The sequence below is a fragment of the Brevibacterium ihuae genome (assembly GCF_900184225.1).
In the GTDB taxonomy this organism is placed as follows: Bacteria; Actinomycetota; Actinomycetes; order Actinomycetales; family Brevibacteriaceae; genus Brevibacterium; species Brevibacterium ihuae.
In genome coordinates, this window is record NZ_FXWZ01000002.1 from 458,068 (window position 1) to 914,480 (window position 456,413).

Annotated in this window: 402 protein-coding genes, 11 tRNA genes, 1 other RNA gene, 10 pseudogenes and 1 other annotated feature (2 of these 425 only partly in view); of the genes and pseudogenes, 185 read left to right on the forward strand and 239 right to left on the reverse strand. The window is 70.5% G+C overall.

The features are described 5' to 3' along the window. A protein-coding gene (locus C1A17_RS02080; protein WP_101650263.1) for a DEAD/DEAH box helicase crosses the window boundary here: on the forward strand, positions 1 to 2,343 show its 3' portion. It extends 345 nt beyond the left edge of the window; only the last 2,343 of its 2,688 coding nucleotides appear in the window; its start codon lies beyond the left edge, outside the window; its stop codon occupies positions 2,341 to 2,343. A gap of 42 nt (positions 2,344 to 2,385) precedes the next feature. Here the strand turns inward: C1A17_RS02080 and secA2 are convergent, their stop codons facing one another. Both secA2 and C1A17_RS02090 read right to left on the reverse strand, forming a co-directional pair. After that, a complete protein-coding gene (secA2, locus tag C1A17_RS02085; protein WP_101650265.1) occupies positions 2,386 to 4,647 on the reverse strand; it encodes an accessory Sec system translocase SecA2 in 2,262 nt (753 codons plus the stop codon). A gap of 62 nt (positions 4,648 to 4,709) precedes the next feature. Further along, the gene (locus C1A17_RS02090; protein ID WP_101650267.1) at positions 4,710 to 6,359 is read right to left on the reverse strand and encodes a 5'-3' exonuclease H3TH domain-containing protein; all 1,650 of its coding nucleotides are present in this window, start codon (positions 6,357 to 6,359) and stop codon (positions 4,710 to 4,712) included. Positions 6,360 to 6,435: 76 nt separating this feature from the next. Here C1A17_RS02090 and C1A17_RS02095 point away from each other — a divergent pair, with 76 nt between their 5' ends. Then, positions 6,436 to 7,395, forward strand: a complete 960-nt coding sequence (locus C1A17_RS02095) for an amidohydrolase family protein (RefSeq protein WP_101650269.1) — start codon at positions 6,436 to 6,438, stop codon at positions 7,393 to 7,395. Between the two features lie 331 nt (positions 7,396 to 7,726). Further along, complete coding sequence (locus tag C1A17_RS02100) at positions 7,727 to 8,461, forward strand: polyprenol monophosphomannose synthase (protein WP_101650271.1); 735 nt, start codon at positions 7,727 to 7,729, stop codon at positions 8,459 to 8,461. A gap of 102 nt (positions 8,462 to 8,563) precedes the next feature. Here C1A17_RS02100 and C1A17_RS02105 read toward each other — a convergent pair whose 3' ends face one another. Together C1A17_RS02105 and C1A17_RS02110 are read right to left on the reverse strand one after the other, a co-directional pair. Then, the gene (locus C1A17_RS02105) at positions 8,564 to 8,905 is read right to left on the reverse strand and encodes an RNA polymerase-binding protein RbpA (protein WP_101650272.1); all 342 of its coding nucleotides are present in this window, start codon (positions 8,903 to 8,905) and stop codon (positions 8,564 to 8,566) included. Between the two features lie 63 nt (positions 8,906 to 8,968). Then, positions 8,969 to 9,742: a glycerophosphodiester phosphodiesterase family protein gene (locus C1A17_RS02110; protein ID WP_101650274.1), complete on the reverse strand. Its 774-nt coding sequence runs from the start codon at positions 9,740 to 9,742 to the stop codon at positions 8,969 to 8,971. 135 nt (positions 9,743 to 9,877) lie between these two features. On the opposite strand from C1A17_RS02110, the gene C1A17_RS02115 reads away from it, so the two are divergent. Further along, positions 9,878 to 10,324, forward strand: coding sequence for a hypothetical protein (locus tag C1A17_RS02115; RefSeq protein ID WP_101650276.1), 447 nt, complete (start codon positions 9,878 to 9,880; stop codon positions 10,322 to 10,324). 93 nt (positions 10,325 to 10,417) lie between these two features. Here the strand turns inward: C1A17_RS02115 and C1A17_RS02120 are convergent, their stop codons facing one another. From C1A17_RS02120 to C1A17_RS02130, 3 genes are all read right to left on the reverse strand, one after another. Beyond that, complete coding sequence (locus C1A17_RS02120; RefSeq protein WP_101650278.1) at positions 10,418 to 10,930, reverse strand: ferritin; 513 nt, start codon at positions 10,928 to 10,930, stop codon at positions 10,418 to 10,420. 89 nt (positions 10,931 to 11,019) lie between these two features. Beyond that, positions 11,020 to 12,360 carry an MFS transporter gene (locus C1A17_RS02125; protein WP_101650280.1) on the reverse strand — a complete coding sequence of 447 codons (1,341 nt, stop codon included), beginning with the start codon at positions 12,358 to 12,360 and terminating at the stop codon, positions 11,020 to 11,022. Positions 12,361 to 12,454: 94 nt separating this feature from the next. Continuing rightward, positions 12,455 to 13,246, reverse strand: a complete 792-nt coding sequence (locus C1A17_RS02130) for a hypothetical protein (protein ID WP_146000567.1) — start codon at positions 13,244 to 13,246, stop codon at positions 12,455 to 12,457. Between the two features lie 173 nt (positions 13,247 to 13,419). Between C1A17_RS02130 and C1A17_RS02135 the strand changes: the two genes are divergently transcribed. The 3 genes from C1A17_RS02135 (at position 13,420) to C1A17_RS02150 (ending at position 16,232) form a co-directional block, all read left to right on the forward strand. Then, on the forward strand, positions 13,420 to 13,986 hold the full coding sequence (locus C1A17_RS02135; protein ID WP_180953188.1) for a CGNR zinc finger domain-containing protein: 567 nt from the start codon (positions 13,420 to 13,422) through the stop codon (positions 13,984 to 13,986). Continuing rightward, positions 13,986 to 14,882 carry an arginase family protein gene (locus C1A17_RS02140; protein ID WP_101650287.1) on the forward strand — a complete coding sequence of 299 codons (897 nt, stop codon included), beginning with the start codon at positions 13,986 to 13,988 and terminating at the stop codon, positions 14,880 to 14,882. The genes C1A17_RS02135 and C1A17_RS02140 overlap by 1 nt, the downstream gene beginning before the upstream one ends. Before the next feature lie 579 nt (positions 14,883 to 15,461). After that, positions 15,462 to 16,232, forward strand: a complete 771-nt coding sequence (locus C1A17_RS02150) for a formylglycine-generating enzyme family protein (RefSeq protein ID WP_245873375.1) — start codon at positions 15,462 to 15,464, stop codon at positions 16,230 to 16,232. A gap of 229 nt (positions 16,233 to 16,461) precedes the next feature. On the opposite strand, the gene C1A17_RS02155 is transcribed toward C1A17_RS02150, so the two are convergent. The 3 genes from C1A17_RS02155 to C1A17_RS02165 form a co-directional block, all read right to left on the reverse strand. Next, positions 16,462 to 17,211: a DsbA family oxidoreductase gene (locus C1A17_RS02155; RefSeq protein WP_245873376.1), complete on the reverse strand. Its 750-nt coding sequence runs from the start codon at positions 17,209 to 17,211 to the stop codon at positions 16,462 to 16,464. Continuing rightward, complete coding sequence (locus C1A17_RS02160; protein WP_245873377.1) at positions 17,208 to 18,542, reverse strand: DUF418 domain-containing protein; 1,335 nt, start codon at positions 18,540 to 18,542, stop codon at positions 17,208 to 17,210. Before C1A17_RS02160 ends, C1A17_RS02155 begins: the two co-directional genes overlap by 4 nt. A gap of 93 nt (positions 18,543 to 18,635) precedes the next feature. After that, positions 18,636 to 19,568 carry an AEC family transporter gene (locus C1A17_RS02165; RefSeq protein WP_101650291.1) on the reverse strand — a complete coding sequence of 311 codons (933 nt, stop codon included), beginning with the start codon at positions 19,566 to 19,568 and terminating at the stop codon, positions 18,636 to 18,638. 100 nt (positions 19,569 to 19,668) lie between these two features. On the opposite strand from C1A17_RS02165, the gene C1A17_RS02170 reads away from it, so the two are divergent. Further along, complete coding sequence (locus C1A17_RS02170) at positions 19,669 to 20,151, forward strand: Hsp20/alpha crystallin family protein (RefSeq protein ID WP_101650293.1); 483 nt, start codon at positions 19,669 to 19,671, stop codon at positions 20,149 to 20,151. A gap of 110 nt (positions 20,152 to 20,261) precedes the next feature. Here C1A17_RS02170 and C1A17_RS02175 read toward each other — a convergent pair whose 3' ends face one another. The 4 genes from C1A17_RS02175 to C1A17_RS02190 are packed head-to-tail and all read right to left on the reverse strand — an operon-like array spanning position 20,262 to position 24,219. After that, the gene (locus tag C1A17_RS02175; protein WP_101650295.1) at positions 20,262 to 21,251 is read right to left on the reverse strand and encodes a quinone oxidoreductase family protein; all 990 of its coding nucleotides are present in this window, start codon (positions 21,249 to 21,251) and stop codon (positions 20,262 to 20,264) included. Positions 21,252 to 21,307: 56 nt separating this feature from the next. Then, entirely contained in the window at positions 21,308 to 22,045 is a 738-nt protein-coding gene (locus C1A17_RS02180) for a class I SAM-dependent methyltransferase (protein ID WP_101651493.1), read from the reverse strand. 15 nt (positions 22,046 to 22,060) lie between these two features. Then, positions 22,061 to 23,140, reverse strand: coding sequence for an Ldh family oxidoreductase (locus C1A17_RS02185; RefSeq protein WP_101650298.1), 1,080 nt, complete (start codon positions 23,138 to 23,140; stop codon positions 22,061 to 22,063). Continuing rightward, positions 23,137 to 24,219 (reverse strand): endonuclease/exonuclease/phosphatase family protein, encoded by a 1,083-nt coding sequence (locus C1A17_RS02190; protein ID WP_101650300.1) that lies wholly within the window; start codon positions 24,217 to 24,219, stop codon positions 23,137 to 23,139. The genes C1A17_RS02185 and C1A17_RS02190 overlap by 4 nt, the downstream gene beginning before the upstream one ends. A 50-nt stretch (positions 24,220 to 24,269) precedes the next feature. Between C1A17_RS02190 and C1A17_RS02195 the strand changes: the two genes are divergently transcribed. Next, positions 24,270 to 25,544, forward strand: a complete 1,275-nt coding sequence (locus C1A17_RS02195; protein ID WP_101650302.1) for an aspartate aminotransferase type Ic — start codon at positions 24,270 to 24,272, stop codon at positions 25,542 to 25,544. Positions 25,545 to 25,633: 89 nt separating this feature from the next. On the opposite strand, the gene C1A17_RS02200 is transcribed toward C1A17_RS02195, so the two are convergent. The 3 genes from C1A17_RS02200 to C1A17_RS02210 form a co-directional block, all read right to left on the reverse strand. Then, positions 25,634 to 26,494: a 3-hydroxybutyryl-CoA dehydrogenase gene (locus C1A17_RS02200; protein ID WP_101650304.1), complete on the reverse strand. Its 861-nt coding sequence runs from the start codon at positions 26,492 to 26,494 to the stop codon at positions 25,634 to 25,636. Positions 26,495 to 26,576: 82 nt separating this feature from the next. Then, positions 26,577 to 27,068 (reverse strand): peptide deformylase, encoded by a 492-nt coding sequence (gene def / locus C1A17_RS02205; protein ID WP_101650305.1) that lies wholly within the window; start codon positions 27,066 to 27,068, stop codon positions 26,577 to 26,579. Further along, positions 27,061 to 30,462, reverse strand: coding sequence for a pyruvate carboxylase (locus C1A17_RS02210; protein WP_101650307.1), 3,402 nt, complete (start codon positions 30,460 to 30,462; stop codon positions 27,061 to 27,063). Before C1A17_RS02210 ends, def begins: the two co-directional genes overlap by 8 nt. A gap of 150 nt (positions 30,463 to 30,612) precedes the next feature. Here C1A17_RS02210 and C1A17_RS02215 point away from each other — a divergent pair, with 150 nt between their 5' ends. The 3 genes from C1A17_RS02215 to C1A17_RS02225 all read left to right on the forward strand — a co-directional run bounded on the left by C1A17_RS02215 (position 30,613) and on the right by C1A17_RS02225 (position 35,995). Further along, positions 30,613 to 31,761 (forward strand): exonuclease SbcCD subunit D, encoded by a 1,149-nt coding sequence (locus C1A17_RS02215; RefSeq protein WP_101650309.1) that lies wholly within the window; start codon positions 30,613 to 30,615, stop codon positions 31,759 to 31,761. After that, complete coding sequence (locus C1A17_RS02220) at positions 31,758 to 34,793, forward strand: AAA family ATPase (RefSeq protein WP_101650312.1); 3,036 nt, start codon at positions 31,758 to 31,760, stop codon at positions 34,791 to 34,793. Before C1A17_RS02215 ends, C1A17_RS02220 begins: the two co-directional genes overlap by 4 nt. A 68-nt stretch (positions 34,794 to 34,861) precedes the next feature. After that, positions 34,862 to 35,995: an AAA family ATPase gene (locus C1A17_RS02225; RefSeq protein WP_101650314.1), complete on the forward strand. Its 1,134-nt coding sequence runs from the start codon at positions 34,862 to 34,864 to the stop codon at positions 35,993 to 35,995. 95 nt (positions 35,996 to 36,090) lie between these two features. Here C1A17_RS02225 and C1A17_RS02230 read toward each other — a convergent pair whose 3' ends face one another. Beyond that, a complete protein-coding gene (locus C1A17_RS02230; RefSeq protein ID WP_101650316.1) occupies positions 36,091 to 36,627 on the reverse strand; it encodes a MerR family transcriptional regulator in 537 nt (178 codons plus the stop codon). A gap of 283 nt (positions 36,628 to 36,910) precedes the next feature. Beyond that, positions 36,911 to 37,690: a lysophospholipid acyltransferase family protein gene (locus tag C1A17_RS02235; RefSeq protein ID WP_101650318.1), complete on the reverse strand. Its 780-nt coding sequence runs from the start codon at positions 37,688 to 37,690 to the stop codon at positions 36,911 to 36,913. Between the two features lie 119 nt (positions 37,691 to 37,809). On the opposite strand from C1A17_RS02235, the gene C1A17_RS02240 reads away from it, so the two are divergent. Beyond that, positions 37,810 to 38,622 carry an alpha/beta hydrolase gene (locus tag C1A17_RS02240; protein ID WP_101650319.1) on the forward strand — a complete coding sequence of 271 codons (813 nt, stop codon included), beginning with the start codon at positions 37,810 to 37,812 and terminating at the stop codon, positions 38,620 to 38,622. Beyond that, complete coding sequence (locus C1A17_RS02245) at positions 38,619 to 39,041, forward strand: hypothetical protein (protein ID WP_101650321.1); 423 nt, start codon at positions 38,619 to 38,621, stop codon at positions 39,039 to 39,041. Before C1A17_RS02240 ends, C1A17_RS02245 begins: the two co-directional genes overlap by 4 nt. Before the next feature lies 1 nt (position 39,042). Here C1A17_RS02245 and C1A17_RS02250 read toward each other — a convergent pair whose 3' ends face one another. Beyond that, positions 39,043 to 39,339, reverse strand: a complete 297-nt coding sequence (locus tag C1A17_RS02250) for a hypothetical protein (RefSeq protein ID WP_101650323.1) — start codon at positions 39,337 to 39,339, stop codon at positions 39,043 to 39,045. A 152-nt stretch (positions 39,340 to 39,491) separates the two neighbouring features. On the opposite strand from C1A17_RS02250, the gene C1A17_RS02255 reads away from it, so the two are divergent. After that, the gene (locus tag C1A17_RS02255; protein ID WP_101650325.1) at positions 39,492 to 41,228 is read left to right on the forward strand and encodes a DEDD exonuclease domain-containing protein; all 1,737 of its coding nucleotides are present in this window, start codon (positions 39,492 to 39,494) and stop codon (positions 41,226 to 41,228) included. Here the strand turns inward: C1A17_RS02255 and trpD are convergent. After that, positions 41,184 to 42,290: an anthranilate phosphoribosyltransferase gene (gene trpD / locus C1A17_RS02260; protein WP_101650327.1), complete on the reverse strand. Its 1,107-nt coding sequence runs from the start codon at positions 42,288 to 42,290 to the stop codon at positions 41,184 to 41,186. The genes C1A17_RS02255 and trpD overlap by 45 nt on opposite strands. Positions 42,291 to 42,552: 262 nt before the next feature. Here trpD and ctaE point away from each other — a divergent pair, with 262 nt between their 5' ends. From ctaE to qcrB, 4 genes are read left to right on the forward strand one after another with little or no spacing between them, the layout of a single operon-like run. Continuing rightward, on the forward strand, positions 42,553 to 43,191 hold the full coding sequence (gene ctaE, locus C1A17_RS02265) for an aa3-type cytochrome oxidase subunit III (RefSeq protein WP_101650329.1): 639 nt from the start codon (positions 42,553 to 42,555) through the stop codon (positions 43,189 to 43,191). 51 nt (positions 43,192 to 43,242) lie between these two features. Further along, the gene (gene qcrC / locus C1A17_RS02270; protein ID WP_101650331.1) at positions 43,243 to 44,028 is read left to right on the forward strand and encodes a cytochrome bc1 complex diheme cytochrome c subunit; all 786 of its coding nucleotides are present in this window, start codon (positions 43,243 to 43,245) and stop codon (positions 44,026 to 44,028) included. Positions 44,029 to 44,071: 43 nt separating this feature from the next. Next, positions 44,072 to 45,121: a cytochrome bc1 complex Rieske iron-sulfur subunit gene (qcrA, locus tag C1A17_RS02275; protein WP_101650333.1), complete on the forward strand. Its 1,050-nt coding sequence runs from the start codon at positions 44,072 to 44,074 to the stop codon at positions 45,119 to 45,121. After that, positions 45,118 to 46,761 carry a cytochrome bc1 complex cytochrome b subunit gene (gene qcrB / locus C1A17_RS02280; RefSeq protein WP_101650335.1) on the forward strand — a complete coding sequence of 548 codons (1,644 nt, stop codon included), beginning with the start codon at positions 45,118 to 45,120 and terminating at the stop codon, positions 46,759 to 46,761. Before qcrA ends, qcrB begins: the two co-directional genes overlap by 4 nt. A gap of 2,236 nt (positions 46,762 to 48,997) precedes the next feature. Here the strand turns inward: qcrB and C1A17_RS02285 are convergent. The 6 genes from C1A17_RS02285 to C1A17_RS02310 all read right to left on the reverse strand — a co-directional run bounded on the left by C1A17_RS02285 (position 48,998) and on the right by C1A17_RS02310 (position 54,687). Beyond that, the gene (locus C1A17_RS02285) at positions 48,998 to 49,399 is read right to left on the reverse strand and encodes a cytochrome c oxidase subunit 4 (protein ID WP_101650337.1); all 402 of its coding nucleotides are present in this window, start codon (positions 49,397 to 49,399) and stop codon (positions 48,998 to 49,000) included. After that, a complete protein-coding gene (ctaD, locus tag C1A17_RS02290) occupies positions 49,396 to 51,102 on the reverse strand; it encodes an aa3-type cytochrome oxidase subunit I (protein WP_101650339.1) in 1,707 nt (568 codons plus the stop codon). Before ctaD ends, C1A17_RS02285 begins: the two co-directional genes overlap by 4 nt. Further along, positions 51,099 to 51,965: an aa3-type cytochrome oxidase subunit II gene (ctaC, locus tag C1A17_RS02295; protein WP_101650341.1), complete on the reverse strand. Its 867-nt coding sequence runs from the start codon at positions 51,963 to 51,965 to the stop codon at positions 51,099 to 51,101. The genes ctaD and ctaC overlap by 4 nt, the downstream gene beginning before the upstream one ends. Before the next feature lie 191 nt (positions 51,966 to 52,156). Then, a complete protein-coding gene (aat, locus tag C1A17_RS02300; protein ID WP_101650343.1) occupies positions 52,157 to 52,789 on the reverse strand; it encodes a leucyl/phenylalanyl-tRNA--protein transferase in 633 nt (210 codons plus the stop codon). A 61-nt stretch (positions 52,790 to 52,850) separates the two neighbouring features. Continuing rightward, positions 52,851 to 53,204 carry a HesB/IscA family protein gene (locus C1A17_RS02305; RefSeq protein ID WP_101650345.1) on the reverse strand — a complete coding sequence of 118 codons (354 nt, stop codon included), beginning with the start codon at positions 53,202 to 53,204 and terminating at the stop codon, positions 52,851 to 52,853. Positions 53,205 to 53,274: 70 nt separating this feature from the next. Continuing rightward, on the reverse strand, positions 53,275 to 54,687 hold the full coding sequence (locus C1A17_RS02310; RefSeq protein ID WP_101650347.1) for a dipeptidase: 1,413 nt from the start codon (positions 54,685 to 54,687) through the stop codon (positions 53,275 to 53,277). A gap of 21 nt (positions 54,688 to 54,708) precedes the next feature. Here C1A17_RS02310 and C1A17_RS02315 point away from each other — a divergent pair, with 21 nt between their 5' ends. Further along, entirely contained in the window at positions 54,709 to 55,356 is a 648-nt protein-coding gene (locus C1A17_RS02315; protein ID WP_101650349.1) for a DUF3043 domain-containing protein, read from the forward strand. Here the strand turns inward: C1A17_RS02315 and C1A17_RS02320 are convergent. Then, entirely contained in the window at positions 55,331 to 56,419 is a 1,089-nt protein-coding gene (locus C1A17_RS02320) for a quinone-dependent dihydroorotate dehydrogenase (RefSeq protein ID WP_101650351.1), read from the reverse strand. The two genes, C1A17_RS02315 and C1A17_RS02320, sit on opposite strands and share 26 nt — an antisense overlap. A 113-nt stretch (positions 56,420 to 56,532) precedes the next feature. Between C1A17_RS02320 and C1A17_RS02325 the strand changes: the two genes are divergently transcribed. From C1A17_RS02325 to sucB, 3 genes are all read left to right on the forward strand, one after another. Then, positions 56,533 to 58,044 carry a leucyl aminopeptidase gene (locus tag C1A17_RS02325; RefSeq protein ID WP_101650354.1) on the forward strand — a complete coding sequence of 504 codons (1,512 nt, stop codon included), beginning with the start codon at positions 56,533 to 56,535 and terminating at the stop codon, positions 58,042 to 58,044. Between the two features lie 178 nt (positions 58,045 to 58,222). Further along, positions 58,223 to 59,614 (forward strand): dihydrolipoyl dehydrogenase, encoded by a 1,392-nt coding sequence (lpdA, locus tag C1A17_RS02330; RefSeq protein WP_101650356.1) that lies wholly within the window; start codon positions 58,223 to 58,225, stop codon positions 59,612 to 59,614. Between the two features lie 21 nt (positions 59,615 to 59,635). Then, on the forward strand, positions 59,636 to 61,645 hold the full coding sequence (gene sucB, locus C1A17_RS02335) for a 2-oxoglutarate dehydrogenase, E2 component, dihydrolipoamide succinyltransferase (protein WP_101650358.1): 2,010 nt from the start codon (positions 59,636 to 59,638) through the stop codon (positions 61,643 to 61,645). Positions 61,646 to 61,767: 122 nt separating this feature from the next. Here the strand turns inward: sucB and C1A17_RS02340 are convergent, their stop codons facing one another. After that, positions 61,768 to 63,315, reverse strand: coding sequence for a hypothetical protein (locus C1A17_RS02340; RefSeq protein WP_101650360.1), 1,548 nt, complete (start codon positions 63,313 to 63,315; stop codon positions 61,768 to 61,770). Between the two features lie 203 nt (positions 63,316 to 63,518). Here C1A17_RS02340 and C1A17_RS02345 point away from each other — a divergent pair, with 203 nt between their 5' ends. Continuing rightward, positions 63,519 to 64,253, forward strand: a complete 735-nt coding sequence (locus C1A17_RS02345; RefSeq protein WP_101650362.1) for a DUF4191 domain-containing protein — start codon at positions 63,519 to 63,521, stop codon at positions 64,251 to 64,253. A 96-nt stretch (positions 64,254 to 64,349) separates the two neighbouring features. Here the strand turns inward: C1A17_RS02345 and C1A17_RS02350 are convergent, their stop codons facing one another. After that, entirely contained in the window at positions 64,350 to 64,790 is a 441-nt protein-coding gene (locus C1A17_RS02350) for an RDD family protein (protein WP_101650365.1), read from the reverse strand. A gap of 144 nt (positions 64,791 to 64,934) precedes the next feature. Between C1A17_RS02350 and glnA (C1A17_RS02355) the strand changes: the two genes are divergently transcribed. Beyond that, positions 64,935 to 66,359 carry a type I glutamate--ammonia ligase gene (gene glnA, locus C1A17_RS02355; protein WP_101650367.1) on the forward strand — a complete coding sequence of 475 codons (1,425 nt, stop codon included), beginning with the start codon at positions 64,935 to 64,937 and terminating at the stop codon, positions 66,357 to 66,359. A gap of 156 nt (positions 66,360 to 66,515) precedes the next feature. Beyond that, positions 66,516 to 67,976, forward strand: coding sequence for a mycothione reductase (locus C1A17_RS02360; RefSeq protein ID WP_101650369.1), 1,461 nt, complete (start codon positions 66,516 to 66,518; stop codon positions 67,974 to 67,976). Positions 67,977 to 68,008: 32 nt separating this feature from the next. Here the strand turns inward: C1A17_RS02360 and C1A17_RS02365 are convergent, their stop codons facing one another. The 4 genes from C1A17_RS02365 to glgA all read right to left on the reverse strand — a co-directional run bounded on the left by C1A17_RS02365 (position 68,009) and on the right by glgA (position 71,919). After that, complete coding sequence (locus tag C1A17_RS02365; RefSeq protein ID WP_101650371.1) at positions 68,009 to 68,467, reverse strand: hypothetical protein; 459 nt, start codon at positions 68,465 to 68,467, stop codon at positions 68,009 to 68,011. 106 nt (positions 68,468 to 68,573) lie between these two features. Then, complete coding sequence (locus tag C1A17_RS02370; RefSeq protein ID WP_101650373.1) at positions 68,574 to 69,272, reverse strand: response regulator transcription factor; 699 nt, start codon at positions 69,270 to 69,272, stop codon at positions 68,574 to 68,576. After that, positions 69,257 to 70,708 (reverse strand): sensor histidine kinase, encoded by a 1,452-nt coding sequence (locus C1A17_RS02375; RefSeq protein WP_180953189.1) that lies wholly within the window; start codon positions 70,706 to 70,708, stop codon positions 69,257 to 69,259. The genes C1A17_RS02370 and C1A17_RS02375 overlap by 16 nt, the downstream gene beginning before the upstream one ends. 26 nt (positions 70,709 to 70,734) lie before the next feature. Continuing rightward, positions 70,735 to 71,919 (reverse strand): glycogen synthase, encoded by a 1,185-nt coding sequence (glgA, locus tag C1A17_RS02380; RefSeq protein ID WP_101650377.1) that lies wholly within the window; start codon positions 71,917 to 71,919, stop codon positions 70,735 to 70,737. Between the two features lie 116 nt (positions 71,920 to 72,035). Here glgA and glgC point away from each other — a divergent pair, with 116 nt between their 5' ends. Continuing rightward, entirely contained in the window at positions 72,036 to 73,313 is a 1,278-nt protein-coding gene (glgC, locus tag C1A17_RS02385; protein ID WP_101651495.1) for a glucose-1-phosphate adenylyltransferase, read from the forward strand. 74 nt (positions 73,314 to 73,387) lie between these two features. Here glgC and C1A17_RS02390 read toward each other — a convergent pair whose 3' ends face one another. Genes C1A17_RS02390 through C1A17_RS02400 form a run of 3 tightly spaced genes read right to left on the reverse strand, consistent with a single transcriptional unit; the run spans position 73,388 to position 77,963 of the window. Continuing rightward, a complete protein-coding gene (locus C1A17_RS02390; protein ID WP_101650380.1) occupies positions 73,388 to 76,417 on the reverse strand; it encodes a bifunctional [glutamine synthetase] adenylyltransferase/[glutamine synthetase]-adenylyl-L-tyrosine phosphorylase in 3,030 nt (1,009 codons plus the stop codon). Then, positions 76,417 to 77,754: a type I glutamate--ammonia ligase gene (gene glnA / locus C1A17_RS02395; RefSeq protein WP_101650382.1), complete on the reverse strand. Its 1,338-nt coding sequence runs from the start codon at positions 77,752 to 77,754 to the stop codon at positions 76,417 to 76,419. Before glnA (C1A17_RS02395) ends, C1A17_RS02390 begins: the two co-directional genes overlap by 1 nt. A gap of 5 nt (positions 77,755 to 77,759) precedes the next feature. Next, the gene (locus tag C1A17_RS02400; RefSeq protein ID WP_101650384.1) at positions 77,760 to 77,963 is read right to left on the reverse strand and encodes a hypothetical protein; all 204 of its coding nucleotides are present in this window, start codon (positions 77,961 to 77,963) and stop codon (positions 77,760 to 77,762) included. A 222-nt stretch (positions 77,964 to 78,185) separates the two neighbouring features. On the opposite strand from C1A17_RS02400, the gene ald reads away from it, so the two are divergent. Continuing rightward, entirely contained in the window at positions 78,186 to 79,304 is a 1,119-nt protein-coding gene (gene ald, locus C1A17_RS02405) for an alanine dehydrogenase (protein ID WP_101650386.1), read from the forward strand. Positions 79,305 to 79,319: 15 nt separating this feature from the next. Here ald and C1A17_RS02410 read toward each other — a convergent pair whose 3' ends face one another. Then, positions 79,320 to 80,021 (reverse strand): FadR/GntR family transcriptional regulator, encoded by a 702-nt coding sequence (locus C1A17_RS02410; protein ID WP_101650388.1) that lies wholly within the window; start codon positions 80,019 to 80,021, stop codon positions 79,320 to 79,322. A 102-nt stretch (positions 80,022 to 80,123) separates the two neighbouring features. Here C1A17_RS02410 and map point away from each other — a divergent pair, with 102 nt between their 5' ends. Beyond that, positions 80,124 to 81,032, forward strand: a complete 909-nt coding sequence (map, locus tag C1A17_RS02415; protein WP_101650390.1) for a type I methionyl aminopeptidase — start codon at positions 80,124 to 80,126, stop codon at positions 81,030 to 81,032. 10 nt (positions 81,033 to 81,042) lie between these two features. Beyond that, the gene (gene ppgK / locus C1A17_RS02420; protein WP_101650392.1) at positions 81,043 to 81,888 is read left to right on the forward strand and encodes a polyphosphate--glucose phosphotransferase; all 846 of its coding nucleotides are present in this window, start codon (positions 81,043 to 81,045) and stop codon (positions 81,886 to 81,888) included. A 6-nt stretch (positions 81,889 to 81,894) separates the two neighbouring features. Here ppgK and rnpB read toward each other — a convergent pair. Further along, an RNA gene (gene rnpB, locus C1A17_RS02425) (RNase P RNA component class A) lies at positions 81,895 to 82,272 on the reverse strand. A 37-nt stretch (positions 82,273 to 82,309) separates the two neighbouring features. On the opposite strand from rnpB, the gene C1A17_RS02430 reads away from it, so the two are divergent. Beyond that, entirely contained in the window at positions 82,310 to 83,065 is a 756-nt protein-coding gene (locus C1A17_RS02430) for a YaaA family protein (protein WP_101650394.1), read from the forward strand. Positions 83,066 to 83,111: 46 nt separating this feature from the next. Here the strand turns inward: C1A17_RS02430 and C1A17_RS02435 are convergent, their stop codons facing one another. Together C1A17_RS02435 and C1A17_RS02440 are read right to left on the reverse strand one after the other, a co-directional pair. Next, positions 83,112 to 83,843 carry a CT398-like coiled coil hairpin domain-containing protein gene (locus tag C1A17_RS02435; RefSeq protein WP_101650396.1) on the reverse strand — a complete coding sequence of 244 codons (732 nt, stop codon included), beginning with the start codon at positions 83,841 to 83,843 and terminating at the stop codon, positions 83,112 to 83,114. Between the two features lie 2 nt (positions 83,844 to 83,845). Beyond that, entirely contained in the window at positions 83,846 to 84,760 is a 915-nt protein-coding gene (locus C1A17_RS02440) for a Nif3-like dinuclear metal center hexameric protein (RefSeq protein ID WP_101651498.1), read from the reverse strand. Positions 84,761 to 84,869: 109 nt separating this feature from the next. Between C1A17_RS02440 and C1A17_RS02445 the strand changes: the two genes are divergently transcribed. Next, positions 84,870 to 86,384 (forward strand): fatty acyl-CoA synthetase, encoded by a 1,515-nt coding sequence (locus C1A17_RS02445; RefSeq protein WP_101650398.1) that lies wholly within the window; start codon positions 84,870 to 84,872, stop codon positions 86,382 to 86,384. Positions 86,385 to 86,411: 27 nt separating this feature from the next. Here C1A17_RS02445 and C1A17_RS02450 read toward each other — a convergent pair whose 3' ends face one another. Then, the gene (locus tag C1A17_RS02450; RefSeq protein ID WP_101650400.1) at positions 86,412 to 87,437 is read right to left on the reverse strand and encodes an SDR family oxidoreductase; all 1,026 of its coding nucleotides are present in this window, start codon (positions 87,435 to 87,437) and stop codon (positions 86,412 to 86,414) included. Between the two features lie 59 nt (positions 87,438 to 87,496). On the opposite strand from C1A17_RS02450, the gene C1A17_RS02455 reads away from it, so the two are divergent. The 3 genes from C1A17_RS02455 (at position 87,497) to C1A17_RS02465 (ending at position 90,061) form a co-directional block, all read left to right on the forward strand. Beyond that, positions 87,497 to 88,498 (forward strand): helix-turn-helix transcriptional regulator, encoded by a 1,002-nt coding sequence (locus tag C1A17_RS02455; protein ID WP_101650402.1) that lies wholly within the window; start codon positions 87,497 to 87,499, stop codon positions 88,496 to 88,498. A 42-nt stretch (positions 88,499 to 88,540) separates the two neighbouring features. Continuing rightward, complete coding sequence (locus C1A17_RS02460) at positions 88,541 to 89,923, forward strand: uracil-xanthine permease family protein (protein WP_101650404.1); 1,383 nt, start codon at positions 88,541 to 88,543, stop codon at positions 89,921 to 89,923. 61 nt (positions 89,924 to 89,984) lie between these two features. Beyond that, positions 89,985 to 90,061: transfer RNA gene (locus C1A17_RS02465), tRNA-Val, on the forward strand. 558 nt (positions 90,062 to 90,619) lie between these two features. On the opposite strand, the pseudogene C1A17_RS02475 reads toward C1A17_RS02465, so the two are convergent. From C1A17_RS02475 to C1A17_RS02490, 4 genes and pseudogenes are all read right to left on the reverse strand, one after another. Continuing rightward, positions 90,620 to 90,853: pseudogene (locus C1A17_RS02475) on the reverse strand (integrase core domain-containing protein); the annotation flags it as partial. A 16-nt stretch (positions 90,854 to 90,869) separates the two neighbouring features. Continuing rightward, the gene (locus C1A17_RS02480) at positions 90,870 to 91,940 is read right to left on the reverse strand and encodes an IS110 family RNA-guided transposase (RefSeq protein WP_101650405.1); all 1,071 of its coding nucleotides are present in this window, start codon (positions 91,938 to 91,940) and stop codon (positions 90,870 to 90,872) included. Positions 91,941 to 92,200: 260 nt separating this feature from the next. Further along, a pseudogene (locus C1A17_RS02485) lies at positions 92,201 to 93,231 on the reverse strand (IS3 family transposase); the annotation flags it as partial. Beyond that, positions 92,798 to 92,932 (reverse strand) — a sequence feature (AL1L pseudoknot). (Overlaps the previous pseudogene by 135 nt.) Before the next feature lie 41 nt (positions 93,232 to 93,272). Beyond that, a complete protein-coding gene (locus C1A17_RS02490) occupies positions 93,273 to 93,470 on the reverse strand; it encodes a recombinase zinc ribbon domain-containing protein (protein ID WP_342750297.1) in 198 nt (65 codons plus the stop codon). A gap of 226 nt (positions 93,471 to 93,696) precedes the next feature. Between C1A17_RS02490 and C1A17_RS02495 the strand changes: the two genes are divergently transcribed. Next, complete coding sequence (locus C1A17_RS02495) at positions 93,697 to 95,040, forward strand: IS256 family transposase (protein WP_245873475.1); 1,344 nt, start codon at positions 93,697 to 93,699, stop codon at positions 95,038 to 95,040. Between the two features lie 44 nt (positions 95,041 to 95,084). On the opposite strand, the gene C1A17_RS02500 is transcribed toward C1A17_RS02495, so the two are convergent. Beyond that, complete coding sequence (locus C1A17_RS02500) at positions 95,085 to 95,351, reverse strand: TDT family transporter (RefSeq protein WP_101650409.1); 267 nt, start codon at positions 95,349 to 95,351, stop codon at positions 95,085 to 95,087. Between the two features lie 453 nt (positions 95,352 to 95,804). On the opposite strand from C1A17_RS02500, the gene C1A17_RS02505 reads away from it, so the two are divergent. Beyond that, a complete protein-coding gene (locus C1A17_RS02505; RefSeq protein WP_245873379.1) occupies positions 95,805 to 96,650 on the forward strand; it encodes an ATP-binding cassette domain-containing protein in 846 nt (281 codons plus the stop codon). Positions 96,651 to 96,689: 39 nt separating this feature from the next. Continuing rightward, the gene (locus C1A17_RS02510) at positions 96,690 to 98,867 is read left to right on the forward strand and encodes a YhgE/Pip domain-containing protein (RefSeq protein WP_101650411.1); all 2,178 of its coding nucleotides are present in this window, start codon (positions 96,690 to 96,692) and stop codon (positions 98,865 to 98,867) included. Positions 98,868 to 98,946: 79 nt separating this feature from the next. Here C1A17_RS02510 and C1A17_RS02515 read toward each other — a convergent pair. From C1A17_RS02515 to istA, 4 genes and pseudogenes are all read right to left on the reverse strand, one after another. Beyond that, positions 98,947 to 99,171, reverse strand: a pseudogene (locus C1A17_RS02515) (integrase core domain-containing protein); the annotation flags it as partial. A gap of 16 nt (positions 99,172 to 99,187) precedes the next feature. Next, a complete protein-coding gene (locus tag C1A17_RS02520; RefSeq protein WP_101650415.1) occupies positions 99,188 to 100,258 on the reverse strand; it encodes an IS110 family RNA-guided transposase in 1,071 nt (356 codons plus the stop codon). 499 nt (positions 100,259 to 100,757) lie between these two features. Next, positions 100,758 to 101,504: an ATP-binding protein gene (locus C1A17_RS02525; protein ID WP_101650417.1), complete on the reverse strand. Its 747-nt coding sequence runs from the start codon at positions 101,502 to 101,504 to the stop codon at positions 100,758 to 100,760. After that, a complete protein-coding gene (gene istA, locus C1A17_RS02530; protein WP_101650419.1) occupies positions 101,501 to 103,063 on the reverse strand; it encodes an IS21 family transposase in 1,563 nt (520 codons plus the stop codon). Before istA ends, C1A17_RS02525 begins: the two co-directional genes overlap by 4 nt. Before the next feature lie 192 nt (positions 103,064 to 103,255). Here istA and C1A17_RS02540 point away from each other — a divergent pair, with 192 nt between their 5' ends. Both C1A17_RS02540 and C1A17_RS02545 read left to right on the forward strand, forming a co-directional pair. Continuing rightward, positions 103,256 to 103,558, forward strand: coding sequence for a transposase (locus tag C1A17_RS02540; protein WP_219618233.1), 303 nt, complete (start codon positions 103,256 to 103,258; stop codon positions 103,556 to 103,558). Positions 103,559 to 103,560: 2 nt separating this feature from the next. After that, entirely contained in the window at positions 103,561 to 104,493 is a 933-nt protein-coding gene (locus C1A17_RS02545; RefSeq protein WP_219618234.1) for an IS3 family transposase, read from the forward strand. 9 nt (positions 104,494 to 104,502) lie between these two features. On the opposite strand, the pseudogene C1A17_RS14410 reads toward C1A17_RS02545, so the two are convergent. Beyond that, positions 104,503 to 105,416 (reverse strand): annotated as a pseudogene (locus tag C1A17_RS14410) (IS3 family transposase); the annotation flags it as partial. A 48-nt stretch (positions 105,417 to 105,464) separates the two neighbouring features. Next, positions 105,465 to 106,265 carry an AAA family ATPase gene (locus C1A17_RS02560; protein WP_180953191.1) on the reverse strand — a complete coding sequence of 267 codons (801 nt, stop codon included), beginning with the start codon at positions 106,263 to 106,265 and terminating at the stop codon, positions 105,465 to 105,467. A gap of 865 nt (positions 106,266 to 107,130) precedes the next feature. Between C1A17_RS02560 and C1A17_RS02570 the strand changes: the two genes are divergently transcribed. The 5 genes from C1A17_RS02570 to C1A17_RS02590 all read left to right on the forward strand — a co-directional run bounded on the left by C1A17_RS02570 (position 107,131) and on the right by C1A17_RS02590 (position 110,374). Beyond that, positions 107,131 to 107,808 (forward strand): YoaK family protein, encoded by a 678-nt coding sequence (locus tag C1A17_RS02570; protein ID WP_101650430.1) that lies wholly within the window; start codon positions 107,131 to 107,133, stop codon positions 107,806 to 107,808. Positions 107,809 to 107,912: 104 nt separating this feature from the next. Next, the gene (locus C1A17_RS02575; RefSeq protein WP_101650432.1) at positions 107,913 to 109,028 is read left to right on the forward strand and encodes an alcohol dehydrogenase catalytic domain-containing protein; all 1,116 of its coding nucleotides are present in this window, start codon (positions 107,913 to 107,915) and stop codon (positions 109,026 to 109,028) included. Positions 109,029 to 109,039: 11 nt separating this feature from the next. Then, a complete protein-coding gene (locus C1A17_RS02580; protein WP_101650434.1) occupies positions 109,040 to 109,480 on the forward strand; it encodes a pyrimidine dimer DNA glycosylase/endonuclease V in 441 nt (146 codons plus the stop codon). 88 nt (positions 109,481 to 109,568) lie between these two features. Continuing rightward, the gene (locus C1A17_RS02585; protein ID WP_101650436.1) at positions 109,569 to 110,009 is read left to right on the forward strand and encodes a hypothetical protein; all 441 of its coding nucleotides are present in this window, start codon (positions 109,569 to 109,571) and stop codon (positions 110,007 to 110,009) included. Positions 110,010 to 110,023: 14 nt separating this feature from the next. Continuing rightward, on the forward strand, positions 110,024 to 110,374 hold the full coding sequence (locus C1A17_RS02590; protein ID WP_101651502.1) for a winged helix-turn-helix domain-containing protein: 351 nt from the start codon (positions 110,024 to 110,026) through the stop codon (positions 110,372 to 110,374). Between the two features lie 85 nt (positions 110,375 to 110,459). On the opposite strand, the gene C1A17_RS02595 is transcribed toward C1A17_RS02590, so the two are convergent. After that, the gene (locus C1A17_RS02595) at positions 110,460 to 110,945 is read right to left on the reverse strand and encodes a TetR family transcriptional regulator (RefSeq protein ID WP_101650439.1); all 486 of its coding nucleotides are present in this window, start codon (positions 110,943 to 110,945) and stop codon (positions 110,460 to 110,462) included. 89 nt (positions 110,946 to 111,034) lie between these two features. On the opposite strand from C1A17_RS02595, the gene C1A17_RS02600 reads away from it, so the two are divergent. Beyond that, positions 111,035 to 111,111: transfer RNA gene (locus C1A17_RS02600), tRNA-Pro, on the forward strand. Positions 111,112 to 111,310: 199 nt separating this feature from the next. On the opposite strand, the gene C1A17_RS02605 is transcribed toward C1A17_RS02600, so the two are convergent. Genes C1A17_RS02605 through C1A17_RS02615 form a run of 3 tightly spaced genes read right to left on the reverse strand, consistent with a single transcriptional unit; the run spans position 111,311 to position 112,679 of the window. Further along, positions 111,311 to 111,703, reverse strand: a complete 393-nt coding sequence (locus C1A17_RS02605) for an HIT family protein (RefSeq protein WP_101650441.1) — start codon at positions 111,701 to 111,703, stop codon at positions 111,311 to 111,313. Between the two features lie 39 nt (positions 111,704 to 111,742). Continuing rightward, entirely contained in the window at positions 111,743 to 112,225 is a 483-nt protein-coding gene (locus C1A17_RS02610; protein ID WP_245873381.1) for a redoxin domain-containing protein, read from the reverse strand. A gap of 10 nt (positions 112,226 to 112,235) precedes the next feature. Beyond that, positions 112,236 to 112,679, reverse strand: coding sequence for a DUF3052 domain-containing protein (locus tag C1A17_RS02615; protein ID WP_101650443.1), 444 nt, complete (start codon positions 112,677 to 112,679; stop codon positions 112,236 to 112,238). A 255-nt stretch (positions 112,680 to 112,934) separates the two neighbouring features. Between C1A17_RS02615 and aceE the strand changes: the two genes are divergently transcribed. The 6 genes from aceE (at position 112,935) to C1A17_RS02645 (ending at position 120,779) form a co-directional block, all read left to right on the forward strand. Continuing rightward, the gene (gene aceE / locus C1A17_RS02620) at positions 112,935 to 115,694 is read left to right on the forward strand and encodes a pyruvate dehydrogenase (acetyl-transferring), homodimeric type (protein WP_101650445.1); all 2,760 of its coding nucleotides are present in this window, start codon (positions 112,935 to 112,937) and stop codon (positions 115,692 to 115,694) included. Positions 115,695 to 115,834: 140 nt separating this feature from the next. Continuing rightward, positions 115,835 to 117,052 (forward strand): PucR family transcriptional regulator, encoded by a 1,218-nt coding sequence (locus tag C1A17_RS02625; protein WP_101650447.1) that lies wholly within the window; start codon positions 115,835 to 115,837, stop codon positions 117,050 to 117,052. A gap of 52 nt (positions 117,053 to 117,104) precedes the next feature. Further along, positions 117,105 to 118,025, forward strand: coding sequence for an ACP S-malonyltransferase (locus tag C1A17_RS02630; protein WP_101650449.1), 921 nt, complete (start codon positions 117,105 to 117,107; stop codon positions 118,023 to 118,025). Positions 118,026 to 118,042: 17 nt separating this feature from the next. Continuing rightward, the gene (locus C1A17_RS02635) at positions 118,043 to 119,044 is read left to right on the forward strand and encodes a beta-ketoacyl-ACP synthase III (protein ID WP_101650451.1); all 1,002 of its coding nucleotides are present in this window, start codon (positions 118,043 to 118,045) and stop codon (positions 119,042 to 119,044) included. Between the two features lie 161 nt (positions 119,045 to 119,205). Then, positions 119,206 to 119,457 carry an acyl carrier protein gene (locus C1A17_RS02640; RefSeq protein ID WP_101650453.1) on the forward strand — a complete coding sequence of 84 codons (252 nt, stop codon included), beginning with the start codon at positions 119,206 to 119,208 and terminating at the stop codon, positions 119,455 to 119,457. 80 nt (positions 119,458 to 119,537) lie between these two features. Further along, the gene (locus C1A17_RS02645; protein WP_101650455.1) at positions 119,538 to 120,779 is read left to right on the forward strand and encodes a beta-ketoacyl-[acyl-carrier-protein] synthase family protein; all 1,242 of its coding nucleotides are present in this window, start codon (positions 119,538 to 119,540) and stop codon (positions 120,777 to 120,779) included. Between the two features lie 148 nt (positions 120,780 to 120,927). On the opposite strand, the gene C1A17_RS02650 is transcribed toward C1A17_RS02645, so the two are convergent. From C1A17_RS02650 to C1A17_RS02685, 10 genes and pseudogenes are all read right to left on the reverse strand, one after another. Continuing rightward, on the reverse strand, positions 120,928 to 121,419 hold the full coding sequence (locus C1A17_RS02650) for a DUF3145 domain-containing protein (RefSeq protein ID WP_101650457.1): 492 nt from the start codon (positions 121,417 to 121,419) through the stop codon (positions 120,928 to 120,930). A gap of 120 nt (positions 121,420 to 121,539) precedes the next feature. Beyond that, the gene (locus tag C1A17_RS02655) at positions 121,540 to 122,187 is read right to left on the reverse strand and encodes a hypothetical protein (protein WP_101650459.1); all 648 of its coding nucleotides are present in this window, start codon (positions 122,185 to 122,187) and stop codon (positions 121,540 to 121,542) included. A gap of 60 nt (positions 122,188 to 122,247) precedes the next feature. Continuing rightward, positions 122,248 to 122,565 carry an AMP-binding enzyme gene (locus C1A17_RS14415; protein WP_245873477.1) on the reverse strand — a complete coding sequence of 106 codons (318 nt, stop codon included), beginning with the start codon at positions 122,563 to 122,565 and terminating at the stop codon, positions 122,248 to 122,250. A 171-nt stretch (positions 122,566 to 122,736) separates the two neighbouring features. Next, positions 122,737 to 123,126 (reverse strand): annotated as a pseudogene (locus C1A17_RS14675) (AMP-binding protein); the annotation flags it as partial. Beyond that, on the reverse strand, positions 123,042 to 123,812 hold the full coding sequence (locus C1A17_RS14680; RefSeq protein WP_281258679.1) for an AMP-binding protein: 771 nt from the start codon (positions 123,810 to 123,812) through the stop codon (positions 123,042 to 123,044). The gene C1A17_RS14680 and the pseudogene C1A17_RS14675, both read right to left, overlap by 85 nt. Before the next feature lie 185 nt (positions 123,813 to 123,997). Then, positions 123,998 to 124,071: transfer RNA gene (locus C1A17_RS02665), tRNA-Ile, on the reverse strand. 75 nt (positions 124,072 to 124,146) lie between these two features. Beyond that, positions 124,147 to 124,611, reverse strand: coding sequence for a ribonuclease E activity regulator RraA (gene rraA, locus C1A17_RS02670; protein ID WP_101650461.1), 465 nt, complete (start codon positions 124,609 to 124,611; stop codon positions 124,147 to 124,149). Between the two features lie 9 nt (positions 124,612 to 124,620). Next, positions 124,621 to 125,874: an EAL domain-containing protein gene (locus C1A17_RS02675; RefSeq protein WP_101650463.1), complete on the reverse strand. Its 1,254-nt coding sequence runs from the start codon at positions 125,872 to 125,874 to the stop codon at positions 124,621 to 124,623. Positions 125,875 to 126,069: 195 nt separating this feature from the next. Then, positions 126,070 to 129,282 (reverse strand): beta-phosphoglucomutase family hydrolase, encoded by a 3,213-nt coding sequence (locus tag C1A17_RS02680; protein ID WP_101650465.1) that lies wholly within the window; start codon positions 129,280 to 129,282, stop codon positions 126,070 to 126,072. 100 nt (positions 129,283 to 129,382) lie between these two features. Next, positions 129,383 to 130,885: an MFS transporter gene (locus C1A17_RS02685; protein WP_101650467.1), complete on the reverse strand. Its 1,503-nt coding sequence runs from the start codon at positions 130,883 to 130,885 to the stop codon at positions 129,383 to 129,385. A gap of 76 nt (positions 130,886 to 130,961) precedes the next feature. Here C1A17_RS02685 and gluQRS point away from each other — a divergent pair, with 76 nt between their 5' ends. Next, the gene (gene gluQRS, locus C1A17_RS02690; RefSeq protein WP_101650469.1) at positions 130,962 to 131,894 is read left to right on the forward strand and encodes a tRNA glutamyl-Q(34) synthetase GluQRS; all 933 of its coding nucleotides are present in this window, start codon (positions 130,962 to 130,964) and stop codon (positions 131,892 to 131,894) included. A 297-nt stretch (positions 131,895 to 132,191) separates the two neighbouring features. On the opposite strand, the gene C1A17_RS02695 is transcribed toward gluQRS, so the two are convergent. The 3 genes from C1A17_RS02695 to C1A17_RS02705 are packed head-to-tail and all read right to left on the reverse strand — an operon-like array spanning position 132,192 to position 134,996. Next, positions 132,192 to 132,887, reverse strand: coding sequence for a flavin reductase family protein (locus tag C1A17_RS02695; RefSeq protein WP_101650471.1), 696 nt, complete (start codon positions 132,885 to 132,887; stop codon positions 132,192 to 132,194). Next, the gene (locus C1A17_RS02700; RefSeq protein WP_101650473.1) at positions 132,868 to 134,058 is read right to left on the reverse strand and encodes a glycosyltransferase; all 1,191 of its coding nucleotides are present in this window, start codon (positions 134,056 to 134,058) and stop codon (positions 132,868 to 132,870) included. Before C1A17_RS02700 ends, C1A17_RS02695 begins: the two co-directional genes overlap by 20 nt. Next, complete coding sequence (locus C1A17_RS02705; RefSeq protein WP_180953192.1) at positions 134,037 to 134,996, reverse strand: DMT family transporter; 960 nt, start codon at positions 134,994 to 134,996, stop codon at positions 134,037 to 134,039. The genes C1A17_RS02700 and C1A17_RS02705 overlap by 22 nt, the downstream gene beginning before the upstream one ends. A 207-nt stretch (positions 134,997 to 135,203) precedes the next feature. On the opposite strand from C1A17_RS02705, the gene C1A17_RS02710 reads away from it, so the two are divergent. Further along, positions 135,204 to 135,276: transfer RNA gene (locus C1A17_RS02710), tRNA-Asn, on the forward strand. A 197-nt stretch (positions 135,277 to 135,473) separates the two neighbouring features. Beyond that, positions 135,474 to 136,817 (forward strand): transglycosylase family protein, encoded by a 1,344-nt coding sequence (locus C1A17_RS02715; protein WP_101650478.1) that lies wholly within the window; start codon positions 135,474 to 135,476, stop codon positions 136,815 to 136,817. Between the two features lie 84 nt (positions 136,818 to 136,901). Here the strand turns inward: C1A17_RS02715 and C1A17_RS02720 are convergent, their stop codons facing one another. Continuing rightward, positions 136,902 to 137,219, reverse strand: coding sequence for a GNAT family N-acetyltransferase (locus C1A17_RS02720; RefSeq protein WP_245873383.1), 318 nt, complete (start codon positions 137,217 to 137,219; stop codon positions 136,902 to 136,904). A gap of 168 nt (positions 137,220 to 137,387) precedes the next feature. On the opposite strand from C1A17_RS02720, the gene C1A17_RS02725 reads away from it, so the two are divergent. Next, on the forward strand, positions 137,388 to 137,894 hold the full coding sequence (locus C1A17_RS02725) for an acyl-CoA thioesterase (protein ID WP_101650479.1): 507 nt from the start codon (positions 137,388 to 137,390) through the stop codon (positions 137,892 to 137,894). A 36-nt stretch (positions 137,895 to 137,930) separates the two neighbouring features. On the opposite strand, the gene C1A17_RS02730 is transcribed toward C1A17_RS02725, so the two are convergent. From C1A17_RS02730 to C1A17_RS02745, 4 genes are all read right to left on the reverse strand, one after another. Further along, positions 137,931 to 138,761: an amino acid ABC transporter permease gene (locus C1A17_RS02730; protein WP_101650482.1), complete on the reverse strand. Its 831-nt coding sequence runs from the start codon at positions 138,759 to 138,761 to the stop codon at positions 137,931 to 137,933. Continuing rightward, the gene (locus C1A17_RS02735) at positions 138,758 to 139,420 is read right to left on the reverse strand and encodes an amino acid ABC transporter permease (protein WP_101650484.1); all 663 of its coding nucleotides are present in this window, start codon (positions 139,418 to 139,420) and stop codon (positions 138,758 to 138,760) included. Before C1A17_RS02735 ends, C1A17_RS02730 begins: the two co-directional genes overlap by 4 nt. 104 nt (positions 139,421 to 139,524) lie before the next feature. Next, positions 139,525 to 140,436, reverse strand: a complete 912-nt coding sequence (locus C1A17_RS02740; RefSeq protein ID WP_101650486.1) for a glutamate ABC transporter substrate-binding protein — start codon at positions 140,434 to 140,436, stop codon at positions 139,525 to 139,527. Positions 140,437 to 140,503: 67 nt separating this feature from the next. After that, positions 140,504 to 141,289 carry an amino acid ABC transporter ATP-binding protein gene (locus tag C1A17_RS02745; protein ID WP_101650488.1) on the reverse strand — a complete coding sequence of 262 codons (786 nt, stop codon included), beginning with the start codon at positions 141,287 to 141,289 and terminating at the stop codon, positions 140,504 to 140,506. A 413-nt stretch (positions 141,290 to 141,702) separates the two neighbouring features. Here C1A17_RS02745 and C1A17_RS02750 point away from each other — a divergent pair, with 413 nt between their 5' ends. The 5 genes from C1A17_RS02750 (at position 141,703) to panC (ending at position 147,311) form a co-directional block, all read left to right on the forward strand. Next, on the forward strand, positions 141,703 to 143,364 hold the full coding sequence (locus tag C1A17_RS02750) for a thiamine pyrophosphate-dependent enzyme (RefSeq protein WP_101650490.1): 1,662 nt from the start codon (positions 141,703 to 141,705) through the stop codon (positions 143,362 to 143,364). 80 nt (positions 143,365 to 143,444) lie between these two features. Further along, on the forward strand, positions 143,445 to 145,061 hold the full coding sequence (locus tag C1A17_RS02755) for a CYTH and CHAD domain-containing protein (protein ID WP_101650492.1): 1,617 nt from the start codon (positions 143,445 to 143,447) through the stop codon (positions 145,059 to 145,061). A 9-nt stretch (positions 145,062 to 145,070) separates the two neighbouring features. Then, positions 145,071 to 145,874, forward strand: a complete 804-nt coding sequence (locus tag C1A17_RS02760; RefSeq protein ID WP_101650495.1) for a 2-keto-4-pentenoate hydratase — start codon at positions 145,071 to 145,073, stop codon at positions 145,872 to 145,874. Between the two features lie 90 nt (positions 145,875 to 145,964). Further along, entirely contained in the window at positions 145,965 to 146,384 is a 420-nt protein-coding gene (locus tag C1A17_RS02765; RefSeq protein WP_101650497.1) for an acyl-CoA thioesterase, read from the forward strand. 54 nt (positions 146,385 to 146,438) lie between these two features. Beyond that, positions 146,439 to 147,311: a pantoate--beta-alanine ligase gene (gene panC, locus C1A17_RS02770; RefSeq protein ID WP_101650499.1), complete on the forward strand. Its 873-nt coding sequence runs from the start codon at positions 146,439 to 146,441 to the stop codon at positions 147,309 to 147,311. Positions 147,312 to 147,458: 147 nt separating this feature from the next. On the opposite strand, the gene C1A17_RS02775 is transcribed toward panC, so the two are convergent. Together C1A17_RS02775 and C1A17_RS02780 are read right to left on the reverse strand one after the other, a co-directional pair. Next, positions 147,459 to 148,007, reverse strand: a complete 549-nt coding sequence (locus C1A17_RS02775) for an NAD(P)H-dependent oxidoreductase (protein ID WP_101650501.1) — start codon at positions 148,005 to 148,007, stop codon at positions 147,459 to 147,461. Positions 148,008 to 148,245: 238 nt separating this feature from the next. Continuing rightward, positions 148,246 to 148,794 carry a DUF2306 domain-containing protein gene (locus C1A17_RS02780; protein WP_101650503.1) on the reverse strand — a complete coding sequence of 183 codons (549 nt, stop codon included), beginning with the start codon at positions 148,792 to 148,794 and terminating at the stop codon, positions 148,246 to 148,248. A 133-nt stretch (positions 148,795 to 148,927) separates the two neighbouring features. Between C1A17_RS02780 and C1A17_RS02785 the strand changes: the two genes are divergently transcribed. Together C1A17_RS02785 and C1A17_RS02790 are read left to right on the forward strand one after the other, a co-directional pair. Next, positions 148,928 to 149,752, forward strand: a complete 825-nt coding sequence (locus tag C1A17_RS02785) for a MerR family transcriptional regulator (protein ID WP_101650506.1) — start codon at positions 148,928 to 148,930, stop codon at positions 149,750 to 149,752. A gap of 221 nt (positions 149,753 to 149,973) precedes the next feature. Next, the gene (locus tag C1A17_RS02790) at positions 149,974 to 151,314 is read left to right on the forward strand and encodes an amidohydrolase family protein (protein ID WP_101650508.1); all 1,341 of its coding nucleotides are present in this window, start codon (positions 149,974 to 149,976) and stop codon (positions 151,312 to 151,314) included. Positions 151,315 to 151,437: 123 nt separating this feature from the next. Here C1A17_RS02790 and C1A17_RS02795 read toward each other — a convergent pair whose 3' ends face one another. Both C1A17_RS02795 and C1A17_RS02800 read right to left on the reverse strand, forming a co-directional pair. Continuing rightward, positions 151,438 to 153,810: an ATP-binding cassette domain-containing protein gene (locus tag C1A17_RS02795; protein WP_101650510.1), complete on the reverse strand. Its 2,373-nt coding sequence runs from the start codon at positions 153,808 to 153,810 to the stop codon at positions 151,438 to 151,440. Positions 153,811 to 153,860: 50 nt separating this feature from the next. After that, the gene (locus C1A17_RS02800; RefSeq protein ID WP_101651508.1) at positions 153,861 to 154,475 is read right to left on the reverse strand and encodes a YitT family protein; all 615 of its coding nucleotides are present in this window, start codon (positions 154,473 to 154,475) and stop codon (positions 153,861 to 153,863) included. Positions 154,476 to 154,680: 205 nt separating this feature from the next. Here C1A17_RS02800 and C1A17_RS02805 point away from each other — a divergent pair, with 205 nt between their 5' ends. From C1A17_RS02805 to yidD, 8 genes are all read left to right on the forward strand, one after another. Continuing rightward, positions 154,681 to 156,012 carry a sensor histidine kinase gene (locus C1A17_RS02805; protein ID WP_101650512.1) on the forward strand — a complete coding sequence of 444 codons (1,332 nt, stop codon included), beginning with the start codon at positions 154,681 to 154,683 and terminating at the stop codon, positions 156,010 to 156,012. Further along, positions 156,009 to 156,701 carry a response regulator gene (locus C1A17_RS02810; protein ID WP_101650514.1) on the forward strand — a complete coding sequence of 231 codons (693 nt, stop codon included), beginning with the start codon at positions 156,009 to 156,011 and terminating at the stop codon, positions 156,699 to 156,701. Before C1A17_RS02805 ends, C1A17_RS02810 begins: the two co-directional genes overlap by 4 nt. Before the next feature lie 110 nt (positions 156,702 to 156,811). Then, positions 156,812 to 157,717 (forward strand): ABC transporter ATP-binding protein, encoded by a 906-nt coding sequence (locus tag C1A17_RS02815; protein ID WP_101650516.1) that lies wholly within the window; start codon positions 156,812 to 156,814, stop codon positions 157,715 to 157,717. Then, positions 157,717 to 158,463 carry an ABC transporter permease gene (locus C1A17_RS02820; RefSeq protein ID WP_101650518.1) on the forward strand — a complete coding sequence of 249 codons (747 nt, stop codon included), beginning with the start codon at positions 157,717 to 157,719 and terminating at the stop codon, positions 158,461 to 158,463. Before C1A17_RS02815 ends, C1A17_RS02820 begins: the two co-directional genes overlap by 1 nt. A gap of 1 nt (position 158,464) precedes the next feature. Then, a complete protein-coding gene (locus C1A17_RS02825) occupies positions 158,465 to 159,217 on the forward strand; it encodes an ABC transporter permease (protein WP_101650519.1) in 753 nt (250 codons plus the stop codon). A gap of 208 nt (positions 159,218 to 159,425) precedes the next feature. Beyond that, complete coding sequence (locus tag C1A17_RS02830; RefSeq protein ID WP_101650521.1) at positions 159,426 to 159,776, forward strand: DUF2200 domain-containing protein; 351 nt, start codon at positions 159,426 to 159,428, stop codon at positions 159,774 to 159,776. Between the two features lie 58 nt (positions 159,777 to 159,834). Further along, positions 159,835 to 160,254, forward strand: coding sequence for a phage holin family protein (locus C1A17_RS02835; RefSeq protein ID WP_101650523.1), 420 nt, complete (start codon positions 159,835 to 159,837; stop codon positions 160,252 to 160,254). A gap of 99 nt (positions 160,255 to 160,353) precedes the next feature. Next, complete coding sequence (gene yidD, locus C1A17_RS02840; protein ID WP_101650525.1) at positions 160,354 to 160,659, forward strand: membrane protein insertion efficiency factor YidD; 306 nt, start codon at positions 160,354 to 160,356, stop codon at positions 160,657 to 160,659. Between the two features lie 34 nt (positions 160,660 to 160,693). On the opposite strand, the gene C1A17_RS02845 is transcribed toward yidD, so the two are convergent. Then, on the reverse strand, positions 160,694 to 161,461 hold the full coding sequence (locus tag C1A17_RS02845; protein WP_245873386.1) for a hypothetical protein: 768 nt from the start codon (positions 161,459 to 161,461) through the stop codon (positions 160,694 to 160,696). A gap of 49 nt (positions 161,462 to 161,510) precedes the next feature. Beyond that, positions 161,511 to 162,704: an MFS transporter gene (locus C1A17_RS02850; RefSeq protein WP_101650529.1), complete on the reverse strand. Its 1,194-nt coding sequence runs from the start codon at positions 162,702 to 162,704 to the stop codon at positions 161,511 to 161,513. A gap of 167 nt (positions 162,705 to 162,871) precedes the next feature. On the opposite strand from C1A17_RS02850, the gene C1A17_RS02855 reads away from it, so the two are divergent. From C1A17_RS02855 to C1A17_RS02865, 3 genes are all read left to right on the forward strand, one after another. Further along, positions 162,872 to 164,347 (forward strand): FAD-dependent oxidoreductase, encoded by a 1,476-nt coding sequence (locus tag C1A17_RS02855; RefSeq protein WP_101650531.1) that lies wholly within the window; start codon positions 162,872 to 162,874, stop codon positions 164,345 to 164,347. A gap of 42 nt (positions 164,348 to 164,389) precedes the next feature. Further along, positions 164,390 to 164,887 carry a GNAT family N-acetyltransferase gene (locus C1A17_RS02860; protein WP_101650533.1) on the forward strand — a complete coding sequence of 166 codons (498 nt, stop codon included), beginning with the start codon at positions 164,390 to 164,392 and terminating at the stop codon, positions 164,885 to 164,887. Positions 164,888 to 164,983: 96 nt separating this feature from the next. Beyond that, the gene (locus C1A17_RS02865) at positions 164,984 to 165,730 is read left to right on the forward strand and encodes a nitroreductase (RefSeq protein WP_219618236.1); all 747 of its coding nucleotides are present in this window, start codon (positions 164,984 to 164,986) and stop codon (positions 165,728 to 165,730) included. 3 nt (positions 165,731 to 165,733) lie between these two features. On the opposite strand, the gene C1A17_RS02870 is transcribed toward C1A17_RS02865, so the two are convergent. Next, complete coding sequence (locus C1A17_RS02870; RefSeq protein WP_101650535.1) at positions 165,734 to 166,939, reverse strand: MFS transporter; 1,206 nt, start codon at positions 166,937 to 166,939, stop codon at positions 165,734 to 165,736. Between the two features lie 204 nt (positions 166,940 to 167,143). Continuing rightward, the gene (locus C1A17_RS02875) at positions 167,144 to 168,022 is read right to left on the reverse strand and encodes a LysR substrate-binding domain-containing protein (RefSeq protein ID WP_101650536.1); all 879 of its coding nucleotides are present in this window, start codon (positions 168,020 to 168,022) and stop codon (positions 167,144 to 167,146) included. Between the two features lie 78 nt (positions 168,023 to 168,100). On the opposite strand from C1A17_RS02875, the gene C1A17_RS02880 reads away from it, so the two are divergent. Together C1A17_RS02880 and C1A17_RS02885 are read left to right on the forward strand one after the other, a co-directional pair. Continuing rightward, positions 168,101 to 169,057, forward strand: coding sequence for an EamA family transporter (locus tag C1A17_RS02880; RefSeq protein ID WP_101650537.1), 957 nt, complete (start codon positions 168,101 to 168,103; stop codon positions 169,055 to 169,057). Further along, positions 169,054 to 169,695 carry an NAD(P)-dependent oxidoreductase gene (locus C1A17_RS02885; RefSeq protein WP_101650539.1) on the forward strand — a complete coding sequence of 214 codons (642 nt, stop codon included), beginning with the start codon at positions 169,054 to 169,056 and terminating at the stop codon, positions 169,693 to 169,695. The genes C1A17_RS02880 and C1A17_RS02885 overlap by 4 nt, the downstream gene beginning before the upstream one ends. Here the strand turns inward: C1A17_RS02885 and C1A17_RS02890 are convergent. After that, positions 169,673 to 170,527 (reverse strand): helix-turn-helix transcriptional regulator, encoded by an 855-nt coding sequence (locus tag C1A17_RS02890; RefSeq protein ID WP_101650541.1) that lies wholly within the window; start codon positions 170,525 to 170,527, stop codon positions 169,673 to 169,675. The genes C1A17_RS02885 and C1A17_RS02890 overlap by 23 nt on opposite strands. A gap of 71 nt (positions 170,528 to 170,598) precedes the next feature. On the opposite strand from C1A17_RS02890, the gene C1A17_RS02895 reads away from it, so the two are divergent. The 3 genes from C1A17_RS02895 (at position 170,599) to C1A17_RS14025 (ending at position 175,244) form a co-directional block, all read left to right on the forward strand. Further along, a complete protein-coding gene (locus C1A17_RS02895) occupies positions 170,599 to 171,114 on the forward strand; it encodes a VOC family protein (RefSeq protein ID WP_101650543.1) in 516 nt (171 codons plus the stop codon). A gap of 249 nt (positions 171,115 to 171,363) precedes the next feature. Beyond that, positions 171,364 to 173,127, forward strand: a complete 1,764-nt coding sequence (locus C1A17_RS02900) for an ABC transporter ATP-binding protein (RefSeq protein ID WP_101650545.1) — start codon at positions 171,364 to 171,366, stop codon at positions 173,125 to 173,127. A gap of 809 nt (positions 173,128 to 173,936) precedes the next feature. Next, positions 173,937 to 175,244, forward strand: coding sequence for an MBL fold metallo-hydrolase (locus C1A17_RS14025; RefSeq protein ID WP_146000568.1), 1,308 nt, complete (start codon positions 173,937 to 173,939; stop codon positions 175,242 to 175,244). Between the two features lie 103 nt (positions 175,245 to 175,347). On the opposite strand, the gene C1A17_RS02905 is transcribed toward C1A17_RS14025, so the two are convergent. The 3 genes from C1A17_RS02905 to C1A17_RS02915 all read right to left on the reverse strand — a co-directional run bounded on the left by C1A17_RS02905 (position 175,348) and on the right by C1A17_RS02915 (position 177,891). Next, positions 175,348 to 176,636 (reverse strand): IS3 family transposase gene (locus C1A17_RS02905; protein ID WP_101650547.1). Its coding sequence is split into 2 segments (ribosomal slippage): positions 175,348 to 176,363 and positions 176,363 to 176,636, totalling 1,290 coding nucleotides; the frame shifts between segments, so codons are not numbered across the junction. A 76-nt stretch (positions 176,637 to 176,712) separates the two neighbouring features. Continuing rightward, positions 176,713 to 176,785, reverse strand: a tRNA-Ala gene (locus C1A17_RS02910). Positions 176,786 to 176,913: 128 nt separating this feature from the next. Beyond that, positions 176,914 to 177,891: a GTP pyrophosphokinase gene (locus C1A17_RS02915; RefSeq protein ID WP_101650549.1), complete on the reverse strand. Its 978-nt coding sequence runs from the start codon at positions 177,889 to 177,891 to the stop codon at positions 176,914 to 176,916. Positions 177,892 to 178,031: 140 nt separating this feature from the next. Here C1A17_RS02915 and C1A17_RS02920 point away from each other — a divergent pair, with 140 nt between their 5' ends. The 12 genes from C1A17_RS02920 (at position 178,032) to C1A17_RS02980 (ending at position 192,347) form a co-directional block, all read left to right on the forward strand. Beyond that, a complete protein-coding gene (locus tag C1A17_RS02920; RefSeq protein WP_180953193.1) occupies positions 178,032 to 179,501 on the forward strand; it encodes a GntP family permease in 1,470 nt (489 codons plus the stop codon). Positions 179,502 to 179,505: 4 nt separating this feature from the next. Beyond that, positions 179,506 to 180,876: a four-carbon acid sugar kinase family protein gene (locus C1A17_RS02925; protein ID WP_101650551.1), complete on the forward strand. Its 1,371-nt coding sequence runs from the start codon at positions 179,506 to 179,508 to the stop codon at positions 180,874 to 180,876. Then, complete coding sequence (gene pdxA / locus C1A17_RS02930) at positions 180,873 to 181,919, forward strand: 4-hydroxythreonine-4-phosphate dehydrogenase PdxA (RefSeq protein WP_101650553.1); 1,047 nt, start codon at positions 180,873 to 180,875, stop codon at positions 181,917 to 181,919. The genes C1A17_RS02925 and pdxA overlap by 4 nt, the downstream gene beginning before the upstream one ends. Before the next feature lie 16 nt (positions 181,920 to 181,935). Then, entirely contained in the window at positions 181,936 to 182,712 is a 777-nt protein-coding gene (locus C1A17_RS02935; protein ID WP_180953194.1) for a DeoR/GlpR family DNA-binding transcription regulator, read from the forward strand. Positions 182,713 to 182,872: 160 nt separating this feature from the next. Continuing rightward, a complete protein-coding gene (locus tag C1A17_RS02940) occupies positions 182,873 to 183,544 on the forward strand; it encodes a hypothetical protein (RefSeq protein WP_101650557.1) in 672 nt (223 codons plus the stop codon). A 418-nt stretch (positions 183,545 to 183,962) separates the two neighbouring features. Next, positions 183,963 to 184,889 (forward strand): DUF817 domain-containing protein, encoded by a 927-nt coding sequence (locus tag C1A17_RS02945; RefSeq protein ID WP_101650558.1) that lies wholly within the window; start codon positions 183,963 to 183,965, stop codon positions 184,887 to 184,889. A gap of 635 nt (positions 184,890 to 185,524) precedes the next feature. Then, a complete protein-coding gene (locus C1A17_RS02955; RefSeq protein WP_101650563.1) occupies positions 185,525 to 186,361 on the forward strand; it encodes an ABC transporter ATP-binding protein in 837 nt (278 codons plus the stop codon). Between the two features lie 148 nt (positions 186,362 to 186,509). Continuing rightward, positions 186,510 to 187,568: an aliphatic sulfonate ABC transporter substrate-binding protein gene (locus C1A17_RS02960; protein WP_101650565.1), complete on the forward strand. Its 1,059-nt coding sequence runs from the start codon at positions 186,510 to 186,512 to the stop codon at positions 187,566 to 187,568. After that, positions 187,568 to 188,416 carry an ABC transporter permease gene (locus tag C1A17_RS02965; protein ID WP_101650567.1) on the forward strand — a complete coding sequence of 283 codons (849 nt, stop codon included), beginning with the start codon at positions 187,568 to 187,570 and terminating at the stop codon, positions 188,414 to 188,416. The genes C1A17_RS02960 and C1A17_RS02965 overlap by 1 nt, the downstream gene beginning before the upstream one ends. Continuing rightward, positions 188,413 to 190,488 (forward strand): acetate--CoA ligase, encoded by a 2,076-nt coding sequence (gene acs, locus C1A17_RS02970; protein WP_425427264.1) that lies wholly within the window; start codon positions 188,413 to 188,415, stop codon positions 190,486 to 190,488. The genes C1A17_RS02965 and acs overlap by 4 nt, the downstream gene beginning before the upstream one ends. Positions 190,489 to 190,533: 45 nt before the next feature. Continuing rightward, entirely contained in the window at positions 190,534 to 191,856 is a 1,323-nt protein-coding gene (locus tag C1A17_RS02975) for an O-acetylhomoserine aminocarboxypropyltransferase/cysteine synthase family protein (RefSeq protein ID WP_101650570.1), read from the forward strand. Further along, positions 191,853 to 192,347, forward strand: a complete 495-nt coding sequence (locus C1A17_RS02980) for a CoA-binding protein (RefSeq protein ID WP_101650572.1) — start codon at positions 191,853 to 191,855, stop codon at positions 192,345 to 192,347. Before C1A17_RS02975 ends, C1A17_RS02980 begins: the two co-directional genes overlap by 4 nt. Positions 192,348 to 192,405: 58 nt before the next feature. On the opposite strand, the gene C1A17_RS02985 is transcribed toward C1A17_RS02980, so the two are convergent. Beyond that, complete coding sequence (locus tag C1A17_RS02985) at positions 192,406 to 193,581, reverse strand: oxygenase MpaB family protein (protein WP_101650574.1); 1,176 nt, start codon at positions 193,579 to 193,581, stop codon at positions 192,406 to 192,408. 146 nt (positions 193,582 to 193,727) lie between these two features. Between C1A17_RS02985 and C1A17_RS02990 the strand changes: the two genes are divergently transcribed. The 6 genes from C1A17_RS02990 (at position 193,728) to C1A17_RS03020 (ending at position 200,596) form a co-directional block, all read left to right on the forward strand. Next, a complete protein-coding gene (locus C1A17_RS02990) occupies positions 193,728 to 194,090 on the forward strand; it encodes a hypothetical protein (RefSeq protein WP_101650576.1) in 363 nt (120 codons plus the stop codon). Between the two features lie 92 nt (positions 194,091 to 194,182). Further along, positions 194,183 to 194,758: a TetR/AcrR family transcriptional regulator gene (locus tag C1A17_RS02995; protein WP_101650578.1), complete on the forward strand. Its 576-nt coding sequence runs from the start codon at positions 194,183 to 194,185 to the stop codon at positions 194,756 to 194,758. A 1,019-nt stretch (positions 194,759 to 195,777) separates the two neighbouring features. Then, a complete protein-coding gene (locus C1A17_RS03005; RefSeq protein ID WP_245873389.1) occupies positions 195,778 to 196,266 on the forward strand; it encodes an ABC transporter ATP-binding protein in 489 nt (162 codons plus the stop codon). Between the two features lie 65 nt (positions 196,267 to 196,331). Beyond that, a complete protein-coding gene (locus tag C1A17_RS03010) occupies positions 196,332 to 197,855 on the forward strand; it encodes a protein adenylyltransferase SelO (RefSeq protein WP_101650580.1) in 1,524 nt (507 codons plus the stop codon). Between the two features lie 64 nt (positions 197,856 to 197,919). Next, positions 197,920 to 198,873 (forward strand): alpha/beta hydrolase, encoded by a 954-nt coding sequence (locus C1A17_RS03015; RefSeq protein ID WP_101650582.1) that lies wholly within the window; start codon positions 197,920 to 197,922, stop codon positions 198,871 to 198,873. 43 nt (positions 198,874 to 198,916) lie between these two features. Continuing rightward, positions 198,917 to 200,596 carry a flavin-containing monooxygenase gene (locus C1A17_RS03020; RefSeq protein ID WP_101650583.1) on the forward strand — a complete coding sequence of 560 codons (1,680 nt, stop codon included), beginning with the start codon at positions 198,917 to 198,919 and terminating at the stop codon, positions 200,594 to 200,596. A gap of 51 nt (positions 200,597 to 200,647) precedes the next feature. Here C1A17_RS03020 and C1A17_RS03025 read toward each other — a convergent pair whose 3' ends face one another. After that, entirely contained in the window at positions 200,648 to 200,989 is a 342-nt protein-coding gene (locus tag C1A17_RS03025; RefSeq protein WP_219618237.1) for a winged helix-turn-helix transcriptional regulator, read from the reverse strand. A gap of 64 nt (positions 200,990 to 201,053) precedes the next feature. Here C1A17_RS03025 and C1A17_RS03030 point away from each other — a divergent pair, with 64 nt between their 5' ends. Next, positions 201,054 to 201,941, forward strand: coding sequence for an NmrA family NAD(P)-binding protein (locus C1A17_RS03030; protein ID WP_101650585.1), 888 nt, complete (start codon positions 201,054 to 201,056; stop codon positions 201,939 to 201,941). 51 nt (positions 201,942 to 201,992) lie between these two features. After that, a complete protein-coding gene (locus tag C1A17_RS03035; protein ID WP_101650588.1) occupies positions 201,993 to 202,379 on the forward strand; it encodes a cupin domain-containing protein in 387 nt (128 codons plus the stop codon). A 3-nt stretch (positions 202,380 to 202,382) separates the two neighbouring features. On the opposite strand, the gene C1A17_RS03040 is transcribed toward C1A17_RS03035, so the two are convergent. Together C1A17_RS03040 and C1A17_RS03045 are read right to left on the reverse strand one after the other, a co-directional pair. After that, positions 202,383 to 203,279, reverse strand: coding sequence for a mechanosensitive ion channel family protein (locus tag C1A17_RS03040; protein WP_101651520.1), 897 nt, complete (start codon positions 203,277 to 203,279; stop codon positions 202,383 to 202,385). Continuing rightward, positions 203,276 to 204,571: a DUF2254 domain-containing protein gene (locus C1A17_RS03045; protein ID WP_101650589.1), complete on the reverse strand. Its 1,296-nt coding sequence runs from the start codon at positions 204,569 to 204,571 to the stop codon at positions 203,276 to 203,278. The genes C1A17_RS03040 and C1A17_RS03045 overlap by 4 nt, the downstream gene beginning before the upstream one ends. A 167-nt stretch (positions 204,572 to 204,738) precedes the next feature. Here C1A17_RS03045 and C1A17_RS03050 point away from each other — a divergent pair, with 167 nt between their 5' ends. The 4 genes from C1A17_RS03050 (at position 204,739) to C1A17_RS03065 (ending at position 208,466) form a co-directional block, all read left to right on the forward strand. Then, entirely contained in the window at positions 204,739 to 205,530 is a 792-nt protein-coding gene (locus tag C1A17_RS03050; RefSeq protein WP_101650597.1) for an ATP-grasp domain-containing protein, read from the forward strand. A 237-nt stretch (positions 205,531 to 205,767) separates the two neighbouring features. Beyond that, complete coding sequence (locus C1A17_RS03055; protein ID WP_101650598.1) at positions 205,768 to 207,546, forward strand: L,D-transpeptidase family protein; 1,779 nt, start codon at positions 205,768 to 205,770, stop codon at positions 207,544 to 207,546. Between the two features lie 5 nt (positions 207,547 to 207,551). Continuing rightward, the gene (locus C1A17_RS03060) at positions 207,552 to 208,133 is read left to right on the forward strand and encodes a hypothetical protein (RefSeq protein ID WP_101650599.1); all 582 of its coding nucleotides are present in this window, start codon (positions 207,552 to 207,554) and stop codon (positions 208,131 to 208,133) included. Positions 208,134 to 208,187: 54 nt separating this feature from the next. Beyond that, positions 208,188 to 208,466 carry a hypothetical protein gene (locus C1A17_RS03065; protein ID WP_101650600.1) on the forward strand — a complete coding sequence of 93 codons (279 nt, stop codon included), beginning with the start codon at positions 208,188 to 208,190 and terminating at the stop codon, positions 208,464 to 208,466. A 233-nt stretch (positions 208,467 to 208,699) separates the two neighbouring features. On the opposite strand, the gene C1A17_RS14740 is transcribed toward C1A17_RS03065, so the two are convergent. Next, on the reverse strand, positions 208,700 to 209,053 hold the full coding sequence (locus C1A17_RS14740) for a VOC family protein (protein WP_101650601.1): 354 nt from the start codon (positions 209,051 to 209,053) through the stop codon (positions 208,700 to 208,702). On the opposite strand from C1A17_RS14740, the gene C1A17_RS03075 reads away from it, so the two are divergent. From C1A17_RS03075 to C1A17_RS14685, 3 genes are all read left to right on the forward strand, one after another. Then, positions 208,988 to 209,368, forward strand: coding sequence for a RidA family protein (locus C1A17_RS03075; RefSeq protein WP_101650602.1), 381 nt, complete (start codon positions 208,988 to 208,990; stop codon positions 209,366 to 209,368). The two genes, C1A17_RS14740 and C1A17_RS03075, sit on opposite strands and share 66 nt — an antisense overlap. Positions 209,369 to 209,894: 526 nt before the next feature. Next, the gene (locus tag C1A17_RS03085; protein WP_101651522.1) at positions 209,895 to 211,145 is read left to right on the forward strand and encodes an IS256 family transposase; all 1,251 of its coding nucleotides are present in this window, start codon (positions 209,895 to 209,897) and stop codon (positions 211,143 to 211,145) included. 183 nt (positions 211,146 to 211,328) lie between these two features. Continuing rightward, positions 211,329 to 211,463, forward strand: a complete 135-nt coding sequence (locus C1A17_RS14685) for a hypothetical protein (protein WP_281258662.1) — start codon at positions 211,329 to 211,331, stop codon at positions 211,461 to 211,463. Positions 211,464 to 211,522: 59 nt separating this feature from the next. Here C1A17_RS14685 and C1A17_RS03090 read toward each other — a convergent pair whose 3' ends face one another. The 3 genes and pseudogenes from C1A17_RS03090 to C1A17_RS03100 form a co-directional block, all read right to left on the reverse strand. After that, positions 211,523 to 211,729, reverse strand: coding sequence for a hypothetical protein (locus tag C1A17_RS03090; RefSeq protein ID WP_081976568.1), 207 nt, complete (start codon positions 211,727 to 211,729; stop codon positions 211,523 to 211,525). A 101-nt stretch (positions 211,730 to 211,830) separates the two neighbouring features. Next, positions 211,831 to 211,947 (reverse strand): annotated as a pseudogene (locus C1A17_RS14860) (hypothetical protein); the annotation flags it as partial. An 84-nt stretch (positions 211,948 to 212,031) separates the two neighbouring features. Beyond that, the gene (locus C1A17_RS03100) at positions 212,032 to 212,631 is read right to left on the reverse strand and encodes a TetR family transcriptional regulator (protein ID WP_219618238.1); all 600 of its coding nucleotides are present in this window, start codon (positions 212,629 to 212,631) and stop codon (positions 212,032 to 212,034) included. Positions 212,632 to 212,690: 59 nt separating this feature from the next. On the opposite strand from C1A17_RS03100, the gene C1A17_RS03105 reads away from it, so the two are divergent. Continuing rightward, positions 212,691 to 213,185 (forward strand): DUF3995 domain-containing protein, encoded by a 495-nt coding sequence (locus C1A17_RS03105; RefSeq protein WP_101650608.1) that lies wholly within the window; start codon positions 212,691 to 212,693, stop codon positions 213,183 to 213,185. A 272-nt stretch (positions 213,186 to 213,457) separates the two neighbouring features. Here the strand turns inward: C1A17_RS03105 and C1A17_RS03110 are convergent. Then, positions 213,458 to 213,817 (reverse strand): annotated as a pseudogene (locus C1A17_RS03110) (transposase); the annotation flags it as partial. A 3-nt stretch (positions 213,818 to 213,820) separates the two neighbouring features. On the opposite strand from C1A17_RS03110, the gene C1A17_RS03115 reads away from it, so the two are divergent. After that, positions 213,821 to 215,218 (forward strand): IS30 family transposase, encoded by a 1,398-nt coding sequence (locus tag C1A17_RS03115; RefSeq protein ID WP_396121506.1) that lies wholly within the window; start codon positions 213,821 to 213,823, stop codon positions 215,216 to 215,218. Between the two features lies 1 nt (position 215,219). Here the strand turns inward: C1A17_RS03115 and C1A17_RS14435 are convergent. Both C1A17_RS14435 and C1A17_RS03135 read right to left on the reverse strand, forming a co-directional pair. After that, positions 215,220 to 216,202 (reverse strand): annotated as a pseudogene (locus C1A17_RS14435) (IS3 family transposase); the annotation flags it as partial. A 987-nt stretch (positions 216,203 to 217,189) separates the two neighbouring features. Then, a tRNA-Ala gene (locus C1A17_RS03135) sits at positions 217,190 to 217,262 on the reverse strand. 138 nt (positions 217,263 to 217,400) lie between these two features. Here C1A17_RS03135 and C1A17_RS03140 point away from each other — a divergent pair. Continuing rightward, positions 217,401 to 218,348, forward strand: a complete 948-nt coding sequence (locus C1A17_RS03140) for an alpha/beta fold hydrolase (RefSeq protein WP_101650621.1) — start codon at positions 217,401 to 217,403, stop codon at positions 218,346 to 218,348. Continuing rightward, positions 218,345 to 218,980 carry a pyridoxal 5'-phosphate synthase gene (locus C1A17_RS03145; RefSeq protein ID WP_101650622.1) on the forward strand — a complete coding sequence of 212 codons (636 nt, stop codon included), beginning with the start codon at positions 218,345 to 218,347 and terminating at the stop codon, positions 218,978 to 218,980. The genes C1A17_RS03140 and C1A17_RS03145 overlap by 4 nt, the downstream gene beginning before the upstream one ends. Positions 218,981 to 219,022: 42 nt before the next feature. On the opposite strand, the gene C1A17_RS03150 is transcribed toward C1A17_RS03145, so the two are convergent. Genes C1A17_RS03150 through C1A17_RS03175 form a run of 6 tightly spaced genes read right to left on the reverse strand, consistent with a single transcriptional unit; the run spans position 219,023 to position 224,987 of the window. Next, positions 219,023 to 219,448 carry a cation:proton antiporter gene (locus C1A17_RS03150; RefSeq protein ID WP_101650627.1) on the reverse strand — a complete coding sequence of 142 codons (426 nt, stop codon included), beginning with the start codon at positions 219,446 to 219,448 and terminating at the stop codon, positions 219,023 to 219,025. Next, the gene (locus tag C1A17_RS03155; protein WP_101650635.1) at positions 219,448 to 219,708 is read right to left on the reverse strand and encodes a transporter; all 261 of its coding nucleotides are present in this window, start codon (positions 219,706 to 219,708) and stop codon (positions 219,448 to 219,450) included. The genes C1A17_RS03150 and C1A17_RS03155 overlap by 1 nt, the downstream gene beginning before the upstream one ends. After that, positions 219,705 to 220,091 (reverse strand): Na+/H+ antiporter subunit E, encoded by a 387-nt coding sequence (locus C1A17_RS03160; RefSeq protein ID WP_245873392.1) that lies wholly within the window; start codon positions 220,089 to 220,091, stop codon positions 219,705 to 219,707. The genes C1A17_RS03155 and C1A17_RS03160 overlap by 4 nt, the downstream gene beginning before the upstream one ends. Beyond that, a complete protein-coding gene (locus C1A17_RS03165) occupies positions 220,088 to 221,605 on the reverse strand; it encodes a monovalent cation/H+ antiporter subunit D family protein (protein ID WP_101650636.1) in 1,518 nt (505 codons plus the stop codon). The genes C1A17_RS03160 and C1A17_RS03165 overlap by 4 nt, the downstream gene beginning before the upstream one ends. Then, the gene (locus C1A17_RS03170; RefSeq protein WP_101650638.1) at positions 221,602 to 221,934 is read right to left on the reverse strand and encodes a sodium:proton antiporter; all 333 of its coding nucleotides are present in this window, start codon (positions 221,932 to 221,934) and stop codon (positions 221,602 to 221,604) included. Before C1A17_RS03170 ends, C1A17_RS03165 begins: the two co-directional genes overlap by 4 nt. Then, the gene (locus C1A17_RS03175; RefSeq protein ID WP_101650640.1) at positions 221,931 to 224,987 is read right to left on the reverse strand and encodes a DUF4040 family protein; all 3,057 of its coding nucleotides are present in this window, start codon (positions 224,985 to 224,987) and stop codon (positions 221,931 to 221,933) included. Before C1A17_RS03175 ends, C1A17_RS03170 begins: the two co-directional genes overlap by 4 nt. 202 nt (positions 224,988 to 225,189) lie before the next feature. On the opposite strand from C1A17_RS03175, the gene C1A17_RS03180 reads away from it, so the two are divergent. Continuing rightward, positions 225,190 to 226,287 (forward strand): glycosyltransferase family 4 protein, encoded by a 1,098-nt coding sequence (locus tag C1A17_RS03180; RefSeq protein ID WP_101650642.1) that lies wholly within the window; start codon positions 225,190 to 225,192, stop codon positions 226,285 to 226,287. 147 nt (positions 226,288 to 226,434) lie between these two features. Here the strand turns inward: C1A17_RS03180 and C1A17_RS03185 are convergent, their stop codons facing one another. The 14 genes from C1A17_RS03185 to C1A17_RS03250 form a co-directional block, all read right to left on the reverse strand. Continuing rightward, a complete protein-coding gene (locus tag C1A17_RS03185; protein WP_101650644.1) occupies positions 226,435 to 227,055 on the reverse strand; it encodes a histidine phosphatase family protein in 621 nt (206 codons plus the stop codon). 3 nt (positions 227,056 to 227,058) lie between these two features. Next, the gene (rsfS, locus tag C1A17_RS03190) at positions 227,059 to 227,463 is read right to left on the reverse strand and encodes a ribosome silencing factor (protein ID WP_101650645.1); all 405 of its coding nucleotides are present in this window, start codon (positions 227,461 to 227,463) and stop codon (positions 227,059 to 227,061) included. Positions 227,464 to 227,488: 25 nt separating this feature from the next. Beyond that, entirely contained in the window at positions 227,489 to 228,835 is a 1,347-nt protein-coding gene (locus tag C1A17_RS03195) for a hypothetical protein (RefSeq protein ID WP_101650647.1), read from the reverse strand. Further along, positions 228,828 to 229,433 carry a nicotinate-nucleotide adenylyltransferase gene (gene nadD, locus C1A17_RS03200; RefSeq protein WP_101650649.1) on the reverse strand — a complete coding sequence of 202 codons (606 nt, stop codon included), beginning with the start codon at positions 229,431 to 229,433 and terminating at the stop codon, positions 228,828 to 228,830. The genes C1A17_RS03195 and nadD overlap by 8 nt, the downstream gene beginning before the upstream one ends. 1 nt (position 229,434) lies before the next feature. Beyond that, positions 229,435 to 229,593 carry a hypothetical protein gene (locus C1A17_RS03205; protein ID WP_245873395.1) on the reverse strand — a complete coding sequence of 53 codons (159 nt, stop codon included), beginning with the start codon at positions 229,591 to 229,593 and terminating at the stop codon, positions 229,435 to 229,437. Positions 229,594 to 229,710: 117 nt separating this feature from the next. After that, a complete protein-coding gene (locus tag C1A17_RS03210; RefSeq protein ID WP_101650652.1) occupies positions 229,711 to 231,009 on the reverse strand; it encodes a glutamate-5-semialdehyde dehydrogenase in 1,299 nt (432 codons plus the stop codon). Positions 231,010 to 231,021: 12 nt separating this feature from the next. After that, positions 231,022 to 232,191, reverse strand: a complete 1,170-nt coding sequence (gene proB, locus C1A17_RS03215; protein ID WP_101650654.1) for a glutamate 5-kinase — start codon at positions 232,189 to 232,191, stop codon at positions 231,022 to 231,024. Beyond that, on the reverse strand, positions 232,188 to 233,714 hold the full coding sequence (obgE, locus tag C1A17_RS03220; RefSeq protein WP_101650656.1) for a GTPase ObgE: 1,527 nt from the start codon (positions 233,712 to 233,714) through the stop codon (positions 232,188 to 232,190). Before obgE ends, proB begins: the two co-directional genes overlap by 4 nt. Positions 233,715 to 233,849: 135 nt before the next feature. After that, positions 233,850 to 234,101, reverse strand: coding sequence for a 50S ribosomal protein L27 (gene rpmA / locus C1A17_RS03225; RefSeq protein WP_101650658.1), 252 nt, complete (start codon positions 234,099 to 234,101; stop codon positions 233,850 to 233,852). Positions 234,102 to 234,135: 34 nt separating this feature from the next. Next, positions 234,136 to 234,444, reverse strand: a complete 309-nt coding sequence (gene rplU / locus C1A17_RS03230) for a 50S ribosomal protein L21 (protein ID WP_101650660.1) — start codon at positions 234,442 to 234,444, stop codon at positions 234,136 to 234,138. 223 nt (positions 234,445 to 234,667) lie between these two features. Continuing rightward, on the reverse strand, positions 234,668 to 234,973 hold the full coding sequence (locus C1A17_RS03235; RefSeq protein WP_101650662.1) for a chorismate mutase: 306 nt from the start codon (positions 234,971 to 234,973) through the stop codon (positions 234,668 to 234,670). Continuing rightward, a complete protein-coding gene (gene malQ, locus C1A17_RS03240) occupies positions 234,963 to 237,383 on the reverse strand; it encodes a 4-alpha-glucanotransferase (protein WP_101650664.1) in 2,421 nt (806 codons plus the stop codon). The genes C1A17_RS03235 and malQ overlap by 11 nt, the downstream gene beginning before the upstream one ends. A gap of 202 nt (positions 237,384 to 237,585) precedes the next feature. After that, positions 237,586 to 239,142, reverse strand: a complete 1,557-nt coding sequence (locus tag C1A17_RS03245; protein ID WP_245873397.1) for an alanine/glycine:cation symporter family protein — start codon at positions 239,140 to 239,142, stop codon at positions 237,586 to 237,588. A 231-nt stretch (positions 239,143 to 239,373) separates the two neighbouring features. Further along, complete coding sequence (locus C1A17_RS03250; RefSeq protein WP_101650670.1) at positions 239,374 to 242,556, reverse strand: Rne/Rng family ribonuclease; 3,183 nt, start codon at positions 242,554 to 242,556, stop codon at positions 239,374 to 239,376. A gap of 360 nt (positions 242,557 to 242,916) precedes the next feature. Here C1A17_RS03250 and C1A17_RS03255 point away from each other — a divergent pair, with 360 nt between their 5' ends. Beyond that, a complete protein-coding gene (locus C1A17_RS03255) occupies positions 242,917 to 243,603 on the forward strand; it encodes a vitamin K epoxide reductase family protein (RefSeq protein WP_245873398.1) in 687 nt (228 codons plus the stop codon). Positions 243,604 to 243,797: 194 nt separating this feature from the next. Here C1A17_RS03255 and ndk read toward each other — a convergent pair whose 3' ends face one another. The 6 genes from ndk to C1A17_RS03285 form a co-directional block, all read right to left on the reverse strand. Then, complete coding sequence (gene ndk / locus C1A17_RS03260; protein ID WP_101650671.1) at positions 243,798 to 244,217, reverse strand: nucleoside-diphosphate kinase; 420 nt, start codon at positions 244,215 to 244,217, stop codon at positions 243,798 to 243,800. 162 nt (positions 244,218 to 244,379) lie between these two features. Beyond that, positions 244,380 to 244,814, reverse strand: coding sequence for a DUF4233 domain-containing protein (locus C1A17_RS03265; protein ID WP_101650672.1), 435 nt, complete (start codon positions 244,812 to 244,814; stop codon positions 244,380 to 244,382). Next, positions 244,814 to 246,310, reverse strand: coding sequence for a bifunctional folylpolyglutamate synthase/dihydrofolate synthase (locus tag C1A17_RS03270; RefSeq protein WP_101650674.1), 1,497 nt, complete (start codon positions 246,308 to 246,310; stop codon positions 244,814 to 244,816). The genes C1A17_RS03265 and C1A17_RS03270 overlap by 1 nt, the downstream gene beginning before the upstream one ends. Then, positions 246,307 to 249,627: an isoleucine--tRNA ligase gene (ileS, locus tag C1A17_RS03275; RefSeq protein WP_101650677.1), complete on the reverse strand. Its 3,321-nt coding sequence runs from the start codon at positions 249,625 to 249,627 to the stop codon at positions 246,307 to 246,309. The genes C1A17_RS03270 and ileS overlap by 4 nt, the downstream gene beginning before the upstream one ends. Before the next feature lie 308 nt (positions 249,628 to 249,935). Then, positions 249,936 to 250,688 carry an SDR family oxidoreductase gene (locus C1A17_RS03280; protein ID WP_101650678.1) on the reverse strand — a complete coding sequence of 251 codons (753 nt, stop codon included), beginning with the start codon at positions 250,686 to 250,688 and terminating at the stop codon, positions 249,936 to 249,938. Between the two features lie 148 nt (positions 250,689 to 250,836). Further along, on the reverse strand, positions 250,837 to 252,102 hold the full coding sequence (locus C1A17_RS03285) for an acyltransferase (protein WP_180953196.1): 1,266 nt from the start codon (positions 252,100 to 252,102) through the stop codon (positions 250,837 to 250,839). A gap of 68 nt (positions 252,103 to 252,170) precedes the next feature. Between C1A17_RS03285 and valS the strand changes: the two genes are divergently transcribed. Beyond that, positions 252,171 to 254,831 carry a valine--tRNA ligase gene (gene valS, locus C1A17_RS03290; RefSeq protein WP_101650679.1) on the forward strand — a complete coding sequence of 887 codons (2,661 nt, stop codon included), beginning with the start codon at positions 252,171 to 252,173 and terminating at the stop codon, positions 254,829 to 254,831. Between the two features lie 105 nt (positions 254,832 to 254,936). Then, positions 254,937 to 255,626, forward strand: coding sequence for an AIM24 family protein (locus C1A17_RS03295; protein ID WP_101650680.1), 690 nt, complete (start codon positions 254,937 to 254,939; stop codon positions 255,624 to 255,626). A gap of 100 nt (positions 255,627 to 255,726) precedes the next feature. Here the strand turns inward: C1A17_RS03295 and clpX are convergent, their stop codons facing one another. The 4 genes from clpX to tig form a co-directional block, all read right to left on the reverse strand. Then, the gene (clpX, locus tag C1A17_RS03300) at positions 255,727 to 256,998 is read right to left on the reverse strand and encodes an ATP-dependent Clp protease ATP-binding subunit ClpX (protein WP_101650681.1); all 1,272 of its coding nucleotides are present in this window, start codon (positions 256,996 to 256,998) and stop codon (positions 255,727 to 255,729) included. A gap of 213 nt (positions 256,999 to 257,211) precedes the next feature. Continuing rightward, positions 257,212 to 257,859: an ATP-dependent Clp protease proteolytic subunit gene (locus C1A17_RS03305; protein WP_101650682.1), complete on the reverse strand. Its 648-nt coding sequence runs from the start codon at positions 257,857 to 257,859 to the stop codon at positions 257,212 to 257,214. Between the two features lie 20 nt (positions 257,860 to 257,879). Beyond that, positions 257,880 to 258,503 carry an ATP-dependent Clp protease proteolytic subunit gene (locus tag C1A17_RS03310; protein ID WP_101650683.1) on the reverse strand — a complete coding sequence of 208 codons (624 nt, stop codon included), beginning with the start codon at positions 258,501 to 258,503 and terminating at the stop codon, positions 257,880 to 257,882. 203 nt (positions 258,504 to 258,706) lie between these two features. Next, positions 258,707 to 260,176, reverse strand: coding sequence for a trigger factor (gene tig / locus C1A17_RS03315; protein WP_101650684.1), 1,470 nt, complete (start codon positions 260,174 to 260,176; stop codon positions 258,707 to 258,709). Between the two features lie 282 nt (positions 260,177 to 260,458). On the opposite strand from tig, the gene C1A17_RS03320 reads away from it, so the two are divergent. Further along, positions 260,459 to 261,505, forward strand: coding sequence for an NAD(P)-dependent alcohol dehydrogenase (locus C1A17_RS03320; RefSeq protein ID WP_101650685.1), 1,047 nt, complete (start codon positions 260,459 to 260,461; stop codon positions 261,503 to 261,505). Between the two features lie 66 nt (positions 261,506 to 261,571). On the opposite strand, the gene C1A17_RS03325 is transcribed toward C1A17_RS03320, so the two are convergent. Continuing rightward, positions 261,572 to 261,645 (reverse strand) — tRNA-Pro (locus C1A17_RS03325). Between the two features lie 319 nt (positions 261,646 to 261,964). On the opposite strand from C1A17_RS03325, the gene C1A17_RS03330 reads away from it, so the two are divergent. After that, a tRNA-Gly gene (locus C1A17_RS03330) sits at positions 261,965 to 262,035 on the forward strand. Positions 262,036 to 262,182: 147 nt separating this feature from the next. Here the strand turns inward: C1A17_RS03330 and C1A17_RS03335 are convergent. Beyond that, complete coding sequence (locus C1A17_RS03335; RefSeq protein WP_101650686.1) at positions 262,183 to 263,754, reverse strand: sodium:solute symporter family protein; 1,572 nt, start codon at positions 263,752 to 263,754, stop codon at positions 262,183 to 262,185. Positions 263,755 to 263,786: 32 nt separating this feature from the next. Further along, positions 263,787 to 265,385, reverse strand: a complete 1,599-nt coding sequence (locus C1A17_RS03340; RefSeq protein WP_180953197.1) for an amidohydrolase — start codon at positions 265,383 to 265,385, stop codon at positions 263,787 to 263,789. A gap of 104 nt (positions 265,386 to 265,489) precedes the next feature. On the opposite strand from C1A17_RS03340, the gene C1A17_RS03345 reads away from it, so the two are divergent. Further along, on the forward strand, positions 265,490 to 266,335 hold the full coding sequence (locus tag C1A17_RS03345) for a CPBP family glutamic-type intramembrane protease (protein WP_219618239.1): 846 nt from the start codon (positions 265,490 to 265,492) through the stop codon (positions 266,333 to 266,335). 173 nt (positions 266,336 to 266,508) lie between these two features. Here C1A17_RS03345 and C1A17_RS03350 read toward each other — a convergent pair whose 3' ends face one another. Both C1A17_RS03350 and C1A17_RS03355 read right to left on the reverse strand, forming a co-directional pair. Further along, positions 266,509 to 266,976 (reverse strand): ribose-5-phosphate isomerase, encoded by a 468-nt coding sequence (locus C1A17_RS03350; protein ID WP_101650690.1) that lies wholly within the window; start codon positions 266,974 to 266,976, stop codon positions 266,509 to 266,511. A gap of 55 nt (positions 266,977 to 267,031) precedes the next feature. After that, positions 267,032 to 267,637, reverse strand: coding sequence for a mycothiol-dependent nitroreductase Rv2466c family protein (locus C1A17_RS03355; protein ID WP_101650693.1), 606 nt, complete (start codon positions 267,635 to 267,637; stop codon positions 267,032 to 267,034). 149 nt (positions 267,638 to 267,786) lie between these two features. On the opposite strand from C1A17_RS03355, the gene pepN reads away from it, so the two are divergent. From pepN to C1A17_RS03370, 3 genes are all read left to right on the forward strand, one after another. After that, positions 267,787 to 270,447 (forward strand): aminopeptidase N, encoded by a 2,661-nt coding sequence (pepN, locus tag C1A17_RS03360; protein ID WP_101650695.1) that lies wholly within the window; start codon positions 267,787 to 267,789, stop codon positions 270,445 to 270,447. A 165-nt stretch (positions 270,448 to 270,612) separates the two neighbouring features. Then, on the forward strand, positions 270,613 to 271,659 hold the full coding sequence (locus C1A17_RS03365) for a mechanosensitive ion channel family protein (protein WP_101650701.1): 1,047 nt from the start codon (positions 270,613 to 270,615) through the stop codon (positions 271,657 to 271,659). 28 nt (positions 271,660 to 271,687) lie between these two features. Continuing rightward, positions 271,688 to 272,131 carry a globin gene (locus C1A17_RS03370; protein WP_101650702.1) on the forward strand — a complete coding sequence of 148 codons (444 nt, stop codon included), beginning with the start codon at positions 271,688 to 271,690 and terminating at the stop codon, positions 272,129 to 272,131. A gap of 8 nt (positions 272,132 to 272,139) precedes the next feature. Here C1A17_RS03370 and C1A17_RS14030 read toward each other — a convergent pair whose 3' ends face one another. Both C1A17_RS14030 and C1A17_RS03380 read right to left on the reverse strand, forming a co-directional pair. After that, entirely contained in the window at positions 272,140 to 272,793 is a 654-nt protein-coding gene (locus C1A17_RS14030; protein WP_146000569.1) for a DUF8185 domain-containing protein, read from the reverse strand. Continuing rightward, the gene (locus C1A17_RS03380) at positions 272,790 to 273,332 is read right to left on the reverse strand and encodes an acyl-CoA thioesterase (protein ID WP_101650705.1); all 543 of its coding nucleotides are present in this window, start codon (positions 273,330 to 273,332) and stop codon (positions 272,790 to 272,792) included. Before C1A17_RS03380 ends, C1A17_RS14030 begins: the two co-directional genes overlap by 4 nt. 146 nt (positions 273,333 to 273,478) lie before the next feature. Between C1A17_RS03380 and C1A17_RS03385 the strand changes: the two genes are divergently transcribed. Next, positions 273,479 to 274,360, forward strand: coding sequence for an acyl-CoA thioesterase (locus C1A17_RS03385; RefSeq protein ID WP_101650706.1), 882 nt, complete (start codon positions 273,479 to 273,481; stop codon positions 274,358 to 274,360). A gap of 69 nt (positions 274,361 to 274,429) precedes the next feature. Here the strand turns inward: C1A17_RS03385 and ettA are convergent, their stop codons facing one another. The 5 genes from ettA to C1A17_RS03410 all read right to left on the reverse strand — a co-directional run bounded on the left by ettA (position 274,430) and on the right by C1A17_RS03410 (position 281,070). Beyond that, positions 274,430 to 276,112, reverse strand: a complete 1,683-nt coding sequence (gene ettA, locus C1A17_RS03390) for an energy-dependent translational throttle protein EttA (protein WP_101650707.1) — start codon at positions 276,110 to 276,112, stop codon at positions 274,430 to 274,432. A 122-nt stretch (positions 276,113 to 276,234) separates the two neighbouring features. Then, positions 276,235 to 276,897, reverse strand: coding sequence for a DUF6993 domain-containing protein (locus C1A17_RS03395; RefSeq protein WP_101650709.1), 663 nt, complete (start codon positions 276,895 to 276,897; stop codon positions 276,235 to 276,237). Positions 276,898 to 277,094: 197 nt separating this feature from the next. Next, on the reverse strand, positions 277,095 to 277,640 hold the full coding sequence (locus tag C1A17_RS03400) for a single-stranded DNA-binding protein (RefSeq protein WP_180953198.1): 546 nt from the start codon (positions 277,638 to 277,640) through the stop codon (positions 277,095 to 277,097). A 134-nt stretch (positions 277,641 to 277,774) separates the two neighbouring features. After that, positions 277,775 to 279,361: a GTPase gene (locus C1A17_RS03405; RefSeq protein ID WP_101650716.1), complete on the reverse strand. Its 1,587-nt coding sequence runs from the start codon at positions 279,359 to 279,361 to the stop codon at positions 277,775 to 277,777. Beyond that, positions 279,358 to 281,070 carry a dynamin family protein gene (locus C1A17_RS03410; RefSeq protein ID WP_245873400.1) on the reverse strand — a complete coding sequence of 571 codons (1,713 nt, stop codon included), beginning with the start codon at positions 281,068 to 281,070 and terminating at the stop codon, positions 279,358 to 279,360. Before C1A17_RS03410 ends, C1A17_RS03405 begins: the two co-directional genes overlap by 4 nt. 192 nt (positions 281,071 to 281,262) lie before the next feature. Between C1A17_RS03410 and C1A17_RS03415 the strand changes: the two genes are divergently transcribed. Further along, on the forward strand, positions 281,263 to 281,472 hold the full coding sequence (locus tag C1A17_RS03415; protein ID WP_101650720.1) for a hypothetical protein: 210 nt from the start codon (positions 281,263 to 281,265) through the stop codon (positions 281,470 to 281,472). Between the two features lie 224 nt (positions 281,473 to 281,696). Here C1A17_RS03415 and C1A17_RS03420 read toward each other — a convergent pair. The 3 genes from C1A17_RS03420 to C1A17_RS03430 all read right to left on the reverse strand — a co-directional run bounded on the left by C1A17_RS03420 (position 281,697) and on the right by C1A17_RS03430 (position 284,086). After that, positions 281,697 to 281,769: transfer RNA gene (locus C1A17_RS03420), tRNA-Arg, on the reverse strand. A 70-nt stretch (positions 281,770 to 281,839) separates the two neighbouring features. Further along, the gene (locus C1A17_RS03425) at positions 281,840 to 283,669 is read right to left on the reverse strand and encodes a pyruvate kinase (RefSeq protein WP_101650722.1); all 1,830 of its coding nucleotides are present in this window, start codon (positions 283,667 to 283,669) and stop codon (positions 281,840 to 281,842) included. 171 nt (positions 283,670 to 283,840) lie between these two features. Continuing rightward, complete coding sequence (locus C1A17_RS03430) at positions 283,841 to 284,086, reverse strand: thiamine-binding protein (RefSeq protein WP_245873479.1); 246 nt, start codon at positions 284,084 to 284,086, stop codon at positions 283,841 to 283,843. Positions 284,087 to 284,119: 33 nt separating this feature from the next. On the opposite strand from C1A17_RS03430, the gene C1A17_RS03435 reads away from it, so the two are divergent. Further along, positions 284,120 to 284,296: a hypothetical protein gene (locus tag C1A17_RS03435; protein WP_425427265.1), complete on the forward strand. Its 177-nt coding sequence runs from the start codon at positions 284,120 to 284,122 to the stop codon at positions 284,294 to 284,296. A 99-nt stretch (positions 284,297 to 284,395) separates the two neighbouring features. On the opposite strand, the gene C1A17_RS03440 is transcribed toward C1A17_RS03435, so the two are convergent. The 7 genes and pseudogenes from C1A17_RS03440 to C1A17_RS03475 all read right to left on the reverse strand — a co-directional run bounded on the left by C1A17_RS03440 (position 284,396) and on the right by C1A17_RS03475 (position 289,097). Next, complete coding sequence (locus C1A17_RS03440; protein ID WP_101650725.1) at positions 284,396 to 285,526, reverse strand: NAD(P)/FAD-dependent oxidoreductase; 1,131 nt, start codon at positions 285,524 to 285,526, stop codon at positions 284,396 to 284,398. 141 nt (positions 285,527 to 285,667) lie between these two features. Beyond that, complete coding sequence (locus C1A17_RS03445) at positions 285,668 to 285,970, reverse strand: putative quinol monooxygenase (RefSeq protein WP_101650726.1); 303 nt, start codon at positions 285,968 to 285,970, stop codon at positions 285,668 to 285,670. Next, a pseudogene (locus tag C1A17_RS03450) lies at positions 285,967 to 286,200 on the reverse strand (DJ-1/PfpI family protein); the annotation flags it as partial. The gene C1A17_RS03445 and the pseudogene C1A17_RS03450, both read right to left, overlap by 4 nt. Positions 286,201 to 286,588: 388 nt before the next feature. Continuing rightward, positions 286,589 to 286,900: a thiamine-binding protein gene (locus C1A17_RS03460; protein ID WP_101650730.1), complete on the reverse strand. Its 312-nt coding sequence runs from the start codon at positions 286,898 to 286,900 to the stop codon at positions 286,589 to 286,591. Between the two features lie 13 nt (positions 286,901 to 286,913). Beyond that, positions 286,914 to 287,096 (reverse strand): thiamine-binding protein, encoded by a 183-nt coding sequence (locus C1A17_RS03465; RefSeq protein WP_101650736.1) that lies wholly within the window; start codon positions 287,094 to 287,096, stop codon positions 286,914 to 286,916. A 65-nt stretch (positions 287,097 to 287,161) separates the two neighbouring features. Next, positions 287,162 to 288,349: an acetyl-CoA C-acetyltransferase gene (locus C1A17_RS03470; protein WP_101650738.1), complete on the reverse strand. Its 1,188-nt coding sequence runs from the start codon at positions 288,347 to 288,349 to the stop codon at positions 287,162 to 287,164. A gap of 253 nt (positions 288,350 to 288,602) precedes the next feature. After that, the gene (locus C1A17_RS03475) at positions 288,603 to 289,097 is read right to left on the reverse strand and encodes a Dps family protein (RefSeq protein WP_101650740.1); all 495 of its coding nucleotides are present in this window, start codon (positions 289,095 to 289,097) and stop codon (positions 288,603 to 288,605) included. Between the two features lie 282 nt (positions 289,098 to 289,379). Here C1A17_RS03475 and C1A17_RS03480 point away from each other — a divergent pair, with 282 nt between their 5' ends. After that, positions 289,380 to 290,978, forward strand: a complete 1,599-nt coding sequence (locus C1A17_RS03480; protein WP_245873402.1) for a coiled-coil domain-containing protein — start codon at positions 289,380 to 289,382, stop codon at positions 290,976 to 290,978. Positions 290,979 to 291,137: 159 nt separating this feature from the next. Here C1A17_RS03480 and C1A17_RS03485 read toward each other — a convergent pair whose 3' ends face one another. Next, the gene (locus C1A17_RS03485; RefSeq protein ID WP_245873404.1) at positions 291,138 to 291,443 is read right to left on the reverse strand and encodes a hypothetical protein; all 306 of its coding nucleotides are present in this window, start codon (positions 291,441 to 291,443) and stop codon (positions 291,138 to 291,140) included. A 29-nt stretch (positions 291,444 to 291,472) separates the two neighbouring features. Between C1A17_RS03485 and nucS the strand changes: the two genes are divergently transcribed. From nucS to C1A17_RS03500, 3 genes are all read left to right on the forward strand, one after another. Next, positions 291,473 to 292,168 carry an endonuclease NucS gene (nucS, locus tag C1A17_RS03490; RefSeq protein WP_101650744.1) on the forward strand — a complete coding sequence of 232 codons (696 nt, stop codon included), beginning with the start codon at positions 291,473 to 291,475 and terminating at the stop codon, positions 292,166 to 292,168. Between the two features lie 75 nt (positions 292,169 to 292,243). Next, positions 292,244 to 293,287, forward strand: a complete 1,044-nt coding sequence (locus tag C1A17_RS03495; RefSeq protein WP_101650746.1) for a pirin family protein — start codon at positions 292,244 to 292,246, stop codon at positions 293,285 to 293,287. Beyond that, on the forward strand, positions 293,284 to 293,622 hold the full coding sequence (locus C1A17_RS03500; RefSeq protein ID WP_101650751.1) for a GNAT family N-acetyltransferase: 339 nt from the start codon (positions 293,284 to 293,286) through the stop codon (positions 293,620 to 293,622). The genes C1A17_RS03495 and C1A17_RS03500 overlap by 4 nt, the downstream gene beginning before the upstream one ends. Before the next feature lie 53 nt (positions 293,623 to 293,675). On the opposite strand, the gene C1A17_RS03505 is transcribed toward C1A17_RS03500, so the two are convergent. The 23 genes from C1A17_RS03505 to C1A17_RS03615 all read right to left on the reverse strand — a co-directional run bounded on the left by C1A17_RS03505 (position 293,676) and on the right by C1A17_RS03615 (position 317,922). Next, positions 293,676 to 294,629: a hypothetical protein gene (locus tag C1A17_RS03505; RefSeq protein WP_101650754.1), complete on the reverse strand. Its 954-nt coding sequence runs from the start codon at positions 294,627 to 294,629 to the stop codon at positions 293,676 to 293,678. Between the two features lie 294 nt (positions 294,630 to 294,923). Next, the gene (murA, locus tag C1A17_RS03510) at positions 294,924 to 296,228 is read right to left on the reverse strand and encodes a UDP-N-acetylglucosamine 1-carboxyvinyltransferase (RefSeq protein ID WP_101650756.1); all 1,305 of its coding nucleotides are present in this window, start codon (positions 296,226 to 296,228) and stop codon (positions 294,924 to 294,926) included. Next, positions 296,228 to 296,692: a DUF2550 domain-containing protein gene (locus C1A17_RS03515; RefSeq protein WP_101650758.1), complete on the reverse strand. Its 465-nt coding sequence runs from the start codon at positions 296,690 to 296,692 to the stop codon at positions 296,228 to 296,230. Before C1A17_RS03515 ends, murA begins: the two co-directional genes overlap by 1 nt. A gap of 21 nt (positions 296,693 to 296,713) precedes the next feature. Next, entirely contained in the window at positions 296,714 to 296,971 is a 258-nt protein-coding gene (locus tag C1A17_RS03520) for a F0F1 ATP synthase subunit epsilon (RefSeq protein ID WP_101650760.1), read from the reverse strand. A gap of 6 nt (positions 296,972 to 296,977) precedes the next feature. Continuing rightward, positions 296,978 to 298,432 carry a F0F1 ATP synthase subunit beta gene (gene atpD, locus C1A17_RS03525; RefSeq protein ID WP_101650762.1) on the reverse strand — a complete coding sequence of 485 codons (1,455 nt, stop codon included), beginning with the start codon at positions 298,430 to 298,432 and terminating at the stop codon, positions 296,978 to 296,980. 35 nt (positions 298,433 to 298,467) lie between these two features. Then, entirely contained in the window at positions 298,468 to 299,415 is a 948-nt protein-coding gene (locus tag C1A17_RS03530; RefSeq protein ID WP_101650763.1) for a F0F1 ATP synthase subunit gamma, read from the reverse strand. Between the two features lie 38 nt (positions 299,416 to 299,453). Continuing rightward, on the reverse strand, positions 299,454 to 301,112 hold the full coding sequence (gene atpA, locus C1A17_RS03535; protein ID WP_101650765.1) for a F0F1 ATP synthase subunit alpha: 1,659 nt from the start codon (positions 301,110 to 301,112) through the stop codon (positions 299,454 to 299,456). 101 nt (positions 301,113 to 301,213) lie between these two features. Next, positions 301,214 to 302,020, reverse strand: coding sequence for a F0F1 ATP synthase subunit delta (locus C1A17_RS03540; RefSeq protein WP_101650767.1), 807 nt, complete (start codon positions 302,018 to 302,020; stop codon positions 301,214 to 301,216). Beyond that, positions 302,020 to 302,580: a F0F1 ATP synthase subunit B gene (locus C1A17_RS03545; RefSeq protein WP_101650768.1), complete on the reverse strand. Its 561-nt coding sequence runs from the start codon at positions 302,578 to 302,580 to the stop codon at positions 302,020 to 302,022. Before C1A17_RS03545 ends, C1A17_RS03540 begins: the two co-directional genes overlap by 1 nt. A 21-nt stretch (positions 302,581 to 302,601) precedes the next feature. After that, positions 302,602 to 302,835, reverse strand: a complete 234-nt coding sequence (gene atpE / locus C1A17_RS03550) for an ATP synthase F0 subunit C (protein WP_101650769.1) — start codon at positions 302,833 to 302,835, stop codon at positions 302,602 to 302,604. Between the two features lie 84 nt (positions 302,836 to 302,919). After that, complete coding sequence (gene atpB, locus C1A17_RS03555; protein WP_101650771.1) at positions 302,920 to 303,711, reverse strand: F0F1 ATP synthase subunit A; 792 nt, start codon at positions 303,709 to 303,711, stop codon at positions 302,920 to 302,922. Between the two features lie 257 nt (positions 303,712 to 303,968). Beyond that, positions 303,969 to 304,400: a Cg1360 family ATP-synthase-associated protein gene (locus tag C1A17_RS03560; protein ID WP_245873406.1), complete on the reverse strand. Its 432-nt coding sequence runs from the start codon at positions 304,398 to 304,400 to the stop codon at positions 303,969 to 303,971. Continuing rightward, entirely contained in the window at positions 304,397 to 305,503 is a 1,107-nt protein-coding gene (locus C1A17_RS03565; protein WP_101650774.1) for an MraY family glycosyltransferase, read from the reverse strand. Before C1A17_RS03565 ends, C1A17_RS03560 begins: the two co-directional genes overlap by 4 nt. Next, positions 305,504 to 306,154 (reverse strand): L-threonylcarbamoyladenylate synthase, encoded by a 651-nt coding sequence (locus C1A17_RS03570; RefSeq protein WP_101650776.1) that lies wholly within the window; start codon positions 306,152 to 306,154, stop codon positions 305,504 to 305,506. Further along, complete coding sequence (gene prmC, locus C1A17_RS03575) at positions 306,154 to 307,038, reverse strand: peptide chain release factor N(5)-glutamine methyltransferase (RefSeq protein WP_101650779.1); 885 nt, start codon at positions 307,036 to 307,038, stop codon at positions 306,154 to 306,156. Before prmC ends, C1A17_RS03570 begins: the two co-directional genes overlap by 1 nt. A 4-nt stretch (positions 307,039 to 307,042) precedes the next feature. Then, the gene (gene prfA / locus C1A17_RS03580) at positions 307,043 to 308,137 is read right to left on the reverse strand and encodes a peptide chain release factor 1 (RefSeq protein WP_101650781.1); all 1,095 of its coding nucleotides are present in this window, start codon (positions 308,135 to 308,137) and stop codon (positions 307,043 to 307,045) included. A 3-nt stretch (positions 308,138 to 308,140) separates the two neighbouring features. Next, positions 308,141 to 310,135: a transcription termination factor Rho gene (rho, locus tag C1A17_RS03585; protein WP_245873407.1), complete on the reverse strand. Its 1,995-nt coding sequence runs from the start codon at positions 310,133 to 310,135 to the stop codon at positions 308,141 to 308,143. A gap of 265 nt (positions 310,136 to 310,400) precedes the next feature. Then, a complete protein-coding gene (gene thrB / locus C1A17_RS03590; protein ID WP_101650786.1) occupies positions 310,401 to 311,381 on the reverse strand; it encodes a homoserine kinase in 981 nt (326 codons plus the stop codon). Beyond that, positions 311,381 to 312,469: a threonine synthase gene (thrC, locus tag C1A17_RS03595; protein WP_101650788.1), complete on the reverse strand. Its 1,089-nt coding sequence runs from the start codon at positions 312,467 to 312,469 to the stop codon at positions 311,381 to 311,383. The genes thrB and thrC overlap by 1 nt, the downstream gene beginning before the upstream one ends. Positions 312,470 to 312,513: 44 nt before the next feature. Then, complete coding sequence (locus C1A17_RS03600; protein WP_101650789.1) at positions 312,514 to 313,824, reverse strand: homoserine dehydrogenase; 1,311 nt, start codon at positions 313,822 to 313,824, stop codon at positions 312,514 to 312,516. Positions 313,825 to 313,831: 7 nt separating this feature from the next. Further along, a complete protein-coding gene (lysA, locus tag C1A17_RS03605) occupies positions 313,832 to 315,268 on the reverse strand; it encodes a diaminopimelate decarboxylase (RefSeq protein WP_101650791.1) in 1,437 nt (478 codons plus the stop codon). A gap of 2 nt (positions 315,269 to 315,270) precedes the next feature. Continuing rightward, on the reverse strand, positions 315,271 to 316,908 hold the full coding sequence (gene argS / locus C1A17_RS03610) for an arginine--tRNA ligase (RefSeq protein WP_101650793.1): 1,638 nt from the start codon (positions 316,906 to 316,908) through the stop codon (positions 315,271 to 315,273). Between the two features lie 147 nt (positions 316,909 to 317,055). Next, positions 317,056 to 317,922 (reverse strand): DUF4352 domain-containing protein, encoded by an 867-nt coding sequence (locus C1A17_RS03615; protein ID WP_245873408.1) that lies wholly within the window; start codon positions 317,920 to 317,922, stop codon positions 317,056 to 317,058. A gap of 172 nt (positions 317,923 to 318,094) precedes the next feature. On the opposite strand from C1A17_RS03615, the gene C1A17_RS03620 reads away from it, so the two are divergent. Both C1A17_RS03620 and C1A17_RS03625 read left to right on the forward strand, forming a co-directional pair. Next, positions 318,095 to 319,357, forward strand: a complete 1,263-nt coding sequence (locus tag C1A17_RS03620; protein ID WP_180953199.1) for a sensor histidine kinase — start codon at positions 318,095 to 318,097, stop codon at positions 319,355 to 319,357. 14 nt (positions 319,358 to 319,371) lie between these two features. Next, positions 319,372 to 320,046: a response regulator gene (locus tag C1A17_RS03625; RefSeq protein ID WP_245873409.1), complete on the forward strand. Its 675-nt coding sequence runs from the start codon at positions 319,372 to 319,374 to the stop codon at positions 320,044 to 320,046. An 89-nt stretch (positions 320,047 to 320,135) separates the two neighbouring features. On the opposite strand, the gene C1A17_RS03630 is transcribed toward C1A17_RS03625, so the two are convergent. The 5 genes from C1A17_RS03630 to guaB1 all read right to left on the reverse strand — a co-directional run bounded on the left by C1A17_RS03630 (position 320,136) and on the right by guaB1 (position 325,562). Beyond that, positions 320,136 to 320,211: transfer RNA gene (locus C1A17_RS03630), tRNA-Arg, on the reverse strand. Between the two features lie 94 nt (positions 320,212 to 320,305). Then, positions 320,306 to 321,256 (reverse strand): M15 family metallopeptidase, encoded by a 951-nt coding sequence (locus tag C1A17_RS03635; RefSeq protein WP_245873410.1) that lies wholly within the window; start codon positions 321,254 to 321,256, stop codon positions 320,306 to 320,308. A gap of 327 nt (positions 321,257 to 321,583) precedes the next feature. Next, positions 321,584 to 322,639, reverse strand: coding sequence for a hemolysin family protein (locus C1A17_RS03640; RefSeq protein WP_101650804.1), 1,056 nt, complete (start codon positions 322,637 to 322,639; stop codon positions 321,584 to 321,586). Continuing rightward, the gene (locus tag C1A17_RS03645; protein WP_101651537.1) at positions 322,636 to 323,955 is read right to left on the reverse strand and encodes a hemolysin family protein; all 1,320 of its coding nucleotides are present in this window, start codon (positions 323,953 to 323,955) and stop codon (positions 322,636 to 322,638) included. The genes C1A17_RS03640 and C1A17_RS03645 overlap by 4 nt, the downstream gene beginning before the upstream one ends. A gap of 152 nt (positions 323,956 to 324,107) precedes the next feature. Next, positions 324,108 to 325,562, reverse strand: coding sequence for a GMP reductase (gene guaB1 / locus C1A17_RS03650; RefSeq protein WP_101650806.1), 1,455 nt, complete (start codon positions 325,560 to 325,562; stop codon positions 324,108 to 324,110). A 97-nt stretch (positions 325,563 to 325,659) separates the two neighbouring features. On the opposite strand from guaB1, the gene C1A17_RS03655 reads away from it, so the two are divergent. The 3 genes from C1A17_RS03655 (at position 325,660) to C1A17_RS14780 (ending at position 330,239) form a co-directional block, all read left to right on the forward strand. Beyond that, positions 325,660 to 329,472 carry a multifunctional oxoglutarate decarboxylase/oxoglutarate dehydrogenase thiamine pyrophosphate-binding subunit/dihydrolipoyllysine-residue succinyltransferase subunit gene (locus tag C1A17_RS03655; RefSeq protein ID WP_245873411.1) on the forward strand — a complete coding sequence of 1,271 codons (3,813 nt, stop codon included), beginning with the start codon at positions 325,660 to 325,662 and terminating at the stop codon, positions 329,470 to 329,472. A gap of 11 nt (positions 329,473 to 329,483) precedes the next feature. Beyond that, positions 329,484 to 330,077 carry a GDSL-type esterase/lipase family protein gene (locus C1A17_RS03660; RefSeq protein WP_101650810.1) on the forward strand — a complete coding sequence of 198 codons (594 nt, stop codon included), beginning with the start codon at positions 329,484 to 329,486 and terminating at the stop codon, positions 330,075 to 330,077. Between the two features lie 87 nt (positions 330,078 to 330,164). Beyond that, complete coding sequence (locus tag C1A17_RS14780) at positions 330,165 to 330,239, forward strand: 50S ribosomal protein bL37 (RefSeq protein ID WP_101651539.1); 75 nt, start codon at positions 330,165 to 330,167, stop codon at positions 330,237 to 330,239. Between the two features lie 131 nt (positions 330,240 to 330,370). On the opposite strand, the gene rsrA is transcribed toward C1A17_RS14780, so the two are convergent. Together rsrA and C1A17_RS03675 are read right to left on the reverse strand one after the other, a co-directional pair. Further along, positions 330,371 to 330,706 carry a mycothiol system anti-sigma-R factor gene (gene rsrA, locus C1A17_RS03670; RefSeq protein ID WP_245873412.1) on the reverse strand — a complete coding sequence of 112 codons (336 nt, stop codon included), beginning with the start codon at positions 330,704 to 330,706 and terminating at the stop codon, positions 330,371 to 330,373. After that, positions 330,699 to 331,325 (reverse strand): sigma-70 family RNA polymerase sigma factor, encoded by a 627-nt coding sequence (locus tag C1A17_RS03675; protein ID WP_101651543.1) that lies wholly within the window; start codon positions 331,323 to 331,325, stop codon positions 330,699 to 330,701. Before C1A17_RS03675 ends, rsrA begins: the two co-directional genes overlap by 8 nt. Before the next feature lie 269 nt (positions 331,326 to 331,594). On the opposite strand from C1A17_RS03675, the gene C1A17_RS03680 reads away from it, so the two are divergent. From C1A17_RS03680 to C1A17_RS03700, 5 genes are all read left to right on the forward strand, one after another. Then, positions 331,595 to 332,080, forward strand: a complete 486-nt coding sequence (locus C1A17_RS03680; protein ID WP_180953200.1) for a DoxX family protein — start codon at positions 331,595 to 331,597, stop codon at positions 332,078 to 332,080. Then, positions 332,077 to 333,375, forward strand: coding sequence for a 3-phosphoshikimate 1-carboxyvinyltransferase (gene aroA / locus C1A17_RS03685; RefSeq protein WP_101650815.1), 1,299 nt, complete (start codon positions 332,077 to 332,079; stop codon positions 333,373 to 333,375). The genes C1A17_RS03680 and aroA overlap by 4 nt, the downstream gene beginning before the upstream one ends. 3 nt (positions 333,376 to 333,378) lie before the next feature. Next, positions 333,379 to 334,410, forward strand: coding sequence for a ribosome small subunit-dependent GTPase A (gene rsgA / locus C1A17_RS03690; RefSeq protein ID WP_101650817.1), 1,032 nt, complete (start codon positions 333,379 to 333,381; stop codon positions 334,408 to 334,410). A 61-nt stretch (positions 334,411 to 334,471) separates the two neighbouring features. Then, on the forward strand, positions 334,472 to 335,236 hold the full coding sequence (gene hisN / locus C1A17_RS03695; protein WP_101650820.1) for a histidinol-phosphatase: 765 nt from the start codon (positions 334,472 to 334,474) through the stop codon (positions 335,234 to 335,236). Further along, the gene (locus C1A17_RS03700) at positions 335,236 to 336,492 is read left to right on the forward strand and encodes an aminotransferase class I/II-fold pyridoxal phosphate-dependent enzyme (protein ID WP_101651545.1); all 1,257 of its coding nucleotides are present in this window, start codon (positions 335,236 to 335,238) and stop codon (positions 336,490 to 336,492) included. The genes hisN and C1A17_RS03700 overlap by 1 nt, the downstream gene beginning before the upstream one ends. 130 nt (positions 336,493 to 336,622) lie before the next feature. On the opposite strand, the gene C1A17_RS03705 is transcribed toward C1A17_RS03700, so the two are convergent. After that, entirely contained in the window at positions 336,623 to 337,171 is a 549-nt protein-coding gene (locus tag C1A17_RS03705; RefSeq protein WP_101650822.1) for a YceI family protein, read from the reverse strand. 234 nt (positions 337,172 to 337,405) lie between these two features. Between C1A17_RS03705 and C1A17_RS03710 the strand changes: the two genes are divergently transcribed. Together C1A17_RS03710 and C1A17_RS03715 are read left to right on the forward strand one after the other, a co-directional pair. Next, a complete protein-coding gene (locus tag C1A17_RS03710; protein WP_101650823.1) occupies positions 337,406 to 342,247 on the forward strand; it encodes an Lhr family helicase in 4,842 nt (1,613 codons plus the stop codon). After that, positions 342,240 to 343,142, forward strand: a complete 903-nt coding sequence (locus C1A17_RS03715; RefSeq protein WP_101650824.1) for a DNA-formamidopyrimidine glycosylase family protein — start codon at positions 342,240 to 342,242, stop codon at positions 343,140 to 343,142. The genes C1A17_RS03710 and C1A17_RS03715 overlap by 8 nt, the downstream gene beginning before the upstream one ends. A gap of 77 nt (positions 343,143 to 343,219) precedes the next feature. On the opposite strand, the gene C1A17_RS03720 is transcribed toward C1A17_RS03715, so the two are convergent. The 3 genes from C1A17_RS03720 to C1A17_RS03730 form a co-directional block, all read right to left on the reverse strand. After that, positions 343,220 to 343,293 (reverse strand) — tRNA-Met (locus C1A17_RS03720). Positions 343,294 to 343,407: 114 nt separating this feature from the next. Further along, entirely contained in the window at positions 343,408 to 346,398 is a 2,991-nt protein-coding gene (locus tag C1A17_RS03725) for a UPF0182 family membrane protein (protein WP_101650827.1), read from the reverse strand. 28 nt (positions 346,399 to 346,426) lie between these two features. Continuing rightward, on the reverse strand, positions 346,427 to 347,533 hold the full coding sequence (locus C1A17_RS03730; RefSeq protein ID WP_245873413.1) for a YlbL family protein: 1,107 nt from the start codon (positions 347,531 to 347,533) through the stop codon (positions 346,427 to 346,429). 241 nt (positions 347,534 to 347,774) lie between these two features. On the opposite strand from C1A17_RS03730, the gene C1A17_RS03735 reads away from it, so the two are divergent. Together C1A17_RS03735 and C1A17_RS03740 are read left to right on the forward strand one after the other, a co-directional pair. Beyond that, a complete protein-coding gene (locus C1A17_RS03735; RefSeq protein ID WP_101650829.1) occupies positions 347,775 to 349,304 on the forward strand; it encodes a zinc-dependent metalloprotease in 1,530 nt (509 codons plus the stop codon). Next, the gene (locus C1A17_RS03740) at positions 349,304 to 349,879 is read left to right on the forward strand and encodes an NUDIX hydrolase (protein WP_101650831.1); all 576 of its coding nucleotides are present in this window, start codon (positions 349,304 to 349,306) and stop codon (positions 349,877 to 349,879) included. The genes C1A17_RS03735 and C1A17_RS03740 overlap by 1 nt, the downstream gene beginning before the upstream one ends. Positions 349,880 to 349,973: 94 nt before the next feature. Here C1A17_RS03740 and C1A17_RS03745 read toward each other — a convergent pair whose 3' ends face one another. Then, entirely contained in the window at positions 349,974 to 350,528 is a 555-nt protein-coding gene (locus tag C1A17_RS03745; RefSeq protein ID WP_101650833.1) for a M48 family metallopeptidase, read from the reverse strand. Between the two features lie 545 nt (positions 350,529 to 351,073). Here C1A17_RS03745 and C1A17_RS03750 point away from each other — a divergent pair. Beyond that, positions 351,074 to 351,967 carry a hypothetical protein gene (locus tag C1A17_RS03750; RefSeq protein ID WP_101650835.1) on the forward strand — a complete coding sequence of 298 codons (894 nt, stop codon included), beginning with the start codon at positions 351,074 to 351,076 and terminating at the stop codon, positions 351,965 to 351,967. A gap of 18 nt (positions 351,968 to 351,985) precedes the next feature. Here the strand turns inward: C1A17_RS03750 and C1A17_RS03755 are convergent, their stop codons facing one another. Further along, positions 351,986 to 354,115, reverse strand: a complete 2,130-nt coding sequence (locus C1A17_RS03755; RefSeq protein WP_101650837.1) for an ATP-dependent DNA helicase UvrD2 — start codon at positions 354,113 to 354,115, stop codon at positions 351,986 to 351,988. Beyond that, positions 354,112 to 355,095 carry an NAD(+) diphosphatase gene (gene nudC, locus C1A17_RS03760; RefSeq protein ID WP_101650839.1) on the reverse strand — a complete coding sequence of 328 codons (984 nt, stop codon included), beginning with the start codon at positions 355,093 to 355,095 and terminating at the stop codon, positions 354,112 to 354,114. Before nudC ends, C1A17_RS03755 begins: the two co-directional genes overlap by 4 nt. 108 nt (positions 355,096 to 355,203) lie before the next feature. Between nudC and C1A17_RS03765 the strand changes: the two genes are divergently transcribed. Beyond that, a complete protein-coding gene (locus C1A17_RS03765; protein ID WP_101650841.1) occupies positions 355,204 to 356,472 on the forward strand; it encodes a phosphotransferase in 1,269 nt (422 codons plus the stop codon). Here the strand turns inward: C1A17_RS03765 and C1A17_RS03770 are convergent. Continuing rightward, complete coding sequence (locus tag C1A17_RS03770) at positions 356,450 to 359,935, reverse strand: ATP-dependent helicase (protein ID WP_101650848.1); 3,486 nt, start codon at positions 359,933 to 359,935, stop codon at positions 356,450 to 356,452. The two genes, C1A17_RS03765 and C1A17_RS03770, sit on opposite strands and share 23 nt — an antisense overlap. After that, entirely contained in the window at positions 359,932 to 363,189 is a 3,258-nt protein-coding gene (locus C1A17_RS03775; RefSeq protein WP_180953201.1) for a UrvD/REP family ATP-dependent DNA helicase, read from the reverse strand. The genes C1A17_RS03770 and C1A17_RS03775 overlap by 4 nt, the downstream gene beginning before the upstream one ends. A 111-nt stretch (positions 363,190 to 363,300) precedes the next feature. On the opposite strand from C1A17_RS03775, the gene C1A17_RS03780 reads away from it, so the two are divergent. Together C1A17_RS03780 and C1A17_RS03785 are read left to right on the forward strand one after the other, a co-directional pair. Then, positions 363,301 to 363,918, forward strand: coding sequence for a TetR/AcrR family transcriptional regulator (locus C1A17_RS03780; protein WP_101650851.1), 618 nt, complete (start codon positions 363,301 to 363,303; stop codon positions 363,916 to 363,918). Between the two features lie 79 nt (positions 363,919 to 363,997). Then, complete coding sequence (locus C1A17_RS03785) at positions 363,998 to 364,222, forward strand: DUF3107 domain-containing protein (RefSeq protein ID WP_101650852.1); 225 nt, start codon at positions 363,998 to 364,000, stop codon at positions 364,220 to 364,222. 14 nt (positions 364,223 to 364,236) lie between these two features. Here the strand turns inward: C1A17_RS03785 and C1A17_RS03790 are convergent, their stop codons facing one another. Next, positions 364,237 to 364,869: a ferritin-like fold-containing protein gene (locus C1A17_RS03790; RefSeq protein ID WP_101650854.1), complete on the reverse strand. Its 633-nt coding sequence runs from the start codon at positions 364,867 to 364,869 to the stop codon at positions 364,237 to 364,239. Positions 364,870 to 364,937: 68 nt separating this feature from the next. On the opposite strand from C1A17_RS03790, the gene C1A17_RS03795 reads away from it, so the two are divergent. After that, the gene (locus C1A17_RS03795) at positions 364,938 to 366,443 is read left to right on the forward strand and encodes a DEAD/DEAH box helicase (protein ID WP_101650856.1); all 1,506 of its coding nucleotides are present in this window, start codon (positions 364,938 to 364,940) and stop codon (positions 366,441 to 366,443) included. Positions 366,444 to 366,528: 85 nt separating this feature from the next. Here the strand turns inward: C1A17_RS03795 and C1A17_RS03800 are convergent, their stop codons facing one another. Continuing rightward, the gene (locus C1A17_RS03800) at positions 366,529 to 367,374 is read right to left on the reverse strand and encodes a PHP domain-containing protein (RefSeq protein ID WP_101650860.1); all 846 of its coding nucleotides are present in this window, start codon (positions 367,372 to 367,374) and stop codon (positions 366,529 to 366,531) included. Between the two features lie 70 nt (positions 367,375 to 367,444). Here C1A17_RS03800 and C1A17_RS03805 point away from each other — a divergent pair, with 70 nt between their 5' ends. Both C1A17_RS03805 and C1A17_RS03810 read left to right on the forward strand, forming a co-directional pair. After that, a complete protein-coding gene (locus C1A17_RS03805) occupies positions 367,445 to 368,971 on the forward strand; it encodes an aminopeptidase P family protein (RefSeq protein WP_101651547.1) in 1,527 nt (508 codons plus the stop codon). After that, on the forward strand, positions 368,968 to 370,071 hold the full coding sequence (locus C1A17_RS03810; protein ID WP_101650861.1) for a P1 family peptidase: 1,104 nt from the start codon (positions 368,968 to 368,970) through the stop codon (positions 370,069 to 370,071). The genes C1A17_RS03805 and C1A17_RS03810 overlap by 4 nt, the downstream gene beginning before the upstream one ends. A gap of 42 nt (positions 370,072 to 370,113) precedes the next feature. On the opposite strand, the gene C1A17_RS03815 is transcribed toward C1A17_RS03810, so the two are convergent. Further along, positions 370,114 to 370,575, reverse strand: a complete 462-nt coding sequence (locus C1A17_RS03815; protein ID WP_101650863.1) for a YflT domain-containing protein — start codon at positions 370,573 to 370,575, stop codon at positions 370,114 to 370,116. 41 nt (positions 370,576 to 370,616) lie between these two features. On the opposite strand from C1A17_RS03815, the gene C1A17_RS03820 reads away from it, so the two are divergent. The 3 genes from C1A17_RS03820 to C1A17_RS03830 are packed head-to-tail and all read left to right on the forward strand — an operon-like array spanning position 370,617 to position 373,700. After that, positions 370,617 to 371,924: a magnesium transporter MgtE N-terminal domain-containing protein gene (locus tag C1A17_RS03820; protein WP_101650865.1), complete on the forward strand. Its 1,308-nt coding sequence runs from the start codon at positions 370,617 to 370,619 to the stop codon at positions 371,922 to 371,924. Next, a complete protein-coding gene (locus C1A17_RS03825) occupies positions 371,921 to 372,565 on the forward strand; it encodes a DUF1003 domain-containing protein (RefSeq protein ID WP_101650867.1) in 645 nt (214 codons plus the stop codon). The genes C1A17_RS03820 and C1A17_RS03825 overlap by 4 nt, the downstream gene beginning before the upstream one ends. Positions 372,566 to 372,572: 7 nt before the next feature. Then, a complete protein-coding gene (locus C1A17_RS03830) occupies positions 372,573 to 373,700 on the forward strand; it encodes an Mrp/NBP35 family ATP-binding protein (protein ID WP_101650869.1) in 1,128 nt (375 codons plus the stop codon). Between the two features lie 88 nt (positions 373,701 to 373,788). On the opposite strand, the gene C1A17_RS03835 is transcribed toward C1A17_RS03830, so the two are convergent. After that, positions 373,789 to 374,220: a twin-arginine translocase TatA/TatE family subunit gene (locus tag C1A17_RS03835; protein ID WP_101650871.1), complete on the reverse strand. Its 432-nt coding sequence runs from the start codon at positions 374,218 to 374,220 to the stop codon at positions 373,789 to 373,791. 40 nt (positions 374,221 to 374,260) lie between these two features. Here C1A17_RS03835 and C1A17_RS03840 point away from each other — a divergent pair, with 40 nt between their 5' ends. After that, positions 374,261 to 374,608, forward strand: coding sequence for an MGMT family protein (locus C1A17_RS03840; RefSeq protein ID WP_101650873.1), 348 nt, complete (start codon positions 374,261 to 374,263; stop codon positions 374,606 to 374,608). Positions 374,609 to 374,682: 74 nt separating this feature from the next. Next, on the forward strand, positions 374,683 to 375,315 hold the full coding sequence (locus tag C1A17_RS03845; protein ID WP_101650875.1) for an O-methyltransferase: 633 nt from the start codon (positions 374,683 to 374,685) through the stop codon (positions 375,313 to 375,315). A 64-nt stretch (positions 375,316 to 375,379) separates the two neighbouring features. Here C1A17_RS03845 and C1A17_RS03850 read toward each other — a convergent pair whose 3' ends face one another. The 5 genes from C1A17_RS03850 to dapE all read right to left on the reverse strand — a co-directional run bounded on the left by C1A17_RS03850 (position 375,380) and on the right by dapE (position 379,304). Further along, positions 375,380 to 375,550, reverse strand: coding sequence for a DUF3117 domain-containing protein (locus C1A17_RS03850; RefSeq protein WP_101650879.1), 171 nt, complete (start codon positions 375,548 to 375,550; stop codon positions 375,380 to 375,382). Positions 375,551 to 375,644: 94 nt separating this feature from the next. Beyond that, on the reverse strand, positions 375,645 to 376,778 hold the full coding sequence (locus tag C1A17_RS03855; protein WP_180953202.1) for a hypothetical protein: 1,134 nt from the start codon (positions 376,776 to 376,778) through the stop codon (positions 375,645 to 375,647). A 102-nt stretch (positions 376,779 to 376,880) separates the two neighbouring features. Continuing rightward, positions 376,881 to 377,180: a DivIVA domain-containing protein gene (locus tag C1A17_RS03860; RefSeq protein WP_101650881.1), complete on the reverse strand. Its 300-nt coding sequence runs from the start codon at positions 377,178 to 377,180 to the stop codon at positions 376,881 to 376,883. Between the two features lie 88 nt (positions 377,181 to 377,268). Beyond that, on the reverse strand, positions 377,269 to 378,141 hold the full coding sequence (locus C1A17_RS03865) for an LOG family protein (RefSeq protein ID WP_101650886.1): 873 nt from the start codon (positions 378,139 to 378,141) through the stop codon (positions 377,269 to 377,271). After that, complete coding sequence (dapE, locus tag C1A17_RS03870) at positions 378,138 to 379,304, reverse strand: succinyl-diaminopimelate desuccinylase (RefSeq protein ID WP_101650888.1); 1,167 nt, start codon at positions 379,302 to 379,304, stop codon at positions 378,138 to 378,140. The genes C1A17_RS03865 and dapE overlap by 4 nt, the downstream gene beginning before the upstream one ends. Positions 379,305 to 379,355: 51 nt before the next feature. Here dapE and dapD point away from each other — a divergent pair, with 51 nt between their 5' ends. Next, positions 379,356 to 380,300, forward strand: coding sequence for a 2,3,4,5-tetrahydropyridine-2,6-dicarboxylate N-succinyltransferase (gene dapD, locus C1A17_RS03875; protein ID WP_101650890.1), 945 nt, complete (start codon positions 379,356 to 379,358; stop codon positions 380,298 to 380,300). A gap of 267 nt (positions 380,301 to 380,567) precedes the next feature. Here the strand turns inward: dapD and C1A17_RS03880 are convergent, their stop codons facing one another. The 3 genes from C1A17_RS03880 to fdxA all read right to left on the reverse strand — a co-directional run bounded on the left by C1A17_RS03880 (position 380,568) and on the right by fdxA (position 383,474). After that, positions 380,568 to 381,851: a citrate synthase gene (locus C1A17_RS03880; RefSeq protein ID WP_101650892.1), complete on the reverse strand. Its 1,284-nt coding sequence runs from the start codon at positions 381,849 to 381,851 to the stop codon at positions 380,568 to 380,570. Positions 381,852 to 382,015: 164 nt separating this feature from the next. Next, positions 382,016 to 383,134, reverse strand: coding sequence for a succinyldiaminopimelate transaminase (dapC, locus tag C1A17_RS03885; protein ID WP_219618241.1), 1,119 nt, complete (start codon positions 383,132 to 383,134; stop codon positions 382,016 to 382,018). A gap of 22 nt (positions 383,135 to 383,156) precedes the next feature. Beyond that, positions 383,157 to 383,474, reverse strand: coding sequence for a ferredoxin (fdxA, locus tag C1A17_RS03890; protein WP_101650896.1), 318 nt, complete (start codon positions 383,472 to 383,474; stop codon positions 383,157 to 383,159). Positions 383,475 to 383,595: 121 nt separating this feature from the next. Here fdxA and C1A17_RS03895 point away from each other — a divergent pair, with 121 nt between their 5' ends. Further along, the gene (locus C1A17_RS03895) at positions 383,596 to 384,657 is read left to right on the forward strand and encodes a GNAT family N-acetyltransferase (protein WP_101650899.1); all 1,062 of its coding nucleotides are present in this window, start codon (positions 383,596 to 383,598) and stop codon (positions 384,655 to 384,657) included. Between the two features lie 50 nt (positions 384,658 to 384,707). On the opposite strand, the gene C1A17_RS03900 is transcribed toward C1A17_RS03895, so the two are convergent. The 7 genes from C1A17_RS03900 to C1A17_RS03930 form a co-directional block, all read right to left on the reverse strand. After that, on the reverse strand, positions 384,708 to 386,426 hold the full coding sequence (locus C1A17_RS03900) for a VanW family protein (RefSeq protein ID WP_101650903.1): 1,719 nt from the start codon (positions 386,424 to 386,426) through the stop codon (positions 384,708 to 384,710). Between the two features lie 71 nt (positions 386,427 to 386,497). Continuing rightward, complete coding sequence (locus tag C1A17_RS03905) at positions 386,498 to 388,048, reverse strand: PIG-L family deacetylase (protein ID WP_101650905.1); 1,551 nt, start codon at positions 388,046 to 388,048, stop codon at positions 386,498 to 386,500. Continuing rightward, positions 388,045 to 389,958, reverse strand: a complete 1,914-nt coding sequence (gene typA, locus C1A17_RS03910; RefSeq protein ID WP_101650907.1) for a translational GTPase TypA — start codon at positions 389,956 to 389,958, stop codon at positions 388,045 to 388,047. The genes C1A17_RS03905 and typA overlap by 4 nt, the downstream gene beginning before the upstream one ends. 123 nt (positions 389,959 to 390,081) lie before the next feature. Further along, positions 390,082 to 391,920 (reverse strand): ABC transporter ATP-binding protein, encoded by a 1,839-nt coding sequence (locus C1A17_RS03915; RefSeq protein WP_101650909.1) that lies wholly within the window; start codon positions 391,918 to 391,920, stop codon positions 390,082 to 390,084. A gap of 1 nt (position 391,921) precedes the next feature. Beyond that, positions 391,922 to 393,028, reverse strand: coding sequence for an ABC transporter permease (locus C1A17_RS03920; protein WP_101650911.1), 1,107 nt, complete (start codon positions 393,026 to 393,028; stop codon positions 391,922 to 391,924). Beyond that, positions 393,025 to 394,566, reverse strand: a complete 1,542-nt coding sequence (locus C1A17_RS03925) for an ABC transporter permease (protein ID WP_101650913.1) — start codon at positions 394,564 to 394,566, stop codon at positions 393,025 to 393,027. Before C1A17_RS03925 ends, C1A17_RS03920 begins: the two co-directional genes overlap by 4 nt. A gap of 136 nt (positions 394,567 to 394,702) precedes the next feature. Further along, positions 394,703 to 396,538, reverse strand: a complete 1,836-nt coding sequence (locus tag C1A17_RS03930; RefSeq protein WP_101650915.1) for an ABC transporter family substrate-binding protein — start codon at positions 396,536 to 396,538, stop codon at positions 394,703 to 394,705. A gap of 201 nt (positions 396,539 to 396,739) precedes the next feature. Here C1A17_RS03930 and C1A17_RS03935 point away from each other — a divergent pair, with 201 nt between their 5' ends. The 7 genes from C1A17_RS03935 (at position 396,740) to C1A17_RS03965 (ending at position 403,908) form a co-directional block, all read left to right on the forward strand. Beyond that, positions 396,740 to 397,312, forward strand: a complete 573-nt coding sequence (locus C1A17_RS03935) for a PH domain-containing protein (protein WP_101650917.1) — start codon at positions 396,740 to 396,742, stop codon at positions 397,310 to 397,312. 183 nt (positions 397,313 to 397,495) lie between these two features. Continuing rightward, a complete protein-coding gene (locus tag C1A17_RS03940; protein ID WP_101650919.1) occupies positions 397,496 to 399,148 on the forward strand; it encodes an NAD-dependent epimerase/dehydratase family protein in 1,653 nt (550 codons plus the stop codon). Next, positions 399,145 to 399,657, forward strand: coding sequence for a CinA family protein (locus C1A17_RS03945; protein ID WP_101650921.1), 513 nt, complete (start codon positions 399,145 to 399,147; stop codon positions 399,655 to 399,657). The genes C1A17_RS03940 and C1A17_RS03945 overlap by 4 nt, the downstream gene beginning before the upstream one ends. Then, on the forward strand, positions 399,654 to 400,844 hold the full coding sequence (locus C1A17_RS03950; protein WP_101650923.1) for an alcohol dehydrogenase catalytic domain-containing protein: 1,191 nt from the start codon (positions 399,654 to 399,656) through the stop codon (positions 400,842 to 400,844). Before C1A17_RS03945 ends, C1A17_RS03950 begins: the two co-directional genes overlap by 4 nt. A gap of 36 nt (positions 400,845 to 400,880) precedes the next feature. Then, positions 400,881 to 402,680, forward strand: a complete 1,800-nt coding sequence (locus C1A17_RS03955; protein ID WP_101650924.1) for a thiamine pyrophosphate-requiring protein — start codon at positions 400,881 to 400,883, stop codon at positions 402,678 to 402,680. An 86-nt stretch (positions 402,681 to 402,766) separates the two neighbouring features. Next, the gene (locus C1A17_RS14330; protein ID WP_245873481.1) at positions 402,767 to 402,973 is read left to right on the forward strand and encodes a DUF6480 family protein; all 207 of its coding nucleotides are present in this window, start codon (positions 402,767 to 402,769) and stop codon (positions 402,971 to 402,973) included. Between the two features lie 26 nt (positions 402,974 to 402,999). Then, a complete protein-coding gene (locus C1A17_RS03965; RefSeq protein WP_101650926.1) occupies positions 403,000 to 403,908 on the forward strand; it encodes an SDR family oxidoreductase in 909 nt (302 codons plus the stop codon). Positions 403,909 to 403,980: 72 nt separating this feature from the next. Here C1A17_RS03965 and C1A17_RS03970 read toward each other — a convergent pair whose 3' ends face one another. Continuing rightward, positions 403,981 to 406,170: a catalase gene (locus C1A17_RS03970; protein WP_245873414.1), complete on the reverse strand. Its 2,190-nt coding sequence runs from the start codon at positions 406,168 to 406,170 to the stop codon at positions 403,981 to 403,983. Positions 406,171 to 406,335: 165 nt separating this feature from the next. Between C1A17_RS03970 and C1A17_RS03975 the strand changes: the two genes are divergently transcribed. Both C1A17_RS03975 and C1A17_RS14135 read left to right on the forward strand, forming a co-directional pair. Next, the gene (locus C1A17_RS03975; protein ID WP_146000571.1) at positions 406,336 to 406,944 is read left to right on the forward strand and encodes a hypothetical protein; all 609 of its coding nucleotides are present in this window, start codon (positions 406,336 to 406,338) and stop codon (positions 406,942 to 406,944) included. 9 nt (positions 406,945 to 406,953) lie between these two features. Beyond that, the gene (locus C1A17_RS14135; protein WP_180953203.1) at positions 406,954 to 407,097 is read left to right on the forward strand and encodes a hypothetical protein; all 144 of its coding nucleotides are present in this window, start codon (positions 406,954 to 406,956) and stop codon (positions 407,095 to 407,097) included. 9 nt (positions 407,098 to 407,106) lie between these two features. Here the strand turns inward: C1A17_RS14135 and C1A17_RS03980 are convergent, their stop codons facing one another. From C1A17_RS03980 to C1A17_RS04000, 5 genes are all read right to left on the reverse strand, one after another. Then, complete coding sequence (locus tag C1A17_RS03980; RefSeq protein WP_101650933.1) at positions 407,107 to 407,760, reverse strand: MBL fold metallo-hydrolase; 654 nt, start codon at positions 407,758 to 407,760, stop codon at positions 407,107 to 407,109. A gap of 63 nt (positions 407,761 to 407,823) precedes the next feature. After that, positions 407,824 to 408,900, reverse strand: coding sequence for an NADH:flavin oxidoreductase/NADH oxidase (locus C1A17_RS03985; RefSeq protein ID WP_101650934.1), 1,077 nt, complete (start codon positions 408,898 to 408,900; stop codon positions 407,824 to 407,826). An 85-nt stretch (positions 408,901 to 408,985) separates the two neighbouring features. Then, positions 408,986 to 410,650 carry an SLC13 family permease gene (locus tag C1A17_RS03990; protein WP_101650935.1) on the reverse strand — a complete coding sequence of 555 codons (1,665 nt, stop codon included), beginning with the start codon at positions 410,648 to 410,650 and terminating at the stop codon, positions 408,986 to 408,988. A gap of 105 nt (positions 410,651 to 410,755) precedes the next feature. Further along, positions 410,756 to 411,529 carry an alpha/beta fold hydrolase gene (locus C1A17_RS03995; protein WP_101650937.1) on the reverse strand — a complete coding sequence of 258 codons (774 nt, stop codon included), beginning with the start codon at positions 411,527 to 411,529 and terminating at the stop codon, positions 410,756 to 410,758. Between the two features lie 92 nt (positions 411,530 to 411,621). Further along, positions 411,622 to 412,260, reverse strand: a complete 639-nt coding sequence (locus C1A17_RS04000) for a thymidine kinase (RefSeq protein WP_101650940.1) — start codon at positions 412,258 to 412,260, stop codon at positions 411,622 to 411,624. A gap of 128 nt (positions 412,261 to 412,388) precedes the next feature. On the opposite strand from C1A17_RS04000, the gene C1A17_RS04005 reads away from it, so the two are divergent. The 4 genes from C1A17_RS04005 to C1A17_RS04020 all read left to right on the forward strand — a co-directional run bounded on the left by C1A17_RS04005 (position 412,389) and on the right by C1A17_RS04020 (position 416,507). Further along, a complete protein-coding gene (locus tag C1A17_RS04005; RefSeq protein ID WP_101650942.1) occupies positions 412,389 to 414,614 on the forward strand; it encodes an NADP-dependent isocitrate dehydrogenase in 2,226 nt (741 codons plus the stop codon). A gap of 172 nt (positions 414,615 to 414,786) precedes the next feature. Next, positions 414,787 to 415,221, forward strand: coding sequence for a LapA family protein (locus C1A17_RS04010; protein ID WP_245873416.1), 435 nt, complete (start codon positions 414,787 to 414,789; stop codon positions 415,219 to 415,221). Positions 415,222 to 415,235: 14 nt separating this feature from the next. Beyond that, the gene (locus C1A17_RS04015; RefSeq protein ID WP_219618243.1) at positions 415,236 to 416,150 is read left to right on the forward strand and encodes a sulfurtransferase; all 915 of its coding nucleotides are present in this window, start codon (positions 415,236 to 415,238) and stop codon (positions 416,148 to 416,150) included. A gap of 33 nt (positions 416,151 to 416,183) precedes the next feature. Further along, positions 416,184 to 416,507: a putative quinol monooxygenase gene (locus C1A17_RS04020; protein ID WP_101650948.1), complete on the forward strand. Its 324-nt coding sequence runs from the start codon at positions 416,184 to 416,186 to the stop codon at positions 416,505 to 416,507. Here the strand turns inward: C1A17_RS04020 and C1A17_RS04025 are convergent, their stop codons facing one another. Continuing rightward, a complete protein-coding gene (locus tag C1A17_RS04025) occupies positions 416,508 to 416,987 on the reverse strand; it encodes an OsmC family protein (RefSeq protein ID WP_101650950.1) in 480 nt (159 codons plus the stop codon). It lies immediately after the preceding gene. Between the two features lie 4 nt (positions 416,988 to 416,991). After that, positions 416,992 to 418,446: a MocR-like pyridoxine biosynthesis transcription factor PdxR gene (gene pdxR / locus C1A17_RS04030; RefSeq protein WP_180953204.1), complete on the reverse strand. Its 1,455-nt coding sequence runs from the start codon at positions 418,444 to 418,446 to the stop codon at positions 416,992 to 416,994. 126 nt (positions 418,447 to 418,572) lie between these two features. On the opposite strand from pdxR, the gene pdxS reads away from it, so the two are divergent. Together pdxS and pdxT are read left to right on the forward strand one after the other, a co-directional pair. Next, on the forward strand, positions 418,573 to 419,454 hold the full coding sequence (gene pdxS / locus C1A17_RS04035) for a pyridoxal 5'-phosphate synthase lyase subunit PdxS (RefSeq protein WP_101650954.1): 882 nt from the start codon (positions 418,573 to 418,575) through the stop codon (positions 419,452 to 419,454). Beyond that, a complete protein-coding gene (pdxT, locus tag C1A17_RS04040; RefSeq protein ID WP_101650956.1) occupies positions 419,451 to 420,110 on the forward strand; it encodes a pyridoxal 5'-phosphate synthase glutaminase subunit PdxT in 660 nt (219 codons plus the stop codon). Before pdxS ends, pdxT begins: the two co-directional genes overlap by 4 nt. Here the strand turns inward: pdxT and C1A17_RS04045 are convergent. Next, positions 420,091 to 421,281, reverse strand: a complete 1,191-nt coding sequence (locus C1A17_RS04045; protein ID WP_101650958.1) for a YeiH family protein — start codon at positions 421,279 to 421,281, stop codon at positions 420,091 to 420,093. The two genes, pdxT and C1A17_RS04045, sit on opposite strands and share 20 nt — an antisense overlap. Then, positions 421,278 to 421,412, reverse strand: a complete 135-nt coding sequence (locus C1A17_RS14690; protein ID WP_281258665.1) for a hypothetical protein — start codon at positions 421,410 to 421,412, stop codon at positions 421,278 to 421,280. The genes C1A17_RS04045 and C1A17_RS14690 overlap by 4 nt, the downstream gene beginning before the upstream one ends. Positions 421,413 to 421,666: 254 nt before the next feature. On the opposite strand from C1A17_RS14690, the gene zupT reads away from it, so the two are divergent. Together zupT and C1A17_RS04055 are read left to right on the forward strand one after the other, a co-directional pair. Next, complete coding sequence (zupT, locus tag C1A17_RS04050) at positions 421,667 to 422,461, forward strand: zinc transporter ZupT (protein ID WP_101650960.1); 795 nt, start codon at positions 421,667 to 421,669, stop codon at positions 422,459 to 422,461. Positions 422,462 to 422,520: 59 nt separating this feature from the next. After that, positions 422,521 to 424,179 (forward strand): FAD-binding dehydrogenase, encoded by a 1,659-nt coding sequence (locus C1A17_RS04055; RefSeq protein ID WP_101650962.1) that lies wholly within the window; start codon positions 422,521 to 422,523, stop codon positions 424,177 to 424,179. Between the two features lie 58 nt (positions 424,180 to 424,237). Here the strand turns inward: C1A17_RS04055 and C1A17_RS04060 are convergent, their stop codons facing one another. Further along, on the reverse strand, positions 424,238 to 425,170 hold the full coding sequence (locus tag C1A17_RS04060) for a diacylglycerol/lipid kinase family protein (RefSeq protein ID WP_101650964.1): 933 nt from the start codon (positions 425,168 to 425,170) through the stop codon (positions 424,238 to 424,240). Positions 425,171 to 425,182: 12 nt separating this feature from the next. Next, positions 425,183 to 426,280: a C40 family peptidase gene (locus tag C1A17_RS04065; RefSeq protein ID WP_101650966.1), complete on the reverse strand. Its 1,098-nt coding sequence runs from the start codon at positions 426,278 to 426,280 to the stop codon at positions 425,183 to 425,185. A 245-nt stretch (positions 426,281 to 426,525) separates the two neighbouring features. On the opposite strand from C1A17_RS04065, the gene C1A17_RS04070 reads away from it, so the two are divergent. The 6 genes from C1A17_RS04070 to C1A17_RS04095 all read left to right on the forward strand — a co-directional run bounded on the left by C1A17_RS04070 (position 426,526) and on the right by C1A17_RS04095 (position 431,579). Continuing rightward, positions 426,526 to 427,008 (forward strand): DUF2243 domain-containing protein, encoded by a 483-nt coding sequence (locus tag C1A17_RS04070; RefSeq protein ID WP_101650968.1) that lies wholly within the window; start codon positions 426,526 to 426,528, stop codon positions 427,006 to 427,008. Beyond that, complete coding sequence (locus C1A17_RS04075) at positions 427,005 to 427,829, forward strand: cytochrome c oxidase assembly protein (protein WP_101651548.1); 825 nt, start codon at positions 427,005 to 427,007, stop codon at positions 427,827 to 427,829. The genes C1A17_RS04070 and C1A17_RS04075 overlap by 4 nt, the downstream gene beginning before the upstream one ends. Before the next feature lie 12 nt (positions 427,830 to 427,841). Beyond that, entirely contained in the window at positions 427,842 to 428,345 is a 504-nt protein-coding gene (locus tag C1A17_RS04080) for a hypothetical protein (protein WP_101650970.1), read from the forward strand. 57 nt (positions 428,346 to 428,402) lie between these two features. Then, positions 428,403 to 428,921 carry an O-acetyl-ADP-ribose deacetylase gene (locus C1A17_RS04085; RefSeq protein WP_101650973.1) on the forward strand — a complete coding sequence of 173 codons (519 nt, stop codon included), beginning with the start codon at positions 428,403 to 428,405 and terminating at the stop codon, positions 428,919 to 428,921. Positions 428,922 to 428,973: 52 nt separating this feature from the next. Further along, on the forward strand, positions 428,974 to 430,629 hold the full coding sequence (locus tag C1A17_RS04090; RefSeq protein WP_101650975.1) for a helicase HerA-like domain-containing protein: 1,656 nt from the start codon (positions 428,974 to 428,976) through the stop codon (positions 430,627 to 430,629). 116 nt (positions 430,630 to 430,745) lie between these two features. Continuing rightward, entirely contained in the window at positions 430,746 to 431,579 is an 834-nt protein-coding gene (locus C1A17_RS04095; protein ID WP_101651550.1) for a patatin-like phospholipase family protein, read from the forward strand. A gap of 37 nt (positions 431,580 to 431,616) precedes the next feature. Here C1A17_RS04095 and C1A17_RS04100 read toward each other — a convergent pair whose 3' ends face one another. After that, the gene (locus C1A17_RS04100) at positions 431,617 to 432,009 is read right to left on the reverse strand and encodes a YchJ family protein (RefSeq protein ID WP_101650976.1); all 393 of its coding nucleotides are present in this window, start codon (positions 432,007 to 432,009) and stop codon (positions 431,617 to 431,619) included. Positions 432,010 to 432,105: 96 nt separating this feature from the next. Between C1A17_RS04100 and C1A17_RS04105 the strand changes: the two genes are divergently transcribed. Continuing rightward, on the forward strand, positions 432,106 to 433,158 hold the full coding sequence (locus C1A17_RS04105) for a DUF808 domain-containing protein (RefSeq protein ID WP_101650978.1): 1,053 nt from the start codon (positions 432,106 to 432,108) through the stop codon (positions 433,156 to 433,158). Positions 433,159 to 433,239: 81 nt separating this feature from the next. On the opposite strand, the gene C1A17_RS04110 is transcribed toward C1A17_RS04105, so the two are convergent. Beyond that, positions 433,240 to 433,812, reverse strand: a complete 573-nt coding sequence (locus tag C1A17_RS04110; RefSeq protein ID WP_101650979.1) for a hypothetical protein — start codon at positions 433,810 to 433,812, stop codon at positions 433,240 to 433,242. 338 nt (positions 433,813 to 434,150) lie between these two features. Here C1A17_RS04110 and erm point away from each other — a divergent pair, with 338 nt between their 5' ends. Next, the gene (gene erm / locus C1A17_RS04115) at positions 434,151 to 434,945 is read left to right on the forward strand and encodes a 23S ribosomal RNA methyltransferase Erm (protein WP_101650981.1); all 795 of its coding nucleotides are present in this window, start codon (positions 434,151 to 434,153) and stop codon (positions 434,943 to 434,945) included. Between the two features lie 9 nt (positions 434,946 to 434,954). Next, positions 434,955 to 436,610: a nuclease-related domain-containing DEAD/DEAH box helicase gene (locus C1A17_RS04120; RefSeq protein WP_245873418.1), complete on the forward strand. Its 1,656-nt coding sequence runs from the start codon at positions 434,955 to 434,957 to the stop codon at positions 436,608 to 436,610. A gap of 7 nt (positions 436,611 to 436,617) precedes the next feature. Here the strand turns inward: C1A17_RS04120 and C1A17_RS04125 are convergent, their stop codons facing one another. From C1A17_RS04125 to eat, 6 genes are read right to left on the reverse strand one after another with little or no spacing between them, the layout of a single operon-like run. Then, on the reverse strand, positions 436,618 to 437,367 hold the full coding sequence (locus C1A17_RS04125) for a type 1 glutamine amidotransferase (protein ID WP_101650983.1): 750 nt from the start codon (positions 437,365 to 437,367) through the stop codon (positions 436,618 to 436,620). A 9-nt stretch (positions 437,368 to 437,376) separates the two neighbouring features. After that, positions 437,377 to 438,159, reverse strand: a complete 783-nt coding sequence (locus C1A17_RS04130) for a 3-oxoacyl-ACP reductase (RefSeq protein ID WP_101650985.1) — start codon at positions 438,157 to 438,159, stop codon at positions 437,377 to 437,379. A 16-nt stretch (positions 438,160 to 438,175) separates the two neighbouring features. Then, complete coding sequence (locus tag C1A17_RS04135) at positions 438,176 to 439,540, reverse strand: aldehyde dehydrogenase family protein (protein ID WP_101650987.1); 1,365 nt, start codon at positions 439,538 to 439,540, stop codon at positions 438,176 to 438,178. Next, positions 439,537 to 440,349 carry a gamma-glutamyl-gamma-aminobutyrate hydrolase family protein gene (locus C1A17_RS04140; RefSeq protein ID WP_101650989.1) on the reverse strand — a complete coding sequence of 271 codons (813 nt, stop codon included), beginning with the start codon at positions 440,347 to 440,349 and terminating at the stop codon, positions 439,537 to 439,539. Before C1A17_RS04140 ends, C1A17_RS04135 begins: the two co-directional genes overlap by 4 nt. After that, entirely contained in the window at positions 440,330 to 441,739 is a 1,410-nt protein-coding gene (locus C1A17_RS04145) for a glutamine synthetase family protein (RefSeq protein ID WP_101650991.1), read from the reverse strand. Before C1A17_RS04145 ends, C1A17_RS04140 begins: the two co-directional genes overlap by 20 nt. 17 nt (positions 441,740 to 441,756) lie before the next feature. After that, complete coding sequence (gene eat, locus C1A17_RS04150) at positions 441,757 to 443,193, reverse strand: ethanolamine permease (protein WP_101650993.1); 1,437 nt, start codon at positions 443,191 to 443,193, stop codon at positions 441,757 to 441,759. Positions 443,194 to 443,372: 179 nt separating this feature from the next. On the opposite strand from eat, the gene C1A17_RS04155 reads away from it, so the two are divergent. Continuing rightward, complete coding sequence (locus C1A17_RS04155) at positions 443,373 to 444,062, forward strand: FadR/GntR family transcriptional regulator (protein WP_101650995.1); 690 nt, start codon at positions 443,373 to 443,375, stop codon at positions 444,060 to 444,062. A gap of 16 nt (positions 444,063 to 444,078) precedes the next feature. Here the strand turns inward: C1A17_RS04155 and ppk2 are convergent, their stop codons facing one another. The 6 genes and pseudogenes from ppk2 to C1A17_RS04185 form a co-directional block, all read right to left on the reverse strand. Then, positions 444,079 to 445,026 carry a polyphosphate kinase 2 gene (gene ppk2 / locus C1A17_RS04160; RefSeq protein WP_101650998.1) on the reverse strand — a complete coding sequence of 316 codons (948 nt, stop codon included), beginning with the start codon at positions 445,024 to 445,026 and terminating at the stop codon, positions 444,079 to 444,081. Positions 445,027 to 445,123: 97 nt separating this feature from the next. Continuing rightward, positions 445,124 to 445,621 (reverse strand): thiol peroxidase, encoded by a 498-nt coding sequence (gene tpx, locus C1A17_RS04165; protein ID WP_101651000.1) that lies wholly within the window; start codon positions 445,619 to 445,621, stop codon positions 445,124 to 445,126. Positions 445,622 to 445,652: 31 nt separating this feature from the next. Further along, positions 445,653 to 446,669: a DUF368 domain-containing protein gene (locus C1A17_RS04170; RefSeq protein WP_101651002.1), complete on the reverse strand. Its 1,017-nt coding sequence runs from the start codon at positions 446,667 to 446,669 to the stop codon at positions 445,653 to 445,655. Then, positions 446,666 to 447,115 (reverse strand): SufE family protein, encoded by a 450-nt coding sequence (locus tag C1A17_RS04175; RefSeq protein WP_101651004.1) that lies wholly within the window; start codon positions 447,113 to 447,115, stop codon positions 446,666 to 446,668. The genes C1A17_RS04170 and C1A17_RS04175 overlap by 4 nt, the downstream gene beginning before the upstream one ends. Continuing rightward, complete coding sequence (locus tag C1A17_RS04180; RefSeq protein ID WP_101651006.1) at positions 447,112 to 448,017, reverse strand: sulfurtransferase; 906 nt, start codon at positions 448,015 to 448,017, stop codon at positions 447,112 to 447,114. Before C1A17_RS04180 ends, C1A17_RS04175 begins: the two co-directional genes overlap by 4 nt. A gap of 61 nt (positions 448,018 to 448,078) precedes the next feature. Continuing rightward, positions 448,079 to 450,573, reverse strand: a pseudogene (locus C1A17_RS04185) (excinuclease ABC subunit UvrA). A gap of 30 nt (positions 450,574 to 450,603) precedes the next feature. Here C1A17_RS04185 and C1A17_RS04190 point away from each other — a divergent pair. Beyond that, on the forward strand, positions 450,604 to 451,182 hold the full coding sequence (locus C1A17_RS04190) for an HhH-GPD-type base excision DNA repair protein (protein ID WP_101651008.1): 579 nt from the start codon (positions 450,604 to 450,606) through the stop codon (positions 451,180 to 451,182). A gap of 34 nt (positions 451,183 to 451,216) precedes the next feature. On the opposite strand, the gene C1A17_RS04195 is transcribed toward C1A17_RS04190, so the two are convergent. From C1A17_RS04195 to C1A17_RS04205, 3 genes are all read right to left on the reverse strand, one after another. Further along, complete coding sequence (locus C1A17_RS04195; RefSeq protein ID WP_101651010.1) at positions 451,217 to 451,714, reverse strand: pyridoxamine 5'-phosphate oxidase family protein; 498 nt, start codon at positions 451,712 to 451,714, stop codon at positions 451,217 to 451,219. Positions 451,715 to 451,803: 89 nt separating this feature from the next. Beyond that, positions 451,804 to 452,337, reverse strand: coding sequence for an SRPBCC family protein (locus C1A17_RS04200; RefSeq protein ID WP_101651552.1), 534 nt, complete (start codon positions 452,335 to 452,337; stop codon positions 451,804 to 451,806). Continuing rightward, complete coding sequence (locus C1A17_RS04205) at positions 452,322 to 453,092, reverse strand: SDR family NAD(P)-dependent oxidoreductase (RefSeq protein ID WP_101651012.1); 771 nt, start codon at positions 453,090 to 453,092, stop codon at positions 452,322 to 452,324. The genes C1A17_RS04200 and C1A17_RS04205 overlap by 16 nt, the downstream gene beginning before the upstream one ends. A gap of 125 nt (positions 453,093 to 453,217) precedes the next feature. On the opposite strand from C1A17_RS04205, the gene C1A17_RS04210 reads away from it, so the two are divergent. After that, a complete protein-coding gene (locus C1A17_RS04210; protein WP_101651014.1) occupies positions 453,218 to 455,002 on the forward strand; it encodes a bifunctional 3'-5' exonuclease/DNA polymerase in 1,785 nt (594 codons plus the stop codon). Here C1A17_RS04210 and C1A17_RS04215 read toward each other — a convergent pair. Further along, positions 454,984 to 455,769, reverse strand: coding sequence for a DUF429 domain-containing protein (locus C1A17_RS04215; protein WP_101651015.1), 786 nt, complete (start codon positions 455,767 to 455,769; stop codon positions 454,984 to 454,986). The two genes, C1A17_RS04210 and C1A17_RS04215, sit on opposite strands and share 19 nt — an antisense overlap. Before the next feature lie 81 nt (positions 455,770 to 455,850). Between C1A17_RS04215 and C1A17_RS04220 the strand changes: the two genes are divergently transcribed. Next, positions 455,851 to 456,413 carry the 5' portion of an MgtC/SapB family protein gene (locus C1A17_RS04220; RefSeq protein ID WP_101651017.1) on the forward strand. It continues 145 nt past the right edge of the window, so 563 of the gene's 708 nt are visible here — the first part of the coding sequence; the start codon lies at positions 455,851 to 455,853; its stop codon lies beyond the right edge, outside the window.

Below are 456,413 nucleotides of genomic sequence, written 5' to 3' on the forward strand. Positions count from 1 at the left end.
ATCAATCGCGATGCCCCGATCGTCGTCATGACGACCGAGGTGCTGCGGAACATGATCTACTCCGGCACCGATCTCACGAGCCTCGGCTACGTCGTGCTCGACGAGGTCCACTACCTCGGCGACCGCTTCCGCGGCCCGGTGTGGGAGGAGGTCATCATCCACCTGCCGGCCCACGTCGCGCTCGTCAGCCTGTCGGCCACGGTGTCGAACGCCGAGGAGTTCGGCGCCTGGCTCCGCGAGGTCCGCGGACACACCGAGGTCATCGTCAGCGAGCACCGGCCGGTTCCGCTCCACCACCACGTCGCGGTCGGCACCGACCTCCACCCGCTGTTCCGCGCGGGGGGATCCCGCGAGGTCAACCGCGACCTCGAGCACGCCGTGCGCCCGTTCCTCGGCCGCGGCTCCCGGCGCGATCGCAGGCGGCCGCACCACGTCCGCTTCCAGCGCCCCTCGCGCACCGCGCTCATCCGGGAGCTCGCCGACGACGGCCTGCTGCCGGCGATCTTCTTCATCTTCTCCCGCAACGGGAGCGACGACGCGGTCGAGCAGTGCCTCGCCGCCGGCCTCGACCTCACCGATCGGGTCGAGAAGCGGCACATCATGGGACGTCTCGAGGAGCTCCACGACGAGCTCGGCTCGGAGGACCTCTCGGTGCTCGGGTACCACTCCTTCTCCGCCGGACTCGTCCACGGCTTCGGCGCCCACCACGCCGGTCTCATCCCGCAGTTCAAGGAGCTCGTCGAGGAGCTCTTCGTCGAGGGCTATCTGCGCGCGGTCTTCGCCACCGAGACGCTCGCGCTCGGGGTCAACATGCCCGCGCGTACCGTGGTCCTCGAGAAGCTCACGAAGTTCAACGGCGAATCCCACGTGCCGGTCACCCCGGGCGAATTCACCCAGCTCACCGGGCGTGCCGGCCGACGCGGCATCGACATCGAGGGCCACGCCGTCGTCGTGTGGCATCCGAGCCTCGACCTCGCCGACATCGGTGCCCTCGCCTCGAAGCGCACCTATGCGCTGCAGAGCCGATTCACCCCGACGTACAACATGACGGCGAACCTCCTCGCCCGGATGAGCAAATCCGACGCGGAGAAGGTCCTCGAGACGTCCTTCGCCCAGTTCCAGGCGGACAAGGGCGTGGTCGGGCTCGCCCGCCGGGCACGGCGCACCGAGGAGGCCCTCGAGGGCTACCTCGCCTCGATGCAGTGCGAGCGCGGGGACTTCGAGGAATACGCGCAGCTCCGCCGCACCCTCTCGGAGATGGAGAAGCGCGCCGGCCGCACCCGCTCGAAGCTCAAGCAGCGCGAGACGATCGAATCGCTCGGCCGGCTGCGGCACGGCGACGTCATCCTCCTGCCGTCGAAGCGGATCGACGGACCGGCGGTCGTCATCACCCCGATGACGAACCGCGACGGCGACATGCGGCTGCCGACCGTCCTCACCGAGCAGGGCAAGGTATGGCATCTGCGGATGCACGAGATCACCGAACCCGCCGTCGCGCTCGGACGGATCCGGATGCCGAAGAAGTTCAACCACCGGCAGGCGGGGGAGCGCCGCGCGCTCCGCGACACCCTGCTCGCGGCGCTCGAGGACGGCCGCGTCCGACGGCCCACCGAGGCGGCGCCGCCGACCAAGGGGCCGCGCGTGCAGACCGAGGAGATCGCGCTCGTCCGCGAGCAGCTCCGTGCGCACCCGTGCCACGGCTGCCCGGACCGCGAGCACCATGCCCGCTGGGCCGAGCGGGCGGAGAAGCTCCGCAAGGAGACCGCCGGACTGGCACGGCAGATCGAGGGGAGGACCTCGTCGATCGCCCATGTGTTCGACCGGGTGTGCCGGGTGCTCACGACCATGCGCTTCCTGCCCGACGACAGCCGCATCCTGCGGCGGATCTACGGCGAGCGTGACCTCCTCACCGCGCTGAGCGTGCGCGCCGGCCTGTGGGACCCGCTGTCGGAGCCCGAGGCCGCGGCGTTCGCCTCGGCGCTCGTCTACCAGGCCCGCCGCGAAGGGTTCCGCGAGCCGCGGGTGCCTACCGCGAGCCTCGAGGCGGCGCTCGTCGAGCTGCGGTCGACGTGGCAGAACCTGTTCCGCATCGAGACCGACGCCCGGCTCCCGGTCACCCCGGAACCGGAGTTCGGCCTCGTGCAGCCGATCTTCCGCTGGACGGAGGGGAAGTCGCTGTCGAACGCCCTCTCCGGTTCGGAGATCGCGGCCGGGGACTTCGTCCGGTGGGCCAAGCAGACGCTCGACCTGCTCGGGCAGGTCGCCGAGGTGTGCGAGCCCGCCACCGCGGTGACGGTGCGGCGGACCGCCGAGGCGATCCGCCGCGGGGTCGTCGCCGACTGAGCACGGCGCGGACCGGGCCCGGCCGGTGCCGGCGATCCGGACTCAGCGGCCGATCCGCCGCACCACCGATTCGATGTCCGAGCCGAAGGTCGAGTCCGTCGACAGGTACGTCCACGTCGACGAAGGACGCTTGAGCCCGTAGGCGGGCAGGTCGATGCCGTCCGCAGTGATCTCGGCGTCCTCGACGACCTCGGCGGTGCTGTCGAGCACATCGTCCCAGAACGTCGAGAACGCTCGGATCGACTCGGTGTTGAACGCCTCGTGCGGCTTCTCGCGGGCGAGCGTGCGCAGGTGGATGCCCTCGCGGAGGTCGTTGAGGAACGCGAGGTGCTCGACCCAGCGGTTGTCGAGGGTGAAGAGGAGGACGTCGCGGATCGCGGCGTCGACGGTGTCCGCGCCGTGCTCCTCGTCGAGCTCCGCGACGCGGTCGGTGAGCCGTTCGCGGATCGCGTCGATCCCGGACTCGCCTGCGCGGATCGCCCGCCGGCGCTCGAGGACGAGCTCCCGCTGCTGGGCCATGAGCTCGTTGAAGCGCCAGGTGTCGCGGTGGATCGCGGTGTTCTCGCCCTCCGCCATGCGCTGGGCGTGCTCGACGAGCTGGGCCGCGCGCTTCGAGGTGATGTGGCCGTGCTCGTCGCCCTCCTCGATGAAGCGCTGGGCCTCCGGCACGCGGCTCATGAGCTCGTCCTCGAGGCTCGTGAAGAACACCGAGGTTCCGGGGTCGCCCTGGCGACCGGCGCGGCCGCGGAGCTGATCGTCGAGCCGGGAGGACTGGTAGCGGCCGGCGCCGATGACGAGCAGCCCGCCGGATTCGGCGACGGCGTCGTCGGCGAGCCGGATGTCGGTGCCGCGACCGGCCATCTGGGTGGACACGGTGACCGCCCCGGGACGCCCGGCGGCGGCGATGATCTCTGCTTCGGCGGAGTCGTCCTTCGCGTTGAGGACCCGGGCGTCGATCCCGCGGGTGCGGAGGCGCTCGGCAAGGCTCTCCGACTCCGCGACCGAACGGGTGCCGATGAGGACGGGGCGGTCGAGCGCATGCTGCTCGACGACCTCGTCGACGATCGCCCGCTCCTTCGACTCCTGGAAGGTGTAGAGGCGGTCGGGCTCGTCCTCGCGGATGACGTCGAGGTGCGGCTCGACGGGGACGATCTCGAGGTCGTAGAACTCGCGGAGATCGTCCCCGACCGCCACCGCGGTGCCGGTCATCCCGCACACTGTGGTGTAGCCGTGGATGAGCTCCTCGACGGTCATCTGGTCGAGGATCTCACCGCTGTCGGTGGTGGTGAGGTGCTCCTTGACCTCGACCGCGGCCTGGAGCCCGTCGGGCCACCGCTGGAGCTCCGCGACGCGGCCCCGGGCGTCCGAGACGAGCTTGATCGCGCCGTCGACGACGAGGTAGTCGACATCGCGGGTGACGAGCGTCGCGGCGTAGAGCGCGAGATTGACCGCGGCGAGGGTGGCGGAGTCGTCGCCGAACAGGTCGACATCGAGCTCGTCCTCGACCCGGTCGATGCCGGCGTCGGTGAGCGACACCGCCTTGCGGTCCGGGCTGATCTCGTAGTGCTCGCCGGGGGTGAGGCGCGCGACGAGCGCGGCGATCTCCGCGTCCCCGGCCTCGTTCGTCGTCGAGCCCGCGAGGACGAGCGGGACCCGGGCCTCGTCGATGAGCACCGAGTCGGCCTCGTCGACGATGACGACGTCGCGGGCCGGGATGCGGATCTCCGCGTCGTCGAGCACGAAGCGGTCGCGGAGCACGTCGAACCCGACCTCGGTGACGGAGGCGTAGACGATCTCCGCCGCATAGGCGGTGCGGCGCTCGTCCCCGGTGTCCGTGCCGGAGATCGCCGCGGACTCGACGCCGAGCAGATCGAACAGCGGCTTCATCCACGCGGCGTCGCGGACGGCGAGGTAGTCGTTGACGCTGACGACGTGCACCCGGCGGCCCTGGAGGGCGTAGCCGGCCGCGGCCATCGCCCCGACGAGGGTCTTGCCCTCGCCGGTGAGCATCTGGACGACCGCGCCGTCGAGGAGTCCGATGAGCCCGGTGATCTGCGTGTCGTAGGGGCGCTCGCCGAGCGTGCGCTCGGCGGCCTCGCGGGCGAGCGCGGCGAACTCGGTGAGCTGCGAGCGCCGGTCGCCGCTCTCGAAGATCTCCCCGGCCCGCGCGGTGATCTCGTCGTCGCTGAGCTCGGCGAGGTCCTCACCGAGCCGCTCGATCTCCGATCGGCTCTTGGCCAACCAGCCGATGCGCCGGTCGGCCTGGGCGCCGGGGCGGTTGAGCAGGCGGGAGAAGAATCCCATGTCGCTGGTCCTCCAGGGGGTCGGGGTGTGGGTTCAGTGTATGCAGTCGCGGCGCCGGGATCTCACCCGCGCACCGTCGCCTCGAACGGCCAGTCGCGACCGACGACGGCGTCGGGCTTGCCGGAGCGCCGCAGATAGTCCTGGAGGCCTGCCGCCTGCGCGGCCTTCCACCCGATCTGGGCGGTGTGGAGGTCGGCGGGGGAGAGAGCGGCGACCTCGGGGTGCGCGGCGGCGATCGCGAGCGCGATCCGCACCGCGGCCTCGGCGTCGGCGAGGGCGTCGTGGGCGTTCTCGAGCGCGACGCCCCAGACGGCGGCGACCGCCGACAGGGTCCGTTTGCCCCTGCGGCGCTGCTGCACGTGCTTGTCGAGGACGAAGGTGTCGATGACGGGCGGGCACGCGCCGCGGGCGTCCGGGTCGGTTCTCGCACGCACCGCCTCCGCCTGGAGGATCGTGAGGTCGTAGACGACGTTGTGGCCGACGAGCATTCCGCCCGAGGCCCGCACGGCGTCGATCGCGGCGATGATCTCCGGGAGGGCGACGGCGATCGGCACGCCGTGCTCGCGGGCGTGCGCAGTGCTGATGCCGTGGATGCGCACCGAGGCCTCGGGGATCGCCACCCCGGCGTCGACGAGCCAGGTGCGGCGCTCGACCGGGGCGCCGTCGCCGAACCGGACGAGCGCTGCGCTCACCACCCGCGCGGTATGGGGGTCGGTGCCCGTGGTCTCGAGATCGAAGCCCCAGAGCGGCGCTCCGGTCCACGAGTGCGCCGGTGCGGCCGGCGCACCCCCGGCATCCGATCCCGGTTCCAGGATCCGGAGGAGGCGGGAGACGCCCTGCTCGAGGCCGTGCCGCGTCGCGAGAGCGCGGAGGGCGCCCGGGTCCGGCGCACCGCCCGCGGCTCCCACGGCGTCGTCGATCTGCAGATCCTCGCGACAGGTCATCACCGTGTGGTTCGCGAGCACCGCCTCCCGGTGCTCACGGATCGCAGCGGCGCGACGCTCGGAGAGGCCGTGGTCGCTGTGCCCGGCGGCCGCGGCGTCCAGGACCCCCGCGAGATCGGTGTAGCCGGCCAGCAGCCGGGCCGCGGTCTTCTCGCCGATGCCGGGCACCCCGCGGAGCCCGTCGGAGGGGTCGCCGCGCAGCGCGGCGAGCGCGCGGTAGCGCTCTCCGTCGGGCACGCCGTAGGCACCCTGCAGGTCGTCGACGCGGATCGCGTCCCATTCCCCGCCCTTCTTCGGCCGCATGACGGTGAGATCGCGATCGGGGGAGAGGAGTGAGAGGAGGTCCCGGTCGGAGGACACGATGACGACCGGTTCGGCGGCGGTCGCAGCGATCGAGGCGATGACGTCGTCGGCCTCGGTGCCGGGGACCTCGGCGAGGGGGATGCCGGCGGCCTCGAGCAGCGCGCGGATGAGCGGGAGCTGGACGGCGAGGTCGGCCGGCGTCTCCGACCCGGTCTCCGGATCGGTGACGCGCTGCGCCTTGTACTCCGGCACCACCGCCGTGCGGAACTCCGGTCGCCAGTCCGCGTCGAGGGCCGCGACGAGACGGTGTGAGCCGGTGCGCTCGACGAGCGACGTCAGCGCCTGCACGAGTCCCCGGGCCGCGTTGATCGGCATGCCCGCGGGATCGCGGAGCGAATCCGGCAGGGCATGGAACGCGCGGTAGTACAGGGTCGGCGTGTCGAGGACGACGAGCGGTTGAGTCACGGTGTCACCCTACAACGGGGCGGGGACACCGCCGAGGGTCGCCGATGGGCCGGCGCCGGCGTGGCACAATGACCGGGTGACTTCCAGGACAGTTCTCCACCACGGCGACGTCTACAGCTCAGCAGACCCCTTCGCCACCGCCATCGCCTTCGAGGACGGGACGGTGACGTGGGTCGGCTCCGACGAGGCCGCCGCGGAGCTCGGCGGCACGCAGATCGACCTCGGGGACGACTTCGTCACCCCGGGGTTCGTCAGCGCCGCGGTGGACCTCCGCACCGCCGAGGTGTCTCCCGCCGGGCTCCTCGCCTCGGGCATCACTGCCGCGCATGTCGTGGGCCCCTCTGCCACGCTCGAGAACTTCGCCGCAGCCGCGCCCGCAGCGCTCGACATCGTCGCCTATCCGCTCGGGCGCACGGACGCGCGCGGTGCCGTCCGGTCCGGAGACCTCGACGCCGCCGCGCTGCCCGAGCACCCGCAGCTCGTCCTCGTCGACACGACCGCGGAGCTCGACGGCGTCCTCGAGCTCTTCGCCGACCCGGTCGCGCGCACCCATGCGCAGCGCGCCGGGTACCGGATGCTCATCGGCTGCCCGGTCCCCGCCGCGGCGGTCGAGCGCCTCGCGGCCCACGGCATTCCCGTCACCGTCGATCCCCTCGCCCACGAGCACCCGCTCGCCGCGATGCTCGCCGCGGGCGTCCAGCTCACCTTCGTCCTCGATCCCGCAGAGCCCTGGCGCTCGCTCAGCGCCGCGGTGTTCGGGGTCGAGGACGGGATCTCCGCCCGTGCCGCGTTCAACTGCGCCACCCGCTTCGCCTTCCGGGCGATCGGCCGCTTCGAGGGCGGGGTGCTCGCCCCGGGTGCCGAGGCCACCGCGGTGCGATGGGAGATCGACGGCCTCGCCGTCCAGGTCGCCGACGCCCGCGTGGCGGCCTGGAGCACCGATCCGCGGTCCGGCACCCCCGGGCTGCCGGATCTCTCCGACCCCGGATCCCTCCCTCGTCTGCGCACGGTCTGGGTTCGCGGTTCCGACGTCTGAGACCCCTTAGTCCATGAGCGCCGCGCGGTGCGGACGACACGCCGAGCGCGCAGGAATCTTTCACCGGATCCGTGATGCGCGATCCCGCGCGTCACCTGGGCAGATGGACATCGTCCCAGGTCAGAGCGATTTTGCAGATGACGGACCGGACGGTAGATTCGATCTCGACGTCCCCGCAGAGGGGCGCGACCCGGTTCCCGCCGGCATTAGAAAACGTGGGCCTGCGCGGTCCTCGGTCCGAAGTCGGCGGGGCCGGGTCCATCGTTCTCCGGACCCCAGCGCGCCGCACCGCAGCGGTCCCCGCGGCGTCCCGTAGGGTGGGGGAGTGCCTATGAGAACTCTCGTCGTCATCCCCACGTACAACGAGCGCGAATCCCTGCCGCTCACCATCGCCGCGATCCACACCTGGGTCGAGCACGCGCACACCCTCGTCGTCGACGATGCGTCGCCGGACGGCACGGGGGAGTGGGCGGATGCGGCCGCCGAGGCCGACGATCGGATCTCCGTGCTCCACCGCACGGCGAAGAACGGACTCGGCGCGGCCTATGTCGCCGGGTTCGGCTGGGCGCTCGAGCGCGACTACGACATCGTGTGCGAGATGGACGCCGACGGCTCGCACCGCGGGCGCGATCTCCCGCAGCTCCTCGCCGCAGTCGAATCCGGCGCCGACCTCGCGATCGGCTCGCGCTGGATCCCGGGCGGCTCCGTGATCAACTGGCCGCGCAACCGCCACGTGCTGTCCCGCGGCGCGAACGTCTACGTCAACGCGGCGATGGGCCTCGGCGTCAGTGATGCGACCGCGGGCTTCCGCGCGTACCGCCGGGAGGCGCTCGCGGCGATCGAGCTCGCCGACATCGAGTCGCAGGGCTACTGCTTCCAGATCGACATGACCAAGCGCGTCGCGGAGGCGGGATTCCGCATCGTCGAGGTCCCCATCACCTTCGTCGAGCGCGAGCTCGGGGAGTCGAAGATGCACGGCGGGATCATCGGCGAGGCGATGACGCGGGTGGCGCGCTGGGGCCTCGAGAGGCGCGGACGCCAGCTCCGGCGCCTCGTGCGCCGCTGAGGAGCGGCACCACCGGACACCGGGTGCGCAGACGACGATCCCGCCGAACGGATTCGGCGGGATCGTCGTCGTTCCGGGGTGCCCATGGGCCCGCGGTCGGTGTCAGCTCTGCGGCGGCGCCTCGCCGCGGCGGACTGCCAGCCGCTCGTCGAGGAGCACCTGGAGCTCTTCGAAGGACCGCCGCTCGAGCAGCATGTCCCAGTGCGTCCGCACGTGCTTCTCCGGCTCCGCCTCGGGCTCCTCGCCGCCCACGCGCATCCCGATGCCGTGCGTGCCCGAGTCCCAGGTCGCCGGGACCTCGGCCTCGACGGAGAAGGGCACCGTGAAGGTGTGCCCGTCCTCGCAGGCGTACTCGACGACCTGGCGCGGTGCCGGCTCGACGCCGACGTCCGATTCGAGGCTCCGCGAGCCCAGCTGGGTCCCGCGCAGGCTGCGTTCACTCATTCCTGGTCCACCTTCCGGTCGTGCACATTCGATCAGTCCAGTCCAACAGTCTACCGGGCGCTTTCATTCCCCCGGGGGAATGGATTCCCCGGAGGGCACTGACTTGCCCGGGGACCGATGATCGGCGAGCACCGCGAGAGCGCGGGCCGGTCGGTCGGTGACGATGCCGTCGACGCCGAGGTCTGCGAGCGCGCGCATCCGGGCGGCGTCGTTGACCGTCCACACGTGGACGAGGAGTCCGGCCCGGTGGGCCTCGCGGACGAAGCGGCGGGTGACGACGCGGAGCGGACCGCGGCGGTACGGCACCTGGAGCGCGTCGAGCCCGGGGTCGAATGCGCGGGCCGCTCGGGCGCCGAGTGCGAGGAAGCGGGCGGTCTCCGCGGTGCCCGCCGAGGTCCGGACGCCGGGCAGCGCTGTCCGCAGCCGAGTGAGGCGGGCCGCCGAGAAGGATGCGAGGCGGATCCGCGGACCGAGGTCCATGCGGCGGACGAGGCGGACTGTCGCGGCGACGGAGCGATCGGCCTTGACGTCGATGTTGAAGGACACCGCGGGGAGCTCCTCGACGACGGCGGACAGGCGGGGGAGCCGCCCCCCGCCGCGCAGCTCGATGCGATCGAGTTCGGCGGCGGTGAGGTCGCTCAGGCGCTCGGGGCGGTCGGCGAGGCGACCGAGGTCGGGGTCATGGACGGCGAAGAGCACGCCGTCGGAAGAGGCGTGGACGTCGGTCTCGATCCAGTCGAGACCGAGCTCCGCGCAGCGCCGGAAACCCTCGATCGTGTTCTCCGCGGCGTCGTCCCACAGGCCCCCGCGGTGGGCGATCGTCTCCGGTCCCATCATTCCCCCAAGGGTAGTCGAGGGGGCCGTGGGGGCAGGCGGGTCGAGTGCTCCCGTAGACTGGGGATCGGCTGAGTCAGTGGCCGAACAGCATCGCGGTCGTTGACCACGACCCCCAGCGAACAGGAGAATCGAGCCATGACCGATCATCGCGAACCCGTCGAACCGACCGAAGTCTACGACTCCACCCGCCGCACCCCCACCGAGCGCCTGCGCGCCGCTGCCGATCAGGTGATCGCCGGCGGCATGCGCGCCAAGGATTCCGCACGGACCCGCGCGGAATCGACCCGGGCCGGTGTCCGGGGATTCACCCAGCAGCCGGTGGGCAAGGTCCGCGAGTACTCCGAGCGCGCGCGGACCGAGAGCGCGCGGATCGGTGACCGCGCGAAGTCCCAGGCCTATCGCGCCGCGGCCCCCGGGGGACCGGTCGACTGGACCGAGACGAAGATCAACGGCCTCATCGCCGGAGTGAGCACCCGGATCACCGATGCGGTGCGCACCGGCAAGGTCGACCGCGTGTTCCAGTTCGCCCAGGAGGGCGTGACGAAGGGCGCGAGCCAGGCCCGCCGTCTGCTCCGCCGCTGAGATCCGCAGTCCCCGGTCGCCCACCGCGACCGGGCGGACGCGCACCGACGACGAGGGCGCCGATCGATTCGATCGGCGCCCTCGTCGCGTGGATCACTCCCCGGAGTCGATGTCCGGGGTGCGGCTCCCGAGCTGGCTGTCCATGCGGAGCAGTCCGGAGCCGTCGTCGCCGACGAGGGTGAGGCGGCCGACGATCTCGCCCACCGTCGCCTCCTCCTCGAGCTGCTCGTCGACGAACCAGTTGAGCAGCGGGACGATGTCGAGATCGCCCTCGGACTGGGCCGTCCGGTAGAGCTCACGGATCGCCTCGGACACCTTCTCCTCATGGGCGAGGGCGGCCTCGAACAGCTCGACGGGCGACTTGCCCGCGAAGATCGGGGTCTCGATGGTGCCGATCTGCGGGGCGGCGCCGCGGTCGAGCGCGTGCGAGATGAACTTCGCGGCGTGGACCTGCTCCTCCTCGGCCTGGGCACGCATCCACGAGCTCATGCCGGTGAGATCCTGGTTCTCGAGCTCGATCGCGAGCTGGAGGTAGACCATCGAAGCGGTGAGCTCGAGGGTGACCTGATCGCTGATGGCGGTGGACATCGTGTCGGACAGTCGCATGGGATTTCCTCTCGGACGGTTTCGCGGGTACGGGTGCGTTCGTGCTCTTCTGCCATGCTAGGCCGCTCGGGGGAGCGGGGCATCTGTGGTCAGGCTTGCCTCACCTCGACCGGCTCGCGCCGTCCGGTGCTGCGGACGATGAGGACGGAGAACACGGCGGCGAGGAAGCACAGGCCGCCGGCGACGATCCACGCGAGATCGTAGGCGCCGAAGGTGTCGCGGATCCACCCCGCGCCGAAGGCCGCAGTCGCCGCGCCGACCTGGTGGGAGGCGAACATCCAGCCGAAGACCACCGCGCCGGCCGGGCCGAAGCGCTCGACGCACAGGGCGACGGTCGGCGGCACGGTGGCGACCCAGTCGAGACCGTAGAAGATGATGAATGCCCAGAGCGGCGGGTGGACCCCGGGACCGAGGAGCATCGGGAGGAGCAGGAGCGAGCCGCCGCGCAGCGTGTAGTAGAGGAAGAGGAGCATGCGCGGGTCGACCTTGTCGGTGAGCCAGCCGGAGAGCACGGTGCCGGCGATGTCGAAGATCCCGACGAGGGCGAGCAGCCCCGCGGCGGTGGTCGCGGGCATGCCGTGGTCGTGCGCCGCGGGGACGAAATGCGTGCCGATGAGGCCGTTCGTGCTCGCTCCGCAGACGGCGAATCCGAGGGCGAGCATCCAGAAGGTGCGGGTGCGCGCGGCGTCGCGGAGGACGGCGAGCGCCCGCCCGGCGGCCGACCCGGTGCGATCGGGCAGCGGGGCGCCGGGATTCTCCGGCGTCGCCCCGAGGGGATCGAGCCCGACCACGGCGGGATGGTCGCGGAGCAGAGTGAGAGCGATGGGGAGCGCGACGAGCGCCGCCGCCATGACGACGAGGGACGGCACACGCCAGCCGTACAGCCCGACGAGGTGCGCGACGGCGGGAAGGAAGATCAGCTGGCCGGTCGCTGAGGCGGCCGTGAGGATGCCGGAGACGAGACCGCGGCGGGCGACGAACCACCGGTTGGTGATCGTCGCGACGAAGGCCATCGACATCGCACCGGTGCCGGAGCCGATGACGACGCCCCAGAGGAGCCACAGGTGCCACACCTCGGTCATGAAGACCGACAGGCCCGAGCCGGCGGCGACCGACAGCAGCGCGACCCCGACGACGCGCCGGATCCCGAACCGGTCCATGAGAGCGGCCGCGAAGGGCGAGAGCAGCCCGAACAGGAGGAGGTTGATCGACATCGCGAAGCCGATCTGCCCGTGGGACCAGCCGAACTCGGAAGACAGCGGCTCCATGTAGACGCCCGGGACGGCCCGGAAGCCCGCGGCGCCGATGAGCGTGAGGAATGCGGCGACGACCACAGCGAGGTACCACCAGCGGCGACCGGTCACCCGAGCGGGAGCTAGGGGGAGCGGCGGCTGCGTCGGGGTGCGGCCGCCGGGGGAACGATGCGACATGGTCATCATTCTCCGACATCGGAGACGTCGTGTCCGTATGGTGGATAGCCGGCGGTGTGACGCACCGGTGGGGGAGTGGAGCACGCGGGAGCACTCATGCCCTGCGGAGGACCCCCGGCGCAGGGTCGCGCAGGGTGCGTCGAGTGCCGTGGAGGTCCGGGCGGCCGAAGTCCGCGAACGCCACCGTCACCCGGCGCGGGCCGGCCTCGGCGATGTCGACCCGGATCCATGTGGATCCGTGGAGCAGCTCCCACGGTTCGGCCAGGGAGCTCAGCCCGTGCGTCCGGAGATGCTCCTCGGCTTCGTCCGCCGACATGGGCCCAGCCAGGGGGAGTCCGAACACCGTGCGCGGTTCCCACCCGTCGCCGCAGGGTGCGAGATGGCCGAGGAGCTCGCCGTCACCCCGGTGGACCGGGATCGGGGCCGACGTCATCGTCGCCGCGATGGACCGGAGAACCTCGAGCAGGGGGAGCAGCGGGTCGAGAGCGAAGTCCACAGGATCGTCGATCCCAGTGATGACCTCACCGTGGGTCCAGGTGCGTCCACCGAGGACCGCCATCGGGGTCGCGGACCAGAGACGACTCTCGACGACATGCCGGTCCGGGCTCGGCCCGCGTACCGGCGCGGTCGGAGCAACGGGAGCGTCACCGACCACGAGGCCGATCCGAACGGCGCCGAGCATCTCGATGACGTCAGCGCTCGTCTCCGGAGGGGCGAACTCGACACGGTCGCCGGGACGGCGGCCATCGTGGAGCCAGCGCTCGGCGGACTTGATCGTCCGGTGGTTGAGCTCGGAGACCGGCAGCGTCTGCTCGTTGACGGCTGCCTGGGCATCGGGCGCGTCGGCGGCTGCGGCATCGAGGACATGGGGGAGTGCGAGGCTCATGACGAAGTCACCTTCTTCCGTGCGGCGGTCGGTCGCGCCGGGACGACGGCACCGCAGCGGCTCGGTGCGCAGTGCTGCATCCACCCTCGCGGCCGACGCGCCGTCAGGGTCAAGACCATCCGTCGGTGTAATGGTATTTGCACATCTATCCGTTAATGAGCTTCGATGGTCCCATGAAGAGCACATGGACATGGCTCGGTGATCATCTGGCCCTCGACTTCGTGAACACGGTCGTGTGCCCGGACGGGACGACGCGGCAGGAGCTGTGGGACGGACCCGAAGCGATGGAGGAGTGGCTGGAGGCGGAGCCGGAATCGCTCCCGGCACCCGCTGCGGTGAGCGCCGACGATGTCGGCGGCCTCAGACGGCTCCGCGATCACGCGCTCGAGCTCCTCGACGCGGCGGTCCGCGAGCAGGAGCTTCCGGGGGACTCCGTCGAGGCGATCAACGCGGCGGTGGTCGCGGCCGGGACCGCTCGCGTGCTGACGCACCGGACGCGATCGTCGACGGTGGTGACCACGAGCACCGATCCGCTGCGCGAGCTGCGCGGACATCTCGCGGCGGCGGTGGTCGATCTCCTCGGGAGAGAGGATCTCGCGAACCTCGCACGGTGCGGAGCGCCGGGGTGCGGTCAGTACTATCACCGTTCCCGCCCCAATCAGCGCTGGTGCAGTCCGGGCTGCGGCAACCGCGCGCGCGTCGATCGCCACCGACACCGACGACTGAACGGAGAGCAATGATGAGCACGATCAACGTCCTCGGAGTTCCCAGCAGCGCGGGCAGCTATGCGCCCGGTCAGGAGCTGGCGCCGGCGGCGCTGCGCGAAGCGGGCCTGCTTCGGGCGCTCGCCGACGCGGGGCACGACGTCCGCGACCATGGAGACCTCACCCATCAGACATGGAAGCCCGACCGCAGCCGTCGGCGCGCCCAGAACCTGGGCGAGGTCGTCCTGTCCGTCGACGAGCTCGCCCAGGCGTGCGCCGCACATCTCGGCGGAGACGAGCGGCTCCTCGTCCTTGGCGGCAACTGCACGATCGCTCTCGGGACCTGTGCCGGACTCCGACACGCCGGAGCGGAACCCGGCCTCGTCTACGTCGACCGGCATTTCGACCTGAGCACCCCGGACAGCACCGCTGAGGGTGCGCTCGACTGGATGGGGATGGCTCACGCCCTCGATGTCGAGGGTGCCGTCCCAGAGCTGCTGAACGTGCTGGGCGCCCGTCCGCTCCTGCACCCATCGCGTCTGTCCTATCTCGGGGTCGACGTCGACGGGGCAGCCGAATGGGAGCAGCGCTGCGCCTCTCGGCTCGACCTGCCCGTCGTCCCGCTCGATGCACTGGCGCAGAATCCGGCCCGGGCGGCGTCCCAGGCTCTGCAGGCGATTGCGCCCGGACCGTTCGTCGTGCACGTCGACGTCGATGTCCTCGACTTCATCGACGCACCGATCGCCGAGAACGTCAACGGCCGGAACACCGGGCCGACCATCGAACAGCTCGAAGACGCCATCGCAGTGCTCTGGGCGCATTCGAGCTGCCGAGGGCTGTCCATCGGGGAGCTCAACCCCGTGCACGCCGCCGCGGACACGGATGCCATGCCGCGGTTCGTCGCGGCAGTGGTGCGAGCATTGACTCCGTGACGAACTTCGGCGCTCCGGCTGCGTCCTCTCCCTCTGCATCCCGCGCCGATAATATACATTATGTTAACTACACACGAGAACGGCGAACGGGGACGCGTCCAGTCTGTCCCCTGTTCCTTCCGCCGGTCTCCCGTCCGCGCCAGCGCTCTGTCCCGACGTACCCTGTCGGTATGGAAGCTGACCGTCGAGCCGATGCGCGGATGCCGCGCCGGATCCTCGTCGCCGGCACCGCGGGCGCCGGCACGACGACGCTCGCGCGCCGGATCGCGGAGTTCCAGTACCGTGAAGCCGTCCGCTCCTGCTCCCCCGCGCGCAGCTCATCGTCTGGCTCGATCCGCCTCAGCTCGTCAAGCTCGGTCGCCTCGTCCGACGCACGCTCTCCCGTCGCACCCGCCGCACCCCGCTGTGGAGTGCGGGTCTGCACGAGCGTCCCCTGTGGACGATCCTCACGGATCGGGACCACATCATCCGCTGGGGCTGGCGGAGGCGCCACACATTCCGCGGTCTGCCCGACCGTCTCGCGGCGAGGGCTCCGCACGTCGACCTCGTCCGCCTCCGCAGCGAGCGGGATGTCCGACGGTGGCTGAGCTCGCTGTCATCCGGGACGCCACGATGAACCCAGCTCCCCTCATGGTCCGCGTTCCCCCGGAGGGAGCGGCCGCCCTCACGATCGAGGACCGGAGCAGCGGCACCGCCTGGGACGTCGAGGTGGCGCCGTTCGACTGTGCCGTCACCGCCGTGACGAGGGAGCAGTGGTGCGCGGTCATGGGCGGTGAGCCCGCCGCGCCCACCGACTGCCCGCAGGCCGAGGTGTCCTGGTTCGACGCGATCGCGTATTGCAACGCGCTCTCGGCCAGGCTCGGCCTGAATCCCGTGTACCGGATCGAAGCCGTCGACGCACCCGGGTTCGACCGTCGCTCGACCCCGCATCATCGCCCTGCTCCGGTGGACTGGGCGGTCGAGTGGGACCGCACCGCGGACGGGTTCCGGCTGCCCACCGAGGCCGAATGGCAGTGCGCCTGCAGAGCGGGCACCACCGGACCGCACTACGGACGGCTGGAGGAGATCGCCTGGTTCGCCGGCACCTCGGGCGACCGGCCGCACCCGGTTGCCCGCCTCTCCCCCAACCCCTGGGGTCTCTACGACGTCCTCGGCGGTGTCTGGGAGTGGTGCTGGGACCTCTACGATCCGGAGGTCTACGGACCGTACCGCGTGATCCGCGGCGGTGGGTTCGCCGATCCCACATGGAGCTGCCGAGCAGGAGTGCGTCGGAAGACGCAGCCGAGCGCGCGTCTCGAGGACCTGGGCCTACGGGTGGTGCGCACAGCAGCGCCGACGCCGACGCACTGAATGCCGCCGCCCGCCGGTCCGATGCGGACGGGCGGGCGGATGCGGAAGGGTTCGGAGTGCGCTCAGCGGTCGGTCGACCGGCGCGTGGCCTTCTGGTTGGCGGTCGGGAGCACGACGATCGCGATGAGGGGCAGGCTCATGAGCAATCCGATGATCCCCATCGAGATCAGGACGTCCACCATGTTCTTCACCTCCCACTGCAGTCGATCGAGTCCATCCTAGCCGGTCATCAGGGGTGCTGCGCACCCCCGTCCGCGCGCGTCGGCGGAGTGCAGCCGTCCGGACCGCACGCCGCCGCCTCCGGGTCGCCGAGCGGCGTCAGACCGACCTGCGGATGCGCCTCGGCCCACACCTGCTCGAGCGCCCGGGTGAAGACCTCGGCCGGCTGGCCCCCCGACACCGCGTACTTCTGCTCGAACACGAAGAACGGCACCACGGACACCCCGATCTGCCGGGCCGCCGCGAGGTCGGCATCGACCGCACGGAGGACGGTGGGGTCGGTGAGCCCGGCGCGCACCGCGTCCGCATCGAGCCCCAGGCGGGAGCCGATCCGCACGAGCACCTCCGGGTCTGCGATGACCTCGCCGTCGCGGAAGTGCGCGTCGAACAGCGCGTCCTCGGCGGCGCCGACGTCCGCTCCGGCCGCCTCGGCGTACTTGAGCAGCGCGTGCGCCGTGCGCGACGACGAGGGCACGACGGTGTCGAAGGCGAACTCGAGGCCCTCCCCCGCCCCGGCCTGCGCGATCTGCTCCGTCATCGCCTCGACCTGGGCACGCGGCATGCCCTTGCGCTCGACGAGGTAGTCGACCTCGCTGCCCTCGTACCGCTCCGGGAGCTCGGGGTCGAGGATGAACGCGTGCCACGCGATGTCGACTTCGTCGGAATGATCGAAGTCGGCGAGGGCGGTCTCGAAGCGGGCCTTGCCGATCCGGCACCACGGGCAGGCGATGTCGGACCAGATGTCGATGCGGATGGTCATGGATGGTCTCCTCCGGTCGTGGGATGCGGGGCGGGACGGACGCGCGCGCCGTCCCGGTTCTCGGGCTGCAGGCCGCTCGGATCGTCACCGCGATAGGTCAGCCGCCGGAGCAGGGCCTCCGCCGGACCGCGGAGACCGCGCCGTTCGAGCAGCGCAGCGATCCCGAGCGATACGAGCCACACCCCGATGGCCAAGGCGAACGCCGCCGCCGTGCCGAACCTCTCCCCCAGGCCCAGGCCCCAGGCCGAGAGCACGGGGGCGAAGATCACCGATTGGAACAGGTAGAACGTCATCGAGCGCTTGCCGATCGCCGCCACCGCCCGCGGCAGGCCGCGGACCCGGTCGCGCAGCCCGAGGGCGACGAGACCGAACAGTGCGGCGTACCCGATTCCGCCGAACATGCCGGTGAGCGGGACGAGGCCCATGTATCCCCACCATGCGCCCTCGGCGAGCGGGAGCACCTCGAGGAAGGACAGCAGCTGCGGGATCGCCCCGAGGACCCCGATGAGGATGCCCCAGAAGGCGGTGCGGGCGAGCCTGCGGCGGTGCCGCTGGGGATCCTCGAGGAAGCGGTGGCGGGCGGCGAGCCAGCCGAGCAGGATGCAGGCGGGGATGACGAGACCGAGGACCTGCCCGAACAGGCCCGCGGCGAAGAACAGCAGCCGGGAGCCGATCGAGACGAGGTAGTTCTCGTCCCCGCTCAGCGTCGCGCGCTGGGACCCGACGGTGAAGCCGCCGTTCGGGATCTCCTCGACGGGCACACCGGCCGCCGGCAGCACCCACGAGAGCATCACCGCGCCGAACAGGCTGAAGAGGGCGCTCACCGCGAGCATCCCGCCGAGCACCCAGACGACGATCTTCAGGGTCCTGTCCGTCCTCCGGAAGAAGATCGCCGCGAGGATGAGGCCGGCGAGACCGTACGCCCCGAGGATGTCGCCGGCGAACAGGAGGGCGGCATGGACGAAGCCGAAGGCGATCATCCACCAGTGGCGACGGGCGAGCATCCGGCGGACGACGGGTTCCGGGATGCCGCGCTCGGTGCGAGACCGGGTGAACTGCACCATCCCGTAGCCGAAGAGGAAGGCGAACATCGGGTACACGCGGGCATCGACGAAGAGGATCGCGGCGGCGGCGAGCACCCGGTCGAGGACGCCGCCGTCGGTCGGGTGGACGACGGCGGGGTGCACCGCTCCCCCGTAGAGGAACCAGGACACGTTGGCGATCGCGATGAAGAGGAGCATGACGCCGCGGGCGAGGTCGGGTGCGAGGGCGCGCGACGGTCCGGGGGACGGAGCGGGCGATGGAGCGGTGCGGGGATCGGGTGCAGTCATGGCAGGCAGGCTCTCTGAGGGGGATCCGCCGGCAGTGGACCGGCGGGAGGGCTCCCCCGCAGTCTAGCCCCGGTACACGCCTGCGGATCGGGCTCAGCCGAGGAGCCGGAAGCCGACGCCGAGGACGAGCGGCAGGGTGGCCATGGACACGAGGGTCTGGACACCGATGATCGCCGCCATGAGCTGGGCGTTGCCGCCGAGCTGGCGGGCCATGACATAGGCGCTCGGCGCGGTGGCGATCGCCTGGAAGACGAGCCCCACCCGGGCCGCGTCGCCGGACACCCCGAGGGCGAGCAGCAGGGCGACCGTCGCCGCCGGCAGAAGGAGGAGCTTGACGGCCGCGGCCACCGCGATCCCCCGGGCGTGGACTCCGACGGCGATCGGTCGCAGGCCGGCGCCGACGCACAGGAGGCCGATCGGCAGCGCCGCGGCGGCGAGCGGGTCGAGGACCTCGAGCGCGAGACCGGGGATCCCGATGGGCAGGACGTTGACGAGCGCGCCGAGCAGACAGCCGAGGACGAGCGGATTGAGCACGACCGTTCGCACGAGCGAGAGCCACGAGTGCTTGTCGACGAGGAAGAGCTCGAAGACGAGCGAGGACGCGACGTTGACGAGCGGCACGAGGATCGCACCGACGATCGCGGCGAGCGCGAGACCGTCACCGGCGACGAGGGCCGCCGAGAGGGACAGGCCGATGTAGGTGTTGAACCGGATGCCGCCCTGGAACACCGAGGTGAACGCCGCGGCATCGGCGGCAAGGACCCGGTGGAGGAGGCAGAGGACCGCGCCGACCGCGAGCGTGGGCAGCACGAGAGCGAGAGCGAGGGGGCCGAGATCGAAGCGGGAGACGTCGACAGCGGCGATGTTGCGGAAGAGCAGCGTCGGGAGGAGGACGAAGTACGCGAGCTTCTCCGCCCCGGCCCAGAAGTCCTCGCTGCGGAACAGCGGGGTGCGACGGAGCCCGAAGCCCACCGCGATGAGGGCCGCCACCGGCACGAGCGCAGCGGCGATGTCGGTGAATCCCATGGGATTCACTCTAGAAGATTGTCCTCGGCCGGGAATGATTCCATACTTGAGCGTGTTCGACTCAACGTAAGGAACCTCCGCAACTCCGAAAGGACACGCAATGACCGCCAAGTTCGATCCGATCCGCGACATCGACCGCTTCTTCTCCGAGGTCACCCGTACCCCGAACACCGCGGCCCTGCCGATGGACCTCTACCGCGAGGGCGAGGTCTTCGTCGCCCGCATCGACATGCCGGGTGTCGACCCGGCGAGCATCGACGTCGACGTCCAGGACCGCACGCTCACCGTCCGCGCCGAGCGCACCGCCGCCACCGGCGCCCAGGACATCAAGTGGCTCACCCGTGAGCGTCCCACCGGGACCTTCGCCCGGCAGCTCACGCTCGGCAACCGCATCGCGCTCGATCAGATCACCGCCGACTACACCGACGGCGTCCTGCTCCTCACGATCCCGGTCGCCGAAGAGGCGCGCCCGCGCAAGATCTCGGTCGCGCACAATCGCACCGAGGGTCGCTCCACCACGGTGGAGACGGGCTTCGGCACCGATTCGACCACCGGCGAGCAGGGCACCGGCACCGCGCTCTGAGATCCGCCGCTCCCCCACCGGGGATGAGCGCCGAGCACCGGAGGGGCACCGCATGATGCGGTGCCCCTCGCTGCATTCACCTCGTGCGTCCGGGCGGACCCGGGAGGCGCTCAGTCGGTCGTCAGCACGATCTTGCCGAAGCGGAGGTTCGAGTCGAGCTGGGCGTGCGCGTCGGCGACCTCGTCGAGCGGATAGACCGAATCGATGACGGGATCGATGTCGCCGTCGGCGACCATCGCGAGGAAGGCCGCGAAGTCGCGCGGAGAGCCCATCACCGTGCCGAGCACCCGCTTGTGCTGGAGGTAGAGGGTCCGGATGTCGAAATCGGTGACGATCCCGCTGTCGCCGGTCCCGCCCATCGACAGCACCGCTCCCCCGCGCCGGAGCAGGTGCACGGATTCCTGCAGGGTCGAGCCGACGGAGTCGAGGACGAGGTCGGCCTCCCCGATCTCGTCGCGGAGCCGCAGCTCCCAGTCGGGTTCGGTGTAGTCGACCCCGGCCGCCGCACCGAGCTCCTGGGCGAGGTTGAGCTTGTCACGGCTCGACGAGGTCACCGCCACCCGCGCACCGGCCTTGACGGCGAGCTGCAGGGCGATGAGCGACACCCCGGAGCCCGCGCCGAGGATGACGAGCGTCTGCCCGGCCCGCAGCTGCCCGACGGTGAAGAGGGCCCGGTAGGCGGTGACACCGGACAGCGACAGCGCACCGGCTTCGGCCCAGGCGAGATGGCGCGGCTTGGGGAACAGGCAGTCGGCGTCGACCGCGACGAGCTCGGCATAGGTGCCGCCGTCCGGGCCGCCGCCGAGCAGCGCGTAGTCCGGACCGGGCACGCGGTCGTCGTCGCCCCAGCGGAGCGAGGGCAGGATGACGACCTCCTCACCGGTGTCGCGCCGGATCCCGGCGCCGTCGGAGCCGAGGATCACGGGCAGCTGCGGGCGGTAGCCGGGGCCGATGCCGGCGCGGATGAGCGCGTCGCGCCGGTTGATGCCGGCGGTGCGCAGTTCGACGAGCACCTGGCCGGGACGCGGTTCGGGGGTCGCGAGCTCCGTGCACTCGAGCACCTCGGGCCCGCCGTGCTCGGTCAACAGGACTCCGCGCATCGTGTTCTCCTCCTCGGTTCGGTCGTGCCCTCATCCTCCCACGGATGCGGTGCGGATCACCGGATCCGGGGGTTCGTGAGACGCTCCGCGCGAAAGCTGAGACAGAGGTACGGGAGGTCGATCCGCTCGTCCTCGCCCACCGGATGCTCCTCGCCGAAGTACCACCGGATGTTCCTCTCGACCCGCTCCCGGGTCCGGGTGTCCGAGCGCAGCCAGTACGACCGGGTGGCCGCGAGAGCCACGATGCCGTCGACGTCGACCGGCGTGGAGAAGGGCGTGATCGAGGCGGCCACCTCGCCGAAGCGGGGGCCGAGCTCCGGACGCCACTCGGGGCGGTACACGTCGCCGGCGTGCATGATCCGACTCAGGCGCAGCACCCAGTCGACCCGCACGTCGAGCTGGTTGAGCACGATCCACAGCGCTCCGCCGGGCCGCAGCACGCGGGCGATCTCAGCGGCCGCGGCCTGCGGGTCCATCCAGTGCCAGGCCTGGGCGACGACGACCGCGTCGACCGCCGCGTCCGGCAGCGGGACGGCCTCAGCGGTGCCGACCCGCGTGCGGCCGGGATTGCGCGTGAGCGCCTCGGCATCGGGATCGATCGCGTGGACCTCGACCCCGGCGGCGAGGAGCGCCGCCGTGAGCTTGCCGGTGCCGGCCCCGAGGTCGCACACGACCGGACCGTCGGCCGCGATCGCCGCGACGACCGACGCAGGGTACCCGGGCCGCACGGCGTCGTAGACCTCGGCGGCCGTGCCGAACCGCCGGCCGTGCGCCGCGCGGCCGGCTGCGCTCATCCGCGGACCGGCCACTCAGGCCTGCTCGCGGAGCAGGAACTCCGCCCCGGTCTCAGCGCACACCCCGCGCAGCTGGTCGACGAGCGTGTCCGCGAGCGGGATGCCGCGGGCCTCGCGCTCGGCCCGTTCGCGGGTCTCCGGGTCACCTGCAACCTGGACGGGCCGGTCCGGGTCGACCGGATCGAGTCCGCGGAGCGTGTCGCGCAGCTCCTTCGCGTAGTCGTCCGCCACCCCGGGGTTGATGAGCTCGGTGTCGATCGCGAGGAAGAAGTACCCGACGTCGTGGAACCCGGTCCGGCTGCCGGGCTGGTCCGCCCCGGGGATCGCCGCCGACAGGAGCTGGATCATCGTCGCGAGCGCATATCCCTTGTGCCCGCCGCCGAGCGTCCCGCGCCCGCCGATCGGCAGCAGTCCGAAGCGGTCCTCGTGGCTGTAGAGGCCGGCATGGGCGACCGCGGCGTCGGACTCCACCCGACCGGTGTCGTCGACCACCCAGTCGGCCGGGAGCGGTTCGCCCTTGAGCCCGTAGACCTTGACCTTGTTGAGCGGGACGACCGAGGAGGCCATGTCGACGACGATCGGCTCCTCGCCGGTCACCGGTGCGGCGAAGGCGAGCGGGTTCGTCCCCATGAGCGGATGGCGGGAGCCGGTCGGGGTCTGCAGCGCCTCCCGGGTCGAGCACAGCGCGATCCCCATGAGCCCGGCCTCTGCGGCCATCCGCGCGTAGTAGCCGGCGGCCCCGAAGTGGTTGGCGCGGCCCACTGAGCCGAGCCCGACCCCGAGCTCCCGCGCCTTCGCGATCGCCTCGCTCATCCCCAGGTGGGCGGCGGTGTGCCCGAACCCCTGGTGGCCGTCGATGAGGCTGAAGGCGCCGGCGCTGCGGGTGATCTCCGGGAGGGCGCGGGGATCGGTCGTGCCAGCGGCGATCTCCCGGAGGTAGATCGGGAGCATCGAGATGCCGTGCGAGTCGATGCCGCTGAGATCGGTCGCGTACATCACCTCGGTGCAGATGCGGACGGTGTGCGCGTCCGCGCCGAAGCCGACCATGATCGCCTCGATCTGCGCGCGGGTGGAATCGGGGGTGAAGCGTCTCATGGTTCCATCATGGCACCGACGCGGTACTCGACGAGCACGCCGCGGTGATCCGAGCCCGGGATGTCGACGACGCGGCCGTGCTGCGCGCCGAATGTCCGCGGATCGAAGAGCTGGTGGTCGATGACGGTGCCGAGCGGTCGCGGCCATGCCATTCCGCGCACGGCTGCGGGCCACGTCCCGGTGACCCCCATCCCGAGCTCCGCACCGGCGTCGGCGCAGTCGGTGTGGCCGTGGAGGGCGTGGTGGTCGAGCGCGGCGTTGAAGTCCCCGACGACGAGGGTGCCCTCCCCCGCGCGGCACAGCGCGGCGGACTCCGACACCGAGCGCCACCAGTTGAACTGGCGCGGGGCGAGGTCGATCGGGGCGTAGGTGTGGACCGCGTACACGTCCCCGACAGTCGTGCGCACCCCGGCGGTGGCGAACGGGAGCGGGGTGCCGTCGATCTCGGCGGGCTCGAGCGCGGGCCGGACGAGGAGGATCGTCGCTGCGGTGTCGACCCCGGACCGGACCGACACCGCGGCGATGGCGTAGTCCGCACTCAGTCCGGTGCGGTGGAGGATCTGCGCGGCGATCGCGGGCGAGGTCTCCTGGAGTGCGATGACGTCGGCACCGGCATCGGCGGCGTCGACGAGCACGCTGTCGTACCCGGAGTTGCCGATGAGGACGTTCGCGGTGAGGACGGTGAGGGTGTCCCCCGGCTGCTTCGCGGCGGACCCGGATCCCGCCGCGGCCGACTCCGCGCGCGCCGCACCGGCGACGGCCCGGTCGACGAGGATCCCGGCGCTTGCCAGCGCGAGCACTGCAATGCCCCCGAGCAGCCCGGCGAGGACGCGACGCGGGCGGGGGAATCGCAGGAGCAGCGCGAGGACGGGCAGGAGGACGAGCACGACGAGCGTGACGGGTGCCCGCAGGGCGCTCAGGTGGACGAAGCCGGTGATCGTCCGCAGACCGAGGGCGTCGGGGAAGAGCACTGCGCCGCCGAGCACCGCGCCCCCGATCACCCCGAGGAGCACCGGCCGGAGGGCACCGGCACCGGTTCGGCGGCGCGCGGGACGTCGCGGCTCGGCTCGATCGTTCACCGCACTAGGATATGAGAGGAATCGACGTCAACCGGGAAGAGGCGGCACACATGGCACTGGCAGATCTCTCGCGGACGGAGCTCGAGGCGGAGCTCGCGGCCGCCGACGAGGCGTACTCCGCCTTCGCCGCCCGCGGCCTCGCCCTCGACATCACCCGCGGCAAGCCGGGAGTCGATCAGCTCGATCTCTCCGACGCCCTCCTCACCGCCGTGACCGGCGGGGACACCCGGAGCCGGGACGGTGTCGACGTCCGCAACTACGGCGGGCTCGAAGGACTGCCCGAGATCCGGGAGATCTTCGGCGAACTCCTGAGGATCCCGGCCGAGCAGCTGCTCGCCCAGGGCAACTCCTCGCTCACCCTCATGCATCAGGCGCTCTCCTTCGCCCTCCTGCACGGCACCGTCGACGGGGACGGTCCGTGGGCCGGCGGGCCGCGCCGCATGCTGTGCCCGGTGCCCGGCTACGACCGGCACTTCGCCCTCGCGGAGGCACTCGGCTTCGAGCTCGTCTCCGTTCCCACCGACGAGGAGGGTCCCGTGCTCTCCGCGGTCGAGGAGCTCGTCGCCGCGGACCCCTCGATCAAGGGCATGTGGCTCGTCCCGATGTACTCCAACCCCACTGGGGTGTCGCTGAGCGAGGAACGGGCCCGCGCCGTCCTCGCGATGGAGACGGCTGCACCGGACTTCCGCCTACTGTGGGACAACGCCTACGGCATCCATCACCTCCGCAGCCCCGAGGCGCCGATGCTCGACGTGCTCGGCATGGCGCAGGACGCCGGCCGACCGCACCGGGTGTGGGTCTTCGCATCGACGTCGAAGATCACCCACGCCGGCGCCGGCGTCGCCTTCTTCGCTGGCTCGCCGGACACGATCGCGTGGTTCACCGAGCACCTCGGCGCCGGATCGATCGGCCCGGACAAGATCAACCAGCTCCGCCACGCCCGGTTCTTCGGCGATGCGGACGGGGTGCGCCGGCACATGGCGCGGCACGCCGAGCTCATCCGCCCGAAGTTCGAGATCGTGACGGAGAAGCTCGAGGCCGGACTCGCCGGCGCGGGCGCGGCCACGTGGACCGACCCCGACGGCGGGTACTTCATCACCCTCACCGTCATGCCGGGCACCGCCGATCGGGTGGTCAAGCTCGCCGGCGAGGCCGGGGTCAAGCTCACCCCCGCAGGATCCACGCACCCCTACGGTCTCGACCCCGACGACGCGGTCATCCGGATCGCGCCGACGATGCCGACTCTCGACGAGGTCGCCGCCGCGGCGGAGGGCCTGGCCGTGTGCGTCCGGCGCGCCGCCTGCGAGAAGCTGCTCGCCGACTGAACGGACCGCTTTCGGGGCGGGGTCCATCCCGCCCGGACACGACGAGGCCCCCGCCGGAAACCCGGCGGGGGCCTCGCTGTGCGGTGGGGTCAGCGGTAGTCGTCGTAGAAGCCCTGGCCGGACTTCACGCCGAGCAGTCCGGCGTCGACCATCCGGCTCAGCAGGAGCGGCGGCTTGTTCGCCGGATCCCCGGTCTCCTCGTAGATGCTCTGGCCGACGTAGAAGCACGTGTCGAGGCCGACGCGATCGGCCAGCCGGATCGGACCCATGGGATGGGCGCAGCCGTTGATCATTCCGGTGTCGATGTCCTCCTTCGTCGCGTGCCCGGCCTCGAGCATGCGGATGGCGGAGAACAGGAACGGGATGAGGAGGGCGTTGACGATGAAGCCCGGGCGGTCGTCCGAGCGGATCGTCACCTTGCCGAGCACCTCGGTGGTGAAGGCGTCGAGCTCGTCGGCCACCCCGGGATCGGTGAGGATCGAGGAGATGATCTCGACGAGCGGCTGCACCGGCGCCGGATTGAAGAAGTGCATGCCGACGACGCGCTCGGGACGCTGTGTCGCCTGCGCGAAGCGGATGATCGGCATCGACGAGGTGTTCGATGCGAGGATCGCCTGCGGGTCGGTGACGATGCCGTCGAGCTCCGCGAAGATCGACTTCTTGATCGTCTCGTTCTCGCTCGCCGCCTCGATGACGAGCTGGCGATCGGCCATCGCGCCGAGGTCGGTGGTGAAGGTCGTCCGAGCGAGCGCGGAGTCCCGCTCCTCGGCGGTCATCTTGCCGCGCTCGACGCCGCGGGCGAAGGACTTCTCCACCCGGGCGCAGCCGGCCTCGACCGCGGCGTCGTCGATGTCGCGCACCACGACGTCGAGGCCCTTGCGGGCGAGCACCTCGGCGATGCCGGACCCCATGAGGCCGCAGCCGATCACACCTGCACGTTCGATTGCCATATCAGCTCCTGTGATGATTCTTCGATGTCGGAGTGCGCGGTCCGCGATCGACCGCACCGTCTCCGGTGCAGTCTAGGCCACCTCAGAACCAGTCGGCTTCGCGGACCGCACGCAGCGCGGCCTTCCGATTGTCCCGGCTGAGCCGATCGAGGTAGACGAGGCCGTCGAGGTGGTCGACCTCGTGCTGGAGCATCTGGGCCATGAGGCCCACGCCTTCGACGACGATCGGGTTGTTGTCCTGGTCGACGCCGGTGACGACGGCGGTCTCCCAGCGCGGGGTCGGGAACCACAGCCCGGGCACCGACAGGCAGCCCTCGCCGATCTCCCGGAGCTCTCCCCCGGTCTCGACGAGGCGCGGATTGATGACGTATCCGAGCTCACCCTCGACGAAGTAGCTGAACACGCGGCGCGTCGACCCGATCTGGGTCGCCGCGACGCCCGCCCTGCCCTCCATGTGGGTGGTGTCGAGCAGGTCGCGCACGAGGTCCCTGAGCCGCCGGTCGAAGACGGTGACCGGATCGGTCACCGTCTTCAGCACGGGGTCGCCGAAGCGCCGGATCTCCCTCTCAGGCATCGACCACGGCGACGAGGTCGCCGCCTTCGAGCTGCTGCACGGCGCCGATCGCGACGCGCGACACGGTGCCGTCGATCGGAGCGGTGATCGCGGCCTCCATCTTCATCGCCTCGATCGTGGCGACGGTGTCTCCGGCCTTGACCGAGTCCCCGGCGGCGACCTGCATCGTCACCACGCCGGCGAACGGGCAGGCCACGTGGCCGGGCACGGAGGTGTCGGCGCGCTCAGCGGTGACGACGTCGACGTCGACCTTCCGGTCGCGCACGGACACCGGTCGCATCTGACCGTTGAGCGTGCACATCACCGTGCGCATGCCGCGCTCGTCGGCCGGGCCGACGGCCTGGACGCCGACGAGGAGCGCCTTGCCCTTGTCGATGACGACGGCGTGCTCCTCGCCCTCGTTGAGCCCGTAGAGGTAGTCCGCGGTCTCGAGGACGGAGAGGTCACCGTAGGTCTCCCGCATCCGGTTGAATTCCTTCGACGGCGCCTCGAACAGGAGCCGGTTGAGCGTCTCCTGACGCACGCGGCCCGGCTCGCCGAGGAGGTCCGAGTCGTGATCGGAGAGCGTCTCGACGGGTGCGGTGTACTTGCGTCCCTCGAGCGCCTTCGAGCGGAAGGGCTCGGGCCAGCCGCCGGGCGGGTCGCCGAGATCGCCGGAGAGGAATCCGATGACCGAGTCCGGGATGTCGAACTGGCGCGGGTTCTCCGCGAACTCCTGGGGATCCGCGCCCACGGCCACGAGGTGGAGGGCGAGGTCGCCGACGACCTTCGAGGACGGAGTGACCTTGACGAGGTGGCCGAGGATCTCGTCCGCCGCCTCGTACATCTTCTCGATCTCCTCGAACTTCTCGTCGAGGCCGAGGGCGACGGCCTGCTGGCGGAGGTTCGAGAGCTGCCCGCCGGGGATCTCGTGGCGGTACACGCGGCCGGTCGGACCGGGCAGGCCGGACTCGAAGGGCCGGTAGACGTTGCGCACGGCCTCCCAGTAGGGCTCGAGGTCCGACACGTTCGCCAGCGAGAGGCCGGTGTCGCGCTCGGTGTTCTCGAGTGCGGCGACGAGGGCCGACAGCGAGGGCTGGCTCGTCGTGCCCGCCATCGAGGCGCTCGCGGCGTCGACGGCGTCCGCGCCTGCCGCGGATGCGGCGAGCAGCGTGGCGAGCTGGCCGCCGGCGGTGTCGTGGGTGTGGACGTGGACCGGCAGGTCGAAGTTCTCGCGCAGCGCAGTGACGAGGGTGGTCGCCGCCGCCGGGCGGAGGAGGCCGGCCATGTCCTTGATCGCGAGCACGTGGGCGCCGGCCTCGACGATCCGCTCCGCGAGCCCGAGGTAGTAGTCGAGCGTGTAGAGCTTCTCGTTCGGATCGGTGAGGTCCGAGGTGTAGCACAGCGCCACCTCGGCCACCGTGGTGCCGGTCGCGAGGACCGCATCGATGGCCGGGCGCATCTGCTCGACGTCGTTGAGGGCGTCGAAGATCCGGAAGATGTCGACGCCCGTGCGCGCCGCCTCCTCGACGAACGCGTCGGTGACGGCCGTGGGGTACGGGGTGTAGCCCACGGTGTTGCGGCCGCGCAGCAGCATCTGGAGGTTGATGTTCGGCATCGCCTCGCGGAGGGCGGCGAGCCGCTCCCACGGATCCTCGGCGAGGAAGCGCAGGGCGACGTCGTAGGTCGCACCGCCCCAGCACTCGACGCTCAGCAGCTCCGGGGTCATCCGGGCGGTGTACGGGGCGACCGCGAGCAGATCCTTCGAGCGGACCCGGGTGGCCAGCAGCGACTGGTGCGCATCGCGATAGGTCGTGTCCGTCACCGCGAGCGACGTCTGCGCGCGCAGATCCGCGGCGAACCCGGCCGGGCCGAGATCGAGCAGGCGCTGGCGCGGACCCGCCGGGGCGTCGCCGGAGACGTCGAACTCCGGGAGCTTCTCCCGCGGGAGGAGCGCGACCGGCGACTCGCCGTGCGGCTGGTTGACGGTGACGTCGGCGAGGAACTCGAGGAGCTTCGAGCCGCGGTCGGCGCCGACCTTCGCGGCGAGCAGGTGCGGACGCTCCTCGATGAACGTCGTGGCGACGTCGCCGCGGATGAATGCCGGGTCGTCGAGGACGGCGCGGAGGAAGCCGATGTTCGTCGCGACGCCGCGGATCCGGAACTCGGCGAGCGCGCGGCGGGCGCGGTTGACGGCCTGCTCGAAGGTGCGGCCGCGCGTCGTGCACTTGACGAGCATGGAGTCGAAGTGCGCGGAGACCTCTGCGCCGGCGTACACGGTGCCGCCGTCGAGGCGGACTCCCGCACCGCCGGCGGAGCGGTAGGCGGTGATCGTCCCGGTGTCCGGGCGGAAGGAGTTCGCCGGGTCCTCGGTGGTGATGCGGCACTGGAGGGCGGCGCCCTTGATCGCGACGGAGTCCTGGGAGAGACCGAGGTCGGCGAGCGATTCCCCGGCCGCGATGCGCATCTGCGACTGGACGAGGTCGACATCGGTGACCTCCTCGGTCACCGTGTGCTCGACCTGGATGCGCGGGTTCATCTCGATGAACGCATGCTTGCCGGCGCGCGGCCCCTCGGTCTCGAGGAGGAACTCGACGGTGCCGGCGTTCTGGTAGCCGAGTGCGGTGGCGAACTTGAGCGCGTCGGTGCGGAGGGCTTCCGCCACGGCGGGATCGAGGTGCGGCGCGGGAGCGATCTCGACGACCTTCTGGTGGCGACGCTGGATGGAGCAGTCGCGCTCGAAGAGGTGGATCGCGTTGGAGTCGTTGTCGGCGAGGACCTGCACCTCGATGTGGCGCGGACGCTGCACGGCCTGCTCGATGAACACCGTGGGATCGCCGAAGGCGCCCTCCGCCTCGCGCATCGCGGCCTTGAGGGCGTCGACGAGCTCGGTCTTGTTCGCGACCCGGCGCATGCCGCGGCCGCCGCCGCCGGCGACGGCCTTGACGAACAGCGGGTAGTCCATCGACTCCGCGTCGGCGAGGAGCTGGTCGAGATCGGCCGAGGGGCGGGTCGAGTCGAGGGTCGGGATCCCGGCCGCGCGCGCGGCCTCGAGCGCGTGGACCTTGTTGCCGGCCATCTCGAGGACGTCGGCCCGGGGCCCGATGAAGACGATGCCGTTCTCCTCGCACGCCCGCGCGAGGTCCGGGTTCTCCGACAGGAAGCCGTAGCCCGGGTAGACGGCGTCCGCGCCGCACTCCTTGGCGACGCGGATGACCTCGTCGACGTCGAGGTACGCCCGGACGGGGTGCCCCTTCTCGCCGATCGAGTAGGCCTCGTCGGCCTTGAGTCGGTGTTCGGAGTTGCGGTCTTCATACGGGAACACCGCGACGGTGGCTGCGCCGAGCTCATAGGCGGCGCGGAAAGCTCGGACCGCGATCTCACCGCGGTTGGCTACGAGAACCTTGGAGAACATCTGTGTTGCTCGATTCACTCAGCGCCGAGGGTGATCGACGCGGGGCCCGTGGACAAGGCCAACTCTACAGGCGCTCGCGGACACGTGGGCGGCGGGTCCGGATTCGGCTTCCGTCGGGCCGGTGTCCGTACCCGTCGATACCCTGGTCCCATGCGCATCCTCCACACCTCGGACTGGCACCTCGGCCGGACCTTCTTCGGCGTCGATCTCCACCGGGCGCACGCGGCGTTCCTCGACTTCCTCGTCGACACCGTCGTCGACTCCGAGGTCGACGCGGTCCTCGTCGCCGGGGACGTCTACGACCGGGCGATCCCGCCGCAGGAGTCGCTCGAGCTGTTCGACGCCACCGCCCAGCGCCTCCTCGCCGCCGGGGTGCACCTCGTCGTCTCGAGCGGCAACCACGATTCGTTCATGCGCCTCGGAATGGGGCGCCGCCTCGTCGATCCCGCGGGCCTCCACGTCCGCACCCGGCTGTCCGACATCGACTGGGCGATCCCGCTGCGCGCCCGCGACTCCCGGGATGACGACCCCGCGGTCGTCGTGTACGCCATCCCCTACCTCGAACCCGGGCTCGTCCATGCCCGGTTCGGCGTCCCCCGCACCCACACCGCGGTGCTCGGCGCGGCCATGGACCGGGTCCGGGCGCACGCCGCCGCGCACCACCCGGAGCTGCCGGTCCTCGTCATGGCCCACGCCTTCGTCGCCGGCGGCGCGGGCAGCGAATCGGAGCGCGACATCGGGATCGGCGGCGTGGGCGTCGCCCCCGCCTCGGTGTTCGACGGCGCGGCCTATGCCGCGCTCGGCCATCTGCACCGGCCGCAGGCGATCACCCCGGCCGTCCGGTACTCCGGCTCCCCCATCCCCTTCTCCTTCACCGAGGCCCTCACCCCCAAGCAGATGATCCTCCTCGATGTCGACGGACCGACGATCACCCCCACTGCGGTGCCGGTCCCGGAATTCACCGCGATCGCAACCCTGCGCGGCACCTTCGCGGAGATCGTCGCCGGGGCCGCCGAGCACGCGGAGTCCCTCGTCGCCGTCGAGCTCACCGACCCCGAACGGGTCGACGGCGCCCTCGGCCGGCTGCGCCAGGTCCTGCCCGGGCTCATCCGGTTGAGCTACCTCCGGGCGGGCGACCTCGGGCAGCTCGAGCTGCCGGACGCCGCTGCCGCAGCGGCGCGCTCCGACGGCGAGGTGTTCACCGCATTCGTCGAGGACGTCACCGGCCGGGCCGCCCGCCGCGGCGAGATCGACCGCTTCGAGACCGCGCTCGCCGCGGCGCTGCGGGAGGACGCATGAGACTCCACTCGCTGACGATCAGTGCGTTCGGCCCGTTCCCCGACACCGTCACCGTCGATCTCGACTCCCTCGCCCACGACGGCCTGTTCCTCATCCACGGCCCCACCGGTTCGGGCAAGACGACGATCCTCGATGCGCTCGCCTTCGGTCTCTACGGCAGGGTCCCGGGAGCGCGCAACGACGCCGCTCAGTTCCGCTCGCAGTTCGCCGCACCGACCACGCCGACGGAGGTCACCCTCGAGTTCAGCGCGCAGGGCCGTCGCTACCGCGTCCGCCGGAACCCGGCCTACGACCGTCCCAAGCGGCGCGGCACCGGCACCGTCACGGAGAAGGCCGGCGCCCAGCTCCTTCGCTGGGACGGGACGGAGTGGGCGGGCCTCGGCCGCACCGCGACCGAGGTCCAGGCCCACATCACCCGGGCCCTCCAGCTCACCGCGGATCAGTTCACCAAGATCGTCCTTCTCCCGCAGGGCGAGTTCGCCGCGTTCCTCCGGGCGGCCCCGCAGGAGCGCGAGCCGATCCTGCGCCGCCTCTTCGCGACCGAGCACTTCACCGCCGTCGAGGACCGGCTGGCAGAGGCCGCCCGCGGTGCCCGGTCACGGATGACCGCGGTGTCGGCGCAGCGGACCGCCCTCATCGACCGGGCGCTCGCCGTGCACGGTGCGGACCTCCCCCGTCCCACCGCCGAGCACCCCGATGTCGGCGACGTCGAATCCGTGCTCGGACCCAGCCGCGCGATCGGGATCGAACGGCTGGAGAGCGCGCAGGTCGTCCGTGACGAGGCCGAATCCGCGGCGGCGCGGTCCGGCGAGTCCGCCCGCGCGGCACGCGAGCGGCTGCGCGACCGGACGCGGCTGCGCGAGCTCCGGGATCTCGAGCGGATCCACGAGGACGGCGCCGAGGACCGCCGGCGGATCCGCACGCAGCAGGAGCGGATCCGGGAAGCGACCGTCCTCCGCCCGGCCCTGCACGAGCTGCGGGACGCGGAGGAGAAGCATCGCCTGAGCGCGGAGAGCGACGCCGCGGCCCGTCGGACCCTGGCATCGGCCCTCACCGACCTCGCCCCCGGCGCCTCCGCACGGACGGCGGACGCGCTCGCCGATCTCGGCCGGACGATCACCGGAGCCGCTCAGCGCCTTGCCCGCTCCCTCGCCCACCGGGAGGCCCTCGTGGCGGAAGCGGCCGACGCCGACCGCGCCGTGGAGGACCAGGTCGAGCGGAATCGGACGGCCGACGCGGAGCTCGCGCGCACCCGGGAGCGGCGCGCCGCGATCGAGGACGAGCTCTCCGGGGAATCCGCCGTGGCCGCGCAGACCGAGCGGGCGCGGGAAGCGTTGCGACGGAGCGCCGAACAGCTCGCCGCGGCCGAACGCTTCGCCGCTCTCGGCACCGCGCTCAGCGCCGCGCGGTCAGAGGCTGCCGAGCGGCGCACGGACCAGGAGCGCGCGCGGACCGAGTACGAGGACATCCGTCGCCGGCGGATCGAAGGGATCGCTGCCGAGCTCTCTGCGGAGCTCTCGCCCGGTGACGCGTGCCCGGTGTGCGGCTCGTCCGAGCACCCGGCCCCGGCATCCCCCGCCGGACCTGCGGTGGGCCGGGCCGCGGAGGAGCAGGCGCACGCCACGTGGGAGGAACGGCAGAGCGCGGCTCTGCGCGCCCTCGAGAGGACGGCCCGCCTCGAGGAGCAGCATGCCCAGGCCCGGACGGAGGCCGGATCAAAGAGCGTCGAGACGTCGGGCGCCGCGCATGCGGAGGCCCAGCGCGAGCTCTCCGACCTCGAAGACCGGCTCCGCCGCCTCCAGGAGCTGCGCGCGGAGTCCGGACGTCTCGAGACCGCGCTCGCCACCCTCGCCGAGGCGGCGCAGGAGCGGGAGACGCGCCTCGCCGCGCTCCGGTCCGCCGCCGTGAGCATCCGCGGGCGCCTGGACCAGCTCGAGGCCTCCGAGGCTGCGCGGGCGGCGCGCGATCTCGAGCGCGCGGGTCTCACCGCACCTGCCTCGCCGCAGGCGGCGGAGGAGGTCGCGGATCACGGAGAGCGGATCACCGCCGCCGCTGCGGAGGCGTCCCGTGCGGCCGGCGTTCTCACAGACGCATCCGATGCGCTCCGACGGCGCCGGGAGGTGTTCGAGTCCGGACTGCAGGATTCGTCCTTCGACGGCGTGGACGATCTCCGCAGCGCGCTCGGACTCGACGCCCAGCGGCTCGCAGCCGAGGACCGTGCGCACGAGGAGCGGTGGACGCGCATCGCACTCATGCGCGAGTCCGACTGGTACCCGGTCGCGCTGGCCGACACCGCTGATGACGACGAGCTCGCCGCGCTCACTGCCGCGGAGGACGCTCTCGAAGAACTGTGGCGGGCGCGGGTGACCGACGCGGTGGAACGGCTCGCAGTCGCACGGCGGCACGTCGCCGATCTCGACGCCCTGCGCAGCGAGTTCCGGTCCCGGACGGCGGAGGACGAGGCCGAGCTCGACGGTCTCCGCACCGATATCGCACTGTCCGGACTCGTCCAGGCGACGAGTCCGGAGAACGTGCGTCGGATCTCCCTGTCCTCGTACGCTCTCGTCGCGCTCTTCGCCGACGTCGCGGCCAATGCCTCGGAGCGCCTCCGAGTGATGAGCCGGGGCCGGTACTCGCTCGTCCACGATGACGTCATCCACCGCCGGGAGAAGCGGGCCGGACTCGGTCTGCAGGTCGTCGACGGGTTCACGCAGGAGCGGCGCGACCCCCGGACCCTGTCCGGCGGCGAGAGCTTCATGGCCGCGCTCGCACTCGCACTCGGCCTCGCGGACACCGTGCGGGCCACCGCCGGGGGCATCGAGCTCGATTCGCTCTTCATCGACGAAGGGTTCGGCACCCTCGATCCGGATGCGCTCTCCGAGGTGCTCGGCATCCTCGACGAGCTGCGCGAGGGCGGACGCACCGTCGGGGTGATCTCCCATGTCCAGGGGATGCTGCAGGCCATCCCCAACCAGATCGTCCTCGAGTCCTCCCCCACGGGCTCCCGGATCCGGGTCGACGTCCGCACCTGACGACGCACCGGGGGCGGATCTCCGGCCCCTCCCATGAGAACCGCGCCGGAATCGGCTAACGTGGGACCGTGCTCGTCCTCAGTATCTCCAGTCTCAAAGGCGGGGTCGGAAAGACCTCGGTGACCCTCGGCCTGGCCTCTGCCGCCTACAGCCGAGGCATTCCGACGTTGGTCGTCGACGTGGACCCCCAGGCCGATGCCTCGACCGGGCTCGACGTCCCCGTCACCACGGAGGTCGACATCGCGGACGTGCTCGCCGCTCCGCGTTCGCGCATCCTCGACCGCGCAGTCGTCCCGAGCGGCTGGGTGGGCGACAAACCCGGCCACATCGACGTCATCCCGGGTTCCCCGCGCGCCGCCGAGTTCGATCGCCCCTCGCTCTCCGAGCGCTATCTGCGTCGCCTCAAGGACGCGATCGCGAAGGTGTCGAGCGGCTACCGCCTCGTGCTCATCGACTGCCCGCCCTCGCTCAACGGACTCACGCGCGCCGCGTGGACGGCGAGCGATCGCGTTCTCATCGTCACCGAACCGGGTCTGTTCTCCGTCGCAGCCGCCGACCGCGCGCTCCGCGCCACCGAGGAGCTCCGGCGCCGGAGTGCCGAGAGTCTGCAGCCTCTCGGCATCGTCGTCAACCGGGTGCGCCCGAACTCGCGGGAGCACGCCTACCGCTTCACCGAGCTCAAGGAGATGTTCGGGCCCCTCGTCATGACTCCCCCGCTGCCGGAGCGCACGGTGCTCCAGCAGGCCCAGGGTTCGGCACGACCGATCCATTCCTGGCCGGGAAGTCCGGCCGCCGAACTCGCGTCAGCATTCGACCGGATCCTCGATCGTGCCCTGCGGAGCGAGAAGATCAAGCGCAGCGGGGCCGGCGCCGCTCCCGCTGGTGCCGCCGACTCCCCCGACGCCCCGCAGAACGGGTCGGAGCCCGACGCCGATCCTCAGCGCACGCAGGAGGATCCGGACGCCGTCGCATCCGGGACGGACGCTCCCGGGCAGGATGAACCCACCGCACCCCGCACGGACGGTGACGACCCCGGAGTCCGGAGCACCGACGACGGCGGACCCGCCGTCGACACCGGTGACGACAGCCCCGCGGCCGGCGACGGCGATTCACCGGGTGCTCTCGCGCCCGCTGTCACCGCTGATCACGACGAGAGCCTCGAGACCCGGCGGAGCCGGCGGATGCGCGATTCCCGCTCCTGATCCCCCGCTGACACCTCTGCCCGCCGCCGGGTATGCGAAAGGGCCGCGACGTCGAGTCGCGGCCCTGTGTCGTTCCGAAGGAGGAACGGTCGAGCTCAGCTGGTCCTGCGCGCGGCCCGGCGCGCAGCGAGTTCGTCGACCATCTGCACCTCGTCCTCGGGGCGCTCGCTCGGAAGCTCCGAGAGCGTGCCCTCGACCTCGCGCCACACCCGGCCGACCGCGATCCCGAAGACGCCCTGACCGCCCTGGACCAGGTCGATGACCTCGTCGGCGGAGGTGCATTCGAAGACGCTCGATCCGTCGCTCATGAGGGTGATCTGGGAGAGGTCCTCGACGCCGCGCTCACGGAGGTGGCCGACGGCAACACGGATCTGATTGAGCGACACCCCGGTGTCGAGCAGGCGCTTGACGATCTTGAGGACGAGGATGTCGCGGAAGCTGTAGAGGCGCTGCGATCCGGAACCGGTCGCGGTGCGGATGCTCGGGACCACGAGGTCGGTCCGCGCCCAGTAGTCGAGCTGCCGATAGGTGATGTCGACGACGCGGCACACCGTGGGGCCGCGGTAGCCGGCCTCTTCATCGAGCACGGGCAGATCGTCGTCGAACAACAGACCCTGAGCGGCCGGCGGCATGGCTGCGGAACGGGCCTGTTCCTCACTTGAGCGGTTCACACCGACTCCTCCTTCATGTCCCTGGGGGAAGCGGACCTGCGAGCACCGGATCGGAAGACGAATCGATTCTACCGCACCGGCATCCCGGAGGCCCAGGGGAACTTACATCCATGAACTTATGCGCTCGACCTCCCGCGGGCGGAGAGGCCGGGGGTAACGATTTGCGCGTGTCGCCGTTACCGGAGTAATCGAACGCCTGCGCGACGGGCGGCGCGGAGCGCACCCCGGGGCAGCGCGGGGCACGTCAGCGATCAGCGGTCGACTGCGCTCCGGACCCGGCTCCGTCGGTGACCTCGGAGGCGGCGGAGGGCGCCTCCACCGGGGCGGCGGACTGCGGCTTGACCGCGGTGAGGAGCTTCGTCTTCACCGAGGACGCGTACGTGTCGACGTACTCCTGTCCCGACAACCGGAGGATCTCGTACATGATCTCGTCGGTGACCGAGCGGAGGAGGAAGCGGTCGCTCTGCATGCCTGCGTACTCGCTGAAGTCGAGCGGTCGACCGAACACGATGCCCACCCGGCGCAGGCGCGGCATCGTCCGTCCCTCCGGTTGGACCTTGTCCGTCCCGATGAGAGCGACCGGGACCACCGGCACCCCCGACTCGAGGACGAGGCGGGCGATCCCCGTGCGGCCGCGGTAGAGACGACCGTCGGGACTCCGCGTTCCCTCCGGATAGATCCCGAGGAGCTTCCCGCTCCGCAGGACCCGCAGACCCGCGGTGAGCGAGGCCTCGGAGGCCGAACCCCCGGAGCGGTCCATCGGGAGCTGATTGGTGAGCTTGAAGAACCATCGCGCGGCCGTGCCCTTGATGCCGCGGCCGAGGAAGTAGTCGTTCTTCGCGAGGTACACGACGGGTCGCGGCACGGCGAGCGGGACGAACACCGAGTCGATGAAGGACAGGTGATTGCCGGCGACGATCGCACCGCCGGTCTCCGGGATGTTCTCGAGTCCGCGCACCCACGGCCGGAACAGCGTCCGGACGATCGGCCCGACGACGATGGTCTTGAGCAGCCAGTAGAACACGTGGGTCCTCTCGACGCGGGCTGGTGGACGGTCCGACACTACTATAGGGCTCCGTCGCGCTCACCGGACCCGCTTCCGGCCCCCTTCGGAACCGCCGTCGCGTGTGGCATTCTGAGGGGATGAGCGCATCGACGAACTCCCCCGCCGCAGTCCGCCCGGAGGCCGCAGCGATCGTCCACGACAACGATGCGCCCGTCGGGATCCTCCTCCTCCACGGCATCACCGGATCGCCCGCCGCCTGGCGTCCGATCGCCGACCATCTCATCGCCGACGGCTCGGCGGTGCGCGTGCCCCTCCTCCCCGGCCACGGAACCCGCTGGCCCGATCTCAACAGGACCGGCTGGGACGACTGGTGCACCGCCGCGCGTGCGGAGCTCGATGCGCTCCGCGCACAGCACCCCGTCGTGCTCGTCGCCGGGCTCTCGATGGGTGGGGCCCTCGCCCTCGAGCTCGCGACGACCACCACGGGGGTCGACGGCCTCGTCCTCGTCAACCCCTCGCTCCGGGTCGACTCGCCGCTGCGCGCCGTGCTCCCGGCGCTCTCCCGCGTGGTCCCGAGCATCGCCGCGATCGGCAACGACATCGCCCGACCCGGCGAAGACGAGGTCGCCTATCCCCGGACCCCGCTGCGGGCCGTGGCATCGATGTATGCCGGTCAGCGGCGACTCCGGCACCGGCTCTGGCGCATCATCGCGCCCACCGTCCTCTGTGTGTCGGGCACCGATCACGTCGTCGGACCGTGGTCGGCTCGCTTCCTGCGTGCGCGACTGCTCGGTGAGCTCCGCACCGTCGCCCTGCGCCGCAGCCATCACGTCGCCACGCTCGATCACGACGCCGACATCATCCTCGAGGAGATCCGTCGTCTCCGGGACGGCCTCCTTCCGGTGCGCCCGCAGAGCACGGGAGCGGCTCCCGGCGGAGAGGCGCGATGACCGGCCCCCGGGATCCGCACGGACCGCACGACGGGCCGGAATGGGAGCGGCTGCCCGGGGACGAGCGCGTCCCCGACGCGGATTGGGACGCCCTCGTCACCGGGATCTCCGACCAGTCCGGCTTCGTGCCCGAGATGTCGCCCGAGGAGATCCGCGAACAGCTCGCCGAGGACGAGGACTGGGTGCCTCCCGAGCCGGAGCGGATCGGCTGGCGCAGCGCGCCCCCGCTCTTCGTCCTCGCGATCGTCGGCCTCATCGGCGGGATCACCGGCCTCGTCGTCCTCGCGATCTTCTTCCGCCCCGTCCCGGGGTTCGCAGTGCTCGCGCTCCTCGGGATCAGCATGGTGTCCGGACTGCTCCTCTTCCTCAACCTGCCGGAGGAGCACCGCGAGGGCCGCGGGGGCGGCGCCGAGGTCTGAGCTACCCGACCCGCCGCACCGCGGGGGCGAAGGGCACGTAGTCGAGATCGCGATCTGCGTGGTCCGGGGCGACGATCTGCGGCACGAGCCCGGCGTCCCCGAGGATCGCCAGCGCTTCGACCTCCGCATGGTCGAGCCGGTCCGGGCAGGCGAGGATCCACTCCGGACGTCGGTCCGGCAGCCGGCTCATTGGATCCGGGCCGGAGTGGACGGCTGCCACGAGGCATTCCGGATCGGGGCAGGACACGACTCCGGCCGGGTCGATCCCGTGTCCTGGATGGGTGCATTCGATGATCATGGGTCCTCCTCATGTCGGTCCGGTGCAGGTTCACCGGTCGGTGCGGGGTGCTCGTTCCGTACGCTACGACCCGGCACGGACACGGCCCCTGGAGCCCGTCCCGAACCCCGTCCCGCCGCCCCGTGTCAGCAGCGCGTGGGAGGATGGCTCGCATGCCGCACCACCACGCGCCTGCCCGCTTCGACCGTGATGAGTCGCTGCGCTCCGGCCAGCTCACCCTCGGCGACCTCGGGACCCCGCTGTCCGAGGTGACCTTCGTCGTCGTCGACCTCGAGACCACCGGCTCCACCGACATCACCGAGATCGGAGCGGTCAAGCTCCGCGGCGGGGAGGTCCTCGGTGAGTTCTCCACCCTCGTCCGGCCCGTCGACAGCGTGATCTCACCCTTCGTCGAGCGGCTCACCGGAATCACCAACAGCATGGTCGCCGGCGCCCCGGAGCTCGCCGCGGTGCTCCCCGCATTCCTCGAGTTCGCGCGCGGCTCCGTCCTCGTCGCCCACAACGCCGGATTCGATGTCGGGTACCTCAAGGCCGCGTGCGGGCGCCTCGACTACCACTGGCCGGAACCGCAGGTCCTCGACACCGTGCGCCTCGCCCGACAGGTCGTCCCGCGCGGCGAGGTCGTCAACCACAAGCTCGGCACCCTCGCCGCCCACTTCGGCACCGCGGTCGCCCCCGATCACCGGGCGCTGTCGGATGCACGGGCCACGGGTGAGATCCTCCACCACCTGTTCGACCGGTTCGGCTCCTACGGCATCACGACGCTCGAAGAGCTCTCCCGCATCAAGCCTGCGGGATGGACGCGGCGTCGCACGAAGCTCCATCTCGCGAAGGACGTCCCGCACGGCCCCGGGGTCTACATGTTCCTCGACGGCTCCCGGCGCGTCCTCTACATCGGCGTGAGCGCCGACATGCGCACCCGTGTCCGCTCGTACTTCTCCGCCGGCGAGACGCGCGGCCGGATGGCGGAGATGATCACCGCCGCCCAGGAGGTCGCGACGGTCCCCTGCGACACGCACCTCGAGGCCCAGGTGCGCGAGGTCCGGCTCATCGCCGAGCACGCACCCCCGTACAACCGGCGATCGAAGAACCCCGAGCGGCGGACCTGGCTCCGACTCACCGACGACCCCTACCCGCGGCTCGCCGTCTCCCGCACCCCGCCGGTGACGGATGTCGATGCGGCGGCGCGCCTCGGCCCGTTCCGCACGCACCGCCAGGCGCAGCAGGCCAAGCGCATCCTCGAACGGCTCTTCCCGCTCAAGCAGTGCACGCGACGCCCCGGCAGCGCGGGCTTCGCTCCCTGTCCCTCCGGGGAGCTCGGGCAGTGCGGCGGACCGTGCGCGGGGGTGACCGACGTCGAGGCCTACCGGTCGGGCATCTCCGGCGTGCTCGATCTGCTCGCCGCCGATCCCGCAGATTTCGTCGCGCGCTGCCGGGAGCGCATGCTCGACCTCACCGCGGAGGAGCGGTTCGAGACCGCGGCGGACACGCGCGACGCGATGACCTCGCTGCTCGGTGCGCTCGCCGCGGAGGAGCGGCGCGCGCACCTGACGGCCGTGCCGGAGATCGTCGCCGCGGTGCCGGCCGCGGACGGCGGCTGGGAGATCGCCCTCGTCCGCTGGGGCCGCCTCGCCGGCAGCGCGGCGGTCCCCGCGGGGCTCAGCCCCTATCCGGCGATCGACGCCCTCGCCCTCACGGCCGAGCACGTCGACCCGCCGACACCCGGCCTCCCGGGCACGCTCGCCGAGGAGACCGCGCTCATCCATCGCGGACTGTCCGACGGCCGCACCCGGCTCGTCCGCTCCGCCGCCGGGTGGGCGGAGCCGATCAGCGGATTCGGACGCTCACACGGAAGGTTCGGCCGGCTCGACCGCGGACCAGCGGTGTGATGCCTCGATGAGCTCGTCGAGCTTGCGGCGCGCGGCACCGGAGTCGAGCGCGGCGACGGCGCGCTCCGACTGGGCCGCGAGCCGATCCTGCAGGCTGCCGTCCGCCTCGGGAGCGGCGGCCACGAGCGCCGCCGCGGCGTTAAGCACGACGACGTCCCGCACGGGAGACCGCTCCCCCTCGAGCACGCGCGTCATCACTCCGGCGTTGAACTCGGGATCGCCGCCGCGCAGATCGTCCTTCCCCACCCGGGGCAGACCGAGGACGGTGGCGTCGAAGGTCGAATGCACGACTTCGCCCCCGCGCACCTCCCACACGTCGTTGACGGCGGTGGTGCTGAGCTCGTCGAGGCCGTCGCCGGACCGGAAGACGAGGGCCGAATCGCCGCGACGCGCGAGCACCCCGGCCACGAGCGGTGCCATCGCGGGATCGGCCACGCCGATCGCAGTTGCGCGGGTGCGTGCCGGGTTCGTCAGCGGCCCGAGGATGTTGAAGGCCGACGGGACCTTGATCGCGCGCCGCACCGGGGCGATGAAGCGCATCGCCGGGTGGTAGACGTTCGCGAAGCAGAAGGCCATCCCGACCTCGCGTGCGAGGCCGCCCGTCTGCTCGGGGCTGAGATCGAGGGTGAGGCCGAGCGCCTCGAGCACGTCGGCCGAACCGGAGGCCGAGGACGTCGCCCGGTTCCCGTGCTTGACGAGCGGCTGGCCCGCGGCGGCGATGATGAACGAGGCGGTGGAGGAGATGTTGACGGTCTTGGCGCGGTCGCCGCCGGTGCCGACGATGTCCACGGCATCCGACAGCCCGTCGAGGGTCACCGCGTGGGACATCATCGCCTCGACGAGCCCGGTGATCTCCTCGACGGTCTCGCCCTTCCCGTGATGGGCGACGAGGAACGCTGCCATGGTGACGTCGGGGACGCCGCCCGACATGATCTCGTCCATCGCCCAGGCGGCGGTGGCCGCGTCGAGATCGCGCCGCTCCATGAGTGCGACGAGGAGATCCGGCCACTCCCGCACACCCGAGACGAGTCCGGGGGTGTTCTGCGGTGCTGGATCGGTCATGGCCGAGGCCTTTCTCCTGGGGTTCTGCGGGTGCTGCGGTGCGCGGCGCAGAGCGTGCCGGCGCACCCCGCTCATCATGCTACGACGCCGCTCCGACCGCTCCCGCATCCCGCGACTCGGACCCGACACGCGGCGAAGGTCGTTTCCCCACGTCACGGCGATCCGCGAGAACTCGCGGAATCCGCTACACGTCGTAGAAAACTTCGCCGCCGAACCTGAGCAAAAGGTGAATTTATCCTTGGGGCTGGGTAATAATGGGGGCGTGTCCACTGCCACTGCATCTCACACAGCGCCGGTTCATCCAGTCGTCAACAGGCCGAACACGACAACCGTAGGGTTCATCGTGTGGCTGTCGAGCGAGCTGATGTTCTTCGCCGCGCTCTTCGCCATGTACTTCACGATCCGCTCGGTCGTCCCCGACATGTGGGCGCAGGAGACGGAGAAGCTCGCCTTCTGGTTCGCGCTCGGCAACACCTCGATCCTGGTGCTGTCGTCGGTGACCTGCCAGCTGGGCGTCTTCAAGGCCGAGCACTTCAAGCCGCGCCGCACCGGCGGCCTGCTCAACCTCGGCAAATGGGGCCTCGTCGAGTGGTACTACCTCTCCTTCGTCCTCGGAGCGATCTTCATCGGCGGACAGGTCTTCGAGTACGCGACCTTGGTGTCCGAGGGCGTCGCGATCAACTCGAACGCCTACGGCTCGGTCTTCTACCTCACCACCGGGTTCCACGGACTCCACGTGGCCGGCGGTCTCATCGCCTTCCTGCTCGTCATCGGGCGCACCTACGCAGCGAAGAAGTTCGGGCACCGGGAAGCCGTGTTCGCGATCTGCGTGTCGTACTACTGGCACTTCGTCGACGTCGTGTGGGTCGGCCTCTTCGCAGTGATCTACATCCTCCAGTGATCGCTGTCTGAGACCCGGACCACCAGACTCCCGCAAGAAAAGGACAAACCTGTGAAGCTTCTAGCCGAACGACGCCGGCACCCCATGGCCCTCGTGGTCCTGCTGCTCGTCGGTCTGTTGATGACCGGCGGCGCATACGCGATGTTCACCTCGAACAGCACGGCGAATGCCGAGGAGTACACCGCAGCCGACGTGGAGGAGGGCGAGAAGCTCTTCGTCACCAACTGCGCCACCTGCCACGGCATGAACGCCGAGGGCACCGAGAACGGCCCCGGCCTCATCGGCGTCGGCGCCGCGGCGGTCGACTTCCAGGTGGGAACCGGACGCATGCCGCTGCAGATGAGCGGCCCGCAGGCCCCGGTGAAGACCCCGCAGTTCAGCGAGGAGCAGATCTCGCAGATGGCCGCCTATGTCGCCTCGCTCGGCCCCGGACCGGCAGTTCCGGAGGACGAGTACCTCGACACCGCGCAGGGCGATGCGGCCGCCGGCGGTGGCCTGTTCCGCACGAACTGCGCCATGTGCCACAACGTCGTCGGATCCGGCGGCGCCCTGACCCGCGGCAAGTACGCGCCGAACCTCTCCGAGGTCTCCGAGAAGCACCTATACGAGGCCATGCAGACCGGCCCGCAGAACATGCCGATCTTCAACGATGCGAACCTCACCCCCGAGCAGAAGCGCGACGTCATCACCTACGTGCGCGAGGTCTCCGAGCAGCCGTCCCCCGGCGGTGCCAAGCTCGGCTCGCTCGGCCCGGTCGCCGAAGGCCTGTTCATCTGGTTCTTCGGACTCGCGGCAGTCATCGGCATCACCGTGTGGCTCTCGGCCCGGTCGAAGTGACCACGACGTTCTCATCCGTATCGAGTAAAGGACGAGGAAGCGAATGACCTCGAAACAGCACACTGCCGAGCACGGCAGCCAGCTCGAGCAGGTGAACGGGTTCACCAATCCTGGTATCCCCGAACACTCGCCGCGAGTGACCGACAGCAGCCCGGCTGCGGAGCGCACGGCAGAACGCCAGATCGCGGGATGGTTCATCCTCTCGATGATCGGCACCATCTGGTTCATCGTGTCGTACTTCCTCTTCCCCATCGAGGACGGCGAGATGGGGAGCATCCGCCTGCAGAACGCGATGCTCGGCCTCGGTGCCACACTCGCGCTGTTCTCCATCGGCGTCGGCGTCGTCCTCTGGGCGAAGACCCTCATCACCGATGTCGAGGTCGTCGAGTCGCGGCATGACATCGCCGGATCCGAAGAGGACCAGGCGATCGCTCTCGAGATCATCGAGCAGGCCAAGGAGGAATCGGGCATCGCCCGCCGTCCGCTCCTGCGCAACACGCTCATCGCCGCGGTCGCGATCGCTCCGCTGCCGGCCCTCCTCGTCTTCCGCGACCTCGGTCCGCTCCCGGGCAACAAGCTCTTCGAGACCCTCTGGGGACCCGGCGTCCGTCTCGTCCAGGACCCGGGAATGGTGCCGCACGAGGACCGCTACATCCGCGCCGAGGACGTCACCATCGGCTCGGCCTTCCACGTCATCCCGGAGAAGATGTACGAGTCGGAGCACCCGCTCAACGAGAAGGCCAAGGCAGCCGTGCTCCTCATGCGCGTCGATCCCCGGGAGCTCAACACGGATCCGGCCAAGGAGGACTGGGGTGTCGACGGCATCGTCGCCTACTCCAAGATCTGCACCCACGTCGGCTGCCCCGTCGCCCTCTACGAGCACCAGACCCACCACCTCCTGTGCCCGTGCCACCAGTCGACCTTCGACGTGACCAACCACTGCGCGGTCATCTTCGGCCCGGCCAAACGTCCGCTTCCGCAGCTTCCCATCGCCGTCGATGACGAGGGCTACCTGGTCGCTCAGCGCGACTTCGTGGACCCTGTCGGCCCGACCTTCTGGGAGATCAACACCAGGGAGACCTCCGAGCAATGAGCACAGCACCTGCGACGACCGCCGTCGGAAAAGCGGCACAGTTCACCGAGAGCCGCGTCGGCGCCTCGAAGATGGTCAAGGAGTTCGGACGGAAGATCTTCCCGTCCCACTGGTCCTTCATGCTCGGCGAGGTGGCGCTCTACACCTTCATCATCCTCGTCCTCACCGGTACGTTCCTCACGTTCTGGTTCAAGCCGGCGATGGGCGAGCTCCACTACGAGGGTCCGTTCATCCCGCTCAAGGGCGTCGAGATGTCCGAGGCCTACGCCTCGACCCTGGCGATCTCGTTCGAGATCCGCGGAGGCCTGTTCATCCGTCAGATGCACCACTGGGCAGCGCTGCTGTTCATGGCCGCGGTGAGCATCCACGCCCTCCGCATCTTCTTCACCGGCGCGTTCCGCCGCCCGCGTGAGATCAACTGGCTCATCGGCATCGCCCTCGTCGCGCTCGGCATGGGTGCCGGCTTCACCGGCTACTCGCTGCCCGACGATCTGCTCTCCGGCAACGGCCTGCGGATCATCGACGGCATCCTCAAGAGCATCCCGCTCGTCGGCACCTACATCTCGTTCTTCCTCTTCGGTGGCGAGTTCCCGGGAACCGACATCGTCTCCCGTCTCTACTCGCTCCACATCATGATCGTGCCCGCACTGCTCATCGCAGCGATCGCGGTCCACCTGATGTTCGTCGTCGTGCACAAGCACACCCAGTGGCCGGGTGCCGGTCACACCGAGAAGAACGTCGTCGGTGAGCCCGTCCTCCCGACCTTCGCGGCCAAGGGCGGCGGCTTCTTCTTCATGATCTTCGGTCTGTTGGCGCTGCTGTCCGGGTTCTTCACCATCAACCCGGTGTGGAACTACGGACCGTACGACCCCTCCCCCGTGTCCGCCGGCACCCAGCCGGACTGGTACATCGGATGGATGGACGGATTCCTCCGCATCATCCCGGGCTGGGCCGAGTTCTACATCTTCGGATGGCCGATCAGCTTCAACATCTTCTCCGCCGTCCTCATCGCCGGTCTCCTCTTCGGTGCTATGGCCGTCTGGCCCTTCGTCGAGGCGTGGCTGACCAAGGACTACCGCGAGCACCACATCCTCGATCGCCCGCGCAACAACCCCACGCGCACCGCGCTCGGCGTCGCCGCAGTCGTCTGGTACTGCGTGATGTGGGCCGCCGCCTCGGGCGACCTCATGGCGGTGTTCTTCCACATGTCGCTCAACGACATGATCTACATCTTCCGCGCCCTGTTCTTCATCGGACCGATCGTCGCGTACATCGTGACCAAGCGGATCTGCCTGGGACTCCAGCGGAAGGATCGCGAGATCATCCTCCACGGGTACGAGAGCGGCGAGATCATCCGTCTGCCGCACGGCGAGTACCAGGAGCGTCACAAGGTGCACTCCGACCACAAGGTCTGGGCTCTGTCCGCCTTCGAGTCGCCCGAGTACATCCCCGCGCAGCCGGGTCCCGACGGCCGGATCTCGAAGTGGGAGAAGCGTCGCGCCACGATCGCGAAGTTCTTCTACGAGGATCGTGTCGCACCGGTGACCAAGGCTGAGCTCGACGCCGCACACCACGATCACGGTGCGCACGACGTCGGTGCCGGCTCGCACTCGAGCGGGCAGATCACCTCGGGTCACTGAGACCCAGCGCCTCGCGCGTTCGAAGCCGGAGGGCCGAGCAGTCGTCGACTGCCCGGCCCTCCGGCTTTCCGCATCCTGCTGATGTTCCGGGCGGTTGGCTGTCCGCAATCGCCCGCTGGCCCAGGTATCGCGGGAGCCTGATCACTCGTTCGGCCCGTTCCGGTCCCCTGCCCGCAGGGCCCCGTGATCCGGGGGCCGTCCCTGGTCCCGAGCATGTTCCGTCGACCTGCCCGTTCCCCTCGTTTCGAGTGCCTTGTGCTGCCATGACCGTCGCCTCTGAACCCGGCGCTCGTCCTTCGACGATTCGGCAGAGCGTGGACAGCCCTGAATACGCCGGGGTGATCCGACAGGCATGAAGGACCGCGCAGCGGTCTGGGGGCGGGGTAGCGCGAGTCGCGCTTCTCCCGGTCCTGCTGAGGACGCCGCAGCGCATGGCACACGAGCAGCTTCACATGATGCCGATCGACAGCCTCGCCGCTCACGAGCGCATCGCGCCGACGAAGGAATCGAGGCGGCCCGTTGCACGGCCCGCTTCCCTGGCGGCGGCCCCGGCACCGAACGGACGCTGTGAGGAAGCGTGAGAACGATCTGCGGGGTGCCGTCTTCAGACCCCATCAGCCTGGTGCTCGTAGCGACCTCCCGCTAGATCCTGCTCGCTCCTTGCCAGCTGCTGAGCCGGGCTCTCCGCCGGCGACGGATCTCCCCTGCCGACGAGCCTCCACCGAACGACCGCGGACTCGGGGCCGGACGCTCACTGCCATGATGGGGCAGTCTCCTAGGCACGTGACCGACGGGGCTGTACGCACCGTCCCGAGCTCCGTGCGGCCGCTGAGAGATCTGGAACGGTGACGAGCTGCCCCGATCCGGCGGAGCACACGGCCTCTGCCCTCGTCGTGCGTTCGTCACGGAATGATTCGATGACAACGACCGACGACGGGCACGAGGTGAGCCGCCGCTGCTTCTCCTATCCCGTGGGCAGGACACGATCGGAGGGACGCTCGAGGCCCCTCAGGCGTGCTCACGCAGGTTCCCTCGCGTACCACCCAGCGACTTCGCAGTGGATGGCAATCCGATTCGGTGCAGCCGTCCCTCCGGGCAGGAATGTTTCCTTCGCCTCGACCAGGGTGTATCCCAGGGCGAGTGAGCGCGCACTCCCCTGGCAAGCGGCAGGGCCTGCGGGAGCAAGAGGAACGACAATCTCCGTCACGACCCAGATTTCGTTCTCCGGCACGCCGACCGCTCTCTCCTCGTCACTCCTATCGTTCGGCTTCCGGCACGCCGACCGCGTCCTTCGCACACGCCGGCATCGCACAGCGCCATCGCGGCGAGGGACCAACGAGAGCGGAAGACTCCGAAGCCGAGGTATCGAGCGGGAGGGCGTCGGTTCCCGGTGGCGGTCACCCCCGAGCCGCGACAGAGATCGGCCGGCACCGGGCGGCGCCGAGTACTGAGCCGACGCAAGGGCCGGAGATCACCCGGCCACACATCGCCCGATCACCCATCCCCAACCGCCGCACCGATGCAGAGAAGCGCCGATTCCGGAGCAGGACCGCCATCTCCAGCGCCGTTGCGCTCGTACCGCGCCCATACCCACCTGGTGAAGCCGCGGCCAGGCTGCGGACAGCCGAGAATCATCCTGCATCGGAAGAACTGACCGAACCTACATCGGCGATGCCTGGACCACAGGGCCTTCCCCGAGTACCGGCGTCCGGGCATCCGGAACAGGCACGACCGATCCGGCTGCATTCGCTGCAGTTCGCCCCGGACCATCGGACCATGGTCACTGATCCCCCAACAGAGCAGAGAATCGCAGGGGTCGCAACGCGGTGAGCCTGACACGGGCCGCTGGGGACAGACAGCGTCCCCAGGCCCACAGACTCGTTCCGGCGGAGTACAGGCGCAGAATGGAGCCCTGCGGGCGCGACACGCCGCGCGCCCCGGTTCTCACACACCGCAAAGATCGACCGTCGACCCCAGAGCGATGTTCACCTGCGGCAGATGTCCCACAGATCGGCCGTTCATGGGACATCTGCCGCGGGTGAACCGGTTCGTCCGAGAAGCCGGTCCGTTCCCGATGCCGCGCGAGCACGAACCCGGTCCGCACCGCCCCGTATCCGCCCGACCCGCACTCCCCCGACCGCTGCAGAACAGCGCGAACCGCCAAGACGCACGAAAGCGGCGGGGCCGGGACTCCAAGTCCCGACCCCGCCGCTCGATGCGCGAGAGCACTCAGCGCTCAGTGTGCGTGGTTGCCTCGGTCGTACTCGTACACGAGACCGACCAGGCCGATGAGGGCGATGACCGCGCCGAAGGGCACGATCCACCATCCGACGGCCACGCCGAAGAAGCACATTCCGGCACCGGTGGCCACGGTGATGGGCCACCAGCTCCACGGGCTGTAGAACCCGTACTCGTACGGCTCGTCGGAGATCTCACCGTCGAGGTCGTCGGCGGCGATCTTTCCGATGCTCCGGTGGTGAAGGAACAGGTACCCACCGATCATGAGCGACATGAGGCCCACGAGGAGGATCGCCGGGAACCCGACGAGCTCCTGGAAATCGGTGAGGAACCCGTAGATGAATCCGATGGGGAGGAAGAACAGGATCCCCGAGCTGAAGATGATTGCGGCGGTCTTCACGAATGCTTCCTCTCCACCACGGTGTACGCGTCACGGTCGTAGCCGGCCAGTTCGAGCAGCTCCGGGTGGTTCGCATCGAACGCGGGGCGCTCGGAGCGGATCCGGGGCAGCGAGGTGAAGTTGTGGCGCGGCGGCGGGCACGAGGTCGCCCACTCGAGGGAGGAGCCGTAGCCCCACGGGTCGTTCACCGTGACCTTCGGTGCCTTGCGGGCGGTGACCCAGACGTTCCAGAAGAACGGGATCATCGACAGACCCAGGATCAGCGAACCTACGGTGGAGATCTGGTTCATCCACGTCCAGCCGTCCTGCGGCAGGAAGTCCGCGTACCGGCGCGGCATGCCATCGGCACCCATCCAGTGCTGGATCAGGAACGTCATGTGGAAGCCGATGAACAGCAGCCAGAAGTGGATCTTGCCGAGCGACTCGTTGAGCATCCGCCCCGTCCACTTCGGCCACCAGAAGTAGAAGCCGGCGAACATCGCGAACACGACCGTGCCGAAGATGACGTAGTGGAAGTGGGCGACGACGAAGTACGAATCGGACACCTGCTGATCGAGGACCGGGCTGGCGAGGATGACCCCGGTCAGCCCGCCGAACACGAACGACACGAGGAACCCGAGGGACCAGAGCATCGGAGTCTCGAAGGTCAGGGAACCGCGCCACATCGTGCCGATCCAGTTGTAGATCTTCACACCCGTCGGCACCGCGATGAGCATCGTCATGAACGCGAAGAACGGGAGGAGGACCGCACCGGTGACGTACATGTGGTGGGCCCACACGGTGACGGACAGCGCGGCGATCGCGATCGTCGCGTAGACGAGGCCCTTGTATCCGAAGATCGGCTTGCGGCTGAAGGCCGGGAAGATCTCCGACACGATGCCGAAGAACGGCAGTGCGATGACGTACACCTCGGGGTGGCCGAAGAACCAGAACAGGTGCTGCCAGAGGATCGGCCCACCGTTCTCCGGGCTGAACACGTGGGCACCGAGGATGCGGTCCGCACCGAGCGCGAGCAGCGCGGCGGCCAGCGGCGGGAAGGCCATCATCACGAGGATGCCGGTGATGAGGACGTTCCAGGTGAAGATCGGCATCCGGAACATCGTCATGCCCGGCGCACGCATGGTGATGATCGTGGTGATGAAGTTCACCGAGCCGAGGATCGTGCCGAAGCCCTGGAACGCCAGGCCCATGACCCACAGGTGTCCGCCGACCCCCGGGGTGAACGTCGTGTTCGACAGCGGGGCGTAGGCGGTCCAGCCGAAGGAGGCCGCACCCTGCGGGGTGAGGAAGCCGGCGACCGCGATGAGGCTGCCGAACAGGAAGAGCCAGAACGCGAAGGCGTTGAGACGCGGGAACGCGACGTCCGGCGCGCCGATCTGCAGCGGCATGATGACATTGGCGAACCCGGAGAACAGCGGGGTCGCGAACATCAGCAGCATGATCGTGCCGTGCATGGTGAACAGCTGGTTGTACTGCTCCTTCGTCTCGATGATCTGCATCCCGGGCTCGAACAGCTCGAGCCGGATGAGCAGCGCCATGACGCCGCCGATGCAGAAGAAGATGAAGGAGGCGATCAGGTACATGTACCCGATGGTCTTGTGGTCGGTGGAGGTGATCCAGTCGACGACGATCCGACCCTTGCTCCTGGGGAGCGGATCCCGGGTCACCGCGGTCGTGGACCGGTTCTCAGCGACGGCTGTCATTGTTCAGCCCCCTCTTCCTGCTCATAGGGATTCTGGTACCACTCGGTGCGGTCGTAATCCGGGCCGAGGATGCCGGTGTTGCCCTGCTCGCGCAGGCTGTCCGTGTATTCGATGAACTCGTTCTCCGGAACGACCTCGACGTTGAAGAGCATCTCTGCGTGGAACTCACCGCAGAGCTCGGCGCACTTGCCCACGTAGGTGCCCTCCTTGAGGGGACGAAGGTGGATCGACGACTCGCGTCCCGGGATCATGTCGCGCTTCTCGAGGAAGGCGGGGACCCAGAAGGAGTGGATGACGTCGCGCGAGCGCATGACGAGTTCGATGTCGGTGTCGGCCGGCAGGTAGAGCGTCGGTGCGTCGATGCCGGGCTGCTCGGTGCCGTCGAGGTTGACCTGGACGCCGGCGTAGTGGACGTCCTCGGTCACATAGTTGAAGTCCCAGGCCCACTGCTTGCCGACGACCTCGATGACCTGCTCTCCCGGCGTCTCGTCGTCGATGGTCTTCTCGAGGGCGCTGACGTTGTGGAAGAAGAAGCCCACGACGAGGATCACCGGGATGACGGTGTAGAGGATCTCGATGGGCATGTTGTACGCGAGCTGCACGGGCAGACCGCGATCGGTCTTCTTGCGCCGGTAGGCGATGATGCACCAGAGCAGCAGGCCCCAGGTGACGAGACCGACGAGCAGCGCCGCGATCCAGCCGCCGGTCCACAGCGCCGTGTAGGCCTCCGTGTGGGAGGTGGCTCCCTTGGACTCGACGGGTAAGAACCCGACCTCCCAGACCTCGCGGGAACACCCGGAGAGGAGGGCTGTCATGGCAACTGCGCCGAGCACACCGAGCCGCTTGGGCCAGGTCCTTCGCATGCCGCGCACTGGCTGATTCGGAGAATCCACGTGCAGCCTTTCACAACTTCCGTCGATGCCTGCCCTGATCAGACTGCCTGCGCCGCGGGTATTCGCGGACGGCGGCGGTCGCCGAGCGGACTGGTCACCGAATACTGACTTTGTCTCCCCCACCTTACCGCTACGCGCGGTAGAAAATCACACTCTTCTGCTCACTGGATGAGAAAAGCCTGCGAATGATCGCCCCTCCGCGCCCGGTCGAGGGCCGCGAGGTACTCGAACGCACCGATCTCCGACACGCCGAGGCGGGCGAGGTGTGACGTCTGCCACTGCGTGTCGATGAGCCACGGCGTGTCCGACTCGACCGCATCGAGGACCTCGACGAGGCGGACGAGTGCGACCTTCGAGGCGTCCGGGCGGCGATGGAACATCGACTCGCCGGCGAACACGCTGCCGAACGCCACGCCGTAGAGTCCCCCGACAAGGCGGCCGCGCTCGAACACCTCGACGGAATGGGCATGTCCTGCGGCATGGAGCCCGGCGTAGAGGTCGATGAGCTCAGGGGTGATCCACGCACCCTCGCGGTCGGAGCCGGCGCACGCCTCGACGACGGACCGGAAGCACGTGTCGATCGCCCAGTCGAACCGGCGGACCGAGCGCCGCAGGCTCCTCGAGACCGTGAGCTCTCCGGAACGCAGCACGCCGCGCCGACGCGGGGACCACCAGCCGATCGGCTCCGCTCCCCCGTCGCCGAGCCCCATGGGGAAGAGACCGGCCCGATACGCGGAGATGACCTGGTCGATGCTGCGGATGCCGGCGACGGCGCGCAGATCGTCCAGGTCCATGTCGTCTCCGGACTCCGGTGGGACCGGGTCGAGCGCCGGTGGGGTCACCGGCGCAGTGTGATCAGTGGAAGGAGTCGCCGCAGGCGCACGAGCCGCCCGCGTTGGGATTGTCGATGGTGAAGCCCTGCTTCTCGATCGTGTCGGAGAAGTCGATCGTCGAACCGTTGAGGTACGGGACGCTCATGCGGTCGACGATGACCTCGACGCCGTCGAAGTCGCGGACGGCGTCGCCGTCGAGGAAGCGCTCGTCGAAGTACAGCTGGTAGATCAGCCCCGAGCAGCCGCCGGGCTGCACGGCGACGCGGAGCCGCAGGTCGTCGCGCCCCTCCTGCTGGAGCAGGCTGCGGACCTTGTCGGCGGCAGCGGTGGAGAGATCGACTTCGTGCACCGGTGCGGCTTCGTTCGTGACTGTCATCGGACACTCCTTCGCGTACGTTGTGCTTCGTCAGGACAGGCTACACCAGCGAACGCCGCAGCCCCCGGGGTTATTCCCCGGCCGTCCCGATCGACCGGTGACGGGCGAGGCGGTCGAGCAGCAGCGCCTCCGACACGATTGCCGAGGCGAAGTCGGGGAGGTAGAGCGACTCGTTCGCGCTGTGCGCCCGGGCGTCGGGGTCCTCGACGCCGGTGACGAGGATCGACGCCTCCGGGAACACCTCGGTGAGGTCCGCGATGAAGGGGATCGAGCCGCCGAGTCCCATGTGCACGCATTCGGCACCGAACCCGTCGCTCAGCGCACCGTGGGCGATCGCAGTGACCGGGTCGTCGAGATCCGCCTGCCAGGGGCTGCCGCTCTCCTCGGCGCCCAACTCGATCCTGGCCCCGAACGGCACGTGGGCACGGAGGTGCTCCTTGACCGCACGGAGGGCGGACTCCGGCGTGTCCCCCGGTGCCAAGCGGATCGAGAGCTTCGCCCGGAGCGCGTCCTGGAGGGTGTTGGAGGAGTCGTCCACAGCGGGGACGTCGAGACCGATCACCGTCACCGCGGGCCGGGTCCACAGGCGCGAGGCGAGAGAGCCGGTGCCGATGAGCGCAGTGGAGGGCAGGACCCCGGAGTCGCGTCGGAGGTCCGCCTCCGCGTAGTCGACGTCGATGCCGTCGTGCCCGTGGAGCCCGGCCACCGCAACCGAGCCGTCCTCGTCGTGGAGGGTGCCGAGCAGGCGGGTCATGGCGAGCATCGCGTCGGGGACCAGACCGCCGTACATCCCCGAATGGACTGCATGGTCGAGGGTGCGGACGGTGAACTCGAGCGCGGCCATCCCGCGCAGGCTCGAGGTCAGGGCCGGCACTCCCGCGGCCCAGTTCCCGGAGTCGGCGACGATGATGACGTCGGCGGCGAGCCGGTCGCGGTGCCTGTCGAGGAAGTCGCGGAAGCTCGGGGACCCCGCCTCCTCCTCGCCCTCGACGAACAGCACGACACCCACATCGAGCGAGTCGCCCAGCAGTTCGAGAGCGGTGAGGTGGACCATGATGCCGGCCTTGTCGTCGGCGGCTCCGCGGCCGAACAGTCGATCGCCTGCGACCGTCGCGTCGAACGGAGGCGTGTTCCACAGCCGCTCGTCGCCGACCGGCTGGACATCGTGGTGGGCATAGAGCAGCACGGTCGGGCGTCCGGGCGGTGCCGGGATCGAGGCGACCACGGCCGGATACCCCGCCTCGCCGTCGGGCGTCTGCGCGGTGAGGACGTCGACGGTCTCGAATCCGACAGCCCGGGCGAGCCGCGCCACCTCCGCGGCGCTGTCCTCGACGTGTCGCCGATCGAGCGTCGGCCAGGCGACCCCGGGGATCGCGACGAGCCGAGTGAGCGTGTCGAGGACCTCGGGCATGCGGGCGTCGAGCGCCGAGCGGAGCGCGGTGGGGTCGAGGGGGCGGGGTGTCTGCGGATTCGGATCGGTCATGCGTCCGATACTATTGAACGCGTGTTTGGACGGAACAAGAACCCTGAGACCACGGCCCCGACGGGCTCGACCGCTGACGACCCCGCATCCGCGGTCGACGGGAGCGAGCCGGTCGTCGACGACCGCACCGCACCGACGAATCCCGCCGAGGCGAAGAAGAACCGTCCCACTCCCAAGCGTAGCGCGCAGCAGGCCGCCCGCAAGCGGCCGCTCGTGCCCGACGACCGCAAGGAGGCCAACCGCCGGGCCCGCGACGAGATGCGCAAGCAGCGCGACCAGGCGCGGGTCGGGGTCATGCAGGGCGATGAGCGCTACCTCACCTCCCGCGACCGCGGGCCGCAGCGGCGCTACGTGCGCGACTTCGTCGACGCGCGCTGGTCGATCAGCGAGTTCTTCATCCCCCTCGCTCTCATCGTCCTCGTCTTCGGCATGTTCGGCGGCCCGGACTTCCAGGTCATCGCGAACGTCATCGTCTACGGCATCCTCGCGCTCGTCATCCTCGACAGCGTCGTCCTCAACTACCGCCTCAAGGCGCGGATGGCCGACAAGTTCGGCGGTAAAGAGAAACTCGAGAAGGGCCTGACGTTCTACCTCGTCATGCGCTCGATCCAGATGCGCCCGCTGCGCATCCCCAAGCCGCAGGTCAAGCGCGGCGAGTTCCCCCACTGAGGCCGCGCAGCAGCCGGCCGGGCCAGAACGGCCCGCCGTAGATCATGCCCGAATAGACCTGGACGAGGTCCGCTCCCGCCGCCAGACGTGCGCGCACATCGCGCGCATCGGTGATCCCGCCGACGGAGACCACCGCGAGGCGGTCCCCCACCCGGCGCTTGACGAGCCGCAGCACCTCGAACGATCGCTCGGCCAGCGGCGTGCCCGAGATGCCTCCGGCCTCCTCGAGCGCGCGATCGTGATCGCGCCCGGTGAGCACCCCGCGGTCGATCGTCGTGTTCGTCGTGATGATCCCGTCGACGCCGAGCTCGAGGGCGAGGTCCGCCACCGCGAGGACATCCGCGTCGTCGAGGTCGGGCGCGATCTTGATGAGGAGCGGGACGTGACCGAGTGTCGAGCGCGGGTGGGCGACGGCCTCGGCTGCGGAATCCTGCACCGCGGTGACGATCGGCTCGAGCGCCGCAGCGGTCTGCAGGTCCCGCAGCCCCGGCGTGTTCGGGGAGCTGACGTTGATGACGAGGTAGTCGGCGAGCGGGGCGAGGATCCGGGCCGAATCGCGGTAGTCCGCGGCCGCGCGCGCCGCGTCGACGACCTTCGTCTTGCCGATATTCACACCGATGACCGGCCGCCGCGACTCCGGCATGCGCGCCACGCGGGCCCGTGCGAGCCGCAGGTTGAGCGCCGCAGCCCGTGCTCCGGCGTTGTTGAAGCCCATCCGGTTGAGGATCGCGTCGTGGTCGAGCAGCCGGAAGAGCCGCGGCCGCGGGTTGCCGGGCTGGGCGTGCGCGGTGATCGTGCCGACCTCGATGTGCCCGAAGCCGAGCAGCGCCAGGGCGCGCACGCCGGCGGCGTTCTTGTCGAAGCCTGCGGCGAGCCCCAGTCGATTGGGGAAGGGCAGGCCGAGCACGTTCGCCGGCGCTGCGGTCCCGGTGCTGAACAGGGCGCCGAGTGCGGACCGGACCCCGGGGATGCGATCGAGGGCGCGGAGGCCCGCGAAGCTGACGCGGTGGGCGCGCTCGGCGTCCATGGGCACGAACACGGTGCGGAGGATCAATCGATACACGTGCCCATCCTACGGGCGCGCGGACCGGCGCGGCCCCCGGGTGCTCACCGCAGTGTCAGGACGACGGACTACGATCGTTGACCAGACCGCGCGACCCCGACGAAAGGACTTCCATGACCACCCCGACGATCGACATCACCGCGGCGAGCACCGCCGTGGCGAAGGCCAAGGCCGACGCGCTCGTCCTCGGCATGCGCTCCGCGGACTCGCGGGCCGCCCTGCCCGCCGGCATCGACCTCCCCAAGAGCGTCGCGGCGGAGATCGCGTCCGCAGCCGCGGCCGTGGGATTCACCGGTCGCACCGACTCGCTGGCCCGCAACCCCGCTCCCAAGGGTCTCGCCGCGAAGTCCGTCGTCCTCGTGGGCCTCGGCGACTTCGACGAGCTCGATGTCGTGGGCGAGGCCACCGCCGACGAGGCGCACGAGGCGCTCCGCCGCGCCGCCGGCACCGCCGTGCGCTCGCTCACCGGCGGTGAGACCATCGCGCTCGCCCTCCCGGCGGGCACCGCCTCGGCCGCGGAGGCCGTAGCGACCGGTGCCGGGCTCGGCGCCTACCGCTACACCGATTACCTGAGCGAGCCGGAGAAGACCCGGCGAGCACGCGGGATCACCGTCCTCACCGACTCCAAGGCCCAGGCAGGGGTCGCCCGCGCCGCGACGGTCGTCGCCGCGACCAATCGCGCGCGCGACCTCGTCAACCAGCCGCCGCTCGACCTCTACCCCGAGTCGTTCGCGGACCTCGTCGCCGCCCAGGCGAAGGGCCGGAAGGTCAAGGTCACCGTGCTCGACGACGCCCAGCTCGCCGCTCAGGGCTACGGCGGCCTCACCGGGGTGGGCAAGGGATCCCCCCGCGGCCCGCGCCTCGTCAAGCTCGAGTACAGCCCGCGGAAGGCCGCCCGCCACCTCGCTCTCGTCGGCAAGGGCATCACCTTCGATTCCGGCGGCCTCTCGCTCAAGCCCGCCGCGTCGATGGAGGACATGAAGTCCGACATGGCCGGCGCCGCCGCCGCGGCGCAGGCGCTGTTCGCGATCGCCGATCTCGACCTGCCCGTGCGTGCGACCGCATGGCTCGCGCTCGCCGAGAACATGCCCGGCGGCAATGCGCAGCGTCCGAGCGACGTCATCCGGATCTTCGGCGGGAAGACCGTCGAGGTGACGAACACCGACGCGGAGGGCCGTCTCGTGCTCGCGGACGCGCTCGTCGCCGCGCAGCAGGACGATCCCGATCTCGTCATCGACATCGCCACCCTCACCGGTGCGCAGATCGTCGCACTCGGCACGCGGGTGTCGGGCGTCATGGGCACCAACGGCGCCCGGAACCGCGTCATGCTCGCCGCCGGGGTGTCGGGCGAGCAGATGTGGCCGATGCCCTTCCCCGAGGAGATCCGCAAGCAGTTCGACTCGACCGTCGCGGACCTCAAGAACTCCGGCAAGCGCCACGGCGGGATGCTCGCCGCCGGCATCTTCCTCAGCGAGTTCGTGCGCGAGGGCGTCCAGTGGGCGCATCTCGACATCGCCGGGCCCTCGTACAACACCGAGTCGCCGTGGGGATACACCCCGGCGGCCGGCACCGGGGTCCCGGTCCGCACCCTCGTCGAGGTCGCGGCGCAGCTCTCCGGACGCTGATCCGCCCGGAGCGGGGCCTGCGCGGATCCTGCGCGGGCCCCGCTGCCGCATCGGTCGTGAGGCGGGTTACAGCAAATCCGGCACACCCCGTCACGACTTTTGCCCGGATTAGTGAAAAGATGAGAACGAAGGTGCCGTCACCCTCGGCACACCCCTTCCGCACAACGAGGAGCGATCCGTGAGCGATCCGGTCAACACGTACGATCTCGTCGTCCTCGGCGGCGGCACCGGCGGCTACGCAGCCGCCCTGCGCGCAGCCCAGCTCGACATGAAAGTTGCTCTCATCGAGCGCGACAAGCTGGGCGGCACCTGCCTGCACCGCGGCTGCATCCCGACGAAGGCGCTGCTCCATGCCGCCGAGGTCGCCGATTCCGCCCGCGAAGCGTCCGCCTTCGGCATCGAGGTCGACCTCAAGGGCATCGACATGGAGAAGGTCCTCACATTCAAGCAGGGGATCATCGACCGCAACTACAAGGGTCTCCAGGGGCTCGTCAAGGCGCGCAACATCGACTACATCGCCGGTGAGGGCAGGCTCGTCTCCGAGGACTCCCTCGAGGTCACCAATGACGAGGGCACCCTGACGGTCACGGGCAAGCACATCGTGCTCGCCACCGGCTCGACCTCGAAGACCATCGGGATCGACGTCCGCGACCGCGTGATGACGAGTGAGCAGGCGCTCCACTACGACGCCGTTCCGGAATCCGCGGTCGTCCTCGGCGGCGGCGTCATCGGCGTCGAGTTCGCGAGCGTGTGGGCGTCCTTCGGATCGAAGGTCACCATCGTCGAGGGTCTCCCGCACCTCGTCGCGAACGAGGACGAGGCGATCTCCAAGGCGCTCGAGAAGGCGTTCAAGAAGCGCAAGATCGGCTACCAGGTCGGCGTGAAGTTCGAGAGCGTTGAGCAGGACGACTCCGGCGTCCACGTCACGCTCGAGGACGGCACCGTGCTCGACGCCGAGGTCCTCCTCGTCGCGGTCGGCCGCGGCCCGGTGACCGAGGGCTTCGGATTCGACGACCAGGGGATCACCCTCGATCGCGGGTTCGTCATCGTCGATGAGCGGCAGCACACCGGCGTCGGGAAGATCTACGCGGTCGGCGACATCGTCCCCGGGCTGCAGCTCGCCCACCGGTCCTTCGCCCAGGGCATCTTCGTCGCGGAGGAGATCGCCGGGCTCGAGCCGGTCCCCGTCATCGAATCCGGGATCCCGCGCGTGACCTACAGCGAGCCGGAGATCTTCTCCGTCGGCCTCACCGAGAAGAAGGCCGCCGAGGAGTACGGCGAGGACAGGATCGAGAAGGTCGAGTACCCGCTCGCCGGCAACGCCAAGTCGACGATCCTCAAGACCACCGGCTTCATCAAGGTCGTCCGCGAGAAGGACGGACCGGTCGTCGGCATCCACGGCATCGGCGCCCGGCTGAGCGAGCAGGCGGGAGAAGCGCAGCTCATTGTCAACTGGGAGGCCTTCCCCGAGGAGGTCGCGCAGCTCGTGCACGCGCACCCCACGCAGAACGAGGCCATCGGCGAAGCGCACCTCGCGCTCGCCGGCAAGCCGCTCCATTTCCACAACTGATCCCGAGGGAGACACATCACTATGTCCAACTCCGTGCAGATGCCGGCTCTCGGCGAGTCGGTCACCGAAGGCACTGTCACCCGCTGGCTCAAGGAGGTCGGCGACGAGGTCGAGGTCGACGAGCCGCTGCTCGAGGTGTCGACCGACAAGGTCGACACCGAGATCCCCAGCCCCTACGCCGGCGTGCTCGAGAAGATCCTCGCCGAAGAGGACGATGTCGTCGAGGTCGGCGGCGACCTCGCGGTCATCGGCGACGGCGACTCCTCCGACGATTCCGATTCGTCCGACGACGACGCCGAGGCCGAGGACGCGGAATCCTCGGCGGACGACGAGAGCGACGCGGACGCGACCGAGGACGCCGCGGACGATGGGGGTGCCGCCGACGCGGAAGCCGAGGAGACCGACGAGTCCGAGGACACGGACGCCGCGGACGCGGATGCGGCCGGCGAGGACTCGGCCGAGGGGTCCGATTTTGATTCGGCGAAGGGATCCGATTCGGGATCCGGCGACTCCACCGAGGTGACCATGCCGGCTCTCGGCGAGTCGGTCACCGAGGGCACTGTCACCCGCTGGCTCAAGGAGGTCGGCGACGCGGTCGAGGTCGACGAGCCGCTGCTCGAGGTCTCGACCGACAAGGTCGACACCGAGGTCCCCTCCCCCGTCGCGGGCACGGTCCAGAAGCTGCTCGCGGACGAGGACGACACCGTCGAGGTCGGCGAGCCGCTCGCGATCATCGGTTCCGGTTCCGCCTCGGATGACGGCGGCGACGACTCCGCGGAGAAGTCCGGCACCGACGAAGAGCCTGCCGAGGAGCCCGAGCACGAGCCGGAGACCGACGCCGAGGACCAGGAGTCCGCGGAGCCGGAGGACAAGGCCGACGAGGCCGAGAAGTCCGACGCCGAGGGCGAGGAAGCGGCGAAGAAGGTCGACGCGGAGACGGATGAGGATCCCGAGCCCGACACCGAGTCCGACTCGAACAAGGACGATTCCGGGACGAAGGATTCCGACGACTCCGACGAGAAGGAGTCGGCATCCGCGAAGCAGGATCCCGGTGCCGCCCGTCGCAGCATGTCCTCGGCCGTGAGCTCGGACAACGCGGCCTACGTCACGCCTCTCGTGCGGAAGCTCGCGAAGTCGAAGGGCGTCGACCTCGGTGCGGTGACCGGCACCGGCGTGGGCGGTCGCATCCGCAAGCAGGACGTGCTGGCCGCCGCGCAGAACGCTGCGGCGACCCAGGCCGCCGGCCCGGTGGGCGGCGGGGAGTCGCGCGAGGCCTACTCGCACGAGATCCCCGAGGCGGCGCAGAAGCTGCGCGGCACCACCGAGAAGGCGACGCGCATCCGCCAGACCATCGCCTCGCGGATGCACGAGTCGCTCCAGACGAGCGCCCAGCTCACGCAGGTCATCGAGGTCGACATGACCCGGGTGGCCAAGCTCCGGGCGGCCCGCAAGGAGGCCTTCGCCGACAAGCACGGGGTCAAGCTCAGCTTCCTCCCGTTCTTCGCCAAGGCGATCGTCGAGGCGCTGCAGGTGCATCCCAAGGTCAACGCCGTCTACGACGTCGAGGCCAAGGAGATCACCTACTTCGATCACGAGAACCTCGCGGTCGCCGTGGACACCGAGCGCGGACTGCTCGTCCCGGTGATCAAGGACGCCGGGGAGCTCAGCGTCGCCGGCATCGCGAAGGCCATCGACGACATCGCCGAGCGCACCCGGAACAGCAAGATCGGTCCGGACGAGCTCACCGGCGGGACCTTCACGGTGACGAACATCGGCAGCGTCGGGGCACTCTTCGACACGCCGATCATCAACACCCCGCAGGTCGGCATCATCGGCACCGGAGTGATCACCAAGCGACCGGTGGTCGTCAAGTCGGTCGACGGCGAGGACACCATCGCGATCCGCGACATGGTCTACCTGCCGCTCACCTACAACCACCAGCTCGTCGACGGAGCGGATGCAGGACGATTCCTGCAGACGATCAAGGCGCGTCTGGAGGACGGCAACTTCGAGGCGGATCTCGACCTCTGATCCGCTCGACGCGCCACCGCAGAGGCGGGGGGGGGCCCGGGGCCCNGGGCGGGCCATGTGCCCGCCCCGCCTCTGTGCTGTCGCACGGATGTCGTGCTTCCGCACCCCCGTTCGGGCGGGGTTCAGCCGGGGTGGATCGCGTACACCTGCCAGCCCCGCTCGCCGAACCGGAGCACGACCCGGATCCGCTGGGTGCCGTAGTCCTCGGGCGGGCCGCCGGATCGCTCGACCGTCGTCGTCATCCGCACCGTGAGCACCGCCTCGGTCCCGGCGATCTCCGGTGCGCCGATCGGCTCCACCTCGATCCGGACCTCTCGCCCGGCGAACGCATCGAGGTCGACGGGCGCATCCGCCGCCGCCGCGGGCGACCCGGGGACGGTGAGCGCCTCCAGCGCCTGCGCGTCCCCGGTCTCGTAGGCCTGTTCCCGCGCGTCGGTGAGCGCCCGGAAGGCGCCCGCCGGGTCCTCGTCATCGGTGAGGCCGGCGGCCGGGTCGGTCGGTGAGTTCGTCGTGGCTGGTGGATTCGTTCTGGCCGGTGCGTCCGTGGTGGCCGGCGGGGATTCGGAGGACGCGGCGTCCACCCGGGGATCCGCCTCCCGCTGCGCGGATGCGAGAAGAGCGACCCCGAGGATGACGGCGCTCACCGCGAGCCCGGCGGCGACCACGCGCCGCGGCATCCTCCTCGCGAGCGTGCGAGCCGTTTCGGACCAGCTCCGCGCGCCGGCACCCCTCCCCTGCGCAGTCCGGGCAGATTCCGTCCCGCCGCGCAGGGCGGAGCGCAGTCGACCGACTGCACCATCGATCCGCGGGCTGCTGCGCTCCTGCTGCCGCATCTCGCGCCGTCGCGCTCCACCGCGGGAACGGACCGCACCGGTGGTGCGCCGCATCCTGGCCGGTGCGTCGTCCCTGTCCCCTCGCGGCGATCCGTCGCCCCTGCCCGCGCCGGCCGCCAGACGGTCGGTGAAGCCCGCGTCGAGTCGGATCCGCGCGGTCACCGCGTCCCCGAGCGGCACCTCGGGCTCCGACGGGATGAACGGCACCGGTGCGGCCTCCCCTGCCAGCGCGAGCCGCACTCCCAGGGCGGCCGGCAGCCCGTGTGCGTCGAGCGGTCCCGGACATGCGGACTCGAGGAGATCGATGACGATCGCGGCGAGGGCATCCGCCGGAGCGGGACGCAGATCGCGGACCGGGATCCCCGTCTCCTCCCAGGTCCGCCCCGTGAGGCACAGGTAGGCGAGCTCCCCGAGCTCGCGCTGCGGATCCGCCTCGCCCTCCGACACGGTGACGCACGGGATGAGACGGACCTCGCCCTCAGCGTCCTGAGCGAAGGCGCTCCGGTGCATGCGGATCCGCCCCTCGGGCGCGACCGGAGCGACGCTGAGAGCATCGCAGCAGGCGAGGAGGACGCCGATCGTCTGCGCGCTCGTCAGTCCCCCGTGGCGGCGGAGCACCACCTCGAGCAGCCCGCCGGGCATCCGCGGGACGACGACGCCGGGGACCGGCGACCCGGTGTCGTCGAGCGCCTCGGCGACCTCCGCCCCTGGGGCTCCCCCGGCGGCGGCCTCGGCCAGCGCGGAGCCGTCAGTGAGGAACCACGCGGCTCGTCCGCCGCGCACCACGCGCCTGATCCCCGGGGAGATCTCGGCCTCGATGAGCCACGGTGTGCCCACGGTCGCTCCGTTCGCTGTCGTTCGATGATCGATGATGCCGTTCGATGGCGGTGGATGCATTCCACCACGGTGGGACTCTGCGGACAACCGGCCGGCCCCGGCCTGTGGACGGCGCGCAGCGGCGCGGTCCACAGCCGCACCGTGCACCGGGAACGGGTAGACTTCTCATTCGAGGAATCAACCGCCATCGATCGAGCGAGAGAATGTCAACAGACTCAGAGAAGCGCCGCGGACCGTTCAGCCGGAAGCCCAAGGATCCCAAGAAGCCCGGTCGCATCGCACAGATGCGGCAGGTCGTCCAGCTGGCCCGCCGCCACAACCCCGCTTCGGTGTGGCTCATGGCCGCCGCCGTCGTCGGCTGCATCGGTGTCGGAGTGATCGTCGGTTTCGTGTTCGGCCCCATGTGGCTGTGGGTGATCCTCGGCGTGCTCACCGGCGTCTTCCTCGCCCTCTTCCTCCTCGGCCGCTTCGCGGAGACCGCTGCGTTCGAGGAGATGCGCGGACAGCCCGGCGCCATCGGCGCCGTCCTCAACACCGCCCGCCGCGGCTGGCTCATGGACGAGCAGCCCATCGCCGTCGACCCGCGCACCCGTGACCTCGTCTACCGCTCCACCGGCAAGGGCGGCGTGATCCTCGTCAGCGAGGGTCCGAAGAACCGCGCGGCGAAGATGCTCCAGAAGGAGGAGAAGCGCCACGCGCGGGTGTTGCCCAACGTGCCGATCCACACCTTCCAGGGCGGCGAGGGCGAGGACCAGATCCCGATGAACCGAATCGTCAAGACGGTGCACAAGGTGCCCCGGCCGCTCAACAAGGCCGAGGTCCTCGCCGTCCGCAAGCGGCTCACCGCACTCGGCACGATGGCGAGCCGGCCGCCGATCCCCAAGGGCATCGACCCGATGCGCGCCCGCCCCGATCGCAAGGCGCTGCGCGGACGCTGAGCGCGCCCTGCCGGGACCCTGCCCGGCAGCACTCGAACGCCACGGCGCCCGGGAGAGATCGCATCTCTCCCGGGCGCCGCGCTGTGTGCGCAGGGCTCAGCGGCGGACGATCACCGTCCGGGCGGCGACGTCGTGAAGGCCCCGGTTGTCGACGTTGCTCACGATCGCGGGGATGACGAGGACGAGCAGCAGCGTGCGGACGAGGCCCGCGCGGAGGCCCGGGGCGGCACCGGCGAGGGACATCACCCGCAGGCCGCTCGCCCAGTGTCCGACCGTCATCCCGAGGGTCGACACGAGGACGATGTTCTCGAGGGCGAAGATCGCCGGGATCGCCAGGGGGTGGGCGTCGAAGAGGAAGGCCGCGATGGCGTAGCACATCCCCCAGTCGAGCATGAGGCCGAGGAACCGCCGCCACAGCGGGGCGATCGACCCCGAGCCGGACTCCGGCAGCCCGAGGTTCTTCCCGGGCCAGTAGCCGGCCGGGGTGGAGAACTGGGGTCCGTCGAGCCAGGAGCCGAGGTCGTCGCGATCGATCACGGAGTCCAGGGTACCGGGTCGGCCCGTGTAACACGCCCGTAACACGAGGGATACCGAGGTTTAACGCTCCGGACTAGACTGAGGGTATGACGTGATGACAAACCGGTCACCACGGCTTCCGCCACCCAGACACCAGGAGTGAGCTTGTTCTCCACACCTTCCGAACTCGTGTCCTACCTCAAGGACAACGACGTCCAGTTCGTCGACATCCGGTTCTGCGACCTCCCCGGAGTGGTGCAGCACTTCAATCTTCCGGCCTCCGCCTACGGCGAGAACGAGATCACCGAGGGTCTGCTCTTCGACGGCTCGTCGATCACCGGGTTCCAGGGCATCCACGAGTCCGACATGAAGCTCCTCGCCGACGTGTCCTCGGCATTCATCGACCCCTACCGCGATGCGAAGACCCTCGTGGTCAACCACTCGATCGTCGATCCGTTCACCGACGAGCCGTACTCGCGCGACCCGCGCCAGGTCGCCGCCAAGGCCGAGGCCTACCTCAAGAGCACCGGCATCGCCGACACCGTCTTCATCGGTGCGGAGGCGGAGTTCTACCTCTTCGACAGCATCCGGTACCAGAACGATCCCGGCCACGGCTTCTTCAAGATCGACTCGGAGGAAGCGGCCTGGAACACCGGCCGTGAGGAGCTCGGCGGCAACCTCGGCTACAAGACCCCCTACAAGGGCGGTTACTTCCCGGTCTCCCCCTCGGACCACTTCGCCGACGTGCGCGACGCCATCTCGCTCACCCTCCAGGAGCTCGGTTTCGAGGTCGAGCGCGCCCACCACGAGGTCGGCACCGCGGGCCAGCAGGAGATCAACTACAAGTTCGACTCGCTCAAGAAGGCCGGCGACCAGCTCCTCGACTTCAAGTACGTCGTGAAGAACACCGCGCTCGAGTACGGCAAGTCCGCGACCTTCATGCCGAAGCCGCTCTACGGCGACAACGGCTCGGGCATGCACTGCCACCAGTCCCTGTGGAAGGACGGCGAGCCGCTGTTCTACGACGAGAACGGCTACGCGGGCCTCTCCGACGTCGCCCGCTGGTACATCGGCGGCCTCATCGAGCACGCCGGCGCGGTCCTCGCCTTCACCAACCCGACGATCAACTCCTACCGCCGTCTGGTCAAGGGCTACGAGGCACCGGTCAACCTCGTGTACTCCGCGCGCAACCGCTCCGCGGCGATCCGCATCCCGGTCACCGGCTCCTCGCCCAAGGCGAAGCGCCTCGAGTTCCGCGTGCCGGACCCGTCGTGCAATCCGTACCTCGCCTTCTCCGCCCAGCTCATGGCCGGACTCGACGGGATCAAGAACCGCATCGAGCCGCCGGAGCCGATCGACAAGGATCTCTACGAGCTGCCCCCGGAGGAGCTCGGCGACATCAAGCTCGTGCCGGGCACCCTCGACGAGGCGCTCCTCGAGCTCGAAGCCGATCACGACTTCCTCACCGCGGGCGACGTGTTCACCGACGACCTCATCGAGACGTGGATCAGGATCAAGCGCGAGGAGGAGCTCGAGGTGGCGCGCCTGCGTCCCACCCCGACCGAGTTCGAGCTGTACTACTCGATCTGAGCGCACTCACCTGAGAGCACGGACCCCGGCGGCATCCGCCGGTCCGCATCCGAAGGCGGGACATCCGGGAGGATGTCCCGCCTTCGGCGTTCCCGCTCGTTCCGTATGGGCACAACCACGCCGACCGGACCCGGGATGCGCCCTAGACTGAACAGCATGACGCACTACGATCTGCTGGTCATCGGCACCGGCTCGGGCAACTCGATCGTCGACGAGCACTTCGACGGGATGTCGGTCGCGATCGCCGAATCCGGGCTGTTCGGCGGCACTTGCCTCAACGTCGGCTGCATCCCGACGAAGATGTTCGTCCACACTGCCGACCTCGCCGCGGCCGCCGCCGACTCCGGAGCCTTCGGCATCACCACCCGGTTCGAGGGGGCCGATTGGCCGGCGATCCGCGACCGGGTCTTCGGGCGCATCGACCCGATCGAGTCGAGCGGGCGGCAGTACCGGACGCATGAGCTTCCGAACGTCACCGTGTACCCCGAGCACGTCCGGTTCACCGGTCCGAAGTCCTTCGCCGCGGACTCCGGCCAGGTGTTCACCGCCGATCGCGTCGTCATCGCCGCCGGTTCACGGCCCATGCTGCCGGAGATCCCGGGGATCGATGCCGAGAGGATCGACTCGCCCGGATACCCCGTCGTCACCAATGACACCGTCATGCGCCTCGATTCGCTGCCGCGCACGATGACCATCGTCGGCGGAGGCTTCATCGCCGCAGAGTTCGCGCACGTGTTCTCCGCCCTCGGCGTCGACGTCACCGTCCTCGTCCGCGGCACCGGGCTGCTCACGGCGCTCGACGAGACGGTCACCGAGCGCTTCACCCGCGCCTTCACGACCCACCACCGGACGCACCTCGGAGCTCAGATCCGATCCGCGGAGGTCACCGCCGGCGGCGTCCGGCTCGCATTCGCGAGCTCCGGCCGCGTCGCGGACGCCGCGATCCCCGCTGACACCACCACCGATCTCGTGCTGCTCGCCACCGGGCGCGTGCCGAATGTCGACCGCCTCGGTCTCGACACCGCCGGGATCGATGTCGTCGACGGCCGGGTCGCGGTCGACGAGCACCAGCGGGTGCTCTCAGGCGGGACTCCCCTGCCCGGCGTGTTCGCCCTCGGCGACATCAGTTCGCCCTACCTGCTCAAGCATGTCGCCAACCACGAGGCCCGCATCGTCCGGAGCAATCTCCTCGCCGACATCCGCGCCGGCGGGCCGGGCGCGGCAGGGGATTCCGCGCTCGCAGTGACGAATCACCGCGCCGTGCCCGCCGCGGTCTTCTCCCGCCCGCAGCTCGCGCACGTCGGAGCCACCGAGGCCGAGCTCCGCGCAGCGGGCATCGACGCCACGGTGGCGATCCAGGAGTACGGCGACGTCGCCTACGGCTGGGCTCTCGAGGACGGCACCGGATTCGTCAAGCTCATCGCCGACCGCCGCACCCGGCAGCTCCTCGGAGCGCACATCATGGGCGACGAGGCCTCGATGATCATCCAGCCGCTCATCCAGGCGATGGCCTTCGAACTGCCGGCCGACCGGATGGCGCGCGACCAGTACTGGATCCATCCCGCACTGCCCGAGGCCGTCGAGAACGCGCTGCTGGGCCTCGACTTCGCCGACTGAGTTCCGCGCTCCGCGGAGATCAGCCGACGCGATCAGTCGTCGTCATCACCATCGTCGTCATCGTCGTCGTCCCAGTCATCGTCGTCGTCATCGTCCCAGTCGCCTCCGCCGCCGCCCGGCGCCTGCGGAGCAGGGGCGACCTCCCGAGGCGCGGACCCGCCGCCGCCTCCACCGGAGCCGCCGCCGCCCGAGCCGCTGCCGCCGCCACCGCCGTGGCTGTCCGCCGGCGCCCGCCGCTCGACATCGAACTCGGAGCGCGGCTGCTCGGACTGCCCGTCCGGCCGAGCGGGGTCGTCGGGATCCGAGGGATCGAGGGAGGAATCATCGGAGCCCTCGCCGGCATCGGGGACCGGATCCTCGGTCGGACGTGCGGTGTTGCCGACGACCGGGTCGCCCTGCGCATCCGACGGGGCCATCGAATCGGTCACCCACAGGCCGATCCCTGCAGTGAGCGCGAGCATGAGCGCGGCGATGGTGATCAAGGTGCGCACGGGGTCCAGCCTTCCTGTCTCGGTGGACACCATCCTGCCGCGTCGCGATGAGCCGCGGATGAGCCGGTGATGAGAGAGTTCTCATCCGCTGAGGTGGGGCCCGCGGTCAGCGACCGACCGGGGGGTCCTCGAGCATCCGGTAGCCGATTCCCCGCACCGTCTCGATCGCCTCGGCACCGAACTTCTGGCGCAGGTACCGGACGTAGACCTCGACGACGTTGGACCGGCCCTCGTGGTCGAGCCCCCACACGCGGTCGAGGATCTGCTTTCGGGAGAGCACGGACCCGGCATTCTGCACGAAGAGCTCGGCGAGGGTGTACTCGCGCGCCGACAGATCGACGCGCCGGTCCCCGACGGCGGCGGTGCGGGAGTGCGGATCGAGCTCGATCGCGCCGGCCCGGATCGCGGGCAGGCTGCCGGTCGGCGGGTTCTCCGGCTCCGGGTGGCGGCTCCGCAGCCGGAGCTCGACGCGCGCGACGAGCTCGGACACCTGGAAGGGCTTGGCGAGATAGTCATCCGCTCCCCCGGTGAGGCCGTGCACGGTGTCCTCGCTCGACGTGCGGGCCGTGCACATGATCACCGGCGTGGTGTTCTTCGACTCCCGGAGCGCGGCGAGGATGGCGAACCCGTCGATCGTCGGGAGACCGACGTCGAGCACGATGAGATCGTAGTCGCCGTGGAGCGCCGACTGGAGGGCGAACATCCCATCGGGGGCGATGTCGGAGGAGTGCCCGGCCTTGGCGAGGCCCTTGGCGATGAATCGGGCGATGTTCGCCTCGTCCTCGGCGATCAGGATGTGTGCCACGGCAATCGGTCCTTTCTCCAGGGGGTGCGGGGGATGACGAGGGTGAAAGCGCTTCCGCGGCCGGGTGCCGACTCGAGGTCGACCCACCCGCCGTGGGCCCGCGCGATCGCGCTGACGATCGCCAGCCCGAGGCCCGAGCCCTCGGTCCCGCCACTGCCGGACCCGCGGCGGAAGCGATCGAAGATGTGGGGCTGTTCATCGTACGGGATGCCCGGGCCGTCGTCGGCGACCCGAAACACCACCGCGGCTCCCGCCTCGGGATGGGTCTCCGGCTGCGCGACCGCCGCCGCGGAGATCACGACGTTCGTCTCCGGAGGGGTGTGGACGACCGCGTTGCGGCACAGCTGCAGGAGCGCCTGCTGGATGCGCTGGCGGTCGATGACCATCTCCGTGTCGATCGAGGTCGCGACGGTGAAGGACTGCGGGCCGAGGTTCGAGGCCTTGGCCGCGACCTCCGACACGATCGAGGCCACGGATTCGGGGCCGATCCGGATGAAGTCCGCATGGCCCGCCGCCGCGAGCAGCGAGAGGTCCTGCACGATCCGACTCATCCGATCGACCTCGTCGAGGACGAGGGTGCGCGTCTCGGCGACGTCAGCGGGATCCTCCTCGTCGCACACCTCGAGGTTCCCGCGGATGATCGTCAGCGGCGTCTTGAGCTCGTGGCCGGCGTCGGACAGGAAGCGCCGCTGCTCCTCGATCCCGTCCTGCACCCGGTCGAGCATCGAATTGAAGCTCGCGCCCAGCCGGTCGATCTCGTCCCCGCTCCCCGACACCTCGACCCGCGCGCCGAGGTCGTTGGCGTCGGCGCGCTCGGCGACCTCGTTGATCTCGTGGACCGGGCGGAGCATCCGAGCCATGACACCGGCACCGAGCACCCCGACGACGATCACCGAGAACAGGCTCACCCCGGCGTAGATCCAGGCGCCCTGGACGACCTCCTCGTAGAACAGACCGAGGTCGTAGACGATGATGAAGTACCCCTGCGCGTCGTCACCGGGAACGGTGACCGGCACGATCGCCATCCGCACGAGCTCGGCTCCGAACCCCACGTCCGCGGTCACGGTGCGGGCGGGCGACTTGAGCTCGTGCATCTGCGCGACGAGGTCGGGATGGGTGATGTCGATGGAGCGCTCACCGGCGGGGATGTAGACGATCTCGTCGTCGATCATCGCGGCGAAGGACTCCGAGGCGCTCGGCACGTCCGCCGTCATCGCGGAGTACAGCAGATCGGACACCGACTCGAAGGGAGAGCCGTCGTCGTGCCCTGCCGCGGACACCGTGCGGAGATCCTCGATCTCGTCCTCGAGCTCCTGGTTGGCGCGGTCGGAGGCGCTCTTGGCCTGGAGCGCGAAGCTCATGCCGCCGGCGATGACGAGGCCGGCGAAGATCGTCGAGAGTACGACGAGCAGCGTCCGCCCGCGGAACGAGCTCACCGACCCCCGCAGCCGTGCCCACATCGTCAGCGGAGCAGCGTCTCGTACACCTCGACGGTATCGCGTCCGATCTGCTTCCAGGAGAAGGTGTCGACCGCGCGCTGCAGGCCGCGCCGGCCCATTTCCCGTGCCCGCTCGGGATCGGACACCATGCGGGTGAGTCCCGCGGCGAGATCCCGGACGAACGCCTCCGGGTCCCGGGGCGTCCCAGCGCCGTCGTCGACCTGGTCGATCGGCACGATGATCCCCGTCTCGCCGTCGAGGACGACCTCGGGGATGCCTCCGGTGGCGGTGCCGACGACCGGAGCGCCGCAGGCCATCGCCTCGAGGTTGACGATGCCGAGCGGCTCGTACACGCTCGGGCACACGAAGGTCGTCGCGTGGGTGAGGAGCTGGGTGAGCTTCTCCCGCGGGAGGACGGTGTCGATGAGGACCACGCCGGACCGCTTCTGCTGGAGGTCCTTGACGAGGCCGGCGACCTCGCGCGCGATCTCCGGGGTGTCGGGAGCTCCGGCGCAGAGCACCACCTGGACGTCCTCGTCGAGCAGCGCGACGGCGCGGAGCAGATAGGGCAGGCCCTTCTGGCGCGTGATGCGCCCGACGAACACCACCGTCGGACGGTCCGGATCGATCCCGTACTCGTCGAGCACCGCGGTGTCCGGGTTCGGCTTCCAGGCGCTCGAATCGATGCCGTTGTAGACGACGTGCACCCGTTCGGGGTCGACCTGCGGGTAGACCCGGAGGATGTCGCGCTTCATCCCCTCGGAGACCGCGATGATGCCGGCCGCACCCTCGTAGGCGGTGCGCTCGGCCCAGGACGAGAGCGCGTAGCCCCCGCCGAGCTGCTCGGCCTTCCACGGCCGCAGCGGCTCGAGGGAGTGCGCGGAGAGCACATGGGGGATGTCGTACATGAGCGAGGCGAGGTGCCCTGCCATGTTCGCGTACCACGTGTGGGAGTGGACGATGTCGGCCCCGGCGATCGAACCGACCATCGAGAGATCGACGCCGAGGGTCCGGATCGCGGCGTTCTGGTCAGCCAGCGCCTCGAGCTCGGGGTAGCCGGTGGCGTAGTCGAGGTCGCGCGGGCCGCCGAACGCGTGGACGCGGACGTCGCTGAGCTCGGCGAGCACCGCGCTGAGCTCAGCGACGTGGACTCCGGCGCCGCCGTAGACCTCGGGCGGGAATTCCTTGGACACGATGTCTGTACGCACGGTCCCATCTAATCACGGCCCGGCCGTGCCGGTGCGGGAGGGGCGAGTGTTGGCTCAGGCCCGGTCAGGGAATAGAGTGAGAAGTGCCCCAGCCGAGCTCGATCGGAGAAGGACTGCTGATGTCGGATCCCCGCGTACTGTCCATCGTCCTCGCCGGCGGCGAGGGCAAGCGCCTGCAGCCGCTCACCCATGACCGCGCGAAACCGGGTGTGCCCTTCGCGGGGAGCTACCGGCTCATCGACTTCGTCCTCTCGAACCTCGTCAACTCCGGACTGCGCGAGGTCGTCGTCCTCACGCAGTACAAGTCGCACTCGCTCGACCGGCACATCTCGGAGACCTGGCGCTTCTCCTCGCTGCTCGGCAACTACATCGCCTCGGTCCCGGCACAGCAGCGCGTGGGCAAGCGCTGGTTCCAGGGCAGCGCCGACGCGATCTTCCAGAGCCTCAACCTGATCTTCGACGCCAAGCCCGACATCGTCGCGGTGCTCGGCGCCGACCACGTCTACCGGATGGACTTCCGGCAGATGATCGACGCCCACATCGAGTCCGGGCTCCCCGCGACCGTCGCCGGCGTCCGCCAGCCCGTCGCCCTGTCCCAGCAGTTCGGCGTCATCGAGACCGTCGACGGCGATCCCTCCCGGATCTCCGCGTTCGTCGAGAAGCCGGCGTCCACGCCCGGACTGCCGGACTCCCCCGGCGAGTTCCTCGCTTCCATGGGCAACTACGTGTTCGACGCGCAGGCGCTCATCGACGCCGTCGTCTCCGACTCCAAGGACGACTCCTCGGCGCACGACATGGGCGGGGACATCATCCCGTCCTTCGTGTCCCGCGGGGAGGCCGGGGTGTACGACTTCGAGCACAACGTCATCCCCGGCGCCGGGACGAAGGACAAGGCGTACTGGCGCGACGTCGGGACGATCGACTCGTTCTACGACGCCCACATGGACCTCATCGCACCGGTCCCGTCGTTCGATCTCTACAACCTCCGGTGGCCGATCTACACCCGGCACACGGTGCTGCCGCCGGCGAAGTTCGTCCACGACATCGACCACCAGCCCGGCCGTGCTGTCGACTCGATCGTCTCCCCCGGCGTCGTGATCTCCGGCGGGTACGTCGAGGGCTCCGTCGTGTCCCAGGGCGTCACCGTCGACTCGCTCGCCGCGGTGTCGGCCTCGGTGATCATGGACAACGTGCGGATCGGGAGGGGCGCCCGGGTGCACCGCGCGATCCTCGACAAGAACGTCGTCGTGCCTCCCGGGGAGACCGTCGGCCTGTTCCCCGAGGTCGACCGCAGGCGGGGCTTCACCGTCACTGACGGCGGTCTCACCGTCGTCCCGAAGAACCACGTCATCAACGACGACCCGTTCGACGACACGCCCAGGCTCCACCCCTGAGTCCGGTGCCTCTCGCACAGAGACACCCGCGCCGCCCGCTCCCGCTCCGCTGATGCGAGCAGGAGCGGGCGGTCTCAGTCGAAGGCGTAGAAGAGCCGCTCCATGACCTTGCGCGCCCGTCGCGTCGCCCCGAGGTACTCCTCCGCGAGCTTCTGCGCGCTGCCCGGGCGGTATCCCATGAGCCGGGCGGAGGCCTCGAGCTCGGTGTGGTCGGCCGGCAGGGCCTCGGCGGTGCGGCCGCGGTAGAGCATGACCGCCGAGCGGAGCGCGGTCGCCATCGACCATGCCGTCTCGAGCACGAGCGCGTCGTCCGATGACACGAGACCGGCCTCGACCGCGGCCTCGAGCGCTTCGAGCGTCGAGGTGGTGCGCAGGCCCGGGTGCTCGGCGGCGTGGCGGAGCTGCGCGAGCTGCACGGTCCACTCGACGTCGGACAGGCCTCCGCGGCCGAGCTTGATGTGGCGCTTGGGATCCGCACCGCGCGGCAGCCTCTCGCTCTCCATCCGCGCCTTGAGGCGCCGCATCTGGCGCAGCGATGAATCCGGCACCGCACTCGGGTAGCGGAGCGGATCGATGAGCGCGGTGAAGTCGTCCCGCAGCCCGGGGGTGCCGGCGATCGCGCGGGCGCGCAGCAGTGCCTGCGCCTCCCAGGGCTCCGACCACTTGTCGTAGTACTTCCGATAGGACTCGAGACTGCGCACGAGCGGCCCCGACTTCCCCTCGGGACGGAGGTCGGCGTCGATGTCGACGGCCAGGCCGCGCGCCCCGGTGTTCCCGAGCTCGGTGGCCAGGGCGAGGGCGACCTTCTTCACGTGCGCGGCGAGCTTCCCGGACTCCTCCGCGCCGAGTCCGGATGCGCAGGGGCGGTAAACGAACATCACGTCGGCGTCGGAGAAGTACCCGATCTCAGCCCCGCCGAGCCTGCCCATCGCGATGACGGCGAACTCGTAGTCGGGGACGTCGGCCTCGGCGTCGAGGCGCATCCGCACGGCAGTGAGCGCGGAATCGATCGCGATCTCCATGAGACCCGAGAGGATCCCCGGGACCTCGGAGAGCTCGACGACGCTGAGGATGTCGGCGAGAGCGGTGCGGAGCACCTCGCGGCTGTACAGGGCACGGATCGGGTCGAGCGCCTCGGCACCGTGCCGCTCGAGCAGGCCCGCCACCTCCTGTCGCAGCGCCGCGGTGCTCCGCGGACGGAGCAGGTCCTGGTCGTCGAGCCATTCCGCCGCGGTGGGCGTGTGGAGCAGGAGGTCGGTGGCGAATGCGGAGAGCGAGAGCACCTGCGCCATGGACCGGGCCGCGACCCCGGAGTCCCGGAGCAGCTTGAGATACCAGTTCGATCCCGAGAGCGACTCCGAGAGACGGCGGAATGCGAGCAGACCAGCGTCGGGGTCGACCCCCTCGGAGAACCAGTCGAGGAGCGCGGGCAGCACCTGCCGCTGGACGGCGGCTGCCCGGCTCACCCCGGAGGTCAGCGCCGCGATGTGGCCCATCGCGGACTTCGTCCCCCGGTAGCCGAACGCCGCGAGGCGATCGCGCGCGGCCTCGGTCGACATCGCGCCGATCGCCCCCTGCCCCGCCGCGGCCTCGAGGATCGGCCGGTAGAAGATCTGCTCGTGGAGGCCGCGCACCCGTCGGGCATGGCGGGAGCGCTCTGCGGTGAGCCGCTTCTCGGACCGGTCGCCGAGGGCGAACACGGTGCGGGCGAGGGTGCGGAGCTTCGCCTCCTGGGTGGGGAGGAGTGCGGTGCGCTGCATGCGCGGGATCTGCAGCCGGTGCTCGATCACGCGCATGAAGCGATACGCCTCGGCGAGATCCGCCGCGTCGGCGGAGGCGATGTACCCCGTCTCCCCGAGCGCCTCGAGGACGCGCAGGGTCGTGGGGACGCGGATCCGGTCGTCGGCGAGGCCGTGGACGAGCTGGAGGAGCTGGGCGGAGAACTCGACGTCGCGCAGACCGCCGGGCCCGAGCTTGATCTGCCGCTCCGTCTCCTTCTTGGGGATGAGGTCGACGACGCGCACCCGCATCGCGCGCACCTGCTCGATGAACCCCTCGCGCTCCGAGGCGGTCCACACGAACGGGTTGAGGGCGTCGAACCACGCCGCTCCGAGCGCCCGGTCGCCGGCGATCGGGCGGGCCTTGAGGAGCGCCTGGAACTCCCAGTTGTGCGCGACCTCGCGGTAGTAGTGCTCGAACTCCTCGAGCTTGCGCACGAGCGGTCCGGCCTTGCCCTCCGGACGGAGGGCGGCATCGAGCTCCCACAGCGCGGGCTCCGGCGCGGAGCCGCTGATGATCTCGACGAGCCGGAGCGCGAGCCGGGTCGCGCTCCGCGCGGCGGCGGAGTCGTCGGCTCCCCCGAGCGGGGAATAGCAGAACACGACGTCGACGTCGCTGACGTAGTTGAGCTCCCGGGCCCCGCACTTGCCCATGCCGATGACCGCGAGTGCGGCCGTGTCGGCGTCCTCGACCTCCGCGCGGGCGACGGCGAGGCCCGCGTCGACCACACCGGCGGCCAGATCGCTCAGCAGCGCGGTGACCGATTCGACGATCGAGGTCGGCTCGAGAGCGGCGAGATCGTCGGTCGCGACCTGGACGAGGAGGTCGCGGTAGGTCCGGCGGAGGGCGGTGACGGCGGCGTCCCCGCTCAGCGCGGCGACGGGATGCTCGGCCTCCGGGTCGGCTTCGACGGCCTCGAACATCACCCGGCGGACCGCCTCGGGCTCGGCGGATTCGGAGCCGATGATGAGGTGGGTGTCGGACCCTTCGAGTGCGAACACCGATCCGGGCCAGCGCACGAGGTGGTCGACGCTCGCTTCCGAGGCGCCGGCGAGGAGGACGAGGCGCGAGACGAACGCCGGGTTGTCCTCGATCGCAGCCCGCATCCGGTCGCGACCGCCGTCGCGGGCGACGGCCTCGACGACGCGGAGAACGCCGAGCGCCGCGGCATCCGGGTCGGCGGCGGTGGCGAGCAGCCCTTCGACCGCGGGTCCGGAGAGCACCTCGCCGCCGAGGTGCTCGTCGGCCTCGGCGAGGAACCGCCGGGACCGGGTGAGCGTGCCGGCGGTGCCCGACCGTGCGGAGTTCGAGCGTCCGACGACCATCAGGGTGCGGTGAAGTGTCGGCCGAGCTCGTACTCGGTGACCTGAGCGCGGTAGTCGTTCCACTCCTCGCGCTTGTTGCGGAGGAAGAAGTCGAACACCTCCTCGCCCAGGGTCTCAGCGACGAGCTCGCTGTCCTCCATCCGGGAGATCGCCTCGTCGAGGCTCGCCGGCAGGGAGTCGATGCCCATCGCCCGGCGCTCGTTGTCGCTGAGCTCCCAGACGTTGTCCTCGGCCTCGTCCGGCAGCTCGTAGCCCTCCTCGATGCCCTTGAGCCCGGCAGCGAGAAGGACGGAGTAGGCGAGGTACGGATTCGCCGACGAGTCGACGCCGCGGTACTCGACGCGGGCCGAGGACGACTTGCCCGACTTGTACTGCGGCACCCGGATGAGGGCCGAGCGGTTGCGGTGGCCCCAGCAGATGTAGCTCGGCGCCTCGTGCCCGGTCCAGATCCGCTTGTAGGAGTTGACGTACTGATTCGTCACCGCGCTGATCTCCGCCGCGTGGCGCAGCAGTCCGGCGACGAACCGGCGGCCGGTCTGGGACAGCTGGTACTCCCCCGTCGGCTCGTAGAAGGCGTTGCTCTCCCCCTCGAACAGCGAGAGGTGGGTGTGCATGCCGTTGCCGGGGTGCGGCGCGAGCGGCTTGGGCATGAACGAGGCGTACACGCCCTGCTGGAGGGCGACCTCCTTGACGAGCGCCCGGAAGGTCATGACGTTGTCGGCCATGGTGAGGCCGTCGGCGTAGCGGAGATCGATCTCGTTCTGTCCCGGGCCGGCCTCGTGGTGGGAGAACTCGACGGAGATCCCCATGGCCTCGAGCGTCTGCACAGCGGTGCGCCGGAAGTCATTCGCGGTGCCCCCGTTGACGTGGTCGAAGTACCCTGCGGTATCGACGGGCACCGGCGGGCGTCCGCCGAGCTCGCCGGACTCGAAGAGATAGAACTCGATCTCCGGGTGGACGTAGAAGGTGAATCCCTGTTCGCCGGCGCGGTCCATCGTGCGGCGGAGGACGTTGCGGGCGTCGGAGGCCGCCGGATGGCCCTCGGGCGAGTAGATGTCGCAGAACATCCGTCCGGTGGGCTCCTCCTCGCCGCGCCACGGCAGCAGCGAGAACGTCGACGGGTCCGGCCGCAGCACCATGTCGGATTCGTAGACGCGTGAGAACCCCTCGACGGAGCTGCCGTCGAAGCCGATGCCCTCGCCGAAGGCGCCCTCGAGCTCGGCCGGGACGATCGCCACCGACTTGAGCTGGCCGAGCACATCGGAGAACCACAGGCGGATGAACCGCACGTCGCGGTCCTCGACCGTCCGGAGCACGAACTCCTGCTGGCGGCTCATGGCGCTCATCGGCCGTTCCACTCCCGGTCCTCGGCGTCCCACTCCGCGGAGTTCGCCTGCGCCTTCGAGAGCGCGTTCTGCGCCTCCTCGGCGGTGTCGTAGGGACCCATCCGGTTGTCCCACGCGCTCGCGCGGCCCTTCTCCACCTGCCGGGTCTCGGTGTTGAACCAGTACTTCTCTGCACCGGCGTCGGTGTTCGCGTCCGACATCTCGGGTCTCCTTCGCTGCGGGTGCGGGCCCGGACCGGTTCGATCCGGTGCCCGTGCTCGGGTGGGCGATATCCACCTTACCGCCGCGCGGTCCCCGACGATACGGGCGACCCGGAGGGCATCGCGCCCCAAAGGTTTGCTCGCCCGACCTTTAGCGACGTAGAGTGTCCTGACCGCAGCATCCGGCGCCGCTCCGCGGCGCGCACCCCGAGGGAGTCATCAATGAAGATCGCCGTCCCGACCGAGATCAAGAACAACGAGCACCGGGTGGCCATCACCCCCGCCGGAGTGGTGACGCTCGTCGGCGCCGGTCACGAGGTCGTCATCGAGTCCGGAGCCGGGATCGGCTCGGCGTTCACCGACGAGGACTACACGGCCGCCGGAGCGCACATCGTCGCCGATGCCGCCGAAGTCTGGGGGTCGGCGGAGATGGTCCTCAAGGTCAAGGAGCCGATCGCCGAGGAGTACGCGCACCTGCGGGAGGATCTCATCCTCTTCACCTACCTCCACCTCGCCGCGGACGAGCCGCTCACCAACGCGCTCCGCGAATCCGGGACCACCGCGATCGCCTACGAGACCGTGCAGCCCGAGTCCGGAGGCCTGCCGCTGCTCGCACCGATGTCGGAGATCGCCGGGCGGCTGTCGACGCAGGTCGGCGCCCACACCCTGCTCAAGGCCAGCGGCGGACGCGGCATCCTCCTCGCCGGGGTGCCCGGAGTGCGCCGCGGGAAGGTCACCGTGATCGGCGCCGGGGTCGCAGGGACGAACGCCGCCCGGATCGCGATGGGCATGGGGGCCGACGTCGAGATCATCGACATCGACATCCCGCGGCTGCGGCATCTCGACGAGATCTACGGCTCGAGCCTGCAGACGACGGTGTCGAACCCGTACGAGATCGCCCGCGCCCTCGAGACCTCCGATCTCGTCATCGGCTCGGTGCTCATCCCCGGGAAGCGCGCGCCGAAGCTCGTGACCGACGAGATGGTGCAGGGAATGCGGACCGGCTCGGTGCTCGTCGACATCGCGATCGATCAGGGCGGCTGCTTCGAGAACTCGAAGCCGACGACGCACGACGACCCGACCTTCACCGTGCACGACTCGGTCTACTACTGCGTGGCGAACATGCCCGGCGCGGTGCCGAACACCGCCACCAAGGCGCTGACGAACGCGGTCTTGCCCTATGCGGCGCGGATCGCGAAGTCCGGCTGGCGCGAGGCGCTCGGCGCCGATCCCGCGCTCGCGCGCGGTCTCAACGTCCACGGCGGCGCGGTGACGAACGCGAACGTCGCCGAGGCCTTCGGCCTCGACCACATCTCCCCCGACGAGGCGATCGCCGGCTGAGCGGCCCCGGCCGGGTCAGGCCCCCATCATCGTCGTCGCCCGGAAGTGCTCCTCGCACAGGCGGCCGGCCTCGTCGGCATCCCGGTCCCGGATCGCCGCGACGATCGCCGAATGGTCCGCGCACGCGCGGGCGAAGAGCTCGGGGGAGAACGGATCGTGCCGGAACCCGGTGTTGATCCGCCGGTCGAGATCGGTGACGATCCGCACGATCTCCGGATTGTGCCCGGCTGTGGCCACCGCGTGGTGGAAGCGGGCGTCGGCGCGGCGCGCGGCGGCGGCGGAGTCGTGGGTCGCGTAGTCAGCCGCGAGCTCCGCGAGATGCTCGACCTCGGCGTCGGTGCGCCGCAGCGCGGCGAGGTGGGCGGCACGGTTCTGGACGATCGCCCGCGCGTCGAGCAGATCGACCCGCGCGCGGTGGAACTCCTGGAGCCGGTCCTCGGCACCGGAGAGAGCGCGCGCATCCCCGTCGGTGACGAAGGTGCCGCCGCCGCGGCCGCGGCGCCGTTCGATGAGCCCGCCGCGCTCGAGCCGGTCGAGAGCGGCCCGGACCGAGGAGCGCGACACCTGCATCGCGGCCGCGAGCTCGCGCTCGGGCGGCAGCGCGGTGCCGACCGGAAGGGCCCCGACCGCGATCGAGGACATGATGTGATCGGCGATCTGCTGGGGTGCGCTCGTCATCACGACGACGTCCCCCAGGCCGCTGAGCTCCGCATCCATGGGGCCTCCTTCCTGCGCCCATCCTAGGCGCCCGCACCGCCGCCGCGACCCAACCGCCGGAACCTGCACGCGCCGGGTCGAGCGGATTAGACTGGAGTCATCATGACTTCACACGCGCCGCTCGGCACCCTCACCCCTGGCACCGTCTCACCCCAGCGCTCCGTCCCTGCAGGCATCGAGCGCCCGGAGTACGTCGGGCGGGCCGTCCCCGACGAGGGGCGCGGCGGGGACATGTACACCGCCGAGGAGATCGAGCGGATCCGCGCCGCCGGACGGCTGGCCGGCAATGCGCTCGCCGTCGCGGGAGCCGCGATCGCCCCCGGGGTCACGACCGATGAGCTCGACCGGATCGCCCATGAGTACCTCTGCGACCACGGCGCGTACCCCTCGTGCCTCGGCTACCGGGGCTTCCCCAAGTCGATCTGCACCTCGATCAACGAGGTGATCTGCCACGGCATCCCGGATTCGACCGTCCTGCAGGACGGGGACATCGTCAACCTCGACATCACCGCCTACCTCGACGGGATGCACGGGGACACGAACTACACCTTCACCGTGGGCGACGTCGACGAGGAGTCGCGGCTCCTCGTCGAGCGCACCTACGAGGCGACGATGCGCGGGATCAGGGCGGTCAAGCCGGGTCGCGAGATCAACGTCATCGGCCGCGTCATCGAGAAGTACGCCGGCCGGTTCGGCTACGGCGTGGTGCGCGACTACACCGGGCACGGCGTGGGCCGGGAGTTCCACTCGGGGCTCATCGTCCCCCACTACGACGCTGCGCCCGCCCACAGCGAGGTCATGCGGCCCGGCATGGTGTTCACCATCGAGCCGATGCTCAACCTCGGCACCGAGAAGTGGGAGTCGTGGGACGACGACTGGACGATCGTCACCGCCGACCGCACGCGCTCCGCCCAGTTCGAGCACACGCTCGTCGTCACCGAGACCGGCGCCGACATCCTCACCCTGCCCGACGAGTCCACTGCGATCTATCACGGCCCCGCGGCCTCCTGAAAGGCGGATCATGACCGACTTCCTCGACACCGACGCTCCCTTCGGGATCGGCGTCGACATCGGCGGCACCGGGATCAAGGTCGGCCTCGTGTCGCTGGCCGAGGGCTCGCTGCCGTTCAAGCGCGTCCGCGTCCTCACCCCCAGGCCCGCGACCCCCGAGGCCGTGGTGGGCGCCGTGGCCGACGCCGTCGACCAGGTCGTCGACAAGGCGGTGCGGAAGAAGGTCGTGCCGGAGGCCGGGAGGATCGCCGGACTGCCGCTCGGCATCGCGTTCCCCGGAGTCGTCAAGAACGGCCGGGTGCTGTTCTGCCCCAATCTCGACCAGAGCTGGATCGGCGAGAACCTGCCCGCGGAGATCACCGCCGCCACCGGCCGGGACTGCTTCGTCATGAACGACGCCGACGCCGCTGGACTCGCGGAGATGTCGTTCGGCGCCGGACGCGAGCACCGGAAGGACACGGTGATCCTCACGACGCTCGGCACCGGCATCGGCACCGCACTCTTCCACGACGCCGCACTCGTGCCCTTCACCGAGCTCGGTCATCTCGAGATGAACGGGCGGGACGCCGAGACCCAGGCGGCGGAGTCGGTCAAGGTCCGCGAAGGACTCGACTACCCGGAGTGGGCGCAGCGCCTGCAGCAGTACTACTCCATGCTCGAGATGCTCTTCACCCCCGATCTCTTCATCGTCGGCGGAGGGATCTCGAAGAGCCACGACCAGTTCCTGCCGCTCCTCGAGCTGCGCACCCCGATCGTGCCGGCGGAGCTCCGCAACGACGCCGGGATGGTCGGTGCGGCGTACCTCGCCGGCCGCAACGGCCGGGCGAAGGTGAAGAAGCGCCGCTCCGTCGTGTGATGGGGTGAGGACAGGCCGTCTGTACGCCGGGTTCTGTGCACGGGCCGGTCACCCGGACACCGTGTGACGGTCATCTGTCTAGGGCCGCCGTCGCCGACGGCCTCGAGCGATCCACCCGACAGCTCGGGCGAGCAGCCCTCGAGCGCTGTCTGTCCGATCTTGCTCCCAGCGGGGTTTACCCAGCGATTCCGGTCACCCGGAACCCTGGTGGTCTCTTACACCACCGTTTCACCCTTACCGGCCTGCACGCGGCAGGCAGGCGGTCTGCTCTCTGTTGCACGTGCCCGCGGGTCGCCCCGGGTGGGTGTTACCCACCGCTGCGCTCTGCGGAGCCCGGACGTTCCTCGTCAGCGCGAACGCTGCCGCGACCGTCCGACGACCTGTCCTCGACGCACCAGTCTAACCCCTAGGATGGTGGACCGTGATCATCCTCCTGCCGCCCTCCGAGGGCAAGACCCCGGCGGCGACCGGACCGCTCCTCGACCTCGATGCGCTCAGCCTTCCGGAACTCGCCGCCGCCCGCGCCGAGGTCCTCGACTCCCTCGCCGAGGTGTCGGCGGGCGAGGACGCCCTCGAACGCCTCGGGCTCGGTGCGAGCCTCGCCGCGGACGTCGCGCGGAACACCCGGCTCACCGAGATCCCCTGCGCACCGGCGATCGAGACCTACACCGGCGTGCTCTACGGCGCGCTCGGACGACTCACTCCCACGGCCCGGCGCCGCCTCGACCGGGTCCGGGTGTCCTCGGCGCTGTTCGGCATAGTCGGGGCGCTCGATCCGATCCCGGCCTACCGGCTGTCGATGAAGACCCGGCTCGACGGGCACGGGGTGCTCTCGACATGGTGGCGTCCGCGCCTGGCACCCGTCCTCGACGCGGAGTTCGCCGGGGAGCTCATCCTCGACTGCCGCTCGGCGGAGTACCGGAAGTCGTGGCCCGGGCCGTCCGGGTCGACCGTCGTCGTCGATGTCCACACCGAGAAGGACGGGGTGAGGACGGTCGTCTCCCACAACGCCAAGCACACCCGGGGCGAGCTCGTCGGTCACCTGCTGCGCTCGCGGGCCGAGCTGCCGACGGACTTCCGCGGGCTCGTCCGAGCGGCGAAGCGGCGCTACGACGTCGAGTTCGCTCCCCCGCACCGCGGACGGCCCGCTGTGCTCGACATCATCCTGCCGGGCTGAGCGGGCGCACGCACCTCTGCGGCAGTCGCCTGCCGCCTCAGGGCTCTCAGCCGAGCGGAGCGACGAGGAGCGTCTCGCACGAGTCGCACTCGACGACCGTGCCGGGCTCGGCTCCGGAGATCGCGTCGCGGGCCACCCCGCTGAGCTCGTCGCCGCAGGCGCCGCACGCACCGTGCGTGAGCACGGCGGCGCCGACCCGTCCCGCCGATTCCTTCGCGGTCACGCGTTGGCGGAGGTCGTCCGGCAGCTCCTCCGCCCGGCCCGCGCGCTCGGACTCGAGCTCCGCGGCCTCGGCGGAGAGCTCCTCGGCCCGCGCCTTCCGCTCGAGCTGGAGGTCCCGGCCCCGCGCGGCGATCTCGGCGCCCTCGGTGCGGAGCCCCGCGATCTCCGCGTCCTGCTCCTCGACGGTGCCGAGGCTCGTGAGCTGGTCCTCCTCGACCGACTCGCGGGCGGACTTCGCGCTCGCGATGTCGCCCTGGAGCGCCACGAGGTCTCTCGACGTCAGGCCCTCGCCGGAGGCGAGGCGCGCTTCCATCCGCTCGATCGTCGCGCTGCGCGCCGCGACATCGGACTCGAGCGCGGCGGTACGCTCGGCCTCCGCGGTGCGGGTCGCCTCGAGCGCGGCGATGCGCTCGGCATTGGCCTTGTGCTCGCCCGCGAGTCCGCGGAGCTGCTCGAGGAGCTCGGTCTGCTGGGCGGCGTGGGCGTTCTTCCGCAGGCGGGCCGACAGGTCGATCCAGTCGAGGAGGGCGCGGTGTGCGGTGTCGGTGAGGTGCATGCTCAGTCCTCGGTCGGTGAGGACGGGTCGGTGGATTCCGGGTCGGTGCGTGCGGATCCGGGCTGGGAGTCGAGCGGCTGGTCGATCCGCAGCGTCCACGGATCAGTGCGGATCCGGGACACGGTGATGTCGATCTCATGGCCGGCGGACTCCGCAGCGGTCGCGAGCTGGTCGGCGGCCCGGTCGAGCCACAGCGCCTCGGCGGCCCAGTGGGAGATGTCGATGAGATGGGGCGTGCCGTCGGTCCGGTGCGCGGTGTCGCGGGCCTCGGTCGCGGGGTGGTGGCGGAGGTCCGAGGTGATGTACACCCCGGCGCCGGAGCCGCGCACGGCATCGAACATCGAATCCCCCGCTCCGCCGAGCACGGCCACCCGGGTGACCTCGGCGTCCGGATCGCCGGCGATGCGCACCCCGGTCACCGTGGCATCGAGCACCGCGGCGAGGCGGCGGGCGAGCGATTCGACGGTCTGCGGCCCGGGCAGGTCGCCGACCCGGCCGATGCCCACCCCGGCGGGCGCCTCGGCTGTGGGGGCGAGCGGCGTCGTCCCGGTGAGGCCGAGCACCTCGGCGAGGACGTCGGTCACCCCGCCGCGGGCGGAGTCGGCGTTCGTGTGGGCGTTGAACTGCGCCACGCCGGCCCGGATGAGGGCGTGGACCGCTCCGCCCTTGAGGGTGCCGGCGTTGACCGAGGTGACCCCGCGCAGGAGGAGCGGATGATGGGTGACGAGCATGTCGTACCCGCCGTCGACCGCCTCGGCGACGATGGAGTCGACCGGGTCGAGGGCGAGGAGGAGTCTGCGCACCGGAGCCGCGGGATCGCCGACCGCGAGGCCGACGGTGTCCCAGCTCTCGGCGTAGGAGGCCGGCCACAGCTCCTCGCACAGGTCCATGATCGTCGTCACTGTCGCGGTGCTCATGGGGCCACCGTAGTACACCGCGGTCCCGCGCCCGCAGTGCTGCGCGGCCGTGCGGTTCACGGAGCGGACACGGCTGGGAGTGTGTCCCGGAGCACATTAGGGTGGACCCATGAACTCGATCCCAGCGCTGCGATCCAGCACCATCGCCGACGTCCTCCGCCGCACCGCACGGCGCACCCCCGACCGGACCGCCATCGTCTTCGGCGACCGGACGTGGACCTACGCCGAGCTCGACGCCGGGGTCACCGCGCTCGCCCGGCACCTCGTGGCCCAGGGGCTCGACCACGGCGACCGGGTGGCCGCCTACGGGAAGAACTCCGACCTCTACGCCCTCGTGTTCCTCGCCACGGTGCGCGCGGGCCTCATCCACGTGCCGGTGAACTACCAGCTCAAGAACGACGAGCTCGAGTACATCCTCGACGACTCCGGCGCCCGCCTCGTCATCGCCGATGCGGACATGGCCGGCGACATCGACGCGACGGAGACCGGCCGCGGCGCACAGCGCGCGACCTTCGAGGATCTCCTCGACGTCGCCCGCGCAGCCGACATCCCGCCGGCGGAGATGGGCGAGTTCGACGTCACCGACACCGACGTCGCCCAGCTGCTCTACACCTCGGGCACGACCTCGCTGCCCAAGGGTGCGGTGATGACGCACCGCGCGCTCCTCCACCACTACCTCAGCTGCCTCGACGTGCTCGACTTCGACGAGGGCGATCGACAGGTCCACGCGCTCCCGCTCTACCACTCCGCGCAGATGCACGTGTTCCTCATCCCGGCGCTCATCAAGGGCGCGTACAACATCATCGTCCCCGTCCCGGTGCCCGGCGACCTCCTCGCCCTCATCGAGTCCGAGGGGATCAACACCTTCTTCGCCGCGCCCACCGTGTGGGTCGCGCTCGTCAACCACCCGGACTTCGCCACCCGGGACCTCACGAGCCTGCGCAAGGCGTACTACGGCGCCTCGATCATGCCCGGTCCGGTGCTCCACAAGCTCGTCGCGCACCTCCCCGAGCTCGGGTTCTACAACTGCTTCGGGCAGTCGGAGATGGGCCCCCTGTGCACCGTGCTCCGACCCGAGGAGCACAAGGACCGGCTCGGCTCGGCCGGCCGCGCGTGCCTGTTCGTCGAGACCCGGGTCGTCGACCCCTCGGGCGTCGACGTCGAGCCCGGCACCCAGGGCGAGATCCTCTACCGCTCCCCGCAGCTGTGCGAGGGCTACTGGAACAAGCCCGAGGCGACCGAGGAGGCGTTCCGCGACGGCTGGTTCCACTCCGGCGATCTCGTCATCCAGGACGCCGAGGGCTATGTCGAGGTCATCGACCGGGTCAAGGACGTCATCAACACCGGCGGCGTGCTCGTCGCAAGCCGCCAGGTCGAGGACGCGATCTTCGAGCTCGACTCCGTCGCCGAGGTCGCGGTCATCGGCATGCCGGACGAGAAGTGGATCGAGGCGATCACCGCCTATGTCGTCCGCAAGGACGAGAGCCTCACCGCGGAGCAGGTCATCGAGCACGTCAAGGGTCGGCTCGCCGGCTTCAAGGTGCCCAAGGCGATCCACTTCGTCGACGAGCTGCCGAAGAACTCCTCGGGGAAGATCCTCAAGCGCACGCTTCGCTCGCGCTGAGCGGGCCCAGTCCGCGGTAGTCCTCGGTCACCGGTAGTCGTCGATCTCGATCGACTCCACCGGCTGTGACTCGAGCGCCGCCATGAAGCGCCACGTGTCGGGCCGCGAGCCGTCGACGTCGGTGAGGTCGTAGTGCCGGGCGAGCTCGTAGGAGCTCGTCGACCGGGTGTTCCACCGCGCCCGCTCCGGGTCCGCGGCGAGGGCCGCGATCCCGCGGGCGAGCAGCGCCGGGCTCTCCGAGATCGCGAACGCGTAGGGCGGCACGGCGTCCGACCGTCCGCGGTTGGCCCGGGCCGCCGCCTCCCACGTGTCCTCGGTGACACCGAAGCCCTCGAGCATCATCTCCGAGCGCAGCCAGCCGGGAGTCACCGACACCGCGGTGCCCTCGTGCTCGCGGAGCTCGTGGCCCGTGGCGAACGCGAGCCGGTCGACCGCCGTCTTCGTGAGATCGAGGAAGACCGTCGATCGGAAGTGCGCGGCGTTGTACGTCCGGGTGCCGTCGGTGATCTCGACGACGAGGCCGCCGGGTGAACGGACGAGCAGTCCGAGGGCGGCACGGCTCGTGAGGAGGTGGGTGAGGAAGCCGGTCTCGAACAGCTGCATCCCGCGGGCGAGGTCGTACTCCCACAGCGGGACGTCGAACTCGACGTACGCCTCTCCCCCGATGTCGTTGACGAGGATGTCGAGACGACCGTGCGCGGCATCGATCCGCTCGACGAGCGCGGTGATCTCCTCGACCCGCCGGTGGTCGACGACCTCGGCGTGGGCGATGCCGCCGGCCGCGGTGACGAGTCCTGCGGTCTCCTCGACGGTCTCCGGCCTGCCGTAGTCGGAGCGGGCCGCCCCGGTCGAGCGGCCGGTGCAGTACACCTCGGCACCGGCCCCGCCGAGCGCGCGGGCGATCGCGCGCCCGGCTCCGCGGGTGGCCCCGGTGACGAGGGCGATCCTGCCGGCGAGCGGCCGGGCGGGCTCGTCCGAGGTGTGCGGGAACGAGGCGTGTCGGGCAGGGGTGTGTCGGGCAGGGGTCTCCGGGTGCTGTGCGTCGGTGTCCATGATGCGAGCATGCCAGCCATTCCCGACAGATCGTGTCGTGAATTCTCTAGGCTCGTCCCATGCGGTCCGCTCGCCTGCTCTCCCTCATCATCGACCTCTCCCGCCTCCGCTCGACGACCGTCGCCGTGCTCGCCGACCGGCACGGGGTCTCGCCGCGCACGGTCCAACGCGATCTCGTCGCCCTCCAGGGCATGGGGGTACCGCTGTGGACCCGCACGGGACCCGCAGGCGGCGTGGGGCTCGTCGAGGGGTGGACGTCGCCGATCGCCGGGATGCCGGCCCAGCAGACCACCGCACTCCTCCTCGGGGAGACCGCCGCCGGCGACCTCGGCCTCGCCGCGGACTTCCGCGCGGCCCGGCTGCGCCTGCGCGAGGCGGATCGGGACCGCGACGGTGACCTCAACCGACGGATCCTCATCGACTCCGCTGCGTGGTTCACCGAGTCCGAGGAGCCGACCGCGCTGCCGGCGGTGTCCCGTGCGGTGTGGACCGGTCGTCGGCTCCGGATCCGCTACCGTCGGGGAGGCACGACCGCGACCCGGGTGCTCGACCCGCTCGGCCTCGTCCTCAAAACCGACCGCTGGTACCTCGTCGCCGCCCACCGGAGAGCCGTGCGGACGTACCGGGTGGCGCGCATCGAGCACGCGACGGTGCTCGACCTCGAGGCATGGCGGCCCGCCGACTTCTCGCTCGCGTCCGCGTGGCACCGGTCGCGGGCGGAGTTCGAGGAGGGCCTGACCCGGATCACGGTCCGCCTCACGCTGCCCCGATCCGCACTCCCCGCCCTCCGGCGGGCCGCCCCCGGACCGCGGACGACAGCCGTGCTCGATGCGGTGACCGCGACCCCCTCCGGCGGCGAGGACCGCGTGACGGTCGATCTCCCGATGGAGAGCCCCGAGATCGCCGCCTCCCAGCTCCTCCAGGTCCCCGGGGTCGCGGTGTCCTCCCCCGCGGCCGTCCGGGAGCGGCTCGCCGAGCGCGGCCGCGACCTGTGGGAGCGCAATCGGCAGGGTGCGGCCGCGCCGACCTCCGGTGCGCGGCACCGGACCGCGAGTCCGTAGGATACTCGGTGGCCCGTTCACCCCAGCCCCGAGGACACATCGATGAGCAGCACCTCCTCCCCGCGCTCCCGCACCCCGTTCTGGACGCTCCACGGCGACGGGAGGCGGATCGAGCCCGGAGCCGTGGTGCTGCCCGGCGACCGGCTCTCCTGGCCGCGCACCGCCGGGATCGGCGCCCAGCACGTCGTCGCGATGTTCGGCGCGACGTTCCTCGTGCCGCTGCTGAGCGGGTTCCCGCCGGCGACCACCCTGTTCTTCACCGCGGTCGGCACCCTGCTCTTCCTCCTCGTCACCGCCGGGAAGATGCCGTCCTACCTCGGCTCGTCGTTCGCCCTCCTCGCCCCGCTCGCCGCGGTCACCGGATTCGACCCGGAGTCGGGCACCGCGGTCGACCCGGCGAAGATGGCCCTCGCCCAGGGCGGGATCGTCTCCGTCGGCATCCTCCTCGCGCTCATCGGCGTCGTCGTCCATTTCGCCGGCACCCGCTGGATCGAGGTCACCATGCCGCCGATCGTCACCGGGACGATCGTCGCGCTCATCGGCTTCAACCTCGCCCCCGCGGCATGGAACTGGGTGCAGATGGCGCCGCTCACCGCGGTCATCACGATCGCCGCGATCCTCCTCACCACGGTGCTCTTCAAGGGCATCATCGGCCGGCTGTCGATCCTCGTGGGCGTGCTCGTCGGGTATGCCGCCGCCGCGCTCCAGGGCCAGGTCGACTTCGCGGCCATCGGAGAGGCGGGGTGGGTCGGCCTGCCGGAGTTCCACGCGCCCGCGTTCGACCTCGCGCTCCTCGGCCTGTTCCTCCCCGTGGTCCTCGTCCTCGTCGCGGAGAACATCGGCCACGTCAAGTCGGTGTCCGCGATGACCGGGCAGAACCTCGACCCGATCACCGGCCGGGCGCTGCTCGCCGACGGCCTCGCGACGACGCTCGCGGGCTCCGGCGGCGGGTCGGGCACGACGACCTATGCCGAGAACATCGGCGTCATGGCGGCGACCCGCGTGTACTCGACGGCGGCCTATGTCCTCGCCGCCCTCATGGCGCTCGTGCTCAGCATGCTCCCGAAGTTCGGCGAGGCGATCGCGACGATCCCGCCCGGCGTCCTCGGCGGCGCGGCGACCGTGCTGTACGGGATGATCGGCCTCCTCGGCATCCGGATCTGGGTGCAGAACCGCGTCGACTTCTCCGACCCGGTCAACCTCAACACCGCCGCCGTCGCCCTCATCGTCGCGATCGCGAACTACACGATCATGGCCGGGGACCTCACGTTCGAAGGCATAGCGATCGGCAGCGCGTGCGCGATCGGCATCTACCACCTTATGCGCGGGATCTCCCGCTGGCGGGGCACGAGCCTCGAAGCGGCGAGCCCCGCCTCGGTCCCGGGCGGGACCGAGCTCGAGGACGGACGCCGGACGGACGGGTGAGTGTGCCATACTGATTCCGCTGTCACCGTCGTCCGAACCGGGACGACGGGAACGGCGGTCGGGGCCTATAGCTCAGTTGGCTAGAGCATCTCGTTTACACCGAGAGGGTCGGGGGTTCGAGTCCCTCTGGGCCCACCAGAAGGTCGTTGTTCAAACGGACGACATCACCGGTTTGAGTTCCAGATTCCGCCGTCCGTCCCTGTTGGCGGACGGCGAGGGTCTGGACGTCGCGGTCGAGGAACACGTTGAACGGGACGCCGGGTTCGCCGTGGATGGTGTCGTCATCGGTGACGATGAGCTTGTCGAAGAAGGCTTGGTTGGCGATCCGGCGTAGCGAGTCGTCGATGCTCATGTAGATGGCGTGCATGTCCCCAGCGAGGGCGAGGCAGTCGTCCAGGTGTGCTTTGGCTTGTTCGTACTCGATGTCGCCGGCGTTGATCTGGGCGTCGAGGAACGCGAGCCGACGGGCGATGCGGTCCTGCTCCGAGCCGAGCAGGTCGAGGGGCACGGCTCCGGCGTAGTGAGCTTGCATGAGCTTGGTGCGCTCGTCACGGAGCGCGTCGCGTTCGGCTTTGTACCCCTGGGCCTCGTGCTTGGCGACCTGGTGCAGGCGGTCGAACTCGCTGGTGACCAGCTCGCGCAGCGCGGTAACGACGTGTTCGGGTTGAAGCGCCCTGGGTCTGATGGAGACTCGCGCTATTTGATTCCGACCAGGTGTTCGCGGTCGGCTTGGACAGCATAGAACGCGTTCTCGAACTCGGCGGGCGGGACGTCGCCGAGGTAGCCGTGGAGGCGCTGCGTGTTGTGCCAGTGCACCCAACCGAGGGTGGCGAGCTCGAGATTCTCGACCGTCTTCCACGGCCCGGACCGGGCCGGCCCGCGGACGAGTTCGGCCTTGTAGTACCCGTTCACCGTCTCGGCCAGGGCATTGATGCTCCTATAGTTGTCAACTCATGATTTCGCCGGTTCGCGGGTCGGTCTTGACGAGGTGGTAGACCTCGCGGATCACGTAGCGTTTCAGACAGCGGATGATGTCGCGTTTGCTCTTGCCCTCGGCGGTGCGACGGGCGACGTAGGCGATCGTGGGCTCGTGGAATCTCATCCTGACAATCACGGTCCGGTAGATCGCCGCGTTGAGTTGCCGATGTCCGCCATGGTTGATGCGATGCTTCCCACTGGTCATTCCTGAACCGGTCGGAACAGGGCTGATTCCGGCGAGCTTCGCGAACGCGGCCTCGCTTCGGATTCGTTCGGGATTGTCACCGGCGACGATGAGGATCTCCGCGGCGGTATCGACGCCAATCCCGAATTCGTCAAGCAGGTGCGGCGCGCGTTGGAGCACGAGCTGCTCGATCTGTGCTTCGAGTTCCTTGGTTTCTTCGCTTAGTGCGATCCAGCGCTTCGCGATCGATCTGAGCGCGTAACGGTTCGCATCTTCTGGCGTCTCCAAACCCCGCGGACGGAGCGCGGCGCAGTGCCTCGCGACCATCTTCTGCGTTTTCTTCGCCGTCTCCCGGCGAAGGTCCTCAGAAGAGTGGACGCGCATCGCTTTGAGGGTAACCATCGCGCCGGTGCGGTCCTTCACCGCGGTATCGTGCGCGACTTTCAGCTGTCGAATCATCTCAACGACGCCGTCCGCGGTTTTGGGGATCGCGGTCGCGAACCCGGCGAGCACTGCCCTGGCAGCGTTCTCTGCGTCGAGGGTGTCGGACTTCCCGTTCAGTCTCCGCAGCCGCCGATCAGGACGGGAGACCTCGATGACCTTGTGCCCGTGACGGCGGACGAAAGACGTGAGCGCGGCCCCGTAGGAGCCGGTGCCCTCGATGCCGAACGCGATGATCTTCCCGAATCCCGCAGCCCACTCAAGGAGTTGTTTGAACCCGGCGGTGTCGGTCGCGATCGTGAGAGTCGCGAGGATCCCGCCGACAGAGTCCATGACTGCTGCGACGTGGATGTGTTTGTGAGTGTCGATGCCGATTACGATGTGCCCTGATCTGAACTGCTCAACATCGTCCATGATGCTGTCTCCTTCGCCCGTTATCGTGGGTTTCACGCTGTCGTCGGCGGGTGGACAGGACTGTCACGGGGACGCTGTCGAAAGTATGCTCCAGGCTCCTATTAGGTCACGCCCGACCGGCGGCAGCGCTTGATACAGCCCCGGCCGGACGGTCGACAGATCAACGCAAAGGCACCATGCGGGCCAATCATAAGCAAGGGTCAAACCGCGCCGGCCGGGACTACCCGATTCTCGCGGAACCCGGCAGAAACAGACTGACAGTCATAGCTGTCACCGACGGTCCCGATCGACGGCGTCGCGCCGATCTCCGCGAGGCGTTCGCCGTAGCGAATGGACGTGAATTGAGACCCCGCGTCGCTGTGACACCGCAGGTCCGCGTGGCGGTGACCTCTGGACCAGCGGGCCATCTCGATGGCGTCGAGGATCATCTCGGTGCGCATGTGCGACGCGACCCGCCACCCGACGATCATGCGGGAGAACGCGTCGATGATGAAGCACACGTACGCGACACCGGCCCAGGTCGCCACGAACGTCAGATCCGTCACCCAGAGCCGGTTCGGAGCGGTCGCGGTGAACTCCCGCTGCACCAGATCCGGGTGTCGCGCGGACGCCGGATCCGGCCTGGTCGTCTTCACCCGTTTCGAGCGCCTCGCGCCCTCGATCCCTGCCACCGTCATCAACCTCGCGGTCTGGTCGCGGCCGATCGCGATCCCCGCCCGCCGGGCCGCCTTCCAGAGCTTGCGGACCCCGTAGACCCGGTAGTTCGCCTCCCACAGCTCGACGAGCCGCGGGATCAGCTCCTCGTCCCGCTGGGCACGGGCGGACGGGGTGCGGGTCTTAGCGGCGTAGTAGCTGCTCGGAGCCACCTGCAACTGTCTGCAGATGAGCTCGACTCCGAGCCGGCGACCGTCGACGAGGTCGTCCTTGTTCGCGTCGATGAACGCGACTACTTCCGGTAGTGGCGGTCGAGCTCCGCCCCGAAGAAAGACGCAGCCCGCTTCAGCACCTCGTTGGCCCGGCGAAGCTCGCGGACTTCTTGCTCGAGCTCTTTCACCCGCTGCGCCTCCGCCGAGCTCACGCCGGAGGTGACACCCTCGTCGATGTCGGCCTGCTTCACCCACATCCGCACGGATTCGACCCCGTACCCGAGCTGCGTCGCGACTCGCTGCACGGTTCCTTGCGTGACCCCGAGCTCGGACCGCAGCGTCCTCACCATCCGCACCGCGGCGGCCTTCTCCTCGTCCGAGTAGCGACGCGTCGTCGGCTTCCCATTCGCCAGTTCCTTCGGCATAACTCCATCCTCGTTTCCAAGGTCAGGAGCCTCCAACAAACTCAGGGCGCTTCAGGTATCTGGACGTGGCGGTAGTAGTCCTCGACCGCGGCTTCGATGTCGGGCACGAACATGGACTTTCGTTCGCAATTGGTGCGGCGGGCGTGCCATCCGGTGCACATGAAGTAGGGGTAGATCACGCCGCGGCGGCTCTTGGCGTTGGTCAGCGTCAGCCGTGACCCGCACTGCCCGCAGTACAGGCTGCCTTTGAGGTAGTGATCATGGGTCTGGGTCTTCTCCCCGGAGGCGCTGTGAACCGTCCTGGGTTTAGTTCCTAGACGGCAGTTAAAGTATCGACTTGTCTTGCCACGGTTTCAAAATGCTTAGCTTCGACCTCGGCCGGGGGGCCTGTCAAATGGTGTGTGTAAGGGGTGTGGCACCACCCCCTGAAGGAGACACACTGTGACGATTGACGCCATGCCGAAGATGAGCGCCGAGGAGCGCGCTGAGCGTCGTAGAAAGCAGGCCGAGCTCGCGGCCGAGCTCAAGACCACCGGAGCCCTGGATGAGGTCTTCGCCCGGATCGATGCCGGTGAACCGCTGACCGGAGACGGCGGGGTGCTGGGCGGGATGCTCAAGGCCGCCCTGGAGCGGGGCCTGGAGGCCGAGCTGAGTGAGCACGTGGGCTATGAGAAGGGCGCGGTCGACGCCGCCGACCACCCGAACTCCCGTAACGGGCACTACGCCAAGACCGTGACGAGCGAGGTCGGGGACATCGAGCTCGCGATCCCGCGCGATCGGGCCGGGACCTTCACCCCGATGCTGGTAGGCAAGGGTCAGCGCCGCCTGGACGGGGTCGACGGGATGATCATCTCGCTGTACGCCGGCGGGATGACGCTGCGCGACATCTCCCACCACCTAGCCTCCACGGTCGGGGTGGACGTGAGTCACGAGACGATCGGCAAGGTCGTGGACTCCATCGCCGAGGAGGTCCTCGCGTGGCAGCGCCGTCCGCTGGAGTCGCTGTACCCGGTGATCTACCTCGACGCGATCATGGTCAAGGTCAAGGACGGCTCTCACGTGGTCAACAAGGCCGCCCACATCGCCGTCGACGTGGACATGGACGGCATCAAGCACGTCCTGGGGATCTGGGTCCAGACCCACGAGGGCGCGAAGTTCTGGGCCCAGGTCTGCACGGACCTCGCCAACCGCGGGGTGCGCGACGTGCTGATCGTGTGCTGCGACGGGCTGACCGGCTTCCCCGAGGCGATCGAGGCGACCTGGCCGCTGGCCACCGTGCAGACCTGCGTGGTCCACCTGATCCGCGCCGCGATGCGGTTCGTGTCCTACGGGGACCGCAAGGCCGTCGCCACGGCGCTGAAGCCGATCTACACCGCCGCCAGCGAGGACGCGGCTCTGGAGGCGCTGGAGGCATTCGAGGCCGGCCCCTGGGGCACGAAGTACCCCGCCGCGGCGCGGACGTTCCGGGCGGCCTGGGAGCGGTTCATCCCGTTCCTGGCCCTCCCGCCCGAGCTACGCCGCGTCATCTACACGACGAACGCGATTGAGTCGCTGAACTACCAGCTGCGCAAGGTCACCAAGAACCGCGGCCACTTCCCCAACGACGCCGCCGTGGTCAAGCTGCTGTGGCTGGCGATCTGCAACATCGAGGACAAGCGAGCCCGGGAGCGCGAGAAGGAACGCGGCCTACCCGCCGCTGAACGCCGAGCCCCCGGACGCCTCATCGAAGGATCGGTAACCACGAACTGGAAGGCCGCCCTCGGCCAACTCGCCCTCGTCTACCCCGAACGAATCGAACCCTACCTGTAACCCCCGTCACACCCCTTACACACAGGGATTGACAAGCCCACCGATCAGCGACTGCGGAGGGCTCTGACGAATGAGGTGACCATGGTGTCGAAGACCATCGCCCAGACCGCTGGTCCGATCCAGAACCAGTGCTGGCCGACCAGTTCGATCGCCGGCACACGACCCGGGCGGCCCAGATGCATGCTCGCCGCCGTTCGCATGCCCAGCAGGAAGACCATGCTCCACAGTCCGGCCGAAAAGGTCATCGGCAGCGTGTGGACGGCATGTCGCCAGATTCCCTCGGCGCCGATCGACATGACGCCGGTCGCCATCACCGAGGCCCAGCGTCGACGGGCTCAGCCCCCACCGTCTGTGCATTCCGGTGGGATTGCGATCGGCCGTGCTCATTCGCTTCTCATTCTCGTCGCCGTGTGTCAAGGGACATCGACGTCTTCGGTAGTGCGACCCTACCCCTGAAATCGCCTTACGGTCCCGGCCATCTAGAGGGCGCCGCGGTCCCATCGAAAGACCGCACGGACTCTGTGCAGGAAACCGATGTGCAATTCGTGACAACTGGGTCTTCTCGGGTCACTCTCCCACTATTTTCATGAGAGAATTCATTGGAGTTACCAATGGGTAATTTCGCATGGAGTCGCCCGTTGCGCCCCCCCCCCACGTGCCGGTAGTGGCGTATTCTGCAGTCACCTGCGCGGTGCAGAATTCTTCGGCACTGACCGGAGCGACGAAGGCACAGACGATTGGGAGCGATGGCTATGGAGAGCACGATGAACACTCTCGCCGAGGACACCGACATCGACGCGCCAGCGGTCGCGGTGCGCGGTTGGTCGCTGTCCGGCAAACGGGGCGATGTGTTCACCGATATCGACCTCGAGGTGCCGACCGGTGCCATCGCTGTCGTCCGTGGTCCCGCTGGCAGCGGGAAGACCTCTCTCCTCCTGTCCTTGGCAGGAAGGATGCGGGTCTCCGAGGGGGAGGGCCGCCTCGGCGATATCGATATCCGCAAGCAGGCCCGCACCGTGCGCGGGCAGGTTGCGGTCGGACATATCGGCGGGCTGACGGACCTTGAGGACGATTTCACGGTTGCACAGCACGTCGCAGAACGACAGATCATGCTCCAGCCCTGGTACAAGCCGTGGGCGTCGAAATCGACCCTGCGTGAGGTCATCGGTCTCATTCGGGACACCTTCACCACGGCCAAGGAGATCATTGACGAACTCCCGCCGGGGACGTTCTCGAAGCAGGACGCCCAGCGCGCGGACTTCCTCATCGACGATGACGGAGAGGTATTCGTCTCTGAGCTGAGTGAGCTGCAGAAATTCTTCCTCGAACTCGGGCTGGCGAGTCTCAGCCGCCCACCCGTCGTCGTCATCGACAACATCGACTACCTGCGCGAATCCGCCGACCGAGCCCGTGCTTGGGCCGGGATCCTCATCTACCAGCAGCTGCGCAGATCACGGGATCCCGAGGACCTGCTCACGGTCATCGTCTCCTGCGAGGACTCGAGCGAACTCGACATCGCCACCAGGTCGCTCGGCTCCCGCGCGGAGCCGTCGATTGTCGAACTCGAACTGCCGCCCCACCCTCCCGCTCATCGCGGGTCCAAACACTGAACTTCCTGCCCACGTATACGAATCCGAGGAGATTCCCGAATGTTCTCCCTGCCCTGGTTAGAACTCTCACGATTCAAACGCCACACGATCACGCGCTTGGCGATGATCGTCATCATCGTCATCCCGTCGATCTACGGTGGGCTCTACCTGGCCTCGAATTGGGACCCGGCCGGGCACCTCGACAAGCTGCAGGCAGCGATCGTCAACGAGGATACCGGCGCCGAGAAGCCCGAGTCGGACGGAGAGAAGCTCGACGCCGGTCAGGAACTCGTTGACGAGCTCACGCCGAAGGGCGAAGGCGGATTCGACTGGCAGGAGACCAGCCAGAAAGAAGCCGACGAGGGGCTGGCTAAAGGGAAGTACTTCGCGGTCCTCGAGATCCCCTCGGACTTCTCCGAGATGCTCGTGTCGACCGGCGGTGACCATCCGGAGCAGGCAGGGCTGCGGCTGCGCACCGACGACGCCCACAACTTCATCGTCGGGCAGATGGCCGGGACCATCCTCTCCGAGATCAAGGACGGACTGAGTAAGACGACGACCGCCGAGTACGTCAACCAGGTGTATCTCGGATTCAACGATATCCACTCCGAGACGGAGAAGGCTGCAGACGGTGCGGCCGAACTGCACGACGGAGCAGACCAACTCCACGACGGTACCAGCGAACTCGTCGGTGGGACGACGAAGCTCGACAAGGGCATCGGAACCCTGCAGACCGGGCTCAACGACCTCGATAAGGGCGCAGGTGAACTGAAGAAAGGCAGCGGCGACCTTGCCGACGGTGCCGACACCCTGGCGAAATCCACCACAGAGGCGAAGAACGGTTCGAAGAAACTCGCCGACGGCGCAGGACAGGTCGCCGACGGCACCTCGGAGCTGCGTGATACCGCCGACGAGGCCACGAGGAAGGCCGAGGACGTCAAACGAAAGGCCGATGACGTCGTCGATGGGGCCCGCCCCGAGCTCGAGCGCGCCGAAGGGGACTTCGACGATGCTCGAACCACCGTGCGAGGGGATATGGACGACCGGATCAAGCAGCTGCAGGAGGACTATCCGGACGACCCGAACGTCAAGAAACTCGCCGAGGAGGCCGACGGCCTCGGCGAGGACCTCGATTCCGCGCACCAGCGCGCCTCCGATGCCAAGGATAAGGCCAAGAACCTCGAGGACAAGCTGACCGACGCGGTCGACGGGGTGATGGACGAGATCCGCACGGCGGATAAGAAGATCGGTCAGCTCGACGACGGAGCGCAGAAGGTCGCGACCGGTGCCGACGACCTCCACTCCGGGCTGATCAAGCTCGACGAAGGTGCGGGAAAGCTCGCCAAAGGTGTCGGGGACCTCCATGACGGTGCCGTCCAGCTCAAGGACGGCACGGCGAAGGCCAAGGACGGAGCCGGTGATCTCAAGGACGGTTCGGAACAGCTCGTTGACGGGTCGACCGAACTCGACAAGGGCGCGGGCAAACTCGTTGACGGCTCCGGCGAACTCGCCGATGGTCTGCAGAAGGGACTTGAGCAGATCCCGACCTATGACAAGAAGGACCGGGAGAACCGTTCGAATGTCGTGGCTGTTCCCGTCGATGCAGACAAAGTCAAGGACAACGCGGTCGACGCCTATGGCGAGGGACTGTCCGCGTTCTTCGTCTCCTTGGCCCTGTGGATCGGCGGAATGATCACCTATATGGTCATCAACGCCATTCCATATCGGGCGCTGTTCTCATCGGCGACTTCGTCGCGCATCGCCTGGGCCGGCTACGTTCCCGGGCTGCTCTTCGGTATCGCTCAAGTCGCAGTTCTCTATGCGATCCTCGCATTCACCTTGGACTTCTCGGCCGGAGCGTGGCTGTGGACGCTGCTGTTCTCGATGCTCGCGGCGGCGTGTTTCCACTCCGTGCACCAGTTGTGTGTCGCGGCCTTGGGCGGTGTCGGCAGACTGATCGCCCTGGTCCTGCTGATGCTGCAGATCGCTTCGGCAGGCGGAACCTATCCGGTGGAGACGGCACCGAAGATCTTCCAGATCATCTCGCCGTTCCTGCCGATGACGCACGCGGTCAAGGGCCTGCGGACCCTGGTCGCCGGCGGCGACATGTTCATCGCCGCGCAGGCGGCAGTGGTGCTGCTGCTGATGACTGCAATCCCCCTGGTCGCCACAACCGTGGTCTGCAGTCGCAAGCGTATGGTCACTCTCACTCAGCTCCACCCGAGCCTGCAGCTGTAGGCCGGGCCGGGTGCGGGGTCGTGCCTTGGGGTTCGGGCTGCAGAGTTGTCGCGGGACTGAACCGTCCTGGGTTTCATTCCTAGACGGCAGTTAAAGTATCGACTTGTCTTGCCACGGTTTCAAAATGCTTAGCTTCGACCTCGGCCGGGGTCCGATGTCCGAGTCCTTCATGCAGCCGGCCGGTGTTCCACCAGTGCACCCAGTTCATCGTCGCGAACTCCACCTCGGTCAGCCCAGCCCACGCCGGCTGCGAGTAGATCAGCTCAGTCTTGTACAGCCCGTTGACCGTCTCAGCCAGTGCATTGATGCTCCTATAGTTGTCAACTCATGATTTCGCCGGTTCGCGGGTCGGTCTTGACGAGGTGGTAGACCTCGCGGATCACGTAGCGTTTCAGACAGCGGATGATGTCGCGTTTGCTCTTGCCCTCGGCGGTGCGACGGGCGACGTAGGCGATCGTGGGCTCGTGGAATCTCATCCTGACAATCACGGTCCGGTAGATCGCCGCGTTGAGTTGCCGATGTCCGCCATGGTTGATGCGATGCTTCCCACTGGTCATTCCTGAACCGGTCGGAACAGGGCTGATTCCGGCGAGCTTCGCGAACGCGGCCTCGCTTCGGATTCGTTCGGGATTGTCACCGGCGACGATGAGGATCTCCGCGGCGGTATCGACGCCAATCCCGAATTCGTCAAGCAGGTGCGGCGCGCGTTGGAGCACGAGCTGCTCGATCTGTGCTTCGAGTTCCTTGGTTTCTTCGCTTAGTGCGATCCAGCGCTTCGCGATCGATCTGAGCGCGTAACGGTTCGCATCTTCTGGCGTCTCCAAACCCCGCGGACGGAGCGCGGCGCAGTGCCTCGCGACCATCTTCTGCGTTTTCTTCGCCGTCTCCCGGCGAAGGTCCTCAGAAGAGTGGACGAGCATCGCTTTGAGGGTAACCATCGCGCCGGTGCGGTCCTTCACCGCGGTATCGTGCGCGACTTTCAGCTGTCGAATCATCTCAACGACGCCGTCCGCGGTTTTGGGGATCGCGGTCGCGAACCCGGCGAGCACTGCCCTGGCAGCGTTCTCTGCGTCGAGGGTGTCGGACTTCCCGTTCAGTCTCCGCAGCCGCCGATCAGGACGGGAGACCTCGATGACCTTGTGCCCGTGACGGCGGACGAAAGACGTGAGCGCGGCCCCGTAGGAGCCGGTGCCCTCGATGCCGAACGCGATGATCTTCCCGAATCCCGCAGCCCACTCAAGGAGTTGTTTGAACCCGGCGGTGTCGGTCGCGATCGTGAGAGTCGCGAGGATCCCGCCGACAGAGTCCATGACTGCTGCGACGTGGATGTGTTTGTGAGTGTCGATGCCGATTACGATGTGCCCTGATCTGAACTGCTCAACATCGTCCATGATGCTGTCTCCTTCGCCCGTTATCGTGGGTTTCACGCTGTCGTCGGCGGGTGGACAGGACTGTCACGGGGACGCTGTCGAAAGTATGCTCCAGGCTCCTATTAGGTCACGCCCGACCGGCGGCAGCGCTTGATACAGCCCCGGCCGGACGGTCGACAGATCAACGCAAAGGCACCATGCGGGCCAATCATAAGCAAGGGTCAAACCGCGCCGGCCGGGACTACCCGATTCTCGCGGAACCCGGCAGAAACAGACTGACAGTCATAGCTGTCTCCTACACTCCCCACAGACGGCCGGATACTCGCGTCAGCGGGTCGCTCGGTGTAGGCCACGGCAACGTACTGCGAGCCTCTGTCAGAGTGGTGGACGAGCTGCTCAGCACCACTGAGTATTTGAAGTCATGGGGGCCAGCCGATCGTGCGGTTGGGAGCCGGTGATATTGCCGGTGGGGGCCAGCGGCCGCGGGCTTGGGGGCCACTGGCTCCCTTCCGGCGATTTCTTATGGGTTCAGTGTGACGTGTTCCCGCATGTTGTGCGTGCCGGTGTCGACCCAGATCGTGTTGTGCACGATCCGATCCATGATCGCATCTGCGTGGACGCCGGATCCGAGTCGCTGGTGCCAGTCCTTCTTCGCATATTGGGTGCAGAACACCGTCGACGCGGTGTCGTACCGGCGCTCGAGGAGTTCCAGGAGCATGCTGCGCATCGAGTCATCGGGATGATCGAGCAGCCACTCATCAATCACGAGCACGCTGAACGCAGCGTACTTCTTCAGGAACTTCGTCGTGCCCAACGGTTTGTCCTTGGCCAGCGCCCAGGCCTCCTCAAGGTCGGGCATCCGGATGTAGTGAGCCCGAATCCGGTGCTGGCAGGCGCGTTTGGCCAGCGCGCATCCCAAGTACGACTTCCCGGACCCGGTGAACCCCTGGAACACGACATTCTGCTGGCGGTCAACGAACGAGCAGGTGCCCAGCTGAGCGATGACATTGCGGTCCAGGCCACGTTCCTCGACCCGGTCGAGTTGGCGCAAGTCGGCTGCGGGGTACCGCAGTCCGGCCCGACGGATCAGACCTTCGACTTTGGCGTGGTCGAACGCTGAGTGCGCTTCGTCGACCACCAGCCGGAGTCGCTCGTCGAAGCTCATTCCCAGGACGAGGGTCTCGTCCTGGGCCTCGAGCGCTTCCAGCATGGCGGTCGCGCCCATCTCGCGCAGCTTGCGCTTGGTTTCGGTGTCGATCGTGCTCACTGGGCGCCTCCTGCGTAGTAGGAAGCGCCGCGGACGTAGCCACCGTGTTCGACGGGCTCCTCCCGTGGAGGTCTGAGCCGTTCGGCCTGGTCCTGACCCGTGGCCAGGATTGGCTGCAAGTGCGCATAACGCGGGGACCGCACCGGGCCTGCCAGCGCCAGCCGGCAGGCCGCCTCGACGCGGTCGGCGGAGTACCGACGCGACAGCCTCAACACCGCCAAGGCCGCGTCCAGGCCCTGCTCGTCAATCGGCACGGATTCGAAAACCCGGTTGACCACCACGACGGTCGACGGCCCGACCCGCTCGGCCCATTCCCGCACCCGGGCTGCGTCCCACGGCTGGTACTTCGCCCCGGCGGGCAGATCGGCGTCGTTCGTGCGGTACTCGTTGGACGAGCCGGCCGGCAGCAGTAGGTGGCTGGTCAGCCGCTCGGTGCCCCGATAGGCCTCCAGCGTCCGGTCAGTGATCCGCAGATCGACCTTCGTGCCGATGTGCTCAAACGGTACCGAGTAGTGGTTCCGTTCGAAGACTACGTGCCCGTTGCGGGCAACTCTGCGGCCGTAGACCCACTGGCTGATCTCGTAGGGCACCTGCGGCAGCCCGGTCAGCAACGGCTGCTCCTCCATGGCGAACACGCTCTCCCTGGACCCGGGTCGCTTCTGGAACGGTTCGGCGTTATAGGCCGCGACTCTCTTCGCGATCGCGGCCTTCAGCTCCGGCAGCGACGCGAACCGCTGCTGACGCAGCCCGGCGATCACCCACGTGGCGACATGAGACACCGTGTTCTCCACACTGGCCTTGTCCTTCGGCGCCTTGATCCGTCCGGGCAGCACCGCAGCCGAATAATGAGCGGCCATCTCCCGATACGCGTCGTTTAGGATGATCTCGCCTTCCCGGGGATGCTTGATCACGCCGGTCTTCAGGTTGTCCGGCACAATCCGCGGTACCGACCCGCCGAACGCGGAAAACATCGCCACATGCGCCCGCAGCCAGGTGTCCTGCTTCATGTCCAGGCACGGCTCAACGAACGCGTATCTGCTGAACGGCAGACACCCCACGAACAGATACACCGTCCTCGGCTTGCCCGTGCCGGGATCGTGCAGCTGCATCGTCGGACCGGACCAATCGACCTCGACGGTCTGCCCGGCCTTGTGCCCCACCCGCGAGGATGCCCCCGTCACCAGCACGAACCGCTGATACGTCCGACAGAACCGGTCATAGCCCATCGCCGGCTCACCACCGGCAACGCATGTGTCGGCGTACTCGCCGTGCAGCAGCTTCAGCGTCACCCCGACTCGCGCCAGCTCCTTATGCACCAGCTCCCAATCCGGCTGGACGAACACGCTCTGATGCTCCCCGCGTCCCGGGAACACCAACGCATACACTTCACCGTCGGTGCGGTCTTTCACATCGTCCCAGCCAAGCCCGGCGGCGTCGGCGGCCTCCAGCACCGCCGTGACCGACTTCCGCGACATCCCCTGCGATGCCGCGATCGCTCTACCCGACAGGCCGTCAGCCCGCAGCTGTAACACCAGCTTGGCCCTGATCTTGCGTACCATTGATGGTCTCCTTCCGTCGTGTGCCCTATACACACGGCGGAAGGAGCCTACGCGCGATGGCCCCCACCGGCGCCATCACCGGCCCCGAAGCCCACGATCACACCCCCAGCGCATCGGCCCCCGCGCCCACGACTGATGGACCCCAACAAAGCGAATATTTGAGGTTCCCCCCGGAGCGTAGAGGCATCCACAATGAGGAACGAGATGCCAGAGTCAAGGAAGAAGTACGACCGGGAGTTCCGTGAGGGAGCGGTCCGGATCGTCGAAGAGACCAAGAAGCCGGTGGCGCAGGTCGCCCGGGATCTTGGCGTGAACGAGGGCACGCTGGGCAACTGGGTCCAACGTGCTCGCGCCGCACGCGAGGGCCGTGGCGAGCTGTCCAAGGACGACTACGAGGAGTTGAAGCGGCTCCGTTCGGAGGTCGCTGAGCTACGGATGGAGCGTGATGTCCTCAAGCGATCCGTGGTCCTGTGGGTCAAGGAGGCGACGAAGTGAGCGTGGCACGCTTCATCGCCGACCAGAGGACCATCTACGCCGTGCCGCACACGCTGGTCTGCGCCCTGCTCGGGGTGTCGCTGGCGTGGTTCTACAAGTGGATCAAGCGAGCCGACGGCCCCAGCGCCGCGAGCGGGTTGTTCACCGACACCGACCGGCGTCGTGACGCGGTGGACCGGGCGGTGAAGGTGGCGTTCAAGGACGCCAAGGGCCTGCACGGTTCACCCCGCCTGCACGCCGACCTGCGCGACGCGGGCTGGGAGGTCAGTGTGAAGACGGTCGCGGAGTCGATGCGCCGGCAAGGCCTGGTCGCCCGGGTGATCAAGCGCCGCAGCGGCCTGACCAGGCAGGACAAGACCAAACGGCCGTTCCCCGATCTGTTGTGCCGCGACTTCACCGCGCTGGCGCCGAACTGTCGCTGGGTCGGCGACATGACCGAGATCCCCACCGGCGAGGGCAAGCTGTACCTGGCCACCGTGATCGACCTGTACTCACGTCGGCTGCTCGGCGCGGCCACCAGCGCCCATCCTGACGCCGAGCTGGCGTGCGCGGCGATCCGGATGGCCGTGGCCACCCGCGGCGGCAAGGACGCGATCTGGCGCGAGGACGAGGCCGAGCGCCTCGTGTTCCACACCGACCGCGGATCTACGTATACGGCGACCAGCTTCACCACGCTGTGTGCCGAGCTGGGCATCCGTCAGTCGATGGGCCGGGTCGGCTCGTGCTTCGACAACGCCGCCGCCGAGGCGTTCTTCTCCTCCCTGGAGTGGGAGGTCCTGTCCCGGCACGAGTTCGACACCCGAGCCCAAGCCAGAGCGGTAGTGATTGACTGGTGCTACGGGTTCTACAACCACGACCGGCGACACAGCTCGGCAGGCATGATGAGCCCCATCAACTACGAGAACACCGCAGCCCCCGACCGGGACGCCGCGTAAGAGAAGCCCTCCACGATCTGGGGGGAACCACAATTCACCACCGCGGGCAGTGTTCAGCGCATGCTCCAAAGCCTCCAGCGACAGCGCCTCAGTCGTCATCGAAGACCGCGTCGCCCACCCGACGATGCGGCGGCTATACGCGTCGATGACGAATGCGGTGTAGACGAATCCGCACGAGGTCCGCACGTAGGTGATGTCAGCGACCCACAGACGGTTCGGCGCGGGCGCTTTGAAGTCCCGCATCACCAAATCCGGACGCTGATCCGGCACACGGGCCGGCACCGTCGTACGCGGCTTCCGACCGCGCACGACCCCTGTCACGCCGGCCACGCGCATGAGCCTCGCTGTCTGGTCCCGGCCGATATCCCATCCGGCTCGGCGCATCGCGTGCCACATCTTCCGCACCCCGTAGACGCCGTAGTTCGCAGCATGGAGCCGCTTGACCTCCTCGACGAGAAGACCATCGCGAATGGCGCGAGCTGCGGGCGTCCGGGATTTCGCTGCCCGGTAGCCACGGGAGGTGATGAACCCGCACGCCGTCGCGCCCAGGACGCGACAGATGAACTCGACCCCGAAACGATCCCGGAACGTGTCGATGAACCGGATCATTTCGTCGTGGGACGGTCGAGTTCCGCGGCGAAAAACGCTGACGCGGTCTTGAGGATCTCGTTCGCGCGTTTGAGCTCCTTGACCTCGCGGCGCAACCGCTTGAGTTCCTCGAGGTCCGCGCTCGTAGGACCTTCTTCGACACCGGCGTCACGGCGGGCCTGCTTCGACCATCCCCGCAAAGTATGCGGCGAGACGCCCAGCTTCTCCCCGACGGCAGTCGCCGCTGTCCATTCCGAGGTCTCCTCAATGCGGCGATGGTCCTGCATCACCCGCAGCGCCCGCTCCTTGAACTGCGGGGTATACGACTTGGCCATGTTCCAATCCTCCTCGATCACGTAGATCGGAACGAAACCCAGGACGGTTCACTGCGACTGTGCCTTGCTGGCCAGAACCGACCCCAGTCTGCGCGCTTGGGGCGGGTGCAGAAAGGCCTCTGGCTCGTCAATCAGAAGAACTTGATGACGGCCAGCAGCGAGATGCAGGACCAGACCCAGATAACTACGAACGCCATCTCCCTGTTCTTCCAGCCGCGGGAGCGCCTTGAGCGCAGAAATATACCCGTCCGTTGGACGGCCGTCGTCGTGCTCAAAGAGCGGACGGTCACCAAGTCTCAGGCTGATCACTGAGCCGCCATAGCGGTCGACCGTGACACCGAGCCCGAACGCCGCTCTGCTCTCCCGATCAATCTCACCCTCAATATCAGAATCTAAGTATGCGCGCTGGACCGGATGCGTAGGAATCTGCGTAGAAAAGTCCAAGCTCTGTTGTGAGTCACCAGCTGAGAGGCGCGAGGTGCCATCCGCATGGAAGATAAACAGTGAAGTTAAATGGTTTAGGTTCTGCTGGTCCCACTGGTTCGCGATGTCCTGACTGGTAACTTCACCCCAGTTCTCGATCTGAAAGCGATTCACACCTTCGCGGTTGATCTGTGGAACATTGCGGGATGCCCACTCTCTTATGTCGCCATCGACACTCTTCTCGTAGTCGACGGACAGGATCGCGCGGCCAACATACTGGGCCTCTCGCGCCAACCCTGCGAGGTCCTTGAGGACCTGGCTTTTCCCGGCATTATTTGGCCCCACAAGCAGCACCATGCCCTCGGCAGGAATGCTAACGTCGCTGTCATCGCTAAATTGGGCCTTCGTGGCTCGTACTCGCACCATTTGCATCTCCTTTGCCGTGCCGCTTCTACTCCCAGATACTCGCGGCGCATGGACCGACAAGCCGTTTACTCATGCTTGCGCGGCGTTCGTCGCTGCCGACGGCCCCCCAGTCCACAGTTCGAGGAGAGTGCGCGATGGCCAACATGCTCTAACGATAGCTAGAGCCCGTCGCGACGGTGTTTGTTTCCTCGGCTGCAGGCGGCTCGCCGGGCCACGCACTCCCGCGATGCGCGCCGAGGTGGCGGTCGCGCGCCTCTCCGCAGGTGCCCAGCCCTGTGAGTGCGTCTCTGTACGTGCTCGGCCGCGAGACCGTGAGCAACCTACATCCTGAGGTGTCGACACTACGGCGACCGCCAGGACGGACCGTGCCACCGCACGCCACCACCGCCGACCGAACAGCCTCGATGCTAATTCCGAGCTGCGTCGCGACGTGAGCGAGAGTCAGGCCGTCGGCGTAGAGCCGGGCGCGTCCTGGCGGATCGTGTCCGGCAGTTCCGGCTGGCGTGCGGCCAGTCCCGCCTGCCGGGCTATCTCCCGCACCGTGCCGCGGTGCACCTTGAACTGTGCTGCCAGCTCCCGTACCGGCACACCCGACGCATACCCGGCGAGCAGTTCCGCCCGACTGGAGACGCTCAAACGGGTTTGAGACTGACGCGAACTCTCGCGCACCGGCCCCCGCTGATCGGTGATCCGACCATCCCGCGTGCGCGGATCGTGAGCACGCGATCCCCGTAGAACGCGGGAAATCAACGATCCGAGCGACTTACGGGGGTTTGAGAAGCTGCTACGGAGGTCCACCGGATCAGACGCCGTCGGCAGTTCCGCGCCGACCCGATCGCCGTCGGCAGGAGGAGGGCACCCGCCGTTGGAAGGCTACCGGCCCGGTGAGCGGATGCTCGCCTGGTACCTGTCGTCGATCACCGGCTTCATCGACGCCCTCGGGTTCCTCTACCTCGGCGGGTTCTTCCTCTCCTTCATGTCCGGCAACACCACCCGGATGACCGCCGCGGCGGTCGAGGGCGGATGGGACGTCGTCGCACGCGCCGCCGGGGTCATGGCGCTGTTCCTCCTCGGGGTGATGATCGGCTCACTCATCAGCCGCCTCGCGCACCGCCGCCTCCCGCCCACGCGCCCGCGCGAGGTGGTGCTGCTCTTCGTCTGCCTCACCGTGACGATCGCCTCGGCCCTCGTCCTCGCCGGCCACGAGCTCGCGGCCGTCCTCAGCCTGTCCTTCACCGTCGGCGCGATGAACAGCATCTTCGAGCGCGACGGCGAGGTCGCGATCTCCCTGACCTACATGACCGGAACGCTCGTGAAGATGTCCCAGCGCTTCGTGGGCGCCTTCTTCGACGGGACGCACGCGGCGTGGTTCGGGTACTTCCTCCTCTGGCTGTCGCTGGCGGTGGGCGCCGTCCTCGGCGGCCTGTCCTACCTCGCGCTCGGCATCCGCGCCGTCTGGGTCGTCGCGGCCCTCGTCCTGCTCGGCACCGCCGCCGCGCTCGTCAACCGCAGCCGCCGACGCCGACGGGGCCTCCCGGTCTGAGCACCGCCGTCGCCTCCTCGGCGGCAGTTCCCCGGCGGACACAAAGCGGGTACCGTCGAGCACAGCACGCACCCGCAGCCCGCACCTGGCGAGAAGGAGCCACCATGAAGATCACCGGAGCCGTCCTCGAGGAGATCGGCGCCCCGCGTCCCTATGCGGACTCGCAGCCGCTGCGGACCCAGGAGCTCGAGCTCGATCCGCCGGGGCCCGACGAGGTCCTCGTGCGGATCCGCGCGGCCGGACTGTGCCACTCGGACCTGTCCGTCGTCGACGGGAACCGCGTCCGGCCGGTGCCCATGCTCCTCGGCCACGAGGCCTCCGGCATCGTCGAGGAGGTCGGGGCGGACGTCACCGACCTCTCCCCCGGCCAGCAGGTGAGCACGGTCTTCCTCCCCCGCTGCGGGGAGTGCGCGAACTGCCGCACCGACGGCAAGCTCCCCTGCACCCCCGGCACCGAGGCGAACAACGCCGGCCACCTCGTGGGCGGCCGCATCCGCCTCCACCGGGGGGACGAGGACGTCCTCCACCACCTCGGCGTCTCCGGGTTCGCCACCCATGCGGTCCTCCACCGCACCTCGGTCGTCCCGGTCGGGGACGACGTGCCGGCCGACATCGCCGCGGTCCTCGGCTGCGCGGTGCTCACCGGCGGCGGGGCGGTGATCAACGCCGGCGACCCGGGCGAGGGCGAGGACGTCATCGTCGTCGGGCTCGGCGGGGTCGGGATGGCCGCCCTCATCACCGCGGTCTCGCTCGGGAAGGGACGGGTCATCGGCGTCGATGCCAACCGGGACAAGCTCGACCGTGCGACCGAGCTCGGGGCCGATGCCGTGTACACCCCGGACGAGGCCGAGGACGCCGAGGTGCGCGCACCGGTCGTCATCGAGTCGGCCGGGCACCCGCGGGCCTTCGAGACCGCCGTGCGGCTCACCGGGGTCGGCGGTACGACGGTGGCGGTCGGACTCCCCGCGCCCGATGCCCGCTCGTCGATCTCGCCGCTCACCCTCACCGCTGAGGCGCGCACGATCATCGGCTCCTACCTCGGCTCCGCTGTGCCCGCCCGGGACATCCCCGTCTACGAGAAGCTCTGGCGGGAGGGTCGCCTCCCGGTGGGCGAGCTGATCTCCGGTCACATCGCACTCGCGGACATCAACGCCGCCCTCGACACCCTCGCCGACGGCCGCGCGGTCCGGCAGGTCATCCTGTTCGACGACGCGGACTGAGCACGGACTCCGTGCGCATCTGGTCGCTCCATCCCGCCTCTCTCGACCGGCAGGGCCTCATCGCCTGCTGGCGCGAGACCCTGCTCGCGCAGAAGGTGCTGCGCGGTGGGACGCGCGGCTATCGATCCCATCCCCAGCTCCTCCGATTCCGGGAGCAGGCGGACCCCGTGGCCGCGATCGGAGCGTACCTGACGGGACTCGCCGACGAGGCCGATGTGCGGGGATACCGGTTCGACCGCGGCCGCATCATCAGTCCGGGCGACCATGATCCGCTGCCGGTGACCGCCGGGCAGGTCGACGTCGAATGGTCGCACCTCCTGCGCAAGCTCGATGCGCGCACCCCTGAGCAGGCGGAGGTCTGCCGACGCGCGCTGGGGAGCACGGGGCGACCGCGGCTCCATGGACTGTTCCACGAGGTTTCCGGCCCGCGGGAGTCGTGGGAGCGCGCTTGAATGGAAGATTCTTCGGAAACTACTTTCCATTATAGAAAGTAGTTGCTAGTGTGGTGATCACAGCACACCCCGATCAGGAGGAATCCCCATGAACACCCGGAACCAGAACCTCACCGCCGCCGAGGCCGAGGCCCTCCTCGCCCAGGCCGATGCTTCGACGCGCAGCGCCCAGCAGTCCGACGCCTGGCCGATCGTCGTCCTCGAGATGGCGCTCGGCGCCGGTCTCTCGCTCGGACTCCTCGCCCAGGCGTTCCTCGGCGGCACTCCCGCCGGAGTCGTCATGATCCTCGCCGGCCTCGCGTGGATGGTGCCCGGGTTCGCGATCTACGGGCCTCACGCACGGGGCTGGCAGCGCGGCTCGACGGGACGCTTCGCCACGTTCCTCGCCGTCGTGATCGTGTGCCTCGTCCTCGGCACCCTGCTGTTCGATCGCCTCGCCCTCGCCTGGATCCCGATCCTCGGTGCCGCGGTGATCTGGATCGTCACCCCGATCGCCGCGCTCCTCGAGCTGCGCGGTTCGAGCCGGTGAAGGGGGCGGACGCGATGAGCACGACACGAGACGACGCTCCGAGCCAGGACTTCGCGGAATCCCTCGACGCCCTCCATCCGGACCTCAACCACCCCACCCGACTGGCGATCCTCGCCGGCCTGCAGAACCGGGACCGGGCAGAGTTCCGACTGGTCCGTGATTCGCTGGGGATCTCCGATTCGGTGCTCTCCCGACAGATGTCCGGGCTCGAGAAATCCGGTCTCCTCACCGTCGCGAAGGGGTTCGTCGGCAAGCGTCCGCGCACGTGGCTGTCCATCACCGAGGCCGGCCGGACCGCGCTGCGATCCCACCTCGCCGCACTGAGGACCATCGCGGAGTCCCGGTTCGACGCTCCGGACGAGTGAGCACTCCCCCGACCCCCGGATGATCCCCTGAGGACAGGCCGCCCGCACCGGGCGGCCTGTCCTCGTCACGGGGCGACGAGCGCGGTCACGGGGCGAGGAGCGCCCGCAGACCGTGGGCGAACGCCTCGTCCGCTCCGGGGTCGGGGACGCCGAGCAGCGCACGGTTCTGCTCGACGGCGACCTGCCCGAGGACGAAGCCCATGACCGCCGCGAGGTGCGGGCCGTCGAGGTCCGCGGCCAGCGCCTCGGGAACGACGGTCTCCGGTTCGAGCGCGTAGGCGAGCAGATGGATCTCCGCCCCGTCGCGGTAGTCGAGGAGAACTGCCCGGAGGGTGAGAGCGACCGTCGCGGGCGCGGGGTGGGCGGACCGCGGACACCGAGCGTCCACCTGTGCGGTGAACCTGCGGGCGATGAGGACGAAGAGCTCCTGCTTGTTCCTCACGTGCCAGTAGAGCGCCGACGGCTGCACCTCGAGCTCACGGGCGAGGCGACGCATCGAGAGGTCGCCCATCCCGAACTGCGAGAGCACCGTGAGCGCGGTGTCGGTGATCGACTCCGGGGTCAGCGCCATGGTCGCCCTCTCTTCGGCTCGGTTCCCGGTCCGCGACCGAATTGGTCGAATCCCCCGGGTGTGGTTATAGTTGTTCTTGCTTCGCGCATCGGGATATAGCGCAGCTTGGTAGCGCGCCTCGTTCGGGACGAGGAGGTCGTGGGTTCGAATCCCGCTATCCCGACCACCGGAAACCGGCTCTGATCAGCACTGACACTGATCGGGGCCGGTTTTCTCATCCCCCGGACTGCAATTTCCGAAGGTTCCTGGGAGCCGATCCGCCGGAAATTGCGATCTCAGGTCCGGGTCGAGACCTCACCCGCCGTGGTGAGATTGCGAAAAGGTGCGGAATCGCTCTCAGGAACCTTCGGAAATTGAGGTCTGGGTCAGAGGGCGGCGATGATCTTCTCGGCGTTGGCCTTGAGCGACTCGGGCTCGGCCATGGGGCCCTTGTTCGCCGGATCGAAGTCCTTGATCGCGTTCGTCGGCCACACGTGGATGTGGACGTGGGGCACCTCGTAGCCCTGGATCATCACCCCGATCCGCTCGCAGCCGTACGCCGCCTTCTGCGCCGCGCCGATCCTCTGCGCCACGGACATGAGATGGGCCGTGAGGTCCTCGGGCATGTCGATCCAGTGATCGATCTCCTCGCGCGGGACGACGAGCACGTGCCCGTCGGTCATCGGCGCGACGTCGAGGAACGCCGCGCAGCGCTCGTCCTGGTGGACGAAGGCACCGGGGATCTCCCCGTCCATGATCTTCGTGAAGATGGTGGCCACGTGCTGTCCTTCCGTCGGGTGCGGGTCGGTGCGAATGGGTCAGTGGGATGCGCTCTCCGGCGCCGCAGGGGCTCCGGCGGGCAGGAACACCGTGAAGTCGCGGGCGTCGGCCGGTCCGTGGACGAGCACCTGCTCGACCATGCCCGAGGCGCCGATGAGGAAAGTGCCGCGCGTCGCCATGCCGCGGTCCTCGTCGAACACCCCGTAGGCGCGGGCGACCGCGCCGTGCGGCCAGAAGTCGGCGGCGAGGGAGAACGGGATGCCCATCTCCATCGACCAGGCCTGGAGCGCGTACTTCGAGTCGACGGACAAGCCGACGACGGTGATCCCGGCGGCGCGGAAGCGGTCGTGCAGCTCGATGAGCTGGTGCATCTCTCCCCCGCACACCGAGGAGAACGCGAACGGGTAGAACACGAGGAGGACGGGCCCGTCCTCGAGTAGCTCACCGAGGTCGAGGGGCTCGCCGTACTGCGAGCGCAGACGCATCTCCGGAGCGCTCGATCCGACGGCGGGCACGGTCACGGGGTGCTCCTCAGCCGTAGTTCTTCTTGCCGACGAGCCGGAACCCGGACCAGTCGGGGCCGGCGCTGATCGTCTTCGTCACATGCATCCCCGCGGTCGGAGCGGCATGGGAGATGTCGGCGGGCGGGATGTGGCCGGAGCGGCCGGCCTTCGGGGTGAAGAGCCAGACGAATCCGCCCTCTCCCAGGGTGGTCTGGGCGTCGACGATCGCATCGGTGAGGTCCGGATCGTCCGATCGCCACCACATCACCGCGACGTCGAACACGTCGTCGACGTCATCGTCGGCCATCTCCTCCCCGGTGATCCCCTCGATGACCTCGCGCACGTCGAAGTCGACGTCGTCGTCGTATCCGAGCTCCTGGACGTACTGTCCGGTCCGGAGGCCGAGGCTGTCCTTGAGTTCTCCGAGATCACCCTCGGAATGGCGTGTCCTTTCGGAAGGAGTAGTGCTCATGCGCTCATTGTCCACGGGGAGAGTCGCCCTGGGCAAATACCGCGTTGAGGGAACGGTCAGAATTCACACAATCGATACCCGCTCGGGTTCGAGAGCCTCACCACACGCCGTCCCTTACACAGGGAACCGGAACTGGCCTAGGCTGAGAGGAGCCCCTGCGGCGGAGACGGTCCGTGCGGCGCCCACCGGCCCCGCCCTGCGCTCGATCCGCCCGTCCGCCGACGGCACCCCGTCGAACCGAGAGGACTCACCGAAGTGGTCAAGAAGAGCAGCGGACCGATTCTCAACGGTCTCCCGAGCCACGTTCCCGACATCGACCCCGAAGAGACCCAGGAATGGCTCGACTCCCTCGACGCCCTCGTCGACGACGGTGGGCGGACCCGCGCCCGCTACGTCATGCTCCGCCTCATCCAGCGTGCCCGCCAGCAGAGCCTCGGCGTCCCCAGCCTCACCGCCACGGACTACGTCAACACCATCGGCCCGGACGACGAGCCCTGGTTCCCCGGTGACGAGGACGTCGAGCGCCGCTTCCGCCGCTGGATCCGCTGGAACGCGGCCGTCATGGTGCACCGTGCGCAGCGCCCCGGCATCGAGGTCGGGGGCCACATCTCGACCTATGCCTCGGCGGCGACGCTGTACGAGGTCGGCCTCAACCACTTCTTCCGCGGCAAGGACCACCCCGGCGGCGGCGACCACATCTTCTACCAGGGCCACGCCTCCCCCGGCATGTACGCCCGCGCGTACCTCGAGGGTCGGCTGAGCGAGGACCAGCTCGACGGCTTCCGCCAGCAGGTGTCCCACCACGTCGACGGCCGTCCCGGCGGCATCCCGTCCTACCCCCACCCGCGGCACATGCCCGCGTTCTGGGAGCACCCCACGGTGTCCATGGGGCTGGGCCCGATGAACGCGATCGCCCAGGCGCAGTTCGACAAGTACCTCCACAACCGCGGGATCAAGGACACCTCGCAGCAGCACACGTGGGCGTTCCTCGGCGACGGCGAGATGGACGAGCCGGAGAGCCGAGGCATGCTCCAGACCGCGGCCTACGAGGAGCTCGACAACCTCACCTTCGTCGTCAACTGCAACCTCCAGCGCCTCGACGGACCGGTGCGCGGCAACGGCAAGATCATCCAAGAGCTCGAGGCGTTCTTCCGCGGCGCCGGCTGGAACGTCATCAAGGTCATCTGGGGTCGCGAATGGGACGCCCTGCTCGCCCGCGACCGCGACGGCGCCCTCGTCAACCTCATGAACGCCACTCCCGACGGCGACTATCAGACGTACAAGGGCGAGTCCGGCGGGTTCGTCCGCGACAACTTCTTCGGTCGCGATCCCCGCACCAAGGCGATGGTCGAGGACTACACCGATGACCAGATCTGGCAGCTCAAGCGCGGCGGCCACGACTACCGCAAGGTGTTCGCCGCCTACCAGCAGGCGATGAACCACACGGGTCAGCCGACCGCGATCCTCGTCAAGACGGTCAAGGGCTACTCGCTCGGACCCCACTTCGAGGCGCGCAATGCGACCCACCAGATGAAGAAGATGGCGCTCGACGACCTCAAGATGGCCCGCGACCACTTCTCCATCCCGATCTCGGACAAAGCCCTCGAGGAGAACCCCAAGCTCCCGCCGTACTACCATCCCGGCGAGGATGCTCCGGAGATCAAGTACCTCCTCGATCGCCGGCATGAGCTCGGCGGGTTCACCCCCGAGCGCCGCTCGAAGTACGTCGACCTGGCACTGCCCGGCGACAAGGAGTTCGCGGGCGCGAAGAAGGGGTCGGGCAAGCAGGAGATCGCCACCACGATGGCGTTCGTCCGCATCCTCAAGGACCTCATGCGGCACAAGGAATGGGGCCCGCGGGTGGTGCCGATCATCCCCGACGAGGCGCGCACCTTCGGCATGGACTCGTTCTTCCCGGCGGCCAAGATCTACAACCCGCACGGCCAGAACTACGTGTCCGTCGACCGCGATCTGTTCCTCGCCTACAAGGAGGCGACCGACGGCCAGCTCCTCCACATGGGGATCAACGAGGCCGGGTCGACCGCGGCGCTCACCGCCGTCGGCACCTCGTACGCGACGCACGGCGAGCCGATGATCCCGTTCTACATCTTCTACTCGATGTTCGGCTTCCAGCGCTCCGGCGATGCGTTCTGGGCCGCGTGCGACCAGATGGCGCGCGGGTTCATCCTCGGCGCGACCGCGGGCCGCACGACGCTCGTCGCCGAGGGCCTGCAGCACGGCGACGGGCACTCGCACGTCCTGTCCTCGACGTACCCGTCGATCATCTCCTACGACCCCGCCTACGCCTACGAGATCGGGCACATCGTGCGCGACGGCATCGAGCGGATGTACGGCGAGGACGACGGTCGCGACCCCAACGTCATGTACTACATCACCATGTACAACGAGCCCATGGTCCAGCCGCCCGAGCCCGAGGACCTCGATGTCGACGGCGTGCTCAAGGGACTGTACAAGCTCGAGGACGGACCGGAGACCGACGGCCCGAAGGTCCAGCTCCTCGCGTCCGGCGTCGCGATCCCGTGGATCCGCGAGGCCCAGCGACTCCTCGCGGCGGACTGGGGGGTGAGCGCCGACATCTGGTCGGTGACCTCGTGGCAGGAGCTGCGTCGCGACGGGCTCGCATGCGACGACGAGCGCCTCCTCGATCCCGCTGCGGAGAAGCGGATCCCCTACGTCACCGCGCGGCTCGCCGAGGCGCCCGGACCGGTCATCGCGACGAGCGACTACACCCGGACGGTGCCGGACATGATCCGCCAGTACGTGCCGAACCACTTCACCTCCCTCGGTGCGGACGGCTACGCGATCTCCGACACCCGGCCCGCCGCCAGGCGCCACTTCCTCATCGACGGCCCCTCGGTCGCGGTGCAGGCGCTCATCAGCCTGGCCGACCTCGGGGAGATCGATCCCGGCGTCGCGGCCGAGGCGTCGAAGAAGTACCAGCTCGACGACCCGCGGGCCGGCGCCACCGGGTCGACCGAGGGCGCCAGCGCCTGATCGGAGCCGAGCGCACTCGGCCCGGCGGCAGGGCCGCACCCGGCCGCAACGAGCACCCCGGAGCGGGGCGCGGAGCGATCCGCGCCCCGCTTTGTGGACAGAACACAATCCAGGAGCGCTTTCGGGGCTAGAGTGGTGCCATGCCGACAACCGCCGATGCCCAGACCGCAGCGATCCGGGGGCGCGCGGAGACGAGCCGCCGGCTCAAGGCCGGGCAGGCAGTGCTCTCCAAGCTCACCCTCCAGCGCATCGAGGCGCAGCTGCCGTGGTACCGGGCGATGTCCTCCGCCGACCGCGGCTGGGTCGTCGTCCTCGCGAACTCCGGCATCTCCTCCTTCATCGAGTGGTACCGCAAGCCGCAGACCCCGCTGCGGGTCGTCGGCGACATCTTCAAGTCCGCGCCGCGCGAGCTCGTCCGCTCGGTCTCCCTCCAGCAGACCCTCCAGCTCCTCCGGGTCGTCGTCCAGGTCGTCGAGGAGCGGGTCACCGAGCTCGCCCGGCCGTCGGAGCAGTCGGAGCTCAAGGAGGCCGTCCTCATCTACTCCCGCGAGATCGCCTTCGCCGCTGCGGACGTCTACGCCCGCGCCGCCGAGGCCCGCGGCAGCTGGGACGCACGCCTCGAGGCGATGGTCATCGACGCGCTCGTCCGCGGCGACTCCGTCGACGAGCTCGCCAGCCGCACGGCCGCCTTCGGCTGGCGCTCGGAGGGTGCGGTGCACGTGCTCGTCGGGCGCGCACCGAAGCGCAGCGTCCACAAGAGCCTCGACGAGATCCGCCGCGCCGCCCAGAAATGGGCCGAGGACGCGCTGCTCGGCGTCCACGACGACCGGCTGCTCATCGTACTCGGCGGCGTCGCCGACATCGACCAGGCCGCCGCCGCGCTCGCCCACTACTTCGGCCCGTCCGACGTCATCATCGGGCCCCGGGTCGGCTCGCTCGCCGAGGCGAGCACCTCGGCCTCGGCCGCCGTCTGGGCGCTGCGCACCGCCGCCGCCCGGCCCGCGACCCCGCGTCCCGTGCACGCCGCCGACCTCCTTCCCGAGCGTGCCGTCGCCGGCGACCGGAGCGCCGTCGCCGAACTCATCACCCGCTACTACGAACCGCTCGGCGCCGGTGCGGGCCAGCTCCACGACACCGTCGCCGCCTATCTCGAGTTCGGCGGGTCGCTCGAGACGACCGCCCGGGCCCTCCACGTCCACCCCAACACCGTGCGCTACCGCCTGCGCAAGATCACCGGCCTCATCGGCCTCGATCCGACCGAGGCGCGCGCCGGTTTCGTCGTCCGGATCGCGTTGGTGTACGGCCGACTGTCCGAGGCCGGGCAATTGTCGAACGGCCACAAATCCGCTGTTCCCTGACGTGCTCTGACCTAAGTTGAACCAGTACGCCGACCGAGAGGAAGTCTCACCAGTGCTCGTCATCGCATGCCCGGGCCAGGGCGCCCAGAAGTCCGGATTCCTCACCTCGTGGCTCGAGCTCCCCGGCTTCGCCGAATCGATCGAACAGCTGTCGAACGCCTCCGGCATCGACCTCAGGCTCCACGGCACGGAGTCCGACGACGCGACGATCAAGGACACCGCGCTCGCTCAGCCGCTGCTCGTCGCCAGTGCGATCGCTGCGTACCGCGAGCTCGTGCGCGACCTCCCGACGCCCCAGGTCGTCGCCGGCCACTCGGTGGGCGAGATCGCGGCCGCGCACATCGCCGGCATCCTCGACGCGGACGCCGCGATGGAGTTCGTGCGTGTCCGCGCCACCGGGATGGCGGAGGCCTCGGCCGCCGCACCCACCGGGATGGCAGCGGTCGTCGGCGGGGATCCCGCAGAGGTGACCGCTGCGATCGAGTCCGCCGGTCTCGCCCCGGCGAACGTCAACGGCGGTGGACAGACCGTGGCCGCCGGATCCCTCGAGGCCATCGACGCCCTCGTCGAGAACGCCCCCGAGCGCGCCCGCGTCATTCCGCTGCCCGTCGCCGGCGCCTTCCACACCGACTACATGGCCCCCGCCCAGGAACCGCTGCGGACGCTCGCGAGCTCCCTCGCGCCCGCCGATCCGCAGATCGCGATCCTCACCAACGCCGACGGGCGGCAGGTGGATTCCGGCGCCGAGTACCTCGAGCTGCTCGTCGCCCAGGTCACCAGCCCCGTGCGCTGGGACCTGTGCCAGCAGCGGCTCGTCGACATGGGCGTCACCGGGCTCATCGAGCTCGTGCCCGGCGGCACCCTCACCGGGCTCGCCAAGCGCTCGATGAAGGGCGTCGAGACGCTCGCCCTCAAGTCGGCGGACGACCTCGAGGCCGCCCGCACTTTCGCGCAGAACCACGCCCAGGCGTGAACCCAGGAGGAAGAGACATGCCCACACTGCAGACGCCCGCGGCCGGACGCTTCGCCCGGATCTCCGGGATCGGCGGCTATCGCGCCGAGCACGTCGTGCCCAACGAGGACCTCGTCGGCCCGATCGACTCCTCCGACGAGTGGATCCGCCAGCGCACCGGGATCGTCACGCGGCACCGCGCCGGGAAAGACGTCGGGGTGCTCGAGATGTGCGAGGAGGCCGCGGTCGAAGCGATCGCCAACGCCGGCCTCAAGCCCGAGGACATCGGCGGCGTGCTCGTCGCGACGGTGACCTTCGGCATCCCGACCCCGTCCGCCGCCGCCGCGCTCACCACCCGCCTGGGCACCGGCCCGGTGCCCGCCTGGGACATCTCGGCCGCCTGCGCCGGCTACTGCTACGGCATCGCGCAGGCCGACGGCCTCGTCCGCTCCGGCACGCTCGACAACATCCTCGTCATCGGGGTCGAGAAGCTCTCCGACTTCATCGATCCGACCGACCGGTCGATCTCCTTCCTGCTCGGCGACGGCGCCGGCGCGGTGGTCGTGTCCTCCTCCGACACGCCCGGCATCGCGCAGAGCGTGTGGGGCTCGAAGGGCGAGAACTGGGAGACGATCCGGATGACGAACTCGTTCCTCGACCTCAAGGACGACCGCGAGACCCCGTTCCCCACCCTGCGCCAGGACGGCCCGAGCGTCTTCCGCTGGGCGGTCTGGGACATGGCCGAGGTCGCCAAGGAGGCGCTCGCCGCCGCCGGCATCGAAGCGAGCGACCTCGCCGCGTTCATCCCCCACCAGGCGAACATGCGGATCATCGACGAGCTTGCGAAGCAGCTCAAGCTGCCCGACACCGTGACGATCGCGCGCGACATCGCCGACAACGGCAACACCTCCGCAGCATCGATCCCGCTCGCCACCGAGCGGCTGCTCCGCGAGAACCCCGAGCTCCACGGAGGACTCGCGCTGCAGATCGGATTCGGCGCCGGACTCGTCTACGCCGCGCAGGTCGTCGTCCTCCCCTGAACCGGAACACCGTCCGCCCACCGGCGAGGCGGCGACGCACCTCGGCCCGGCAGGGTCGATGTCGTAGGATTCTGACGGGACACTCGTCGAATCACGTTCCACGCGAAATCCGCTCTGTCCTGCCGGACAGACGGGCCACATTGAGAAAGAAGGATAGGAAAATGGCACACACCGAAGCCGAAGTCCTCTCGGGACTCGCCGAAATCGTCAATGAGGAGACCGGACTGGCTCCTGAGGCCGTCGAGCCGAGCAAGTCCTTCACCGACGACCTCGACATCGACTCGATCTCGATGATGACGATCGTCGTCAACGCGGAGAAGAAGTTCGGCGTGAAGATCCCGGACGACGACGTCAAGGACCTCGTCACCGTCCAGGACGCCGTGGACTACATCGTCAAGGCCCAGCAGGCCTGACGCCCCCGTCGCGGGGCGGCCGGTCCCCCGGTCCGTCCGCCCCGCGCCACCGCTCAACCGATTCGACGAGGTTTCACACCATGACATCCACAGTTGTCGTCACCGGACTCGGTGCCGTCACCCCCATCGGCACCGGTGCGGATGCCACGTGGCGCGCGGCGCTCGCCGGTACCTCGGGTGCACGTACCCTCACCAACGACTGGGCCGAGAAGTACGACATCCCCGTCGACTTCGCCGCCTCGGTCGACCCCTCGGTCATCGAGGAGAACCTCACGCGCGTCGAGGCCAAGCGCCTCGACCCCAACAGCCGCTTCGCCCTGATCTCCGCCCGGGAGGCGTGGCAGGACGCCGGCGCCCCCGAGGTCGAGCCCGAGCGGCTCGCCGTGTCCTGGGGCACCGGGATCGGCGGCGCCTGGACCCTGCTCAACGCCTGGGACACGCTGCGCGAGGAGGGCTCGCGCCGCGTCATGCCGCTCACCGTGCCCATGCTCATGCCCAACGGGCCCGCTGCCGCGGTCGGGATGGAGTTCTCCGCCCGCGCCGCCGTGCAGACGATCGTGTCAGCCTGCGCGTCCTCCACGGAGAGCATCGGACACGCCTTCGACCAGCTGCGCTCCGGCAAGGCCGACGTCGTCATCGCCGGCGGCTCCGAGGCCGCGATCCTGCCCGTCACGCTGTCCGCCTTCTCCTCGATGCGCGCCCTGTCGCGCCGCACCGACTCGCCGGAGACCGCTTCGCGCCCCTACGACATCGACCGCGACGGCTTCGTCATGGGCGAGGGCGCCGGTACGCTCGTGCTCGAGCTCGAAGAGCACGCGAAGGCCCGCGGCGCGAAGATCTACGCGGAGATCGGCGGCTGGGGAATCTCGAACGACGCGTACCACATCACCGCCGGCGAGCCCGAGGGCAGGGGCTCGATCCTCGCCATGCGCCAGGCCCTCGAGACCGCAGGCCTGCAGCCGGCCGACATCCGCCACATCAATGCGCACGCCACGTCCACCCCGGTGGGCGATGTGCCCGAATCGGTGGCGATCAACGCCCTGCTCGGCTCGCATGCCTCCGACGCCATGGTGTCGGCGACGAAGTCGATGATGGGCCACCTGCTCGGCGGGGCCGGCGCGGTCGAGGCCGTGCTCACCGTGCTCGCCGTGCAGAACCGCACCGCTCCCCCGACGATCAACATCGAACAGGTCGATCCGCAGATCGAGCTGACGATCGCGCGCGACACCCCGGAGGAGCTCCCGGCCGGCGAGATCGCCGCGCTGACGAACTCGTTCGGGTTCGGCGGTCACAACGCCGTCGTCGCCGTCAAGAGCGTCTGACCGCTCCCGGGTGCGCCGAACGGCCGCCTGTCCGCAGCAGGTCTGCGGGCAGGCGGCCGTTCGCATGGAGGGAGGCAGGGGCACCGGTGACAGGCATCGGGGTGCCGGGGCGCACCGCAGGCAGGGCGGCGCAGGTGGTGGAACGGGTTCAGCCGACCTTGGTGAGCCAGCGCACAGGGGCGCCCTCACCGGCGTGGCGGAAGGGCTCGAGCTCGTCGTCCCAGGCCTGACCGAGCGCCTTCTCCATCGCACCGGCGATGTCCTCGCCGTGCTCGGCCGCACGGACGAGCACCGAGCGGATGATGTCCTCGGGCACGACGATGTTGCCGAACGCGTCGGTGGTGGCGTGGTAGATGCCGAGCGAGGGGGTGTGGCTCCAGCGGCCGCCGTCGATCCCGGCCGAGGGCTCCTCGGTGACCTCGTAGCGCACGCCGTCCCAGCCGCGCAGGGCCGAGGCGATGCGCGCGCCGGAGCCGCCGGGCGCCTTCCAGCAGATCTCCGCCCGGAACATCCCGGGGGCGGCCGGCTGGGGCGACCAGTCGAACTTCGCCTGCGCGCCGATCGCCCCGCCCGCTGCCCACTCGATGTGGGGGCACAGCGCGCGAGGTGCCGAGTGGACGAAGAGTACGCCCTGCGTCATATCCATGTCTGCCTCCTGCTTCTCGGATACGTCTTCCCCTACGATCCGAGTCATGCGGAGGTCTGCGGTCATTGTATGGCATGGTCAGCCGGTGTGCCAGCACCCGCGCCGGGCGCCCTCTCAGGCGCGCGGGCGCCCCGGACGCGGCGGCGGACCGAGGATGCGGCCGGACGCCCAGACGAGCACGATGCTCATCTGCACGAAGCCGGCGACGATCGCCGCCGCGGCCGGCCACGGCGGTCCGGCGACGATCCCGGCGACCACGCCGAGGACGCCGATGAGGGCGACCCCGATGCCGAGCGGGATGATCATCCGGGTCGAGAACGCCCACGCGTAGGGGATGAAGTGGGCTCCGACGAACGCGGCGTTGATCGCCGGCCGGAGGAACTCCATGCCGGCGGCATCGGCCGCGCCGCCGGCGATCCGGACCCCGACGATCATGAACACGATCCCGGCGAGCCAGATCGCGATCGCCGACCAGTGCATCCGCTCCGGTCCCCCGAGAGCGGCGGGCCGGAGGAACAACTGGAGCACACAGGCCACCGCGAGGAGGATCGCGACAGCGCGGAGCACCCAGCCCCAGGAGAGGTCGAGCTCGGCGAGCCCGGCGTTGACGAAGACGATTCCGCCGATGACGGGGGCGAGGACGCCGAAGCGGCGCGGATCCGTCCGCGACCGCCCCTCGCGCACGCGGGTGCGCTGCGGTTCGGGAATGCCGGCGACCCAGCGGGGCTCTGCGTCGGGGATCTGGGGATCCGTCCGTGTCACCGTTCTTCTCCTTCGGTGGTCGGGTGGGGAGTGACAGCACTCGGTGGTGGGTGGGGAGTATCAGCCGTTCCCGGGCATGCCGAGGTCGGCCTTGATGTCGCGCTTGAGGAGCTTGCCTGGGGCGTTGCGCGGCAGGTCCTCGTGACGGATGACGACGTGGGAGGGGATCTTGAACTTCGCGATCCGCTCGGTGAGGAACTCCTGCAGGCCGCCCTCGTCGAGGGTCGACCCCGGGACGCACCGGACGACCGCTGCGACCTCCTCGCCGAGCACCGCGTGCGGGATCCCGATGACCGCGCAGTCGGCGATCCCGGGGTGCTGGTGGATGGCCGCCTCGACCTCGGCGGAGTACACGTTCTCGCCGCCTCGGATGATCATGTCCTTGGCCCGATCGACGATGTAGACGAAGCCCTCCTCGTCGATCCGCGCGAGGTCCCCGGTGTGGAGCCAGCCGTCGACGATCGCCTGGGCCGTCGCCTCCGGCCGGTTCCAGTACCCCGTCACGACGTTCGCCCCCCTGATCCGCAGCTCCCCGAGCTCGCCGGCGGGCAGCGGCTCCCAGGTCGCCGGGTCGATGACGTCGACGTCGCAGATCGGCACCGGCCGTCCCACGCTGTCGGGCTTCTCGACGTAGTCCGCTCCCCGGTTGGCCGTCGTCAGGGATGACGTCTCGGTGAGACCGTAGCCGTTGCCCGGGGACGCCTGCGGGAGGAGCTCGGTGGTCCGGTGCACGAGAGCCGGCGCCGCGGACGCGCCGCCGGAGCCGATCCCAGTGAGGCTGCTGAGGTCCCGGGACGCGAAGTCGGGGTGCTGGTAGAGCTGGGTGAGCATGGCGGGCACCCCGGTGAAGCTCGTCACGCGCTCGCGCTCGATGAGCTCGAGGGCGACCCCGGGATCCCACCTGTGCATGAGGACGAGAGCCGCACCCTGGCTGATCGCCCCGAGGAGGACGGCGTGGCAGCCGGTGGCGTGGAAGAACGGCACGGCCACGAGGATCGCTCCCGGGGGTGCGGGTTCGCCAGCAGCTCGGCGAGCGAGGCGCCCTGCCGCAGCTGCTCCCGGGCCGCGGAGTACCGCACGCTCATGACGTTGCCGCAGATGTTCCGATGCGTGCCGAACGCCCCCTTGGGTGTGCCGGTGGTGCCGGAGGTGTAGAAGATCGTCGCGCCGTCCTCGGGGCCGATCTCGACGTCCGGCAGCGCGTCGGCGGCGGGGACATCGGCCATGTCCCGGACTCCGGCCGGCACGGCACCGGACGGTCGAGCAACGAGCACCGGGATGTCGAGCTCCGGCAGCCGGCTCGCGAGGCGCTCGAAACGCTCCTCGTCGGCGAGCAGGACGCTCGATCCGGAGTCGCGCAGTCCGAACTCGAGCTCGCCGGCGGCCCACCACGCGTTGAGGGGGACGACCACGGCGCCCGCGCAGGCCGCGGCGAAGAAGGCGATCGACCATTCCGGATAGTTCCGCATCGCGATCGCCACCCGGTCCCCCGGCGCGATCCCATAGGTGTCGACGAGTCCGCGCGCGAGTCCGGCGACGCGCCGGAAGTGCTCGGCGTAGCTCAGGCGCTCATCGCCGTACACGAGCATGTCGGCGTCCCCGTGGACGCGCGAGGCCTCGATCATCGCCCGCAGAATCGGCGGTGCGTTCTTCCACGCCCGCACGGTCACCCCGGACCGATCGATCTCGGTCAGCTCGAACGGTGCGCCGGGAGCCGTGAGCTCCGCCTCGACCTCGGCGTGCGACCTCTGCGCTGTCACGTTCCCAGCCCCTCCCGGTATGCGACCGGCACTCCGCTGTGCCGCGTCGGTGCCCCCGGTGGGGCTTGAACCCACGACCAAAGGATTATGAGTCCTCTGCTCTGACCAGCTGAGCTACAGGGGCGCGCCCGCCGGGGACGACGGTGACCGGGAGCGGCGCACCGCAGATCCGGGCGTGCAGTCGTCAGGCTAGCAGACCTCAGCGCTCGATCAGGATGCCGTCCGGATCGGCCCACAGCATCGCGCCGGGGCGCACCTCGACATCGCCGAGCACGACCGGCACATCGACCTCGCCCGCACCGTCTTTCGCGGACTTCCGGGGGTTGGACCCGAGTGCCTTGATGCCGAGGTCGAGCTCGCGCAGCGCGGTGCGATCCCGGACCGCACCGCGGATGATCACACCCGCCCAGCCGTTCTCGACCGCGGCCGCCGCGATGAGATCGCCCATGAGCGCCGATTCGAGCGAACCGCCGCCGTCGACGACGAGGACACCGCCGTCCCCCGGGGAGTTGAGGATCTGCTTGACCAGGCCGTTGTCGCGGTGGCACACCACGGTGCGGACGGGTCCGCTGAAGGCGGCGCGGCCGCCGAGGTCGAGGAACTGGAGGGACACGGAGTCGAGCGCGTCCCCGCGCTCGTCGTAGAGGTCTGCTGTCGCGGTCATGACGCGATCCTAGCCGAGAGGACGGATCCGGGTGAGGACGCCGCGCGCCGCGTCGACGCACGTGTAGCGCTCGGTGGTGACGTAGACGTCGTACTCGATCCTGCCGTCGGGACCGAGGTCGGAGCGCCGGGCGGCGGTGACCATCGCCGACCAGTCGGACCCGACGACGATGATCGCGTACTCCCGGCGCAGCGGGTCGGAGGCGTCGACGAGCCCGGTCCGCACGCCGGGGATCGGGACCTCCTCGAACCCGCCGGAGAGCATCGCGGTGAAGCCGGTGCTGTCGCGGAGCACGGTGAAGTTCTCCCGGGTGGGCACGATGAGGTCCGCGTCCTCGCCGAACACGCCGATGACGACCGCGGTCTCACCCCCGGCGGCCAGCGCGCGCCGCTGGAGCGACTGCATCTGGGCCGTGAGGAGAGCATCGTCCATGACGAGCGGGTCGCGGCGCAGACCGCGCGCGGCGGTGAACGGCGTCCCCTGCACCGTGAGATTGCGGGTGACGTGGTCGGCCAGGGCGTCCTCGCGCGGATTCGCGACGGGAACCGGGGTGTTCGTCGGCCGCCCGTAGAGCGGACCGGTGAGGAACCGCGCGCCGAGCGCCTCGATGCGCTCGAGGTCGGCCTCGCCGCGCACCCCGGTCGCCATGATCACGGCACCGGTGCGCTCGGTGTGGGCGTGGAGCAGGCGGATGAGCTCCGCGAGGTGCGCGGTGTCGGTGATGTCGAGGACAGCGGGATGGAGGCTCACGACAGAGGGGTTGACGAGGGGGAGGAACGCCGCGCTGCGGAGGTTCGCGCCGATCCCCTCCATCCCGATGCCCCAGCCGAGCGTCCGGGCCAGGCGCACCGAGCGGAGCACCGCTGCGGGGCGCTCGGCGATCCGCTCGGGATGGAGCTGGAGGATGACCGAGCGGTCGGGCTCGTCCGTCCGGTCCTCGACGGTGACAAGGGATTCCGGCTCGGTCGGGAGGAACAGCCGGGTGTGCGTGGGCAGGCCGGCCGCCTCCGCGGCCCGCAGACCGATGGAGCGCAGCGAGGCGTCGAAGTCGCCGATGAGACTCGAGCTGCGGATGTCGTCCCGCAGCCGCGCCGAGGCGGTGCCCGTGCTCTCCTCCGCGCCGCTCGCGAGGTGCTGGAGCGTGTAGCCGGCGGGATCACCGGTGAAGCGGTCGACGACCGGGGCGAAATGGGTGTCGACGAGGCCCGAGCGGATGAGACGTTCGAGTTCGGCGGTGGTGGCGTCGACGCTGTCGGCGGTCACGATGCGATGGTCTCCTTCCGTGGGCCGGGCGGGCGGAACCGGACCAGCTTCTCACATTGCGGGGCACGATCCGGCGAGCTGCGGGGTATATGACGAGACTGCAACGCGATCGCCGCATCGGTCACGGTGCGGTCGTCACGGGGCGGACGGTCCGCCCGCCCCGTGTCGGACCCCGGCCCGGGCTCGGGCGCCGGATCAGGAGTCGAGGGTGAAATGGAGCGTCGCCCCGCCGTCGAGGAACCGCTGCTCGTCGAACACCTGGACCTTGACGCGGGAGGTCTCGTGGGAGCGCGACATGAGCACGATCTCGTCGTGGTAGACGCGGACATCGATGACCTGTCCCTGGAACAGGACGCGGAACCGCACCGATCCCATGCTCGCCGGCAGCCGGGGGTAGAACTCGATCCGATCGAAGCGGATGAGGACCCCGGCGTAGGCGCGGACGATGACGTCGACGGTCCCGGCCATCGCCCCGAGGTGGATGCCCTCCTGGGTGGTTCCCCACTGGGTGTCGTTGATGTCGACGACCGCGGACTGCATCCACGCGTCCCAGGCCTCCTCCCGTCCGATCGAGGCGAGGACTCCGGCGTTGACGACGTTGGACAGGCTCGATCCGTTCGTCGACCGGGCGACGTAGTAGTCGATCGTCGCGACGACCTGCTCGTGCGTGAACTCGTAGCCCATCCGCCGCAGCTCCTTGATGACCCCCTCGGGTCCGAGGAGGAAGAAGAGCATGGTGACATCGGCCTGCTTGGACAGCTTGTAGTTGTTCGAGCTGTCGCCCTCGGACTCCATGATGAGGTCCATCCGGCCGATGTTGCCGTACTTCTTGCGGTAGGCGTCCCAGTCGAGCTCCTTGAGGTCGTCGTAGCCGTCGAACTGGCTGATGACCCCGTCGGAGTTGAACGGCACCGCGAGGCGGGCCGCGAGCCGTCCCCAGTGCGTGATCTCGGAGGGCTGGATGCCGAGCCGGAAGATCAGGTCCTCCGCCTCGTGCGAGGACAGCACCCGGAAGATCTCGACGGCGTGGCGGCACAGCCAGGCGGTCATGACGTTCGTGTACGCGTTGTCGACGAGCCCCTCGCCGGACCGACCGGGGTACCCGTCGTGGAACTCGTCGGGACCCATGACGCCGGAGATGTGGAACCGGTCGTCGGTCGCGTCGTAGCTCGACATCGAGGCGAACAGCCGCACGACCTCGATGAGCAGCTCGCCGCCCTGCGCGGCGAGCCATCCGGTGTCCGCGGTGGCGCGGTAGTGCTGCCAGGCGTTGTACGCGATCGCCAGCCCGACGTGGAACTGGCGCCGGGAGTTGTCCGGCATCCACCGCTTCGACCGGGGGTTGTAGAGCTCGATCGGAGTCTCCTCACGACCGTCCGAGCCCGACTGCCAGGGGAAGAGCGCCCCGGCGAGCCCGGCCTCCCGGGCATGGTGGCGAGCCGCGTCGAGGCGCCGCCAGCGGTAGAGGAGGAGCGACTTCGAGATCTCCGGCAGGCGGAGGTTGAGGAGCGGGAGGATGAAGAGTTCGTCCCAGAAGATGTGACCGCGGTACCCCTCGCCATGGAGCCCCCGCGCGGGGGTGCCGACGTCGAGGAAGGCGGTGTGCGGCGACAGGCACTGGAGCAGGTGGAAGGTGTGGAGGTGGATGATGAGCTGCGTCTGGTCGTCGGCGTCGACCTCGACGTCGAAGCGCTCCCACAGGCGCTGGACCGCCGCGGTGTGGGCGGGCAGGAGGTTGTGGAACCCGATGGCGGGCAGCCAGTCGAGCTGGTGCACCGCTCCCCCGCGCACCGAGGTGATCGCGGAGTCGCGGGAGTTCACCGCCGCGGTCGTCGTGTCGACGCTCACCGCGTAGCCGCTCTCCACCGGCACCGCGAACTCCCGGTAGATGGCGTGGGTGTCCTCGACCGTGGTCACCGAGTAGGCGTGCGACACCTCGGGCACGTGCGCGGTGACCGCGTGCGTGGGCTCCTGGGTGATCGTCGTGCGCTGGGCCATCGCGATCCGCAGATGGCTCTGCGTCGTCTCGACCTCGCAGATGAGGGTCCCGTCCTGGGCCACCGAGTTGTAGCGGTTGACGAGGTGGCGCTTGGCGAGCTGGTCGTACTCAGCGACGTTGTCGTTGAGGACCGCGGTGTCCACCCCGGTCCGGATGGCGATCAGGCCCGAGTGGTTGACCGGGGTGATCTCGGTGAGCATCGCGCCGATGTGCTGGTGGGCCATGGAGACGAGGCGCTGCTGCTTGACCCGCAGTCGGCGGCCCTCGGGGTCGACGAGGACCGCGGTGCGGGTGAGGACCCCGGTCTGGAAGGACAGGGTGCGGTTCTCCTCGACGACCTCGAGTCCGCCCTCCGACCACCACTCGCCGTCGGCGACGCGGATGTCGCACAGGGCCCAGCGCGGCAGGTTGACCATCGACTCGTGCTCGATCTCGCGGTCGTTGACGGTGCTGACGAGGCGGTTGAAGATCCCCGCCATGTAGGTGCCGGGATAGTGCACGCCGTCGGCCTGCGATTCGGGAGCGGCCCCGCGCACCGACATGTACCCGTTGGCCAGCGTGGTGAGCGCCTCCCGGCGGCCCTCGTGCTCGGGTTCGATGCCCTCGAACGAGAGCTCCCAGGGATCGTCGCGCACGTCGCCGAGGTCGAGCTCGGTGACGTCGTTGACGACGACATGGGCCCCGGCGGCCTCGAGCTCGCGCCGGTTGTGGTCGCGGGCGATCCCGACGACGAGTCCGAACCCGCCGGCCCGGGCCGCCTGCACCCCGGCGACCGCGTCCTCGAGCACGGCGGTGTCCTCCGCATCGACCCCGAGCCGCTGCGCCGCCTCGAGGAAGGTGGCCGGATCCGGCTTGCCCGGCAGTCCGAGGTCCTTGGCGACCTGTCCGTCGACGATGACGTCGAACAGGTCCGTGATCTGCGCGTTCTCGAGGAGGAGCGGGGCGTTCCGGCTGGCGGTGACGAGCGCGGTGGGCATGCCGCCCTCGCGCAGCCGCTTGATGAGGCGCACGGTGCCGTCGAACACCCGCACCCCGTCCTCGGCGAGGATCGCGTTGAAGCAGTCGTTCTTGCGCTTGGCGAGGCCGTGGACCGTGACCTGCGCGGGGTCGTCGGACTCCTCGCCCTCCGGGATCACGACTCCGCGGGCGTTGAGGAACGTGCGGACCCCGTCCTCGCGCGGGCGCCCGTCGACGTGCGCGCGGTAGTCGGTGACGACGTCGAAGGGCGTGCGATCAATGTCGCCGGGGAGCGATTCGTCGGCGAGCACCGCGTCGAACAGCTGCTTCCAGGCGACCGCGTGGAGCGAGGCGGTGTCGGTGACGACTCCGTCCATGTCGAAGACGACGGCGGACCACGGCGGGGTCGCCGCGAAAGGGGCCTCGTAGTCGGGTGCGGTGCTCGTGTGCATGGGGGCGCTCCGTCGGTGTGTGGCGTCCGGGGGTCGAGGACACCCGGCGATCGGTATGCCCACAGTCCACCCTAACGAGGTTTCGGGAAGATGAATGGCGTTACGCGCCCGGGTCACGGGTCGGCCGCCGGCCCTGGAGCCAGTCGACGACGCCGACCGCCCCGGACAGCACGACGATGCCGCTGATGACGCAGAGTGCGCCGACGAACGCCGGCGTCCAGCCGGCCTCGGCCCGGATGGCGAAGAACACCGCGGTGATGAGCGCGATCCCGATCGCGGTGCCGATCCGCTGCCCGGTCTGCAGCACCCCGCCGGCCGACCCGGCGTAGCGCAGCGGGACGTCGGCGAGCGTGAGCGTCTGGTTGGGACTGATCGTCGCGCCCTGGCCGAGTCCGACGAAGGACAGGGTGAGCAGCAGCCACCAGATGCTCGTCCCGGCGCGCTCGTGGAGGAGCACGGCACCGACGCTCGTCACGAGCCCGAGGAGCAGGACGAGGATCCCGCCGAGCACGATCGGACGGCCGAAGCGGAACACGTAGCGGCCGGCGACGGCGGAGGAGAGCGCGGAGAGGATCGCCGCCGGGAGTCCGACGATGCCGGCTTCGAGGGCGGAGCGGCCGAGTCCGCTCTGGAGGTAGATCGCGCTCACCACCCAGACGCTCGTCATGCCCATGAAGTAGAGCGCGATGAGGAGTGAGCCGTTGGCGAACGAGCGGGTGGAGAACAGCGCGAGGTCGACCATCGGGGCCCTCCCGCGCCGGCGGTAGGCGGCCTCCCAGCGCACCCACGCGATGATGAGGAGGACCCCGAGACCGAGCACCGACCACACCCACGCCCCGGCGTCGAGCTGGAGGAACGGGAACATCACGGCGAGGGTGCCGAGCGCGAGGAGGACCATCCCGATGGGGTCGAGGTCGACGCCGCGGAGCCCCGGGCGGGGACGCAACGCGGACTGCTCCCCGGGCACCTCGGCGGTGGCGGCTGCCCCCTCCTCGGGGAGCGCGCGCCACGCGGAGCGGGGCAGGGAGCGGATCGCGTAGAGGATCGAGACGACCGCGAAGGGGACGTTGATGAGGAACGAGGCCCGCCAGCCCCAGTCCGCTCCGAGCAGCGCGACGAGCGCTCCCCCGAGCACCGGCCCGATCGCCACGGAGATCCCGACGACGGCGCCGAACATCCCGAACGCCCGACCGCGCTGCGCGCCCTGGAAATACTGCTGGATGAGGCCGACGGTCTGCGGGTTGAGGAATCCGGAGCCGAGACCCATGACGACGCGGGCGACGTTGAGGACGAACGTGTTCGGTGCGAATCCGGCGACGAGCGAGGCCAGCCCGAACAGAGCCACCCCGACGATGAACATCGGAGCCCGCCCGAACAGGTCACCGGCGCGTCCCGCCGCCACGAGCACGACGCCGAAGGCGAGGGTGTAGCCGGTGAGCACCCATTGGAGGCCCGACGGACCCGCACCGAGGCCCTCCTCGATCGAAGGGAGGACGACGTTGACGATCGACACGCTCAGCAGGGACATGAAGAGCGGGACGAGGGTGATCGCGAGGACGGTGCGCTGGACGTCCGTCATCCCCGGTTCCCGCTCGCTGCTCATCCCCCTATCTCTACACCCGCCCGCTGACGAGGGCAAAGGCGACGGGTCGCGGCCGGCCGCCGATACAGTGGATGCCATGCCCGTCCCCCGCAGCACCCCGCCCGAGGCCGCGTCGCGCGGCGCCGGCCGCTACGCCCCGAGCCCGAGCGGCGACCTCCACCTCGGCAACATCCGCACCGGGGTCCTCGCCCACCTGTGTGCCCGCTCCACCGGTCGGCCCTTCCGCTGGCGCGTCGAGGATCTCGACCGGGTGCAGGAGGGCGCTGCGGAGCGGCAGCGGGCGGACCTCGAGAGCCTCGGGGTCCGGATCGATCCGCCGGTGCTCGTCCAGTCCGCGCGCACCGATCGCTTCGCCGCGCACATCTCGGCACTCGCCGCGGCCGGGCTCACCTACGAGTGCTACTGCCCCCGCCGCGAGATCCAGGCCGCCCCCTCGGCTCCGCACACTCCCCCCGGCGCCTATCCGGGCACCTGCCGCGACCTCGATCCGAGCACTCGCGAGGCCGCTCGCGCCCGCCTGCGGGAGAACGGACGGGAGCCCGCGATCCGGCTCCGCACCGAGCACGAGGAGGTCGAGGTGGCCGACGATCTGCTCGGGCCCGTCCGCGGCGTCGTCGACGACTTCGTGCTCCGCCGCGGGGACGGGGTCGTCGCCTACAACCTCGCGGTCGTCGTCGACGACGGGGAGAGCGGGATCGACCAGGTCGTGCGCGCCGACGACCTCGCGAGCTCCGCGCCGCGGCAGGCCCACCTCGCCGGGCTCCTCGGCTTCGCGGTGCCGCGCTACGTCCACGTGCCCCTCGTCCTCTCCCCCACCGGCGCCCGGCTCGCCAAGCGCGACGGCGCGGTCACGCTCCGGGAGCTCACCGCACTCGGCTTCGACGTGTGGGCGTGGCTCGGGGAGTCCTGCGGATTCGGGCCGTGGGACGGGATGGAGCGTGCGCTCGCCGAGTTCGACCTCGCCCGACTCGACCGCCGCCCCGTGACCTTCACCCCGCCGGAGGCCTGAACCGCGCCCCTGGGCCGGGATGCGCCGCAGACCTCACTCAGCGCTCACACGGGGGCAGGCGGGCCACGTCAGCGCTCGTCCGGGGACTGGCTGGCCGCGACCCCGGTCGTCAGGGCTCACTCACGTTCCGATCACCCGCTCGCGTTTCGATCCGGTACGGAATCCCGGTCTGAACCGCACCGGATCGCAACCTCAGGCACTGATCGAAACCTCAGGCGCTGGTCGGAGCATCAGGCACCTGGTGAGCCCTCGGGCACCGGGTGAATCCGCTGCTACCGGTCGAGACCTTGGGGCCGGTCAGCCGAGGCGGTATTGCTCCGCGAGGTGCGCGTAGTGGCGTCCGACCCGGGCCACCGGATCGAGGGCCGCGATGTCGATGTGGCCGACCTCGTCGCTCAGCGCACCGGAGACGTGGGCACGCAGCACGCGGACGACGAAGAACTCCTCCTGGCCCGGCCGCAGCCGGGTCTCCACCCGGCACTCGAGGGCCGAATCGGCGTCGACGAGGCGCGGCGGGGCGACGAGATCGCTCGGGGCGGTGGCGAGCCCGAGCTCGCGGACCTCGCTCCGCTCCCGCGGCAGCGGCCGCGAGCTCGCGTGCATGGCTGCGGCGTTCGCCTCCGACACCGAGTGGATGACGAGCTCGCCACCGGTGTCGAGATTGCGCCACGTGTCCTTGTGGACCTCGGACGTATGGTCCGGGGTGATCGCCAGTCCCATCATCGCCGGTCGGGTCGACACCACGGTGAAGAAGCTGAAGGGCGCGAGGTTGACCGTACCGGCGGCATCGACGGTCGTCACCCAGGCGATGGGACGCGGGACGACGAGCCCGTACATCAGGCGCCGGGTCGCCTCGACGTCGGCCGCGTCGAAGGTCCGCATGTCCGGCCGGCCCGCCGGGAGCCCTGTCCGGGTGTCCGCGGACCCGCCGGAGACGGTCCCGCCGGGGACGGTCCTGCCGGGGTCGGTCTGCTCAGGCGGCACGGGAGTCATCGATGAGCCTCCGGTAGATGCCCTCGAATGTGTCGAGGGTGGCGGTGATGTCGTGGCGCGCGGCAGCCGCGCGGGAGGCCCGGCCCATCTCCGCGCGCTCGGCGGCGCCCATGGAGCACAGCCGGGTGAAGCAGTCGGCGAGCGCGTCGACGTCACGGGGTTCGAACAGGTACCCGTTGACGCCGTGCTCACACAGATGGGGCAGCGCGACGGCGTCGGCGAGGACGACCGGGTTGGCCGACGCCATGGCCTCGAGCGTCGCGATGCTCTGGAGCTCCGCGGTGCCCGGCAGGCAGAAGAAGCTCGCCTCCTGGTACGCACGGACGAGCGCCCGGTCGTCGACCTTGCCCCGGAGGTCGACCCGGTCGGCCACCCCGAGCTCGGCGGCGAGGGCGCGCAGCGCCGGAGCCTGGTCTCCCGTCCCGATGATCACGGCCCGCAGGCCGAGCGCCGGATCGGTGCGCGCGAGGGCCCGGACGATGTCGTCGATGTGCTTCTCCTTCGACAGCCGCCCGACGAAGAGCACGGTCGGCGCACCGTCCCGGGCGCCCGCGACGTCCTCCGGTGCGGCGGCGCGGAAGGCCGAGAGGTCGATGCCGCAGGAGACCGCCTGGATCGGGTGGTCGAAGCCGTTCGAGGTGAGGAGATCCGCCGCGAGCTGGGTGGGCACGGTGATGTGGTCCGCGGACTGGAACTTCCGCTTGAGGTCCCACCAGGCGGTTCCGGTCGCGATGTCGACGAGCGGTCGGGGCACCGGCAGGTACGGCCGCACGTTGTCGGGCATGAAGTGGTTCGTCGCGACGACGGGGATCCCGCGCTTCCGGGCCTCGGAGAAGGCGTACCGCCCGATGACGAAATGGGCCTGCGTGTGGACGACGTCGGGGGCGATGTCGTCGAGCAGCCGGGCGACCGCCGGCTGCGTCTCCCACGGCATGCAGATCGTCCACGTCGGGTGGAGGGGCCAGCGGTGGGAGCGGATCCGGTGGACGAGGGCCCCGTTCTCCCGGACCGTGCTCGGGACCCCGGTGGGCGAGGGGCAGATGACGTGGACGGCATGGCCGCGGGCGGCGAGCCCGGCAGCGAGGCGCTCGGTGAACTTCGCCGCGCCGTTGACCTCCGGGGCATAGGTCTCGGCAGGAATGCAGATGGTCAGCGGCGGCGGGTGTGCCATTCCGGTGGATGTCCTTCCGGGGGCGGGCGAGGGGCGAGTCCCGCGCGGGCGACCACGGTGCGGGTCGAGCGGCGGGCCTCCTCGCGCTCGATGACGTCCGGGTGATACCGGGACAATACAACGACCGCCGAGCACGCGACCAATCCGGTGAGCACCATGAGCGCCACCGTCACCGGCGGTGCCCCGGCCGCCTCGCCGAGCACGAGCGAGCCGAGGACGACGGCGAAGATCGGGTCGACCACGGTGAGGCCGGCGATGACCATCTCCGGCGGCCCCGCGGCGTACGCGGCCTGGACGAACCACGTGCCGATCGCCCCGGCGACGGCGAGGGCGAGGAGGTTGAGCCAGGACACCGCGCCGAGGCCGGCGTGGATGAGCTGGTTGCTCACGAGGTGCGTCGTCGTCGCGACGCACGCGAACAGGAGGCCGGCCCCGAGCACGAGGAGGAGCTGCGGCGGCCGGCGCCACACGAGCACGACGACGAGGAACACCGCGGAGATCGCGAACGCGATCCAGGCGACGGGGTGGGACTCCGCGCCGGGGTGGACCCGGGAGCTCGCGATCGAGGCGGACACGCCGACGAATCCCGCGACGCCGAGGGCGCACACCGCGACGGCGACCGCGATCCGCGGCGTGATCCGCAGCCCCCGGTAGCGCGCCGCGAGGAGGATGGAGATCAGCAGCGAGACCGCGCCGATGGGCTGCACCACCATGACCGGCGCGATCGAGAGCGCGATGATGTTGGCGACGGTCCCGAGGCCGAGGCACAGCAGGCCGAGCATCCACACGGGGCTCCGGACGAGGCGGAGGAACGTCCGCAGCCGGAATCCCCCGCCGTGGTCGTGCGCGTCGACGACGCCGCGGTGCTGGAACATCGCCCCGAACGCGAGACCGACCGCGGAGAGCGCGGCGAGGAGGATGGCGATGGGCGTGGTCACGCCGAACAGTCTAAGCAGTCGGGAAGCCCACGAGCCGGAGTTCCGCCGCCGTACCGGTGTTCGAGGACGAAGTCGGAGGAAACCCCCAGCGCCCACCCGGGGGACCTCCCCCGCCCGCGATGTGCGCCGGCTCACGGGGAGCGGACTTGGACCCCACGGCACGGCGGTGCTACAGTGGTCTCTCGCGTGCCCGGTGCGGCACGCTCTTCCTCCGTAGCTCAGTTGGCAGAGCATTCGACTGTTAATCGAAGGGTCGCTGGTTCGAGCCCAGCCGGGGGAGCACGGCGACAGGCGGGATCCGGGACTCCGGATCCCGCCTTCTTCGTTCCCGGCGGACGCGGCCCGAATATTGCAATGTTGTGACAATCTGACATAACCGTCGAGTAATGGTTACCATGCGATAACGACATTGCCGTGTGTGCTGGGACCGCCGGATCTCCGTGCACGAGCACCGCGGTCCGATCGATGGAGACATGCATGCGGATCACCACTCTTGCGCGGCGCAGCGCCGTCGCCCTCGCGTCGCTCGCCATGGCCGCCCAGCTGGGGCTGACAGCGAGCCACGCAGCTCCCGGACTCGGCGGCAGCTCCGGTTCGGGCGGCGAGGACACCACGCAGTCCGAGACCGAGGACTCCGGGACCGAGGACGCCCCCGCGACCGAGGACACGACCCCCGCTCCCCCGGCCCCTCCGGCAGAGGAGCCGTCGGACGAGCCGAGCGACGAACCCTCCGAGGAGTCGCGCACCGGAGACGGCCTGAGCACGACCATCGGCGGCCACACCGTGGGCGGCGCGATCGGCTCGACCTGGCGCGACCTCGGCGGCGTGTCCGGCGACCTCGGGAAGCCGACGAGCGGTGAGCGCTGCGGCCTCCGCGACGACGGCTGCTACCAGCGCTTCCAGTCCGGCGAGATCCACTGGTCGCCGGCCACCGGCGCCCACGCGACGCTCGGCGCCATCGCCAACTCCTGGGCGGGCACCGGCCATGAGTCCGGCGACCTCGGCTACCCGACTTCGAACGAGCAGTGCGGTCTCACCCGCGGCGGCTGCTACCAGTGGTTCGAGCACGGACAGATCCACTGGTCCTCGGGCACCGGAGCGCATCCGACCCAGGGCGGTATCCGTTCGACCTGGGGCCAGAACGGCTTCGAGGGCGGCAAGCTCGGCTACCCGGTCGGCAGCGAGCGCTGCGGGCTCGCCGGCGGCGGCTGCTACCAGCGCTTCCAGCGCGGTGAGATCCACTGGTCGCCCGCCACCCGGGCCCACGCCACCACCGGTGCGATCGCCGGCTCCTGGGCCTGGAACGGACACGAGACCGGCGACCTCGGCTACCCGGTGAGCGGCGAGCGCTGCGGACTCAAGGGCGGCGGCTGCTACCAGAAGTTCCAGAAGGGTCAGATCCACTGGTCGCCGACGACCGGGGCCCACGCCACCAAGGGCGCCATCCAGCGCAAATGGGCGCAGACCGGCTGGGAGAACGGCTCGTGGGGCTATCCCACCGGCGCCGAGCGCAAGGTCGGCGATCAGAGCTGGGAGCAGAACTTCCAGGGCGGCAAGAAGACCCACTCGAACATCGACCCGGTGTGGGACCGGCTCGCACAGTGCGAGTCCGGCGGCAACTGGTCGATCAACACCGGCAACGGCTACTACGGCGGCCTGCAGTTCTCCGCGAGCACGTGGAAGGCGTTCGGCGGCCACCGGTACGCCTCCAACGCCCACCTCGCGACCCGCGAGGAGCAGATCGCGATCGCGGAGAAGACCCAGGCCGCGCAGGGCTGGGGAGCCTGGCCGTCGTGCTCCCGCAAGCTCGGGCTCCGCTGACCTCGCGCTCACCCGGCATCCGACGACTCGGGCCCGTTCCGCACCATGCGGAACGGGCCCGAGTCGTCTGCGCAGGGCGCCGCGTCAGGAGGCGACGAGGTCGCCGTACTGCTCGAACCGCTCGAGGTAGCGCTGCACGTACGAGCACGTCGGCACGATCCGCTGCTCGCGCTCGCGCAGCTGGTCGAGCACGAGGGTGACGAGCGTGCGCGCGTACCCCTGGCGACCGTAGGACTCGGAGATGATCGTGTGCCGCAGGTCGTAGACCCCGGGATCCTCGAGCTGATAGGCGACGAAGCCGACGAATGAGCGCTCGGGCCCGGATGTCCAGAGCTCGAACCGCTCGTGCGTCATGTTGTCCACGACCTCAACGGGCGTGGTGACGAGAACCGGAGTGCTCACGGCTCCCCCTTTCGATGTGCGACCGCTGGACGGCTTCGAGTCTATCCGAGCGGCGGACCGGGCCCCGGGGTCACCGGAGCGCCGGCCTCCCGCGATGCGGCCGCGGCCGGCGGGTCTCCGATATATTCGAGGGGTCGTCGCTGATGCCGAACACAGGAGGAGCCCGCCGTGGCCGCTTTCACCGCCCCGACCTTCGACCAGGTCGCCGCCCTGCCCACCATCGTCGAGGCGACCGTGCCCGAGGAGTGGATCGACGAGAACGGGCACATGAACATCAATCACTACTTCGACATCGGCGGGGACGGGTCGTGGACGTTCTGCCGGAACCTCGGCCTCCAGGACCTCTACGAGGCGGACCCGCCCACCGGGCTCTTCACCACCGAGAACCACATCACCTATCTCAGCGAGCTCCGGCTCGGCGAGGAGCTCTCCGCCCACGTCCGCTGCGTGGACGTCGGGCCGAAGTCCGTCCACCTCATCACCATCGTCCTCGACCGCACGCACGAGCGGGTCGCCGCAGTGCACGAGGTCGTCCTCGTCCACGTCGACATGACCGCGCGGAAGGCCGCGCCGTTCCCCGACCACTTCCGCGAGGCGCTCGAGTCGGCGGTCGCCGCCGACCGTGAGCTCGACTGGCCGGCCCCGCTGTGCGGCGCCATGGGCGTGCGCCGCTGACCGCTCGGTCCGGAGGAGCGTGCGGTCCGGAGGAGGTCAGTCGATGACCTTCGCCGGCCCCGCTCCCCCGGCGGTCTTCGACTGCAGACGACGCTCGAGCCATTGCGCGAGGGCGGCGACGAGCATGTTGATGGCGATGTAGAGCAGCGCACCGACGATGAAGGTCGGGAGCAGATTGTTGTACTGCCGGCCGATCGCGTTGACCTGGTAGAGCAGGTCCTGGTACGTCACCATGAAGCCGAGCGCGGAGTCCTTGAGGAGGACGACGACCTGCGCGATGAGAGTCGGCATCATGGCCCGCAGCGCCTGCGGGAGCAGGACGTGGCCCATGGTCTGCGAGCCGCGCATCCCGATCGCCATCGCCGCTTCGCGCTGTCCGCTCGGCACCGCGAGGATGCCGGCACGGATGATCTCCGCGATGACCATCCCGTTGTAGAGCGTCAGACCGATGACGACCGACCAGAACGGACCGATCCGGTTCCCGAACAGCATGAAGGTCGCAAAGATCAGCAGCAGCACCGGCACGCCGCGGAACACCTCGAGGACGATGGTCGACGGCAGGCTGATCGCCCGCGTCGGGGCCAGGCGGAGGAGGGCGAAGGTGAGCCCGACGACGAGGGCGAGCACGGTCGCGACGGCCGCGACGGCCAGCGTCGCTCCCATGCCCCGCAGCAGCACCATCTGGATCCCCGTGTAGGTGAAGGGGCTCCACTTGTCGGCTTCGAGCTGGCCGGCGTCATAGAACTTCCACACGATGAAGGCGACGATGCCGAGCAGGACGACGATCGAGACGATCGACATGATGACGTTGTTCCGCCGGGCGCGGGGGCCGGGCGCGTCGAAGAGGACCTGGGTGGGCGCGCTCATCGGAGGATCACCAGCTTCTTCTCGAGGTAGTCGAACACCCGGCCGAGGACGAGGGCGAGCACGAGGTACACGACGGCGGTGGCGAGCAGGATCGTGATGACCATGTCGCCGCGGAGCTCGATTGCGTTGCGCATCGCCGACATGAGCTCGCGGTTGTTGAACGCCGAGGCGATCGACGTGTTCTTGAGCATCGCGATGATGACGCTGCCCAGCGGCGGGATGACCGTGCGGATCGCCTGGGGCAGGACGACGGTCGAGAGGGTCTGGCCGAAGGTCAGCCCGATCGCGCGGGCGGCCTCGGCCTGCCCCACCGGGACGGTCGCGATCCCGGAGCGCAGCGTCTCCGCCACGAAGCAGGCGGTGTAGGCGATGAGCGCGATCGTCGCGAGGATCATCGAGTTGAGTCCGGCGCTCTCGGCGAACCGGATGTCGAGGTAGGGCAGTCCGAAGACGCAGAAGAACATCACCAGGGTCAGCGGGGTGTTCCGCACGACGTTGACATAGGTGTGCGCGGCGACCCGGAGCACCGGGGTGGGCGAGACGCGCATCGCGGCGAGGATCGTGCCGAGGATGAGACACCCGACGAGCGTGAGGAGGAACAGGCGGATGGTCCCCCAGGTGCCGCTGAGGAACAGCTGAGTCAGATCGAGGAATGACACGGGCGATCAGGCTTTCGGTCCGGACGGTCAGGGATGCGACCGCTGCGGCGCCCCGGGTTCGGGGGGGGTGCCCTCCCCCGGGGGCGCCGCGTGCGGGTCTGCAGTCAGTAGCGGTCGACCGCCGGCTGCTCGACGCCGCTCGAGTCGCCGAGCGTGTACTCGAACGCCTCGGTCCAGGCGCCGTCCTCCCCGGCCTGCTCGAGTGCGTCGTTGACCGCGTCGCGCAGCGCCTGGTCGTCCTTGGGGAGACCGATGCCGTAGGGCTCCTCGGAGAAGGGCTCGCCGACGACCTTGAACTCGCCCTCGTACTGCGCCGCGTAGCCGCGGAGGATCGCGTCGTCCGTGGTCACCGCGTCGACGTTGCCGGTCTGCAGATCCTCGACGCACTTCGAGTACGTGTCGTAGGTGACGAGTTCGGCGTCGCCGTACTCGTCCTGGATCCGCTGGGCCGGCGTCGAGCCGTCGACCGAACACACGGTCGTACCGGCGAGGGCGTCGGGCCCGGTGATGTCGGAGTCCTCGGCCACGAGGAGGTCCTGGCCGGCGACGTAGTACGGCCCGGCGAAGTCGACGACCTCCTTGCGCTCGTCGTTGATCGTGTAGGTGGCGACGACGAGGTCGACGTTGCCCTGCTGGAGGAACGGCTCGCGATTGGCCGACACCGTCTCGACCCACTCGATCTGGTCGGGCTCGAAGCCGAGCGCGGCGGCCGTCATCTTGGCGATCTCGATGTCGAAGCCGGCGGGCTCGTCGGCCGTGGCGTCCTTGTTGCCGAGGCCGGGCTGGTCGAACTTGACGCCGATCTTGATCGAACCGGCCTCGTCTGCGGCGGTCCAGGTGGGGCTGTCGGACAGGTCGACATCGCTCGCGACCTCGTACTGGGGCGCCTCGGCCGCGGTGTCCCCGCCGCCCTCGGCGCCGCCGCCTCCGGTCTCCGGAGTGCCGCTCTGCCCGCAGGCGCTCAGGGCGAGGATACCGACGGCCGAGGCCGCCAGGAGGGTGTGCATCGTCTTCATGGTGTCTCCTTCGGTGCGGACCCGTCCGGAGCGGCGGGCCCTGCGTACGGGGTGAGGGATGGGAGGGTCAGTGGGTGAGGATCTTGGACAGGAAGTCCTTGGCGCGATCGGACTGCGGGTTGGTGAAGAATTCCTCCGGCTCCGCGACCTCGACGATCTCCCCGTCGGCCATGAAGGCCACCCGGTTCGCCGCCTTCCGCGCGAAGCCCATCTCGTGGGTGACCACGACCATGGTCATGCCGTCGCGGGCGAGCTCGACCATGACGTCGAGGACCTCGTTGATCATCTCCGGGTCGAGGGCCGAGGTGGGCTCGTCGAACAGCATGACCTTGGGCTTCATCGCCAGCGCCCGGGCGATGGCGACGCGCTGCTGCTGGCCGCCGGAGAGCTGCGCGGGATACTTCTGGGCCTGGTGGTCGACGCCCACCCGGCGCAGCAGGTCCATCGCGAGCGACTCCGCCGCGGACTTCCCCAGCTTGCGGACCTTGATCGGTCCGAGCGTGACGTTCTCGAGGATCGTCTTGTGCGCGAAGAGGTTGAAGGACTGGAAGACCATCCCGACGTCGGACCGGAGCTGGGCGAGGGAGCGGCCCTCCTCTGGGATGACCTGGCCGTCGATGCTGATCGTGCCGTTGTCGATCGTCTCGAGACGATTGATCGTGCGGCACAGCGTCGACTTGCCCGACCCCGAGGGGCCGATGACGACGACGACCTCGCCGGAATGGATGTCGAGGGAGATGTCCTTGAGCGCATGGAAGTCGCCGAAGTGCTTGTCGATGTGCGCGATCTCGACGAGCGGCCGTCCGGTGCCGGCCGGGGTGGGGGTCTGTCCCGGATGTGCCTCAGATGTCATGGGGATCACAATAGGCATCCGGACGCCCCACCTCATCGCGGATGCGGGGTTTCGCCGTGATTCCCGGCGAATCGCAACTCATCTGTAACACTACTGCGCGGTCGGACGGCACTCTCGGCACCTCGGCCGGGCCGATCGGTCGCCGGCGGGCGCGGACCCGGGGGGCGATCCGGATCCGATGGCGCACGGCACCGGCAGCCGCTCCCCCGCTGCCCGCCCTCGTCCCGTGCTGCGACCCGGGGGAATCGTCGTGCTCGGCGGACCGGACCGACCGTCTTGAATAGCGGGAGGACGTGCAGGACACGGACGCGTTCGAGGATGATTGCCGGTAGGTCGGCACCGGGTCCCGCATAGACTGGAGTACCTGCACGGATGCGCCAGGGTGTCACAACGAAGTGGAGCGAACAGGAACGATGACTACGGTACGCGATATCGAAGGTGTCCCGAACTCGGTTTCGGCCGGACATATGATCGTGAAGTCCTTGGCCCAGCACGGCGTCGAACGCGTCTACGTCGTCCCGGGCGAGAGCTTCCTCGACGTCCTCGACGGGCTCCACGACTCCGACATCCAGACGGTGATCTGCCGCCACGAGGGCGGCGCGGCCTACATGGCCGAGGCCGACGGCAAGATGAATCCGGTGCCCGGGATCGCGATGGTCACCCGCGGGCCCGGCGCCGCGAACGCCCACGTGGGCCTCCACACCGCCTGGCAGGACTCGACCGCGATGGTGCTCTTCGTCGGGCTCATCCCCTTCGAGCACCGGGAGAAGGAGGCCTTCCAGGAGTTCGACCCCAAGGCCTGGTTCGACAGCGGCGCCAAGCGCGTGATGATCCTCGACCACGCCGAGCGCGCCTCGGAGATCGTCGCCGAGGCGATGTTCGCCGCCGCCTCCGGCCGTCCGGGGCCGGTGGTCGTCGGCATCCCCGAGGACATCATCAAGCAGGGCAACGACGGCGTCCTCCACCCGAAGATCCCGATCGCCGAGGGCGGCATGACGGTGACCGACTGGAAGGCCCTCAACTCCGCCCTCCACGCCGCCGAGCGGCCGCTGTTCGTGTTCGGCGGCAACGACTGGACCCACCGCGCCGCCGAGCAGTTCACCGGGTGGCTCGAGTCCCACAACCTCCCCGCAGCCGCGGAATGGCGCTGCGAGGGCACCGTCCCGTTCACCTCCCCGAGCTACGTCGGGCCGCTCGGCTACGGCCGGCCCCAGCACACCCGCAGCGTGCTCGAGGAGTCCGATCTGCTCGTCTTCGTCGGCACGGTCCCCGGCGACGTCATCACCGACGGCTTCACCGCCCGCCAGAACTGGGACAAGAGCAACTTCCTCGTCACCATCGATCCGGCCCTGCGCGGGCGCTCCGGCCCGGTGAGCCACCAGATCGTCGCCAAGCCCGAGGTGTTCATCCGCGACCTCGTGCGGATGGACCTCGCGGTGCGCGACGAATGGCGGCAGTGGACGAACGAGCTGCGTGAGCGGCAGGTCGCCTTCGCCGCGCTCCCCGACGCCGAGCCCGGCGACGGCCAGGCGAAGATGGCGACCCTCATGGCCAATCTCGTCCCCCGCCTCGACGAGGACGCGATGGTGACCTTCGGCGCCGGCGAGCACACGAACTGGGCCCACCGCTACTTCCCGACCAACGGGTACGCCTCGATGATCTCGGCCCGCAACGGCTCGATGGGCTACTCGGTCCCGTCCGCGGTGGCCGCCTCCCTCAACTACCCCGGCCGCCAGATCATCTCGATCGCGGGCGACGGCGAGTTCCTCATGAACGGTCAGGAGCTCGCGACGGCCAAGCAGTACGGCGCCACCCCGCTCGTCATCGTCATGGACAACCAGGAGTACGGCACCATCCGCACCCACCAGGAGCGCGACTACCCCGACCGGGTGTCGGGCACGCAGCTGGAGAACCCGGACTTCGCCAAGCTCGCCGAGGCCTTCGGCGGCGTCGGGGTGCGCGTCGAGCGCGACTCCGAGGTCCCCGGGGCACTCGACACGGCGTTCGCCGCGATCGAGCGGGGCGAGTTCGCCCTCATCCACATCATCGTGGAGCAGCGCGTCAAGGCCTACTGAGTCCGCCGGACCCGACGGCGTCGCACCCATGGGTGCGGCGCCGTCGTCGTGCGTGCGCGTCGAACCGCCATAATGGAGGCATGGACGAGAGCGTGCTCCTCGAGATCGAACGCAAGTACGACATCACCACGCAGGCCTCCCTGCCCCGCCTCCACGGAGCGGCAGGGGTCTCCCGGGCGCAGTACCGGCCGCCCGTCACCCTCGAGGCCGTCTACTTCGACACCCGCGACCGGGTGCTCGCGGCGAACGGGGTCATCCTCCGTCGGCGCGCGGGCGGGCCCGACGCCGGCTGGCACGTCAAGATCCCCTCCGGTGCCCACCGGATCGAGATGCAGGTCCCGCTCTCCTCGGCGGAGAGGACCGACGGCGGCCCCGCCGAGACCGCTCCCTACCGGGTGCCGAAGGAGATCGCCGATCTCGTCCGGGTCCACGTCCGTCGCCGGACGCTCCTCCCCGTGCTCAGCATGAATACGCTGCGCTCGGTCGTCGAGCTCATGGATGCGCAGGGCCGGGTGATGGCCGAGGTGTGCGACGACCAGGTGGCGGCGATGGCGGCCGGGTCCCGTGCCGACTCGCGGGTGCGCCACTGGCGCGAATGGGAGGTCGAGGTCGTCAACCCGACCCTCCTCGGCGGTCCCGAATCGGTCCCCGCCTTCCTCGACGCGGTCGAATCCGCGCTCCTCGCCGCCGGGGCCCGGCCGTCGGAGGCCGGCTCGAAGCTCGAGAAGGTGCTCGGGCGTCCCGCCGACCCGCTCGACCCGGAGGCTCTCGGAGAGGCCGCCGACCTCGGCTCCGTGCTCACGCGCGCGGCCCGGATCCAGGTCCGCCGGCTCAAGTCCTGGGATCCGCTCGTCCGACGCGACGTCGAGGACTCCGTCCACCAGTACCGGGTGGCAGCCCGGACCCTGCGCTCGGTGCTCCAGATCTACGCCCCGCTCCTCGACCCCGAACCGCGCGCCGCGATCGATTCGGTGCTCAAGAAGCTCGGTCGTCTGCTGTCCGCGGCCCGCGATGCGGAAGTGCTCCGCGACCAGGTCGACGAGCGGATCGCCGCGCTGCCGGGAGGTGCGGACGGGCGGACCGCCGCCCTCATCCCGGTCAAGGCGGCCCGCCGACTCCGCCGGACCAAGGCCGAGGAGTACCGGACCGCCCATGCGGACCTGCTGCGGGCGCTGCGCAGCCGCCGCTACGCCGAGCAGCTCGACCTCATCGATGCCTACGCGCAGCGGGTGCCGCTCTCACCCGACCTCACCGAGGAGCAGCGCTCCGATGCCGCAGCCGCCCTGGGTCCCCTCGCCTCCGCCCAGGTCGACAGCCTGCTCGAGCACGCCGCCCGCGCCGAGTCCGAGGCCGACGAGGCCGAGCGGATCGAGCTCCTCCACGAGGTCCGGAAGGAGGCCAAGCGCCTGCGCTATGCGGTCGCCGCCGTCGAGGAGGGCTCGTCGCTCGACCTGGGTGCGGATCTGCAGGACCGGATGACGGTCGCGAAGAAGCTCCAGACAGCGCTCGGCACGCACCGCGATTCGGTGATGTTCCAGGACTACGTGCTCGCCACCGCGCGCCGGGCGGAGAAGAAGGGCGAGAAGTCCTTCGGGTACGGGATCCTCCACGCCGCTGAGCTGCCCGTCCAGGCCAAAGCTCTGAAGAAGACCGCGAAGCTGCTCGCCCGCCTGCATCCCGGGGACGGCGCGGAGTAGGGTCGGCCCATGGACCTCTCTCCCGCACAGATCCGCCAGGCCGCCGCCGTGCTCGGCGAGGCGCGCGCCTCCCGGACGCCGATCGACCGCCTGCCCGGCAGCCTCACCCCGCTCTCCCGAGCGGAGGGCCACGCGATCGCGGCGCATGTCGAACAGCGCAGCTCCGAGCCGCTCTACGGATGGAAGATGGCCGCGACGAGCGCCGCCGGTCGCGCCCACCTCGACATCGATGCGCCGATCGCCGGGCGCATCCTCGCCGAGGACGTCATCGCCGACGGCGGCACGCTGCGCCTCGGACGCCGGATCATGGCGCTCGCCGAGGTCGAGTTCGCCTTCACCCTCGGCCACGACCTCCCGCCGCGCGAGGGCGCCTACAGCGTCGCCGAGGTCAGTGCCGCCGTCTCCACGGCCCACCCCGCGATCGAACTCCCCGACACCCGGCTCGTCCGCTTCGCCGAGGTCGGCGTCGCCGAGCTCACCGCCGACAACGCCTGCGTCTCGGAGTTCGTCCTCGGTCCCGCCGCACCCGCCGGGTGGCGCGACCTCGACCTCGGCACGCTCGATGTCGCCATCGCGGTGACCTCCGCCGACGGCTCCGTGCGCCGGCTCACCGGCCGGGGGTCGAACGTGCTCGACGGCCCACTCGACGCCCTGACCTGGATCGCGAACGAGCTCTCCCCGCTGGGGATCGCGCTGCGCGGCGGCCAGGTGGTGACCACCGGGATCGTCTGCGAACCGATCCCGCTCTCCCCCGGTACCCGCGTGCACGCCGATTTCGGACCTCTCGGAACGGTCGGCATGACCGCGGAGTGAGCGGACCTCTCGGGCGCGCTTCCGGGCGCCGGCCGTCCGCCACCCGGGCCGATGGTTCCGGTGACCGGCCTCTCATGGCACGATGAGAGCATGACCGATACGATCGACGACTTCCCGATCCGCACCTACGACAAGCTCCGGTACGCGGACACCGACAAGCAGGGGCACATCAACAACGCCGTCTACTCGACGTTCTTCGAGACCGGGCGCGTCGAATTCATCAACCGCGCGCACGAGGCCTCCGAGCACGACGACGCGGAGTTCGTCATCGCGCAGATCACCATCAAGTACCTCCAGGAGACCCACTGGCCGGGCACGGTCGAGGTCGGATCGCGGGTGAAGAGGATCGGCACGAGCTCGCTCGTCGTCGAGCAGGCGCTGTTCAACGAGGGCCGGCTGTGCGCTGCCGGGGAATCCGTCGTCGTGCAGATCAACACCTCGACCCGGAAGTCCCAACCCTTCGACGACGCGATGCGCGAGTACTTCACCGGCCTCCTGCCCGAGAACTGAACCCGTGTCGCAGCGACCGGCGCGCACTGCCGCGCCCCGAGATCGGAGGGACTCATGAGCGGACCCGTCCTCACCCGCACCGTCGCGGAGCTCCGCAGCGAGCTCACCCGACTCGTCGCCGAGCGCGACGCGCATTCCGTGGGCCTCGTGCCGACGATGGGCGCCCTCCACCAGGGGCATGCGGCGCTCATGCGGGCCGCCCGCGCGGACGCCCCGGTGGTGTGCGCCTCGCTCTTCGTCAACCCGCTCCAGTTCGAGTCCCCGCTCGACCTCGAGCTCTACCCCCGGGATCTCGACGCCGACATGGCGCTGTTCGGGTCCGAGGGCGTCGACCTCGTGTTCGCCCCCGAGGTCGAGGAGATGTACCCGTCGTACCCCGACTCGCCGATCGTCCGGGTGTCGAGCGGTCACATGGGACAGATCCTCGAGGGCGCCTCCCGCCCCGGTCACTTCGACGGGGTGGCCACCGTCGTGTCGAAGCTCTTCAACATCTTCGATCCCGAGGGCCCCGCCCGCCTCCGGGCCTACTTCGGCCAGAAGGACGCGCAGCAGCTGATGATCGTCCGCCGACTGGTCGCCGACCTCGACTTCCCGGTGACCATCGTCCCCGTGCCCACCCAGCGCGAGGAGTCCGGCCTGGCGATGTCGAGCCGGAACCTCCTCCTCACCGAGTCCCATCGGCAGGCGGCCACCGCGCTCTCCGAGGCGCTCTTCGCGCTCCGCGACCGCGCCGCGGCCGGCGAGGACTGGAACCTCGCCGCACTCCGTCGGCAGGTGCGCGACGCCGACGAGGTCATCCTCGACTACCTCGAGGTCGTCGATCCGGGCACCCTGCTCCCCACGTCCCGGACTCCGGCCCTCGCACTCATCGCCGCCTATGTGGGCGGGGTGCGGCTCATCGACAACATCGAGATCCCCGGTCCCTGATCGGAGACGCCTCCGGACGCCCCGCCGCGACCGGCACACTGCCGGGGCCGCACCGCGTCGGGTGTCCGATCCCCGGTTCCCGGTGTCCGGTGGCGGAGAGGCCGGTGGCCGGTTCGGAGGATCCGGTGTCCGGTTCGGAGGGTCCGCTCACACTCCGGCTGCGGTGAGGCCCGGTCGCGCACGGAGTCCGAGGTCGAGCGCGAAGTCGTCGACGGTCGCGGCGACTCGGACCGCGGCGGGACCGACGACGCCCGCCGGGCCGATGTGCGCGGACTCGACGAACCGGCCGCGTGCGATGGTCGTCGCGCCGAGGCCGGCGAGCAGCGGCTTGAGGCCGTGATCGAGCGCGAGCACGTGGCCCACCGATCCCCCGGTGACGAAGGGGAGGACGGGCGTCCCGGCGAGGCTGTCGGGCGGCAGCAGGTCGACGAAGATCTTGAGGAGCCCGGAGTAGGTCGCCTTGTACACCGGTGAGGCGACGACGAGCGCGTCGGCGGCGAGCACCTCGGCGATGGCGGCCGCGACGGCCGGATGACGCGCGTCCGCGCCCACGAGCGCCTCCGCGGGGAGATCCCGGAGCCGGATGCGGACGGGCGTATGGCCGTGCTCGCGCAGCCGCACGGAGACGGCCGCGAGCAGGTTCTCGGTGGACGAGGGATCGGATGGGCTGCCGTTGATCACGACGACGCTCGACATGGGGAGTCCTCTCTGCAGTGGGTCCCGAGCGACGGGTCGGCGGGTGTTCGTCCGACAGGTCGCCTCGGGTGCGGCGATCCCCACGCTAGGAGAACCGCGTCCCGGAGAGCACCGGCGGACGTCGTCGACGGTCACGCATCGTCACACCGCGACGCAGTCGATCGAGACCGTGCGAGCAGTTCCGTGCCGTTCCCCCGCGGGGTCGACGACAGCTGCGGGCCCGATCCCCGACCCCCTGTCACCTCCGCGTCACCGCCGCCGGGTCCGGTGCCGGGCGCTCGACGCGCCTCGGTCCGGACCCGGCGTGGGAGCGCGCGCCGGCCGTGGGGCCGGTCCGGGCGCGCAGCACCGCGATCCACGCCCCGCCGATGACGAGGAGTGCACCGACGAACCCGAGGAGTGCGATGGGGTCCGTCACTGCGGTGGTCCAGATCAGCCTCTGCGGGAGGAAGGCCGCGAAGCCGAAAGCGATGAGGGTGCCGATGTAGCTGCCGACCATGTTCGCGACGTGACCGATCCGGTCGCGTCGGACGATGCGCCAGACGCCGATCGTCACCGTGGCCGTGGTGAAGACGGAGAGTCCGTGGAGGGCGGTGAACCCGTCCTCGAGGCCGAAGAAGAAGCTTGAGATGCAGGTGAGGTACATGAGCGCCACCCAGCTGCGGCCGAGCAGCCGGTGGAACCGGTCGCGCTGCGGCCGGATGATGTTCACCGGGCCGAGGATGAGGACGAGGAACGCGGCGGCGGCATGGACGATGACTGCCGGGGGGATCGCTGTGGTCTCCATGAATGAGAAGATAGTGCCACTCTCCAATCCTGTTCAACGTGGATAGCGCACCGGCCCCGCAGTATCCGATGGAGGCCGGTCGGCGCTCTCCCCCGCCGCCGTCGGGCGGCCCGCCTCGTCCCCAGGAGCCCCGATGAAGCTCAATGCGCTCGCCTCCGCGACCGGCACCTCGGCCGCGAGCATCAAGTACTACCTCCGGCTCGGCCTGCTGCGGCCCGGACAGAAGAAGAATGCGACGACCGCGGTCTACGACGACACCCATGTCGAGCGGCTCGAGCTCATCACGGCGCTGCGGCGCATCGTCGGCCTGTCGATCGCCCAGATCACCGAGCTCGTCGCACTCATCGACGATCCTGCCGTCGGAATCCTCACGGTCATGGAGACGGCGCAGGTCATGGCGAGCGGAACCGCGACCAGCGACCCGGAGGCGTCCCCGCCCGGCTCGCGCGGCAGTCGCCGCGGTCAGGGAGGCGGCAACGAGGACAGCGGTGCAGGCGGCAGAGGCAGCAGCGGCGGCAGCAGCGAAAGTGATGGCGGCGGAGGCACAGGCAGCCGCGCAAGCGTCAGCGGCAACAGCGGAGGCGACGGATCAGGATCGCCCGCTGCGGCTCCGGCCGACCGGGTGGCGGGCATCATCGCCGAGCGCGGCTGGCCCGATGCCACCACCGCGGCGCGCGCCGCCCTCGAACGGGTGCTCGGCGACATGAGCACGCTCGGTATCGTCCCCTCGGACGCCTACCTCACACGGGCCTCGCGTGCCCTCGACTCCGTGAGCACCGGTGACTTCGACTTCGGCGGCAGTCGCGACCGCATCGCGATGGGCGTCGCCGTCGGCACGCACGCGTACTCCCGCCTCGTCGTCGCGCTCCTCCAGCTCAGCCAGACCTCCCGGAGCATCGCCGAGTTCGCCACGGAGGGCGGGCACATGGCGCGCGACGGTTGGAGCACCCCGCCCTGATCCTCGAGATGCACGCGATTCCTGCACCTCCGCACGAAAACTGCACAGGATCGGCGTGTGACTGCAGGATCAGCGTGCCTCTCGTGGCTTTGAGGGAACTGGTACAGCTGCAGTAACCGCGTGCTTCTCCTGCTCGTGCGAAAACTGCGGGCATCGGCAGCACCAGCTGGCCGACCGTTCTGCACCACGGTCCCAGTCGCACGGGATGCGATGCTGGAACCATGAGCCTCATCATCACGAATGTCCGCCCGTGGGGCGGTCCTGCCCAGGACATCACGATCGCCGGCGGCCTGTTCACCGATTTCACCGACGCCGGCTCCACGGCGCCGGAACGTCCGGCGGCGGCTTCCGCGTCTTCAGGCACCGGCCCGGCAACCCCCTCCGCAGGTCCCCATCGCGGCACGTCGTCCGGGTCCGTCCCAACGACACCATCCGCGGCCACCGACCCCGTCACGAACGGCACCGACGTCGCCCCGGGGACCGGAGCCGCAGCGGCCGAGGTCGTCGACGGCGGCGGCCTGCTCGCTCTGCCCGGCATCGTCAATGGTCACGCGCATGTCGACAAGTCCTGGCTCGGCCTGCCGTGGCAGTCCTACGGCGGCGAGCACGGCACGGACGGCAGGATCCGCCACGAGAGGGAGCGTCGCGCGGAGCTCGGCATCCCGAGCACCGAGCGCACCGCCCGCGTCCTCGAAGCGATGGTCTCCCACGGCACGACCGCGATCCGCTCCCACGTCGACGTCGACCTCGGGATCGGCCTCGCCGGCATCGACGCGGTACGCGATGCCGTCGCCGCGTATGGGGACGCGCTCGATGTGCAGATCGTCGCCTTCCCGCAGGACGGGGTGCTCCGCCGGCCTGGCGTCCTCGACCTCCTGCGCCGGGCCGCGGAGGACGGCGTCGAGCATATCGGCGGCCTCGATCCGGCGGGGATAGATCGCGACCCGGTCGGTCAGATCGACGCGCTCCTCGACATCGCGGCCGACACCGGGGTCGGTGTCGACATCCACCTCCACGACCCGGCGGAGCTCGGAGTGTTCCAGATCGAGCTCGTCGTCGACCGGATGGAGCAGCGGGGACTCACCTCTCCGGTGAACATCGCCCACGGCTTCGCCGTGGCCCAGATCGACTCCGGGCGCCGACGCGACCTGCTCGCCCGCATGGCCGCGCTCGGGGTGACGATGTCGACCGTCGCCCCACCGCGCCTCGGCGCCGCACAGCTGCCGCTCGCGGAAATGCGCGAGCACGGGGTCGGACTCACCTTCGGCACCGACGGCATTCGGGACCTGTGGAGCCCGTACGGCACGGGTGACACCCTCGGGATCGCCTGGCAGTTCGCCCGCGGCAGCGGACTCGTGCGCGACGAGGATCTGCTCGCCGTGGTGCGCACCGCGACGAGCAACGGCGCGTGGTCCGTCGGCCGGGAGGTGCACGACCTCGTTCCCGGAGCCCGCGCGGACCTCGTCCTCGTCGACGCGGAGAACCCCATGGACGCCCTCGTCCGGTTGCCCGAGCGGCGACTCGTCCTCGGCGGCGGGACGGTGCTCCACAGCACTCTCTGAGGCCTCGGCCGCGCCGCGCCGACGGACAGGTGCAACGGAAACTGCGATGGCGGGCGGAGCCTGCGCAGTCTGCGTCGGCGACTGCAGTTCCCGTCGCACCCCGGGGCCGTTGCGCCCCCGAACTCAGCCGGCGATGTACTCCGCGAGGTGCTTCCCGGTGAGCGTCGTCGGATCCGCGACGAGGTCCGCCGGCGTCCCCTCGTAGACGACCCGGCCGCCCGCGGAGCCCGCCCCGGGCCCGAGGTCGATGATCCAGTCGGCGTGGGCCATGACGGCCTGGTGGTGCTCGATGACGATGACCGAGGTGCCGGAATCGACGAGTGAGTCGAGGAGCCCGAGGAGCTGGTCGACGTCGGCGAGGTGGAGCCCGGTCGTCGGCTCGTCGAGGACGTAGATGCCGCCCTTCTCCCCCATCCGGGCGGCGAGCTTGAGGCGCTGGCGCTCCCCGCCGGACAGCGTGGTGAGCGGCTGGCCGATCGTCAGGTACCCGAGGCCGACCTCGTCGAGCCGGGTGAGGATCTTCGCCGCCGCGGGGATCCGGCCGTCGCCGGCGGAGAAGAAGTCCCGAGCCTCGCTCACCGGCATCGCGAGGACTTCGCCGATGTTCCGGCCGGCGAACTCAAGCTCGAGGACCGAGGCCTCGAACCGCTGCCCGTCGCACACCTCGCACGTCGTCGACACCCCGGCCATGACGCCGAGGTCGGTGTAGATCACTCCCGCACCCTTGCAGTTGGGGCACGCGCCGTCGGAGTTCGCGCTGAACAGGCCGGGCTTGACCCCGTTGGCCTTGGCGAACGCCTTGCGGGTGGGGTCGAGGAGCCCGGTGTACGTCGCGGGGTTGCTCCGCCGGGACCCGCGGATGGCCGCCTGATCGACCACGACGACGTCGTCCCGGCCGGCGAGCGAACCGTGGATGAGCGAGCTCTTGCCGGAGCCGGCGACCCCGGTGACGACGGTGAGCACGCCGAGCGGGATGTCGACGTCGACGTCCCGGAGGTTGTTCGCGTCCGCCCCGCGCACCTCGATGACGCTCTGCGCGGTCCGCACGGCGTCCTTGAGCCGCGCCCGGTCGTCGAGGTGCCGGGCGGTCACCGTGCCGCTCTTCCGCAGCCCGTCGAGCGGACCCGCGTAGCAGATCTCGCCGCCGGCCGTGCCGGCACCAGGGCCGAGGTCGACGACGTGATCGGCGATGGCGATCATCTCCGGCTTGTGCTCGACGACGAGCACGGTGTTGCCCTTGTCGCGCAGGCGGAGCAGGAGCCCGTTCATCCGCTCGATATCGTGCGGGTGGAGACCGGCGCTCGGCTCGTCGAACACGTAGGTGGCGTCGGTGAGCGAGGACCCGAGGTGCCGGATCATCTTCGTCCGCTGCGCCTCGCCGCCGGACAGGGTGCCCGAGGGGCGATCGAGGGACAAGTATCCGAGCCCGATCTCGACGAACGAGTCGAGCAGCTCCCGCAGGCTGCCGAGCAGCGGCGCGATCGACGGCGCGTCGAGCTCGGCGACCCAGGCGGCGAGCTCGGAGATCTCCATCGCGCTCACCTCGCCGATGTGCAGCCCTCCGATCGTCGAGGACCGGGCGGCCTCGTTCAGCCGCGTGCCCCCGCATTCGGGGCACGCGGCGAAAGTGACGACGCGCTCGACGAAGGCGCGGATGTGCGGCTGCATGGCGTCGAGGTCCTTCGACAGGAAGGACTTCCGGATCTGCGGGATCACCCCGGAGTACGTGAGGTTGATTCCGTCGACGCTGATCTTCGTCGGCTCCCTGTACAGCAGGTCGTCGAGCTGCTTCTTCGTGAACTCCCGGATCGGTCGGTCCGGATCGAAGAATCCGCAGCCCCGGAAGATCCTGCCGTACCAGCCGTCCATGCTGTAGCCGGGCACGGAGAGCGCCCCTTCGTTCAGGGACTTCTCCTCGTCGTAGAGCGCGCGGAGGTCGAAGTCCTCGACCCGGCCCATCCCCTCACAGCGCGGGCACATGCCGCCGGTGACGCTGAACGTCCGCTTCTCCGTGACGGTCCGCCCGCCCTTCTCGAGGCGCACCGCGCCGGATCCGCTCGCGGAGGCGACGTTGAAGGAGAACGCCTGCGGGGAGCCGATGTGCGGCTCGCCGAGGCGACTGTAGACGATCCGGAGCAGGGCGTAGGCGTCGGTCGCGGTGCCGACGGTGGAGCGGGAGTTCGCCCCCATCCGCTCCTGGTCGACGAGGATCGCCGTGGTGAGGCCCTCGAGGAGGTCGACGTCGGGACGGGCGAGGGTGGGCATGAAACCCTGGACGAACGCGCTGTAGGTCTCGTTGATGAGTCGCTGCGATTCCGCGGCGATGGTCCCGAACACGAGCGAGCTCTTGCCGGATCCGGACACCCCGGTGACGACCGTGAGGCGGCGCTTGGGGAGGTCGACGCTGACGTCCTTGAGGGTGTTCTCCCGCGCGCCGTGGACGCGGATGACGTCGTGGGAGTCAGCGGGGGACGCGATGTCCCGGTGAGCGGTCATGGCTGGACCTCCGAAGGGGAGCGGGAGCGGGACCGGGTGGTCGCCTGATTCTAATACCCGGTGTAGCGTCCCGGGCGGTGGTTGAGGGCGAGGATGAGGTTGAGGACCACCGCGCCGGCCGCGGACAGCAGCACTGCGGGCCACGGGCTCACGGTGAAGGCGGCGAGGACGATGATGACGTCGATCGCCATCTGCACGTAGCCGGCGCTCCACCCCAGCCGTTCCTGGACGAGGAGCGCGAGGATGTTGACCCCGCCGAGGCTCGACCGGTGGCGGAACAGGATGAGCAGCCCCACACCGGCGAGCACGTTGCCGGTGAGCGTGCCGTAGACCGGCTGGACCTCGATTCCGCCGAGCATGACCGGGTGGACGAGCGTGAGACCGGACACGAGGAGCACGGCGATGACCGTGCGGAGGGTGAAGCTCCACCCCTTCTTCCACAGCGCGAGGGCGAAGAACGGGAGGTTGACCAGGGGGAACATCACCGCCACGGGGAGCCCGGTGGCGAAGCCGAGGAGCAGTCCGAGCCCCGCGGTGCCGCCGGTGACGGCGAACGACTCGTCGAGCAGGAACAGGCCGAGCGAGGCGAGGAAGGTCCCGGTGAGCAGACCCCACACGTCCTCGATCCACGAGTGCTTCTGGAGCGCCTGGTCGACCCCGCTCATCTGGCCGAGCGGCGCGGTCGGGCGCTCCGGGCGATCGGCACGTCCCGGGAGGTGCGCGCTCCCCTGCGGGGCGGCAGGCGGCTGCGACTGATCGGGCGTGCGTTCGGTCATGGTGTCCTTCGGCTTCCGGGGTGCGCCGCGCGGGTCCGGCGGCAGGGCATCACAGCAGGATACCGACAGGGCAGTCGCGATAGAGTCGCGAACGATGGCATATTCGGCTCCCTCCCCCTCCGACCCGCGGCTTCCCGGCGCGCAGCGGCGCACCCGGTTCGCGGTCTGGGCGGATGCCCTCATCGCCGTAGTCGCGGTGGCCTACACCCTGCCGCTGCTGCCTGCGGCCGCGCTCTCCGCACCCCCGTGGGCATCGCCCCTCCTGCTCGTCCTCACCGCGGTCATCGGCGCGGCGCTCCCCTTCCGCCGCCGTGCCCCACTCGCGGTCCTCGCAGTGATGATCCTCGCGATGAGCGCGCACGCGGTCCTCGGCGCCCCGCTGCTCGCCGTCGACGTCCTCGCCCTGCCCGCCCTGTACAGCCTCGCCGCTCTCCGGCCGCCGGCGGTCTCGCTGCCGGTTGCGCTTGCGGTGCTCGCGTGGCTCCTCGCGACGACGCTGCCCCGCCTCGGCGAGGAGTACCTCAACCCCGGCGAGGTCGGCCTGCTCTGCGTCGTCGTCGCCTGGGTGTGGACGTGGGGCACGCTCGTCCGGATCCGCCGCGCCCATCTCGCAGGTCTCCGCGAGCACGCCCTCCGGCTCGAGCGGGAGCAGCAGGTGCTCGCCGAGGCGGCCGTCGCCGAGGAGCGGGCCCGGATCGCCCGCGAGATGCACGACATCGTCTCCCACAGCCTGAGCGTCGTCGTCGTGATGTCCGAGGGCGCGGCCGCAACCGTCGAGACCGATCCGGGGCGGGCGCGCGAGGCGATGCTCCGGGTGCGCGACACCGGGCGCAGCGCGCTCGCGGACATGCGCACGATGCTCGGCGTCCTCCGGGGGCCCGATGCTGGGGAGGGGGATCCGCAGCCAGGACTCGCGCAGCTCCCCGACCTCGTCGCCGAATTCCGCGCTGCGGGCCTGCCGGTCGAGCTCGCCGTCACCGGCGGGAGTCAGGAGATGTCCACCGGGCTCGAGGCGACCTTCTACCGGATCGTGCAGGAGGCGCTGACGAACGCGCGCCGCCACGCCGGGCCCGACGTCGCCCGGGTCGAGGTCGCCCTCGACATCGACGACGCGCTCGCCCGGGTACGTATCTCCGATGACGGGCGCGGCCCGGATCCGCGGCGGTCCCGGTCCGGACCGGCGACGGGCTCAGGACGGGCGACGAGCTCCGGATTGGGGCTGCGCGGGATCCGGGAGCGGGTCGCGGCGTCCGGGGGTACGGTGTCCACCGGGGCGCGCGAGGGCGGAGGCTTCGAGATCATCGCCTCCATCCCGCTCCGCGCGCGGGCCGGGGCCGCGCCTCCGACCGCACATGGACCGGATGCCGCGCAGGCGCACGATGCCGAGCCAGCGCCGGATGACGATCGGACAGGAGGTGCCGCATGACGATCCGCGTCGTCCTCGTCGACGATCAGGAGATGATCCGGGCCGGGCTGCGGATGATGCTCGACTCCCGCCCGGAGATCAGCGTCGTCGGCGAGGCCGGGGGCGGCGAGGAGGCGATCGCCCTCCTCGACGCCGTCGATGCCGACGTCGTCGTCATGGACGTGCGGATGCCGCGCCTCGACGGGGTCGCCGCGACCCGCCGGATCCGCGCGGCCGACGACGCGCCCGCCGTGCTCGTCCTCACGACCTTCGACCTCGACGAGTACGCCTATGACGCGCTGCGCGCCGGCGCGGGCGGATTCCTCCTCAAGGACGCTCCGCTCGAGGAGATCGCCCAGGCGATCGGCCACGTCCACGCCGGGGAGGCGATCGTCGCCCCGAGCACCACGCGCAGGCTCCTCGACCAGGTCATCGGCGCGCGCGGGAGCGCAGGCGACGGCACCGCCCCGCGGGTGCCCGATCCCCGGCTCGAGCGCCTCACCGCGCGGGAGCGGGAGGTCCTGCTCGAGGTGGCCCGCGGGCACTCGAACGCGGAGATCGCCGAGCGCCTCGTCCTCGCCGAGGGGACGGTGAAGATCCACGTGGGCCGGATCCTCACCAAGCTCGGTCTGCGCGACCGGGTCCAGGCGGTGGTCCTCGCCCACGAGTCCGGTCTCATGCATCGCGGCGACGCAGATCCCGAGAGCTGAACCCGCCGGTCGGCCCGCACCCGTCGACCGGCACGTATGCCCTGAGGCATACCCCGAGGTTATGCCCGAGGGCTGACGACGCGGACGGCGATCCCCGAGATGGTGGATGCATGACCGACATCATCAGCACCCACGGACTGACCAAGACCTACGGACGGCACACCGTCGTCGAGGACCTCGACCTGCGCGTCCCCACCGGATGCGTGTACGGCTTCCTCGGCCCGAACGGGGCAGGGAAGTCGACGACGATGAAGATGCTCCTCTCCCTCGTGAGCCCCACCCGCGGGGAGGTGACGATCATGGGCCGGCCGATGAACCGCGGCACCCGGCGGGACCTGCTCGGCGGGATCGGCTCCCTCATCGAATCGCCACCGGGCTACGGGCACCTCACCGGGGCGGAGAACATGCGCATCGTCCAGCGCCTGCTCGGCCTCGCCGACGCGCAGATCGACGAAGCGGTCCGCACGGTGCGCCTGGAGAACCAGCTCGACAAGAAGGTCCGCGACTACTCGCTCGGGATGAAGCAGCGCCTCGGGATCGCCATGGCGCTCGCGCGGCAGCCCCGGATCCTCATCCTCGACGAGCCGACGAACGGCCTGGACCCCGCCGGGATCGAGGAGATCCGCGGGCTTCTCCGGTCGCTCGCCGACTCCGGGGTCACCGTCATGGTGTCCTCCCACTTGCTCGGCGAGATCGACCGCACGGCCACCGTGCTCGGCATCCTCAGCGGCGGCCGACTCGTGTTCCAGGGCACGCGGGAGCAGCTGTTCGCCGCCTCGACCCCGGACCTGCTCCTCGACACCGCGGACCCGCAGCGCACCGCCTCGCTCATCCGACCCGAGCTGCAGCGCGGCGCGCACGGCCGCACCCTGCGCCTCACCGGCATCGATGAGCCGGCGACCGCCCGGCTCGTCAGCGAGCTCGCCGGTGCGGGGATCGACATCTACGGCGTGCGGCGCGACAAGCAGACCCTCGAGGACGTCTTCATGGACGTCACCGCCGGGGGTGGTCTGTGATGAGCGCACGACTCCTGCGACTCGAGTTCTCCAAGATGCGCCGGCTCCGCATGGGGCTCAGCGCCGCCGCGCTCGTCTGCGCCGTCTCCGGGTTGAGCATCATGAGCGCGGTGAGCTCCCCGGAGTTCAGCCCCGCCGCGCCCGAGGCGTGGGCCGGGCTGCTCGCCGGCCTCTCGCTCGCCGTGCCGGTCGGCTCACCGCTCATCATCGCCGTGCTCGCCAGTCGCCAGGTCGACATCGAGCACCGGGCGAGCGGCTGGTTGCTCGCGCGCACCGCGGGCGTCACCGCCGGCCGGCTGTGCCGGACGAAGTTCGCCGCCACCGCGATCTGGGTGGCCGGGGCGACCGTGCTCAGCAGCCTGCTCGTCTCGGGGTTCGGGCTCGCGGTGGGGATCACCGCCCCGCTGCCCGTGGCCGCATGGGCGCTCTACACTCTGCTGGCGGCCACCGTCAGTCTCGTCGTTCTCGCCCTGCACGTCGTGCTCGCCACCGTGGTGGACAATCAGCTCGTCACGCTCGGCATCGGGGTGGTCGGCACGCTCATCGCGGTGTTCGCCAGCGGCTTCCCGCCGCTGCTCGCCCACCTGTCGCCGTGGGGCTACTACGCCCTGGCGACGGGGGCCGCCTTCGTCGGCGACGCCCCCGAACTCCTCACCCCGGCCTACCCGAGCGTCACCGCGCTCGCCGTGGTGGGCTCCCTTCTCTTCGTCCTCGCCACCGGATTCCTCGACCTCAAGGAGGACTGACATGAATGCCGTCCGCGCCGAGTTCCTCAAACTCTCCCGATCCCTGAGCTGGGTCGTCGTGCTCCTGCTCCCGACCGCCATGGTCCTCTCCGGGGTCGCGAACACCCTGGCCTCCGGTCAGACCCCGGCCGAGGGCTGGCACACGATGTGGCTGCGCTCAGTCGTCGTCCACGGGATGGCCCCGCTGCCGCTCGGCATCGCGATCATCGCCTCCCTCGTGTGGCGGCCCGAGCGGCAGGGCGGGAACTGGAACGCCCTGCTCAGCGGCCCGACCTCGGCGCTGCGGATCGCGGTGGCGAAGACCGCGGTGATCGCGACGGCCGCCGCGGCCATGCAGCTCGTGCTCCTCGGGGTGCTCACGGTGTTCGGGAGGTTCGTGTTCGGGCTGCCGGGGCTGCTGCCCGGTGAGTACCTGGCGATCAGCCTGCTCATCATCGCCGCGAGCATCCCGGTGGCCGCCGTGCAGTCGGGCCTGTCGATCCTGCTGCCGTCCTTCGCCGCGCCCGTGGCCTGCGCGCTCGTCGCCTCGGGTGTCTCCGTGGTGCTCCTGCTCGCGGACGTCGGTGCGCTGATCGCGGTGCTCCCCCATGCGCTCATTGCCCGCACCACCCAGCTGGGCACCGGCACCTTCGCCGACCCCGGCACGATCGGGTTCGGCGACGTCGCCGCGATTCTCGCGTGCACGGTGCTCCTCACCGCAGCGGCGATCGCCGGGAGCGCCGCACTCCTCGCCCGCCGCGAGGTGCGGGGGTGAAGGCGTTGGACGAACGCCTCGGCGGGGATCAACGCGACCCGCTGGGCGATGGACCGGGCCGACCGCAACGACGGGTACCGAAACCTCATGCTGCGCACGCTCGACCGGCTGGGGCTCGGGTTCACCTCGTGAGCCGGGCCGGGATGGCCTCGCCGGTGGGACAATGACGTCGAGACTTCGATCGATCCACCACTCCAGGAGGCGCACCATGGCCGGGCACCGCATCTTCACCACGAGCTTCTCGAGCATCTACCCGCACTACGTCACCAAGGCGGAGAAGAAGGGCCGCGGCAAGGCCGAGGTCGACACCGTCATCACCTGGCTCACGGGGTACTCCGAGGCGGACCTCGAGCGCGTCATCGAGAACGACACGGACCTCGCGACCTTCTTCGCCGAGGCGCCGGAGCTCAACCCCAACGCCGAGCTCATCACCGGCGTCGTCTGCGGGGTGCGGGTCGAGGAGATCGAGGACCCGCTCATGCAGAAGATCCGCTGGATGGACAAGCTCGTCGACGAGGTGGGCCGGGGCAAGAAGATGGAGTCGATCCTGCGCGGGTGACCGGATCCCACCACTGCTGCCCGCGGCCACCGTTCCGACAGTTCCAGGAGGACGCACCATGAACCTCATCCTGCGCATCATCGTCAATGCCCTGGCGCTCGCCGCCGCGGTCTGGTTCCTGCCCGGGATGGAGATCGCCGGGTGCGACGCCTTCGCCGCCTCGCTCGGGGACACCGGCTCGACCGTCGTGGCGTACCTCGTCATCGGTGCCCTGTTCGGGGTGGTGAATGCACTCGTCCGGCCGCTCGTCGAACTCGTCGCACTCCCCCTGACCTGCCTGACGCTCGGCCTGTTCGCCGTCGTCATCAATGCGCTCATGCTGCTCCTCACCGCATGGGTCTCGCAGTTCACCCCGATCACGCTGAGCTTCGACGGGTTCCTCACCGCACTGTTCGCCGCGATCATCGTCGCGATCGTGTCCGCGGTCCTCGGCTGGGTCATGCCCGACCGCCGGGCCGAACGCAGCCGCGAGGACTGAACCCCGGCCGCAGGTCCGCGGTGCACCACCGGGCCGGTCGGCCCTGGTTTCCGGCAGGTCACCCTGTACCCGGCGCGCCATCGGGTCTACTGTCGGAGCATGTCGAACACACGCCCGATCACCCGTGCCCCGCGCTTCGGCGCCGACCGCGCCATCCGCATGTACCAGCGGCACATCTCGCCGCGCAAGGGATTCACCTGCGCCTCCCTCGTCGCGGGTGCCGAGCGCTCCTGCTCGGCCGTGATCCGCTCGATCATCGCCGAACGTGGAGTGATCGGCGGGATCCGCCCCTCGATGTTCCAGTTCGCCCGCTGCTCCCGCGCCGCGGCCTCGCTCAAGGCCGGCGGCGGCAATGTGCAGGGCGTGTGCTGCCTGGGCGGGATCCCCATCCCCTTCCGGTTCTGAGCTCCCCACTCTCACCTGCTGCGACGGAGATCAGTCAGGTACCGCCCTGGGACTGGAGCACCGCGATCTTCTGCCACACCTTGCGCGCCATGTCGGACGTCAGCGTCTCGATGCCCTCGACCGCATCGAGCACCTCGCCGTCGGTGGTGTCCTCGGCGAACAGCGCGGCCGCCTTGCCGACGAGGGAGAGCATCTCCGTGCAGTAGTCGAAGTAGTGGGCAAGCTGCTCGCGGGTCAGATCGAGCCCGCCGTCCTCGCGTGAGCCCCGTTCCAGCCGCTCGGGCACCTTGGTGAGCTGGTGCATGTCGATGACGTGGGCGAGCGAGCGCAGCCGGTGGACGAGGCGCAGCACCCGCGCACGCTCCATGCGCTCCGGGACCGCGACGAGGAAGAAGATCGCGATGCCGGCGAACACGAGGTTGTTCACCGCGGTCTCGAGCAGCGGCAGCAGGTCGACCGGCCCCATCGAATCGGGGTCCTCCCCGATGTCCACGCCGGCGAGCACGATCGCCCCGCCGAACACGACGATGACGGTGATGATCCCGGCACGCGAGAGGAGCCGGGCGAGGCTCACCCGGCGGCGGCTGATCCCGCCGCCCTCGATGACCTCGTCGACGAGCCCGAGGAGCTCGCTGCACACCTCCCACAGGCCGCGATCCGGGAAGCGACTGCGGATCCGCTGCTGCAGGCGGGCCGTCGATTCACGGACCGCCGCGCTGTCGAGGCGCTGGTAGCGGCTGTCCGCGGGAGGACCGTCGTCGTGGTCGTCGGGGCGGGCTGCGAGCTCAGATGGATTCGGCACGCATCGATGGTATGCGAGAGGTGCGCGACCGGGCCTCATCGCCCGCCGGTCACGGAGCCTCGGGCGCCGGGCGCGGCTGCGGCTCCCGCAGCGCCATGAGGGCCGCCCCGCTGAGCAACGCAGCCATGACGACGGCCATCACCGGGTAGCCGCCCACGAGTTCGGCCAGCCCCGGACCGGCGACGAGCGCGACGGCGCCGACGGCGGTCATCGGTGCGACGAAGACGCCGTTGATCGCCGCGAAGTTCTTCGTCCCCCAGCGATCCGACACGGCCGTCGCCTGGAGCAGGGTGTGGCATCCGCGGACGGCGCCGGCGAGCACGGCGACGGCGATGAGGAGCCAGGCCGGACCCGGCAGCAGGGCGAGGAGCCAGAGCGCACCGGCGCCGAGGACGAACACGGTGGCCGTCCGCGCCCGGGGGCTCGTGGCGCGGGCGAACTGCGGGTACCCGATGCGCCCGAACACCTGGCCGGCCCCGACGAGGCCGAGCGCGGTCGCGGCGAGCCCGTAGGACATCCCGCGCTCGAGGAACATCGGGATGATGTTGATCGTCACCGCGAAGAGGGTGAACGTCGCGACCGCCATCGTCACCTGGAGGATCCGGAATCGCGCCGACCGGGTGACCGCGCGGACCTCCGCGGTCGCCCGCGCCGATCCGCGGGTCGGGGGCGCATCGGACCAGGCGCGGTTGAGGAGGAGCGCATGGAGCGGGATGGTGATGACCGCGAGGATGCCGGCCATGGCGACGTAGCCGGTGCGCCATCCCAGGGTGTCGACGAGCAGCGCGACGAGCGGGGCGAACACCGTCGAGGCGAACCCGCCGACGAGCGTGAGGGTGGTGAGCGGGCCGACCCGGCGCGGGCCGTACCAGCGGGTGATGACGGCGAATGCGGGCGGGTAGAGGACCGCCGACTGCGCGAAGCCCGCGACGAGCCACGCCGCATAGAACAGCACGAGGTTCGGCGACCAGGCGACGAGGAGGAGTGCGAGCACCCCGATGATCGACCCCGTGGTCATCACCGAACGGGGGCCGCGGTGGTCGAGGCTCCGCCCCACCCGGACGCCGAGCAGCGCGGAGACGAGGAGGCCGGCGGCAAGCGCGCCGGTGATCGTCGTATGGCTCCACCCGGTCTCTTCGGAGATCGGAACGACGGCGACGGGCAGCGAGTAGTAGAGCAGGCCCCAGCTCGTGAGCTGGGCGGCGCAGAGAGCGGCCATCCCGCCCCGGGGTCGGTCGGTCATCGAACGGATCCGGGAGGTCGCGTCGGTGTCGTCACTCCCCCATTATGCCCATATATTGACAGCCGTCGATACGACGTGCTCGAATTGACATCGACAGCCGTCGATATCCGGGTCCGTCGCCGGTCCCGCGCACCGCCCGCCCGCACCGCAGTCCCGAGGAGATCCCCGTGTCCGCTGCTCCCTCGCTCACCCTGCCCGTCGCCGTCATCGGAGCCGGCCCGGTCGGTCTCGCCGCAGCGGCGCACCTGCTCGCCCGCGATCTCGAGCCGATCGTGTTCGAAGCGGGTCCGGAGCCGGCCTCCGCCGTGAGCGCCTGGGGGCACATCCGCCTCTTCTCCCCGTGGCGGTACGACATCGACCCCGCCGCCCGCGCGCTCCTCGAGCGGACCGGCTGGACGGAACCCGACCTCGACCACCTCCCCACCGGAGCCGAGCTCGTCGCCGACTACCTCGCGCCGCTCGCCGCGACACCGGAGCTCCGCGCCCGGATCCGCACCGGCTCCCGGGTCGTCGCGGTCAGCCGCGACAGCCTCGACCGGACCCGCGGCCGTAACCGTGAGACCACACCCTTCCTCGTTCGGGTCGAGGACGAGCGCGGTGCTCTCACCGATCACCGCGTGCGTGCGGTGATCGACGCCTCGGGCACGTGGAGCACCCCGAATCCGCTCGGACAGGCCGGCCTGCCGGCCTTCGGCGAGGACGCGGCACGTACCGCCGGGTCCGTCACCTCGCCCCTGCCGGACGTCCTCGGCCGCGATCGGGAGGAGTTCGCCGACCGGCACGTCCTCGTCGTGGGAGCCGGGCACTCGGCTGCGAACACCCTGCTCGCGCTCGCCGAACTCCGCGCCGCGGCGCCGTGCACCCGGATCAGCTGGGCGATCCGATCCGCGAGTCCCGAATCGGTCTACGGCGGTGAGGACAGGGACGGCCTGCCTGCCCGCGGTGCCCTCGGCTCCCGTCTGCGCTCCCTCGTCGACGGCGGCGCGATCGACCTGCACACCGAGTTCACCATCACCGCGCTCGATTCGAACGGGCCTCTGACCGTCCATGCCGACACCCCGGCCGGGTCGGTCGCGCTCGATGTCGACCGGGTGGTGCCGACGACCGGATTCCGCCCCGATCTCAGCATGCTCCGCGAGATCCGCCTCGACCTCGATCCCGTCGTCGAGGCGCCGCGGGAGCTCGGACCGCTCATCGACCCCGAGTTCCACAGCTGCGGGACGGTGCCCCCGCACGGGGCCGCGCTGCTCGCCCACCCGGACCCGGACTTCTACATCGTCGGGATGAAGTCCTACGGCCGGGCACCGACCTTCCTCATGGCCACCGGTTACGAGCAGGTGCGTTCGATCGCGGCCGCGCTGGCCGGCGACCGGGACGCGGCCGAGCGCGTCGAGCTCGTTCTGCCGGAGACCGGGGTGTGCTCGGCCGATCTCGGCACCGGCGTCGACGCGGATGGCGGAGGCGCCGGGTGCTGTGCGCCAGCGGGCTCCTCGGCGCCGGCGCCCGCTTCCGCGGACGACGGCGGGTGCTGTGCCCCGGCCGCGGACACGTGCTGCTCGCCGAGCGGCTCCCCACGTCCGGTGACCCTCGGGATCCACACCGGCACGGCGCACGGGCGCAGCGCGGAGCGAGCGGACGCGTGAGCGCGACCGGAACCCCCCGTTCCCGGCGTCCGGACCCGGCCCATGGAGGCCGCGGACTGGCCGGCGGTCGAGGAGATCTACCGGGAGGGCATCGCCACCGGACAGGCGACGTTCGAATCGGCTCCCCCGGCGACCTGGGAGGACTTCTCCGGCTCGCGGCCTGCCGCCTTCCGGCTCGTCGCAGTCGACGAGGGGTCCGCGGTGCTCGGATGGGTGGCCGCCACCCGGGTGTCCGCGGGGGACGTGTACCGGGGGGTGATCGAGCACTCGGTCTACGTCCACCCGCGCGCCGCGGGCCGGGGTGTGGCCGGTGTGCTGCTGCGTGAGCTCATCCGGGTGGCCGAGGACGAGGGGATCTGGACGATCCAGGGTTCGCTGTTCCCCGAGAACACCGCGAGCGTCCGACTCCACGAGAGCGCCGGGTTCCGGGTCGTCGGCCGCCGGGAGCGGATCGCCTTCATGACGTACGGACCGTTCGCCGGCCGGTGGCGCGACACCGTCATCGTCGAGCGCCGCAGCCCCGTCGCGGACCCCCGCTGAACCGACCCGCGCCGCGGACCGCGAGTCCGGAGCACAGGGGCGCGGGGAGCGGGGACACGGCACCGGCGTGAAGCACGGGTGTGGTACTTCTGAGGGATGGACACCGACGTCACCCCGAGCACACCCGCCCCCGGATCCGCGACCGCAGAGCGCGCGATGACCTACGACGAGGTGGTGCTTGGCAGACGGACGATCCGCGGATTCACCGACGAACCCGTCTCCCGGGCCGTCCTCGAGGAGATCATCGGGCTCGCGATCCGCTCGCCCTCCTCCCTCAACAGCCAGCCGTGGAACTTCACCGTCATCACCGGCGAGCCCCTCGAGCGGATCCGGGCCGGCAACGTCGAGCGCAACCTCGCCGGCATCCCGGAGTCGCGCGAGTTCCGCGGCTCCGACCCGTATCAGGGCGAGCACCGCGAGCGGCAGATCGGCGTGGCCAAGCAGCTGTTCGCCGCGATGGGCATCGCCCGGGAGGACAAGCCCGCGCGCCAGGACTGGGTGCTCCGCGGCTTCCGTCAGTTCGACGCCCCGGCCTGCATCATCGTCACCTACGACCGCGTGCTCCACGGCGGGGACATCCCGGTGTTCGACTGCGGCGCCGTCGCCACCGCGCTCGTCAACGCCGCGTGGTCCCGCGGGCTCGGCTGCTGCGTGAACTCGCAGGGCATCATGCAGTCCCCGGTGGTGCGCGAGGAGGCCGGCATCGCCGAGGACCAGGTCATCATGATCGCGATCGCCATCGGCCATCCGGACGAGTCGGTCCCGGCGAACAGCGTGGTCTCGCGGCGCAAGTCGGTCGCGGAGGCGACGACGTTCATCGGGTTCGACGGTCCGGCGGCCTGAGGCTCAGGCCGCTCCTGTCCGGCGGGCGACAAGGAGGAGTGCGAGGACGGCGACGCAGACCGCGGCGAGCACGACGGCGGCGATGGCCACCGCCCCGCTGAGCGTGCCCGTAGTCGCGAGCACCCCGACGCCGATCGCGGCCAGCGCCTGGAGGATGTAGGCGACGAGGTAGAGCAGGGAGAGCACGGCGCCGCGGTGCTCGTCCGGAGCGATCCGGTTGATCACACCGAGGCCACCGGTGAACGCGAGCGAGTACGCGATGCCGCCCACGATGCACCACGCGAAGAACAGCGGCAGGGATTCGAATGCGCTCGCCGCGGCCATGAGTCCCAGGCTGAGCACGGTCGTCAGCGCCCCCGCGGCGACGAGGGCGCCGGCACGGGCGCGGCCGAGGAACAGTCCCGTGAGCCCGATGCAGGCGGCCGAGGCGCCCAGCAGTCCGCCGACGACAGCGGTGTCGTCCGCGGTGGTGAACTGGTCGATCATCGTCGCCCCGAGCGAGAGGAAGATCGCGCCGACGCAGTACGCGAGCGCCACGGACAGGGTCGCGATGAGGAATCCGAGGCGGATCCCCGCGGGAACGTACGGTGCCTGCGGACTCCACCGGGCGCGCACGGCGGGCCGGTCGTCGGGGCTGAGGACGAGAGCGGTGATCGACACCAGAGCCAGGACGAAGAGGACGATGTAGCTCCACACGAGCGGGAGCGGGAAGTGCTCGGCGAGCACGCCGCTGAGGACCAGGGCGCAGGCGAGGCCGGTCGCGGTCGCGACGGTGGCGGTCGTGCTCGCGACGCGCGGGTTTCCGGTGGGGTTGTTCTCCGTGAGAGCTGCAGTGGCCGCGCCCACGGTGAGACCGGTGCCCGCCCCCTGGAGGACGCGCCCGGCGTAGAGGAAGAGGACGTTCGGGGCGAACGCGAAGACGAGAGCGGAGAGCGCGATGAGCGCGATGCCGGCGATCATCACCCACCGCCTGCCGTAGACGTCGGACAGATTGCCGAGCAGCGGGAGCACGACCATGAGGGTGAGCTGGTAGGTGGCGAAGACCGAGGTCACGACGACCGGCGCGAGGTCCCACTGCTCCGCATAGATCGGATAGAGGACGCTCGGCGCCCCGGACGACCACAGTCCCAGGGCGAGGACGGAGGCGGCGGCCCAGAAGTACCCTCGCCGTCCGAGTCGGGGCGCGGGGCGGCGCGATGAGCTGTGCATCCGCCCTCTCCTCTCCGACCCGGTCTCGACCGCACCTCACAGCGGAGGACACCGCGGCGCTGCGGCTGGGTCCGATCCTATCCGCGGAGCATCGTGTTCGTCGGGTCGCCCCCCGCGTCGGAGCGTTCCGGTGCGCGTCGGCCGCTGCGGTACCCGTGTGCGCCTCCGCTGGGCGACTGCACCATGTCGATGACCCCGGGTTCCTCATTCTCCGTCCGCAGTTCGGATTCTGCTGACGAATGCCTGTGCCGCCGGTGAGGGATTGAATCCGCTCCAGGCGAGGTATTCGATGCGCGTCGGACCCCCGGTGACGGCGATGGTGCGCAGGTCGGGATCCTCGGGCACCACGGCGGGCGGGAGCAGGGTGATGACGAGGTCCTCGCGGACGAGGTCGAGGATGAGATCGGTGCTCATCGCCTCGAACGCGACCTCCCGTCGCAGGCCGGCGGACCGGAAGGCGAGGTCCGACTGGATCCGCCCGGGCGTGCCCTGTGAGAAGTCGACGAACGGTTCGTCGGCGAGGTCGGCGAGGCGCACGCGCCTGCGCCCGGCGAGACGGTGGCGGGCGGACACGACGGCGACATGGCGCTGCCGTCCGAGCACCCGGGACGCCACGCCCTGCGGCGGACCGGTGTCCGGGAGTCCGAGCACCGCGACGTCCAACCGCCCGTCGCCGATGGCGGAGACGAAGGTGTCGCTGCCGCCTCCGCGCAGGGCGATCCGCACCTCGGGGTGATCCCGGTGGAAGGCTCCGAGGGTCGCCGCGATGTCGATCGCGGTGACGGTGGGGATGACGCCGAGGGCCAGCGTGCCGCTGATCCGTCCGGTGGCGGCCGTGGAATCGGCCACCGCGCGCTCGGCGGCTTCGAGGCTCGCCCGCGCCTGCGGCAGGAACGCCCGACCGGACGGCGTGAGCTCGACCCGGCGGCTCGAGCGGGCGAACAGGGTGACGCCGAGTTCGTGCTCGAGCGCCTTGATCTGATGGCTGAGCGCGGACTGCACGACGAAGCACCTTTCGGCCGCCCGGGTGAAGCTGCGCTCCTCGGCGACGGCGACGACGTACCGCATCTGCTGGAGCTCCATCCATCCATGATGACTGTGCATGGTCTGCATGACAACAATGCGTTGGACTCATCCGTCCTTGCCTCCGACGATGGACACATGACCACGACGAGCTCGCCCCGCTCCCCCGTTTCAGCGACCGCACCGACCGCGCGTTCCCGCGCGGGGTGGACGGCGTTCGCCGCGCTCTCCCCGGCGGTGTGGGGCACGACGTACATCGTCACCACGCACCTGCTGCCCGAGGGTCACCCGCTGTTCGCCGCGCTCATGCGCTCCCTCCCCGCCGGCCTCCTCGCGATCCTGCTGGTCCGCCGGCTCCCGCACGGGAGCTGGTGGTGGAAGAGCCTCGTGCTCGGCACGCTCAACATGGGGGCCTTCTTCCCGCTGCTGTTCCTTTCCGCGCAGCTCCTGCCCGGCGGGGTCGCCGCGACGCTCGGCGCCACCCAGCCGCTCGTCGTGGCCTTCCTCGCCGTCGCGATCCTCCATGAGCGACTGTCCGCGTGGCGCGTGACCTGGGGAATCGTCGGCGTCGTCGGCATCGGTCTCGTCGTCCTCGGGCCCGCCGCCGCGCTCAGCCCGCTCGGGGTGCTCGCCGGGATGGCCGGCGCCGTGTCGATGGGCACCGGGGTCGTCCTCACGAAGCGCTGGGGTCGGCCGCCCGGAGGCTCGTCACTGGGCCTGGCCGGGTGGCAGCTCACCGCCGGCGGCCTGGTCCTCCTCGTCCCCGCTCTCGCCATCGACGGCGTGCCCGCCGATATCGACGGCCCGGCCGTCGTCGGGTACCTGTGGCTGGGGCTCATGGGCGCGCTGCTGACCTACACCCTGTGGTTCTCCGGCATCCGACGCCTGCCCGTCACCGCGACCGCGCTCCTCGGCCTGCTCTCCCCGCTCGTCGCCGCGGTCCTCGGCGCGGTGATCGCCGGCGAGGCTCTCACCCCGATCCAGCTGGTCGGGTTCGCCGTCGCGCTCACCGCGATGGTCGCCGGTCAGCTCCCCTCACCGATCCGTCCGACCCCGTCACCGCGGGTCCCGCAGAAGGAGATCACCCCATCATGAGAATCGCCGTGTTCGGCGCCACCGGGATGGCCGGCAGTGCCACCGTCGCCGAGGCCCTCAGCCGCGGCCATTCCGTCCTCGCCCTCTCCCGGCGCCCGGGTGCGGAACCGGATCGACCGGGGTGTCGATCCCGGGCCGTCGACATCGCCGACCGTCGGGCGGTCGATTCCGTGCTCGCCGAGGTCGACGCCGCGGTGCTCGCCGTCCGCCTGCCACCAGGTCAGGAGTCCGCCGTCGCGGGTCTCACCCGTGGGTTGCTCGATGCCGCCGCGCGTCGCGGCACGCGCGTCCTCGTCATCGGCGGATCCGCGCCGCTGCACTCCCCCGGCGACCCCGATCGCCTCCTCATCGACGACCCCGCATACGTGCCCGCAGCATGGCGCTCGGTCGCCGCGGCGAGCCTCGAGCAGTTCCGCGTGTGCCGCGAGCATGCGTTCGACGACTGGGTCTACCTCAGCCCGCTGACCGTGTTCGAACCCGGTGAGCGGTCCGGCAGGTACCGGCGCGGCACCACGACGCTCCTCACCGATGCGCACGGGCGCTCCCGCATCACTGCTCCGGATTGCGCCATCGCCGTCGTCGATGAGCTCGAGCACCCCGGGGAGGACCGGCACTTCACTGTCGTCGGGCCCGAGTGACCGAACCGTCGGTGGAGCCGTCCCAGTGCGGTTGCCCGCGCTCATGCCCGGGGTCACTGCGGTAGGACCGCGGGGTGAACCCGAGCACGCGGCGGAAGTCGGTGCTCAGGTGGGCATGATCGGAGTAGCCGAGTTCGGCGGCGACCCGTGCGATCGACAGCGCCGGTTCCTCACGGAGGCGCTGCGCGGCTTCCTGGAGCCGGTAGCGGCGGATGATGGTGAGCGGCGCCAAGCCGACGTACCGCTGCGCGATCCGCTGCACTCCTCGGGTCGAGATCCCGAGGCGCTCGGCGACCTCGTCGACCCGGACGAGTGTGCGGTCAGCGGCGATGAGGTCCTCCATGGCATTGGCGAGCCGTCCGCCCTCGTCCGGCGGTGCGAGGTTCTCACGCACCCACGCCGTGAGGGCCTCGACGGCGCGTTCGCGGCCGGGAGCGTCGCCGCCGTCGCGCATCGCGTTCGCGACCGTCCGGTGCAGTGCGGGTGCAGGGAATGGCACCTCGGAGTCGGCGATGGCCCCGGGCGCGGGGTGCAGAGCCGCGATCCCGGCGGGCCGCAGCAGCGCACCGACCGCCCAACCGCTGCCGCTGAGCTCGCGATGGGATGCCCCGGTGGTGGGTCCGACGAGGGACTCCCCGCCGGGTTCGACAACGAGGTTCGAGGCGGGGAACGGCAGCACGTCCTGTCGTGACGTCTTTCCGGGCGGGAGGTTCCACACCGGGATCCAGATCCAGCGGATCCGGTCACTCAGGTCGTCGGGAGCCGGATGCCGGTGGAAGCGCGGGAGCGCTGAGGGGTAGAGGATCCCCCGCTCATCGGTGAGATCGCTCATCGCATCATCGCTCCGGCATGGTGTCGTGAATCTCCAAGCGTCACCGTCGGGCTCGCTCGTACGCTCATTCCATGAATACACATGACACGCTCCGTTTCGGAGTCACCGGAGACCACACCACCGACGGGATCCCCCACGGTTCGACGAGCCTGACGCCGTTCCTCGCCCTCGAGGGTGCAGGCGATGCCCTCGAATTCTATCGCTCGGTGTTCGGCGCGCGCGTCGTCGATTCCACCGAGATGAGCGGCGTCATCGTCCACGCCGAGCTCGATTTCGGCAGCGGCAGGATGCAGATCGGCGAGCCCAGCCCGGATTACGGCATGGTCCCGGCCCCGGGCGGCGACCAGGCCTGCTACTCGATGGGACTGTACTGCTCCGACGTCGACGCGATCGTCGACCGAGCCACCCGGGCCGGAGCGACCGTGCGCGAGCCGGTGAGCACCTTCGTCTCCGGGGACCGCTTCGCCTCGATCCGCGATCCGTTCGGTGTTCGCTGGTCGATCATGTCCCGGGTGGAGGACCTCTCCGAGGAGGAGAGCAGCCGTCGCATCGCCGCCTGGGCTGCCGAACAGGAGTCCGCCGGGTGATCGGTCATGCGCTGAAGGAGCCGACTCCGTTCTGAGGTGGATGCGGATGGTCGGCTCCCGATCATCGCTTCTCCGACCGACCTCGCATAGTCACCCGTCATCCGCCGACCGAAGCCGATTTCCTCCCAGGGATCTCACATCGTCCGGTGTCAACATATGTTGACACACGCCGCAGCCACCCGTTCCCCACGGCATCCACGTCCGGGACGAGCGGCACCGGACGAGATCGATGGAGAAGGTGGAACCACCATGACGGACGAACGGACCTCTCCCCCACCCGCCCGCCTGCGGGATCTGCTCACCTACCTCGCCGAGCACCGCGGCGTGCTCATCGTCGTCCTCGCGATCTCCCTGCTCGGCGCTGGGCTCAACCTCGCGCAGCCGATCGTGGTGAACCGGGTCATCGATGCGGTCGGTGCCGGGGCGGGATTCGGCGGCATGGTTGTCGTCCTCGTCGGACTCGTCATCGCTCCGGGAATCACCGACGCGGTCCAGCAATACATGCTCGGCCGGACCGCCGAGGGGGTCGTGTTCAGCGCGCGTCGGCGCCTGCTCGGCAGGCTCCTCCGGCTCCCGGTGAAGGAGTATGACACCCGCCGGACCGGGGATCTCGTCTCCCGCGTCGGCTCGGACACGACCATGGTGCGCGAGGCGCTCACCGGGGGTCTGGTCGAGGCGGTGAGCGGTGCCCTCGTCTTCACCGGAGCGCTCATCGCAATGGCCCTGCTCAATCTGACGCTGCTCGGCATCACGGCGGCCGTCGTCCTCGTCGCGGTCGTCAGCGTGACGCTGGTGAGCGCGCGGATCCAGGCGCTGACCCTGGAATCGCAGGAGGCGCTGGGCCGAGTCTCCTCCGGCGTCGAGCGGGCGCTCTCCGGGGTGCGGACGATCCGCGCCGCCGGCGCCACCGCGCGCGAGGGGGCCGCGCTCGTGGAGGACGCGGGGACTGCGTATCGCCTCGGGGTGAGGATCGTGCGGATCAGCGCCCTGCTGTGGCCGGTCAGCGGACTCGCCATCCAGGCGGCGTTCCTCGCCGTGCTCGGCGTCGGCGGCTATCGCGTCGCCGCCGGCTCCCTGTCGGTGGCCGACCTCGTCACCTTCATCCTCTTCCTCTTCATGATGCTCATGCCGCTGGGGACCGCATTCGGCGCGGTCATCACGGTGCGCACAGCACTCGGTGCGCTCGCCCGCATCGAGGAGGTGCTCAATCTGCCCGCCGAGAGCGATGACGAGGTCCGAGCCGCGTCGCACCGGGTGGACGGGACCGAGCAGCCGCAGTCAGCCGACCTGGTCGAATTCGATCGCGTGTCGTTCGCCTACCGCGGTGGCGAGCCCGTTCTCCGGGAAGCGAGCTTCACGCTTCCCCACGGATCGACGACGGCACTCGTCGGACCATCCGGGGCGGGCAAGTCGACTGCCCTCGCGCTCATCGAACGCTTCTACGATCCGACAGGCGGGTCGATCTCCGTCGACGGGGTCGACATCCGCGACATCCCCCGCGCTGAGCTCCGCGCCCGAATCGGGTACGTCGAGCAGGATGCTCCCGTGCTCGCCGGGACCATCCGCGACAACCTCCTCCTCGCCGCTCCCGAGGCGGACGAGGAACGGTGCCGGCGTGTGCTCGGCGACGTCAACCTGCTCGAACGCATCGACCAGCACCCGCAGGGACTCGATGCGGTCGTCGGTGATGACGGGGCGGGCCTCTCCGGCGGGGAGCGCCAGCGGCTTGCGATCGCCCGGGCGCTCCTGGCCGACGCCCCGCTGCTCCTGCTCGATGAGCCGACCGCGAGCCTCGACGCACGGAACGAGTCCGCGATGCGCAGCGCGATCCGCTCCGCCGCGGTCGGGCGCACGGTCGTCATCATCGCCCATCGCCTGGCAACCGTTGCCGACGCGGATCAGATCGTCGTGCTCGACGACGGCCGGGTCACCGCGTCCGGCACCCATGAGGAACTTCTCGAGACGAGCGGCCTCTACCGGGACCTCGCCCGCCGGCAGCTGCTCGTGCGGTAGGGAGACATTTCGAGTTCCACGGCAGCGAGCCGAACACGTCTCTCGACTGTGTACGCAACTGTAGCCACGCCGGGGTCCAAGCGCGGCCGTTGTCAGCGAAACCCTCTCTAATGGTTTCGCGAGTGGAGCACAGGGAGCAGATACCGAAATCTGCGCTGCACTCCATCAAGCGTTGATCGCGTCAAGGGCGGTTACATTATGACGAGATTCGAAGACTGAGACGGCCGGAAGACGAGAGCGCGGGGGCGACCGTAAGTGGCCCTGCTTGAACACCAGGATCAGGTACTCGCTTCAGGTCCACTATTGGAAAAAACCCGGAATCGTCTTGCGCGGTAGGCGCAACTTTGATCGAGATGAAGTCGATCTCTCGGGGGTCGCTCCCCGCACGATCCGCTCTGTGAGCCTCCTGCTACCTTACGCGGACGTCAAGAACAGCTTGAACGATGCAAACTCGGAATCGAACTGGTCGACATCGCCGTTAGAGTTAACAGGTCGGAACAACCGAAAGACTCAAACTGAGCGCGTTCGAGCCGAACTCGAAATAATCGACTTGCTCGACGACTGTCGACAATTCTCACCCTTAAGCGATACTTGGCACGCCATGAGTTCGAAGGACCCCGTCTGGCACCCGGACCGCTTTCGGAAGCTGGCTACTGCTACTGCAACCTTGACCATGAGTGAACCCATGGCGCCACCCATTTGTAAACCGCGATCCGATTTCTCAAGCGGTTCCCGCACTCAACAATCAAGAGCCGCCACTCTGGATAGTTGATATCCTCGGGAGCATTCGATCGAAGTAGGTGCATGTCATGAGCGCTCGCAGGATCTCCCAAGAATTCCGGCAGCGGTTGCTGGTCAACTACACACAGTGGGCAGTAGGAGCTGGCTTCTTCCACTCTCAAGACTTTTACGTCGGCATACGCGACGACGTCTCATCCGAGCTGACACCAGTTCTGCACGTCATCTACGACTGCGGCACCCATCGTGCAAGAGCTGTCATCGAGCGTGAAGTGGACGAGTACGTTAGACGGCACGGTAAAGACCTGGACTTGCTATTTATCTCCCACTTTGACCGTGATCATATTTCGGGGCTACCGATACTCCAACAAAAGGGTGTCAAAGCTAAACGCGTGGTGGCACCCTTGCTCGACCCCGACGAGAGGTTACTAGCATTCGCCAAGGCCATAAGTCCCGTGGACACCGGTACGACCACAGGCACCGACCTGGAGTTCTACGGACGCCTCGTCGCCGACCCTGAAGCGGTCTTAGGTGAGGTGGCAGACCAGGTTGAGCTAGTCGATCCGGAGCCCATTACGGATGACCAGCAAGCGTTGGACGAGTCACTGTTGCCTGAAGACGCTGAAGATGGCATGGAGTTGAGGTTGAGTCGGACTCCCGCCCAGAAGCTCATGCGGATTCATGCTAATAGTCCTACCGTACAGAGCCCGGAGTATCCGATCTGGGAATTCAGGTATCACGTCCTGCGCCGGATCCGACGGCAGCAGCCAGCCTTTCGGACGGCTCTCGCCAGGGAGTTGGGTATAAGCGAAGCCTGCCTACAGACCATGTTGGCCAATCCACGCAAGCTTCAAGTCCTCGTCACCCGCCGCCACATCGAGTTGCGCCGTGCTTACGATTCCCTCGCAGGCATGAGGAATAGGAATGACACTTCCCTGTGCCTCTACTCGGGCCCCGCAAAGGCACGTGGAACCTACCGGACCTATCGCAGCCGGGCACCGCACGGTCACATAGACCGTCCCGAGGTGGGCGCGTGGGGCATGCTGCCGGGCTGGCTAGGAACGGGCGACGCGCCCCTGGCAGGGGTCCACGAGATGAATGAATTCAATGCGATCTTCGGCGCTCGTAAGGTACACGTGGGGACTCTTGCACTGCCACACCACGGATCGCGACACAACCACCGCGATGAGATCTTCAGCGGGTTCACACAGCCGCCCACCTGCATCGTCGGGGCAGACGGACTTTATGGACACCCAAACCAAAAGGTAGTTCTAGCAGCATCCCTGATTGGTAGCACACTCCTGCCTGTAACAGCGGCGACAGCCAGCCGGGTCGACGAGAGTTGCACGATCTTCTTTCGGGCCAATCCACGACGCTAGGAACGCTGAGGGAACTCATGCACGTCTAGGTGTCCGGTTTGGTCACTGATTCGCCCCGGGGATGATGGGGGGACTGTGAACCGTCCCGAGTTTTCTGCCGCTCCTATGCGGGGAGCGGTTCTCGGGTGAGGTCCGCGTAGTAGGTCGCCTCGAACTCGTCGGGGCTAACCATTCCGAGGCTACCGTGGAGCCTGCGGTAGTTGTACCAGTCGACCCAGCCGGCGGTCGCGCACTCGACGTCAGCGATCGTCTTGTACGGGCCGTCGTGGAAGATCGTGGTGCGGATGCATTCGGCCTTGTAGAGGCCGTTGATCGTCTCCATGAGGGCGTTGTCGTACGCGTCGCCGACGGACCCGATCGATGGCGCGATGCCGTCGAGGGCGAGTTTGTCCGTCCATGCCACGGACGTGTACTGGGATCCGGCATCGCTGTGTGCCCGGAGCTGGTTGGGCTCGATGGGCCGGCCCTGTCGGCCGCGTTCCCACAGCGCCATCCGCAGCGGGATCATCACAAGCTCTGTGTGCTTGGTGGTCTGCGCATGCCAGGCGACGATGCGTTGCGAGTAGACGTCGAGGATGAACGCGACATACACCCAGCCTGCCCACGAGCGGACATAGGTGAAGTCCATCACCCACGTGTAATCCGGCCTCGGTGCGGTGAAGTCGCGGTTCAGCAAGTCCCCGGCACGGATGCCGTCCTTCGACGGGATCGTCGCGCGGATCGCTTTCGCGCGGGTCACGCCTGACAGGCCGAGCAGCCGCATTGCCCGGTCGACCGCGCCGCGGGACACGTCGGGGATCGACGTCCGACGGATCAGCGCTGTCATCTTCTTGCGCCCATACAGGCCTTCCGCTGTCATCTTCCGCCGCACGACGCCAGCGGCATCGACGACGTCAGTCCAGGCCGTGTCACGGACCGCGTCAACGACGAGAGCATCGGTGACGGTCCGGGCCGCGATGCGAGGCCTGGCCCAGGCCCGGTAAGTGCGTGCAGCGATCTTCACGCCCTGCTCGCGCAGGACGCGGACGATCGACTCGACTGCGTACCCCTCGGCCCGCCTCTGATCGATGAACCCCATGATCCGCGGTTGCGGGGGCCGAGTTCCCCCACGAAGAAAGTCGTCGCCGCTCTCAAGATCGCGACGTCTTCACGCAACCGCCGGTTCTCGGCCTTGAGGCGATTGATCTCCGCGTGTTCTTCGCTGGTCTGACCCTCACGGTCACCCGCGTCGATCTCGGCTTGCACGACCCACCGGCGCAGAGACTCCGCACCGATGCCTTCCTGACGGGCGACCGCCGTGATCGCCTTCGCGTTCGACGGGTACTCGGACCGGTGCTCGAGGACGAGCCTCACGGCTCGCTCACGCACCTGGGGATCGATCTTCTTCGGCATGACGCCATCCTTTCAACTCGAAAAGATGCGGCATCAAACCCGGGACGGTTCAGGTGTTCTAGTACGTCTGAAATTGTGGAGCTAAGGGGAATCGAACCCCTGACCTTTTCATTGCGAACGAAACGCTCTACCAACTGAGCTATAGCCCCGAGACCTCGTCACTGTAGCAAACCAGCGGTCGGGTTTCACAATCGGCGCATCGCGGGGGTGAACTCGCGTCCCAGCGGGGACGCGTCACCGCTGGGACGTCCCCGCTGGGACGTCAACAGCCCCTTGCCTACCGGCGCTCGGCGAACTCCACCGGAGCGAAGTAGCGATTGCCCTTGTACTCGACCTCCGCAGCGGGCAGCACATCTCCCACCCCGACGAGGTCGGAGACCTTGATCGACTTGCGCCCCTCCCCCGCAGTCTCCGCATCACCGGTGACCTCGGCGAGCGAACGGACGTCACGCGCCCGGATGAGACCGCGGCGGCCGAGCTCGTCCTCGGCGATCGCGTATCCGGGACCGGTGCGGGTCACCGTGACCCGCAGCAGGTCCTCGGCCTGGGTCTCAGCGCCGGCGTCGAACCCGTCCCCGCGGGACGTCTGCTCGATGTCCTGGGCGAGGAGGTCGGCGAGCCGGTCGACCTCGGACAGGAGATTCGCCATCGATGCGGCGACCTGCGTGTGGAAGTCGCTCGGCGCGAGCGGCCCGCCGGGCTTGTAGAGGTCATCGTGCGTGAGCTCGCCCCACGCGTCCTGCAGCCGGGTCCGCACCTGGATCTCCACCCGGATCGGGTGCTCGGCCTTGGGATCGGCCGACCCGAGCACCGCATGGAATGCGCGGTACCCGCTCGGCTTCGGATCGAGGTGGTAGTTCTTCACCGGCTCGACGACCTCGAACCGCGTGGTCCGCGCCAGCTCGGCCTCGAGCACCTCGACGAAGGCCTCGAGGTCGCGGGAAGACTTGCAGAGGACCTTGACGCCGGCGAGGTCGGAAATCAGTCCGACGACCTCGCCCGGTTCCCCGGGCAGGGCCCCGCCCTCGGACTTCTTGAGCACCTTCTCGAGCGTCCGCATGGGCTCCTTGACCCGGTAGCCGTCGACGACGACGCGCGAGCGGTCGGCGAACTCCATGCTCTCGATGATCCCCTCGAGGAACCGCACGACGCGCTGGCATGCGACCTCCCAGCGCTGGGCATCCGCCTGATAGAGGCGGTCGACCGCAGCGCGCACACGGGCGCGGGCGAGGTGGGGAGCGGGGTCGGAGGACATCGGTCCCAGGATACGTGGCTCTCCCCTCGCCGCACCTCTTGTGCACGCCCCCAGCGAAGGTGCATGATTCTTTCAAGAAACCTGCGCGTTTCGCTCAGCTCCGCGCCTACCCGATCCTTCGATCCCAAGGAGACCCGCCCATGGACGTGCGGCTCATACTCGCCCTCGTGCTCGGCATCGCGACGATCGTCGTGCTCGTCCTGCGCACACGCCTCGACGCCTTCGTCGCCCTGCTCATCGCCGCGCTCGTCACCGGCCTCGTCGCCGGCCAGGAGATCCTCGGCGTCATCGACTCGGTGACCACCGGATTCGGCAGCACGCTGGCGAGCATCGGCATCGTCATCGGCCTCGGCGTCGCGGTCGGCAAGATCCTCGAGGTCTCCGGCGCCGCCGACGCGCTCGCGCGCGCCTTCCTCCGCGGCTTCGGCAAGGGCAAGGAGCCGTGGGCCATGGGCACCGTCGGCTCCATCGTGTCGATCCCGGTGTTCTGCGACTCCGGCTTCGTCATCATGAACCCGCTCGCCCGCTCGATCGCCCGGGTCAAGCGCGGCGGCTACGTCACCCTGTGCCTCGCGCTCGGCTGCGGCATGACGCTCACCCACCACATGGTGCCGCCCACCCCCGGCCCGCTCGCGGTCTCCGGCCTGCTCGGTGCGGACCTCGGCGCTGTCATCCTCACCGGCCTGATCTTCACCGTCATCCTCCTCCCCGTCGTCGTGTTCTACGCGAAGTGGATGGGACCGAAGCTCGAGTCGCAGATCAACGCGGAGGTCGCCGCGGACGTCTACGGCGCGGACCACGATGTCGCGCTCGCCGAATCCGGCGGCGAGGACGTCCACTCGAAGCTCGACACCATCGAGACCTACCGCTCCGAGGACTTCCTCGGCGAGACCCCGGCGGGCAGGAAGCCCCACCGGATGAACGCGCTCGTCGGCTCGCTGCCGCTGCTCGTCCCGCTCATCCTCATCGTCCTCAACACGGTGACCTCCGCGATGGACAAGGCGGCCACCGGCCAGATCAACGCCGAGGAGTACGAGGCCTCGGGCTGGGTCACCCCGTTCCTCTTCCTCGGCAACCCGGTCATCGCCCTCGTCATCGGCGTCATCCTCGCCGTCTACGTCCTGCTCCCCCGCTGGACCCCGCGCACCAAGGTCCACTCCTGGCTCGCGCAGGCCGCGGAATCGGCCGGCCTCATCCTCCTCATCACCGGTGCCGGCGGCGCGTTCGGCCAGGTGCTCCGCGACTCCGGCGTGGGCGATGCCCTCGCCGAGGCGGTCGCCTCGCTGACGCTGCCGGCGTTCATCGTGCCGTTCGTCATCGCCTCCCTCGTCCGCGTGGCGCAGGGCTCCGGCACCGTCGCGATGATCACCGCCGCCTCCGTCACCGCCCCGATCGTCACCACCCTCGACATCTCGCCGCTCATCGCGACGATGGCCTGCGTGTGCGGCTCCATGGTGTTCAGCTACTTCAACGACTCGTACTTCTGGGTCGTCACCCGCTTCACCGGGCTCGACGGCACCTCCGCGCTCAAGGGATGGTCGGGCATCACCACCGCCGTATGGCTCGGCAGCCTGCCGCTCCTCTTCATCGCGAACCTCGTCATCGGCTGACGCCATGGACCGGATCCTCATCATCGCCGACGACCTCACCGGGGGGAACGGCTGCGCCGCAGGGTTCGCCGGTGCGGGGCTGCGCGCGGCGACCCTGCGCGCCGACGCCTCCCCCGAGGACATCGCCGCCGGCCTCGACACCTACGACGCCCTCGTCGTCACCACGGACTCGCGCCACCTGCCCGCGGACCGGGCCGCAGCCGCCGTCACCGCGATCGTCGACGCCGGCTGGCCGGCCGACCTCGTGTGCTCGCGCGGGGACTCGACGCTGCGCGGGAACTTCGGCGCCGAGGCCGAGGCGATCATTACCGCGGTGCGCGCACGCGGGCGTCGCGCCGTGGGACTGTGCATGCCGGCCTTCCCGCAGGCGAACCGGCAGACCGTCCATGGCCTCCAGCTCCTCCACGGGACCCGCCTCGAGCACACCGAGCTCGCCCACGACGTGCGCTCCCCGATGACGAGCTCGTCGGTCGCCGAGGCGCTGCGGAAGGACACCCGGCTCTCCACCGCGGGCATCGACCTCGCCGCGGTCACCGGCCCGCGCTCCGCTCTCGTCGACACGATCCGGACCCTCCTCGCCGAGGAGCCCGACGTCCTCGTCGCCGATGCGCTCACCGTCGATCACCTCGCCGCCGTCGCCGAGGCCGCGGTCGAGGCCGACCCCGATGTCATGTGGGTGGGGGTCGACCCCGGCCCCGGGACGCTCGCGATCGCCCGCGCCATGGGTGCCCGAGCGGCCGCCGGCACCCCACCGCTGCTCGCGATCGCCGGCTCCGCCACCGATCTCACCCAGCAGCAGCTCCAGCGGCTCCTCGCCGAGCGCGACGTCGTCCTCGTCCGCCCGTCGTTCGACGCCGGCAGCCGGGTGCCCGCCGTCGACGCCACCGCCGCGGAGCTGCGCGACGTCCTCGACCGCGCCGCACCCGGACAGATCGTCCTCCTCGCCTCGGTCATCCGTCCCGAGGACGTCCACGCCCTCACCGACGAGGAGTCCGACGCGCTCCCCCTCGCGCTCGGTCGGATCGCCGCCGCGGTCCTCGACCCCGGGGATGCCGAACCGGACGCGGCCACGGCCGTCGGCGGGCTCTACACCACCGGCGGCGACATCACGACGAGCGTCCTGTCCGCTCTCGGCGCGGCCGGGATCGAGATCGACGAGGAGGTCGTCCCGCTCGCCGCCGCCGGCACCCTCGTCGGCGGGCCGCACACCGGACTGCCGATCGTCACCAAGGGCGGCCTCGTCGGCGATTCCGCGACCGGCATCGCCTGCCTCGACCACCTCGCCGAGATCGCAACGCTGCGCACCCGCATCCTGTCGTCGCGGAGTGCCGCCAGCGGCACTCATTGCCGCCACCGGCGAAAGGACACCCCATGACCACCGTCCCCACCCTCGCAGTCACCGTCGGCGACCCCGTCGGCATCGGCCCCGAGATCACCGCCGCCGTCCTCCACGAGTTCTCCGGCGACGCGAGCCAGCACGGCATCGCCGTCGCCGACCTCGCGGTCATGGAGAAGGCCGTCGCGGTCCTCGGCCTCGACGCCGACGTGCGCGCCGTGTCCTCGTGGGACACCCCGTCCGCCGGTGCGGGCGTCATCGACGTCTTCGACATCGGCGTCCTCGGTGCCGACCTCCCCGAGTGGGGCCGGGTCGACGAGCGTGCCGGACGAGCCGCGGTCACCGCGATCGAGGTCGCCACGCAGGCGGCCATGGACGAGCAGGTCGCCGGGATCGTCACCGGCCCCATCAACAAGGAGGCGGTCTGGAAGACCGGCTCAGAGCACCTCGGGCACACGGAGATGCTCGGCGAGCTCACCGGGGTGACGAAGCAGGACACGATGTTCGTCGTCGAGAACACCCACGTGCCCGGGCACAGGCTCCAGGTGTTCTTCGCCACCCGTCACATGTCGCTGCGGAAGGCGCTCGACGCGATCACCGTCGACACCCAGGTCGACTCGATCATCCGCGCCCACCGCGCGCTCGAGGTCTACGGAGTGGCGGATCCGCGCCTCGCCACCGCGGCGATCAACCCCCACGCCGGGGAGAACGGCGCGTTCGGCGACGAGGAGATCGAGATCCTCGCCCCCGCCGTCGAGCAGGTGCGGGGCCGCGGCCTCGAGATCGCCGGGCCGATCCCCGCGGATTCGGTGTTCCACCACGGCCTGCAGGGCCGCTACGACGGGATCCTCTCGCAGTACCACGACCAGGGCCACATCGCGACGAAGACCTTCGACTTCGACGGGACCATCAGCGTCACGGTCGGGCTGCCGATCCTCCGCACCTCGGTCGATCACGGCACCGCGTTCGACATCGCCGGCACCGGGAAGGCCGACCCGGGCACCATGCGCTCGGCCTACCGGGCGGCCGTGGGATACGCACCGTATGTCGACGCGATCCGCGCCGAATACCTCCCCGCCTGAGACCGGGACCCGCACGATGACCGCCCGGTTCGCGACGCGCGCCCGCCACGCCGAGCTGCTCGCGCTCGTCCGCTCGGGGACCGATCGGGTCGAGGACCTCGCCGCCCGCACCGGGGTCTCGGTGTCGACGATCCGTCGTGACCTCGCGACGCTCGAGACCTCGGGCCGGCTCGCGCGGACCTACGGCGGGGCGACCTCGCTCGTCCCCTTCCGCGAGCGCGGACTCGCCGAGCGGATGGCCATGCGCACGGAGGCGAAGGCCGCGATCGGACGCACCGCGGCGACGCTCGTGCCGGCGGGGGCGACGATCTTCGTCGACGCGGGGTCGACTACCGGGCAGCTCGTCGAGAGCCTGCGCCGGAGCGAGTCGCTCACCGTCGTCACCCGCGGCCTCGAGATCGCCCTCGCGCTCGCCGACGACCCGCTCGTCGAGGTGCTCCTCATCGGCGGCCGCCTCTCCGCGAACAGCCACGGCACCGCCGGCACCCTCGCGCTCGAGGCGATCGAGCGGTTCCGGTTCGACCTCGCCTTCCTCGGCGCCGACGCGGTGGATCCGCACGACGGCGTCGGCGAGCCGACCGTCGACGAGGCCTATACCAAGGAGCGCGTCGCGCAGCGGACCCAGCGCACCATCGTGCTCGCAGACGCCACGAAGCTCGAACGCCGGTCGGTTCCGGCGTGGGCGCACCTGCCGCCGGGCTGGACCCTCGTCACCGACGCCCCGGAGTCCGGACTCGAGGACTACGCCGATGCCGGGGTCGAGGTGGTCCGTGCGGCCCCTCCCGGTGCCTGACGCCTCGGCCCCGCTGCGGGATCCCTCCGGTTCGCGCGGTCGGGTTCTCGGGACTCTCCACCCCTTGCGCGCCATCGAACTGTGCCGCAGGTCACATCACTGCGGGCTGTCGTTCGACTAGGCTCCCCCTGTGACCGATAACGCAACAGAACCCTTGCAGATGTCCGAAGTCCTCGTGACCGCCAGGTCCCTCGGGGAGTATGTCGCGATGTTCGACCTCCGGGTCGAGGATCTCGAGGGGAGATCGGTCCTCGACTGTCCGGGCGGTTCGGCGAGCGCGGCGGCGGAGCTGTGGGCCGCCGGGGTGGAATCCTTCGCGATCGACCCGCTGTACGGCGGCGACCGGCACCTGCTCGCCGACCGGGTGGCCCACGAGGTCGAGCGCTGGGCGGACTTCGCCCGCACCCACGGTGAGCGCCTCGACTGGCGGCAGGCCGGCACCGGGGAGGAGCTCTACCGCGCGCGGGTCCACTCCGCGCAGCAGTTCCTCGACGACTTCAACGCCCGTCCCGCTCACTACATCGACGCGACGCTGCCGCACCTCCCGTTCTCCGACGACACCTTCGACCTCGCGGTGAGCAGCCACCTGCTCTTCACCTACTCGGGGATGTTCGACGCCGAGTTCCACCTCGCCTCGCTCCTCGAGCTCGCCCGGGTGTCGCGTGAGGTGCGCGCATACCCGCTCGTGACGATCGAGGGGCACGAGGAACCGGCGCTGCTCGATGCGGTGACCGCAGGCCTCACGGAGGCGGGCCTCGTCGTCGATCGCCCCGCCTCGGCGTATCAGCGCCAGGCGAAGGCGACGAGCTACCTCCGCATCACCCGCCGCTGAGCCCCGCGGGGGACGTCCGCGACGGCTGAGCTGCGGCGACGCACCGGTGGTTGAGTGCCGGTGCGTCGCCGCCAGCGCGTCACCGGTGGTCGAAGGCTGGTGCCTCACCAACGGCCGAGCACTGAAGTCTCGCCGACGGCGCATCACCGGCGGTTGAGCGCCGGCCCGTCGCCAGCGGTTGAGTGCCGGCGCGCCGTCGGCACCACCGCGCGCAGGCATGATGTCGTGCTGGTTCACCTGCGGCAGATGTCCCGCATTCACGCCGAAAACGAGACATCTGCCGCAGGTGAAGCCACGCGTTGGGACATCCTCCGCAGGTGAAGCCTCGCGCTGGCACATCTCGCGCAGGTGAAGCCACGCGCTGGGACATCTGCCGCGGGTGGAGCTCCGGGTCAGGTTGCCTCCCTACACTCGCCTCATGCGCCGGACTGCTGACCTCACCCGTGTCGAGGCGGCGCTCGATGCCTGGGCCCACCGCCACCTCGCGGAGGAGTTCGGGGCCCGAGGTGCCCGCCGGGTCTGGGTCGAATTCCTCGTCTTCACGCTCAAGCAGGCGTGGGCGTGCGTGTTCGGTGCGCTCATGCTCGCCGCCCTCGTCGCCACCGCCCTCTGGTACCCCGACGGTGCGGCGCTCAGCAGGAACGATGCACTCGTCCTCATCGCGGTGACGATCCAGGTGCTCATGGTCGCCCTCCGGCTGGAGAGCGGGCGGGAGTTGTGGGTGATCATCCTGTTCCACCTCGTCGGCACGGTGATGGAGCTGTTCAAGACGGCCGCCGGATCGTGGGAGTACGGCGGGGCCGGGGTGCTCGCGATCGGTGCCGTCCCCCTCTACACCGGCTTCATGTACGCCGCGGTGGGCTCGTACATGGTGCGCGTGTTCAAGCTGTTCGACCTGCGCTTCGTCCGCTATCCCCCGCTGTGGCTCACCGCCGTCATCGGCGCGGCGATCTACGCGAACTTCTTTACCCACCACTTCCTCCCCGATGCCCGCTGGGTGCTGCTCGCCGCGGTCGTCCTCGTGTGGGGGCGATGCATCATGCTGTTCCGGAACCACCGCGACCGGCCGGCCCGCCACCTGCCGATCCTCCTCCCGTTCCTCGGGGTGGCGTTCTTCATCTGGATCGCGGAGAACATCGGGACGGCCGCCGGAGCCTGGATCTACCCGCACCAGGAGGGCGGCTGGGAGATCGTGTCGCTGTCGAAGATGGTGAGCTGGTTCCTCCTCATGATCATCTCCGTCGTCCTCGTGACCTTCGTCTACCGCCCCAGGCCCCCGGAGGTCGCCGCGGCGACGGTCAGTGCTCCTTCACCTGCGACAGACGTCCCGCGATCGGACCGATGACGGGACATCTTCCGCATGTGAAGCCCGAGCCACCCCGCCCGGACCGCCGCGGCCGCCCGTACCGAAGTCCTGTTCGCGCTGAGGATTCGCTCGCACCGAGGTTTCGCCTCAACTGAGGTTTCGCTCTCGCACTGAGGTTTCGATCCGGTGCGGTTCTGCTCGCAAATCCGTACTCGATCGATCCATGAACGCCAGATCGATTCTTCAGCGCCTCATCGATCCATCAGCGCAGGGTCGCGACGGCCGTGCGTGCGCGTAGGTCACCGGTTCCCGATCCCGGAGCGTGTGACTCAACGGGTTCGTGTGGTGCCCGGGCCACAGGAGACCGCTGCGGAGTCGGTCAGCGCTCCTTCACCTGCGACAGACGTCCCGCATTCGGACCGATGACGGGACATCTTCCGCAGGTGAAGCCCGAGCCACCCGACCCGGCGCACCTCCGCTGCCCAGCGCACCTCCGCTGCCCGGCGCGCCTCGGCTGCCCGGCGCACTCCGGCTAGCACACCGCACGCCGCCTTCTGCGTCCTGCGTGCCACAGTCCGTCACGCACCGTCATGTGACGCCCGAAGATGACACCGGCGGACGACGTGTGACGAACCGCGGCGAGGAACATTCCGCCGTGCGGCTCAATGGACCCCATGACCGTCCAGATCCAGGCACCCGCCGCTCCCGTGACCACGACCGCCCCGGATTCCCATCGCGCCTTCGAGGTCCGCTTCGACGGCTTCGGCAAGACCTTCGGCACCGGTGCGGACGCCCACGCGGTGCTCGCCGACGTGTCCTTCACCGCGCGCCCAGGCGAGATCATCTCGATCCTCGGCGCCTCGGGCTGCGGCAAGTCGACCCTGCTCCGCGCCGCAGCCGGGCTCGGACCCGCCACCGCCGGCTCGGTGACGATCGACGGGGCCGAGGTCACCGCGATCGACACCCGGGCCGCCGTCGCCTTCCAGGAGGCGCGCCTCCTCCCCTGGCGCACCGTCCGCCGCAACATCGAGCTCGGCCTGCCGCGCGGCACCGCGAAAGCCGCGGCGCAGGACCAGGTGAGCGAGCTCCTCGAGCTCACCGGGCTCGCCGACAAGGGCGGCCTGCGCCCCCGGCAGATCTCCGGGGGCATGGCCCAGCGGGTGTCGCTCGCCCGAGCGCTCGCCCGCAACCCCGGCGTGCTCCTCCTCGACGAGCCGTTCGGCGCGCTCGATGCACTCACCCGCATCCGAATGCAGGACCTCCTCCTCGACATCCACGCGAAGCGGCCCGCCACCGTGCTCCTCGTCACCCACGACGTCGACGAGGCGCTCCAGCTCTCCGACCGGATCGTCGTCCTCGGCCGCCCCGGAGATGCCGCCGCCGGCCCGGCGACGATCACCAGCCTCGTGCCGGTCCCCGGCGACCGCCCGCGCGACCGCGGGAACGCGGACCTCGCGCACCTCCGAGCCGAGCTCCTCACCCACCTCGGCGTCGACTCTCACGCCCACTGACACCCCACCGCACCCGCCGCGCGGCGCCCCGCCGCGCACCGCACCGAACACCGCACCGAAGACCCGCTCCGTACCGAACCGCGACTCCGCGCCCCACACACCGCCGCGGTCCACGGCACCGCGCCACCATCCGACCCGAAAGGCCGTCATGACCTCCTCCCGCCTCCGCCCCTCCGCTCTCCGCCGGCTCGCCACCGCCGCGGGCCTCCTCACCGTGTCCTCCCTCTCCCTCTCCGGCTGCCTCGCCGGCGAGGACGCGGCACCTGCCGACGCCGAGGGTGCGGCCGATTCCCTCGCGATCGACTACGCGACCTACAACCCGCTCTCCCTCGTCATCATGGAGAAGGGCTGGCTCGAGGCCGCGCTCGCAGAGGAGGGCGTCGAGGTCGAGTGGGTCTTCTCCGCCGGCTCGAACAAGGCCAACGAGTCGCTGCGCGCCGAGGCCGTCGACATCGGCTCAACCGCCGGTTCGGCCGCGCTCCTCGCCCGCGCGAACGGCTCCCCGATCCACGTCATCGACCTCTACTCCCAGCCGGAGTGGTCCGCGCTTGTCACCGCCCCGGACTCGGGCATCGAGTCGGTCGCCGACCTGAAGGGGAAGACGATCGCGGCGACCAAGGGCACCGACCCGTACTTCTTCCTCGTCCAGGCGCTCGCGACCGAGGGCCTCACCATCGACGACGTCGAGGTGCAGAACATCCAACACGCCGACGGCCGCACCGCCCTGGAGAACGGCCAGGTCGACGCCTGGTCCGGACTCGATCCGATCATGGCGGCGAGCGAGGGCGCGGGGAACACGCTCTTCTACCGCAACGTCGACTTCAACACCTACGGCTTCCTCAACGCGAACGCATCATTCCTCGAGGAGTCGCCCGAGCTCGCGCAGACCGTCGTCGACGTCTACGCCTACGCCCGCGACTGGGCGCTCGCGAACACCGAGGAGACCACCCGGATCCTCGCCGAGGAGGCCGGCATCGAAGAGGACGTCGCCGCTGCGACGATCGAGCGCACCCACCTCGACATCGACCCAGTGCCGGGGCCGGACCAGATCGAGGTCCTCGAGCGGATCGCCCCGACGCTCGTCGAGACCGGCGATGTGTCCGACCAGGCGCAGGTCGACGAGGCGATCGACACGATCGTCGACGACACCTACGCCTCGGAGGCCGACGCCTCCCGCGTCGCCGAGGCGATCGAGGCGGCAGGCTGATGGCGGCGAACATCCCGGTCCACACCCCGCACCCCGGCGCGCCGGAGTCCGCACCCGCTGCTCCGGCGAGCACCGGCACCCGTCCCCGCACGCTCTCCGGTCCCGCCCGGCTGGGCCTCGGCCTCCTCCTGCCCGCGGCCCTGCTCGCCGTATGGCAGCTGCTGAGCTCGACCGGGGTCTTCACCTTCGTCCAGCTCCCGCCCCCGCTCGCCGTACTCGAGGCCGCCGTCGAGCTCGTCGAGCGCGGCGACCTGTGGATCAACATCGCGATCTCCGTCCAGCGCGTGGTCCTCGGCTTCCTCGCCGGTGCGGTCCTCGGCCTGCTGCTCGGATCGCTCGTCGGCCTCTCCCGGCTCGTCGACCTCCTCGTCGCTCCGACGATCGGCGCCTTCCGCGCCGTGCCCTCGCTCGCCTGGGTCCCGCTCCTCCTCCTGTGGATCGGCCTCGGCGAGGACTCCAAGGTCACGCTCATCGCGATCGGCGCGTTCTTCCCGGTCTACACCACCGTCGCCTCCGCCCTCCGGCACGTCGACCCCCACCTCGTCGAGGCCGCGCGAAGCTTCGGCTACACCGGGCTGCGGCTCCTCCTCACCGTCCAGCTGCCCGCCGTCGTGCCCTCGGTGTTCTCCGGGCTGCGTCTCGCGCTCGCCCAGGCATGGCTGTTCCTCGTCGCCGCCGAGCTGCTCGGGGCCTCCATGGGCCTCGGGTTCCTCCTCACCGATTCGCAGAACAACGGGCGGACCGACCGGCTGCTCCTCGCCATCGTGCTGCTCGCGGTGTTCGGCAAGATCACCGACGCACTCCTCGGCCGCCTCGAGAAGTCGGCGATCCTCCGGTGGGCGTCGTGACGACCACCGCACCCGGCACCGCGCGGCCCGCAGCGGCCCTGTCCCCCGTCCGCCGCGCACCCGACAACCCGGCCATCGAATCCGATGCGGCGCGCATCGCGTTCTGGGAGACGCAGGCCGGGCGGCTCGACTGGGTCGAGGGTTGGCACACCGCCCACACCTTCGAGAAGCCGCGCCGGCTCGACCGGTCCCGGGACGCCGACACCGCGGAGTCCCCGGAGTACACCGTCCCGACGATCGAATGGTTCGCGGGCGGGAAGCTCAACGCCGCCGCCAACTGCCTCGACCGTCACGTGGCGGCCGGCCGCGGCGACCGGGTGGCCCTCCACTTCGAGGGCGAGCCCGGGGACCGCCGGACGTACACGTACGCGGAGCTCCTCGCCGAGGTGTCCCGGGCCGCCCATGCCCTCGAGGCCCTCGGCGTCATCCCCGGCGACCGGGTGGTCATCTACCTCCCGGTGATCCCGGAGACCCTCGTCATAACGCTCGCGTGCGCCCGGATCGGCGCGGTCCACTCGCTCGTGTTCGGCGGGTTCTCCGCCGAGGCGCTGCGCTTCCGCATCGAGGACACCGGGGCGAAGGTCCTCGTCACGAGCGACGGCCAGTTCCGGCGCGGCGCGGCGGTGCCGGTCAAGGCCGCCGCCGACGCCGCGTGCGCCGGGGACAACGCCATCGAGCACGTCCTCGTCGTCGCCCGCACCGGGGAGACCGACCTCCCGTGGACCCCGGGCCGCGACGTGTGGTGGCACGAGGCGCTCGCCGCCCAGCCGGACGCCCACGCGCCGCCCGCCTTCGACGCCGAGCACCCGCTGTTCATCATCTACACCTCGGGCACCACCGGGAAGCCCAAGGGACTCGTCCACACCACCGGCGGGTACCTCGTGCAGACGGCGTACACCCACGCGCTCCTCTTCGACCTCGTCGACGACGAGCTCGCCGCGGTCAACGATCCCGCCCGCGTCGACAGCACGGTCCACTGGTGCACCGCGGACCTCGCGTGGGTCACCGCGCACACCTACGAGATCTACGGACCGCTCCTCAACGGCATCACCCAGGTGATCTACGAGGGCACCCCGGCGAGCCCGCACCCGGGGCGGCACTTCGAGATCATCGAGCGCTACGGCGTCACGCACTACTACACCGCACCCACCCTCATCCGATCGCACATCGGGAACTTCCCGTCCGGGCTGCCCGACACCTGGGACCTCTCCTCGATCCGGCTCCTCGGCACGGTCGGCGAATCGATCAACCCCGAGGCCTGGCGCTGGTTCCGGCGCGAGATCGGCGGCGACGCGCTCCCGGTGGTCGACACGTGGTGGCAGTCGGAGACCGGCGCGACGATCATGTCGCCCCGGCCTCACGACTCGTGCTTCGAGCCGGGAGCGGACACCGCGCCCAAGCCCGGCTGCGCCACCCGCGCCGTGCCCGGGGTCTCGACCCGGGTCGTCGACGAGTCCGGGGCGGACGCCCCCGACGGCGTCCAGGGATTCGTCGTCGTCGACCGGATCGGACCGTCGATGGCGCGCACGGTGTGGGGCGACCCGCAGCGCTACCTCGATTCGTACTGGAGGGCGTTCGGCGAGCGCGGCTGGTTCTTCTCCGGCGACGGCGGCCGGCGCGACGCGGACGGCGACATCACCCTGCTCGGTCGGGTCGACGACGTCATCAACGTGTCGGGCCACCGCCTGTCGACGATCGAGCTCGAATCCGCGCTCATCACGCACCCCGATGTCGTCGAGGCCGGATCCACGCCGATCGCCGACCCGCTCACCGGGCAGGCAGCCATCGCCTACGTCGTCCTCACCCGGGCCGCCCGGCACCGCGACGCGGCCGAGGTCGAGGCCGAGCTCCGCGCCCATGTCGCCCGCGAGATCGGGCCGGTGGCCCGGCCCGCGCGGGTGATCCCCGTGCCCGAGGTGCCCAAGACGCGGTCGGGCAAGATCATGCGCCGACTCCTCACCCAGCTCTACGAGGGCACCCCGCTCGGCGACACGACCTCGCTCCAGAACCCCGCGGCGATCGCCGGGATCGCCCGGATCGTGGGACACCCGAGCGCGGCCGACGACCGCTGACCCAGACTGCGAATCACCCGAAGAAACCGGAAGAGGTCTCACCCGATGTCAGATCACCAGTTCGGATTCCGCACCCTGGCGCTCCACGCCGGCGGAACGCCCGACGCCGTCCACGGCGCCCGCGCGGTGCCGATCTATCAGTCCACCTCGTTCGTGTTCCAGGACTCCGCCGACGCCGCGAACCTCTTCGCGCTCCAGAAGTACGGCAACATCTACTCCCGGATCGGCAACCCGACGGTCGCCTCGTTCGAGGAGCGGATCGCCGCGCTCGAGGGCGGGATCGGCGCCGTCGCCACCGCCTCGGGCATGGCTGCGGAGTTCATCACCTTCGCCGCGCTCACCCGGGCCGGCGACCACATCGTCGCCTCCTCGCAGCTCTACGGCGGCACGATCACCCAGCTCGACGTCACCCTGCGCCGGTTCGGCGTCGACACGACCTTCGTCGCCGGCACCGACCCGGCCGACTACCGCGCCGCGCTCCGTCCGGAGACGAAGGCGGTCTACTGCGAGCTCGTCGCCAATCCGTCCGGCGAGATCAGCGACCTCGCCGCCCTCGCGGAGATCGCGCACGAGGCGGGCGTCCCGCTCGTCGTCGACGCGACGCTCACCACCCCGTACCTGTGCCGTCCCTTCGACCACGGGGCCGACATCGTCATCCACTCGGCGACGAAGTTCCTCGGCGGGCACGGCACCACGCTCGGCGGCGTCGTCGTCGAGTCCGGGCGCTTCGACTGGGGCAACGGGAACTTCCCGGCGATGACCGAACCGGTCCCCTCGTACAACGGCCTGTCGTGGTGGGACAACTTCGGCGAGTTCGGCTTCCTCACCCGCCTGCGCTCCGAGCAGCTCCGCGACATCGGGCCCAGCCTGTCCCCGCAGTCGGCCTGGCAGCTCCTCCAGGGCGTCGAGACCCTCGCACAGCGGATGGACGCGCACCTGGCGAACGCCCGCGAGGTCGCCGCGTGGCTCGAGTCCGATCCCCGCGTGTCCTACGTCAACTACGCCGGACTGCCGTCCCATCCGCATCATGAGCGGGCGCAGAAGTACCTGCCGCACGGCGTCGGCTCGGTCTTCTCGTTCGGCGTCGCGGCCACCGCGGAGCTCACCGGGCGCGAGGTGGGCGCCCGGTTCATCGAGGCGACGCAACTCGCCAGCCACCTCGCGAACGTCGGCGACGCACGCACCCTCGTGCTCCACCCCGCGTCGACCACGCACCAACAGCTCACCGCGGAGCAGCTCACCGCCGGCGGCGTCCACGAGGACCTCATCCGGCTCTCCGTGGGCATCGAGGATCCGGCCGACATCATCTGGGACTTCGATCAGGCGCTCACCGCAGCCACCGGACGGACACGAGAGGACGCACGATGACCACCGAGACCCGCACGTGGGTGGGACCGACGGCCGCCGAACGCCTGCAGATCCTCCGCACCTCCGAATCGATCGCGATCGTCGGGGCCTCCGACAAGCCGTCGCGCGCCTCGAACTTCGTCGCGACCTACCTGCTGTCGTCCTCGCCGTACCGGGTGTACTTCATCAACCCGGTGCTCGACGAGATCCTCGGCCACCCGGTGTATCCCTCGCTCGCCGACCTGCCCGAGGTCCCCGACATCGTCGACGTGTTCCGCAAGCACGACGACCTGCCCGGAGTGGCCCGGGAGGCCGTGGAGATCGGGGCGAAGACCCTGTGGCTCCAGCTCGGATCGTGGAACGAGGAGGCGGCGGCGATCGCCGAGGCCGGCGGACTGCAGGTCGTCATGGACCGCTGCACGAAGATCGAGCACGCCCGCTTCCACGGCGGGCTCCACCTCGCCGGCTTCAACACCGGGGTGATCTCCTCGAAGCGCCAGGTCACCGCCTGAACCGCACGCGACACCGGCTCCCCTCGGCCACGGGTCCGAGGGGAGCCGGCGCGTCTGCTCAGGCGGCGGTCTCCTCCCCGGCGGGCGCCGTCTCGTAGGCCGACTTCCCGTCCTCGGTCGCGGCGAGGAGATGGGTGAGCATCGCCTCGTTCGTCGCGATCTCCCGCTCGAGCTCAGCGGGCAGCTGCCGGAGGAAGTCGTACCGCTGCCTCACCACCGGCACCTGGAGGAGCTCGGCGACCTGCATCGAGGTCCGCGGGATCGCGAGCCAGTCGGCGAGCTCGTCGCCGTGGATGATCCGGATCTGCGCCTGCGTCCGCTCCACGAGCGGCCCCTCGGGCAGACCGAGGACGAGCGCGAGCTGCGCGGCGGTCGCCCCGACGAGCGCGTCGACGAGCGCCCGCGAGCCGTCGTCGGGCTTCCCGGCGACGGCGGCGATCGCCTGCACCATCGGCTCGGAGGACTCGTGGTCGTCGAGCCCGGCGAGGAGGTCGGCGGGGATCCCGAGCAGCCGCCCGACGACCTGCCACATCCCGTAGACGTCGCGGATCTGCTCCTCCGTGAGGTCGTAGCCCATGGCCGCCAGACCGCGGTACGGGATGTAGGTGAAGTCGAACCACGTGCGGAGCATGTCGATCGCATTGATCGGCAGGCCCCACTCCCCCGTGTCCGGGTGCCGCTCGAGATGCTGGGCGCGCGCGTAGGCGTGCATCGCCCGGACCATCCCGGTGTGCTCGAAGCCGCCGCCGCCCGGCTCGAGCGCGCCGGCGGCATAGAGATGGTAGTTCCAGTTGCGGGTGTCGATGAGCCGACGCAGCGCCCCGTCCACCAGCCGACCGGTGCCCACGAGCACGGTGGAGATCGCCGGGCTCGAGTACGTGTTGACGAGCGATCCCGGGCCGAGCGCCACTGAGTGGGTGAGGACGGGGATCGACAGGTACACCCGCCGGCCGCGCTCGATCTGCTCGCGGTTCGCGTTCGCGGCCGTCGTGCGCATGTCGTCGAGGAAGGCGACGACCTCGGGCGCGTCACCGGGTGCCGCCGCCCCGGCCGCGAGGGCGGTGCGCAGCTGGCGCATGAGCACCGGGCGCGGCAGGTCGGCGGTGAAGAGGGCGTCGCCGGCGGGGTCTCCCTCGTGGAAGGCGGTGAGGAATCGCGCCGCGCGCTCCTCCCCGTGCGTGCGGATGAAGTCGGCGCGGTCGCCGCGGCCGGACGGCCAGGCAGCAGTCGTCATGGGTGCTCCTTCTGATCGATGCGGTGGTGGCCCGAGCCTAGTGGCCCGACCACCCGCTTGTGAAGTGCATCACACCGCTGGGCACCGGCTGCCGACAGCGTGTCGGGAAATTGATCGTACCGACACCCTGTCGGTACGACTGCGGCATGGAGATTCTCAAGAACGTCATCCTCGTCCTGCACTTCATCGGCATCGCATCCCTGCTCGGCGGGGTGATCATGCAGTCGCGGGCGATGCGCGAGGCGCAGGCCCGGATCGTCGCGCCGATCATGCACGGCGCCTGGACGATGCTCATCACCGGCGTGCTCCTCGTCGGCCTGCAGTACCCGATCGGGAACGAGGTCAACAACACGAAGATCACCGTCAAGCTCCTCGTGCTCCTCGCGATCATCATCATCGCCCTGATCAACCGCAAGCGCGAGGCCCTCGCCTCCTGGGTCCTCCCGACCATCGGCGCCCTCACGGTGATCAACATCGCGATCGCCGCCCTCTGGGTGAACTACTCCTGACGACCGGCCCGCAGCCACCGCTCAGAGCAGCGCCGTCCCCGCCCGGGACGGCGCTGCGTGCTTTCAGGAACTTCTCGGCCCATAATGAGGTCATGCCCAAGATCTCCGCACCCACCGTCGCCGAGCACCGGGCGGCCCAGCGCGCCGCCCTCGTGCGCGCCGGCGTCGAGGTGCTCCTCGAGTCGGGCATCGCCGGCACGATCCCGCGGGTCGTGTGCGAGCGCGCGGGTCTCACCCGGTCGAGCTTCTACGACTACTTCCACTCCAAGGACGACCTCCTCGTCGCCATCGCGATCGATGCGATCGAGAGCTGGGACCGGGAGATCGAGGAGGCTCTCACGGATGTCGAGCCGGGCCTCGCCCAGCTGCGCGCCTACGTCGATGCCACGATGCGCATGACCGCCGACGGCCGCCACGAGGTCGCCGGCGCCCTGCGGGAGGCGGATCTCTCCCCGAGCAGCATGGATGACCTCATGCGGCTCCACGACGCCCTGCTCCGCCCGCTCATCCACGTGCTCGAGCACCTCGGGATCGAGGAGGCCCAGCGCCGGGCATTCCTCGTCCAGGGGATGATCGGAGCGGGGATGGAGCTCATCAGCCATGGCGTCGACGAGCGCACCGCGGCCGACGACATCTACCGCATCCTCGTCGACGGCCTCGGCACCTGACGCCCAGCACTCCGTCCTTCTCGGGGCCCGCCCCTTTCCCGGGGTCCGATCCGCACCCGCCCGAACCGCACCGAGCCGATGCGTGCCGTCCGGAATCGTTCTGACACACTGTCAGCATGGAGCCGACTGAGTGTCGGTATCCTCTCCGCTCCGGACCACTGTAAGGACTCCTCGATGTTCCTCGCCCTGCGCGAACTGCGGTTCGCCCGGGGTCGGTTCGCACTCATGGGCACGGTGATCGCGCTGCTCTCCGGCCTCTCCTCCGGCCTCGTCAACGACGGGGTCTCCGGCCTCAAGGCCATGCCCGCGACCTCGTTCGCCTTCCACGAGGGCACGGGGAAGGACAATGCGTTCAGCCGCTCGATCGTCGGCGACGAGGAGCTCGAGACCTGGCAGGACGCCCCCGGGGTCGAGGCCGCGGAGCCGATGGGGGTGAGCATGGTCAACACCACCGCCGACGACGACACCCAGATCGACCTCACGCTGTTCGGGATCGAGCCGAACGGCTTCCTCGCCCCGGAGACGTCGAGCGGCTCCGAGGTCGGCGCCGTCGACGGCATCGTCGTCTCCGAGACCCTCGCCGACGACGGCGTCGAGGTCGGCACGGTCGTCACGCTCGACCGCATCGACGTCGAGCTCGAGGTCGTCGGCTTCACCGACGGCCAGGCGACCTTCGGCCACGTCGACATGGCCTACCTGCCGATCGACACGTGGCGCCCCATCGCCGCGAATGCCGCCGAGCCCGGTGCGCCGACGCAGGACCAGGTCGACGCCCTCGAGTTCCCGCACTCGAGCGTCGTCGCCGTGCAGGCCGACGAGGACACCGATCTCGCTGCGATCGACTCCGACGCCGAGACGGAGTCGATGACCCTCACCGAGTCCTTCAACGCCTCCCCCGGCTACGAGGCGGAGACCCTCACCCTGAGCATGATCCAGATCGTCCTCTACGCGATCTGCGCGCTCGTCGTCGGAGCCTTCTTCACCGTGTGGACGATCCAGCGCACCCCGATTCCGGAACGGTGCGCGTCCACGGGACCGACCACGCCGGTCTGCGGAAGGGCGCCGCGGCGCGGTTCCGGCTCCCGAACATCGGCTTCGTGTTCCAGTCGGGGAACCTGCTCCCGGCACTCTCCGCGTCCGACCAGCTGCGGCTGGCCGGTCGGCTCGCCGGCAACCGCGACGTCAACCCCCGCGCGCTCCTCGGGTCGGTGGGGATGAGCCACCGGGCCGATCACCGCCCCGGCCAGCTGTCCGGCAGCGAGCGCCAGCGTGTCGGCATCGCGCGCGCCCTCGTCAACGATCCGAGCCTGCTCCTCGTCGACGAACCGACCGCCGCTCTCGACCGGAAGCGCGGCCACGAGGTCGTCGGGCTGCTCGCGGACCGCGCCCACTCGGCGGGGGTGGCGGTCGTCATGGTCACCCACGACCGGGACGTGCTCGAACACTGCGACCGCACGCTCGAGATGATCGACGGCAGGCTCTCCCCCGTCGAGGGCTCCCTGCCGTAGACTGGTCCGTCCGAGCCGGCGCCACCTGGCGCCCGGCGCCGCACGAAGGGACCGGGGTGAGCCGCATGGGCGCCGCGCACCCGCGCACCGTCGAGTTCTCGCAGCACTTCGCCACCGATCTGCCGGAGATGGCCGTGCCCTGGCAGGCCGCTGCTCCCCCGGACCCTGCACTCCTCGTCCTCAACGAGCCGCTCGCGCACTCCCTCGGCTTCGAGCTGGGCTGGCTGCGCGGACCCGCCGGGATCGGCCTGCTCACCGGAACCCAGCCGCCCGAGGACGCGACCCCGGTCGCCCAGGCGTACACCGGACACCAGTTCGGCACCCTCAACCCGCGCCTCGGCGACGGCCGCGCCCTGCTCCTCGGGGAGATCACCGACGCCCACGGCACGCTCGTCGACCTCCACCTCAAGGGCTCCGGCCGGACGCCGTTCGCACGCGGGGGCGACGGCCTCGCCGCCGTGGGGCCGATGCTGCGCGAGTACCTCATGAGCGAGGCGATGCACGCGCTCGGCGTGCCGAGCACCCGGGCGCTCGCGGTCGTCGCGACCGGCGGCTTCGTCCGCCGGGAGCGGGCGCTGCCCGGCGCGGTCCTCACCCGCATCGCGCACAGCCATGTGCGCGTGGGCAGCTTCCAGTACGCCCGCCTGAGCGGGAACGACGACCTCGTGCGCCGCCTCGCCGACCACGCGATCGCCCGACTCCACCCGGCGGCGGCGGATGCCGCGAACCCCGCCCTCGCCCTCTTCGAGGCCGTCGTCGCGGGGCAAGCGGAGGTCGTGGCGCAGTGGATGCTCCTCGGCTTCGTCCACGGCGTGATGAACACCGACAACATGACGATCTCCGGCGAGACGATCGACTACGGGCCGTGCGCCTTCATGGACGCCTTCGACCCTGCGACCGTCTACAGCTCGATCGACACCACCGGCCGGTACGCCTACGGCAACCAGCCGCTCATAGCGGAATGGAATCTCGCCCGCTTCGCCGAGGCGCTGCTGCCCGCCATCGGGCCGGACCAGGATGCCGCGATCGAGGCCGCCCAGGAGGTGCTCGGCACCTACCGGGGGCGCTACAGCACCGCCTGGACCGCGGGCATGCGCGCCAAGCTCGGACTGTCCGCAGACGTTCCCGCGGAGACGGCGGGAGAGCTCATCTCCGCGATCCTGCCCCTGCTCCGCGACCACCGGGTCGACTACACCGGATTCTTCCGCGGCCTAGCCGACGCGGCGGACACCGGGACCGATACAACCACCGGGGACACCGATACAGCGGATACCGGACCGAACGCCGGGACCGCCGCGCCAGCGGTGAGCGAGCTGCTCGCCGCCGCCCCGGACTTCTCCGGCTGGCTCGGGACCTGGCGCGGCCTCGCGCCCGACCCAGCACTCATGCGGCGCACGAATCCGATCTACATCCCCCGCAACCACCTCGTCGAGGAGGCGCTCGCGGCCGCGGAGTCCGGCGACCTCGACCCCTTCACCCGGCTGCTGGGAGCGGTGACCGATCCGCACACCGAGCGCCCCGGCCTCGAGCGGTACGCACTGCCCGCACCGGAGGACTTCGGCCCCTACCGGACGTTCTGCGGCACCTGATCCGCACCGGCGGCACCCGCCGGGGTCCTTGACGGCCTCTGCCGCACCCCGATAGGAGTGATGCATGTCACTCGATGAGGAGTCGCAGCAGCTGGTCGCCGCCTTCGCCGCCGCCGGCAGCCCCGCCACCCATGAGACCACCCCCGCGATCGCCCGGCTCTCCGGGCCCTCCCTCGCCGCGATGAGCGGGCGCGGGCCGGAGGTCGGCGAGACCCGCGAGATCGAGCTCACCGGCGAGGACGGCGGGACGTTCCGCGTCCGGGTGCTCTCCCCGTCGGGCACGCCGAGCGCCGTCCTCGTCTACTACCACGGCGGCGGCTGGGTGCTCTCCGACATCGACCTCCAGTACGACACCGTCGCCCGGCGCCTCGTCGACCGGGCCGGGTGCACCGTCGTCATGGTCAACTACCGCAAGGCGCCCGAGCACCGGTTCCCCACCGCCGTCGATGACGCCTGGACGGCGCTGACCTGGGTCGACGAGCACCGCGACGACCTCGCCCCGCCCGGGGCGCCGCTCCTCGTCGCCGGCGACAGCGCCGGCGGCAACCTCGCGGCGGTGATGGCCCAGCGGGCTCGCGACCGCGGCGGACCGACCATCGACGAGCAGATCCTCGTCTACCCGGTCACCGACCGCGACCTCGACCGGCCCTCCTACCACGACCCGGAGAACCAGCTCCTCCTCTCGCGGGCGACGATGGAGTGGTTCTGGGGCCACTACGCACCGGACCCGCAGGCCCGGGAGCATCCCGATGCCTCGCCGCTGCGCCACCCCGACCTGACCGGTCTGCCACCGGCCTTCGTCTACCTCGCCGGGCACGATCCGCTCCACGACGCGGGCCGCGAGTACGCCGACCGGCTCGCCGCCGCCGGCGTCGACGTCACCATGGAGGTCGCCGCCGGCCAGATGCACACGTTCTTCCAGATGGCCAACCTGCTGCCGGGATACGCGCGGGGCATCGACCGCGTCGTGCAGCGCATCGCGGAGCGCGTCACCGTTCACTCCCCCGCCTCCGCCTGAACCGCCGCGCCGAACCAGACCGACCGAGAGGACGTGCTCGCCGATGACCGCGACCACCGCCGCATCCCATGATGCGCCGACCGCCGCCCCCGCGCCGGAGGCGCAGCCGGACGCACCGCGACCCGACTTCGACGCCGTCGTCGTCGGTGCCGGGTTCGCCGGGATGCACCAGCTCCACACCCTGCGCGGGCAGGGGCTGCGCGTGCACGCGTTCGAGGCCGGCGGCGACGTCGGGGGCACGTGGTACTGGAACCGCTACCCGGGGGCCCGGGTCGACATCGAATCCGAGCACTACTCGTACAGCTTCGACCCGGCGCTCGAACAGGAGTGGGACTGGAGCGAGCGCTACTCCGTCCAGCCCGAGCTCCTCGCCTACGCGTCGCACGTCACCGACCGCTTCGACCTACGGAGCGATATCACCTTCGACACCCGGGTGAGCACGCTCGACTGGTGCGAGGACGACGGCCTGTGGACGGTCTCGACCGACACCGGGACGGAGGTCACCGCCCGCTTCGTCGTCCTCGCCACCGGCTGCCTGTCCGTGCCGAAGCAGCCGGAGTTCCCCGGGACCGAGGACTTCACCGGGGAGATCCTCTACAGCGCGAACCGGCCGGATGACGCCGACCTCACCGGCAAGGACGTCGCGGTCATCGGAACCGGATCGTCCGGCATCCAGATCATCACCGCGATCGCCGCCGAGGTCGCCTCGCTCACGGTGTATCGGCGCACCCCGAACTTCGCGATCCCCGCACACAACCGGGACCTCACCGATGACGACCGGCAGCGGATCAAGGAGGATTACACGCAGATCCGTGCGGCCGACCGATCCTCACAACTCGGATTCACCACCGGCGGCGGAGAGCCGCAGGAGTTCGGGGAGCTCGCCCCCGAGCAGCGACGGGCGGCGCTCGAGGAGCGCTGGGACTACGGCGGCCTCGGTTTGACGAGCACGTTCAGCGACACCCTCCTGAGCCGGGAGACGAACGACGCGGTCGCCGCATTCGCCCACGAGCAGATCCGCGACCGGATCGACGACCCCGAGGTTGCCGAGCTCCTCGTGCCCCGGAGCTTCCCCATCGGCGTCAAGCGGCTGTGCGTCGACACCGGATACTTCGAGGTGTACAGCGCGGAGAACGTCACGCTCGTCGACCTCAATGAGCACCCGATCGAGGCGATCACCGCCGACGGCATCCGCGCCGGGGGTGAGGAGCGCTCCGCCGACGTCATCGTCCTCGCGACCGGTTTCGATGCGATGACCGAAGCGATCTCCCGGATCGACATCCGTGCCCGCGGCACGTCCCTGAACCAGGAGTGGGAGGGGGGTGCCCGGACGTACCTCGGCCTCATGACCGCCGGCTTCCCCAACCTCTTCCTCATCACCGGGCCGCAGAGCCCGTCCGTGCTGACGAACATGACGACGTCGATCGAGTACCACGTCGACTACGTCACCGGGCTCATCCGCACGATGACCGAGCGGGGCCAGGACCGGGTCGAGGCCCGGCCCGAGGCCCAGGACAACTGGGTCGCAACGACGGACGACCTCGCCGATCTCACGCTGTTCTCCGAGGCCGCGTCGTGGTACCGGGGTGCGAACATCCCCGGCAAGCCGCGGAGGTTCCTCCCCTTCCCGGGAGGCTCGGACACGTACATCGCCTACTGCGATGCGATCGCCCTGTGCGGGTACCACGGGTTCCGGTTCTCCCCGCCGGTCGCCGGGCGCTGAGCACCGGGGAGCGGCCGGGCGGGATCCGGGGACCGGTCGCGTGGGGACGGGTCAGTCGGCGACGAACGCCGAGCGCGGCGCAGCGGTTCCCCAGGCGTCCATCGCCCCGAGCACCGGGCGGAGCTCCTCCCCGAGCGCGGTGAGTTCATAGACCACGCGCGGCGGGATCTCGGCGTAGGCCGTGCGCGTGACCACCCCGTGCTTCTCGAACCGACGCAGCCGGTTCGTCAGGGTGTGGGCGCTGATCCCCGGCAGACCGGCGCGCAGCTCGCTGAAGCGCCGCGGCCCGTGGAGCAGCTCGCGGACGATGAGGGTCGCCCACGGGCCGTCGAGCAGGATCAGGAACCGCGCGACCCCGCAGTCGGGCAGGTCAGCAGATGTGTCGTCTGTCACAATGAGCTCCGAACGCCAGTAGTGCAGTTGATGTAACCAGTTCATCATATGCACTAATGGAGGCATGACATACATCGTGCACGGCGCCACCGGCGCCCAAGGAGCCCCTGTCCTCGACGCCCTCCTCCGGGAGGGCCACCCGGTTACCGGAGTCGCCCGGTCCCCCGAACCCCTGCCGGCCGGGGCCGCTGCGGCGGCCGCCGACCTCACCGATCCCCGCGCGCTCAGCCGGCTCTACCGCGGCGCACAGGGAGTCTTCGCCCACCTCCCCCTCGGACCGGCCGAGCTCCAGTCCGCCTGCGCGGAGTCGATCGTCGCCGCCGTCCGCGAGACGCGCCCCGCGCGGGTCGTCGTGTCGACGAGCGGGCGGATCGTCGACGAACCCGGCTCACCGCTCCAGGCGCCCGACGACAGCCCGATCATGACGCTCATCCGCGGTCTCGGGGAGACCGGCACCGCACTCGCGATCGTCGCCCCGCGCCTCTTCCTCGAGAACCTCCTGCTCCCGGTGGTCGCCGGCCCCGTGACCGAGGAGGGAGTGCTGCGCTACCCCCTCGCGGCGGACCATGCCGTCTCGTGGAGCTCCCACGCCGAGGTCGCCGCAGCCGCCGCGCGCCTCCTCGTGGACCCGCGGATCACCGGCACGGTCGGCGTCGGAGCGCTGCCGGCGCTCACCGGACCGGATCTCGCCGCGGCCTTCGGCGCCCACCACGGGAGGCCCGTCCGGTACGAGGCGATCGCGCCCGCGGCGTTCGGCGATCTCATCTCCCCGCTGCTCGGACCTGCGGCCGCGGAGCCCGTCGTCGGCCTCTACCAGGCTCTCGGCACGCAGGACCGCACGGTCATCACCGAGGACACGAGCGCGCAGGCGGTGCTCGGACTGCGCCCCCTCGACCTCGGTAACTGGCTCGCCGAGGTGAGCGCCGCGGATACGGGCACAGCCGCGGGCTGAGGGGGACAGCGGGGGCTTCCGCGCGGCCGGATCGATGGGGATACTTCGACCATGAGTGAGAACGACCGCGCCGACCGAGGGCGCCCGCACGTCCTGACGAACACGCTCGACGCGGCCCGGGCCGCGCTCGACTCCGGGGACGGCGGTGCCGTATGGCGGATCGACGACCCGCACCGCGGACTCGATTCCAACCTCGTCGCGCTGCCCGCCGGCGACGGGATCACCGAGCACCGGGGCCCCGACCTCGACGTCCTCGTCCACGTGGTCCGCGGCAGCGGCACCCTCACCGGCGGCGGGAAGGAGATCGCACTCGCCGCGGGCGACCTCGTCCTCCTCCCCCGGCTGAGCGAGCGGGGGTTCCGCTCCGGCCCGGACGGCCTCGTCTACCTCACCGTCCACGCGCGGAAGGGCGGGCTGCGGATCGGGATTCCCGGCTGAGGGTCAGTCCTGCGCGTCCGCCGCAGCGTCCCCGCGGGGACGCGGGCCCGGGCTCACGGTCGTCCCGTCGGCTTCGTCGCGCAGGATGCGCTGGAGCGTCGAGCCCGGTTCGACGACGAGCACGTCCGAGCCCGTCGCGATCCCGTGCGCGGCGAAGGCCGCCAGCACATCAGCGATGACCTCATGCGAGGCGAGCTTCGTCTCGAGCTGGGTCGCACCCGACCAGAACCGCAACTCGATCCGCACCGTCGTCGTCCCGATCTCGGAGAGCAGGGCCTGCGGCGGCGGCTCTTCGAGCACCTCGGGGGTCGCACACATCGCGTCCTCCGCGATCCGGGTCGCGGCCCGGAGGTCGACGGCGTCGTCGACATCGACCGCCACCGAGGTGCGGACCTCCTCGAAGCCGGTCTGCACGGTGATGATCTTCGAGTGGAGCTCCGCATTGGGGACGAGCACGAGACGACCGTCGAAGGTCCGCATCGCGCTCGAGGTCAGGCCCATCGACACGATCGTGCCCCGGTGGTCCTCGATCGCGATCTGGTCGCCCACCCGGAACTTGTCGCGGGCGAGGAGCACGATGCCGGCGAACATGTTGCCGAGCACCGTCTGGAAGGCGATGCCGGCCGCGATCGACACGACACCGACGCCGCCGAGGACGTCCACCGGTCTGACGCTGGGGAAGATGATGGTGAGGGCCGCGAGGATCCCGAGGGCGATGACGATCCAGCCGGCCAGGCGACCGAACACATCGGCCGATGCCGGGCCGCGACCGCGCCAGAGCAGGAGCTGCCGGATGAGGACGCGGAGCAGGAGAGCGAGGAGGAATCCGCCGGCGATGACCGCGGCACCGAGGCCGACGCCGGCCCACGTCACCGGCGGGATGTGGTCGAGGGCGTTCATGCGAGTCCGCCCCTCGGACTGCCGCATCGATCGTCGACGTGCTCCCTGGCCCGCTCGATCGCCGGGAGGTAGCGGTCGTCCGACGCTTCCGCGAGATCGGCGAGCATGTCGCGGAGCCGATCCGGAACCGGCACCGCGTCGACCGCATAGTGGGCGATCTCCTCGACCGCGAGCCGGATGTGCCCGTCGATCGACTGGGGGTGGTGGACGATCCGGACGACTCCGTCGTCATCGGCGATGTACGGGCTCGGGGACCGCCGGCCGACGAGTCGGCGGAGGACGCGATGGAGCTCGTCGATGCACTGCACCGCGGTCGTCGGATCGTTGACGCCCGAGGACAGCGCGCGATCGGCGATGTCGACGAGCTGTCGGATGCCGAAGGCGACGTCCTGCCACATCTCCCGCTCGGCGCCGAGCCCGATGTGGGAGAAGAGCGTCTCCGTGGCACCGTCCTCGAGCGCGTCGGTCCCCCACACCCGGAGCATCCCCTGGCCCTCGGTGAGGAACTCCCCGACCGGGCGGTCGATGGTGATGACGACGTCGTGCTGCTGCGCGAACCGGATGAGGCCGGCGTAGTCGACGTAGGTGATCATCCCGTGTCGGGTCTCGGTGAAGACCTCGACGCGGGGCGTCCCCGGGTCCGGGGACCACGTCGGGCCCATCGTCAGAGTGTCCTCGTCGGCGGTGACGGGATACATGTCGTCGGCGAGGGCGAGCGTGCGGTCGCCGATCCGGGAGATCACCTGCGACACCTGGATCGAGGAGGTGATGTGGTGGATGAAAGCGAGGAAGAACCCGACGCTCGCGAGGACGAGGAGGAAGGCCACGGTCACCGACACCTGCGGGACGAACGTCCCGGTGTCGCCGTAGTCGCCGCGCACGGAGCGCGTGACGGTGAGGGCGTAGACGAAGCTCGCGGTGAAGACTCCGAGGGTGCCCTGGGTGACGCGGCTGTCGAGGAACCCGCCGAGCACACGCGGGGTGAACTGGCTGCTCGCGAGTTGGAGGATGACCATGGTGATCGAGAAGACGAGGCTCGTCATCGAGATCATCCCGGTGGCGATCGTCCCGAGGAGTCCGCGCGCACCCTCCGGGCCGCCCTGGAAGACGAAGGCGATCTTCTCCGACAGGATCCCGTCGAGCATGGGCAGGACGGCGCCGAGAGCGATCGCGCCGATAACGCAGGCGACGGGGATCGCCCAGAACGGCTTCCACATGTCCCGCCACCACGACGCGCCCTGCACCTGCGGAATCCCTCCGCGCGCGCGGACTGCTGACTGCTTCTCGCTCATGGGCGTCCTGCCTGCCGGTGGGATGGGATGGGTCCATCCTAGGGTCGCGAAGCCGGGCCATTGCACTCGCCCCAGGACGCCGGGCAGCGCCGGGAGCAGCAGTCAGCCATGAGATGCAGGAGAGGTCATATGAGAATCGGCCTCATCTTCATATGGTGAGATGAAGCATGGATCACACCCTCGTCTTCCTCGTCGGGAAGAAGCCGAAGTCCGGGACCGTCATCGCTGAGACCATCGAGGTCCTCGAGGCCTCGGGCGCGCGCTGCCGCGTCCTGCTGCCGCACGACGAGGAGGTCGTTCCCACCGACCTGGGCGGCGCGCGTCTCGTGGTCCACCGGGGCCTGTCGCACCGCCTCGACGGCATCCTCGCCGCCATCGCCGATGCGGGCATCCCCCTGTGCAATCCCTGGGGCGGGGTGACGAACCTGCACGACCGCGCGACGACGCACCGTGCGCTGCGCGCAGCCGGGATGCCCGCTCCGCGAGGGGACGTGCGGACCACCTGGGCCGAGGTGCTCGAGAACTCCCGTGACCGCAGAGTCGTCGTCAAGGCCGTCCACGGAGCGGGGCGAGGTCGCGGCGTGCTGCCGGATCCGCTGCCCGAGTCCGCGCCGATGGACGGGCCGTACCTCGTCGAGGACTGGATCCCGCACGACGGCATCGACCGGAAGCTCTCCGTCGCAGGCGACTGGGTGAGCGGGCTGCTCAAGGCCTCGACCCTCACCCATGAGCACACGACCGAGCGCACCCCGTTCACGGTCGACGACACGCTCGCCGCCCTCGCACGCCGGGCGACCGCCGGACTCGACATGCACCTCGCCGGCGTCGACGTCGTGCTCGGCCCCCACGGACCCGTCGTCGTCGACGTCAACGCCTTCCCGGGCTACCGGGACGTGGCCGGCGCCGCGGCAGCGGTCGCCTCTCACCTCCTCGACCACGCGGCCGGCGAGAGCCGCTGAGCAGGCCCCGGCAGCAGAGCGGATCACCCCCGCGCGACTCCGAGTCGACGAGGTCCACGATCCGAAAACCGTCAAGTAAGGTATGGGACAGGTCGGTCCCGAATCCGATCGACCGTTCCGTCTCCGGAGCGCTTCCCGGCGCCCGCTGCTCGAGAAGGCCTGCCGAGGCCCCGACTCCGTCCCCTCCTCGCCTCCGTTCTCGCGTCGGCGGTCCTCGTCTCGACTCCGTCCCTCGCGGTGGCGAACGGCACCGACCGGCCGGCTGCGGAACCGGCGACCCTCACCGTCGAGATCGCCGAGGAGATCGACCTCGAATCGTTCCTCGAATCCGGGGCGGAGCTTACCGGCTCCGGGCTCAACCCCCGTTCGGAGGCCGCCGTCACCGTCGCCCCCGGCATCGTCGCCGATGCCGAGCCGGGCGGTTCGGCGCCGCTGTCGGAGGAGAGCCTCTCCACCGCTCCGGACGACACCGCTGCACCCTCCCAGGGCCCCTCGGCTCCGGGCGAGGACGTCGAACCAGCGGACGCGGACGCCCTCGGCGAGTTCCGGACCACCGTCCGCGCGGAGGCCGACGGTTCGTTCGCAACGACCGTCCCGGCCGCCTACGGGGGCGGCGAGGACGAGGACTACCTCGGCTCCCACCGCATCGAGATCTCCGCCGACGGGCACGTTCCGGTCGCGGTCGCCTTCGTCGTCTCCCCGACCGCCGACCGCTCTGGGACCGACTCCCCGACCGAGTCGCCCGCTCCTTCGGAATCGCCGCGGCCGTCCGCACCGGAGGAGGACGCGGTCACCACCGAGCCGGCACCCGAGCCCTCGACACCCGCCACTCCCGAACCTCGGCCGTCCGCTCCGGAGACCCCTGCTCCCGACTCCGCACCCCCGGTCGACCCCTTCGCCGTGTCGAACGGCTTCACGGTGTCCGGCGGCATCGGCAATGCCTGGCGGGCCCATGGCGGGGAGAACGGACGCCTGGGCAGGCCGACCGGCGAGGAGCGTCCCCTGCCGGGGAGTGCGTACCAGCACTTCGAGGGCGGTTCGATCCATTGGTCACCGGCCACCGGCGCCCATCCGACATGGGGCGCCGTCCGCTCCGAGTGGGGATCCCACGACTGGGAGCGCGGGACGCTCGGCTACCCGACCTCCGCGGAGCGCTGCGGGCTCACCGGCGGCGGCTGCTACCAGTGGTTCCAGGGCGGTCAGATCCACTGGTCGCCGGCTTCCGGCGCGCATGCGACCTGGGGCGGCATGCGGACCGCCTGGGGCAAGGCCGGATACGAGCGCGGCTCGTGGGGCTACCCGACGGGTGCCGAGCAGCTGCGCCACGACGGACGCTGGCAGCAGCGGTTCCAGGGCGGCACGAAGATCGTCGGATCCACCCCGTCGACCGGGCTCCCTCACGGCGTGACGCCCAAGACCGGGACGAGCCAGCTCGTCATCGCCCACGCGACCAAGCGCGCCACCTCCTACGGCACGGTCGAGCGCTGGGAGCTGCGCAGCGACCGCAGCTGGCACAAGGTCGGCGCCTCGTGGAACGCCCGCTTCGGGTACTCCGGGCTCGATCCGCGTGCCTGGACGAACCACGAGGGCACCGGGACGACCCCGATGGGCAACTTCAGCCTCGACTACGCCTTCGGCCGCGACGCGAAGCCTGCGGGAACCGGTCTGCGGTACGAGCGGATGACCCGGTCGAACTACAACCACTGGTGCTCCGACGTCCGGTCCGCCGACTACAACAAGCACCTCCGCTCCCCCTCGGCGTCGTGCCCCTCGCCGCGTCCCGGGTCGCTCTACGAGACGCCCCAGTTCAACCTCGCCATCGCCATCGACTTCAACAAGAAGCGGATCCGCGGCAAGGGCTCGGGCGTGCTCATGCACACGAACGGCGCTGGTTCCACGGCAGGATGCGTGTCGGTGACCTCGGCCCAGATGGGGACCACGACCTCCTGGCTCGACGAGGACCGGAGCCCCCACATCGTCATCGCGCCCACCGGCGAGCTGCGGTACCAGCGGTGAGACCGGTGGCACGGGGACCGGCGGGTCGAACCCGTCGCGCGACGGGCGGGTTCGCCCTGATCGCCGCTCTCGTGCTCGCCGGATGCTCCGGAGGCGGCCAGCAGCCCGAGCACCGGGTCGCGGTCCCCGAAACGGGAACCGGCGCGGCCACCGCGCCGTCCGCCTACACCACCGCGGAGGCGAGCGAGGAGCCGGAGACGGCCGCGCGCTCCGTCGCCGCGGACTACACCCGCAGCGAGACGCAGGAGTCGGCCGAGGCGCGGTTCTTCTCCGGCGGGGAACTCTTCCAGTACGGGCCGCAGCGGGCGTCCCAGATCATCACCGGCGGCGGCACCGTCGATCCCATCTACGCCGCGTGCACGGTCACCGGGACCGCAGCCGCGATCGAGGACCGGGTCGACGTCGCCGTCGAGGGCACCCACGACGGGATCGCCGGATACGTCTTCGACCTCGGCTGCGAGACGGAGGACACCGGCATCGAGCAGGCCGCGATCGAGGTGATCCTCGTCGAGGGGGCGTGGCTCGTCAACACCCTGTCCTACGGGGCGGAGGGCACCGTCACGGTCCCGGGCGCCGACCAGGGGTGAGCCCGGGTCCCTAAGCCCCTATCGAGGGCGATCGGTGCGCTGTACGATCGCGCCATGGGACTCTTCGGCGATGACGTGAACACGACAGTCGACGGCAGACCGGTGCGAGTGCAGGGCAGGACGGGCGCGATCAGAGCGACCTGGCAGCTCCTCGAGGGTGACACCGTCCTCGCCGAGCACGCCTCCCTCGGCGGCGAGTGCGAACTCGTGGGCACTCTGAGCACCGGGACGGAGGTGCGGGCGATCATCGGCCAGGGCGTCTTCGGGCCCACGACCGTGCGCGTGGTGGTCAACGGCGAAACCGTCGCCGAGCACCAGGGATTCGTCGCGTAGCCTTCTCCGTCGAGGAGAACCGACGCTGCCGTCCGTAATTCCTCACCTCACGGCGTGCCTGCTTCCCCGGACGCTCGCCGAATCAGGTGCAGCCGGAGGTCTGCTGATCAGCCCTGGGGATCCAGAGCGTTTCCGGCCCCGCCCGCACAGACGCAATCGGCAGATCGAGGTTCCGTATGCTCGCTTCGACGGTCCGAAGCAGCAGCTGCGGGTACGATCCGGCGTGTCCGGGTTCAGGCCACCGTGGTGTGCATTCCGACATTGACGACGCGACCGTCGGAGGAGCGGTAGAAGAACCGCGTCACACCCCATGGCTCATCCGTGAGCGGGTGCACGACGTCCAGATCGGCCTTCCTCACCCGGTCGAGCGCCTCACGCACATCGTCGACGAAGATGGAGACGTCCGGATTGACCTTGGCGGTGGCGTCCTGGGTCATCAGACTGAGCTGGTGACTTTCGTCATCACCGAGTGTGATGATCCATCCGTGATCCATGACTACACGCAGCCCGAGTACGGCAGAATGCTCCCGCACCGCTGTAGGAAGGTCGGAGACCGTCAGATTCGGGACCACTCGTTCAATACGCATGACCTCATCGTCGCAGACGACGCTCAGGGCCGGCCCGTCGGCGACGGAGATCTCGCCGCTCAGACTGAGCAGGTCTACGTCAATCTGCACGCAGCCATCACCGCGGCAGGTGGGTCTTTCGACGACATCGCGAATCTGACCATCTACATCGTTGACTATGAACCCAGCACGATGTCTCAACTCGGCGAAGGAGCCGTCAGCGCTGCACAACGACTGGGATTCGATATCGTCCGCCCCATCGCCCTGCTCGGAGTCTCGGCACTCGGAGAACCAGACCTCCTCATCGAAGTCGAGGCCATCGCCGTCTTGTCCTGACTCGTCCGCCTCAAACAGCCCGTACACACAACCTGACGTGTTGACCTCGGGAAGGCGAATACACAACCGGGCGCTGTTCACTCGCATCGCCACCGACGACGGTGGGAACGCCGCCTGCACAACCTGCGGACCCACGGCCAGCGTCCGCGCACACACCGGCGTCAAGGCCCCACCGGATATCACCGCACAAACACAACTGCCCCGCACTCGGGCGGGGCAGTTCCGGACTTCTCGGTGGACCTAGCGGTAGGCTCGTCGAAACTTGCCCCGCCGGTGATTCATATGGTGCGAACACACCGGTCAATCCGCACTGAACGGCACAGGACGCACCGCCGGAGGCGCCATCCACAGCAGGCGCCGCGAGCATCCGAAGACCTCCTCCAGCGAGCGGAAACCGCCTACGCTGCCGACGGGTCTCTGAAAGCTGTGGCCCGACAGGGACTGTAAGAAAAACGGTGTGTGAGGGTCCGGCCTGATCCGAGAGGAGACGGCCGTGTCAGAGTCCACGACCGAGGCAACGGAAGAGATGATCGACCCTGTGACGGGAGAGATCATCGATCAAAAACAACTGGCCGAACGGCTGCTAGCCCAGGCCAAGGAGCAGGGCGTGAGCCTGGTTGGCCCCGGTGGGCTGCTGAACCAACTCACGAAGAACGTCCTCGAGACGGCCCTGGACGCCGAGCTGACCGAGCACCTCGGTCACGAGCACGGCGAGACCCCGATCGCGGAGAACATGCGCAACGGGACCCGGCCCAAGACGGTTCTGACGGAGATCGGCCCGGTGCAGATCGAGGTGCCCCGGGACCGAGCGGGATCCTTCGAGCCGGTGATCGTGCCCAAACGCAAACGGCGCCTGGACGGCATCGACCAGATCGTGCTCTCCCTCTCGGCCCGGGGCCTGACCACCGGGGAGATCGCAGCGCACTTCGAGGAGGTCTATGGGGCCACAGTCTCCAAGGACACCATCTCCAGGATCACGGAGAAGGTCGCCGGGGAACTGGCCGAATGGTCCGCCCGGCCGCTGGACCCGCTCTACCCGGTGATCTTCGTCGACGCGATCGTCGTGAAAGTGCGCGACGGTCAGGTCCGCAATACCCCGTTCTACGTCGTCATGGGCGTCACCACCAACGGGGAACGCGAAATCCTGGGGATCTGGGCCGGAGACGGCGCCGAGGGCGCCCGGTTCTGGCTGCAGGTGTTCTCCGAGCTGAAGAACCGGGGCGTGGAAGACGTGCTCATCGCGGTCTGCGACGGGCTCAAGGGCCTGCCCGAGGCGATCACCACCACCTGGGAGCGGACGGTGGTCCAGCAGTGCATCGTGCACCTGATCCGCAACTCCTTCCGCTACGCCGGCCGGCAGCACCGCGATGGGATCGTCAAGGCCCTCAAGCCGGTCTACACCGCACCCTCCGAGGCCGCGGCCAAGGACCGGCTCGCCGAGTTCGCCCAGCAGTGGGGCGAGAAGTATCCAGCCATCGTGCAGCTATGGGAGAGCTCTTGGGCGGAGTTCGTGCCGTTCCTGGAGTACGACGTGGAGATCCGGCGGGTGATCTGTACGACCAACGCGATCGAGTCGATCAACGCCCGCTACCGGAGAGCAGTTCGCGCCCGGGGTCACTTCCCGAACGAGGCCGCCGCGCTGAAATGCCTGTACATGGTTACCCGGTCTCTTGATCCGACCGGGGGCGGGAGGGCACGCTGGGTGATGAGATGGAAGCCGGCGCTCAACGCGTTCGCGATCACCTTCGCCGGACGGTTCGAAAGAGCCACTCACTGATGAAAACCGCCGGACCCCACACACCGTTTATCGGACAGTCCCGCCCGACAGGTTGGCCTCGGACACGAGCGGCTCGCTCGTCTCCTTCGGGAACGCGGTGTCATCCTACGCAACCACTCACCGTCCAGCAGTGAGATTCGGCTGATGCGTGCCATGTATGAGCAAGGGGCTTCACTGGAGGGTGTGGGCGACAAGTTCGGCTACACGGCGGGGACGGTCCGCAAACATTTGCTCATCTTCGGCGTGGTGATGCGCGATACGCACGGTCGTGTCCGAGCGGAGCCCCACGGTTTCGGCCAAGAGATCAAGACATCGTGACGGACGCTGATGGTCCCAGCAGGAGCTGGGTCAGAGGATGCAGTCCTTCGCCGTGCATATCAGCTCTGCACCCGGCCGCGCGCGCGATCGCGGGCTTGCTGCCGCAGTCTTGCCCGTACTTCGTCGTGGATCGTGGTCGAGGTCTGCTCTGCTGTCTCGATGGAGACCACCAGTGCGTATCGCACCGTCTTACCAGCACCAAGGTGTTGGGCATCGTCCATGCATTCAACGTGGATCGGGAACGTGTCATCGTCGCCGAACACCATGGCGCGGCTGCCTTGGACGATCTCGTGTTGGAGGCTCCGCTGCCGGCCGACACCAGACCCTGCGGCTCCACCACCAGCTCCTGCACACGTGCCGCTTGGCGTGAGCGATACGTGAGCCGTAACCGCCGACGGGCGAACACACCCGCCCGGGCAGTTGCGAACGCCTCCCCAGGTTGCAGCGCATCAGGTTGCGGCAACCAGCCGTGAGGATCAACCACGATCCGCGACGCAACCTCCAAGCTCTGACCACGATGCGCCTCGGGAATCGCAGCCAGCAACTTGCGCGCCCCCGACGCGAAGCATCACCCAGCCCGATCGCATCCGGGCCCCACATCCCCGATGAACTGTTCGAAGCCGCTGATGATCGTCTCCAACCCTCGACCGAACGCTCGATCAGAGTCGCAATCGTCAGGAAGGGAGTGTGATGCAGCGGCGTAGGCGATGTCTGACAAGGCAAAACCTCGGGCGAAGCTGGAACCGATCTGGTACAGGTCAAGCGCAACGTCCCGGGGGAATCCAGCCTGTCGGAGTGTGGCCATGACGTGCTTGAAGGCGGCTTGGTTTTCATCGAGCACGATGGGGCGTCCCGCTTGGGCGGTGAAGACGGCCGGGTGGTCCACGATGACGCGTCGATACGCCCAGGAGATCTCGCGAAGAATCTGCTGCCAACTCTTACCGAGCCCAACGGAGGGTGGAGTGATCTCCGCCATAAGCATGGTCGCCATGCCGTCAAGAATGTCTTGCTTGTTCGCCACGTGCCGATACAACGCCATGGCTTCCACCTCAAGAGCATCTCCAAGGCGACGCATCGTGACCGCAGCCAAACCCTCACTGTCAGCCAACGTGATCGCTGCCCTCAGAATCTCTGCCCGGCTGAGGGGATGGTCGCGCACCGCATTCACTGGTCTCTCCTCTGCCTCGTCTTTGCATAGTGACACGCTCACGTGTTTACATTGTAAGCATGGTTTACAACGTAAGCAGGGTTGGTGTTGCTCGCTGGGAACGTAGTCGCTGGTTCTGGGTGGCAGCCCTCGCTGGTGGGCTGCATGTTGCGATCACGCTGTACTGGGCCCTTGGCGGACACGCTCTGCTATGGACGATGGGGACCGGCTTCATCGCCAAGTTCGAGTCGATGATGTGGATCCTGTGGCCGGTCGCCCTGGTCAAGGCTGTCGGAGCCTTTGGCCCCGTATGGCTATCGACCCACGGATGGCCCTGGGCACGACTGACACGCCTCACCGTATGGCTGGCATCCTTCGTCCTGATCGGATGGGGTGGTCTGAACACGATCGTCGGCAACATGGTGCTCTTCGGGCTGATCCGCCCCACCGACGGCTTCGACCGACCCGTCATGATCGGCCACGCCTGGATCTGGGACCCCCTGTTCCTCCTCTGGGGCATCAGTCTGCTGACCGGATTGATCCGCACCCGCACCACACGTGCTTCCCTCGTGTGAGCGAGCATCTGCGCCTTCCTGAACCACAGATACTGCGCGAAGCTGCCCGTGTCGCGAAGAAGCCTCGCCCCAGTGGCGCATCCCAGATCGCATGGAAGGCTGATCAGGAAGATCAGCGGCCGATGACCCCGCAGCAGATGAGCAGACCCGACGCCAGGATGCTGGACAGTCGCGTACCCGGAAACGGGGATAAGCAGCAGAAACACTTTCCTGTCAGCTGGGACGGCTTCACATGGTCACATCCCCGCTGAATCGGCCCGGGTTCTCTGCCGCTACTTTGTGAGTGCGGGCTCTCGGTTGAGGGCCTCGTAGTGGAGCGTTTCGAACTCTACCGGGGTGAGCATCCCGAGAGAGCCGTGGAGACGGCGGTTGTTGTACCAGTCGACCCAGCCGGCGGTCGCGTACTCGACCTCCGAGAGGGTCCTGAAGGGCCCTGGGTGGAAGACGGTGGGGCGGATGCACTCGGTCTTGAACAAGCCGTTCACAGACTCCATGAGGGCGTTGTCGTAGGCGTCGCCGACGGTCCCGATCGAGGGCGCGATGCCCTCGAGGTCGAGAGGCTCGGTGTACCGGATCGAGGTGTATTGGGTGGATTCAACTGGTGGACGCAACACCCCAGGTCGAGGAGGGTGTTGATGGGACGACCAGCTGGATGGCTGAAGGAACTCACGGGCCGGTCGGCGATGATCTCGCCAGGCGCCCCGAAGACGCGCCGCAGCATCGAACGCAGGTTCTGGAAAGAGATAGCGACGGGAAGCTCCTCGGAGGACGCAGCAGGGAAGGTGGGCGTGTCTGCAGCCGTCGGGGCACGCTGGTTCCGACAAGGTGGCGGCATGAGGACGATCGAACTCACCGAGCCTGGCGGACGTTATCTATCGTTTCCTGAGCGAGAGGAGATCGCTGTCCTGCACGCTCAGCAGGTGGGCGTGCGCGAGATCGCGCGCAGGATCAACCGCGACCCGGCCACGATCTCGCGCGAGCTGCGTCGAAACGCCGCTACCCGCGGCGGGAAGCTGGAGTACCGGGCCTCGGTCGCGCAGTGGAAGGCGGAGCTGATGGCGCGGAGGCCGAAGACCGCGAAGCTGGTCGCGAACCCGAAACTACGGAACTACGTCCAGGACCGGCTCAGCGGCGATGTGTGCCATCCAGATGGGTCGATCGTGGCTGGGCCGGACGTACCGGCGTGGAAGGGCAGGTCGAAGCCACGCCGGGCCGACCGGCGGTGGGTCACGGCGTGGAGTCCGGAGCAGATCTCACACCGGCTTGAGATCGACTACCCCGAGGATGAGTCCATGCGTATCAGTCACGAGGCGATCTACCAGTCCCTGTTCATCGAGGGCCGGGGCGCGCTCAAGCGAGAACTGGTCGCCTGCCTGCGCACCGGCCGATCTCTGCGGGTGCCCCGAGCCCGGTCGAAGAACAAGCCTCAAGGGCACGTGACCGAGGATGTGGTCCTCAGTGAACGCCCCGCCGAAGCCGCCGACCGCGCCGTGCCAGGACACTGGGAAGGTGACCTGATCATCGGCACGAACCGGTCCGCGATCGGTACCGTCATTGAGCGCAAGAGCCGAGCCACGTTGCTGGTGCACCTGCCTCGGCTGGACGGCTACGGGCAGACACCGCGGGTCAAGAACGGTCCCGCCCTGGCCGGCTACGGCGCTGTGGCGATGAACGCTGCTTTGACTGCATCGATGACGACCCTGCCGCAGCAGTTGCGCAAGACGCTGACCTGGGACCGCGGCAAGGAGCTGTCTGGGCATGCGCAGTTCACTGTGGAGACGGGCACGAAGGTGTTCTTCGCCGATCCCCACTCGCCGTGGCAGAGGCCCACGAACGAGAACACGAACGGGCTGCTACGTCAGTACTTCCCGAAGGGTACCGATCTCTCACGCTGGACTGCGCAGGACCTCGAAGCGGTCGCGCTGGCAGTCAACAATCGTCCCCGGAAGGTCCTCGACTGGAAGTCTCCAGCTGAGGTGTTCGCCGAGCAGCTACAGTCACTCGAGCAAGAGGGTGTTGCATCCACCGATTGAATCCACCTTGGGAGCCCGCATCGCTGTGGTGGATCAGATCCCCTGGTGAGACGGGCTTTCCGTCGCGGTCGCGCTGCCACAGAGCGATCCGCAGTGGCGTCATGACGAGGTCGGTGCGCATGCTGGTGGAGGCGTGCCAGCCCACGATCCGCTGGGCGAAAACGTCCACGACGAACGCGACGTAGACGAACCCCGCCCACGTCCTGACGTAGGTGAAGTCGGTGACCCAGACCCGGTTCGGAGCGGGTGCCGTGAAGTCGCGATTTAGCAGGTCACCGGCCCGTTTCCCGTCCGGGTTCGGGATGGTGGTGCGCAGCTTCTTCACCCGCCGCACACCCTCCAGGCCCAGGGTGCGCATCGCCCGGTCCACCGCCCCGCGAGACGCGCCGGCGAGGCCGGGCTGGCGGCGGAGCAGGGCGACCCATTTCCGCCGCCCGTACAGGCCCTCCGGCGTCATCTGGATCAGCCCGGTGACCGGGTTGACGGTCCAGGCAAGGTCGCGGATCTGGTCCTCGACCAGAGCGTCTGTGACTGTGCGGGCAGCGATCCGGGCCGGCCGCTTCCAGGCTCGGTAGGTGCGTGCAGCGATCTGCAGGCCCTGCTGGCACAGGACGCGGAGGATCGGCTCGACTGCATAGCCCTCGGCGCGCATCTCGTCGATGAACGCCAGGATCAGCGGTTGCGGGGGTCGAGCTCCCCCGCGAAGAAAATCGAGGCCCGGCGCAGGATCTCGTTGTCCTCCCGCAGCCGCTTGTTCTCCGCCTTCAGGCGCTTGACCTCGGCAGACTCCTCGCTCGTGACGCCGGGACGGGTTCCGTCGTCGACCTCGGCCTGGGTCAGCCAGCGCCGCACGGACTCCCGCGAGACGCCCTCCTGACGGGCCACCGCCGCGGTCGCCGCGGTCAGAGTGGGGTACTCCTGGGCGTGCTCACGCACGAGCCGCACGCACCTCGCGCGCAACTGGGCATCGATCTTCTTCGGCATGCTGTCCATCCTTCCGGACTCAAACAGCAGCGGCATCAAACCCAGGCCGATTCACTCTGTTCACCCGCATCACCATCGACGACGACGAACACGCCACCTACACACCCGACGAGACCACCGCCAGCATCCTTGCCCACACCAACATCGACGCCCCGGCCCACGTCACCGCAGAAACACAACTGCCCCGCACTCAGGCGGGGCAGTTCCGGACTTCTCGGTGGAGCTGGCGGGAGGCTTGTCGAAACTTCCCCCAACGCTTGCGTCAGTGGTCGCGAGCCACCGGGCCCATTCGGGGCGTGTGCCCCACTTGGCGAAGCGTGCCACAGCCTCCGGGTGGTTTAGCGCTCTATCGCCAGGCGCCCCAGGCCCGCTGCCAGCGCTGCAGCGGCGGGAGCCATGTACCGTCGTTCGAACGGGGTGCCCAGCACCTGGAGCGGGACGCTGCCAAGTGCTGCCACGGCAAGGAGCCCCAAGAGGCGTCGTTCTGCCCGGGAAGCCTTCCCTGCAATCCCCGCGCCACGCGCCACCAGGGCCGCCACCGGCAGAAGACTGCACAGGCTCACAGCAGCAACCCGGCGCCCGTCCGCCGAATTCGTAACCCGACCCCCGCTGACAGCGGTGTGCGGTAGGCGACCTGTGAGTACCGAGGCGTGGGTCGCCATCGTGGCCGCCAAGCCACCCACAGCGAGCGCAACGGCTGGGCCCCGCGGCACCTTCTCACGCAAGGACTGATCGGCAAGCACGGCGTGCCCCTTTCATGACGAGGTGATCGGCCAGGATCAGTTTCGCTCACCATTGTAGGCGCCCGTGGACACCCGCGTCGAGCGATGCACGAGCCTCAACGACGAAGAAAACGCCACCCACACCCCGAGCAGACCACCGCCAGCGTCCTCGCACACACCAGCATCGATGCCCTGGCCCACGTCACCGCAGAAACAAAACTACCCCGCCATCAGGCGGGGCAAGTTTCGATTTACTCATCCTACGTGGAGGTAAGGGGATTCGAACCCCTGACCTTCTCCATGCCATGGAGACGCGCTACCAACTGCGCCATACCCCCGAAAAGGTGCCTCCCGAACTCCGGGCGACTCGAACCATAGTACTCAGTCGCGCGCGGTTTGCAAAATCGCCGGCCCCGCCGGTCGAACAGGCCCGGAGTACGATCGGGCGGCTCCCCCGCGCTCGCTAGGCTGGCCCCATGAGCTGGATCGATTCCTCCCGCGACGATCTCGACGTCCCCGTCGAGGGCGGCACCCATCGCACCGCTGTGTGGACTCATCCCGCGCGGCCGGCCAGTGCCGCATCCGCTGCTCACGGTCGCCCGGACCACCCCGCTCGTCCGCTGCTCCTCGTCCACGGCTTCCGCGGCGATCACCACGGGATGGACCTCATCGCTCATCACGTGCGCCGCCACCCGGTCCTCGTCCCCGACCTGCCCGGATTCGGCGCGACCGCGCCCCTGCCCGGCGGGCTCTCGCTCGACGCGTACGCCGACTTCCTCTCCGGTCTGCACGACTCGATCGAACAGCGGTACGGCGTCCCGCCGCTCGTCGTCGGACACTCCTTCGGCTCGATCCTCGTCGCGCGCCTCGCCGCGCTCCGCGCTCGACAGGACACGCCGCTCGATGCCCTCACGCTCATCAACCCGATCACCGCGCCGGCGCTCGAAGGCCCCTCCCGCCTCGGCTCCCTCCTGGCCCGCGCGTACTACAGCCTCTCCGCACGACTCCCGGAACGCGCCGGCGACGCCCTCCTCGGCCATCCCCTCATCGTCCGCGGGATGAGCGAGGTCATGGCCACCACCCGCGACCCCGGCCTGCGCCGCTACATCCACGACCAGCACCGCCGCTACTTCTCCACGTACACCGACCGGGACTCCCTCGCCCGGGCCTTCGCGATCTCGATCTCGCACACCGCCGCCGAGGCCGTCGACGCCCTGACGATGCCCGTGCTCGTGATCTCCGGCGGCGCGGACTCGATCGCCCCGCCCGCCGCCACCCGTGCCTTCGTCGACTCCCTGCCGGACGTCCGATCCCACGCCTTCGATGGGGTGGGCCACCTCGTCCACTACGAGCGCCCGGAGCACACCGCCCGGCTCCTCGAGGCCTTCGCAGCCGAGGTCGAGCGGTCTACACTGCGAACATGAAGGATCCGCGCACGCTCAAAGGGGACACTGCGCTGCATCTTCCCGAATTCGATGCTCCGCCGCCGGACCCCCTCGATCTCATGCGCCGGTGGATCGCCGACGCCGAGGACCGCGACGTGCGCGAACCGAACGCGGCCGTGCTCGCCACGACCGACGGCACGCGCGTCTCCGCGCGGACCGTGCTCCTCAAGGGCGTGGGTGACGACGGTCCGGAGCTGAGCTTCACCTCGCGCAGCCGCAAGGGCGCGCAGCTCGCCGCGAACCCCCACGCCGGACTCACCTTCTACTGGCGGGAGACCCTGCAGCAGATCACCGTCGAGGGCAGCATGCGCAGACTCCCCGACGACGCCTCGGACGCGGTCTGGGATGCCCGTCCGCGCGGCGCCCGCGCGGCCTCGGCGAGCTCGTCCCAGAGCGCGGAGCTGCACGACGAGGCCGCGCTCACCACGACCGCCGGGGAGCTCACCCGCTCCGACGCCCCGATCCCGAGGCCGGAGCACTGGTCGGCATTCGTCCTCGAACCGGACCGGATCGAGTTCTGGCACGGCAGCCCCGACCGCCTGCACCGGCGTCTCGAGTACGCACGCACCGCGCCCGGAGCGCAGTGGGGAATCCGCCGCCTCCAGCCCTGAGGGGTCCGAACAGCACGCCGCGTCCGCCGGAGCGGGCCCGGGTCAGCGCTCCGAATCGTCGATGTCGAAGTCGGCGAGGGTGGACTCGTACTCGGTGAGACCCTCGTCCTCGTCACCGCGCGCCTCGGCGAGCCGGTTGGGCGAGGTGTGCCGCCACACCGGGGCGCCGCCGGCGAAGGTCGAGCGCGACAGCACGTTCGACGCCACCGAGGACACGATGACGAGCGCAAGGATGCCCGAGACCGCCATGAACAGCCGCGTCAGGCTGAACCCGTCCTGCCACAGGGTGTAGATGTAGGCGGCGAGGAGGATGAGCGGCATCGCGAGCCCGGTGGCCGGCGAGAACACGTTGATCCGGGAGAGGGCGTCGTTCGCCCGGAACATCGCGAGGGCGCAGATGAGCACGATGAGGCTGCCGGTGATGCCGAGGGCGCCGACGAGGGTGATCGCGAGGACGTCGGGGATCATCAGCGGTGTCCTCTCGTCTGGATGCGGGACAGTGCGACGGTGGCGAGGATGCCGAGCATCGACGACAGGAAGATGACGTCGAGCACGATCGAGAGGTCGACGAGCATCGCGATGAAGGTGAGGATGCCGATCGCGGAGAAGTACACGAGATCCCCGACGATCGCCCGCGAACCCATGTCCTTCGCGGTGAGCACGCGAGCGAGTCCGACGACGATCGCCAGCGCGAGCAGGATGATGCAGATCCACAGCACGACGGTCACGGCGCTCTCCTCTCCTCGGGTCCGGTCGGCGGCAGATCGCCGGAGCCCCCGCGCGTCATCCGGAGCAGCCGGTCCTCCATGTCGACGAGGCCGGCGAGGACCTCGTCCTCCGAGTCACCGAAGAGCGCATGGACGAACAGCGTGGGGCGCGAGCGCCCGTCGGCGGCGGCGGATGCCACGACGAGGGTGCCCGGGGTGATGGTGATCGACGAGGCCATGAGCGTGATCTCCACATCGGTCTCGCAGCGCAGCGGCAGTTCGACGATCATCGGGGAACCGTACTCACCGGGCTTGAAGACGTGGGCGAGCACATCGACGGTGCCGGAGACGATCTCCTTGCCGATCCACAGGCTGTAGCCGATCACGCGGAACGGATTCATCATTGCGTGAGCACCGCCTCGATGTAGGGGGCCGTGTCCATGAGGTCGGCCGCCGCCCTCTCGGTGACCGTGAACAGCACGTCCGGGAACAGGAACAGGCCGACCGACAGCGCGATCATCACGGTCCCCGGCAGGAGCAGCTTCGTCCGGATCCGCACGGAGTCGTCGAGCGCGGTGAGGGGGGCGCGACCGGTGCTCACCGAATCCGGGTGGTAGTGGGTCATCGGCTCGCCCCAGAAGGAGTTCGCCCACAGCCGCTGGAGTGCGAGCAGGCTGATGATCGAGCCGAGCACGACCGCCCCGATGAGCACGGGGCCGAGCACCGACTCGTCCGCGGCCGAGGCCCGGATGAGGCCGATCTTGCCCCACACACCGGAGGTGATGGGCAGTCCGATGAGCGAGAACAGGCCGAGCACCATGAGGACGGTCGCCCAGCGCTCCCGTCCGGCCAGGCCGGAGAGCTTCTTGAACGCACCGGTGCCGTAGGTCTGCTCGACGGCTCCCATGGTGAGCAACAGGCCCGCCATGGTGATGATGTGGTGCACGAGGTAGAACGTCCCTGCGGACAGCGCGACCGCCGTCATGAGCACGACGCCGATGAGGATGTGGCCGACACCGGACACCATCTGGAACGCGAAGACGTTGCGGACCCGGATCTCGCCGAACGCCGACAGCCCCGAGGTGACGATGGTGAGCACGACGATGACCGCGACGACCCACGACCACGCAGGAGGCTCCTCGAACACCGAGGAGTACACCCGGTAGATCGCGTAGAGCGCGACCTTGGAGTGCAGCGCGGAGAAGAGCGCCATCATGCCGGCCGAGGTGTTCGGGTAGCTGCGGACGAGCCAGCCGTGGACCGGCACGACGCCCGCCTTGACGCACAGCGCCACAAGGACGATCCCGACCGCGAGCTGACCGGCCGGGGGGATCTCCGGCATCTCGGCGATGATCGCGAGATTGACCGAGCCGAGCGCGCCGTAGACGAACCCGACGCCGATGAGGAGGATCGTCGAGGTCAGGAGGTTGACCATGACGAACATCCGGCCCACCCCGAGCCGGCGCCACGTCCCGGTCACCGCGATGAGCGCGTACGAGGGCAGGACCATGACCTCGACGAACACGAAGAGGTTGAAGAGATCGCCGGTGAGGATCGCGCCGTAGACCCCGGCGAGCATCATGATGATGAGCGCCGGCACGAACCGGTACTGATCCTCGCCGGTCGCGATGAGGAACCACGAGCAGACGAGTGCGCCGATCGAGGTGATCGTCAGGAGCAGCGCCGCGAAGGTGTCGGAGGCGAACGGGATCGCCAGACCGTCGACGAATCCGCCGACCGAGTGCGCGATCACCGGCTCGCGCGTGTGCAGAGCGAGCAGCACGATCCCGAAGACCGCGACGAACCCCGGGATCCCGATGAGGAGGATCCGGTCGAGCAGTCGCGAGCGGACGATCGTGCTCAGCGCCGAGGCGCCCAGGGGCACCGCGATGATGAGGAGGAGCAGGGCCGGGTTCACTGTTCGCGGGCCTCCCCCGTGTTCGGCGGCGTGTGCTGATCGTCGTCGTGGCCGAGCACCGCCATCGCGAGCATGAAGATCGTGATCGCGAGCGTGATGACGATGGCCGTGAGGACGAAGGCCTGCGGCAGCGGGTCGGCGGCGGTCGCGGGATCCATCCGGCCCTCGAGCGGCTCGCCCCGCCACGCCGACACGCCGGAGGCGAGGAGCGCGAAGTTCGCGGCATGGGAGATGAGCGTGAGGCCGAACACGGCCCGGACCATGGAGCGCTGCAGGAGCAGGTAGACCCCTCCGGCCACGAGGACGCCGACGGTGAGTGCAAGGATCATCGGTCGCCACGCTCCTGGTGCTGTTCGCCGGTCGCCATGTGCCGCGAGCGGACTCCGAGCTTCCGCTTCCGATCCCCCTGGGCGAGCGCGCGCGCATGGGGGCGCTCGCCGCGCGTCGCATCGAGCGGGCCGGCGAGCTCGCCGTACATCATCTCGTCGGCGCGCTCGCGCGTCCCCTCGAAGGGCGTCTCGGCGTCGACGTCGCGCTGCATCTGACCGTCGACGAGGACGTCGTCGCCGGCCGGGGTGAACGCGGAGTCCGAGGTGCCCAGCAGATTGAAGGACACGAGGATGAGACCGAGCACCGCCATGTACACGCCGACGTCGAAGAGCATCGACGTCGTGAGGTGCACGCCGAACAGGTAGCCGTGGATCGGCTCGAGGAAGGATCCCGCGAAGATCAGACCGACGAAGCCGGTGAGCACCGCGACCATGACGCCGCCGCCGATGAGGATGAGCGGGGCCCGCGGCGGTCCGATCGCCCGGTCCTTCGAAGTCGACATGTAGAGGATGCCGACGATCGCGGAGCCGACGAGGGCTGCGATGAAGCCGCCGCCCGGCTCATTGTGCCCGCGCCAGAAGATCAGCGCCGAGGAGATCGCGAGGATCGGGCCGAGCACGCGCGCCATGAGCTGCATCGGGATGACGTTGGGCCACGCCACCATGACCGCCCGATGGGCGACGGACCCGCGGGGGCGGAGGCTGACCCACGGGGTGCGCGGCACCTCGGGGATGTCGGCGGCCGGCGGGTCGATGAACTTGTCGCGCACCGAGGACAGCACCGCGACGATCGCGATGCCGGCCATACCGAGCACCGTGAGCTCGCCGAGCGTATCGAGTGCGCGGAACTCCACGAGGATGGTGTTGACGATGTTCGAGCCGCCGCTGATCTCGGGAGCCTCGTTGAGGTAGTAGAGCGCGATCTCGGACCGCTCGCGGCGACCGGTCATCACCCACACCGCGAGCCCGACGGCGGCGCCGACGAACACCGCGAAGATCCCCCGCCGGGTCTGGGTGCGCTTGCGGTACCGCCAGAAGGTGCGGGGCAGCTTCTGGAGCACGAGCATGATGACGATGATCGTCATCGCCTCGACGAGCAGCTGGGTGAGCGTGACGTCGGGGGCGCCGAGCGCCATGATCTGGACGGTCGCGAGGATGCCGACCGCGGAGAGTGCGACGGTGGCGGTCATCCGCGAGCGGGCGAAGCACACCGCGAGGACGGAGACGGTGATGAGGACGAAGAGCACGAGGTCGATCGGCCGGGAGAGGTTCGGCTGCACCGGCGGCAGTCCCGGCCCGAGGCCGATGGCGAGCGCCCCGCCGAAGATCACGAGCGCGAGGAGGCCGAGGACCGCGCGGATGTGCGGGGCGGCCCGCACCGGGGCGACGATGCCGCTGGCGGCACGGCCGGCGACCTCGAGGCCGCGGGTAATGCCGCTGATGACGTCGGCGCCGTCGAACGGCAGGCGGGCGCGCATGAAGAACGGCCACACCCGGCGACGGGCGAGGATGATGAGGATGCCCGCGGCGATGATGAGCGCGGAGGCGATGAGCTCCGGCGTGATCCCGTGCCACAGCACGAAGTGCGGGTGCGGATCGGTGCCCGGCAGCGCGGCGGTGATCGCGGGCACGACGAGCTTCTCGACCTGCGGGAGCATGAACGCGAGCGGCACCGAAGCGAGGATCGGCAGTGCGGCGAAGGTGAGCATGACGCCGTCGGTGTGTCCGAGCGCCTCGCGGTCCGGCTCGTCCCCGTCGACGAAGGCCCCGAAGACGACCTTGGCGCAGTAGGCGAAGGTGAGCACCGAGGCGGCGGCACCGGCGATGAGCGCGGCCCAGCCGGTCCACGCCGCACCGGGCGCCTCGCCGAGGGCCATGAACACCGTCTCCTTCGAGGCGAAGCCGAGGAGCGGCGGGATGCCGGCCATCGAGGCGGTGCCGATGATCGTCACGGCGAACGCCACGGGAGAGACGCGGTACAGCTGGGGGATCTTCCCGAAGTCCCGGGTGTGGGCGATGTGGTCGACGACGCCGACCATCATGAACAGACCGGACTTGAAGAGCGCGTGGGCGATGACGTGGAGGACCGCGGCGCCGAGCGCGAGCTCGGTGCCGACACCGATCGCGGCGACGATGAGGCCGAGCTGGCTCACCGTCGAGTAGGCCATGAGCTTCTTGAGGTCGACCTGGTTGAGGGCGAACCAGCCGCCGATCGCGGTGGTGATGATCCCGGCGACGATGAGCAGCGCATTCCACGCCGGCGTCGAGTGGAAGGCGGGGCTGAACCGGATGAGGAGGAAGATGCCGGCCTTGACCACGGCTGCGGCGTGGAGGTACGCGCTCACCGGGGTGGCGGCGGCCATCGCGTCCGGGAGCCAGGAGTGGAACGGGAACTGCGCGGACTTCGTCATCGCGGCGATCGCGACGAGGAGCGCGATCGTCGTGGTGAAGGTCGGGTCGGTGCCCCAGACCTCATGGGTGAGGGCCTCGCGGATGCCGGTCGAACCGGTGCGGGCGACGATGAAGCCGATCGCGACGAGGAGCGCGAGGCCGCCGATGAAGGTGATGAACATCGTCCGCAGCGAGGCGGGATGGGCGGCCGTGCCGGAGCGGGCGATGAGCATGAACGACGCGAGCGAGGTGATCTCCCACGCGATGAACAGAACGAAGAGGTCGTCGGTGAGGACGAGGACGACCATCGCGAAGGTGAAGGTCGCCATGAGCCAGTAGAAGCTCAGGTTCGGCCCCGGCGACAGGTAGGCCGTCGAGTAGAAGAGGACGAACGCTCCGATGACGAGGGCGATGAGGGTGAAGACGACCCCGATCCCGTCGACGCTGAAGGCGAGGGCGACGTCGAGGCTCGGTGCCCAGCGGACCGTCTGCTCCACCGTGCCGCCGGCGACGACCTCGGAGACGGCGGGCAGGAAGGCGAGCGCTGCGCCGAGGTAGGCGGCTCCGAGGAGCCATCCGGCGTGCCGTCCGAGCCCAGCGGTGATGAGCGGGGTGAGGACGACGAGGGCTGCGAGGATGCCCACGGTCACGATGATCGTCATGGGCGCGCCGCTCCGTTCCGGCGCTGCCGGGCCCGCGTGCACCTGAGGGTCCCGACCATCGCCTTCATGGTTGTCGATCCTAGCGAAGATGAACGATCGTCAGCAAAACCATGAACGGCGATAGTGAGTCGGGAAACCGACCCGGCCGTGCAGCACCCGAGCCGCTCCCGGCTCGCCCCCGACGCGTCTAGGCTGGTGGCCCATGAGGCTGTTCTTCGATGCGCGATTCACCCGCACCGGGCACCACGACGGGATCTCCCGCTACGGCTCGTGCCTGCTCGAAGCTCTCCTGCGCGCCGCGCACGGCACCGAGGTCGAGGTCACCGCGATCGTCCACGACGAGGAGCAGCTCGCGCTGCTCCCGGACACCGAGTTCGTCGTGCTCAACCACCCGATGGCTCCGGCAGAGCTCGCCATCGCGCGCCGGCTCGATGCGCTCGGCGCCGATGTCGTGTTCTCCCCCATGCAGGTCATGGGGTCCTGGGGGCGCGACTATGCGCTCGTCCTCACCCTCCACGACCTCATCTACTATTCCCATCCGCAGCCTCCCCGCGACCTGCCCGCCGCGGTCCGCGGGATCTGGCGGCTCTATCACCGGGCGTACTGGCCGCAGCGGGTGCTGCTCGACCGGGCGGACGCCGTCGCGGTGGTGAGCCGGACGACGGCCGAGCTCGTCGCCCGGCACCGGCTCACCCGGCGGCCGGTCCACGTCGTGTCGAACGCCGCAGCTCCCCCGCCCGCGCTGCCGGATCGCCCGAGCGGGCACGATGCCCGCTCGCTCGTCTACATGGGCGCCTTCCTGCCCTACAAGAACGTCGAGGCGCTCATCCGCGCGCTCGCGCATCTTCCGGGGTACACGCTCCATCTCACGAGCCGCATCGATCCCGCCCGGGAGCGCGCGCTGCGGGCCCTCGTCCCCGATCGCGCACGAGTCGTCTTCCATCGCGGGGTGAGCGACGCGGAGTACGCGGCGCTCCTCGACTCCGCGACGGCACTCGTCACCGCATCGCTCGACGAGGGGTTCGGACTGCCGGTGGTCGAGGCGATGGCACGCGGCGTGCCGGTGGCGGTAAGCGAGCTGCCGATCTTCCGCGAGCTCGCCGACGGTGTGGCCGAGTTCTTCGATCCGCACGATCCGGCCGACATCGCCCGGGCGGTGACCCGGCTCGCGGACCCGGAGGTCTGGGCGGACCGTGCCGCTGCGGCCCCGGTGCGGGCTGCGGAGTTCTCGTGGGACCGTTCCGCCCACGTGCTCCTCGAGCTCGCGCGCACCCTGCACGCCGAGCGGACCGCCGGCTGAGCCGACGTCGCGCTGTCGCTCGTGCACGACACCGTCATCGAGCTGTCGCTCGTGCACGGAAATCGCTCGTGGGATCAAGCAGGAATGGCAGGTGGACGCTCAACCGCTGGCAGCGATGGGTCCGGAGGGTGTGTCGCAGGAATGCGCTCAGGCCACTGCGGCCGGATCGGAGCTCGCTCCCCAGGAGCGCAGCACCCAGGTGTCGCGCCGCGGGGTGAGCACGCCGTAGCCGCAGTTCGCCATGACGCCGAGGAAGCCCGCCCCCTCCCGGCCGAGCCCGAGCAGTTCCTCGGCCGCACCGCGGAGCACCGCTCCGTGGGCGACGATCGCGAGGGTCTCGTCCTCACCCGCGGCGGCGACGATGTCCCGGATCGCGGTGACGACGCGGGCCGACGACTCGCGGCGGCTCTCCCCGCCCGGCGGCCGCATGTCCGCTCCGGAGAACCAGGCGGCGAGCTCCTCGGGCCAGATCCCGGCGATCTCGTCCCGAGTGCGGCCCTGCCACTCCCCGACGGAGATCTCCCGCAGCCGGACATCGAACTCGAGGCCCGCTCCCGTGGCGGCCGAGAGGGCCTCGGCCGTCTCATGCGCCCGCCGGAGGTCGGAGGACACGATCCGGTCGATGCCGGAGGCGCTGAGGGCCTGCGCGGCGGCCTCCGCCTGCAACCTCCCGAGCGCGTTGAGCGGGATGTCCTCCTGGCCCTGGAAGCGGCCCTCGGCGTTGTAGTCGGTCTGTCCGTGGCGCAGCAGGATGATCGCGGCGACCACGGCTCAGTCCTCCCCGGCGGCGGACGCGTCGGTCCCGACCGCGGCCGGTGCGAGAGCGAGGTCGACGACGGGGCAGTCGCTCCACAGCCGCTCGAGGGCGTAGAACTGCCGGTCCTCCTCGGTGAAGACGTGGACGACGATGTCGTCGAAGTCGATGAGGATCCAGTGGCCCTCGCCGCTGCCCTCGCGGCGCACGCGCTTGACCCCATGCTCCTTGAGAAGGGACTCCTCGATCGCGTCGACGATCGCGCGCACCTGGCGCTCGTTGCTCGCCGAGACGATGACGAAGATGTCGGTGAGCGCAAGCTGAGCGCTGACGTCGAGGCCGACGATGTCGGTCCCGAGCTTGTCGGCGGCCGTCGCGGCGGCGGTTCGAGCGAGTGCGGTGGCTTCGGGGGTTGCCGGCACGCAGATCCTTTCGGTGGCGTTCGGTTCAGAAGATCAGGACGAGGGCGATGACGACGAGGACGAGCGCGATCGCCGCGGCGACGCCGAGGAGGACGTACGGCGCCTTCGTGGGGCGGTCGCCGACGAGGATGTCGCCGTCCTGATCGGTGACGTTGCGCGCGCTCAGCGGAGGAGCCGGCGGACTCGCGATCTCCTCGCCGACCTCGGCGTTCGGCAGCTCCCAGAACCGGTCGTCCGCATCGTCCTCGACGGTCACCGAGTTGAGGGGCTGGGTGGGCGGGGCTGCTGCGGCATGGCGGACGGGCGCGTCGTCCTCGGTGAGCTCGGAGGCCGGGCGCGCGGGGTCCGCGTTGGGACGGGCGCGGTGCCTCGGCGAGTCGTCGGCGGGCAGGGAGGTCCCGTCCTCGGCGAGCTCGGCGCGACGCGCGGCATCCATCGCGGCCTGCGTGCGGGCGAGCGACGAAGCGCCGGTGACGACGCGGATGCCCTGGGAGCTCGGCGGCTGGACGACCGGTGCGCGGCGGCCGCGACCGGCGGGAGCGCTCGAGAAGTCCTCGTCGGGATCGCCGAAGTCGAGTCCGGCCGGGTCGGTCGAGGAGGCGCCGCCCGACACCCGGGGACCTCCGGCGGACTGGCGCCGAGCGGTGAAGTCGACGGCGGACGCGTCTGCGGCCCCCGGCGCATTCCGGCCTGCTTCGGGCGCGTCGACGGGGACCGGATCGGTGTCCGGCTCAGCATCGGGCTGCTGGTCGGCGGCGGCACCCCGTCCGGCGGCGGGCACTCCGGTCGGGGACGAGTCCGGACCGCTCGGTGCGGTGCGGGCCGCAGCGCCCGGAGCCGGGGGTTCCGGGGTGTCGACGACGGGAAGCGGATCGGTGCTCGGCGCGGAGGCGGCCTCGACCGGCACCGCGTCCGCGGGCGGCGCGTCTACGGGAGCGGGCACGAGACCGTGCTCGCGCATGTAGCGCTTGCGCTCCGCGCGGGTCGCGAAGTGCGGGATCCCCTTCTGCGCGTCGCGGAGATTCACCGCGCTCTTCGCGCCGCGGGGATCCGCTTCCTGCTGAGGGTGGTCTGAGGCGAGCGGCCCGCGCTCGTGGCGCACCGGCTCGAAGGGTGTGTCGTCGAAGGCCGGGACCGGAGAGGACGGAGCGGACGCCGGTGCCGGCTGCGCGGCGGGCGGCGCTGCGGTCGGCGACGCCGGGGCGGGCGACTGCGCGGCGGGCGCAGCCGGGGCGGCCTGCGGGGCGCGAGGGGACTCGGTCCCGCCCCCGAGCGCGAACGATGCAGGCGCCGCGGGTCCGGCGTTCGCAGCTTCTGCCGCACGCCGCTCCGCCTCGCGGCGCTCCCTGCGCGTCATGAACTGCTCAGCCATGCTCACTCCTGTACAACTCGTATTTTGCGATGTACTGTACAACGCCGTCCGGCACCAGGTACCAGACCGGCATGTCGTCCTCCACCCGGGCCCGGCAGTCCGTCGACGAGATCGCCAGCGCCGGGATCTGCAGCAGGCTCAGGCCGTCCGTCGGCAACCCGTCGGTGACGAGTTCGTGGCCCGGCCGGGTCACCCCGACGAAATGGGCCAGGGAGAAGAGCTCGTCGAGATCCTTCCACGTCATGATCTGCGCGAGCGCATCCGCTCCGGTGATGAAGAACAGCTCGGTGGTCTCGCCGTACTCCGCGCGGAGGTCCCGCAGGGTGTCGATGGTGTAGGTCTCCCCCGGCCGGTCGACATCCACCCGGGACACCGTGAAGCGCGGGTTCGACGCCGTCGCGATGACCGTCATGAGGTAGCGGTGCTCCGCAGGCGTCACCTCGCGCATGCTCTTCTGGTACGGCCGGCCCGTGGGCACGAACACGACCTCGTCGAGCGCGAACGTGGTCGCCACCTCGCTGGCGGCGACCAGGTGTCCGTGATGGATCGGGTCGAAGGTGCCGCCCATGACACCGACCCGGCGGGTGGAGAGGCTCATATCAGTGGCGGTGCGAGATGCCCTTCCACGACATGGTGACGAACATCAGCAGCATGAGGATCGCGAACGCGATGAGCCCGTAGAAGATCGGGTGCATCGGCAGCTCCACCACGGTGTGGTGCGCTTCTTCGGCCTGGGCCAGCAGGATAGACGTCTTCACAAGGGCTCCTTGTCTCGCGACCGCACGCGGTCGGCCTGGGTGTTCCATAACAGTTTCTCATGGATTGCACGCGGATCTCTCACCGGGGCGGCACCGGAGCGGCGCGGAGCCGCCGCCTCACTCGCGGATCTGCCCGCTGCCGCGCATGATCCACTTGGTCGTCGTGAGCTGGGCGAGGCCCATCGGGCCGCGCGCGTGGAGCTTCTGGGTCGAGATCCCGACCTCGGCCCCGAGGCCGAACTCGCCGCCGTCGGTGAAGCGGGTGGAGACGTTGACGCCGACCGCGGCGGAGTCGATCGCTCGGACGAAGTGCTCGGCCTTGTCGAGCTCGTTGGTGACGATGACCTCGGTATGGCCCGAGGAGTACGCGCGGATGTGCTCGATCGCCTCGTCGATGTCGGCGACGATCTTCACCGCGAGCTCGAGCGCGAGGTACTCCTTGGCCCAGTCGCGGCGGGTCACCCGCTTCGTGCGGACTCCGTCCGGTGCGTGCGCGGCGACGTCGGCATCAGCATGGACGACCACCCCCGCCGCGTCGAGCCGGGCGAGGATCTTCGGCAGCACGCGCTTCGCCGCCTTCTCGTGGACGAGGAGGGTCTCGAGCGCGTTGCACACGCTCGGCCGCTGTGCCTTCGAGTTGAGGACGAGATCGCCGGCCATCCCGACGGGGGCGGACGAGTCGAGGTACATGTGGACGTTGCCGGCGCCCGTTTCGATGACCGGCACGATCGACTCGCGAACGACGGTTGCGATGAGGTCGGCCCCGCCGCGCGGGATGAGCAGGTCGACGTGATCGCGGGCCTGCATGAGGACCTGCGCGCCGGCCCGGCCGTACTCATCGATCCCGGCGACGGCCTCGGCGGGCAGCCCGACGGAGGCGACCGCACGGCGCAGGAGCTCGACGAGCAGCGTGTTCGAGGACTTCGCCGCCGATCCGCCGCGGAGCACCACGGCGTTGCCGCTCTTGAGGGCGAGGGCCGCGATGTCGACCGTGACGTTGGGCCGGGCCTCGTAGATCGCGCCGACGACTCCCATCGGCACACGCTCCTGGCGGAGGAGGATCCCGTTGGGCAGCGTCCGGCCGTGGACGATGTCGCCCACGGGGTCGGGCAGCGCGATGACCTCGCGCACGGCGCCGGCGATCTGCGCGATCCGCTCCTCGGTGAGGGTGAGGCGATCGATCATCGCCTCCGGCGTGTCCTTCTTCCGGGCGGTCTCGATGTCCTCGGCGTTGGCGGCCCGGATGTCGTCGGCGTTGTCGAGGAGGGTCCGGGCGATCGCTTCGAGTGCGGCGTTCTTCAGAGCCGTCGACGCACCGGCCACGGCGGTCGACGCCGCTTTGGAGGCGCGGACGACGCGGGTGACTCCGCGCACGGTCTTCACGTCGATGTCGGCGGTCCGAGAGGTGTCGGTCATGGCGCTGCTCTCCTAGAACACTGCGTCGGTGAGGACGAGGTCGTTGCGATGGATGACCTCTTTACGGTAGTCCCCGCCGAACCGGTCGCCAAGTTCGTCGATCGACATCCCGAACATCCCCGGCAGCTCGTGCGCGCCGAAGTTCACCATGCCCCGGGCGATGAGATCGCCGGCCGGATCGCGCACGTCGACCGGGTCACCGGCCTCGAACGCCCCGCTCACCGCGGTCACCCCGGCGGCGAGCAGCGAGGTGCCCCGCCGCAGGAGGGCGCGGGCCGCACCGGCGTCGACGTGGATCGTGCCGTGGGTCTCGGCGAGGTGCGCCAGCCACAGCAGCCGGGTCTGGCGTCGTCGGTGCGTGACGCCGAAGTACGTCCCGAAGTCCTCCCCCGCGAGGGCGCGCGCAACATGCGGGGCAGCGGTGAGCGCGGTGGGGATGCCGGAGTCGGCGGCCATGGTGGCCGCCTGGACCTTGGTGAGCATGCCGCCGGTGCCGACCCCGGCGTCTCCGACCCCGCCGATCCCCACGGCGGCGAGGTCGTCGGGACCCGCGACATAGGCGACGTGCTCAGCGCCCGGGTTCCCGGGCGGAGCCGTGTAGAGGGCGTCGACGTCGGAGAGCAGCACGAGGGCGTCGGCGTGGGCGAGGTGGGCGACGAGAGCGGCGAGCCGGTCGTTGTCGCCGAACCGGATCTCCCGCGTGGCGACGGTGTCGTTCTCGTTGACGATCGGCATGATCCCGAGCGCGAGGAGCCGGTCGACGGCGCGCTGGGCGTTGCGGTAGTGGGCGCGCCGGATGAGGTCGTCGGCGGTGAGGAGGACCTGGCCGGGCACCACGCCCCGCTCGGCGAGCGCGTGGGTGTAGGCGGCCATGAGCAGCCCCTGCCCGACGCCGGCGGCGGCCTGCTGGGTCGCGAGGTCCTTGGGCCGAAGGGACAGGCCCATGGGGACGATCCCGGCGGAGATCGCACCCGAGGACACGAGGATCACCTCGTGCCCGGCGGCGCGGTGGTCGGCGAGGGCATCGGTGAGGGCGCGGAGGTTCCCGTGATCGAGTCCCCCGGCCACCGAGGTCAGGGACGAGGAGCCGACCTTGACGACGACCCGCCGGGCACCCGCGACCGCGGCCCGGGTCTCCTCGAGGTCCGCGGTCGCCCGCGGAACGCGGCGTCCGTCGGTCATTCCCCGGCCTCCCGGGCCCGCTTCTCCGCGAGGCGCTCCGCCTCGAGCTCGGCGCGCGCCTCGGCCTTGGCGTCCATCCGCTCGTGGAAGGCGGCCTTGCGCTCCTTCCGGGACGCGCGCCCGGACTCCTCGAGGCGGAGGTCGGTGCCGCGCTGGCCGAGCAGCTCGGCACCGCCGACCATCGTCGGATCCCAGTCGAACACGACCCCGGCACCGGGTCCGATGACGACGGTCGAGCCGGGGACGGCGCCGGCCTTGAAGAGCTCCTCCTCGACGCCGAGGCGCTCGAGCCGGTCGCCGAGGTAGCCGACGGCCTCGTCGTTGGCGAAGTCGGTCTGCACGACCCAGCGCTCGGGCTTCTCGCCGAGGATCCGGAAGACCTCGCCCTCGGGGGTGCTCTCCACCGCGATCCGGAAGCCGGCGTCGTCGACCGCCTTCGGACGGATGACCACCCGTTCGGGTGCGACCGGCTCCGCCTCGCGGCGGGCGCGCTCCTCGGCGACGAGCGCGGCCATCGCGAAGGACAGCTCGCGCAGTCCCCGGTGGGACACCGCGGACACGTCGAACACGCGGTACCCGGCGTCCTCGAGATCGGCGCGGACGATGTCGGCGAGGTCCTGCCCGTCGGGGATGTCGGTCTTGTTGAGGGCGACGAGGGCGGGCCGCTCGGTGAGGGGGAGCAGGTCTCCCCCGTCGTGGGCGATGTCGACGGCGTACTTCGCGAGCTCGGCCTCGATGGTCCGGAGGTCGGACACCGGATCGCGGCCGGGCTCCCAGGTCGCCATGTCGATGACGTGGACGAGCGCCGCGCAGCGCTCGACGTGGCGCAGGAACTCGAGCCCGAGCCCCTTGCCCTCCGAGGCGCCGGGGATGAGCCCGGGGACGTCGGCGACGGTGAAGCGCACGTCCCCGGCCTCGACGACGCCGAGGTTCGGCACGAGCGTGGTGAAGGGGTAGTCGGCGATCTTCGGCCGGGCCGCGGACAGCGCGGCGATGAGGCTCGATTTGCCCGCCGAGGGGAACCCGATGAGCGCGATGTCGGCGACGGTCTTGACCTCGAGGACGAGGTCGCGGGACTCCCCCGGCTCGCCGAGGAGCGCGAATCCGGGCGCCTTGCGCTTGGTCGAGGCGAGCGCGGCGTTCCCGAGGCCTCCCCGACCGCCGGCGGCGGCGACGAATTCGGTGCCGGGCTCGACGAGGTCGGCGAGCACCTCGCCGTCGGAACTCTTGACGACGGTGCCCACGGGGACGGGGAGGACGAGGGTCTCGCCGTGCGCGCCGTGGCGGAGGTCGCCCTTGCCGATCCCGCCGTTGGGCGCGGAGCGGTGCGGGCTGCGATGGTAGGGCAGGAGGGTCGTCGTCTGGTCGTCGACGAGGAGGACGACGTCCCCGCCGTTGCCGCCGTCGGCACCGTCCGGGCCGCCGAGAGGCTTGAACTTCTCCCGCCGGATCGAGGCACAGCCGTTGCCGCCGTCGCCCGCGGAGACGTGCAGGGTGACGCGATCGATGAACTCCGTGGCCATGGCCGTCCTTTGCGGTTCGGGTGCGGGGAACGGGAATGGGGTGAGCCCTCTGCTGAAGGCTCACCCCATCCTAGTGCGGTGCGGTCCGGCGGGAGCGGTGCTCACCGCCGCGCCGCCGCGGATCGTTCCGGCGTCTCAGCCGGCGACGATGTTGACGACCTTGCGGCCGCTCTTGGCACCGAACTCGACGGTGCCCGCCGCGAGGGCGAAGAGGGTGTCGTCGCCGCCGCGTCCGACGTTCTCACCGGCGTGGAACCGGGTGCCGCGCTGACGGACGAGGATCTCACCGGCGTTGACGACCTGACCGCCGAAGCGCTTCACACCGAGGCGCTTGGCGTTCGAGTCGCGACCGTTGCGAGTGGAGCTCGCTCCCTTTTTGGTTGCCATGGCTGAATCTCCTGCGAAATCTGGGGGTCGGGTCTTACTTGATGTCGGTGATCTTGAGGCGGGTGAGGTCCTGACGGTGACCCTGCCGCTTCTTGTAGCCCGTCTTGTTCTTGTACTTCTGGATGACGATCTTGGGACCGCGGAGCTCGTCGACGACCTCGGCGGAGACCGTGACCTTGGCGAGCGCATCGGCATCGTGGGTGACGGTGTCGCCGTCGACGTGGAGGACGGCGGCGAGCTCGACGGTGTCGCCGGCTGCGGCCTTCATACGGTTGACGGTGATGATGTCGCCGACGCTGACCTTCTCCTGATGGCCGCCGGCACGGACGATGGCGTAGACCATGTCTGAACCCCTTCTCGATTCTGCGCGCGCTCAGCGCACGGCTGCTCACGACTGCTGTGTGACGGCAGCTCTCCCTTGGCCGAACCGGACCGGGGCGATGCCCGCGGACCGCGCTGCCCATTGGAAGGAAGAGCCCACCGTGGTGCTCATGCACCGACGCACTATCTTACAGTCGGGGCGCGGCGGGGGACAAATCGCCGCGTGACCTGCCGGAAGCGGCGGATCAGCGGCCGTCGCGGTGCTCCTCGGCGATCCGTTCGTGATGGCGGATGACCTCCGCGACGACGAAGGCGAGGAACTTCTCCGCGAACTCCGGGTCGAGGTTCGCCTCCGCGGCCAGCCGGCGGAGCCGCGCGACCTGCCGGGCCTCGCGCTCGGGGTCCGCGGCGGGCAGGTCGTGTCGGGCCTTGAGCTCGCCCACGCGCTCGGTGAGCTTGAACCGCTCGGCGAGGACGTGGAGCAGCGCGGCATCGATGTTGTCGATGCTGCCGCGCAGGCGTGCGAGCTCGGCTGGGATCTCAGCGCTCATGATCGTCCTCGGGGGTGTCGGTGACGGCGGGTGTCGGCTCCGGATCCCGCTGCGGGTCGCGGGGTCCGTCTGCGGACATCGTAGCGGGCCGCCCGCCGGACTCCTCCCCGGTGTCGTGCCCGGCCTCGTTCATGATCCGCGCGATGACCGGCAGCCGGTCCCCGCCGTCGAGGTCGTCGAGCATGACGGGGGTCCCGCTGCCGTCGGTGAGCGGCAGGGTCCAGTTCGGGTACTCGTCGGAGGTGCCCGGCTTGTTCTGCGTGCGCCGCTCCCCCACGACGTCGGCGAGCGACACCCCGACGAGCTGGGCGGCGGTGCGGGACAGATAGGAGTGGAGCCCGACGGTCACCGGCCACACGTCGTCGATCGTGCCGACCATGGTGTCGGTCGGCTCGAGGTGTCCGGCCTCGGCGACGGTCTTGAGGACGTCCTGCCGGTTCGTCCGCTCCCCCGTGTACACCTCGTGCGGGTCGGAGTCGAGCAGTCCGAGCTCCTCGGACAGCTCGATATCGGCGAGGTTGAGGTAGCCCGCGGTCGGGTGCATGTCGTGCGTGTTGAGCGTGGCGAGGCTGAGCGGGCGGTAGGCGGCGGGGTCGGTGAGCCCGTCCTCGGTCTGCTCGAACCACAGGACCGAGGTCCCGAGGATCCCGAGGTCGGTGAGCCGGTCGCGCACACCCGGCCCCACGGTCCCGAGGTCCTCGCCGATGACGAGGACGCCGGCCCGGTGCGCCTCGAGCGCGAGGACGGCGAGGATCGCCTCGGAGTCGTAGGCGACGTAGGCGCCGTCCTTCGGGGCGTTGCCGCGCGGGATCCACCACAGCCGGAAGAGCCCCATGATGTGGTCGATGCGGATGCCGCCGGCACCGGTGAACGCGGTGCGGAACAGGTCGCGCAGCGGCGCGTAGCCGGCGTCGGCGAGGCGCTGCGGGTGCCACGGCGGCTGGGACCAGTCCTGACCCTGCTGGTTGTAGAAGTCCGCCGGCGCGCCGACGCTGACCTCGGAGGCGAGGAAGTCGTCGAGGCTCCACGCGTCCGCACCGCCGCCGGACACCCCGACGGCGAGGTCGGTGACGAGCCCGATGCGCATCCCGAGCTCGCGGGCGGTGCGCTGCGCCGAGCGGAGCTGCTCGGCCGCGATGAACTGGGTCCACATCCAGAACTCGATCGCCGCGGCGTGCTCGGACTCGAAATCGCGGACCGCCTCGGCGCGCGGTCCGGTCATCTCCTCCGGCCAGGCCACCCCGGTGGCGAGCATGCGCACCGCGTTCTCGGCGTCGCGCCCGCGGGACTTCCGGAGCGCCTTCGCCGCCCGCTTCGCCTTCGCCCCGCCGCTGCTCGCCTCGCGGTAGATCGCGTTGAACACCGCCCAGTTGCGCATCCCGAGCGGTGCGCGCTCGACGAAGCGCTCGAACATGCGCCGCCGCGCTGATCCGACCGGGACCTTGTAGAGGAGTTCGAGGGCGGCGATCTTGTCGGTGAGCACCTTGTCGCGGTCGATCGGATCGGAGGTGATCGCCGGCTTGCCCCAGCGGCGGGCGAGCGACTGGATGGCCAGCCGCTGCTCGGTGTCGATGTGGGCGGCCTCGGGGATGTCCTCGAGCCGGATGTAGATCGGATCGATCGCCTGTCGGCTCGAGGGGAGGTAGGGCGAGTTCTCCACGGGGGCCATCGGCGCCTGCGCATGGATCGGGTTGATGAGCACGAAGTCGGCGCCCTGCTCCGCGGAGATCGCCATGAGATCGCGGAGGTCGCCGAAGTCGCCGATCCCCCACGAGGTGCGCGAGCGCAGGGAGTACAGCTGCACGGTGAGGCCCCACGGACGGCGCGGGATGTCGGCCGGAGCCATCGCACGCTCGGTGACCTCGGCGACGGTGGGCACGGTGCGCGGGGCGACGAGGAACGGCATCGCGTCAGCGCGGTGACCGCTGGTCAGGGTGATCCGGTGCTCCCCGAGCGGGAGGTCCGCCGGCATCCGGACGGCGCGCACCTGGCGGAGCTGCGGGGCGCCGTCGACCATGACGGTGCGCGTCTCGGTGACCGGGCCGATCGCATCGAGCGGCACCCGGTCGCCGGACTCGGTCGTCAGGCTGAGTCCGAACCTCTCCCCCTCCGGCAGGGTGAAGGGGATCTCCGCGGAATCGCCCGCGAACTGGTGGGCGAAGGCCGGCAGCGGGCGGGCGAAGCGCGCGTCGTCGAGTGCGCGGAGGCTGTCCTCGACCTGGGGGCGGGTCTCGCACGGGGCGCCGAGCGCCTCGAGCACGGAGGCGAGCGTCCGATCCGGGATCTGCACCGTGTCCCCCTCGGCAGACCGGTACTCGGCCTGGACGCCGTAGGCGTCGGCCAGCCGATGGAGGGGTCCGGTCATGTCGGTGACAAAGTGCGGGGCTCCGGAGGAGGACTGCTCAGGCATGCTCCCACAATAGTCGCCGAGGAACCGGTCCCCGGCACGCGGCCGGGGCGGGGCGCCGGACTGACGGGATGGCCCGCCCGTCGTCCGGCCCGAGGCGGTACGGCCGACCGGGTCGGCGCACCGGGACGACGACGGAGGCCGGAACCTTGCGGTTCCGGCCTCCGTGCGTCTCGCTCTCGGGCGAGGCGTCAGATCGCTGCGATCACAGGTTGCCCTGCTCCTCGCGGATCTGGTGGAGCTCCGCCTCGTCCTCGGCGCCGAGCTCGTGCAGGGTGCCGGCCTTGCGATCGGCAAGGTACTTCTTCATCTCGCGCTTGACCACCGGCATGAGCATGTAGAGGCCGAGGATGTTGATGAAGGCACACATGAACAGCGCGGCATCGGCAAAGTTGACGACCTGGCCGAAGGTCGCGACACAGCCGATGATGATGAACGCCATGAGGATGAGGCGGAACACCAGGTCGGTGGCCTTGCGACGCCCGAACAGGTAGTGCCAGGCCTTCTCGCCGTAGTACGCCCAGGTGATGAGGGTGGAGAAGGCGAACAGGGTGACGGCGATGGCAAGGAGGATCGGCCACCAGCCGGCGATCGTCGAGAACGCGTCGGACACGAGCGTGACGCCGTCGGGCGAGACGCCCTCCGCCTGGTAGTCCTGCTGCGCCTGGGTGTACGAGGCCTGGTCGGCGATGATGATCGTCAGCGCGGTCATCGTACACACGACGACGGTATCGATGAACGGCTCGAGCAGAGCGACGAAGCCCTCCGAGACGGGGCGACGGGTCTTCACCGCGGAGTGGGCGATCGGGGCCGAGCCGATGCCGGCCTCGTTGGAGAACGCCGCACGCTGGAAGCCGACGATCATGACGCCGATGAAGCCGCCGGCCACGCCCTGCGGGCTGAAGGCGCCGGAGATGATCTCGCCGAAGGCGGCCGGGATGTGGCCGATGTTGCCGATGAGGACGATGAGGCAGGACACGACGTAGAGGATCGCCATCGCGGGGACGAGCTTGTCGGTGACCTTGCCGATCGACCGGATGCCGCCGATGATGACGAGGCCGACGAGGACGGCGATGATGATGCCGACGATGAGGCCGGCCCACTGGCCGCCGAGGATCCCCTCGTCGCCGCCGGTGACGTTCTTGAGCTGGGCGAAGGTCTGGTTGGCCTGGAACATGCCGCCGCCGGCGACGCCGAACAGGAGGATGGCGATCGCGAACACGCCGGTGAGGACGGTGGCGACCGGGGTGGAGAACTTCTTGAACGCGACGGGCAGGTACTTGAACGGTCCGCCGTGGACGATGCCGTCGGAATCGATGGTCCGGTACTTGACGCCGAGGGTGCACTCGACGAACTTCGTCGCCATGCCGAGGAGGCCGGCGAGGATCATCCAGAAGGTCGCGCCGGGGCCGCCCATGGCGATCGCGGCGCCCACACCGGCGATGTTGCCGAGGCCGACGGTGCCGGACAGCGCCGAGGCGAGGGCCTGGAAGTGGGTGACCTCACCCGGATCGTCCTTCGACGAGTACTTGCCGCGGACCACCTCGAGCGCGACGCCGAAGCCGCGGAACTGGATGAAGCCGAAGTAGATCGTGAAGATCAGCGCACCGATGATGAGCCAGGCCACCACGATGGGGAAGCTCAACGAACCGATGGTGAGCGGGAAGAAGATGATGTTCGAGAAGGCGGTGACGAACGGGCTGAGGAAGCCGTCGACCTGCTGCTCGATCGTGGACGTCTCGGCTGCGAGGATGTCAGCCATTGCTAATTGATCACTCATGGTTCACTAAGCTCCACGAGATTGTGACCTGAATCAAGTTGGGGCGCGGGGGTGCCGGGTTTGGTTACTCAACTGTTACCTAGCTCACACCACCGGCATCCGCCGCCGGTCCGAGAGCCCTGTATCGGCCCTGGCGGGAAGTGCGACGGGGCGCCTCCTGGAATCAGGAGACGCCCCGTCGCACGGCGGTCGGCCGGCGCTGCGGGCCGGACGTCAGTCCTCCATGCCGATCATGAGCACGGGCAGCGCGGGCTTCGCCGGCTCCGGCTCGGCCGCCGGCTTCTCCGTCCGCTTCTGCTCAGCCTGCGGCGCGGCAGGCTTCTCCGGCGCCGCCGGGGCCTCCTGCACACGGGTCGCAGACTCCGCACCGATCATCAGCGGCGCCGGTCCGGTGGGCTCAGCCGGCGTGCGCTTCGGACGCGGGGTCCGCGTGCGCTTCGCCCGCGGCACTTCGCCCTCGCGGGCGTCGGAGGCGGGTTCTGCGGCCGGCTCCTCGGGTCGGGCGCTCGGCTCCTCGGATGCGGTCGCCGGTGCCCCGGATTCCGCGCCCGCGTCGGGTGCGGTGGCCGCCGCAGACGAGTCGCTCGCCGTCGTCGGGGTGTCGTCGCCCTGCTCGGACTTCCGGCGTCCGCGCCTGCCGCCGCGGCGGCTCGACCTCTTCTCCTGACGGCCTCCGGCGTCGGTGCGCTCGTCCGGCTCTGCGGATCCGGCGCCTGACGCCTCGGGCTGCGCAGCGGGCTCGTCGGCGTCGTCCTTCTTCAGGGTCGCCTTCGCGATCGCGGCGACCGCCGAGCGCGACGCGTCCTGCTTCTCCTCGTCGATCGCCTCGGACTCGGACTTCGCGCGCTGGTCCTTCCCGCGCCCGTCCTGATTGCGCGAGTCCTGGCCGCGACGGCGGCGCTGGGACTTCGACTGCGACTGCCCGCGACCCGACTGGTCGGGCTCCGTCCCGGGCAGCAGGAGGCCGCGCCCGGACAGGTCCTCCCCGGCCTGGGCGAGCGATTCTGCCAGGCCGGTGCCGATCCGCTTCCGGGTCATCTGGACGAGGCCGAGCGAGGTGACCTCGGCGACCTGGTGCTTGGTCCGGTCGCGGCCCAGGCATTCGACGAGGCGCCGCACGACGAGGTCGCGGTTCGATTCGAGGACCATGTCGATGAAGTCGACGACGATGATCCCGCCGATGTCGCGCAGACGCAGCTGCCGGATGACCTCCTCGGCCGCCTCGAGGTTGTTCTTCGTCACCGTCTCCTCGAGGTTGCCTCCGGAGCCGGTGAACTTGCCGGTGTTGACGTCGATGACGGTCATCGCCTCGGTGCGGTCGATGACGAGCGAACCGCCGGAGGGCAGGTTGACCTTGCGCTCGAGCGCCTTGTCGATCTGTTCGGCGACCCGGTAGTGCTCGAAGATGTCGCCCTCGGCGTCGTAGCGGCTCACCCGGTCGACGAGGTCGGGCGCGACGGCCTCGACGTACTCGCTGATGGTGTCCCAGGCCGCATCGCCGTCGACGACGAGGGCGGTGAAGTCCTCGTTGAACACGTCGCGGATGATCCGCACGGTCATGTCCGGCTCGCTGTAGAGGAGCTGCGGCGCCTGCACCTTCGTCGACTTCGACTTCTTCTCGATCGACTCCCAGCGCTTCGACAGGCGCTCGACGTCGCGGCCGAGCTCGGTCTCCGAGGCGCCCTCGGCTGCGGTGCGCACGATGACGCCCGAGGACTCGGGGACGAGCTCCTTGAGCGCCTTCTTGAGGCGCTGGCGCTCGGTGTCGGGCAGCTTGCGCGAGATGCCGGTCATCGAGTTGCCGGGCACGTAGACGAGGAAGCGACCGGGCAGCGAGACCTGGCTCGTCAGCCGGGCGCCCTTGTGCCCGATCGGATCCTTGGTCACCTGCACGAGCACCGAGTCGCCGGGGTTGAGCGCGACCTCGATGCGGCGCGGCTTGCCCTCCATGCCGAGGACGTCCCAGTTGACCTCACCGGCGTAGAGCACCGCGTTGCGGCCCTTGCCGATGTCGACGAAGGCCGCCTCCATGCTCGGCAGCACGTTCTGCACCTTGCCGAGGTAGACGTTGCCGATGATCGAGGCCTGGGCCCGGTCCTCGCTGAGGTAGTGCTCGACGGCGATGCCGTCCTCGAGCACGACGAGCTGGGTGCGGCCGGCGTTCTCGCGGACGAGCATGGTGCGCTCGACGGATTCGCGCCGGGCGAGGAACTCCGCCTCGGTGATGACCGGTCGGCGGCGGCCGGCCTCGCGTCCCTCGCGACGGCGCTGGCGCTTCGCCTCGAGGCGGGTCGAGCCCTTGACTCCGGTCACCTGGCTGTCGTCGGTCCCACCCGTTCCGCCGGACTTCCGGCTCCGGGTGCGACGACGACGGCGGCTGCCGGAATCGTCGTCGGAGTCGTCGCCGTCCGAGCCCTCGGCGTCCCGATCCTGCCGACCGCCCTGATCCCGACCTCCGTCGGACTGCTGGGACTCCCCGCCGGAGCCGCGCTGGGAGCGCCGGCGCGAGCGGCGCGATCCGCCGCTGCGGTCGCTCGAATCGTCGGAGCCGTTCTCGGAATCGTCGTCGGAGTCGTCATCCGAGGCATCGTCGGAGCTCTGGTCGCGGCTGCGCGAGCGGCGTCCGCGGCCTCCCCGGCGGCGGCGCCGGCGCTGTCCGTCGTCATCGGAGTCGTCGTCATCGGAGTCATCGGAATCGTCCGAGTCCTCGACGTCGTCGGAGTCATCGCGGTCGGACCCGGAGGAGCGGCGTCCCGAGCCGCGGCGGCTGCGGCCGCGGGACCGGGAGCGGCGATCGTCCTCATCGTCATCGTCGTCGGTGTCGTCGCCGTCCTGGTCGTCGACGTCCTCGGTGTCCTCGTCGTCCTCGTCCCATTCGGGGTCGACCTGCTGGCCGAGCTCGGGCTGCGGCGCCTGGAAGAGGAGTCCGCCGCCGGTCGGGATCGGCGCGGGCTCGAAGGTCACCGGCTCGTCCGCGGCGGAGAAGACCTGGTTGAAGGAGAAGGGGTTGCGAGGATCGACCCGCGGCGCTTCTCCGGACCCGCCGGCGCCGGCGGTCCGGGATCCGTCGTCGGCCCGGTCGTCCTGTGACCCGGCGGATGCGCTCACCGCGGACTCGAAGACGAGTCCGCGATTCGCCACCGCCGAGCGCGCCGAGCGCGGAGCGGCTTCGGCGGCCGGGGTGTCGCTCCGCTGCTGACCGGGCGCCTCCGCGCGTGACGGCGCGGCGGGCTCGCGGAGGGAGCCGGCGGCTTCGGCGATCGAGTCGAGCCGGGCGCGGGTGCTGTCGTCGACCGTGCTGGAGTCGGACCGCGTGTTGCGCGCGGCGCGGAGATTCTCGAGATCGGCGAGGATCCCGGCGGTGGGATCCTGCTGTTCGTCGGGGGTGTTCGTCATGGCTGGTAGAGCTCCTTGTACCGAGCTGCGGACGCCACACCGATTCGCCTGCGCTGCGGTTGGACCGGTGTCCGGGTTCGCACCCGGACCGAAAACCTGGGGTGTGCACGGGCGGCTCGCGCGATTCGTACCGGCGCGGTGGCCTGTGTCCGTGCCGCTTCGTCTTGTGACCTGCCGGAGTCGGGGTTCGGCTCGGTGGAAGCGGGAGACCTGCCCGGTGTGGTGGGCGGGTCGCCGGAACCATTATGTCACAGCGCGCCTGTCAGACCCCTGAGGAGCGTCTCCCCCGGGCGGGCCGGACGGCGCCGCCGCGCCCTCCCGGGTTTGTGCGCCTGCCCGGAGCGGGTGCATCCTTTTCGGGTGAGCACACGACTGACGCACACCGACGAGTCCGAGCACCACGACGGCTTCGACCCCGAGCTCCACGGCTCTGCCGTCCGGCCTCGCGGGCCGTGGTTCATGCGCGAGAGGCCCCTCGGGATCTTCCTCGTCGTCACCTCCGTCATCGGCTTCCTCGCCTCGTTCGAGCTCTCCGTCGACAAGGTCGAACTCCTCGAGAACCCGTCGGCGCGGCTGTCGTGCGACTTCAACCCGTTCTTCTCGTGCGGCAGCGTCATGGCGTTCGAGCAGTCGCAGATCTTCGGCTTCCCCAATCAGTTCCTCGGGATCGCCGCCTTCATCTTCCCGCTCCTCCTCGGCGTCCTCCTCATCACCCGCACGCCGATCCCCGGCTGGGTCATGGTCGGTCTGAACATCGGCCTGCTCGCGGGCACGGTGCTCGTGATGTACCTGTACTACTCGTCGATCTTCGTCATCGGGATCGGCTGCCCCTGGTGCATCGTCGTGTGGACGGTGACGATCCCGATGTTCTGCGTCGTCACCGGATACAACGTGCTCGCGGGGAACCTCGGCCGCGGACTGCGCGACAACGGATTCGTCGCCGCCTTCGCCGGCACCGCGCTCCTCATCGCGATCCTGTGGATGCTCCTCATCTATGCCTCGATCGTGTTCCGCTTCTGGGTGTACTTCGGCTCGCTCATCGGCTGAGCCCACCCCGCACGGCCCAGTTCCCTCCGCTCGCACCTCCGTGCACCCACCGTCGCCGACTGTGCGGGCCCTCCACCCCATAGACGTCGACTGCGCGGTATCTCCCGATCTGCGCGCAATGGCGCGCAGATCGGGAGATACCGCGCAGTTCAGTGGTGGAGGTCGCGGGGAACCGCAGTCCCTCGCTGAGGCGCTCAGGCCTCGGGGAACCAGATCGCGATCTCGCGAGCGGCGGACTCCTCGGAGTCGGAGCCGTGGACGAGGTTCTTCTGGACATTCAGGCCCCAGTCGCGGCCGAGGTCGCCGCGGATCGTCCCGGGCGCTGCCGTCGTCGGATCGGTCTGCCCGGCGAGCGAGCGGAATCCCTGGATCACGCCGTGGCCGGTCGCCACGAGCGCGACGAGCGGACCGGCGGCCATGAACTCGACGAGCGGCGGGTAGAACGGCTTGCCCTCGTGCTCAGCGTAGTGGGCCGCGAGCTGGTCGCCGGTCGCCTGGACGAGCTCGAGGCGCTCGATGCCGTAGCCCTTCGCCTCGATCCGGGCGACGATCGCGCCGATGAGGCCGCGCTCGACTCCATCGGGTTTGATGAGCACCAGAGTGCGTTCGGTCACGGGTGTTCTCCTTCAGAGATCTCGGTCGGCGAACGCCGAGGGGTTCGCGCGCAGGGGCCGCGAACAGTCTAGTTCATCGACGGGTGCGCACCCCACGGCCGGAGCCTGCGCTCCGCGCCCGGGAGGCCCCGGCGCTGCGTCCGGGTGAGGCCGCCCCGGGACTCAGCGGCCCCAGGCGGTGAGTTCGCGATCCATCCGGCGGCCCCAGTAGACCGCCGCTCCCCACAGCACGGCGAACACCGCGCCGACGAAGAACATCGAGGGCATGACGAAGCCGCTGAGGAGGATGAGCACCTGGGCGATCCAGCCGAGCGCGATGCCCGGGCGCGCCTGGCCGCGGTACCGCGGGAGCAGGGCCGCCGCGAGGATGCACAGCGCCGCGATCGCAGTCGCGCCGCCGATCACCCAGCCGAAGGGCACGGGGCGCAGCCCGAAGCCGACGAGCGCCGCGAAGTAGACGACGAGGACCTCGCTCACGAGGATCGTCGCGCACATGAGCGGGATCTTCGACTTCTTCCGGCCGCCGGCCTCCGGAGTCCCGGCGGTCCCGCTCTCCGCGCGCCGGTCCCCGGCCGAGTGGCGATTCACATCGGTCATCAGGCGTCCTTCCGGCCGAGCAGCGTGCGCGCCTCGGCCACCGTGGCGAGCGAACCGGTGACGACGATCCCGATGCCGGGTTCGCCGTCGGCGAGCGCGAGGTCGATCGCCTGCATGAGCGCGGCGTTGAGGTCCTCCGCGCGCAGCACGTCGTCGGGATCCCACCACTCGGCGGCGGCTGCGGCGAGTTCGTCGACCGGCATGGCGCGCGGCGACACCGCCTCGGTGACGACGACGCGGTCGGCGAAGCGGTGGACGTGCTCGAGGACGCCGTGGGGATCCTTGTCCCCGAACATCGCGAGCACGCCGACGACCTCGCGGAAGTCGAACGCCTCGGCGATGGTGTCGGCGAGCACCCGGGCACCCGCCGGATTGTGGGCGCCGTCGACGAGGATCGTCGGCTCGCTCCGCAGGATCTCGGCCCGCCCGGGCGAGTCGACCTGGGAGAACCCCTGTGCGACGGTCTCCGCATCGAGCGGCTTCTCCCCGTCTGACAGGAACTGCTCGCAGATCGCGAGCGCGAGGGCGGCGTTGTGGACCTGGTGCGCCCCATGGAGGGGCAGGAAGAGGTCCGGGTAGGAGCCGACGGCCCCGCGGGCGGTGAGGAGCTGGCCGTCGACGGCCTTCTCCCGCGCAACCACCGCGAAGTCCCGGTCCTCCCAGACGGCGCGCACGCCGCGGGCGGCGATCTGCGCGGCGAGCGCGCGCTCGGCCTCGGGCTCCTGCACGGCGACCACGGCGACGGGATCCGGAGCGGGGCTCGGGTCGACCGTGCGGTCGAGGATTCCCGCCTTCGTGGTCGCGATGGCGGTGAGGTCGGGCCCGAGGTGGGCCATGTGATCGAAGCCGACCGGGCTGAAGCCGCACACCTGGGCGTCGGCGACGTTGGTCGAGTCCCATTCGCCGCCCATGCCGACCTCGAGCACCATGACATCGACCGGCGCGTCGGCGAACACCGCGAACGCGAGCACGGTGAGCGCCTCGAAGAAGGTCAGGCGCGCTCGGCCGACGGCGTCGAGCTCGGCGTCGACGACGGCGAGCACCGGGGCGATCTCGTCGTGGATCCGGACGAAGACCGGTTCGGCGACCTCGGCGGAGTCCACGGAGATGCGCTCGGTCACGCGGTGGAGGTGCGGGCTGGTGAACCGGCCCACCCGCAGTCCGTGGGCGGTGAGGAGCGCATCGACCATGCGGGCGGTCGAGGTCTTGCCGTTGGTCCCGGTGATGGTGATGACCGGGGCCGCGGTGTGGATGTCGCCGAGCAGCTCGCAGGCCCGCCGGGTGGCATCGAGCCGCGGTTCGACCATCGTCTCGCCGGCCCGTGCGAGGAGCGCGGCGTAGACGCGGGCGAGCTCGGAGGTGCCGCGCGGCGCGTCCGGCAGCGGCCCGGGATCGCCGTCCCCGGCGACCGCCTCGAGCGCGGCCGCGTCCGGGTCGTCGGGGACGAGCGGCGTCAGCGGGGCGTCCGCGTCCGGAGCGGGAGTGTCCTCGGTCATGCGCGGCTCACCTGCAGGCGGGCGTCGGGATGGAGCTCCCCGGCCGGGAACACGTCCGTCGCGTCCGTGAGCGGCTCCAGAGTGAGCTCGAGCTCGGTGGTGAGCGTCTCGCCCCTGACGAGGTCGAGGTGCGCGCGCAGCGGTTCGAGCGCGGTCTCCGGAGCGGAGATCGTCACCCGGATGCGATCGGAGACGTTGAGATCGAGCTGCTTGCGGGCGTTCTGGATCGCGCGCACGGTGTCGCGCGCGGCCCCCTCGGCCGCGAGCTCCGGGGTCACCGTCGTGTCGAGCGCGACGAAGCCGGTGTGCATCGCGGCGAGCGCGGCATCCGTGCCGCCGGCGTCCGCGACCTCCTCGAGGGCGTACTCCCCGTCGACGAGCTCGATGCCGCCGGCGGTGACGACGCCGTCCGCGACCGACCAGTCGCCGGTCTTCGAGCCCTTGATCGCCTGCTGCACCTGCTTGCCCAGGCGCGGTCCGGCCGCGCGGGCGTTGACGGTGAGCTTCTGCTCGAGGGTGAAGCCCGCCGCGGCGGCCTGCTCGAGGGGCAGCACGCTGACCTCGCGGACGTTGAGCTCGTCGGCGATGATCGCGGTGAACTCCTCGCCCAGAGCGGTGTCGCTCGCGACGGTGAGTCCGGCGAGCGGCAGCCTCACGCGCAGCTGGTGGGCCTTGCGGAGGCTCGAGCCCGTCGAGCACACCTCGCGGGTGCGGTCCATCGCGGCGACGAGCTCGGGGTCGGCGCGGAACGCGCTCGCATCCGGGTAGTCGGCGAGGTGGACCGAGCGCTCGCCGGTGAGTCCGCGGTAGATCTCCTCGATGGTGAAGGGGATGAGCGGCGCGGCGGCCCGGAGGAACGCCTCGAAGCACGTGTAGAACACGTCGAAGGTCTCCCGGGTCTCCGCGGAGCCGTCCCAGAACCGGCGGCGCGAGCGGCGCACGTACCAGTTGGTGAACATGTCGAGGTGCTCCCGCACGAGATCGCATGCGCCCCAGATGTCGTAGACGTCCATCCGCTCCTGGAAGGCGAGGAGGAAGTCGTGCGTCTTGGCGAGCGCGTAGCGGTCGAGCACCTGGCTCGACTCGTAGCGGGGACGGGCGGCGTAGCCGGTCTTCTCCCCGCTGTCGGCGTCGGCGGAGTTCGAGTACGTCGCGAAGAAGTGCCAGGCGTTCCACAGCGGGAGGATGACCTGTCGCACGCCGTCGCGGATGCCCTGCTCGGTGACGATGAGGTTGCCCCCGCGCAGGATCGGGCTCGACATGAGGAACCAGCGCATCGCGTCGGATCCGTCGCGGTCGAGCACCTCGTTGACGTCGGGGTAGTTCCGCAGGCTCTTCGACATCTTCTGCCCGTCGGAGCCGAGGACGATGCCGTGGGAGATGCAGTTGAGGAACGCCGGGCGGTCGAACACCGCGGTGGCGAGCACGTGGAGGGTGTAGAACCAGCCGCGCGTCTGCCCGATGTACTCGACGATGAAGTCCCCGGGGAAGTGGTGGTCGAACCAGTCGGCGTTCTCGAACGGGTAGTGGACCTGCGCGTAGCTCATCGACCCGGAATCGAACCACACGTCGAGGACGTCGGTCACGCGGCGCATCGTCGAGCGCCCCGTCGGGTCGTCGGGGTTGGGGCGGGTGAGCTCGTCGATGAACGGCCGGTGGAGATCGGGCTCGCCCTTCTCATTGCGCGGCAGGCGACCGAAGTCCGCCTCGAGCTCCGCGAGCGAGCCGTAGACGTCGGTGCGCGGGTGCTCCGGATCGTCGGACACCCAGACGGGGATCGGCGAGCCCCAGAACCGGTTGCGCGAGATCGACCAGTCCCGGGCGTTCGACAGCCAGGTGCCGAACTGCCCGTGCTTGACGTTCTCCGGGACCCAGGTGATCTGCTCGTTGAGCTCGACCATCCGGTCCTTGAAGGTCGACACCGAGACGAACCAGCTCGACACCGCACGGTAGATCAGGGGGTTCCGGCAGCGCCAGCAGTGGGGGTACGAGTGCTCGTAGGTCTCGTGGCGCACGAGCACGGCGGCGCGCCCGGCGACCGGGCCGGTGCCGTGCTTGAGGTCGGCGATGATCGCCTTGTTCGCGTCGAACACCTGCTGTCCGGCGTAGTCGTCGACCGGGTGCTCGAAGCAGCCGCTGTCGTCGACCGGGCACACCGCGCGGATGCCGTAGGTGTCGGTGAGGAGCTTGTCCTCCTCACCGAAGGCCGGCGACTGGTGGACGATCCCGGTGCCGTCGTCGGTGGTGACGAAGTCGGCTTCGAGGATCGTGTGCATGCGCTCGCCGAACTCGTCCTGCCGGCCCTCGAAATACGGGAACGGCGGCTCGTAGCGGCGCCCGGCGAGGTCGGGGCCCGGGACCGCGGCGACGAGCTCGGGCTCGGCGCCGAGCTCGCGGGCGTAGGCGGCGAGGCGCTCGCGGGCGAGGACGAGGACCTTCCCCCGCACCTCGGGCGCGGCGTCCTCCCCCGGGAGGACCGCGACGTACTCGACGCCCGGGTTCGCCGCGACTGCCTGGTTGCTCGGCACGGTCCACGGCGTCGTGGTCCAGATGAGGACGAACTGGTCGGCGTCGTCGACCTCGGGCCTCCCGGTGCGCAGCTCCACGCGGTCGAGGAGGCGGTAGCCGATCGTCACCGACGGGTCCTGGCGCATCTTGTAGACGTCGTCGTCCATCCGCAGCTCGTGGTTGGACAGCGGGGTCTGGTCGCGCCAGCAGTACGGGAGGACGCGGTAGCCCTCGTACACGAGCCCCTTGTCCCAGAGCTGCTTGAACGCCCAGATGACGCTCTCCATGTACTCGACGTTGAGCGTCTTGTAGTCGTTGTCGAAGTCGACCCAGCGGCCCTGCCGCGTGACGTACTCCTGCCATTCGTCGGTGTACTCGAGCACCGAGGAGCGGCAGGCGGCGTTGAATTCGGCGATGCCCATGTCCGAGATCTGGGACTTGTCGGTGATGCCGAGCTGCCGCTCGGCCTCGAGCTCGGCGGGCAGCCCGTGGGTGTCCCAGCCGAAGCGGCGCTCGACGCGCTTGCCCCGCATGGTCTGGTAGCGCGGGACGACGTCCTTGACGTACCCGGTGAGGAGGTGGCCGTAGTGCGGGAGCCCGTTGGCGAAGGGCGGGCCGTCGTAGAAGACGAACTCGTTCTCGCCGTTCTCCCCGGCGTCCCGGTTGTCGATCGAGGCCTGGAAGGTGCCGTCGGTGTTCCAGAACTCGAGCACGTCGGCCTCGATCGCGGGGAACCGCGGCGAGGAGGTGAGTCCGAGGGCGGAGGTGCTCCGCTTGGGGTAGATCGGGGAGGAGGTGTGATCGGTCATGAGCGTCCTTGTGGTCCGGTTCGATGGTGTGTCGGTTCGATCCGTGCGAGGACGACATCACTGCCGCGGTACCACCCCGCTTATCCGACCGACCCGGGGTCCCGGGCGAGCGGATCGCTCATTCCTGCAGGCGATGACGGGCCCACCCGTCCGGTTCTACTGGGCTGCCGACGGTGCGAGCTCGACGCACCGCGCACAGCGGTTCTTCCGGATGCTCCCCGGTGATGGCCGGATCGACGCAGTTCCCCAGTCTAGCCCATGCGGGCGCGTGCTCGGCGCCGGTCCGGGAGCCGTGCGGGCCGGTGGGCTCAGAGGCCCTGGTGGCGGGCGACCTTGTGCTGGGCGGCCTGGGCGATCGGGCGGATCACCATGAGATCGACGTTGAAGTGATGGGGGCGGGTGAGGGTGTAGACGACCGCGTCGGCGCAGTCCTCGGCGGTGAGGGGGGTCTCCACGCCCTCGTAGACCTTGTCGGCCTTCTCCTGCGATCCGAGCCGCTTGCGGGAGAACTCCTCCGTTGCGACCATGCCCGGGGCGATCTCGATGACCCGCACGGGCTGGCCGGCGAGCTCGAGGCGCAGGGTGGCCGCGGTCGAATGGGACCCGTGCTTGGCGGCGACGTATCCCCCGCCGCCCTCGTACGCCTGGTGCCCGGCCGTCGAGGACATCACGACGATGTCGCCGCGGCCGGATTCGACGAGCGCGGGGAGGAGCGCCTTGACGCAGCGCACGACCCCGAGGACGTTGATGTCGAACATCTGCCGCCAGCCCTCGACATCGGCCTCGGCGACGGAGTCGGTGCGGAGGGCGAATCCGGCATTGGCGACGAGAGCGTTGACCGGTCCGCCGGCGACGACCTGCTCGGCCATCCGGGCGACGTCGGCATCGCTCGTCATGTCGGCGACGACGACCTCGGCTCCGGTCTCCGCGGCGAGCTCCTCGAGGCGGTCCTCGCGGCGGGCGACGGCGACGACGTCCCAGCCCTCCTGCCGCAGGCGGCGGACGGTGGCCGCTCCGATTCCCGAGCTCGCTCCGGTGACGACGGCGCGCAGAGTGGACATGGCTCCTCCAGAGATCGTGGGGCAGGTCTTCCTGCGGCCAGCCTACCGGTCACCGGCGTCGGACCCTCTGGGCCCGCACCCGGCGCACCGGATACGCGGCGGCCTCGGAGGCGGACTCGCGCGTCCCGCGCACCGGACCGCAGCGGTCTCAGCGGGCGGTCGGACCATCGCCGGTGCCTCCCGACCCGGTGCCTCCGGTCCCGGGATCGCCGGACCCGCGGGCACCGGATCCACGGTCGCCGGGCCCGGGCCCGCCGCCACGGCGGGCGCCGGGTCCTTTCCCGGCCGGCGCCGGACCCGAGGCGGTCCCCTCGTGGGCGTCCTCGTCCGCGGCGGCTCGCAGCCAGGCCTGCGGCGGCCTCCCCTCGCCGAACGCCGCGCGGACGAGCGGGATCCTCAGTGCGACGATGGTGAGGACGGTGCACACCACGGTGTAGACGATGGGCAGCACGAGGCCGTGGAGCGCGACGTCGCCCACGCTCACCGGACCGCCGATGAGCGTGCGCATGGGGAAGAGGAGCAGCGGGTGGAGGAGGAACACGCCGAAGGAGTACGGGTAGATCCGGTGGAGGAGCGTGAAGCCCGACCGCATGGAGAAGTGGAGGAGCAGGTAGCCGGAGAGCGACATCGCCACGACCATGGGCGAGAGGTACTCGTAGGAGAACTTCCACGGCTTCTCCCCCGGCCCGAACCCGGCCCACAGGAACGTCGCGAGCACTCCGGAGACGAACACCGCCGTCGCGACCGCGGCCTGCCGGCGGGTGAGGACCCAGTCGCGCATGACCCAGCCGAGCACGTAGAAGCCCATCATCGGCAGGAAGCGGGTCGCGGCGTTGAGCTCACCGATCCCGAATGCCGAGGTGAAGATCTCGTCGGCTATCCCGATGCCGAGGAGGATGAGCGCGGTCGCCCATTGGAGCCGGCGCGAGCCGTGCGTCGAGAGCAGCCGCATGAACGGGGTGAGGAGGGTGAGGCCGGCGAGGACGTAGAGGAAGTAGAGCTGGACGAACGGCGAGCCGGAGACGATCGCGACGATCGGGTCCCAGTCGGATTCGCGGCCGCCCATGTAGTAGAGGCGGAAGAGGACGTAGACCACGGTCCACACGACGAGCGGGATCCCGATCCGGAACACCCGCTTGAGAAGGAACTCGCGGGGCCGTCCGCCCTTGACCGGGTCGAGGGCGAGGGCCCCGGCGATCATGAGGAACACCGGCACCGACCAGCGCGCCGAGGAGTCGATCGCGTTGGCGAGCCACCACGACGCCGTGCCGAAATCGGTGTAGCGGGTCTCGACGGTGTCGCCGATCGCGTGGATCGCGACGACCGCGATGATCGCAAGCGAGCGCGCAGGGTTCATCCACCCGGTGGATGTGGCCGGGGGGTTGCTCTCCCCCACCCGTGCGAACAGTCCCATACCGCCCATCGTGCCACGCCCGCACCGTGTTTGGTCTGGACCGGGACCGATGGGAGAATCTGAGCACTATGAATCAACCTGCCTCACGCACACATGACTCGGTGCATCTTCCGGACAAGCCGGCCCTCGAGGGCCTCAAGGACAAGTGGGACGCGAAGTGGGGTGAGACCGGCGTCTACGCGTTCGAGCCCGACACCGAGCGCAGCGCGGTCTACTCCATCGACACGCCGCCGCCCACGGCTTCGGGATCGCTCCATGTGGGGCACGTGTTCTCCTACACCCAGACCGACATCATCGCCCGCTACCAGCGGATGACCGGCAAGAACGTGTTCTACCCGCTCGGGTGGGACGACAACGGGCTGCCCACCGAGCGGCGGGTGCAGAACTACTACGGGGTGCGCTGCGAGCCCTCCCTCCCCCACGATCCGGAGTTCGAACCCCCGGCCAAGCCCGCGAAGAACCCGCGCGACTTCGTGCCGGTGTCGCGCCAGAACTTCATCGAGCTGTGCGAGCAGCTGTCCGCCGAGGACGAGAAGGTGTTCGAGGACCTCTTCCGGTCGGTCGGCCTCTCGGTGGACTGGAAGTACACCTACCGCACGATCGACGACACCGCGCGCGGGGTGAGCCAGCGGGCGTTCCTCGCCGACCTCGCCGGCGGCCACGCGTACTCGACCGACGCTCCGACGATGTGGGACGTGACGTTCGGCACCGCCGTCGCGCAGGCCGAGCTCGAGGACCGCGAGAAGGAGGGCGCCTACCACCGGGTGGCGTTCCACCCGGCTGCCGCGGACGGCACTGCGGACACCTCGGTCGACCCGATCGTCATCGTGACCTCGCGCCCGGAGCTCATCCCCGCCGTCGTCGCCCTCGTCGCCCATCCCGACGACGAGCGCTACCGGCCGTTCTTCGGCACCACCGTGGTGTCCCCGCTGTTCGGCGTGTCCGTCGAGGTCCGCGCCCACGAGCTCGCGAAGGCCGACAAGGGCACCGGCATCGCGATGGTGTGCACGTTCGGCGACCTCACCGACGTCACCTGGTGGCGCGAGCTCGACCTGCCCACTCGGCCGGTCATCACCCGCGACGGCCGCCTCGTGCGCGAGACCCCGGAGTGGATCGCGGACTCCCCCAAGGCCGATGCCGCGGAGCTCTACGCGCAGCTCGCCGGCAAGACGACGTTCACGGCGCGCAAGGACATCGCCGAGCTCCTCCGGGAGTCCGGCGACCTGCTCGCCGACCCGGAGCCGATCACCCATCCGGTGCCGTTCTACGAGAAGGGCGACAAGCCGCTCGAGGTCGTCACCAGCCGCCAGTGGTACATCCGCAACGGCGGACGCTCGGCCGAGCTGCGCGACGCGCTCGTCGAGCGCGGCCGGGAATTCACCTGGTACCCCGGGTTCATGCGCTCGCGCTACGAGAACTGGGTCGAGGGCCTCAACGGGGACTGGCTCGTCTCGCGCCAGCGCTACTTCGGCGTGCCGATCCCGCTGTGGTACCGCCTCGACGCCGACGGCGCACCCGACTACGCGGACCCGCTCGTGCCCGCGGACGAGGCGCTGCCCGTCGACCCGCAGGCCCAGGCCCCCGCGGGATTCGACGAGTCGCAGCGCGATCAGCCCGGCGGCTTCACCGGGGACCCGGACGTCCTCGACACCTGGGCGACCTCCTCGCTCACCCCGCAGATCGTCGGCGGCTGGTCGCGCGACGAGGCGCTGTTCGAGACGGTGTTCCCGTTCGACCTGCGGCCGCAGGGGCACGACATCATCCGGACCTGGCTGTTCTCCACCGTCGTGCGCGCGCACTCGCTCAACGATTCGGTCCCGTGGACGAACGCCGCGCTGTCGGGCTGGATCCTCGATCCGGACCGCAAGAAGATGTCGAAGTCGAAGGGCAATGTCGTCGTGCCGAGCGACATCCTCCAGGAGGCGAAGCCCGGATTCGGACCGGACGCGGTGCGCTACTGGGCCGCGAGCGCCCGGTTCGGCGCCGACACCGCCTATGACGTCGCACAGATGCAGATCGGCCGTCGCCTGGCGATGAAGCTGCTCAACGCCTCGAAGTTCGCCCTCGCCCAGGGTGTCCACGCGGGCCTCGTGGGCCGGGCGGAGCTCGTCACCGAGCCGCTCGACCGCGCGCTGCTCACGTCGCTGCGTTCGACCGTGGCCGCCTGCGGAACCCATATGGCCGCCTACGACTACGCGCACATGCTCCGTGCCGCGGAGTCGTTCTTCTGGGAGTTCACCGACGACTACGTCGAGCTCGTCAAGGACCGGTCCTACGGCGCGGACGGGGAGGCGGCCCAGCTGTCGGCCCACGCGACGCTCGCGACCGCGCTCGACGTGCTGCTGCGGCTCTTCGCCCCGATCACGCCGTTCGTCACCGAAGAGGTGTGGTCGTGGTGGCAGGAGGGCTCCGTCCACCGGGCCGCCTGGCCCACCGCCGAGGCGCTGCCGGAGTTCTCCGCGGCCGAGGCGCCGGAGGGGATGCTCAGCGATGTCGCCGCGGTCCTCGGCGAGGTCCGACGGTCCAAGACCGAGGCGAAGGTCTCGCAGAAGACCGAGATCGCGCACGCGGTGGTCACCGCCGAGGAGCGCATCATCGACCTCATCAGGCTTGCGGAGACGGACCTGCGCGCCGCCGGCCGCGTCCTCGACTGGGAGCTCACCCCGACCCCGGATTCCGGGATCACGGTGAGCGACGTCGAGTTCGTCGAGGCGGATCCGCAGCGCTGAGTCGGGTCCGCAGCGCCGGGTCCTCGTCACCGGGGCTGCGGGGATCTACTCTGGGGAGTGCGGGCACGAGCCCGCGCTCCCCTTTCTCTCACCCAGGAGGCTTCGATGCGAAGCGAGCTCTTTGCCAAGCGCCACGCCGAACAGGAGACGAACCAGCGCTGGACGCTGCAGTCGTCGAAGATGCTGCGCGCTCTCGTCACCCCGGACGCGCCGATGGTCGCGACGAAGGGCGCGATGGTCGCCTACCAGGGCAATGTCGACTTCACCCACCAGGGATCGAGCTCGGTCGGTCAGTTCCTCAAGAAGGCGATGACGAACGAGGACACGCCCATGATGCGCGTCGAGGGGCACGGAGAGGTGTTCTTCGCCCGACAGGCCGCGAACATCTTCATGATGCAGCTCGAGGGCGGACACGACGCGCTCACCGTCAACTCCTCGAGCCTGCTCGCCTTCGACGCGAACCTCGCCTGGGACATCAAGCGGATCAAGGGCGTCGGCGCGCTGGCCGCCGGTGCCGGGCTGTTCAACCTCGAGATGTCGGGCACCGGCACCGCTGCCGTGTGCTGCCACGGCGATCCGATGATCCTCGACTGCTCGCGCACCCCGACCTTCGTGGACCCGCAGGCCGCCGTGTGCTGGTCGGCGAACCTCGCCCCCTCGATCAAGTCCGCGGTGAGCGTCGGCTCGTTCTTCGGGCGCGGTTCCGGCGAGAGCTTCCAGCTCGTGTTCCACGGTCCCGGCTTCGTCGTCGTGCAGCCCTCGGAGGGCTACGGGCAGGCGACCGCCGCGCAGTGAGTACCGGCGGGGGCCGCTGAATCGCCGCGCGCCCGCGGGAATCGATCGATTCCCGCGGGCGCGCGTCTCCGTCACCCGTTCACCGGGCGACGGCGGGGTCTCAGGCGGACTTGGGCCGGCGCTGCGGCTCGGAGTCCTTCTTCGGCACGATCGTCGGTGCGGCGTTGCTCTCCACGACATCCTTGGTGACGACGACGGACCCGACGTCGTCCCGGCTCGGGATGTCGAACATCACCGGCTGGAGGACCTCCTCCATGATCGAGCGCAGACCGCGCGCCCCGGTCCCCCGGAGCAGGGCGAGGTCGGCGATCGCCTCGAGCGCCTCGGTCTCGAACTCGAGGTCGACGCCGTCGAACTCGAACATCTTCTGGTACTGCTTGACGAGCGCGTTCTTCGGCACGGTGAGGATCGACATGAGGGCTTTGCGGTCGAGGTTCGACACCGTGGCGAGCACGGGCAGACGACCGATGAACTCCGGGATCAGTCCGAACTTGAGCAGATCCTCCGGCATGAGCTCGGAGTAGAGGTCCTCCTCGTCCTGCTTCGACTGGATGAGGGCCCCGAAGCCGATCCCGTGCTTGCCCTTGCGGGAGGCGATGATCTCCTCGAGACCGGCGAATGCCCCGGCGACGATGAAGAGCACATTCGTCGTGTCGATCTGGATGAAGTCCTGGTGCGGGTGCTTGCGCCCCCCCTGAGGCGGCACCGAGGCCTGCGTGCCCTCGAGGATCTTGAGCAGCGCCTGCTGGACGCCCTCGCCGGAGACGTCCCGGGTGATCGAGGGGTTCTCCGACTTGCGGGCGATCTTGTCGATCTCGTCGATGTAGATGATGCCGGTCTGCGCCCGCTCGACGTCGAAGTCGGCGGCCTGGATGAGCTTGAGGAGGATGTTCTCGACGTCCTCGCCCACGTAGCCGGCCTCGGTGAGCGCGGTCGCGTCGGCCACCGCGAACGGCACGTTGAGCTTCTTCGCCAGCGTCTGGGCGAGATAGGTCTTGCCCGAGCCGGTGGGGCCGACGAGGAGGATGTTCGACTTCGCGATCTCGACGCCGGATTCCGCATCGCTGTCGCCGAGCGCCCGGATGCGCTTGTAATGGTTGTAGACGGCGACGGCGAGGGCCTTCTTCGCGGGCTCCTGTCCGACGACGTACTCCTGGAGGAAGTCATGGATCTCCCGCGGGCGGGGCAGCTCGGTGTCCTCGACCTCCGTGGTCGTCTGGTTGAGCTCTTCCTCGATGATCTCGTTGCACAGTCCGATGCACTCATCGCAGATGTAGACACCCGGTCCGGCGATGAGCTTCCGGACCTGCTTCTGGGACTTGCCGCAGAAGTTGCATTTGAGCAGATCGGCGCCCTCAGTTCCGCGAGCCACTGTCACAACCTTTCAGAGGGGCATGTGGCCCCAAGAGTATCCCTGGTCGGATGTTCACCTCAACAGCATTCCACATCTCGCTGACACGGCGCCGGACCCTCCCGCGGGGCGTGTCGATCGTGCCGATCCGCGGATGCGCGACGGGGCGCGGACCGTGCTGGTCCGCGCCCCGTCCGACTGCGCCGCGCATGCGGCCCGAGCCGCTGCGTCGGTTCAGCGCACACCCTTGCGGGAGGTGAGCACCTGATCGACGAGCCCGTAGTCCTTGGCCTGGTCGGCAGTGAGGAACAGGTCGCGCTCGATGTCCGTGGAGACCTGCTCGGGCGTCTTGTTCGAGTGCGAGGCGAGGGTCTCCTCGAGCCAGGTGCGCATGCGGAGCACCTCGGCGGCCTGGATCTCGATGTCCGAGGCCTGACCGTGCCCCTGACCCTGCATCGAGGGCTGGTGGATGAGCACGCGGGCGTTCGGCAGCGCCAGCCGCTTGCCCTCGGTGCCCGCCGCGAGCAGCACGGCCGCGGCGGAGGCGGCCTGCCCCAGGCACACCGTCTGGATCTCCGGCTTGATGTACTGCATCGTGTCGTAGATCGCGGTGAGCGCGGTGAACGAACCGCCCGGCGAGTTGATGTACAGGGTGATGTCACGGTCGGGATCCTGCGACTCGAGGACGAGCAGCTGGGCCATGACGTCGTCGGCGGAGGTGTCGTCGACCTGGACGCCGAGGAAGATCACGCGATCCTCGAACAGCTTGGTGTAGGGGTCCTGCCGCTTGAAGCCGAACGGGGTGCGCTCCTCGAACTGCGGCATGACGTAGCGCGAGGTCGGCATCTGGCCGGCGGCGGCCCACGGTGAGAGATTCGTCATTCTTCAGACTCCTTGGTTCTTCAGTTGAGCGCGGACTCGCCGGACATGTCCTCGGAACCGGTGATGACCCGGTCGATGAAGCCGTACTCGAGGGCCTCCTCGGCGGTGAACCAGTGGTCGCGGTCGTTGTCCTTGAGGATCTGCTCGAGCGACTTGCCGGTCTGCTCGGCGGTGAGCTCCGCCATCTGCTTCTTCATGTGGAGGATGAGCTCGGCCTGGATCTTGATGTCCGTCGCCGTTCCGCCGATGCCGCCGAGCGGCTGGTGCATGAGGATGCGGGCGTGCGGGGTCGCGTAGCGCTTGCCCTTCGCACCCGAGGACAGGAGGAACTGCCCCATCGAGGCGGCCATACCCATGGCCACGGTGCCGACGTCGGGCTTGACGTGCTGCATGGTGTCGTAGATCGCCATACCGGCCGTCACCGAGCCGCCGGGAGAGTTGATGTAGAGCCAGATGTCCTTCTCCGGGTCCTCCGCGGCGAGGAGCATCATCTGAGCACAGATCATGTTGGCGTTCTCGTCGCGCACCTCGGCTCCGAGCCAGATGATCCGCTCCTTGAGAAGGCGGTTGTAGATGTGGTCGTCGAGGCCCAGTCCCCCGGTTCCGCCTGCGGAAACCGGCGAGGCGAACTCGTGTGTGCTCACGTTTCACTCCTGTTGTCTGTTGCTGTCCTGTACTGGACTCTAACCGCTCGATCCGGGCTTTTAGTCCCCGACCGCCCGGTGTTCGCCCTCAGCGTGATCGCCCGTCGGGTGCCCGTGGAGACGCCCGGGAACGCCGATGGGCACGGCCGTGGCCGTGCCCATCACCGGGGCGACCCGACCCGTCCGGGGCCGGTCGCGGTCGTTCACTCGGAGTCGGCGTCCGCCTGCTCGTCGTCCTTCTTCTCGGACTTCTTCGCAGCCTTCTTGGGAGCGGCCTTCTTGGGGGCCGCCTTCTTCTTCGGCTTCTCCTCGGTCTCCTCGGCGGCGTCGGACGCCTCTGCGGCCTCGGTGGACTCGACGGTCGCCTCGGCGTCGTCGGCTTCCTCGTCCTCACCCGGTGCGGTGGTGAACGCCGTCATGTCGACGGTCTCACCCGAGGCGTCGACGACCTTGGCACCTGCGAGCACCTCGGCGAGCGCCTTGCGACGGGCGACCTCGGACACGATGGCCGGGACCTGGTTGTTCGCGTCGAGCGCCTGGGCGAACTCGTTGGGGTTCATGCCGTACTGCTGGGCGGCGGAGATGATGTACTCGATGAGCTCCGGCTGCGAGACGTCGACGTCCTCGGCCTCGACGACCGCGTCGAGCACGAACTGGGTGCGGAGGTTGCGCTCGGTCTCCTCGGTGACCTCGGTGCGGTGCTCGTCGTCGTCGAGACGGTTCTCCTGCTCGAGGTGGCGGTGCACCTCGTCCTCGACGAGCTTGCCCGGGACGGGCACGTCGAGCTTCTCGATGAGCGCCTCGAGGACCTTGTCGCGCGCCTGGACGCCCTGATCGAACTCCTTCTGCTTCGCGGCCTGCTCGCGCAGGTCGTCGCGGAGCTCGTCGATGGTGTCGAACTCGCTGGCGAGCTGGGCGAAGTCGTCGTCGGCCTCGGGGAGCTCGCGCTCCTTGACGGCCTTGAGCGTGATCGCGATGAGACCGGTCTTGCCGGCGTGCTCGCCGCCGGCGAGCGTGGACTCGAAGGTGGTCTCCTCCTCCGCGGACAGTCCGTCGAGCGCCTCGTCCATGCCCTCGAGCATGGTGCCGGCACCGACCTGGTAGGAGATGTCCGAGGCCGAGTCGACCTCCTCGTCCTCGACGGTCGCCGTGAGGTCGAGGGTGACGAAGTCGTCCTTCTGCGCCGGGCGGTCGACGGTCTTGAGCGTGCCGAAACGGCTGCGGAGGTCGGTGAGCTGCTTCTCGACGTCCTCGTCGGTGACCTCGAAGGTATCGACCTCGACCTCGAGGGTGTCGTAGGCGGGGAGCTCGATCTCCGGGCGCACGTCGACCTCGATGGTGAAGGTGAGGTCGCCCTCCTCCTTGCCGTCGAGTCCGGGGATCGCGGTGACCTCGACCTCGGGCGAGCCGAGGGGACGCAGCTCGTGCTCGTCGATCGCCTGGCGGTAGAAGTCGTCGAGGCTCGAGTTCACGGCCTCCTGGAGGACCGCCGGACGTCCCACGCGCTGATCGATGATCCGCGCGGGCACCTTGCCGCGGCGGAAACCGGGGATGGAGACCTGCTTGGCGATCTCCTTGTACGCCTCGTCGATGCTCGGCTTGAGTTCGGCGTAGGGCGCTTCAACGCTGAGCTTGACCCGCGTGGGGTCGATGTTCTCGACGGAGCTCTTCACAGTAAACCTCTCGTTGGGACAGAAGTAGGGGGATCCGGCGAACCCGCCGGATTGCAGACCGCCCAACAGCCTATCCCAGACGGCGGAGTCGGCGGAAATCTCGCGACCCGCTGTGCCCGCCGGTACCGCAGGGTGAAATCCGTGCGACGACCATGCGAACACCTGCACGCCGACGCATACGACCTCATAGGCTGGGAAGCGGCCATGGCGCCGGGCTCACGAGGCCCGGTGCCGAGACGGGGGCGGAGACCCGCCCCCTCCACCGCAGAGATGAGGACGCCCATGCGCGCGATCGTGTTCGAGAACTACAAGACATTCCCCTCTCTCACGGAGATCGAGGCCCCCACCCCCGGACCCGGCGAGGTGCTCCTCAAGGTCGCCGGCGCCGGCGCCTGCCATTCCGACGTCGCCGTCTACGACGTGTTCGAGGCCGACACCCCGGGTGCGGTCCCGCCGCCGTTCGTGCTCGGCCACGAGAGCTCCGGCTGGGTCGAGGAGGTCGGCCCCGGGGTCGACGGATTCGAGAAGGGCGACGCCTACCTCGTGTACGGGCCGGTCGGCTGCGGCCGCTGCAAGGCGTGCTCGCGCGGTCAGGACACGTACTGCGAGAACCAGGCGACGAACCCGTACATGGGGATCGGCCTCGGCCGGGACGGCGGCATGGCCGAGTACGTCACCGTGCCCGCCCGCAATCTCGTCCCGCTCGGCGACGCCGATCCGGTGGCGGCCGCTCCGCTGGCCGATGCCGGGCTCACCCCGTACCACGCGATCAAGCTCGCGCTGCCGCACCTCGCCGGCGGCGGGCGGTCCGCGCTCGTCATCGGCCTCGGCGGACTCGGCCAGATCGGCGTGCAGATCCTCAGGGCTCTCACCGGTGCGACGATCATTGCCACCGACATGAAGCCCGAGGCCATGGCCCGGGCGGAGAAGTTCGGGGCGGTGACGGTGCCGGGCGGCGAGGACCAGGTCGAGCGCATCCGTGAGATCACCGGCGGCCGCGGCGTCGACGCGGTCTTCGACTTCGTCGGGGCCGCGCCCACGATCGACGTCGCGATGAGGTCGGTCGCGGTCCAGGGCCGCGTGACGGTCGTCGGCATCGACGGCGGCGCGCACCCGTGGTCGTTCTTCACCGCCCCGTACGAGTCCCAGCTCACGAGCACGTACTGGGGCACGATCGAGGACCTCCACGAGGTCGTGGCGATGTACCGCGCCGGTCAGATCGTGCCGGAGATCGAGCGCTTCTCGCTCGACGACGGCCTCGAGGCGTACCGGAAGCTCCAGGCCGGAGAGCTCTCCGGCCGCGCCGTCGTCGTCCCCCACGTCGGCTGAGAGCGCGGGCGATCCCGGCGGAACGATGAGGGCCCGCGGACCGAATGGTCCGCGGGCCCTCTGCTGTCGGGGTGACAGGATTTGAACCTGCGACCCTCTGCTCCCAAAGCAGATGCGCTACCAAGCTGCGCTACACCCCGAGGCTCCCCTGCATGATAGACGCGGCCGCGACCATTCGACCAATTGCCGGACCCGGGCGCAGTCGAGGTCCCGATCCGCCACCGAGGTTCCGGTCCCGTACGCTTCCGCCGAGCGATCCGCACCGCATCGGCACCTCGGCGATCGGTCGAAACGTCGATGGACGCCGGTGCCGACGGCTCGGCGGTCCCGCGGGCCGATCGAGGCGCCTCGTCGACGGTGCTCACGGGGTCGGCCGCGGGAGGTCGGAGCGCGCTCGGCGCAGGTGTGCCGCCTTTTGCAATCGATCCGGCTCTCGTCTAGAGTCGTTCTCGCACATCCGGGGATGTAGCTCAATGGTAGAGCCTCAGTCTTCCAAACTGATGGTGCGGGTTCGATTCCCGTCATCCCCTCCGGAGAAGCAGAAGCGCCGCTGGTGACAGCGGCGCTTCTGCATTCAGCACTCCCGAGCCGGGCGCGGGCCGGTGGCGAGACCGGAGGTTCCGGTCCCCTGAGCGCGGCCCAGCGACACCACGCCGTCGCCCCGGGGACCGCTCCGGTCAGCGCCTGCCCGGGTCCGTATCCGCTGCGGTGGGCGCCGCACCCTCGGAGGCTCGTCCGGCCCTGGCCGCACCCGTGGCCTCCGGGCCGCCGTCCGTCCGCTCGGAGTCGAGCACGAGGCACGTCTCCTCCGGCGGCAGTCCGGCGAACTCAGCGAGGCGTCGGCGATCGATGACATGGATGACGAGGTACGTCGCGATCGACAGCGGGAATCCGAGGAAGACCGGGTGGATTCCGAAAGGCCCGCCGAGCAGCGTCCAGCCGATCGACACGACGAGACCGACCCACATCGAGGCGATGGCCCCGCGTCCCGATACGCGGGTGAAGTACAGCGCGACGATGGCGGGGAACAGCAGGCCGGAGACGAGCATCGCGGTGCCGGTCACCCAGAGTTCGACGAGCACCGGCACGGCGAGCGCGAGGACGAGCGCGATCACCGCAGTGATGACGACCGCGATCCGGCTCCAGCGCAGGAGCGCCTTCTGCGGGGTGTCCTTCGACAGCCGCGGCTTGATGACGTCGTTGACGATCGACGAGGCGCCGCACATGAAGAACGAGTCGGCGCACGAGATCACCGTGGCCATGAGGGCCACGATGAGGATGATGACGACCTCGAAGGGCAGCAGCTCGGCGATGAGTTCGTAGTAGACGAGCGTCGGGTCCTCGGATTCGAGACCGATGCCGAACCGGGCCCACACACCGATCCAGATGACCATGACCATCGTCGCGGTCATCAGGGCGAGGGCGATCCAGTAGCCGCTGATCACGGTCTTGAGGTCCTTGCCCGCCCATGCGCGCTGCCAGAGGTCCTGCCGCACGAGCTGGTAGGCGCCGACGGTGAGCGCGTAGACCGCCACCTCACCGAAGCCGATGCCCATCGGATCCATGAGGCGCCCCAGACCCTGCGACTCCGCGTTGGCAGCGACGTCGCTGAAGTCACCGGCGACGACGAGCACGAGGACGAAGAGCCCGAAGACCGCGATCGTCTGCAGGGTGCCGTGGAACGCGTCCTGCCAGACGACGGCCTTGAGCCCGCCGAACACCGTCTTGATCGTGAGCATGACCGCGGAGATGATGATCGCCCAGGTCATGGGAACGTTGGCGATGAGGTTGAGGATGAGTCCGACCGACACGAACTGCATCCCGGTGATCGCGCAGTAGGCGGTGAGCACGGCGATCGTCGTCGGGATGCGAGCGGCGGTGCCGAACCGGTGGGCGGTGAAGTCACCGATCGTCACGTAGTTGTGCTTCTCCCCGAGCACCCGGATGCGCTTGATGAAGAACACTGCCATGAGCACGCTGGCGAGGATGATGCCGGCGTTGAACCACTGCTGCCCCATGCCGAGCGAATAGCCGTTGGTGATGAGGCCGAGGAGGATCGACCCGCCGATCGCCGTGCCGACGTAGGTAAGGATGAGGGGGAACAGCGTCACGCTGCGCGAGGCGACGTTGTAGTCCTCGTAGGTCTTGATCTGTTTGAGTCCGATCCACACCGATACGCCGATGAGGAAGAGGAAGTAGGCGATGGTGATGACGGAAAGGATGACCTGCTGGTCTCCCGCGTAGAGCATGGTCGTGTCCTCTCAGCAGTGCTACGCGGGTATCAGTCGGTTCCGGCGGGTTCGCCGGCGAGGTAGACGGCGGCCGGGGTGAAGTCCTTGAGCTCCTCGGGGTCGACGTCGAACGGGCTGCGCTCGTAGACGCCGAAGTCCGCATGGGCTCCTGGGGCGATGGTGCCGAGGGTGTCCTCCTCGAACGTCGCGTAGGCGGCGACCGAGGTGTAGGCGGCGAGCGCCTCGGCGACGGTGATGTTCTGCACCGTGTCGAGCACCTGTCCCGACGAGCTCTTCCGGGTCACGGCCCCGTAGATGCCCTCCCACGGATTGCCGTTGGTGACCGGCACGTCGGAGTTGCCGGGGGCCTTGATCCCGCGGTCGATGAAGGAGCGGTGCGGGTAGACCCGCTCCATCCGCTCGGCTCCGAGCACATCGAGGTAGCTGTCGCCGATGTGGTAGAGGAATCCGACCGAGGAGGCGGCGATGATGTCGTGGCGGGCGATCGTGTCGAGGTTCTCGTCGCTCGGCAGGGTGCAGTGCTCGATCCGGGCGCGCATCCCCGCGACGCGGTCCATGAGACCGGTCCCTTCGAGGGCGCGCAGCGCCTGGTCGATCGCGGCGTCCCCGATCCCGTGGATGGCCGGGCGCAGGCCGTGCTCGAGCGCGCGGCGCACCGCGTCGGTGATCTCCTCGTCGTCGTAGTAGAGGATCCCGGTCTCGTCGCTGTGCTCGTACGGGCAGTGGAGCGCGGCGGTCTGTCCGCCGACGCCTCCGTCGAGCACGAACTTCATCCCCTGGATCCGCATCATCTCGTCGCCGAGGCCCGAGGTGACCCCGGCACCGATCGCCGACGACAGCAGGCCCTTCATCCCCATCTGGTCGAGCGCCCACAGCCACGGGCGGACGCGCAGTCCGAGCCGGCCGGCCCGGTTGAGCCGGGTGTACATCCTCAGCTCGGCCGCACCGGTGGACATGTCGTTGACCGTGGTGATCCCCCAGCCGGCGAACTTCTCCTGGGCGAGGGCGAACCCGCGCTCGAGCATCTCCGGGGTGTAGGCCGGCATCCGGAGCAGGTCCTGGGCGGCCTCCTGGAGGATCCCGTTCGGCTCACCGGTGGCGGGATCGCGGACGACCCGGCCGCCTGCCGGATCCGGCGTGCTCGCGTCGATGCCGGACAGCTCGAGCGCCTTGGAGTTCGCGAGCGCGATGTGGCGGCAGCCGCGGATGAGCACGACCGGGTGCTCGGGCGAGACCGCGTCGAGGTCATCGCGGGTGGGCACCCGGCGGTCCTCGAGGTAGCCCTCGAGCCAGCCGGCACCGCGGATCCAGCCGTCGGCGGGCGGGTCCTCGACCGCGGCCCCGACCGCGTCGCGGATGGCCGCGATCGAGCCCGCGGCACCCGGGGTGACGTCGACCTCGAGCAGGGTCCGGGAGAGCATGCCCGGATGTCCGTGGCTCTCGATGAAGCCCGGCATGAGATACCGGCCGTCGAGATCGATGGTCCGGGAGTCGGCGTCGTCCGATGCCGGGCCCGGGACCTCCGGGCCGATCGCATGGATCCGGCCGTCGACGACGGTCACGGCCTGCGGAGCGGAGAAGGACTCCCCCTCGAACACACGGGCGTTGGCGAAGATCCTGACGGTCACCTGGTCTCCTTCGTCGATGAGTGACCAACGTAACACGGCCCTCCCGGTAGCCCTGGGGACCCCTGCGCACCGCGCGTGGAGCCCCCGCCTGCGACACTGGGACGGTGAGCACATCAACGGAAGCCCGCGAGTCCCGCCCCGGTGACGGCCATCCCAGCCGCCACGGTGCGATCTCCCTCGGCTCGTTCGCCACCCTGCTCGTCGCATTCTCCGCGGTGCTCCTCTTCGGCTTCCTCTCCGACTGGGGGTACGTTCCGCTCGTCGCCGGGGTGGTCCTCGGCTTCCTCGCCGCGCGCTCGCTCGGCCGCGATCTGCTCCTCATCGCGCTCGCTCTCGGGCTCATCAGCCTGATCTCCGTCGAGGCGGACATCTCCTGGGGCAACATCGCGCTCATGGGCGTCGTGCTGTCCGGGGCGGTCATCATCCCCTACACCATCAGCCGCTGGGTCTACCGCGACACCGCCATCCAGTTCCCCCGCCGGCAGGGCCGGCCGTGGACGAAGCTCGAATGGGGCTGGCTGTTCCTCGTCCTGTTCCTCGGCTGGCTCATCCTGCCGCGCTACTTCATCTCCTCGGGCGTCTATCAGAACTGGCCCGCGGTCGAGACCCCGAGCGAGATCCTCCGGCTCTTCCTCGGCGTCAACGCGGTGGGCATCTGGGACGAGCTGTTCTTCATCTGCACGGTCTTCGCGCTGCTCTACCGCCACTTCTCGTTCTGGACCGCGAACGTGCTCACCTCGATCATCTTCGTGTCGTTCCTCTGGGAGCTCGGCTACCAGGCGTGGGGCCCGCTCCTCACCATCCCCTTCGCGTTGGTCCAGGCGGTGATCTTCACCCGCACGAAGTCGCTGCCGTACACGATCACCGTGCACCTGCTCTTCGACCTCATCGTCTTCCTCACCATCGTCCACGCCCATCACCCGGGATGGATCCCGATCTTCTGGTACTGAGCGCATACTGATCGCGGTTCGGCCCGCGCGCCGGGGGCGGGGCCGGAGCGGAACCGGGGCCGGACCCGGCAGAGCTCCCCCGCCTGGGAGCACGCGCCCGTGCGCGTGCCGAGACAGCGATGTCCTGCGGTTCCGTTCTCAGGAACCGCAGGACATCGCTGTGGACGGGTGGGTCAGACGGTGCCGGTGTCCTCGAAGGACCGGATGATGCCGATCCGACGCCCGTGGCGCTCGTCGGCGGAGAACGGCTCGGCGAGGAAGGCGTCGACGATCGCGAGCGCCTCGGCCTCGGAGTGCTGCCGGGCGCCGACGCTGACGATCCACGCATCGTTGTGCTGCCGGGCGAGCTGCGCGATGTCGGTGTTCCACGCGAGCGCCGCGCGCGCCCCGGCGACCTTGTTCGCCGCGATCTGCTCTCCGTTGCCCGAGCCGCCGATGACCACGCCGAGCGAGTCGAGGCCCGCCTCGCGGTCGGCGACGACGGCCTGGGCCGCGGCGATGCAGAACGCCGGGTAGTCGTCGAGCGCGTCGTACTCGAGCGCACCGTGGTCGACGACCTCGAAGCCGCCCTCGGTGAGGTGCTGCTTCAGCGCCTCCTTGAACTCATAGCCGGCGTGGTCGGTTCCCAGATGAACTCTCATGTCTCCCTCGATGATCGGTGGCGCTGCTCGCTGAGGAGCGCCCGGCCGTGCGGTCTCAGTCGAAGATCGGACCCTGGGTGCGCGTGCGCTTGAGCTCGTAGAATCCGGGCGTCGAGGCCACGGCGAGCACTCCGTCGAACAGTCTACCGGCCGCGTCGCCCCGCGGTGCGGGGGTGACCACGGGGCCGAAGAACGCGACGTCGCCAATCGCCACGACCGGGGTGCCGACGTCCTCCCCGACCTTCGAGATGCCCTCCTCGTGCGAGGCGCGCAGCTGCGCGTCGTACTCGTCGGAGTCCGCGAATCCGGCGAGCTCGGCGGGGAGGCCGACCTCGTCGAGGGACTCGGCGATGACCGCCTCGTAGTCCGTGCGGCCGCCGGGATGGATCCGGGTCCCCATCGCGGTGTAGAGGCCGGGGATGACGTCCTCGCCGTGCAGCTCGGCGGCGGCGACGATGACGCGCACCGGGCCCCACGCCCGGTCCATCTTGGCGCGGTAGTCCTCGGGCAGCTCGTCGCGGCCCTCGTTGAGCACCGAGAGGCTCATGACGTGGAACCGCACGTCGACATCGCGCACCTTCTCCACCTCGAGCGCCCAGCGGGAGCTCATCCATGCCCACGGGCAGGTGGGGTCGAACCAGAAATCCAGGGTCGTCGACATCGAGTCGTCCTCTCTGCAGCCGGCCGCTCCGGAACCCGGCGCGGCCGCGTCCTGCGTCCTCAGCGGTGGCGGTGCTTCGTGAAACAATGATCCAGCAGCGATCATTCCACACCTGCATCCCACACCCGACAGCCCCGGGAGGCTCATCGATGCCGCAGCACAACCTCACGCGCGCGGAGGCGCAGACCCGCGCCGCGCTCCTCGCCGTCGAGTCCTACGACATCACCCTCGTCCTCGACGGGAAGGGCGAGGACTTCCGCTCGGTGACGACGGTGCGCTTCACCGCGGAGGACGGTGCGGAGACCTTCATCGACGCGATCACCGCCGAGGTCTCCTCGATCACGCTCAACGGCGCGGCCCTCGATCCCGCGGAGCACGTGTCCGCCGGTCGCATCGCGTTTCCCGGGCTCGCCGCGGACAACGTCCTCACGGTCGATGCGCGCTTCGCGTACATGAACACCGGCGAGGGCCTCCATCGGTTCGTCGACCCGGTGGACGACGAGGTGTACCTCTACACCCAGTTCGAGGTGCCCGACGCCCGCCGCGTGTTCCCGGTGTTCGAACAGCCCGACCTCAAGGCCTCGTTCTCCTTCACCGTCCTCGCCCCCGACCACTGGACGGTGGTGTCGAACTCCCCCACCCCGCTCGCCGCGGAGGCCGCGGAGGTCGCCGCCGACCTCGGGATCGATGACGCCGGACTCGCCATGTGGCGGTTCGCGCCCACTCCCCCGATCTCCGGCTACATCACCGCGATCATCGCCGGACCCTACCGCGGCACCTTCTCCTCGCTGCGCAGCTCCGACGGAGAGGACGTCGCGCTCGGCGTCTACTGCCGCGCCTCGCTCTTCGAGCACCTCGACGCCGAGGCGATCCTCGACATCACGCGGGCGGGCTTCGCGTTCTACGAGGAGGCCTTCGGCACTCCGTACCCGTTCGAGAAGTACGACCAGCTCTTCGTCCCGGAGTTCAACGCGGGGGCGATGGAGAACGCCGGGGCCGTGACCTTCCTCGAGAACTACGTCTTCCGCTCCCGGCCCACGCAGGCCATGGTCGAGCGCCGCGCGGTGACGATCCTCCACGAGCTCGCCCACATGTGGTTCGGCGACCTCGTGACGATGCGCTGGTGGAACGACCTCTGGCTCAACGAGTCGTTCGCCGAGTTCATGTCGACCCTCGCCACCGCGGAGGCCACGGAGTTCACCGACGCCTGGACGACCTTCGCGACCCTCGAGAAGGCCTGGGCCTACCGCCAGGACCAGCTGCCGAGCACCCATCCGATCGTCGCGCCGATCGAGGACCTCGCCGATGTCGAGGTGAACTTCGACGGCATCACCTACGCAAAGGGCGCCTCGGTCCTCAAGCAGCTCGTCGCCTGGGTGGGCCGGGAGGAGTTCTTCACCGGCGTGCGGCGCTACTTCGAGCGGCACGCGTGGTCGAACACCGAGCTCGCCGACCTCATGACCGAGCTCACCGCGGCGTCCGGACGCGACCTCGAGTCCTGGACCGCGCTCTGGCTCGAGGAGTCCGGGGTCACCCTCCTGCGCCCGCGGCTCGAGCGCACCGCCGACGGCGCGGTCGCCGCGCTCGCTCTCGAGCAGAGCCGGGTCGAGCTCCCCGGGCAGCCGGTCCCCAGCCTGCGGCCGCAGCGCGTGGGGGTCGGGATCTACGCCCTCGGCGCGGACGGCATCTTCACCCGCACCGCCTTCCACGAGATCGACGTCGACGGCCCCACCTCCGAGGTCCCCCTCGGCCGTCCGGGCCGCGCAGGGAGTGCGGGTGCCGTGGGTGCACTCGGGGATCGGTCCGCAGCACCCGAGGTCGTCGTCGTCAACGACGCCGACCTCGCCTACGCGAAGGTGCGCTTCGACGAGGACAGCCTGCGGACCGCGATGGCCCACCTGAGCGGGTTCACCGACTCCCTCACCCAGCTCATGGTCCTGTCGACGGTGTGGGACATGGTGCGCGACGGCGAGCTGCCGGCCTGCGCGTACATCGACATGCTGTGCGAGCACCTGCCGTCGGTCACGCACTCCACCGGTCTGCTCGTCCAGATGCGCCAGCTCGCGACCGCGCTCGACGTGTACCTGCCGCCCACGGAGCGCCGCTCCGCGCGCACCCGGGTGGCGGAGGCGCTGCAGCGGATGATGCATGCCGCTCCGGCCGGCTCCGACCAGCAGCTCCAGTTCTTCCAGGGGTTCGTCGCCCACGCGACCGCCCCGGAGCAGCTCGACGCCCTCGCCGCGCTCCTCGACTCGGATGCCGAACCGGCCCCCGGGCTCGACCTCGACACCGACCTCCGGTGGTCGGTGGTCATCGCCCTCGCGGCGGCGGGCCGGCTCGACCGTGCCGGGATCGACCGCTGGCTCGCCGCGGACGACACCGCCACCGGACGCCGGAGCGCGGAGACCGCTCTCGCGGCGCCGGCCGCACCGGCCGCGAAGACCGCGGCGTTCCGCCGTCTCGTCGAGGACCGCTCCCTGCCGAACGCCACCGCCGCCGCGATCGTCCGAGGGTTCCGCCTCGGCCTCGAGACCGACACCGGGGATCCGGTGCCCGCCGAGGAGCCGTTCGACGCCTTCTCCGTCGAGTACTTCGCGCGGCTGGCCGGCTGGTGGGAGACCCGCACGCTCGAGATCGCGCAGCTCCTCACGCTCGAGCTCTACCCGCCGGCATCGACGGCGACCGTGGAGGCCACCACCCGCTGGCTCGACTCCCATCCGGCCGCGCCCAAGGGCCTGCTCCGGCTCGTCCGGGAGAACCTCGACACCGCCCGCCGCACCCTGCGATGCCAGGCGGCCGCCCGCCCCTGAGCGCTGCTGAGAGGCTGCTCACGTCCGTCCCGCCCTCCGACTCCCTGCGGCGGAGATCGTTCCCGGTGAGGCGGGAGGCGCGAGCGGTCCGCTCAGCTCGTCCCCAGACACCCCCGGCCCGTTTTCCGGCGATACTCAGACACCGCCCCTACCGTGGAATCCCGTATGCAGACTCCAGCTGAACAGGTCCGTGACGCCGTCACCGAGACCGTCGACAAGACCACCGAATTCGACTACTGGGCGTTCTTCCTCGGCACGCCGCTGCGCATCGTCGTCATCGTCATCGTGTCGATCGTCGTCAACCTCCTCGTGCGCAAGCTCATCAACCGGTTCGCCCAGTCCATCGCCGACGGCTCCACCGCCGCCTCGGACCGGAGGCGGTTCGCCGTCTCCGAGGGTGCCGCCGAGTCCTCGTCCCAGGACCCCACCGCCCGTGCCCGCCGCGCCCAGCGCGCCAAGACCGTCGGATCGATGCTGCAGTCGATCGCGACGATCGTCATCAGCGTCATCGCGTTCCTCATGGTGCTCACCGAGCTCGGCTTCAACCTCGGGCCCGTCCTCGCCTCGGCCGGCATCGCCGGTGTCGCGATCGGCTTCGGCGCCCAGACCCTCGTCAAGGACTACCTGTCCGGATTCTTCATCGTCGTCGAGGACCAGTACGGGATCGGCGACTCGGTGGACCTCGGAGAGGCCGTCGGCATCGTCGAGGAGGTCGAGCTGCGGACCACGCGCGTGCGCGGCGTCGACGGGACCCTGTGGCACGTGCGCAACGGCGAGATCCTGCGCGTGGGCAACCAGTCGCAGGGCTGGGCGCGGGCCGTCATGGACATCCCGCTCCCCTACAGCTCCGACCGCACGACGATCGACGAGGTCATCGCCGACGCCGTCGCCGCGATCCGCCGCGATCCCAAGATCGCCCCGGTGATCCTCGAGGACCCGGAGATCTGGGGCGTCGAGGCCATCACCGGCGAGTCCATGACGATCCGCACGGTCATCAAGACCGAGCCGAACGAGCAGTGGGCCGTCGCCCGCGCCTTCCGCGCGGCGATCAAGCACGAGCTCGACGTCCGCGGACTCCGGATGCCCCTCCCCCAGCAGACGGTCCTGCGCACGATCCCCGACCCCGCGCACGCGGTCAAGGAGTCGGAGTCGGAGTCCGGCGAGTCCGACGGGGACACAGGATCGGACGGATCGGCGAAACCGGTACAGTGATCGGACGCAGACGACCGGGAGGGCCCACATGAACGACGGCGAGGCGCCGCAGCGCCCCGACAGCTTCTTCGCGATGGTGGGCGGCCATCGGACGTTCACGACCCTCGTCGACACCTTCTACGCCGGGGTCGCCGACGACGAGTACCTCATCGCGATGTATCCCGAGGGCCACGAGCTCGACGGTGCCAAGCACCGCCTGCAGACCTTCCTCGAGCAGTACTTCGGCGGCCCGACGACGTACCAGGAGGAGCGCGGCCACCCGCGGCTGCGGATGCGGCACTTCCCGTTCCCCGTCACCCCGAAGGCCCGCGATCATTGGCTGCAGCACATGCGCGCCGCGATGGACGCGATCGCGCTCCCGCCGATGTACGACGCCGTGATGTGGGACTACTTCCAGCGCGCCGCGACCGCGATGCTCAACACCCCGGACGAGCACGACGCGCCTCCGCCGGCGGGCCCGCGCCTCCTCTGAGCCGGCGGTCAGCCGACCGTGCGGGTGAGCACGTGCCCGGTGTCGGTGCTCAGGCGCGCCCACGTCCCGGCACGGCGGACCGCGACCCGGTGCGCGCCTGCGAGGAATCCCAGACCGTCGAGTGCGAGAGCGACGCCCGAGCTCACACCGGCGACGCCGGCGAGCGGCCGGGACCAGATCCGTCGTCGCAGCGCGCTCACCGCCGGCCCGCCGGCCGCTCCGGGCACCCCGGCGGCGACCTCGGCGATGCCCTCCGCGGCCGCGGCGCGGACCTCTGCGGCCGCGATCTCGCCCGACTCCTCCCAGGGTCCGCGCGGCGGGGTGATCCCCGCCCACGGCACCCGCACCTCCTGCGGGGGCACAGGGACCCGCAGATGGCCCTGCGACTCCGCGCGGGCGAACCGGTCGCCGAGCGCCGCGAGCGGGACGATGACATCGGTGCCGTCGAGCTCCGGACCGGTGAGCCGCACGATCCGCATCCCGAGTGCGAGCGGCGTCGGATCCCCGAGACCGTGCGGGTGGAGGGGTGAGACGGTGAGGACGAGTGCCGGCCCGTGGACGGCGAGGCGCATCGCGCCGTCCGGGTCGAGGCGCTGCGCCCGCTGGACGAAGACCCGCCAGTCCCGCAGGTCGGCAGGGGCGGTGAGCTCGAGATCGGTCATCCGCGCCTGCGCAGCGGAACCCGGTCGCCGACCACCGCGGTGAGCGCCGCGGTCTCGGACTCGGTGAGTCGACGCGCGCGTCCGGTGGCGGAGTCGACCATCGCGATGACCGATTCGGCCACGGTGTAGGCGCGCGAGCCGTCGGGTTCCGCGATGACGTACCCGACGTCGACGGTGGCCGGGCCGACCGCGGAGATCACCGTGTCGACGGCGATCGGGCCGGTGCGGTACGGGATCGGCGTGCGGTACTCGATCCGATGGGAGAACACGAGGATGTCGGTATCGACCGACGCCCGGCCGAACACCGGCGGGAAGCCGGGGCCGAGGATCACCTCGGCCGCGCCGTGCTCACCGGGAGTCGAGGCGGCATCGCGCGCCGCCGTCGGGGAGCCGAACGCCCGGACGCGGGCCTCCTCGAGGATCCGGAACTGCGTGACGTTGTTGACGTGCCCGTAGGCGTCCATGTCGCCCCAGCGCAGCTCGATGAGCACCCGGGTGAACGGGCCGCGCAGCAGCGGATCGGTGAGAGGCGCATCCATGCCTCCCATTGTGCCAGCCGGGCAGGCCTTCCTCACGGCCCGGTCGCGGCGACCTCGGGCGCGGTCGCGGGGGGCGACCGGACTAGAATCGTGCTGACCGGCCCGACCCCGCACCGCTACGGGCCCACCTGCGATCCTGGAGCACCATGAATCATTCCGACAACGTCGCCGAGCTGCTGCGCGTGCTGCGTCTCACGCCGACCGATCCGATCCACCGCAGCCGCGAGACCGAGTTCTTCGAGGGACCGAGCCAGTTCAAGCCGGACGGCCGGGTGTTCGGCGGCCAGGTCCTCGCCCAGTGCGTCATGGCCGGCGGCCTCACCGTCGCAGACGACCGCCCGATCCACTCGCTCCACGGCTATTTCCTCCGCACCGGCGACGCCACCCGGCCGATCGTCTTCGGAGTGGAGAACCTCCGCGACGGCGGTTCGTTCTCCGCCCGGCGCGTCCACGCGTACCAGAACGGCGAGCCGATCATGTCGGTGATGTCGTCCTTCCAGCTCGTCCAGGACGGCTACGACCACAGCGACGAGTTCCCCGCCGGCATGCCCGATCCCGAGGACTGCCCCGAGATCAAGGACCTCATCGGCTCGGTCGACCTCCCGCACGTCCAGGAGTGGCTCGTCAAGCGGCCCTTCGACGTGCGGCCCGTCGAGCCCTCCCTCTACCTCGAGCACCAGGGCGATCAGGTGTCCCGGCAGCACGTGTGGATCCGCGCCTCCGCGGAGTTCCCGGCCGATCCGCTCCTCAACGCAGCCGCTCTCGCCTATGCGAGCGACTTCAACCTGCTCGAGCCGGCGATGCGGCGCAGCGGGCTCGCGTGGCAGACCCCGGGTCTGCGGCTCGCGAGCCTCGACCACGCGATGTGGTGGCACCGGCCGATCCGGGCCGACGAGTGGATGCTCTACTCGCAGAACTCCCCGTCCGCCGAGGGCGGGCGCGCGCTCGGTGCAGGCCGGATCTTCGCGCGCGACGGGCAGCTCCTCGCCACCGTCGCCCAGCAGGGGATGATGCGCGTCAAGCACTGAGCCCGCGGGCGGACACGACGGTGCCCTGCGGTTCCGGGAGCGGAACCGCAGGGCACCGTCGTCTGCGCGTCAGTCGCGGGTGAGCCGGCGATGGGTGACGCGGTGCGGCCGCGCTGCCTCCTCGCCGAGGCGCTCGACCTTGTTCTTCTCGTAGGCCTCGAAGTTGCCCTCGAACCAGTACCAGTTCGCCGGGTTCTCCTCGGTCCCCTCCCACGCGAGGATGTGGGTGGCGACGCGGTCGAGGAACCACCGGTCGTGGGAGACGACCACGGCGCAGCCGGGGAACTCGAGGAGCGCGTTCTCGAGCGAGCCGAGCGTCTCGACGTCGAGGTCGTTGGTCGGCTCATCGAGGAGGAGCAGGTTGCCGCCCTGCTTGAGGGTGAGCGCGAGGTTGAGGCGGTTGCGCTCACCGCCGGAGAGCACTCCGGCCTTCTTCTGCTGGTCCGGGCCCTTGAATCCGAAGGCCGAGACATAGGCCCGCGAGGGCATCTCGACAGCGCCGACCTGGATGAAGTCGAGTCCGTCGGACACGACCTCCCACAGGCTCTTGTTCGGGTCGATGCCGCCGCGGGACTGGTCGACGTAGGAGATCCGCACCGTCTCGCCGACCTTGAGGTCCCCGCCGTCGAGCTCCTCGAGTCCGACAATGGTCTTGAACAGCGTGGTCTTGCCGACGCCGTTGGGGCCGATGACGCCGACGATGCCGTTGCGCGGGAGCGAGAACGACAGCCCGTCGATGAGCGTGCGGCCCTCGAAGCCCTTGACGAGATCCTTCGCCTCGATGACGATGTCGCCCAGACGCGGGCCCGGCGGGATCTGGATCTCCTCGAAGTCGAGCTTCCGGGTCTTCTCCGCCTCGGCGGCCATCTCCTCGTAGCGGGCGAGGCGCGCCTTCGACTTCGTCTGGCGGGCCTTCGCGTTCGAGCGGACCCACTCGAGCTCCTCCTTGAGGCGCTTCTGGAGCTTCTGGTCCTTCTTGCCCTGGACCTTGAGGCGCTCGGCCTTCTTCTCGAGGTAGGTCGAGTAGTTGCCCTCGTAGGGGTAGAGGTGACCGCGGTCGACCTCGGCGATCCACTGCGCGACGTGATCGAGGAAGTACCGATCGTGGGTCACGGCGATGACGGCGCCGGGGTACGAGGCGAGGTGCTGCTCGAGCCAGAGCACCGACTCGGCGTCGAGGTGGTTGGTGGGCTCGTCGAGGAGCAGCAGATCCGGCTTCTCGAGGAGGAGCTTGCACAGCGCGACGCGGCGGCGCTCACCGCCGGAGAGGACGGAGACGTCGGCGTCCGGCGGCGGGCAGCGCAGCGCGTCCATCGCCTGCTCGAGCTGGGAGTCGAGATCCCAGGCATCGGCGGCGTCGATGGCCTCCTGCAGCTTCCCCATCTCCTCCATGAGGGCGTCGAAGTCCGCATCCGGATCGGCCATCTGGGCGGAGATCTCGTTGAAGCGATCGACCTTGCCCTTGATCTCGCCCACGCCCTCCTCGACGTTGCCGAGGACGGTCTTCTCCTCGTTGAGCGGCGGCTCCTGGAGCAGGATCCCCACGGTGTACCCGGGGCTCAGCCGCGCCTCGCCGTTCGAGGGCTGATCGATGCCCGCCATGATCTTGAGGATCGTCGACTTGCCGGCGCCGTTGGGGCCGACCATGCCGATCTTCGCTCCGGGGTAGAACGACATCGACACGTCATCGAGGATGACTTTGTCACCGTGCGCCTTGCGCGCCTTGTGCATGGTGTAAATGAATTCGGCCATAGTGTCCCCAGGCTATCCGCTCGAGGGCGGAAGCGGCCAATCCCCGCGCGCCGGCGCACCGGTCGAGCACAGGCGGCGGCACCGCACCGAGCCGAGCAGCACTCGCCGCGGAATGCGGGACGTCAGTTGCCGCCGAGCGACGGCTCCTCACCGTCGCCGGACCCGCCTCCGGAACCACCGCCGTCGGATCCGTCATCCGCTCCTCCGCCGTCGACACCGGAGTCTCCTGCGCCCGATCCCCCGCTGTCCTCCGCGGGGTCCTCGGACGCCTCCTCGCGCGGCCGGTTGATGTCCTCGCCCGGGATGTGACCGGCTCCGTTGTCCTCGCCGGACTCGGAGCGCTTCTCGCCGTCGGGATCGTCGACCCCCTCGGGCCGATCGACCGCGCCGTAGAGGCACGTGTCGACGGATTCGCTCGGGGGCATGAGACGGGCAGTCGCTGAATCGCCGCGGATCTCCCCGACGACGCAGCCCTCCTCGACCCGGACGCCGAACATCTTGGCCGGCACCTCGTTGCCGAGCGGCGATTCGTCGAGCGTGGTCTCGATCCCCTCGGGGTCGTAGCCGGCCTCGATGAGGGTGTCGAAGACCTCCTGCGAGCTGGGCAGGCTCTCCTGACCGGTGAGCGGCTCGAGCGCCGCGACGACCTCGTCGACGACCGCCGGCTCCTCCACCGCCTCACCGCCGGACGGATCCGCAGGCTCCTGCGTGAAGAGGGAGCAGCCGCTGAGTCCGAGCGCCGACAGCAGGAGGACGGGCACCGCTGATCGCGGATCGAACTTCATGGCACTCCTCCGGTCCGGCACGCATTCGCCTGCTCCACTGTAGCGCCTCGTACCTGCGCCCGACCCCGGAACGCGCCCGGGTCACGACAGGCCCGGTCCGGAACGCTCGCGGCAGCGTGCCCGACCCCTCATCGGCGCGCTCACGTTGCGCGTCCCGGTGCCCGTGCGCGGCCACCGGGAGCCGAGGGCTGCCGTCCTCAGAACGGCGGGTCGCCCCCGTCACCGATGGCGCCCGCGGCGACGGGTGTCGGATCCGTGCTTCCGCCTCCGGCCGGCTGTTCGCTGTCGGACCCGCGCGCCGTCGCGTCCACCGGGTCGAGGCCCCACGGACCTCCCGGGTCGCCGCCGGACGGTTCGCCCTCCCCGGCGTGCTGCTCGCGCCTCCGCGCGGTGTGCCGGCGGAACGACCCCGTGCCGAAGCGGAGGTTGTGGCCGAGCGCATCGGCGACGAGTTCGACGGAGGTGCCGGATCGCTCCCCGTTCTCCCAGTCGCGCACCCGCAGGCGACCGACGACGAGGACCGGGTCGCCCTTCCGCAGGGAGCACGCCGCCGACTGCGCCATCGACCCGTAGGCGGCGACGTCGTACCAGCTCGTCTCCCCCTCCTCGTAGGTGCCGGTCTCGGAGTTGAAGTAGGAGTGATTCACCGCGAGCCGGAAACCGATGTAGGGCCGGCCGTCGGGCAGGGTGCCCGTCCGCGGATCGCTGCCGATGGTGCCGATGAGCTGATTCGTGGTCTTCACCGTTCTCGTCCTTTCACGAGGGAACGGTTCCACCGTGGACCGCATCGCGCTCCCCGGCCAGGACGCGCGACGGCCTGTGGACGAGTCGGGGCTCGTCCACAGGCCGTTCTCGCAGCAGCGGCTGCGCGCGGCGATCAGCGCAGGCCGTCGTAGACCGCCTTGTGCTCGCTGAGGATCGCGGTGATCGGTTCGAGATAGGAGCCCGCGGCGGCCTGGCCGACGGCCTCCCGCAGACGCGCCTCCACCTCGTCGCCGGCCTCCTGTGCACCGCGTGCACGGGCGGAGGCGGCGGTGACCGAGGTGATGATCGAGCCCACGATGCCGACGACGAGCAGCGCACCCGGAACGATCCACAGCCACGGAGACGCATCGACGACGAGGCCGGCGAACAGGGCCAGCAGGCCCTGGGCGACGAGCCACAGTCCGCCGACGACGGTCGCGACGAAGAAGAGGATCTGGAAGAAGCCGGCCACGTTCCACCACCCCGGGCTCCGGCGTTCGATGTCGACGGCGGTCACCGCGGAGTCGAGGGTATAGGTGAGCTCCGCGGTGCTCTGCTTCTCCGCGTGGGACACCGCGTGGCGCCACTGGAGCGGCAGCGACCGCACCGCCTCCGCCACGAGCTCGTGCGCGGCGAGATTGACCCGGGCGCTCTGCGTCCGCGTGGTCTCCGGAACGGCAGCCCGGACGAGATCGTCGCGGTCGCCGCCGTGCTTGGCGCCGAGCGGGTCGGCCTGACCGCGCTGGGCGAGGGCGAGCGGCGGATAGCCGGTCTTCCGGTAGGAGCGGCGCAGGTAGTCGTCGCGCACCGTCTGGGAGACCGCGGTGACGCCGGCGGCGTCGACCATCGCCTCGACGAGTCGGTCCGCACCCGGCAGACGGGTGGGATCGGTGAGCGGCTCACCGAGCTCCTCGCGCATCTGCGCCGCAAGCGAGCGCATGTCGGCGAGCAGCCGCTCCGAGGCCGCGTTCTTCGCCGAGACGGTGTCGGTGAGGGTCTCGCGCAGGCCGGGCACTCCCTCCCGGGTGACGGCGGAGGCGAGCTGCACCCGCACCCCGTCGAGCCCGTCCTGGGCGAGGAGCTGGCTGAGATGGTCCCGGCAGGCTTCGCGCTCGGCGGGGCCGAGCGTGTCGATCTGGTTGAGCACGACGACCATGGTGGTCGCGTGCTCGGCGAACTGGGAGAGGTAATGGGAGTGGAGCGAGAAGTCCGCGTACTTCTGCGGGTCGACGACCCAGAACACCACATCGACGAGCCCGACCAGGCGATCGGACTCGGTCCGGTGCTCGGCCGCCGTCGAATCGTGGTCGGGGAGATCGAGGAGGACGAGCCCGTGGAGCGACTCCTCGTCGTCGCCGTCGAGCGCGCTCTCGCGCCAGGTCCGGTTGTCCACGGGTACGCCGAGCCAGGCGAGGAGCTCTTCGCCGCCCTCGCCCCACACGCACGCGGTGGGCAGCGAGGTCGTGGGCCGCCGCACGCCGACGCGGGCGATCTCGAGCCCGGCCACGGCATTGAACAGGGACGACTTCCCCGAACCGGTCGACCCCGCGAAGGCGACGACCGTGAAGTCCTCGCCGAGGTCCATCCGGGCGTCGGTCTTCTCGAGCAGCTCTCCGGCCCGTGACAGCGTGTCGGCGGACAGCCGCCCCTCCTCGAGGTCGAGGGCGCGACGGATACCGGCGGCGAGCCGGCCGATGGTGTCGTGCGTCTGCTGACTCACAGGGTCTCCTCCAATCGGTCCCCGGCGCCGCGCAGCACGCCGGCCTGCCGAGGCGGCACCTCGGTCTCGGCGAGAGCGCGGTCGAACGGGGCCCGGTGCTTCTCGAGCACGGCATGCGCCCGTTCGACGAGCTGCTCGCGTGCGGTCCGGGCGAGGTCGCGGGTCACCTGGTCCCCGAAGATCGTGTCGAGCAGCTTGCCGGCGACCACGGCGGTGCCGCCGGCGATCCCGGCCTCGGCCCCGGTGAGCCCGCCCGTCCCGGCGAAGACCACGAGCATGAGGACCGCACCGACGCCGTTGACCCCGAACGACAGGATCCGCGCCTTCGCACGCTTGCTCTGGCCGACCTCGCGCACGAGATCGTTGACCCCGGACGACCAGTCGGCGATCATCCGACCGACCTCGCCGTCGAACTCGCGGGGCAGCCGGGCGAGGTCCGGGCGGGCGTCGACGACCGCGCGACCCTCCGGGGTCGACTGCCACCGCACCGCGGTCTCGGACACCGCACGCACCGTCTGCTCGCGGATGAGCAGGGCCACGCTGCTCTCGATCGCCTGCTCGAGGGGCTCCGCCGCGTCGCGCTTGCCGGTCACGGCAGCGGTGATCCGGTCGCGCACCCGGGCGACCGTGGGCTCGAGCCCGCGGAAGAACTGCCCGGTGCCGACGAAGTCCTGCCACCGCGCGAGGACCTCACCGCGCAGCACGCTGCCGTCGGCGAGCGAGTCGGAGAGCTCGGCGGCGCTCCGCTCGAACTCCTCGTCGACCGCGGTGACGAGCCGCTGGTGCGCGTCCTCCTGACCGGAGACGATCCCGGCGAGCTCGCGCACCTTGGCGGGCACGGCGGCGAGCGCACCGGTGAGCGTGCGGGAGATGACGCGCTCGCGGGCGGCGGCATTCATCCCGAGGTTGAGGACCCACGAGCGGACGGGGAACACCGCGGCGTCGGGCAGCAGCCCGTCGACGAGCTCGAGCTCGGGGATGGTGAAGATCGGCGCGGAGCCCAGACCGCTCTCGGACAGCAGTCCGGAGAGGTGGTGGCGGACCTCGCGGTTGGCCTGCGGCGGCACGCGATCGAGCACCATGGCGACAGTCGTGCCGCGCTCCACCGAGGTCCGGAGCAGCTCCCAGGGCACCGCGTCGGCGTAGCGGGCGGCGGTCGTGACGAAGAGCCAGAGGTCAGCGGCGGCGAGGAGCTGCCGGGCGAGGGCGCGGTTGGATTCCATCACCGAATCGATGTCCGGGGAATCGAGGAGCGCGAGGCCGCGCGGGATGTTCTCGTCGGCGACGAGGCGGACCTGCGGCGCCTCGAGGTCGGTCTCCGGGCGGACCACGCGCTGGAGCGCCGGGAGGATGCGGTCGGAGGTGAAGTACTCGCTGTCCTCGGGGTTGTGCACGAGCACCGGCCAGCGCGTCGTCGGACGCAGCACGCCCGGGGTCGACACCGCTCTCCCGACGATCGAGTTCACCAAGGTCGACTTGCCGGACCCGGTGGACCCGCCGACGACGACGAGCAGGGGGGCGTCGGTGTCCGACACCCGCGGGAGCAGGTAGTCGGTGAGCTGGTCGTCGATGTCCCGCTGGAGCGCACGACCGGCGTCCGCGTCCGCGGTCCGGAGGGGGAACCGCGCTTCGCGGACCCGTCTGACCAGGTCGCCGAGCGCCGGCGCCACTCCGGGCGCGAGGGCGTGGGAGTTCGATCGGGTAGTCACCCCTCCACTCTGTCGGTTTTCGGGGTCACCCTCCACTCACCACGCCGACCGCGCGCGCGATTGGCGCACCGGACGCGCACGCCGCCGCGCACCGGCGATGTGGCGCAGATCACATTCTCACAGTGTTCTCCCAGGTGCATTCCGCGGCTCCCGACGTAGAGTTCGATCACCGAACGAAAGGAGACGATTCCAATGACGGGATCTCGTTTCTTCCAGGCCGCCGCGGCCCTGTCCTTCCTCGCCCTGCTCCTCGTCGTCTTCGGAGGGGTCAGCGTCCTCTTCGTCGATGTCGCCTTCTTCGTCCAGGCCTTCGCCCTGCTCGCGGTCCTCGCCGGGATCGCCCTGGCGATGAGCGAGCGTCTGGCCTACTGGGGCAAGCCCGCCAGCCCCTACCTCGCCTGAGACGGGTCGTCCGCCTCTGAGACGGGCGGCCTCCCCCGGAGACGGGAGCGGCAGCACGCCGGCGGGAGCAGACGACCGTGGGCCCGTGAATTCAATGGAGAATCCACGGGCCCACACTCGTCCGGTGCGATACGGCGATGGCTCGACCCGCTGGTCGGAAGCGTGTCGTCAGCGTGTCATCCGACCAGCGGGACTCGGCCGATCGGACGTTGGTGCTGGTGAAGTGCCCCCAGCAGGACTCGAACCTGCAACCTACGGATTAGAAGGCCGTTGCTCTATCCATTGAGCTATGGGGGCCGGCGCCGCTCGACGCGGCGCACTCAGGGTACTACACGGCCGGCCCCAGCGGACCGCCGACCGCCGGCCGTCACAGCGACCAGGACCGCAGCCTGCGGAGCATGTCCCGCTTCTTGCTCGTGTGTCCGCTCATCCGGGCGAGGATGTCCGACAGCGCGGCGATCGCCTCCTCGATGTAGGGGCCCTTGTTGAGCATGACGCACTCGGCACGCTGCGCCATCGCGGCATCGGTGATCTCAGCACGCGAGGGCAGACCCGACTTGGCGAGGCTCTCGAGCACCTGGGTCGCCCAGATGACCGGGACATGGGCGGCCTCGCACAGCCACAGGATCTCCTCCTGGAGCTCGGCCATCCGCTCGAAGCCCGCCTCGACCGCGAGGTCGCCGCGCGCGATCATCACGCCGACGTCCTGCCAGCGCATCGCCTCGAGGAGCATCCGCGGCAGCTGCTCGAAGGCGGCGACCGTCTCGATCTTCAGGGTGATGTCGACGTTCTCCGCCTGCTGCTCGGCGAGCGCGTCGATGAGCTGGGCGACGTCGTCGGCGGAGCGGACGAACGACATGTTCACCATGTCGGCGTGCGCGGCGACGAACCGGATGTGGGAGCGATCGGCCGCGGTGAGCGCCGGGACCGGGATGTCGGTGTCGGGCAGGTTGATCCCCTTCTCCGACTTGAGCTTCGCGCCGCGCGGACCGGCGCTCGTCACCCGCAGGGTGAGTTCGTCCGGACCGCAGACGGTGACGACCCCGCCGATCCTCCCGTCGTCGATCCACACCGCATCGCCCACTCCCGCCGCGTCGAACACCTCGGGCAGGGAGCAGCCGATGACGTACGGCGGCTCGGCGACCGCCGGCCGGGGCTCCATCGACCGGGTGAGCACGATGTCCTCGCCGAGGTGGACCCGCATGCTCTGCTCGACCCCGGGCAGTTCCCCGATGACGAGGCTGGAATCCCCGGAGCGCACAGCGGTGCCGGTGATCCAGTAGATCGTCCGGTCTGCGGAGACGAGGACCCCCGCGGCGCCGCGCGCCTCGACCCGGAGGGTGCGGTTCGAGTCCCGCGCATCGGTGATCCGGAGTCCGTCGCCCTCGTCGAGCTCCGCGAGAACTGCGCGGACCGCGGCCGACTCCCCGGCGAGCGGCAGCTCCTCGGCGTCGAGGGCGCCCTCGATCCCCCGCGCGGCCTCGGCGTCGGCGGTGCCGAGCCAGACGAGCGAGCGCGCGGTCACCCGGCCGGAGGCATCGCGCTCGGGCTTGATCTTGACCACCGGCGGACCAGCCTGCAGCGGACCGGTCCGGAGCTTGGGCCCGGCGAGGTCCGTCGCGACGAGGGGCGGCGCCGTCCGGCCCGCAGCGGGCCGCGCGCGGATCGCTGCGATCATCGACTCCCAGGCGGCTTCGTCGTCGTGCGCGCAGTTGATGCGGGCGAGATCCATCCCGGCGGCGGTCATCGCGGACACGAGGTCGGGATCCCCCGCAGCCGCGCTCGGCATCGTCACCATGATGCGCGTGTCCCGGTCCACCGGCGCCGGGCCGAGCAGCCGATCGGTGTCGCGCTCGAGGATCGCGCGGCCGGCACGCGGGGTCAGACCCGCAGGTTCCGTCGCCTCCTCGCCGAGCTGCGCACGCAGGGCGGTGAGCACGACGTCGAGGTGCCCGAGCACCCCGGACTCCATCCGGCCGAGCGTGGACACCCCGACCTCCCCAAGTCGGTACTGCAGGTCCCGGATCTCCTCCGAGCGCAGCGCGACGTAGTGGACGAGATTGCGCGCCGAATCGCGGTGCCGGTCGCGGACACGGGCGATGAGCTCGGCGTGGCGGGACTCGGCCTCGAGCGCGAGACTCCGCAGCCGGTCGACGTCGGCGATGAGGGTCTCGATGGACCGCACTGGATCTGACATGGGCATGACCTCCGGTGAGGGAGCCTAGCCCGCCGAGGTCAACGGGAGGTGAACAGCGCGTGAGCCGCGGCGGGGACGCGGTAACGACGCGGGAGCGACGAGATCGATGACGAGATCGGGGCGGCACCGGACCGTGGTCCGATGCCGCCCCGGAGGGGGGTCGCTGCGGCGTCAGCCGGCGCGCTCGTCCAGCGCCTTCTCGAGGCGGTCGAGCTTGCCGGTGAGCTCGCCGGTGTAGCCGGGCCGGATATCGGCCTTGATGACGAGCGAGACGCGCGAGCCGAAGGCGCCGACTGCCGCGGTCGCCTCCTTGACGACGGCGAACACCTCGTCCCATTCGCCCTCGATCGTGGTGTAGGTGGTCGTTGTTCGACCGCCGCTGCGAGGAACCCTAGCCAGGACGAACCGCTGCTCGATGCGGGCAACACTGTCGTCGCCGCGGAGCTGGACATGCGCGTTGTCGCGGTGGCCGATCACGTGATCGATCGTGAACCCGGCGCGGGCGAAGCCGGCGGGACCGTGGTTGCAGCTGGTACGCCCGCCTACGTCGCGGACAAGGGCGTCGGTGCTTCCGCGGGCTACCTTGCCGCCGCACTGCAGGCAGCCACCAACGTGACCCCAATGTGACGAGTGTGTCGCTGTGCGAGCTGAACATCGCACAGCGACACACTCGACAGCTTGCCGGCCAGAATCGCGGGTCACCCCCCCGCGATCGGGGGACACGCCCTAGCCCTGGGCCTCGCCGAGGCGCGCTTCGGGCGTGAGCTCGGCGCGGAGACCGCCGCCGGTCGCAGCCCGGGCAAGAGCGCGACCCAGCGCAGGTGCCTGCTTGAACAAATTGTGACCGGCCACAAAAAAGACAGAGCCTGCCTCCCACACGGCCACGCCGTCCTCACTCCACGGGAGGTCGGTCACCCAGCAGTGAAGGAAGTCGCGCGGCTCTGGGTGGAGACCGGGCAGCGCCCGTGTCACGTAATCACGTGCGCGTTCGTCCAGCGATCGAATCGCCGCCGGGTCGATGAAAGTTCCGTCGTCGCGGACGCCGACGGTGTCGCTGAGCCCGACCGAATAGCTGCTGTTGCCCGGTAGCGGCGTCGCGTAGACGCCGACTTCGCCGAAGACGCCGCTACTGTCCTGCAGGCACGCGACTCGTGCCGGGGCGGCGGCTTTCACGTCAAAGGTCAGCCGGACGTGTGCGGCAAGGCGAACCGGCAGCGACAGACCGACGCTGCGCGCCAGGCGGGCGGTTTCGCGGCCGGCGCACACGACCACCTTGGAGTAGACAGCCCGGTCGGTGACACTGCGCACCTCGACTGTCCCGTCGGCGCGGGGATCGATAGAGATGACCTCACCGGTGGTGACCGCATCTGCCAGGGCACCCGTGAGTGCCGTGATCGCGGCGCGAGTGCGGATCGCGCCGCCCGACTCGTCGAGCACCGCCGGCCCCGAGTACCCAGCGAGCAGCGGCATCCGCTGGGCGACCTCGGCCGCGTCGATCTCGCGCGCTTCCACGCCGCCGACCTGGTTGAGCACACGCAACCGTGCCAGGGCGCTGTCGCCGATCGCGACGACACCGTCTGATGAGACCAGCTCGACGTCGAAGTGTTCGGCCCACTCATCCCATACGCCCCGGCTTTCGCGCGCGAAAGCAACGAGTCGCGGGTCGTCGCGGGCATGCCGGAAGATCCGAGACTCGCCTGCGGACTGACCTGTCCCGGGCAGACCAGCCTCGTACAAGCGCACCGGCACGCCCTGCTCCCGCAGCGCGTACGCCGTCGACAGACCGACGATCCCGCCCCCGATGACTGCTACCTCGGGTGAACGCGTCGTGGCAACGCCGTCGTCAGTTCCTGTCATCGCGGTTCCCCGATCTGTTGGTGATTAACGATAGGCCGTAAGAGAAGGCGGCGCTGCCACGACGTCAGCGGGCTGTGCCAGCCCGACGTCACCGCGCGCGGCGACCCTTCCTTTCTGGGCCAGTACTCCCGTTCTGTGGTGTCAGGCGGGGAGTTTGGAGCCCAGGACGTCGAGCTTCTCGATCGTCGGATCGCTGAACAGTTTGCCGGTCTGCTCCCCGAGAGCGGCAGCGACTGCACCGGACAGGTGCGCGTCGCGGCCGGCGTCATCGGGGAACACGTCGAAGATTCCGAACGAGGACGGGCCGAGACGGATCGCGAACCACGCGATGGTGGCCGGTTCCTCCTCGACGAGCCCTCGCCCGATGCCGAGAAACTCCTGGACCTCGTCTTCCTTGCCGGGCAGTGCCTCCAGCCTGACAAGCAGTCCCTTCGTCACGCTCATGACGCCACCTCTCCCTGGGTCGAATTGCTCGCCAGTTCCGCCACGATCGTATCGCAGAACGCAGGCAGGTCGTCGGGTGAGCGGCTGGTGATCAGGTTCCCGTCGACCACGACATCCTGGTCGGCGACCTCCGCACCGGCGCTGCGCAGATCCGTGCGGATGCTCGGGAAGGACGTCAAGGTGCGACCTCCGACCACGCCAGCCTCGATCAACGTCCAAGGCCCGTGACATGCCGGGCTTGATGAGGACCTTGATCCAAGCCTTGGACCTGGCGTCGAAGTTCGTGTAGGCATCGGCGGCTTGGTCCAGCAAGATTTCGTGGGAGAAGATCCAGGAAGTGGTCGCTTTGCCGGCCGCGATCACGTCTCGCAGCTGGCAAGGACGGCGGCCGGCCGCGGGTGATCGACGACGACAAGCGCACTGTCATCCTCGCTCGTCGGGAACGGGGCCAGTCCATCCGCGAGATCGGAGCAACCACTGGCGTCTCCCGGGGGCTGTGCTCGGCGTGGTATCGGAGGAAAAGGCAGGGCCCCCTCGTCACGAGGGACGAGGAGGCCCATCGCATCGAGAGCACGTCCAGTTGAGGATCACCGTCTCGGACGGCTGCGGGAGCAGCTACTACTCATCCGACTCCGAGATCGCCTGTTCGAGCCGTTCGACCTTGGCATCCAGCTCGCCCTCGTAGCCCGGACGAATGTCAGCCTTGATGACGAGAGAGACCCGCGAGCCGAATGGCTCAACGGCCTCTGTAGCACGCTTCACCACGCCGAAGACCTCGTCCCAGGTACCTTCAACCTCGGTGAACATGCTCGACGTCCTATTGGGCAAACCGGAGTCGCGGACGACCTTCACTGCGGCAGCGACAGCATCGTGGACTGATCCATCGTCGCGGCCGGTTCCGGACGGGGCAACGGAGAATGCAAGCAACATGACGGTTCCCTCCTCAGATTCCTGCGGGCCGGATGAAAGACCCATGTCCTAGATCGACGATCCTTGTGAACATCGAGTCGGTCCGGTTGGGCAGACCGGACCTGCGGACGACCTCGACGGCGGCGGCCACGGCATCGTGGACGGAACCGCTCGGGTCGTCCCCTCCCGACGGTGCGACGGAGAATGCGAGGAGCATGGCGTTTCCCTTCTGCAGTGCGGATACGGCACCGGCGCCGCGGGATGCGCGGCGCCGGAGTGGTGTCAGGACGCGGGGACCTCGAGCACGAGGGCATCGCCCTGGCCGCCGCCGCCGCACAGCGCGGCGACGCCCTTCCCGCCGCCGCGCCGCCGGAGCTCGAGCGCGAGGTGGAGGGCGATGCGCGCACCGGAGGCGCCGATCGGGTGGCCGAGCGCCACCGCTCCGCCGTTGACGTTGACCTTGGCGTCGTCGATGCCGAGATCCTTCATGCTCGCGAGGCTCACCGCGGCGAACGCCTCGTTGATCTCGTAGAGGTCGAAGTCGGCCGGGCTCATGCCCTCCCGCTCCGCGGCGGCCTTGATCGCCTGGGACGGCTGGTGCTGCAGGCTCGAGTCCGGTCCGGCGGTCCACGCATGGGAGCGGATCACCGCGAGGATCGGGAGCCCGAGCTCCTCGGCCTTCTCGCGGGAGGTGACGACCACGGCCGCGGCGCCGTCGGAGATCTGCGAGGCCGAGCCGGCGGTGATCGTGCCGTCCTTGCGGAACGCGGGGCGGAGGCGACCGAGCGATTCGGCGGTGGTGTCCGGACGGACGCCCTCATCCTTCTCCACCACGGTGTCGCCCTTGCGCCCGCTGATGGTCACCGGGGTGACCTCGTCGGCGAACCGTCCGTCCTCCCAGGCGGCGGCCGCCCGCTGGTGGGACTGCGCGGCGTAGGCGTCCTGCTCCTCGCGGGTGAACTCCGCGTCACCGGCGTTCGCTGACTCAGTGAGTCCGCCCATCGCCTCATCGGTGAAGGCGTCCCACAGACCGTCGTAGTCCATGTGGTCGCGCACGGCGACCGTGCCGTACTTGTACCCGGCACGCGACTTCTCGAGCATATGCGGGGCGTTCGTCATCGACTCCTGGCCTCCGGCAACGACGACGTCGTACTCCCCGGCGCGCACGAGCATGGCCGCCTGGGTGATCGCGTTGATCCCCGACAGGCAGAGCTTGTTGATGGTGATCGCCGGCGTGCTCATGGGGATCCCCGCCTTCGCGGCGGCCTGCCGGGCTGGCCCCTGGCCGCAGCCAGCCTGGAGCACCTGGCCCATGATGACGTAGTCGACCGCGTCCGGCGCCACCCCGGCCCGGTCGAGGGCCCCGGCGATGGCCTCGGCACCGAGGTCGACCGCGCTGAGCGAGCCGAGTGCCCCGGACATCCGCCCGAGCGGGGTGCGGGATCCTCCGACGATGACTGCTTCGGTCATGTTCTCCTCCTTGAGCGTCCGCCGACGGCCTCGCGCCGGGCGGTCCGGGAACGGTGGGTGGGGCGGCGGAGGTCGCCTCCGCCGCTGCTCGGGTCGACCGCCGGTGCGGTCGGCGCCCTCGCCTGCGCGATCCAGCCTAGTCGAGGACGTGACGGCGGACACAACCCGGGGACGACGACGCGGGGACGAGGTCTCCCCCGTCCCCGCGTCGTGATCTCATGTGCCCCGTCGGGCTCCGCACGGTGCGTGCGCGTCAGCCCTTGAGCGAGCCCGAGGCATCCTCGAGGTGCGCCCGGAGGAACCACTGGAACTGCTCGAGCTCGCGGGTCTGGGCGGTGAGCAGATCCTCGCTCATCGGATCGATGTCGGCGGTTGCGGCGACGGCCTCGCGGTGGGCCGCGTTGACCTCGGTGTAGACCGCGTCGAGTGCCGCGATGTGCTGCTGGGTGCCGGCCCGGTCGGTCTCGTAGGTCATTCCGGGTCGGTCCCAGGCGATCCGTCCGGGCACGCCGATCGGCTGACTGCCCAGAGCGGCGATGCGCTCGGCGATCTCGTCGGCGAAGCCGCGGACGAGCTCGACCTGCGGGTCGAGCATTTCGTGGACGCCGATGAAGGAGGGTCCGACGACGTTCCAGTGAGCGTGCTTGAGGATGAGGTGGAGGGCGTTCATCGCGTCGAGGCGCTCCTGCAGGATGCCGCTGACCTTCTCGCCTTCGGCTTCGGTGAGTCCGGGAAGGGTGTAGCCCATGGTGTCTCCTCGCATTCGTCGATATCAGGTGTCAGCACACCTGCCCGCACCCGTGGGTGCACAGTGGTGTGCTTCTGCTTCGAACAACGCCGGAGGGCGCCCGACTATTCCATCGCGTGTGCGGCCGCGGCCCGCGTCCGGCCCTCCCATGCCGTTTCCGGACCCGGTCTCGGAGGCCATACCAAGGAATCCTCAGTAGAGTGGAGCCACAGGCTGAAGAGCACCCGGTAGACGAGGATAGGAGTCGAGAACGTGACGCCTCCGGAAGAATTCCGCACCGCCATGCGCGGATACGAGAAGAATGAGGTCGATGCCCGGATCGGGCAGCTGCAGACCGAGATCGATTCGCTGCGCAAGGCATTGGCCGACGCTCGCAGCCAGGTCATCACCGCGGACCGCGCGAAGCTCCAGATCGCCGGTGAGCTCTCCGAGGCCAAGCAGCAGCTCAAGAAGGCGGCGAACGACAGCGCCGAGGCCGCCGGCCCTCCCGGGACCCGGATCGACCACCTCCTCAAGATCGCGGAGTCGCAGGCGCGCGAGACCCTCGCCCAGGCGACCGCGGATGCCGAGACGATCCGCAACAAGGCGCGTGCGGACGCCGCGAGCCAGCGCGCCCGTATGCACACCGAGAGCAACGACGTGCTCAACAAGGCCCGCGCCGAGGCCGACTCGATCTCCGCCTCGGCCGAGCTCCGCGCCGAGGAGACGATCAAGGCCGCCGAATCCCGCGCCCAGGAGCTCAGGGCCACCGCCGAGCGCGAGGCCGCCCAGCTCGGCGACACCGCGAAGGCGCAGTCCGACGAATCGCACGAGACCGTCAAGCGCGAGATCGCCGCCCTCAAGGCCGACGCGGAGAAGGAGGCCGCGGACATCCGTGCCGCGGCCAAGACCGAGGCCGACGAGATCCTCGCCCGGGCGCGCGCCGAGCAGGAGAAGTCGAAGAAGGCCGCGGACGCCCTCGACGTCGAGCTCGCCAACAAGCGCCAGCAGGCCGAGAAGGCGGAGAAGGAGCGCTTCGACACCTCGGCCGCGGAGAACAGGAAGCTCATCGCCGAGGCGCAGGAGCGTGCGAAGAAGGCCGACGCCGAGGCGAAGGAGGCGGCCGAGCGGGCCGAGCAGACCCGCAAGGAGGCCGTCGAGAAGGCCGACCGGATCATCGCCGACGGACGCAAGCGCGCCCAGGAGCTCATCGCGGAGTCCCGCGCGACCGCCGAGGCGACGATCGAGGAATCCGCGGCCGAGGCCAAGCGCAACGTGTCGAGCGCCCAGTCGCAGGTCGACCTGCTCACCAAGCAGCGCCGCACGATCACCGCGCAGCTCCAGCAGCTCCGCTCGATGTTCGCCGCTCCCGGGCTGTTCGACGGCGTCGATCTCACCGAGGACCGCTCCGACCAGGAGGCCGCCGCCGCACTCCCGACGGAGAAGATCGCCTCGGGCTCCGAGCTCGAGGATCTCTCCGCGGACTCGGAGATCGAGGACGCCGAGGTCGTGCGCAATCCGGCCGACGACTCCGCCGCAGGCACCGGCTCCGCCGGGACCCCGCCGCAGTCCGGCGACGGGAAGTCCGGCGCCGGGCAGAAGGCCGGTGCCGCGGCGAAGGACGCAGGGTCGCCGAAGGCCGGAGATGCGCCGAAGAGCGGAGATGCGACCCAGGTCGGCTCCGGTCAGGCGACCGGCGCCGGTCCGAAGTCGGGCGACGCGACTCCGGCACCCGGTGCGCGCACGCCAGCGGGCACCTCGGGCGCGGGCTCCGCAGCAGCCGGGTCGTCCGCGAAGCAGAATTCCGGCGGGCAGCAGAAGCCGGCCGCGGGCACGGGGAAGAACTCCTCGGGCCGCCAGCCGCGCGATCCGAAGTCGCGCGACTTCAACCGTCTGCGCTGATCGGCTCGAGGCCCGAGCACGCTCGCACCCCGGTCCCGCCGTCGACACCGACGGCGGGACCGTCGTCTTCCGGGTCCGGGATCACAGCGCCGTGGCCGTGACCGGCCGACGACCCGGGCAGCCCGGATCGCTCCCTCGCAGCAGAAGGTACGGTGCGCTTCAGCGGCGCCGACGACGGGCGTTGAAGCAGGCGGTGTGCCAGTGCCTTCGGAACGACACCCCGGAGGCTGCCGCGAACTCGTCCTCGGAGCGCCACGCGACGGTGTGGTCGATCGCCGCCGGGAGGCTCTGGTGACACCCGGGGCAGGTGTAGGACTTGCCGGAATCGTTGCCGCGCACGCGCTGGACGACCCAGCTCCCGTCGGGTTCGTCGTGGACGCGACGCAGGGAGTTGAGGGACATGCTGAGGTCGCGCTTCTCGCGCGCCCACTTGTTGGACCGGCGGGAGGAGGACGAGCGTGGCATGGCCCGATTCTCTCACGTAGAGTTGCAGGGTGCGTTTGGTGATCGCGAAGTGCAGCATCGACTATGCCGGTCGACTCACGGCCCATCTTCCGCTGGCGGATCGGGTCCTCATGCTCAAGGCCGACGGCAGCGTCCTCGTCCACTCCGACGGCGGCTCGTACAAGCCGCTCAACTGGATGACCCCGCCGTGCACGCTGGCGGTGACGGAGCCCGACGACGATCAGCGCACGGCGGGCTTCTCCGAGATCTGGACGGTGACCCAGGCGAAGACCGACGACCGGCTCGTCATCTCCATCGCGCAGGTGCACTCGGACACCGCGCACGACCTCGGCGTCGATCCTGGCCTCGTCAAGGACGGAGTCGAGGCGCATCTCCAGGAGCTCCTCGCCGAGCACATCGAATCGCTCGGCACCGGCTTCCAGACCGTGCGCCGGGAGTACATGACCGCGATCGGGCCCGTCGACATCCTCGCCAAGGACGCCCTCGGGGCCTCGGTCGCGATCGAGATCAAGCGCCGCGGCGGGATCGACGGCGTCGAGCAGCTCACCCGGTATCTCGAGCTCCTCAACCGCGACCCTCTCCTGTCCCCGGTGAGCGGGGTGTTCGCCGCCCAGGAGATCAAACCCCAGGCCCGCGCGCTCGCTGAGGACCGCGGCATCCGCTGCGTCGTCCTCGACTACGACGCGCTCCGCGGGATGGACGACCCGGAGACCCGCCTGTTCTGAGCACCCGCGGCACCTGCCCTGCGCGGCGACCGCCCGCACCGTGACCCGCACCGCGACGAGATCGAGGAGACGACCATGACGAACCCGGAGATCGACCCCGCCGAGTACGAGTGCGCGCACGTCGAATGCGCCGAGGCCATCGACATCATCACCGCCCGCGAGGTCCCCCTCGGAGGCCTCCGGGCGATGACGGTGCGGCGCACGCTCCCCCAGCGCAAGCGCTCCCTCATCGGCCCGTGGTGCTTCGTCGACCACTTCGGTCCCGACGACGTCGCGGCGACCGGCGGGATGCAGGTCGCGCGCCACCCCCACACCGGGCTCGCGACGGTCACCCTGCTGTTCCACGGGGAGATCGAGCACATCGACTCGACGGGGTTCTCCAACGTCGTCCGCCCCGGCGAGGTCAACCTCATGATCGCCGGCTCGGGGATCTCGCACTCGGAGTTCTCGTCCGACACCACGGAGAGGCTCCACGGGGTGCAGCTCTGGTATGCGCTGCCCGACGCCCTCCGCAGCGGGATGGCGGAGTCCCAGCACTTCGTGCCGACCTGGGCCGAGGTGCCCGGCGGTCGCGTGCTCATCTACCTCGGCAGGATTGCAGGCCAGGTCTCCCCGGTCGAGACCCGGGTCGCCGCGCACGCCGCCGAGGTCGTCGTCGACCCCGGGCAGACCGTCGAGATCGCGCTCGACCCGGAGGACGAGCACGGGGTGCTCCTCGACTCCGGTGAGCTCTCCCTCAGCGCGGGCGACCACGAGCAGACGCTCGGCACGGATGAGCTCGCCTACCTCCCGCCGGGCGCACCTGCGCTCCGGCTCACCGCCGGGGCCGAGGCGCCCGTGCGGGCGATCCTCGTCGGCGGCCGGCCCTTCGGCGAGTCGATCGTCATGTGGTGGAACTTCATCGGGCGGTCCCATGACGAGATCGTCGCCTTCCGCCGCGCGTGGCAGGCCGAGATCGGCCGCGACGAAGCGCCCGCGCAGGACGCACCCGCGGACGCCGGAGCGCTCGACGACGGTGTCGACGGACCGCGGTTCGGCGACTTCCCCGACGACCAGCCGGATCCGATCCCGGCACCCCCGCTCCCCCGTGTCCGCATCAAGCCGAGGAGGCAGTCATGAGCGATCCCGCGATCGAAGTCACCGAGAACCGGTCGGAGCACCGCTACGACATCACCGTCGACGGCGAGCAGGCGGGGTTCTCCGCCTACCGCGACGTCGAATCCCGGTCGGGGTCGGCTGACCAGCGAATCCTCTACCACACGGTCGTCGAGGACTCGTTCGAGGGCCGCGGGCTCGCCTCGCAGCTCACCCGGGGTGCGATCGAGCAGGCCGTGGCCCAGGGCTACCGCATCGTCCCGCTGTGCCCCTACGTCAAGAGCTGGGTGCAGAAGCACACGGAGTACGCCGACAGCATCGACGCGGTCACCCCCGACCACCTCGCCCTCTTCTCCTGACAGATCGCAATTTCCGAAGGTTTCTGAGAGCGGATCCGCACGTTTCTGCAATCTCAGATCCAGGATCCGGAGCCGCTGTTCGCGGTAATGATCCCGGGCGCGGGCATGCCCAGCGCAGCGGCGACGAGCGCCACGACGTCCGCCTCCCGCATGGACTTCGTCACCCGGATCAGCCTCCATCCCTCGGATTCGTACGCCTGGCGGCGCTCGATGTCGATCGCCCACTGGCGGGCATCGGTCCGGTGGTGCTCCCCATCGTACTCGATCGCGATCTTCTGCTCGACGTAGCCGAGGTCCGGGTGGATGACCCTGCCGAGGGCCTGGACGAAGACCGGAGGGTGGACCACGGGCTCCGGGAGACCGTGATCGACGAGGAGCAGACGCAGCGAGGACTCCCGCGGCGAATCGACGCCCGGGTGCGCCCGCTCGAGGGCGGCGAGGAAGGTTGCCCTGCCGCGGTACCGGACCGGGGCCTCGGCGACGGCTCTCAACGACTCGACGGTGGCGCTCGGTTCCCCGTGCCACCCGCCGAGCAGGCAGTCCAGTGCGACCGTCATGTCCGCGACGGTGAGCATCCCGGCGATCTGCCGGAGCGTCTGGTCGCGGGCGACGAGGCGCAGGTCCCAGGCCGTGTCGACGTCGAGCATCTCGGCCGAATGTCCCCGGACGCCCCTGCGGCGCACCGGCACGACGCCGATCGCCGAGGTCACGTGGATGTGACGGAGGTGCTCGTTCGGGATCGCCATGCCGTGGAGCACTGCAGCCGACGTGTGGCTGGCGGCGCAGTCGGGTCGGATGAACTGCAGACCGAGCTGCCGCAGGTGGACGGACTTCCACTCCTCGTCCGCCCAGTCCGGGATCTCGATCGTCTTCCGCCACTCGGGATGCTCCCTGACCCCGTGGTGCGGCGCGGCCACGGGACCTCGGCTGGTGACGGCGAAGGAGGACAGGTCGTAGGCATCGTGGTCGTCGGGATGGAGGAACAGCGGAATGCGATGTGTGGCCATGCCCGCACGCTAGGCATCCGCCGAGGCGCCTGCCAGGCAGCCGGTGCGCCTGTGGACGGGGAGTGCCCGAGGCCGTCGCCTGTGACCTTGGGACGTGCTCGGACGGTGAGTGCCCGCAGGCCGAGCGTCGCGCGATGCACCGTGAATCCCTAGCCGGAGACGGAGCCGGAAACGGGCCACCGCACCACCGAGGCGCCCGAGGAGGGCCCGCCGGGCTCACCAACCCGCGCGGGGGCGGTTTGAGATTGCGATTTCCTGCGGATCCGCTCTCAGGAACCTTCGGAAATTGAGGTCTCACGGGCGGTCGAAGTCGAGGAGGTCGGGCTTCTCCACCCGCTCGACCTGCGCACCGAGCGCCTGGAGCTTCTCGACGAAGTACTCGTATCCGCGGTCGATGTGATCCACCCCGGACACCTGGGTGATGCCGTGCGCGGCGAGCCCGGCGAGCACGAGTCCCGCGCCGGCCCGGATGTCAGAGGCCTCGACCTCGGCGCCCGAGAGCTGCTCGACGCCGGTGATGAGGGCATGATTGCCGTCGATCGACACCTCGGCCCCGAGGCGCGCGAGCTCGTTGACGAACCGCCAGCGGGCCTCGAAGAGGTTCTCGGTGAGCAGGCCCACTCCGTCGGCGACCGCGTTGAGCGCGATGACGAAGGGCTGCAGGTCGGTGGGGAAACCGGGGAACGGCAGGGTCGCGACCCGGATGCTGTGCGGACGTGCGGCACCCCGCACGCGGAACGCGCCGCCGGGGTTGTCCGTCGGCGTCTCCGTGACCTCGGCCCCGGCGTCGCGGAGCTTGTCCACGACGATCGGGAGGAGGTCGAGCGAGACGCCCTCGACGGTGACGTCCCCCGCGGTGATCGCGGCGGCGAAGGCCCAGGTCCCGGCGACGATCCGGTCGCCCACGCAGCGGTGGTCGACCGGCGAGAGCCGCTCCACCCCGTCGATCGTCAGGGTCGAGGTCCCGATCCCGCCGATCCGCGCGCCCATCGCCTCGAGCATGCGGCAGATGTCGACGATCTCGGGTTCGCGGGCGGCGTTCTCGATGACGGTCCGGCCGGTGGCCAGCGTGGCCGCCATGAGGAGGTTCTCGGTCGCCCCGACCGAGGGGAACGCGAGGTGGATCTCCGCGCCGCGCAGGCCGTCCGGCGCCTCGGCGATGAAGTACCCGTGGTCGAGGTGCACCGTCGCGCCGAGCTGCTCGAGGCCGGCCTTGTGGAGGTCGAGGCCGCGGGAGCCGATCGCATCCCCGCCGGGCAGCGCCACGTGGGCGGCGTGCAGCCGACCGGTGAGCGGGCCGAGCACCGAGATCGAGGCGCGCATCGCCCGCACGAGCTCGTAGTCGGCCTGGATGCCGGTCTGCTCGGGGACGTCGATCTCGACGGTCCCGGCGGCGGCGTCGTAGGCGATCCCGCAGCCGAGGCGCTGGAGCAGCTCGCACATGATCGACACGTCGAGGATGCGCGGCACATTGGTGATGCGCGAGCGCCCCGGGGCGAGCAGCGTCGCCGCCATGAGCTTGAGGACGCTGTTCTTCGCCCCGCGCACCTCGACGGTGCCGTCGAGCACTGCGGGGCCGCGCACGGACAAGACCTGCATCAGGTGAAACGTCCCATCGTGAGATTGGATCCGGGAGGCGCTGACTCGAGCCAGGAGGAGAACGCGGACAGCGCCTCGGTGTCGAGGGCCAGCAGGACGTCGTGCGGGTCTCCCCCGTGGACGCCGTACCGGCACGTGATGATCTGGGCGTCCGGCAGCACGGCGTGCTGCTCGTTCGCATCGGGCTGCTGCCGGTCGGTGATCTCGAGGTCCGAGCGCGGGAGCTCGAAGACCGGACGACGACCGAGGCTGAAGACCGGGTACCACTCGAGAGCGGTCACGGTGAAGACGCCCACGCCCAGACGCCAGCGTGGGCGACGGGATCCGTCGCCCACGCGGGTCGAGCAGTCGAACGCACCCGACAGCCTGGCGAGGGACCTCCGGCGCATGGTGAACAGCGCCACGAGGAGGATCGCCAGCCCTACCGATGAGAGCAGAACAATCAGTAGGGTCGAAGGGTTCACGTCTGACAGTGTAGACGAAGCTCAGACGAGCTCGGCCTGATCGGCGACGACAGTCACCCGATCGTTCTCCACGGAGAGGAAGCCGCCCTCGGCATTCGCCGTGAGGTGCTCCCCGTCCGCGGTGACGATCCGGACCTGGCCGTCGGCCACGATGCCCAGGACGGGCTCGTGGCCGGGCAGGATCCCGATCTCGCCCTCGGTGGTCTTGGCGATCACGCGCTTGGCCTCACCGGACCAGACGGCGTGCTCGGCGGCCACCACAGTGACGTTGAGGCTCATCGGGGATCAGCCCTTCTTCTGCAGCTCGTCGTAGTTCCGGAGCACGTCGTCGATCGCGCCGACGTTGAAGAAGGCCTGCTCCGGGATGTGGTCGAAGTCGCCGTTGCAGATGCCGCGGAAGCCCTCGATGGTGTCCTTGATCGACACGGTCGATCCCTCGACACCGGTGAACTGCAGAGCGGTGTAGGTGTTCTGCGAGAGGAACTGCTCGATCCGGCGCGCACGGTGCACGGTGAGCTTGTCCTCCTCCGAGAGCTCGTCCACACCGAGGATCGCGATGATGTCCTGCAGCTCCTTGTTCTTCTGGAGGATCTGCTTGACCTCGGTCGCGACGTCGTAGTGGTCCTGGCCCACGTACAGCGGGTCGAGGATGCGCGAGGACGAGGCGAGCGGGTCCACGGCCGGGTACAGACCGCGCGAGGCGATGTCACGGCTGAGCTCGGTCGTCGCGTCGAGGTGCGCGAACGTCGTCGCGGGTGCCGGGTCGGTGTAGTCGTCGGCCGGCACGTAGATCGCCTGCATCGAGGTGATCGAGTTGCCGCGGGTCGAGGTGATGCGCTCCTGGAGCACACCCATCTCGTCGGCCAGGGTGGGCTGGTAGCCCACGGCGGACGGCATGCGGCCGAGCAGCGTGGAGACCTCGGAGCCGGCCTGGGTGAAGCGGAAGATGTTGTCGATGAAGAGCAGCACGTCCTGGTTCTGCACGTCGCGGAAGTACTCCGCCATCGTCAGACCGGTGAGCGCCACGCGCAGGCGGGTGCCCGGCGGCTCGTCCATCTGGCCGAACACGAGCGCGGTCTTGTCGAGCACGCCCGACTCGTCCATCTCGAAGATCAGGTCGTTGCCCTCACGGGTGCGCTCGCCGACACCGGCGAACACCGACACACCGCCGTGGTCCTGGGCCACACGGGTGATCATCTCCTGGATGAGCACGGTCTTGCCCACGCCCGCGCCGCCGAACAGGCCGATCTTTCCGCCGAGGACGTACGGGGTGAGGAGGTCGATGACCTTGATGCCGGTCTCGAACATCTGGGTCTTCGACTCGAGCTGGTCGAAGTTCGGCGCGCTGCGGTGGATCGGCCAGCGCTCGGTGATCTCGTAGGGCTCATCGATCATCGAGCCGTTGAGCACGTCACCGGTGACGTTGAAGACCTTGCCCTTGGTGACGTCGCCCACGGGAACGGTGATCGGCGACCCGGAGTCGACGACCTCCTGGCCGCGCACGAGGCCGTCGGTGGGCTGGAGGGAGATCGCGCGGACGATGCCGTTGCCGAGCTGGAGCTCGACCTCGAGCGTCACCTTGCGGGTGCCCTCGGACAGCGTGACCTCGGTGGTCAGCGCGTTGTAGATGGCCGGCACGGAGTCGAGCGGGAACTCGACGTCCACGACGGGGCCGATGACGCGGGAGATCCGGCCAACGGTCCCCTGGGCCTGGGGGGTTTCCGTAACTGTGGCAGTCATGGTCTTCTTTCTTCTCTGCTCTCGTAGGTGACCGGTCACTCGCCGCCGGAGGCCGCGAGGGCGTCGGCACCGCCGACGATCTCAGTGAGTTCCTGAGTGATCTCGGCCTGGCGGGCCGTGTTGGCCAGCCGGGTGTAGGTCTTGATGAGTTCGTCGGCGTTGTCCACGGCGGTGTTCATCGCCTGCTGGCGCGCCGCCTGCTCCGCCGCCGAGGCGTTGAGCAGCGCGGCGAGGATCCGCGAGTCGATGTAGCGCGGGAGGAGGGCGTCGAGCACTTCCTCCGCGCTCGGCTCGAACTCGTAGAGCGGGAACACCTGATCCTGCTCGAAGCTCGGCGCGGTGAGCTCGGTGTCCGCCTGCGGAACGCTCGAGTCGTCCTCCGCCTCGACGACCTCGAGCGGGATGAGGCGCCGGTACTCCGGCTCCCGGGCGATGCTCGAGATGAAGCGGGTGTAGACGAGGAAGATCTCGTCGACGCCGCCGTCCTCGACATCGGTGAGGAACGAGGACACCAGGGTCTCGCCGATCTCCCGCGCGTGCGCGGCCTCCGGGGACTCGGAGAACCTGGTCCACGCCTGCGCGAGCTCGCGCTCGCGGAACGTGTAGTAGGTCTCCGCCTTCCGACCCACCGTGTAGAGGGCGACCTGCTTGCCCTCGTCGGTGAGCATCCGGATGAGCTCCTCGGCCTCGCGGATGACGTTCGCCGAGTAGGCGCCGGCGAACCCGCGGTCGGGACCGATCACGAGGACCGCGGCGCGCTTGGCGTCGACCGGCTCCGTGGTGAGCGTGTGATCGACGTTCGACTGCGTGGCGACGGCGGACACGGCGCGGGTCAGGGCGTTCGCGTACGGGCTCGCGGCCTGCACCCGGCCGATCGCCTTCTGGATGCGGGACGCAGCGATGAGCTCCATGGCCTTGAAGATCTTCCGCAAGGACTTCGTGGAGTTGATCTTCGCCTTGAAGACCCTCTGCTGGGCTCCCATCAGATGTTCCTTTCGCTAACGAGCGTCATCGGATCCGGTCAGGCCTTCTTCGCGGACGAGCCGCGCGACTGCTTGACGATCTTCTCCTGCTGGACCTCGTCCTCGTCCGCGGAGTCGAACTCCTCGGAACCGGCGTGGACGCCCGCGCCCTCGGTCGGCTGGAAGCCGGCCTTGAACTCGGAGATCTCCGACTCGAGCTCGCCGATGATCTCACCGGAGAGCTTGTCCTTGAGGTCGCGGATGGTGTCGAGCAGCGAGGTGCGGCGCTCGAGGTGCTCGTGGAACTCCGACTCGAACCGGAGCACGTCCTCGACCGGGACGTCGTCGAGGTGGCCCTCGGAACCGGCCCAGATCGACACCGTCTGCTTCTCCGCGGGCATCGGGGAGAACTGGTTCTGCTTGAGCAGCTCGGTGAGGCGGGCGCCGCGGGCCAGCTGCTGCTTGGTCGCCGGATCGAGATCCGAGGCGAACATCGCGAAGGCCTCGAGCGAGCGGTACTGCGCGAGCGAGATCTTCAGCGTGCCGGACACACCGCGCAGCGGCTTGGTCTGGGCCGAGCCGCCGACGCGCGACACCGAGATGCCGACGTCGACCGCGGGACGCTGGTTCGAGTTGAACAGGTCCGACTGGAGGAAGATCTGGCCGTCGGTGATCGAGATGACGTTGGTCGGGATGAACGCTCCGACGTCGTTGGCCTTGGTCTCGATGATCGGCAGACCGGTCATCGAGCCGCCGCCCATCTCGTCCGAGAGCTTCGCACAGCGCTCGAGGAGCCGGGAGTGGAGGTAGAAGACGTCACCCGGGTAGGCCTCGCGGCCCGGCGGGCGGCGGAGGAGCAGGGAGATCGCACGGTAGGCCTCGGCCTGCTTCGACAGGTCGTCGAACACGATGAGGACGTGCTTGCCCTCGTACATCCAGTGCTGGCCGATGGCGGAGCCGGCGTAGGGGGCGAGGTACTTGAAGCCCGCCGGGTCCGAGGCCGGGGAGGCGACGATCGTCGTGTACTCGAGAGCACCCGACTCCTCGAGGCTGCGACGCACGGAAGCGATCGTCGAGCCCTTCTGGCCGCAGGCGACGTAGATGCAGCGGACCTGCTTCTTCGGGTCGCCGGACTCCCAGTTGGCCTTCTGGTTGATGATCGTGTCGAGAGCGATCGCGGTCTTGCCGGTCTTGCGGTCGCCGATGATGAGCTGACGCTGTCCGCGACCGATCGGGATCATCGCGTCGATGGCCTTGAGACCGGTCTGCAGCGGCTCCTTGACCTCCTTGCGATCCATGACGCCGGCGGCCTGGAGCTCGAGCTCGCGGCGGCCGGAGGCGGCGATCTCGCCGAGTCCGTCGATCGGGTTGCCGAGCGGGTCGACCACGCGACCGAGGTAGCCGTCACCGACCGGGATCGAGAGGACCTCGCCGGTGCGGTAGACGTTCTGCTCCTCGGCGATGCCCTCGAAGTCGCCGAGGACGACGGCGCCGATCTCGCGCTCGTCGAGGTTCTGGGCGAGACCGAGGGTGCCGTCCTCGAACCGGAGGAGCTCGTTCGCCATCACGCTGGGCAGGCCCGACACGCTGGCGATGCCGTCACCCGCGGTGATGACCTTGCCGACCTCGGTCTTGTCTCCACCCTGCGGGTTGTACGATTCGACGAACTTCCCCAGGGCGTCCCGGATCTCCTCCGGGCGAATTGTCAGTTCCGCCATCTGGTTTCCCTGCTTCCTTTTGTTCGAGAGCGTCCCCGAGGTGGTCGGGTGGACCGCTCCATACCGTGTAAATGTGCCCGGTGTGCGCGGGCGGATAGGTGTCAGCCGGCGAGCCGGCGACGGGCGTCTGCGAGACGATCGGAGATCGTCGAATTCATCACCTCATCGCCGACCTGCACGCGCACTCCGCCGACGACCTCGGGATCGACGTGCACGTTGAGGACGAGCTCCCTGCCGTACGAGGCGGACAGAGCGGCCGTGAGGCGCTCCTGCTGCTCGGGGCTCATGGGCTGGGCGACGGTGACCTCGGCGACGGAGCGCCGCTGACGCGCGGCGAGCACCTCGGAATAGGTGTCCAGCGTCTCCGAGACCCGCATCCCGCGCGGGTGCGCGGCGGCCTGGGAGACGAGGCGGACGGTGTCGGCAGAGGCCTTGGCGTCGAGCAGGTCGCCCACCAGCGCGCGCTTGGATTCCGCGGGCGCCGGGGAGGAGAATGCCCACCCGAGCTCGTGATCGGACTCCAGCAGCCGGCTGAATCGGAACAGCTCCTCCTCGACCTCGCCCAGGCGTCCGTCCGACTGCGCCCCGGCCGCGACGGCGGTGACGCCGGCGACCTCGAGCGCGGTGACGTAGTCCTGCGCGCGGGCCCAGTGCCGGGCCGCGGCGTCGAGGGCGATCTCGAGCGACCGGGCGTCGACGGAGTCGGCGAAGAGCGCCTGCAGCACTCCGCGCTTGCGCTCGGGCTCGATCGCGGAGTCCGCCATGGCACGGCGGAGCCGGGAGTTCTCCGCGAGCACGGAGACGATCCCGAGCAGTCCGTCGGCCAGTGCGGTCCCCGACTGCGATCCGAGGGCCGCTTCGAGGTCCTGCAGCGTCCGGGCGAGGGAGTTCCTGCTCGACTGGAGCATCAGTACTCCTTCACCGGCTGGGCAGCGGGGGTCTGGGCCTCGAGGTCGGCGATGAAGCGGTCGACGACGTTCGCCGCGCGGCGATCGTCCTGCAGGCTCTCGCCCACGATGCGCGAGGCGAGATCCGTGGCGATGCCGCCGACCTCACCGCGCAGCGAGACCATGGCGGCCTGCCGCTCGGCTTCGATCTGCGCCTTCGCCTGCGCGATGATGCGCTCGGCCTCGTCGTTCGCGTTCTGCTTCATCTCAGCCAGGATCTGAGCGCCCTCTTCCTGGGCCTCGGCGCGGAGCCGGGCGGCTTCCGCACGGCCGTCGGCGAGCTGCTTCTGGTAGTCGGCGAGGGCCTGATCGGCCTCCGCCTGCACCCGCTCGGCCTTCTCGATGCCGCCTTCGATGGCCTGTGCCCGCTCGTCCAGGATGGTCCTGAACTTGGGGAGCACGAGCTTCCAGAAGGCGAGGAAGATGATGGCGAAGCAGACCGCCGACCAGATGATGTCATAGGTCGCCGGCAGCAGGGGGTTGGCTGTCTCACCTGCTGCAAGCACTGAAATCGGGGTCATGTGATCGCTCTGCTTCCTGTATCAGGCGCCGAAGATGAAGTGGGCGGCAACGCCGAGGAACGCCAGGAGCTCGACGAACGCGATACCGAGGAACATGGTGGTGCGCAGCTGACCGGAGACCTCCGGCTGGCGCGCCATGCCCTCGACGGTCTTGCCGACGAGAATGCCGATGCCGATACCCGGGCCGATGGCCGAGAGGCCGTAGCCGACGGTCGAGATGCTGCCGGAGACCTCGGCGAGAATGGTGGTGTCCACGTGGGTTTTTCCTTCCGATTTCTTCAGGCCGACTGGTGGGTCGGCCTTGTTCCTAGCCGTTGATTGACAGGTTCATGGGCCGGCTCAGTGGTCGTGCGACACGCTGAGCTGGATGTAGGCGGCGGTGAGCAGCGCGAAGATGTAGGCCTGCAGGATCGCGACCAGGATCTCGAACAGCGTGAAGGCGAATCCGCCGATGAGCGTGAGGGCGCCGAACGCCGCCCAGGCACCGCCGAGCTCGACGATGAAGAACTGGGTGGCGGCGAAGCACAGCACGAGCAGGAGGTGACCGACGAGCATGTTGAACGTCAGTCGGAGGGTGAGGCTGAGCGGGCGGGCGACGAAGGTCGAGACGAGCTCGATCGGGGTGACGAGGATGTACATCGCCTTGGGCACGCCGGCCGGGAAGAGCTGGCTCTTGAGGTACTGGCCGCCGCCCTGCGCCTTGATGCCGGCGCCGATCATCACGACATAGGCGACGAGCGCCATGACGAGCGGCATGCCGATGTTCGCGTTCGACGAGATGTTGAGGAACGGGATGATGCCGGTGATGTTGAGGGCGAAGACCGACAGGAAGATCACCGCGATGAGCGGGAAGAAGCGGTCGCCGTCCTTCTTGCCGAGCATGTCGTACGCGATGCCCTTGCGGATGAAGTCGAGGACCATCTCCGCGATCGACTGTCCGCGGCCCGGGATGAGGGTGGGCTTGCGCAGCAGCCACACGAAGAGGAGCACGAGCACGAGGCTGACGAGGATCCGGATGAGCATGATCCGGTTGAGCTCGAACGGAGTACCTGCGAACAGCACTGCCGGGGGGTAGAACTCCTCGAGGCCGGGGGCGTGGAATCCGCCGCTTCCGGAGGCCGCGAGAAGCATTGTCGGCGACAAGGCAGCTGGAGTGAACAGGGCTGGCTCCTGACGAGTCGGCGGGGCGAACCGGACACCCGATCGACCACCGTTGACGAACACTGACGGGCGCTCTCCCCGGTCCCGGAAGGAGTTGGGGAGATGAAGAGCTGCGCCTGCGGAATCGGCTCGGGGAGCATTCAGGCACTCCACCGCGATTCCACAGACACTCTACCAACCGCGACGGAGCGTCACCAAACCGGGGGGGCGACCCTGGGCCGGGCCGCTCAGCGGCGCGGGGACCCCGGCTGCGGGTCGATGATCGGCAGACGGGCGCGCTGCACCGTGACGACGTCGACGATGAGGGAGGCGAAGGCGGCGACCGCGAGTGTGACGAAGAGCACCCAGGGATCGTAGAAATCGAGGTTCCGCAGACTCGCGGTGAGCGCGATGAGGCCAGCGACCTTGAGGAGGAAGCCGCCGAGGACGGCGCCGGCCATGACCACCGGGGACGAATCCGCGGTGAGGAGCATGAGCACGGCGGTGATCGCGAAGAACACGAAAGCGGTGGCGGCGCCGATGAGCGCCCCCCAGACCCCGGGCATCCCGGCGACGAAGTACCCCACCGCGGTGGCGAGGACGGCGATGACGAGGGTGATGAGCAGTCCGCGCACGATGATGCCGCGCATGATGGTCCGGACGGTGTCGTGGGCAGTCACAGTTCCTCCTTGGCCCGCAGGCGGACGCGCAGCGGGTAGAACGTCAGGATGAGGGTCGCGGCGATCGCGAGGACGAGCACGGTGATCACCGCGCCGGGGTCGAGCATGAGGAACGAGACCGTTCCGAAGGCGAAGATCGCCGTCCACAGGTAGAGGAGGAGGACGGCGCGGGCGTGCGAATGACCGAGCTTGAGCATGCGGTGGTGGAGGTGCTTGGCGTCGGCGGAGAAGGGCGACTTGCCGGCGAGCATCCGGCGCACCACCGCGAGCATGAGGTCGAGCAGCGGGAGGAACATCACCGCGATCGGCAGCAGGATCGGGAGGAACGTCGGCAGGACCCGCTCCCGGCCGAGCAGGGCGGGGTCGACCTGGCCGGTGACGCGGATGGTCGACGCGGCGAGCAGCAGGCCGATGAGCATGGAGCCGGAGTCCCCCATGAAGATCCGGGCGGGATTGAAGTTGTGCGGGAGGAAGCCGAGGCAGGCGCCGACGAGCACCGAGATGATGAGCGAGGCGAGGTTGGCGTAGGAGTCCGGGCTCGTGTCGACGGCGAGCCCGTAGGAGTAGATGAAGAACGCCACGCCGCCGATCGTCACCACCCCGGCGGCCAGCCCGTCGAGGCCGTCGACGAAGTTCACCGCGTTGATCGTCACGAGCACGACGAGCACGGTGATGATCACCGACATCCGGGGCGAGCCGATGATGACCTCGTTGAACGGGATCGACAGCATCGCCACCCCGTTGAGCGCCATGAACCCCGCGGCGAGCGTCTGGCCGGCGAGCTTGGCGATCCAGTGGAGATCCCAGATGTCGTCGATGACGCCGAGCAGGCACAGCATCGCGGCCGCGCCGGCGATGCCGATGATCGGTGCGGGCTGGGTGAAGAGCTCCTCGAGGAAGGGCGTCTGGGAGGCGAACAGGAGGCCCACCATGACCCCGGCGAAGATCGCCACTCCCCCGAGGCGGGGCGTGGGCACGGAGTGGACGTCGCGCTCGCGCAGGGGTGAGAAGATCAGCCCGCGCTCGGCGATGCGCCGCACCATGGGGGTGACGAGGTAGGCGGTGATCGCGGAGATCACCAGGATGAAGAGGTACGCGCGCACTCAGCCGCCCGCATCCGCCAGATCGTCGACGACCGCGACGAGCTCCGCGTGGCTCACCGGCCCGGGGCGCACGATCCGCGGCGGGGTCGAGGTCATGTCGACGATGGTCGACGACCGCCCCCCGATGACCAGGCCGCCGTCGAGGTAGATGTCGACCGCGTCGCCGAGCATCGACCGCGCCTGGTCGACGGTCGTCGCCGCCGGGGACCCGGAGGTGTTCGCGCTCGACACCGCGAGCGGACCGGTGACGGTGAGGAGCTCGCGGATGCGCTCGTCGTCGGGCATCCGGATCGCAACGGTTCCGTGGGTGTCGCCGAGGTCCCAGTCGAGGAAGGGCTGGGCGGTGCAGATGATCGTCAGCGGGCCCGGCCAGAAGCGCTTGGTGAGCATGAGCACACGTTCGTCGGCGATCTCGGTGAGCCCCATGAGCGCCTCGGGGCGGCCGACGAGCACCGGCGGCGGCATGTCGCGGCCGCGGCCCTTCGCGGCGAGCAGCCGGGCCACGCCGTCCTTCGAGAAGGCATCGGCGGCGACGCCGTACACGGTGTCGGTGGGGATCACGAGCAGCCCGTGGGCGCGCACGACCCGCGCGCACTCCTCGAAGACGAGGTCGCGGACGTCGTCGTTGCGGACGTCGAAGGTGCGCGACATCAGCTCTCCTCCGGTCGTGCGGCTGTCGAACAGCGGTCCCTGCCAGTGTAGTCCGGGCAGGTCCGCGCGGCGCCGAGGCCGTGGGCGGCCATGGCGGCGCGCACCGCCGCCCCCTGGGTCTCGTCGTGCTCGAGGACGAGGGCGCCGCCCGGCCGGAGCACCTGCGCGGCGACGGCGATGACGACCGCGGGGAGGTCCATCCCGTCGTCTCCCCCGCCGTAGAGCGCGACCTCCGGGTCGTGCCGGGCCACCTCGGGGTCGGCGTGCATCCGGTCGGCGGGCACATAGGGCGGGTTGGACACGACGACGTCGAACCGGCCGAGCGCGGGCAGGTCCCGGACATCGGCGGCGACGAGCGTGCAGCGGCTGCCCGCGGCCGCGAGCGCGCCGCCGAGGGCGGTGAGATTGGTGCGCGCCCACCGGAGCGCCTGCTCGTCCTTCTCGACGGCGACGACCTCGCTGCCGGGCGCCTCGGTCGCGATCGCGAGGGCGAGCGCGCCGGAGCCGGTGCACAGGTCGAGGACCCGCGGGGCGGGGTTGCCGCTCACCGCGCGGAGCACGGCGTCGACGAGCAGCTCGGTCTCCGGCCGCGGGGTGAAGACCCCGGGTCCCACACTGAGGTCGAGATGACGGAACGGCGCGGTGCCGACGATGTGCTGGAGCGGGACGCGGCGGGCGCGGGCGGCGAGGGCGGAGTCGAGGCGGGCGGCCACCTCGGCGGGAACCGCGGTGCCGCGCAGCGCATGCATCCCGAGATCGCGGGGTTCGCAGTCCCAGGCGTGGGCGAGCAGGAGCCGCGCATCCGCCTCCGGGGAGGGGACGCCGGCGCGCGCGAGCCGGGCGGCCGCGCCGGAGAGGACCGCACCGACGGGAGCTTCGGACACCGTCTCAGCCGATCTCGTCGAGGCGTCGGGCGCGGTCGGCGGCGCGGGAGGACTCGACGACGGGATCGAGCTGGCCGTCGAGGACCTGGTCGAGATTGTGCGCCTTGTACCCGGTCCGGTGATCGGCGATCCGGTTCTCCGGGAAGTTGTACGTGCGGATGCGCTCGGAGCGGTCGACGGTGCGCACCTGCGCGCGGCGCTCGTCATTGGCCGCGGCGGCGGCCTCCTCGGCGCGCTGCGCGAGGATCCGGGCGCGGAGCATCCGCATCGCGGCCTCCCGGTTCTGCAGCTGCGACTTCTCGTTCTGGCAGCTCGCGACGATCCCCGTGGGCACGTGGGTGATCCGGACGGCGGAATCGGTGGTGTTCACCGACTGGCCGCCCGGCCCGGAGGAGCGGAATACGTCGATCCGGAGGTCGGAGTCGGCGATCTCGACCTCGTCGGGCTCGTCGACCTCGGGGAACACGAGCACGCCCGCGGCCGAGGTGTGGATCCGGCCCTGCGACTCCGTCACCGGCACGCGCTGGACCCGGTGGACCCCGCCCTCGAAGCGGACCCAGCCGTACACTCCCCCGGCCGTCGACTTCACGGCGAGCGTGACGTCCTTGCAACCGCCGAGGTCGGAGTCGGTCCGGTCGAGGATCTCCGTCGACCAGCCGCGCGACTCCGCCCAGCGCTGGTACATCCGGAGCAGATCCGCGGCGAACAGCGCGGACTCCTCGCCGCCCTCACCCGCCCGGATCTCGATGAGCGCGTCCCGCACGTCGTCGGGATCGCGGGGGACGAGCAGATCACGCAGCCGGTCGCCGAGCTCGGCGCTCCGGGCCCGCAGCTCCTCGGCCTCGGCGGCGAAGCCGGGGTCCTCGGCGGCGAGCTCGGCCGCCGCCTCGAGATCCGCGGCGGTCTCCTCGAGCTCCCGCCAGCAGGTCGCGACGCGGTCGAGCTCCGCATAGCGGCGGGGGAGCCGGCGCGCCTGCCCCGGGTTCTGGTGGACGGCCGGATCCGCGAGCTCCTGCTCGACGCGCGCGTGCTCGTCGAGCAGGGCCCGCACCGACTGGGTGATCGATTCGATGTCCGCGCCGGAGTGCCCTGCGCTCATCGATCAGTACTCGTCGGCGGCGGACTTCGGCAGCGGAGTGGTCTTCTGCACCTGCATGAGGAACTCCGCGTTCGAGCCGGTCTCCTTGAGCTTGGAGAGCAGGAGCTCGAGGGCCTGCTGCTGCTCGAGGCCGGAGAGCACCCGCCGCAGCTTCCACATGACCTTGGTCTCCTCGGGGCTCATGAGGTTCTCCTCGCGGCGGGTGCCGGAGGAGTTGACGTCCACGGCCGGGTAGATGCGCTTGTCCGCGAGGTTGCGGCTCAGGCGCAGCTCCATGTTGCCGGTGCCCTTGAACTCCTCGAAGATCACCTCGTCCATCCGCGAGCCGGTCTCGACGAGCGCGGTCGCGAGGATGGTGAGCGAACCGCCGCCCTCGATGTTGCGCGCCGCGCCGAAGAACTTCTTGGGCGGGTAGAGCGCATTCGCGTCGACGCCGCCGGACAGGATGCGTCCGGAGGCCGGCTGGGCGAGGTTGTAGGCGCGTCCGAGGCGGGTGATGTTGTCGAGGAGCACGACGACGTCCTGGCCCATCTCGACGAGGCGCTTGGCCCGCTCGATCGCGAGCTCGGCGATCGTCGTGTGATCGTCGGCCGGACGGTCGAAGGTCGAGGCGATGACCTCGCCCTGGACCGCGCGCTCCATGTCGGTGACCTCCTCGGGACGCTCGTCGACGAGGACGACCATGAGGTGCACGGAGGGGTTGTTCGCCGTGATCGCATTCGCGATCTGCTGCATGATCATCGTCTTGCCCGCCTTGGGCGGTGCGACGATGAGTCCGCGCTGTCCCTTGCCGATCGGCGACACGAGGTCGATGATGCGGCCGGAGATCTGCTTCGAGGTGGTCTCCATCCGCAGGCGCTCCTGCGGGTAGAGCGGGGTGAGCTTGGAGAACTCGACGCGACGCTTCGCGTCCTCGACGCTCAGCCCGTTGACGGAGTCGAGGCGCACGAGCGCATCGAACTTCTCGCGCTTGCCGGAGCGCTCGCCCTCGCGGGACTGGCGGATCGCGCCGACGATCGCGTCGCCCTTGCGCAGGCCGTTCCGCTTGACCATGTTCGCCGAGACGTACACGTCGTTGGGGCCGGGGAGGTAGCCGGTGGTGCGGAGGAACGCGTAGTTGTCGTGGACGTCGAGGATGCCGCCGACGGGGATGAGCACGTCGTCGGGCCGGAGCTCCGGCTCGTCGAAGTCGTTGCGGCCGCGGCGCTTGCGGTCGCGCCCGCGGTTGCGGCCGCGGCGGTCGCCGTCGCGGTCGTTCCGGTTGTCGCCGCGGTCGCGTCCCCGGCCGCCGCGATCATTGCGGTCATTGCCGTTGCTGCGGTCGTTCCGGTTCTCGTTCCGGTCTCGGTTGTCGTTGCCGCCCCGGTCGTTACGGTCGTTGTCGCCGCGATCGTTGCGATCGTCGCCGTTGCCGTTGCCGCGATCGTTCCGGTCGCCGCGGTTGTCGCCGCCGCGCTCGCTCCGGCTGTCGTTCCGGTCGCGGTTGTTGTCGTTCCGGTCGTTGCGGTTGTCGTTGCCGCCGCGATCCTTCCGATCGTTGCCGCGGTTGTCGTTCCGGTTCTCGGCGCGGTCTCCCCCGCGTCCGCCGCGCTCCTGCGACTCGGATCCCGAACCGGGCTCCCGGTCGTCCCGGCGCTGCTGCTCGGCGGCAGGCGCCTCGGCGGCCTGCTGCTCGCCGGCACCGCGTCCGCGGCGCGAGCGCTGCTGGGCCTCGTCCGACTTCTCCGCGGCATCTCCCTGGGCGGGTGCGGCGGGAGCGGATTCGGCGGCGGGTGCATCGGCGGCACGTCCGCGGCCGGCAGACCGGCGGGCGGGAGCCGGAGCCGAGCCCTGGGCGCCGCTGCCGGCGGCGTTGATGGCCTCGATGAGGTCGCTCTTGCGGAGGCGGCGGTATCCCTTGATACCGAGACCCGCCGCCATCTCCTGGAGCTGGGGCAGCCGCAGGGCGGTGAGGCTTCCCGAGCGGGCGGCGGTTTCGGTGTTCGTGGTCTCTGTCACGAAGGTTCCTTCTCCCTCGTTCGGCTGCAGCGAAGAAAGATCGTGGATCCTGCAGCGATGGACGGCACGCATGAGAGTGCGTGCTCTGTAGTGGAGTACCCTGAAGAACTCAGACGCGGTACGAAGAATGTTCCCAGCGAATCCGATTCGGTGACGGTGCCGATCCGAGCGGATCCGACAGCTCACGCGTTCTCGTGTGGGAACGCCTCCAGCCTACACTTCGTCGTTCCCGAGCGCGAATCCGACCCGCCGCCCCGAGAGGCGCTCAGACGGCGCCGTCGACCGTCGTCACCGCACCCATCGGCGCGATCCGGGTGTCGATGATCCGCGCGTCGTCGCCGCCGAGCTCCGCCCGCACGCGCGCACCGAGGTCGGCACCGGTCCCGAGCACCGCGATCGTCGGACCCGCACCGGACACGACCGCCGCGAGGCCGGCCGCCCGGAGCGCATCGATCCGCTCGAGCGAGGCACTCATCGCGGGTCGCCGGTAGTTCTGGTGGAGGCGGTCGACCGTCGCCTCGAGGAGCAGGCTCGGGTCGGTGGAGATCGCGTGCACGAAGAGGCCCGCCACCGCCGAGTTCGCCGCGGCCTCGGCGTGGGGAACCACCTCGGGCAGCAGGGCCCGGGCGACAGCCGTGTCGAGTCGGGTGTCCGGCACGACGAGGACGACGCGCACGTCGTCGGCCACCGGCAGGGACACCGAGCGCGCCGCGCCGCCGAGGTCGGTGAAGCTGATCGACACGCCGCCGAAGAGCGCGGGCGCCGCGTTGTCCGGGTGCCCCTCGTAGCGGGTCGCCCAGGCGAGCCGGTTCGCCGCGGTCTCCCCCGGCAGCCCGGCCGCGCGGGCGAGCGCGTCGGCGACGGCGATCCCCGCGACCACGGCCGAGGCCGAGGAGCCCATCCCCCGCGACTGCGGGATGACGTTCCGGCACTCGAGCGAGAGCCGGCCGGCGAGGTCGATGCCGCGGGCGGCGAGGATCTCGCTCGCCACCCGGTGCGCGAGGTGCGAAGCATCGCGGGGCAGGTCGTCGGCGCCCTCCCCGATCACCGTCACGCAGGCGGCGGGGTCCACCGCCTCGGCGGAGACCCGGGCGCGGACGGCGTCGCGGATGTCGAGCGCCATGCCGAAGCTGTCGTATCCGGCTCCGAGGTTCGCCGAGGTCGCCGGCACCTCGACGAGCACGTCGAGGCCGGCCGGGGCGACGGTATCGGAGACGGTCCGGTCGACGGGTGTGCCGGTGGGCATCAACCCTCCTCGAGACCGAGCGCGCGGGCGGCGGACACCGCGTCGACGGACACGCGGGTGGGCTCGAGCGAGGAGCCGTCGGCGGTGCGGATCGCCCACTGCGGATCCTTGAGCCCGTGACCGGTGACGGTGCACACGATCGTCGCCCCGGCCGGCACCCTGCCGGCGTCGGACTGCTTGAGGAGTCCGGCGATCGACGCGGCGGAACCGGGCTCGACGAAGATCCCCTCGGTCGAGGACAGCAGCCGGTGCGCGGCGAGGATCTCGTCGTCGGTCACCGCGTCGATGATGCCGCCGGACTCGTCGCGGGCCTCGATCGCCTGCTCCCAGGACGCCGGGTTGCCGATCCGGATCGCGGTGGCGACGGTCTCCGGGGCGTCGACCGGATGACCGAGCACGAGCGGGGCGGCGCCCGCGGCCTGGAAGCCCCACATCTGCGGGCGCGAGTCCGACAGGCCCGCCTCCGCGTACTCGCGGTAGCCCTTCCAGTACGCGGTGATGTTGCCGGCGTTGCCGACCGGCAGGATGTGGATGTCCGGTGCCTTCCCCAGTCGGTCGACGACCTCGAAGGAGGCGGTCTTCTGCCCCTCGATCCGGTCGGGATTCACCGAGTTGACGAGGTGCACCGGGTAGGCCTCGGAGAGCTTGCGGCACAGCGTGAGGCAGTCGTCGAAGTTCCCGTCGATCTCGAGCAGCTCGGCGCCGTGGGCGACCGCCTGGCTCATCTTGCCCACCGAGATCTTGCCGGCGGGGACGAGCACCGCGCAGGTCAGCCCCGCCTTCGTCGCATAGGCCGCGGCCGAGGCAGAGGTGTTGCCGGTCGACGCGCAGATCACGGCCTTGGCCCCGTACTCGACGGCCTTGGAGATCGCCATCGTCATCCCGCGGTCCTTGAAGGAGCCGGTCGGGTTCATCCCCTCGTACTTGACCCACACCTCGGCTCCGGTGCGCTCCGACAGTCCGGCGGCGGGGATGAGCGGCGTCCCGCCCTCGCCCAGGGTGACGGCGGCGGTGGTGTCGGCGATGTCGAGGTGCGGGCGGTACTCCTCGATGACTCCCTGCCACTGGTGGCGGTGACGAACGTTCATGGGATTCCTTCCTGCGGGGTGCCGGGTGCGGCGGGTCGGCGGTCTCAGTGGCCTTCGATGCGCAGCACCGAGGACACGGCGTTGACGACATCGAGCTCGGCGAGCCGGTCGACGGTGCGCCGCAGTGCGGCGTCGGTGCCGGAGTGGGTCGCGATGACGAGCTTGGCGCGCTGCTCGGTGCCCTCCGGCTCGCCCTCGACCTGGGTCTGCTGCACGAGCTCGATCGAGACCTGCTCCTCGGCGAACACCTCGGTGACGCGGGAGAGCACGCCCGGGCGGTCGAACACGTCGAGCGTGATCTGGTAGCGGGTGGTGATCGCGGAGATCGGCAGCACCGCGCGGCGGGCGGTGACCGCGCGCTCGTACTGGCCGCGTCCGCCGAGCACCTTGCGCCGGGCGACGGACACGACGTCGCCGAGCACCGCCGAGGCGGTCGGCGCCCCGCCGGCTCCCTGGCCGTAGAACATCAGCTCGCCGGCGGCCTCGGCCTCGACGAAGACCGCGTTGAACGCCCCGCCGACGCCGGACAGCACGTGGTCGCGCGGGAGCAGCGCGGGGTACACGCGGGCGGACACGCCCGGACCCTCGGGCGAGTCCGCGAGCTCCTCGCAGATCGCGAGGAGCTTGATGGTGAATCCCTGCGCGCGGGCGGTCTCGATCATGTCGGCGGTGACGCCGGTGATGCCCTCGACGTCGACGTCGTCGATGGTGACCGGGGTGTGGAAGGCGATCGCGGCGAGGATCGCGGCCTTGGCGGCGGCGTCGTGGCCGCCGACGTCGGCCGTCGGGTCGGCCTCGGCGAACCCGAGCGCCTGCGCGGTGCGGAGCGCAGTGTCGAAGTCCCAGCCCTCGGAGTCCATCTGATCGAGGATGTAGTTCGTCGTGCCGTTGACGATGCCCATGACGCGGGTGATCCGATCGCCCGCGAGGGAGTCGCCGACCGGGCGGATGATCGGGATCGCCCCGGCGACGGCGGCCTCGTGCTCGAGGCGCACCTCGGCGGCGTCCGCTGCCTGCATGAGCTCGCCGTAGGAGGCGGCGAGGAGGGCCTTGTTCGCGGTGACGACCGAGGCGCCGGACCCGAGGGCGGTGAGGATGAGCTCGCGTGCGGGATCGATCCCTCCCATGAGCTCGATGACGATGTCGGCACCGTCGATCGCGGCCTGCGCGTCGGTGGTGAGCAGGTCCGCGGGGATGCCGGGGCGCTCCTTGGCGGAGTCGCGGACCGCGACCCCGGTGAGCTCGAGGCGGGCTCCGATGCGCTGGGCGAGATCGTCCCCGTTCTCGAGGATCCGGCGGGCGACCTCGGTGCCGACGACACCGCATCCGAGCATGGCGACGCGCAGTGACTTCATGGGGTTCTCATTCTCCGTTCTCGTGGACCGGGGCGAACCCCGGATCCGTGGCGAACATGTCCTGGTAGCTCTCGGGCCGGATCGCCCAGCGGACGTCCTCGCCGTCGACGGCGAGCACGCCCGGGCGCGGCACGTGGTTGTAGTTCGAGGCGAGCGGCCGGCAGTACGCGCCGGTGCCGGGCACCGCCACGAGGTCGCCGGCGGCGATGTCGGCCGGCAGGTACTCGTCGCGGACGATGATGTCCCCGCTCTCGCAGTGCTTGCCGACGACCCGCACGACCACCGGGTCCTCGGGCGAGGTGCGGTTGGCCAGGGTGCACGAGTAGTCCGCGTCGTAGAGAGCGGTGCGGATGTTGTCGCTCATCCCGCCGTCGACGCTGACGTAGCAGCGCACGCCGCTGCCGGTGTCGACCGGCTTGACGGTGCCGACGCGGTAGAGGGTGAACATCGCCGGCCCCGCGATCGCGCGGCCCGGCTCGAACGACACGAAGGGCACCTCGCTGCCGTGCTCGGCACAGGCCTTCCCGACGACGTCCGCGAGCTGCTCGGCGATCTCGCCGAACGGGGTCGGGGTGTCCTGCGAGGTGTACTGGATGCCGAAGCCCCCGCCGAGGTCGACCTCGGGCAGGGAGACCCCGTGGGTGCGCTCGATCTCCGCCCGCAGGCCGATGATCCGACCGGCGGCCACCTCGAACCCGGCCTTGTCGAAGATCTGCGAGCCGATGTGGCTGTGGAGGCCGATGAGCTCGAGCGACGGCGCGTCGATGATCTGCGCGGCCGCCGCGGCGGCGTCCCCGCCCTGCAGGCTGAGGCCGAACTTCTGGTCCTCGTGGGCGGTGGCGATGAAGTCGTGCGTGTGCGCCTCGACCCCGACGGTGACGCGGAGCATGACGCGCGCGGTGGTGCCCCGGTCGGCGGCCGCCGCCGCGACGCGCGGGATCTCGTCGAAGGAGTCGATGACGATGCGGCCGATCCCCCAGTCGAGGGCGAATGCGATCTCGGCATCGGATTTGTTGTTGCCGTGGAGGCCGACGAGCGCGGGATCGAACCCGGCCCGGCGGGCGATCATGAGCTCGCCGAGCGAGCAGCAGTCGAGCCCGAGGTCGGCCTCGGCGATCCAGCCGGCTGCGGCGGTGCAGAGGAACGCCTTGCCGGCGTAGTAGCCGCGCGCCCCGGGTCCGACGCGCTCGAACGCCGTGGAGAAGGCCCGCGCGAACTCCGCGGCGCGGGCGCGGAAGTCGGCGACGTCGAGGACGTACATCGGGGTCCCGTACTGCTCGGCGAGCGCGGTCACCGGGTGCCCGGCGATCCGGAGCACGCCGTCGTCGCCCTTGGTGACGTTCGCCGACCACAGGCTCGGCATAAGGGCGTTGACGTCGTCGGGATAGGGCAGCCAGACGGGCGAGGGCGCGGCGTGGAGGCTGCCGGCGATATGAGCGGGCACGCCTACATCCTCTCAGGCGCGCTCACGCCGAGCAGCTCGAGTCCGTTGGACAGGACGGTCGCGGTCGCCCGGTCGAGCACGAGGCGCGAGGCGTGCACGGGGGTGATCTCCTCGTCGGCGCGCGGGGTCACGCGGCACGCGTCGTACCACTTGTGGAACAGCCCGGCGAGGCTTTCGAGGTACCGGGCGATGCGGTGCGGCTCGCGCAGCTCCGCGGCCTGCGCGACCACCCGCGGGTAGTCGGCGAGCGCGGCGAGGAGGACCGTCTCCGTGCCGTCGGTGAGGGTCCCGGGATCGAAGGCCTCGGCGGTGATGCCCGCGGCGACGGCGTTGCGCTCGATGCTCCGGGCGCGCGCGTGGGCGTACTGGACGTAGTACACCGGGTTGTCGTTGCTCGCGCTCCGGAGCACCTCGGGATCGAGGGTGAGCGGCGAGTCGGCCGGGGTGCGGGCGAGCGAGTAGCGCACCGCGTCGGCGCCGAGCCAGTCGATGAGGTCGCGCAGCTCGATGATGTTCCCGGCGCGCTTCGAGAGCTTGGCGCCGTTGATCTTGATGAGCTGGCCGATGAGGACCTCGATGTTGAACTCGGGGTCGTCGCCGGCGGCGGCGGCGATCGCCTTGAGGCGCCCGATGTAGCCGTGGTGATCGGCGCCGAGGAGGTAGATCTTCTCGGTGAAGCCGCGATCCTTCTTGTCGAGGTAGTACGCGGCGTCGGCGGCGAAGTACGTCGGCTGGCCGTCAGCCCGGATGAGCACCCGGTCCTTGTCGTCGCCGAAGGTGCTCGTGCGCAGCCAGACCGCGCCGCCGTCCTCGTAGACGTGGCCCTGCTCGCGCAGGCGGTCCACGGCCTTCTCGATCGCCCCGGTCGAATGGAGCTCCTGCTCGGAGAACCACACGTCGAAGCGGACCCCGAAGTCCGCGAGCGTGCTGCGGATGTCGGCCATCTGCAGCGCATAGGCGCGGTCGCGGACCTCGGCGCGCGCGCGGTCCTCGGACTCCTCGGCGAGCTCCGGACGCTCGGCGCGGATCGCCTCGGCGATGTCGGCGACGTACTGGCCGGGGTAGCCGCCCTCCGGCACCTCGCGGCCGTGCATCCGGGCGAGGACGGAGTTCGCGAAGGTGTCCATCTGGGAGCCGGCGTCGTTGATGTAGTACTCGGAGGCGACCTCGGCACCGGCGGCGCGCAGCACGCGGGCGATCGCATCGCCGAGAGCGGCCCAGCGGGTGTGGCCGAGATGGAGGGGCCCGGTGGGGTTGGCGGACACGAACTCCATGTTGACGACGTGCCCGGCGAGCGCGTCGCCGGTGCCGTAGGCGCTGCCCGCCGCGACGATGTCGGCGGCGAGGCGGCCGGCGGCCTCGGCCGCGAGCGTGATGTTGAGGAATCCGGGTCCGGCGACGTCGACGGCGTCGATGCCCGGGTCGGCGCGCAGCCCGGCGGCGATCCGCTCCGCCAGGTCGCGCGGGGCGAGACCGGCCTTCTTCGCCGTCTGCAGCGCGATGTTCGAGGCCCAATCGCCGTGGTCGCGGTTCTTCGGCCGCTCGACCACGATGGTCGCGGGCTCCTCGATCCCGAGGCCCTCCGCGTTGAGATCGGCGATGACGGAGCTGATCGTCGTCTTGAGTTCTTCTGGAGTCACCGTCCCAGAGTATTACCCGCGGGACGCCGGGTGCGACTCGGGTGCGGCGACTCCGGCCGCTCCGCTGATCGCGGGAGCGGACGGGCCGCCGTCGACCGATCCGGGGCCCCGGTCGCCGGGGCCCCGGTGCCGCGCCCCGGAGCGCGATCAGCCCAGCGCGATCTCGATCGGCTCGTCGAACAGGCCTCCGCGGAAGACCAGCGTGCTCGGCTCGACCCCCTCCGGCACATCGAACAGGACGATCCCGTCGACGGTGTTGCCCGGATTGATCTCCTCGAGGAACGAGTTGCTGTCCTCGACGTAGATCGCGGAGGCGTCGTCGGCGCTGTAGGTCCGCGCCTCGTCATCGGTGAGCTCGACATCGCTGGAGAAGAACGTCACCGGGGAGTCGCCGATGTTCGTCACCTCCATGCTCACGACGATGAACTGTCCCTGCGCCTCGGCCCCGAACAGGTCGTCGCCGACCGAGGCGACCCCGGTCTCGACGTCGGTGACGGTGACCTCGAAGTCGCCGCTCGCCACCGCCTCGCCGACGGCGGCCGACTTCTCCTCCTCCGCCGGGGGCGCCTCGTCGGCTTCGCCCTCCGCCGGGTCCTCGGCGCCGTCGTCGACCGGCGCGCCCGGGTCGGCGGCCTCACCGCCGCCGTCCGGCGCGGCGGTCCCCGGGTCGGTGTCGCCGCCCCCGGTCCCGGCACAGCTCCCGACGATCGCGAGGAATACGACGACGAGCACCCAGAACCACCAGCGCTTGAGGACCGACTTCCGCTTCGGCTTCCCCTGCGGCCCGGACGGCCCGTAGCCCTGCGGGCCCTGTGGGCCGTAGTCGTGGGGGCCGGACGGATACCCGCCCGGGCCGGACGGGTGCGGAGCCTGCCACGAGGGTGACGCCTGAGCGCCGGGCGGCATCGGATGCCCGTACGGCGCGGCCGGCGGCCCCTGCGGTCCGGGACCGGCCCCGGCAGGCTGCCCCGGCGTCTGCCGGGGATCGTGCGGATAGGGCGGCGGCTGTGACATGGGAGCTCCTTCGCTGGACGTGGATCGGGCCGACGGATGCCGGGCCTGCGCACCCCATCGTCGTCCCGGCCCGCCCTCCCGCGGATCAGCCGATCGGCTCGACCCGGCGAGCCGATCGGCTGATCCCCGTGTCCGTGCCCCGTCCTACGGTGGAACCGTGAGAAGCCTTGCCATGCGGTGCGCGCACACGGTCCTCCGGGTGCTCTGGGACATCGCGCTCTGGGTCCTCGGGACGACATTCGCGATGCTCGCCGTCACCGGGGTGCCCGGAGCGACCTCCGGTCCGCTGGTGATCACCGACATCGGCGTCGTCATCGCGCTGCTTGCGGCCCTCCTGTGGACCACCGTCCTGCTCCGGCGCCGCTTCCCGCTCGTCGTGATCGCGGCCGGCACCGTGATCACCCTCGCGGGCATGGACTACTGGCTCGTGCTCATCGGGGTGTTCCACGCCCTCATCCGGTGGGAGCGGCGGCCCGCCCTCGCCGCGGGGATCACCGGCGCCGCGGTCGTCTGCATCGCCGCCGTGCGCGACGCCCTCCGCGCCCCCGATTCCACCGCGATGGGCTGGCTGCTGGGGATCACGAGCACTCCGGATTCGATCGAGGTCCGGGTCGGGATCGCGATCGTCGTGGTCGTCATCGCCCTGATCTCCGCCGGGGCGACTGCCGGCCTCGCGCTCCTCGTCCGGAGTCGCCGCGAAGCGGTTGTCGGACGCACCCGGATCGCGGCCGCGCACCGGGAGAACGCCGACCTCGCCGACGAGCTCGCCCGCCAGTCGGAGCGCGATCGGCTCGCCCATGAGATCCACGATGCGCTCGCGCACCGCCTCTCGGTGATCTCCCTCCAATCCGGCGCGCTCGAGACCGCGACCCACTCCTCGGATCCCGCCCTCGCACACGCCGCCCGGGTGCTCCGCGGACAGGCCCACGCCTCGCTCGAGGACCTCCGCGGACTCCTCGGAGACCTGCGCACGGGCGGGTCCCGGGCGCAGGTGGCCGCCGCTCCCCCGTCGACCGCCTCGCTGCGCGCACTCCCCCGACTCGTGCGCTCCCTGCGGGAGGGCGGGACGACCGTCGACGCCGTCATCCTGCTCGACCGCACGGAGTCGGCACCGCCGGTGCTCGATCGCAGCGTCTACCGGATCGTGCAGGAGTCGCTCACCAATGCGCTCAAGCACGCTCCCGGAGCACCGGTGTCCCTCTACGTCGACGGCGCTCCCGGCACCGGGATCCGGATCCGCGTCACGAACCCGCTGCCGCACACCCCGGGGACACCGCTGGGGCGGACGGGCACCGGCTCGGGCATCGCCGGGATCCGCGAACGCATCCGCATCCTCGGCGGCACGTCATGGATCGGGGAGTCCGAGGGCGTCTTCGTCGTCGATGCGACGCTGCCGTGGCCGGAGGACGCCGGCCCCACCGGCCCGGCACGGTGACCTATATTCGAGACGTGAGCGCCGGACCCGCACCCACGAGGATCCTCGTCGTCGACGACGATCCCTACGCACGCGCCGGGATCCGGGCGATCCTCGAGCAGGCGCCCGATCTCGACGTCGTCGCCGAGGCCGCGGACGGCGCGGAGGCGATCGACCGCGCCGCCGCCCACTTCCCCGACGTCGTCGTCATGGACATCCGGATGCCGGGGATGAACGGCATCGACGCCACCGCCGCTCTCGTCGACTCCGTGCGGGCGCCGCAGGTCGTCGTGCTCACGAGCTTCGACACCGAGGACTCGGTCTTCCGCGCTCTCGAGGCCGGCGCGGTGGGCTTCCTCCTCAAGGACACCGCTCCGGAGGATCTCGTCACCGCGATCCGCACCGTCGTCACCGGTGACGCGATCCTGTCCCCGCGCTCGACTCTCCACCTCGTCCGGCGCTTCGGCTCCTCCGGCCGGTTCGGGGCCCAGCACACCGCCCGGCGGCTGTTCGACTCGCTCACCGAACGGGAGCGGCAGGTCGCCGAGCTCGTCGCTGCGGGGCTGACGAACCGGATGATCGCCGAGCGCCTCTACGTCTCCGAGGCCACGGTCAAGGTGCACCTCGGTCGGGTCATGCCCAAGCTCGCGGTGGACACGCGCGTGGGAGTGGCGATCGCCGTCGAGCGCGCACACCCCGGCCTCGTCTGAGGCGAGCGCGGATCGCGGATCGCGCCCGAGAATGCAGAATCCCGCGGTTCCGTTCTCAGGAACCGCGGGAGAATGCGATGTGGGGCGAATGGTGCCCGCGACAGGATTCGAACCTACGACCTTCTGCTCCGGAGGCAGACGCTCTATCCACTGAGCTACGCGGGCGGGCGACTCGACAATACTAACACTCCGTCACGGAGTCCGAGCACCGAGTGCGCGAATGTGACCGACGCGACGCCGGTCGGTGTCGGGACCGGGCTCAGGCGCCGCGGATCGACTGCCGGGCCGGGACGTACTCCCAGTGCCACGGCTCGTACTTGCTCGACTTCGCCCAGTCCGGGTTCTCCCAGCCGTACTTGCCGGCGTTCTTCACGAGCCACTCGTACTGCTCGCCCGAGGCGGTGGCCGCGCCGCCGCCGAAGTCGAGGGCGATGCCCCAGCCGTGCAGCGAGGTGCCGGGGCGGGCGGCGAGGCCGGGCTTGCGGCCGGCCACCGAGACCTGCGACTCGAGCGTGCGGTAGGAGTCGGTGATGGCCATGTCCTTGCCGGTGTCGGCCTTGAACGCGGCGTTCATCTCCGCGAAGGACACCGCGGCGTCGGCGCGGAGCCTGTGGCCGCCGATGCCGAGCTCGCACAGCCACTCGTCCGGGATCTGCCCGTTCGAGGCTTCGCCGGACGGCGCCTCGCCGGAGCAGCCGGGGAGGACGGTGCGGGTGACGGAACGGGAGGCGGCCTCCGCCTTGCGATCCTCGGTGCTCGGCACTCCTCCGGCATAGACATCGGCCTGGCCGGCGGTCTGATCGCCCTCACCGGCGGTGACGTCGGAGTCGACCGTCTCCGCCCCGATCGCCTGGAGCGCATCGGTGCTGATCTCCTGAGCGGCGACCTCGGTGTCAGGGCTGTTCGAGCTGAGCAGGACTCCGGCGATCGCGGTGCCGGCGACGGACACGGAGGCCATCGCAGTGACCGTGGCGACGCGACGGCGCTTGAGCGCGCGGACGGCGCTGCCGTCGGAGCCGCGGGTGGCGATGGCGCGGGCGCCGACCGTGCCGGTCGAGCGGCGCTCGACGTGCGCGGCGACCGACTGCACCGGGCTCGCGACTACGGGCCTGCGGAAGGGGGGCTTCCGCTGCGCCCGGCGGGCCGCCTCTTCCTGCTTGCGCAGATCGCGACGACGGACGAGAACCGGCGCGGTGGTTTCCTGACCCACTCCACAACTCCAAACTGACGACTGCATATTCACTGATGCTCGAGCACAGGGCTGCATCCGCACACGGCTGCGTGGAGGGGAAGATCCGACCGTGTGCCAGGTTTGTCACAACACTATAACGAGAAAATCACGGAATGACACAATCCTGTGATCCTTCTGACCGGTAGGGGCCTTCGACACCCCCGTCGACCCCCGCCGATCGCCGGAATGACGCGGGTCGTGACCGATTTGTCACATTCTGCGTATCACTGTGATTCCGGCGCGTCGACGGCCTGCCGACTCCGGCGGTGCGCCGACGGAACACTCCCGCCGGCGCACCGACCGCCGTCAGCGGTGCGAGCGCGGCACCCGCTGCATGGCGTCGTGGACCTCGCCGACGAGCTCCTCGAGCACGTCCTCGAGGAACAGCACGCCGCTGGTCCTGCCTTCGGCGTCGAGCACCCGGCCCACGTGGTTGCCGGCGTCCTGCATCGCCCCGAGCGACTCCTCGATCTCGTCGCTCGCGGTGAGCGTGACGAGCGACCGGAATCGCTTCGCGGGGATCTCGGTCGTGTACTCGCCGGGCTCGTCCGCGTAGAGCACGTCCTTGATGTGGATGTAGCTCGTCGGCTCGCCGTCGGCGTCGAGGAGGACGTAGCGGGAGAAGCCGGTGCGGGCGACGAGCCGCTCGATGTCCTCCGGGGTCGCCCCGGCGGGCAGGGTCACGACCCGGTCGATCGGCACCATGACGTCCCCGATCGACTTGTCGGAGAATTCGAGCGCTCCCTTGAGCAGACCGGTGTCGTCGCTCAGCAGCCCCTCGCGCTGCGACTCGACGACGATCGACTGCACCTCTTCGACGGTGTACGCGGCGTTGACCTCGTCACGCGGCTCGATGCCCATCGCGCGGAGGATGAGGTTCGCGAGCGCGTTGAGCGGCCGGATGACGAACCCGAAGATCTTCGCGAGGAACACGAGCGGCGGCGCGAGGAGCATCGCCGCCTGCTGTGAGGCCGCGAGCGAGATGTTCTTGGGGATCATCTCGCCGAGCACGACATGGAGATAGGTCACCACCGCGAGCGCGAGGACGAAGGCGATGACGTCGGCCATCGCCACCGGGATGCCGAGGAACGCGAGCGGCCCGGCGAGCAGATGATGGATCGCGGGCTTGGAGAAGTTGCCGATGAGCAGCGAGCACACGGTGATGCCGAGCTGACAGATCGCGAGCATGATGGAGACGTGCTCCATCGCGTAGAGGGCGGTCTTCGCCGCCTTGGAGCCCTCCGCCGCCCGCGGTTCCATCTGCGAGCGCTTGGCGGCCACGACGGCGAACTCAGCGCCGACGAAGAAGGCGTTGGCGGCCAGCAGCACGACGAGCCACACGAGTCCCATCCAGTCGCTCATGACGCACCCCCGAGCCGGGTCGTGACGTAGTCCGGGGTCAGGCGCAGCCGTTCGACCCGGCGGCCGTGCATGCGCTCGACGACGAGACGGGCGTCGGGCAGGCGCACCGCGTCGCCCTCCTCGGGGATCCGCCCGAGGGTGAGCATGACGTAGCCGGCCATGGTCTCGTAGTCGGGGTCCTGCGGCACCTCGATGCCGATGGCGCCGCTGACCTCGTCCGGGCGCATCCGGCCCGGCACGATCCACGTGCCGTCCCGCGCCGGGCGCACGCTCACGCGCAGCCGGTCGTGCTCGTCGACGACCTCGCCGACGAGCTCCTCGACGACGTCCTCGAGGGTGACGACGCCGGCGGTGCCGCCGTACTCGTCGACGACGAGGGCCATCTGGGTGCCGTGCAGCCGCAGCTCCATGAGCAGCGGGTCGAGCGGCATGGTCTCCGGGACCTCGGTGACCTCGGACATGAGACCGGCGGCGTACGCGTCGGCGCGGTTGGCCAGCGGGACGGCCACGGCCTGCTTGACGTGGACCATGCCGACGATGTCGTCGCGCGAGTCCCCGACCACGGGGAACCGCGAGTAGCCGGTGCGGCGGGCGATCTCGACGATCTCCGCCGCGGTGGTGTCGCGATTGACGCTCACCATGCTCGTGCGCGGGGTCATGACGTCCTCGGCCATGCGCTCGGAGAAGCTCAGGGTGCGGGTGACGAGGTCGGCGGTCTGCTCGGCCATCGTGCCCTCCTGGGCGGAGTGGCGCACGAGGGCGGTGAGCTCCTCCGGGGAGCGTCCTGCGGTGCCCTCCTCCTGGGGCTCGATGCCCATCGCGAGGAGCGCCCGGTTCGCGGTGCCGTTGAGCACGGCGATGACGGGCCGGAAGATCACCGAGAAGACGTACTGGAGCGGCACCGCGATCCTGCCGGTGACGAGCGGAGCGGAGATCGCCATGTTCTTCGGCACGAGCTCGCCGATGATCATCGACAGGAAGGTCGAGATCAGCAGCGCGAGGATGATGCTCGTCGTCGATGCGGCGCCGCCGGACATCCCGAACGACTCGAACACCGGGCTCAGCAGAACGCCCAGCGAGGGCTCCATGAGATAGCCGGTGAGCAGGGTGGTCAGGGTGATGCCGACCTGGGCGGCCGACAGCTGGGTGGAGAGCTGGGTCATCCCCTTCTTGATGAAGGTCGACCCGCGATCACCCCGTTCGAGCGCCTGGTCGACGGTGTGCTTGTCGAGGGCGAGGAGGGAGAACTCGGCCGCGACGAAGACGCCGGTGCCGAGGATGAGGAGCAGTGCGAGGGCGAGGAGGAGCCATTCCATCTCAGTGACGGTCCCCCTCGTGCAGCGGACGGAACGGTCGTCGACGCGGATGCGGTGCAGTGGGAGGGAGATGAGCGGGGCTGCCGGCGCGAGGCCGGCCGGGACTGTCACTGGTCATGCGCTGAATCATAGCGAACGCCCGACCGCGTTCCTCACCAGCTCTTGTCGAGCGGGCGCCCCTCCTCGTAGCCGGCGGCGGACTGGGTCCCGACGAGCGCGCGCTCGGCGAACTCCGCGAGGGTGCGGGCACCGGCGTAGGTGCACGAGGACCGCACCCCCGAGGTGATCTCGTCGAGGAGGTCCTCGATCCCCGGCCGCTCCGGATCGACGAACATCCGGCCGCTCGAGATCCCCTCCTCGAACAGGCCCTTGCGAGCGCGGTCGAAGGCCGAGTCCGTGCGCGTCCGGGCCGCCACCGCGCGCGCTGAGGCCATCCCGAAGCTCTCCTTGTACTGTCGCCCGGAGGCGTCGACGAGGAGGTCGCCGGGGCTCTCGTAGGTGCCGGCGAACCACGATCCGACCATGACCTGGGAGGCACCGGCGGCGAGCGCGAGGGCGACGTCGCGGGGGTAGCGCACTCCCCCGTCCGCCCACACGTGCGCGCCGAGCGCCCGCGCTGCCGCGGCGCACTCGGCGACGGCGGAGAACTGCGGACGGCCCACCGCGGTCATCATCCGGGTGGTGCACATGGCCCCGGGCCCGACCCCGACCTTGACGATGTCGGCCCCAGCGTCGACGAGATCCTCGACCCCGGCCGCGGTGACGACGTTGCCCGCGACGATCGGCACCCCGAGGTCGAGCCCGTCGACGATGCGCAGCGCCTCGAGCATCTTCTCCTGGTGGCCGTGGGCGGTGTCGATGACGAGCACGTCGGCTCCCGCCTCGACGAGCGCGGCGGCATGGTTGGCGACATCGGCGTTGACGCCGATCGCGGCCGCCACCCGCAGGCGGCCCCGGGCGTCGAGCGCCGGGGTGTAGATCGAAGCCCGGAGGACCGACTGGGCGGTGAGCGCGCCGACGAGCGCGCCGGAGTCGACGACCGGCACGAAGTCGCGCCTCGCCTCGCTCATCCGCTCGTAGACCTCGGCGAGGTCGGCCCGCTCGACGGAGTGGAGCTGGGAGGCCTCGACCGGTTCGAGCGGCGGCTCCATGACCGCCCCGACCGAGGTGAAGCGGTCGACGCCCTCGAGCGAGGGGCGCGACACCGTGCCGAGCACCCGGAGGTCGTCGTCGACGACGACCGCGTGGCCGTGGGCCCGCTTGGGCAGGAGGTGGAGGACGGAGAGCACCGTGTCGTCGGGCGAGACCCGCACCGGGGTCTCGTAGACGGGATGCCGGGCCTTGATCCAGTCGATCGTGTGCGCGGCGACCGGCAGCGGCGTGTCCTGCGGGAGCACCGCGAGACCGCCCCGCCGGGCCATGGTCTCGGCCATCCGGCGGCCCGACACCGCGGTCATGTTCGCGGCGACGATCGGGATCGTCGTCCCCGTGCCGTCGGACGAGGCGAGATCGACGTCGAACCGGGAGGACACGTCCGACCGGCTGGGGACGAGGAAGGCGTCCGAATAGGTGAGGTCATGGGCGGGGGTTCCGGTGATGAAGCGCATATCTCCATTCTCCACTGTGCAGGCGCAATTGTGCGGACTACACGGTAGGCTTGGCAGGACGTCGATACCCCAGATGAGGAAGAAGGCGATTCTCGCCGTGTCCGTGAACACCCCCAACCGCAGCGTCGAGGACTTCGGGTCCAACGAGTGGCTGGTCGAGGAGCTGTACGAGAAGTACAGGTCAGACAAGAACTCCGTGGACGAGTCCTGGTGGCCGTTCTTCGAGCAGTACGAGAAGAGCGGATCCGGTGCGGCGGGCACGAACGGCGCCGGCGAGAAGACGTCCGCGCAGCAGGAGCCCGCGGCGAAGAGGTCGGAGACGAAGAAGTCCTCCTCCGCGGGCGGTCGGAAGTCGTCCGCCGAGGCGCAGACCGGCAATGCGGAGAAGGGCGAGAAGGGCGCAGACTCCGGCGCGGCGAAGAAGCTCGATTCGCACAAGGGCGTCACCCCCTCGGTCAACGAGTCGGAGACCCCGAAGGCGGAGTCGAAGTCCGCGGCCTCGAAGCAGCGGTCGAGCGGCACGCGCGAGAAGGCCGCCCCGCAGGAGGACGTCGAGGACGTCGTCACCAAGCTCCGCGGCCCGGCCAAGCTCATCGCCGAGAACATGGATCAGTCGATCTCCGTGCCGACCGCGACCTCGGTCCGCTCGCTGCCGGCGAAGGCCCTCATCGACAACCGCATCGTCATCAACTCCCACCTCAAGCGCACGCGCGGCGGCAAGGTGTCCTTCACCCACATCATCGGCTTCGCGGTGATCCGGGCACTCAAGGCCTTCCCGAGCCAGAACGTCTACTACGAGGTCCAGGACGACAAGCCGGTCATGGTGTCCCCCGGGCACATCAACTTCGGCCTCGCGATCGACGTCCCCAAGAAGGACGGCTCGCGCACGCTCCTCGTGCCGAACGTCAAGAAGGCCGAGACGCTGACGTTCAAGCAGTTCGTCGACGCCTACGACGACCTCGTCGAGCGCGCGCGGATCGGCAAGCTCGCCGCCGACGACTTCGCCGGCACCACGGTGTCCCTGACCAACCCCGGCGGCATCGGCACGGTCCACTCCGTGCCCCGCCTGACGAAGGGACAGGGCTGCATCATCGGCGTCGGCGCGCTCAACTACCCCGCCGAGTACCAGGGTGCGAGCCAGGAGACGATCAACCGGCTCGCGATCTCGAAGATCCTCACCCTGACGTCGACCTACGACCACCGGGTGATCCAGGGCGCCGGGTCCGGCGAGTTCCTCAAGCTCGTCCACGAGTACCTGCTCGGCGAGGACGGCTTCTACGACGAGATCTTCGAGTCGCTCCGCCTGCCGTACACCCCGGTCCGCTGGGTACCCGACCTCGACACCGGCGATCAGACCGACGTCAACAAGACCGCGCGGGTCATCGAGCTCATCGACGCCTACCGCAACCGCGGTCACCTCATGGCGAACATCGATCCGCTCGTGTACCGCCAGCGCAGCCACCCCGACCTCGACATCAACAACCACGGGCTCACCCTGTGGGACCTCGAGCGGGAGTTCCCCACCGGCGGCTTCGGCGACGAGCCGCTGCTGCCGCTGCGCAAGATCCTCGGCGTGCTCCGCGACTCGTACTGCCGCACCACCGGCATCGAGTACATGCACATCGCCGACCCCGAGCAGCGGCGCTGGTTCCAGCGCAAGCTCGAGGTGCCCCACGAGGAGCTCACCCGTGAGGAGCAGGGCCACGTGCTCGGCCGCCTCAACGCCGCGGAGGCGTTCGAGACCTTCCTGCAGACGAAGTACATCGGCCAGAAGCGGTTCAGCCTCGAGGGCGGCGAGTCCGCCATCGTGCTCCTCGACAAGATCCTCAGCCAGGCCGCCGACGCCGGGATGGACGAGGTCACCATCGGCATGGCCCACCGCGGTCGCCTCAACGTGCTGACGAACATCGCGGGCAAGAGCTACGCCCAGGTGTTCCGGGAATTCGACGGCACGCAGTCCCCGGACAGCTTCCAGGGCTCCGGCGACGTCAAGTACCACCTCGGCCAGGAGGGCTCGTACACCTCGCCCGACGGCAGCACGACGAAGGTCTACGTCGCCGCCAACCCGAGCCACCTCGAGACCGTCAACCCGGTTCTCGAGGGCATCACCCGGGCCAAGCAGGACAAGATCGATGCCGGCAACGCCGGGTTCACCGTGCTCCCGGTGCTCGTCCACGGCGATGCGGCCTTCGCCGGCCAGGGCGTCGTCGCGGAGACCCTGCACCTCTCCGAGCTGCGCGGCTACCGCACCGGCGGCACCGTGCACGTCATCATCAACAACCAGGTCGGCTTCACCACCCCGCCGGCCTCGGCCCGCTCGTCCTACTACTGCACCGACATCGCGAAGACGATCAGCGCACCCATCCTCCACGTCAACGGGGACGACCCCGAAGCCGTGTACCGGGCGGCGCAGCTCGCCTTCGAGTACCGCGAGGAGTTCAACCGCGACATCGTCATCGACCTCGTGTGCTACCGCCGCCGCGGCCACAACGAGGGCGACGACCCGTCGATGACCCAGCCGGTGATGTACTCGCTCATCGAGTCCAAGGGCTCGGTGCGCAAGGTCTACACCGAGTCGCTCGTCGGCCGGAAGTGCATCACCGAGGACGAGGCGAAGGACGCGCTCAAGGACTACCAGTCCAAGCTCGAGGCCGCCTTCGCCGAGACCAAGGAGGCCGAGAAGCAGGCGAAGGAGGCCGCGAAGCTGCCCCCGCGCCCGGAGCGCCCGGCCGATCTCGAGGCCGACAGCACCTTCGAGACCGCGGTCCCCGAGAAGGTCATCGAGCGGGTGGGCGACGCCCATCTCGAGGTGCCCGACGACTTCGCCGTGCACAAGAAGCTCAAGAGCCTGCTCCAGAAGCGGCAGGAGATGTCCCGCTCCGGCGGCATCGACTGGGGCTTCGCCGAGCTCCTCGCCTTCGGCTCGCTCCTCATGGAGGGCATCCCGGTCCGCCTCGTCGGCCAGGACTCCCGCCGCGGCACGTTCACCCAGCGCCACTCGGTCCTCATCGACCACGACAACGGGAACGAGTGGACGCCGCTGTCGAACCTCACCGACGACCAGGCGAAGTTCTGGGTCTACGACTCGCTGCTGAGCGAGTACGCGGCGATGGGCTTCGAATACGGCTACGCGGTCGAGCGGCAGGACGCGCTCGTCCTGTGGGAGGCGCAGTTCGGCGACTTCATGCAGGGTGCGCAGTCGATCATCGACGAGTTCATCTCCTCCTCCGAGCAGAAGTGGGCGCAGACCTCCGGTGTGGTCCTGCTCCTGCCGCACGGCTACGAGGGCCAGGGCCCGGACCACTCCTCGGCCCGGATCGAGCGCTTCCTCCAGCTGTGCGCGGAGAACAACATGACCGTCGCCTACCCGTCCGACGGCGCCTCGCACTTCCACCTGCTGCGCCGCCACGCCCACACCGAGCGCAAGCGCCCGCTCGTCGTGTTCACCCCGAAGTCGATGCTCCGCCTCAAGGCGGCGGCGACGAAGGTCGAGGACTTCACGGCAGGCCGCTTCGAACCGGTGATCAAGGACACCACCGTCGACGCCGCGGGCGTCGACCGCGTGGTGCTCGTGTCCGGCAAGCTCTACTGGGATCTCAAGGCCAAGCGCGACAAGTCCGAGGACACCCGGACGGCGCTCGTCCGCGTCGAGCAGCTCTACCCGCTCGACGAGGAGAGCATCGCCGAGGCGCTCGCGCCCTACGGCGACGACGTCGAGATCGTCTGGGCCCAGGAGGAGCCGGAGAACCAGGGTGCCTGGCCGTTCATGGCGCTCAACCTCGCCCCGCTGCTCGGCGGCCGCGAGATCCGCGTCGTGTCGCGAGTCGCCTCGGCCTCGCCGGCGACCGGCCTCAAGAAGGTCCATGACCTCGAGCAGGCCGACCTCGTCGACCGCCTCCTCGCCCGGTGACGCAGCATCGGATGACGACCCTCGTGGTGGTCGGCGACGAGCTCGTCGCCGGCCACGGCGACGGGCGCTGCCTCGGCTGGACCGGACGCGTCGCCGCGCGCACCCTGCCCGCACTGCCCGGCGCCCGGTTCTACGCGCTCGGCGCCGCCGACGAGGACTCGGTCGGGCTGAGCCAGCGCGGCATGGCCGAGGCCCGGATCCGGTTCGGGTCGGAGACCCGGAACCGACTCGTGCTCGCCCCGGGTCCCCACGACGTCGACGCGGGCATCTCGACCGCCCGCTCCCGGCTCAACCTCGCCAATGTCCTCGATGCCGCGCTCGGCGCGGAGGTCCAGACGTTCGTCGTCGGCCCTCCCCCGAGCATCGACGCCGACCGCAACCGGCGGATCGCCGAGCTCAACGCCGGCTTCGCCGACGTCGCACTGCGCCGCGGGATCACCTATGTCGACACCTTCGCCCCGCTGCGTGAGCACGAGGCGTGGCACCGCGATCTCGCCTCCACCGGCAGCGGCCTGCCCTCGCAGGAGGGGTACGGCCTCCTCGCCTGGCTCGTCCTCCATCGCGGCTGGTTCGACTGGCTCGGCGTGCCCGATCCGCTCGCCTGAGACCCGCGCGGGCCGCGACGCCGCGGAGCTTTGGCGGCATCGGACAGGTATGGAAGAATGGACAGGTCGAGAAGAAGGAGTGACGACATGAGCAAGCGAGGCCGCAAGCGCCGCGATCGCAAGAAGCGCGGAGCCAACCACGGCAAGCGTCCCAACGCCTGAGACGCTGACAGAGGGGCGGGGCCGGGGATTCGATTCCCCGCCCCCCCCCCCTGCGCGGGGGNCGCCTGAGCCGCTGACAGGGGGGGGGGGCCGGGAATTCGATCCCCGGCCCCGCCCCTCTGCGTGTGTGCTCAGCCCCGGTCGACCCGGCGGACGGTGATCGTCGTCTGCTCCATGACGATGCGGGCCCGGATGCGCTCCTTGAGGCCGTCGGGCGCAGCGTCCTTGCAGCACGACCGCCGGACGAGCTCCTTGAGGAGCGCCTCGACGGCGTACTCCTCCCGGCACTCGTGGCACGTGTCGATGTGCTCGCGGATGACGTCGATCTCCTGTGCGGACAGCTCGCCGTCGAGGAAGTGGTAGATCCGGGTCAGGCTCTCCTGCCGGCCCGAGGCGCAGCAGTCCTCCCGGCGGCGCGGATCCGAGCCGGGGCGTCCGCCGGCCGGCATGCTCTGCATCTCACTCATCGTCGGCCTCCTTCCGGTTCCCGAATCCGCGGTCGGCGGCGTAGTCGGAGAGCATCTCGCGCAGCTGGCGCCGCCCGCGGTGCAGGCGCGACATCACCGTTCCGATCGGGGTGTCCATGACCTCGGCGATCTCCTTGTACGGCAGACCTTCGACGTCGGCGTAGTAGACGACCATCCGGAAGTCCTCCGGGAGCCGGCTCAGCGCATCGGTGACGTCGCTGTCGGGCAGCCGGTCGAGCGCCTCGAGCTCGGCGGAGCGGCCGCCGGACGAGGTGTGCGAGGCCGCGCGGTGGATCTGCCAGTCCTCGATGTCCTCACCGCTCGATTCGAGCGGCTGCCGCTGCTTCTTGCGGTACGTGTTGATGAAGGTGTTGGTGAGGATGCGGTACAGCCACGCCTTGAGATTCGTGCCCGGGGTGTACTGGTGGAAGGCGGCATAGGCCTTCGTGTACGCCTCCTGCACGAGGTCCTCGGCGTCGGCTGGGTTCCGGGTCATCCGCAGGGCGGCCGCGTAGAGCTGGTTGACGTACTCGAGCGCATCGCGCTCGAATCGCGCGGAGCGCTCGGCCTCGGTCTCTGCTGCGGTCTCGTCCACCGTCGGGGATGTCGATTCAGTCATCACCGTCCATGATACGCCCGCGCCCGCCGCGGGGACGGCGTCCCCGTCCCTCGCGCGCACCGGGCGCTCATCGAGCATCTGCGCCACCATCCGCATCACTGTCCTCTCCGCCGCTCGGGCCGACCCGGTCACGGGACGGCGTCCGCGGCTCCAATCGGTCCAACGCGGCGGCTCCCGCCGATATTCCGGCGGCCGTTCCGCACGTCGCCGGGCGACCGACTATGCTCGGACAGCAGGAGTACCGCCACCCCCTGACGGAAGGAAACACCGTGTCCCTGGTCCGGTTCATCGCACGTCCCATGCTCGCGTCCGCCTACATCGGCAACGGCATCGCCCGCGTCCGGCGCCCGCAGGCCGCCGCGGCATCCGTGGCCCCGCTCCTGTCGCTCGTCAAGAAGCAGGTCGATCTGCCCGTCGACGCCGAGACCGTCGCCCGGGTCACCGGTGCCGCCCAGGTCGCAGCGGGCTCGCTGCTCGCGATCGGCCGCTTCCCCCGGCTCTCCTCGACCGTGCTCGTCGGCACCTACCTCATCGACGTCATCGGCCAGCAGCTGAGCAAGGACTCCGACACCCCGTCGAAGAACACCCTCCTCGCCCGCACCTCGATGCTCGGCGGCGCGCTCCTCGCGAGCGTCGACACCGCCGGCAAGCCCGGGCTCGCGTGGCGGGCCCAGCACGCCGCGGAGGACCTCTGGCGCAACGTCGAGCGCACCTCGGCCAAGGCGCTCGACACCGTGAGCCTGCCCTCGCGGTGACGTCCGGCTCCAGCCCGTCGTGGCCCGCACCGTGCGTCGACGCATCGGTGCGGGCCACCGTCGCAGTCCCCGGTTCCAAGTCGCTCACCAACCGGTTCCTCGTCCTCGCGGCGATCGCGACCGAGCCCTCGCGGGTCGAGAACCCCCTGCTGAGCAGGGACACCGAGCTCATGATCGACGCCCTGCGCTCACTCGGCGCCCGGATCACCGCCGGTGACGACGGCGCGCTGCAGGTGGTCCCGATCCCCGAGCGCGCTCCGAAGGCCGCCGCTCCCGTGACGATCGAGTGCGGCCTCGCCGGCACCGTCATGCGGTTCGCCCCCCCGGTCGCCGCGGCCATCGGCCGACAGGTCCGCTTCGACGGCGATCCCCAGGCCTATGCGCGCCCGATGTCGACCGTGCTCGACGCGCTCCGTCGGCTCGGGGTCGAGGTCAGCACCGACTCCGGCGCCGATGCGCTGCCCTTCACCGTCGCGGCCCCGGACGGGGTGCGCGGGGGTCACCTCGATCTCGACGCCTCGGCGTCGAGCCAGTTCATCTCCGGCCTGCTGCTCGCCGCGAGCGCCTTCGACCTCGGACTCGAGCTCACCCATGTGGGCGAGCGGCTGCCGTCCCGACCCCATATCGACATGACGCTCGAGACCCTCGCCGACGCCGGCGTCGTGGTGAGCGAACCGGAGCCGCACCGCTGGGTCGTCGAGCCCGGGCGCCCGCGCGGGCTGCGGGTCGCCGTCGAGCCCGACCTGTCGAACGCGGCGACCTTCCTCGGGGCGGCGCTCGTCACCGGCGGCACCGTGACGATCCCGCGCTGGCCGGTCCACACCACGCAGGCCGGCGATGCGATGCGCGGGATCGTCGAGCTCTTCGGCGGCACCGCCGACATCGGCCGGCACGGCCTCACCGTCACCGGCCCGGAGGAGCTGCGGCCGGTCGACCTCGACCTCGGCGACGTCGGCGAGCTCACCCCGGTGGTCGCCGCGATCGCCGCGTGCGCACCGGGCACCTCGACGCTGCGGAACATCGGCCACCTGCGAGGACACGAGACCGACCGGCTCAGCGCCCTCGCCACGGAGCTCACCGCGGTCGGGGCCGAGGTCGACGAGGGACCGGACTCGCTCACCATCCGCTCCCGCGCAGCGCACGGGTCCCTCTGGGGCACCTACCACGACCACCGCATGGTCATGGCCGGTGCGATCATCGGTCTGCGCGTGCCCGGCATCGAGATCGCCGACGTCGCCACGGTCGGCAAGACGATGCCGGAGTTCACCGCGCTGTGGACCGCGATGCTCGGGTGAGCGATGCCGGGCCGCTACCGAGACTTCACCGAGGACGACTACCGTCCGCGCCCCAACCGCCGGGGTTCGCGTCCGCGCACCAAGGACCGACCGGATCACAGCGACGCGCCGACCGCGATGGTCGTCGGCGTCGATCGCGGCCGGTACCGCGCCGTGCTCGAGGACGGGAGCTCCGGAGCGCCCGCCGACGCCCCGGTGATCACCTGCGTACGGGCCTCGCGGCTGCGCCGGCAGGCGATCGTCCCGGGCGACCGCGTGCGGGTCGTCGGCGACACCTCGGGTGTTGCGGGGACGCTCGCCCGCATCGCCGAGGTGCTCCCCCGCCGAACCGTGCTGCGCCGCAGCGCCGATGACACCGACCCCACCGAGCGCGTCATCGTCGCCAACGCCGACCAGCTCGTCGTCGTCACCGCGACTGCGGACCCCGAACCCTCGTGGGGACTCATCGATCGGACTCTCACCGCCGCCTTCGACGCCGGGATCACCCCGCTGCTCGCGGTGACCAAGCTCGACCTCGCCCCGCTCGATGCGATCGGCGAGCGCTTCGGGGCCACCGGGGTGGACATCGTCCCGTGCGGCTTCGACGCCTCCGGCCGACCGCGCACCGACGCCCTCGAGACCGTGCTCTCCGGGCACCTGAGCGTGCTCGTGGGCCACTCCGGGGTCGGGAAGTCGACGCTGATGAACGCCCTCGTTCCGCAGGCCGACCGGGCGACCGGGGCGGTCAACGCGGTGACCGGACGCGGGCGGCACACCTCGTCCTCGGCGGTCTGCCTGCCACTGCCGGCCGGCGGCTGGCTCATCGACACCCCGGGGGTCCGCAGCTTCGGCCTCGCCCACGTCGACCCGCAGAACGTGCTGGCGGCCTTCGGCGAGCTCGTCCCGGCCACCGCCGACTGCCCCAAGGGCTGCGCGCACCTCGCGGACTCCGCCGGCTGCGCGCTCGACGCCTGGGTCGCCGAGGGCCGCGCCGGGGAATCGGGTCAGGCGCGTCTGTCCTCGCTCCGACGCCTCCTCGACAACCTCCGCGGCTGAGGCGCTCTCACCACGCGATCACCGGCGGACACCGGGACCCGCGCCTCGCTACAGTGGCCCCATGGACGACTTGCAGCTCGCACTCGCGCTCGCGGACCGGGCCGATGCGCTCACCCTCCCCCGGTTCCGCGCGCACGACCTCACCGTGACCACCAAACCGGATCTCACCCCGGTGACCGATGTCGACCGGGCGGTCGAGGCGATGATCTCCGAGGTCCTCGCCGAGCACCGGCCCGACGACGCGATGGTCGGCGAGGAGTACGGCACCCGCGGCGAATCCGCGCGGCGCTGGATCGTCGATCCCATCGACGGGACGAAGAACTTCGTGCGCGGGGTTCCCGTCTACGCCACCCTCATCGGGCTCTACGAGGGAGAGACCCCGCTCGTCGGCGTGGTGAGCGCCCCGGCCCTCGGACGACGCTGGTTCGCGTCCGCAGGCGGCGGCGCCCGGCTCGTCGTCGACGGCGGCGAGCCGGAGGAGATCCGCGTCTCCGGCGTCGATGCGCTGTCCGACGCCTCGTTCTCCTACGCCTCGCTCACCGGATGGAAGGAGCGCGGGACCCGGGAGGGCCTGCTCGCGCTCTGCGACACCGTGTGGCGCACCCGCGGCTACGGCGACTTCTGGTCGTACATGCTCCTCGCGGAGGGAGCGGTCGACATCGCCGCCGAACCCGAGCTCGAGCTCTACGACATGGCCGCCCTCGTCCCCATCGTCCTCGAGGCCGGCGGCCGGTTCACCGACCTCGACGGCGCCGACGGCCCGTTCGGCGGCAATGCGGTGGCGACGAACGGCCGCCTCCACGACGCGGTGCTGGAGTACCTGTGATGCCCGATCGCATGCAGGCCCCGCTGTGGCACCGGATGGTCGAGGCGGCCGGGCTCGTCCGCGCCGACGGGACGGTGGGCGAGACGATCTTCGGCCAGATGACCCAGCTCGCCGCGGCCCACGGCGCGGTCAACCTCGGGCAGGGGGCGCCGGGGACCGCCGCCGCGGAGTCCCTCGTCGCAGCCGCCGGTGAGGCGATGCGGGCCGGGTTCAATCAGTATGCCCCCGGACAGGGGCACACCGAGCTCATCGAGGCCGTGGTCGAGCAGCGTCGCCGCGAGTACGGCCACGTCGTGCGTCCCGAGGAGGTGCTCGTCACCGTCGGGGCGACCGAGGCGCTCACCGCGTCGATCCTCGCCCTCGTCCCCGCAGGCTCCGAGGTCATCGTGTTCGAGCCGTTCTACGACGCGTACCCCGCCGCGCTCGCCGCTGCCGGTGCGACGATGATCACCGTGCCCGTGCTGCCCGATGCCGCCGGCGGGTTCTCCCCCGACTGGCAGGCGTTCGACGCCGCGGTCTCGGAGTCGACCTCCGCGATCATCGTCAACTCCCCGCACAACCCCACCGGCGCGGTCCTCGCGCTCGAGCACCTGCAGCGGATCTTCACCGCCGCGCAGGCCGCCGACGCCTGGCTCATCACCGACGAGGTCTACGAGTACCTCGTGTTCGACGGTGCCGAGCACCGGGCGCTCGCCGCGCACGTCGACGAACCCGAGCGCGTGGTGTCGGTGTCCTCGGCGGGCAAGTCGTTCAACGTCACGGGATGGAAGGTCGGCTGGGTCATCGCCGCGCCGGAGGTGCGGGAGGCGATCCAGGGGGTCAAGCAGTTCCTCACCTTCACGGCCGGGTCGCCGTTCCAGATCGCGGTGGCCGAGGCGCTGCACGGGGATTCCCCGTTCCCCGCGGAGAACCGCGATTCGCTCGCCGCGCGGCGTGCGGTGCTCCTCGATGCGCTGCGCGCGGTGCCGGGGCTCGAGATCCGCACCCCGCAGGCGGGCTACTTCGTCCTCGTCGACTTCGCCCCGCTCACCGACGAGGACGCCTTCGCGCTCAACGAGCGGATCACCCGCGAGTACGGCTTCACCGGGATCCCGGTGGCCGGACTGTGCCGTGCGGGCTCGGCGACGGCCGAGCACTACCGCTCGACGATCCGCTATTCGTTCTGCAAGGGACCCGACGACGTCGACGCCGCAGCGCAGAGCATCGCCCGGCTCGCCGCCGCGGTGGCCGACGGAACCTTCACCGCGCGGGGCTAGCGGACGTCGGGGCCCGCTGCGGCGCGCTCCGACCTCCCCGGACGCACGAGGCGCCCGCACCGTCGACGGTGCGGGCGCCTCGGGCGTCCGGCGGCGCGCTCGCGGACCTACCGCGGGCGCCACCCGGGGATCAGGCCTGCTTGGCGGCCTCGATCTCGATGTTGATGGCGATCTTGTCGCTCACGAGGAGCTCGCCGCCGCCGAGCGCGGCGTCGAACTTCATCCCGAAGTCCTTGCGGTTGACGGTGGTCGTGGCGGAGAAGCCGGCGAGCGCGGAGTCGCCGTCGACGGCGACGCCGTTGAACTCGGCCTTGAAGGTCACGGGCAGGGTGACGCCGCGCATGGTGAGGTCGCCGACGAGGTCGAACTCGGCGCCGTCGAAGTTCTCGATCGCGGTCGACACGAAGGTGGCCTGCGGGTACTCCTCGGCGAGGAAGAAGTCGCCGGACTGGAGGTGGCCGTCGCGCTGCTCGTTGCCGGTGGTGATCGAGGCGACGTTCGCGGAGGCCTCGACGGTGCTGTTCTCGAACTCGTCGGCGACGGCGATGACGCCGGTGAAGTCGGTGAACTCGCCGCGGACCTTCGACACACCGGCGTGGCGGGCGACGAAGCCGAAGTCGGAGTGGAGGGCGTCGAAGTTCCAGGTGCCGGCGGTGAGGTTGGTGGGCAGAGCGGTCATGGTGTTCTCCTCATTGGTTAAGTTTTTAACTACAAGAGATAATGTAGTTGACGCTTCAACTACTTGCAAGTGCGTGCACCCCGACCTCGCCGTGTCCCTCATCACACATCCTCCACCCGATCGTCGCCTCCGCACACTGCAGAATCCGTCGGTTCCTGAGAACGGTTCCGCCGGAAACTGCGATCTCACCGCTGAGCGTCCGCTCCGGCCGGACCGGCGGGGCACAATGGACGGATGAGCTCCCGCGCCCCCTCCGCCCTGGATCTGTTCCACCCGGCGACCGCCCGGTGGTTCCGCGGCGCGCTCGGGGAGCCCACGGAGGCCCAGGACGGCGCCTGGCGCGCCCTCCGGCGCGGTGACGACACCCTGGTCATCGCCCCCACCGGGTCCGGCAAGACGCTCGCCGCATTCCTCTCCGCCCTCGATTCGCTCCTCTTCCCCCCGGCCGCTCCGGATCCGGCACCGGCCGGTGCGCCTGCGCGCAGCGTGTCGGTGCTTTACATCTCCCCGCTCAAGGCGCTCGGCACCGATGTGCGCCGCAATCTGTCGGCCCCGCTCGTCGGCATCGAGCAGGCCGCTGCCCATGAGGGCGCGGAGAGCCGACCGGTGCGCATCGGCGTGCGCACCGGCGACACCCCGGCCGCCGAGCGGCGCCGCCTCGTCACCGACCCGCCCGACATCCTCATCACCACGCCGGAATCCCTCTTCCTCATGCTCTCCTCCGCCGCACGGTCGAGCCTCACGGGAGTGCGGACCGTGATCATCGACGAGATCCACGCCCTCGCCGGCTCCAAGCGGGGTGCGCACCTCGCGCTCTCCCTCGCCCGCCTCGACGCCCTGGTGTCCGGCGACGAGGAGCGGAGCGCACCCCAGCGGGTCGGCCTGTCGGCGACCGTGGAGCCCGCCGAGGAGGTCGCGGCGATCCTCGGCCGCGGCGGATCCGACCTCCCGACAATCGTCCGCCCGCCGTCCGCGAAGACCTGGGACCTGAGCATCCGGGTGCCGGTCGGCGACTTCTCCGCCATCGATCCCCCGGAGGACGCCGAGGAGGACGAGGCCGTCTCCGGCACGATCTGGCCGCATGTCGAGCGCGCGGTGCTCGACCGGATCGAGGAGCACCGGTCCACGATCGTGTTCGTCAACTCGCGCCGTCAGGCGGAGAAGCTCACCACCGCGCTCAACCGCCTCCATGCCCGCCGCGGCGCTGCCGCCGACGGCCATCCGGTCGCGGGCGATCCGGCAGGGAGCGACCCGACCGACCGATCGGAACCGGCGGGCCGGGACGCGGACGGCGATCTCGTCCGGGCCCATCACGGCTCGATGTCCAAGGAGCGGCGCATCGAGATCGAGGAGGCGCTCAAGTCCGGGACGCTGCGCTGCGTGGTGGCGACGAACTCGCTCGAGCTCGGCATCGACATGGGTGCTGTGGACCTCGTCATCCAGATCGAGACCCCGCTGTCGGTCGCGAGCCTGCTCCAGCGCGTGGGACGGGCCGGCCACCGGGTGGGAGACGTCTCGCGCGGCATCGTCCACCCCCTCCACGCGGCCGACGCGCTGCGGGCAGCCGTCACCGTCGAGGAGGCCCTCGCCGGACGCATCGAACCCCTGCAGATCCCCCGCAACGCCCTCGATGTCCTCGCCCAGCACACCGTGAGCGCGGCCCTCGACGGCGAGCTCGATGTCGAGGACTGGTACGCGCTGGCATGCCGTGCCCACCCCTTCGCCACCCTGCCACGGTCGGCCTTCGATGCAGTGGTCGACCTGCTCACCGGCCGCTACCCCTCGACATCGTTCTCCGATCTGCGCCCGCGCCTCGTCCTCGACCGCGAGCGCGGAGTGCTCGAGGCGCGGCCCGGCGCGCAGCGGGTGGTGGTGACCTCCGGCGGCACCATCCCCGACCGCGGCCTGTTCCCCGTGTACCTCATGACGAGTGCGGAGGACGACCAGGCCAGGCGGGTCGGCGAGCTCGACGAGGAGATGGTGTACGAATCCCGCCGCGGCGATGTGATCACGCTCGGCACGAGCGCCTGGCGCATCGAGGAGATCACCCATGACCGGGTGCAGGTGTCCCCCGCTCCCGGCCTCGCCGGGCGGATCCCGTTCTGGCGGGGCGAGGGCGCCGGCCGTCCCCTGCAGACCGGGCAGTCGATCGCCGGCTTCATGGCGAGGCACGCGGGGAGGTCCGCGGCCGAGATCATGGCCGAGTCGCCGCAGCTCGGACTCGATGAGAACGCCGCCCGCGCGATCTCCGCGCTGCTGTCCGAGCAGCTCGAGTCCACCGGGGCGGTCCCCGGCCCCGACCGGGTGCTCGTGGAGCGGTTCCGCGATGAGCTCGGCGACTGGCGGGTGGTGCTGCACTGCCCGCTCGGGCAGCGGATCACCGGCCCGTGGGCGCTCGCGGTCCAGGCCCGGGTGGAGGAGCGCTACGGCCTCGACGGCCAGGTCATGGCGGCCGACGACGGCATCGTGCTGCGGATCCCCTACGGCGAGGAGGCTCCCGGCGCCGACCTGTTCTGGTTCACCCCGGAGGAGGCCGACCACCTCGTCCGCGAGCGCATCGGCGGCTCCGCGCTCTTCGCGTCCCGGTTCCGGGAGGCCGCCGCCCGCGCCCTGCTCCTGCCGCGCCGGAATCCGAGCTCCCGCTCCCCGCTGTGGCAGCAGCGCAAGCAGGCCGCCCAGCTCCTCGAGGCGGCGAGCCCGCACCCGCAGTTCCCCATCATGCTCGAGGCGGCCCGCGAATGTCTCCAGGACGTCTACGATCTGCCCGCCCTCCTCGACCTGCTCGGGCGCCTCGAATCCGGGCGGGTCACCGTGCACGAGGCGGAGACGGCCGAGCCCTCCCCGCTCGCCCGGTCCCTGCTGTTCGGCTACCTCGCCCAATTCATCTACGATGCCGACGCCCCGCTCGCCGAGCGCCGCAGCGCCGCGCTCGCCCTCGACCCGGGGATGCTCGCCGAGCTGCTCGGCACCACGAGCCTCCGCGAGCTCCTCGACCCCGCGACGATCGACGCGGTGCACCGGCAGCTGCGCGGTCTCGATGAGCGGTCCCGTCTGCGCTCCCCCGAGCACCTCGCCGATGCCCTGCGTCGCCTCGGACCCCTCTCACGGGAGGAGATCGCGCAGCGGTGCGCGGACGACGGCGGCGTCACGGCCGACGCGCTCGCCGATGCGCTCGTCGACCGGCATCGCGCGATCCGGCTGCGGATCGCGGGCACCGAGCGGGTGGCGATCATCGAGGACGTCGCGCTCCTGCGCGACGGGCTCGGGGTGAGCCTGCCGCCGGGCCTCCCGGGTTCCCTCCTCGAGCCCGTCCCGCAAGCCGCCGAGCAGGTGGTGACCCGGTGGGCCCGGACCCGCGGCCCGTTCACCGGCACGCAGATGGCCGAGGACCTGGGCCTCGCCCCCTCCCTCGCCGAGCTCCTGCTCGAACGGATCGCCGCCGCCGGAGAGCTCCGACAGGGGGAGTTCATCCCGGGTCGGACCGGACAGGAGTGGGTGAGTCCCGAGGTGCTCACCCGGATCCGCCGCGCGAGCCTCGCGGCCACCCGGGCGGAGATCACCCCGGCCGAGGGCGCGGCCTACGCGGTGCTGCTCTCCCGCTGGCAGCAGGTCGACGGGGCACCTCTGCGCGGGGAGGACGGCGTGCTCACCGTGCTCGACCAGCTCGCAGGCGTGACCCTGCCGCTGTCGGTCTGGGAGTCGCAGGTGCTGCCGGCCCGCGTGCGGGACTACCAGCCGGCGCTGCTCGACCGGCTGCTCCAGTCCGGCGAGGTGCAGTGGACCGCGCACGGCCGGCTCGGCACCCGCGATGCGCAGATCCGCCTCCACCTCACGGACTCGCTGCCGCTCAGCCTCGATGCCGACCGGCTCGCCGAGAGCGCCGGCGAGCTCCCCGAGGGAGGCCTGGCCGCGCGCAGCCTCGCACTGCTCCGCAGCACCCCGGGAGCCCTCCGCTTCTCCGAGATCCTCTCCGGCCTCGGCGCGCACGAGGGCGACGCCGTCACCGGTCCCGACCTCGCCGCCGCCCTCACCGAGCTCGCCCACGCGGCTCTCGTGACCTGCGACGCCTTAGCACTCCCCCGCGAATGGCTCCGGGGAGCGCCCGGCGGCGGCGCGCACAACGCGCGGTCGGGCGGGGTGTCAGCGCGCCGGCGTTCGCGTCCGGGCCGGCGCGGGGCGGCCCGGCTGTCCGCTGCGCTGCGGAGCGGGGGTCTCGCCGGCTCCGGCGGCATCGGCGACCGGTTCGTCGCGCACGGCGCCGGGCCATTGAGCGCGGAGCCGGGCTGGACCGGGGTCGGCATCGGCGCGGGCCGCTGGTCCGCGGTGTCCGTGGCACCCCTCGAGCCCACCGCGCGCTCGGTGGCTCTCTCCGGCCTGCTGCTCGACCGCCACGCGGTGCTCACCCGGGGTGCCCTCACCGTCGAGGACATCCCCGGTGCGTTCTCCGCGGTGTACCGGACCCTGCGGGCGATGGAAGAGGCCGGCGATGCGCGGAGAGGATACTTCATCGATGGCCTGGGAGCCTCCCAGTTCGCCGCGACCGAGGCGATCGACCGGCTGCGGGGCGCCGAGCGCGAGCTGCGCGATCCGCGCCGCTCCCCCGTCACGGCGGTGCTCGCCGCCACCGACCCGGCGAATCCCTACGGTGCCGCCCTGCTCTGGCCTCCGGTGCCGGGGACGGAACACCCGCCCGCCGACGACGGCGCCGCCGGCGGGACCGGGGAACGCGAGGGCGACCGGAGTCGGACGCTCCCCCGGCCGGCACGCCGGGCCGGCGCCCTCGTCGTCCTCATCGACGGCGCCCCCGCGGCGTTCAGCGACGCCGGCGGCCGGAGTCTGCTGTGGTGGGCCGACGGCGAGCGCACCGAGCTCGCCGCCCGGCTCATCGTCGAGGCCGTCGGCGCGCGGAGCATGCTCCCCCTGCTGTCGATCGAGCGGATCAACGGTGAGGGCCTGGCGGCCCCCGGGGTCGCGCACGTGATCGCCGCGCTGCGGGACGCGGGCGCCTACCGCTCCCCGAAGGCGGTGCGCGTGCGCGCCGGGGACCTCGCACGGACCGGAGGCCGAGGTGCCTGAAGGTGACACGGTCTTCCGGCAGTGCGCGGTGCTCCACGCCGCGCTCGCCGGTGCGCGCCTGTCCCGCGGCGAGCTGCGCGTGCCCCGCCACGGTGCGGTGGACCTCGGCGGCTGGGAGGTGCTCGAGGTGCGGCCGCGCGGGAAGCACGTGCTCATCCGCATGCGCGGACCCGCACCGGAGCGTCGCCTGCTCACCCTGCACTCGCACCTGGTCATGGACGGGACCTGGCGCGTGCGCAGCGACGGCCGCCTGCGCTCGCCGCGCGACGAGGGGCGCGCCGACGCCCGGGGCAAGGCGCCGCACACGGCGCGCATCATCCTCGAGGGCGTCCGTCCCGATGGCCGCGCGGTGAGCGCCTCCGGACTCGATGTGCAGCAGGTGCGGCTCGTGCCCACCGGCCGGGAGTCCGAGCTCGTGGGGCACCTCGGTCCGGACCTGCTCGATCCGGACTGGCGACCCGAGCACACCGCGCGGGCGGCGGCGAACCTCGAGGAGGCGGGCCGGCGCGCGCTCGGCATCGCGCTGCTCGATCAGCGGATCATGGCGGGCATCGGCAACGTCTACCGCTCGGAGATCTGCTTCCTCGAGCGGCTGCATCCCCGCGCACCGGTGTCGGCGCTGCCCGACCCGGCGGCGACGGTCGAGCTCGCCCGCCGGCTGCTGCGGATCAACCGGGACCGGACGCGGCGGACGACCACCGGCGGGGCGCTCGGTCGCGAGGGCGGCCTGTGGACCTACGGCAGACTCGGCCGGCCGTGCCGACGCTGCGGGACCCGCATCGTCCGCGAGTACCTCGGCGATCCGCTCCGCGCCGACCACGGCGAGCGCTCGGTGTACCTCTGCCCGCGATGTCAGGCGCTGCCGGACGAGGCGTTCGTGCAGAGCGTGTCATAAGCGCGTCATCGGCCCTGCAACGCGGGTGAATGACGAAGGCCCCTCACCTGTTTGACCAGGTGAGGGGCCTTCTCTCGTGGCGGGGGGAGGATTTGAACCTCCGACCTCCGGGTTATGAGCCCGGCGAGCTACCGAACTGCTCCACCCCGCGATGCGCTCTCAACTATACGTGAACGCAGGGTGGCCACCAAATCGACGGCAGGTGATCTGGCTCACCGCAGAACCGGCGGGGCGACCGGCCGGAATCCCTCGCGGGACGACCGGATCAGCCCTCCCCGCCCTCGGACGGAGCCGCGTCCTCGCCCTCGGCGGGGGCCTCCTCACCGGCGGCTCCCTCCTCGGCCTCGATCGCCTGCTCGAGCGCCTGGCGGAGCCGCTCCTGCGCTTCGCCGTAGGCGGCGAAGTCGCCGTCCTGGAGGGCGCGGTCGGCGTCCTCCATGGCGTTCCGGGCATCCTCGAGCGCCTGCTGCACCGACTCGTCGGGCTGGTCGGCGCCGGCGTCACCGGCACCGCCGGCCTCCCCGTCCTCGGTCGGCTGACCGGCCTGTCCGGCGTCACCGGCCTGCACGCCGGAGTCGCCGCCGAACACCTGGTCGAGCGCCTCGTCGAGGGTCGGCGCGAAGCCGATCTCCTCACCGAAGGCCACGAGCACGCGCTGGAGCACCGGGTACGAGGTCTCGCCCGCCGAGCGGACGTAGACCGGCTGCACGTAGAGCAGGCCGCCGGCCACCGGCAGGGTGAGCAGGTTGCCGTTCTGCACCTCGGACTCGCCCTGCCGCAGCAGGTTGAGGCTCGTCTGCACCTCGGGCTCGGTGTTGAAGTTGTTCTGCGCCTGGCCCGGACCGGGGAACGTCGTGTTCCGCGGCAGCTGGAGGAGCCGGAGCTTGCCGTACTCCTCGCTCGGCACGCCCTCCTCGGATCCGGCGTCCGCGGACGCCGCGAGGAAGCCGGTGAGGTTGTTGCGCGTCTGCCCGTTCGACTGCCGCGGGATGAACGACGACGTCAGCGAGAACGACGGCGTCTCCTGCGTCGGCATCCGCAGCGTGAGGTAGTACGGCGGCTGCACGAGCTCACGCTCGGCGTTGACCGTCGGGTCGAGCGGCTGCGTCCAGAAGTCCTGGCCGGTGTAGAACGAGTTCGCATCCTCGACGTGGTACTGCGTGAGCAGCGAGCGCTGCACCTTGAAGAGGTCCTCGGGATAGCGCACGTGGCTCATGAGGTCGGCGCTCATCGCCGACACCGGCTGCACGAGATCCGGGAAGATCTTCATCCACGACTGGAGGACCGGGTCCTCGTCGTCCCACGCGTAGAGGTCCACCGAGCCGTCGAACGCGTCGACGGTGACCTTGACCGAGTTGCGGATGTAGTTGACCTGCTGGGGCGGGAGCGCCTGGGTCGTGCCCGCGCGCTCGGTGTTCGAGTCCTGCGTCGCCTCCTGGAGGACCTGCGGCGTCGAGTACGGGTACTCCGGCGAGGTGGTGTACGCGTCGAGGATCCACTGGATCCTCCCGTCGATGACCGCCGGGTAGGGATCGCCGTCGACCTCGAGGAAGGGGGCGACGCGCTGCACCCGCTCGCGCGGATTGCGCTCGTAGAGGATCTGCGACTCCGCGTTGAGCGCATCGGAGAGGACGATCTGCTCGTCCTGGAACTTGATCGCGTAGAGGAGCTGGTGGAAGAACGACCCCACAGCGGGTCCGCCGTCGCCGGCGAAGGTGTTGTACACCTGGGCCGAGCCGTCCTCCCCGTCGGCCGGGTAGTCGATCTCGCGCGGCTCCGCGCCCTCCGGCGCACCGACGATCGAATAGCGCGGGGAGCGCTCCCCGAAGTAGATCCGCGGCTCGTACTCGCCGAGCTCGCCGGTGGGCGGGATGTTCGCCTCGAGGAACGCCGGCTGGCCGTCGTTGCCCTGGCGGTTGCCGTAGGCGGCGACGACGCCGAACCCGTGGGTGTAGACGACCGCCTGGTTGAGCCAGGAGGAATCCGCCTGCGACCCCGGGTTGAGCTCGCGGAGTGCGATCACGGTGTCCTGCATCTGGCCGTCGATCTCATAGCGGTCGACGTCGAGCTGCTCGGGGAACCCGTAGAAGGGCCGCTGCTGCTGGAGCTGGCGGAAGGTGTCGGACACGAGGTTGGGATCGAGGAGGCGGACCGAGGCCGCGGTCTCGGCATCCGCGCGGAGAGCACCGGGCTCTCCCTCGACGGTCGGGGTGTACGGGATGACCTCGACCTCGCTGATCCCGTAGGCGTGCCGGGTGGCGTCGATGTTGCGCTGGATGTACTCGTTCTCGAGGCTCTGCTCCGAGGGCTGGACCTGGAACTGCTGCACCGTCGCCGGCAGGCCGATGATCGCGATGCCGCCGAGCACGATGAGCACGATGACCGACACGATCGACAGCTTCCAGACGTTCGCGAAGGCGTTGGCGGCGAACAGCGCGGCCACCGCCACGGTCGCGATCGCGACGATGAGCATCGCCGGCAGGGTGATGTTGTCCCCGGTGTAGGTCGCGCCGGTGACGATCCCCGCAGTGTTCGTGAGGTTCTCGTACCGGAGGATGAAGAGGCGCCCGGCCTGGACGAGCAGGAGCAGCGCGGCGGTCACGGCGAGCTGCACGCGGGCGGTCTTCGTCAGGTGGAGACCGCGCTCCTCCCCCGGCCGGATCCCGCCGAACAGGTAGTGCGCGACGACCGAGGCGATGAAGGCGAGCAGCGTGACCATGCCGATGAAGTCGAGTGCGACCCGCACCATCGGGAGGATGAAGACGTAGAAGGACACGTCGTGCCCGAACTGCGGGTCGGCGGTGCCGAACGCGGTGGGGTTGAGCACGAGGAGCGCCTGCTGCCAGGCCGCGGACAGCGCGACCCCACCGAGCAGGCCGAGCACCGCCGGCAGCGCCAGGGTCATGGCGCGCCGCAGCGGCTCCACCGCCTCGCGATAGCGGTCGAGGTTCTCCTGGCGCGGGGTGACCGGGGCGTACACCGGGCGGTTGCGGTGGGCGATGCGCAGGCAGAACCACACCGGGACCGCCATGACGAGGAAGCCGATGACGAACAGCACCGCCTTGGCGATCCATTCCGTCGCGTAGACCGAGAGCACGCCGAGCTGGTCGAACCACAGCACCTCGGTGTAGACCTGCGCGAAGATGACGAACAGCACGAGCAGCACCGCGACGGCGATGATCGTGAGCACGAGGGGCGAGGGCTTCTTCGGCGTGCGGCCGGCCGTCCGGCCTCCGGGTGGGGCGGCGAAGGTCACGCGTGTCCTTTCATAGCGGTGGTGGACATCATCGGGTCGTCGCGTCCTCGCAGGACGGCAGGTCCCCGGTGCGGTCCGCGGCGATGTCCTCGACCGCGGTGTGGGCTTGGGAGAGGGTGTCGATGCGCACGATGGTCATCCGGTCGGCGCCGCGGGCGCCGAGCACCTCGGCGCAGTTGTCGGCCGGCGAGAGGAAGAACTCGGCCCCGGATTCGGCGGCGGCGGACACCTTCTGGCGCGCGCCGCCGATCGGCGAGACCTCGCCGGCCGGCGTGATCGCCCCGGTGCCGGCGATCGCCCGGTCCCCGGTGAGATCGCCGGGCGTGAGCTCGTCGATGATCGCGAGGGCGAAGATCGTGCCGGCCGAGGGGCCGCCGATCCCGTCGACGTTGAACGTCACGTCGAAGGGGAAGTCGAAGTCCTGGACCATGGAGATGCCGATCATCGGCTGCCCGTGCGTCTCCGCGGGGACGACCTCGACCTCGAGGGGCTCGCCGCCCCGCTCGAGACCGAGGACCACGGATTCCGCGGACCGCACGGTCTCCCCGACCGTCTGCGCGGCGGTCTCGTCGCCGCCGAGGTCCGTGCCGTTGACGGCGGTGATGACGTCACCGGGCTCCACCCGGCCGTCCGCGGGCGAACCGGCGACGACCTCGGAGACGGCGATGACGGTCCGGTAGTCGATGTCGAGCTCGCCGAGCGCGGCGGCCGTCGCGGTGTCCTGCGAGGAGGCCATCTCCGCCTCGTTCTGCCCGGTGACGTCGTCGCGCGTGGTGGTGAGGGGGTAGTAGGCCTCGGTCGGGACGACGGTGTCCTCCGCGGAGACGACGGAGCGCAGCACCTGCGAGGCGTTGAGGTCGCGGCCGGGTCCGCCGGCGACGGCCACGGTGAGGAGGTCGAGCCTGCCCTCGGCCTCGTAGGTCTCAGTGCCGGTGATGGTGATGAGGTCCTCGCCCTCGACGGGAGCGAGCGTGTTGACCACGGGCCCGGGCATCTGGATGAGGTACGGAACCGGCACGAGCGCGGCGACGAGGACGAGCGCGTAGGTGAGGATCCCGGACACGACGGCTCCGTCGGCCCGCTTCCGGCGCGGCTTCCCGGGTGCCTCGGGGCCGGACACGGCAGGCTCAGTCACGCAGGGGTTCCTTTCGGGTTCGGCTCTAGAGCAGTGTAGAGCACCCCGATCACGGCGGCCCAATCGCGACCGGCCCCGCGCACTGCCCGGGACCGCGGGCCGGCAGGACGTCCCGGGAGCCGACTCAGCGGACAGCGAACACCGGCGATTCGCGAGCGCGGTTCGGAAGGTTCGATCAGCTTCCCTCGTTAGGCTTCACAGCAAGAGATTCGACCCACCCGTCAGCGACCGAGGGAACGGCATGACCGACAAGAACCGCGAAGGCGACCAGCCCGACGACAACAACGACCCGCTCGGCAACATCTTCGGGATGTTCTTCGGACCCGGCGGGCAGTTCGGCGGCACCTTCGGACAGCAGGGTTCCGGCGGCGGTTCCGGTGCATCCGGCCCCGCAGGACTCCCCTTCGACCCTGCGATGCTCGGCGGCATCATGCAGCAGCTCCAGGGGATGCTCGGCGGCGGCTCGAACGCCGGCGGGATGCGGGCAGCGGAGCAGCGGATCCCCCAGCCGGACCCGGAGATCACCGAGGACGTGTCCCGGGCCGCCCACGACGCGTTCCGCCTCGCTGAGCTCTGGCTCGAGAACGTCACCCCCTCGGCGATCGGCGTCCCCGAGGCGATCGCCCTCACCCGCCGCGAATGGGTCGAGCAGACCTTCGAGGGCTGGCAGCGGCTCGTCAAGCCCGTCCAGTCGAACATGTCGAGCGCGCTGTCGGCGAGCATCGCCGAGCAGGCGCCCGAGGAGCTCAAGCCGATGCTCGCCGGCGCCGGCCAGATGTTCGCATCGATGAGCGACTCGATGTTCGGCCTGCAGCTCGGCGAGGCGCTCGGCGCGCTGTCGGGCTCCGTCCTCAGCGGCACCGAGCACGGGCTCCCGCTCGTCAAGGGCCAGCGGCCAGCGCTCGTCGAGGCGAACATCACCGGCGCCGCCTCGGAGCTCGGGGTCGAGGCCACCGAGCTGCGGATCTACCTCGCCGTGCGCGAGCTCGCGCTCCTGTGGCTGTTCAAGCGCGCCCCGTGGCTCGCGGGCCATGTCGAGACGGCTCTGAGCAAGTACGCCTCCGGCATCGAGATCGATCTCGAGCGCATCCAGGGCATGGCCGGTCAGATGGATCCGAGCCGCCTCCAGGAGATGAGCGAGGAGATCCGGCAGGGGCTGTTCCACCCGCAGCCGACCGCGGAGCAGAAGCAGGCGCTCGCGAGCGTGCAGAACCTCCTGTCGGTGGTCGCCGGCTGGGCCGATGTCGTCACCTACGAGGCCTGCGAGGCACTCGGTTCGCGCAGCGCGATCCGGGAGGCCCTGCGCGCCCGCCATGCCACCGAGGGCAGCGCGGACCGGACCTTCGCCGACCTCGTCGGCCTCGACCTGCGGCCCGCTCGGCTCCGTGACGCCGCGGCGCTCTTCTCCTACCTCGAGCAGTCCGAGGGCGCCGAGGCGCGGGACGCGGTCTTCAACCACCCCGATCTCCTCCCGACGACCCAGGACCTCGACGATCCGCTCGGCTACCGCGAACGGCGTGCTCAGGAATGGACCTCCGACTCCTCGATGGACGAGGCGCTGGCCCGGCTGCTCGCGGACGAGGCCGGACCGGGAACCGCTGATTCCGGATCCGCTCCGGCCGACGGATCCCGGACCGATGCAGCCGACGACTCCGGGACCGGAGCTGATGGCTCCGGTTCCGGAGAGGGCGGCTCCGGCACCGCGGCGGACGGCACGGACGACAGCGGCCCCGAGGACGGCGAGGACCGCTCAGCGGGCCCGTCGAGCTGATGCGCGCACACCTCGCCGACCGGGAGCTCCGCTCCTGGCCGGCCCCTGCGGACCGCATCGACGAGCGCGAGGCGGCACTCGCCTTCCTCTCCGAGCACGGTGATGCCGCGCTCCGGCGCACGGGCGGGGCCGAGCACTTCACGGCGAGCTGCGTCGTGTTCGACCTCGCCGCGAGCCGCGTGCTCCTCCACCATCATCGGAAGGCCGACGCCTGGGGACAGTTCGGCGGTCACATCGAGGATTCCGACGCGGGCCTCCGCCCGGCCGCCGAGCGCGAATGCCTCGAGGAATCCGGGCTCGCCGCGGTGGACTGGCTCTCCCCCGCACCGGTCGACCTCCACGTGCACGCGCTGCCGTCGGCCTTCGGCACCTGCCGCGTCCACCGGGACGTCGTCTACGCCGCGATCGCGAGTGCGGACGCGCAGGTGAGCGCCTCGCCGGAGTCGCACGCCGTCGCCTGGTTCGATCTCGCGGCACTCCCGGAGAACATCCTCCCCGACCTGCCGGATCGACTCCCCCGGCTGTTCGCGCTCACCGCGGACGCCCGTTCCGCGGCCGGCTCCGCCGAGCACTGACGACGCTCAACCCGCAGTGCCGGCCCGACACGGCGCACCACAGCGCCCGCACTGCCCCCGGGTCGCGCGGGTCGCCGGTTCGGACGCCCGAGGATCAGTTCCCCGGTTCGCCGACGCCCCCCGCGGCGGCTTCGCCGTAGGAAAAGCCGGAGAGGAAGATCTCCGCCCGGTCCGTGTCCGGATGGCGACGGGTGAGAGCGTCGAACGCCGCGGAGTGGTCCGGGACCCGCAGATGGGCGAGCTCGTGGACGAGGACGGACTCGAGGACCCAGCGCGGCACCTCGCGCAGCCGGTCGGACACCCGGATCGACCGCGTCGCCGAGGTCGCCGAGGCGAACCGCCGGCGCTGGTTCGCCACCCAGCGCACGGAGCTCGGGGCCACACCGTCGTCGAAGTAGCGGTCGTTGAGCTCGGCGGCGAGCACCTCGAGGTCCGCATCGCCGCGCGGAACCGCCGCGGCACGCCGTTCGAGGCGGGCGATGAGCGCTCCGATGTCCGCCGCATGACGCCGGACGTCGTAACGGGCGGGCACGGCGACGAGATAGGCACCGTGCTGCCGACTCACCGAGATCGTCTTCCGCCGCCGGGCCGAACGGCGGACGGCGATGGACCCGGAGTCGAGAGCTGCGATGACCTCTGCTGCTTCCATGCGATCCACCCTAGAGGGCGGCGCGGACACGGCCCGCCGGTTCCCGCGATGAGCGACACGCCGATGAGCGAAGAAAATTTCCGAGCCCGGACCGCACCTCGGCCCTCCGGGGAGCTGCACGGGTGCGAATCGCCGGTTCCACCGGGCGGGATCGAGCACGGTCCGAACCTCGTCGCACCGGATCTCCACATGCCCGTCCACAGGCGGGGCCGCAGTCATCAACAGGATCTCCCCGCTTGTGCACAGGGGCGGGTCCGAGCGGTGTTGACGGCATCGCGCGACCGCGCATACTTTGAGGAGTCAGACCCCCGGAAAACCCGGGTTTCATGGGCAAGGGGAAGGCTCATGACACACCGAGCGCGGCTGGGGGTCTCCACCGGGCAGGGCGGTCGGCACATGCGGATCCGATGATCGGCAGCCGTTCCGACCCTGCCCGGTCCCGTCCTCCCCGGCACCGTCCGACCGCGGTTGTCCACAGGTTCTCCCCAGGGCTGTCGGACCCCGCCCGCACCTCGGTACCCTCCGGAGCAGGAGGTGGTTGACCGGTGTATCAGCTCTACCATTCGGTCCCGGTGGTGTGGCGCAGCGATCGCTGCGTGCAGTTCGGGATCGACGAACCGATCCTCATCGACGGGCTGACCCCGCCCGACACCGAACTCGTCTCCGTGCTCCGGATGGGGATCGGCGTCGACGACTTCTTCGACCGCGCCGCGCACCTCGGCGTCTCCGCGGCACGGGCTTCGTCCCTCCTCGCCCTGCTCGACGAGGCCGGCGCGCTCGTGCCGATCGGCCCGCGCTCGACCACCCGCCTCCCGACGGTCCACGTCGACCCGGTCGCGGCGACCCTCGGCATCCCGCCGGCGCAGGTCGCGGAGCCCCTCACCGCCGCTCCGGTGCTCGTCTCCGGCCCGTTCGCCCGACAGCTCCTCCCCGTCCTCGTCGCCGCGGGATTCGAGGCGTCCCCGATCGACCGCGTCGAGGACGCCGCCGCCCACCGCTCCCCCGTCGTCGTGCTCACCGGGGTGTGGGTGGAGGACGCGGTGTCCGCGGCCTGCCTCGTCGAGAACGGGATCACCCACCAGCAGGTCGTCGTCGGTCAGTCCGGCGCGACGATCTCCCACGTCGTGGTCCCCGGAGTCACCCCGTGCACCCGCTGCCGGGTGCTCCGGCGGACAGACGAGGACGCCGACTGGTTCCTCGCCTGGCGGTCCCTGTGGCGGCAGGCGCCGCAGCCGGCCCGCACCGACCCGGTGCTCGGCACCCTGGCGATGGCGCACGCCGCGCTCGTGCTGCGCAGTCATCTGCTCGGCGGACGGCCTGTCCCCGTCGATGCCGTCGTCACCCTGCCCGACGGCGCGGTGACGGAGACGGAGGTCGAATTCCACGACTCCTGCGACTGCCGGATCCCGGTGGCCGGCACCGTCGACGTGTCCGCCTGAGCTCGCGGCGGCCGCGGGTCAGGTTTCCGCGTGCCGCTCGACGAGGGCGAGGATCTCGGTGCCGTACAGCTCGTGCTTCACCGGGCCGATCCCGGGGATCCGCTCCATGTCCGCCGCGGTCCGCGGCCTGACCTCGGCGATCGCATTGACCGTCGCGGTGGTGAGCACCATGTACGCCGGCACCCGCATGTGCTCGGAGCGCTCACGGCGCCATTCGAGCAGGGCGGCGAGCAGACGCTCGTCGACCTCGGCCGGGCAGTGCCCGCACCGCTCGAGCTTCTGCTCGACCGCGGAAACGAGGACCCTGCCGCAGCGGCGGCACTGCTGCGGAGCGGGTCGCGGACGCGCACTGCGCGCTCCGGCGCCCCCGACGGCCTGCGGACGCTTCCCGCCGGCACCCTGCATCTCTCCGACGAAGCGCGACGGCGAGCGCCGCGCGCGGCTGCCCTCCTGGCGGGAGAGCGACCAGCTCAGCGACAGCTCGGTGCGGGCCCGGGTGAGCGCGACGTAGAACAGGCGTCGCTCCTCGGCGACCGCTGCCGGGGTGCGGGCGAAGCTGATCGGCAGCAGGCCCTCGGACAGGCCGACGAGGTGGACGCTCTCCCATTCCAGGCCCTTCGCGGCGTGGACCGAGGCGAGGGTGACGCCGTTGACCGGCGGTGCGAACTGGTGCTCCTGCCGGTCGGCGAGCTCCGCGAGGAAGTCCGGGAGGGGGACGGGCAGCTCCGAGTCCCGCTGGATCGTCGCCGCGAGGTCGACGAGGGCGTTGAGCGACTCCCAGCGCTCCCGCGCCGCACCGGTGCCCGCCGGCGGCTGCGGTGCCCAGCCGATCGCGTCGAGCACCTCGCCGACGACCGTGTCGAGAGCCCCCGGGCCGCGGGTCGCCGCCGAGGCGCGCAGCAGCGCGATGCCCTCCTTGACCTCGCGTCGGGCGAAGAAGCGCTCGCCGCCGCGCAGAACATAGCCGACTCCGCGGCGCGCGAGCGCGTCCTCGAAGGCCTGGCTCTGGCCGTTGGTGCGGAACAGCACCGCGATGTCGGAGGCCCGGCGCCCGCCGGCGATCTCCCCGGCGATCCGCGCGGCCACCGCCTCGGCCTCGGCCCGGTCATCGGCGTACTCGGTGAAGCGCGGCGGCGGGCCGTTCCGCCCGGTGCCGCGGAGCACGAGGGGCGTCCGGCCGGTGCGGGCGAGGACGGCGTTCGCGGCCTGGACGATCTGCTCGGTCGACCGGTAGTTGCGGACGAGCGACACCGTCCGGGCACCCGGCAGGCGCGACGGGAGTCGGTGGAGGAACGAGTCGGTGGCACCGGCGAAGGTGTAGATCGTCTGCGCCGGATCCCCGACGACGCACAGCGACTCCCGGCGTCCGACCCAGCGCATGAGCAGGTCGTACTGGACCGGGGAGACGTCCTGGAACTCGTCGACGACGAAATGACGGTACTGGCCGTGGATCCGCGCGGCGATGTCCTCGCGGGTCGCGAGCAGTCCGGTGAGGGTGAGGAGGATGTCCTCGAAGTCGAGCAGCCGGCGGCGGGACTTGATCTCGCTGTAGGAGCGCATGATCTGCTCCATCCCGGCCGGAGTGATGCCGGCGGGGAGCTCTCGCGATGCGGCCTGCTCGACGTAGTCGTCGACGGCGAGCAGGGAGACCGCGGCGTACTCGATCTCGGCGGCGACGTCGCGCACCGTCTCCCGCTCGACCTCGAAGCCGGCCTCCGCCATCGCCCGCGCGAGGATGCCGGACTTCTGACCGAGGAGCTCCGGGAACGGGCCTTCGGCGAAGGAGTCCCAGAAGAAGCGCAGCTGCCGCAGCGCCGCGGAGTGGAACGTCCGGGCCTGCACCCCGGGCACCCCGAGGGCGCGCAGGCGGGAGCGCATCTCGCCGGCGGCCTTGGCGGTGAAGGTCAGTGCGAGGACGTGCTGGACGGACAGCGCACCGGTCGCCGCGCCGTACGCGATCCGGTGGGTCATCGCCCGGGTCTTGCCCGTCCCGGCCCCGGCGAGGACGACGAGCGGCCCGGACACGTGCTCGGCGACGCGGCGCTGTTCGGGATCGAGGTGCTCGAGGAGCGCGTCGGCGTCGGCCGGGAGCAGCGGACCGGGTGAGGGAGAGGATGCACCGACTGCCGCAGGTGGTCCGGCGGTCATGAATCCCCGGCGAGCCAGGCGGACAGGATCTGCCCGGCGATGGACACCTCACCGGGCACCCACACGGTCTTCGCCGCGACCTCCGCGGCGAGCTCCTCCCGGGTGAACCAGCGCACCCGGGTGATCTCGTCGCCGTCGGCCCGGGTGTCCATCGAGGTCGCCTCCGCGGTGAAGCCGAGCATGAGCGAGGACGGGAAGGGCCACGGCTGCGAGCCGACGTACGCGGGACGCACGCAGTCGACCCCCGCCTCCTCCCAGACCTCGCGGATGACCGCGGCCTCGAGGGTCTCCCCGGGCTCGACGAAGCCGGCGAGGAGCGAATAGCGGTCCGCGGGCCACTGGGCGTTGTTCCCGAGCAGGAGGCGCTCGGTGCCGGAGTCGTCGGTGTGGACGACGGCCATGATGACGGCGGGGTCGGTGCGCGGGAAGTGCTCGCTGCCGGTGTGCGGGTCCTGCCTCACCCAGCCGCCGTGCATCGGCACGGTGGGTGATCCGTTGCGGGGCGAATGGGTGTGCGTCCGGTGCCAGTTGCCGACCGCCACGAGGGCGCACGCGAGACCGATGTCGAGATCGCCGAGCTCGGTCGCGACGTGCCGCAGGTCGAGCCACGTCGGATCGGAGACGTGGATGCCGGTCGCCGGACCGTCGAGGAGGTCCTCGGCATCGCGGTCGCGATCAGCGGCGAGACGGGAGTCCACCTCCGAACGCCCGGCGTCGTCGAGGTCGATGCCGATGTAGTCGGTGCCCTCCGCGTCGGTGCCGAGGTACACCTGGGTGCCGGTGGCGGGGGCGTCCGCGGCATCGACGGTGAACAGCCGGCCGGAGGCGATGAGGACGTAGCCCCGGTGGGCGAGCACACCCCGGGTGCCGGTGCGGGCCCACACCTCCGAGAGATCCCCGTCGGTGCCGCGGGACAGGTGGTTGCGGCGCACGTCGCTGCGCGCCAGGCTGGCCGGTTCGAGGAGCGGGAGTGGTCTCATGCGCTCCACGATAGCGAACGCGCCGGACACGTCCGGGTCCCGCGAATCACCGGGGCGCGGCCCGTGCGGTTCGTCGCCACGGGCGGGCATCCCGGGTAGGTTGGGGGTGTGGAGACTCTCGACCTCAAGATCGCTGCCGCCACCGCCGGGATCGTCGACGGATTCGAACCCCGGTCGTGGCTCCCGCTGTCGGATCCGCGCGGCCGGAGGGTGCTCGTCTCCGACGGGGACCGCACCGTCGTGGCGGCGCTGCTGTCCGGGACCGGAGTCGCCGAGGCGGAGGCCGAGGACTACGCGGCGGCGCTGCTCCGCGGTCTCCTGCCGCACACCGCGGTCGCCTTCCCCCAGGTGATCGGTCGCCGGACGGTGTCCGCCGACCAGTACGCGGGCGCCGGGGAGGAGATCCGGGTGAGCGTGCCGCTGCCCGGCACCCCCGTCTCCACCATCGCCTTCGCCGACTCCCCCGCCCTCGTCGACGCCCTCGCCGGATTCCTCGCCGAGCTCCACAGCGCCGATCCGGGCGAGATCGCCGACTCCGGCCTGCCGGTCCTCGACAGCGCCGAGGAGCGGCAGCGCCTCCTCGATGCGCTCGACGCCGGCGCCGCGACGGGACACGTCCCCTCCTCGCTCCTCACCCGCTGGGAGTCCTCCCTCGAGAACGTCGCCACCTGGCGGTTCTTCCCGTGTCCGGTCCACGGCGGGCTCTCGGAGGACGCCCTGCGCACCGACGGGGACGCGATCGCCGCGGTCACCGACCTCGGAGCGCTCCACATCGGCGACCCCGCCGCGGACCTCGCGGCCGTCACCGCACTGCTCGCTCCCGACGCCGTCGAAGCGTTCTTCCGCACGTACCGGCGACTGCGCACGGCCTCCGATCCGGGCCTGCGCAGCCGCACCGAGCTCCGGTCCGAGCTCACCGCTCTCGACTGGCTCCTCGAAGCCCACCGGAGCGGCGATCCCGCCGATCTCGCTGATGCCACCGCGCTCGTCCAGTCCCTCGCCGCGCTGACCGCCGGCCCGGCCGCTTCCCGCGGGCCGTACGGCGGGGACGACACCGCTGGTACCAGAACCGCGCCCGATCAGGACGACTCGGATCTTCAGGATCCCCTCTCGTCTCCGGACCCCGCGGACCCGCACACTCCGGTCACCGCGAGCGCGTCTGCGCAGCAGGACTCCCGGCCCGGCGACGGCACCGCACCCGCGAGCACGGGCGCGAGCTCGAACACCTCGGCCGGAACGTCCTCCGGTGACGCGGCCCGCCCTGCGGTCCGGGCCGCGGACGTGTTCCGACCGACGGCTCCGCTGGGCGGCGACATCGACGAGGAGGCCGCCGCCTCGGTGCCCACCGAGCGGATCACCGACCCCGAGGACCGCTGATCCGAGCGCTCTCCCGGTCCTGCTCGGCGAGGAGGTGCGCACCGGATTCGAGGGCGGCGAGCAGCTCCTCCGCATCGAGCAGCCGCGGGGCGCGCACCACCCGGTCGCTGCCGAGGAAGTAGAACTCCGCCTCGACGGGGATGCCGGCGTACTCCGGCATCCGGGAGAGCGCGAGAGCGTAGACGGAGAGCTGCACCGCCATGGTCCCGAGCGTGTCCTCCCCCGGTGCCTGCGCGGTCTTCCAGTCGACCACGCGGATGCCCTCCGGGGTGCGGAACACGGCGTCGATCTTGCCGGGCACGTGGATGGCGGTTCCGTCGGAGCGCTCGAGGACGAGTTCGAACGGGAGCTCGATCTCCGCGGGCTCGAGGCGGGCGAACTCCGAGGCCATGAAGATCTCGGTGAGCTCGCCCAGCCGCCGCCGGGCCGTCCCGGACAGCGCGACCCCGGCCGATTCGTCGTCGACGTCGCCGAGCGCGGCCTGCCCGTAGTAGTTCTCCACCCACGTGTGGAAGGCCGTACCCAGGCCGGCGGCCTCGTTCGGGGCGTAGGGCATCGGACGGCTCGTGCTCGCGGCGAAGCCCGTCGGATCGCCGAGGAACGCGACGATCCCCGACGTCGACAGGCGTGCCGGGAGGGTGAAACCCTCGCCGTCGCCGGTGCGGGCCTCGTCGAGCGCGATCACCCGGGCGGCGATCGACCGGACCTCCGGATCCGCGGCGGACTCCGCGAGGGTCCGCAGGTCGGGGTGCTCCCCACGTCGCGCGCGCAGCCGCTCGAGATGGGCATGCCGGCGATCGCGGCGCTCGGTGTCGATCATCGGCCACGGGAAGCCGACGATCGGGGCGACCGTGCGCTCGCCGTCGTCCGCGGCCTCCGGCAGCTCGCTCTCATCGCGGCCGAGCACCTCCATCGCCTCGCGCAGGAACGGGGAGAACTCATTGGCTGCGGCCCGGGTCGTGTAGAGCGCGGCACCGAGCCACAGGCGGGACCTCGCCCGGGTCACCGCGACGTAGGCGAGCCTGCGCTCCTCGGTGAGATGGTGCTCCGTGAGCCGCGGCTGGACGTCCACGGCGAGCCATTCCTTAAACTCCTTGGATGAGCAGCCCCCGCGGGCCACGATGTCGAAGGACGGCAGCTTCACCCGGTCGCCGCGCAGGGGGTACGGCAGCGCTCCGGACGCCAGCCACCCCTTCGTCTCCCGCAGCCCGGTCGGCAGATCCCCTTCCACGCAGTCGGGGATCGCCACCGCATCGAACTCGAGGCCCTTGGAGGAGTGGATCGTCATCACCGTGACCGCCGCCGGGTCCTGTTCGCCCTCCGGGTTCGCGAGCGCGTCCTTCGACTCGAGGACGGCGACCCAGTCGAGGAACGTGCGCGCGGTGCCCTCCGGATGCTGCGCGGAGTAGTCGATGGCGAGCGAGACGAAGGCGTCGAGCGAGGCGCGGTGCACCTGCGCCGCGGCGGCGGGCAGGGCTTCGACCTCGGTGTCGATGTCGAGCTCGCGGACGACCTCGCGGACGAGCCCGGGGATCGTCGTCGTCGAACGCCGCAGGGACCGCAGGGCGGCGGCGAGCCGGGTGATCCTGCGCAGCGCGGCCGCGGACAGCCCGACGGCCCGCGCCTCCGCCTGCGCGGTGGTGGTGAGCAGGTCGTCGATGCCCTCGACGAGGGTGATGTCCTCGATCTCCGCCACCGGGCAGGCGGCCTCCCCACCTTCGGGTGCAGCGGTTCCGCGGTCCCCGTCACCGGCAGGCGCGAGCCGCTCGCGCAGGCGACGGCTGCGCCGGCGGGTGAACCGGTCGAGCGCGGCGATGTCCGAGGCCCCGAGGCCGCAGACGGTGCCGCTGAGCAGCCGCATGGCGTGGTCGCCGGCACCGGGGTCGACGATCGCCTGCAGCGCACTGTGCGCGTCGGCGACGAACGGGTCGTCGAGCATGCCGGTGGAGCCGGCGATGTGGACGTCGATCCCGGCGGCGGTGAGCGCGTGGACGACGGGGGCGAACTGGCTGCGCTTGCGGCACAGCACCGCCCGCGTCCAGGCGGGCTCCTCCTCGCCGATCCCCGTCATCCACTGCGCGAGCGCCGCCCACTGATCAGAGCCGTACTCCGCATCGGGCTCACCGGGGGTGGCGGAGATGTCGACGCGTCCGGGCCCGGCGACGGGGCTCGCGGTGAGCGCGTCGGCCGGGTCCGCGTCCGGCAGCTCGGCGGCGAGGCGGTTCGCCACGGCGAGGACCTCGACGTCGTTGCGCCAGCTCGTGCTCAGGGAGAGCGCACGGGCCGGGGTGCCGTCCGGGGAGCGGAAGTGGAGCGGGAACTCGCCGATGTTCCGGGCGCTCGCCCCGCGCCAGCCGTAGATCGACTGCCGGGGGTCCCCCACCGCCATGACCGGCAGGCCGGAGAAGACGGTGCGGAGCAGCTCGAACTGGGAGTCCGAGGTGTCCTGGTACTCGTCGAGCATGACGACCCTCCAGCGTGCACGCTCGATGTCCCGGACCGCAGGGACCTCGGTCATGATCCGGTGGGCGAACGCCACCTGGTCGGAGAACTCCATGGCCGAGTCGGCTCGCTTGAGATCGAGGTACCGACGGGACAGGACCGCGATGCGCCGCTTGCTGACGAGCGGGACGAGTGGGTCCGGGGCGATGTCGCGCCCGACGAGCAGATCGAGGAGCTCGCGGCGAGCAGGGTCCTCCGCCCTCGCCAGGCTCCGCGGACCGGCCGGCGCCTCGCCGAGCCCGGCGCGGGCGGCGAGCGCCGCCGCCTCGTCGATGAGCTGCTCCTTCTCCTCCCGGGGGATCCGCTTCCTCCGGACGGACGCGAGCAGCGCGGCGAAGGCCTCCCCGACGAGGAACCCGTCGATGCAGTCGTCGAGGTGGTCGATGACCGCTTCCGGGGTCTGCAGGTGCTCGTTGATCTGCGAGGAGAGGCTCAGGATCTGATCGATGACGGTCGAGCGGGCGATCCTCGGCGGGATCTCCCGGTCCGTCGCGGCGTCGACCACGGTGCCGGCGAGCGCCATCGCGTCGGCGATGTCGAGCAGCCGGGACTCCGGTTCGACACCGATCCGCACGCCGTGGTCGGCCACGATCCCTGCGGCGAAGGAGTTGTACGTCGTCACGGTGGGGACGTCGATCCCGGGCAGGTCCGTCGCGCCGCGCCGGACGCCTTCGGCCTCGCGGAAGCGGTGGAGCAGCTTCCGGATCCGCTCGTTGAGCTCCCCCACGGCCTTCCGGGTGAAGGTGAGGCCGAGGATCGACTCCGCGTCGACGATCCCGTTGGCGACGAGGTACACGACGCGCTGAGCGATGACCGTGGTCTTGCCCGAACCCGCCCCGGCGATGACCACCGCCGTGTCGAGCGGACCCTCGATGATCCGCTGCTGCTCCTCGGTGGGCGGCGGCACGCCGATGATGTCGGCGAGCCGGAGTGCGGTGTAGTGCGGTGCGACGGGAGTCATGCGCTCTCGGCTCCTGATTCCGGGGCGCCGGCGAAGGCCGGGCACGACGATCTCACCGGACAGGAGCGGCAGATGTCCGGTGCGGGGGTGGCGACGAAGCGGTCCGAGCGCATGCCCTCGGCGATGCCGGCGACGAGGGTCTGGGCCCAGGCGGGATCCGCGGACTCGTCGAGCGCCGGCTGCTCACGCTGGGTCGGTGATGCGTTGCGCAGGTAGACGAGCTCCGCCCCGGCGGGCTCGCCGGTGATCCGGGTGCCGTCGGCGCGTTCGGCGCCCCCGGCGCGCAGCGCGAGCTGGTAGACCCCGAGCTGCGGATGGGTGATGCCGTCGGCGCGGGACACGGGGGTCTTCCCGGTCTTGAAGTCGACCGGGCGCACTCCGTCCGGGGCGCCCGCACGCCCGGGGATGATCTCGAGGCGGTCGATCCGGCCGGTGATCCGCCACGGCGCCCCGAGGGCTCCGTCCGGAGCGGCCGCGTCGACGCCCACCTCGACGGCGACCTCGAGATCCGGGCGGCGCTCGAACGACTCCCGCAGGTACCGATCGAGGTTCTCCACCATCCGGCGGCCGGTCGCGTACTCGCGGTCGCGCTCCCAGGCGGCCTCGAACTCGATCTCGGCGAACCCCGCGTCGAAGTCCTCGATCATGTCCGCGAAGCCGCCGCGGGGATGGGATTCGGCGATCGCATGGATGAGGGTGCCGAGGCTCTGCGCGCGCGAGCTCGCGGTCCGGCCGCCGTGCCGGGTGAGGAACCAGCGCAGGGCGCACGCGGTGAATTCCTCTGCGGCGGACGGGGAGATCCGGGCCTCGTCCTCCGGTCCGAGCAGCGGGGTCGACGTCGTCACCTCCTGCCAGGCCGTCCAGTTGTCCGGGTTCGCCTCCGCCACTCCGTGCGCGGCGAGCGCGAGGAGCAGGTCCGCCCACTCGCGGGTGTCCGAGCCGCCGTCCGCGGCGGCGACGAACCGGCTGCGCGCACGGGCCGCGGCCTGGCGGGCGCTCACCGGGAGGAGCTCCGAGGCGGCACCGCTGTCCGGTCCGGCGTCGTTGCGGTCGTCCGGGACGACGGCGGGAGGAGCGAGCTCCTCGACCGCGGGATGGGCGGCCACGGTGTCGAAGAACGCGCTCGGCGACGTGTCGCCGTCGTCGAGGGCCATGACGACGAGGTCGTCGGCGGCGCGGGTGATCGCGCTGAGGAACAGCCGGCCCTCGTCGATGATCGTCGCGCGCCGCCGGCGGGCGTACTCCGCGCCCGCGTCCGGGTCCGGCTCTCCCCCGGTGAGGCCGAGCAGCAGCGCCTCGGTGGCGAACATCGAGCCGCGCACGCGCGGGTCGGGCCACTGTCCCTCGTCGACGTCGACGACGACGACTCGGGAGAAGCTCCGGTGCGCCAGCGCCGCCGGCGAATCGACCCGGACCGCGGTCCGCGTGCGGCGGGCGGCGAGCGAATCCTGCGCGAACTCCTGGTCGATGACGAGAGCGGCGAAGGATCGCGCCCGCAGCGACCCCCGGCCCGCGAGGTCCTCCCCCAACTTCTCCGCCAGCGAGATCAGCCGCAGGACGGCGTCGAGGCGGTCGTTGATCGGATCGCCGGGGCTGTGGAGCGCGCGCGCCCGCCACGCCCGTGCGACCCCGGTGGACCGCCAGAGCCGCCACACCGCGGTGTGCGCGTCCGCCTCCGCGACGTCCGCGGCGGTGTCGAGCACCGCGGCGAGGGTGCTCAGGGGTTCGGGCAGCCCGGCCGGCGGCAGGTCGAGCAGGGCGCGCACGAGAACGGACCCGGGGCGGGCGGGGCGAGCGGCCCCGTCGTCGTCCGGGGTGTCGACCGCGCTGCGGGAGAGGAGGACCGCGGCTTCCCGCTCGAGTCCGCGCAGGGCGACCGCGTCGACGCCGAAGTACGGCCCGGTGAGGAGCTCCCGCATGAGATCGCCGAGGGCCTCCGGATCACCGAGGTCGACGGTGAGCGCCCGGAGCAGAGGAGCGGTCGCCGGGTCGGTGCGCAGCGGGAGCTCGACCGCGCCGACCGGGATCCCGAGGTGCCCGAGCTCCTGCCGGAGCGCGGCCGCGGTCCCCGAGGTGCGGCCGATGACGGCGATGTCGGACCAGTCCGTCCCCGCATCGTGGAACCACGTGCGCAGCAGCGCGGCCACGGTGCGCGACCGCTCCGCGGCCGAGTTCGACCGCGCCACCCGCACGCGCGAGTCCCCGTCCGGTGCGCCTGCGGCCGTGCGCGGGACGTGGCCGTGCGCGAGGTCCATGGAGATCCGCCGCGCGAAGTCCTGGGACACCGCGGCGATCGCGCCGGCACCCCGCACGTGCCCGGCCGCTGCGTCGAGGACGAGGGTGCGGTGGCCCGCGGGTCCGGCGATCACCGGAGCGCCGTGGGCTGTGGCCGCGGCGACGACGGAGCCCGAACCGCCCCGGAAGCCCTGGGTGCCGGTGTCCGGGGACACGGCGACGGCGATCCCTGTGCCGAGGTCGCGCAGTCCGCTGAGGACGGCGACCGCGGCGTCGGGCAGGTCCTGCGCGGCGTCGACGAGGAGGTAGCGCGGGACGATCTCCCCCGCGAAGCTCCAGCGCCGCCCGGCGACGGTGCCGGCCTCGCGCTCCTCGCGCAGCACGGCGGCGGCCTCGGCGAGGACGGCCGCGGTGTCGACGCCGCCGAACACCGGTACGGCGAGCTGGTCCTCGTAGTCCTGCAGGACCTGGGCGACGGCGGTCCACTCCTGGCGTCCAGCGGCCCGCGCGACCGCCAGCACGTCGGCCGGAGCGCAGCCGCGCTCCATCACCCGGTTGAGCACCTCGCGGAGCTCGTCGCGGAAACCGGCGGTGCGCCGCACCTCGGCGGTCATGCGGGCGGGCCAATCCGGCGGCGTCGCACGGCCCTGCTCGTAGCCGTCGAGGAGCGCGGCGAGCAGTGCGTCCTGGTCCGCCCCGGACACGAACCTCGTGCCGGCGCCGTCGCGCACTGCGGCCTGGGCCGCGACGATGCCGAAGGCGAGGGAGTGGATGCTCCGTGCGGCCGGAGCCGTCCGCACCTGCCCGGGGTCGGGCGCGATCCGGTCGCGCAGGTCCGAGGCATGGTCCCGGGTGGGGGTGAGCACGAGCGTGTCGTCCGGCCCGGTGGCCGGCAGCCCCGCGAGGTGGCGGTGCACCGCCGTGAGGAGCGCGGTCTTCCCGGTTCCCGGCGCTCCGACGACGGTCACTGCGGTGCCTTCGACGAGGTCGCGTGCGATGTCCTCCGGACTGATTCCCATGTCATTCATTGGAACACGCGGCACGGACACGGGCCGAGCGGAAGGGAGATCCCGGTCACACCCGTATGGACATTTGAGCGATCGGCACTCCCGAGACGATAAGCTGGGGGGATGACGAAATCGCAGAGGATGCCGCAGGCGCAGCGCCGCGATCAGCTGGTCTCCGTCGCCACGGAGGTCTTCTCCCGGTCCGGCTACCGCACCGCTTCGATGGATGCGGTGGCGATCGCCGCGGGCGTGTCGAAGCCCGTGCTGTACCAGCACTTCGACTCGAAGCAGTCCCTCTACCTCGCGGTGATCGATGCCGCGAACGCCGTCTTCGACACCGTGCTCACCGAGGCGCTCCACTCGAGCGATGACAACGAGGAGCGCGTGAGCGCCGCGATCTCCGCGTACTTCGACTTCGTCACCGATCACCGCGCCGAGTTCCTCATCATCGCGCGGGCCGATTCCTACGAACCCGGTGCCCTCAAGCGCGCGAGCACCTCGTCCGATCGGGCCGCGACCTGGATCGCCGAGCTCATCCAGCGGGAGTCGGCCGCCACCGCGGCCGAGGCCCGGCTGCTCGCCCGGGCCGTCACGAGCATGGCCGAGGCCGCAGCTCTCGAGCTCGCCGAGAGCGGTGAGGTCGAGGCCGACGCCGCCTCCCAGCTCATCGGCGGCGTGCTGTGCAACGGCATCGGATCGCTGCCGGATCCGCCCGAGGACGGAGCCGCCGACGCGTCCTGAGAGGGCGCACTAGAGTGGTGTCCGACCCCAGACCGCGCCCAGGGCTCCCGGTGCGCGGCGGATTCGACGAAGGAGACACATGGAGATCAGGATCGGCGTGCAGCACGCACCCCGCGAACTCGTCATCGAGAGCACCGCGACCGCGGAGGAGATCACCGAGCAGGTGAGCTCCGCCCTGTCCGGCTCCGGCGTGCTCGGACTCACCGACTCCAAGGGCCGGCAGATCCTCGTGCCGGCCGCCGCGCTCGCCTATGTCGAGATCGGCGAGGAGCAGCAGCGACGGGTCGGATTCGGGATCGGCTGACCTGCCCGGACGCCTCAGGCGACGAGGTCGAGGGCGGCCATCCGGCGGGAGTGGTTCGTCATCACCCGCTGGGAGATCGCACCCACGGCCTCGTCGTCGACCGCGAGGTCGAAGCGCTCGATGAGCTGCCGGCCGCGCACGAGCGCCTCGCCCACGAGCCGCCTGCCCCACAGCGCGAGCCGCGAGGACAGCTCGGGGTGCTCGCTGATCGCCTGCGCGAGCCGACGGCGGAGGTGATCGGACTGCCGTGTATCATCGAGTACGGAAGTGGCCACCCGCTCGCTCGTCCCATCGAGGTTGACCAGGGCCGCGCGATAGAAATCTCTGTTGATCCCGTCGAAGACGTACCCCTTCATGAGGCTTTCGTACCAGTCACGCGGCCGGGTGCGTTCCCGCAGTGCGGTGAACGACGGCTCGACGTCCTCCAGGAGCACCGCGATATCGCCGCCGAGCGCCTCCGTGCGCGCGGCCAGCGCCTCGTAGTTGCCCAGGGCGACACCCGCGACGCCGATGAGATCGACCCGGTCCCGGACGCTCGGTGCGGACTGCGCGTCCGCCGCGGCGCGCTCGACCGCGGTGAGCTCCCCGAACGCGAGGATCGCCAGGGTGGTCAGCCGGACATCGGCGGTGGGCTCGGCAGCAGACATGCGGTCAGCCTACCGCGAGGCACCATGACAGAACGTGCTCCTGACGGGAGCACCGTGAGGAGTACGGAATGACAGAGATCGCAGCCGAGACCATCGACGTCGACGAGGTCGAGACCCCGCCGGAGCAGACGTTCGCCGACCTCGGCGTCGCAGAGCCCATCGTGGCCGCGCTCGCCGACTCCGGCATCACCACCCCCTTCCCGATCCAGGCGCTCACCCTGCCCGTGGCACTCACCGGGGCCGACATCATCGGCCAGGCGAAGACCGGGACCGGCAAGACCCTCGGGTTCGGCATCCCGCTGCTCCAGCGCGCCGTCGGGCCCGACGAGGGCGCCGCCCGGATCGAGGGCCGCGCCCCGCAGGCGCTCGTCGTCGTCCCCACCCGCGAGCTCGCCCAGCAGGTCGCGGAGGATCTGCGCACCGCCTCGACGAAGCGCAACCTCTCGATCATCACGATCTACGGCGGCAAGGACTTCGACCCGCAGATCGCCGCCCTCAAGTCCGGCGTCGACGTCGTCGTCGGCACCCCGGGCCGCCTGCTCGACCTCTACGGCCGCCGGGTGCTCCGCCTCGACTCGGTCAACACCGCGGTGTTCGACGAGGCCGACGAGATGCTCGATCTCGGCTTCCTCCCCGACGTCGAGCGGATCGTCGACGCGCTGCCCGCCCATCGCCAGACGATGCTCTTCTCGGCCACCATGCCCGGCCCGGTGATCTCACTCGCCCGGCGCTACATGAATCGTCCGACCCACATCCGCGCGCAGGACCCCGACGATCACACGAAGACCGCGAAGAACACCACCCAGTACGTGTACCGCGCGCATGCGATGGACAAGAGCGAGATGGTCGCCCGGATGCTCCAGGCCGAGGGGCGCGGCCGGACCATCATCTTCGCCCGCACGAAGCGCACCGCCGACCGGCTCGCCGAGGAGCTCGTCGACCGGGGGTTCACCGCCCGGCCGCTCCACGGCGATCTCAACCAGCAGATGCGCGAGCGGGCGCTCAAGGCCTTCCGGGAGAACAAGGTCGACGTGCTCGTCGCCACCGATGTCGCCGCGCGCGGCATCGACATCGACGACGTCACCCATGTCGTCAACTACCAGTGCCCCGACGACGAGAAGACCTACGTCCACCGCATCGGCCGCACCGGCCGCGCCGGCCAGTCCGGCATCGCGGTGACGTTCGTCGACTGGGACGACATGCCGCGCTGGCGCCTCATCAACAAGGCGCTCGACCTCGACTTCGACGAGCCGGCGGAGACCTATTCGACCTCCCCGCACTTCTTCGAGGACCTGCGGATCCCCGCGGGCACCAAGGGCCGGCTGCGCCGTCGCAGGCCGGTGGCCGGTCAGGACGGCGACGCCGAGGCGTCCCGCGGCGGACGCGGCCGACGCCGGTCCGGCGAGGGCCGCGGCGACAGCCGCCGCTCCGGCGGCGGACGCACCGACTCCGAGCGCGCATCAACGCGCGACGGCGGCGCGGGAGAGGATCGGCCCCGACGCCGGCGGCGCCGCACCCGCGGCGGCAAGCCGCAGGGCCGCGCCTCGCGCTCCGAGGGCGGTCGCGAAGGCTGAGCTCCGCTCCCCGATGACGCACGACGGCTCCGGGCCGACGATCCAGCAGGGTCGTCGGCCCGGAGCCGTCTGCGTGCGGGGGGGCTCAGCCCCCGATGAGCGGCACGCCCGAGGCGGCGGCCGCGAGGCGCTCGAGCATCGCGGGATCGGTCGTGTGCTCGGCGAGCCGGTTCGGCTTGCCGGTGCCGTGGTAGTCGCTCGACCCGGTGATGAGGAGATCATGGTCCTCCGCGAGGTCGCGGAGCTTCACGCGCGCGCTCGGCGGATTGTCCCGATGGTCGACCTCGAGCCCGTCGAGACCCGCCTCGATCATCGCCCGCACCCCGGAGTCGGGCACCGTGCGCCCGCGCATCGAGGCCCGCGGATGGGCGAACACCGAGACCCCGCCGGCCTCGCGGACCATGCGGATCGCCTCGATCGGCGAGATCGTCGGCAGCGACACGTAGTACTTCGAGTGCGTGGTGAGGAGGCCGGCGAACGCCGCCGAGCGGTCCTCCACGACCCCGGCGGCGACGAGTGCGTCGGCGATGTGGGGGCGCCCGATGGTCGCCTCCTCGCCCGCGTGGGCGAGCACGCCCTCCCAGGTCACCGGATAGTCCTCGGCGAGGCGCTCGACCATCGTCCGGGTCCGCACGAGGCGGGCGCGGCGCGCATCGGTCACCGTCGCGGTGAGCTCCGCGGCGTCCGGGTCGTGGAGATAGCTGAGGAGATGCACGCTGATGCCCTCGTAGCGGCACGAGATCTCCATCCCGCGCACGAGGCCGATGCCCGCGCTCCGGGCCGCGGCGACGGCCTCGTACCACCCCGCCGTGGTGTCGTGGTCGGTGAGGCCGAGCACGGCGATCCCGCTCTGCGCCGCCTCCGCGACGAGCTCCCCGGGACTCTGGGTGCCGTCGGAGTACCGCGAGTGCGTGTGCAGGTCGATCGCCATGGCTCCGATTGTAGGCCCCGCCTCCCCCGCACCCGCCCTCACCGGCGGATCCGCCCCTAGAATGGGCGGCATGACGACCGAGGAATCAGCAACCGGCCCCACCACCCCCGACCAGCCGCTCGCGGACCGGGTGAACACCCGATCCCGGCGCCCGCAGTCGGCCGCGTTCCGCGATTTCGTCGCCTCCGGCTGGGACCGGGCGAGCGCCGGCGACGCGCAGCCGCTCCCCGCCGCCGCCTGGACCCCGGCGCGCCGTGAGGCGCTGTCCCGCAGCTTCCCCGGCGAGCGCCTCGTCATCCCGGCCGGCGGTCTCAAGGTCCGGTCGAACGACACCGACTACGTGTTCCGCGCCCACTCCGCCTTCATCCACCTCACCGGACTCGAACAGGACTCCGAGCCGGATTCGGTGCTCGTCCTCGAGCCCACCGAGGACGGGCACGAGCAGACCTTCTACTTCCGGCCGCGGGCCGGCGCCGACACCGAGGAGTTCTTCTCCGACTCCCGCTACGGCGAGTACTGGGTCGGGCCCCGCGAGGACCTCGCGACGATGGAGGCACGCACCGGGATCGCGTGCGCCGACATCCGCGAGGCGCCCGAGGCGATCACCAAGGATCTCGGCTCGGTCTCCGTGCGCCTGCTCCGCGGGGCCGACACGGTCATCGAGGCGCAGATCGACACCGCCCGGGAGCAGGTCGCCGCCGACCTCGAGATCTCCCTCGCCGGGGACGACGAGCTCGCCCAGTTCCTGTCCGAGCTGCGCCTCATCAAGGACGAGTACGAGATCGGCGAGATGCGCCGCGCCGTCGACATCACCCGCGCCGGGTTCGACACCGTGGTCGCGAGCCTCCCGCGCGCCGTCGCCCACGCCCGCGGCGAGCGGGTCATCGAGACCGCCTTCGCCCAGGCGGCCCGGTCCGACGGCAACGGCGTCGGCTACGACACCATCGCCGCCGCCGGCGACCACGCCTGCACGCTCCACTGGATCAAGAACACCGGGGCGGTGGCGGACGGCGATCTCGTCCTCGTCGACGCCGGCGCCGAGGCCGATTCCCTCTACACCGCCGACATCACCCGCACCCTGCCCGTGTCGGGCACCTTCACCGAGGTCCAGGGCAGGATCTACGACGCGGTCCTCGAAGCCGCCGACGCCGCGTTCGCCGTCGCCGCCGAGCACACCCGCCGACCGGTCGTGTTCGCCGAGGTCCACGACGCCGCGATGCGGGTCATCGCCCACCGCCTGGCGGACTTCGGACTGCTGCCGGTGAGCGTCGACGAGGCGCTCGCGCCCACGGGACAGCAGCACCGCCGCTGGATGGTCCACGGCACGAGCCACCACCTCGGGCTCGACGTCCACGACTGCGCGCAGGCCCGCGCCGACATGTACCTCGGCGCCGAGCTGCGGCCCGGCATGGTGTTCACCATCGAGCCCGGCCTCTACTTCAAGGCAGCGGACCTGCTCGTCCCGGAGGAGTACCGCGGCATCGGCGTGCGGATCGAGGACGACGTCCTCGTCACCGAGGACGGGGTCGAGAACCTCTCCGCCGGCTTCCCCCGCACCCGGGCCGAGGTCGAGGCCTGGGTGCAGGGCGCCCGATGACCGCCGGGCCGGCCCGGAGCGTGCTCCGTCGCGGCCGGGGCGTCCTCGAGGTGCCCGGCGTCGCGCTCGGGCACGCGTGGCACACCGGTGCCGGCCGGCTCACCGGCACCACGGTGATCGTGCCGCCGCCCGGTTCGACCGCCGGCGTCGACGTGCGCGGCGGCGGACCGGCCACGCACGAGACCGATGCCCTCGCACCGGGCACCCTCGTCGACGGCGCCGATGCGATCGTCCTCACCGGCGGCAGCGCCTTCGGCCTCGCGACCGCCCACGGCGTGCAGCGCGGCCTCCGGGCCGACGGCCGCGGCTTCCCCGCCCCGGGACTGCCGGGGGTGACGGTGCCGATCGTGCCCGCGGCCGGGATCTTCGACCTCGGCCGCGGAGGGGAACCGTGCGCGCCGCCGGACGAGGCGGACGGCCACGCCGCCTACCGCGATGCCCGCACGGACCAGCCGCACCTGCGCGGCTCCCTCGGCGCCGGCACCGGGGCATGGACCAGGCGCGGCCTCGTGCGCGGCGGGCTCGGCCAGGCGGTCGTCACCACGCCGAGCGGCCACACCGTCGCCGCCCTCGCCGTCGCGAATCCGATGGGCGGCGTCCTCGACCCCGCCGGTCGCCTCCACGCCGCCTCGGTGCTCGCCGTCCACGGCATCGAGGTTCCCCCGGCCGCATCCGCTCCGCGCGCCGGCGCGCAGGGCTCCGGGAACGCCGCGCCCGGCCCCGCCGACAGCGCCCGCAACACGACGATCGCGTGCATCGTCACCGATGTCGGTCTCGACCCCGCGCGCACCGCCCGGCTCGCGCAGTCGGCCCATGCCGGACTCGCGCGCGCGATCCACCCCTCGCACACGCTGTTCGACGGCGACACGGTCTTCGCGGTGGCGACCGGTGAGAGGCGGGAAGCGATCGTCGACCCGCTCGTCCTCGTCGAGCTGGGCGTCGCCGCTGCCGACGCGCTCTCCGCCGCGATCGTCGACGCGGTGCTGTGCGCGGAGCCGGACCCCGTACCCGGCCGCGTCACCGCCGCCGGGGTGCCCGCTCCCCCGGCGCTCGTCGAATCGGCCCCGGACACCGCGCGCGCCTGGCGCGCACTCGCCTGAACGGCGCGACCGGCTGCCCGCACCGAGCGAGGGCGTCCCGACTCAGCGGCGGGCGAGGATGGCGCGGGCCTCGTCGGCCACGGCGGGCGGGCACACGATCTCGTAGCTGCCGGCCATGACCTGCGGCCGCGTGATGACCGAGGACCTCTTCCGGCCCGCGGCCTTGAGGACGATGCCCCAGAGCATGCCGAATCCCACGCCGATGACGATGCCGGGCAGGAGCGCGCCGGAGGTCAGCGATTCGTCGCCGCCGAACAGCGCGAGGAGGAGTCCGACGAACAGTCCCAGCCATGCCCCGGTGAGCGCTCCGCGCCCGGCCGCGGCCGCCCAGGTGAGTATTCCGGTGACCTCCTCGACGATGCGGACGTCCCGCCCGACGATCGCGAGCGCGGACACCCGGAAGTCGTGCTGCGCGAGATGCTGTACCGCGGCGTTCGCCTCGTCGTGGGAGCGGTAGGTGCCGAGCACCTCGCCCGTGGGGAGCTCGGTCCGTGGTTTCGCCATGGGGTCCAGTATGGCCGATCGGCGTGGCGTAGTCTTGTGGGATGAGTGGTTCAGCTGATCGTGTCTTCGTCGCCCGTCTGGCGTCCACCGCGGTCTTCGACCCGCTCGGGGATCAGGTGGGCCGCGTCCGCGACCTCGTCATCGTGTACCGCGCGACCATGCGCCAGCAGCCCAAGGCGATCGGCCTCGTCGTCGAGGTCCCCGGCCGGCGGCGCGTGTTCGTCCCGATGGGCCGCGTGACCTCGATCGCCGCGGGCGCCGTCATCACCACGGGTCTCGTCAACATGCGCCGCTTCGAGCAGCGCCGTTCGGAGACCCTCGTGCTCGGCGAGCTCCTCGACCGCAAGCTGCGTCTGCGCTCCGACGGCTCGGCCGTCCAGGTCGAGGACGTCGCGATCGAGCGGCAGCGCAACCGCGAATGGGAGGTCACCCGCCTGTTCGTCCGGCGCGTGGTCGACCGCCCCGGGGCCTTCGGATTCCGCCGGCGCGGGGAGACCCTGCAGGTCGACTGGACCGACGTCGACCACCCGGTCGACTCCGCGGTGGACCAGGAGGCGACCCAGCTCATCGCCGCCTATCAGGACACCAAGCCCGCCGACCTCGCCGACGTGCTCCGCGAGCTCACCCCCAAGCGCCGCCTCGAGGTGGCGCGCGAGCTCGACGACGAGCGCCTCGCCGACGTCCTCGAGGAGCTGCCCGAGGAGACGAGCATCGAGATCGTGTCGATGCTCGGCATGGACCGCGCCGCCGACGTCCTCGAGGCGATGGACCCCGACGATGCCGCCGACCTCCTCGGCGAGCTCTCCGACGAGCAGGCCGAGGTGCTGCTCGCCGCGATGGAGCCCGAGGAGGCGAAGGACGTCCGCACGCTGCTGTCCTACGACGAGGACACCGCCGGCGGTCTGATGACGACCGAGCCGGTCATCCTCGCCCCGGAGACCACGGTGGCCGAAGCGCTCGCCCACGTCCGGCGCGAGGACCTCGATCCCGCGCTCGCGGCGGCGGTCTTCGTGTGCCGCCAGCCGCTCGAGCCGCCCACCGGGAAGTACCTCGGGCTCGTCCACATCCAGGCGCTGCTCCGCGAACCGCCGCACGTGGCGGTCGGGACGATCCTCGACGACGAGGTCGAGCCGCTCGGCACGGACGCCGCGCTCGGGGACGTCACGCGCATCCTCGCGGCGTACAATCTGGTGTCGATCCCGATCGCCGACGAGAACGATCACCTCGTGGGGGTGGTCACCGTCGACGACGTGCTCGACAAGCTCCTGCCCGAGGACTGGCGCCGTGCGCCCGATGACGACATCGCCGCTGCGGCGGCCGACGACGAGATCAAGGAGGGGACGCGGTGAGCAGGACCGACGACGACTCGCTCGACGAACCGCGCGCCAAGCGGCGCCGGCTGCCGTCGATCGGCGTCTCCCCGGAATCGTTCGGGAAGGCGTCCGAGGCGTTCGCCCGCTTCATGGGCACGCCGCAGTTCCTCATCGGGATGACGGTGTTCTGCTTCGTCTGGCTCGCCTGGAACACGCTCATGCCCGAGCCGCTCCAGTTCGACCCCCGAGCGCTCAACTTCACCCTGCTCACCCTCATCCTGTCGCTCCAGGCGTCCTACGCCGCACCGCTCATCCTGCTCGCGGAGAACCGCAGCGCCGACCGCGACCGGGTGGAGTTCGAGAACGACCGGCAGCGCGCCGAGCGCAATCTCGCCGACACCGAGTTCCTCACCCGTGAGGTCGCCAGCCTCCGGATCGCCCTGCGCGAGGTCGCCACCCGCGACTTCATCCGCTCCGAGCTGCGCAACCTCCTCGAGGAGATGGAGGAGACGCGGGCGGCCGAGCGCCGCGCGGAGCACGCCGAGGAGCTCCGGGCGGTGAAGAAGGTCGCCGTGAAGAAGGCGGTCAAGAAGGCGCAGGCGACCGCCCAGGCCACCGCGGCGCAGGCCGCCCGCGACGCCGTACAGACCGCACCCGAGAACCGAGAGGACGTCTAGCATCCCGATGCCAGCACCCACCCTGGACCAGATCCGCAGTGCGCTCGAGACCGTGCTCGACCCGGAGATCAAGCGCAACATCGTCGAGCTCGACATGGTCGACGACGTCGAGATCGACGATGCCGGCCACGTCACCGTGACCGTGCTCCTCACCGTCGCCGGCTGTCCGCTCAAGGACACCATCACCCGCGACACCGAGAACGCCGTCGGGGCCCTCGACGGGGTCAGCGGGGTCACCGTCAGGCTCGGCGTGATGACGCCCGAGCAGCGTCAGGCCATGCGTGAGAAGCTCCAGGGCGCCGGCCAGTCGCGCGAGATTCCGTTCAACGCACCCGGCTCGCTCACCCGGATCTACGCGATCGCCTCCGGCAAGGGCGGCGTCGGCAAGTCCTCGGTGACGGCGAACCTCGCGGCCTCGATGGCCGCCTCCGGTCTGCGGGTGGGGGTCGTCGATGCGGACATCTACGGCTTCTCGATCCCCGGCATGCTCGGGGTCTCCGGCAACCCCACGCGCGTCGACGACATGATCATCCCGCAGGTCGCCCATGACGTGAAGGTCATGAGCATCGGGATGTTCGTCCCGCCGAACCAGCCGGTGGTGTGGCGCGGACCGATGCTCCACCGGGCGCTCCAGCAGTTCCTCACCGACGTGTTCTGGGGCGATCTCGACGTCCTCCTCCTCGACCTGCCCCCGGGCACCGGCGACATCGCGATCTCCGTCGCCCAGCTCCTGCCCGGTTCGGAGCTCATCGTCGTCACCACCCCGCAGCAGGCGGCCGCGCAGGTCGCCGAGCGCGCCGGGGCGGTCGCGGTGCAGACCCGTCAGCGGGTCGCCGGCGTCATCGAGAACATGTCGTGGCTCGAGCTGCCCGACGGCTCGCGGATGGACGTGTTCGGCTCCGGCGGCGGAGAGCAGGTCGCGGAGAACCTCACGCGGACCGTCGGCGCGCGCGTGCCGCTGCTCGGACGGATCCCGCTCGACACCGAGGTGCGCTCGGGCGCCGATGCCGGCCGCCCGGCCGTGCTCGCCTCGCCGGACGCCCCGGCCTCGGTGGCGCTGCGATCGATCGCCGCCCAGCTGACGTCCCGCTCCCGCGGTCTCGCAGGGCGCTCTCTCGGCCTGTCCCCGGTCTGATCGTCCTCACCGGTCCCGGTCGCAGAACGTCCGGCCGGGATCGGCCGCAGTACGGGTCCGGTCCGATCGCGATACGGTCAGGCGGCGCTCAGGTCGCCTCGGGATCGAAGGGCGCCGCGACCGTGCGGTCGCGCAGACCCGCCTGCTCCTGGAACCGCTCGAGCGGCCCTGCCTGCGCGGTGGGCGCGGCGCCGACGGCCCCTGCGGCCCCGGCCCCGGCGACTGCGGCGGCTCCGGCGGAGAACTGCCGGGCGCGGGTGTCCGCCTCCTCCTCCATGAGGGCCTCGCGGACGATGCGGCGCGGGTCGTACTGCCGGGGATCGAGCTTGCGCCAGTCGACGTCGGAGAAGTCGTCCCCGAGGTCGCGCTTGACGTCGGCCTTCGCCTCATCGGCCCGGCGCTTGACGGTCTTGACGAGATCGCGCAGCTGCTGCGCGTACTCGGGCAGGCGCTTGGGTCCGACGACGAGGAGCACCACGACGATGAGGATGATCATCTCGGTGCCATTGATGCCGAACATGTGCGCCATCCTATCAGCGGGCCTGTGACAGAATCCGCGTATGGACGAGCGCACGATCGAGCTCGTGCTCCGCGCCGCGGAGTGCGTTCCGCCCGGCCGGGTCACCTCGTACGGGGCGATCGCGCGGGTGACGGGAACCTCGGCCCGCCTCGTCGGCCGGGTGATGGCCGTGCACGGCGCGTTCGTCCCGTGGTGGCGGGTGACCAACGTGCGCGGGGCGCTTCCCGCGGGCATCACGCGGCGGGCCGAGGCGCACTGGGACGCGGAGGAGATCCCGCACGCCGCGGGGCGGGCCCGCATCGCCGAGGCGGGGGTCGACGAGCACCGGCTGCGAGCCGCATGGGAGTCGGCGACCCGGGATCTCCGGCGACCCGGAGAACCGGGTTAGACTGGCGACCGCCGTCCCGCACGCGCCGCCGGCGCACGGGCACCCCGCACCGGACACGCAGAGAGGAGCCGCCGATGGCGCACGACCGGGCGATCGACGCCCACTACGCCGACCGGTTCAACCCCTCGGACCCGGTGATGGACGCCGCGCGCACGATCTCCGCCGAGTACGCGACGATCCCGGTGTCGACGACGACGGCCGGGACGCTCACCCTGCTCGCCCGGCTCGCCCGGCCCGCGAGCGCGATCGAGGTCGGCACCGGCACCGGCGTCTCGACCCTCGCGCTCCTGCGCGGCATGCCCGCCGCGGGGATCCTCACGAGCATCGACATCGACTCCGACAAGCAGGCGGTGGCGCGCGACCTCATCGGCGTCGCCCGGATCCGCCCGCACCGGGTGCGGATGATCCAGGGCCGCGGCGAGGACGCCCTCGCGCGCCTCGCAGCCGGTGCCTACGACCTCGTCCTCCTCGACGCCGAACCCCTGACCTACGACCGGCTCGTGCCGCTCGCGATCGAGCGGCTGTCCCCCGGCGGCCTCCTCGTCATCAACAACGCCCTGCTCGGCGGCGCGGTGGCGAAGCCGGCGAACCGCGCCCCGCGCACCCAGGTGGTGCGCCGGATGCTCGATTCGGTCGCCGAGCGCACCGACGTCGAGCGCCTGCTCCTCCCCGTCGACGACGGTCTCCTCGTCCTCACCCGGATCTGAGCCGGGGACGACGGAGGGGAGGGAGATCAGCGATCTCCCTCCCCTCCGGGCACCGGTGCTCAGCTCACTGGGCGAGCGCCTCGGCCAGGGTGTCCTGAAGATTCGTGGCCTCGTCCCTGCTCACCTCGATGACGAGACGGCCGCCGCCCTCGACGGGCAGGCGGACGACGTAGCCGCGACCTTCCTTGGTCACTTCGAGGGGTCCGTCACCGGTGCGCGGTTTCTGAGCTGCCATGAAGAGTCTTCCTTCCATTCCCGAGTGTGTCACTGTCGATTATCCACCATTCTGCGCCGGAGGCGGAAGAACCGGTGCGGAACCGCACGGGCGATCACGGCGGGAGATCGGCCGGCGGGGTGAAGTGCCAGAGGAATCCCACCCAGATGATCTGGAGCATGACGAAGCTCGCGAGCAGCACGATCCGGTACGACCAGGCCCGGTGGTACGCGAGCGACAGCGCGATCGGGAAGAGCGGCAGGAGCAGGCGCAGCGTCGAGGTCTGCGGGTTGAAGAACAGGAGGATGTAGATCCCGTACGCCAGGCAGAAGTGCTGGAGCGTACGGCCCATCTGGCGGCCGGCCGGCGAGTAGATGAGCGCGAGCATGAGCGCGATCGTCGCGAACAGGAGGACCGGGCCGAACGGGCCGACGAGATCGTTCCCGCGGGCGAACCACTGGACGATGACGGACGAGTGCCCGCCGCTCCACGCCGCCTCGGTGTCGGTGTAGGCGGTGAGCGAACCGGTGCGGATCCAGGCGTGGGCCGGGTGGACGAGTGCGGCCGCGCAGCTGAGCACGCCGAGCGTCCACGAGCGGACGACCTCGCCGGCCGGGTACGGGATCGTGCGTCGGCGTACGAAGCGGTCGATGAGGTGGACGAGCATGAAGAACGCGAACGCCACCCCGATCGGTCGCGAGAGATCCATGAGCGCGACGACCGGGATCGCCACGAGGTAGCGCCGCTCAATGACGAGCAGCAGGGCGAGCGCCTGGAGGAGGAGCGTGAGCGACTCCGCGTACCCGGTGCTGAAGACCGCCGAGGCGGGGAAGAAGAAGAGCACGGCGAGGCCGAACAGCGCTCGCCCGGGCGTGGTGCGGCGGCGGAACAGATGGAGGACGACGATCGCGGCGCCCGCGGCGCACAGCATCGACACGAGCGGCGACACGACCTGGTAGTCGACACCGGTGAGGCGGGAGATGTCGCGGACGATCCACGGGTGGAGCGGATAGAACGCCCAGGCGTTCTCCCCCACCGTGCCGGCGGAGGTGAGCGGGAGGACGTCGGGGTATCCGTCCACCGCGATCCGGCGGTACCAGTCGGCGTCCCAGAAGTTGAGGAAGTCGTTGAGGGTGGTCGTCGGTCCGGACGACCACGGGGACAGCGGCTGGCGGCGCACCACCGCGGCCATGATGCCGATGCTGACGATGCGCGAGGCGAGGTAGACCGCGAGGGCCTGGAGCCACACCGGCAGCGTGAGGATCTCCCGCGCCCAGCGCTGCGGGCGGGCGGGATCGAACAGAACGGGGGGAGGGGTCGGCGGCGGGCTCGCGGCGCGGGGCGGCCGCGCTCATCCGTCGGCTGCGGGCAGTCGGCTCTCGAGGACGGCGATGCGGTCCTCCTGGAGACGGATGCGATGGCTCATCTCGCTCATCACCGCGTCGACCTCGTCCATCCGGTAGCCGCGCACGGCGGGGCTGAAGGCGACGCGGGAGAGATCGTCGACGGTGAAGTCGGACCGGAGCAGGCGCCGGGGACGCTGGTCGCCCTCGGCGGGCATCCCGCCGTCGAACAGGTTGAAGGCACCCGCGACGGCGACGGCCATGAAGAAGACTGCGGCACAGACTCCGAGAACGATCCACACTGGCATGCGCCCATGGTCTCACACCGGGGTCCGCGGACCGCGGAGCCGCCCGGGCGGAGCAGCGGACGCTCCCGCGCCCGGCGGACGCCGGCCCTCACCAGGCGTCGGCGGCAGAGAAGTCGACCTTGCCCGTACCCTCTCCTGCGGCGGGGCGCTCGGCGGTCGCGTCGGTCGCGGTGTGGCCGGACACCACGGTGCCCGGCGGCACCGGGCCGGGCGCCTCGGCGACGGAGTCGGAGGTGTCCTCCCCGGTGATGAACTCCACCGCCTCGGTGGGCGAGTCGGTGAGCTTGAGGAGGTCGATGTCCTCGGGCGAGATCGTGCCCGCCCCGACGAGCGTCCCGCGGATCCAGTCGGCGAGCCCGCCCCAGAACTCGGTGCCCATGAGGACGATGGGGAACCGGGAGAGCTTCTTCGTCTGGACCATGGTGAGCGCCTCGAAGAGCTCGTCGAGCGTGCCGAAGCCGCCGGGCAGCACGATGAAGCCCTGGGAGTACTTGAGGAACATCGTCTTGCGGACGAAGAAGTACCGGAAGTTGATCCCGAGGTCGACGTAGCTGTTGAGCCCGGACTCGAACGGGAGCTCGATCCCGAGGCCCACCGAGGAGCCGGAGGCCTCGACCGCACCACGGTTGCCCGCCTCCATGATGCCGGGACCGCCGCCGGTGATGACGGCGTAGCCGGCGCGCGCGAGCTCGGCGGCGACCTCGCGGGCGAGGGCGTACTCGGGTGTGCCGTCGGCCAGGCGGGCCGAGCCGAACACCGACACCGCGGGGCCGATCTCGGCGAGCGAGCCGAATCCCTCGACGAACTCCGCCTGGATCCGCAGCACGCGCCACGGGTCCTGATGCACCCAGTCGGAGCGTCCGCCGCCCTCGAGGAGGCGCTGGTCGGTGGTGGTCCGCGGGACGTGGGCGCGGCGCAGGTGCAGCGGGCCCTTGTTGTAGATCGGGGAGTCGGGGGTCATGCGAGCGGGGTCTCCTGTGGGGTGAGGCGCTGTGCGGGGTCGAGGAAGCGGAGGAGGTCGGCGGTCGCGGACACGACCTCGGAGCACGGGACGTGCTCGTCGGCGCGATGGGCGAACAGCGCGCTGCCGGGACCGAAGTTCACCGCCGGGATGCCGAGCTCGGAGAAGCGTGCGACGTCGGTCCAGCCGAGCTTGGGCGCGGGCTCGCCGCCGATCGCGGCGAGGAAGGCCTGCGCGGCGGGCCGGTCGAGGCCCGGCCGGGCACCGGCGGAGCAGTCGGTGACGCGGACCGGGTACGGGGCGAAGAACGCGGTGAGGAACTCCTCGGCCTCGGCGGGGCTCTTCGCCGGGGCGAAGCGGTAGTTGACGACGACGACGCACTCGTCGGGGATGACGTTGCCGGCCACTCCCCCGCGGATGCCCACCGCGGAGAGCGATTCGCGGTAGTCGAGTCCGTCGACGCGCACGGTCTCGGCGGTGTGCTCGGCGAGCCGCGTGAGCACGTCGGCGGCGCGGTGGATCGCGTTGACGCCGGTGAAGGCCCGTGCCGAGTGGGCGCGGACCCCGTCGGTCGTGACCTCGACGCGGATGGTGCCGTTGCAGCCGCCCTCGATCCCGGCGTTGCTCGGCTCCCCGAGGATCGCGAAGTCTCCGGCGAGCCAGTCGGGGTGGGCGCGGGCCACCCGGCCGAGCCCGTTGAGCTCCGCCTCGACCTCCTCGTGGTCGTAGAAGATCCAGGTGACGTTCCGGGTCGGGCTGCGCAGCGCGGCGGCCGTCGCGAGCTGCATCGCGACCCCGGCCTTCATATCGCAGGCCCCGCGGCCCCACACGACCTCCGCTCCATCGAGGGTGCGGCGCTCGCTCGGGAGGTTGTCCTCGATCGGCACGGTGTCGAGGTGGCCGGCGACGAGGACGCGCTCGGGCAGGCCGAGGCGCGTGGCGGCGACGATCGTGTCCCCGTCGCGCCGGATGTCGAGGTCCGGCCCGGGGCCGGCGGAGATGTGGGCGAGCACCTCGGCGACGGCGTCCGCCAGGCGGGTCTCGTCGCCGGAGACCGAGGGGATGTCGCACAGCCGGGCGGTGAGTTCGACGGGGTCGCCGAGGGCGGCGATGAGGTGCGCGGCGTCGGCGGCGGGCGCGGCGTCGTGCGGATCACTGCTCATGGCTCCCAGCCTAGTACCGGCCGCGCGGGACGGCGCAGTAGGCTGGGACGCATGACTCAACGATTCGTATCCTCCGCCGGAGTGGCCACCGTGCACGGCGACACCGTGCTCAGCGTCTGGTACCCGACCCCCGCCCTGTTCGATGATTCCCAGCAGGCCGACGAGCACGCGGCCGCCGGAGTGGCGACCGCCGGTCTCGACGCGCTCGTCGGCACCGATGAGTTGCGCGGCACCCGGACCGAGGTCGTGCAGCGCACGATCGACCTCGATGCCGCCCCGGCCGACGCCGCCGACGGCTACCTGCGGCTCCACGCGCTCTCCCACCGCCTCATCGCCCCCAACGAGGTCGATCTCGACGGACTGTTCGGGAAGCTCGCGAACGTCGTGTGGACCTCGCACGGCCCCTGTGCCGTCGAGGACTTCGAGCTCACCCGCGCCAAGCTCACCGCGCGCGGCCACGTGAGCGTCTACGGGGTGGACAAGTTCCCGCGGATGACCGACTTCGTCGTGCCCAGCGGGGTGCGGATCGCCGACGCCGACCGCGTGCGCCTCGGCGCCCACCTGGCACCCGGCACCGTGGTCATGCACGAGGGCTTCGTCAACTTCAACGCCGGCACACTGGGCCAGGCGATGGTCGAGGGCCGGATCTCCCAGGGCGTCGTCGTCGGCGACGGCTCCGACATCGGCGGCGGGTCCTCGACGATGGGCACCCTGTCCGGCGGCAACGAGCACCGGATCTCGGTGGGCTCCGGCACGCTGCTGGGGGCGAACTCCGGCATCGGGATCTCCATCGGCGACGACTGCATCGTCGAGGCCGGGCTCTACCTCACCGCGGGCTCGCTCGTCTCCCTGGTCGACGAGGGCGGACGCACGGTCAAGGCGCGGGAGCTCGACGGGGCGGACAACGTGCTGTTCCGTCGCAACTCGGCCACCGGCGCCGTCGAGGCGATCGCACGCACCGCGAAGGGCATCACGCTCAACCCCGACCTCCACTGAGCCCTCACTCCCCTCCCCCACACACTGCAAAATCCTGCGGTTCCTGAGAACGGAACCGCAGGATTTCGCAATCTCACAAGATGCGCCGCGCACCTCGGGGATCCTGCGGACGCCTCGGGCACGTCGGCCGGTGTTCGTCAGCGCACTACGGAGATCCTCGGCTCCTGTTGGCGCACCTCAAACACCCCGGGCGTTCCCCGTGAGACTGCAAAATCCGAAGGTTTCCTTCACAGGAACCTTCGGATTTTGCAGTGTGTGTGGGGAGGATCAGCGGTCGGCGATCGGCACGTACTTCCGCTCGGGCTCGCCGGTGTAGATCTGGCGCGGGCGGCCGATCTTCGTCTCCGGGTCCTTGATCATCTCGCGCCACTGGGCGATCCAGCCCGGCAGGCGACCCACCGCGAACAGCACGGTGAACATGTTCGTCGGGAAGCCCATCGCCTTGTAGATCAGGCCGGTGTAGAAGTCGACGTTCGGGTAGAGGCTGCGCTCGACGAAGTAGTCGTCGGCGAGAGCGATCTCCTCGAGGCTCATCGCGAGGTCGAGCATCTCGTCCGAACCGGTCCGCTCGATGATCTCGTGCGCGGTCTTCTTGACGATCGCCGCGCGCGGATCGTAGTTCTTGTAGACGCGGTGGCCGAAGCCCATGAGCCGGACGCCCTGCTCCTTGTTCTTCACCCGCTCCATGAACTTCTGCGCGCCGTCGTCGGACTGCGAGACCTCCTCGAGCATCTCGAGGACCGCGGAGTTCGCGCCGCCGTGCAGCGGGCCGGCGAGCGCATTGATGCCCGCCGAGATCGACTGGAAGAGGTTCGCCTGCGAGGAGCCGACCATCCGCACCGTCGAGGTCGAGCAGTTCTGCTCGTGATCGGCGTGGAGGATGAAGAGCTGGTCCATGGCCTTGGCCATGAGCGGGTCGACCTCATAGGGCTCGGACGGGAAGCCGAAGTTCACCCGGAGGAAGTTCTCGACGATGTTGAGCGAGTTGTCCGGGTGGACCACCGGGAGGCCGACGACCTTGCGATGGGCGAGAGCCGCGATCGTCGGCATCTTGGCGAGCAGCCGGATCGTCGAGAGATCGATCTGCTCGTCGTCGAACACCGAGAGGTTGTCCTGGTAGAACGTCGACATCGCCATGATCGAGGCCGACACCATGGGCATCGGGTGCGCGTCGTAGGGGAAGGCCTGGAAGAAGCGGCGGAGGTCCTCGTGGACGATGGTGTGCCGGCGCAGACGCGCGTCGAAGGCGTCGAGCTGCTCCTGCGTGGGCAGCTCGCCGTAGATGAGGAGGTAGCAGACCTCGACGAAGGTCGACTTCTCGGCGAGCTCCTCGATGGTGTACCCGCGATGGCGGAGGATGCCCTCGTCGCCGTCGATGTAGGTCACGGCCGAGGAGGTCGAGGCGGTGTTCGCGAACCCGGGGTCGTAGGTGACGGTCCCGGTGTCCTTGAGCAGAGATCCGATCCGCAGCCCTGCGGTGCCCTCGGTCCCCGGCACTGCGGGGAGGGAGAGCTCCGTGTCATCGACGCGCAGCACTGCATCCTCGGCCATATCCACTCCTCTGGTGTCAGCTCAGGAGAATCCTGAGCGTTGTTTCACAGTCATCGTAGAGATTACCGACTCCCCCGCCTGAGCGAAAATCGCGCCCACCCTGTGGGCAGCGCCGTGCCCGAGGCGCGGGCGCCGGGGAGCGCCCGCCCGGCGGCTCGTGCGGATCAGGCTCCGCGCAGGCGCGCAGCGGCGGCCGCGATCCGCTCGTCCGAGGCGGTGAGGGCGATCCGCACGTGCTGCCGGGCGGCGTCTCCGTAGAAGGCGCCGGGTCCGGCGACGATGCCGCGCTCGGCGAGCGCGCCGAGGGTGTCCCAGCAGTCCTCACCGCGCGTGCACCACAGGTAGAGGCCGGCATCGGAGTGATCGACCCGCAGCCCGAACGCCTCGACCGCCGGGAGGAGCTCGGCCCGGCGTGCCCGGTAGCGCTCCTTCTGCTCCTCGACGTGGGCGGTGTCGGTGAGACCGGCGATCATCGCCGTCTGCACGGGACCGGGCACGATCATCCCCGCGTGCTTGCGCGAGTTCGTCAGGTCGCCGACGAGCACCGGGTCCCCGGCGGTGAACGCCGCGCGGTAGCCCGCGAGGTTCGACTGCTTGGACATCGAATACACCGACAGCAGGCCGGTGGGGTCGCCCCCGGTCACCGCGGGATCGAGGATCGAGGGCGTGGCCTCCGCGCCGTTCCAGTTGAGCAGCGCATAGCACTCGTCGGAGGCGACGATCGTCCCGGCCGCGCGGGCGCGCTCGGCGACCGCGGCGAGCACGGTCCGATCGAGCACCTCGCCGTTCGGGTTGCCCGGGGTGTTGAGCCACAGGAGGCCGACGCCCTCGAGCGAGGCGTCACCGCTCACGACATCGGCGGCGTCGATGCGCACGCACTCGACGCCGGCGAGCGTGGCGCCCATCTCGTAGGTCGGATAGGACGCGGCCGGGCACGCGACGCGCAGGCCCCGCTGCCGCAGTCCGAGCAGGGTCGGCAGCCAGGCGACGAGCTCCTTCGAGCCGATCGTCGGCATGACCGAGGTCTCCGGATCGAGCTCGATGCCGTGCCAGTGGGAGTACCAGCCGGCGATCGCCGCGCGCAGCTCCGGGGTGCCGGCGGTCTGCGGGTAGCCGTGGGAGTCGGCCCCGGCGGCGAGTGCCTCGCGGATGACCTCCGGGGTCGGGTCGACGGGCGTCCCGATCGACAGATCGCACACCCCGTCGGGATGCTCGGCGGCCCGGGCGCGGTAGGGCGCGAGGGTGTCCCAGGGGTAGTCGGGCAGATCGAGTCCGTAGTTCACCGTGTCGCTCCTCGGTCCCGGCTCACTGCTGCGGAGGCAGGGCCGCGATGATCGGATGGTCCTTGCCGGTGTTGCCGAGCTTCGCGGCGCCGCCGGGCGAGCCGATGTCGTCGAAGAACGCGACATTGGCCGTGTAGTACTCCGCCCACTGCTCCGGGACGTCGTCCTCGTAGTAGATCGCCTCGACCGGGCACACCGGCTCGCAGGCGCCGCAGTCGACGCACTCGTCGGGGTGGATGTAGAGCGACCGCTCGCCCTCGTAGATGCAGTCGACCGGGCACTCATCGATACAGGCCTTGTCCTTGAGATCCACGCAGGGCTGGGCGATGACGTACGTCACGGGCTTGTCTCCTCATCGAACGGCGGCGGGGGCATGACCGAACGGGCCGGTATGCGCTCCATCCAGCCTACTCCCTTATAGGCTGGGAGCCGATCGAATCCCCGAGTCGCAGAGGTCACACATGCTCGCTCCCCGCCCCGGCATGCGCGTCGTCATCCGGTACCGCTCCGGTGCGCAGCCGACCGACGCGCTCGGCACCGTGGTGCGGGCCGACGACGACTCCGTCACCGTCGACACCCGGCGCGGGGAGACGACGATCCCCACCGCCGACATCCTCCTCGTCCACGAGGTGCCTCCCGCCCCGCAGCGCTCGGGCCGCCTCCACGAGATCGTGTCGCCGCTCGACCTGCGCCGGATCAGCGCACACGTGTGGCTCCCGCCCGACGTCGCCTGGCTCAACGCGGAGAATCTCCGCCACGAGGCCGGCGGCGCGGGGGCCGAGGTGCCGCTCGCCCAGACCGGGGTGCTGCTCCGGTCCTCCGGCGGCGTCTCCCAGCGCGGCAGCTCGGCGATCCCGCTCGGCCGCACCGATCTGCCGCCCGAGCAGACCCTCGAGCTCGTCTCCCGCTGGTACGAGCAGCGCGGCCTGCCTCCGCGCCTCCAGATCTACTCCGCGGCCGGCGGCACCGAGCTCGCCGAGCAGTGCGCGGAGTTCGGACCGCTGCTGCGCCCGGCGGGCTTCGCCCCGTCCGGGGCCACCCTCGCCCTCACCGCAGCGACCCGGGAGGTCGCCGGCGGGATCGAACGGGCGATTGCGGCCGCCCTGCCGGGGCTCGAGATCGTCGAGAGCGAGGAGGCGCATCCGGTCCATTACACCGCGTGGGGCCACCCGGTCGGCTCCGACAGCCACGAGGCCTTCGCCGCGCTCCTCACCTCGCCGGAGCAGCATCGCTTCTACTCCGCGCTGGCGACCCACCCCGACGGCTCGCGCACGCTCGTCGGCGCGGTGCGGCTGGCGATCACCCAGAAGTGGGCGGTGGTCTCGAATCTCGTCGTCGACCCCGGGCTCCGACGGCGCGGCGCCGGACGGGCCCTCGTCGTCGCCGCGGCGGCCGCGGCCGCGGAGCGCGGGGTGCGCTCGATGCTCGCCGAGGTCGAGGCGGGCAATGCCGCCTCGCTCGGACTGTTCGAGACGCTCGGCGCGCGCGAGCACCACCGCTACTGGTACGCGCTGCGGTCCTGAGCCCGGATCGCCGGAGAGCAGCCCGGATCGCCGCTCGCGCGGACGGGGCGCTACTCGCAGACGACCTTGTTCACCGGCCGGTACACGGTGGTGAACTCGTCGCGCTTGACGACCGCTCCCGAGTCGTGGTCGGTGATCGTGCGCGAGATGGTGATCGACCAGCCCTCCCGCGGGGACTGCGGCGTGCAGCGCGGACCGGATTCGGTGATCGTCGACGGCGAGGTGAAGGCGAACCGTCCGGAGGACGAGGACTCGACGTCGACGGTCTTGACCCCGAACACCCGGGCGTGGACCTCTCCCCCGGCCAGGTACATGTCGAGCACGACGGGCGTGTCGCTGTCGTTGGTGAACCTGAGGTCGATCGAGGAGTAGTCGAGGGTGGTCTCCCGCCCCTCGGGGTAGCGCGAGATGTAGCGCGAGTGCGCCTGGTGCTCGTCGAGCTGGAACCCGGCGAAGTAGGCGGCGTTGAACAGCGTCGTCGACACCTGGGACACCCCGCCGCCGTAGTCCTCCTTCATCTGCCCGCCGGAGATCACGCCTGCGGGCCGGTACCCGTTGCCCGCGGTGCGCGGGCCGAGCGCCTCGTTGAGGCTGAACTGCTCACCGGGCTGCACGACGGTGCCGGAGACCTTCTCCGAAGCGACCCGGAGATTAGTGTCCCGGTTCGGCTCCGAGCTGTAGCGGGTGGAGAACGCGGAGATCACCTCGTCGACCTCCGCCTTCTCCGCCTCCTCGGTGGTGAATTCGGGCTCCGCCTCCTTGAGGGCGACGGACGCGGTGCGGTCGTCCGCGGTGAGGGCGGGCAGCACGGCCTCGGCGAGCTCGGTCTCGTCCACCGAGATCCCGCTCTCGCCCGGGACCACACGCGGCTTCCCGTCGACGATCTCGAAGCTCGCGTCCTTCGCCTCGGACCCCACCTCGGGGTTCGCGTCGAGGACCTCCGTGCGGAGCTTCTCGGCGTCGAGCACGGGGCGCAGCTCGCTCTCGTGCGGTTCGAAGCTCAGCGTGCCGGCGATGATCTCCGGGGAGACGACGAGCTCCGAGGCGTCGCCCACGGGCTGCCCCTCCTCGTCCTCCTCGGCGGCGCTGACGACGACGTCGCCGCTCAGCGCGGGCCGCGCGATCTCGGTCTCCGCGGCCTGCGCCTCCGCGGTGGTGATGTCGGGCTCCGTCTCCTCGGCCGGGACCGCGAGCGCGTCCGCGGTGCGGAGCCACTGCTCCTCGACCGTCGTGCGGATCATGTCCTCGGTGACGACGGTGCCGGACTCCCCCTCGGAGAGCACGATCTCCTCGTCCTCGAATCCGAGCTCGGCGTCGACCGGGTCGACGGTGAAGTCCTCGGCGACGGTCCGGGCGACGGGAGTGAACGCGTCCTCGTCGATGACGATCGCCGGATCGTAGACGCGGTCGCCGAACAGCTTCTCGACGACGACGCGCGGATCGAGGGTGAAGTCGGTGATGCCCGCGATCGTGGCCTGCGGGTCGAACGCGAGTCCGGCGTCGGCCGGGACCACGGCGGCCTCCATCCCGTCGGCCTGCAGGCGGAACTCTTCCTCGGCCCGGGGGGCGAGCTCGCGCTCGAGGGTCGCGACGGCGTCCTCCTCGCTCTGTCCGCTGATGTCGACCCCGGCCACCGAGGCCTCCGACGGCATCTGGCGCGAGGCGAAGAAGGCGGCCACCGCGTAGACCGCTGCGAGGAGCACGACCGCACCGAGCACGATGAGGAGGGCGGTGCGGGCGCGGTTCGGCGGAGCGGAGCGGGTGGCCATGGGAACTCACTGTCACGAGGGTGGTGCGGGCGGTCGAGCACAATCTACTACAGCAGGGTCACCTGCCGGAGCTAGCGCGGGTTGCGATCGGATACCGATGCCGGTCGACGGCGCAGCGCCGGCAGGGTGAACGCGAAGAGCGCCGCGATGATCATCGGGCCGAACAGCCACGCGAGGCTGCGGAGCGATCCGGTGACGACGAGGTCGCTGCCCGGCAGCATCCCCGGCTGCCCGAACACGAATCCGATGGCCGACACCGTCGCGGCGGTGAGGACGACGAGTCCGGTCGACCGGTAGAGGGTGCCGATGTGCCACAGCCCCGCGGCGGCGAGAGCGAGGGCGATCGCGAGGCCCCACGGGAGGATGACGGTCTGCCCGGCGAGGTCGACGACGGAGGCGTTGAGGTGCTGGAGGGAGCCGAGGGCGCCGATGAGCAGGCCGACGACGAGCGCGTGGATCGCACCGCCGATCCCGGGACGGCGGCGCGCGGCCGGATCCGCGGGGGTGCCCGCGGACTCCGGCGAGACGCCCGAGGCCGAATCCGCGCGGGTGCCCGCGGCCCCCGCTCCGGCGGTCGCGACCGCACCGGAACCGGCACCTGCACCGGCACCTGCTCCGGGGACCGGATGGGGATCGGGCGCATGGACCGGGACGCGCACGGTGTCGAGCACGGATTCGTACGGAGCATCGGGATCGGGATCCGGTCCGGGGTGGGAGGCCGCCGTGTAGTGCTCGATGTCGGAGATGTGCTGGCCGACCCCGTTGGAGAGCGCGAAGAACTCCCCGGCCACGACGACCTGGGTGCGGTGGGCGGCCATCGCCATCGCCTTGGCGCCGGCGAAGGCGGAGACGTCCTGGGCGACAGCGATCGGGGCCTCCGCGGCGATCGTCGGGACGGAGCTCGCGGGCTCGAACCCGGTGAGATCGAAGCCGGGGCGGGTGGGATCGAAGGCGGCGGCGGCGCGGTCGGCAGGGACGTCGGCGAAGAGCAGCACGGGCGGCGTGTGCGCGCCGCGCCCCGGGTCGGCGTCCACAGAAGTGCGCAGCGCCTCGACGGTCGCCCGGTGGACGTGCCGGTGGTCGGGGTGGCCGTAGCCGCCGCCGTCGGCGTAGGTGATGACGAGGTGGGGGTCGAGTTCGCGGACGACCTCCCGGATGTAGCCGGCGACCTCGTCGACCGAAGCCCGGCACAGGGCGTCGGCGGGCATGTCGGCCGGCTCCTGCGCGTGGCCGTCGGGACCCCATTCCATCCCCGAGTCCTCGAAGCGACGGGCGGGCAGTCCGCCGGTCGCCCCGCCGCGGGGTCCGTCGCCGAGGAATCGGTGGTCGGTCACCCCGAGCGCGGCGCACGCCGCGGCGAGCTCGGTCTCCCGATGGGCCGCGAGTCCGGGGCGGTCGCCGAACAGCGCGGCGTGCTCCTCCCCGATGACCTCGCCGCCCTCGCCGCGGGTCGCGGTGAGCAGCGTGACGTGGGCACCGGAGGCGGCGAGCAGCGCCATCGTCCCGCCGGTCATGATCGACTCGTCGTCGGGATGGGCGTGGACGAAGAGGACGCGCGCCTCGGCCGCGGACAGAGTCCGGGTGGCGACGCGCGCGCCGGCTGCGGCGGGCCCCTCGGTCATGCGTTCTGGCGGCGGCGGGCGTTGAAGAGCTTCTGCCGCTCCTTCTGGTCGAGGACGACCTTGCGGATGCGCACCGTGCCGGGGGTGACCTCGACGCACTCGTCGTTGCCGGCGAACTCGAGGCTCTCCTCGAGGGTGAGCTTGCGCGGCGGAGTGAGGTTCTCGAACGAGTCGGCGGTCGCCGAGCGCATGTTCGTGAGCTTCTTCTCCTTGGTGATGTTGACGTCCATGTCCTCGTTGCGGGCGTTCTCGCCGACGACCTGGCCCTCGTACACCTCCGAGGTCGGCTCGACGAAGAACGTGCCGCGCTCCTGGAGGTTGATCATCGCGAACGGGGTGACGGCGCCGGCGCGGTCGGCGACGAGCGAGCCGTTGTTCCGCAGCTCGATCGCGCCCGCCCATGGGGTGTGCCCGGCGGAGATCGAGTTGGCGATGCCGGTGCCCCGGGTCTCGGTGAGGAAGCGGGTGCGGAAGCCGATGAGGCCGCGGGCGGGGACCTTGAACTCCATCCGGACCCAGCCGCTGCCGTGGTTCGACATCGTCTCCATGGTGCCCTTGCGGGCGGCCATGAGCTGGGTGATGGCGCCGAGGTGCTCCTCCGGGACGTCGATCGTCACGTGCTCGAGCGGCTCGTGGACGACGCCGTCGATCTCCTGGGTGACGACCTGCGGCTTGCCGACGGTGAGCTCGAAGCCCTCGCGGCGCATCTGCTCGACGAGGATCGCGAGCGCGAGCTCGCCGCGGCCCTGCACCTCCCACGCGTCCGGGCGCTCGGTGGGCAGCACGCGCAGCGACACGTTGCCGACGAGCTCGGCGTCGAGCCGGTCCTTGACCATGCGGGCGGTGACCTTGGTGCCCTTCTCGCGGCCGGCGAGCGGCGAGGTGTTGATGCCGATGGTCATCGAGATCGCCGGATCGTCGATGGTGATCGGGGGCATCGGGCGCGGGTCCTCGGGATCGGTGATGGTGTCGCCGATCATGATGTCGGGGATCCCGGCGATCGCGACGATGTCGCCGGCGGACGCCGACTCCGCAGGCACGCGATCGAGGCCCTGGGTCTCGAGGAGCTCGGTGATCTTCGCGGACTTCTCCGTGCCGTCGGACCGGATCCACGCGACCTGCTGGCCCTTGCGCAGCGTGCCGCCGTAGATCCGCAGCAGCGCAAGGCGCCCGAGGAACGGCGAGGCGTCGAGGTTGGTGACGTGGGCCTGGAGGACGCCGTCGTCGTTGTACGCCGGCGCCGGGATGTGCTCGAGGATGGTCGCGAACAGCGGCTCGAGATCGGGGTTGTCCGGGAGCTCGCCGTCGGCGGGCTGGTGCATCGAGGCGCGCCCGGCCTTGCCGGAGGTGTAGACGACGGGCACCTCGAGCACCGCGTCGACGTCGATGTCGGGGACCTCGTCGACGAGGTCGCCGGCGAGGCCGAGGAGCAGGTCCTGCGCCTCCTCGAGCACCTCGTCGATGCGGGCGTCGGGCCGGTCGGTCTTGTTGATCGCGAGGATCACCGGCTTCTTCGCGGCGAGCGTCTTGCGGAGCACGAAGCGGGTCTGCGGCAGCGGGCCCTCCGAGGCGTCGACGAGGAGCACGACGCCGTCGACCATGGACAGCCCGCGCTCGACCTCGCCGCCGAAGTCGGCGTGACCGGGGGTGTCGATGACGTTGATGACGATCGTCTCGCCGGCGGCCGAGGGGCCGCTGTAGCTGATCGAGGTGTTCTTCGCGAGGATCGTGATGCCCTTCTCGCGCTCGAGATCGCCGGAGTCCATCACCCGCTCCTGCACCTCGCCGTGGTCCCCGAAGGCACCGGCCTGGCGGAGCATGCCGTCGACCAGCGTGGTCTTGCCGTGGTCGACGTGCGCGACGATCGCGACGTTGCGGCGATCGGCACGGCGTGAGGTGAGTTCAGTCATCGATTCCCTTTGGAAGAGGTGGGGCGGTCCAGGTGTCCGACAGCCCAGTATAGGGCCGCCGGACACCGCGGAGCGACGGCGGGCGGCGCACCGCCCCGCCGGTCGCCGCCCGGTGGGCGCTCCTCACTCGGTGGTCGCGGCGATGACCGCGTCGCGGGTCTCGCGCCGCCTGCGCTGCTCCTCGGGATCGGGCACCGGGACGGCGGCGAGCAGACGCCGGGTGTAGGGGTGGAGCGGCGCGGAGATCACCGCGGACGATGGGCCGATCTCGACGATGTGCCCGTGGCGCATGACCGCGATCCGCGCGGCCACGCTCTCGACGACCGCGAGGTCGTGGGAGATGAACAGGCACGCGAAGCCGTACTCCTCCTGGAGCTCGCTGAACAGCCGGAGCACCTTCGCCTGCACCGACACATCGAGCGCGGAGGTCGGCTCGTCGGCGATGAGGAGCTTGGGTTTGAGGGCGAGCGCCCGGGCGATGCCGATGCGCTGGCGCTGGCCGCCGGAGAGCTCGTGGGGGTACCGGTTGCGCATCGAGCGCGGCAGCTCGACGGAGTCGAGCAGGTCCTCCACCCGACGGCTGAGCTCCGGCCCCTTGAGGCCCTCGTGGAGGAGCAGCGGCTCGCCGATGCTCTCCCCGACCGGGAGTCGGGGGTTGAGGGAGGAGCCCGGGTCCTGGAACACGATCCCGACATCGCGGCGGTGCTTGCGCAGCTGGGAGTTCTTCATCCCGGTGATGTCGGTGCCGACGACCTCGATCGAGCCCTCGACGACCGGCAGCAGGCCGAGCGCGGCGCGGCCGATCGTCGTCTTGCCCGAGCCGGATTCGCCGACGAGTCCGACGACCTCGCCGGCCCCGATCTCCATGTCGATCCGGTGCGCGGCGCGGAACGCCTTCTGCCGGCCGCTCGCGGGGTACTCGATGCTCGCGCCGTCGAGGCGCAGGGCCGGCGTGCCGCCGCCCTCCCACCGGCCGCCCGGATGGACGAGCATCTCGGTGGAATCGAGCGTGATCTCGCGGGTTCCGGCGTCCTCGTCCGGTCCGGTCGCGCCGTCGTCGGCGACCGCCTCGCTGCCGACCACCGCGTGCTCGGGGTCGGCGGAGACCGCGTCGAGGTCGACGCCGCCGAGCGCGCCGCCGGAGAGGTTCGCCCCGAGGTGGGGCACCGAGGCGAGGAGCTGCCGGGTGTACGGGTGCTGCGGATTGCCGAAGATCTCTGCCGAGGTGCCCGATTCGACCACGCGCCCGTTGCGCATGACGAGGATCCGGTCCGCCATGTCGGCGACGACGCCCATGTCGTGGGTGATGAGGATGATCCCGGAGTCGATGCGCTCGCGCAGGTCCCGCATGAGCTTGAGGATCTCCGCCTGCACCGTGACGTCGAGCGCGGTGGTGGGCTCGTCGGCGATGAGGAGCTTGGGATCGCAGGCGAGCGCCTGCGCGATCATGATGCGCTGCCGCTGGCCGCCGGAGAGCTGATGCGGGAACGAGTCGAAGCGCTTCTCCGGCTCCGGGATCTCGACGAGCCGCATGAGCTCGAGCGCCCGCTCCTTGGCCGCGCTCGGCCCCATGTCGAAGTGCGTGCGCAGGGTCTCGACGATCTGGTAGCCCACGGTGTAGACCGGGTTGAGCGCGGTCATCGGCTCCTGGAAGATGATCGAGATGTCCCGACCGCGGACGCCGCGCATGTGCGACTGCGGCATGCCGATGAGCTCGCGGTCTCCGAGGCGCGCCGAGCCCGAGGCCCTGCCGTTGGCCGGCAGCAGCCCGATGAGCGACATCGAGGACTGCGACTTCCCGGAGCCGGATTCGCCGACGATCGCGAGGACCTCACCGGGATGGACGTCGTAGTCGAGGTCCTCGGCGGCGGTGAACCATTCCCCGCCCACCCAGAAGCGGACGCTGAGATCGCGCACCGAGAGCACCGGGGCGCGGGTTGCTGCAGTGTGTGTGTCCGACATGTCATTCCTCCGTCGGGCGCTGGCCCGGCTTGGCGGCGTTCGGGTTCGTCACGGCGTCCCCGCGCACGCCTCCGGCGGCGGGGGCCTCCGATTCGCGCTTGGCGGCGCGGTCCATCTGCCGCTGGCTCGGAATCTTCTTCTGGCGCGGGTCGTTCGCATCGCGCAGGCCGTCGCCGATGAAGTTGATGCACAGCGCCACGACGATGATGAACAGGCCCGGCCACCAGAACAGCCACGGGCGGGTCGAGAACGCCGTCTGGTACTCGTTGATGAGCGAGCCCAGGGACACCTCGGGTGAGCGGATGCCGAAGCCGAGGAAGCTCAGCGCGGTCTCGAGCACGATCGCCTGGCTCATGAGGAGCGTCGTGTTGACGATGACGACGCCGAGCGCGTTGGGCAGCATGTGCTTGAACATGATGCGGACGTCCGAGGCGCCGGCGACGCGCGCGGAGTCGACGAACTCCCGCTCGCGCAGGGCGAGGAACTCGCCGCGCACCAGACGGGCGAGACCGGTCCACAGGATCGCGCCGAGTGCGATGCCGAGCATGACGGCGTTCGAGTTCGACACGAGCTTGCCGAGGATGGCGCCGACGACGATGGTCGGCAGGATGATGAACCCGTCGGTGATCCGCATGAGGGCCGAGTCGAGCCAGCCGCGGTAGAAGCCGGCGAGCGCGCCGACGAGGGTGCCGATGACCATCGAGATCGCGCCGATGATGAGCATGACCATGATGGAGATCTGGGTGCCCTTCATCACGCGGGCGAAGTTGTCCCGCCCGATCTCGTCCTGGCCGAACGGGTGGACCCCGGGCGAGAACGGATCGGCGAGCGTCCAGGTCGGGGCGCCCGACGGGTTGAGGATCGGGTTCGAGGCCTGGTGCCCGTGGATCCACCAGCCGGGGATCGGTCCGACTCCCTGGGCGGTGAAGGCGAGCAGGGCGACGAGGCCGAACACGCTGAGCCCGGCGATCGCGCCGGTGTGGCGGATGAACTTCCGCCACACGATGGCCGACTGGGACAGGCCCTCGGTCTCCTTGTGCTCGATCGAGGAGTTCTCGCCGTCGCCGTAGGCGTCGGGATCGTGGTCGGTATTCACTGCTGTGCTCATGCGTGCACCCGGATTCGCGGATCGAGGACGGCGTACAGGAAGTCGGCGACGAGGTTGGCCACCATGGCGAGGATGCCGGTGATGAGGATGTAGGCCATGACCGGCTCGAGCTCGTTGCGGTTCATCGAGTCGATGAACATCTTGCCCATGCCGTTCCAACCGAAGATCGTCTCGGTGATGACCGCTCCGCCGATGAGGGTGATGATGTCGACCGGGATGATCGAGGCGAGCGGGAGCAGGGCGTTGCGCAGCGCGTGCCGCATGATCACCGTGCGCTCGCCGAGGCCCTTGGCCCGGGCGGTGCGGATGTAGTCCTGGTTCATCACCTCGAGCATCGACCCGCGGGTGTAGCGGGTGTAGGTCGCGAAGGAGATGAGGATGAGCGCGATCGAGGGCAGCAGCAGGTGGGTGAAGGAGTCGAGGTTGCGGAACCAGAAGTCCCCCTCGATGTTCGGCGTGGTGGCGCCGATGGTCGCGATCGGACGGTTGTTGATCGCCGGATGGGACGAGTAGCGGCCCCACTCCTGGAAGATCCGGTCGAAGAACACGACCGCGGAGATGATCACCGCGGTGATCGCCCCGGTGCGGGCCGAGGCCCACTTGTCCGGACCGCCGAACGCGAGGCCGACGCCGATGCCGAGGAGGATCGACACGATGACGAGGCCGATGATGAGCAGCCAGTTCATCGGGACGAGGTAGAAGAGCCACTGGAGCGGGATGTAGAGGGCGATCCCGAGGACCGCGACGGTGAGGCCGGTGAAGAGCGAGCGGCGGTTCTTCAGACCGGTCGACAGGTAGACCACGACGACTGCGGTCGCCAGACCGGTGAGGGCCACGCCGACGATGCCGATGCTCGGGTTGTGGAGCCGACCGGTAGCGAGGACGAAGTAGATCGTCGCGAAGGTCACCGCGGCCGCGAGGACGAAGGTGAGGGCCCGCCGCTTCGCCGAACCGCCGATCGCCGCCATCCAGAACAGGCCGGCGAAGACGGTGAGGAGGATGATCGGGGTCCAGCCGACCACCGGATCGTTGAGGAAGTTGTTGAACTCGATCGCCCCGTACTGCTTGAGCAGCACCGCGACCCAGAACACGGGAAGGGAGTACAGGAGGAAGGAGACGAAGGTGATGAAGTAGTCGAAGCCCGTGTACTGCCGGATCGCCGACACCATGCCGACGGCGATGCCGAGGACGATCGAGACGAGGGTCGCGGCGGTGACGAGCTTGACGGTGTTGCCGATCGCCCCCGGGAGCATCGAGGTGACCTCTTGGCCGCTCTGCCAGGCGGTGCCGAGGTCGCAGGAGCCGATGAGGCAGCCGCCCACGCCGCCGAGCCACAGGAAGTAGCGGACGAGGACGGGGGTGTCGAGGTTGAGCAGCCGGGTCCGCGATTCGTACAGTGCCGCGATGTTCGGCGAGGTCGAGGATCGCAGGTCGTAGAAGTAGTCCATCGCCGCGTCGAGGAGGAGATAGATGACGAAGGAGACGACGAGGAGGACGAGGGCCGAGGAGAGGAATCGGCGGAGCAGGAATGTGAGCATGGGAGCTTCCGGCGAGTGCGGGGCCGCTCGACCGTCCCGGCGGTGTCGTCGCGGGCTGCGACGCCGCCGCCGGGCCCGATCGCGCGGCGAGAAGGAGTGGTCGGCGGGGCCTCACGGCCCCGCCGACCGGGTGTGATCAGGAGACCTGCCACTCCCAGTAGTTCCAGAACATCGTCGGGGACACCGTGGTGGAGCTGGCGCCCTGGACGCGGTCGCGGTAGATCAGCAGCTCGGGGTGCTGGAAGATCGGGATGCCGAACCCGTCCTCGAGCAGCGTCCGCTCGACCTCGATGATGCCCTCCTGCTGCGCCTGCTCGTCGGTCTCCGCGAGAAGATCGTCGAGCATCGAGTCGAGCTCCTCGTTGCTGTAGCCGCCGTAGTTGTTCTGCGCGCCGGTCCGCCAGTTCGCATCGGCGTTCGACACACCGGTGGTCGTCGACTGCCAGCCGAACAGCGAGGCGTCGTAGGTGCCGTCACCGAGCCGGGTGCCCCAGTTGTCGTCGCCGTCCTCGATCACCGTGAAGCCGGCCTCCTCGGCCGATTCCTTGATGAGCTGGAACTGCTGGGCACGACGCTGGTTGGACGCGCCGTAGAGGAAGCGCACCTCGGGCGACTCGACCCCGGCCTCCTCGAGGAGCTGACGCGCGCCCTCGACGTCGGTCTCGGCGTACATGTCGCTGCCGTTCTCCGCGACGATCGCGTCGTACATCGGCGAGCCGGGCACCTGGTAGAGCGAGTCGCGGACCACGGCCTCCTCGTTGAGGGGCTTGATGATCGTCTCGACGATCTGGTCGCGCGGGATCGTCATGAGGAACGCCTGGCGGACCTTCTTGGCCTTCTCCTCGTCGCCGCCGTAGCTCTCCGGGTCGAAGGGTCCGTTGTTGTCGTAGGTGAGGTCGACGTGCTCGTAGGTCGCACCGTCGCCGGTGTCGACGTTCACCCCGTCGATGCCCTCCGCGGCCTGGAGGACGTCGGCGGTCGCCTGCGGCTGGGTGATGTCGACCTCGCCGTTCTCGACCGCCTGGACCATAGCCATCGGGTCCTCGTTGTAGCGGTAGGTGATCGTCTGCACGCTCGGCTCGACCGGGCCGGAGTAGTTCTCGTCGAGCTCGAGGGTGAGGTACTGCCCCTCCTCGAACGCGGTCATCTGGTACGGCCCGTTGTGGACGAGGAGATCCGGATCATCGGGCAGCGAGGTGAAGTCGAACCCGGTGTTCCACGTGTTCGAGATCGACGACAGCTGACCGGCGTCCTCGTTCTCGACCGCATCGAGGATCTGCTGCTTCGCCTCCGCCGGGTCCTCGGTGCCGAGGGCCTTCTTCGCGACGATGTGCGCGGGGACGCCGATGCCGTCGGACCCGAGGCCGAGGCTGGTCTCCCAGTCGGCGAACGGCTCCGAGTAGGTGAAGGTGACTTCCTTGCCGTCCTCGGAGATCTCCGGGAAGTCCTTGATGAGGCCCGGACCGATGCTCGAGGAGTCGAAGTAGACGGTGCCCTCGGGGTTCTCCTTGACGTTGCCCTCGTCGTCGTTGTTCGACTCGACGGTGTTGAAGTTGCCCGACTGCGCCGCCCATGCGAGGACGAGGTCGGCCGCGTCCACGGGCGTGCCGTCGGACCAGGTCGCGGAGTCGGCGAACGTGTACTTGACCTGGAGCGGGTCCTCGGACACCTGCTCGACGGAGCCGAGGTTACCGTCCTGGAGCTCGAGGGAGTCGTCGTAGTACTTGAAGTTGTCGTTCATCAGGTACGTGACGATCGAGTTCGCCACGGCATTGCCGTTGGCGGTCATGGTGTTGACGGAGCGGAAGGGTTCGTTCCAGCCGACGTTGATGACGGAGTCGCCGCCGCCCTCACCGCCGCCGTCGCCGCCGCCGTTCCCGCCGTCGCCGCCGCTGCCGGGCGGAGTGCAGGCGCTGAGCACCAGGGCTGCGGCCGCCAGGCCTGCTCCGGTCGTCAGAAGTCGTCTCTTCACCGTGTTCGCTCCCTCATGAGGTCGTGGACCGTGCCGGTCCTGCCGGGTGTCGTGCTCGCACCGCACCGCCGGTCGGCGGGCCGCAGAGCACAACACGAATTGATGAGACAGTAGTCGGCCCGGACGTGACCGACGTCTCGTATCGCGGAATAATCGGGGTATCGTTATCAATTCGAGACGCCCCCGAACCGACCCGGAGACATGACCGCGCACCCGAGTGATCCCCTCGCCCCGCACCCCGCCGTGCTCCGCACCGCCGGGTCCCGCGTGATCGCCACGACAGTGGGTCTGATCTGCGCCGTCGCCCTCGTCACCGTCATGCTCCAGGCCCGTCCCGACCGTGCCGCCGGACTCGCCGGGCTCGCCGTCGCCCCCGCCGTCCTCGCCTGGGTCCTCTACGGCCATCCGCACCTCCGCCTGAGTCCTCAGGGCCTGTGGATCGCGAACCCGTTCCGCACCCATCGCCTCCCCTGGTCCGAGATCATCGGCTTCGACCGGCGCCTGGGACTGAGCGTCGAGCGGCGCACCGGCCGGCCCGTCCCCGCATGGGCCCTGCCCGCGGGCGGTCGACGGTTCACCCGCGGGCCCGACGGCCGCCGGGAGATCTCCGCGCGCCCCTCCCGGCAGATCGACGCGGTGCTCGAGGCGCATGCACGGTTCGGGAGCTCGGAGCACATCCACCCTCCCGCTGCCGAATCGCAGTGGAACGTCCCCAACATCGTCGTCCTCGGCCTCGCCCTCGGGTGGTTCGCCCTCGGGCTCACGATGGTCTGAGCACCGCCCGCCGCCGCAGCAGTCCGACGTCGACGGTGTTCGCCGGGTCGCGAGATCGCTGCAGCGATCAGGAGAATCACAAGGTGTCTTGATGTCGGAACCATCGACTCGACCCCGTTCCACCGGGTAGGTTCGGGAGTCACGAGGGCGCCTGCCGCGGTGTCCATGACGAGGAGGACGAGCATGCGGGTCGCAGTCATCGGAGCCACCGGGAACGTCGGGACCGCGGTGCTGAGAGCCCTGGGGGCCCGGGACGAGGTGAGCTCCGTCCTCGGCATCGCGCGCCGCCTGCCCGACCGGTCGGCCGCACCGTACGCGGGCTGCGAGTGGCACTCGATCGACATCGGCGCCGCCGTCGAACCGGCGGACGCGGTCGACGCGCTCACCCGCGTCTTCGACGGCGTCGACGCCGTCGTCCACCTCGCGTGGCTCATCCAGCCGAACTCCGACCGCGCGCTGCTCCGGCGCGTCAACGTCGACGGCACCGCCCACGTCGCCCGGGCCGTCGTCGCCGCCGGGGTGCCCCACCTCGTCGTGGCCTCCTCGGTCGGGGCCTACTCCCCCGCCGCCGACGCGCGACCGCGCGACGAGTCCTGGCCGACCCAGGGGATCCCGAGCTCCCATTACAGCGTCGACAAGGTCGCGCAGGAGCGGGTGCTCGACCGGTTCTCCGCCGAGCACCCGGAGGTCGTCCTCACCCGGCTGCGCCCGGCGCTCACCTTCCAGCCCGATGCGGCCTCGGAGATCCAGCGCTACTTCCTCGGTGCCCTCGCACCGGTCCAGGCGCTGCGCGCCGGCCGTCTCCCCGTGCTGCCGGTGCCCCGCGGACTCCGCGTGCAGGCCGTCCACTCCGAGGACGTCGGCGCCGCCTATGCCGCGGCCGTCGCCGCCCGTGCGGGAGGCGCGTTCAACATCTGCGCCGACGATGTCCTCGGCCCGCAGGAGCTCGCCGATGTCGTCGACCACGGCCGGTACGTCGAGGTCCCGCCCGCGGGGGTGCGCGCCGCGCTCGCCGGAGCCCACCGGGTCGGCGCCGTGCCGGCGGACCCGGGTTGGCTCGACATGGGCATGCAGGTCCCCGTCATGGACAGCACCCGCGCCCGCACCGAGCTCGGCTGGGCCCCGGCGCACACCGCTGCGCAGACGCTCGGCGAGCTTGTCGACGCGATGGCCGAGGGCCGCGGCACGTCCTCGGTGCCCATGCGACCCCGCGACGAGCACCGTCTCCCGGAGGCGTCCGCCGACTCCGCGCTCAGCCGTTCGGGAGAGCTGCCGCAGATCGACGGCGCGGTCGATCGGGACCTCCTCGGCCTCTACCTCTCCGACCACCTCACCGGTGCCACCGCAGGCGTCGAGCGGATCGAGCGGATGGCAGGCGCCTACGCCGGCACCCCGGTGTATGCGGCGCTGTCCGAGCTCGCCGAGCAGATCCGGGGCGAGCGGGCGTTCCTCCGCAGCCTCATCCGCACGCTCGGGCTCAAGCAGCTGCCCCACCGGCAGGCGGCGTCCTGGGCCGGGGAGCGCCTCGCCCGGCTCAAGGCCAACGGGACGATGCTCACCCGCTCCCCGATGACCCTCGTGCTCGAGGCCGAGCTCATGCGCAGCGCCGTCGTCGGCAAGCGCGGCGGCTGGCAGACCCTCGAGAGCAACGCCGGGCTCCTCGGGCTCGAGCCCGCGGTGTTCGCCGAGCTCGCGGCGAAGGTCGACGACCAGCTCGCGGTGCTCGACGCGGTGCATGCCTACGCGCGGGAGCGCGCGCTCCGCGCCGATCGCGAGACCTTCGAACCGCACACGGATGACCCCGGGTCCGGGACGAGCGGGGACGGGGAGCGGTGAGCGCGGTCGACGAGCTCACCACCTCCGCCGCAGGCCTCGCACAGGAGATCGCGACGGCGGCCCGGGCACTCGGGTCGACCGTCGGGGTCGCCGAATCGCTCACCGGCGGGCGGATCGCGACGCGGCTCGCAGCCGCCGAGGAGTCGTCGGCGTGGTTCGCCGGCGGGATCGTGAGCTACGGATCCGAGGTCAAGCATCGCGCTCTCGGCGTACCTCGCGGACCGGTGATCAGCGAGCAGGCGGTGACGGCGATGGCCGAGGGAGCCGCCGCGCTCCTCGGGGCCGATGCCGTCGTCGCCGCGTCGGGAGCCGGTGGCCCCGGTGGGCAGGAGGGCAATCCGCCGGGCACGACCTGGCTGGCCGTGCGCGTCGGCGGGGTGACGCGCACCGAGCTCCACCGTTTCGACGGCGAGCCGCTCGAGGTCCTCGCCCGGACTGAGGACGCCGCGCTGCGCCTGCTGCGCGGGGCCCTGCACGACGCACACGACGAACGAGGAGGACCGCGATGAGAGCGGTGACATGGCAGGGCAAGCGGACGATGACCGTCGAGACGGTCCCGGACCCGATCCTGCGGGATCCCACGGACGCCATCATCGAGGTGACCTCGACGGCGATCTGCGGATCGGATCTGCACCTCTACGAGGTGCTCGGTCCCTTCATGGACGCCGGTGACATCGTCGGCCACGAACCGATGGGCATCGTCGTGGAGGCGGGGTCGGACACCCGGCTGTCCGTCGGCGACCGGGTCGTCGTCCCGTTCACCATCGCGTGCGGCCGGTGCTGGATGTGCGACCGCGGCCTCTTCTCCCAGTGCGAGACCACCCAGGTCCGGGAGCACGACTCCGGTGCCGCGCTGTTCGGCTACTCGCGCCTCTACGGGTCCGTGCCCGGCGGGCAGGCGGAGTACCTCCGGGTGCCGCACGCCGACTTCGGCCCCATCCGGGTCGGCACCGAGCTCCCCGACCACCGCTATCTGTTCCTCAGCGACATCCTGCCCACGGCCTGGCAGGGCGTGAAGTACGCGGGCATCGGCCCCGGCGACACCCTCGCGGTGCTCGGCCTCGGCCCCGTCGGCCAGCTCGCCGCGCGGATCGGCGTCCACCTCGGCGCCCGGGTGTTCGGCGTCGACCCGGTGCGCGAGCGCCGGGAGATGGCCGCCCGCCACGGGGTCGAGGTCGTCGGCGCCACCGCCGACGGCATCGCCTCGATCCGCGAGTCCTGCGCCGGTCGCGGGCCCGATGCGGTGGTCGACGCCGTGGGCATGGAGGCCCACGGATCCCCGGTCGGCCGGGCGGCGCACGCCGCGGTCGGCCTGCTGCCCGACGCGCTCGGCCGGAAGCTCATGGAGACCGGCGGCGTCGACCGGCTCGCCGCGCTCCACGCCGCGATCGATCTCGTGCGCCGCGGCGGGACGGTCTCGCTCAGCGGGGTGTACGGCGGCCAGGCGAGCCCGATGCCGCTCCTCACCCTGTTCGACAAGCAGATCCAGCTCCGGATGGGCCAGTGCAACGTCAAGCGCTGGATCGACGACCTGCTCCCGCTCGTCGAGGACCCGGCCGACCCGCTCGGCATCGACGATCTCGTCACCCACCGGGTGCCGCTCGGGGCCGCGCCGCAGGCCTATGCGATGTTCCAGCAGAAGACCGACGGGTGTGTCAAGGTCGTCCTCGACCCGCGGGCGACCACCCCGTCCTGACCCCCGCTCGCCCGGGAGCGCACCGAGAGGACCACGATGACCCCCAGCGACACCGACCGCACCGTCTCCGACCTCATCGTCGAGCGACTCCTCGCCTGGGAGGTCGAGCGCATCTACGGCTACCCCGGCGACGGCAACAACCCGCTCCTCGGCGCTCTCGGCCGCGCGGACCGGGCCCCGGAGTTCATCCAGGCGAAGCACGAGGAGAGCGCGGCCTTCATGGCCGTCGGCGAGGCGAAGTACAGCGGGTCCGTCGGGGTCGTCGCCTCGACGCAGGGCCCCGGCGCGGTGCACCTCCTCAACGGGCTCTACGATGCGAAGCTCGACAGCGCCCCGGTGGTCGCGCTCGTCGCCCAGCAGCACACGACCGCGCTCGGCTCGGACTACCAGCAGGAGATCGACCTGCAATCGCTCTTCGGCGACGTCGCCGCGAACTTCACCCAGCTCGTCGCCGCTCCCGAGCAGGTGCCCATGGTCATCGACCGGGCGTTCCGCTCGGCGCTCTCCACCGCGCAGCCCGCCGTCGTCATCCTGCCCCACGACGTCCAGCAGGCGCCGGCGCCCGAGCTCGGCCAGGAGCACGGGGAGGTCGTCACCGCACCGCGCTGGACCACCGGTCAGGTGCTCCCCCGCGAGGACGACCTCGACGCCGCCGTGCGCGTCATCGAGGCCGGCGAGCGCATCGCGATCCTCTCCGGTAGGGGCGCCGCGCGCGCTCAGGAGAAGGTCGTCCGACTCGCCGAGCACCTCGGCGCCGGGATCACGACGAGCCTGCTCGGCAAGCCCTACGTCGACGAGTCCCACCCCCTGGCCGCGGGCACCATGGGGCACCTGGGGACCACGGCCTCGGCCCGTATCCTCCAGGAGTGCGACACCCTCCTCATCATCGGGTCCAACGACCCGTGGACGGAGTTCTACCCGGCTCCGGGACAGGCGCGCGCGGTGCAGATCGACATCGATCCGGCGATGCTCGCCAACCGCTATCCGGTCGAGGTGGGCCTCGTGGGCGACAGCGGGCCGACGATCACGGCGCTGCTCGACAGACTCGGCGATCGCCCCGCTCCATCGTGGCGCACCCGGGTCGAGGAGCACATCCGGAACTGGCGCACGATCAGCCGGGAGAGGGCCGAGGTCCCCGCCGCCCCGCTCAATCCGGAGCTCGTCGTCCGGCGCTTCGCCGAACGGATCCCCGACGACGCCCAGGTGGCGATCGACGTCGGCAGCTGCGTCTACCACTACGTCCGCCAGATGCCGCTGCCCACCTCGGTGCCCGCCCATCTTTCGAGCACCCTGGCGAGCATGGGGTGCGCGATCCCCTACGGCATCGCGGCGAAGGAGGTCGCACCCGCCCGGCCGGTGTGCGCCGTGGCCGGCGACGGGGCGATGCAGATGCTCGGGATCAACGAGCTCATCACCCTGGCGGAGCGGTACCGCACGTGGGAGGACCCGCGGTTCGTGCTGCTCGTCCTCCACAACCGCGACCTCGCCGAGGTGAGCTGGGAGCAGCGGGAGTATGAGGCCCAGCCCCGGTTCGCCCCCTCGCAGGACATCCCGCGGTTCGACTTCGCCGGCTATGCCGAGCTGCTCGGCCTGCGCGGTCTGCGGATCACCGACCCGACGGAGGTCCCCGCGGTGCTCGAGGAGGCGTTCGCCGCAAGCACCCCGGTGGTCGTCGAGGCGCGCACCGACGCCGCGATGCCGCTGCTGCCCCCGCTGCCCCACCTCGAGGAAAAGCTCGAGGCGATGCGGACGGGCCTGCGCGCGGAGGGAGCGGCGGGCGAGCACGCCCGCTCCCTGCTCGACGAGTACGAACGCATCGAACGCGCCCACCGATGATCACCACGAGGGGGCGACCGTCCCCTCGGCGACGACAGAGAGGAACGCCCATGTCCGCGAACGACCCGCGCAGCAACCCCGATCCCATGAACTCCGAGCACACGGAGCACAACCCCAACCTCGACCCCGCCCCGCAGGGGGATCCGGACCTCGAACCCGGCGGCGGCGTGCGACCGGGCGACACGCCTCCCGAATCGCAGTCGGCCACCTCGACCCCGGATCGAAGGGCCCGATCATCGCGATCGCACTCGTGGTCCTCGCCCTCGTCTTCCTGTTCATCGCCTACGCCGTAGGCATCTTCGGCTCCTGAGGAGGGACCATGACCCAGCACTCCACCACCGACCAGCTGACCTTCCAGAACCCCGTCACCCGCTTCCCCGTGATCTCGCCCCCGAAGCAGGACCAGCCCGAGCCCGGTCTCGACCAGGAGCTCACCCCGCAGACCGACCGGGGGCACCGCTCCTACCGCGGGACGGGTCGCCTCGAGGGCCGGAAGGCGCTCATCACCGGTGCCGACTCCGGCATCGGCGCCGCCGTCGCGATCGGCTTCGCCCGGGAGGGTGCCGACATCGCGCTGTCCTACCTGCCGGAGGAGGAGGCCGATGCCCAGGAGATCAAGTCGGTCATCGAGGACACGGGACGCCGCGCGTTCCTCTTCCCCGGCGACATCTCCGATGCGGAGTTCTGCACCGAGCTCGTCAAGCGCGCCGTCGACGCGCTCGGCGGCCTCGACGCGCTCGTCAACAACGCCGGGCGGCAGATCGCCGTCGAGGAGTTCTCCGATCTCCCCGACGCGCAGTGGACGCAGACCTTCGCGACGAACATCCACGCGATCTTCCGGATCTCGCAGGCCGCGGTGAAGCACATGCCGCCGGGGTCGACGATCGTCAACTCGACCTCGGTGCAGGCGTACGAGCCCTCGACGCACCTGCTCGACTACGCCTCGACGAAGGCGGCGATCAACAACTTCACCAAGGGGCTCGCGCAGTCCCTCGCCGGGCAGGGGATCCGCGTCAACGCCGTGGCTCCCGGCCCGATCTGGACCCCGCTCCAGGTGTCGGACGGGCAGCCGAAGGAGGCGCTGCCGGAGTTCGGGAAGAGCACGCCGCTCGGCCGTGCCGGGCAGCCCACCGAGCTCGCCCCGGCCTACGTGTTCCTCACCTCGCCGGAGTCGAGCTACGTGCTCGGCGAGACGCTCAACGTCAACGGCGGCATGCCGACCCCCTGACGACGCACCCGAACGCGGCAGAGGCCCGGAGCCGTCGGCTCCGGGCCTCTGCCGTGCACGCGCGGCGAACCCTCAGTCGGAGAACCGCTCCCACACGCGATGAGCCGCCAGGAGTCCGAACAGGTCCTCGAGCCCGGACCGGGGATCGTCGAGGACCACCCCGGGTGCACCCGGGGTGATGCCGGCCGCCTCGAGCACGGGCGTCCGGGGCGTGACGAGCAGCGCCTTGCAATGGCGGTAGGCCTCGGCGGCGAGGAGGACGAGACGCGGATCCACCGGCCCCAGCCCGGTCGGGTCGGCGGCCTTGGCATCCTTCTCCCCCTCCGCGTCCGGGCCCGGTGCCGCCCCCGAGGTGGCGAAGACGAGCGCATCGAACTCGACCGAGCGGGCGGTGAGGTACGTGCGCTGCACCGGGGTGCCGTCGTCCAGCGTCCCGCCGACCGGGGCGATGATGAGTGGCACCATGCCCTGCTCGTCGATCGTCTCGGCCAATGCGGTGGCGTCCTTCGCCCGCGTGTGCGCGTCGACGACGATGCCGATCGTCCTGCCCGCGGTCGGCCAGCTGCCTCCCACCTGCGAGAGGGCCGGGCTGGTCCGTCCGTCCTCCGACTCCGTCCGCTTCTGCGGGGCCGGTGCGGGCAGGCCGAGGCCTGCGGCGACCGCGGCGCACAGCCCCGCATCGATCTCCGCCAGGCACTGCAGCTGGCGCTCCTTGATCGGCTGCTCGTAGCACTTGCCGAGCTCGAAGGTGTAGGCCTGCTTGACGTGCTCCTGCTCCACCGGGGTGAGGCTGCGGTAGAAGAGGGCGGCCTGCGAGAAGTGATCGTCGAAGCTCGCGGGATTCTCCCGCAGCTTGAGCGACTCCGGCAGCGCCTCGGGGAAATCGATGAGCGCTCCGTCCTCGGCCCCGGCGTGGAAGGGGCACCCGCCGTCGAGCGAGTTCGGCCGGTACGGCGCCACCCCGGCGTGGTCGGCGGTCTGGTGCATCCCGTCGCGCAGCATGTCGTTGACGGGCGCATGGGGCCGATTGATGGGCAGCTGCGCGAAGTTCGGCCCGCCCAGCCTGGAGAGCTGGGTATCGAGGTAGGAGAACATCCGCGCCTGGAGGAGCGGGTCGTTCGTGACGTCGATGCCGGGGACCAGGTGGCCGGGGTGGAAGGCGACCTGCTCGGTCTCCGCGAAGTAGTTCCGCGGGTTCGCATCGAGAGTGAGGAGGCCGAGCGGCTCGACCGGGGCGAGCTCCTCTGGCACGAGCTTGGTCGGGTCGAGCAGATCGATGCCCTCGAACATCTGGTCCTCGGTGTCCGGGAACACCTGCACCCCGAGCTCCCACTGCGGATGGGCCCCGGACTCGATCGCGTCGGCGAGGTCCCGGCGATGGAAGTCGGGGTCGACGCCGTTGATCATCTGCGCCTCCTCCCACACGAGGGAGTGCACGCCGAGCTCGGGCTTCCAATGGAACTTCACCAGGGAGGTCCCGCCCTCGGCGTTGATCATCCGGAAGGTGTGGATGCCGAAGCCCTCCATCATCCTCAGCGACCGCGGGATCCCCCGGTCGGACATCTGCCAGATGACGTGGGCCTGCGCCTCGGTGTGGAGGGAGACGAAGTCCCAGAAGGTGTCGTGGGCGCTCTGTGCCTGGGGGATCTCGCGGTCGGGATGCGGCTTGGCGGCATGGACGACGTCGGGGAACTTGATGCCGTCCTGGATGAAGAACACCGGGATGTTGTTCGCGACGAGGTCGAACGTCCCCTCGTCGGTGTAGAACTTCGTGGCGAAGCCGCGGGTGTCGCGCACGGCGTCGGCCGATCCGCGCGATCCGACGACGGTGGAGAAGCGGGTGAAGACCCGGGTGCTCGTCTTCTCGGCGAGGAATCGCGCCCGCGTGAGCTTCCCCGCGGTCCCGTAGGACTCGAACACCCCGTGCGCGGCGGCTCCCCGGGCGTGGACGACGCGCTCGGGAATGCGCTCGTGGTCGAAGTGGGTGATCTTCTCCCGCAGGTGGTGGTCCTGGAGCAGGGTCGGTCCGCGCCGCCCCGCCTTGAGCGAGTGGTCCGTGTCGGACAGCCGCGCACCCTGCGCGGTGGTGAGGAACTCCCCCTGCTGGACTCGGGGGTCGGCGCCGTCGAGCGGCGCGCCGGTCGGGCCCACGGCTGCGGCGCCGCGCTGATCCGCTGACTGCGGCAGCGGGCCGGCAGGCTGCGTCGGCTCTTCCACGGACGGGGTCGCGGAGCCCGGGGCCCCGGGGATCTGCGGTTTCATGTGCTCTCCTGACGCTGGTGAGGGTGCGCTCGACGAGCAGCGCGACGACATTTCAACCGTAACAAGGTGCCTTGTTGTTCGACAGGGGGTTCGACGAGATGGGGACCTGGCGGGGCGGCGATCCGTCTCATCTTCGTCTCATCGTGAACGCCTAGTGTCGCGATCATGAATGGACGGTGCCTGAGATCGATGCCGGCGGCGGTCCGCGTCCGGCTCGGACGGGGAGCGGCCTGGTGGTGGGCGGCGGTCATCATCTCCGTGCTCGTGCTCGGCGTCCTCGTCGTCATCGACATGATGCACCGGCTCGAGAACACCCGCGGGATCTTCCCCGCCTTCGCGAACCCGCTCTTCAACGCCGACCGGGACCGCGGATTCGCGGAGAGCTTCGGCTACCTCCAGCTCGTCATCGCCGGGGCCGCGCTCGTCTACACCGCTCTCCACCTGCACCGGGCATGGATCCACTACGCGATCACCGCCGCGTTCCTCGTCGTCATCGCCGACGACAGCCTCGAGCTCCACGAGAACTGGGGCGGGGCGCTCGCCGACGGGCTCGGCTTCGAATCCGGCATGGGACTCCGGGGCCAGGACTTCGGGGAGCTCCTCGCGTGGGGCCTCATGGGCGTCCCGGTGCTCCTCGCGCTCGGGATCGCGTGGATCTTCACCGGCGCGCGCGCGAGGCGACAGGCGTGGGTCATCGTCGCCGGGCTCGCCGCGCTCGTGTTCTTCGCCGCGATCCTCGACATGCTCCACCCGGCCTCGGGGCTGTGGGGCTAGCCCGAGCGGGTGCGCTACGGACTGACCCTGCTCGAGGTCATCGGGGAGATCGGCTCGATGATCTTCATCATGGCCGCATCCCTGTTCTTCGCACTCCGCCAGCGCGTCGAGAAGCGCGAGGGGCTCACCGAACGTCCGGCCGCGAACGGCTGAACCGGCACCTCACCACCCGCGCTCGCGCCATTCGGAGAGCTGCGGGCGCTCCGCCCCGAGCGTGGTCGTGTCCCCGTGGCCGGGCAGCACCCGGACCTCGTCGCCGAACCGGCCGAAGATGCGCTCCTCGAGGTCGTCCATGAGCGAGACGAAGTCCTCGGGACTCCACGTCTTCCCGGGGCCGCCGGGGAACAGGCTGTCGCCGGAGAAGATCACCGTCTGCCCGCCGGCGTCCGCGAGCACATAGGCGATCGAACCCGGGGTGTGGCCGCGGAGCTCGATCGCCTCGAGACGGAAGCCGTCGAACTCAAGGGCGCTCCCGTGGGCGACCCGCTCGTCGATGCGGGCGCCGGATTCCTCCTCGATCGCGTCCGCATCGTTCTCGCCGGCCATCGTCCGGGCGTCGTTCTCCGCCGCGGTCTCCCGCAGGGCGCGCACGTGGTCCCAGTGGCGATGGGTGGTGAGCACCGTCGTCACGCGCGTGCCGTGCTCGGAGTCCTCGGCACCTGCGGCCACGAGATCGCGGATCGCAGGCAGGTCGTCGGCCGCGTCGATGATCACCTGCTCCCCGCTCGTCCGGGCGGTGATGAGGTAGACGTTGTTCTCCATATCGGAGACGGACGTCGAGCGGATGACGACGTCGTCGAGTGCGAGCGATTCCATGTTCTCCTCCGGTGGTGTCTGCGGTGCGGATGGGGGCGGGACGGTTCTAGCGCCGGGGCGGCGTCACCACTTCCCGCGGGTGTATTGGGGCGGATAGGGGGTGTTCCGCCAGCCGACCCCGAGCGCGTGGGCCGCGCGCTGCGGCCAGCTCGGATCGCGGAGCGCGGCCCGGGCGAGCAGGACGACGTCGGCGTCCCCGGTGGTGAGGATGCCCTCGGCCTGAGCGGGTTCGGTGATGAGGCCGACCGCCCCGGTGGTGACGCCGGCGGCGGCGATCTCCCCGGCGAGCGGGACCTGGTACGAGGGCCCGATCGGGATGTCGGCGAGCACATTGCCGCCGCTGCTGACGTCGACGAGGTCGACGCCGGTCTCCTGGAGGCGGACGGCGAGTTCCGTCGCCTCGGCGATGTCGAACCCGCCCGCCGTCCATTCCGAGGCGGAGATCCGCACGAGCACCGGAGCGTCGTCGGGCAGCGCGGCGCGCACGGCGTCATGGATCTCGAACAGCAGCCGGGCCCGGTTCTCGAGCGAGCCGCCGTACTCGTCGGTGCGGGTGTTCGACAGCGGGGAGAGGAACTCGTGGATGAGATAGCCGTGCGCGGCATGGATCTCCACGGAGTCGAAGCCGGCGTGCACGGCGCGGGCCGCGGCGGTTCCGAAGGCCACGACGACCTCGGTGATGTCGTCGCGCGTCATCGCGCGCGGGGCGGCCAGGCCCTCGAACGCCTCCGCCGAGGGACCGACCGACTGCCAGCCGCCCGCGTCCTCCGACACCGAGCCGGTGGCCTCTCCGACGAAGGGACGGTGGGTGCTCGCCTTCCGTCCGGCGTGCGCGAGCTGGATGCACGTCGCCGCGCCCTGCGAACGGAGGAAGTCGACGATGCGCGACCACGCGCGCGCCTGCTCGTCGTTCCAGATCCCGACGTCCTGCGGCGAGATGCGCCCTTCGGGCACGACTGCGGCGGCCTCGGTGATGATGAGCCCGAACCCGCCCTGCGCCCGCGCCCCGAGGTGGACGAGGTGCCAGTCGGTGGGCACACCGTCGCGGGCTTCGACGGAGTACTGGCACATCGGTGCGAGCCAGACCCGGTTGCGGACGGTGAGTGCGCGCAGGGTGATCGGTTCGAAGAGTCGGGGCACGGAGGTCTCCTTGTCGAGAGGTGGTGCAGGCGGTCGGGCGGCGGGGCGGCCCGGATGCCCAGCGGGCACGGGACCGCCCGCCGGGTCAGTAGACGATGCCGAACACCCACGTGGCCAGGGTCATGGTCACCAGGGTGATGAGGACGACGCCGACGAGGTTGAGCAGGACGCCGCCCTTGACCATCTGGCTGATCGTCACGTAACCGGAGCCGTAGGCCACCGCGTTCGGCGGGGTAGCGACAGGGAGCATGAACGCGCACGTCGCGGCGAGCGCCACCGGGATGGTGAGCAGCAGCGGGTCGACCTGGAGGCCGATCGCCACACCGCCGACCACCGGCAGGAAGGTCGCCGCCGTGGCGGTGTTCGAGGTGATCTCGGTGAGCATGAGGATGCCCGCGGCGAGGATGATGACGATCAGCAGCACCGGCACGCCGGCCAGGCCCTGCGCCGACTCGCCGATCCAGTCGGTGAGTCCGGAGGACGAGAACTGGGCCGACAGCGCGAGTCCGCCGCCGAACAGCAGGAGGACGCCCCAGGGCAGTTCGACCGCCGACTCCCAGTCGAGCAGTCGCACGCCGCGCTCGGCGCCCGCGGGCACGATGAAGAGGAGGATGCCTGCGACGATCGCGATACCGGCGTCGGAGATCGGGGGCTCCTCGAACACCGTCGGGATGATGATCCACGACAGCGCGGCGAGGACGAAGATCGCGAGCACGAGCTTCTCGCCGAGCGACATCGGTCCGAGCTTCGCCTTCTCCTCGGCGATGAGCTCCTTGCCGCCCGGGATCCGCGCCGTCTCCGGCTTGAAGAGCACCTTGACGAGGAGGAACCACGTGATCGCCATCATCACGACCGCGAGCGGGACGCCGACGAGCATCCATTGGCCGAACCCGATGGAGATGTCGTGGTTCTCCTCGAGGTAGCCGACGAGCAGGAGGTTCGGCGGGGTGCCGATGATCGTACCGAGCGAGCCGACCGAGGCCGCGTAGGCGATGCCGAGCATGAGCGCGGTGCCGAAGTTCGATCGGAGCACGCTCGATTTCACCGACTCACCGGCGGGACCGTCGACATCGACCTCCTCGTCGGTCCCCGTGCGATCCGCCGAGTCGCCCGCGAGCCCGGAGGACTCCGGGTCCTTCTCCATCGCCTCGTTGACGAGGACGAGGACGGACAGGCCGATCGGCAGCATGAGGACCGCGGTGGCGGTGTTCGACACCCACATCGAGAGGAAGCCGGTGGCGATCATGAAGCCGGCGATCATCGCCCCCGTCCTCTCCCCCATGAGGGACAGGACGAACAGCGCGATCCGGCGGTGGAGGTTCCAGCGCTGCATCGCGAGCGCGATGAGGAAGCCGCCCATGAAGAGGAAGATCGTGTCCTGGCCGTAGCTCGCACCGACCGAGGACACGCTCACCGGCTCCTCCTCGGTGCCCCCGAACAGCGGGAACGCGACGAGCGGGACGAGTGCGGTGGCGGGGATCGGGATCGCCTCGGTCATCCACCACACAGCCATGACACCGGCGACGGAGGCGGTGACGCGGGCCGCCTGCGGGAGGTCGGCGGGCAGGATCACCCACAGGAGGACCGCGAGCAGCAGTCCGCCGATGAATCCGATCCAGCGGATGCGCGTCGTTCCCGGGGAGAAGGCCTCGGCACGCTCACCGGGGGACTTGAAATCGCGCTCCGTGTCGGTGCGGGGCAGCGGAGCATAGCGCGCGGCGTGCTCTCCGGCGGGGCGGGATGATGACATGGCGGCCTCTCTCGGTCGGACGTCGTGCTCTCGGTCGGACGTCGTGCTGGTCGGGCGGGCGGGCGGTGGGGTGCGGTGCGCTGGAGGACCGGCGGGGACTCCGGGTCAGCCGAGCCGGGCGCCGAAGAACCCCGCGAGGCGGTCGGCGACGAGCTCGGGGTGCTCCGCGACGGGCAGATGGGCGGAGTCCGGGATCACCGCGAAGGCGGATCCCTCGACCTGCTCGTGGAGTGCGCGCATGGACTCCGGCGGGTTGCTCGGGTCCTGGGCACCGGCGAGGAACAGCACGGGGACCTCGATCGAGGCGACCGCATCGCTGAGGTCGAATCCGGCGAGGGCCTCGCAGCAGTCGATGTAGCCGGCGTCGTCGGTCCCGGCGAGCATCTCGAGCACGATGGGGCCGGTCGAGTCGTCCTCGTCGAGGAAGCCGGCGGCGAACCAGCGGTCCGCGGTGTCGGGGACGAGGGAGCGCGTGCCGTCGGACCGGACGTCGCCGATCCGCTGCTCCCAGGTCGAGGCGTCCCCGAACCGGGCTCCGCAGCACAGGGCCGCGGCGGCGCGCACGCGCTCCGGGGCGCGCAGCGCCAGTGCGAGGGCGAGGCCGCCGGAGATCGAGATCCCGGCGTAGAAGAAGGTCTGCGCCCCGAGGTCGTCGGCGATGTCGAGGACGAGTTCGGCGATCCGTTCGATGGTCACTCCGGGGATCCGCGGGCTGCGGCCGTGCCCGGGGAGGTCGAAGGTCACGACGCGGTAGTCGTCGGCGAGCCGGTAGGCCGGCCCGGCCCACAGCGCACCGGTGGTGCCGAGCGAGGGCCCGAGGATGAGGACGGGGGCGGAGGGGTCGGCATCGTTGATGATCGAGTAGGCGAGCTGTGACATGGCGCTTCACTCCAGAGGTCGACACTGGTTCCGGCTGATTGCCCCACTGTATCCGGTCGCCCGGACACGGCACGGGGACCGCGGCGTCCGTCTCAGCCGAGATCGCTGCCGCGCCCGGCCGATTCCGCGAAGTAGCAGTGGGCGCACAGCGATTCGTAGGTCACCTCGGCGCCGTCGATCGCGACCTGGTCGCCGTCGAACACGAACCGCCCCTCGACCCGACGGCCATTGAACAGGGCCTTGCGCCCGCAGCGGCAGATCGTCTTGAGCTCCTCGAGCGTGTGTGCGATCTCGAGCAGCCGGGCCGATCCCGGGAAGGCGCGGGTCCGGAAATCGGTGCGGATCCCGTAGGTCATCACCGGCACCTCGTGCCGCACCGCGATCCGCAGCAGATCCTCGACCTGGCCCGGTTCGAGGAACTGGGCCTCGTCGACGAACAGGCAGGCGACGGGGGCGACGGGCACCTCGATGCTCGTGAGCAGGGCCGCCGGGTCCTCGAGCCCGGCGGCGGCGAGGAAGCGCGCCTCGACGTCCTCGCCCGCCCGGATGAGGAAGTCGACGCGCCGGCGCACCCCGAGCCGGGACACGACCTCGTCGTCGCCCTTGGTGTCGAGCGCGGGTTTGGCGAGGAGCACGCGCTGATCGCGCTCCTCGTAGTTGAAGGCGGCCTGGAGCAGTGCGGTCGACTTCCCCGAGTTCATCGCGCCGTAGCGGAAGTAGAGCTTGGCCATCGGTGTCCGCGCGTCCTCTCTCCCGTGTCGGGACGTCTCAACCCGACGCCCTCCAGCATGGTACCGATCCCGGTGCACAGTAGACTCGGGTGGTAAACCCCCCAACACGATCTGGAGTTGTGCACCTCATGGCAAAGATCATCTACACCCGCACCGACGAGGCGCCGCTGCTGGCGACCTACTCGCTCAAGCCGATCGTCGAGGCTTTCGCGACCACCGCCGGTGTCGAGGTCGAGACCCGCGACATCTCGCTCGCCGGTCGGATCCTCGGTCAGTTCGGCGACCGCCTCCCGGAGGACCAGCGGATGGCGGACGCCCTGTCCGAGCTCGGGGAGCTCACCCAGTCCCCCGAGGCCAACATCATCAAGCTGCCGAACATCTCGGCCTCGGTGCCGCAGCTCAAGGCCGCGATCGCCGAGCTCCAGTCGCAGGGCTTCGACCTCCCGGACTACCCGGATGAGCCCTCCACCGACGACGAGAAGGACGTCCGCGCCCGCTACGACGCCGTCAAGGGCTCCGCCGTCAACCCGGTGCTCCGCGAGGGCAACTCCGACCGCCGCGCCCCGAAAGCTGTGAAGAACTTCGCGAAGTCGCACCCCCACTCGATGGGCGAATGGTCGCAGGACTCGAAGACGAACGTCGCCACCATGGACGCCGACGACTTCCGCGCGAACGAGAAGTCGGTCGTCTTCGACTCCGACGACACCGTGACGATCCGCCTGCGCACGGCCGCCGGCACCACCGATCTCAAGTCCTTCGACGTGCTCGCCGGCGAGATCGTCGACGGCACCTTCATGAAGGCCTCCGCGCTCGACGCGTTCCTCCGCGAGCAGGTGCGCCGCGCCCGCGAGCAGGACGTCCTGTTCTCCGTCCACCTCAAGGCGACGATGATGAAGGCCTCCGACCCGATCATCTTCGGCCACGTCATCGAGGCGTTCTTCCCCGAGGTGTTCGAGAAGTACGGCGAGCAGCTCGCAGCTGCGGGGCTGACCTCGGACAACGGCCTCGGCGCGATCCTCGCCGGGCTCGACGCACTGCCGCAGGAGGTCGCCGACGGCGTCCGCCGGGGCATCGAGCAGGGCATGGCCGACGGCCCCGCCCTCGCCCAGGTCAACTCCGACAAGGGCATCACCAACCTCCACGTGCCCAGCGACGTCATCGTCGACGCCTCGATGCCGGCGATGATCCGGATCGGCGGCAAGATGTGGGGACCCGACGGCGAGGAGGCCGACACCCTCGCGGTGATCCCGGACTCCTCGTACGCCGGCATCTACCAGGTCGTCATCGACGACTGCCGGGCGAACGGCGCCTACGACCCGACGACGATGGGCTCGGTGCCCAACGTCGGCCTCATGGCCCAGAAGGCCGAGGAGTACGGCAGCCACGACAAGACCTTCGAGATCTCCGAGGCCGGCACCGTCGAGGTCGTCGACTCCGCCGGCGAGGTCCGCATGAGCCACGAGGTCGAGGCCGGTGACATCTGGCGCGCCTGCCAGACCAAGGACATCCCGGTCCGCGACTGGGTCAAGCTCGCCGTCACCCGCGCCCGCCTGTCGGACACCCCGGCGGTGTTCTGGCTCGACGAGACCCGGGCGCACGACCGCACCCTCAAGGCCAAGGTCGAGGAGTACCTGCAGGAGCACGACACCGAGGGCCTCGACATCCGGATCATGAGCCCGGTGGAGGCCACGCAGCTCTCCCTCGACCGGATCCGGAAGGGCGAGGACACGATCTCCGTCACCGGCAACGTCCTCCGCGACTACAACACCGACCTGTTCCCGATCCTCGAGCTCGGCACCTCGGCGAAGATGCTCTCCGTGGTCCCGCTCATCGCCGGCGGCGGACTGTTCGAGACCGGCGCGGGCGGCTCCGCGCCCAAGCACGTCCAGCAGTTCACCGAGGAGAACCACCTCCGGTGGGATTCGCTCGGCGAGTTCTTCGCGATCGCGGAGAGCTTCCGCCACCTGCACACCTCGGACGACAACGCGCGCGCCGGGATCCTCGCCGACACGCTCGACGATGCGACGGAGACCTTCCTCAACGAGAACAAGTCGCCGTCGCGGAAGGTCGGCGAGCTCGACAACCGGGGCAGCCACTTCTACCTCGCCCTCTACTGGGCCGAGGAGCTCGCGAAGCAGACCGCCGACGCCGAGCTCGCGCAGGCGTTCACCCAGGTCGCCGAGCAGCTCCGCGCGAACGAGTCGACGATCGCCGAGGAGCTCCTCGCGGTGCAGGGCTCGCCGGTCGACCTCGGCGGGTACTACAACCCCGACGTCGAGAAGACGACGGAGGCGATGCGCCCCTCGCAGACCTTCAACGACATCATGAAGGGGCTCGAGAAGAAGGACGTCTGACCCGCCCTCGCCCAGCAGAATCCTGCGGTTCCTGAGACCGGAACCGCAGAATTCTGCGTTCTCGGCACGGCCGTGACGTGCGACAATCGATGACGAGGCGGGTCCCGCACCGCCGTGGCGCGAGCCTGCGGGACGGAACGCCGAGAGCCGACCGACGAAGGACGTGAGTGCAGTGACCGATCCCTACCGCTCCCCCGAGCCCGCCGGCGCCCCCCGGCCCGCAGGCGACGCCGGCTACTCCGATGCCGGGTACCCCGAGCCCGAGGCGCACCCGCCGGCCCGGCGGAGCGACGAACGGACCCGCCGTCCGGCCGCGGAGCCGAAGCGCTCCTCCGGGGTGTCCGCCGGCGTGTGGATCGCGCTCATCCTCGGTGCGCTCATCCTCGTCCTCCTCCTCGTCTTCATCATCCAGAACAACGTCTCCGCGCAGTTCCAGTACTTCTCCTGGCAGTTCAGCCTGCCGCTCGGCGTGGCGATGCTGCTCGCCGCGATCGCCGGGGTGCTCATCGCCGGGATCGCCGGCTCCGTGCGGATCGCCGTGCTCTCCCACCGGCTCAAGAAGTCGAACCGCTCGCTCGCCGAGGTCGAGCGCATCCTCGACCGCTGATGTCCGCTCCCGCCGTGCGCACCCTCCCGCCCGCCGAGTCGTCCCTGCCCGGGATCCTCGTCGACCCCGCGTGGCTCGCCGCGCACCTCGACGATCCGCAGGTGCTCGTCGTCGACGTCACGACGTTCCTCGTCCGCACCGCCACCGGGGTGCGCCCGGAATCCGGGCGGTCGACCCACCTCGACGCCCATATCCCTGGGGCGGTGTTCGCCGACCTCCTCGACGTGCTCACCGCTCCCGAACCGGTGCGGTTCACCGCTCTCGACAGCGATCGGTTCGCCGCGGCGGCCGGCGGGCTGGGGATCGACGGGAGCGTCGACGTCGTCGTCTACGACCACGGAGAGAACGAGTGGGCCACCCGGCTGTGGTGGAACCTCCGGCTCGAAGGCCACGGCCGGGTGGCGCTCCTCGACGGCGGGCTGCCCGCCTGGCGCGCCGCCGGACTACCCGTCGAATCCGGTGCGGTCGCACCGCGCCCGCGGACCTTCACCGCGCATCGGCGGCCCGAGCTCCTCGCCGACGCCGCCGCGGTCGAGGCGGCGGGCGGCGCGGGCACCCCGGTGGTCAACGCGCTCGATCCCGACGCCTACTCCGGACGCACCCGCCCCTACGGCCGTCCCGGGCACATCCCCGGCAGCGGTCACGCGCACTTCCGCGACCTCTACGACGAGGAGCGCGATCACCGGCTCGTCCCGGAGGAGCGCGCCCGCGCCGTGCTCGCACCGACCGGGACGCTCGACAGCGCGGAGCGGCCGATCGCCTACTGCGGCGGCGGGATCGCGGCGACCCTCGTCGCCTTCAGCGCCGCACGGCTCGGACGCCCGGACGTCGCGGTGTACGACGGCTCGATGACCGAATGGGTCGCCTCCGGCCGTCCGCTCGAGACGAGCCCGGGCGTCGAGGGACCCCCGGCCGAACCGACCCCCTGATCCACCGCATCACCACCGAAACCTGGAGGACCCATGTACTTCATCGTCGTCAAATTCCTCGTCGCCGACGCGTTCGCCGACCGCTGGCCGGAGATCTCCCGCCCCTTCACCGAGGCCACCCGGGCCGAGCCCGGCAACATGTGGTTCGACTGGTCGCGCAGCGTCGAGAACCCGAACGAGTACGTTCTCGTCGAGGCGTTCGCCGACGACGAGGCCGCCGGGGCCCACGTGGGCAGCCCGCACTTCGCCGCGATGCGCGAGGAGTTCCCGCAGTACCTGCAGCAGACCCCGCGCATCATCTCCCGCAAGATCGAGGGCGACGGCTGGGACGAGATGGGCGAGATCAGCGTCGACTGATCACCCGTCGCAGACAGGCGCCTCCCCGACCTCCGCGCGCGAGGTGATCCGCACCGGGGTCGCGTGCTCGACGGTGCGCGACACCGTGCAGTGCTTGTCGTGCGACAGCCGCACGAGGCGCTCGACCATGCCCGCCGCGGTGCGGCCGGACTCGTCGTCGGGGAACGCGAGGTCGAAATCGACCCCGATGTCGGCCAGGCGGCTCGCCCCGTCCTCGTCGATCTTCGTCCCGCTCGCCCGCGCGGTGAAGCGCGTCGGCTCGGTGCGTCGCGAGGTCACGGTGTCGACGTCGATCGCCGAGCAGCCGGCGATCGCCGCGAGCAGCAGCTCGACCGGGGTGAGGAGGCCCTCGCCGCGGCCGAACTCGAGGGTCGTGCCGCTCGCGCCGACCGCCCGGTAGCGGTTCTCCGCCACCCGGGTGATCTCGACGGCGTGCGAGGGCTGGGGGTCTCCTGCCGGTGCGGCTGTGCTGTCGTCCATGGCCTCATCCTGTCACAGGGCCGGGGTCGGCCCAGCGCACCCGTCCGGGGGTGCCGGCGCCCTCCCCGAGACTCTCCGCGATGAGTGCGAGCGCCTCGCGCAGCCGCTCCGGAGCCGCCGCGGACCGCGCGACGACGAGGCCGTGCCGACCGGCCTCCCCCGACCAGCCGGAGGCGAGGTCGCCGACGACGATCCCGTGGGCGGCGAGCCGCCGATGCGCGTTCCGGGCGCCGGACTCATCCGTCTCGATGACGAGATCGCGTCCGCGCCGGACGAGTCCGGGCAGCCCCGCGTACTCCGCGGCCACCGGTTCGGCCGCGCGCAGGCGAGCGCGACCGCGGGTGATCCGGCGTCGCAGCCCGCCGGAGGTCAGATACTCCGCGACCGCGGTCTGGAGCAGCGGGGACACCGCCGGCCCGAGGTTCTCGCGGGCGGCGCGGATCCGGTCGCCGGCGCGCCCCCGGGCCACGAGGTATCCCGTGCCGACCGCGGAGGTGAGCACGGTGGAGAAGGTCCCGAGGTGGACGACCCCGCCGCCCGGCGCGGAGTCGAACAGCGGCGGAACCGCGGGGCCGAGGTAGCGCGCTTCGCTGTCGTAGTCGTCCTCGAGGAGGAGCACGCCGGCGTCGGCCGCCGTGCCGCACAGCTCGACCCTGCGCCCCACCGGCATCGCCGTGCCGTAGGGGAACTGGTGGTTCGGGGTGACGAGCGCCGCGGCCGGCCAGTCCTCCGCGATCGCCCTCCCGACGCCTGCGTCCCCCGGGTGCACCGCCCGGGCAAGACCGTGCGGGGACAGGCCGAGCTCGTCGACGGGAACGGGCACCGCCTCGACGCCGCGCAGGGCCCGGCGCAATCCGGGGAATCCGGGGTCCTCCACCGCGACCCGGGTCACGCCGGTCGCCGCGAGCACGAGTGCGAGCCCGTCGCGCGAGCCGGCGGTGACGACGACCTCGGCGGCGTCGACGACCATGCCGCGCATCGTGCGGAGGTGCTCGGCGATCGCCTCGCGCAGCCGGTGCTCTCCGAGCGGGTCCGGCGGCCCGGGAGGGAGGTCGAGGGCCCGGCGCCAGGCCGCGCGGAACTGCGGATCGGTGGACGGGGAGTCCCCGCCGCCGCCGGGGCGGAGATCGAGCCGGATCGGGCGGCGGCGCGCGCGGGGTCGGGGAACGGGCGCCGGAGGGCGGGCGAGGGCGGTCGCCGGGAGATCGGGATCGATGACCGTTCCGCTCCGCGGACGCTGCACGACGTACCCCTCGGTGGCGAGCTGGGCATAGGCGCTGTCCACGGTGCCGCGCGCGGTGCCGAGCGACGCCGCGAGCGCACGGGCCGACGGCAGCCGGTCCCCCGGGGTGAGGCGCCCGCCCGCGACGGCGGCGCGGATGCCCCGGATGATCTGCACCGGCAGGGCGACGTCGCTGGTCCGATCGATCTCGAGATGGAGTTCCGGGGCGCGGCTCATGGAACCATGACACCACATCTGGCCCATTGATGTGATCGACTTCTGGCCCTGCCGGCAGACCAGTTCGCCGCTTACGGTGACGGTGACCCATCCCGCACCCACCGGAACCACCGAGGAGAACCCCGCATGACCGCGACCCAGCCCCTGCTCAACACCGGACTCGCCCAGATGCTCAAGGGCGGGGTGATCATGGACGTCGTCACCCCCGAGCAGGCCCGGATCGCCGAGGCCGCCGGCGCCGTGGCCGTCATGGCGCTCGAGCGCGTACCGGCCGACATCCGCGCCCAGGGCGGAGTGGCGCGGATGAGCGATCCCGACCTCATCGCCGGCATCATCGACGCCGTGTCGATCCCGGTCATGGCGAAGGCGCGGATCGGTCATTTCGTCGAGGCCCAGGTGCTCCAGACCCTCGGGGTCGACTACATCGACGAGTCCGAGGTGCTCTCGCCGGCAGACTTCGTCAACCACATCGACAAGTCGGGGTTCTCGGTGCCGTTCGTGTGCGGTGCGACGAACCTCGGCGAGGCGCTCCGGCGGATCACCGAGGGCGCCTCGATGATCCGCTCGAAGGGTGAGGCGGGCACCGGCGACGTGTCCGAGGCGATGCGCCACATCCGCACGATCACCGGGGAGATCCGCGGGCTCGCGGCGATGAGCGCCGACGAGCTCTACGTCGCCGCCAAGGAGCTGCGAGCGCCCTACGAGCTCGTCAAGGAGGTCGCCGGCGCGGGCCGGCTGCCGGTGGTGATGTTCGTCGCCGGCGGCATCGCCACCCCCGCCGACGCGGCGATGATGATGCAGCTCGGCGCCGACGGGGTGTTCGTCGGATCGGGGATCTTCAAGTCCGGGGACCCGGAGAAGCGGGCCCGCGCGATCGTCGAGGCGACCACCCACTTCGACGACCCGGACACGATCGCCCGGGTGTCGCGCGGGCTCGGCGAGGCGATGGTCGGCATCACCGTGTCCGAGCTCCCCGCTCCGCACCGCCTGGCCGAGCGCGGCTGGTGACTCCGTCCGACCGCCCCTGCGTGGGCGTCGTCGCGCTCCAGGGCGCGGTCGCCGAGCACCGAAAGGTCCTCACCGCACTCGGCGCCGCGACCCGCCGCGTCACCCGCCCGGAGCATCTCGACGGCCTCGCCGCCGTCGTGCTGCCGGGCGGGGAGAGCAGCGCGATGGTGCGCCTGGCCGCCGGCAGCGGACTGTTCCCCGCGCTCGCGGAGCGCACCGCGGCCGGCCTGCCGGTGTTCGGCACGTGCGCCGGGCTCGTGCTCCTCGCCCGTGACGTCGAGGACGCCGCCGCGCTCTCCGGCTTCGCTCGGGTCCCCGCGCTCGACGTCACCGTCCGCCGCAACGCCTACGGCGCGCAGCGGGAGTCCTTCGTCGCCCCGCTGGCCGTCCGCGGGCTCGCGGGCGACGGAGGAGCCGGGACCGTCGAGGCGGTGTTCATCCGCGCACCGCAGATCACCGGGACGGACCCCGGCGTCGAGGTGCTCGCCGAGCACGACGGCGTGCCCGTCCTCGTCCGGCAGGGGCACGTCATGGCCGCGAGCTTCCATCCGGAGCTCACCCCGGACCCGCGGATCCATACCCTCTTCCTCAGCGCGGCGGGTGTGCTCCCCGCAACGGCATCCGAGGCGGCGCCGGTCAGAACTCGAACGAGCTGAACAGCAGAAGCGCGAGGCCGAGCCCGGCGACGAGATTGACGAGGGTCGCGGCGGTGAAGACGAGGATCGGCTTCCAGCCGGCCTCCCGCACCGAGGAGACCGTGAACTCGAGGCCGATCGACACGAACGCGAGGCTGAGCGCCCACACCTGGAGCTCCTTCGCCGCATCGAGGCGCGGTTCGAGGACCGCGGGGTCCATGGTGGCGCCGAGGACCGTGGCGATGATCGAGGCGAAGAGGAACCCGAGGACGAACTTGGGGAACCGGTCCCACACCATCGCCCAGGCCCGCGGCCGCGGTGCCCCGGCATCCGCGGCGGCCCCGGACGCCGGTGCCTCGCCGGCGCCTGCCCTGCGATCGACGCGCAGGGTGAAGTACAGGGTGAGGAGCACCGCGACGAAGCCGAGGAGCGCGTTCTGCGTGACCTTGACGATCGAGGCGATCTGCAGCGGCTGCTCGCCGGCCACGGTGCCCGCGGCCGTCACCGCCGCGGTGGTGTCGATGTTGCCGCCGATCCAGGCACCGGTCACCGCCGGCGGCAGACCCAGGAGGCCGGCGAGCCACGGCAGGAGGAAGATCGAGGGCACCGCGAACACGATGACGAGGGTCGCGGTGTAGGCGAGCTGCTCCTTCTTCGCCCGCACCGCGCCGGCGGCGGCGACCGCGGCGCTCACGCCGCAGATCGACAGCGCCGAGGCGAGCAGCGCCCGCAGGCGGTCGTCGAGGCCGAGCACGCCGGCGAACCACCAGGTGAATGCGAAGACGATCGCGATGAGGCAGACCGCCTGGATCACCGCCGGGCCGAAGGCCTTGACGAAGATCGCGAAGTTGATCGTCGCGCCGAGGAGCACGAGTCCGATCTTGATGAAGAGCTCGGTGCGGAACGCGGCCTCCATCCGGTCCCGGATCCCGCACAGGGAGAGGACGGCGTTGGCGAGGAAGCCGAGCGCGATCGCGTAGATCGGGTACTCGATCGACTCCGCGATGTCGCCGAACCACGTCCCCGCGGCGAGCGCGGGGACGGCGTCGGTGAGGTACTGCACGAGGCCCGCGAGGCCGAACACGATGATCGCACCGATGCCGGTCCACAGCGCCCGGCGGCCCGTGGACGTCCGACGGGCGGGCGCCTCGGGCGCGGCGTCGGTGCCGGGCGCGGCGTCGGCCCGGCTCACGGGATGATCTCCGGGCCGATGATGCCGAGGAGGCACGCGGCGAGGAGCACGAGCCCGATGATCGTCGCGGTCCAGTCCTCGTTGAGGGAGAACCGGCCGTGGTCGTCCGGTGCGCTGCTGTCCTCGTCCACCCGTGAGTCCTCTCGTCGATCCGCCGCGTCCGGTCGACCCGGTTCGCAGGTCGACCTCCCCAATCCTACGAGCTGCCGCGCCCGGGTCGGACACCCGCGGATCGAGGGGAGGAGAATTCACCCTCCCGTCATCCGGGCACACTTGCTCACCTGCGCACATCTCGACTTGTCGCCCGCCGCGGCGCTCGCTAGAACTGGGAGTGCACGGTCGGCCCCACCCGGCACCGACCCCGGCGCGAAGACGAGGAGGAAGCATGGAGAACGTGCTCTTCGCCTTCGCGCTCACCCTGGGCGCCGGCCTCGCCACCGCGGTGGGCGGTGTCGTCGCCGTGCTCGGCGGGGCCGAGTCGAAGCGCTTCCTCGCCGCCGCCCTCGGGTTCTCCGGCGGCGTCATGGTCTACGTGTCGATGATCGAGATCCTCCCCAAGGCCACGGAATCCCTCACCGAGGAGCACTCGCAGTCCGCCGCCGGCTGGCTCACGGCCGCCGGGTTCTTCGCCGGCATCGCCCTCATCGCGATCATCGACCGGCTCGTCCCCGACGCGGTGAATCCCCACGAGGTGCCCGGAGATCGCCTCGCGGCGCACCGTCGCGAGCACGCACTGCTGCGGATGGGCCTCTTCACCGCCGGTGCGATCGCCCTCCACAACTTCCCCGAGGGGTTCGCGACCTTCCTCTCCGGACTGCAGAGCCCGGAGATCGCGATCCCCATCGCGATCGCGATCGCGATCCACAACATCCCGGAGGGCATCGCCGTCGCCGCCCCGGTCCACTATGCGACGGGCTCGCGGAAGCGCGCGCTCGGCTACGCCACGCTCGCCGGCCTCGCCGAGCCCGCCGGTGCGCTCATCGGCTTCGCGGTCCTCGCACCCTTCGTCACCCCGACGCTGTTCGGCCTCGTGTTCGCTGCGGTCGCCGGGATCATGGTCTTCATCTCCTTCGACGAGCTGCTGCCCACCGCGGAGCGCTACGGCCACCACCACCACGCGGTGTACGGCCTCGTCGCCGGCATGGCGGTCATGGCGCTCAGCCTGCTCCTCCTCACCTGACCGTATGCTGGTGCCCTGTCGAGCGCGGCGGCCCGAGCGGCACCGCACCAGGAGGCACCATGGACACCGACGTCCTCGTCATCGGCACCGGTCTCTCCGGCCTCGTCGCCGCGACCGAGGCGGCCCGCGCCGGAGCGCGCGTCGTCCTCGTCGACCAGGAGGGCGAGCAGGACCTCGGCGGACAGGCGTACTGGTCGTTCGGCGGCCTCTTCCTCGTCGACTCCCCCGAGCAGCGCCGGATGGGGATCCGCGACTCCCCCGCTCTCGCGCACGCCGACTGGATGGGCTCGGCCGGGTTCGAGGAGCACGACGGGTGGCCGCGCCGCTGGGCCGAGGCGTACCTCGACTTCGCCCACGGGGAGAAGCGCGCGTGGCTCCACGACATGGGTCACCGGTTCTTCCCCGTGGTGGGCTGGGCCGAGCGGGGCGACGGCACCGCTGACGGCCACGGCAACTCCGTGCCCCGCTTCCACATCACCTGGGGCACCGGGCCCGGGATCGTCGCACCGTTCGTCGCCCGGGCCAAGGAGCTCATCGCCTCGGGATCCCTGCATGTCCATTTCCGGCACCGGGTCGACGCGCTCGTCCGCGAGGACGGCGCGGTCGCCGGGGTGCGCGGCTCCGTCCTCGCTCCCGATACGAGCCCGCGCGGCGTCGCGTCGACCCGTGAGGCCGTCGGGGAGTTCGCGATCCGCGCCGGGGCGACGATCATCGCCTCCGGCGGCATCGGGGCGAACCACGCGCTCGTCCGCGAGAACTGGCCGGCCGACCTCGGCGCTCCCCCGCGCACCATGGTCTCCGGGGTGCCGGAGTACGTCGACGGGAGGATGATCCCGATCGCCCAGGCCGCCGGCGCCCACCTGCTCAACCCCACCCGGATGTGGCACTACACCGAGGGCATCCGCAACTGGGATCCGGTGTGGGCGGGACACGGCATCCGGATCCTCCCCGGACCGTCCTCGCTGTGGCTCGACGACCGCGGCCGCCGGCTGCCCGTGCCGCTGTTCCCCGGTGACGACACCCGGGCGACGCTGAGACATCTGCGGGAGATCGACGCGGAGCACTCGTGGTTCGTCCTCAACCAGCGCATCATCGAGAAGGAGTTCGCACTGTCGGGCTCGGAGCAGAATCCGGATCTCACCGGGAAGTCGATCCGGCAGACGCTCGGGCGGGCGCGGCCGGGGGCGACCCCGCCGGTCGAGGCGTTCAAGAAGCACGGGGAGGACTTCGTCGTCGCCGACTCCCTCGAGGAGCTCGTCGCCGGGATGAACGCACTCACCGGGGCGGGGCCGGGTTCCCAGCGCGTCCTCGATCCGGCGGAGATCCGCCGGATCGTCGAGGCGCGCGATGCGCAGGTCGACAACCCCTTCGGCAAGGACGCCCAGCTCGCGGCGATCCGGCAGGCCCGCGCCTTCAGCGGCGATCGGCTCATCCGGGTGGCGCCGGTGCACCGGATCCTCGAACCGGCGGCCGGCCCGCTCATCGCCGTCCGGCTCCACGTCCTCACCCGGAAGACCCTCGGCGGCCTCCACACCGATCTGCAGGCACGGGCGCTCGACGAGCACGGCACGCCGATCCCCGGCCTCTACGCCGCGGGCGAGGCCGCCGGATTCGGCGGCGGCGGGATGCACGGGTTCAACTCGCTCGAGGGCACCTTCCTCGGCGGCTGCCTGTTCTCCGGCCGGGTGGCCGGGCGCGCGGCCGCCGCCGCAGTCTGAGGGTTGCACAGCGCTCCCGAACCTGCACCGTGCTCCCCACCGACACGGCGGCCCGCGCTCACACGACGACGCTGAGCGCGCCCGCGGCGATCCCGAGATCCATCTCCACCGCCTCCGGGAACGGCTCCCCGTCGAGGTGGACCGCGGTCGGCGACGCCGGGACGAGGTGGGCCCGCGGGGTCCGGTGATAAGCGAGGTCGGCCGGCACGCCGGAGCGCAGTCCGAGTCCGTAGGCCGCGATCGCCGACCACCCGGCGAGTGTCGGCGGGGTGCACACGAGGAGTTCGAGATCGCCGCTGCCGGGACCGCCGTGGGGGAACACGCGGATGCCGGCGGGAGCGCGGGAGATGTTCCCCGCGAGCACGCTCCATACCGGTCCGTCGAGCTCCCCGCCGGGGATCCGCACCCGGGCGCGGATCCCCGGTGACCGGAGGAACCGGGCACCGCGGAGCAGGTACGCCGGCCACCCCAGACGGTGCTTGAGGCGGTCGGTGAGCGCCATGACGGTCCGCGCGTCCTCGCCGAGCCCGGCGGCGGCGAGGAACACCTCGGACGATTCCCGGCCCCAGCGGTTCCGCACCCGGGCGGTGCCGACATCGGCCGACCGGCACCGGGAGGAGAACAGCCGCGCCGGCTGCACCGGTCCGGGCCGGATCCCGAGATTCCGGGCGAAGAGGTTGGCGGTGCCGGTGGGGACGATGAGGAGCGGGACGGTGCCCGGTGCCGCGCCGGAGTCCGCGGAGAGCAGGCCGCGGACCGTCGAGCGGACGGTCCCGTCGCCGCCGATGACGACGAGCCGCGCCGCTCCCGAGCGCACCGCCGCCGCCGCCTGCTCAGCGCCCTCGCGGACCCGCGTGGTCCGGGACACCGAGTACGGGATGCCGCGGGCGTCGAGGAGGGAGCTCGCCTCGGCGAGGCGGCGCAGACCGGCCGCGTGGACCGGGTTGACGACGAAGGCCCAGGGCGCCGCCGGATCCGCGTGCCGGTTCATCGGCGCACCGGATCAGAGGTAGCGCTGGGCCCCGGCGAACTGCCCGCTGCGGTCCCAGGCGCGCCAGTCGACGATCTCGACGTCCTTCGAGGCGTTCGGGGAGTGGATCATCTTCCCGTGCCCGATGTAGATGCCGACGTGGTGGACCGCGCCGCGGCCGCCGCGGCCGGCGAAGAAGAGGAGGTCGCCGACGGCGATGTCCTGCGTCCGCACCGCGGTTCCACCCTCCGACTGCGGTCCCGAGTCGCGCGGGAGGTCGATGCCGTGGGCACGGAACACCGCCCAGGTGAAGCCGGAGCAGTCGAAGCCCGCCGGCGAGGTGCCGCCCCACAGATAGGGGGTGCCGAGGAACGACCGGGCGGTGGACACGATCTCCGAGGGCTTCGGTGCCGCCGGCCCTGACCCGGACCGGAGGACGTCGACATCGGCGGCGTCCGCCCAGGCCTTCGACCCGTCGGGCAGGGCGACGCGCACCCGGTCCCCGGAGCGGGCGAGAACCGGGACCTCGGCGGTGAACGGGAGCTGCTCGATCGCGTCCCCGTCGGGTCGATCGGTGACCTCGGTCGAGGCGGCGGTGACGACGGCGGTGTCCCGGGTCTCGAGCGCCCGGTCGAAATCGGGGTTCTCGACGAGCTGCCGGGCGGGCACCCAGCCGGGGTACCCGTGCTCCTCGCCGGGCTCCTCCTGCCCGGCGACGGCCACGCGCACCCACGCACCCCGGGTCTCGAGGATGCGCACCTCGTCGCCGAGCAGCGCCTGCGTCTGCGTCTTCCCGGTGAGCGCGCGGCGCACCTCCGTCTGCCTCAGCGCCCGGTCCCAGGCACCCAGGCGCACCGGATTGCCGAGCGCCGGGTCGTCGATGCCGCGCGGCGAGCTCGGCGCGGTCCACAGCGTCGCGACCTTGACGTCGACGAAGGCCGTGTCGCCGGCGGCGAGGCCCTTCCCGGGCTCCGCGGTCGGGCCGGCCGACGGGGTGCTGTCCTGCGCGTGCCCGTTGAGGCCGGGCGCGGCGTAGATCGGAACCGCGGAGCCCGCGAGGAGTCCGAGTCCGAGGACGGCGGCGGCGAGAGTGCGGCCGCGAGGGCGGAATGCGGGCGTGCGAACAGACATGATGTCCTTCCAGTCGAACCGGGGGGGGGAAGCCGGACAGCTGCGGTCAGTGTAGGCATGCGGGCGCCGCGCTCCCCGGTCGCGCACACGCGCCGGGCCGCCATCGTCATGGAATCGTGACGCGGCCGCGATCCGGATTCCCGCAAGGAAACCTGTTCGAGACCATTGTCGGACCGGGGCCCCGGGGCGGACAATGGACGGGTCGCGCACGACTCCGCGCGGCCCACGACCGGAGGAGCGGGAGCATGACAGCAGGACCGGCCACCGGGACCGCGAGCCCGACCGCCACCGATCGTCGCACCCTGGCTTCGGGCTTCCTGTTCGGCTGCGGGATCGCGGCCGCGATGATCGACCTCTTCGTCTTCCACCTGGGCCTCCAGTGGCATCACTTCTACGACCTGTCCACCCCGGAGATCGCGCTCGCGGCGGACGGGTTCTTCCACGCATTCGCCTGGTTCATCACCGTGGCCGGCGTCTTCCTCCTTGCCGACATCCACCGCAGGTCGCCGGTGCGCTGGGGCCGCTGGGCCGGGGCGGTGCTCGGCGGGGTCGGTGCCTTCCAGCTCTTCGACGGCGTCGTCAACCACAAGATCCTCGGCATCCACCAGATCCGCTACGGCGTCGACCTCCTCGTCTACGACCTCGTGTGGATCGGGTCGGCGGTGCTTCTGCTCGTCGCCGCTGGGCTCGTCCTGTGGGGCACGCGCTCGGCCCGCCGCACCCGATGACCCTCGCCGGACACGACCACGGCCCGACTGCGGCGACGCTCAGCGGCTGGGTCGTGGTCGAATCCGTCGTCGCCGTCGTCCTCCTCGGCGCCGGGATCGGGTATCTCTTCGCTCTCCGCTCCGGGCGGCATCGCCGTCCGTGGCCCGCCCACCGCACGGTGCTCCTCGTCCTCGGCCTGGCGTGCGCCGGTGCCGGACTCGTCGGTCCGATCGCACGCGCGGGCCACGCGAGCTTCACCGCGCACATGCTCGCCCATCTGCTCGTCGGCATGATCGCTCCGCTCCTCCTCGTACGCGCCGCACCGGTGACGGCACTCCTCCGCGGGCTGCCGCAGCAGCGGGCGCGCCTGCTCGCGCGGGCGCTCCGGTCGCCGTACGTCCGGTTCATCGGCTACCCGGTGACCGCGGCCGTGCTCAACGCCGGCGGACTATGGGTGCTGTACTCGACGGGCCTGTTCCCCCTCATGCACGCCTCGCTCACCGTCCACGTCCTCGTGCACGTCCACGTGTTCGCCTCCGGCTACCTCCTCACCGCGTCGATCGTCGGCATCGACCCCGACCCCCACCGCGCCCCGTTCCGGCTCCGCGCCGCCGTGCTCATCGCCTTCATCGCCGCGCACTCGATCCTCGCGAAGCACCTCTACGCCCATCCGCCGGCGGGGGTCGAGGCGGCCGACGCCCGCATGGGCGCGCAGTTCATGTACTACGGCGGGGACGCCGTGGACGTCGTCCTCATCGTGCTCCTGTTCCTCGGCCTCCACCGGGCGCGCCGAGCGCGCGACACCGCACCGCGCCTCCCCTCGCCCACCGCCTCCCGGTGACACACTGGTCCCATGGTCGCCGCCGGATCGCTCTCCGCCCTGAGCCGGGCCATCGGTCGACGCAGCAATGACGTCGCCGTGCTCGAGGCGATGCTCGTCGTCGAGGAGAACCCGGTGACGCGCGCCCTCGATGCCGATGTGTGCTGGGAGTTCGTCAACTCCGGCGTCGACTTCGTGTTCGCCGGCGGGGTCCTCACCTCGATCGGCGTCCGCCTCGTCTACGACCGGACGAGCAGCTTCAACGGGATCGTCGTCCCCTCCTGGCTCGTCGCCGGGTGGCACCGACGGCCGGGGCCGGAGGAGATGCGCGAGCAGTTCGGCGACTCCATGGCCGCCGGGGAGACCGAGCCGGAGACCGTCCGGCTGCCGGAGTGGGAGGCCCTCGGCGATCCGTCCCCGCGCACCCGGCCGGGAACGCGGTGGGAGGTGTTCGAGCTCGACACGGGCATGCTCCACGTCGACTACGACGCGTCCGGCGCCGCGCGCATCCTCACCCTCATGGCCGAACCGGGCTGAGACCCGCAGCCCTCCGCGCCCCTCCCCCTCGGCCTCCCCGCTCGCTAGGCTCGGGACATGGAGATCACCCTGCGCACCGGAGACATCACCACCTCGACCCTCGACGCCGTGGTCAACGCGGCGAACTCCTCGCTGCTCGGCGGGGGCGGGGTCGACGGCGCGATCCACCGCGCCGCCGGACCCGCGCTCCTCGCCGAGTGCCGGGAGCTGCGCGACTCGACGCTGCCCGACGGCCTGCCGCCGGGCCGAGCGGTCGCCACGGGTGCCGGCGACCTCGCCGCGCGGTGGGTCATCCACACCGTCGGCCCCAACCGGCACGCCGGCCAGACCGACGTCAGCGTGCTCGAATCGTGCTTCTCCGCCTCCCTCGACGAGGCGCAGCGCATCGGAGCGCACTCGGTGGCGTTCCCCGCGATCGGTGCCGGGGTGTACGGCTGGGACGCCGCCGAGGTCGCCCGCGCGGCACACCGGGCGCTCACCGCCGAGGACGCCGACGAACGATGGCCGGACGTCGCCCGGGTCGAGTTCGTGCTCTTCGGACAGGCCGCGGCGCAGGCCTTCGACGCCGTGTTCTGAGGCCCCGCCGCCGTTCGCCGCCCGTGTCCGGGTCCTGTGCCAGAATGACCGCATGAGCGATTCATCGGCTGCCCTCGACGTCATCCGCACCGGCTACACCTTCGACGTCCCCGCCATCGACCTCGGCTCCGCGCTCGACGGCGACACCGCGGTGACCGACGCCCGCGTGCGGCTGCCGCTCGGCATGCTCAACCGCCACGGGCTCGTCGCCGGGGCCACCGGCACCGGCAAGACCGTGACCCTCCAGGTGCTCGCCCAGGCGATCTCCGACGCCGGCGTCCCGGTGTTCGCCGCCGACATCAAGGGCGATCTGTCCGGCATGGCGAGCCCCGGTGACGGCTCGGAGAAGCTCCTCGCCCGCACGGCGGCCAACGGTCAGGACTGGGCACCGGCGGCGAGCACCGTCGAGTTCTACGCGCTCGGCGGCGAGGGCACCGGGGTGCCGCTGCGAGCGACCGTGACCTCGTTCGGACCGCTCCTCCTGTCGAAGGTGCTCGAGCTCAACGACACCCAGGAGTCCGTGCTCGGCCTGCTCTTCCACTACGCGGACACCCAGGGCCTCGCACTCCTCGACCTCGCCGACCTCAAGGCCGTGCTCACCCACCTGACCTCCGACGACGGCAAGGCGGAGCTCAAGGCGATCGGCGGGGTGAGCAGCGCGTCCGTGGGCGTCATCCTCCGCTCGATCGCGAATCTCGAGGCGCAGGGCGCGGACGTCTTCTTCGGGGAGCCGGAGTTCGACATCGCCGACCTCCTCCGCACGGCGGAGGACGGCCGCGGCATCGTCTCCATGCTCGAGCTGCCGGCGGTGCAGAACCGCCCCGCGCTGTTCTCGACCTTCCTCATGTGGCTCCTCGCGGAGCTCTTCGAGACCCTGCCCGAGGTCGGCGACGCGGAGAAGCCCGCGCTCGTGTTCTTCTTCGACGAGGCCCACCTCCTGTTCCGCGACGCCTCGAAGGCGTTCCTCGACTCCGTCGCACAGACCGTGCGCCTCATCCGCTCCAAGGGCGTGGGCATCGTCTTCGTCACCCAGTCCCCCGCCGACGTCCCCGACGAGGTGCTCGCGCAGCTCGGATCCCGCGTCCAGCACGCCTTGCGCGCCCACACCCCCAAGGACGCGAAGGCGCTCAAGGCGACGGTGGAGACGTTCCCCATCACCGACTTCGACCTCGGCGCCCTGCTCACCGGGCTCGGCACCGGCGAGGCGGTCGTCACGGTGATGGACCCCGAGGGCTCGCCCACTCCGGTCGCCCCGACCCGGATCTTCGCCCCGGCGTCCCGCATGGGTCCCACCGACGCCGCGGTGATGACCGGCATGGTCGAGTCCTCCCCGCTGTGGCAGAAGTACGGCGAGGCGGTCGACCGCGAGTCCGCGCACGAGATCCTCGCCGCCCGCTACGCGGAGGGCGCGGCGGGTGCCGCCGAAGGAGGCGCGGATCCGGCGAACGCGCCGCGCACCCCGGACGAGTCGGCGACGAACCCGCAGCCCGCGGACATGCCGCCGGCGCCCACGCGCGGCGAGACCCCGAACCGCATCCCGGCCCCGGGTCGCGCTCCGCGCTCGCGCACCGCGGACCGGGCCCCGGAGCGGGAGGAGTCGATGCTGACCAAGGTCGTCGGGTCCCAGGCATTCAAGCAGTTCACCCGCACCGCCGCCCGGGAGATCGCGCGCGGGATCTTCGGCACCGGGCGCAGGCGGCGCCGGTGAGCGCGACCGGCGAGCACGCCGCCGCGTCCCCGGTCCCCGACTCCGAGCACCACACCCCGGGCGGGCCGCTCGCCCCGAACCTCTCCGACACCGCACTGATCTTCGAGGGCGGAGGGATGCGCGCCTCGCTCACCTCGGCGGTGGTCGTCGTCCTCCTCGAAGCGGGCATCCGCTTCGACTACGTCGCCGGGATCTCCGCGGGGGCGAGCAACCTCGCGAACTACCTGTCCCAGGACGCCCGGCGCGCCCGCCGCTCCTTCGTCGACTTCGCAGCCGACCCGAAGTTCGGCGACATGCGCACGATGCTCCGCGGCGAGGGGCTCTTCAATGCGAAGTACATCTACGAGGAGACCGGTCTGCCGGACCAGGCGCTCCCCTTCGACTGGCGGACGTTCGCGGACAACCCGGCCGACTTCCGGATCGGCGCGTTCGAGGCCGAGACCGGCGACGAGGTGTTCTTCTCCCGCTCCGACGTCCGCGAGATGCCCGACCTCATGGTCCGGGTGCGGGCGTCGTCGACCATGCCGGTGATCATGCCGCCGGTGACGATCGGCGAGCGGACCTACGTCGACGGAGCGCTCGGCGTCGACGGCGGGATCGCGCTCTCGCAGGCCCAGGCCGACGGCTACGAGAAGTTCTTCATCGTACTCACCCAGGAGCGCGCCTACCGCAAGGAGCCGCAGCGGTTCCCGTGGTTCTACCGGCAGTACTTCCGCCGCCACCCGGCGATCGCCGAGGCGCTCATCACCCGCTGGGAGCGCTACAACCGGACCCGCGAGCGGATCTTCGAGCTCGAGCGCGAGGGCCGGGCGTACGTCTTCGCCCCCGAGGTCATGCCCGTGGGCAACGGCGAGCGCGATCTCTCGAAGCTCGCCGCGAGCCACCGCCGGGGCCTGTCCCAGGCGCGCCGCGAGCTGCCGGCCTGGCAGGAGTTCCTCGGACTGCGCTGACCCCGCACAACTGCGCTGCGGCTCCGCCGCCCGCGCGTCACTCGATCGGTTCGAGGTACATCCAGCGGCCGGCCCGGCGGACGAAGCGCGACTTCTCGTGCATCCGCCCCTGGGCCATCGCATCGCGGAACCGGGCGGTGAAGGTCACCGTGCCCACCTCGTCCTCGGGTCCGCCGCCGGCGACCTCCTCGATCTCGAGACCGGTCCAGGTCGTCACCCGGTCGGCGCTCGGATCGGCCGGGCGCGTGCGCGGATGCCACGTGCGGAACAGGTGGTCGTCGTGCCGAAGGGCGAACGCGGTGTAGCGCGAGCGCATGAGCGCCTCGGCGGTCTCCGGCCACACCTCCCCGCGCAGAGCGGGGCCGCAGCACTCCGCGAACGCGGCTCCGGCGGGCATCCCGCCGCACGGGCACGGGGTCACGTCTGCCATGTCTCCTCCTTCGTCTACGCTTGAGCCTATGTCGAACCCGTCGCGCAGCACGACCGCCCCCGCACCCCGCACCGGCCGCACCCCGAGGACCGCCCGATGAGCGGCGGTCTCGTCGCGCTCCTCGACGATGTGGCGGCACTCGCCCGCATCGCGGCCGCGAGCGTCGACGACGTCGCCGCAGGCGCTGCCAAGGCGAGCACGAAGGCCGCTGGCGTGGTCATCGACGACGCCGCGGTCACCCCGCAGTACGTCACCGGCGCGGACCCCTCGCGCGAGCTCCCGATCATCTGGCGCATCACCAAGGGCTCGCTGCGCAACAAGCTCCTCATCATCGTCCCGGTGCTCCTCGTCCTCAGCCAGTTCGTGCCATGGATCCTCACCCCGATCCTCATGCTCGGTGGCACCTACCTGTGCTTCGAGGGCGCGGAGAAGGTGTGGGCGAAGATCCGCGGCCACCATGCGGAGAAGGGCGAGCCCGCGGTCTCCCAGGGCAAGGACGCGGAGGACAAGGTCGTCAAGTCGGCGATCACCACCGACTTCATCCTCAGCTGCGAGATCATGGTGATCTCCCTCAACGAGATCGCCGACGAGACGCTGCTCAGCCGCGCGATCATCCTCGTCGTCGTCGCGATCGGCATCACGCTGCTCGTCTACGGCGTCGTCGGCCTCATCGTCAAGATGGACGACATCGGCCTCCATCTCGCGCAGAAGGAATCGGAGGGCTCGCAGAAGTTCGGCCGGCTCCTCGTCGCGGGCATGCCGCACGTGCTCGACTTCATCTCGCTCGTCGGCACCTTCGCGATGCTCTGGGTGGGCGGCCACATCATCCTCGTCGGGATGGACGATCTGGGCTTCCACGCGCCGTACGCCTTCGTCCACGGCATCGAGGGCCTCGTCGCAGGGGTCGCGGTGATGGGCCCGTTCCTCGCGTGGCTCATCAACACGTTCTTCTCGCTCGTCCTCGGACTGCTGTGGGGCCTCGTCGTCGTCGGCATCGTCCACCTGCTGCCGATCGGTCGCAAGCACGGCGACGTCCACAAGGGCACCGACGGTGCCGCTGCGCACGGTCACGGGAAAGCTGTTCCCGACGGCGGGAAGCCGCCCCCCGGCGACGAGGGGTCGACCGGGTCGCACGCTGCCCGGTCCTGATCCGTCGCGCGTCCTGATCTGCCGCACGACCTGATCCGTCGCGCGACCTGATCCGTCGCGCGGCGACCCCGGGTCGAGCGCTCAGCGGAACCGCTGCCACGTCTCCCGGAGGAACGCGGTGATCGGCTCCGCTCCGCCCTTGAGGGTGGTCGGCAGAGCCATCCCGGGTCCATCGATGAGGTCCCTCTCGGTCTTCCGGAGCGCAGCCATGAGATCGGAGTCGCGGCTCTCGATGTGGGCGTAGGCCTCCGGGGTGAGGCGCAGCACCGTGTGGGAGGACGTCCCGGAGCCCGCGGGCACCTCGACCGTCTCGATGTCGGTGATCCCCGACCACGCGAGCTGCCCGAGGTTCGTCCGGGAGTTCGGCCAGCCCCGCTTGAGCTCGACGCCGGACTGGCTGACGATGAGCCGGTCGGGATTGACGAACTGGCTCGCGAACAGCGGCAGGCCGAGGACGCCGAAGAAGCCGACGGACAGGATGCCGATCATCCACTCCCACGACCACATGGACGAACCGAGGATCATGAGGAGTCCGGCGAGGGTGAAGCCGAGCGCGATCATCGTGACGCACCCGAGTCCCATCCGGCCGGTCTTGATGACGACGCGCCCCGAGCGGTCGAGCCGGCCGCGCCATGTACCCGTGAGATCTGCCATGACCTCACCCTACTGAGCAGTTCGACACCCGTTCCCGGCAGCGCTGTAACAGTTCTGCGACATCGATCCCGCGGAATCGACCCGTGACTACGGGCCGCGCGGATGCCGGGCCGCGCGGATGCTGCCGGACCGTGATAGCCTGCCGCGCATGGGAACTCTCTGCACCGCGCCGACCACGGCGCGTCGACTCATCTGCCGCGAGCGCCGCGCCTGACGGCGCCGATCCGCATCCGCGCCGTCTCCCCCGGGCCCACAGCACCCGGGCGACGCGACTCCACCCACCTCTGCGGTGATCCGCCCGCACCCGGGTGCTCCTTCCTCTTCCCAGGAGCACCGCGATGCCTCAGCATCCCACCCCCGGCGGCCGACATGAGCTCGGCCAGAACTTCCTCGTCCACCTGCCCACCGTCGAGCGCATCGTCGCGCTCGTCCGCGAGACCCGCGGCCCGATCCTCGAGATCGGTGCCGGCGACGGAGCCCTCACCCGTCCGCTCGCGGACCTCGGCCGGGAGATCCGCGCGATCGACATCGACGCCCGTCGGGTCTCCCGCCTGCGCGCTCGCCTGCCCGGCGTGCGCGTCGATCACGCCGATGTGCTCGAGGTCCCGCTCGACGCTCCGGTGATCGTCGGCAACATCCCGTTCCACCTCACGACACCGATCCTGCGGCGCCTGCTCTCCGCGGACGGCTGGCGCACCGCGGTCCTCCTCACCCAGTGGGAGGTCGCCCGCAAGCGCGCCGGGGTGGGCGGCGGGACGCTCCTCACCGCGCAGACCGCACCGTGGTTCGCGTTCCACCTCGATCAGCGCGTGCCGGCTGCGGCGTTCCGTCCGCGGCCGAACGTCGACGGCGGTCTCCTCGTCATCGCGCGACGGGACCGACCGCTCGTCCCGCCATCCGATCGCGTGCGCTACGCGTCGTTCGTCCGTCGCGTCTTCGGAGCGCGGGGCCGGACGCTCGAGCAGATGTACTCCGCGGCGACGGGGAGCACCCGGCGTGACGCCGGCCGGGAGCTCGGCCGGGCGCACGTCCCCGGTCGTCTCCTCCCCCGCGACCTCGGGCCCGAGGAGTGGGCAGCGCTGTGGAGGGAGACGAACCGGGACCGCGCCGCGCCGCGGCGCCGTCCTCGGTAGTCTGTGGCCATGAGCGACGACGCGGACGAGATGGATACCCCGGGACCCGCCGTGCTGCACCGCGGGGAGCTGCACCCGAGCGAGGGGCTCGTCATCGAGCGCCTCCGCTCCCAGCTCCCCGCCGACGCCGTCATCATCCACGGGCAGCGCATCACCACCGCCGAGGCCGACGTCGAGATCGACGTCCTCGTGCTGTGGCCGGGCGTCGGGATCGTCGTGCTCGAGGTCAAGGGCGGCCAGGTGCGGGTGGAGGACGGCACCTGGTCGACCTCCGGCCGCGGCGGCACCCATGCGCTCCGCCGCTCGCCGCTCGAGCAGGCGATGACCGCCAAGCACGCCCTCCTCGGCTGGCTCCGCCCGCGGATGAGCAGACGCGCGGGACGGATGGTCCACATGGCATGCCTGCCGTTCACGAACACCCGGAGCTGGGACGACATGGCGGACGTGCCGCGGACGTCGATCATCGGCCAGGAGGATCTCGACGACATCGCCGGGGCGATGAGCAGATTCCTCCGGACCCACATGCAGAGCGAGGGCCCGCCGAGCCGGGCCGCGATCGACGTCATCGTCAAGCAGCTGCGGCACACCCAGACGGCGATCGAGAACGCCCGCTCGGCCGCGCTCGAGCTCGAGCACCGGGCGAACGCGCTCACCCGCGAGCAGGAGAAGCTCCTGTCGGTGCTCCGCTACCAGACCCGCGCCGAGCTCAGCGGCGGGCCCGGCTCCGGCAAGACCCACCTCGCGCTCCTCAAGGCCCGGCAGCTCGCCGCAGCCGGGCAGCGGGTCGCCCTCATGTGCTATTCCCGGGGCCTCGGCCGCTACCTCGAACTCATGACCGCGCAGTGGCCGGAGACGGAGCGACCGGCCTACGTCGGCCTGTTCCACGATCTGCCGCTGGGCTGGGGCGCGGTCCACGCCGGCGACGACGACCCGGAGTACTGGGAGGTCGTCCTCCCCACGCGGATGCGCGAGCTCGCCGCCTCCCGCGACCGCGCCGAGCTGTTCGACGCGATCATCGTCGACGAGGGCCAGGACTTCTCCAACCTCTGGTGGGAGGCGGTGCTGTCGTGCCTGCGCGATCCCGACAGCGGGGTGCTCTACGTCTTCACCGACGAGCAGCAGCGGATCTTCGACCGCGACGGCGACGCGCCCATCGAGATGAATCCCTTCCATCTGGGCGAGAACCTCCGCAATGCGCAGACGGTCGCCGAGGCGTTCGGCTGGCTGTCCGACGAGCCGCAGATCGTCCGCAACCCCGGCGGGGAGCCGGTGGAGCAGATCGACGTGCCGTTCGCCGACGCGTTCGGCGCCGCCGACGACGCGGTCGACCGGCTGCTCGAGGGCGGGGACTGGCGGCCCGGGGACGTCGCCCTGCTCACGACCTACAGCCGCCACCCGGTGCAGAAGGAGACCGTCGTCGCGGAAGGGTACGACGCGTACTGGGACGAGTTCCTCTCCGGCTCGGAGGTGTTCTACGGCCACGTGCTCGGTTTCAAGGGCCTCGAGCGCCCCGTGGTCGTCTTCTGCATCAACGGCTTCCGCGACGCCTCCCGCGCGCGCGAGATGCTCTACGTCGGGATGTCGCGGGCGCGGTCGAAGCTCGTGCTCGTCGGCGACATGACGGAGATCGAGCGCCTCATCGCCGCGGACGACGACGGCGCCTGAGCCGACCTCAGCCCCGCCGCGCGCGCACGAACTCGACGAAGGCGCGCGCCACCGGCTCGCCGCTGTCCTCGATGACCTGTTCGGCCGCCGTGATCTCGGCGACCACGCCGTCGGCGGTGAGCCCGCCGGGCAGCTCGGTGTCCGAGGCCGTGATCCAGCCGGCGATCTGCTCCCCGGTCGACTCCGGGTGGAACTGCGTGCCCCAGGCCATGTCGCCCACCCGGAACGCCTGGACCGGCGCTGCGGTCCCGGTGACGAGGAGCACCGAGTGCTCCGGCGGGTGGATCTCGTCGCGGTGGAAGAGCACCGACCGGCCGCGGGCCGGATGGGCGGAGAACACCGGGTCCGCCGCCGCCTCCGGGGTCGGGACGATCTCGAGCGCACCGTACTGCCCCGCCTCCCGGCGGCTGATCGAACCGCCGGTCGCCACCGCGAGCATCTGCCCCCCGAGGCAGATGTTGAAGCTCGGGAACGCACCGTGCCCGGAGGCGGCGAGCAGGCCCCGCACGTGCGGGAACCACGGGCTCACCGCATCGTCGAGCGCGCCCGCCGCACCGCCGAGCACGACGAGCGCGTCGGCGGTGCCCGTGAACGCCGCGGGGTCCGGCAGGGGCTCGCCGAGGTCCGGCCGGGCCACGGTCACCTGCGCCCCGGCGGCCTCGAGCCAGTCGCCGAACCGGCGGGCGTCCGTGCCCTCCTCGTGCTGGACGACGAGGATGCGGACGGGCGCCTCGGGCGCGGGCGGTGTCTCGGTCATGCCCTCACCCTATTCGGCGGTGACGTAGGCGGCGGAGATCCCGCCGTCCACGGTGAAGGCCGAGGCGTTGACGAACGAGGCGTCGTCGCTCGCGAGGAACGCGACGGCCGCCGCGATCTCCTCCGGTTCGCCGAACGTGCCGCGCGGCACGTGGACGAGGCGGCGCTGCGCCTGCGCCGGGTCCGCGGCGAACAGCTCGGCGAGCAGCGGCGTGTTCACCGGTCCCGGGCACAGCGCGTTGACCCGGATCCCCTGCTTGGCGAACTGCACCCCGAGCTCCCGGCTCATCGAGAGCACCCCGCCCTTCGAGGCGGAGTAGGAGATCTGCGACGTCGCCGCACCCATGATCGCGACGAACGACGCGGTGTTGATGATCGACCCCGAGCCCTGCTCGACCATGTGCTCGAGCGCGTACTTGCAGCACAGGTACACCGAGGTGAGGTTGACCGTCTGCACCTTCGCCCAGACGTCGACCCCGGTGTCGAGGATCGAACTGTCCTCCGGCGGGTTGATCCCGGCGTTGTTGAAGGCGACGTCGACGGACCCGTACTCCTCCTTCGTCCGCCGGAACAGGGCGGCGACGTCGGCCTCGTCGGCGACGTTCGTCGGCACGAACATGCCGCCGAGCTCCTCGGCGACCTCGGGCCCGCGGACCTCGTCGAGGTCGGCGATGACGACGGTGGCCCCTTCTGCCGCGAGGCGGCGGGCGCTGGCCAGGCCGATCCCCGAGGCGCCCCCGGTGATGACGCAGACCTTGCCTGCCATCCGCTCGGACACGATGCGCTTCTCCATGGTTCTCCTTGGGTTCTCAGATCGCCTGCGTGGCGAAGAAGACGTTCTTGGTCTCGGTGAAGGCGTCGACGGCGTCGGGCCCGAGCTCCCGGCCGAGGCCGGACTGCTTGTAGCCGCCGAAGGGCGTCGCATAGCGCACCGAAGAGTGGGAGTTCACCGACAGGTTGCCCGCCTCGATCGACCGGGACACGCGCAGCGCCCGATCGAGGTCCCGGGTCCACAGCGAGCCCGACAGCCCGTACTCGGTGTCGTTGGCGATCGCCACCGCCTGGGCCTCGGTGTCGAAGCGGACGACCGAGAGCACGGGGCCGAAGATCTCCTCGGTGAAGTCCGGGGCGTCGAGACCGGGCGGGGTGACGACCGTGGGAGGGAACCAGAAGCCCGGGCCGGTGGGGCACGTGCCGGCGAAGGCGACCTCGGCGGCATCGACGTAGGCGGCGACGGAATCGCGGTGCGCGGCGGTGACGAGGGGGCCCATGTCGCTCTCCGCGGAGCGCGGGTCGCCGCACACGAAGCCGGACACCGCGGTCTCGAGGGCGGCCATGAAGTCGTCGTACACCGCGGACTCGACGAGCAGGCGGGAGCGCGAGCAGCAGTCCTGCCCGGCGTTGTCGAACACCCCGGCCGGTGCGGCGGCGGCCGCGGCCGCGATGTCCGCGTCGGCGAACACGATGTTCGCGTTCTTGCCCCCGAGCTCGAGCGTGACGTTCTTGACCTGCTCGGCGCACCCGGCCATGATCCGCTTCCCGACCTCGGTCGAGCCGGTGAACACGACCTTGCGGACGAGCGGGTGGGTGACGAACCGGTCGCCGACGACGGATCCCTTGCCGGGCAGCACGGTGAGCACGCCCTCGGGGATCCCCGCCTCGAGAGCGAGCTCGCCGAGGCGCATCGCGGTGAGCGGGGTGACCTCAGCGGGCTTGAGGACCACGGTGTTGCCCGCGGCGAGCGCCGGGGCGAAGCCCCAGGCGGCGATCGGCATGGGGAAGTTCCACGGCACGATGACGCCGACGACGCCGAGCGGCTCGGCGAAGGTGATGTTCACTCCCCCGTCGACCGGGATCTGGCGGCCGAACAGCCGCTCCGGCACCGCCGCGTAGTACTCGACGACATCGCGGACGTTGCCGGCCTCCCACGTCGCGTTGCCGATGGTGTGGCCGGCGTTGGCGACCTCGAGCTCGGCGAGCTCGGGGATGTGGGCGTCGACGAGGTCGGCGAACCGGCGCAGCAGCCGGGCGCGATCGGCCGGTGCGAGGTGCCGCCACGTCTCGAAGGCGCGCGCGGCGCGCTCGATGGCGGCGTCGGTGCCCTCGCGGTCGACGAGCTCGACCTCCCGGATGACCTCGGCGGTCGCGGGATTGATGACCTGGGTGATGCTCACGATCCTCCTCGGGGATCAGGGGTGGGTGCTGACGGGGGCCGCGTCCGGGCGCGGGCCCGGGCTGCGGCGACGAGGCCGGTGACGACGCGGGCGTCCTCGGAGTCGTGCTCGGGGTGCCACTGCACGGCGAGCAGCCAGCCGGGCACGGTGTCCGGTTCGGCCTCGAGAATCTCGACGAGCCCGTCGGGCGACCGGCCGGTGACCCGCAGGCCCGGGGCCACGCGGTCGACTCCCTGGTGGTGGTAGCACGGGGCCGTGGTCTCCGGTCCGAGCAGCGCCGAGGCGATGGTCCCCGGCTCGCAGCTCACCGTCACCTCGCCGTAGGTCGCCGGTGCCGGCTGGTAGTCGCTGTGGCCGAGCACCTCGGGCAGGTGCTGGTGGAGCGTTCCGCCGAGCGCGACGTTGATGACCTGGAGGCCGCGGCAGATCCCGAGCACCGGCAGCCCGGAGTCGATCGCGGCGGCGGCAAGGGTGAACTCGTGCTCGTCGCGCCAGTCCTGGCTCTTCGTCTCCGCGTGCGGCTGCACCCCGTAGCGGGCGGGCCCGATGTCCGCGCCGCCGGACAGGAGGAGGCCGTCGATCCGGTCGAGCACGGCGACGTCGGTGCCGTGCGGCGGGAGGAGCACGGGCACTCCCCCGGCGGCGACGACCATGCGCACGTACTCCGCCGGGAGGACGGCGGCCTCGGTGTCCCACACGCCCCAGCGCGCGGGCTGCTGGTAGGAGGTGAGGCCGATGACGGGCGCGGGATCGTGCGCGCCGGGAGCGTCCGTCCCGGGTTCGTGCGGGTCAGAGACGCTCGAAGCCACGGACCCGCTCCCAGTCGGTGATCGCGGAGTCGAACTGACGGATCTCGACGTCGGCGGCGTTGAGGTAGTGGTCGATCACCTCGTCGCCGAACGCCTCCCGGGCGAAGGCCGAGTTCGCGAGCTTCTCCCGGGCGTCGCGCAGCGTGGTCGGCAGCCGGTCGGCGTCGCCGGCGTAGGCGTTGCCGTCGGTCACCGGGGGCAGCGCCATCTTCTCGTCGATCCCGCGGATGCCGGCGGCGATGAGCGCGGCCACCGCGAGGTAGGGGTTGAGGTCGGCCCCGCCGACCCGGCACTCGACGCGCAGGGACTCCCCGCTGCCGACGACGCGGAACGCGCACGAGCGGTTGTCGAAGCCCCAGGCGACCGCGGTGGGAGCGAACGAGCCCTCGACGAAGCGCTTGTAGGAGTTGATGTTCGGGGCGAAGAAGTATGTGAAGTCCTCGATGCTCGCGAGCTGCCCGCCGAGGAAGGCGTGCATGAGCTCGGAGAAGCCGTGCTCCTCGTCGCCGGCCATCGCCATCGAGCCGTCGGCTCCGCGGAAGCTCAGGTGGACGTGGCACGACGAGCCCTCCGCCGCGTCGTACTTCGCCATGAAGGTGATCGCCTTGCCGTGCTCGGCGGCGATCTCCTTGGTCCCGTTCTTGTAGAGCGAATGGTTGTCGCAGGTCCGCATCGCCTCGTCGTACTTGAAGGTGATCTCGTGCTGGCCGAGGTTGCACTCGCCCTTCGCACCCTCGACGTACATCCCCGCCCCGGCCATCGAGTTACGGATGTCGCGCAGCAGCGGCTCGATCCGGGCGGTGCCGAGCAGCGAGTAGTCGACGTTGTACTGGTTCGACGGGGTGAGATCGCGGTAGCCGCGGGTGAAGGCGTCCTCGTAGCTCGTGTCGAAGCTGATGAACTCGAGCTCGGTGCCGACGTAGGCCCGGAGCCCGCGCTCGGCGAGCCGTTCGAGCTGCCGGGCGAGGATCTGCCGCGGCGAGGCGACGACGGGGCTGCCGTCGGTCCATTCGACGTCGCAGGTGACGAGCGCGGTGCCCGGCTGCCACGGGAGCAGGCGCAGGGTGTCGAGGTCGGGCTTCATGACGATGTCGCCGTAGCCGCTCGCCCACGAGGACATCGCATAGCCCTCGACGGTGTCCATGTCGACGTCGACGGCGAGCAGGTAGTCGCAGCCCTCCGCGCCGTGGTCGATGACGTCGTCGACGAAGAACCGGGCGCCGATCCGCTTGCCCTGGAGCCGGCCCTGGACGTCGGTGAAGGCGACGACGACGGTGTCGACGGTGCCCTCGTCGACGAGGCGGCCGAGCTCCTCTCGGGTGAGGGGAGGTGCCGGGTTGGAACCGGTGGTGACCCTCTGCGGGTCGCCGTTGCGGGTGGGGGCGCTCATGCGCGGTCCTTCCATGGTCAGTGGAGGCCGGATTCGGCCTCGGAGATCTGGGCGAACTCCTCCTCCGGCGCCTGGTGGACGAGGCGGTGGCGGGAGTAGAACCAGAAGTAGGCGAGCGCGACGAGCAGCACGCCCGCGGCGATGCCGGCGGCGAGCATGTCGACGACGAAGGTCGCGACCACGGCGACCGCGGCGAGCACGAGGGCGATCGAGGTCGTCACCGCGCCGCCCGGGGTGCGGTAGCCGCGCGGCAGATCCGGCTCCTTGAACCGGAGCACGACGTGGGAGAGGTTGAGGAGCACGTAGGACACGGTGGCGCCGAACACCGCGACGTTGAGGAGCACGCCGCCGTTGCCGCCGGTGGCCACCGCGAGGATGAAGCCGATGGTGCCGGGCACGATGAGCGCCATGTACGGGGTCTTGCGACCGCCGGTGAGCGAGAGCCAGCGCGGCAGGTAGCCTGCCCGGGAGAGGGCGAAGAGCTGGCGCGAGTAGGCGAAGATGATCGAGAAGAAGCTCGCGATGAGACCCGCGAGACCGGCCCAGTTGACGAAGGTCGCGAGGGCGGAGTTCTCGCCGTAGACGACGCGCACGGCCTCGGGCAGCGGGTTGTCGGACACGCCCATCGCCTCGGAGCCGGCGGTGCCGGGGACGATGATGAGCATGAGGGCGCCGAACACGACGAGGACGCCCATCGCGACGAGGATGCCGCGGGGCATGTCGCGCTTGGGATCGGCGGACTCCTCGGCGGCGAGCGGCACGCCCTCGATCGCGAGGAAGAACCAGATGCCGAACACGAGGGCGGCGAGCACGCCGGAGATGCCGTACGGGAGGAACTCGCTCGACCCGAGCGAGCCGTCGGGCACGGTGTCGAACATGTTCGCCGTGTCGACGTGCCAGATCATGCCGAGGACGAAGGCGAGGAGTGCGACGACGGCGATGATCGTGATGCCGAAGATCACGCGGAGGGCCTCGCCCACGCCCCACAGGTGGATGCCGACGAACACCGCGTAGGCGACGAGGTAGATCGTCCACGCGGGGACCGATTCGGGCAGGATGCCGAGCGCCTTGACGTAGCCGGCGATGAAGGTCGAGATCGCCGCGGGCGCCATGGTGTACTCGATGAGGATCGCCATGCCGGTGGCGAAGCCGCCGAGCGGGCCGAGCGCGCGCCGGGCGAAGCCGTAGCCGGCGCCGGCGGTCGGCAGCGTGGAGGAGAGCTCCGCGAGGCCGAGCGACATGCACACGTACATCAGGCCCATGAGGCAGAAGGCGATCGCGAGACCGCCCCAGCCGCCCTCGGCGAGGCCGAGGTTCCAGCCGGAGAAGTCCCCGGAGATGACGTAGGCGACGCCGAGGCCGGCGAGCAGCACCCAGCCCGCCGCGCCCTTCTTCAGCTGTCGCCGCTCGAGATAGTTGTCCTCGACATGGCCGTACTCGACTCTGCGGGTCATCGCTCGTTCCTGTCCGTGAGTGCACCCGGCGGCCGATCGACCCCCTGCGCCAATGGTCTGTTCACAATCCATTAGGATGGGGACACTGTAATTTCGGTCACATCGGGGTGTCAAGAGTTCCCGCCCCGGGGTGTCACGAGTCGGAACGAGGGTCCAGGAATGGGAGCGAGGGGTCAGCGATGAGCACGGTCCGCCCGGTGCGCACGGGCAATGCGTTCGAGGACACGATCGCGCAGCTCCTCCGCGCCATCCGGCTCGGCGAGTTCATGGTCGGCGAGAAGCTCCCGGCGGAGCGCGATCTCGCCCGTTCGCTCGGGGTGTCCCGCGCGACCCTGCGCGAGGCGCTCCACGAGCTCAAGGAGACCGGGATCGTCGAGGTGACCCGCGGTCGCTACGGCGGAACCGTGGTCATCGGCCTGCCGAAGGACCATGGCGACCTCGCGGCGATCGACCCGGCCGAGCTCGCCGACGCGCTCGCGTTCCGCGAGGTGCTCGAGACGGCCGCGGCCCGGATCGTCGCCGCAGCGCCGCTGTCGGCCGCGCAGCGGCAGGAGCTCCGGAGCGCCTGCACGGACTGCGAGGAGGCCGAGCTCGTCGAGTACCGCGCCTTCGACTCCCGCTTCCACCTCACGCTCGCCGAGCTCACCGGCATCCCCTCGCTGCGCACCGCGGCGGCGGAGACGCGCGACCGGGTCAATGCGCTGCTCGACCGGATCCCGCTCCTGCAGCCGAACCTCGATCATGCGAACGACCAGCACGAACTCCTCGTCGACGCGGTGCTGTCCGGCGACGTCGAGGCCGCCGTGCGGCACGCGGCCGATCATGCCCGGGGAACGGCCGCACTCCTCCAGGGCTACCTGGAGGAGTGAGACGGAGCCTGCGGGCTCAGAGGTTCGGGAAGGTGCCGATCGACTCGCCCTCGCCGGCCTCGAGGAGGGACTTGCCGCGGCCGACGATCTTCTTGTCGACCTTGCCGACGACCTTGTGGTCCTTCTCCGGGTAGTCGAACTGGGAGAGCACGTAGCGCATCGCCTCGAGGCGGGCGCGCTTCTTGTCGTTCGACTTCACCACGGTCCACGGCGCGTGGGCGGTGTCGGTGTAGAAGAACATCGCCTCCTTCGCCTCGGTGTAGGCGTCCCACTTATCGCGGCTGGCGAGGTCGGTGGGCGAGAGCTTCCACTGCTTGACCGGGTCGTTGGACCGGGCCAGGAAGCGTGCGGCCTGCTCGGCCTGGGACACCGAGAACCAGAACTTGATGAGGTGGATCCCGGAGTCGACGAGCATCCGCTCGAACTCGGGGCAGGTGCGCATGAACTCGAGGTACTGCGCGGGATCGCAGTAGCCCATGACGCGCTCGACGCCGGCCCGGTTGTACCAGGAGCGGTCGAAGAACACGAGCTCCCCGCCGCTGGGCAGGTGCTCGACGTAGCGCTGGAAGTACCACTGGGACTGCTCGCGCTCGGTGGGCACGCTGAGCGCGACGATGCGGGCGCCGCGCGGGTTGAGGTGCTCCATGAACCGCTTGATCGACCCGCCCTTGCCGGCGGCGTCGCGGCCCTCGAAGAGGATCGCGACCTTCTCGTTGTTCGTCCGGATCCAGAGCTGGAGCTTGAGGAGCTCGATCTGGAGCTGGCGCTTCTGGCGCTCGTAGCTGCGGCGCGTGAGCTTGGTGTCGTAGGGGTAGTTCTCCCGCCACGCGGGCAGTCCGCCCGGACCGCTCGGCACCTCGACCTTCGCATCCTTGGCGGCCTGGACCTTGACCTTGGAATGGAGCTCGACGAGTTCGTCGACCTCGTAGCGGTTGTGGTCGTGCTCGATATCGAGATTGGTCATGCGGCCCCCTCGGCGCTGTGGGTCAAGCGGCACGGGAGGCGCCGCCGATCAATTGTACCGAACAGGGCGAGCGGTCCGGACGGGCGGGGTCGGACCCTCAGCCCAGCGCGGCGACGGCGGCGTCGTAGTCCGGCTCGGAGGTGATCTCCGGGACGAGCTCGGTGTACGTCACGGTGCCCGACTCGTCGAGCACGAGCACGGCGCGGGCAAGCAGCCCGGCCATCGGGCCGTCGGCGAGCGTGAGACCGAAGTCCTCGCCGAAGGTTGAGCGGAACGCCGAGGCGGCGGTGACGTTGTCGATGCCCTCGGCCCCGCAGAAGCGGGACTGGGCGAACGGCAGATCCTGGGACACGCAGAGCACGGCGGTGTTGTCGAGACCCGCGGCGATCTCGTTGAAGCGGCGCACCGAGGCGGCGCACACGCCGGTGTCGATGCTCGGGAACACGTTGAGCACGACGCGCGTGCCGGAGAACGCGCCGCTCGTCACCGCGCCGAGGTCGGTGCCGACGAGGTCGAAGGCCGGCGCCTGGGAGCCGGTGGCGGGGAGATCGCCGGAGGTGTGGACGGGATTCGATTTGAATGCGGTTTCAGCCATACCACCATCCTCGCCTGCCCGCGGCCGGCGATCAACCGTCCGCGGCGTCCTTCCGGTCCCGCCGGGCGGCCTCGCGCGCGGCCTCCTCCTCCTCGATCTCGTGGACCGTGGGCGAGAATCTCCGCTCGAACACGACGAGCGCACCCACCACCACGGCGCCGAGGAGGGCGAGCAGCACCGGACCGAGCACGGGGTCGTAGGGCGCGAGCAGGGCACCGGGGGCGCTCTCGTCGCCGCCGGACGCGGCCTGCCACGGCCACAGGGCGCGGAGCGAGCCGATCATCAGCCCGGTCATGACGAGCAGGGTGAGGCGGCGATGCCGGGTGAGGAGGTGCTTGAGCAGCCGCACGAACGAGGCGAGACCGACGAGCGCGCCGAGGCCGAACACCGCGATGTAGCCGAGGTCCCGGTCGTCGAGCGCTCCCATCGTCGTCGAGTAGAGGCCGACGGCGAGGAGGAAGAACGAGCCGGACACCCCGGGGACGACGAGAGCGCAGATCGCGATCGAGGCGGCGAAGAAGACGACGACGAGCGACGGGTCTGCCTGCGCGCCGCCGTCGGCGAATCCGATGAGCACGAAGGCGAGGGCCGCGGCGGCGACGACGAGCCCGGCGTCGAGCAGCCGGGTGCCGGCGGTCGGCGCGTCCCGGGACGGGAGCATGAGCACCGGCACGAGGATGCTCATCGCGACGAGCCCGAAGAACAGTCCGCGCGAGGCCTCGGGGTGGTCGGCGACGAAGCGGGCCATGATCCCGGCCGCGGTGAGCACGGCGGCGGCCATCCCGATGAGCACGGGGACGATGAGCATCCACTGCGTGCGGGCGAGCTCCTCCCGGAATCCGGTCCAGCGGTCCGGGCCGACGACGAGCCGCTTGAGCGCGGACAGCACGTGGGAGGCGGAGTCGATGAGCTGGTCGTAGACACCGGTGACGAGGGCGACCGTGCCGCCGGAGACCCCGGGGACGAGCTCGGCCAGGCCGATGAGGAAGCCGCGGACCAGGTCGAGGGGCAGAACCCACAGCGGGCGGCGCTCCGTGCCCGTCGTCATCCGGCGGTCCTCTCGCGGACCTGGCGCTGGATCCGGGCGAGCATCCCGCTCATCCCCCGCAGCCGCAGGGGGCTCACCTGGTCCTCGAGCGACAGGCGCAGCGGCAGCTCGGCGGGCACCGCGAGCACGGTCGCGGCCGGCCGGCCGTCGAGCCCCTCGTGGAGGATCCCGGCGAACCCGCGGGTGGTGGGCGCCTCGGGCGGGGCGCTGAAGTGGAGGCGCACGGTGCGCTCCGCGTCGTCGTCGACCTCGGTGACGAGGAAGATCGGCGACTGGCACTCCGGCACCGGCTCGAGGAACTCGGGGTGCTCGGCATAGCGCTCCGGGAGGTCCGGGAGCTCCTGGCTGAACTCGAGGAGGAGCTGGAGCTTGTCCGGATCCGGCATCGCGGCGAAGTCGTCGGCGATCTCCTGGAGACCGCCGGGCAGGGGTGCGGCCTCGGTCATCGTCGGGGAGCCTCCCCCGGCTCCTCGCCGCGCACGATCGGCACACGGACGACGTTGCCCCATTCCGTCCACGAGCCGTCGTAGTTCCTCACCCGGTCGAAGCCGAGCAGGTGGTGGAGGACGAACCACGTGTGGCTCGAGCGCTCGCCGATCCGGCAGTAGGCGATGACGTCGGAGTCCGCGCCCAGGCCGAGGTCGTCGCGGTAGAGCGCGCGGAGCTCCGCGGCCGACCGGAAGGTGCCGTCCTCGTTCGCGGCCTTCGCCCACGGCACCGAGTGCGCGGTGGGGATGTGGCCGCCGCGCAGGGCGCCCTCCTCGGGGTAGTCGGGCATGTGGGTGCGCTTCCCGGTGTACTCGTCGGGGCTGCGGACGTCGATGAGCGGAACGGTGCCGATGCTCTCGAGGACCTCGGGGAGGAACGCGCGGATGGCCGAGTCGTCGCGGTCGACGACGGGATAGTCGACCTGCGGGCGCTCGGGCTTCGCGGTGGTGAGCTCGCGGCCCTCGGCCTGCCACAGGGCGCGTCCGCCGTCCATGAGGCGCACGTCGGAGTGGCCGAACAGCGTGAAGACCCACAGCGCGTATGCGGCCCACCAGTTGGACTTGTCGCCGTAGATCACCACGGTCTCGTCCCGGCCGATGCCCTTGGACCCCATGAGCGCGGCGAAGCCCGCGCCGTCGACGTAGTCACGGGTGACGGGGTCGTTGAGCTCGGTGTGCCAGTCGATCTTCACCGCGCCGGGGATGTGCCCGGTCTCGTAGAGCAGCACGTCCTCGTCGCTCTCGACGATGACGACGCCCGGGGTGTCGAGGTGGTCGGCCACCCACTGCGTGCTCACCAGACGCTCGGGATGGGCGTACTCGGCGAACTTCGGGTTCGTGCTGTCGGCGGGTGCTCTCACGATGCCTCCACGGTCTCGGGTTCGAATGGTCCACTCAGCCCAACCGCACCGCGACGGCCGCTTATTCCCGCCCGCCGTCCGGCGCCCGGCCCGCCAGGCAGGTCCCGGTCGCGGTCCCGGAGGCCGCGACCTCGGCGGGAGACCCGGCGGCGACGATCCGGCCGCCGGCGGCACCCGCCCCCGGCCCGAGGTCGATGACGTGGTCGGCGCGGGCGACAACCCGCATGTCGTGCTCGACGACGACGACCGTGCTCCCCTGATCGACGAGACGCTCGAGCTCGGCGACGAGGAGGTCGACGTCGGCGGGATGGAGTCCGGTCGTCGGCTCGTCGAGCAGGTACACCGTGTGGCCGCGGGACGCGCGCTGGAGCTCGGTGGCGAGCTTGATCCGCTGCGCCTCCCCGCCGGAGAGCTCGGTGGCCGGCTGCCCGAGGGTGAGGTACCCGAGTCCCACGGCGGCGAGCGCGTCGAGCGCCCGGGTGATGCGGGCGTCGCCGGCGAACACCGGCCGGGCGTCGCGCACGGTGAGGTCGAGGACCTCGGCGACGGTGCGGTCGTTCCACGTGATCTCGAGGGTCTCGGCGGTGTAGCGGGCGCCTCCGCAGTCCGGGCAGCGGGCGTAGCTGCCGGGGAGGAACACGAGCTCGACCTCGATCTGCCCCTCACCCGAGCACGTGGGGCAGCGCCCCTCGGGGACGTTGAACGAGAACCGGCCCACGCCCCAGCCGCGCGCCTGCGCCTCCGGGGTCCCGGCGAAGAGCTGCCGGACCCGGTCGAACAGCCCGGTGTACGTCGCGAGGCACGACTGAGGGCTGCGCCCGATGGGCTTCTGCGTGATGTGGACGAGGCGGTCGACCGCCTCGGCGCCGGTGACGCTCCGGATGCGCGGCGCGTCCTCCGGCGCGGCGTCCTCCCCGCCGTCCTCGACGACGGTCGTGCGCACGCGACCGGCGAGCACCCGGCCGAGCACGTGGGTGACGAGCGTCGACTTGCCCGACCCCGACACCCCGGTGACGGCGGTGAGCACGCCGAGCGGGAACTCCGCGTCGAGGTCGTCGAGGGTGCGCGCGGTGATGCCCTCGAGCCGCAGCCGCCCGCGCGGGGTGCGGGCTTCGGCCGCGGTCCGGAGGGCGGGCGCCGGGGCGCCGAGGTAGCGCGCGGTGATCGAGCCGCTGTCCTCGGAGAGCTCGGCGACCGGCCCGGAGTGGAGGATCCGCCCGCCCTCGACGCCGGCGCCGGGACCCACGTCGATGACCCAGTCGGCGTGCTCGACGAGGCCCATGTCGTGCTCGACGAGGAGGACGGAGTTGCCCTCGGCTAGGAACCGGTCGAACAAATCGAGGAGGACGCCCTTCTCCGTCGGATGGAGACCGGCCGAGGGCTCGTCGAGGACATAGGCGACGCCGAACAGGCCGGAGCGGAGCTGGGCGGCCAGCCGGAGGCGCTGGAGCTCGCCGGCGGACAGGGTGGCGGCCGGCCGGTCGAGCGAGAGGTGTCCGAGGCCGAGCCGGACGGTGGTGTCGAGCACGGGGAGCGCGGCCGGCAGGAGGATCCTCTCGGCCTCCTCCTCCGGGGTCCCCTCGCCTGCCGGCAGCGCGGCGAGGCGTGCGGTGAGGCGGGCGTGGACGTCCGCTGCGGTGCGGGCCATGAGCGCGTGGACGGGCTCATCGAGGTAGGTCACCCGCAGCGCGTCGGCACCGAGCCGGTGGCCGTCGCAGGCCGGGCACGTCCGGGTGTCGAAGTGCCGCAGGGCGCGCGCCCGGGTCTTCTCCGATTTCGTGTCGTGGTACGTGTGCAGGAGGTAGCGGCGCACGGAGGACCATTTGCCCTGGTAGTCGCGCTGGATCCGGCCGGCCTCGCGCTCCGGGGACACCGTGACGACCGGCTGCTCCTCGGTGAAGAGGATCCATTCGCGGGTGTCGGCGGGCAGGGTGTGCCACGGGGCGTGGATGTCGATGCCGAGGGTGCGGAGGATGTCCCGGAAGTTCTTGCCGAGCCACGCTCCCGGCCAGGCGGCGATCGCGCCGTCCGCGATCGAGAGCGCGGGGTCGGGAACCATCGAGTCCTCGGTCGGCTCGTGGAGGACCCCGGCGCCGTGGCATCGCGGGCACATCCCCTCCGGGGTGTTCGGGCTGAAGGCGTCCGAGGTCAGCCGACCCCCGTGGAGCGCCGAGCCGCGCGTGAGGACATCCGCGGGATGATCGCCGGCGCGGGAGTACAGGAGCCGGATCGCGTTCGACAGCGTCGTGATCGTGCCGACGGTCGAGCCGCGGTGTGCCGCTGCTCGAGGGCGACCGTGGGCGGCATGCCGGTGACGGATTCGACCCGCGGGTCGACCGCGGAGCCGATGAGGCGGCGGGCGAAGGGGGCGATCGATTCGAGATAGCGCCGCTGCGCCTCCCCGTGGAGGGTGCCGAAGGCGAGCGAGGACTTGCCGGACCCGGAGACGCCCGTGAAGGCGACGAGGCGGCCGCGCGGGAACGCGGTCGTCACGTGCCGGAGGTTGTGGAGGCGGGCGTCGTGGACGTGGACGAGGCCGGAGGGATCGACGGGCATGGGACCACGCTACCGGGCACAATGGTGCCCATGAGCGATCTCTACCTCTCCACCGATCCCGCCGCCGACGCGCTCCTCGCGGAGAACCCCTTCGCCCTGCTCACCGGCATGCTCCTCGATCAGCAGGTGACGATGGAGTCCGCGTTCGCCGGCCCCGCGAAGCTCGCCGAGCGCCTGGGCGGGTACTCCCCCGCCGTCGTCGCGGACATGGACCCTGAGGCGTTCCTCGCCGCGTTCCGGGAGAAGCCGGCGGTCCACCGGTTCCCGAAGTCGATGGCCGAGCGGGTGCAGAAGCTCGCCGCCGCGATCTGCGCCGACTACGACGGCGACGCGGCGGCGATCTGGACCGCGGGTGACCCGGATGGTCCCGAGGTGCTGCGCAGCCTCAGGGCGCTGCCGGGATTCGGAGAGCAGAAGGCGCAGATCTTCCTCGCCCTGCTCGGCAAGCAGTTCGGCCTCGCGGCCGACGGCTGGCGCGAGGCGGCGGGCGAGTACGGGGACGCCGCAGCCCGCCTGTCGATCGCCGATGTCGTCGACGAGCACACGCTCACCGAGGTGCGCGAGACGAAGAAGACCCGCAAGGCCGCCGCGAAGGCGCGGAAGCAGTAGCCGGCCCGGCCCTCCGACCGGCGACCCGGTCACCTCACATGTCGACGGTGCGGGACTCCCCAGCCTGCGGGGTGCCCTTCGACGCGGCAGCGGCGATCATCGACACCATCGTCCGCACGCCGCCGGGGGAATCCCAGAACTGCGCGGTGCGCGGAGTGACGCGGATGAGGCGCACGTCCGGGTCGTCGGCGCCGCCGGAGAACCAGGCGGAGGTGAAGGTGTTCCACAGCTCCTTCTGCTTCTCGACGTCGCGGATCACCGCCGCGGTGCCGGAGACGGAGACCCAGCTCGACTTCCCGGAGTAGGCGACGTTGACCTCCGAGTCGCGGGCGAGCTCGTCGACGACGTCGGAGCCGACCGAGGTGATGAACCAGACGTCGCCGTCCTCGACGACCTCCTGGGTGCCCATCGGCCTGGAGACGAGCGTGCCGTCGGTGTCGACCGAGGTGAGCATCGCGATCCGGGTGTTGTTCATGAGCTCCCGGACCTTCTCGCGGAGCTCGGCCTCGGAGGTGCGGGTGGTGTCATTCATGGCGGGTTCCTTCCCATCGACGTGTACCCCCACTCTTCCAGGAACAAGGCACCTTGTCGATGGAACGGCCTCGAGGACTCGGCGGATGCTCAGCCGGAGGCCAGCCGCTCCCGCAGTCCCCGCTCCCCGGCGGCCATGACCCGGCCGTGCGCCCAGGGTGCGAGCGGTCGCAGTGCGCGCACGAGGCGGCGACGGCTCACCACGCACCAGGTGATGGTGAGTGCGGTACCCGCACCCGCCTCGGTCGCGGTGAGCCGCCCGGTGCCGCGGAGGTCGCCGGCGGCGCGGACGAGGGCGCGCTCCGGCGGGCGGGCCTCGGTGAGCTCGAGGGCGAAGCGCAGGCGGTGTCCGAGCGGGCTGCCGATGGTGAGGGCCACCCGCCGCCCGGGCGCGCCCTCACCGGGGTCGGCGAGGACCCGCGCGCTGCGGATCCCCGGCCACCACCGGGGCAAGTGCTCGACCGCGATGAGCTCCTCCCACACCCGCGCAGGCGGCACCGGAGCCGTCCACGTCGAGGTGAAGTGGAACGCCGCGGATTCCCCGGGCGCGGGTGCGGTGTGCCGGTGGGGCCCGGCCGGTGCGGGGTGCGCGGTGATCGGGGTGCCGCTCAGCCGGCGGACCAGCCGGCGTCGACCGGGATCACGGCGCCGTTGACGTCGGAGGCGGCGTCCGAGGCGAGGAAGGCGATGACCTGGGCGAGCTCCTCGGGCTTGGCGTTGCGGATCGCGCTCTGGTGGACCGGGGTGATCGCGGCGAGCCCGTGCTCGGGATCCATCGCGGACATGTCGGTGCCGGACATGATGTTCGTCTCCACTCCGCCCGGGCAGGCCGCGTTGCAGCGGATGCTCTGCTTGCCGTAGGTGTAGGCAGTGTTGAGGGTGAGGCCGATGAGCCCGTGCTTGGAGGAGGTGTAGGCGGCACCGGCGGCGCCCCCGCGCAGGGAGGCCGAGCTGCCGACGTTGACGATCGCGCCGCCGCCGCGCTCGAGCATGACCGGGATCGCGGCGCGGATGAGGTACATCGGGGCGGTGAGGTTGACCCGGAGGATCCGGTCCCACTGCGCGGTGTCGACGTGGGCGGCCCCGGAGAAGTCGTCCATGATCCCGGCGTTGTTGACGAGCCCCAGGCGGTCGCCGCGCTCGGCGGCGAGTGCGATGAGATCGGCGGCGGCCTGCTCGTCGGAGATGTCTGCGACGACGGCGGTCGCCTCGCCCCCGGCTCCGGTGACGAGCTCGACGGTCTCGTGCGCGGAATCGGCGATGTCGGCGACGACGACATGGGCCCCGCGCGAGGCGAGGAGGCGGGCGGTGGCCCGGCCGATGCCGGAGCCGGCTCCGGTGACGACGATCGTGTGGCCGGTCATGTCGGTGGTGGTCATGGATCCTCCGTGGTTCGGTGACGTGGACGGCGGCCGGGTGTGAGGCGCGCCACCTCGAGCCTGTCACAGTCGGGTGGCGCTCGCACCCGAACGCCGGGGGAACTGCCGGTGACGATAATGGGGGCATGCACATCGTCCTCGGCCCCGCCGGTTCCGCCCCCGACGCATCCGGCCCCTCGGGATCCGAGGCGCCGGCGTGGCAGGCCCTCCTCGTCGAGGACGACCGGACCGTCGGCAGCCGCGAGGCCCCGCTCGAGCACCTGCCGGAGCTCGTGCGCTCGCTCGCCGCAGAAGCGCCCCGGCCCGAGGCGATCCGCTGGGTGTGGTCGCAGACGGCCCAGGTGTATCCGCCGCTCCTCGCCGCCGGGATCGTCCCGGCGCGCTGCTGGGATCTGAGCCTGTGCCAGCGGATCCTCCGGGATGCCGCCGCCCTGCCGCTCACCGGGGTCGACTACTCCCCCGTCGTCCCGCTCGACCCGACGCCCCCGGAGCCGGCCGAGGAGCGGGTGGTGCCGCGGGTGGACCCCGGGCAGGGATCGCTGTTCGATGCGCCGGCGGACGGCGACGATGCCCCGGAGCCCTCGGCCGAGCAGCTCGCCGCCGAGCTCGCCGCGCAGCTGCGCGCCGTCGCCGGCAGTCGGCACCCGCAGCGGCTCCTCCTGCTCCTCGCCGGGGAGTCGCAGGGCGGGATGATCGCGGTCGAGATGCACCGCGCCGGCCTCCCCTGGCGACGCGATGTCCACGAGCGCCTCCTCGCGGACGCGCTCGGGCCACGTCCGGTCGACGGCGCGCGCCCGGAGCGGATGCAGGCCCTCGCCGACCGGATCGCGGCGACGCTCCAGGTGCCCGACGTCAATCCCGACTCCCAGCCCTCGCTGCTGCGCGCTCTCCACACCGCGGGCGTCCCGGTGCGGTCGACGAGCAAATGGGATCTGCTCGCCTGGGCGGAGGAGGGCGGAGCGCGCGCCGAGCAGCGGCACGCCCTCATCGCCGAGGTGCTCGAGTACAAGACGCTGCACCGGCTGTGGACCGCGAACGGCTGGCAGTGGCTCGATGCGTGGGTGGAGGACGACCGGTTCCACCCCTCCTACGCCGTCGGCGGGGTGGTGACCGGACGCTGGGCCGCGCACGGCGGCGGCGCCATGCAGATCCCCGGCACCGTCCGCGATGCGGTGCGCGCCGACCCGGGGTGGGCGCTCACCGTCGCCGACGCCTCCCAGGTCGAACCGCGGATCCTCGCGGCGATGTCCGGGGACCGGGCGCTCGCGCAGGCCGGCCGCGACGGCGACATGTACCTCGGCGTCGCGGAGCTCGGACGGCGTGCCGGGTCGGCGGTGAGCGAGCGCTCGCGGGCGAAGATCGCCCTGCTCGGCGCGATGTACGGCTCGACGACCGGGGACTCCGGGGCGCTCGTCCCCCATCTGCGCCGGCTGTTCCCCGTGGCCCTCGACTTCGTCGAATCCGCGGCGCGGGCCGGCGAGCGGGGTGAGCGGGTGGCGACGTGGCTCGGCCGGACCTCGCCGGTGCCGGACGAGCGGTGGTGGGAACGGGTCGCCGACGTCAGCACGGCGGAGGCCGAATCGCGGGCGGGCTCCCTGCGCCGCTCCCACGGTCGGTTCACCCGGAACTTCGTCATCCAGGGCACGGCCGCCGAATGGGCGCTGTGCTGGATGGGCGGGGTGCGCCGGCGGCTCCTCGCCGGCACCCCGGACGGGCGACCCCTGCGGACCCGGATGGTGTTCTTCGTCCATGACGAGATCGTGCTCCACGGCCCGGAGGAGGAGGCCGAGGCGGTCCGCGCACTCGTCTCCGCGGCGGCCTCCGAGGCCGGACGGCTGCTGTTCGGCGCAGCTCCCGTCGAGTTCCCGCTCACCGTCGCGACGGTGAGGTCCTACGCCGAGGCGAAGTGAGGCGGGGCGGCCGGGTCTCCGGTCGGCAGGCAGATCCAGCCCTCCACGCGAGCCGCCTCGGCCTGTTCCGGTTCGGGGCGGAGGCAGCGGCCGCCGGCGACCTCGCGCGCGAGGAGAGCCGAGAGGACCGCATCCACGGCGTCGTCGCTGTCGGCGCAGAGCTCGTCGTACCCGTGCCACTCGAGCCACGGGAGCATGTCCGCCAACCGGCGGACGAGGTCCCGCCGACGCGCGTCGTGGTCCCTGCCCTTGTACCCCCGATGCGGAAGTCCCCAGACCTTGAGGGCGGCGGCCGGATACACCTCGCAGGCTGACCCGGTTCCATCCCGAGCGGTATCGACGCCGTGCGCGCGGAGCCGCGCGGCGACGGCGGCCCAGCGGAAGGCCGGATGGGCGATGCGGTCGGTCGACACGCTCAGCGGCACCACCCCGGCCCGTGCGCGGACGACGAGGTCCGTGGTGCGCATCGCCAAATGCCTGCGCCACCCGTCCCCGGTCGGCAGCTCGGCGCTCACGTCTCCGCGGGCGTGGGCCGCGATGAGCGCGGCGAAGGGCTGCGGCCATCCGAAGGGCACGTCGACCCCGGTCCGGTCGGCGCGGACCACGGCGGCCACGACGGTGTCGTCATCCGCGCCGACGGCCACGCTGTCGATGTGGACGCGGTGGTCCGCGGGATCCTCGACGAGGAATGCCAGGCCGGTTCTCCGCGGGTCTGCCGCGAGATCGATCCCGCACCAGATGCTCCCGGTTCGCGTCGTCGTGTCCATAGATGTCCCATCCTCCACCCCGGCGCGGATACCGCAAGGCGCTCGCGGCCGGGCCTAGGGTGATCCCACAGGAGGCAGACCATGGACTTCGACGTGATCCCGGGCGACATCGCGACGCAGGCGGTGCTCCTCGGCTGCGCCTTCGTCCTCGCGGCGATCATCGGCATCGAGCGCGAGGTCCGGCACAAGAGCGCCGGAGCGCGCACGCACATCCTCGTCGGCCTCGGGTCCGCCCTGTTCACCCTCGTCTCGGTCTACGGCTTCGCGGGGATGGTCGACGACGAGACCGTGCGGGACCCCGGCCGGATCGCCGCCCAGATCGCCACCGGGATCGGCTTCCTCGGCGCCGGCGTGATCTTCGTCCGGCAGAACGTCGTGTCCGGACTCACCACCGCCGCCTCGATCTGGGTGAGCGCGTCGGTGGGAATGGCGTGCGGGGCGGGGATGCCGCTCATCGGCGCGCTCGCCGTCGTGTTCTACCTGCTCACCGTCACCGTGGTGAACGCGCTCGTCGAGAAGCTCAGGAGGCCCGAGCTCGCCGAGCACTTCACCGTCGAGTACGAGGACGGCAAGGGTGTGCTCCGCGACATCCTCGAGCAGACCTCGCGCCAGGGCTACGAGTCCTCCCTCAACCACACCCGGCG

Coding starts and splice junctions, on each gene's coding strand:
- ettA (WP_101650707.1), bottom strand. CDS start 276,112: ATGGCCGAATTCATTTACACCATGCACAAGGCGCGCAAGGCGCACGGT.
- C1A17_RS02360 (WP_101650369.1), top strand. CDS start 66,516: ATGACGCACTACGATCTGCTGGTCATCGGCACCGGCTCGGGCAACTCG.
- C1A17_RS02155 (WP_245873376.1), bottom strand. CDS start 17,211: ATGACCATCCGCATCGACATCTGGTCCGACATCGCCTGCCCGTGGTGC.
- istA (WP_101650419.1), bottom strand. CDS start 103,063: ATGGTACGCAAGATCAGGGCCAAGCTGGTGTTACAGCTGCGGGCTGAC.
- C1A17_RS02540 (WP_219618233.1), top strand. CDS start 103,256: ATGAGGAACGAGATGCCAGAGTCAAGGAAGAAGTACGACCGGGAGTTC.
- C1A17_RS02830 (WP_101650521.1), top strand. CDS start 159,426: ATGGCCGGGCACCGCATCTTCACCACGAGCTTCTCGAGCATCTACCCG.
- C1A17_RS03235 (WP_101650662.1), bottom strand. CDS start 234,973: ATGAGCGCTGAGATCCCAGCCGAGCTCGCACGCCTGCGCGGCAGCATC.
- C1A17_RS03900 (WP_101650903.1), bottom strand. CDS start 386,426: ATGGCCACCCGCTCCGCTCCGCCGAACCGCGCCCGCACCGCCCTCCTC.
- C1A17_RS02455 (WP_101650402.1), top strand. CDS start 87,497: ATGCGGTCCGCTCGCCTGCTCTCCCTCATCATCGACCTCTCCCGCCTC.
- C1A17_RS02955 (WP_101650563.1), top strand. CDS start 185,525: ATGACCGTCCAGATCCAGGCACCCGCCGCTCCCGTGACCACGACCGCC.
- C1A17_RS02450 (WP_101650400.1), bottom strand. CDS start 87,437: ATGGACACCGACGCACAGCACCCGGAGACCCCTGCCCGACACACCCCT.
- C1A17_RS02790 (WP_101650508.1), top strand. CDS start 149,974: ATGAGCCTCATCATCACGAATGTCCGCCCGTGGGGCGGTCCTGCCCAG.
- C1A17_RS04070 (WP_101650968.1), top strand. CDS start 426,526: ATGACAGCAGGACCGGCCACCGGGACCGCGAGCCCGACCGCCACCGAT.
- aat (WP_101650343.1), bottom strand. CDS start 52,789: ATGGACCTGGACGATCTGCGCGCCGTCGCCGGCATCCGCAGCATCGAC.
- C1A17_RS02115 (WP_101650276.1), top strand. CDS start 9,878: ATGACCGATCATCGCGAACCCGTCGAACCGACCGAAGTCTACGACTCC.
- secA2 (WP_101650265.1), bottom strand. CDS start 4,647: ATGGGATTCTTCTCCCGCCTGCTCAACCGCCCCGGCGCCCAGGCCGAC.
- C1A17_RS03895 (WP_101650899.1), top strand. CDS start 383,596: ATGCTCGCTCCCCGCCCCGGCATGCGCGTCGTCATCCGGTACCGCTCC.
- C1A17_RS02775 (WP_101650501.1), bottom strand. CDS start 148,007: ATGTCGAGCGTCGTCGTGATCAACGGCAGCCCATCCGATCCCTCGTCC.
- rpmA (WP_101650658.1), bottom strand. CDS start 234,101: ATGGCAACCAAAAAGGGAGCGAGCTCCACTCGCAACGGTCGCGACTCG.
- C1A17_RS04175 (WP_101651004.1), bottom strand. CDS start 447,115: ATGACCGAGGCCGCACCCCTGCCCGGCGGTCTCCAGGAGATCGCCGAC.
- dapD (WP_101650890.1), top strand. CDS start 379,356: ATGACTCAACGATTCGTATCCTCCGCCGGAGTGGCCACCGTGCACGGC.
- C1A17_RS02980 (WP_101650572.1), top strand. CDS start 191,853: ATGACCACCGAGACCCGCACGTGGGTGGGACCGACGGCCGCCGAACGC.
- C1A17_RS03270 (WP_101650674.1), bottom strand. CDS start 246,310: ATGACCGAGGACACTCCCGCTCCGGACGCGGACGCCCCGCTGACGCCG.
- C1A17_RS02230 (WP_101650316.1), bottom strand. CDS start 36,627: ATGCCGCCGGCCGCTCAGGGTCTGTTGTTCGACGACGATCTGCCCGTG.
- C1A17_RS03860 (WP_101650881.1), bottom strand. CDS start 377,180: ATGCCAGTGTGGATCGTTCTCGGAGTCTGTGCCGCAGTCTTCTTCATG.
- C1A17_RS02400 (WP_101650384.1), bottom strand. CDS start 77,963: ATGTCGGACGCGAACACCGACGCCGGTGCAGAGAAGTACTGGTTCAAC.
- C1A17_RS03475 (WP_101650740.1), bottom strand. CDS start 289,097: ATGGGCTACACCCTTCCCGGACTCACCGAAGCCGAAGGCGAGAAGGTC.
- C1A17_RS04095 (WP_101651550.1), top strand. CDS start 430,746: ATGCGCGCCTCGCTCACCTCGGCGGTGGTCGTCGTCCTCCTCGAAGCG.
- C1A17_RS03090 (WP_081976568.1), bottom strand. CDS start 211,729: ATGGTGTTCGGCGACGATGACACGTTCCCGATCCACGTTGAATGCATG.
- C1A17_RS02805 (WP_101650512.1), top strand. CDS start 154,681: ATGGCATATTCGGCTCCCTCCCCCTCCGACCCGCGGCTTCCCGGCGCG.
- C1A17_RS03425 (WP_101650722.1), bottom strand. CDS start 283,669: ATGTCAGATCCAGTGCGGTCCATCGAGACCCTCATCGCCGACGTCGAC.
- C1A17_RS03015 (WP_101650582.1), top strand. CDS start 197,920: ATGTCACTCGATGAGGAGTCGCAGCAGCTGGTCGCCGCCTTCGCCGCC.
- C1A17_RS02445 (WP_101650398.1), top strand. CDS start 84,870: ATGAACTCGATCCCAGCGCTGCGATCCAGCACCATCGCCGACGTCCTC.
- sucB (WP_101650358.1), top strand. CDS start 59,636: ATGTCCAACTCCGTGCAGATGCCGGCTCTCGGCGAGTCGGTCACCGAA.
- C1A17_RS02700 (WP_101650473.1), bottom strand. CDS start 134,058: ATGGCACACCCGCCGCCGCTGACCATCTGCATTCCTGCCGAGACCTAT.
- C1A17_RS02755 (WP_101650492.1), top strand. CDS start 143,445: ATGGACGAGAGCGTGCTCCTCGAGATCGAACGCAAGTACGACATCACC.
- C1A17_RS04130 (WP_101650985.1), bottom strand. CDS start 438,159: ATGGAGAAGCGCATCGTGTCCGAGCGGATGGCAGGCAAGGTCTGCGTC.
- C1A17_RS02785 (WP_101650506.1), top strand. CDS start 148,928: ATGAAGCTCAATGCGCTCGCCTCCGCGACCGGCACCTCGGCCGCGAGC.
- qcrB (WP_101650335.1), top strand. CDS start 45,118: ATGAGCACAGCACCTGCGACGACCGCCGTCGGAAAAGCGGCACAGTTC.
- hisN (WP_101650820.1), top strand. CDS start 334,472: ATGGACGACTTGCAGCTCGCACTCGCGCTCGCGGACCGGGCCGATGCG.
- yidD (WP_101650525.1), top strand. CDS start 160,354: ATGTCGAACACACGCCCGATCACCCGTGCCCCGCGCTTCGGCGCCGAC.
- C1A17_RS03520 (WP_101650760.1), bottom strand. CDS start 296,971: ATGAGCCTCAACGTCACTGTGGTGGCCGCCGAGCACGCCGTCTGGTCC.
- C1A17_RS03500 (WP_101650751.1), top strand. CDS start 293,284: ATGAGCGATCCCGCGATCGAAGTCACCGAGAACCGGTCGGAGCACCGC.
- C1A17_RS03800 (WP_101650860.1), bottom strand. CDS start 367,374: ATGGCGATCGACCTGCACACGCACTCGCGGTACTCCGACGGCACCCAG.
- C1A17_RS03495 (WP_101650746.1), top strand. CDS start 292,244: ATGACGAACCCGGAGATCGACCCCGCCGAGTACGAGTGCGCGCACGTC.
- C1A17_RS03640 (WP_101650804.1), bottom strand. CDS start 322,639: ATGAGCGACTGGATGGGACTCGTGTGGCTCGTCGTGCTGCTGGCCGCC.
- C1A17_RS02210 (WP_101650307.1), bottom strand. CDS start 30,462: ATGTTCTCCAAGGTTCTCGTAGCCAACCGCGGTGAGATCGCGGTCCGA.
- C1A17_RS03250 (WP_101650670.1), bottom strand. CDS start 242,556: ATGACGAACACCCCCGACGAACAGCAGGATCCCACCGCCGGGATCCTC.
- pdxS (WP_101650954.1), top strand. CDS start 418,573: ATGACCGCGACCCAGCCCCTGCTCAACACCGGACTCGCCCAGATGCTC.
- C1A17_RS02715 (WP_101650478.1), top strand. CDS start 135,474: ATGCGGATCACCACTCTTGCGCGGCGCAGCGCCGTCGCCCTCGCGTCG.
- C1A17_RS02995 (WP_101650578.1), top strand. CDS start 194,183: ATGCCCAAGATCTCCGCACCCACCGTCGCCGAGCACCGGGCGGCCCAG.
- C1A17_RS02820 (WP_101650518.1), top strand. CDS start 157,717: ATGAGCGCACGACTCCTGCGACTCGAGTTCTCCAAGATGCGCCGGCTC.
- C1A17_RS02140 (WP_101650287.1), top strand. CDS start 13,986: ATGAGCACGATCAACGTCCTCGGAGTTCCCAGCAGCGCGGGCAGCTAT.
- C1A17_RS04055 (WP_101650962.1), top strand. CDS start 422,521: ATGGACACCGACGTCCTCGTCATCGGCACCGGTCTCTCCGGCCTCGTC.
- C1A17_RS04105 (WP_101650978.1), top strand. CDS start 432,106: ATGAGCGGCGGTCTCGTCGCGCTCCTCGACGATGTGGCGGCACTCGCC.
- C1A17_RS03460 (WP_101650730.1), bottom strand. CDS start 286,900: ATGTTGCTTGCATTCTCCGTTGCCCCGTCCGGAACCGGCCGCGACGAT.
- C1A17_RS02960 (WP_101650565.1), top strand. CDS start 186,510: ATGACCTCCTCCCGCCTCCGCCCCTCCGCTCTCCGCCGGCTCGCCACC.
- C1A17_RS03140 (WP_101650621.1), top strand. CDS start 217,401: ATGAGCTGGATCGATTCCTCCCGCGACGATCTCGACGTCCCCGTCGAG.
- C1A17_RS03445 (WP_101650726.1), bottom strand. CDS start 285,970: ATGAGCGTGACGAAGGGACTGCTTGTCAGGCTGGAGGCACTGCCCGGC.
- ppk2 (WP_101650998.1), bottom strand. CDS start 445,026: ATGACCAATCTCGATATCGAGCACGACCACAACCGCTACGAGGTCGAC.
- C1A17_RS03965 (WP_101650926.1), top strand. CDS start 403,000: ATGACCCAGCACTCCACCACCGACCAGCTGACCTTCCAGAACCCCGTC.
- C1A17_RS03115 (WP_396121506.1), top strand. CDS start 213,821: ATGGGACGACCAGCTGGATGGCTGAAGGAACTCACGGGCCGGTCGGCG.
- C1A17_RS03480 (WP_245873402.1), top strand. CDS start 289,380: ATGCGCGGATACGAGAAGAATGAGGTCGATGCCCGGATCGGGCAGCTG.
- C1A17_RS03920 (WP_101650911.1), bottom strand. CDS start 393,028: ATGAGCACAGCAGTGAATACCGACCACGATCCCGACGCCTACGGCGAC.
- C1A17_RS03710 (WP_101650823.1), top strand. CDS start 337,406: ATGAGCTCCCGCGCCCCCTCCGCCCTGGATCTGTTCCACCCGGCGACC.
- rplU (WP_101650660.1), bottom strand. CDS start 234,444: ATGGTCTACGCCATCGTCCGTGCCGGCGGCCATCAGGAGAAGGTCAGC.
- C1A17_RS03975 (WP_146000571.1), top strand. CDS start 406,336: ATGAATGGACGGTGCCTGAGATCGATGCCGGCGGCGGTCCGCGTCCGG.
- C1A17_RS02495 (WP_245873475.1), top strand. CDS start 93,697: ATGAGCGCCGAGGAGCGCGCTGAGCGTCGTAGAAAGCAGGCCGAGCTC.
- C1A17_RS04215 (WP_101651015.1), bottom strand. CDS start 455,769: ATGGACACGACGACGCGAACCGGGAGCATCTGGTGCGGGATCGATCTC.
- C1A17_RS03660 (WP_101650810.1), top strand. CDS start 329,484: ATGACGACCCTCGTGGTGGTCGGCGACGAGCTCGTCGCCGGCCACGGC.
- C1A17_RS02560 (WP_180953191.1), bottom strand. CDS start 106,265: ATGGTGCGAGTACGAGCCACGAAGGCCCAATTTAGCGATGACAGCGAC.
- C1A17_RS02795 (WP_101650510.1), bottom strand. CDS start 153,810: ATGACCGCTCACCGGGACATCGCGTCCCCCGCTGACTCCCACGACGTC.
- C1A17_RS03530 (WP_101650763.1), bottom strand. CDS start 299,415: ATGGGAGCCCAGCAGAGGGTCTTCAAGGCGAAGATCAACTCCACGAAG.
- C1A17_RS02510 (WP_101650411.1), top strand. CDS start 96,690: ATGTTCTCCCTGCCCTGGTTAGAACTCTCACGATTCAAACGCCACACG.
- C1A17_RS03465 (WP_101650736.1), bottom strand. CDS start 287,096: ATGCTCCTCGCATTCTCCGTCGCACCGTCGGGAGGGGACGACCCGAGC.
- C1A17_RS03435 (WP_425427265.1), top strand. CDS start 284,120: ATGCGCGTTGTCGCGGTGGCCGATCACGTGATCGATCGTGAACCCGGC.
- C1A17_RS02595 (WP_101650439.1), bottom strand. CDS start 110,945: ATGGCGCTGACCCCGGAGTCGATCACCGACACCGCGCTCACGGTGCTC.
- C1A17_RS03370 (WP_101650702.1), top strand. CDS start 271,688: ATGAACGACGGCGAGGCGCCGCAGCGCCCCGACAGCTTCTTCGCGATG.
- C1A17_RS02625 (WP_101650447.1), top strand. CDS start 115,835: ATGCCGACAACCGCCGATGCCCAGACCGCAGCGATCCGGGGGCGCGCG.
- C1A17_RS04075 (WP_101651548.1), top strand. CDS start 427,005: ATGACCCTCGCCGGACACGACCACGGCCCGACTGCGGCGACGCTCAGC.
- C1A17_RS02940 (WP_101650557.1), top strand. CDS start 182,873: ATGTCCGAAGTCCTCGTGACCGCCAGGTCCCTCGGGGAGTATGTCGCG.
- C1A17_RS03980 (WP_101650933.1), bottom strand. CDS start 407,760: ATGGAATCGCTCGCACTCGACGACGTCGTCATCCGCTCGACGTCCGTC.
- C1A17_RS03075 (WP_101650602.1), top strand. CDS start 208,988: ATGCTCCCGCACCGCTGTAGGAAGGTCGGAGACCGTCAGATTCGGGAC.
- C1A17_RS03355 (WP_101650693.1), bottom strand. CDS start 267,637: ATGTCGACGACCCTGGATTTCTGGTTCGACCCCACCTGCCCGTGGGCA.
- C1A17_RS02160 (WP_245873377.1), bottom strand. CDS start 18,542: ATGACTGCACCCGATCCCCGCACCGCTCCATCGCCCGCTCCGTCCCCC.
- atpA (WP_101650765.1), bottom strand. CDS start 301,112: ATGGCGGAACTGACAATTCGCCCGGAGGAGATCCGGGACGCCCTGGGG.
- C1A17_RS03570 (WP_101650776.1), bottom strand. CDS start 306,154: ATGTCGCGCACCTTCGACGTCCGCAACGACGACGTCCGCGACCTCGTC.
- C1A17_RS03955 (WP_101650924.1), top strand. CDS start 400,881: ATGACCCCCAGCGACACCGACCGCACCGTCTCCGACCTCATCGTCGAG.
- C1A17_RS02500 (WP_101650409.1), bottom strand. CDS start 95,351: ATGGCGACCGGCGTCATGTCGATCGGCGCCGAGGGAATCTGGCGACAT.
- C1A17_RS03050 (WP_101650597.1), top strand. CDS start 204,739: ATGGATCACACCCTCGTCTTCCTCGTCGGGAAGAAGCCGAAGTCCGGG.
- C1A17_RS02130 (WP_146000567.1), bottom strand. CDS start 13,246: ATGAGCCTCGCACTCCCCCATGTCCTCGATGCCGCAGCCGCCGACGCG.
- C1A17_RS02215 (WP_101650309.1), top strand. CDS start 30,613: ATGCGCATCCTCCACACCTCGGACTGGCACCTCGGCCGGACCTTCTTC.
- dapE (WP_101650888.1), bottom strand. CDS start 379,304: ATGAGCAGTGATCCGCACGACGCCGCGCCCGCCGCCGACGCCGCGCAC.
- C1A17_RS03755 (WP_101650837.1), bottom strand. CDS start 354,115: ATGACCGCCGGACCACCTGCGGCAGTCGGTGCATCCTCTCCCTCACCC.
- C1A17_RS02645 (WP_101650455.1), top strand. CDS start 119,538: ATGACATCCACAGTTGTCGTCACCGGACTCGGTGCCGTCACCCCCATC.
- C1A17_RS02750 (WP_101650490.1), top strand. CDS start 141,703: ATGACTACGGTACGCGATATCGAAGGTGTCCCGAACTCGGTTTCGGCC.
- pdxR (WP_180953204.1), bottom strand. CDS start 418,446: ATGAGCCGCGCCCCGGAACTCCATCTCGAGATCGATCGGACCAGCGAC.
- C1A17_RS14030 (WP_146000569.1), bottom strand. CDS start 272,793: ATGACCGATCTCGAGCTCACCGCCCCTGCCGACCTGCGGGACTGGCGG.
- C1A17_RS03175 (WP_101650640.1), bottom strand. CDS start 224,987: ATGACGATCATCGTGACCGTGGGCATCCTCGCAGCCCTCGTCGTCCTC.
- C1A17_RS04085 (WP_101650973.1), top strand. CDS start 428,403: ATGGAGATCACCCTGCGCACCGGAGACATCACCACCTCGACCCTCGAC.
- C1A17_RS04025 (WP_101650950.1), bottom strand. CDS start 416,987: ATGGACGACAGCACAGCCGCACCGGCAGGAGACCCCCAGCCCTCGCAC.
- C1A17_RS03305 (WP_101650682.1), bottom strand. CDS start 257,859: ATGACGAATCTCTCACCGTGGGCCGCCGCCGGCCAGATGCCGACCTCG.
- atpB (WP_101650771.1), bottom strand. CDS start 303,711: ATGCTTCTCGCGGCCTCCGGAAGCGGCGGATTCCACGCCCCCGGCCTC.
- C1A17_RS02195 (WP_101650302.1), top strand. CDS start 24,270: ATGGCACTGGCAGATCTCTCGCGGACGGAGCTCGAGGCGGAGCTCGCG.
- nudC (WP_101650839.1), bottom strand. CDS start 355,095: ATGAGACCACTCCCGCTCCTCGAACCGGCCAGCCTGGCGCGCAGCGAC.
- C1A17_RS02945 (WP_101650558.1), top strand. CDS start 183,963: ATGCGCCGGACTGCTGACCTCACCCGTGTCGAGGCGGCGCTCGATGCC.
- C1A17_RS02800 (WP_101651508.1), bottom strand. CDS start 154,475: ATGAGCGGGGTCGACCAGGCGCTCCAGAAGCACTCGTGGATCGAGGAC.
- C1A17_RS02780 (WP_101650503.1), bottom strand. CDS start 148,794: ATGGAGACCACAGCGATCCCCCCGGCAGTCATCGTCCATGCCGCCGCC.
- C1A17_RS03795 (WP_101650856.1), top strand. CDS start 364,938: ATGACAGAGATCGCAGCCGAGACCATCGACGTCGACGAGGTCGAGACC.
- C1A17_RS03350 (WP_101650690.1), bottom strand. CDS start 266,976: ATGAGAGTTCATCTGGGAACCGACCACGCCGGCTATGAGTTCAAGGAG.
- C1A17_RS04120 (WP_245873418.1), top strand. CDS start 434,955: ATGAGCGACGACGCGGACGAGATGGATACCCCGGGACCCGCCGTGCTG.
- C1A17_RS02240 (WP_101650319.1), top strand. CDS start 37,810: ATGAGCGCATCGACGAACTCCCCCGCCGCAGTCCGCCCGGAGGCCGCA.
- C1A17_RS03785 (WP_101650852.1), top strand. CDS start 363,998: ATGGAGATCAGGATCGGCGTGCAGCACGCACCCCGCGAACTCGTCATC.
- C1A17_RS02835 (WP_101650523.1), top strand. CDS start 159,835: ATGAACCTCATCCTGCGCATCATCGTCAATGCCCTGGCGCTCGCCGCC.
- C1A17_RS02695 (WP_101650471.1), bottom strand. CDS start 132,887: ATGACTCCCGTGCCGCCTGAGCAGACCGACCCCGGCAGGACCGTCCCC.
- C1A17_RS02185 (WP_101650298.1), bottom strand. CDS start 23,140: ATGAGACGCTTCACCCCCGATTCCACCCGCGCGCAGATCGAGGCGATC.
- C1A17_RS04110 (WP_101650979.1), bottom strand. CDS start 433,812: ATGGCAGATCTCACGGGTACATGGCGCGGCCGGCTCGACCGCTCGGGG.
- trpD (WP_101650327.1), bottom strand. CDS start 42,290: ATGACCGATCCAGCACCGCAGAACACCCCCGGACTCGTCTCGGGTGTG.
- C1A17_RS03790 (WP_101650854.1), bottom strand. CDS start 364,869: ATGTCTGCTGCCGAGCCCACCGCCGATGTCCGGCTGACCACCCTGGCG.
- C1A17_RS03470 (WP_101650738.1), bottom strand. CDS start 288,349: ATGACCGAAGCAGTCATCGTCGGAGGATCCCGCACCCCGCTCGGGCGG.
- C1A17_RS03540 (WP_101650767.1), bottom strand. CDS start 302,020: ATGCTCCAGTCGAGCAGGAACTCCCTCGCCCGGACGCTGCAGGACCTC.
- C1A17_RS02680 (WP_101650465.1), bottom strand. CDS start 129,282: ATGCACACGAGCACCGCACCCGACTACGAGGCCCCTTTCGCGGCGACC.
- C1A17_RS03395 (WP_101650709.1), bottom strand. CDS start 276,897: ATGAAGTTCGATCCGCGATCAGCGGTGCCCGTCCTCCTGCTGTCGGCG.
- C1A17_RS02850 (WP_101650529.1), bottom strand. CDS start 162,704: ATGACCGACCGACCCCGGGGCGGGATGGCCGCTCTCTGCGCCGCCCAG.
- C1A17_RS14740 (WP_101650601.1), bottom strand. CDS start 209,053: ATGCGTATTGAACGAGTGGTCCCGAATCTGACGGTCTCCGACCTTCCT.
- C1A17_RS04005 (WP_101650942.1), top strand. CDS start 412,389: ATGGCAAAGATCATCTACACCCGCACCGACGAGGCGCCGCTGCTGGCG.
- C1A17_RS04195 (WP_101651010.1), bottom strand. CDS start 451,714: ATGAATGACACCACCCGCACCTCCGAGGCCGAGCTCCGCGAGAAGGTC.
- C1A17_RS03745 (WP_101650833.1), bottom strand. CDS start 350,528: ATGGAAGCAGCAGAGGTCATCGCAGCTCTCGACTCCGGGTCCATCGCC.
- ctaC (WP_101650341.1), bottom strand. CDS start 51,965: ATGCGAAGGACCTGGCCCAAGCGGCTCGGTGTGCTCGGCGCAGTTGCC.
- C1A17_RS02640 (WP_101650453.1), top strand. CDS start 119,206: ATGGCACACACCGAAGCCGAAGTCCTCTCGGGACTCGCCGAAATCGTC.
- C1A17_RS02745 (WP_101650488.1), bottom strand. CDS start 141,289: ATGACATCTGAGGCACATCCGGGACAGACCCCCACCCCGGCCGGCACC.
- C1A17_RS03335 (WP_101650686.1), bottom strand. CDS start 263,754: ATGCTCTACGCGGGAGACCAGCAGGTCATCCTTTCCGTCATCACCATC.
- C1A17_RS03845 (WP_101650875.1), top strand. CDS start 374,683: ATGGCGCACGACCGGGCGATCGACGCCCACTACGCCGACCGGTTCAAC.
- C1A17_RS02250 (WP_101650323.1), bottom strand. CDS start 39,339: ATGATCATCGAATGCACCCATCCAGGACACGGGATCGACCCGGCCGGA.
- C1A17_RS03735 (WP_101650829.1), top strand. CDS start 347,775: ATGACCGACAAGAACCGCGAAGGCGACCAGCCCGACGACAACAACGAC.
- C1A17_RS03030 (WP_101650585.1), top strand. CDS start 201,054: ATGACATACATCGTGCACGGCGCCACCGGCGCCCAAGGAGCCCCTGTC.
- tpx (WP_101651000.1), bottom strand. CDS start 445,621: ATGGCTGAAACCGCATTCAAATCGAATCCCGTCCACACCTCCGGCGAT.
- thrB (WP_101650786.1), bottom strand. CDS start 311,381: ATGCCCACCGGCACACCCGTCGACCGGACCGTCTCCGATACCGTCGCC.
- C1A17_RS02900 (WP_101650545.1), top strand. CDS start 171,364: ATGACGGACGAACGGACCTCTCCCCCACCCGCCCGCCTGCGGGATCTG.
- C1A17_RS03850 (WP_101650879.1), bottom strand. CDS start 375,550: ATGGCAGCTCAGAAACCGCGCACCGGTGACGGACCCCTCGAAGTGACC.
- C1A17_RS04125 (WP_101650983.1), bottom strand. CDS start 437,367: ATGACCGAGACACCGCCCGCGCCCGAGGCGCCCGTCCGCATCCTCGTC.
- C1A17_RS03320 (WP_101650685.1), top strand. CDS start 260,459: ATGCGCGCGATCGTGTTCGAGAACTACAAGACATTCCCCTCTCTCACG.
- C1A17_RS02480 (WP_101650405.1), bottom strand. CDS start 91,940: ATGGACGATGTTGAGCAGTTCAGATCAGGGCACATCGTAATCGGCATC.
- C1A17_RS04100 (WP_101650976.1), bottom strand. CDS start 432,009: ATGGCAGACGTGACCCCGTGCCCGTGCGGCGGGATGCCCGCCGGAGCC.
- C1A17_RS02575 (WP_101650432.1), top strand. CDS start 107,913: ATGAAGATCACCGGAGCCGTCCTCGAGGAGATCGGCGCCCCGCGTCCC.
- C1A17_RS03265 (WP_101650672.1), bottom strand. CDS start 244,814: ATGACCGATGTGAATCGCCACTCGGCCGGGGACCGGCGCGCGGAGAGC.
- C1A17_RS03995 (WP_101650937.1), bottom strand. CDS start 411,529: ATGTCACAGCTCGCCTACTCGATCATCAACGATGCCGACCCCTCCGCC.
- atpD (WP_101650762.1), bottom strand. CDS start 298,432: ATGACTGCCACAGTTACGGAAACCCCCCAGGCCCAGGGGACCGTTGGC.
- C1A17_RS03645 (WP_101651537.1), bottom strand. CDS start 323,955: ATGGAATGGCTCCTCCTCGCCCTCGCACTGCTCCTCATCCTCGGCACC.
- erm (WP_101650981.1), top strand. CDS start 434,151: ATGCCTCAGCATCCCACCCCCGGCGGCCGACATGAGCTCGGCCAGAAC.
- C1A17_RS02255 (WP_101650325.1), top strand. CDS start 39,492: ATGCCGCACCACCACGCGCCTGCCCGCTTCGACCGTGATGAGTCGCTG.
- C1A17_RS02880 (WP_101650537.1), top strand. CDS start 168,101: ATGACCACGACGAGCTCGCCCCGCTCCCCCGTTTCAGCGACCGCACCG.
- C1A17_RS03880 (WP_101650892.1), bottom strand. CDS start 381,851: ATGGCCGAGGATGCAGTGCTGCGCGTCGATGACACGGAGCTCTCCCTC.
- C1A17_RS04145 (WP_101650991.1), bottom strand. CDS start 441,739: ATGAGCGCCCCCACCCGCAACGGCGACCCGCAGAGGGTCACCACCGGT.
- C1A17_RS03865 (WP_101650886.1), bottom strand. CDS start 378,141: ATGACCCCCGACTCCCCGATCTACAACAAGGGCCCGCTGCACCTGCGC.
- C1A17_RS03700 (WP_101651545.1), top strand. CDS start 335,236: ATGCCCGATCGCATGCAGGCCCCGCTGTGGCACCGGATGGTCGAGGCG.
- C1A17_RS03830 (WP_101650869.1), top strand. CDS start 372,573: ATGCCAGCACCCACCCTGGACCAGATCCGCAGTGCGCTCGAGACCGTG.
- ppgK (WP_101650392.1), top strand. CDS start 81,043: ATGACCGACTTCCTCGACACCGACGCTCCCTTCGGGATCGGCGTCGAC.
- C1A17_RS02460 (WP_101650404.1), top strand. CDS start 88,541: ATGAGCAGCACCTCCTCCCCGCGCTCCCGCACCCCGTTCTGGACGCTC.
- C1A17_RS03150 (WP_101650627.1), bottom strand. CDS start 219,448: ATGATCCCCGACGTCCTCGCGATCACCCTCGTCGGCGCCCTCGGCATC.
- C1A17_RS02965 (WP_101650567.1), top strand. CDS start 187,568: ATGGCGGCGAACATCCCGGTCCACACCCCGCACCCCGGCGCGCCGGAG.
- C1A17_RS04170 (WP_101651002.1), bottom strand. CDS start 446,669: ATGACGACGGGCACGGAGCGCCGCCCGCTGTGGGTTCTGCCCCTCGAC.
- prfA (WP_101650781.1), bottom strand. CDS start 308,137: ATGAGCGCAGGGCACTCCGGCGCGGACATCGAATCGATCACCCAGTCG.
- C1A17_RS02860 (WP_101650533.1), top strand. CDS start 164,390: ATGGAGGCCGCGGACTGGCCGGCGGTCGAGGAGATCTACCGGGAGGGC.
- C1A17_RS03675 (WP_101651543.1), bottom strand. CDS start 331,325: ATGACTGAATCGACATCCCCGACGGTGGACGAGACCGCAGCAGAGACC.
- C1A17_RS03245 (WP_245873397.1), bottom strand. CDS start 239,142: ATGGCTGACATCCTCGCAGCCGAGACGTCCACGATCGAGCAGCAGGTC.
- C1A17_RS02890 (WP_101650541.1), bottom strand. CDS start 170,527: ATGAGCGATCTCACCGATGAGCGGGGGATCCTCTACCCCTCAGCGCTC.
- glnA (WP_101650382.1), bottom strand. CDS start 77,754: ATGAGCCGCCAGCAGGAGTTCGTGCTCCGGACGGTCGAGGACCGCGAC.
- C1A17_RS02895 (WP_101650543.1), top strand. CDS start 170,599: ATGAATACACATGACACGCTCCGTTTCGGAGTCACCGGAGACCACACC.
- C1A17_RS02585 (WP_101650436.1), top strand. CDS start 109,569: ATGAACACCCGGAACCAGAACCTCACCGCCGCCGAGGCCGAGGCCCTC.
- C1A17_RS02435 (WP_101650396.1), bottom strand. CDS start 83,843: ATGCACCTCACCGACACCGCACACCGCGCCCTCCTCGACTGGATCGAC.
- C1A17_RS04155 (WP_101650995.1), top strand. CDS start 443,373: ATGAGCACGGTCCGCCCGGTGCGCACGGGCAATGCGTTCGAGGACACG.
- C1A17_RS03040 (WP_101651520.1), bottom strand. CDS start 203,279: ATGAACGCCCTCGACCACATCCCGCCGGTGACGTGGGCCGGCGTCGGC.
- C1A17_RS02730 (WP_101650482.1), bottom strand. CDS start 138,761: ATGAGCGCGCCCACCCAGGTCCTCTTCGACGCGCCCGGCCCCCGCGCC.
- C1A17_RS04060 (WP_101650964.1), bottom strand. CDS start 425,170: ATGAACCGGCACGCGGATCCGGCGGCGCCCTGGGCCTTCGTCGTCAAC.
- C1A17_RS03380 (WP_101650705.1), bottom strand. CDS start 273,332: ATGGATGCGCCTCTCACCGATCCGCTGCTGCGCGGCCCGTTCACCCGG.
- C1A17_RS02920 (WP_180953193.1), top strand. CDS start 178,032: ATGGACGTGCGGCTCATACTCGCCCTCGTGCTCGGCATCGCGACGATC.
- C1A17_RS04205 (WP_101651012.1), bottom strand. CDS start 453,092: ATGACCACCACCGACATGACCGGCCACACGATCGTCGTCACCGGAGCC.
- C1A17_RS03775 (WP_180953201.1), bottom strand. CDS start 363,189: ATGGGAATCAGTCCGGAGGACATCGCACGCGACCTCGTCGAAGGCACC.
- C1A17_RS02440 (WP_101651498.1), bottom strand. CDS start 84,760: ATGAGCACCGCGACAGTGACGACGATCATGGACCTGTGCGAGGAGCTG.
- C1A17_RS02635 (WP_101650451.1), top strand. CDS start 118,043: ATGCCCACACTGCAGACGCCCGCGGCCGGACGCTTCGCCCGGATCTCC.
- malQ (WP_101650664.1), bottom strand. CDS start 237,383: ATGCCTGAGCAGTCCTCCTCCGGAGCCCCGCACTTTGTCACCGACATG.
- C1A17_RS02875 (WP_101650536.1), bottom strand. CDS start 168,022: ATGGAGCTCCAGCAGATGCGGTACGTCGTCGCCGTCGCCGAGGAGCGC.
- C1A17_RS04210 (WP_101651014.1), top strand. CDS start 453,218: ATGCACATCGTCCTCGGCCCCGCCGGTTCCGCCCCCGACGCATCCGGC.
- C1A17_RS03705 (WP_101650822.1), bottom strand. CDS start 337,171: ATGACCGCTCTGCCCACCAACCTCACCGCCGGCACCTGGAACTTCGAC.
- C1A17_RS02175 (WP_101650295.1), bottom strand. CDS start 21,251: ATGCGCGGAGTCCTGTTGACCGAGCACGGCGGGCCCGAGGTGCTCGAG.
- C1A17_RS02760 (WP_101650495.1), top strand. CDS start 145,071: ATGGACCTCTCTCCCGCACAGATCCGCCAGGCCGCCGCCGTGCTCGGC.
- C1A17_RS03295 (WP_101650680.1), top strand. CDS start 254,937: ATGCGAAGCGAGCTCTTTGCCAAGCGCCACGCCGAACAGGAGACGAAC.
- C1A17_RS04080 (WP_101650970.1), top strand. CDS start 427,842: ATGGTCGCCGCCGGATCGCTCTCCGCCCTGAGCCGGGCCATCGGTCGA.
- C1A17_RS02165 (WP_101650291.1), bottom strand. CDS start 19,568: ATGGGATTCACCGACATCGCCGCTGCGCTCGTGCCGGTGGCGGCCCTC.
- C1A17_RS02505 (WP_245873379.1), top strand. CDS start 95,805: ATGAACACTCTCGCCGAGGACACCGACATCGACGCGCCAGCGGTCGCG.
- C1A17_RS02985 (WP_101650574.1), bottom strand. CDS start 193,581: ATGACGACTGCTGCCTGGCCGTCCGGCCGCGGCGACCGCGCCGACTTC.
- C1A17_RS02325 (WP_101650354.1), top strand. CDS start 56,533: ATGACCACCCCGACGATCGACATCACCGCGGCGAGCACCGCCGTGGCG.
- C1A17_RS02520 (WP_101650415.1), bottom strand. CDS start 100,258: ATGGACGATGTTGAGCAGTTCAGATCAGGGCACATCGTAATCGGCATC.
- C1A17_RS02120 (WP_101650278.1), bottom strand. CDS start 10,930: ATGCGACTGTCCGACACGATGTCCACCGCCATCAGCGATCAGGTCACC.
- valS (WP_101650679.1), top strand. CDS start 252,171: ATGAATCAACCTGCCTCACGCACACATGACTCGGTGCATCTTCCGGAC.
- rsrA (WP_245873412.1), bottom strand. CDS start 330,706: ATGAGTGAGATGCAGAGCATGCCGGCCGGCGGACGCCCCGGCTCGGAT.
- rraA (WP_101650461.1), bottom strand. CDS start 124,611: ATGACCGCGACAGCAGACCTCTACGACGAGCGCGGGGACGCGCTCGAC.
- C1A17_RS02110 (WP_101650274.1), bottom strand. CDS start 9,742: ATGATGGGACCGGAGACGATCGCCCACCGCGGGGGCCTGTGGGACGAC.
- C1A17_RS02935 (WP_180953194.1), top strand. CDS start 181,936: ATGACCGCCCGGTTCGCGACGCGCGCCCGCCACGCCGAGCTGCTCGCG.
- C1A17_RS03935 (WP_101650917.1), top strand. CDS start 396,740: ATGACCGCGCACCCGAGTGATCCCCTCGCCCCGCACCCCGCCGTGCTC.
- def (WP_101650305.1), bottom strand. CDS start 27,068: ATGCCTGAGAGGGAGATCCGGCGCTTCGGCGACCCCGTGCTGAAGACG.
- C1A17_RS02870 (WP_101650535.1), bottom strand. CDS start 166,939: ATGCACAGCTCATCGCGCCGCCCCGCGCCCCGACTCGGACGGCGAGGG.
- C1A17_RS03915 (WP_101650909.1), bottom strand. CDS start 391,920: ATGTCGGACACACACACTGCAGCAACCCGCGCCCCGGTGCTCTCGGTG.
- C1A17_RS04065 (WP_101650966.1), bottom strand. CDS start 426,280: ATGTCTGTTCGCACGCCCGCATTCCGCCCTCGCGGCCGCACTCTCGCC.
- C1A17_RS02180 (WP_101651493.1), bottom strand. CDS start 22,045: ATGAGCGCAGCCGGCCGCGCGGCGCACGGCCGGCGGTTCGGCACGGCC.
- pepN (WP_101650695.1), top strand. CDS start 267,787: ATGCCGCAGCACAACCTCACGCGCGCGGAGGCGCAGACCCGCGCCGCG.
- proB (WP_101650654.1), bottom strand. CDS start 232,191: ATGACCGACGGACGCCGCGTTCCGCGGGCGACCGCGGACCTCGAGGAG.
- panC (WP_101650499.1), top strand. CDS start 146,439: ATGAGCGGACCCGTCCTCACCCGCACCGTCGCGGAGCTCCGCAGCGAG.
- C1A17_RS03950 (WP_101650923.1), top strand. CDS start 399,654: ATGAGAGCGGTGACATGGCAGGGCAAGCGGACGATGACCGTCGAGACG.
- C1A17_RS02815 (WP_101650516.1), top strand. CDS start 156,812: ATGACCGACATCATCAGCACCCACGGACTGACCAAGACCTACGGACGG.
- C1A17_RS03385 (WP_101650706.1), top strand. CDS start 273,479: ATGAATCATTCCGACAACGTCGCCGAGCTGCTGCGCGTGCTGCGTCTC.
- qcrA (WP_101650333.1), top strand. CDS start 44,072: ATGACCTCGAAACAGCACACTGCCGAGCACGGCAGCCAGCTCGAGCAG.
- C1A17_RS03820 (WP_101650865.1), top strand. CDS start 370,617: ATGAGTGGTTCAGCTGATCGTGTCTTCGTCGCCCGTCTGGCGTCCACC.
- C1A17_RS02200 (WP_101650304.1), bottom strand. CDS start 26,494: ATGGCAATCGAACGTGCAGGTGTGATCGGCTGCGGCCTCATGGGGTCC.
- C1A17_RS03365 (WP_101650701.1), top strand. CDS start 270,613: ATGCAGACTCCAGCTGAACAGGTCCGTGACGCCGTCACCGAGACCGTC.
- pdxA (WP_101650553.1), top strand. CDS start 180,873: ATGACCACCGTCCCCACCCTCGCAGTCACCGTCGGCGACCCCGTCGGC.
- C1A17_RS02885 (WP_101650539.1), top strand. CDS start 169,054: ATGAGAATCGCCGTGTTCGGCGCCACCGGGATGGCCGGCAGTGCCACC.
- C1A17_RS02915 (WP_101650549.1), bottom strand. CDS start 177,891: ATGTCCTCCGACCCCGCTCCCCACCTCGCCCGCGCCCGTGTGCGCGCT.
- ctaD (WP_101650339.1), bottom strand. CDS start 51,102: ATGACAGCCGTCGCTGAGAACCGGTCCACGACCGCGGTGACCCGGGAT.
- C1A17_RS02245 (WP_101650321.1), top strand. CDS start 38,619: ATGACCGGCCCCCGGGATCCGCACGGACCGCACGACGGGCCGGAATGG.
- C1A17_RS03145 (WP_101650622.1), top strand. CDS start 218,345: ATGAAGGATCCGCGCACGCTCAAAGGGGACACTGCGCTGCATCTTCCC.
- C1A17_RS03970 (WP_245873414.1), bottom strand. CDS start 406,170: ATGAAACCGCAGATCCCCGGGGCCCCGGGCTCCGCGACCCCGTCCGTG.
- C1A17_RS04090 (WP_101650975.1), top strand. CDS start 428,974: ATGAGCGATTCATCGGCTGCCCTCGACGTCATCCGCACCGGCTACACC.
- gluQRS (WP_101650469.1), top strand. CDS start 130,962: ATGCCCGTCCCCCGCAGCACCCCGCCCGAGGCCGCGTCGCGCGGCGCC.
- C1A17_RS03280 (WP_101650678.1), bottom strand. CDS start 250,688: ATGTCCACTCTGCGCGCCGTCGTCACCGGAGCGAGCTCGGGAATCGGA.
- C1A17_RS04020 (WP_101650948.1), top strand. CDS start 416,184: ATGTACTTCATCGTCGTCAAATTCCTCGTCGCCGACGCGTTCGCCGAC.
- C1A17_RS03615 (WP_245873408.1), bottom strand. CDS start 317,922: ATGTCACAGCCGCCGCCCTATCCGCACGATCCCCGGCAGACGCCGGGG.
- typA (WP_101650907.1), bottom strand. CDS start 389,958: ATGACTGAACTCACCTCACGCCGTGCCGATCGCCGCAACGTCGCGATC.
- ileS (WP_101650677.1), bottom strand. CDS start 249,627: ATGACCGATCACACCTCCTCCCCGATCTACCCCAAGCGGAGCACCTCC.
- C1A17_RS03180 (WP_101650642.1), top strand. CDS start 225,190: ATGAGGCTGTTCTTCGATGCGCGATTCACCCGCACCGGGCACCACGAC.
- C1A17_RS03545 (WP_101650768.1), bottom strand. CDS start 302,580: ATGACCCCGATTTCAGTGCTTGCAGCAGGTGAGACAGCCAACCCCCTG.
- C1A17_RS03010 (WP_101650580.1), top strand. CDS start 196,332: ATGGGCGCCGCGCACCCGCGCACCGTCGAGTTCTCGCAGCACTTCGCC.
- C1A17_RS02105 (WP_101650272.1), bottom strand. CDS start 8,905: ATGAGTGAACGCAGCCTGCGCGGGACCCAGCTGGGCTCGCGGAGCCTC.
- C1A17_RS02390 (WP_101650380.1), bottom strand. CDS start 76,417: ATGGTCGTCGGACGCTCGAACTCCGCACGGTCGGGCACCGCCGGCACG.
- zupT (WP_101650960.1), top strand. CDS start 421,667: ATGGAGAACGTGCTCTTCGCCTTCGCGCTCACCCTGGGCGCCGGCCTC.
- C1A17_RS03835 (WP_101650871.1), bottom strand. CDS start 374,220: ATGTTCGGCATCAATGGCACCGAGATGATCATCCTCATCGTCGTGGTG.
- C1A17_RS14330 (WP_245873481.1), top strand. CDS start 402,767: ATGAACTCCGAGCACACGGAGCACAACCCCAACCTCGACCCCGCCCCG.
- C1A17_RS03210 (WP_101650652.1), bottom strand. CDS start 231,009: ATGACCGACACCTCTCGGACCGCCGACATCGACGTGAAGACCGTGCGC.
- C1A17_RS02765 (WP_101650497.1), top strand. CDS start 145,965: ATGACCGATACGATCGACGACTTCCCGATCCGCACCTACGACAAGCTC.
- ald (WP_101650386.1), top strand. CDS start 78,186: ATGAAGATCGCCGTCCCGACCGAGATCAAGAACAACGAGCACCGGGTG.
- C1A17_RS02220 (WP_101650312.1), top strand. CDS start 31,758: ATGAGACTCCACTCGCTGACGATCAGTGCGTTCGGCCCGTTCCCCGAC.
- C1A17_RS02410 (WP_101650388.1), bottom strand. CDS start 80,021: ATGGATGCGGAGCTCAGCGGCCTGGGGGACGTCGTCGTGATGACGAGC.
- C1A17_RS02170 (WP_101650293.1), top strand. CDS start 19,669: ATGACCGCCAAGTTCGATCCGATCCGCGACATCGACCGCTTCTTCTCC.
- C1A17_RS03740 (WP_101650831.1), top strand. CDS start 349,304: ATGCGCGCACACCTCGCCGACCGGGAGCTCCGCTCCTGGCCGGCCCCT.
- C1A17_RS04190 (WP_101651008.1), top strand. CDS start 450,604: ATGAGCGATCTCTACCTCTCCACCGATCCCGCCGCCGACGCGCTCCTC.
- C1A17_RS02990 (WP_101650576.1), top strand. CDS start 193,728: ATGGAGATTCTCAAGAACGTCATCCTCGTCCTGCACTTCATCGGCATC.
- C1A17_RS02825 (WP_101650519.1), top strand. CDS start 158,465: ATGAATGCCGTCCGCGCCGAGTTCCTCAAACTCTCCCGATCCCTGAGC.
- C1A17_RS03415 (WP_101650720.1), top strand. CDS start 281,263: ATGACGGGATCTCGTTTCTTCCAGGCCGCCGCGGCCCTGTCCTTCCTC.
- C1A17_RS03035 (WP_101650588.1), top strand. CDS start 201,993: ATGAGTGAGAACGACCGCGCCGACCGAGGGCGCCCGCACGTCCTGACG.
- C1A17_RS04000 (WP_101650940.1), bottom strand. CDS start 412,260: ATGGCCAAGCTCTACTTCCGCTACGGCGCGATGAACTCGGGGAAGTCG.
- C1A17_RS03195 (WP_101650647.1), bottom strand. CDS start 228,835: ATGGCTGAGCAGTTCATGACGCGCAGGGAGCGCCGCGAGGCGGAGCGG.
- C1A17_RS03160 (WP_245873392.1), bottom strand. CDS start 220,091: ATGATGAATCCGTTCCGCGTGATCGGCTACAGCCTGTGGATCGGCAAG.
- C1A17_RS03045 (WP_101650589.1), bottom strand. CDS start 204,571: ATGAGCGAGAAGCAGTCAGCAGTCCGCGCGCGCGGAGGGATTCCGCAG.
- C1A17_RS02975 (WP_101650570.1), top strand. CDS start 190,534: ATGTCAGATCACCAGTTCGGATTCCGCACCCTGGCGCTCCACGCCGGC.
- C1A17_RS14680 (WP_281258679.1), bottom strand. CDS start 123,812: ATGATCGAGGCCTCGCGCGTCCACGGGGACGCCGACATGCTCGTGTAC.
- C1A17_RS03505 (WP_101650754.1), bottom strand. CDS start 294,629: ATGGCCACACATCGCATTCCGCTGTTCCTCCATCCCGACGACCACGAT.
- C1A17_RS03780 (WP_101650851.1), top strand. CDS start 363,301: ATGACGAAATCGCAGAGGATGCCGCAGGCGCAGCGCCGCGATCAGCTG.
- C1A17_RS03285 (WP_180953196.1), bottom strand. CDS start 252,102: ATGGGACTGTTCGCACGGGTGGGGGAGAGCAACCCCCCGGCCACATCC.
- rsgA (WP_101650817.1), top strand. CDS start 333,379: ATGCCGGGCCGCTACCGAGACTTCACCGAGGACGACTACCGTCCGCGC.
- map (WP_101650390.1), top strand. CDS start 80,124: ATGACTTCACACGCGCCGCTCGGCACCCTCACCCCTGGCACCGTCTCA.
- C1A17_RS03620 (WP_180953199.1), top strand. CDS start 318,095: ATGCGGTGCGCGCACACGGTCCTCCGGGTGCTCTGGGACATCGCGCTC.
- C1A17_RS02345 (WP_101650362.1), top strand. CDS start 63,519: ATGTCAACAGACTCAGAGAAGCGCCGCGGACCGTTCAGCCGGAAGCCC.
- C1A17_RS14025 (WP_146000568.1), top strand. CDS start 173,937: ATGAGCGCTCGCAGGATCTCCCAAGAATTCCGGCAGCGGTTGCTGGTC.
- C1A17_RS03815 (WP_101650863.1), bottom strand. CDS start 370,575: ATGGCGAAACCACGGACCGAGCTCCCCACGGGCGAGGTGCTCGGCACC.
- murA (WP_101650756.1), bottom strand. CDS start 296,228: ATGCAGGTCTTGTCCGTGCGCGGCCCCGCAGTGCTCGACGGCACCGTC.
- C1A17_RS02305 (WP_101650345.1), bottom strand. CDS start 53,204: ATGACAGTCACGAACGAAGCCGCACCGGTGCACGAAGTCGATCTCTCC.
- C1A17_RS03905 (WP_101650905.1), bottom strand. CDS start 388,048: ATGACCGAGGGGCCCGCCGCAGCCGGCGCGCGCGTCGCCACCCGGACT.
- C1A17_RS03485 (WP_245873404.1), bottom strand. CDS start 291,443: ATGCCACGCTCGTCCTCCTCCCGCCGGTCCAACAAGTGGGCGCGCGAG.
- C1A17_RS02590 (WP_101651502.1), top strand. CDS start 110,024: ATGAGCACGACACGAGACGACGCTCCGAGCCAGGACTTCGCGGAATCC.
- C1A17_RS02925 (WP_101650551.1), top strand. CDS start 179,506: ATGGACCGGATCCTCATCATCGCCGACGACCTCACCGGGGGGAACGGC.
- C1A17_RS02685 (WP_101650467.1), bottom strand. CDS start 130,885: ATGAGCAGCGAGCGGGAACCGGGGATGACGGACGTCCAGCGCACCGTC.
- C1A17_RS03105 (WP_101650608.1), top strand. CDS start 212,691: ATGGTTTACAACGTAAGCAGGGTTGGTGTTGCTCGCTGGGAACGTAGT.
- C1A17_RS02100 (WP_101650271.1), top strand. CDS start 7,727: ATGAGAACTCTCGTCGTCATCCCCACGTACAACGAGCGCGAATCCCTG.
- C1A17_RS02650 (WP_101650457.1), bottom strand. CDS start 121,419: ATGACGCAGGGCGTACTCTTCGTCCACTCGGCACCTCGCGCGCTGTGC.
- C1A17_RS03840 (WP_101650873.1), top strand. CDS start 374,261: ATGGACGAGCGCACGATCGAGCTCGTGCTCCGCGCCGCGGAGTGCGTT.
- C1A17_RS03085 (WP_101651522.1), top strand. CDS start 209,895: ATGATCGACCCTGTGACGGGAGAGATCATCGATCAAAAACAACTGGCC.
- C1A17_RS02740 (WP_101650486.1), bottom strand. CDS start 140,436: ATGAAGACGATGCACACCCTCCTGGCGGCCTCGGCCGTCGGTATCCTC.
- C1A17_RS14415 (WP_245873477.1), bottom strand. CDS start 122,565: ATGATCATCCGAGGCGGCGAGAACGTGTACTCCGCCGAGGTCGAGGCG.
- C1A17_RS03805 (WP_101651547.1), top strand. CDS start 367,445: ATGACGACCGAGGAATCAGCAACCGGCCCCACCACCCCCGACCAGCCG.
- C1A17_RS03770 (WP_101650848.1), bottom strand. CDS start 359,935: ATGACTCCCGTCGCACCGCACTACACCGCACTCCGGCTCGCCGACATC.
- C1A17_RS03065 (WP_101650600.1), top strand. CDS start 208,188: ATGGGACTCTTCGGCGATGACGTGAACACGACAGTCGACGGCAGACCG.
- C1A17_RS03925 (WP_101650913.1), bottom strand. CDS start 394,566: ATGCTCACATTCCTGCTCCGCCGATTCCTCTCCTCGGCCCTCGTCCTC.
- guaB1 (WP_101650806.1), bottom strand. CDS start 325,562: ATGCGCTTCATCACCGGAACCCCCGCCCATGACCTCACCTATTCGGAC.
- C1A17_RS02615 (WP_101650443.1), bottom strand. CDS start 112,679: ATGAGCACTACTCCTTCCGAAAGGACACGCCATTCCGAGGGTGATCTC.
- C1A17_RS02125 (WP_101650280.1), bottom strand. CDS start 12,360: ATGTCGCATCGTTCCCCCGGCGGCCGCACCCCGACGCAGCCGCCGCTC.
- C1A17_RS02810 (WP_101650514.1), top strand. CDS start 156,009: ATGACGATCCGCGTCGTCCTCGTCGACGATCAGGAGATGATCCGGGCC.
- C1A17_RS03990 (WP_101650935.1), bottom strand. CDS start 410,650: ATGTCATCATCCCGCCCCGCCGGAGAGCACGCCGCGCGCTATGCTCCG.
- C1A17_RS03020 (WP_101650583.1), top strand. CDS start 198,917: ATGACCGCGACCACCGCCGCATCCCATGATGCGCCGACCGCCGCCCCC.
- thrC (WP_101650788.1), bottom strand. CDS start 312,469: ATGAACGTTCGTCACCGCCACCAGTGGCAGGGAGTCATCGAGGAGTAC.
- eat (WP_101650993.1), bottom strand. CDS start 443,193: ATGACCCGCAGAGTCGAGTACGGCCATGTCGAGGACAACTATCTCGAG.
- C1A17_RS02310 (WP_101650347.1), bottom strand. CDS start 54,687: ATGACCGATCCGAATCCGCAGACACCCCGCCCCCTCGACCCCACCGCG.
- obgE (WP_101650656.1), bottom strand. CDS start 233,714: ATGGCCACGGAGTTCATCGATCGCGTCACCCTGCACGTCTCCGCGGGC.
- nadD (WP_101650649.1), bottom strand. CDS start 229,433: ATGAGCCTCTCCACCCGCCGGGTCGGTGTCATGGGCGGCACCTTCGAC.
- C1A17_RS03440 (WP_101650725.1), bottom strand. CDS start 285,526: ATGACAGGAACTGACGACGGCGTTGCCACGACGCGTTCACCCGAGGTA.
- C1A17_RS03810 (WP_101650861.1), top strand. CDS start 368,968: ATGACCGCCGGGCCGGCCCGGAGCGTGCTCCGTCGCGGCCGGGGCGTC.
- C1A17_RS02865 (WP_219618236.1), top strand. CDS start 164,984: ATGGACACCGACGTCACCCCGAGCACACCCGCCCCCGGATCCGCGACC.
- C1A17_RS03170 (WP_101650638.1), bottom strand. CDS start 221,934: ATGATCCTTGCACTCACCGTCGGCGTCCTCGTGGCCGGAGGGGTCTAC.
- C1A17_RS02135 (WP_180953188.1), top strand. CDS start 13,420: ATGAAGAGCACATGGACATGGCTCGGTGATCATCTGGCCCTCGACTTC.
- C1A17_RS03600 (WP_101650789.1), bottom strand. CDS start 313,824: ATGAAGTCACTGCGCGTCGCCATGCTCGGATGCGGTGTCGTCGGCACC.
- C1A17_RS03940 (WP_101650919.1), top strand. CDS start 397,496: ATGCGGGTCGCAGTCATCGGAGCCACCGGGAACGTCGGGACCGCGGTG.